The organism is Halomicrobium sp. HM KBTZ05 (genome assembly GCF_041530035.1).
GTDB lineage: Archaea > Halobacteriota > Halobacteria > Halobacteriales > Haloarculaceae > Halomicrobium.
The window spans coordinates 2105825-2545628 of the sequence record NZ_CP168057.1 but is presented as its reverse complement, the minus strand read 5'-3'; the positions used below and the strand labels follow the sequence as shown (position 1 = coordinate 2545628).

Below are 439804 nucleotides of genomic sequence, written 5' to 3'. Positions count from 1 at the left end.
CGATCGGGCTGGTCACCTACCTCTCGAACACGCTCGAGGCGCTCTCTTTCCTGCTGTTCCCGCCGCTGGCCTCCGGTGCGTACACGCTCTTTGCCAACCCGGACGGCGAGTACGCGAACCCCGCGCAGTTCGTCGGCGGGCTGACGATCGGCGCAGGCTGTGGCTGGGCCGGCCTGGCCGTCTCGAACCGGGTGGTCGGTGCGGCGGCGACATTGGAAGTGACGGCCGTCTCCGCTGCCCTGGCCGTGTTGCTCGTCGGTGCGGCCACGTGGTCGATCGGCCTCGAAGAGCCGGCGGCGTACTCGACGGCGCTGCTTGGGTTGCTCGTCCCCTCGGGCCAGCAACCGGCCTTTCTCGGGAGCGTCTTCGTCGCGAGCCTGCTCGTCGCGAGCGTCTTCGTCGTCTGGCGACGGGAGTTCTACGAACAGCGCGCGACGGTGCTGTACCAGTCGGTCAAGGGCGACGATCACGTCCTCGTCCCGATGTACGGCGAGCAGGCGGACGCGACGGCGATGCTGGGCGGCGAGATCGCCAGCGCGCACGACGCGGGCAAGGTGGTGTTGCTCGACGTGGTCGACGACGAACAGCTGGCACGCGCCGAACGAGGCCTGCTGGACGAACACGAGGCCGGCGACTCGGCCGCCGCTGGGTCGGACTCCGAAGAGGCGTTGTGGGACGCCGTCGACCGGTCGGCCGTCGCCGACACGGTCGGCCGACTGGAGACGCGGGCCCACCGCATCGAGACGGCCGCCGGTGTTCCCTGTGAGGTCGTCGTCGCCGTCGAGAGCGGGTCGCTGGGCCGGACGATCCTCGCGACGGCGACCGAGACGAACTGCGATCTCGTCGCCGCTCCCTACGCCAAGCACCGCGGTCGGCTCGCCCCGTTCGTCCACGAACTGTTCCGGAGCGACGTGGACGTGCTGGTCCACCGCTCGGCCGACGGCGCGACTCAGTGGGGGCGGGCACTGGTCCCCGTCCGGCGGGCCAGCGACGTGGCCCACAGCATGATCGACTTCGCGCTCCGGCTCACCGGGGCCACGGGCGAGGTCGCCGTCTGTACCTGTATCGGTCCGTCGGACAACCGGCGACGCGCCGAGTCGATGCTGTCGAACCTCGCGAACGGCTTCACGGCACCCATCGAAACGCGCGTCGCCAGACAGGACATCGTCCCCTTCCTGCGCCGGACGGCACCCGCCTACGATCTCGTCCTCATCGGTGCCAGCCGCGACCGAAGCGCCGCTTCTCGGTTCGTCGCGCCGCCGACCTTCGAGAGCATCGCCGAGATGGACACCGACGTGGCCATCGTGGACCGCGGCTAGAGTTCGTCGTCGAGAATCCGGTCCGCGAGTGACTCGGAGTCTTCGTCACCGAGCGCCGACTCGACCAGCAGGTGACCGCCGATGGCTGCGGGACTGATCACCACGTCCGCGCCCGCTCGCTTGAGCTTCGCGACGTTCTCGCGGTCGGTCGCGGCGGCGACGATCCGGACACTGGGGTTGAGCTGTCTGGCCGTCAGGATCGCCAGCGCGTCCTGTGCGTCGTCGTTGGTCGCCGCCATCACCGCCTGGGCGCGTTCGATACCGGCCCGATGCAGCGGCTCCTCGTCGCTGGGATCGGCCGTCAACACCGGGATGTCCCGGTGTTGGAGCGTCGCGGCGTCGTCCGGGTCGCTCGTCACGACCACGAACTCGACCGCACCGGACAGTTCGTCGAGAATCGGTTCGCTGAGGTCGCCGTAGCCAAGGACCAGTACGTGGTCTTCGAGCAAGTCGAGTTGTGATTCGGTCATGGTTCCGAGTGCCTTCGTGATGCGGCTCTGGATCGCTGGCCCCAACACCGACCCCAGCGCCAGCGCGAAACTGGACGTGCCGAGTACGACCACCGACATGGTGAACAGCTTCGCGGCCTGAGACTGGGGGTCGGGAGAGATGTCGCCGTAGCCGACGGTACTCGAGGTAACGATGGCGAAGTACAGTGCGTCGGTCAGCGTCGAGACGCCGTCGAACTGCTCGCGTAGCGCGTACGTACCGGTGGTGATGTACACTTGCCCACCGATTAGTGCCGCGATCGCGGCCTGCTGGGTCGTCGAGACGTCGAGCGCCCGGTCGAACAGCCGTCGGTTGATCAGCACTGCCGGCAGCGCGAGGATCGAGAGGACGACCAGCGGGAGCGAGACCGGCAAATCGGTCCCCAGGTACGGCAGGTCGACGACCCCCTGTAGCAACCCCTGGACGGCCGACAGCGGCAACAACAGGACCGTCGCGTACCAGCCTGCACGATACCGTCGCCGCAGCCCGGTGACGGCAAAGAGGAGCAGAAAGCCCGTGAGTGCGCCGGTGAATCCGACCGTCTGGCTCACGACCGTCGGGAGATGCTCGGCGAGGGGTCCCGAGGGACGCCGTGCGCTGATGTTCGCCACCCCCGTCACGAACGAGAGCGCGGCGACGAGCGTCGGCAACAGCAGGACCGCGCGCACGCCGAGCACGTCGCGAACGTCGTCCATACCACGTTGCTCGCGTCGGCGCGAGTAAAGCTTGTCTTCTCTCCGCCCCCGCCGATACGACTATAGAACAGGAGCGACAGGGCTGTGACATGGCTTCCTTTCCCGTCGAAGTGCTGCTTGGCATCTATCTGGGGCTGCTCGTCGGGATCATCCCGGCGCTGGTCTCGTGGGCGATGGCGTTCTCGTTTCGCTACTTCGCTGGCGTGACGGTCCCAGCCTTCGGCGTCGCCGTCCTCGCGATCGCGCTGGCGGGGGTCAACGGTGGGCTGCTCGCACTGGCCGATCAGTCGATCACCGCCAGCCCGAACGCCGAGCGGATCGTCGTCGCGATCCTCGTCGTCAGCATGGCGTCGATGTACGCCCACAGCAAGGGCGACTCGATGGGAGCGGCGTTCCCGAAACGGCTCACGCTCACGTCGCTCCGGAATCGCACGCTCTCGAAAGACGTGGTCGACTTCGTCGGCGGCGCGGGCGAGGTCCGGATCCACGTCGTCGGCGAGGTGGCGGACATGGAGGGGTATCCGCCCCTGCCCGAACCGCTCCGCGCCGAGATCCGTGGCGGCGAGTGGACGTTTCCCGCCGACCTCCGGCTCGACGAACTCGAACAGCGGCTGGCCGAGCGGCTCAAGACGGAGTTCGACCTCGGCGACGTGTCGGTCACCGTCGACGAGCGCGGTCGGGCGACCGTCGTCGCAGCGCCGCCCTTCTCCGGGCTCTCGAAGCGGATCGAGGACGGCCGCCACGCGGTGTCGGTCGACGCCCTGCTCCCGACCGGGCTCGCACGCGGCGACGAGGTGACGCTGCTGACGACCGACGCACAGGTCCGCGGGACCGTCGTCAGCGCTCGCTCCGGGAGTTCCGAATCGGTCGCCGTCCCGGAGCAACCGGCGGTCGAAGACGGCGAGGAGCTGCCGGCCCCGGTGCAAGCACCGACCACCGACGGCGGCGAGGGCCGGCTCACGGCCGCCGTCCGCCGCACCGACGCCCAGCCGCTCTTGCGTGCCGACCGGGCGAAGGTCGTCGTCGAGTCTCGGGGCACCCGTCGGGAGTACGAACTCGTCTCGCTCCTGCGGCGTTCGGACATGCGATTCCGGCGAGTGACACCACACAGCGGCCAGCCACTCGACGGCGTGACGATCGGCGAGGCGGCCCTCCGAGAGCGCTACGACGTGGCCGTCTTCGCCGTGAGGAAACCCGGCGGCTGGCGGATCGCGCCAGAGGACACGACGGAGCTCGTGGCCGGTGAACAGCTGTTCGTCGTCGGGACGCGGTCCGACCTCGACGCCTTCGAGGAGGCGGTCGCGTGACTCTCCAGCTCGCAAGCGGCGTGACGGGAGCCCTCGTCGACACGGCCGCACGGATCGCCGGGACGGCGGTGCTCGCCGGCTTCCTCGCGGCGGCGGTCGCGCTGTTCTACCGGTGGTACGTCCGCGAGCGGGTGCCGGCCGGACTGGCGTTGCTGGTCGGGCTCTCCGGCGTCGCCGCCGTCGCCGGTGCGACTTCGCTGCTGGCCCAGCAGCTCGTGCCGGGCGGTGCCGAGCCGGACGCCCTCGCGGCACTGCTCAACGTCGTCACGTTCCTCGTCGGCGGCCTCGGCGCGTACGCCGGCATGCGAGTCGGTGACGTACTCGGGATCGACCTGTTTGCGGCGACGGGGGGCAACGGGATCGACGGCGAGGTCAGCCAACTCGTCAAGGCCGTCGGTCGCGTCATCGCCGTCGAGATCCCCGAGGAGATCGACGACGTGGTGGGCTACGATCCGGTCGCGGCCGCGACCCGGGAGACGCTGGCCGGTCGGACGTTCCTCTTCCCGCGGCGGCTCACGCAGGCGGAGCTGCGCGAGCGGTTCGTCTCGCGGCTGAAGACCGACTACGGCGTCGGCCACGTCGACGTGGAGTTCGACGAGACCGGCGCTATCGAGTACCTCGCGCTGGGCTCGCGGGCCGCCGGGATCGGCCCGACGCTCCCGCCGGCCACCAACGCCGTCGCGATCCGGGCCGACCCGGCAAACGCCGCCAGCGCGGGCGATCTCGTCCAGGTCTGGGAGACCGATCCCCCGCGGCGCGTGCTCACGGGAGAGTTGCGCGGCGTCGCCGACGAGATCGTCACGGTCGCCATCGACGCCGCGGACACGCCCAAACTCGACCCCACGAGCCGGTACAAGCTCGTGACGCTGCCGGTCCAGGACCGGCCAGACCGGGAGTTCGCGTCACTCCTCCGGGCCGCCGACGAGACCCTCGCCACGGTCACCGTCGCGCCGGGTTCCTCGATCGACGGCGCGCCCGTGGGTTCGCTGTCGGTCACCGTCGCTGCCGTCACCCGCGACGACGAGCAGCCGGTCCCGCTCCCGGCACGAGACCGCGTTCTCAGGGCTGGCGACGTACTCTACGCCATCGCGACGCCGGACGCGCTCCGGAAGCTGGAGGCTGCCACCGCGGCCCCCGAGGGCACGGTCGCGGAGCCGGCTGACCAGAGGGACGACGAGCCGGCGACGGCCGCCGAGGACGCAGCCGACTCGGAATCCGCGGCGGGCGACCGCAGACCAGCGGACCACCAGTCCGAGCAGTCTGACGGCGAGCGACGAGCGGACGCATCCGACGGGCAACCGGACGCCGGAGACGAGGAGGTGGGCGACGACAGCGAGGCCGGCGCGTCGACCACAGAGGACGAGGCCGACGCGTCGGGCGACGACACCGAGGACGGCGCGTCGACCACAGAGAGCGAGGCCGACGCGTCGGGCGACGACGCAGACGACGCCGACCTCTCTGGGGACGCGTTCCCCGACAGCGACGAGCTCCCGGGCATCGATCCCGAGGACGCGACGGCGGCACCGTCCGACGACGGCGACGACGAGACCGAGGCGATCCCCGACACCGCCGCGTTTCCCGACACCGACGACCTCCCCGGATCGGAGCTGACAGACGAGGGAGACGCGCGAGCGGATCGGGAGGACGACGGGGACGGAACCGACGACGCGACAGCACAGAGCGCGCCGTCGGACGAGGACGACGCGGAGGGCGATTTCGCCGACCTGCTCGACACCGATGTCGGCACGGGGACGGACGATCTGGACGATCTCCTCGACGAGGGCACCGACGAGACGGTCGAGTTCGACGACGAAACGGCGGACGGACCGGGGGCGGACGACCTGGACGATCTCCTCGACGAAGACTCCGACGAGGACTCCGACGAGGGCACCGACGAAACGGACGACCGCGACCGGACCAGCTGATACTACCGGCTGTAAATCTGTGACCGATTTCGCCACCCCGGGGTGGCGAAGCTCTTCACGAAGTTACAGCCGGTAGTATGAGACGGAGCGTCGGCGCTTCCCGGTCGGTCGTCACGGTGGAGACGACCGCCGCTCGATCGCGGCGACCGTCCGCGTGACCGACAGTGGCCGACCCAACCGCTACCGTTATTTCTCGGCCGCCGTAGAGCACTGACATGGCTGGGCACGACGGCGTCGGGCGGCGACTCGAACGACTGGTCGGGCGCTACTTCGGCGTGACGCTGCCAGACACCGAGGGACTGCCCCGGTACGTCGCACCGCTGCCCGACTGGCTCGAAGATATCGGGTTGCGACTGGCCTGGCCGATCGCGCTGGTCAACCTCGTCGGCACGCTCTTTGGGTTCTGGTACTACGCGGGTCGGCCGCTGAACCTCGCGCCGCCCCTCGTCGAGGGACAGCTCGGCGCTGCACCGGCACTGGCCTACCCGCTGATCCCCGACTCGCCCGTCGCGACGATGTTCATCGGGCTCTCGCTCGTGGCCTGGCGACTGGACTACGACGCCGACTGGCTCCACATGCTGGCGTTCTTCGGCTGCCTGAAGCTCGGGCTGTGGACGCCCTACGTCCAGCTCGTGATCAACGGTCCCGCAGGGATCCCGCTGTGGCTCTACTGGTTCCTCGTCGCGAGCCACCTGGCCATGGCCGTCGAAGCCTTCCTGATCCACCGCTACGCGTCGTTCTCGGTGCCGGCCGTCGCCGTCGCGCTGGGCTGGTACGGGTTCAACGACGTGGTAGACTACTTCGTCACAATCTTGGGCGGGCCACACCACACCTGGCTGCGAGCGGAGTCCGCCGTCGGTGGGTTCGACCACACGCTCCCGGCCCACGATCTGGCCGCCGGCTGGGCGGTGGTGCTGACGTTCGTCGCCGTCTTCCTCGCACTGGCGACGCGGGTCGAGAAGCTCAAACGCCGCGAGCCCGTCGCGGAGTGAGACTGCGAGAAGCGAACGCCGCCGTCCTCATACTGCCGGCTGTCACTTCGTGACGAGCTTCGCCACCCCGGTGTGGCGAAATCGGTCACAGATGTACAGCCGGGAGTATCAGGCCGCGCCGACGGCGGCCGCGACGAAGGCCCATCGGGTGCCGCTGCGGGTTTCGGTCTCTTTCTGTGCTGCACGGTGCTGGTCGCGTCGGTGTTGCCAGTTCATCGTAGCCGAATGGAGGGGCCGTACACGCATGAATGTTTCGAGAGATTGATACAATTGTCGTGAACGTCAGTTACAATTAGCGCGTCTGAAAAGCACGGACAGCCGGTCCACTCACTCCCGGGTACCGAAAGAGGTAACTGAGCTGTCTGCTAGAATCGTGGTGCCATACGGCACGGACGGCGACGGACGACGCCGCCGAACTCGCGCGGCGCGTGGCGATGGCCGACACTTCGCGCAGATCGGGAACGTCCACGGACCGAACGCCACTGCCGTCATACGGACGGTTGTAGACGTTCACCCAGTCGATCACACACCGCCGTGCGGTCGATCTCGTAGCGATCCACAACCGTCCGTATCAGTCGGACTCGAAGCCGTTGGGCTCGGTTCGGACCGGGGTATCGCTCGCCCGGAGGCCGGGAACGCGGCGGCGGATCGCCGTCGAGTCGACGGACTCGCTCCCGAGCACGGCGAAGCCGGCGAAGATCGTCAGGAAGCCGGCGACGGCGGTCGGTGCGATCGTCTCGTCGAGCAGTGCCCACCCGCCCAGCGTCGCGACGACGGGGACGACGTAGAACACGAGGTTCGCACGGATCGGCCCGGCCGTGTCCAGGAGTTCGAAGTAGGCGATGTAGGCGATCGCACCGGCGAAGACCCCGACGTAGCCAAGCGCCAGCAGTGCCTCGCCGCTCCAGGTGATCGCGCCGACTGATTCGCCGGCAGCACGGCTCAGGGCGTGCGTGAGGCCCGCACCCAGGGGAAGTCCCCAGGCAGTGCGGACGCTGCTGGACAAGCTTCCGTCGGCCCAGCGGATGAGCACGCTGCCAAGCGCGCCGCTGACCGCACCGGCGAAGAGGATCGCCTTACCGAACCCACCGGCGAGGAGGTTCGCCGGGTCGGGGCTGACGACCAGTCCGACACCGAGCAGGCCGAGGATCATCCCGGCGCTACCCCGAGCCGAGAGCCGGTCGTCGGCCAACAGGACTGCCGCGAACACCGGCGTCAGGATCGGGTTCAGGCTGAAGACGATCGAACCGACGGCGCTGGTGGCGTACTGCTGGCCGACGAACAGGAGCGCGTTGGTCAGCCCGATCGCGAAGATCCCGGTGGCGACGATGCCCAGCACGTCGCCGCGAGTGCGCGGCAGGAGTCCCTCGCGGGGCGTCGTCGCGACGGCGTAGCCGATCAGGACGACCGACGCCACGTCGAAGCGCAGGGCGACGAACAGCAGGGGCGGGAAGTAGTCAAGTCCCGCCTTCGCGGCGACGAACGTCCCCCCGAAGAGGACGCTCGCGACCGCGAACAACACGAGCGTTCGGCGGCTACCGTTCACTCGCCGCTCACCCCGTCGGGGCCCCAGCCTGCGGCGGTGCCGATACGATATCGCTGTGCGTCGAGACGAGTCATACTCGAACGGAGGGTCTGCAAGCGCATGAACTACGTTCGAAAATCGAAGCCGCTGTGCAAGGCCCGACTCCCGACCGGCGACCCCCGCCCCGTGAAAATATTTCACGCTGCGAAAGCGGTTTACACCGGCGAGTGCGAACGAGACGTATGGAGGCTGCGCTGTCGGAGATCGAGTTTCTCGCACTCTCTGAGAACCGAGTCTCGGTGCTCGCCCTGCTCGCGAGCGAGCGCCACACCCGCCGGGAACTGGCCGACGAGACCGGCGCATCACAGGCGACCCTGGGTCGCATCCTTGGCGACTTCGAGGACCGGTCCTGGGTCCGGCGCGAGAGCGGCGGCTACGTCGCCACCGCGACGGGCGAACTCGTCGCGGCGGGCTTTACCGACCTGCTGTCGACGCTGGACACGGAGCGAGCCCTGCGACCGATCGTCGAACACCTCCCGACCGACGCGATGACGTTCGACCTCCGGCGGCTGGCCGACGCCACGATCACGACTCCCAGCGGGACCCGCCCCAACGCGCCCGTCCAGCGGGTCCTCGACATGATCGAAACCGCCGCGGACGTGCGTGTCTTCTCACACGCGTTCAACGAGCAGAGCCTCACCGTCGTCCAGGAACGCACCGCCGCCGACCAACAGACGTTTCGCGGCGTGTTCTCCCGGAGCGCGATCGAAGCCCTCGCGGAGGATTCGACGCTGCGCGAGCGACTGCTCGCACTCGTCGCGACCGACGGCGTCGAGATCAGGCTCGCACGCGACGAGCTGCCACTGGCCGTGACCGTCGCAGACGGGACGGTCCACCTGCTCGTACGCGACGACAACGGCGTCCTGCAGGCATCGATCGACGCCGACGACCCCGCGGTGCTGTCGTGGGCCGACGAGACCTTCGAGCGGTACTGGACGGCGGCCGACCCCCTCGATCGAACGGAGTTCGCCGAGTGATTAGCCGGCTTCGACGCTACCCCGACTCGGCGTGCCGGAGACAGACACGTCGGCGGGCGTGTAGACGAGCGTGTCGTCGTCGTCCCGGACGCTGAGCCCCTCCACCAGTAGGTTACCGTTCTGAGTCTGGAGCGTCGCCGTCGCCGCACCCTTCGCGTCGATCGTCGCAAATCGAAGGAGCAGCGATCCGCTGGCGGAGAGGGTCACGTCACGCTTCGAGCGTAGCTGTGCGTAATCGGCGGCCATCTGCCCACCGGCGTCGATCTGTATCCCCTTGTTGCTCTCGATCTCCCCGCCGATAGTCACGGCCCCGGTCGCATCCAGGGACACCCGCTTGTTCGATCTGAGCGTCGCGTTCTGGATCAGAATCTCTCTCGCCTCGATCGACACCCGCTGTCCCCGTGCGTCGATGGTGCCCGCGTCTTTGATCGCGAGCCGAACGCTCCTGTTCTCGAAGTTCTCCAGGTCCTGGACGGAGTACGTCTCCTCGCCCTCGTCGTACTCACCGTCGCCGTCCGCGTCGTCGAACGCCGGCCGATCGCTCGGTCGTCCGCCGCCACCACCGGGACAGTCGTACGCCACGTCGACGGTCAGCAGCGCGTTCTGTATCGTCACGCCGTCACCGGCCGCCTCGGCCACGTGGACCTGTAACTGGGCCGTTCCGCTTTGGCCGTTCGGCTTGCACTTGACCGCGATATCCGTTCCGACACCGGGATCCAGATTCGTCGTCGTTCCGGCGGTGACGACGGTCAGAGCGCCCCCGTCGCCGTCGACCGAGACGCTGTACGCCGTGTTCAGCGCTTCACCGGCGTTGTTGCGCAGCGTCGCGACCGTCGTCTCGCTGGGGTTCGTGACGGTCGTCCCGGTCGGTTCGAGTGCCAGCAGCGCCGAGCCGTCGGGTGCCGTTCCCACCGAGACGCCCCGGTCGGCACCGGCGGTCGTGAGACCGACCGTCGGAGCCAGACCGACCACTACGCCCGCGACGACCAGCACGACGGCGACCGTTCTGAGTACTCGTAACACTGACTACCACCCCGTTTTCGCGTGTCCCACGACCCGCGACGAGCGGGCCACACACCGCCCAGCACCCAGCTGCAGCGGTCGTTCGTTGTCTGTTTACCGGTCCGCTGACGGATAATATTTCTGGGCGCTGGATCGACACGTCTGGCCGACCGCCGGGAACGGGGCCCGCCGAGACGGCTGTCGCTCCCGACTACCCGACGATGACGACCGCGGTCTCGGTCTCGATCATCTCGCCGTCGCCGGAGTAAGTGCGGGCTTCCTCGATCTCGAACATCTCCGCGTCGAGGGTGACGCCAGCGACGTGGAGTCGACCGTCTTCGATCTCGTAGTCGCCCTGTGCGATGCCGGCCTCGATGTCGCCGACCTGGTTGCCGTACTCCGGTCCGACGATCGAGTAGTCGAGGTCGATGTCGCTGATCTCCGTCGTGATGTCGGGGGCGTCCGCGAGCAGTTCGAGGTCTGCGACGTGCATGGCCTCGGCGACGGCGTCTGCCAGCCCCTCGACGTGGCCGTACACCTGGACGTGGTCGAGGTCTGCGTTCAGTGGCAGACCGTTGTCCGTCTTGTACGTCCGCAGCGCCGAGATGACCTCCATCGCCGTCTCGCCGGCTTCGAGGTCGGCGTCGTAGCCGCCGGGGGTCGGCCAGTCGGTCGTGTGGATGGAGGTGTCGCCCCCGGCGAGGCCGGCCCCGTCGGCCGACTCGTCGGTACGGTAGATCCGGTCCCACAGCTCCTCGGTGATGTGGGGGAGGAACGGTGCGAACAGCTTGAGGAAAGTGCGGTGGGCGCGGGTCAGCGCGAACTCCGTCGAGGCGCTGCCCTCGCCGGAGAGGCGCTGCTTTGCGATCTCCAGGTAGTCGTCACAGAAGCTGTTCCAGAAGAACGACCGGAGTTCGTTGCGCGCCTTCGAGAACTCGTAGGCCTCGAAGCGGTCCGTCACCGACTCGACCGTAGCGTCCAGTTCTGCGAGGAACCACTCGTCGATGGGCGCGAGATCGCTCTCGTCGACGGGCTCGACGGCCGCCGGGGCCGGCGTGAGCTGTTCGACCAGCCGCGAGGCGTTCCAGAGCTTCTGGAGCAGGCGCTCGCCGGCTTCGAGGTCGCCTTCCTTGTACGGGAAGTCGTCGCCGATGGAGGTGCCGGCGGCCCAGTAGCGTGTCGCGTCGACCGGGAACTCTTCGAGCACGTCGCTCGGGGGGATGACGTTGCCCTTCGACTTGGACATCGCCTCGCGGTTCTCGTCCAGCACCATCCCGTTGATCATCACGTTGTCGAATGGCACCTCGCCGGTGTGTTCGTAGCACTTGACGACGGTGTGGAACAGCCAGAACGAGATGATGTCGTGGCCCTGCGGGCGCAGGTCGAACGAGTAGAGCTCGGGATTTTCCATACTGAACGCTTCGGCGTCGGCGTCCCAGTCCCATCCAGCGTTGACCAGCGGCGTCAGCGACGAGGTCGCCCACGTGTCGAACACGTCTTCTTCCGGCCGCAGGTCGTCGTGGCCACATTCGGGGCAGGCGTCGACGGGCGCGTCGTCCGAGAGTGGGTCGACGGGGAGGTCGGCCTTGTTCGCGAAGACTGGTTCGCCGCAGTCCTCGCAGTACCACACCGGAATCGGGATTCCCGAGTCCCGCTGGCGGGAGATACACCAGTCCCACTCCAGTCCCTCGATCCAGTGCTCGTAGCGGCTGAACATCTTCTCGGGGTGCCAGTCCATCTGGCGGCCCGCTTCGAGGTACTCGTCGGTCCTGTCGAGCATCTCGACGTACCACTGCTCGGTGACGAGATACTCCACCTCCGTCTCACAGCGCTCGTGGACCTGCACCGTGTGATCGTGATCGCGCTGTTCGAGCAGGTACTCCTCGGCGTCGAGATCGGCGAGGATGGCGTCGCGTGCGTCGCGGGTGCTCTGGCCCTGGTAGTCGCCGGCCACGTCGGTCATCGTCCCGGACTCGTCGATGGCGATCCGCAGCGGGAGGTCGTGTGCCTGGTACCACTCGATGTCGGTCTGGTCGCCGAAGGTACAGCACATGACGACGCCGCTGCCGGTCTCCAGATCGACGCGGTCGTCCTCGATGATCGGCACTTCGTGACCGAACAGCGGGACGCGTGCGGTGCCGCCGACGAGGTGCTGGTTGGCGTCGTCGTCGGGGTGGACGAAAATCGACACACAGGCCGGCAACAGCTCCGGGCGGGTCGTCGAGATCGTCAGCGTCTCGTCGTCGTCGGCGTCTCCAGTGCCGTCCTCGACCAGCGGGAACGCGATGTCGTTGAACAGCGTCTCCTGGTGTTCGTCCTCCTGTTCGACCTGCGAGATCGCCGTCTCGCAGTCGGGACACCAGATCGTCGGCGCGCGCTGGCGGTACTCCCGGCCCTTCTCGTAGAGGTCGATAAAGGACAGCTGCGAGACTCGCTGGACGCGGGGCTCGATGGTCTTGTAGGTGTTGTCCCAGTCGACCGAGATCGCCAGCGACTGCACGTCCTCGGTGAACTCGGCCTCGTAGCTCTCACAGACCTCCCGACACTTCTCCTGGAACACCCGCCGCTCGAAGTCCTGGTGGCGAATGCCCTTCTCGCGCTCGGTCAGGCGCTCGGAGGCGATGCCGTTGTCGTCGTAGCCAAAGGGGAAGTAGACGGTGTCGTCGGCCATCCGGTGGTAGCGGGCCACGAAGTCCTGTAGCGTGAACTGGTAGAGGTGGCCCATGTGGAGGTTGCCCGACACCGTCGGCGGCGGCGTGTCGATGCTGAAGCGGGTGTCCGGGTCGACGGTCTCTCCGGCGTCCGGTTCGTCGTACGCGTAGGTCTCCGCTTCGACCCAGTGGTCCTGCCACCGGGGCTCGACGGCGTCGGGATCGTACTCTCCCTCGATCCCCTGTTGCTCTGCTGGCGGTTCGTCGGTCGCGTCCTGTGTGTCACTCATGGGTTCTGTCGGTCGCTGTCGGCGTGGTCGGAAAGCGGTGCGAGCGTCGAGCGGAGTGAGTTAGTGGGGCGTAGCCGCCCCTACTACGGGCCGGAGAACGAGCGCAGTGGGTGCTCGACGCATCATCTATTCAGGATTAGTCGAGAGGGGGCGTTAACGACTTCGATTTCTGATGCCGGAAGGATACACACAGCTATCGGAACCCATCTGTTTCAACACACCAGTAGTTTCAATACTGTTTGTTCGGGAGTGAATTGTAATGGTCGGTCGTACGTCGACAGCCGCTGTACTTGGTCTGTTGCTGCTCGGGGCGGTGGTTCCGCTGGTGAGTGGTGCCACCGAAGAACTGACGCCGCGAGCGGATCGGACGGCAGTCGAGGTTGATTCGAGCGGAACCGACGCGGTGACGCGTGAACTTTCGAGCGGACAGGCACACCGTGTCCAGTCCAGCGTCGAAGCAAGCGGCCAGATTCTCGATCGACTCCGTGTCCCGGGCGTCCTGATGCTGTTCGCTGTCCTTGTCTTCTGCACGATTGGCTCTGTCGTCACCGTTCTCGTGTCTATCCACGAGCTGGCAGACGCCGACGCGCCGGTGACCGATCGGGTTCAGGCGATTCGGCAGGCCCACAGCGGTACTGTCCTCGTATTCCCGGTCTTCGCTGTGCTGAGTGCTCACTGGCTGGGCGCTCTCGACGTGGTGTCCATCGTCTCGCAGGCAGTACTACCAGTTGAATCGCTGGGCGCTTGGTGGCGAGTTACGAAGTGGTTCGTTGCACTCGGACCGTTCGCTGGCCTGCCGTGGCTGGCGATCACGCTCGTGACCAGACCAAAGATCCAGAGCCTTCTGGGTGGCGAATATCAGTGGCACAAAGTGGCCACTGACTGGGCGAAAGAAGTGACGTTGAAAGCCGGCTGGTTCTGGCTGGTCGGAGCAGTCCTGCTGACGTTCGCCTCACAGATTCTCGCGTCACCGATCGTCGGCGGCATACTGGTCGGCCTTTTGACCGTATTCTGGCAATCGATCTCACCGCTGTTGATCTTGCTATTCAACGACGCCCGACCGTTGACCGGCGAGGAGCGAGAATCCGTAATCGGGCTCTTTCGAGAAAAAGGCCTGTCAGTACGAGGACTCTACCGGCTCGATACCGAGGACACTGTCGTGGCACAAGGTCTCATCGCTGGACTATTCGGGAACCACTGGATCTTCCTGACAGACGATATCGTCGACGAGTTCTCTCCCGAGCAGGTCGCTGCGGTCGTCGCACACGAACTCGGGCACGCGGCCCACCGACACCACCTCAAACGAGCAGCGTTCGCGGTCGTGTACTGGTTCCTCGTGTTCTGGCTCTACGCGAACGTGATTCAGATTGTCTGGCTGCTGGTTTTCTCGGTCGTCGTCTACTGGCAGTTCGGTCTGGGCTGGGTCGGGATCCGTCAGGAGTTCGAAGCGGACGCCTACGCAGCGACACTCACGAGTCCAACAGCGATGCAAGACGCGCTGCAGTCGATTGCAACGGTGAACGCGATGCCCAACGAGACTGGGACGACACACGAACTCACAAGTAAACACCCATCGATCGAGCGCCGTCTCGACCGTCTCGACGAGCTGGCTGAAGACGAGCAACGGTCGTCGAGGAAGCGCGGACAATCGGATCAGCCGGGATCGACTACGGAGTGACGTGAGGGGGCTCGATTCAGCTACTGTTCTCGGTCCCCGTGGGCTCGCACCCACAGCTCCCCGATCCGCGACAGGCGCGTTCGGTACGACTTCCCGTGTTCCTCCTGTTCGATGTAGCCTTTCCCGCCGGGGCCGAGCCGGTCGACGTTGTAGATCACCTTCGAGCGGAAGCTGTCGGTGTACTCCTCGCCCATGTCCCGGGCCAGTGCCTGGGCCAGTTCGGAGACGGACTCGAACTCGCCGTGTTCGCCGAGCGTAAAGAGGATCACTTCCTCGAAGGGCTTGACGTTCGAGAAGGAGGCGACGGGCAACTCGACGACGTGACTGCCGTCGATCTCTTTGGCACCGATAGTGGTCCCGCGCTCGTCGAACTCGTCGAGCAGATCCCGCGCCGAGTCGAGGCGGGCCGTGACCCGCTCTCGGAGTTCCTCGTCGTTCTCGTCGGACGCGATCCCGTCGACCTCGGCTTTCAGCTCCTCCAGCAGGTCGTTCTGGCGGCGTAGCTCCTCGGCCAGTTCCGTTTCGAGGTACTTCTCGGGGACGGTGTAGTAGGTGTGGATGCGGTCCCGGTCGCCCTCGCGTTCGACCATGATCGAGTGCGACGCCGTCGCGAAGGCAAAGGAGACGGTCCGGGGCATCGCGGAGATGTTGACCCACACCTCGTTGCCCTCGTCGAGTTCGGCGTTGATGAGCTCGAAGGCCTGTTCGAAGGCGGCGTCGTAGTCGTACACGTCCTCGATGACGAACCGCTCGGTGGTCGCGCCCAGCAGGTTCTGGTAGTCCGTCTCCAGTTTCTCGGCGAGGTGCTGGGAGTACTCGACGTTGGCCTCGCTGCCGACGGCTCCTTCCAACAGGATGACGTGGTCCACGTCCAGTTGCTCGCGCACCAGCGGCGCGATCAGCCGGTCGTAGTCGAACCCGACCGGGACGATGTGGGTCTGCATGTCCCGGGCTACTCGTGTCGGAGGCAAAAGAGTAGCCTCTCGCGTGTGTCGGGGCGGTCGACAGTGTCTTTTGCTGGCCGACGCGACCACCGATATGCGGTATCTGACACTCACGTTTCCGCGGTCGCCCTCCTCGGAGCGCCAGGACGCGTTGGTGCCGGGCCTCGACGTCGATCACGGGACGATCTGTAACATGAACTACTTCCACGACGACACGCTCGTCGAGCTGTGCCGGCTGGAAGCCACCCGTAGCAGCGTCGTCAGCGATCTCGAAGCGTGGGACGACGCCATCTCCTACGACGTGTTCGACACCGACGACGGTGATCTGTACGTCTTCATTCACTCCCGGCCGAGTGCGGAGCTGGCAGAGTTGCTCCGAATCGTCGAGCGCCACCGGCTGCTCGTCGAGTTGCCGATCGAACTCGAAGCCGAGAGCGTGACGGTCCGCGTCGCAGGTGGGTCCGAGGCACTCCACGACGCGATGGCGGACCTTCCCGCCGACGTGACGGCCGACGTACAGATCGAGCAGCTGGGCACCTACGATCCGGAGGTCGACGCCGCACGGTCGGCGCTGACCGATCGCCAGCGGGCCGTCCTCGATGCAGCCGTCGACGTGGGCTACTACGCGACGCCACGGACCGCGACGATCGAAGACGTCGCGGCTGCCGTCGGCTGTGCGGAGAGCACCGCCTCGGAGCACCTGCGCAAGATCGAGGCGCGGTTGCTTCCACGACTGACTTAAACGGCCAGCCTTCGCCCGCAGTACACCGATTGACACTGGCCCCATATATTCGGGATACAATGGCAACGACGAACCACACCGACACGCCACCCGGACCCAGCGGCTACCCGATCGTCGGCAGCACCTTCGAGTTCGCCGACGACCGCCTCCGATTCGTCACCGACACGGCCGAGGAGTACGGGCCGGTTGCTTCCTTCGAGGTCGCTGGAACTACGATCTACCAGATCAGCGACCCCGAACTCGTCGAACAGGTCCTCGTCCAGAACAACCAGTCCTACATCAAAGGCGAACTGTTTCAGGAGGCACTGGGTGACGCGCTGGGCGAGGGACTGCTCACCAGCGAGGGCAGTGCCTGGCGCGACCAGCGCCACCGAGTCCAACCGGCCTTCCACCCGCAGATGCTGGAGGCGTACTCCGAGCAGATGACCGACGGTATCGAGCGACTGCTCGACTCGTGGTCCGACGGTGAGACGCGCAACGTACACGAGGATATGATGCATCTCACCGTCGAGATCGCTGCCGATGCACTGTTCGACGTGGACATTCGCGACGAACAGGCGGCCATCAGCGACGCGCTCGAAGCGGTGATGGACTACGCCGAACGGCCGTACCACGCCCCCGACTGGGTTCCGACGCCGGAGAACCGCCGCTATCGGGACGCCCTCGAGACGCTCGACGACGTCGCCGACCGGATCGTCGAGAAGCACGAGGCAGACGGCGGCGACGACGTCGTCTCGATGCTCCTCGCCGCACAGGGTGAAGACATCACGCGCGAACGCGTCCGCGACGAGATCGTGACGATCCTCCTCGCCGGACACGAGACCACCGCGCTGACGCTGACCTACGCGTTGTACCTCCTCGGGCGCAACGCCGAGCAGCGCGAGCGGTTGCAGGCGGAACTGGACGACGTGCTCGGTGGACGGCTCCCCACGATGGGCGATCTCGACGATCTTCCGTACACCGAGCAGACGATCAAGGAGAGTATGCGACGCTATCCGCCGGTCTGGGAACTGGTCAGGGAAGCCACCGAACCCGACACGCTCGGTGACTACGAGATTCCCGCAGGAACGACGGTCACGATGCACCCCTGGGTGATCCACCACGACGATCGCATCTACGACGAGCCGCTGTCGTTCCGCCCGGAGCGCTGGAGCGGGGAGTTCGAGCGGTCGATCCCGAAGTTCGGGTACTTCCCCTTCGGGGGCGGCCCCCGTCGCTGTATCGGCGACCGGTTCGCCATGCTCGAAGCCCGTCTCGTCCTGGCGACCGTCGCACAGGACTGGACCGTCGAACCCCACGACGACCTCTCCTTTGCCCCGTCGATCACGCTCCGTCCGGACGGGCCAGTCGAGATGACCGTCCACCGCCGGGACTGATACGACCGGCTGTACATCTGTGAACGATTTTGCCACCCCGGGTGGCGAATCTCGTGAAACAGTGACAGCCGGCAGTGTGAGACGGAGTCAGGACCCGTCGCCGGAGTGCAAAGCGTCACTGGCTCGTCGCGGTCAACGTCTTCGTGATCGGAACCGACGCCGTCGGCGTGTGAACGACGCGGACGGTGATCTCTTCGCCTTCCTCGATCGTACAGTCCGTATCGGGGATGCGGAACGCGATCTGATCGCTGGCCGTGTACTCCGATCCGTGGATCGCGTTCTCGTCGGGCGTGCCGCCGCTGTTGTACGACCGCTCGTCGAAGATGTCGTCGCCCTCGATGTTGCCGGGACCGATCGCCTTGCCGCTGTACCGGTCGACGGGGAGGTTCACCAGCCGCCCCTTCTTGCCGCAGGCGTCGGTCGCGTCGACGGCGACCTCCATCTCGGGGACCGGGATCCTGTCGCCCGCGACGTGAGTGAGCCGGACGATACCGTTGCCGTCACCCACGGTGTTCGCTTCGAGCGTGCCACTGGACTGGCCGACGACGGGTCCCGGCTTGGTCGTCTCCTCGGCGAACCCGAGCGCGAACACCGAGACGGTCGCGGCCAGGATCACGACGACCGCGACCAACAGGACGTTCGCCACGACCGGTGAAACGGCACGATCGGATCGAGACGACCCCATAGTCGGTAGTTCTGTAGAGCTAACACAAAAAATCCCGTCTCCGGTTATCGATCGTGAGTCCGAACTACCAGAACGACTGTACTTCGTCGACTGTCCGTCTGTGAAGCGTCTGCGAACTCAGTGACAGCGATCGTGGACGATCTCGCCGCTCTCGTCGGGGCCGCGACGTTCGCCGGGGACGATCGGCTCGCCACAGTCGGCACAGGTGAGTCCGCCGTCCTCGGACGCGTCCTCGACGACAGTCTCCGTGTCCTCGCCTCGCAGTTCGTCGATGTCGAGGCTGACCTCGTCGCCGGTCGTATCGACGCCGAGCGCGTCGTTGAGCCCACAGTACTTCGTCGTGGCGTTGAAGCCAAAGGCCAGTGCGCCGATTCCGGCGAGCAGACCGCGCAGTCGCTTGCCGTTCCGGAGCGAGCGAAGCGCTGCGACACTCAGCACGACCGCCAGTAGCGCGCGTACGATCCGATCACGGCCGCCAACGTTGTCCGTTGAACCCATACTCGTATCGTCGGGTTCGACGCTCTTGTATCTTCACCTATGGGTCTCGGACGACCGGTCGTCATACTGCCGGCAGTACGTCTGTCACGAATTTTGCGACCCCGTAGTCGCGAATCGCTTGCTACTACCGGCTGTACATCTGTGACCGATTTCGCCACCCTGGGGTGGCGAAGCTCGTCACGAAGTTCCAGCCGGCAGTATGAAACAGTGACAGCTGGCAGTATCAGTCGCCGTCGACGCCCGAGACGCTGTACAGGCTGGCGTCCTCGCCGGGGGACGCACTCGTCACGAGCGAGACGCCGACGGTCAGGGCCAGTCCCAGCGCCATGCAGACGACGCTGGCCGACCAGCCCCCAAGGTAGCTCTGGGGCACACCCGAGAGGAAGACGCTGGCGAGGTAGAACAGCTGCGAGCCGCCGATGCCGGCGTACATCCCCCAGCGAGTCGTCCGGGACCAGTACAGCGCGACGATCACCGGGAGGGCGAGCTGGGCGAACCCGCCGAAGGCGGTGTCGCCGATCTGGACGAGCGTCCCCGGCGCGGAGAGACTGGCGACGAACGAGAGCGTCGCGAAGACGACGACCCCCCCGCGTGCGAGCAGCGCCTCGCGGTCCTGGTCTGATCGAAGCAGGCGGCCGATCGAGACGGCCAGCCCGAGCAGCGAGCGGCGGACGCGACCGACCAGCGACGCGCGGGCCGGCAGCGTCGGCTCCTCGTCTGCGAGGTCGGTCACCGGTCGGTAGAGGTCGCGGGTGAGATACGACGCGCCCGAGAGCAGCATCGAGTCGCTGGAGGACATCATCGCGGCCAGGGCCGCGGCGACGACGGCCGCCGTGAACCACCCGGCGGTGTACTCGTTGAGCACCGCGGGAATCACGTTGCCGTTCTCCGGGACGGTGACGCCCAGGCCGGCGGCCCACGCGCCGAGCATGAACGCGGGGACGAACAGCAGGATCACCAGCACGGGCCACAGCGCCAGCGTCCGCTTGAGCACTTTCTGGGAGCGGGCGACGAAGAACCGTTGGTTGATCTGGGGGAACATCGTCACGCCGAACGCGATGGAGATCGCCGTCGAGAGGATGTACTCCGGCGTGTACAGGCCCCCGCCCAGTGCGAGGAACTCGGGGTCGGTCTCGGCGAGACGCGCCGTCGCGGCCGACGGGCCGCCGACCGCCGAGAGGATCCAGGCAACGGCCGCCCAGATGAGTCCGAGCATGACGATGCCCTGGAGCGTGTCGGTCCAGGCGACTCCGCGCATCCCCGAGACGGCGACGTAGACGATCATAAAGAGCGTGATGCCGCCGGCACCGACCCAGAACGGGACCGCGCCGTCGGTCAGCCCGACGATCGCCTGCCCGGCACCCTTCTGCTGGAGCATCACGTAGGGAAAGAGCCAGAAGAGACTGATCGCCGCCACGAGCCCGCGGAGGAGACGCGAACCGAAGCGATCGCCCAGCATCTCCCCGAGCGTGACGTAGCCGTGGCGCTGGCCGACGAGCCACTGCTTGTACCCCAGCACGTACCAGAGGACGGCGAAGATGATCCCGTCCATCAACCCCATCACCAGCAGCCACTCGGGGCCCTGCGCGAAGGTGAGGTTGGGGCCGCCGAAGAAGGTAAACGCCGACAGCAGCGTCGCGAACGTCGTGAACAACAGGACGACCGTGCCGAAGGTCCGGCTGGCGAGGTAGTAGTCCTCCGCCGTGCGGTCGGTCAGGCGGTAGGCGACGACGCCGATAGCCGCCGCCAGCACCATGTAGCCGCCGACGATGCCCAACTGGATCGCCGTGTCAGTCATCGCGACTCACCTCCGCCGTCTCGGTCGCCGCTGGATCCGCGCTCTCGACGCCGACGCCCCACCCGTAGCGCGTGAACGCGTAGAAGGCGACCGACGCCAGCCCCATCCAGCCGACGTGCCACCATACCCACAGCGGCAGGCCGGCGACGACGGTGCTGTCTCGCCAGAGGAACCAGGGGACCGCCAGTGCCGCCACTGTGAGCGCGGCGAGTGCCCACCCGAGCGCTTCGAAGCGACTGCGTGTCCAGTTCGAGGCGTCCCACATCGTTGTACTGGCTTACAACTGGACCAACATATGTATGACGCCTCTTCAATAGTCCGAGGTGAAGAGAAATACTGTTCGACATGCCGTCGTGGCGGTGACGGAATCGGCCGGCGACGATCGCAGTCGGGGCGGACGAGTTCGGTCGAAACGTGGCCGTAGCTATTTGAGGACACGTCCGCAACGCCGACGCATGCAGACCGCAATCCAGCTGTACACGCTCCGCGAGATCGACGAGTCGATCCTCGACGTGCTCGCCCGCGTCGGCGACGCCGGGTTCGACGGCGTCGAGTTCGCCTATCGCGTCGACGAGGAGCCCGCCGCAGCGATCCGACAGGCCCTCGAAGACGCCGGTCTCGTCGCCTCGTCGGCACACGTCGGGATCGAGGCCCTCGAAGACGACCTCGACGGCGTCGTCGAGACCGCCGAGGCGCTGGGGTACGAGGACATCGTCGTGCCGTGGCTCGATCCCGACCAGTTCGAGACGGTCGAGGCGGTCGAGGCGACGGCCGACCGGCTCTCGGACCTGGCCGGAGCGGTCGCGGACCGCGGGATGCAACTACACTACCACAACCACGACCAGGAGTTCGTCGAGACCGACGAGGGCGTGGCCTTCGATCTACTCGTCGACCGGTCCAGCGACGACCTCGCGTTCGAGGTCGACGCCGGGTGGGCGCTGTACGGCGGTGCGGATCCCGTCGCTCTCCTCGAACGATACGCCGACCGCATCTCGCTGGTCCACTTCAAGGACGTTCACCTCGACAGCGAGGCCGCGCCCCCACTGGGCGAGGGCGACCTCGACGTCGAGGCCGTCGCGAGGGCCGCCCGAGAGATCGACACCGAGTGGGCCGTCTTCGAGAACGACGACCCCGACGATCCCGTGACGGCGCTGGCAAACGGCGCGGACGTACTCTCCGGCGCAGTCCGGTAGACGGGGCCGACACCTAGCCCGACGGGGACCGGTCGGCAGCTATTTCAGGCGGCCAATCGAACGTCTTTTCGACACGAATACCGGGTCGGTTCCCCGGCAACTGGAATCCAGGAATGCAGGACTCTACGAAATATCTCATCCACGCAGACTTTACCGCGAACGGCGTCGTCGAGCGCAACGACGTCGTCGGCGCAGTCTTCGGACAGACCGAAGGGCTGCTCGGCGACGAGCTCGACCTCCGGGAGCTACAGGAGGGGTCGAAAGTCGGGCGCGTCGACGTCGAAGTGACCTCGGAAGGGGGACAGTCTTTCGGCGAGATCACGATCGCGAGCGGACTCGACCGCGTCGAGACGGCGATCCTCGCGGCGTCGCTGGAGACGATCGAGCGGGTCGGACCGTGCCGTGCGACCGTCACCGTCACCGACCTCGAAGACGTTCGGCACGCGAAGCGCCGCGAGGTCGTCGAACGAGCCACGGAGCTGCTCGCAGACTTCGAGGCCGAGGCGATCACCTCCCACGACATCGTCGAAGAGGTCCGCCAGCGCCTCCGCGTCGAGGACATCACCGAGTACGAGGGACTGCCCGCCGGCCCACGCGTCGCCGAGAGCGACGCCATCATCGTCGTCGAGGGGCGAGCCGACGTGCTCCAGTTGCTCCAGTTCGGCATCAAAAACGCCGTCGCCGTCGAGGGGACGGACGTGCCCGAGGCGATCGCCGACCTGAGCCGCGAGCGGACCGTCACCGCGTTCCTCGACGGCGACCGCGGCGGCGAGTTGATCCTGAAGGAGCTGGCACAGGTCGGTGCGGTCGATCACGTCGCCTTCGCGCCGGCCGGCACGTGCGTCGAGGACCTCTCGCGCTCACAGATTCTCGCGGCGCTACGGGACAAGGTCCCCTACGAGGCCGTCGACGAGGGGAGCCCGGCCCCGGTCGCGGCGACGCCGGACGCGTCCGGGGACGAGCCACGCGCGGTCACCTCCGGCGGCCGAGACGTCGACGCCGAGGTCGGGACCGCCGACGCGGCGTCGGCCTCGTCCGAGGCGGTCGAACCCGTGAGCCCCGAGGCCGACGGCCAACCGTCGCCAGAGGCCGCCGAGCGCTCACCCGGCGAGCCCGACGACGGCGGCGGGGACGCAAGCGACGACGCGTCGCCGTCGACGGTGGCGGCACACGCACAGGCGGTCGTCACCGAAGGCACCGGGACCGTCCGGCTACTCGACGACGAGGCGAGCGTCCTCCGGGCGGGTCCCGCGAGCGAGGCGTTCGCGCTCGTCGAGGCGGCCGATCCGGTTCCGACGGTGGTCGTCCTCGACGACATGCTCTCCCAGCGACTCCTCGACGTGGCGGCCCAGCGGGGCGTCGAGGAGATCGTCGCCCGACAGAGAGGCGAGTTCGTCAAACAGCCGACGGCGGTCCGCGTGCGGACGATCGAGGACCTGTAGCTACCGCTCGAACACCAGGCCGTCGGCGTCGTCGTAGTGGTCCGGTATCTCCTCGACGACGGTGAACCCGAACCCCCGGTAGAACGCTTGGACGCGCTCGGCGTCGGCCCGCGCGGTGAGTCGCACCGTGTCGATTCCGTGCTCGGCCAGTCGCTCCAGCAGCGCCCGCATCAGACGGCTCCCGTTGCCCTCGCCCTGTCTGTCGGGCGCGATCGCGAACTCCGCGACGTAGGCGACCCCGTCGTCGGGGACGACGAGCGCGTAGCCGATGGGTTCGTCGACGGTCAGAACCAGGACCAGCGACGGCTCGCCGAGCGACAGCTCCAGTAGCTCCGGCCACGGGTCCGACAGCGTCGCGGCCTGAATGCGGCGCAGTTGGGGCCAGTCGTCGGGCTGGCCCTCGCGGATCATAGCACGAACTGGAAGGCGAGTCCGCCGGCCACCGCCGCCGCCAGCGTGGCCAGCAGGTTCACGCTCTGGTTGCCGACCGTCTCGCCCTCGATCGTCGCCCCGAGGAGGCTGTCGACCAGCATGCCGAGGAAGCCGGCACCGAGGATCACGAGCGCGCCGACGGCTCCGATGTCCGCGAACAGGCCGCCAGCGATGCCGGCGACGATGCCCGAGCCGACCAGCCCGGCGACGGCACCCTGCCAGGTCACGCCGCCGTCGGTGCCGGGTTCGACGCGCCGAAGCGTCGTGATCAGCCGCGGATTGTCGTAGAGGCCGCCGAACTCGCTGGAGAAGGTGTCGCTCATCGCGGCGGCGACCGCGCCCGCGAAGGCGTACAGCAGCAACATCGGATCGATGCCGGTGTGGCTCGGGCTCGCCGCCGCGGCGAGGACGGCCACGAGCGCGACGATGGAGTTCGCCAGGACGTTGCCGCTGCCCCGAGCACCCTCGTTTTCCTCCGCGATGCCGCGGTCGAGCTTCTCGTCGTAGCGGAACTTCGTCGCCAGACCACCGAGACCGAAGAAGGTGATGAGCATGGCGAACCACCGGAAGTCACCGAGGACGATCGTCAGGAGGCCGAGGAAGACGCCGGTGAGCATCCCCGGCAGCGACGCCGTATCGAGCGCGTAGGAGACGTAGCCGAGGACGACCGTCACGCCCAGCGCGAGAGCGATACGCCCCGCCGTCACGTCGTGCAGGGGGAGATCGGAGAACAGCCACAGCAACAGTCCGATCGAAAACAACACCAGCGGGTCGTCACGCTCGAACAGGACTGCACGCAACAGTGCGGCCAGCAGCGCGCCGCTGACCGCGTAGAAGGCAAGCAGCGCGAGGAACTGGCTCGTCAGCGCTCGGCCGGCCAGCATCGCCGAGACGGCACTCCCGGCGGTCGCCGCCAGGAACCCCGCCGTCACGAACCCGGCAGTCGCGGCCACTGCATCGGCGGTCACGCGCTCGACCAGCCGCGTGCCGAGATTCCCACCGGCAAGCACGAACACGCTGGCGACGAACACCCACATCGGGAGCCCGAACTGGAGGGCGAGCAGCGAGAGCCCGGCGATCGAGAGGGCGAAGCCAGCGAGCCCGTACAGGGTCTGGTCCTCGCGGTCGCCCGGCCTGGCGAACAGCTCGAACAGCGGACCGCCGTCGACGACGGTCAGTGCGAGCGCCGCGATCCCCACGAACGGAGCGATCGCGAGCGCCGTCGCCAGCCACGGTGGTTCGACGCCGTCGACGAGTGGCACGAGGAGCGCCACGGCCCCGACCAGCGCGAACCCGACGGCCCGCCGGACAGCAGATGTCACGTCACGCTGGTACCGTAGAGAGGCACTTACCCTTTCCGAACTCGGCGACTGGCCGTCGGATAGCGGGCGACGGGCGACCACTACGTGAGTCTCGCCGATCCGAAGAATTACGCCGGCCGACGCGCTACGGCTCTGCGTGGCCATCTACGACCGGTATCTCGCTGCCCGCCTCCAGCTGAGCGACGCGGCGCTCCCCGAGACAGTCGCCCTCGTCATCACGGAGCGCGATCTGCTCGTCGACGGTGCCTACGAGACTCTGGAGCGGTTCTTCGACCTGGCAGTGCAGTTCGGAGCCGACCGGATCGTCGTCTACGTCAGCGTCCTCGACGAGGGGGTCGTCCCGACGATCGAGTCGGAGTTGCGGACCCTGCGTGCCCCTCGCGAGGTCGCCGTTCGCGGACCCGACGACGACGATCCGGCAGACGCCCCGATCGGCGTCTCGATCGGGCTCGGTGGCAAACACGAGTTCGCCATCGCGGTCCGCTCGATCGCTCAGTCGGTCGACGACGGCGATCTCGCCCCCGACGAGATCGACGAAAGCGTCGTCGAGGAGCAACTGGTCTTCCCGACCGCGCCGGACCTGGTCGTCAAGACCGGGGCCGAACGACTCTCGGATTTCATGATCTGGCAGTCCGTCTACTCCGAGCTGTACTTTACGGACGTGAACTGGCAGAACTTCGGCGAGCGGGACTACCTCCGGGCGCTCAGGGACTACCAGGACCGACAGCGGCGGTTTGGTCGATAGACCAAACGCCGAAGCGCGAGTGAAGCGAGTGTTTCGGAAATTCGGCCGCTGGGCCGAATTACGTCACTGCGCGCGCAGCGAGTCGTCCGTTCGACGTGCGACCGATGAGAACCCACAGAGACTACATCTGTGACTGACGGGGTCTGTCGTGTGTCCGAATCCACACAACAGTCGATCACCGGGTTGAAGCTGATGGTTCTGGGAGTCCAGATAGCCGTTTTCGGCCGCTTCCTCTTTCAGAGTCCGGAAGTGCTGATTCTGGGGGGTGCCCTCACTGTGATCGGTCTGTTCGTCCGGTAAGCAGGTCACCCGTCGTCGCGTGACAGCGATCAGTCCGCGACCACGTCGACATCGTCTTCGACGGCCTCCCGTTCCTGGCGAGTGAGCGCGTCGCGGAAGCGACCGAGGATCCGCCGGGCCTGTGACGCCTCGGGACCGAGAGCCCGGACGAGTGTCAACGCGCGGCGGGCGCGCGTGCGACGCCAGGACGCCGCGCGGTGCTCGTAGGTCCGGATCGCCCGCAGGAAGTCGATCTTCCGGAACTCCGGCCAGTAGGGGGCACAGAAGTAGACCGCGGCCTCGTTGCCCTTCGCGTGCCAGGGGAGGAAATTCGAGGTGCGCTCGTCGCCGCCGGTTCGGACGATCAGGTCGACGTCGCGGGTCGGCCCCTCGTAGAGTCGCCCCTCGATGGTGTCGGCGTCGACGGCGGCGGGGTCGAGGTGCCCGTCGTCGACCGAGCGAGCGATGTCCCGCGTCGCGCCCAGTAGCTCCGCGCGGCCGCCGTAGGCCAGCGCGACGTTGAGGTGGAGTCGATCGTATTCGGCGGTCTGGTCCTCGGCGTAGTCGATGGCGTCCCGTACGCGCTCGGGAAGCATGTCGGTCTCGCCGATGGCGCGGATCCGCACCTCGTTGTCGTGGACGCGGTCGGCGTCGGCGAAGGCCGTGAGCTTCTGTTCGATGAGATCGAAGAGGTGTTCTCGCTGTTCCTTCGGTCGGTCGAAGTTCTCCGTCGAGAACGTGTAGAGCGTCACTTCGTCGATTCCGAGTTCGTCACACCAGTGTAGAAGGGCTTCTGTCGTTTCCGCTCCTTCGGTGTAGCCCTCCGTGGTTTCGGCACCCTGCTCGCGGGCGTAGCGGCGATTGCCGTCCTGAATGACGGCGACGTGACTGGGTGCGTCGGAGAGTTCGCGTTCGAGGAGCCGCTCGTAGGCCGATTGCGCAAGTGCTCGTGCCCGCTGTAGCATCGTGTCATTCGACAAACTCGACGGGCATGAGTTTTGCGATCTGTCGCCCGCCGCGGCCGCTCCGTCGGGCCGTTCGACCGGCCGTCTCGAATCCGTCCCATGAGATCGGTCGGAATAACCGGTGGGTTTTAATAGCAGAACCACCTCTAAACACGTGCAATGGCGACCGGTACGGTTGACTTCTTCAACGACACTGGCGGTTACGGGTTTATCGACACAGAAGACGCCGACGAGGACGTCTTCTTCCACATGGAAGACATCGGCGGTCCTGACCTCGAAGAGGGCCAGGAAGTCGAGTTCGACATCGTGCAAGCGGACAAGGGTCCGCGTGCGGAAAACCTCACCCGGCTGTGATCACAATGGCGCAAGGTACTGTAGACTTCTTCAACGACACGGGCGGTTACGGATTCATCGACACGGAGGACGCTGACGACGACGTGTTCTTCCACATGGAGGACATCGGCGGTCCCGACCTCGAAGAGGGTCAGGAAGTCGAGTTCGACATCGTGCAAGCGGACAAGGGTCCGCGAGCCGAGAACCTGACGCGACTGTAAGCTCACGCTGCAGTCGAGTTCTCCGCTCTCGATCGCGACAGCGACAGCACCGGCCGCCGCTACGTCCGTCCGGCGACCGAAGACGTTCGGGAGCAGCGTGTCTCGAAACGGCCGTAGACGAACGATACGGCGGGGTCGCAACCGCGAATCGTGAGTCGTATTAGTGCCGACAGACGAGTGAGGCGTATGGGCGCGGAGACACTCGACGAAGACCTCTATCGACGCACGAAGGCACTGCTCGAACCCGGCGAGATCGAACTGAACGGTACGATCGTCCACACCGACCTCGACGGGCAAGACGACATCGAGATGATGGAGACGACCCTGGAAGCGGGCAACGTCATCGCCGAGCACGCCGGCCACGACCCGAAAGACACCTACGTCTACTCGGGCAACGACGACGCCGACTTCTCCTCGAACCAGCACCAGGGGCTCACCATCGACGGCGAGGAGTTCGTCTGGGAGTGCCAACAGCTGTTGCGCGATGGGAGCTTCGACATCGTGTTTTACTACGAGGCGAGCGCCGATCAGGCCGCGATCCTCGATGACTTGCGGGACGCGGGGTACGAGGTCACGGGCGTCGAAGGGTAGGCTCCGCCTCGCTCACGTCTTCTCGGACGAAGAACGTCGTCGCCCCGCCAGAGGCACGGAACTGGTAGCTCTCGGCCGTGTATCCCGACAGCCGTGCTTCGAGCGCCGTCGCGTTGTCGCCCCGTGCGACGACGACGGGCGGGCGATCGGCTTCGACGGTCGCCGGGTCAGCTGCGCAGGACGCGTTCAGGTCGTGTTTCGCGAGGTACCACTGTAGGGGCAACAGCTCTCCGAGATCGCCACAGCTTGGCTCCTGTGGACTGACGCCGCGCGGGGCCGCGAGCTCCGAGCCGTAGATCAGCACGTCCGTCCCGTCGGTGTCGGCCTCGGCGGCGGCGGCCAGCACCGGCCGGAAGTCGTCGGTCGGCTGGGCGTACTGGACGAGGTTGTTGTCCGCCGCGGCCGGCGATTCGTAGACGAGCCCACCGGCCGTCACGGCGACCTGGGCAGTGAGGACGAGGAGCAAGACTCCAACCAGCGAGGTCGACACCGTGTCGTCCTCGTCGAAGGTGGTCCGGCCCAGCCGGTAGAGGTACGCCAGCCCGACCGCCGCCGGGATCGCCAGCGGCACCAGCGCGTTGACCGTGATCCAGGCCCCGTAGATGTCGGTCCCCAGCGGGTAGCCGACCACCGAGACGAACCCCCAGTAGCTGGCAAAGAGCACGACGGGACGCGGACGGACCGCGCCGTACCGCTCGATCAGGAACCCGCCGACGGCCAGCACCGACAGCGGCAGAGCAGCCACGAGCAGCGTTTCGAGGAACCGTCCGAGAAAGCAGGCGTAGCCGTCGACGAGGTTGTCCTTGTGACAGCCCGGATCGGAGGTGCCGCCGAACCAGTACTCGAAGCCCTCGGTGAGATCTGCGACCGTGGCGTCGACCACCGCCGGGAGCGAACTCGGGTGTCCGATCGCGTACCAGAGTCCGACGCCGTCCGCGGGGTTGCGCGGCGCGAAGAAGAAGACGACGACCAGTCCGAAGACGGCGACGGCCCCGACGAGGTGGCCGGCGTAGCGACCGACGCCGGCTGGCCCGAGCGATCGCCCACGGGCCACGAGCCGATCCCAGTACCGCTTTGCGAGGTCGAGACCGCGTTCCTCGCCCCGCTCGGCGAAGAAGAGCTGGTCGACGACGAGCGCGGTCGCGCCGACCCAGACGATGGCGTAGACGACGGTGTTCTCCTTGGCCGCGAGCGCGAGCCCGAACAGCGCGGCGACGCCGTAGACGTAGCGGACCCGTCGCGTGTCGTAGGCCCGCACCGCGAGACCGAAGGCGACGAAGACGAAGCCCGCGACCAGCAGCGTGCTCCGGAAGAACCGCGAGTAGTACAGCAAGACCGGATTGGCCGCCAGTACGATCGCCAGCGCGACCACTTCGCTGTCACGGAGGTGGTCCCGAAAGAGCAGCGCCGACAGCGGCAACAGGCCGCCGAAGACGGCGACGGGGAGTCGCATCACGGCGTCGCCGGTCCCGAGCAACTGGAACAGGTAGGCGTCGACGTACTGGACCAGCGGCCCGTGGACGATGTAGCGATAGGAGATCGACCCTGTCTCGGCGTACTCCAGCGCCCAGTAGGCCACTCTCCCCTCGTCGAAGTGTGCGATGCGTCCTCCCAGGTCGACGAGTCGCGCCACCAGCGCCAGCACCGTCACCGCGACCACCCCCGTCAGCGCGGGGTCGGCGCTCACACGCGCCCGCCAGTCGATGTCGCCAGCAACCATTACGGGGGGAGAGAGAGTCCACCGTTAAAGAGATAGCTATCGATCAAAACCGATCTGAAGGACGATCGACCGGTCGCTTATACTGCCGGCTGTATCTTCGTGACGATCTTCGCCACCCCAAAGTGGCGAAATCGTTCACAGAGGTACAGCCGGTCGTATTACTCTTCTGCCAGCGCCAGCACGTCGTCGAAGAAGTCAAGTGAGTCGTTGGGGCCGGGGTTGGCCTCGGGGTGGTACTGGCGGGTGATGATGTCGAGGTCGTCGTTTTCCAGTCCCTCGGGCGTGTCGTCGTTGACGTTGACCTGCGTCACGTCGAGTTTCTCGCCGGGGTCGGCGACCGTGTAGCCGTGGTTCTGGGTGGTCATGACGACCTGTCCGCTGCGCAGGTCACGCACGGGCTGGTTGACGCCGCGGTGGCCGAACTCCATCTTCTCGGTGTCCCCACCCAGGGCGTTGGCGACGACCTGCTGGCCCAGACAGATGCCAGCGAGGGGGACGTCGCCGACCTTCTCGGCGACGAGTTCGTTGGCTTGCTCGAAGTTCACCGGGTCGCCGGGGCCGTTCGAGATAAACAGCACGTCCGGGTCGAGTTCGTCGACCGTCTCCGGAGTCGTGTCGTAGGGCAGGACGTGGACGGTGGCGTCGCGTTCGACCAGCGACGAGACGATCGACCCCTTCGCGCCACAGTCGACGAGCGCGACCGTCGGCCCGTCGCCGGCTCCGTTGTGGGTCTCTGCCTCGTCGACGCTGACCTGTGCGCCGATGTCGGTGTGGTCGGACATGTGCTCACACTGGGCGAGCTGTTCGAGCGCTTCCGCCTCGCTGGCGTCGGGGCCGGCCGAGATACCACACTTCATCGCACCCTCGTCGCGGATCTCCGTGACGACGTCCCGGGTGTCGAGGTGGTCGACGGCCGGGACGCCCTCGCTTTCGAGCCACTCGGCCACGTCGTCGGTCATCTCGCGAGCGACGGCGGCGCGGGGGTGGACTCGATCGGACTCGAATCGCTCTTCGCGGACGCCGTAGTTGCCGATCAGGGGATAGGAGAACGTGAGGACCTGCTCCTCGTAGGACGGGTCGGTCAGACTCTCCTCGTAGCCCGTGTACGCGGTCGTAAATACCAGTTCGCCACGTGCGGTGCCCGGTGCGCGCGAACGTGCCTCGACGACACGCTCACCTTCGATCGCGACGTATGCGTCAGCCATTACGAGATACGTACATAGTTCGGGCTGATAAGGATTGCTTTCGAAGTCGAGTTACGATTTTCGTAATCCTCAAGTAGGGACCGCGACAAGCGTCACATCTCAATGGACGACCTCGACCGCGAGATCATGGGCATCCTCCGGCGGGACTCCCGAACGCCGTACACGGAGATCGCCGACGAGGTGGGAACCTCCGAGGGCACCGTCCGAAACCGCGTCGAGCGGCTGATCGACGAGGGGATCATCGAGCGTTTCACCATCGCTACGCAGACGGGCAACGTCAAAGCGATGATCGAGGTCAGCGTCGACGTCAACGTCGACACGCACGCGGTCACCGACCTCATGGCCGAGTGGCCCGAAGTCGACTTCGTCTGGCAGGTGTCGGGAGAGGAGGACATCGTACTCGTGGTCGACTGCGCCGACACCGGCGGCGTCAACGAACTGATCACACAGGCCCGAGAGCTGGAGGAAGTCGTGAGCACGAAGACGAGGCTGATTCTCGACGAACGGCTCGGATAGTGCCGTTCACTGGAGAATCCGGCGAGATGGGGCTGATTCTCGACGAACGGCTCGGATAGTGCCGTTCACTGGAGCATCCGGCGAGGTGGGGCTGATTCTCGACGAACGGCTCAACCGCGAGCGCGCTGTGAGTGAATGGCAGGTAGGCGGAACCGGACTCGCCGGTGAACCGCGAGAAACCGTCTTTGGGTCCGGGCACACGATCAGGTATGCTCGTCCAGCAACGGTATCTGACGCGGTTGCTCGATCGCTACCTGGAGATCACCCTCCAGGCTGGCGAGTTTCTCGCGGTCGCGGCGACGGTCTACTTCCTCGGGCGACTCGTGCTCCTGTCCGGTGGCGACTGGCTCCTGGCACGGGCGCGAGTCGACCCGACGTTCGAGAGTGCGCTCCGGAGTATCCTCCACCTGCTGGTCGGTGCCGTCGCGGTCCTCGTCGGTGCCGGAGTCGCTGGCTACCGCGGGGAGCTGGCCGGTTCGACGGTACTGGTCGCCGGGATCACGCTCGCGATCGGGCTGGCGGCACAGGACGTGTTGTCGAACTTCGTCGCCGGGGCGTTCATCGTCCAGGATCCGGACCTGAATGTCGGCGACACGATCCGCTGGAACGACACCGAGGGGCTCGTTCGGGACATCGACCTCCGGGTAACGAGGGTCCAGACGCCAGCGAACGCGACCGTTCTGGTCCCCAACTCCGAGCTGGCCACGAGCGCCGTCACGAACCTGACCAGCGAGGACCCGCAGGCGATCGTCCACGAGTTCGGGATCGACTACGACGAGGATGTGGATCGGGCGGGCGACGAAATCGTCGCCGCCGCGGAGCACGTACCGCGCGTCCGGTCGGTCCCGTCCCCGTCGGTCGAGGTAGTCTCGCTGGACGACACCGCGGTCGTCCTGACGGCGACGATCTGGCTCGACCGCGCCGACCGCAGCCAGCGCGCCACCGTCCAGTCCCAGTTTCTCCGGGCGGTCCACGAGCGGTTCCGTGCCGCCGGGATCGACCTGACCGAGACGACCCAGCACGAGCTCTCTGGCGCTGTTCGCCTCGCCGACGGGGACGAAGCCGACGCCTCACGTTCTTGATCCGTCCCGCAACCGAAGCAGCAAAGAGTGCCTGCCGAGAGCCACGGGTATGAGCGACGCAGCCGAAGGGAGTAAGAGCGACTCCGCCGAGACGCCAGACATGAACGACGTGGAACACGAGAACGCGCTCCAGGACGTGATCACCGTCGACGCGAACGACGAGAAACAGGGGACGGCCAACCGTCTCGACGCCCACACGGGCGACGGCATCCGCCACCGCGCGTTCACGGCGCTGTTGTTCGACGAGGAGGGGCGGATTCTGCTGGCCCAGCGTGCCCACGACAAGCGCCTGTGGGACACTCACTGGGACGGCACCGTCGCGTCCCACCCGGTCGAGGGTCAGAGCCAGGAGGAAGCGACCCGCCAGCGCCTCGAAGAGGAACTCGGGATCACGCCCGACCAGTACGACGACCTCCGGGTGACCGACCGCTTCGAGTACAAGCGCTACTACGAGAACGCTGGCGTCGAGTGGGAGGTCTGTGCGGTCCTGCAGGCGACGCTGACCGACACTTCGCTTGACCGGGACCCCGAGGAGGTCGGTGGTCTGCTGTGGGTGCCCTACGAGGACCTCCAGGAGAACCCGAAGTTCTACCGACAGCTCCGCCTGTGTCCGTGGTTCGAGATCGCGATGCGACGAGATAGCGAGGCCGACGGCGAGTAACACGCGGGTCGGACGCGGCCACTCGTCGCGTTGCGAGGAGTGGCCAACGTCGCCCTCTCTCCGAAACAGGTGAACGGAAATCGTGATCGAACACCTCCTGTGGGACTTTCTCCTTCCGCTGGGCCTGATCGCGGCTGTCTTCGTCGCCGTCGAGTATCGGCGCGACTGGCAGATCGCCCGCTACCTGTTCGAAGACCGAGGACGGGCGGTCGTCTACGGGACAGTCGGGGCGATCGTCGTCGTCGGCATCGGGACGACGTACGTCCTCGGGGACCCGGCGGCGGCCCCACACTACGCCGGTCTCGATACGTTCCACCTCGCCTGGACGCTCTTTCTCGTCGGTGCCGGAGCGACTGCGTACGGCGGTCGACAGTATCGGCTGGCGACGGCGATCCACGCAGCCGACGAGGTGACGCCCGCCAGGGTCCCCGCCAGCGGCCACGTACTCGTCGACGGTGTGGCAGAACCCTGTCGAGACGGACAGGTCGTTTCGGCGTCGGACGGGGGCCCGGCGCTGGTCGTCCAGCGCGGCGAGTGTCCCGGATTCGGTGCCGTAGAAGAGCAGGTGGCGTCGGCTCGGGGACAGGCACTGGTCGCCACAGAGCGGCGTGCGGTCCCGTTCGATCTCACCGGGTCGGACGGGGCCGTCCGAGTCGACCCGACCGACGCGAGTCCCGGATTCCTCACCGGCCGAGTCGACGGTGACGAGATAGAGCGCGTGCTCGCACCCGGCGACACCGTCACCGTGTTCGGTCGTGCTGCGGGGAGCGACTCTCTGGAAGCCGTCGTCCTCGCCGAACGAGGTCCCGAGGCGCTGTGCCAGTTCGCGCGAAACAGTCGCCGGCTGATACACGTCGGACTCCCGCTCGCCGTGGTCGGGTACGTCGGGATGGTGCTCGCCGCCGGGATTCCGTGAACTCAGGACACCTCGTAGCTGTGGCCGTCGCTCTGTGGCGGTGCGCCCATCCCGAGCAGGCGACACTCCCCGTCGGCGTCGGCGGCGACGTGCGCGCGGTGGGGACTACCCGGTTCGGCGACGAAGAACTGGCCGGGATCGACGCGGTAGGTCCGCAGGCCGATGTGATCGAAGTCTGTGGCTTCGCTGACGTACTTCATCTCTGATACTACCGGCTGTACATCTGTGACCGATTTCGCCACCCCCGGGGTGGCGAAGCTCGTCACGAAGTGACAGCCGGCAGTATGAGGGGCGGTCCGGTTCCGGGTCGAGGTCGGCCGGGTCGACGATGTGGTAGCCCATGGGTTCGCGACAGTGCGACCGGACAAAAGTCCGTGGGATCACCGCGATTCGGTCACACCACGCGTCTCGTCGTCGGCCCGCGGCAGTCGGACGGTGACGGTCGTCCCGTCCTCGACGGCGAAGTCGATCGTGCCGCCGTAGCCACGCACGACCCACGTCACGAGCCAGAGTCCGACCCCGGACGCGTGGTGCAGCGCCGTCTCCTCGCCGCTGGTCACCGCACCGATCTCAGCCTCGTCGATCCCTGGCCCGTCGTCGATCACGTCGAGACGGACCTGTCGATCGGCGACGTTCTCGGCGACGCGCACCGTGACGGTCGGTGCGTCGCCACCGTGGCGGAGGGCGTTATCGAGGAGTTCTTCGAGCGCGGTCCACAGCGACGAACCGGCCGTGACGGTGAGCGGTTCGGGACAGTCGACGGTGACCGTTCCGTCCGGAAACCGTGGTTCAACGTCGCGAACCACGGCGTCGAGCTCTGAGCACAACTCGATCGGCGATCGCTCGTCGCGTTCGACCGCGTCGGCGATCTGACCGATCTTGTCGCTGGTCGCCACGAGATCGTCGGTCGTCGACGTGATCCGGTCGATCCGGTCGTGTTCTTCACCCGAGACGGCCGCTCCGAGCAGCTCGGCGTTCCCCCGAACGACGTTCAGGTCGTTGCGGAGATTGTGCCGCAGGAGCCGGTTGAGCACGTCGAGTTGCTGCTCTCGCTGTCGGCGCTCGGTCACGTCGCGGAGGCTGACGACCTGCCCCGAGAGGACGCCGTAGGCGCGGGACAGTCCGGCAATGCGAACGTCGTAGTACCTGACTTCCCCCTCGCTCTCCAGGGGCAGTTCGAGCCGCCCCTCCGTGGGTGTGTCGGGCAGCGCTGTGGCCAGATCGGGGAGCACCGTCGCGAGTGTGTTCCCGAGCACGTCGTCGCGCGATCCCTCGAACAGCGTCTCGGCCGCACGGTTGGCGTCGACGATCCGACCCTCGCCGTCGAGGATCAACACCCGATCGTTCATCTCGGCGAGGACGACTTCGCGACCGATCTCTCTGGTCACCGGCCCGATGTCGAACAGTTCGCGCTGGAGTATGCCCACCGCGAGGACGATGCCGGCGGCGACGTAGCCAAGGCTCGACGGGTCGAACCCCGAGGTGACGACGTCGAGGGCGTCGAGGACGAACAGCGCGTGGACGATCATCGGGACGGCAATCGCGCCCAGCAGCGCAGTGCTCTGCCAGCGGTGGAGGCGATTCGACCGAACGAGGAGACGCCCGAGCAACACGCCGCCGCCGACGACCAGCGCCAGCGAGTACGCCAGATGTGCCCAGAAGGCGATTCCGTAGGTCGGTGCGAAGACGCTCGTGTTCCCGAAGACGGTCGTTCCCGTCGACTGCCAGACCAGCGCGTGGCGACGTGCCGTCACGACGAGGACCGTAACGAGCAGCGGCTCTACCAGCAGCCCCGCCAGCCGACGACGGGTGAGCCACTCCGCTCTGCCGGTGTATTCGAGCACGGTCACCAGCCAGGCCAGCGGGATGACCGTCGAGAGGATCAACTCCGCCTGTGCGAGCGCACGCATCTCTCCGAACCCGGCGGCCGCAAGCTCTAGCCCTTCGGCCATCGACCACAGGCTGGCCGTGGTGACGAACACGGCCAGCGGCGGCGCACCGGGACGATCCCGGTGGAGCCACACCAGGAACGCGACGCCCATCCCGACGACTGCGGCGGTCAACACCAGCAGCAGCGACACCGGCTCGGAGCCGACGAGCAGTCTCGACTGGCCGTCGGCGGTCGACAGCAGCCCCGTTCCGAGCCGGATCATCCGCTCTCGTCTTTGTCAGATCCGAGTATAAGTGTTCGCGTGACGCTGTGACCGGCGTTCCCACTCGACAGCGTCGTCAGCCGCCAGCGTCGACCGCCTGGACCACGCCGAGGCCGGCGTCGGCCGCCGATCCTGCCGAGAGGGACAGCCGTGTCTTTTCCGCGACGCTCGACGTGGGCCGCGGGCCGTCCGTGTCGCCGGTGAGCTTCTGGGCGTGACGCGGACGAGCGACGCCGGGGACTCCGTGGTGCGAAGCGTGTGCCGTCGCCGGAGGGGTCTTCATGTGCTCTACAGTCACCTCCTCGCCACTGTAGACCTCCATGCTGTCCTGCATACAGATAGGTCGAGGGGTGGATTCGGGTTAAAAAGGTGCTAGATTTCCGGGAGGATTCACTCAGCATTATCTCCGCGTTTGCTCAAAGCGTATTAGAAAGACTTTGGCTCTGTACTAATTCGTTCAGCTTCCCACTGATATACTCCGGTAGGCGCCGTGTTACTAGATTCAAGAAGGCTTTCTGGAATGGCAATCGATGCAGTGAATTTTACTTCTGCTCTATCGCCATCATCGTACATCAAATCAAGCCAGATATTCTGGATTGATATGTACACATAGTTTCCAGTAAAGTATCCCCAGTCGATAGTCACTTTGGGACTTTTTTCACCCGCAGAGTTTGACTCATCATTTAAATCAAACTCATTAAGGAATGAGGGCGTTGCACCCACGTACTCTGGCCGATCAGTGAGATATTTGTTTTCACTATCGGGATGAAAAGCCGGGTGTTGTTGTATTACTGAAACGATGGCGTCCTCGGGTGAGTTCCCATATGCGGTATCTATATTCGAAGGGGGGCTGCTTGTATCGTATCCATCACTAATCGTTTCCATCTGGAAGTAATTAAATCAGACGGATATTTCATGCGGCATAAAAAAGTGCATCTCAAATGAATGTGGTCTTGGCACTAATTGAGAATTCAAGGATCGGAGAAAGATGAATATTTTAGCAACTCGCTTGTCACCCTCGATAGATTTTCACCCGGAGACGACCAAATTCACTGAAATCGGGGCCTTAACATTTCCATCCCTCACAGTATAGCTTCGATGGCGATTCTCCCCCTCCACCTCGATCAACTCGTAATCCTCCAGCTTCGAGAGCTTCAACCGCCTCGACCGTTCCGAGATCGGTGTCAGCCCACGCTCACGGAACACGTCGTCGGCCACCGCCTCGTACCGCTCGTGCAACTCCCCAGCCGTCAGCCCACCGCCCACACGAATCAGTTCGTACAGTAACTGGTGGTGGAACGGCAGCGACCCCAGATTCTGCTCCAGAATGTACCGCTGCGCCCGTTCGTAGGAATCGGCCACGTCGTCGCTCCCGATCTCGCTGTGGTCCCGCTCCTCGACCAGCAGCGCCGCCTGCCAAAGCGCCTGGATTTCCTTCCGGGCGACGCCGGCCACTTCGTCGGCGATCTCCACCAACTGCTCGCGCGTGACCACACCGGACGGAAGCTCACGCCGAGCCCGCGCGTCGTCGACGTTCGCCTCGCTCTCGACGAGGTGGGTCAGCGCTGCATCGAGTACGTCGGACATCGGTGGGTCGTCGTGGGGGTCGCTGGCGACGATCGCGCTGGCCTTGTTGAGGAATTGCTGCCAGTCGTAAGCGGGACTCCAGTCTAATCGTCGTCGCCCTTGTACGCGCCTTCACGCTTCCGAACGCTCTCGACTCGGAGCATCTTCGACTCGTGCAAGAGTCGACAGCCGAGGCGATACCCACCGACACGGAGCTTCTGAAACGGCGAACCCGTCAGCGGTTCGAGAAAGTCGTCGGGGTCGCGCCACTCCGAGGAAACGACTTCCTCCAGCTTGTCGATGATCCGCTGTTGGCTATCGCTCCCCAACTGCGAGAACTGGTTTTCAGCGCGCGGCGAGAATTCCCAGTCCCAATCGTCATCACTCGTCGTCTGATCCATACTTCGCTTTGACCTCGTCGCTCGAAATGCCGTCACCCTCGTCGAATTGCGCTTCACTGATAGCGAGGTCCTTCCACACGCCCGCGCCCTCGGGATGATTCACCGAATCACGGAGTGCGTAGCGGATGAACTCGCTTCTGCTGTTGAAGCCACGCTCGCGCCACGTCTCGTCGACCACGTCGAGGAACGACCGCGAGATTCGGAGATTGATCCGGTCGATCTCGGGATCATTGTCGTTCGAGTCGGCTTCTGACATACGCCTGTACATCCGTTACACTCACACAAAACGCTATCGCCACTTGCTCTCGACACTCGTCCGATACCGTAACCCGATCACACTGGTATTGAACTGCTGGATTGTCTCGGGGTCCAGCTCCCCGGGTGCGTCGTCAATGTTGTCCTCGCTCTCGACGAGGTGGGTCAGCGCTGCATCGAGTACGTCGGACATCTGCGGGTCGTCGTGGGGATCGCTGGCGACGATCGCGCTGGCCCACAGCCCTTCTCCTCCGGCTAACGAAAATCGCCAGAGGGGAGGGTGGGAAACTGGCTTCCAGTGCCACTCGGATTTTCGACGCTTCTGCTCACGAAGCGTCTCGCCAGAACTTGAATGCCTCGAAGACTGTACTTGCGATTCTCGATCGGCCAACGACCGTGTGAAAAACGAATGGGCCGACGCGGATTTGAACCGCGAACCTCCCGGTTATCAGCCGAGCGCTCAACCTGATTGAGCTACCGGCCCGAGCGAGTGCATCCGAGTGTACCCGAGGGGTACTGTTAAACGTTACTTTTCGGGGGCGGAGTGTGGGTTGACACCACGCCCATCGTCGTCCCGTCGGCTGTCACTGTGTCACGAGCGTCGCCGGCACGGAGTAGCGAGGGGCCGTCGAAGACCGGCGGTCGGCAGTCTCACTCGTCGCGTTCCTCGAAGTCGATGTCGGTGGCGTTGTCGTGGTCGAAACCGGAAGGGGAGCCCTCCGAGCCGACGGTACCGGGGCCGTCGCTCGGGCCGCTGTCGGGGCCGCCGGCCGGACCGCTCGGACCCGGGCCGGCGTCGCCCTGGCCGGGGAAGCCGCCGACGTAGACGTTGCCGCTCACGAATCCCTGAGCTTTGGCGTCGAGGTAGGGGGTGATGAGCCAGCGTTTGGCGGCCATGCGGATCGGCGCGCGCGTGATCGGCAGCGCGAGCAGGAGGCCGAGGAGGTCGGTGACGAAACCGGGCGTGAGGAAGAACGCGCCCGCGGCGACGAGGAAGCCGCCGTCGACCAGCTCGTCGGTCGGTACCTCACCGGTCGCCAGCTTCTCCTGGATCCGGCGCAGCGTGTGGCGTCCCTCGGCACGGACCAGCAACATCCCGACGAGGGCGGTGACGACGACGAGCAACACGACGACGGCCGCAGAGAGCGTGTCGAACTGCGTTGCGGCGACGACGAGCAGGAGTGCGTCCAGCAGCGGTATCAACAGCAACACCGCGATGACCCGGAGCATACCCGCACTTGCCGGCCGCGACTCAAACGCTTTTCGAGTATCGGACCGGTGGGAGCGTGCCCCGACGTCACCGGACGGCGTGTTGACCGAGCTGATCCGAGAGTGCAAGTCTCTTGCCGGTCGGCTCCGTAACCCGGGTATGGATCAGTTCGCAGCGGAGACGAAAGTCGAGTGGCGCGAGTGGGGGCCGGCGGCCTTCGAGGCGGCGCGGGAGGCCGGCAAGCCGATCTTGCTCGCGCTGACGGTGCCCTGGAGCCCCGAGTGTCGCGAGATGGACCGCAAGACGTACGCGGAGCCACGGATCGCGGCCAACGTCAACGACGGCTTCGTCCCGATCCGGGTCGACGGCGACCGCCACCCCGAGGTGCGCGAGCGATACATCATGGGTGGGTTTCCCTCGACGGTGTTTCTCACGCCCGACGGGACGGTGCTGACCGGGGCGACGTATCTCGGGCCCGACGGCTTCCGCGGGATCCTCGACAGTGTCCGCGAGACGTGGGAGACGGAGGGGGAGGCTGCCGGCTCCGTCCCGCGCTCGCTCCAGACCGAGGCACCGCCCGCTGGCGAGGTGACCGCACGGATCGAGGAGGCGATGGTCGAGCAGCTGCTCGCGGCCTACGACGAGGAGTACGGCGGCTGGGGCACCGACGTGAAGTTCCCGTTGCCACGGACCGTCGAGTTCGCGCTGGTGCGGGCTCGCGACCAGGCGACACGGACGCTTGAGGCGATTCAGACGCACCTCCGGGACACCGACGACGGCGGGTTCTATCGCTACGCGAACGGCCGGACGTGGTCGGACGCGCGGACCGAGCGGCTCCTCGACGAGAACGCCGGCCTCGTCAGGGCGTTCGCTCACGGCTATCGGTACACGGGGGAGGAGGCCTATCGCGAGACCGCCGAGCGGGCCATCGAGTACCTGACGACGGAGCTGTGGGTCGACACTGGCGGGGACACCAGCGGCGCGTTCGCCGCCAGTCAGGCCGGCGACGACACGTACCACCGGCTGGACGCCAGCGATCGGGCCTCGGCGGACCCGCCCCAGGTCGACGAGACGGTCTTCGCCGACCGGAACGGGATGGCCATCGACGCGCTGGCGACGTACGCCGCCTACACCGACGACGAGCGGGCTCGCCGGTACGCCGAACGCGCCCGCGAGACGATCACCGAGACGCTCGTCGAAAACGGCGCGGTCACGCACTACCGGACCGACGACGCCGTGGGGCCGACCGGACTCCTCCTCGACCAGGCGCGGGTCCTGCAGGGGCTGACGACGAGCTGGCAGGTGCTCGGCGAGGGCCGCCCCGCCAGAGCGATCGCCGACTGGGCGATCGAACACCTCCAGACCGAGAGCGGAGCGTTTCGCGACGGACCGGCCGACGGGCCGGGTCTGTGCTCGCGTTCGCAGTACCCACTCGACGCGACCGTCGAGCTGGCCGACGCCTTGCTCGATCTGGCCGCACTCGCCGACGACGAGCGTTACCGGGCGGCCGCTCACGACGCCATCGCGGCCTTCGCCGGTGCGTCCGACCGGATGGGCGTCGAAGTCGCACACTACGCGGCCACGGCCGCCCGGCTTCGCTCGCCCGCCGTCCTCCGCGTCGGCCCGCGAGCCGGGAGCGACCTCCACCGGGCCGCACTCCGACTGGCCGACCACGAGACCGTCGTCGTCCCCGACGTGGGCGGCGACGAGGCGGTCCTGTTCGAAGGCGGCGAGCAGGTCGGCACGGCCGAGGAGCCGGCGGGGCTCGAAGCCGTCCTGACGGGCGACGCGTAGGCGTCGTTCGAAAAAACGATACACGCGGGCAAACTGTCGATGCGTTTTTGACTGTCCGTGTCCTGTCGTCGGTATGGCGAATCTGAGAGACCTCGGCCTCTCCGAGTACGAAGATCGCGCCTTCCGGTCACTGCTGGACACGGGACCGACAACCGCGAAGGAGTTGTCACGCGCCAGTGACGTTCCGATGGGCCGCATCTACGACGTGCTCAACAGTCTGGAGACGTACAACCTCGTCCGCAGCCAGACGGCCAGTCGCCCCAAAAAGTACGCGCCGGTCGAGCCCGACACCGCCCTGGAGCGACTCCTGGAGGACAAGAAACGCCAGCTCGACGAGAAGGCAAAGCAGTACGAGGAGATCGTCGACGAGCTCTCGAATCAACTCGAATCCGCCGAGCCGGTCGAGGAACCGTTCTGGACCGCCGCCGTCGGCCCTGCCGAGACCGTCGACCTCCTGGTCGAACGGCTCTCGGCCGCCGACGAGCGGATCGTGATGGTGGGCTCGCTGCCCGGCCGGCAACTCGACCTGACCGAGGCGACCGACCGGCTGGTCGACGAACTGGAGAGTGCCCTCCAGCGCGGCGTCGAGGTGTACATGCTCCTGCCGCCCTCGTTCGTCGAGGCAGTCCCGGCAGACGTGGGCGAGGCCTACCAGCGACGCCTCCAGCAGTACGACAACTACCACTACCGCACCACGGAGGAGGTCACGTCGACGTTCGAACTGATCGACGACGTCGAGGTCTGTATCGAGGTTCCCCACCCGCTCGGAGGGTCGACGTTCGCCGTCATCGACCTGAAAGATCCGGAGTTCGCGGACGAGATCTACGCGGAGTTCGAGCCACGCTGGCAGCGGGCCCGAGAGATCGTCGGCGACTGACGCCTCAGTCGTCGGCCAGTTCCGCTTCGAGGTCGCCGAACGTCGCCACCCGCTCGGCGTGAGCGTTGTGCTGGTGGATCGACTCGTCGTTTGACTGTTTCATCGTCACGACGGCGTCTGCAGGGAGATGATCGAAGCGGTCGACGACCCCCTCTGCCATCGAGCGCACGCAGTCCTCGACGAACTTGGCGTTCTTGTGTGACTCGTAGGTCATGTGGTCCTCGTCGGGGCGCTTGGCGAGGTTGTAGATGCGCGCGCTCATCGACTCGCGGGCGACCTCGATCACGTCGAGCAGGTCCACGTCGGGCGCGCCCTCGCTCTCGATGGTCAGTGTCGCGTGGCCCCGCTGGGAGTGGCCCGGCTGGGGGACCTCTTCGAGGAACGAGTCGATGGTCTCGTCGTCGACGTCGAGGCCCCGCAGCGTCTCGCGAGCGCGGGCGGCCGACATCCCCTGCGAGCAGGGACAGACTGTCATCCCGGTGACGCGGGCTCCGATCTCCTCGCGAGTCCCGTCCTCGTCGGCGGTCGCCGACGCGACGATGTCGGCCGTCGACTGGGTGGGCCGTTCGGAGGCCGGCGTCTCCTCGCGGGTGACGTACTCGGCTTCCATGCGCACCTCGGCGTTGGTCGTGTAGTCGTGCTTGTCCAGGAGGCGTTCGGCCGCCTCACCGCAGACCGCTTCGACACCCGAGACCTCGTCGCGGACCGCCGCTTCGAGCGTCTCGTCGATGACTTCCATGTTGCGGCTCATGTCCGCGCCCTTGCGCCACGAGGGGAGATCGACGAACACTTCGAACGTCGCCATCAGCACGATCGGGCGCTGGTCGGCCCGGTCGATCTTCACGAGCTTCTCGACGCCGGTGACGCCGACGCGGTTGAGGCCGACGGTGACGTCCGGGCTCGACGCCTGAACGTCCGGCAGTTGCTGGCTCATCGACCCGTCCTAGGGAACAACTTCGGTTAGTGCTTTCGGAACCCCCGAAAAAGCGGGGTCACAGTGTGAGTGGGTCGATCACTCGTCCAGCGACAGCTCTGCACGACCGCCCACGTCGCGGAAGATCGCCTCGTAATCGTGCTCGTCGAAGCGGTCGACGATCTCGTCGAGTTCGGCCTGGTGGTCCTCGATCCGATCTTTGAGCTCCTGGAACTCGTCGCTCGACTGGAGTTCCGCCTCTCGTTTGGACGCTTTGAGCGCAGCGAACTTCGAGGTGAGCGCGTAGTACTCCCGCAGGTGGTTCTGGTAGGCCGCACAGCTCTGGAGCCGCTCGATCGTCTCGAAGAGGTCGTCGCGGCTGACTGGCTTGACGACGTAGTCGTCGAAGGGCATGTCGATGATGTCGAAGTCGGGATCGACCGCGGTCACCATCGCTACCCGCGCCGGCAGGTCGCGCTCACGGATCCGTTCGAGGATGGCGTCGCCGGAGATGTCCGGCATCCGTCGATCGAGCAACACCACGTCGATCTCGGGGTCGAGTGCGTCCAGCGCGGCCTCGCCGCTGTAGACCGTCTGGATGTCGTACTGACCGCGCAGCTGGGCTGCGTAGGCGTCTGCCACGTCGGGCTCGTCGTCGACGATCAGCACAGTCGCACGCTCGCTCACGGCCATCTGACTAGGTGTACTATGAACCAACTAACGCAAAAGCGTTCCGGGGACCGGCCGCCGTCTGGGAGTTTGCCCCCTCGTCGATGACGCCGTAAGTTAGTTCCCGACGAGATCGTCGTACCGCGCCCCGGTCTGTTTCAGCGTCGCCGTTGAGTAGAGCCGCTCGTGGTCGTCGGGCAGGTAATCGCTCGCCAGCTCGTCGATCTTCGCGTCGACGGCGTCGCTCTCCCGCCCGTGGATCATCGTAAAGAGGTTGTACGGCCAGTCCTGTTCCGGTCGCCGCGGGCGGTGGTAACACAGCGTCACGTATGGCAGTTCGCCGACCGTCCGCCCGCGCTCGTCGAGTTCGTCGTCGGGCACGTTCCAGACGACCATGCAGTTGCTGTCGAAGCCGGTCGCGACGTGGTTGACGACACAGCCGATTCGTTTGATACAGCCGTCCTCGCGCAGGCGCTCGATCGTCGCCAGCACGTCCTCGACCGGCGCGTCGACGCTCGCAGCCAGCTCCCGGTACGGCGTCGCCGACAGCGGCATCCCCTCCTGGATCGCGAGCAGGAGCCGGCGGGCCAGTGGCGTCAGGTCTGCGGCCGCCGACTCGCTGATCCGGGTCGCACTCACGTCGGTCGACTGCAGGCTCTCGCGGGCGAAGCGATCCGTGTTGACGACGGGAAACTCCAGGTCGATGTAGTAGTCGGTCAACATCGGGAGTACGAGCACCGAGCAGTCGGTCCGGGACTCGATCTCCGCGAGGATCTCGTCGCGGCGCTCGCGGGTGCTGGCAGTGACGACGAACCACATGTTCCACTCGTGGTCGCGGGCGTAGTTGTGGTTGACCTGGTCGTAGCCGTTGACGATCTCGGCACACTCGTCGAAGCGCTCGTCGGGTGCCGAGATGGCCGCCAGCGCCGACGACCCGATGACGGGCGGGTTCAACACCGGGCCGAACCGGCGGAAGACGCCCGCGTCGAGCAGCCGTCGGACGCGTTCGAGTGCGTCGTCGGCGTCGATCCCCAACTCCTCGCCGACGGTTTCGAAGGGACGCTCCTCGACGGGGAACCCGCTCTGGAAGCCGTCGATGAGCGTGGCGTCCACGTCGTCGATGCGCTCGCGCCAGTCGCCCGACTGGAGACTCATCACCACGGCTAGGGAGTGTGGTGGTGTATCCTTTTCGACTGTCTCTCCACCCTATCCCCCAGATTTGTGGGTACTCGACCGGCAATCTCGGTGGGAAACCGGGGGGCTTTAGCCGGTCGCGGCCGAACCTGTTCGCATGTCACAAGCGACCAGCGAGTACGGGGAGTGGCCGCTCAAGCGTCTGATGACCGAGGTCGTCGGCTCCGGGCACAAGTCCGCCGAAGACATGACCCGCGAACAGGCCCGCGAGGCGTTCCAGCGGATCCTCGACAGCGAGCCCGACGAGACGACGCTGGGCGCGTTCTGGCTGGCGAATCGCTGGAAGCGAAACACGCCCGAGGAGCTGGCGGCCTTCGTCGACGTGATGCGCGAGGAGAGCGTCGAGGTCGAGGCACCCAGTGCCGACCCCGTCGACTGCGGGGCCAACTACGACGGCAAGCACACCTCCGCCATCCTCGGCGTCGCTGCCGGGGTCGTCGCCGCCGCCGCTGGCACGCCCGTCGTCGTCCACTCGGGCGATCGCGTGCCGACCCAGAAGCTCGACGCCTACAAGCACGTGCTGGACGAACTCGGCGCGACGACGGACCTCTCGCCCGGCGAGAGCGCCGATCTGGTCGACGACGTTGGCTTTGGCTTCTACTACCAGCCCGAGTTCAACCCCGGCGTCGACGACCTCTTCGACCGGCGGGACATGATGGGCGTGCGGACCTACGTCAACACCGTCGAGACGCTGGCGAATCCGGCCGACGCGAGCGTCCACCTCGGGAGCTTCTACCACCTCGCGTTCGCCAAGCGGATGGTCAAGACGCTCACGAAGTCCCAGCGCAACCCCGCCGACCGCGCGCTGTTCTTCCAGGGGATGGAGGGGTACGACGACATCCGCCCCGGCGCGACCGTCGTCGCCGAGTGGCCCTCCGACGACGCCGAGGCCGACGAGGACGGCATCCTCGACTACGAGATCCGCACCTCCGAGTACGGGATGGACATCCAGGGCGAGGACCTCGAAGTCGAGGACGTGGCCGGCGACTCGGCGACGATCACCGAGGAAGTCGTCGCCGGCGACCGCGAGGACGCCTTCGCCGACGCCGTCGAACTCAACGCCGCACTGCGAATCTACGCACGCGAGGACGTGTCGAGTCTCGACGACGGCCTGGCCGAAGCCCGCGCCGCCATCGGCGACGGCAGCGCCGCCGCGGTCCTCGAAGACCTCCGTTCGTACTGACGACACCGCCAGACCGACGCTCTCAGATGACATCTCAGACACCCACGTTCGACGAGCAGGCGGTGACACACGAACGCGCGACGGTCAACGGGATCGGCCTGCACTACGTGACCGCCGGCCCCGCCGACGGCGACCTCGTGGTCTTGCTCCACGGCTTCCCGGAGTTCTGGTACTCCTGGCACAATCAGCTCCCGTCGCTGGCCGACGCCGGCTACCGGGTCGTCGCGCCCGATCTGCGCGGCTACAACCGCTCGGAGAAGCCACCGAACGTCGGCGACTATCGAGTCGACGAACTGGTCGCCGACGTCGCCGGGCTGATCGAGCACTGCGGCCGCGAGCGAGCCCACGTCGTCGGCCACGACTGGGGCGGCCTGATCGCCTGGCACGTCGGCAGCGACCGTCCCGATGTCGTCGATCGGCTGGCCGTTCTGAACGCGCCCCACCCGACCAGATACGAGCGGCTGCTTCGCTCCTCGCCCACCCAGATCGCGAAGTCCTGGTACGTCTTCTACTTCCAGTTGCCCGTCCTCCCCGAGTTGGGGTTCCGACTGAACGACTACGCCGCCGTCGAGTCGATTCTGGGCGATACAGTCCGGCCCGACGCGTTCACCGACGCGGACGTCGAGCGCTACAAGTCCGCGCTCGCGACGCCGGGCGCGCTGACGGCGGCGGTCAACTACTACCGGGCGCTCGGCCGCCAGCGAGCGCGGTCGATGCTGACCGGCGGCGAGGAGCCCGACCGCAGCGTCGACGTGCCGACGCTGCTGCTGTGGGGTGAGCAAGACTTCGCGCTCGATCTCGAACTGACCGAGGGACTCGACGAGTGGGCGTCGGACATCGCAGTCGAGCGAATTCCCGACGCGAGCCACTGGGTCCAGTTCGACGCGCCGGAGCGGGTCAACGAGGCTCTCGTCGACTTCTTCACCGACTAGAGCGCTCCATCGGTGTCGAACACCGCATGCAGAGCGTGCGGTCGGCGACCCAGTTTACGTCCGTCGAGCCACACTCCGGACACCTGAAGTTCGCGTTGTTGTACTCCGTCGTGCCGCGGCTCGCGGCGAGAGTGCCGTCGTCGACGGCACGTGCCACCAGCGACCGGAAGCGCTGGCGCTTGAACTGCGCTCGGTGAGCGAGAAACGGGCCGGGCTCGTTCGGATCGGCCCCGTGGAGATCCTCCCACGTGATCGCGATTTCCCCGTCGTCGAGCCCGCGAGCGACCTGTTTGATCGTCGCCGCCGCGGCCTCGAAAAGCGGTGTCGTCGCCCACCGCTGTGGCGACTCCACGTCGACCACCTCGTAGGCGTCGACCGCGTCCGCGTACGCCGCCTGTGCGTCTCCCACGTCGCCCACGACCCGGTAGTCGGCGACGAACTCGGCGAGGCAGGCCCGCTGTACCGGGTGTTCGAGGACGTGTTCGAGGTCCCGGGAGACAGCGACACCCTCGACACAGCGGTGGGTCGCCCGTTCGTCGGCTCCAGCGACGCGGTAGGCGACCGCGGCGGTCGCGAGGTATCGTAGTCCCACGCCGATCCAGCCGTTCTCGTCGGCCTCGAAGGGATGGTGTCCCTCGTGGGGACGAGCGAGTCTCGCTCGTGCCGCTCGCGTGTACTCGTCGCCGGCACGCTCGTAGCGCCGGCCCGCGACCGCGTCGACGGCTGCCGTGTGTGCATCCGTGGCCGTATCGACCATACGACTCCTTGGCCGCCGGGCGGAAATACCGTCGGATCTGACTGGCCGGGGAGCACTCTTTGGGGACGAGCCCCAAGGGGCGGTATGGATCGTAACGACGTCCGCGCGGCATGGGAGGAAGTCGCCGAGACGTACGCTCGCCAGCGTGATCCTGGCGGTTCCGACGCGGCACTGATCGGGGAGTTCCTCGACGAGTTACCGCCCGACCCGCTCGTCCTCGACGCGGGCTGTGGCGACGGTGCCCGGACGCTGGCGAACCTGCCGGCCGGTAGCCTGGGAGTGGACTTCTCCAGACGTGGACTCGAACTCGCAGCCGAGACGGTTCCCGGGGCCCGCCTCTTGCAGGGGGACATGACCGCGCTGCCGGTCGCCGACGACGCCGTCGACGGAATTACGGCCTACTACGCGGTCTTTCACGTCCCACGCGACGAACAGCCGACAGTCTACCGGGAGTTCGCTCGGGTACTGGAGCCGGGCGGCAGCGTCCTGATGACGCTGCCCGGTGGCCGCTTCGAGACGGTTCGGCGCGGCTGGATGGGCGGCGAGATGTTCTTCGCAGCACCGGGGCGAGAGCGGACACGAGAACAGCTTCGGGACGCGGGTTTCGACGACCTCCGAACGACGAGCGCAGACGATCCGCTCGGCTCCAGCACCGAGTTCGTCGTGGCGTCGCTGTAGCGGGCCACGTCGCCTGCCCGTGCTACTGGCCCGGTACCCGTCCCGATGTCGAGACTCGGATTTAATGTCTCTATACTGTTTAATGAGAAGTGGTATCAATAACCATTCGTTCTTCCGAGACAGGGTGTGTCACATACCCACATGATAGTCGTACCGCGTCGTATCGATCCACCACAGCCCGGTCCGGAGGTGCGGTGTTGACGGTGCTCGGGACGCTCCTCAGAGGTGTTCTGCGACGGGCGCTCCTGCGTCGGATGATCCGGCCGGTCTTCGGGTTCGTCGCCGTCGTCGTCGCGGGCGTCGTAGGGTTCAGCGTCCTCGCGGGCGTCGGCGTCGTCGACGCACTGTTCTGGCTCCTCGATCCGACCAGCATCGAGTTGCACTTCCAGTCCCACGACGGCCCGGTCAGACTGGTCAAAGCGTACGCCATCGTCGTGCTCTCCGGACTCGTGGTGGCGGGACTGTGGATCGGCGAGACGCTGCTGTCGGCGACGTTCGGCGGCCAGATTCAGGAGGAACTTCGACAGATGCAAATCGAACAGACGATCGAGGAACTCGACGACCACGTCGTCGTCTGTGGCTACGGGACCTTCGGACAGACCGTCGCCGCGGGGTTGCAAGAGCGCGACCGCGACGTCGTCGTCGTCGAACAGGAAGACGAACAGTTCGAGCGAGCGATCGACGACGGGCACCTCGCAGTCAGCGGCGACGCCCGACAGGACGAGACGCTGACCGACGCTGGCGTCGAACGGTCTCGGACCGTGATCGGCGCTATCGACGACACGAGCGCGAACGTCCAGATCGCCATCGCCGCGAGTCAGCTCGCGCCCACCGTCGAGCTGGTGGTTCGGGCCGGCAGTCGGATGGACGAAGCGCTGGCCCGTCGTGCGGGTGCCGACGAGGTGATCGTACCCGAAGTCGTCAGCGGCGAGCAGGTGACGGCGAGGCTGTGAGAGACACTCGATTGCCAGTTATCAGAAAAGCTTACACAGTTATCTGTCGTTCATTTCAAAACGATGGTCGTAATTCAACCGTTCGAGTGGCTCGTTTTCGGCCTGGGAGCACTCGCGGGAGCCGTGAACCTCACCGGGGTCCTGGCGAGCATTTCTGGCACGGTTTCGTACTACCCACTCGGCAGTCGCGACTGGCAGTACTACACTTTCTGGGGGCTTTCACACGTTTTAAACGGCTCGCTCCTCGTCCTGGGGATTCTCCAGTTCGACGCGCTCGGACTGCCTCCGTGGACGCGACTCCTCGGTGGGGCCCTCCTGGTCGCCGGCTTCCTCGTCGTGCTAGTGGCGACCCGGACCCTCGGCGTCGAGCAGACACGGGGTATGAACGAGGAGCTACAGACTGAGGGAGTCTATCGCCTCTCTCGGAATCCACAGTACGTCGGGTACATTCTGGCAACGATCGGCTTCCCGCTGGTCACCGACGCACCGCTGGTGGTAGTGTTGTGCGGGCTGTATCTGGCGCTGTGGGTGAGCTTTCCCTTCGCCGAGGAACCGTGGCTCTCCGAACAGTACGGTGACGTCTACGAACAGTACGTGATCGACGTACCTCGGTTCGTTGGAGGGGAGACAATCACACGCCTCCGGGGCGACGACTATAGTAACAATTGAAACGAGTCACACACCGATCACACTGCTGCCGTGCGATCGGGTGTGCATTGACTTTCAATGGCTACTGTAGTAGCGGTGGGCAGCGTCGACCATCAGGGTTTTGCCGGGTCCTCTCTACTGACTGGATATGACACGCGTCACGCTGGAGACCTCGAAGGGCGACATCGAACTGGAACTGTACGACGAGCGCGCACCCCGTACGGTCGAGAACTTCCTCGGACTGGCCGAGCACGATCCGGCGGCCGACGCCGAGCCGGCACCGGACACGACGACGTGGGAAGACCCCGAGAGCGGCGAGATCCGCGGCGACTCGCTGTACGAGGGCGTCGAGTTCCACCGCGTCATCGAGGACTTCATGGTCCAGACCGGCGATCCGACCGGCACCGGACGGGGCGGCCCCGGCTACCAGTTCGACGACGAGTTCCACGACGAACTGCGCCACGACGAGGCCGGCAAGCTCTCGATGGCCAACAGCGGTCCGAACACGAACGGCTCGCAGTTCTTCATCACCCTCGACGCCCAGCCACACCTCGACGACAAGCACGCCGTCTTCGGCGAGGTCGCGGACGGCATGGATGTCGTCGAAGCGATCGGCAACGCCGACACGGACATGCACGACGGACCGACGACGCCGATCACGATCGACGGCGTCGAGATCCACGACTGATACTGCCGGCTGTACGTCTGTGAAGAACCGTCCGACGCGTCTCGCGCTGTCGACGGTGACGAGAGACCAACGGCAACTGTTCGTCTCACGTCGTTCGACAGCGCGGGACTGAAGGGCGCTACCGGGTGCTGTCGCCGGCCACTCTCCGCGATTAACAACGGCTGTAGTATCGTATCCGTGGCTTGAAGTAGGAGGAATCGAGAGTGTTGCCCATGCTCGGGGACAAGCGCGGCTATCAGTTGCTGTATTTCGTCTTCTTCGCCTCCTCGAACGGCTTCATCGTCTTTCGGAACGCCTACTTCGAGGAGCTCGGACTGACTGGGGGGCAGATGGGGCTGTTGGGTGCGCTGCTCGTCGTCGGCGGGATGATCGCCCAGCCGATCTGGGGCGGAGTGGCCGATCGCTTCGCGGCCTCCAAGCCGGTCCTGTTGATCGCGGCCGGCGTGTCGAGCGTGGCCATTCTCGCCTTCCCGCTGGCCGGGCGCGTCCCCGATCCCTTCCTCTTGCTCGTGCTCGCGACGGCGCTGCTCTCGACGGTGCGGTCACCGATCGTCCCGATCACCAACGCGATGATCCTCTCTCGTGGCGTCGACTACGGACAGGTCCGTGCCTTTGGCTCGATCGCGTTCGGGCTGGGGAGTCTCGTCATCGGGTGGCTGCTCTCGCGGTTCGCGACGGAGATCGTCTTCTACATCTACGCGGTCGGGATGGTCGTGCTCGTCTTGATCGTCCGCAGCGTGCCCGACGCCGACGCCGACCTGACGCCGGATCTCCGACGCGAGGCCGTCAAGCTCCTGCGCAACCGACGATTCCTGCTCTTGCTCGGCGTCGCGGTGCTGCTGGGCGGGGCCAGTTCCTCGGGCAGCGCCTACTTCTCGGTGTACGTCCGGGCGATCGGCGCGCCGGACAGCCTCACCGGCACCGCCTGGATGGTCAAGACCGTCGGCGAGGCCGTCATCTTCCTCTCGATGGCCAAGATCGGGCTCGCCAACCGCACGCAGCTCTCGCTCGGTGCCGCCCTCTTTGCGGGCTGTTACCTCGTCTACGCCGCCGTGGGAACGCCGACGGCGATCATGGCGGTCCAGCTCGTGCTCGGCGTCGGACTGGCGCTGTACAACCTCGCCGTCGTCGAGTTCGCCCACCGCTTCTCGCCCGACGAACTGACCTCGACGGGACAGGCAGTGCTCTCGGCGTTCGGGATCGGGACCGGGCGCGCGCTGGGACAACTGGGTGCCGGGAACGTGATGGACCTCGTGGGCGTCCAGTCGATGTACTTCGTGCTGTCGGCGCTTGCGGCCGCCGCCCTCCTGTTGAGCCTGGGCTTTCACGGGTCGACGCTGCGCCGACTCGGCAACGCGGCCGGCGTCGGGCAGTAGCGTCCTGCGGGAAGAGTCGGGCTTAACTGTCCAGCCCGCGTTCGTCCGATATGGCAGACGAAGACGCTCCGGTCGACCCGAGCCAGATGGGCGGGACCGACGCGCCGCCGGTCGAGGACAAGCCCTACAAGATCATCTTCGAGGCCAACAAGTGCATCGGCGCGGGCAAGTGCGCCGAGGTCTCGCACAACTGGGACCTGAACCTCGACACCGGGATCGCCGCACCGAAGGTGTACTTCGTCGGCGAGGACGAGGTCGACGACGAGATCCGTGCCGCCGAGGTGTGTCCGGCCAAGAAAGACGTGGGCGTCATCCACGTGGTCGACCGCCGGACCGACGAGGAGGTCGCTCCCGACCCCGAGGGCGACGGGACGCTGTCGGTCGACTGGTGATCATCGACTGCGCTCGTCCTCCCGGTGTCGGTGGCACTCGGCGACGTGACGACCGCTCCCGTACTCTGCTGGCACCTCGTAGCGTGGCCGTTCTCGGGCGCAGATACTGGGGTCCGTGAACGACGCTGTCAGGAGGTCGGCGGCTTCGTCCCAGCGGTCGTCGACGAGCAGGTCGATCGCGCGTGAGACGATCCGGCCGGCCTCACCGTCGGGGAGCCGCGAGCCGAAAAACTCCGCGCGGATGGCGTTTGCTCCGGCCAGCTCGAAGCTGTGGCGCTTGACCGAGCGCGTGAACTGCCGCACCTGTGCCCACTCCTCGTCGGTCAGCTCGAAGGTCGACGGTGCGATCAGCTCCGGACAGCGCGTCCGGAAGCGACAGCCACTCGGCGGTTCGATCGGGCTGGGGACGTCGCCTTCGAGGACGCCTCTGGTCCCTTCGACGCGGGGGTCGGGCACGGGAATCGACTCCAGCAGCGCCCGCGTGTAGGGGTGCTGTGGGTTCTCGAACAGCTCTTCTTTCTCGGCGAGTTCCACCAGTTGCCCGAGGTACATCACCGCGACCCGGTCGGAGATGTGGCGGATGACGCTCAGGTCGTGCGCGATAAAGAGGTAGGTGAGGCCGAACTCTTCCTGGAGGTCCCGCATCGTGTTGAGCACCTGCGCCTGGATGGACACGTCGAGCGCCGAGACTGGCTCGTCACAGACGATAAAGTCGGGGTTGACCGACAGCGCCCGTGCGAGGTTGATGCGCTGGCGCTGGCCGCCCGAGAACGCGTGTGGGTACCGGTTGTAGTGCTGTGGATCGAGGCCGACCTTCCCCAGGAGTTCGCGGGCACGCGCCTCCCGCCCGGACTCGTCGTACATCCCGTGGGCGCGCATCGGCTCCTCGACGATCTTGCCCACCTTCATGCGCGGGTCCAGCGACGACTGTGGGTCCTGAAAGATCATCTGGATGTCCCGGCGGTTCCGTCGGAGCGTCTCCCCGGCCATGGCGGCGAGGTCCTCGCCCCGGAAGTACACCGAGCCGTCGGTCGGCTCGATCAACCGGAGGATCGTCCGCGCGAGCGTACTCTTTCCACACCCGGATTCGCCGACCAGCCCGAGCGTCTCGCCCTCGTAGATCTCGAAGGACACGTCCTCGACGGCCCGGACCCACTCTCGGCCGAGGTCGACCAGTCCGTCGCCGTCGCCCGGTCGCAACTGCAACCACGAGAGGAACCCCTCGTCGTTGGGGAAGTGCTTGGTCAGCCCTTCGACCCGCAAGAGGGGATCGTCGCGGGACGTGGCGGTCGGCTCCGTCTCGGTCTGGCGCTCGGTGTCACTCATCGCTCTCACCTCGGGGCCGGCCGCCGTCGCCGGTCAGCGTCACGTCGACGCCGCTGCGTGTCTCGTTGTCGAGGGGCGGGCTCGTCTCGTAGCCGACGCCGTCGAACACGTCGTGTTTGAGACAGGCCGACCGGTGGGGGTGGGTACCGTCTACCAGCACGCGACAGTCGGGATCGACCTGCGTACACGCCTCGCGAGCCTCGGGACAGCGCGTGTGGAAGCGACAGCCACTCGGCGGGTCGATGGCCTCGGGCATGACGCCCGCGATGGGGTCCAGTTCCTCGACGGTGCGATCCGGGCGCGGGATCGAGCGCAACAGCGCCTCGGTGTACGGATGTCTCGTGTCGTGAAACAGCTCGTCGACGCCGGCCTGCTCGACGATCTCGCCGAGGTACATCACGTTCACGCGGTCGCAGATCTCCGCGACGACGCCCATGTCGTGGGTGACCCAGACGAACGCGGTGCCGTACTTCTCCTGGAGGTCGGCGACCAGTTCGAGGATCTGGCCCTCGACGGTCACGTCCAGCGCGGTCGTGGGCTCGTCGGCGACGATCAGCGACGGCTCGCAGGCCAGCGCCATCGCGATCAACACGCGCTGGCGCATCCCGCCCGAGAACTGGTGCGGGTAGTCGTCGTACCGGGCCGCCGCCTCCGGGATGCCCACCTCGCGGAGCATCTCGATCGCCTCCCGCTTTGCCGCCTGCTTGCCCAGATCGCGGTTGACCTCGATGAACTCCCGGAGCTGGCCCCCGACGGTGTAGACGGGGTTGAGCGACTCCATGGGGTCCTGGAAGATGATCGCGATCTCCCGGCCCCGGATGCGGGTGCGCATCTCTCGTCGGGACAGCGAGTCCTCCGTTTCGACGGGTCGTCCGTCGTCGTCGAGCACGGGGTCCCCGTCGCGGTCGGTCTGGATCTCGAACAGCGTCTCACCGTCGAACGCGACGCGGCCGCCGACGATCCGGCCGGGCTCTTCGACCAGTCGGAGCAGCGACGCCGACGCGACGCTCTTGCCGGCTCCGGACTCCCCGACGAGGCCGACGATCTCGCCGGCCTCGACGGAGAAGCTGATGCCGTCGACCGCCCGGACGACGCCGTCTTCGGTGAAAAAGTGCGTCTGCAGGTTCTCGACGCGGAGCAGTGGGTGTGTCATGGCTAGTTGTTGAATCGCGGGTCGAGAGCGTCTCGCAGCCCGTCGCCGAAGATGTTGAACCCGACCACCGTGACGAGGATCGCCAGCCCCGGCCAGACGCTGAACCACGGGTTCGGGATCATGTAGTTGCGCGAGACCGCCAGCATCTGGCCCCACGAGGGAGTGGGCGGCTGGACGCCGAACCCGAGGAAGGAGAGGCCGGCGACGATCAGGATCGCGGTGCCGACCTGGAGCGTCGCCTGTACCAGCACCGGCGTGAAGCTGTTCGGGATGACGTGTCTGAAGATGATGTCGCGGTCTCGGACGCCAGCGGCCCGCGCCGCCTCGATGTAGTCTTCTTCGCGGATGCTGACGACGCGCGAGCGGATCAGTCGGGCGAACGTAGGGATCGAAGCGATTCCGACGCCGAAGACGATGAACGTCAGCGAGCGCCCGAAGACGGCGATGAAGGCGAGCACTAGCACGAGGAAGGGGATCGCGAACAGCGTCTCGGCGGCCCGCATCAACACGTCGTCGACCCAGTCGCCGTAGTAACCCGACACGGCACCGACGACGGTGCCACTGGCGAAGCCGACGACTGTCGCACTCAGCCCGACCGTGACCGCGATCCGCGATCCGTAGACGAGTCGCAACAGGACGTCCCGCCCCCGGTCGTCGGTCCCGAGCGGGTGGGCCCAGCTCCCGGCCCCGAACTGGTTCTCGAACCCGACCGGCGGGAGCAGTCGCGGGGTCGCGGCCGACTCGCTGACCGGACTCACCCACACCGTCTTGGCGATCCAGTACTTCTCGACGCCGAACTGTGCGAAGAGCCGATAGCCCGCGAGGAACTCGAACAGCACGGCGTCGATCGTCGCGAACGTGGCCATCGCGGTGACGACGGCGATGATGGCCAGCCCGGTCATCGCCGTCGGGTCGGCTCGGATCTGCGAGAGCGTGTACCGCCAGCCGACGCGGGCTTCGATCTCCGTGGGCTCCGTGTCCCGCTCTTCGACGGCATCGCGCGTCGTCGGGCCGTCGGATTCGTCGATCGTCGCCATCGTCACTCGGCCTCCCCGTAGGAGACCCGCGGGTCCACGTACGCGTAGGAGAGGTCGGTGACGACGACGCCGACGACGAACACGAACGCGAACACGATGGTCGTCCCCATGATGAGCGGATAGTCCTGGCGCGCGATCGAGTCGACGATGAGTCGTCCCATCCCGTTGATCTCGAAGACGACTTCGGTCAGCACTGCACCGCCGATGGCACTCGACAGCTGGAGGCCGATGATCGTGATCACCGGGAGCTGTGCGTTCCGGAAGGCGTGTTTCCGGAGGATCGTCCGCTCGGAGATGCCGTAGGCTCGCGCGAGCGTGACGTACTCCTCGGTGAGCACGTCGAGCATCTCGGAGCGTTCGATGCGGGTGATCGCGGCCATCTGGAGCGTTCCGAGCGTGATCATCGGCAAGAGGAGGTGTTCGCCGGCCATCGCGAGCACGTCGAGGCGCGTCTCCGCCCCCCGGATCCCCGCCGGATCGGCCCACGGCATGACGAGGTTCGTCGTCGGGAGCAGGTTCGTGTGGAACCCGAACACCAGGATCAGCATGAGCCCGATCCAGAACGAGGGGGTCGACACGCCGATCAGCGAGACGATCCGGGAGACGTGATCGGTGAGTCTGTTGCGCCGCTTGGCCGAGACGACGCCCAGCGGAATCGCCGTCGCGATCGCGAACGCGTAGCTGGACAGCATCAACAGGACCGTCGCCGGCAGCCGCTCGCCGATCTTCCTCGTGACGGCCACGTCGTAGTAGATGCTCGTCCCGAGATCGCCGGTCAGCAGGGCGGCGACGTAGTTCACGTATCGCACCCACAGCGGCTGGTCGAGCCCGTACCGTGCCCGGATCGCCGCAATTTCGCTCTGGCTCGGTGACGGTCCCAGCATGATCTGGACCGGATCTCCGGGGATCGCGTTGGCCAGCGCGAACGTGATCGTCACGACGCCGAGCAGGACCGGAATCGCCTGCAACAGTCGCCGTACGGTGTAGCGAACGAGCCCCATTCCTCGATCACTGGACGGAGACGTTGTTGTACGCCGAGACGATGCTGAACTGGTCGACGGGGTGGGCCCGGAAGTCCGAGACGTGGCTCCGAACCCCGAAGCTGTTCTTGATGTTGTACGACGGGAGATGGACCCGGTCTTCGAGCACCGTCTGGATGGCGTCGACGTACCACTCGCGGCGCTGTTCGTCGTCGTTGGACTGGCGGGCGTTCATGATCTGTTCGTTCATCGACTCGTTGCGGTAGTAGGTGCCGTTGTTCGTGCCGATCTGGTCGTGGGCGAACAGGAAGTACATGAACGTGTCCGGATCCGGCGAGCCGGCCCAGCCCAGCGTGTACATGTTGTAGTCGTCGGTGCTGCCGGTGACGTACTGTTCGAGGAAGGCCCCCCAGTCGAGGCGCTGGACCGTCGCGTCGTAGCCGGCCTCGCTGAGCCCGTTCGAGACAGAGACTCCGATCTGTTCGCGCTTGTCGTCCGGCGGGACGATGATCCGGGGCTGCCAGTCGTCCGGAACGTTGTCGTTGTCGTCGAGCAGCGACTTGGCCTGGTCAACGTCTGGCTCGTGGGGGATCTGCTGCCACTCCTCGACGGGGAACTCCCAGTCTTCGGAGATCGCTCTGGGAACCGGTGCGTACTGTCGCTCGCCGGTCGGTTCGACGTACTGGCCGACCGCGTCGTCCATCGAGAAGGCGTAGTCGATCGCCTCCCGCACCTCGGGGTCGGCGGTGGGTCCCTCGTTACAGTTGAAGGCGAGATAGAAGTAGCTCGTCCCGAGGACCGACTCGATGTTGGCCTCGCCCATGTTCTCGACGGTCTCCCAGTTGGCGGGCGGAATGTTCTTGACCACGTCGTTCTCCCCGGTTCGGAGCGTCGTGATCCGGGTCGTCGGCTCTTCGACCGGGACGAATTCGATCTCGGCGAGGTTCGGGAGTGGCTCTCCCCAGTAGTCGTCCCAGCGGCTGAGGCGGACGTACTCGCCCTCTTGCCAGTCGTCGAACGTGAACGGGCCGGCTCCGACGGGGCTGGACGTGTTGTAGGCGTCCTTGTCCGATTCGCGGACAGACTTGTCGACGATCTCCCACGGGAGATACGAGTCGAATGCCCCGAACTGGAACTGCAGGTCGAACTGGACGGTCGATTCGTCGACGACGTCGACGGTATCGATCATGTTGAACTCCCCGGCGTTCTCCGTCTCCTCTTCGACGGGGGCCTGGAAGGAGTAGGCCACGTCCTCGGCCGTGACCGGGTCGCCGTTCTGGAAAGTGGCGTCGGTCCGTATCGGAACGATCCACCGCTGGGCTCCGCGCTCTACCTCCGGCATGTCGGCGGCGATCTGTGGGACGAGATTGGTGCCCTCGTCGTACGTGTACAGCGAGTCGAAGACGAGCATCGCGACCTCGGAGGAGGGCACGTCGTTCAGGACGATGGGGTCGAACTCTACGGGCGATTTCGCCTGTGCGAACGTGATCGAGCCGTCGGTCGTGGCCGCTGTGTCGTCGGTGTCTGTCGCCGTGTCCTCGCTCTCGGTCGTCGTCTCTTCTGGTTGCTGTGCACCGCCGTCACCGCCGTCGCCGCCGTCGCCCTGGCAGCCCGCGAGAGCGACGGCGAGAGCGCTGCCGGCGACGCCGCGGACGTACTGTCGCCGTGAGAGCCGTGCAATCCGTCCTGTGTGCTCTGTATCCTTCATGGAAATTCACCAGGATTCGCTCGGTGAGTTCTCTCGATACCGGTATAATCGGTTTTGATTGTTCACGATTATCGCCCTGATCCGCCGAATCAGCAGTTATCTCACGACGAGCCTACCAGATTTTAACACGAACGTATCTGGAGCTAGCAGCCGATTACTCGTCGACAGGAGCCGATTGACATCCTCCCGCGCCTGAAGACGCGGGAATCCCACGGTACCGCACCGCTGAGTTGGGATATTACGGTTCGCGGTTCACGACCTGTTCTCGCGGGGCGAAACTACCCTCGCTACGGTCGAACAGGTGAACCGCTGGCTGTGCCAACCAGCCGTTATCCCTATCACCGCCATCCGTGGCGAGACTCGGGAGTACCTTTTGTCGAATGTTCTCTGCGCTGTTCACGTCCGCGTTCGCAACTGTATCGCACTGTTCACACACGTACAGTCCACGTTCGACGCGCTGATCATCGTCGGTCTGTCCACACGCCGAACACGACTTCGACGTATCACGTTCCGACACCAACTCCATGTCGATGCCTTCGGCTGCTGCCTTGTAGTCGAGGAGCGTCGTGAAGCGGTCGAACGCCCACCCGTGCAAGTCGAGATTGCCGTGGTCACCCCAATTCCGAGATTCGTCGTTCTCGTCGTTCTCTCGGATGCCGCCGAGGTCGCCAACGACAAGCGTCCCGACACCTCGTTCAACGCACTCCTCGACAATCGCTTTCGAGAGTGCGTGCAAGAAGTGTGTCCGACGACCCGTTCGCTTCCGGTCAAGACGAGTCGCCTCACGAGACGAGGAATCGTCGCACTTGGCTTTCTGCTTCGTGAAGTAGTCCTCGTCCTCTTTGAGGGCGCCGCCGGGATACAACACCGACTCACCGCCGAACGAGACGGCGGCGAAGTTGCAAATCCCGAGGTCAACACCAGCCACCTCGTCACCCGGTGGGTCCGGGTCGATGGTAGTGCGACAGACGAATTGAAGCCGCCACTCGTCGCGCTTGTAGACGGCACGAACCTGTTGAATGTTCCACTCGGTCAGGTCAATATCTGGGCGAGTCTCGTACTCGCAGAGAACGAAGTCTGAGCGGTGTTCTTTGAGGTTGCGGCCTTTCGAGAGGCGGACGCGGGTGAACTGTGCGTCGTGCTTGAAGCCAGCCGCTTTGAACGACACGGTTGAACGTGGGTGGGCGTCTCCGTTTTTGCGGTAGCCGGGCGGTCGAGCACGGTCGTCGCCGTTCCGACGCTTGCCGAACCACCCGTTGAACGCTTCAGCGAGTTCTTCGAGAACGCGCTGACTGGATTGAGAATGTAAGTCCGTGTAGCGTTCGTGGCTTTTGAGTTCGGCTTTGAGTTCCCCGTCATCGGGGATCTCGCCCGTTTCGTCCCACTGTTCTTGTGCGTAGTAGCGACCGACGTTCCAGAGTTTTGAGGCGGCCCACCCGAGATGGTCGAGGTCGTCACGAACCTGTCGCTGGTTCGTGATGGTAGCCTCGATGGTTCGGATGGTCCGACTCATTTTCTGGCTTCATAACCGGTTATGCGTACTGTTTTATTAATAGTACCGGTTGGCGTGGAATATCCAGTCGTGCCATCGAAGGTGGATTGTGAAGGAGTTCTCGGATTCATCCTGCGCCTCAAGGCGCAGGTATTCTCCTTAATTCTCTATAACTGGCTCTGTTGAATCACTAGACGGCGTCGGGATAGGTCGCTAAATCAAAGGAGTTGAAGCGGGATGATTTGGTTGTCCATGACACAAATCTCCCGCTTCACTGGAGAGATTGTACCGATTGCTCAAAGAGTTACTGGCGATGGAGACGAATCCGCCGCCCCGGAAGGTGGCGGCGGATTCGCCGATTACGCCCTCGTTTCTCTCCATTGTCTGCGGATTTACCTTGATGCGTCCTACCGAATGACGATTGACCTGCTCAAAGAGATGCCACAAATAACCGGGGAGATCGGCCTCAATGCGGCCGATCTTCCCTCTCCATCCACGTTGTGTAAAGCGTTCGACCGGATCGAGATGAGCGTTTGTCGAGTGTTGCTGCGCCAGTCGGCGCAGCTACACGACCCATCGAAACACGCTGCTATCGACGCCACATTCTACGAACGCTCGGCCGCCAGCCGCCACTACTGCCAGCGAATCAGCTACCGCGTGCAGAAGCTAAAAGTCACGAAACTCGTCGATACAGACACTCAAGCCGTCCTTGACGTACACTGTTCGACGAATAGGGAAGGAAGCGACGCAGACCTCGCCGAGCAGATCGCCCGTCGGAACGCGGGCGATCTGCGGTCTCTGGCCGCCGACAAAGGCTATGACAAGCAAGCGCTCCGCGAAGCATTGCGTGAACTCGGCATCAGACCCCTGATCAAGCACCGCATCTTCGCTCCCTACGACCACGCACACAACGCCAGAATCGACGAACAGCGATACAACCAGCGCTCGATGACTGAGACCGTCAATTCGGCTGTGAAGCGCTCGCTCGGCTTCGCCGTGCGAGCGCGATCCTGGTTTCGTGAGTTCCGCGAAATCGCCCTGATGTGTGTCGTCTACAACATCAAACGTGCTGTGAAACAATGAAATCTACCGCCTTATGGCGATTCAACACAGCCCTATAACTGGACTGTCGACGGGTCTCGACCGCCGACAGTCGCGGCCCAGAGACCGAAAGCCCCAACCCACCGGCCGTCGGTAGTCCAGAACGCGCGAGGGTAGCCGAGCCTGGCCAAAGGCGGTGGGCTTAAGACCCGCTCCCGTAGGGGTCCGTGGGTTCGAATCCCATCCCTCGCATTCTCCCGGATCGTTACTCCGAGCGCGACCGTTATAGAGCCGACAGCGACGGCTCGGTCACGGCGGTCCCCGCTGAACCGGTCGGATTCCGTCGGCTTGCCGCCGCCGAAACACGTATCCAGCGAGACCGAACAGCCCGGCGACCAGACAACCGCCGTAGACCGGGCCGAAGGCGACGCCCTCCCGTAGCAGCGGATTCTCCGCGAGCGGAAAGAGCGGCCGGGCGTCTGCGTACAGCAGCGAGTCGAGGACGACGTGGGACCAGGTCCCGACGAATGCACCCGCCAGCACCGGGCCGAGGCCGGTAGTCGGGGCCAGCCGCCCGATATCGAGCAGCGACTGGACACCGTCCGGTAGCGCGAACACGACGACGGTGAGTGTCAGAGCGACGGCGGTCGCTCCGACGAACGTCGTCAGGACGCCGTGGATCGGCCCGTCGAGGGGGCCGAACACGACCAGTGCGGCCCGAACGTCGACGACGACACTGCCAGCCAACACCGTCGGCAGATCGAGGAATCGATACAGGACGACACCAGCGAGTAGCGCCGGACCGAGATGGAAGGGCGTGAGCGGCATCGGTTCGATGGAGTCGTCGTCACCACTTGACTGTGATGGCGTGGCGACGGGCTTTTGCCCGCAAGCGGCCTACGGACGTGCAATGAGCGACGATTCGCCCGAGAGTGCAGCCAGTGCCTTCGAGGGAAACAGTGCGTTCGAGTCGACCGACGACGGCTATCGCGTGACGACGACTGCCTTCGAGGGCACCGTCGTCGTGGACGACGCGCCGGAGTGGCGCGTCGCCTACACCGTCACCGTCCGGGCTCCGACACTGTCCGCCGCGACCGTCGAGTCGGTCGGCGACGCCGTCGCAGACGGCTGGTTCGAGACGCTGGAACGCCGCCTCGAAGACGCTCCCAAAGCCACCCGGACGAGCGTCGAACTGGACACGTTTGCGGTCGAACGCGACGGCGAGAACGTCGTCGTCACATACGGGTTCGAACTGGGCAACGCCGACACCGCCGCACGGGTCGCCAAGACGTTCGTCGAGTACGTCGAGGGGACGTACGTCGAGGGGGTCGTCCCCGGCTACGAGTACGAGGGTGTGGTCGCCGACCTCGTCAACCAGGCCCAGACCAACGGCGAGGGCGGTGCCGGCGGGACGCCGCTGTAGATTCAGTTTCACTCCGGGCGTGGCGACGGTTCAGGTCCACCCCGGCCGGTCGCCCGGTTCCCCGGACTCGCCGTTGGCGAGTCCAGCCTCTTGACCCACGTTCGCGAGAGCGGCGCTCTTGTGAGCCCATCGGAACGCTTCGATCTCTGAGGACGGTTTTGCACGAGCGGTTCGCCGCAGCCGAACCCGAAGTTCAAAACGGTGGTTGTCTAGTCCATCGCGATGTAGGTCTGTGTGTCCTCGACGCCCTCGATCTCCTGGATCTGTTTGGCGGCGATGTCTTTGACCTCGGCGGGCGTCTCGACGACGACCTTCGCGATGAAGTCTACGTCCCCGGCGACGATGTGAGCGGCCGCGACGCCGTCGATGGCTTCGATTTCTCCTTTGAGCCGGTCGGCGTCGCCGGTGTACACCTTGACCATCACGTAGGCGACGACCATCTCAGGCACCCCCCATAGCGGCCGCGCGTCCGGTCTCGCCGACGACGATGCTGCGCACGTCTCCGAGCACGTCGAAGTCCGCGAGGACGACGAGGTGGTCGCCGAGATCGAGTGTCTCGTCCTCGCCGGGCAGGTCCAGGGGCTCGTCGCGCTTGCCGAACGCGAGCAGTCGGGCGTTTGCCGGCAGCTCGAGTTCGCTGATGGAGTAGCCCCGCATCGGCGACTGCTCGGTGATGGTGAACTCCACGAGCTGGAGGTTCTGATCGATGTCGGCGACGGCACGGATGTTCCCGCCCAGCAGGGCGTTCTTGGCGGCGATCGCCCCCAGGCGTTCGGGGTAGATCACTTCGTCCACGTCGCCAGCGTACTTGCGGTAGATCTCCTCGCGGTAGTCCTCGTCGATGCGCATCACGGTCCGGCAGTCGAACTGTTTGGCGATCATACAGGCTACGAAGTTGTCGTTGAGGTCGCCGGTCAGCGCGCCGAGTGCGTCTGCACGGTCGAGGTCGGCGTCGTCGAGGATCGTCTCGACCGCACCGTCGCCCTCGATTACGTCGTGTCCCTCGTCGCGGGCACGCGCTACTTTCGTGGGGTCGTTCTCCACGAGGACCACGTCGTGCCCGCCGTCGTCGAGCACGCGAGCGGTCCGGAGTCCGACGCGACCGGCACCCACGATAACGAATCGCATGGTAATGCTTACGAGTTGGGGGTGGATAAAGGTACCCCGTGGTCGAGACGCGGTGTCCAGATTAGCGATCGAAACTGTGAGAAACGACCGAACCCCCTCGCGGTGCTCGCCCTTCGGTGTCGCCACGCTCTCCGAACGCTGCCACGGAGACCGATCAGTCGTCCGCGTGCGCGAACACGAACGAACGCAGCAGCTTCCCGGCGAGCACCGCGGCCTGCCCGTCGTCGCGGTCGTTGACCTCCACCACGTCGAAGCCGACGGCGTGGGGCGCGACCGCCCGAACCGCGTCGCGTAGCACACGCGGGGTCAGTCCGAACGGCTCTTTGGTCCCGGTGCCGGGCGCAAAGCCCGGATCGGCGGCGTCGATGTCGAGCGAGCAGTACACCCGCTCGTCCTCGAAGTCGGGCTCCCAGTCCGCGACCGCGTCGGGCTCGACGACGGTCACGTCGGCCTCGCTCGCACGCTCCCACTCGCTTCGACAGCCACTGCGGGCACCCAGCACGATCGCCCGGTCGGCGACGTCCAGCGCGTGGCGGGTGACGGTCGCGTGGCTCAGCGGATTGCCGGCGTACTCCTCGCGGAGGTCGAGGTGGGCGTCGAGACAGCAAAACACGTCCGGGTCGAGCGCCCGAACCCCGGCGACGGAGACGGTGTGTTCCCCGCCGATCAGGAGCGGTATCGCCCCGTCGTCGGCGTAGTCCCGGACGGTACCGCGGAGAAAGGCCAGATAGTCGGCCACGTCGTCGGTCGGACCGATGTCGCCGTGGTCGGCGACCGCGAGGTCGGTGAACCGCTGGTCGGTCCGTCGATCGTAGTCCTCGAACGACTCGGCGTAGTGGCGGACGCGGCGCGGCCCGAAGCGCGTTCCGGGCTCGAACGTCGTCGAGGCGTCGAGTGGCGCACCGACGACGACGTAGTCGGCCGCGTCGGGGTCTGTGGCCGCGCCAGGGAACATCTTAGACGATCTTGCGCTGTTCCTCGTACTCCAGGTACTCGATCTCGTCGTCGGGGTTGAGATCCTCGTCCTCGGGGATGCGCATCGTGAACGTGTCGTAGGTCTCTAAGTCCATCACCTGGGCGTCGTCGCCCGTGACGGAGACGACCTGTCCCTGCTTTCGCTGGATGATCGGCACCCAGATCTTCGCGTCGACGGGCTGGGAGAGCGAGCGCTTCTTGCCGTCGAAGACGCCTTTCCCGTCGATACGGGCCTTGGCACTGCCGTGCTTGCCCGGCTTGGCCGTGCTGTAGGCGGTGATCTTGCAGGGCGTCTCTTCCATCATCACGTAGCTGCCCTCGTCGAGCTCGCGAACTTCGGTCTGCTGTCGTGGCATACGCCCGGATTATCCATGTGCGAGTATAAACGGTTTGGAATGGCGGCGGGAAAAATTACGGACGACGGGGATCAGAACGGACACACCGAGGACTCACGGCTCGGCTGGCACCGGCTCGGGTGTCGTCGCGACGACACGATACACCGCGTAACCCCCCCAGACGATCAGTCCGAGGAGGATGATGTACGACCGCACTTCCAGCGGGACGAGCGCCTCGTGGACGATCTGGCCCTCCCCGTCGACGGGATGTCCGCTTCCGAAGAGCATCTCCAGCAGGCCGATGGCGACGACGCCGAACACGACGAGGCCACCGCCCAGGTACGCTGCGATCTTGTCGGCTGTGTTGAATTGTTCCATCTGTACTCACCTCCTTAGCCGATCAGGTACCGAAGCTTCGGGTGGTCTCGAACGAACGCGGTCCGCGCCAGGTACGCGTCGACGCCGAGCACGCGCCCGGCACCCAGGGTCGCGATCATGGCGAACAACAGGAGTCCCAGGAGGTCACCGGTGACCAGTCCGTGGGACCAGCCGCCCGTCTCGCCGTTGATGAAGTAGAAAAACAGCATCAGGAACGCCCCGAAGAAAGCGGCCAGCCGGGTGAGCGCACCCAGGATCAGCCCCAGGCCGATCAGCGTCTGGCCCAGCGGGATCATCACGTTCGTGAACGACAGCAGGATGCCGTCGCTGAACAGCGTGACGAACGGGCCGATGCTCGTCCCAGCCGCAGCACCGCCGATGAACCAGCTCGCGTCGAAGGGCCAGCTGGCGAACTTGTCCAGCCCCGCGTGGAGGAGCCACCAGCCGACCACCAGCCGCATGATCACGAGCCAGTAGGCCAGCCACGGTCCCGATACGCCGAACGTTACCTCCCGTCCCAACAGTCGCGTGTCTATCTGTTCTGGCACAGCTATCACTCCGGTGAACGTCTCAAAACGCTAGGTATTAAACGCTCGGGCCGGCACGGGCGGCTCAGAGACGGCAGCTGTCGTGGGTTGCTTACGGGTTCTGGGCACGAACTGGGGGGAAGGCGACCCCTCTGAACGACCGATAGGTCCGTCGAGTAGTACGAACGGCGATCACTCGTCGTCCGGTCCGTAGCTCGACGCGTAACCGGCGTCGTCGGCCGCCTCGCGCTGGCGCATGCTCTGTCGGGTGAACTGGGGAGTCGCACGCAGTCCCTTCGATCGGCGAAACGACAGGTACGTGACCCCAGCGACCGCAAGGGTCCCGACGCCCGCGATCGCCGTCGCTTCGACCGTCGAGGCGGCGTACAGCAGCGCCGTCGAGAGGGTGCCACTGGCGAGGATCATGCCGAGAATCAGACGGCGGGTCATCCGTTCGAGGACGCCGTCCGAGTCCTCGATGTCGGCCCGGACGTGCAGGTCCTCGCGTTCGATCCGGTCGAGCGCGGACTCCAGTTTCGGCGGTACCCGGACCATCGACTCGGCGGCGTCCCGGACCTCGTCGGCCCGGTCCCGGGCGTACTGCTTCGCGCCGGCAGCGATGTGGCCCTCCTCCCGAAGGTACTCCGTCGCGACCGTGATGAAATCGAAGTCCGGGTCCAGCGTCACGCACACCCCCTCGACGACCGTGGCGACGCGCAACACGAGTGCGAGGTTCGCCGGGAGTCGGAGCGGGAACTCGTAGATCGTGTCTTCGACCTGCTGGATGATCTGCTGGACGCGGTACTGTTCGAGGTCCTCGCCGCGGGCGTCGGCGATGGCCAGCTCCATCACCTCGCCCATCACCTGCCGGTCGGCCTCGGGGCTCAGCGTCCCCATCTCGATCAGTGCGTCGAGGATGGCGTCGATGTCCTGGCTCGCGACGGCCGCGTAGAAGTCGACGATCCGGTCCTGCACGAAGGGGTCGACCCGCCCGGACATCCCGAAGTCGTAGAACACGAGCGTCCCGTCGGACTGCACCGCGAGGTTCCCCGGATGCGGGTCGGCGTGGAAGACGCCGTCGTCGATGATCATCTGGAGGTAGCTGCGCTGGAGCGTCTCGGCGAGTTGGGTCCGGTCGACCGACAGCTCGTCGAGTTCCTCCACGTCGTTGATCTTCGTTCCGGGGAGGTACTCCATGGTCAACACCCGGTTCGTCGAGTGGGTCTCGACGACGCCGGGGATGCGGATGCGGTCGTTGTCGGCGAAGTTGCCGCGGATCTCGGTGAGCATCTCCGCTTCCCGGCCGTAGTCCATCTCCTCGCGGATCGTCTTCGAGAACTCGTCTGCCAGCGTCTCCAGGGAGAACGAGCGCGTCTCGCCGACGAAGTACATCAGGATCGGGAGCGACCAGCGGATCGCCCGCAGGTCGGCCTCGACGAGGTCCTCGATGCCGGGGCGTCGAATCTTCACCGCGACGGCGTCGCCGTCGACCTCGGCGCGGTACACCTGTCCGAGACTGGCCCCGCTGATGGCCTCGTCCTCGAAGTCGTCGAAGGCTTCGTCGACGGGACCGAGCTCGTCTTCGAGGACGGTCCGGGCCTCGTCCCACGGCGCTGGCGGCACCCGATCTTGCAGCTGGGCGAACTCGTCGATGTATTCGGGTGGGAGGATGTCCGGCCGCGTCGACAACAGCTGTCCCAGTTTGATGAACGTCGGCCCCAGCGTCAGCAGCGAGTCCAGCAGCCGGCCGGCGCGGCGACGGCGCTGTTCGGGAGTGACGTCTCTGGAGCGCCCGAAGAGGAGAAACCGGTTCCGGTCTCGTGCGTAGGACAGCCCCAGCGGGAGGAAGTGACGAACGACGACGACGAACCGCCAGTAGGCGCGGAGATTCACCGGTGTGCCACCCCGTGATCAGGCGTCCTCGACGGGGATCGTCGTCTCGGTCCCGACACCGGCCTTCGGCAGCCTGAGTTCGAAGACGCCGCGGTCGATCGTCCCCTCGGCACCCGTCCCCGTCGCGTCCGGCGGAAGCGGGAGCTCTGCGTCCAGAAAGAGCGAGCGGTCCTCCTCGACGTAGCGGAACTCCGAGCCCACGTCTTTCGCGCGCTGGGCCTCGATCACGATGGTCCCTCCGTCGACGCTGACGTCGAGCGTGTCGGCAGTGACGCCTGGAAGGTCGACGACCAGCAGGTAGGCGTCGTCCGATTCGAGCACGTCGGCGAACACCGAGGCGGGGAGATCCCCCAGGGCGTCACGGAGCGCTGACATACACGGTGATTGGGAATGGTGGGCGAAAAAGGCCGCGGTCGCGGCCAGAAACGGTGTCGGGATGGCTCCTCGCCGGCCGGTCTGTGCGGTACTGGTCGCCGCTGGCGGGACGGACACGGCCGGACTTTTGTTCACGGCGTCGAACAGAGAGACATGACCGACGCCACAGACGACCTGACGGCGATCGTCGACGCCCGCGACACGCTCACGACGCTAGTCGAGCCCGTCGAACGCACCGACACCGTCCCGCTGTCGGTCGCGGAGGGGCGCGTACTCGCCGAGGGGCTGGTGGCCCGCGAGAGCAGTCCGGCCGACGGGATCGCGGTCGACGACCGGCTCTTTGCTCCGGGCCACCGCCTGCGCTCGACGGACCTCGGGCTCCTGAAAGTGGCCGGCGTCGACGACGTACTGGCCGTCCAGCGCCCGACTGTCGGCGTCGTCCCGACCGGCGACGAGCTCGTCCAGCGCGAGGCAGACGCGGGCGAGCGCGTCGAGACGACGGCGTTCACGCTCTCCCAGCACGTCGACCGCTGGGGCGGGAAGGTGACCTACCGCGACACCGTCGGCGAGGACCGCCACGCGCTCCGGGCGGCGATCCAGCGGGATCTGACCCGCGACGCGCTGGTCGTGACCGGCGTGACGGCGGACGATCTCGTCCACGAAGTCGTCGCGGACCTCGGATCGATCCACGTCGACGGCGTCGCTAGCGATCCGGGCCAGACGGTCGCCGTCGCCACCGTCGAGGAGCGGCCGGTCCTGCTCGTGCCGGAGTCTCCGGTCGACTGTCTCGTCGCCGCCGTCCAGTTGCTCCGTCCGCTCGTCGCCGAACTCTCGGGCGCACCGCTGCCCGCTCACGCACACCGCCACGCCGCGCTGTCGGAGCCAGTCGAGAGCGCGCCCGGCGTCAGGACTCTGGTTCCGGTCGAACTGGCCGATCACGTGGCGACGCCGCTTGGCGACGGCGAGCCCACGCTCCGAGACGTGATCCGGGCCGACGGCTGGGTCACCGTCGAAGAGAGCGACGACGGACTGGCCGCCGAAGCGTCGGTCGGCGTGATCGACTGGGAACACGCCTGAGACGGAGCACCGTCGATCGTTACTGGATCGACGAGAATCCGCACGAGCTCACCTCATCTCGCCGAATCCGGTGACGCGGCGATCACCGAGGACACACTGGCCGCGCTCTGCGGGATCGTAGCGCTCGACGTGGATCGCGTCGAGCCCGGCGTTCCAGGCGGCACCGATGTCGTCGGGGTCGTCCCCGGCCAGGACCCCCTCGTGGCCGTCGTGGGCGACGCCGAGGTCCGTCATCGCCATCTCGACGGGCGTGGGATCGGGCTTCCAGCCGGTCTCGTCAGAACAGCACACGACCGTGTCGAACCAGTCTCGGATGTCGAGTCGATCCAGCACGGGATCCGTGAGGTACGACTGGCAGTGCGTGACCACGCCGACCGGCGCGTCGATCTCGCAGATGAACGACTCGGCGTCGTCGTAGAGGTACGTCGCACCCGCACGGTCGCCGGGCTGCTCGACCTCGTGGAACGTCTCCCAGAATCGTTCGGGGTCGACGCCGCGCCTGCGCAGGACGCGTTCCCGGACGCCGCCGAGGCCGTACCAGAGGATCTCCGCCTCTCGCTCCGTGAAGGAGACGCCGAGTCGGTCGCCGACCGCCGACACGACCGTCGACGGGTACGACGGCTCGATGTCGACGATAGTCCCGTCGAGATCGAACAGCCAGAAGTCGTAGTCGGTGCGGGCCATCGCGACTGCGTTCGTAGGATCGGAACGAGTAAATAGCTTCTGGGCCGGCGAGCCGTTCAGAGACCGGCTACGACGCCGTAGCCGTCGGCTACTCCGACGTGATCCTGATCGAGCTTCCCAGGTACTTCCGGAGCACTTCGGTGACGGACTCGGCGTTGAAAAGCGCCAGGTCGTCCGCGATCGCGGCTTTCAGTGCCGCGAGATAGGTCTCGTCGGTCTGGAGTTCCTGAAAGCGAACGTCGTCGACCGGCACGCCGAGCGCGTCCTCGGTCTCTGTCCGGAAGAACGCGGGGTCGTTTAGCTCCCCGCGCCAGCAGTTGTCCCGGAAGAACAGCCACCCGTCGTCGCCGGGTTGGGCCGCCTCCTTGTACAGTACCGTCTCGACGGTCGACGGCTCGGCCGTCAGATCCGGCCGGTCCGGGTCCAGACGGACGGTGGCTCTGAAGACGTAGCGGGCCGAGCCGTCGTCACCGTCGCCTCCGGCTGGCTGCTGTGACATACTCACGTAGACGGCCACCGCCGGCAAAACGGTTCGCACGGCCGGCAAAGTATAACACAGTTCGGGCTGAACCCCGAAGCGTCCTCCATGAATCTCACGCTCGACAGCGGCAAACTCCTGTACGGACTGGGCGTCGCGTTCGCACTCGGCGCGCTGGTGTATTTCGCCCGTGACGTGGTGTTCGGACTCTCGATCACGGTGACTGCGGCGCTGTTGCTCGTCGCGTTCGTCGGCTTCCTGCTGGCCGGACTGTCCCGGGAACGGGACCTGCTCGGAACCGTCGCGTTCACGATCTCGGGGCTCTCGTACGTGGTCTTTCTGGGCTACGTCGTCTCCCGGTACGAGCCGGGCGAGACGGTCGTGTTCTTCCTCTTGGCCGGCTCGGCCGTGCTGTTCGTCGGCCTGGGCTACGGCGTCAGGGAGGCCGGTATCGCTCTCGGCCGTCGGACGACGATCGGCGTGGTGATCGCGCTGCTGGTCGTCAGCGCCTCGCTGGTGACGGCCGACGCACTCGGCGGCGACGTGACCTACACCGTCGAGACGAACGACACCACGACGGTGGCGCTGTCAGGCGTCGGGAGCGACACCGACCGAGTTCGCGGGACGGCTCGCGTCGGCACGCTCACCGCCACGAACCCCTCGTGGTTCACTCGGCCGGTCGATCTCCCCTCGATCCGTGGCTGTCTCGCCGGCGTCGAGCAGGGGGAACGCAGTCGCGCAAACGTCGACTACGAGCCGGCGAGCTACGACACGCCGAACCGCCTCGGGGGCCAGTCGACGCGCGTCCACGAACTCACGGTGTCGTTCGACTTCGCCACGAACCAGACCGGGGATCGCCGCTTCGTCGTCGAACGCCGGGGAGACTGCGAGCCGACGCGCTCGGAGCCGACGCTGTTTCTCGTCGTCGACCCGGACGACGACCGGATCGACTGACCGGGAAAACGGCGGCGACGATCCGCCCGACGCCAGTCGACGGCCGACGCGTTCGGCGGGCGTGACGGCCCCGACGGCCTCTCACTCGTGGATCTCGTCGAACCGCTCGGCCAGCTCGATGTCGTTTGCCGTGATGCCGCCCGCGTCGTGGGTCGTCAAGCGCACCTCGACCTCGCGCCAGCCGATCGTCATCTCCGGGTGGTGAAACGCCTCCTGTGCGAGACCACCGGCAGCCGCCGCGAAGCCGACGCCGTCGAGGTAGGCGTCGAACTCGTAGGTGCGGACGATCTCGTCGCCCTCGCGATCCCAGTCGTCGGGTAGCTGTGTCGCGATCTCGTCGTCGCTGAGCAGGTCAGCCATGTCAAGTCCGACGGGCGGAATCGGCAAAACAGTTGGCCCCTTAGTCGTCGCTCAGCTGGTCCAGCATCGACGCGGGGATCTCCTCGCGCATCCCTTCCGGGATGTCCTCGACGGACATCCCCTCGGAGAAGGCCGGCGGGCCACCGGCGGTGGTGTCCGGCCCGAAGTCGGGGTCGAACAGCTGGAGCGCGGTGTTGATCGTCGACCAGTCGTCCTCCTGGGCGGCCTCGCGCAGGCTCTGGGTCGGTGCCGCGAGCAGCTGGGAGACGATCGCGTCGGCCATCGACTCGACGACGGCTTGCTGGTCGTCGTCGAGATCGAGCTTCGAGAAGGCGGTCTGGAGCTCGCTGGCCTTCACGTGGTCGGCGCTCTCGTACATCGCCGAGATGACCTGATCGGCTCGCTTTCGCTTGTACTGGTTGAGCAGTCGGTCGAACTCCTCGTCGACCATCGTCTCGACGGCGGTCGCGGCCGTGCGACGCTGGTCGCGCGTCTCCTCGGTCAGCGACTCCAGCGTGTCCATGTCACAGACGGTGACGTTCGAGAGCGTGTCGGCGTCCGTGGGCACGTCGCGCGGCTGGGCGATGTCGACGACGAACGTCTCGCCCGCGGTCGCCAGCGTCTCGGTGTCGAGCTGTGGCTCCGGGCTCCCCGTCGCGCTGACGACGACGCGGGCCTCCGAGAGCAGCGACTCGACGGCGTCCAGCGACACCGCCGTCGCCGCCACGTCGACCGTCTCGGCGACGTACTCGGCGTTGGGGACGGTGCGGTTGGCGACCACGAGCCGGTCGACCGTCGGCGCGAGGGACTTGGCCGCGCGCGTCCCCATCTCGCCGGCACCGACGACCAGTCCGGTCTCGCCGTCGAGCGTACACTCGTCGGTCGCGAGCCTGACGGCCGCAGAGGCGATCGAGACCGAGCCTTCGTTGATCGCCGTCTCGGTCCGGGCGCGCTCGCCGACGTGGATCGCCTTCGTGATGCCGTCTTCGAGCACCGAGCCGATGCCGCCGACGGCGCGGGCGTCCTGATAGGCTCGCCGGACCTGCCCGAGGATCTGGTCCTCGCCGAGGACGATCGATTCGAGGCCGGCCGCGACGCGGAGGAGGTGGCGCAGGCTCTCCTCGTGGCCCATCCGGACTACCGCGTCGTCGTCGACCGACTCGGTGAACAACGAGAGGGCGTCGTCGGTTCCCTCTTCGGTGACGACGTACCCCTCGATGCGGTTGCACGTCTGGAGTGCGAACGCTTCTTCGACCGCCGGATCCGTCAGGAGCGACTCGACCGCGTGGCGTTGGCTCTCCGTCGCCGCGGTCTCTCGGTCCTCGACGGTGGCGTGCTCGTGGGCGACGCTCACGCCAGAGATGACGCCCGTGCCTGCTTTCACGATAGATCACCAGTGTGCTCGTCGATCACGTCAGTAACTACTTGCCTAGTGTTACTCCCCGGACTATCTAAAGCCTTCCAAACGCGGCGAGATCTGACGGCGGCTCTGATCGCGTCGCGGCGCTCGGTCGGCGGGACGCCGCGCGCTTTCAGCTCGGTGCGAAGGTCGCCGGTCACCGCGGCCAGCTCGCCGACGCCAGCGAACTCCGTTTCGAAGCGCTCGCGCAGGTGTTTCGACAGCGCGGGGCTGGTCCCACCGGTCGCGACGGCGACGGTGACCGGCCCGTCTCGGACCGTCGCGGGGACGACGACGCTGCCCACCTCACGGTCGCCGTCCACGTCCGTGCGGTTGACGAGTGCGCCCTGATCGCGTGCGCCGTCGGCGATGGCCTCGTTGAGCGCTTCGTCGTCGGTCGCTGCCACGACGAGGGCCGGCCCGGTCCGCTCGATCCAGTCGGCGGCGGCCGCGGCGTCGGGGGCCGCTCTGACACGCTCGGCGTCGCCGAACTCGCTGTCGGCGAAGTCGGGACTGACGACGATCACGTCCGCCTCGCGGTCGAACCGCCGGGCCTTGCGCGCACCGACCGGGCCGCCGCCGAAGACCAGGACCGTCTCGTCGGTGAAGTCGTGCATGAGCGGGAGCATCGCTCAGTCCCTCGTCGGCTCCTCGGAGGGTTCGATCACGTTCGCCTCGGCGCGCTCGTCCATCCGGATACCGGTCTTCTTGAGGATCTCCGTCGAGAACAGCGTGTCCCAGTCCTCGCCGGACACGTCCCAGTACTCCGCCATCCGGTCCCGTACTTGCTCGACGCGCCGGTCGCTCTCGGCCTCGCTGCGGCCGTGGGTCATCGCGAAGACGTTGTACTCCCAGACGCCGTCGTGGCGCGGGCGCTCGTAGCAGTGGGTGACGAAGTCGAAGCTGGCGACGGCGGGACCGACTTCTTCGACCACGTCGTCGGGGACGTTCCAGACGGTCATCCCGTTCTCCGAATACCCGAGCGCGTAGTGGTTCGGGACGACACCGACCCGGCGGACTTTCCCCTCGCGCTCGAAGCGCTTGATCGTCTCGACGACCCATTCGGTCTCGGCGTCGATCGCGTCGGCCACGTCGGCGTAGGGCGTCTCGGTCACCGGGAGCCCGCCCTGAATCGCTAACACCAGATCGAGTTCGTCGGGGGTCAGCCCGTCGCGCTCGGTGGGTGTCACGTCTGGCCCCAGCTCCGAGAGGTCGACGCTGTCGTCCTCCAGTGGCCCCTCGACGGGGAACTTCGCTTCGACGCGGAACTCCTGTTGTTTCGGGAGGTTGTAGGTCTCCTGGCCGGTGGCGTCCTCGATCTCGGCGAGCACCTCCGGGATCCGGTCCTCGTCGGCCACCGAGAGGACGAACCACATGTTCAGATGGGGGTGCTCCCGGCGGTAGTTGTGGGCCACCTCGCGGAAGTCGTTGACCTGCTCGGCCACCGCGTCGAAGCGGTCCTCGGGGGCGTGCATCGCCACCAGCGTCGCCATCCCGCCGATCGCCTCGGCGTCGATCAGCGCGCCGAAGCGAGTCAGCGTCCCCGCCTCGTCCATGCGGTCGATCCGCTCGACCAGTTCGGCCTCGGTCACGTCGATGCCCCGATCTCGCAGCGCCGCCGCGGCGGGCTCGAAGGGGCGCTCGACGACCGGGAATCCTCCCTGGAAGGCGTTGGCGATCGCGCGGTCGACGGACCCCAGCTCCTCACTCATATCCGTAGCTCGGAACTCGGTCGGTATAAGCCCCGCGGGAGCACTGATTGGCGTGACCGAACGCGTCTCGCCGCCGCCAGCGACGGGGCCAGAGAGCACTGGCGGCGAACGAACTTTCAGCCTCGCCGACGTAACTGCGACGATGATCTCGACGGCCGAACTGGCGATCAGGCTGCTGACCTTCCTGTTCGTCCTCGTCGCCGTGCCGCTCTCGTTCGTCCTCATGTTCCGGTTTCTGGACTACATCGCGATGGACGACCTCATCGAGGAGTACCGCGAGGGACAGGCCAGTCCGCTCCGAGACCGCGGGCAGTTGAACGCCTACTTCGAGGCCAGCGACGAGGCGACGACGACCTGCCCCCACTGTGGTGCGGCCAACGGGGAGGACTACACGTACTGTCACACCTGTCAGGCGAGCCTGGAGTGACGCTGTCGGTGAGAACCGTCGCCACCGGGCGGCAAGTCCCCTCGTCCACCGCTGTCGGTACCGGAAGTGACAGCCGAGGTCGGATTGCTCACGGCGACGGCCGCCAGTAGCCCGCGGCGACGCTGCTACTCCCCGAGAGTCTGCAGGAACGTCTCGAAGACGCCGGTACAGTGGCCACAGAGCGCGTAGTGGTGTCGGTCGACCGGCGGCGTCGCGTGATCGGTGCCGGCGCGGTACCACTCGACGCCGACGGGCGGCTCCGAGAGGGGATCGCGACAGAAGCTACAGTCCTCGGCGACGCGCGCGTAGCCGGCGGCGATGGAGTCGGCGTCGACCGGCGGCTCGGGAACCGACGCCCAGCCGTCGAGCAGTTCGGCGACGGCGGGACGACAGCTCGGGCAGACGCCGACGACCGGCGGGTCGAGGCTGGCCGTCCGTCTGTCGCCGTAGCTCTGGAGGACCCACTGGTCGTCGCGACCGAGCGGATCCTCACAGATCCGACAGACCGCCGACGGCAGACCGGGACGAACGAGCGTGTGATCGTCGTTCATACCGGCGGTGTCGACCGGGTGTCGTATACGCGTCCCGGAACGGCTCCGCGTTCCCCCACCGCGTGGCTGGGCCGGCGACTCGCCGTCGAACCGACGGGAAAGTCGACGCCACGGTCAGCCGTCGACGTAATCGTGGACCGCCTCCTTGATCGCCCTGCTCTCGATCGTCCCTCCGGTGTCGGCCCCGACGAAGAAGCCCTCGAACTGGCCAGTCACGAAGTGGTGGGCGCGAAGCTCCTCGAACTCGTGGATCGTACAGTGGAGTTCCCCAGCCTCGAAGAGATCCTCCAGATACTCCTTGGCGATGCCTTCGAGAACGAGGTTCTCGTGGATTGTGTCGGAAATGCCCTGCGTGTGCTCTGTGAGGTCTCCCCGGACGTACAGCAGTTCGTAGCCGTCCTCGTCGTACCTGGCGACGACTCGCAGCGCGTCGCCGACGATCGATTCGAGGTCCGACACGAGAGCTGCCTCGTCGTCCATGCCCATGATAATTGATGGCAGTCCACACCCCTTCAAATCAGGGGGTTTCTCCGGGATATCGTCAGCCGGCTGTCTCGGTGGCCCGGAGAACGCCGCCACGAAGGAGGCGCTCACCGGAAGCGACGACGCTCCGTATCAACGAGTCACCGCTGCCACTCGTAGAACCACCACGCTCCGCCCAGCAACATCAGACCGACGCCGAGCGTCGAGGTCGCTGGTTCGGGGATGACAAACAGGACGAATCCGATCGCCAGCATCGCCACCGGTTCGGCCTCGTCGTAGTACTGGGTCAGGTCCATAGTCGTCGGTTCGCCGGCCACTGTCATAGTAGTTGACCTCTGTCCGTCCGCCGGTCGTCGACACGGCAGGCACGCCGACCACACTGCTGTCGTGCGGTAGCTCTACATCTGTTCTTTGCTGTGGTTGTGCAATTATCTGGCTCGACCCTGAAAGCGCAGTTCCGGTACCGAGTGACTTTTCGCCGAGAACCGTCCTCAGTCGAAACACGGTGATTCCGTAGTGGTCGATGTCGGCGGTTCGATCGGGCTGTTACGCGACCGGGAGTTCGCCGCGCTCGCCGGGACCGCGTTCGCGAGGAGTCAGGCGTACTCGACGATCATCATCGCCCTCGCGCTGTACGCCGACCTGTTCGGTACGACCGGGACCGTCGAGGGGCTGTTCGGGACCGGCTTCGCGCTCGTCCAGTTGCTCGTCGTCCTGCCGCTGGGTCGTCGCATCGATCTGGGCGACTCGAAGCGGTACCTGCTCGTTGGCTTTCTCCTCAACCTCGTCGTGTTCGCGGGGTTCGTCTTCGTCGAGAACGCGATCCACATCGTCCTGATCCGGATGGTCCAGGGACTGGGCGCGTCGCTCCTGTGGATCACCGGCTCGACGATCGTCGGCGAGATCAGCCCCGACGGCGAGCGGGGCCAGTGGCTCGGCGCGTACAACCAGTTCGGCTCGATCTCGTCGCTGGCGGGCGACCTCGTGGGCGGGTACCTCCTCTTTGCCTACGGCTTTACGCTCACCTACGCCGTCCTCGCCGGGGTCACGCTCGTGGCCTTCGCGCTCGTGTTGCTGTACCTCCGGGACAACCCCGGCGGTCGGAAAGATCCCGACGATGCCGGCGGCATCGAGACCTTCCGTAAGCTGCTGGGCCGGCGGATGCTGCGCGCGCTCGTCGTCTTTCGCTTTACGTTCAGCGTCGGGAAGATGGCCGTCATCATCTTCCTCCCGATCTACGCCCGGACGAGCTTCGGCATCTCCGCGTTCGCCATCGGGTGGATCATGGCCGGCGGGAAGCTGACGAAGGCGATCACACAGGGGTACGTCGGTGACCTGACCGACCGACTCGGTCGACACCACTACTTCGTCGCCGTCGGTGCCGGGCTGTACGGCGTCGGGACCGCGCTGATTCCGCTGGCAGCCTACTTCGAGGGGACCGTGACGCCGATCGAGTTCACGGCCTTCGGCGGGACCCAGGCGCTGGGTGGGGCCTTCTTCGCCCTCTTTGGCGCGTTCTCGGTCCTGGGGCTCGCCGACAGCCTTCGCCTGCCGGCGAGCATGGCGCTGTTCGTCGAGGAGGCCGAGGCCTACGACGCCGTCGCCTCCAGTTTCTCCCTGCGCTCGATCTCCTGGAAGGTCGGGCAGGTGACCGGCCCGGTCCTGATCGGCGCGATCAAAGAACTCGTGTCGCCCGAAGCCGCGTTTCTCGCCGCCGCGGGATTCCTCGGCTTCGCGACGGTCGTCTTCGTCGGGATGAGCGTCCGGGCGCGGCGAGCACAGACCCCGGTGGCGACGCCCGGCGACTATAGTAACAATTGAAACGATTTACACACCGATCGCACTTCCGTCGTGCGATCGTGTGTGTATTGATTTTCGATGGCTACTATAGACCAGCGGCCTCGCTACTGGAACGCCCGCTGGTACTGTGCCGGCGGTTCGTTGCGGTCGCCAGCACCGAGTTCGCGGGCGGCGTGGAGACCGAAGTAGGGGTTCCGGAGGAACTCTCGGCCGACGATGGCCAGATCGGCTCGGTCGTTGCGGACGATCGCGTCTGCCTGCTGGGCCGTCGTGATCCCGCCGACGGTCCCGACGGCGACGCCGGAACTGTTCTCGCGGACGTATTCGGCCAGCGAGAGCTGGAAGTTCGGTCCCACCCAGTCGGGAGCCGACTCGGGGACGATCCCGCCACTGGAGACGTCGATCAGGTCCGCGCCGTCCTTGGCCAGCGCGTCGGCCAGCCGCGCCGACTGCTCTACGGTCCACGACTCGCGGTCGGGGAGCCAGTCTGTCCCGGAGAGTCGGACGAACACCGGGCGGTCGTCGGGCCAGACCGACCTGACCGCTCGCGTCACCTCGCGGACGATGCGAGCGCGGTTCTCGAAGCTCCCGCCGTACTCGTCGGTTCGGTCGTTGGTGACCGGCGAGAGGAACTCGTGGAGGAGATAGCCGTGGGCCGCGTGGACCTCCGCGACGAGGAACCCCGCGTCACGGGCCCGCTCGGCGGCCGCGCGGAACGAGTCGACGATCCCCTCGATCTCGTCGACGGACAGCCGCCTGGTCGCTGGCGGGTCGTCGTGGGGCCACGGTCGATCGGTCGGGCCGACGACCTCCCAGCCCCCCTCGTCGGGCGAGAGGGGCTCGCTGCCCTCCCAGGGACGGCTCTTCGAGGCTTTGCGCCCGGCGTGGGCCAGCTGGATGCCCGGCACCGCGCCCTGCGAGCGGACGAACGCCGTCGTCTCTTGGAGCGCCGCGGCGTGTTCGTCGCTCCAGAGACCGAGGTCCTCGGGCGTGATCCGACCGCGGGGCTCGACGGCCGTGGCTTCGGCCATCACGAGGCCTGCGCCGCCGACGGCCCGCGAGCCGAGGTGGACGAGGTGCCACGGCGTCGCGATCCCGTCCCGGTCTTCGACGGAGTACTGACACATCGGCGAAACCATCAGCCGGTTCGGAAGTTCCGTCTCCCGTAGCTCCAGGGGCGTCAAGAGGTCTGCTGTCATCGTCCGCGCTTGGTCGGCCGGGAGAAAACAGTTTACGATATATGACAGCGTAAACGACAGACGACCGTCTCATACTGCCGGCTGTCACTTCGTGACGAGCTTCGCCATCCCCGGGGTGGCGAAATCGTTCACAGATGTACAGCCGGTCGTATCAGTCTTCCGCCGCGGCGGACTCACCGCGGGGGACCGTCACGTCGGTCAACGCAGCCTCGATCGCCTCGCGGCGGTCCTCGAACTCACCGGGCAGGACGAGCCGGCCGCCCAGATCGTCCAGCGGTTCGTCGTCGGTGTACCCCGGTCCACTGGTCGCCAGCTCGAACAGGATTCCCGCGTGTTCTCGGAAGTACACCGAGCGGAACCAGTGGCGGTCGATCTGGGCCGTCGGGCGCAGTCCGGCCGACTGGACGGCCTGGCGCATCGCCTCCTGATCTGCGTCGGTGGGCGTCTGGAAGGCGACGTGGTGGACCGTTCCGTGGCCCTGCCGACCGCCCTCGATCGTCGGCAACACGTCGACGTACCGGCCGACGGTCCCCGCCGCCTCGAACCGGGTCCGCTCGTCGCCCGGCGTGTCGCCCTGGGCCGCTTCGGTGTCGCTTCGTTCCAGTCCCATCGTCTCCAGTAGTTCCATCGTCGGCTGGGGATCGGCGACCCACAGCGTCACCGAGTGAAAGCCCCGGATCGCCGCCGACTCGGGGACGAACTCGGTCCAGGGGACCGTCGGGTCGTCGTCGGGGATCTCGACGGCGACGAGTTCGACCGGGAGCCCGTCCGGGTCCCGGAAGGGGAGGACCGTCTCACCGAAACGCTCGACGCGGTCGTCGTAGTCGACGCCGTACTCCTCGAAGCGATCCTCCCAGTAGTCGAGGCTCCCCTCGGGGACTCGAAACGCCGTCCGGGAGACCTGCCCGGAGCCGACCTTTCCCTGGCGGAGGTTCTCCCAGGGGAAGAAGGTCATACTCGTGCCGGGCGTCCCCTCGGCGTCGGCGAAGAAGAAGTGGTACGTCTCGGGGTCGTCCTGGTTGACCGATCGCTTGACGAGGCGGAGCCCGAGCGTCTCGACCCAGAAATCGAGGTTTCGCTGCGGATCGCCCGCGATGCAGGTCACGTGGTGGATGCCGGGTGTCGGCGATACGTCTGCCATGTCTCCGGGTACGCGTCGGAACTACTTGAGTGCGTGCTGACACCAGTGTTACCGGCCGGTACGTCGGCGTGAGATTGCGGCCGCGGTCAGAGCGACCTCACGCGTCCGGACAGAAGAAGCGAACGATGCCCATGTAGGCGTGCCAGGCTCGTCCCAGCGGCCCTCGGCTGGTGTCGCTCTCTGTGAGATCTGTACCGGCCGTCTCGCTACCGTGTTCTGCGTGTTCCATACAGATATGATCCCTCTTCCCGATATTTATTTCTTTCCACCACTTCTTTATTCCTCGACCGATAAATAAAAAGGAAAGTGCAATGGGCCGCTGAGCCAGCCCCCAGAGCCGCGACAGTGAGCGTCCACGCATACTGTCGCCGTCCGTCTGTGGCCGATTTCGCCGCCCCGAAGTGGCGAATATCTTCACGACGTTACAGCCAACCGTCCGTATCAGTCGTCACCGGGTGACACGGACGGCTCGGTCGTCTCGGTCCACGCTGGGACGTACTCGTCCCACAGCGCCAGCAGGCTCGGCTGGACGTAGATGCAGGCCAGGAACGAGTAGACGATCCCAGTCGCGAGGATGAATCCGAACTGCTGGAGCGCAGGCAGCAGCGAGAACGACAGGACGCCGAACCCGGCGGCAGTCGTCACTGCACTGCTGAGCAGTGCACTCCCGGTCCCAGTGACCGTGCGCTGCAGGGCCCGTTCAGTCGTGTGGTCGGCGGCCCGTTCCTCGGCGAAACGCTCGCTGACGTGGATCGCGTAGTCGACACCCAGCCCGACAGAGAGACTACCGACCATCGCGGTGATGAGGCCGATCGGAATGTCGAGTGCCGCCATCGTCCCGAGCAGCCAGGTGACGCTCAGCACGACCGGTGCGAGCGTCAGTGCCCCCAGCGAGGCGCTCCCCTCCCGGAGGCGGAAGACGATCGCCAGCAACGCCAGGACGACGACGAGTGTCAGCGTTAGGCTTTCGACCATCGTCGTCGCCAGGCCGTCGTTGAGGTTCTTCGAGATGACCGGCTGGCCGGTCGCGATCGCATCCACGCCGTCGACGTCGTCGAACCCGGTGCTGACTGCCAACAGCGGTGCGACTGCTGCGTCGCGGTCCCGGTTCCCTTCGGTGGCGATCCGGATCCTGATAGCAGTGTAGCGCCCGTCCTCGGTCCGGTGGACGGTGCGCGTCGCCAGGTCGGGGGCCGTGTCGTGGAAAGCGTCGTAGACAGTGGCCACGTCCCGGTCGGGAATCCCGTCACCGTCCGTGTCCGCCCCGTGGAACGTCGCGTTGAACGTCTCGTTTTGCCTGGCTGCCTGGCGCATCGCCGACAGTGGCGTCACGATCTCGGGCGTCCCGCCCGGCCCGGCGAACACCGCGTCGTACTCGGCCGCCGTCTCGTTCGCGGCGGCGACTCCTTCCAGGACCGTCGGTGAATCGACTGCGCCTTCGACGAGGACGAAGCCCCGTTTGTCTGGTGCCTGGAAGTTCGCGTAGACGAACGCACGATTGTCCTTCAGGTAGAACTCGCTGGGCTGCATCGACGCCGGTAGTTCCTCGGTCCACGCGGGTGGGTCGTCGGCCATGAACGCGGTCTGTGGCGTCGCGACGTCGACCTGTGTGGCACCGTAGGCCCCGCCGGCACCGACGAGCAACGCGATGGCGACGACCACGAACGGCGCGCGTCGGGCGGCGGCGGCCCCGGTTCCGAGGACCCGGCGGACGAACCCGGTCGACCCCAGTACAGCAGGGGTGTCGGTGAAGCCAAAGCGGGCCAGCAGCGACGACGTCACGGTCTTGGCCGCGGGGACGAAGAGCCCGAACACGGCCAGGGTCGCGACGATACCGATCGCGGTAACGATCCCGAACGACCGGATGTCGCCCAGCGGGCTCGTGAGGTTCGCCAGGAACCCGATGGCAGTCGTCAGCGTCACCAGCACGAGCGCGGGGCCGACGCCGACGAGCGATCGTCGCATCGCGCTCCGGACACCGTCGTCGCGCTCGCCACGCTCCTCGCGGTACCGCATGACGACGTGCAACGCGTAGTCGACCGATAGGCCGATCAGCAGGATCGGGACCGCCACCATCGTCTGGTTGAACGCGATCCCGAGCCACCCGAGCGACCCCATCGTCCAGACGAGAACGACTCCGACTCCGATCAGCCCCAGGACCACGTCGATCGGGTCGCGATAGGCGATCGACAGCGAGAGGAGGACGAACAGGAGTGCCATCGGCCCGAGAATACCGAGACTGTCGGACATCGCGGCGTTCTGCTGGGGACTCACCAGCCCGCGGCTGTAGATGTAGTACGACTCGGAACCGGGCTGGTCGGTCGCGATCGCGCGTGCGGCCTGTTGCCCGGCAGAAACTTCCTCGGAGATCGCCGCCGCCGCACGTACCTCGCCGTCGGTCTCCTGGGTCACGACGATCAGGTGGCTGTCAGCAGTCGTCGATCCCGGCTCGTACCCCCGAGGGAGCAGCTGGTAGGCAGCCCTGCTCGTCTGCGAGGTCACCTCGGGATCGAGGACGTGCTCGACCACCGCCGCGACCTCGCGCTGATCCATCGACGCTAGCTGTGCGATCTGCTCGTCTAGCGTTGGCGAACTCGCCTCGCCGCCCGCGCCAGCTGTCACGTTGCCGTCGGTTCTGGGCGAATTCGACCAGCCGGTGATCGTACAGTTACACAGCTCCTCGCGTTCTTCGGCCCCAATGGCGGCACGTGCGACGAGGCTGGCGATACTGACTGTCGCCTCGTCCGCCGTGAGGGTCGGCGCGAGCGTCTCGTTGCGTTCGAGCGCACGCTGGTACCGGAGGGTCCGGACGAGCGATGCCCTGGAGAGCGCGTTGTCGCTCTCGTTGTGAACGGCGATCAGCGAGGTGGTCGTGTTCGCCTCGCGCGTCGAGAAGTTCGTTCTGGCGTCGTCGTACGCCTCCGCCACGTCGGACTCGCCAGAGAGGCCACTGACCGACGAAGACTGTTCGATCTGCCCGAGTCCGGCACCGAACGCCCCCGTCACGACGAGCACGACGAGGACGACCGCGATGCTGTGTTCGGTGACCACCGCGGCGGGACGATCGATCCACGACATCACTGGTCACGCCCCGTCGTCCTTCGGTGACGGTCGGACAGCGATGCCCCCGTCCCCTGGACTGGTGCCAGTAGTCTGGTGTGCCTTTCTCGCGATGATCTGCCGGTCAGTGCCGTCGGTTCGTGTTCCGTCGCTCGCATTGGTATCCGCGAGTCCGCCACGGGGGAAGACGATTCTGTGGGGGATACCAGTGGGATTCAAGAGGGGGCAGGTCGCCGTCGATACTGTAATTTTATGCCGAGCGACCGGAAGGAACCGATAGATGAAGCATCTGCGAGTCACCGCCCACGTCGATCCCGAACGGGCACCAGCGTTCTTCACGCTGCTCGCCAACTCCGAGGCCATCGAGGAGGCCCGCGTGATCGAGGTGAATACGACACCCGAGGGCGACGAGACGCTCCTCATCGCGATCGACGGCGACCCGACGGCGTTCGTCGAGGGGGCGACGGCGACTCCGGGGATCGAGTCCGTCGATTGCTCGGACGGTGCGGGCGACCGGTCATATGCTCTCGTCGTCATGCGGGCAACCGAGACGCCGCTGTTCGACGCGATTCACGAGGCCAGCACCGAACGTGGCCTCGTCGTCCGGACGCCGATGGTGTATCGCGACGGGGAGATGGTCGGGACCGTCGTCGGACAGGCCGAGACGATCCAAGACGCGATGGCCGACGCTCCGGACGCGATCGACGTTCGGGTCGACGAGATCGGCCGCTTTCGAGGCGGGCGAGACGACCCGACGGCGACGCTCAGCGAGCGGCAACGAGCGGCGGTACAGGCGGCACTCGACATCGGCTACTACGAGCAGCCCCGTGGCGGCACGCACGCAGACGTCGCCGAGAAACTCGACTGTGCGCCAGCGACAGCGAGCGACCACCTCCAGAAAGCAGAAGCCAAACTGGTCCGTGCGGCGACCGACGACCTCGGGCCGAGAGAGTGACGCGGGCGGGGCGGCTCAGTCCTCGACGAAGAACTCGGGCTGTTCGAAGGGCTCGTCTTCGCCTTCCACGTCGAGCACGTCCAGTGCCGTCACGACCGCGCCGGTGCCGACCTCGTCGGCGAGGTTGGGCTGGGTGCGCCCCTCGTCGCCGGAGATCAGCTCCTTCACGTAGAGCCCGCCGGCCCCGTGGACCTCGATGTCGGCGTGGCGGGCGTCGTCGAGTGCGCCCGCAATGTCGTACACGTCGCGGGTCCGAGTGATGTCGGCACGACGGTGGTCGACGCGCTGGGGCGTGCGCTGTTCGATCGTCGCGCCGTCGAGCGTCGCCATGGCGTCGTCGAGCGTCGCCTCGTCGATCGGCTCTTCGAACTCTACGTCCATGCGGTAGGTCTTGGAAGCCTCGTGTTCCTTGACGCGGGCGACCATGTCGTGGGTCGCCAGCCGGAGCCCCTCGACCTCGACCTTGCCGTCGGCGAAGTCGTTGATCTCCGCTTCGAGGTCGTCGATGTCGACGTCGCGGCGGCGGGGCTCTTTGATCTCGATGACGAAGGGACGACCACCCCCGAGCATCAGGGCGTCCACGTCCTCGCGGCCAGCGCCGTGAAAGACCGCCTCCTCGCCGTCCATCGCGTCGAGGACGACCGGCGCGGACAGTTGCTCGACGCTCTCGGGGTACCGATAGCCGGTGCCGTCACAGCCCGAACACTCCGCGCCGCGCTTGAGGCCGGTCGCGCCACACTCGTTGCAGGGCCACTTCGTCTGGGGGATGTCCCGTTCGAGCTTCCGGTAGCGTCCGTAGACGAACGCGGAGTTGACCTGCACGTCGATCTCGTCGGTCGCGAGGTCGATGGTCAGCTGTACGTCCGGGCGCTCGAAGTCCACTGCTCCGCCGGTCAGGTCGCCGACGCGGCGGCCGACCTCGCGGTTGAACTCCGTCTTGAGCTGTTCGCCAGCGAAGGCCTCGCGGTCGTCGTGGTCGGCGTCGGGCTCGCTGCCGTCCAGTCCCACGTCCTCGCGGAGCAACGCGTCGTTCTCCTCGAACAGCGGCGGCACCCGAGTGCCCAGCTGGTAGGTGGCGAACTCGTAGCCCTGGACCGCGGCTGCGGCCCGCTCGGCCAGTTCGTCGAACCGCGCGGTCTCGCCCTCACAGACCCAGCACTCTTCGGGCGGGTCGTAGGGCTCGTCGTCGTCGAGCGCGATCGTCGTCCGCAACGCCCGACCGCGCTCCGTGTTCGTCAGGCCGAAACTGCGCTCGGCGAACAGCCGGCCCAGACAGGAGTCACAGAGCGGGCCGGTCGCGACGGCGGCCCGAACGTCGTCGAGGAGTGTCATTGCCGGTGAGTCGTCACGACGGCGTAATTCAGTTTCGAACCCTCACTACGCCTGGCCCCACGTCCAGCGGGCGTCGAGGACGTACCGGTAGACGCCGCTGATGAGGACGGCGAACACGTTTGCCAGCAGATAGTACATGCTGGCCCACTCCGAGAGGGCGTAGAAGATGCCGAGCTGGATCGGGATCGCAGAGCCACGGACGAGGTTCGTCTTCAACAGGCCGACGAGGAACTCGCGCCGCCCGGTGTTCTGTGTCGCCTCGAACGTCCAGGCGTTGTTGAGCACGTACTGGAAGACGATCGTGATCTCGATGGCGATCGTGAGCGCGACGAGGTCGTTCAGGCGTCCGCCCTCGACGAACAACGCCAGCAACGCCTGCTGGAGCGCGAACGCGATGCCGCCGACGACGACGAACCGCCGCAGCTGTAGGGCGAGCGGACCGCTATGGAGGTTGCGAAGCAGATTCCGGACCATCTACTTGTAGCCCAGCGCCTCCAGTCTGGCGTCCAGATCCTCGTCCATCTCGTCGTCGGCCTCGCTCTGCTCTGCCGCGTGTAGCAGGTCTGCGTGGGCGTCGACGAGCGGTTCGAACGCCTCGATCACGGCCCTGGCCTCGGCGTCGGGGCCGTCGGAGCGATCCGCCTGTTGACCGGGATCTGACGGCCGGTGGTACAGCTCCCGGTCGCCGGTGTCGACGTTCTCGATGTAACTCCAGTCGCGGTCGCGGACGCTGACGAGGAGGTCGCCGTCGTCGAGCGAGCGCGGGATGGGCTGGTCGGTGACTTCCTCGCCCCGGACCGTGACCGAGACGACCGGCTCGTCGGCCGGTGCCTCCCCCTCCAAGACGGCGGGGGCCAGCGAGTCCCCGCGCCACTCCGCTGGCGGGGAGACGCCCGCGAGGTCGGCCACCGTCGGCGGGAGCGAGTCGAGGGCGACCTGTCTCTCGACGCGCCGACTCTCTGCGCCCGGCACGTCGACGATCAGCGGCACGTGGATCAGTTCGTCGTACAGCTTCGGGTAGTGGGCGAGGTGGCCGTGGTCCTGGAACTCCTCGCCGTGGTCGCCGGCCAGCACGACGGCTGTGTCGTCGTCGTGGCCGTGTTCCGACAGGGCGTCTAACACGCGACCGACGCTGTCGTCGACCTGCCGGACGGCGCTCTGATAGAGCGTCCTGAGGTTGCCAAGCGTCCGGTCCCCGACCTCCCAGCCCAGCCCGGCGTGGAGGTGAGCCAGGACCATCCGGTGGGTCCCGAAGCGGTCGGCAGACACCTCCCGGATGTACCGCGGGGCCGGGACGTACGGCGTGTGGGCGTCCATGTAGTGGATCCACAGGAAGAACGGCTCCGAGGCCGATTCGAGGAACGAGGTCGCCCCCTGTTCGACGTCGAACATCCGCGAGGTGTCGAGGAACGGACGGTGGCTCTCTGCCGACGAGAGCCACGAGCGGGCGCGGCGAAACGGCGAGGTCGCCAGCTGGAGCCAGGCCTCCACGGTCGGATGGGTCGCGAGATAGCGGCTGTAGATGCTGGAGCCCACGCTGGCGACGAAGGAGTCGAACTCGTCGAAGCCGTCGTCGTACCCCCAGTGTTCGGTCAGGAATCCGTTGGCGGCGTTGAAACCGCCGGTGTGGAAGCCCGCGTCCGAGAGCGTCTCAGCGAGCGTCTCGACCCCCGTGACACCGATCCGGCCGTCGTCGGCGAACACCGGCGAGGACGCCAGCATCGAGGGAAACGAGAAGGGCGTCCAGTTTCCGTTGGCGAAGGCGCGCTCGAAGACCGTTCCCCGCTGGGCGAGTTCGTCCATGACGGGCGTGTGGCGATCGCTGTCGTACGGACCGATGGCGTCCGCACGGAGCGAGTCGACCGTGACGAGGACGACGTTCGAGACGCCGGTTTCGGAGTGCATAGGTGAGACGTGTCGCAACCGCCGACGGCCCCAGCGGCCCGCTGCGAGCGGGCCAAGAGACGAGCGACGGCGGCCGACGGACTCGTTCTGTCTAGTAACACGTGGAAGCGGACTTTATCGTTCCGGTCCGCCGCACCACCTGTCTCGGTATCGTCACTTTGCCGTCGGCAACGGGGCGGAAACGGGCGGACGGGCGCGCCGATCACCGTGGATCGGTGCGTTCATTATCCCGAGGGCGGCGGATGTGGTATGAACGTCGACGACGCCGTCGTCGCCGCGCTGGTCGGGCTGGCACAGGGCGTCCTCGAATGGTTGCCCGTCTCCAGTGAGGGGAGCGTGGCGATCCTCGTCACCGCGCTCACCGGGTCGTCGCCGGCCGTGGCGACACAGCTCGCGCTGTTCGTCCACGCCGGCACCGCGTGCTCGGCGCTGGCGTACTACCGGACGGAAGTCGGGACGGTACTCGCTTCACTACGGGAGTGGTCGCCTCGGACCGCGTTCGAGGACGACACGGCAGACCTCTCCTTTCTCGTGCTCGCGACGCTGGCCACGGGCGTGACCGGGCTGCCGGCTCTACTGGTCCTGGAGGCCGTCGTCTCGGAGCTGACCGGCGGCGCGTTCGTCGTCCTCGTCGGGGGCCTGCTGGTCCTGACGGGACTGCTCCAGCGGTTCGCCGCCTGGGTGTCGCTGGGCACGAGCGAGACGCCCGACTGGCTCGACGCCGTGCTGGTGGGCGGGCTGCAGGGAATCGCGATCCTTCCGGGAATCTCCCGGTCGGGGACGACCGTCAGTGCGTTGCTGTTGCGCGGCCACGAGGGCGAGTCGTCGCTCCGGCTCTCGTTCCTGCTGTCGATCCCGGCGGCCCTCGGCGCGAACGCGATCGTCGTCCTCAGAGACGGCGTCCCGGTCGTCTCACCGGCGGCCGCCGCGGCCGCGCTGGCGGTGAGTGCCGTCGCCGGCTACCTCACGGTCGGGGCGCTCGTCAGCCTCGTCCGGCGCGTCCCATTCTGGGCAGTCTGTGTCGGCTTCGGCGGACTCGCGATGCTTGGCGGTGGCCTACTGCTGGTCTGACAGACGCGACGAGTGTCGAGGGTAGGTGTCGGCCTGAAGGACTTATATACCGGTAAACGCAACGTTCGTGACGAGCGAGGAGATGAGCAGCGAAGAACAGAAGCTGGTCGACACTGCGGGCGACTACATGTACGCCGTCAAGGGCGGCACGCCGGTCGATGACCCACAGTGGCGCTCCTGTCGGCTCGTCATGACCGACAAGCGCCTCGTGTTGGCCAACAGCTCCGGCAAGCAGGCCCTGCCCCACAGCAACATCGAGGTGGTGGGCGAGGAGGAGCTGCCCGCGTCGGTCGATCCAGCGGGGGCGACGCCGATGCGTATCGGCGACAACGTCGTGCTGGTCGACGCTGCCGACGTCTCCGACTTCGAACTGGAGTACTGCCGTGCGACCCTCCACGCGACGGTCATCCTGACGAAACACCCCGCCGTCGTCGGCGGCGTGATTCAGGACGAAGCGACCTGGCGCAAGACCAGATTCCAGCTCGACGACGACGTGATCACGCTGGCGTTTCCCGGCGGCGAGGAGACGACGTTCGCGGTCGACGACGTGGGGACCGTCGAGACGAGCGAACAGGCGGTCATGGGAGAGACGCGGACCGTTCTGGAGGTCGAGCACACCGACGAGGACGACCGCAGCGTCGAGACGTACTTTTCGGGGATGGACCACCACACGACGGCTCTGCAGTCGCTGTTCGAGCGCGTCATCGAAGAGCGAGAGGGCGACTACGAACTCGACGAGATCGAGAGCCAGGTGTTGATGGCGCTTTACTCCGGGGTCTCGCCCTTCGAGATGTCGGACTTCGTCGGGATCCCCGTCGACGAGGTCGAGGAGATCTACCAGAAGCTCCTGGACGTGGGTGCAGTCGACGAGGTACGCACCCGGACCGAGGTCAGCCTCAACGCCCAGGGTCGCAACATGGCCAGCGAGGCGATGAACGAGCAGTAAACCACACGGACGGGGCCAATTCTCCCGTCCAAAAACTGGGGCGGAAGTTATATTCCCCAGAGTGGGCAACGTGCCCGTAACGACCCCGGACCAGCATGAGTGACACCGAGAAGAAGATCGCGGACACGCGCGGGCAGTTCATGCAGGCGGTCCAGGAGGGACGCGAACGCAACGACGCGTCCTGGACGGCCTGCCGGATCGTGCTCACGACGCAGCGACTGGTCCTGATCTCGGACGGGAAACGACAGATCTCTCTGCAGTCGATCGACCGGATCGCGGATCGACACGACGTCAACCAGGCCAGTGCCGGCGTCTCGAACTACGTCGCGCTCCACGTCGGCGAGGACGTACTGCTGGTTTCGGCCGGCGAGCACGAGGCCTTCGAGACGGATCTGTACCGGGCGTCGCTGAACGGCGAGATCATCCTCGTCCAGCACCCGGCCGTCGAGGGCGGCGTCGTCCAGAACACCGAGTGGACGAAAGGCCGGATGAAAGTCACCGACGAGGCCCTGCAACTCGCACTGGCAGACGGACAGGCCGTCGAGGTCGAACGGGCGGACATCGGTGGGCTGACCATCGAGGACAAGACGGTGTCGGGCGAAGAACGGACCGTCATCGAGGTCGAGCACACCGACGACGGAATCAGCGTCGAGACCCACCTCGCGGGCGAGGAGTTCCACGCGACCGTCCTGCAGGTGATGCTCGAAGAGAGCGCCGAGCGAAACCAGGCCGATCTCGACCTCTCCAGTACGGAGCGGCGGGTCATCATGGCGCTGCACTCGGGGGTCTCCCCGTTCGACATCCCCAGCTTCGTCGGAATCGACGTCGAGCAAAGCGAGGAGATCTTCGACCGGCTGATCGAACTCGACGTGATCAGCGTGGTTCGCGAGCGCACCGAAGTCCAGTTGACGACGAAGGGACGGCGCGTCGCCGGGGAGAACATCAGCGAACAGTGATCGCCCGAGACTGCGGGTAGGCTCTGCCTACGGTCGTTACCGCGGCGAACGCCGCTCGTTAGGGGGGGCAAAACGTTCAAACGTCCGCTGAATGATTAGTTTCGTATGAGCGTACGAACCGCCGTCGTCCTGGCGGCCGGTGAGGGAACGCGACTGCGCCCGCTGACGCGCAACCGTCCCAAGCCGATGTTACCCGCGGGGAACCGCCCGATTCTCGAATACGTCTTCGACGCCCTCGTCGAGGCCGGTCTCGACCGGATCGTCGTCGTCGTCGGCTACAAGCGCGATCGCGTGCAAGACCACTTCGGCCCGTCGTACCGGGGCGTCCCGCTGAGCTACGTCACACAGGGCAAACAGCTGGGCAGCGGCCACGCTCTCCTACAGGCCCGCGACGCGGTGTCCGGTCCCGTCCTCGTGGTCAACGGCGATCGCGTCATCGACGGCGAGACGGTCGGCTCCGTGATCGACCACTTCGAGACCGACCCAGAGACGCCGGCACTGGCGGTCTTGGAGCGTCAGGACGCCAGCCACTACGGGGCCGTCGACCTGCGGGACGGCGACCTCCACTCGATCGTCGAGAAGCCCGAGACCGACGAGTACCGTCTGATCAACGGCGGCATCTACGCGTTCCCCAAGTCGATCTTCGACGAGATCGAGGCCACGCCACGGGCCGAAGGGGAGCTGGCACTGACCGACACGATCGCGCGCCTGATCGACTCCGATCGGGTCCGCGCGGTGACGACCGACGGGCTGTGGGTCGACGCGACGTATCCCTGGGACCTGCTGACGGTCGCCCGCGAGGTGCTGGCTCGCGGACGGGTCACGGAGTCGAACCGTCGAGACAGTGTCTGGGTCGCCGACTCCGCGCACGTCAACGCGGACGCGACGCTGCAAGCACCGGTCGTGGTCGGTCCGGACTGCGAGGTCGCGGCGGGGACGGTGCTGGGACCGGACGCGGCGCTGGGAGCGAACGTCACCGTCGGCGCGAACGCGACGGTCCAGCAGTCGGTGCTCGACGCGGACACGCGCGTCGACGCGGGCGCGACGCTGGTCGATACGGTCGCCGGACAGGACGTGACACTCGGCGTCGAGACGGTCGTCCCCGGCGGTCCCGCGGACGTACAGATCGGGACCGAAGTGTTCGAAGACCGGACGCTCGGTGCGGTGTTCGCCGACCGCGTGACGACGCGAGGGAACGTCTCGGTGTCGCCCGGGACGCTGGTCGGCCCGTCGGCGACCCTCCACGCGGGCGTTCACGCCTTCGGCCACGTCGCCGAGGACGCCGAGGTGGTCCGCTGATGTGCGGGATCATCGGCTGTGTCGGCCGGGCCGACGAGACCCTCGACGTACTGGTCCACGGGCTCTCGAAGCTGGAGTACCGCGGCTACGATTCGGCCGGGGTGGCGCTTGCCGACGACACGGTTTCGGTCGCCAAACGGTCCGGCGAGATCGACGAGCTGCGTGCGCTGCTCGACGAGACGACGATCGACGGCGCGGTCGGGATCGGACACACGCGCTGGTCGACGCACGGTCCCCCGACCGACGCCAACGCACACCCACACGGGGACTGCACCGGCGACGTGGCGGTCGTCCACAACGGGATCATCGAGAACTACCAGTCGATCCGGGACGAACTGGTCGCCGACGGTCACGAGTTCGCCTCCGACACCGACACGGAAGTGATCCCACACCTCGTCGAGGACGCGCTGGCAGACGGCGCGGAGCCGATGGCGGCACTGCGGCGGGCCGTCGACCGCCTGGAGGGGAGCTACGCCGTCGCCGCGGTCGTCGCCGGTACGGAGGCGGTCTTCGTCGCACGCAACGACTCGCCGCTGGTGCTCGGCCTCGACGAGGGAAGCGAGCCACACGGGGCATCGGCGGCCACCGGCGGGACGACCCGAGCGACCTACCTCGCCAGCGACGTGCCCGCGTTTCGGGACTACACCGACCGGGTCGTCTATCTCGCCGACGGCGAGTTCGCACGTCTCGACGCCGAGGGCTGGACCGTCACCGACGGCGACGGGACCCCCGTCGAGAAGGAGATCGACACCGTCGCCTGGGACGCCGAAGAGACCGGCAAGAGCGGCTACGATCACTTCATGCTCAAGGAGATCCACGAACAGCCCCGCGCACTCCGCCAGTGTCTTCGGGGTCGCGTCGACGAACTCGGTGCCGCCGTCGACATCGAGGATCTCGGCGACCTCTCGCCGACCGGCGTCCAGTTCGTCGCCTGCGGGACCTCCTATCACGCCGCGCTGTACGGCGCACAGCTGTACCGACGGGCCGGCATCCCCGCCCAGACCTTCCTCGCCAGTGAGTACGCGACCGCACCGCCGCCGATCGGCGACGCGCTCGTGGTCGGAGTCACCCAGAGCGGCGAGACCGCAGACACCCTCTCGGCGCTGCGGGAGGCCCGCCACCGCGGCGCACGCACGCTGGCCGTGACCAACACCGTCGGCTCGACTGCGGCACGCGAGTGCGATCACGCACTGTACATCAGAGCCGGCCCGGAGATCGGCGTCGCCGCCTCCAAGACCTTCGCCTCGCAACTGGCGGCGCTGAACCTCCTGGCGCTCGGGACCGCGCCGGTCGACCGTCCCCGCGAGGCGATCGCCGGACTGCGTGACCTGCCGGGACAGGTGCAGGCGCTGCTGGACGACTCTCGCGCCAGTGCGGTCGCCGAGCAGTACCAGGACGCCGGAGCGTACTTCTTCGTCGGCCGCGGCCACCAGTACCCCGTGGCACTCGAAGGCGCGTTGAAGATGAAAGAGATCACCTACAAGCACGCGGAGGGGTTCGCCGCGGGCGAACTCAAACACGGCCCGCTCGCGCTGGTGACCGACGACACCCCGGTGTTCGCGGTCGTCGTCGGCGACGGCGAGCAGGCCCGCAAGACCGTTGGCAACGTCAAAGAGGTGGAAGCTCGCGACGCGCCCGTCGTCGCCGTCACGGACGGGCGAAGCGACGTGGAACGGTACGCCGACGAGGTGCTGAAGATTCCCGAGACCCGCCCCGAAGCCGCCGCGGTGCTCGCGAACGTCCAGCTCCAGCTCGTGTCGTACTACACCGCGAAGGGGCTGGGCCGATCGATCGACAAACCCCGGAACCTCGCCAAGAGCGTCACCGTCGAGTAGCTACCGGCGACCGCTACTCCGACGAGTCGTCGACCGGCTGTCCGCGATACGTGACGGTCTGATCACTGTCCGCTGCCGAGGTGTCGTCGAGGACGTCTCGCGTGACTGGGCGGCCGCGGTACATCACGCGGTTCGCGTCGTCGTCGCCGTCGATGGCCTCGGGAGTCTCACGCTTGTGGTCCTCGACGAACGCCGTCGCCGCTTCGAGCAGCGACTCCTCGGCTTTGCGGTGTATCCAGCAGTGGTAGGTCTTCTGTGGCGTTCTGAGTGCGATCCGGTTCGCACGGAAGCCGGTCTTGTACGAGACGCTGACGACGGCGTCGTGTGGAATCTCGACGATCTCGTCACCGTCGGCCTGGCCGACCAGACAGAGGGTTCGCCGGCCGCTGACGAGAACGATGGTCCGCCTGTCGCCACTTGGTGAGACGGTGTTTCGCTTCGTCCCCAAGCCGATGCCACGCTTCCCGTTCGTCAAGACGTACGCGGGAGCTTCCGTGCTTTCGAGATACGTCACTGGCGGTTCGTTCAGCGGCGGTCCAGGTGAGAATCGACCGTCCCGGCCCGCGAGCAGGTCGACGGTCACCGACTCGTGGGGAGCCATCTCGGCCAGCGTGAGCGCGCGTTCGGTAATCTGTCCCTCGTTCATCGCGGTTCGACCACGGAAACGATGGACCTGATCGACCGTCTCGGTGGGCGGGGCCTGCTCGTTGTCGAACGTTGCATAGGTTCCGAAAGTGAGTACCGCCGTATTACGGTTGTGTTTGTAGCGATATTACTTCTCGAAGGTCCTAGTACAGGCCCTCACCAAGAGAAAAGTGGCCGTTCGGGCAAGAAAAAAGAGATTCAGTTTACGGACCCGAGCTGGCAGATGGGGACTCGTCTCAGCGGCCCCACTCGCGCTGGGTCTTGGGTCGCGAGGCGATGTCCTGGACGTTCAGGGGCTGGTCGTCGGCGTTGATCGCTTCGAGGGCGGCCTCGGCGGACTCACGCGTCGAGAAGTACGTGACCGTCTCCTCGACACACGCTTCCAGCACGTCGCGGTTACGCGACAGCACCATGTCGATCTCGCCGTTCTGGATCGCTTCGACGATAGCGTCGACGTCCTCGAAGTCGTCGAAATCGAGCACGTCGAAGTGGTCCTCGAAGCCGATGATCGGCATGTCGACCAGCGCCGTCCCGTCGAGCGGGATCGGTTTGTCGACGGACATCTGTGCCTTCTGGTAGGCCTTCCCGAAGGAGCCGGCCGTCCCCATGACCTCGCCGGTGGACTTCATCTCCGGGCCGAGGCGCGGGTCCGAGCCCGGCAGGCGGTCGAACGGCAGGACGACCTCCTTGACCGAGACCTGGTCCGGGACCTGCTCCTCGTAGTCGAGTTCTTCGAGGGTCGCGCCGGCCATGACCTTCGCCGCGATCTTGGCCAGTGGGACGCCCGTCGTCTTCGCGATGAAGGGCACGGTTCGGGAGGAACGCGGGTTGGCTTCGAGCACGTACACCTCGCCGTCGCGGACCGCGAGCTGGACGTTGAGCAGCCCCTCGGTCTCCAGGGCCGACGCGATGTCCTCCGTGACCTCGCGGATGCGGGGCATCACGTCTTTGATCTCCTGGGAGCGTGGCGGGATCATACACGCGGAGTCACCGGAGTGGACGCCCGCGGTCTCGACGTGCTCCATGACGCCACCGATCAGCACGTCCTCGCCGTCGGCGACGGCGTCGACGTCCAGTTCCACGGCGTCCGCGAGGAACTCGTCGACGAGGATCGGGTTGTCCGGGGAGACGCGGATGGCCTCCTCGATGTAGGTTTCGAGGTCCTCGTCGTTGTACACCACGTCCATCGCGCGGCCGCCGAGCACGTAGCTCGGACGCACCAGGACGGGGTAGCCGATGTCGTGAGCCAGGTCCAGCGCCTCTTCCTTGCTGGTCGCCGTCCCGCCTTCGGCCTGTGCGATGCCCAGGTCGTCCATCAGCTGGTTGAAGCGGTCACGGTCCTCCGCGAGGTCCATCGCGTCGACCGCGGTGCCCATGATCTCACAGTCGAGGCCGCGACGGTCGAGTTCCTGTTCGAGCGGGTGGCCGATGTCGACGGAGGTCTGGCCGCCGAACTGGACCATCACGCCGTCGGCGTTGGTGGCTTCGATCACGTCGGCGACTTCCTCGGCCGTGACCGGCTCGAAGAACAGGCCATCACTGGTGTCATAGTCCGTCGAGACGGTCTCGGGGTTGTTGTTGACGACGTGGGCGTCGATGCCGGCCTCTTCGAGCGCGCGGACCGCGTGGACCGAACAGTAGTCGAACTCGACGCCCTGGCCGATCCGGATCGGGCCGCCACCGACCACGACGACGCTCTCTACGTCGGGGTCGATCTGTAGCTCGTTGCGATCGATCCCCGAGATGGGGTCTCGCGTCGAGTAGTAGTACGGCGTCGTCGCCTCGAACTCGCCGGCACAGGTGTCGACGAGCTTGAAGTCCCGATCGACCGTCTCGCTCTCGACGTCCTCGACGGTGACACCGGACCCGTCTGTCGCCGCTTCGAGTTCGTCGCCTTTCTCGCTCAGGTCGCCCTCCGGAACCCAGGAGGCGTGCGTGTCGTTGAACTCGCCGCCCGCCATCGCGGTAATTTCCTGGTCGGTGAAACCGGCCTCCGCGGCGGTCGCGAAGTCGCCGTTCTGTGCGGCCTCGGCGGCTTCCTCGATCTGCTGGAAGCGCTCGACGTACCAGCGCTCGATGTCGGTCAGCTCGACGATCTCGTCGACCGTGTAGCCGCGGGCGAAGGCCTCGAAGATGGCATAGGGCCGATCCGGCGTCGGGCGGATCAGGTAGTCGTCTTCGAGTTCGTCGTCGTCGACCTCGCTCCAGTCGACGGCGGGGTCGTACTCCGAGGAGCGCAGCGCCTTCAGCATCGACTCGGGGAAGGTCCGGCCGATGGCCATCGCCTCGCCGGTCGACTTCATCGCCGTCGACAGCTCGAACTCCACGTCGCGGAACTTGTCGATGGGCCAGCGCGGCACCTTCGTGACGACGTAGTCGATCGCGGGCTCGAAGGCCGCGGTGGTCTCGCCGGTGATCTCGTTGTCGATCTCGTGGAGGCGCTTGCCCATCGCGACCTTCGCGGTGACGCGGGCGATCGGGTAGCCCGTCGCCTTCGAGGCCAGCGCGGAGGAACGGGAGACGCGAGGGTTGACCTCGACGACACGGTACTCGCCGCCGGGCGTGCCGTCGTCGCGCCAGGCGTGCTGGATGTTACAGCCGCCCTCGATCCCGAGCTCGCGGATCACCTTCAGCGCGGAGTCGCGCATCGCCTGGTGGCCCTCGTCGGGGATGACCTGCGAGGGCGTGACGACCGTCGACTCGCCGGTGTGGATCCCCATCGGGTCGATGTTCTCCATGTTACAGATGATGATACACGAGTCGTCGGCGTCGCGCATCACCTCGTACTCCAGTTCGACCCACCCCTCGATGGACTCGGTGATCAGCACCTCGCTGTTCCGAGAGAGGCGCAGCCCCTTGCGGACGCGCTCGATGAGTTCCTCCATCTCGTGGACGACGCCCGAGCCGGAGCCACCGAGCGTGTACGTCGTGCGTGCGATGACCGGCAGGCCGCCGACCTCGTCGACGGCGTCCTCGACGCGGTCGCGCAGGCTCTCCTCGGTCAGTTCGGTGACGGTCTCGCCCTCGTCGAGGGTGATCGTCGTCGAAGACGGCACCGGCTCGCCGATCTCCTCCATGCGCTGTTTGAACAGGTCACGATCCTCCGTCGCGTAGATCGTGTCCAGCGGCGTGCCCATGATCTCGACGTCGTGCTCTTCGAGGACCCCCTCCTCGGCCAACTCGGCCGTGACGTTGAGGCCGGTCTGACCGCCGAGACCGGCGATGACGCCGTCGGGATCTTCCTTCCGGATGATCTCAGAGATCGCCTCGGTGTTGATCGGTTCGAGATACACCTTGTCGGCCATCTCCGGATCGGTCATGATCGTCGCCGGGTTCGAGTTCACCAGGACGACCCGTGCGCCCTCCTCCTGCAGGGCACGGCACGCCTGTGCGCCGGAGTAGTCGAACTCGGCTGCCTGTCCGATCTGGATCGGGCCACTCCCGATGAGCAAGATTGTGCGGTCTTCGCTCTCTGTCATTGTCCGTGGGGAGTCCGCACATCGTAATAAGCCCGGCGAAAGGATACGAAGATCGAAACCGAATTTCGAATGTCGTAATGTGGTGGTGTCGCATGGGTGGTCGTGACACCACCCTGACCGTCGATCGATCGAACGCGCTCGACGGACAAACGACTGTCCCATCACCCTACCGGCTACAATCCCGGACTGGCCCGGGCACGCCTCACGAGACCAACAGCCGGCGAGCGCCGGCCGCCCGATCAGTTGTTCCGGTCGGCGAACTGGTACCGGTAGGGCTGGTCGCGAATGACCTCGACCTCACCGGTCTGTGCACGCCGTCCGAGTACCGTCGCGACGCGGTGGGCGCTGTCGAACTCCTCGCCGTGCTCGTCGAGGACCTGCAGGATCTCGCGCGCCGTCAACGGCTCGTCCGGGTCGGCGTCTTCGAGCACCGATCGAATTCGCTCGAACTCGCCGTGCCGTGTGCGCATGTGCATACACACGCCTTCACACACCATATAACACCGTCAGACAGCCGTCAGACGGCGTTCTGGGCAGAATCGCGGGACGGCGAACTGTCGGAAGATGCAGACAGCTGTCATACGCTATCGCCGGCCGATCTATGTTCTATGGTCGGATCTATATAGACTGCTCGCTTCGCTCGCGAGACGCTCCGAATTGCTCGTCCGGACCACGACTCATACTGCCGGCTGTAACTTCGTGACGATCTTCGCCACCCCGGGGTGGCGAAATCGTTCACAGATTTACAGCCGGTAGTATCAGACCGGCGAGTCCTGCTCGGACTCGAAGTGCCAGCAGACGACATCTGCTGTTGTCTCGCTCGCTTCGCTCGCGAGACTCTCCGAATTGCTCGTCCGGACCACGACTCAGACCGGCGAGTCGTGCTCGGACTCGAAGTCTCGCCGCGCGCGGTACTGCTCGACGAACTCGCTGACGTCGAACTCCAGCATCTCCTGTTCGAACTGGTCCATGACCGCGTCGTCCTCGGCGTGGCTGACGGCGTGTTCCATCAGCTCGACGAGCAACTCGACGACGATCTCGTGGAGTCGTCGGGAGTCGAAGTCGGCCACCCACACCAGAGCGTAGCCGACGGCCCCGTCCTCTGCCACGTCGGCGACGGCCATCTCCTCGGGGAACTCCTCCATCACGATCGCCATGAGGTGCGCCGTAGTGAACTCCTCGCGGTCGTCCTCCGCCGGTTCGACGGTCTCGGTGAGGATCTCGACGAGAAACTCCGGGACGAATCGCGAGAGGGGGTGCATGTCCATCACGACGGCGTGGGTCTCGCCGCAGCGACAGTCGATCTCCCGCAGGCCCATGTCGAGTTCGTGGATGGAGCGCTCTTCCCCACAGGGCAGTTCCATAGACTGGCCCCCGTCCCCGGGCACGCCGGACTCTGTCATTACCGTTCGTAGCGCGTTCGAGCGGTTAAAACGAGCGATGTCACTCGGCGTCCTCACGAACGGCCACGTCGAGGCGTGTCAGCAGGGATCGATCTCGGGCCCAGAGACTCGCTGCGTCTCGTTGTCGGTGACGAGGTACGTCGCCCTGGAGGCGGAATCGGCTTCGATGTCCTCGTTCCCCCAGGCGTAGGGCTGCTGAACGTCGACGTAGAGCCCCGATGTTGTCTGATTGACGACTGTCCCTTCACGGTCCATCACGATCGGGTAGGTGTCCCACGACTCGACACAGGAGGCGTTCCGAAGCTTCGAAGCGACGTACGCTTTCTCGGCATTGAGTGCTCGCTCGACGACCTTGGTCTCGTTGACGTTCGAGACGACGGTTCGCTCGGTGCTGTTCGTGGCGTTCGACTTCGTCTCGGTGACTGTTCCGGCTGGTCCCGGATTACCGACACAACCAGCCAGTAGTACCGTAACGACGAGGAGCGCGGTACGGAGACCCATGTGGGCGTGGTGCCGCGGTCCCGATAAGTGTCTTCTGTGAACGGTGGAAACAACCCGGATCGATCGTGAACGGCTGTCGCTGCGGACGGACAGTCAGGGCCAGTCGTCGCGTTGCTCTTCGGACTCGACGGCGTCGGGAGACTCCGGATCGCCCAGTTCCCAGTCGGCCGCTTCTGCGGCACCTTCGACGGTGAGGTACTCCCAGTCCGCGGTCTCGGCCAGCGCCGCGTCCTCGTCGGTCGTGCCGACGAAGACGTGGCGCTCGGTGTCGAACTGCTCTTTGACGTTGCCCAGACTCTCCTCGCGCCCGCGTGGGCCCGAGAAGAAGTCCTGCCTGATCCGGTGTTTCCGACAGAAGTTCGTGACGACGTAGGTGGGTTTCTCGGAGATGACGCCGACGTACTCGGCCCACTGGCGCGCGTCGTTGAAGACGGCGTCGGGGTGGGCCAGTTCCTTGAGCGCCGCGAGCTCGATCGCGAGTGTCATGTCGCCGCTGCCGCCAACCATGCTCGAATCTCGGCCGTCACCCGAAAAAAGGCCGTCGGTTCTACGGCCGGCGGTCGTCCGCGTCCCGGAGCTTCGACGCCTCTTCGTTGACTTTCTCCATCTCTCGAACCGCCTGCCGACCGTCTGCTTGGCCGTGGGCGTAGTTGACCGAGGCGTCGAGGAGCGATCCGGCGTGGGCTCGCTCGTCGTCTTCGTCGGATCGCCCACGAGAGAGACTGCCGACGAGCCACCGGAGCAGAGCACGGAGCATACACGGCTGTTGTTGGCTCAGGGACAAAAAGTGTCGGTCGGAGCGACGAGAAGGACCTTCCCGCGGTTTACCTGAATTGAGGCGCTAAGGCCCCTTCCTCAACGAGCGAGCGGAGCGAGTAGGGAGGGGATACAGCGCCGCACGAGTCTCAAACACGTTCGTCCCTCGACCCACAGGCCCACATAATCGCAACTGTTTAGTACGTGTTTTGCATAACTTATGGTGTGGCAACGCGCAAGACCATCTCTATCCGCGACGACCAAGAGGAGTGGATTCAGGAGAACCACCTGAGTCTGTCCTCGTTCGTCCAAGAGAAACTTGACGAACTCATCGAAGAACGCTCGTAAATGAACTACAACTACAGGTATCGTCTCCGACCGTCCGACGTGCTCGAAGAGCAGTTAGCGTGGACTGTCGATACCTGTAGGCAGGTCTACAACCACTTCCTTCACCGACTCAACCGAACAGACGACACGTCGGCATACTCCGAACAGAAACTCCTGCCAAGTCTCAAAAAGTGGTGGAACGACCTGAAACAAGTTCACTCGAAAGTTCTTCAGAAAGTCGTGCAACGGCTGTACGACAACCTCTCGACGCTACGCGGACGCAAAGAGAACGGCTACCGCGTCGGGACGCTCAAGTGGAAAGCGCCGGGCGAGTACCGCAGTTTCACCTACAGTCAATCCGGCTTCAAGCTCAAGAACACGGGCGGTCGGACCCGACTGTGGCTCTCGAAACTCGGAGAAATCCCGCTCACTTTCCACCGCGACCTCCCCGACGACGCCGAAATCAAGACCGTCACGGTCAAACAGGAACCGACCGGCAAGTGGTACGCTATCCTCGGCGTCGAAACCCCGGACGACCCACCTGCGAAACCGAAGACTCCCGAGCGGTGCGTCGGTATCGACGTGGGGATTCTCAAGTACGCCCACGACACCGACGGGACCGCCGTCGAATCGCTCGACCTGTCTGACGAACGCGAGCGGTTGGAACGCGCACAGCGTGACCTCTCACGGAAACAGCACGGGTCTGCGAATTGGGAGAAACAGCGTCGAGTTGTGGCCGAACGACACGCCGACCTGAAGCACAAGCGGCGAGACTTCCTCCACAAGCTCTCGAACTACTACGCCACCGAGTACGACTTTGTAGCGGTCGAGAACTTGGACACGAAGGGGTTGGTCGAACTACCGGGCAACTCGCGGAACCGGGCAGGTGCAGCGTGGGGGACGTTCCTCTCGTTGCTCGAATACAAGTGCGAACGCGAAGGCACGCACTTCGTGGCCGTCAACCCAAGAGGGACGACGAAAGAGTGTGCGTCCTGCGGCGTTTCGACAGAGAAGCCGCTGTGGGTGCGCAAACATGCCTGTCCGGCGTGTGGGTTCGAGGCGGATAGAGACGCGAACGCGGCGTGGAACATTCTTTCCCGCGGCCTCGAAGACGTAGGAGTGGGATACTCCGAATCAACGCCTGTGGAGACTGCGCTCCCTGTAGATACATCTGTGTCTGCAAAGCGCGTCGTGGAAACAGGAAGCCCCACCCTCAAGCGCGAGCCGTCAGGCGAGCGGTAGGGTGGGGTAGTTCACTCGGCCTGTGCGGGAGCGACTTCTTCGAGGCGCTCGATGTCGACATCTTCTTCGAGCAGCAGTTCCTTCTTGTCCGCGACCTCGCGTTCCTCGCGGATGAGCTTCTTGAACTTCGACTGCTGGGAGAGATCGCCGATGAGCACGCCGCCGATGAGCTTGCCGTCCTTGAAAGTGAGTCGACGCCACTCCGTGTCGGAGTACTTTCGCTCGCAGTCCTCGTCGCCGAGCGTCGGGTGACCGAAGGAGAGGAAGGGGAAGTCGAAGTGGGTGATCGAGTACGTCGAGACCCAGCGGAACTCTTCTTCGGCCGCGTCGGCGACCATGTTGGCACCGGCGACCGATCCCTGCTCTTTGGCCGAGCCCCACGCGCCGTTCTGTGCGCGTTCGTCGAGGATCGTGTCGTAGAACTGCGTGATGTCGCCCGCCGCGTAGACGTCTTCGACGTTGGTCTGCATGTACTCGTCGACGACGATCCCGTCGTCGGTCTCGATGCCCGAGCCGGCGAGGAACTCGGTGTTGAAGTCCAGACCGATCGCGACGCCCGCGAAGTCGCCGTCGTAGCGGTTACCGTCGGGGTCGACGGCCGCCTCGACGTGACAGTCGTCGTCGACTTCGAAGTGGTCGACGCCGGACTCGAAGACGGGTTCGACGCCGACGCCGCGCATCGCGTCGTGGATGATCTCCGCGCCGTCGAGGCTGAGCGCGTAGCGCCACCAGCGGTTGCCACGCATGAGGAACGTCCCGTCGATCCCCTGTGCGCCACAGATCGCGGCGAGGTCGATCCCGAGCAGGCCCGCACCGACGATGATCGCGTCGTCGGTCTCCTCGGCGTGTTCGCGGATGTTGCGGGCGTCCTGGAACGTCCAGAAGTGGTGGATCCCGTCGGCGTCGGCGTTGTCGACCGGGAGCTGCGCCGGCGTCCCGCCGGTCGCGACGAGCAGCTTGTCGTACTCGTAGCTGTCGCCCTCGTGGGTGTGAATCTCGTGGGCGTCGGTGTCGACTTCGGTGACGTGCGTGTTCAGTTCGAGGTCGATGTCTCGCTCCTCGTACCACTCGGGTTCGTGGATCGAGATCGGTGCTTCGGGGAGCTTGCCCTTCGCGAACTCCTTGATGAGGATCCGGTTGTACAGGGCCTCTCCCTCGTCCGTGATGACTGTGACGTCTGCGTCTGGATCGGCTTCGCGGATCGACTCTGCAGCCGACGACCCCGCGATGCCGTCACCGATAATCACGTGCGACGTGCTCATAAGCGGGACGTTGGATATCGGGCTTAATGTGGATTGCCATCTTCGCGTCAGGTGGCAAGTATTGACGCGGCGGGTGAGAATTACCCCCGATCGCGGGGTTGAAGGCCGTCGCGACCAAGGGAAACGTGATGAAACTCCGCCAGAACGTCAAGCACTTCGCGGCCAAGCAGGCGCTGACACTCCCAGTCGTCGGCGAGGCGGTCAACGACCGGCTGGTGGACTTGCACACGAACGTCTTCGCGGACAAGGCCGACGCGAGCCGCGCCGACGAGCGGCGCGCCCACCTCGACGACTTCTTCGACGCGACGATGGACACCTACGTCGCCGCGCTGGACGCCGGCTTCCCCGAGGCCGAGGCCAGAGAGATCACACACGTACAGGCGAACTTCGACTTCTACAACCACGGCTGGACGGAGATGATGGAGTTCCCCGTCGACGAACTGGCGGCCCACTACGAGCGCTACGAGTCGTTCTTCGAGCGCTACGACATCACGATCGACGAGCCACTCGGCACGTTCGCTCCCGAAGACGGCATCACCGAGGCCCCGTCGACGCCCGAAAAGCTCGACGACCCCGAGCACCCTCACGCGGAGGGCGGGTTCGCCGACGACGTGTACGTCGAGACCGACGACGGCGAGATCGTGGTCGGCGGTCAGGAAGAGCCCACAGACGTGGATCCGAGCGAGGCCCCCGGCGTCGAGGAGTAGCGCCGCCGGTCGCCGTAGACCGCCCTCCGACAGTGCCATCCAGGCGACGCTCGGACGACGGCGTCCGCTGGACGCCGCGACTGCGGACAGCCCCAAACAGCGCGAGCAATCGAACTACCGGTCCCCGGTGATCCGGTCGGCACACTCGTAGCCGGCGACGATGCCGCCGTTGAGGCTCCGCTCGGGATACTGTGCCCGAGAGGCCATCCCGGCGTAGTAGACGCCCTCGGCGATCTCGTCGGCCAGGTCGTAGGGGACGACCATATCCAGATAGCCCCGCTCGTAGATCGGTGCCGTCCGCGGGTTCCGGGCGGTCTCGACCCAGTTGACGCTGTCGCGGTCGAAGTCGGGAAACAGCCCCTCGATGCCTGACAGCCACGTCTCGCGGATCTCTTCGTCGTCCTGTTGCCAGTAGGGGTCGTCCGTGTGCTGGACGTACTTGGCGATGTAGACGAGGTGTTCGCCGCCGTAGCGCTCGGGCGGGACGAAGTTGGTGTGCTCGATGAGCGCCCCGAACGGAGCCTCGTCGGCGATGTTGAGCCAGTAGGTGTCGGTCAGCGACTCGTCCAGACTGATCACCGAGCAGATCGTCCCCTGGAAGTCGATCCCACATTGATACCCCGTCAGCGCCTCCAGTACCGTCGGCATCGCGGCGACGACGGCGGCGTCGACCCCGTGAGTTTCGGTTCCCTCGTCGGTGTCGACGGTCAGCGAGTCGACGGCACCGCCCGTCGTCGAAAGCTCCGTCACGCGTGCGCCGGTCGTGATGTTCTCTCGGCCCACCGCCTCGACGAGCGCGTCCAGCAGCCGGCCGAAACCGCCGTCGAGGTAGCCGAGGATCTCCCCGTTGAGGATGTCTCGCTCCCCGCGGAACTTGATGCGCCCGAGCAGCCAGGCGGCGCTTACGTCCGCCGCGCGCTCGCCGAACTTCGCTTCGAGCAGCGGTTCGAAGAACGTCTCGTAGACGTTCTCCGTCGTGTGCTCCCGTGCGAACTCCTTGACTGGCACGTCCTCGAAGTCTTCGAGGCGCTCGTAGGTGTCGAACTTCGGGACGCCACCGCGAACGTCGATATCGAGCGTGAGCATCCCGAGCCTGAACTTGTCGTAGACGCTCCAGTGGGGAAAGGCGAGGATCTCCCAGGGCTTGTCCATCGGGTGGACGACCCCGTCGACGTAGTAGGCGTTCTCGCCGATCCGCCACTCGACGTCCTCGCCCAGCCCCAGCTCGTGGGCCAGCTCGACGATCGTCTCCTCGGACTTCGAGAGGTGGTGGTAGAACTTCTCCAGAGGGTCCCCGGCGGTCTCGTACACCGCGGCCAGTCCGCCGACCTGGTCTGTGGCCTCGAACACGTGGACTTCGTGGCCGCGTTGCTGGAGCCGGTACGCGGCCGCCAACCCCGCGATGCCGCCGCCGACGACGCCGATCATGCCTGCTCGTTTTCGGGCGACCGGGATGTGTGTTGTGTCTCGGCCTGCTGGAACTCGAGGACCGCCACGGCACCGCGGCGCGTGCCGTCGTCCCGGATGTCGTTGTCCTCGATCCAGACCGTCCCGCCGTAGAGGTTCATCATCACCGAGACGAAGTAGAGTCCGAAGCCGTGGCTGGTCTGGCTGGCACCGACGTTACGTTCGAAGACGGTCTCTTTCATCTCGTCGGTCATGCCGGGGCCGTTGTCGGCGACCCTGAGCTGGACGCGGTCGGCGATCTCGGTGGCGGTGATCTCGACGCGGGGCGCTTGTGCGTCGTTGTGCGTGATGGCGTTCGAGATGACGCTGTCGACGACCTTCTCGATGAGATCGTTGGCGAGGACGGTCAGCCCGTCGTCGACGGCCAGCTCGATGGTCACGTCCGTAAAGTCCTCCGAGAGCGCGTCGACGCGGTCGGACAACACCCTGCCGAGATCGATCCTGTCGAGGCGCTGTGCCTCGCTCGCCGTGACGGTGTCGTTGATCGCCTCGATCTCCTCGCTGAGTTCCGAGAGGTCCTCACACCACTGGACGATCCGGTCGAGATGTCGCTGTCTGGCGTCGTCGACGTGGTCTCGCAGGTGGTTCGCTCGTCCTTCGATGACGAGCAAGGCGTTGCGCAGCGTGTGTCGCAACACGCCGTTGAAGAACGCGACCTGCTCGTTGCGACGCTCGATCGCCTGTCGGCTCTGTCGGAGCTCGCGCTCGCGGTCGACCTGCGTGAACGCGACCTGCGTCGTCCGGGCGAGGATCGTCGCGAACTGCTCGTCTTCGGTCACGAACGCACCGGGCTCGCGCGAGCCGATCGCCAGCACGCCGTGGTCGTCGATCGGCACCAACAGGAGGTACCGGAACGGCATCGTCGTCCCCGAATCACGCACGTCCGCCCTGTCGATCGTCTCGGACTCGTAGGCGGTGTACACTGGATGGTCGGGGTCCTCGACGGTCAGCTCCGTCAGCGTACACTCCCGTTCGAGCGCGTCGCTGGCGGCGGCCGGGCGCAGTCGATCGTCCTCGTGGACGTACACCGCGGCGGCGTCCTGATCGAGCACGCGGTCCGCGAACGTCACCGTCAGCTCCGCGATGCGTTCGACCGAGTTGGCCGTGATGAACTGCTGGGTCGCCGCCTGGAGGGCTTCCAGGCGGTCCTGGCGACGCTGCTGGCCGGTCACGTCCCGCAAGACGATGAGCCGGCCGCGCTCGATGCCGTGCTGGTCGTCGATCGAGGTGACCTGCGGATCGAAGTACGTGACCTCCTCGCTGGTGGGGTCCGAGCGCGAGTAGACCGAACTACCGTCGAGCCGTTCGGCGAGCCGCGGAGCGACGGCGGCGAGCCGTCGCCCACAGAGGGGATCGGCGTCGAACATCGTCTCGGCGGCGCGGTTGTGATCGAGGATGCGACCGTCCTCTGCGAGGACGAACACGGGGTCGGGCAGTTCGTCGACGAGGATGTCGCTCGCCAGTGGCGTCACGTCGAGGAGGTCGTACCGGAACAGTCCCCAGCCCAGCACCAGCCCGGTGAGACCGAGTGCGGCCGGCGTCAGATCCACGCCCGGATGCGAGAACTGGTAGAACTGCGTCGCGGCGTTGACGATGACGGGCACGAGGATCGCAGTCACGACCGTCGCCGTCTGGAGTCGGTAGATGGCCCGCGACCTGACGAGAAAGCGTGCCAGCAGGAGGAACGCCACCGCGAGGAGGAGGTAGGTATAGAGGAGGTCGATCTGGGAGGGGATCCCTTCTGTGACGGTCAACACCGTGGCGTTCTCCCACGCCCCGACCCACACGCTCTCGGGTCCCGGTACGAGGTCGTGGAACGGAGCCGTCGCCGAGAGGACGGTGTAACTGGTCGGAACGAGCCACAGCGAGCCGACGAACCGCGGCGTGAGAACGTCCTCGCGGCCGATGTAGGAGAGTACGAACACCAACACGAGCGGGGCGGTGCTGCTGGAGGCGGCCCGTGCGATGCGGTCGAACAGGTACGCGCCCGCCACCTGATCGGTCAACAGGCGGGCCGTCGCCATGAACGCCCACGCGGCGGCAGCGACCATCAGCCAGCCAAACGCCGAGGCCGCCGGCTGGTCGTGGTTGCGCCAGGCGGACACTGCCATTGCACTGCAGATCAGCCCACTGACCAGCGTCATAGCGACGACGCTCCAGAACACGTACGTGGCCATTCGATTATCTCGTTCCGACAATATCCGTTCCGATACTAATCAGTTGCCCTGATACCGGCGGTCGCCGTCGCTCATCGGTCGTCGCTGTGACGCTCACCGGGAAATCGCTACGACCGGCGCTGTCCGACCGAACCCTGCGTACGGTCCGCTACCTTTTTGCCTGCAGTGGGGATACTCGGATGCATGTTGACCGTCCGGGCACCGGCAACGAGTGCCAACCTGGGGAGCGGGTTCGACGTGTTCGGCGTCGCGCTCGAGCGCCCGGCGGACGTGGTTCGCGTCTCGAAGGCCGAGCGGACGACCATCGAAGTGACGGGGGCCGGGAGCGAGTACATCCCGGAAGATCCGGAGAAAAACACCGTCGGCGCGGTCGCCAAAGCGCTCGACGCCCCGGCACACATCGAGATCGACAAGGGCATCCGGCCCGCGTCGGGACTGGGTTCTTCGGCCGCCAGCGCCGCTGCCGCGGCCGTCGGCCTCAACGAGCTCTACGACCGGGGCCACAGCCGCGAGGCGCTCGTGCCGATCGCCGCCAAGGGCGAAGCCGTCGTCTCCGGGGACGCCCACGACGACAACGTCGCCCCGTCGATCATGGGCGGGTTCACGATCGCGACCGACGAGGGGGTCACGCAGGTCGACGCCGACATCCCGCTGGTGGCCTGCCTCCCCGACATCGTCGTCTCGACGCGCGACGCGCGACGCGTCGTCCCCGAGCGGGCCGGCGTCGACCAGCTCGTCGAGACCGTCGGCAACGCCGCCAGGCTCACGACCGGGATGCATCGGGACGACCCCGATCTCGTGGGGGCCGGGATGTACGACTCGATCGTCACGCCGGCCCGAGCGAAGCTGATCGACGGCTACGCGGACGTTCGAGCGGCCGCGCTGGAAGCGGGCGCGACCGGGGTCACCATCAGCGGTGCCGGCCCGACCGTCATCGCCGCCTGTCACGAGGGCGATCAGCGAGCGATCGGCTCGGCGATGATCGAGCGCTTCGCCGAGGAGGACGTGGAGGCCCAGGTGTACCAGACTCGAATCGGCGCTGGCGCGACCGTGTTCTAGGCGCTGTCTCCACCAGTTCGCTTTTGTGTCACGTGATCGACGTGCGAGTATGGTCCCCGATGCGAGCGACGGCACGGACGAGGAGGCGACGGGCGAGTGGCGGCGGCGCGGCGACGGCGGCGTCGATCCGGGTTTCGATCCGGACACGCTGTACCGGGTCGTCCGGGCCGCGATCAAAGACGCACTGTTGGACGTGATCGGCACGTTGCTGTTGCTCGGCGTCGCGCTGGTGGTGGTCACTACCGGCGGACAGTTGCTCCTCGGTGCGATGTCCGAGGTGGCGACGGCGGTCGGTGCCCTGCTCGTCCTGTTCGGGCTCTACCTCGGGGCTGCGACGCTGGGGCTGATCCCGCCGCTCCGCGAGTGGCTGTAACCCTCAGTATAGCGGGTGTCTTTATCGGGCCAGAGCATGTTGTGTGTACACATGGAACGCAGACAGCCGGAGTTCGGGACGGACGGCTCCAGGTCACCGGCACCGATCGCGGTTCGACTCGTGTGGCTCGGCACCGCGCTGTGCGTGCTCGGAGTGCCGCTCGTCGTCGGCGTCGCTCTCGCGGTCGTCCTGTCGGCACCGTCGCTGGCGGCGGGTGCCGACAGTGCCCTCGCGGCCGTCGAGGGGCCACTCGGCGCGCCCGACGGCGTCGAGTGGCTGCTCCACGTGGGCGTCCTCGGCGTGCTCGTCGGCGCGTGGCTCGCCGGTGCGGGGCTCGTGAGCGCGGAGCTGTTGCCCTGATCACACTACCGGCTGTACGTCTGCGAAGAATTGCTCGATCCCGTGTCTCGAATCTCTTGAAACAGTACAGCCGGCAGTATCAGTCCGTCTCGCCGTCGGCGTCTGCCGAGGGCTGTCCGTCGGCCAGTTGTCCGTCGCGCAACTGGGTTGCGGTCCCGTCGCGTGCGGACAGTTCGCGCTGTGGGTACGGCACCGTGATCCCCTCGTCGTCGAACGCCTCCTTGACGCCGCTGACGACCCCCGAGATGGCCCGCCACTTCCGCGGTGGGCTCGGATGTTCGATCCAGTAGCGCAGTTCCAGCACGATCGCGGAGTCGCCGAAGGCCTTCGGGATGACTTTCGGTGCCGGCGCGTCCTCGACGATTTCGACGGCTTCGATCGCGTCGAGGGCCACCGTCTCGGCGTGGTCGGGATCGGCGTCGTAGTCGATTCCCACCTCCGTCCGCAGCCGCAGCCGGCCGTTTGAACTCCGGTTGGTCAGGGACCGATCGTTGACCTTGTCGTTGGGCAGGACGACCGTCTCGCCGTCGAAGTTCTGGAGTCGCGTGTTGAGGATCGTGATGTCGGTGACGATCCCCTCCTGGCCGTCGACTTCGATCCAGTCGCCGACGGTGAAGGGACGCGAGAACATGAGGACGAAACCGGCGATCAGCGAACCCAGCGTCTGGCGAGCGGCCAGACCGACGACGATCCCGAGGAATCCCGCCCCGACCAGCAGACCGCTGAGGTTGATCCCCCACAGCGTCATGATCGACGAACCGACGGTGACGAGCAGGACCACCTGGCCCACCCGCAGCATCACCTCTTCCTGGTGCTGGGTGACCCGGTCTGCACCCTGGCTGAACCGATCGATCACAGTTCTGAGCTGGTCGGAGCCGACGTAGGCAAGCACCAGCAACACGGCAGTCATCGTCGCTTTGACGAGGTTCGGGATCGCAGCGAGGATCAGCCCACCGGTGGCGACGGCCACGTCGACGAGTCCCCAGACGACCAGCAGCGAGAGCGTGCCGACGATCAGGACCGACACCTGGAGAATCCGCAACGCGATTCCCGAGATCGTCGTCGGGATGTACATCCCGACCAGCTCGACGCCGTCGGCGACGCGGCTGTCGAACAGTCGGGACGCGAGGACGCGGCGGATCTGGCGAACGAGGAGGGGGACGACGACGAAGACGGCGAGCAGCGCGGCGATCACGAGCACGGCGGTGACGGCCGCCCGCCCCTGGGTCGTCGCGAGTTCTTCGAGGAACCGCTGGCCCTCCCCGAAGACGGACGCCACGGTGTCCTGAAACACCGGCCAGTTCGACGCGGAGCCGTTGGTCGGGACCGGCGTCTCGTCGCCGACCGGCGTCGTCGTCTGCATAGTTCCCCCAGAGACCTACAGCGGCTTCATACTACCGGCTGTACATCTGTGACCGATTTCGCCACCCCGGGGTGGCGAAGATCGTCACGAAGTTACAGCCGGCAGTATCAGGGTTGTCCTCCGGAGCGGTACCGTCGGCTGTCCATCTGTGACCGCTTTCGCGACCCCATGGTCGCGAATATCTTGAAACAGCGACAGCCGGCAGTATCAGTCGAGTCGCCGCTGGAGAAATCGGTCGCGAATCTCCGGCTCGGGGATCGGACACTGGTCTTTCTTCCCGAACACGCGATAGCGGTAGTCTGCGACGAGGTCGTACATCCGGTCGCGGGTGCGCTCGGGGAGGTGGATCGCCGGGTACAACAGCGGCCACGGGCCGTCGAGCCGTCGGGCCACCCGTAGTGCGGCCGTCGACTTCGTGGCGACCGCGCCGTCCTCGATTAGGACGACGGAGTCGAACGTCTCTGTCGACAGGTCGTGGCGTTCGAGCAAAGCCTGGCCGACCTCGGACTGGAGCGGTGCGAACCGGAACGTCCCGGCCGCGTCGAACCGCACGACGAACCGGACTGCGGCGTTACAGAGGTTACAGACGCCGTCGAACAGGAGCACTGGTCCGTCGATGTCGTCGAGTCGAGCCGCCACGGCGCGCTCGTCGCTCCCGCCGTCGAGGTCGTTGGAGCCGTCGTCTGCGGGCGTGTCGGCGCTCACGGGTCGAGATTGCTCGCTGTGTTCGAACGCTCAGACGCCACGGCCCTGCATCTTCTCTTCTTCCGGCAGGTCGGCGTTGGCGTCGCCTTTCATGCCGCCGCCGATGTTCGACGCGATCTCGGCGAGGCGCTCGGGGTCGTCCCAGTTGTTGACCGCTTCGACGATAGCGGTGCCCATCGCTTCGGGGTCCTCTGCGCCGAAGATGCCCGAACCGACGAAGATGCCGTCACAGCCGTGGTGCATCATCAGCGCGGCGTCGGCGGGGGTCGCGATGCCACCGGCGGCGAAGTTGACGACCGGGAGGCGTCCCATCTCGGCGGTCTCGTGGACGAGATCGGCCGGGGCCTCGTGCTCGCGGGCCCACTTCTCGCGTTCCTCGTGGGTCATGCCCTCCAGTTCGCGGATCGCGCCCTTGATGTTGCGCTGGTGGTGGACGGCCTGGTTCACGTCGCCGGTGCCGGCCTCGCCTTTGGTTCGAATCATCGCCGCGCCCTCGTCGATCCGGCGCAGCGCCTCGCCGAGGTTGCGCGCGCCACAGACGAACGGGGCGGTGAAATCGCGCTTGTCGATGTGATAGCGGTCGTCGGCCGGCGTCAGGACCTCGCTCTCGTCGACCATATCCGCACCGGCGGCCTCGAGGATCTGGGCCTCCTTGGTGTGTCCGATCCGGGACTTGCCCATCACCGGGATCGACACCTCGTCGATGATCGCCTGCAGCGAGGCGGGGTCGGCCATCCGAGAGACGCCACCGCGCTTGCGGATATCCGCCGGCACGGCTTCGAGGTTCATCACGGCGACGGCACCCACGTCCTCCGCGATGCGGGCCTGCTCGCGGTTGACGACGTCCATGATGACGCCGCCTTTCTGCATCTTCGCGAAGCCGCGCTTGACCAGTTCCGTCCCCCGCTTGAGGTCTTCGAGATCGGTATCGGACATTACGCTCTGCTTAGGATTGGACTCACTTAACGCGTGTCCTTCTGTGTGGGACACAGTTACACAGCGCGTGCCTGCTCGTGCTCGCGCCGGCTGTAAATCGACCGCCGTCGGTCCGGTTCACAAAGGCTTTGGCCCACGCGGTCGGCAGATCAGGTATGCACTGGCGGCTCTTCGCGACGCTGGCCGAGACGGCCGGCGAGGATCGGGTGTCGGTCGACGACGCCGAGACGGTCGGCGAGGCCCTCGACGCACTGCTGTCGGCCCACCCCGCACTCGAATCGGAAGTGCTGGACGACGACGGCTCGCTGGTCGACCACATCCGGCTGCTCCACGACGGCGACGATCCGTTCGCGGCCGGCGACGGGCTCGACACGCCCGTCTCGTCGGGCGACGAGCTGGCGCTGTTCCCGCCGGTCAGCGGCGGATAGCGCGTCACTCTCTGCCCGTCAGATCCGCGGCCGTGACGAAGCTCGGCGAGTCGTCGGTGTCGGCCCGGACGAACGCCGCCTGGCCGACGTGGCGTGGCGTCTCCGGGAGCAAGATTCGGACGGCGTCGGCACCGATCGCCGCGGCGTCGTCCCGGATCGCGGTGACCAGCGCGTCGGCGGCCTCCGCGTCGTCCCACGCGGCGACGCCGTATTCGGCGACCTGCTCGTCCGCGCCGGCTGCCGTCCTGACCCGACAGGCCATTCCGCAGGTGCCGTCGCGCCTGACCGTGAACACGCGCTGGTCGTCGGCCAACTCGCGGAGGCCCCCGCGGGTCAGCTCCGAGAGTGCCCAGGAGTGTCCCGCGTCGAGGGTCAGCCCCCGCAGTGCCGTCCGCGCGTCGCTGTCGGTCCAGTAGTCCCAGGCCGCCGCGGGATCGGCGTCGACGGTCTCACCGGAGGTCCCTTCCCGTGGCGTCGGCTCGGCCCACCGGAAGCTCGTCACCGGCTCGAACCCCGCGGCGATCGACTGACCCAGCCCGGCGTCGTTCCACGAGAACACCATGTTCCGGGCGACGGTCGCGCCCCGGTCCCGAGCCCACTCGAAGAGCGCGTCGACCATCCGGAGTCCGAGGCCGGCCCGCCGGTAGCCGGGATCGACGCGCATCCCCTGGACCCACGCTTCGTGATCGGTGAGCATGAGTGCCTGACAGAGTCCGACTGCGTCCCCGTCGACGTCGACGACGACCGTGCGCTGGTCCGGCCCGTCTCCCGCGACCCAATCGCGGAACACGTCCGGGATGTAGTCGCGCTGCTCGCGGTCGTCCCACGTGTCGGCTGTGAAGGCGGCGACGGCCTCGTAGTCGTCTTCGCGGGCCTGTCGAACGGTCCCGTTCATGCGTGTCCCTACGAGCCGAGCGCCTTGAAACTACGTCCAGGGACGGGACTGGGACTGGATCTCGCCGGCCAGGGGCTCGCCCATCGTGTCAGCCACGTCGGACGTGTTCGCCAGCGCCCACATCAGCTTCACCTTCGCCGTCCCGGGGAGCATGTCCTCGCCTTCGACGACGCCGGCCGCCAGCAGATCACGGCCGGTGTCGTAGACTCGATCACACACTCGCCCGTCGAGACACTGACTGGTCATGACCACCGTGGTGCCGTCGTCAGTCAGGTCGTCGACGACCTCGATCCAGTCGGTGTCGACGTGACCCAGCCCGGTGCCCTCGACGACGATGCCCGCGGCGTCGTCGAGTGCCGCCAGCCGACTCGCGTCGGTGCCCGGCGTGAACTTCACCAGTTCTACGTCCGTCTCCAGTTCGTCGTGGAGTGCCAGCTCGGTCTGGCCGCGCTGGGCGTGTTCGCGGTGGAACGTGACGCCGTCGGTCGAGTCCGGATCGCTCTCGCTGACCGCCTCGTAGTCGACGGTGCCGAGGGGCTCGGCACCGACGGTCTCGAAGGCGTCCCGACGAGAGGTGTGGTTCTTCCGGACGCGGGTCCCGCGGTGGAGCGCACAGCGGTCGTCGGACTCGCTTTCGTGCATACAGACCATGACCTCCGCGGCGTCGCTCTTTGCCGCCGCGACCGCAGACACCGCGTTCATCACGTTGTCCGAGGAGGGGCGGTCGGCCGACCGCTGGCTGCCGGTAAAGACGATCGGCACCGGCGTATCGAGCATGAAGGCCATCGCGCTCGCGGTGAACTGCATCGTGTCGGTGCCGTGCATGACGACGACGCCGTCGGCACCGGCCTCGATCTCCTCGTAGATCGCCCGTGCGAGGTCCTGCCAGACGGCCGGCGTCATGTTCTCAGAGAGGATGTTCGCCACGACGCGCCCGCGGTAGTTGGCCATCCCCGCGAGGTCGGGCACCGCTCGCAACACGTCTTCGGCGTCGAACTGTGCGGTCACCGCGCCGGTGCGGTAGTCGACGGTGGAGGCGATCGTGCCGCCGGTCGAGATCAGCGACACCGTCGGCAACGACTCGTCGAACTCCACCGTCGAGGTGCCTTCCTCGTCCTGTGCGCTCTCGACGTCGTACACGTCGGTCTCGACGACCTCGACGGTCGCGTCCTCGCGGTCGATACCGACGTTGTACCCGCCGTCGAGCTTGACGACGAGGTGGTCGGGCGTGCTCGACGGCAGGAGGACGCCCTCGTAGGCCTGCGCTCCGCGTTCGACGTGGATCCGGTCGCCTGCGTTCATGGCCGGTCGTTCCCGCCGCCGGGACGTAAACCCTCCCGTTTCACCGCCGAGCGGGACCGCCAGCAGGGAGCGGGTCGCACCGTCGTCGGTAGGGGCCAACGGTCGCCGCGAACCCCGAAGTTATACGTCTCGCAGGCGACCGTCAGCGTATGAGTCAGTCGATCATCGACAAAGCGTTCGCCGACAACATCGTCACGACCGCCCGGACGGCGACCGGCGACAGCCTCCGATCGGTGACCTACTTCACGCGGGCCAACTTCGAACAGCTCTATCTGCGCGAGGACCTCGAACAGGACGCCGACCTCAACGACTTCGTCGGCCACGAGTGGCAGGGGTACAAGCAGACGGAAAACGCCTACCAGGAGTCCGAGCTGGGCGAGTACCTGTTTACGGTGCGGGCCTTCGAGAACGGCTACCTCCTGCGAGTCACCGCGGAGCGCTCGGGCGTGTTGATCACGACCGACGGACTGTCGATGAGCTCCTACGAGGAGATCGCCGAAGCCATCGGTCGGATGCTCGACGAGCAAAACGAGGAGTGATACTACCGGCTGTACATCTGTGACCGATTTCGTCACCCCGGGTGGCGAAGCTCTTCACGAAGGTACAGCCGGCAGTATGACGCCACTCCGGGGCCACGGCGGCGACCGTCGTCGGCCGTGACAATTCTTATGACTCGTCGGCGAAAGGCTCGGGTATGACACTCGACCCGGTGCACGTCGACGGGATCGCGCGCCTCGCCGGGCAGATCGAGCAGGGGGTCGACGAGCAGGACCACCGGGACTTCGCCGAGACCGTCTGGCAGGAGTTTCTGGACCCGCTCGTGGTCGACGGCCGGGCGGTGCTGGAGCCGGTCGACGAGCAGCGCCGCCGCAAGGTCGACACGCAGGACGCCGCGCTCCAGGCGACGCCGTTTCCCACCCAGCACGGGCTGGACTCGGGGACGATCAACCCCACGACGTTCAAGAACGGCGTCGTACTGGACGTGGCCCAGGCCGCGATGAGCGCCGTCCCCTCCGACCTGGAATTGCACCGCGGCCGGACGATCGTCATGACCGCCCACTCGAACGACGCCACGGCCAGCCTGACCGAGGACTGGCGGATGGACGACCAGGGGTACGCCCGCCAGCGAGTCCTCCAGACGCCACGGGTCGACCGCTACGAGCAGGACGTGGTCCACGCGCTGGCGCTGTATCTCGCCGAGAGCGAGCACGCGCTCGAACAGGCAGACGTGGTCGACGACCTGCTCGTCCTCGACGGCCCGATCTACCCGACCGGGCTCCTCCAGTGGGCCGACCACGATCCCGAACTCGCAGAGTTGCTCGTCAAGGAGGACGTGCTCGCCGTCGTCGAGAACTACGTCACCCTCGTCGAGACGTTCCTCGATCGAGACGTGCCCCTGATCGGCTTCGTCAAGTCGACCGGCTCGAAGGCGCTGAGCCGGGCCGTCCGCAAGTCACGAGGGCAGGCTCCGTGGGCCAACGACGCCGCCTTCTTCGAGAAGCTGCTCGCCCGCCGCGACGACGACGGCGAACTCCTGACCGACGCACTGACCTGTACGAACTGGTTCCGGTCGCGGCTCGGGACCGATCGCCCGCTCTCGACCGACGGCGACGCGCTGGGGATCGATCGCGAACGCGACCCGGCCGCCTACGAGGTGACGTTCTTCGTCGTCTACGATCCCCGCGAGGACGTGCTGTACCGCGTCGAAGCTCCCTACGGCGTCACCCGCGACGCGGAGACGCGGGACGCGATCACCCGGCAGGTACTCGCCGACGTGGCCGCCGAACGGGGACCGCCGCTGTCGGTCGCCAAGGCCGACGAACTCGCCCGGATCGGGCGCGACGAGAAGGCGGCCCTCCGCGAGAAAATCGAGAGCCAGCTCGACAGCGACCGCCAGCGCGAGTACAACGACGTGCGGTGGGGTGCCGACTTCGAGGAGTTTGGCTAAAGAAGAGCGACCACGAGCCGACACGGACCGCTCTCGCCGGTCCTTGCTCTGGTGGCCCGAACTACATGATCTCTGACAACCGTCGCTCGACGTGCTCGACGTTTTCCTCCAGTTGCTGTGCGTTCTGGTGTTGTGCCTCGTTCGCGTCCGCCACTTCGTCGATCGCCTCGGACACGTCGGCGGCCCGCCCCGCGATTTCGTCGATCATACTGGCGATCTCTTCGGCACTGACCGCCTGTTCGTCGGTCGCGTCTGCGATCTCTGCGATCCCTTGGTCGGTTTCGGTCGTCGCCGAGAGGATCGATCGCTGGTTCTCCAGGACGGTTTCGAGATCAGAGAGGACCTGCTGGATCGCCGCCGTCGTCTCATCAACGTTGCTAGCAGTGTCCTGGGCCATCTCACTGACTTCCATGACGATACGCTCGACCTCGTCTGCGTGTTGTTTCGACTCGTCGGCCAGTTCTTTGATCTCGTCGGCGACGACGGCGAACCCGTCGCTCCCACCGCTACTTCGAGCGGCCTCGATGTTCGCGTTGAGCGCCAGCATGTTCGTCTGGTCGGCGATGTCGTTGATCACCTCGACGAACTCGTCGATCTTCTCGATATGTTCCTGCAGCTGTGTCGTGTCGTCGGCGACCTGCTCGGCGGACGCTGTGGCGGTCTCTGCGCGCTCGATGGTGTCAGAGACCGTTTCGACGGAGTCGTCGGCGAGTGCTCTGGCTTCACCGCTCTGATTGCTCACCTCCTCGGCACTGGAAGCGATCTCTTCGACGGTCGCGCTGAACCCCGACACCTCTGACTGGACCTCTTCGAGGTCGGTCGCCTGTTCGTCGGCCGTACTCTGGATGTCGCTCGACTGCTCGGAGACGGCGTCGGCCGATCTCTCCAGGTCGGTCACCGCGGACTCGACGTCGTTTGCCATCTCTGACTGGAGTTCCTCCAGAGCAGCGCGCTGCTCGACGATCTCACTGAAGTCGAGCAACAGCTCCAGGGCTCCGATCGTGTCGCCGTCGGGGCCGGTCAGCGGGATCGCCACTGCCCGAGCGTGTGCCATCGAACCGTCGGGTCGTTCGGCCGATCGGAAATCGGACTCGCGTACCGGCGTCCCGGTTCGCACGACCTCTTCGGCCAGGGTCTCTGACTCTCCCTCAGTCCCGAACACGTCGTACGCCTCCATCCCGACGGCTTCGCTCGTGGAGAGGCCGAGCATCGCTTCGAGCCGGTCGTTCCAGTGGGTGATAACCCCGTCAGTGTCGACGACGAAGGCTCCCTCCGGAAGGTCCGTCACCAGTGACTCGAACGCGGACAGCCAGAAGTCGTCGCCACTTCCGGAAGACTCCGGAGACAGGTCGTCGATCGTCGCGTGTTGTGCCATTGCTACTGTATCAGGCAATATTTGGGGTAACTGTTGGGGTCCCATTACTGGAAACGATAATAAACTCAATTGCCGTTACAAACGCCATCGGCCGCCAATCTGCCGGACGGATCGTCGGAAATCGACAGAGGGAAAGCTGCGAGTCGCCGGGGCTTCGGTTCGAGCGTGCGGTCCGTGGCAGTTGCGAAACGGCGTTTCACCCAGAGTGGACGAGTGGATTCACAACTGTGCTCGTGGTATGCCAACGACTGCCCATCGATCACGGGGGTCGCTCTCCGGGGACTCACTCCTCGTCGACGCTCCCGGTCAGGCCGGCATCGGGCTCTCGTTCGAGTGCCGGCGGGACCGATCGGTCCGCCGCGTAGCCGTCGAACCAGCGGACGATCCGCTCGATCCGATCGACGACGTGGCCGGGCTGACCGCTCCGGGAGAGTTCGTGGCCCTCGTCGGGATACCGGACGAGGCGCGTGTCGACGCCGTGTTTCCGCAGGATCCGGTGGAAGAGTTCGGCCGAACAGATCGGTGTCCGGTAGTCGTCTTCGCTGTGGAGGACCAGCGTCGGTGTCTCCACCTCGTGTGCGTGGCCCGTCGGCGACTGGGCTTGCAGGAAGGCGGGCTCCTCCCAGGGGGTGGTATCGAAGTCGTCCTCGACCAGCTTGTACGCCCAGTCCGTCGATCCGTAGAAGCTGAGCAGGTCGTAGACCCCACGCTGTGAGACCGCGGCCTCGAACTGGTCCGTCTGACTCACCAGCCAGGCGGTCATGTATCCGCCGAAGCTCCCGCCCGTGACGAACAGCTGGTCTTCGTCGACGGAGGGGCGCTCCGCGACCGTCGCGACGCCGGCCAGCAGGTCGCTGGCCGTGACAGCGCCCCAGTCGCGCTCGATCGCCTGCATGTGTGCCTCGCCGTACCCCGCCGAGCCACGCGGGTTCGACCAGAAGACGACGTAGCCGTTGGCCGCGAGGGTCTGGAACTCGTGCCACATCGTCCCGCTGGTCGTCCACATCGCGTGGGGACCGCCGTGGACCTCGACGGCCAGCGGGTACGACGCTTCGGGGTCGAACTCCGGCGGCGTCAACACCCATCCCTGGCACGTCCCGGCGTCGGTCTCGCCCCCGTCGTCGGCGGAGAAGCGGATCTCTTCGGGCTCCTGGACCGCGTGTGTATCGAGGTAGTCGGCGTTGCACTCGGTGAGTCGCGTCGCTGTCTCGCCGTCGGCGTCGGCGACGAACAGGTCGCCGGGATGGTCCCAGCTACTCTGGACGTACGCGACGCGGTCGTCCCCGACGTCGAAGCCGTCGATCGCCGACCACTCGTCGCGACGCACTCGCTCCGGCTCGACTGCGAGCGGTCGCGGCTCCGCTTCGGGGCTGTCCGTCGCAGCGAGGTCGGCGGCGTGGACTCGCCAGAGCGCCGTCGCGCCTTCGTCTGGCGTCCCGAAGTACAGCGCCCCGCCGTCCGGGTCCCACGTCGGTCTCAGATCAGTGGCGAGCGTCCGGTCGAGGGCTGCGGTGAGGTCGTGGACGGTGTCGGTCTCGTCGAGCAGGTGCAACTCTGTCTGTGCCATCGTCCCCTGCTCCGGATCGGTGTAGGAGAACGCGACGCGTCGCCCGCTGGCCGCGAGCGCCGGCTGGAAGGTCGTCGTCTCGTGGCGCAAGACGCTGTCGCCGCTGTCGAGGTCGTACGCTCTGATCTCCGTCGCCAGCGAGTCGTCGGGGTCGGCCACGTCGGCGTCGCGAGCGACGTACAGCGTGTCATCGTCGCCCCAGGTCGGACTCGCGTGGTCGCGGTCGGCCGTCGTCACGCGCTGGATCTCCGTACCGTCTGCCGTGACGAGGTACACTTGACTCTGTCTGCCGTCGCGGTACTGCTCTGCGGTCCGGTACACCGTCCGGTCGACCACGCGCGGGTCGGGCGTCTCCGGCTCGAATTCGGGTTCGACTTCGAGGTCGCGGTCGGCCTCGCGGTCGGCGTCGGTCACCTGCTGGACGAACGCGATGCGCTCGCCGTCCGGTGCCCAGGCGATCTGGCCGACGCCGCCGACGACGCTGGTGACCTGCGCCGCCTCGCCACCGTCGGTCGGCACCACCCAGAGCTGCTGGCGGTCGTCCGCGGCCCCGCGGGTCGAGACGAACGCGAGGCGGTCGCCGCTCGGGCTCCACCGGGGCTCCGAGTCGATCCCCTCCGAGAGCGTGAATCGCTGCGGCTCGCCGCCAGTGGTGTCGGCGACGTGGACCGTGGCCTCGTACTCGGTGTCGTCGCTGGGCGTCCGCTGGACGTAGGCGACGCGGTCGCCCTCGGGCGAGAGACGTGGCGTCGAAACCTGCGCGAGCTCGTGGAAGTCGGCGGCGCTGATCGGCTCCATACCATCGCCTGTGACTGACAGCCAAAGACAGTGATGGATCCCGTCGAGAATCGCCGTGACACAGCCGGAGCGTTTCTCTCACTCCGCGTGCTCTGGGTCGGACTCCCGGGTCACCGTGATCTCGACCTCGTCGGCGTCGATACCGAGCCTGACGAACTGGGTTCGGACGTGATCTTTCGCCGCTTCGAGGGCCTGCTCGCGGTCCTGAAACCCGCGGGGCATCGGGGACTCGAACGCGATCTGGATCTCTTCGCCACCGATCGTCTGAGTGCTGCCGCCGCTGTCCACTTCGTAGAACTCGTCGCAGATCCAGACGTACGGCGCGTCGTCGTCCGGGCTGCCGGCGAACGCCGGGGCGTCCTCGCCGTCCTCGTAGATCGTGCCCGTCAGCGCCGTCCCACCCGCCGCACCGTGTACCAGAAGCATCGCCGAAACTTGTGTCTCCACTCTCTTCGATATTTCGCTCCCTGCGCCGGCCCGTCGGGGGAAAGGGGTTAGTCGGGGGAGCGACATTGGTCCCGTATGTCTGATCTCGGGGATTTCACGGAGTTCGACGCCGACGACAGCGAGTCGTCGACGGCGACGGAGGGAGCCACGGCCGACGACGCCGACGACGAGGCCTTCGAGGAGATGGACATCGAGCCCAGCGGCCGCGACCGCGGGATCGGCGTCCTCTCGGCCTCGGAGGGGCTGGCGATCTGCGAAGACGAGCGCGAGACCTGCCTGCGGGCGTACGTCACCGTCGGCAACCGCTCGGACGTGCGGATCGGCAAGTACCTGATCGTCCCCTATCCGGACGGCGAGCGGCTGTTCTGTCGGATCTCCGCCCTGGAGTACGCACAGGAGTTCCGGGCCGACGACGCGACGGAGATCCACGCACGGCGGGCCATGCGCTCGGGCGGCATCGACGAACAGGACTTCAAGTTCATGGCGACGCTGGAGCCGGTGGCAGTCCTGTACGGCGACAGCGGGTCGGGGAGCGACGACGAGACGAAACGGCGGATGACCGACCGCGTCCCGAAGCCCGAGACGGTGGTCCGCCAGGCCACCGACAAGAGCGAGATCAAGACCGGGCTGAAGATCCCCGAAGACGGCGTCTTCCTCGGGCATCTCTCGGTCGGCGGCGAGAAGGTCCAGACGGCCGCCGAGCCGCCGACGATCGACTACCGGCTGAAAGACGACTACGAAGCCGGCGATCCGCTGGTCTTCCGGCACACGCTCGTTGCCGGTGGGACGGGGTCGGGCAAGACCCACGGGTCGAAGAACATCCTCCGGCAGTATCTCGCCCAAGACCGCTCGTACCCCATCGAGGCCGACGACCGGACGGTCTCGCCGTGTCTGGTCATGTTCGACCCACAGGACGAGTACGCTCAGATGCACGACGACGGCGACCTCCCGGAGGCGTTCCAGCGGCGCTGCGAGCGCGAGGGGATCGCCTGCGGTGGCCACGAGGACACGACGGCGTTCGTGCCGTCGGTCGAAGGAGCCAGCTACGCGGCCAGCCACCACCGCGCCGAGCAGGTCGAGTTCACCATCCCGTTCTCGATGGTCTACTCGAACCCGTGGCTGATCGCCGGCAGCCAGCTCAACGACAACCAGTACAGCGCCCTGCACTACCTGCTCGATCGCTTCCAGCAGGAGTACGGCGACGGCGGCACCTACGACCAGTTCACGACGTTCCTCGACGACCCCGCGCTCAAGGAAGAACTCGACGAGTCGGGCCGGGTCCACGAAGCGACCTTCGACGCGGTCAAGCGCCGGGCCTACGGCTTCGGCGGCGTCTTCGATCAGGACGCCCGGCCGATCACCGACATGGTCTCGGAGTTCGTTCGGGCCGGCGGGATCAGCGTGGTCCCGACCTACCACATCAACGACTCCCGCTCGAAGACGACGGTCGTGCTGGCGCTGGCCTCGATGCTCGTCGACGAGAAGCTGTCGAACAGCCCGCGCTACGACCGCATCAAGGAGACGCCGCTCATCCTCGGGATGGACGAGGCCCACAACTTCCTGACCGACGCCGACAACGTCCAGGCCCGGAAGGTCATCGGGAAGTTCACCGAGGCCGCAAAGCAGGGCCGCAAGGAGCGCCTGGGTCTGTTCCTCATCACGCAGGACCCCCAGGACATCGCCGATCCCGTGTTCAAGCAGATCAACAGCACCGTCGTCCTGAACCTGGGCGACGAGGACGCCATCTCGGCGGTGAACATCCCCGCGAACCTGGAGTCGAAGGTCCCCTACATGGAGAAAGGCCAGATGGTCGTCTACTCGCCGGACAACTCCGAGCCGGTCGAGATTCAGGGGCTCGCGACCTGCGTGACGAAACACGGGCGCGATTGACATCCTCCCCGCGCTGAAGGGCGGGGGTGTCGGCACACGGGGTAGCTCGCGGCGAAGCAGTCGAAGAGTATAATCCCGTGCCACGACAGTCCCGGACATGGGCAAGCGAATTCTGGTCCCAGTCGACGGGTCCGAGCAGGCAGACACCGCCTTCGAGTTCGCGGTCGAAGAGTTTCCAGACGCGACGATCGTCCTGTTGAACGTCATCAATCCGGCCGAAGCCGGCTACAGCGCACAGGCTTCGATGCCGTCCTTCTCAGAGGAGTGGTACGAACAGCAACAGAGCGCCGCACAGGACCTGTTCGACGATCTGATCGCCGACGCCGCCATCGGCGACCGCGAGGTCGAACGAGCCGTCGAGGTCGGGCGGCCGACCACGGCGATCGTCGACTACGCCGGGGACAACGACATCGACCAGATCGTCATGGGGAGTCACGGCCGCTCGGGAGTCTCACGGATCGTCCTGGGCAGCGTCGCCGAGACGGTCGTCCGACGGGCGAACGTGCCCGTGACCGTCGCGCGGTAGGACGTTCTCGCGGCGTGCGGTGAGCCACCGTTCACGCCGCGTGGCGCACGATGTGTACGTCGTACTCCGGATCTTCCGAGATCGGCGCACCGACGCTACAGACCGGCGTCGACACGCGCCCGGCGTTCTCGCTGCCGATGAACACGATCGAGGCCTCGATCTCGTGCGACACTTCCCGGATCGTCCGGACCACGTCGGTGGTCACGTCCGCCATCGAACTCACGTCCGCGGGCCGCTCGGCGCGGAACGTGGCCGCGGGCGCGATCTCCGTCACCTGTCGCTCGAAGCGGTCGGCGACGGCCGCCGGATCGTACGACTCGCCCTCGTCGATCCAGCCCCGCTCGACCGCGTAGTCGGCGTCGTCGGGGAGCACCGAGAGCGCGAGCACGTCTTGGCCGGTGTACTCAGAGAACTCCACGGCACGTTCGAGGGCGGCCCGTGCGAGATCCGATCCGTCGAAGGGGACGAGCAGCGTCATGTGCGTCGGGTCTCGCGGCGGTCGCTTAACTCTTGGCGAGGTAGTAGCGGGAACGACGGCGGTGCAGTCGTCGACTCCTCTCGCCGTGCCAGCGAGAGCGAGCACGACGCCGCTGGGCGAGAGTGTGCCTCGGGGCGTGTCGTCTTCGTTACGGGGGAACGCTCTTGTCAGGTCGACGTACCCATCACGTATGGGCTACAATCACGGCGATCCCGAACAGGCTGGACAGATCCACCACGTCGAGTTGTGTAGCGCCGATCTCGAACAGTCGATGAAATTTTGGGATTGGCTGCTCGGAGAGTTGGGCTACGAACTGGAAAGCGAGTGGGAGGACGGTCGGTCTTGGAGGAGAGCGGCGACGTACATCGTCCTCAAGCAAGCGACGAAGGCCGAACCGCCGTTCGATCGTACCGCGCCGGGGGCGAATCACCTCGCGTTCCACGCCCGTTCTCGCGAGCAGGTCGACGAACTGACTGACGCTGTGCGCCAAAGAGACGATAGTGCCGTTCTATACGACGAGCAACATCCCTACGCTGGCGGGTATTACGCACTCTACTGTGAGAATCCGGACGGCATGAAAGTGGAGATCGTTGGGCCGGAATGAGTGTCACGTCGTCGTTGCGTGTGTGTCATGCAGTGCGCCTTCGTGATGACCGCTACGAGCGTGCAAACGCGTCACGGCTACGCCGAAAGCCGAGAACGTTCAGAAAAGCGTTCACAACGGATTTTCTCGACGGGGACGATTGCGTGAGTTCTGAACTCGGACCGTTCGCCGGCTGGACTGGCCCGATACGGATGGCCAACGCCGTGGTGAGCGATCGCGGGGTAGTCGCCGGGCGGCGTTGGGACAGATGTCCGCGGCCTCTGGCCGCGGTTCGCTCCGAGCGCACCCTCGGGTGCGACTCGGAGGGTGTTTTTAGCGTAGATTTTTGCAAGGGGGGTTTCCTCGCGAGCCTGCGGCTCGCGAGGAAACCCCCCCGCAGTAAAAAGGTACTTAGAAAATATTTGCCTGCTGGTAGACGCTGATGCCGTCCATCGTGATCTCGTAGGGTTTGGTCTCCCGGGAGTGGTTGGCGTTGCGGATCTTCTGGATTTCGACGGCGAGGCGGGTCTCGCGGGTTTCCGTGCGGACGTACTGGAGGACGAAGACGGCGTCGGTCAGGTACTCGATGATGCCGTGTCGGGAGGCGTAGGGGTTGTCCTCGCTGGCCTCGGAGGTGAGCATCGTCGTGACACCGGCGTTCTTCAGCGAGCGGGTGAAGTCGAACACTTCAGTCCGGCGCTTGGCCTGGTCGTCGTACATCATCTCCAGCAAGGACACCGAGTCGAGTACGAGCCGGTCGGCGTCGAACTCCTCGATCAGCGCCGGGAGTTCCCCGCGGATGTTGTCGAGGCTGTTTGCCATCTCGACCGGGTCGAGGTCGACGATGGCCAGCTGGCCCGTGTCCTCGTAGTGTTCGAACTCCCAGCCCCGTTCCTCGGCGGTGGCGATGATGGCTTCGCGGCTCTGTTCGAGCGTGATGAACACGGCGTTGTCGCCCTGTTCGAGGCCGTGGTGGAGAAACTGGAGGCCGAAGGTGGTCTTCCCGGTCCCGGCAGAGCCGATGGTGACGATGAGGTGGCGTTCGGGGATGCCACCCTGGATCATCTGGTCGAGGCCGTCGATGCCGAGGTCGATCCGCGGGATCTCGGACTCGAAGTCTTCGTCCTCGAACCCCTCGGAGTCGTCGCTCGGGTCGCCGGCCGAGGCGAACGCCGACTCGAAGTCGTCGTCGAACAGCGAGCCGTCGTCCTCGTCATCGAAGGGACTTGCCCCGTCGGTACCGCCGTCGAAGGGACTGGACCCGGCGGCTTCGTCCGGCGAGTCGTCCCCGTCGAAAGGGCTGTCGCTGTCGGCGTCTGCTTCGAAGGCGCTGTCGCTGTCGGCGGGCTCTGACTCGCCGTCGTCGGACTCGTCGACGGCGCTCTCGAACCAGTCGTCGTCGTCTTCACTCATGGCGTGATCGAGCCCCGGTGGCCGTCATACGCGCCCGTTTTTACCCGAACGGATTAACCTTACCGCCGACGTTATCACCTGCGAACATTGGCGTGTGGACGGGTTTATGTACGCGCCGCCGAAAACCCGGGACGATGAAGGTCGGGATCGTCGCCCAGCGATCGAACCGACGGGCGACTGCGCTCGCGACGCAGCTGTTCGAACGACTGCACGACGGAGAGACGACCGTCGTCTTCGACGAGACGACGGCGGCGGCCCTGTCGGCCGACGAGAGCCGCTGGCCGGACGGGCAGACGGCGACGCCGACGGGCCGTGGCGTCGACGAGATGGACGGCTGTGATCTGGTGGTCAGCATCGGCGGCGACGGCACCTTCCTGTTTGCCGCACGGGGGGCCGGATCGACGCCGATCCTGGGCGTCAACCTCGGCGAGGTCGGCTTTCTGAACGCGGTCGCCCCCGACGAGGCGGTCGAGACCGTCGTCGAGGAGGTCCGCCGAATCCGCGAGACCGGGAACGCGCGGACTCGAACGGTGCCCCGGCTTCGGGCCACCGGTGAGGACTGGACGCTCCCGCCGGCCCTCAACGAGATCGTGATACAGGGACCACAGCGCGGTCACGGCGGCGGTGCGGGGTTCGAGGTTCGCGTGGACGGGGCACTGTACACGAGCGGTCGCGCGGACGGCGTGCTCGTCGCGACGCCGACCGGCTCGACGGCGTACAACCTGAGCGAGGACGGGCCGCTGGTCCATCCCGCCGTCGACGGACTCGTCGTCACCGAGATGGCGGGCGAGGAAGCGATGCCACCGCTGGTCGTCGACGACAGCAGCGAGATCACAGTGCGTATCGAGAGCGGTGCCGAGAGCGTCGTCGTCAGCGACGGCCGAGTGAGAGAGGCCGTCGCGCCACCGTCACAGGTGACTGTCGCTCGCGCGAGCGAGTCGGTCAACATCGCCGGGCCACAGCGCGACTTCTTCGCCGCGCTCGGGAAGTTGGCCTAACGGCGGCCGACGGCGTAGATCACGGGCGCGACGACGAGCAGTCCCAGTCCGACGAACTTGTACATCGCGACCGTCCCGAGCAGGCTGCCGGCGGCCGGTTCGAACATGCCACCGGGCAGGATCAGGAACAGCAGGCCAAACGAGAGCAGGTGGAGCCCGAGCGCTTTGTTCGACCGCTGCAGAAAGATCCCCACCGCACCGAGCACAGTCACCAGCAGCAACACGTCACCGAGGTTGTAGTTCAACAGGAGGCTGTCGACGACTTGCAGTGGCGTGAACATCCTTGTTCGGATTTTCGCCGTGAGGTAATCTTTAAACTTCCGTTCCGCGAGAGCCACCGGACGAGGCGGCCCCACGACGGCCGTCCGGGATTTTTTCAAGCAGAGCGGGCCAGAATCGAGCGAGGGCGGACGACAAACAAATATATGCACGCGGCTACCAATGTTGAACCTAGTGTCAGAGTCAACTGAGGATGCCACCGTCCTCGTCGTCGACGACGAGAAAGAAGTCGCCGACGTGTACGCGCTGCGGTTGCGTGACGAGTTCGACACCGAGACGGCTTACGGCGGCGAGGCGGCACTGGACGCCATTGGGGATGGTGACGGCATCGACGTGGTGTTGCTCGACCGGCGGATGCCGGGAGTCTCTGGTGACGAGGTGCTCCAGACCATCAGAGAACGCGGCGTCGACTGCCGAGTGATCATGATCACGGCGGTCGATCCGGACTTCGAGATCATCGACATGGCCTTCGACGACTACCTCTGTAAGCCGATCGAGAAAGACGATCTCGTCGCCGCGATCGAACAGCAGCTCACGGCGCGACGGTACGACGACCAGCTGACCCAGTACCTCGAAGCGACCTCGAAGCTCGCGCTGCTCGAAGCCGAGAAGACGGCACAGACGCTCGACGGCAACGAAGACGTGGCTCAGCTACGAGAGCGCATCGAAGCGCTGAAAGACGAGATGGACGACACGCTCGGCGAGTTCGACGACATCGAGCGGGCGTTCAAAGAGATCGGCCGTCATCCGGGCTGATCGCTCGCGCGGGGCGTGTACACGAGATAGCCGTCGTCGCCGCTCCCGACCGTCCGGACTCTGAACGGTCGCGCGCCGTCGGCCGCCTCGCAGGTCACGATCGTATCCAGTCCCGTGCCGTCGGCGACCGCCGCGACGATCTCGTCGGTGTCCCCGCCGGCCAGTACTGCCTCGGCCAGCGGTGCGTCGGCGACGGCGTCGGCCGGCACGTCGAACGTCTCGACGTAGGCCCCATTGGCGGCGCGGACGACCGGCCCGTGCCCGTCGTCGACGACGTAGAGGACCGGATCGGGATGGTCGTCGAACAGGTCTGCGGGCGTCGGAGTGGGCCGTCGCGGTTCCCGTTCGACGGTCATCGTCTCGTCGACTGGCTCTCCGTCGCCCGTCGCGGCGTAGTTGGTCACGACGCCGATGCCGCCCCCGAGTGCGGTACCCAGGCCCACCGCGCCAGACATCGCGAGCGGGACGCCCAGGAACGCGACCGCGACGTAGCCGATCGCCGCCCCGGAGAGAGCGCCGACGACGATGCCGACGAGGAGTCCGCCGACGCCACGGAGCCGCCGTGTCCCGGCGGCGACCAGCAGTGTCGCGACGGCGATGTCCTCTGTGACCACACCGGTGGCCGCGAGGCCGACACAGACGAGTGCGACGGCGCTCACCACCAGACGCTGACCGCGTACACCTACCCCCGTCATCGTTTCGTCACTACTCGGCAGACGGTAAAACAGTGTCTCATCGGCGATGCGGTCAGGCGTCGGTCCGGAGCAGCGACTCCTGTACGTAGTCGTCGAAGGCAGCCAGCACTGCCTCCGAGGGATCGTCGTCTCTGGTCGACTGTCGGAACGTCTGGCCGGCGACGAGCGTCGAGACGAACGTCGCGGTCTGTTCGGGATCGACGTCTCTGAAGACGCCGGTGGCGACGCCTTCCGCCACGATATCGGCGATCTGCTGCTCGAAACCGCGGTCGACCTCGGTGAACTTCTCGCGGATCGTCTCGTCCTGGACGGCCTGTGCGCGCAACTCGACGTAGGTCCCCAGTACTGTCGTCGTGGGTGAGTCCTCGGAGACTTTCTGGGCAGTCGTCGGATCGAGAATGAGACGGACGAACGTCCGGAGGTTCGTCTCGGGGTCGTCACCGGCCTCCAGCGAGAACACGCGGGTGAACTCTTCGAGGATGAAGTCGACGAACGAGGTCAGCAGGTCGTGTTTGTCGTCGTAGTGGTGGTAGAACGTCGACTTGCTCAGATCTGCCTCGTCGGCGATCCGCTGGATCGAGAGGCCGGCGTAGCCGTACTGCTTGAGCGCACAGTACGTCGCACGCATGATCGCCTCCCGCGAGTCGTCGGGGTCGCCCGGAAAGGGCGTCTCCGGAGCCATACCGAACGAATATTCGGTCGGCTTGGTAAGGGTTTCGGTGAGCGTAACAGCGATAGATTGATATGCTACCGAACGTTCGTTCGACACGAATGCCCGAACGATCGTTCGAGAGCGCTCGACGGCGAGCGTCGGCCGGCCGCCACGCTCTCTTCTGTGCTCTGTGGCGCTCATCGGCCCGCCGCGACACGGCATCTCGAACGGTCTGGAGGGCCAGAAACTCATGAACGGACGCACCCTTCTTCCGATAGCCGTCGTTGTATTGCTCGTCACGTCGGGACTCGCCACCGCAGCGGTCACCGGCAGTCCCGATATCAGCGTTCACGTGGCCGACGACACCCTCGCACCCGGCGAGGAGTCGACGCTCGACGTCGTCCTCGTCAACAGCGGCGACCTCGACTCGGGGTCGGCGCGAAACCCTGCGCTCAACGGCGAGGTGACGACCGCTCGTGGAACGACCGTCAGTGTCGACAAAGGGAACGCGCCGCTGACGGTCAAGACAGACGAGCAGGCCGTCGGGTCGCTCCCCGAAGGATCGACGCGCGAGCCGCTTCCCTTCGCGGTCTCCGTTCCGGACGACGCCGAGCCCGGCACCTACGACGTGCAGGTCACCGTCGAGTACGACTACTACAGCTACGTCTCGGAGGCGTCGGGCTCGCGAGACCGCGAGTCCGAGACCCGGACCTACGACGTGCAGGTGAACATCGAGGAGTCGGCCCAGCTCGACGTCACTGACGTGGACACGACGACGCGAGTCGACGGGACCGGCACCGTCGAACTCACCGTCGAGAACAACGGTTCGGTGGCGGCCCGAGACACGACCCTCACGCTGGCCTCGCCCAGCGCCGACCTGACGCTCGGTCAGTCCGCGAGCGCGGAACGATACGTCGAACAGTGGGAGCCAGACGAGGAACGAACCTTCACCTACCGCCTGAGCGCCGCCCGAACCGCCGAGTCCGAGCCGTACCCGTTCACGCTGACGGCGGATTACGAACTCGGGAACGGCGAGTCACGCACGACCCAGCCGGTCACCGTCGAAGTGACGCCGGAGCCAGAACAGGAGTTTACCGTCAGCTCGATCGACAGCAGCGTCCCCGTCGGCGACAGCGGTGACTACACCGTCACGCTTCGCAACGACGGGTCGGAGACGCTCACGGACGCCTCGGTTCAGGTGACCTCGAAGAACGCCGACATCACGTTCGGCCAGTCGAACAGCGCCAGCCAGTACGTCGACGAGTGGGAATCGGGCGAAGAACGGACCCTCACGTTCGACGCTCGGGCCGGTGACGGTGCCGAGCGGCGCAACTACACGGTCGACGCGACGGTCGAGTACGATCGACCGGACGACTCCGCTACCCATCGACAGGACGTGTCGCTGTCGCTGCGGCCGGTCGCCGAGCAGACCTTCGCCGTCGACAACGTCGACGCGGACCTGGAAGTCGGTGACGACGGGACGCTGTCTGCCGAGTTGACCAACACCGGCCCCCGCACCGCCGAAGACGTCGTCGTAGTGTGGGCCAGCGAGCAGCGCAACGTCGATCCGATCGAAACGGAGTACTCGATCGGGAACCTCGGCGCGGGCGAGTCCGCGTCGTTCGACTTCGACGTGGACATCAGTGACAGCGCCCGCAGCGGCCCCCGACAGTTCACGCTCCAGACGCGCTACAACAACGACGACGACGAGCAGCGCACCGGCGACTCGATGAACGTCCGTGCCGAGGTCGCGCCCGAGCGCGACGAGTTCGACGTGGCCATCCGGAGTGCAAACGTCTCCGCCGGCGACGGAACGGAGATCGTCGTCGAGATCACGAACGCAAAGAACCAGACGCTCAGCGACATCAATGCCAAGATCTTCGCGGACTCGCCGATCTCCGCCAACGACGACGAGGCGTTCGTGGACGAACTCTCACCGGGCGAGTCCCGGGAGCTCACCTTCTCGATCAGCGCGGGCGGCAGTGCGCTCTCGAAGCCCTATCCCGTCTCGATGGACTTCCAGTACGACGAGGCCGACGGTGACACGGTCACCTCGGACACGTACAACATCCCGGTCGAAGTCGAAGAATCCGGCGGCGGCGGTTCACCGCTCGTGTTGATCGGTGTCGCGGTCGTCCTGATCGTCGCTGCCGTGGGCGGCTACGTTCGGTTCCGATAGCACATGGAGTACCAACGCTACATCGACTGGATCGACGACAAGATCATCTACGACTCCAGGCGCGTCATCCTGGCGTTCCTGGTCCTGACACTCGTCTTCGGGGCCGGGCTCAGCAACATCTCCACGTCCGCCGGGACCTCGCAGTTCGCCACCGGCCTCGAAGAGGAACAGGCCCTCGAAGACATCAACCGGGAGTTCTCTCCGACCTTCGAGACCGACACCGGGAGTACGCAGCTCATTCAAAAGGAGAACAACGTCCTCTCGAAGCCCGCCATGCTGCGGATGCTCGAAGCCCAGAAGCGGGTGCAGGACCACCCGGACATGCGAGTCACGTCGACGAGCAGTGCCGCCGCGATCGTCGCACAGACGCTCGATCCGTCGGCGACGACTCTCGACCAGCAGATCGACGCGATCGAGCGCGCCCCCGCGTCCGAGATCGACCGTGCGGTGCGCCGGGCCGACGAATCGAGCCCGCAGTTCCGCTCGATCGTCAGCCAGGACTTCAACCGCGGGGACGCCAGCGCCTCGGCGTCGATCGGCGTCATCAGCCACGAGGTGCCCGCCGGACTCTCGTCGGGGTCGGGGCAGGGTGGCTCCAGCCCCCTGACGGCGATCCAGAAGCAGGCGGAGTTCCAGGTCGACTCCGCCGCGGGCGGTTCGATCACCGTCTTCGGTAGCGGGATCGTCGCCGACGAGTTCGGGAGCGTCATCACCGACTCCCTGCTGATCGTCGTCCCAGCCGCCGTCATCTTCATCTTCCTGTTCCTCTCGATCGCCTACCGCGATCCGGTCGACCTCGCGCTGGGCCTGTTCGCCCTGTTGCTGGCGATCGTCTGGACGTTCGGGTTCACCGGCATAGCCAACATCCCCTTCAGCCAGTTGCTGATCGCGGTGCCGCCGCTGTTGCTCGCGGTCGGGATCGACTTCGGGATCCACGCCATCAACCGCTATCGCGAGGAGCTGGTCCTCGACAGGGGCGTCGACGAGTCGATGCGGACCACGACCGATCAGCTGCTGGTGGCGTTCTTCATCGTCACCGGCACGACGGTCATCGGCTTCCTGGCGAACTTCACGAGCGCGCTCCAGCCCATCCGCGAGTTCGGCGTCGTCGCCGGGGTCGGGATCGTCTTTACGTTCCTCATCTTCGGGATCTTCCTCCCGGCCGCGAAAGTCGAGATCGACCGGCTCCGCGAGCGCTATCCGATCCCGACGCTGAGCGAGACGCCGCTTGGCTCCGAGGATTCGGCGCTTGGCTCGGTGCTGCGAGTCGGGGTGACGATCGGCGACGCCGCACCGGCGCTCGTCCTCGTCGTCCTGCTCGTCGGCAGTGCCGGCGCTGGCGTCTACGCGCAGGACATCGACACGACGTTCAGCCAGGAGGACTTCCTCCCGCCAGAGGACACCCCGGCGTTCCTCGAAGAGCTACCGGAACCGTTCGCGCCGGGAGAGTACACCGTCTCCGCACAGCTGAACTACCTCGAAGACAAGTTCGCGACCACGCAATCGAGTGAGACGACAGTGTACGTCGAAGGGCCGATGCAACGGGACACGGCGCTCGAAGAGATCTATCGGGCCGGAGACGACCCACCCAGCTCCTTCGCCGAGAGCGACGGCCGCGCGGAGTCGACCTCGATCGTCACCGTCATCCAGAGCTACGCCCAGCAAGATCCCGAGTTCCGCCGGCTCGTCGATCGCAACGACCAGAACGACAACGGCGTTCCGGACCAGAACCTCGAACTGATCTACGACGAACTGTTCGCCTCGCCAGCCGGCGACCGCGCCGAGAACTACTTGACCGAGGAGCGGCGGAGCGCCCGCGTCGTCTACACGGTCGAGGCCGACGCCGAACAGAGCGAGATCACCGAGGACACCCGAACGGTCGCCGATCGCTTCCGCATGACCGCGACTGCGACCGGCAACACCGTCGTGTTCAAGGCCGTCTCGGACCTCATCCTCGAATCCGCGATCACCAGCCTCGCCGTCGCGCTGATCGGCTCGGCGATCTTCCTGATGCTCATCTACCGGGTGTTCGAGGGGTACGCCACGCTGGGGATCGTCAACGTCCTCCCCGTCGCGGTGACGGTGACGATGGTGGCCGCGTCCATGCGGTTCCTCGCCATTCCGTTCAACGCGATCACCGCGACGATCCTGGCGATCACGATCGGACTCGGCGTCGACTACTCGGTCCACGTGACCCACCGCTTCGCCGACGAGCGCGCGGAGCACGACCTCCGGACGGCACTCGACCGGACGGTCCGTGGCACCGGTGGGGCGCTGCTGGGCAGCATGCTCACCACCGTCTCGGGGATCGGCGTGCTCGCGCTCGCACTGTTCCCCGCGCTGGGCCAGTTCGGCGTCCTGACCGGGCTGTCGATCACCTTCGCCTTCCTGGCGTCGCTGCTCGTCCTCCCACCGGCGTTGGTGCTGTGGGACGCGCTGATCAACGAGGACCGCCGCCTCCTGTCGCTGTTCGGGATCGGGCCGAAACAGAAGCCGACCACGCAGGCCCCGACCGTCGGCGGCGAACCCGACGAGTAGCCCGACGGCGACGCCGGTGAGCGCCACGTTACTGAACGCTTTTGGGTGGGCGTCCGTTTAGTGACGGTATGACCCACGTCGTCATCATCGGAGCCTACGGCAGCGCCGGAGCCGCCGTCGCTGGCGAGCTGGCAGAGGAACAGGGTATCGAACTGACGCTGATCGACGACGGCGAGCCCGGCGGCGGACTCTGTATCCTGCGGGGCTGTATGCCCTCGAAGGAAGTCCTCTCGGCGGGTGCCCACCGCTTCCAGGCACGTCACGACGACCGACTGGTCGGCGACGTGCCCGAAGTGAACCTCGAACGGACCGTCGAGCGCAAGGACGACCACACCCTCGGGTGGGCGGGCCACCGCCGCGCCGGCATCGAGGAGCTGGCCGAGCGCGACGACGTGCGCTTCGTCCACGACACCGCCCGGTTCGTCGATCCCCACACCGTCCGCGCGGGCGGCGAGGAGTTCGACGCCGACTACGTGGTCGTCGCCACCGGCTCCAGCGTCAACGTCCCCGACGTTCCGGGGATCGACGAGGTCGATTTCATGACCAGCGCCGACGTGCTGGACGCCACCGACTTCCCCGACTCCGGGATCGTGATGGGCTTTGGCTACATCGGCATGGAGATGGTCCCGTACCTCGCCGAGGCCGGCGGGATGGAGCTGACCGTCGTCGAGCACGACGACCGACCGATCGACGAGGCCGACCCCGAGTTCGGCGACGCCGCCCTGGAGCTGTACCGGGACCACTGGGACCTGGAGATTCCGACTAACTGCCACGAGCGGCGTCTCGAAGCGACCGACGACGGCGGCGTCCGGCTCACCGTCGAGTTCGAGGACGACGGGGCCGACGGTCCCACTCGGGAGACCTACGAGGCCGACCAGCTGTTTTGCTTCACCGGCCGCCGCCCGACCGTCGAGGGGCTCGGACTGGACAACACGGAGATCGCCGTCGAGGGCGAGTGGGTCCGCGAGACGATGCAGACGACAGCCCACGACCACGTGTACGCCGTCGGCGACGTCAACGGCAAGGAGCCGATCCTCCACGTCGCCAAGGAGCAGGGGTTTACCGCCGCAGAGAACATCCGCCGACAGGAAGCCGGGAACACGCCCCAGCCCTACGAGAACGTCCACCACCACGTGATCTTCTCCGGGCTCGGCGTCTATCCGTTCGCCCGCGTCGGTCACAACGAGCAGACCGCCAGCGAGGCGGGCCACGACATCGCCGTCGCGACCCGGCAGGCGAGCGACGACGGCGTCTTCAAGTCCAAGTACGTCCCGGAGGGGCTCGCGAAGCTCGTCGTCGACCGCACCGACGGCACCGTGCTCGGCTGGCAGGGCCTACACTATCACGCCGACAGCTTCGCGAAGACGATGCAGATCGTCGTCGAGATGGGGCTGGACGTTCGCGAACTCCCAGATCGCTCCTACCACCCGACCCTGCCCGAGAACCTCGACGGACTGTTCCGTGACGCCGCCGACGCTGTCGAGCAGTGAGAGACTGCGACGTTAGGCGACCGTCAGGTCGCGGATCTCGAAGCGCGCACCGCCGTCGTCGCTGTCGGTGATGGTGACGCACCCCCCGTGGGCCTCGGCGATCTCGGAGACGATCTTGAGGCCGAAACCGGTGCCGTCGTCGGTGGTGGTGTAGCTGCCCCGTTCTGGCTGCGTTCCCGACACGTATGGTGTGGCTATCGGGAACTGGGATGGTAACAACCGTCTTGACTAGTGTTGCCGTACCACGACGTATGTACGAGACGATCCTCGTTCCGACCGACGGGAGCGACCACGCCGACCGAGCGTTCGACAATGCGGTGGCGCTGGCCGACCGAGCGGACAGCTCACTCGCCCTGTTGCACGTCGTCGACACCGGGACGATCGGCGAACCGGCGCTGTCGACGACCGAACTCGTCGTCGGCCAGCGCGAGGACGACGGCACCGCGCTGTTGAAGCGCCTGGCCCAGCGCGCTCGCGACCGCGGCATCAGTACCCAGCTGCACAACTGCCACGGCGAGCCGAGCCGGGAGATCCGGAGCTACGCCGACGAGATCGAGGCCGACCTCGTCGTCATGGGCTATCAGGGCCGGGACCACGACCGCACGCTCGGCACCGTGACGACACAGGTCGTCAAGGCGTGTGAGCGGCCCGTGTTGCTGGTGTAGCGCGGTCAGGGACGGCGGGCTTCGAGCACCGGCATCTCCTCGATGCGGTCCTCGTCGAGGGCCGCCCAGTCGATGCCGTCCGGGCGGTCGTACGGCGTCGCCGTCTCGATGGTCCGTTCGGGCGTCACCACCAGGTCCATCGCCACGTCGTGTTCGTCGACGAGGTCGTGGTCTCGGAGCTGGCGCTCGTGGACCGTCGTCGCCACGGGCGTCTCGTCGTCGACCAGATCGAGTTCGCGGAGGAGGGCGTATTCGAGGTCGCTGTACCCCTCGCCCTTGCCGATCCGCGCGCCGCGTTCGCTGACGGCGACGCTCCCGGAGACGATCAGGTCGATCTCGGGCATCTGGTCGGGGCCGACCTGCACGCCCGCCTCGCTGGAGCCGCTGACGGTCGTGGCGTCGTCGATGTCGTCGACTGCCGCCGGATCGAGGCGGAGAAAGCACTCCTCGTCGCGCAAGCGCGGAACGGCCATGTAGACGGTCTTTCCGGCCCGCATCGCCGCCCGCCGGACCGGGAGCTGCGGGGCGTCGGGGTTGGCCTTTACGGCGTCGGCGGCGTCCCAGACCGCCGTCTCGGCCAGCCGGTCGGCCGCGGCGTCCGCGTCGGCGAAGTTCGGGATGCGACCGTGGGGCGGGAACGGAAACCGAGCGTCGCCGCTCTCTTCGAGGTCGTCCCACACGCGCTGGCGGAGCGTCTGCTTGTCCATGTCGAGGGCGACGGTCCCTCGCACAAAAGCACTGGCGTCACGCCGGAAACCAAACCCTTTCCTCCGGGCCGGCAGAGAAGCACGACGATGGACGAGCAGGATCCACCAGATCCCGAGGAGAGCGTGAGAGAGGCCGTCGAACGGTCTCGCAGTGGGGCTCCGGCAGTGGGGCGGGTCGTTCGCGACCGGTTCTCGACCGACGAGGTGTTCCAGCGCATCGTCGCCGCGGCCGACGAGGAGATCACGTCGGGCAGTCGCGAGCTGTACTTCAGCGGTCTCGCGGCCGGGTTCGCGATCACGATCACGTTCCTGATGCTGGTGTCGCTGACGGCCTCGACCGGCGGCGATCCGATCCTGAGCAAGCTCCTGTACCCGCTGGGGTTCATCTACATCATCATCGGCGGCTACCAGCTGTACACGGAGAACACGCTGCCGCCAGTCGCGCTGACGCTGGAACGCATCGCCAGCGTTCCGGCGCTCCTGCGCAACTGGGTCGTCGTGCTCGCCGGCAACTTCACCGGCGGCGCGATCGGCGCGATGGCGCTGGCCTGGGGCGGCGTGCTGTCGGCCGACGGGACGGCCGCGGCGTTCTCGATCGCCGAAAAAGGCATCAAGGCGAGCCAAGGCGAACTGTTCGTGAAAGCCGCGTTCGCCGGCCTGATCGTCGCCGGGGTCGTCTGGGTCGAGTACGCCTCTCGGGACACGATCTCGCGGATCGCCGTCGTCTACCTGGCGTTCCTCGCGATCCCGCTGGGCGGGCTCTACCACGTCGTGGTCTCCTTCACCGAGATGGTGTATCTGGTGTTGGTCGGGGACCTCGGGATCGTCGTCGGGATGGTCGAGTTCGTGCTCCCCGTGTTGCTCGGCAACACCGTCGGTGGCATCCTGCTGGTCACCGTCGTCAACTACTTCCAGACGACCGAGGAGCGCCTGGAGTCGGCTCGCTTCGACGGTGCCAACCGACAGCTCTCCTGGCGGGAGTGGATCTTCGGCGGTCTCGTCGGCCGGTCGTACGTGCCCCTGATCGACACGAGCGAGCGAGCGGCCGGACACGGTGCTGGCTCCGAGCGGATCTTGGTCCCGATCTCGAACCCGCGGACCGAGGGGACCCTCGCCGAGCTCGCGTGTTCGTACGCCGCCGGCAAGGAGGCGGCCTACGTGGAGTTCGTCCACATCGTCCGCCTGCCAGACCGGCTGGCGGGCGGGTACGGCGGCGACCAGACCGACCAGATCGTCGCCGAATCCGACGCACAGATGGAGCGCGTCCGCGAGATCGCGTCGAGCTACGAAGTCGACTCAGAGACCTCGACGATCGTCTCGCATCGCTCCATCGAGGAGGTGTTCCAGCTCGCAGACCGGAAGGGCGCGGACACGGTCGTGATGGGCTGGGACGAGGACGCGCTCTGGAAGGCCGGCCGGGCCGAACGCCCGCTCGACGAACTGACGAGTTCGCTTCCGGCGGACTTCCTGGTGCTGGCCGACCGTGGGTTCGATCCCGAGGAGATCCTGATCCCGGTCGCCGGCAACGAACACTCCGTGCTGAGCGGCGAGGTCGCCAGTGCGCTCCGCCAGACCGTCGGCTCGGCGATCTCGCTGCTGCGGGTCGCAGACGGGCCGGGCCAGCGAACGGAAAACGAGGACTTCCTCGCCCAGTGGGCCAAGAACAACGACCTCGAATCGGCAGCCCGCATCGTCGACGACAGCGGCGACGTCGAGGGTGCCATCGCGCGGGCCGCACCGGAACACGGCCTCATCATCATCGGGGCGACCAGAGACGGACTCCTCTCGCGGATCGGGAGCGACTCGCTGCACCTCGACGTGCTGTCGGACGTGGACTGCTCGGTGTTGCTCGCCGAGCGAGCGACCGAGCGCGGGCTGCTCCAGCGGCTGTTCGGGAACTGATCGGCGCGGGAAACGACAGCCCGAAGACGACGGCGACCCACTGAGCGGTCGTGGACGAGACTATCGCGTGGCTCCGCGAACGACCCTTCTACGAGGGGCAGATCGTCGACCAGCGGACGGTGCCGGGACGAGACGCGACCGTCGCCGACCTCGACGTACACGACCGGCTGGCCGACGCGCTGGCCGAGGACGGCATCGAACAGCTCTACGCCCACCAGGCCGAGGCCGTCGAGGCCGTCCGTGACGGCGACAACGTGGTGCTTTCGACCGCGACGGCAAGCGGCAAGAGTCTCGCCTACACGGTCCCGGCCGTCGAGCGCGCCCTCGAAGATCGCCGGACGACACTCTACGTCGCCCCGCAGGTCGCGCTGATCAACGACCAGACGGAGACGCTCTCGGCGCTGGCGGAGCGACTGGGCTTTGCCTCCGGCGTGTCGGTCGCCCAGTACACCGGCCGCCAGTCCCAGACCGAGAAAGAGCAGATCCGCGAGCGCCAGCCCACCGTCCTCCTGACGACGCCGGACATGCTCCACTACGGCATCTTGCCCCACGCACACCGCCTCTGGAAGTGGTTCTTCCAGCGGCTCGATACCGTCGTGGTCGACGAGGTCCACAGCTACCGAGGCGTGTTCGGCAGCCACGTCGCGCTCGTGTTTCGACGCCTCCAGCGCGTCGCAGCGCGGTTCGACGCCGATCCGGAGTGGCTCTGTTGCTCGGCGACGATCGGCAATCCCGTCGAACACGCCGCCACGGTGACTGGCACCGCCCCGTCCTCGTACCGACTCGTCGACGACGACGCCAGCGCCAGCGGCCCTCGCCACTGGCTGGTGTGGAACCCGCCCGAGTACAGCGGCGACGGCTGGGGAACTGGCCGCCGGAAGTCCAGTCACGTCGAGACCAAACGGCTGTTCGTCGATCTGGTCCAGCGGGGCCTCCAGACGGTGGTGTTCACCGGCTCGCGCCAGACCGCAGAGCGTTACGCGGCGGACAGCGCCGAGGCACTGCGCGACCGGGGAGCCCACGACCTCGCGGACGCCGTCGGTGCGTACCAGGCCGCGCTGACCGACGACCGTCGCCGTCGGCTGGAGCGAGAGCTCAAGTCCGGCGCGCTGCGTGGCGTCTGGAGCACGAACGCGCTGGAACTCGGCGTCGACGTGGGCGGTCTCGACGCCGTCGTGCTCGATGGCTACCCCGGCACCCGGATGCAAACCTTCCAGCAGGCGGGGCGGGCCGGACGCGGGCGCGATCCCGCCCTCGTCGTGCTGGTCGGTGGGGAGGACCAGCTCGACCAGTACGTCGTCGACAACCCGGACACGCTGTTCGAGCACCCGCCCGAGCGGGCGGTGACGAACCCGGAGAACGAACAGCTCATGCCCGCACACGCCTGTTCGGCCGCCCGAGAGACGTGGCTGAAACCCGACGACGACCGGTACTTCGGCGAGACGTTTCCCGCGCTGGTGGCCGATCTGGAGCGGGACGGCCGCCTCACGCGCCGGACGACCGAGGCGGGGACCCGCTGGGTGTACAGCGGCGAGGGCAGCCCACAGCACGAGACGAATCTCCGGACCGTCGACGACCAGTCGATCCAGTTGCGCCACGGGGCGGACACGATCGCGACGCTGCCCCTCGGCGACGCGCTGCGAGACGCACACCCCGGCGCGATCTACCACCACCAGGGGACGACCTACGAGGTGACCGACCTCGACCTCGATCACGGTATCGCCGAACTCGACCGGACGTGGGCGGACTACTTCACGCGGGTGCGCCACGACAAAGAGATCACCGTCGAGGCCGACCTGCGGGCGGACACGCTCGACGCCAGGCCCGACGTGCCCGTGCGCTTCGCGGACGTGACCGTACGCAAGCAGATCACCGGCTACGAGCGCCGCGACGGCCAGAACGGCGAGGTGATCGGCCGGCGCAGCCTCGATCTCCCCGAGACCACTCTCAGGACCAAGGCGCTGTACGTCACCGTCCCCACGGATCTGGAGCGAGCGATGCTGGGCGAGGCGGTCCCGGCGACCGACAGCGGCCGCGACCGTCCGCCAGCGCCCGACGATCCCGGCGACTTCCCCGGCGGCATCCACGCCGCCGAACACGCCACGATCTCGATGCTCCCCTTCGAGTACCTCTGTGATCGCCGTGACGTCGGCGGGCTCTCGACGCCGCTCCATCCCCACACCGACGAGCCGACGATCTTCGTGTACGACGGCCACCCCGGCGGCGTCGGCATCGTCCGGAGCGCCTACGACGACATCGAGGGGCTGCTGGCGACGACGCTCTCGATGCTGCGGTCCTGTGACTGTGCCGACGGCTGCCCGGCCTGCGTGCAGTCGCCCCACTGTGGCAACGCCAACGACCCGCTGGACAAGGGGCTGGCGACGTACCTGCTGGACGGGCTGACGGAGTGACCGCGTTCAGTCCAGAGAGATCAGCCCAGTTCCTCGACGAACTCCTTGACGATCTTCTCCTCGGCGCGGTGGAGCGTCTCGCTGCAGGTCGACTTGGCGATGCCGACCTCCGAGGCGAGTTCGGTCAGCGAGCAGTCCCGCGGCGTGTCGTAGTAGCCGTTCTCGACGGCGGCCTGGATCAACTCCAGTTGGCTCCCCGTGAGCAACTGCTCGGTCTCGACGTGCTGGCTGACCCGCTCGACGTGGAACGGAATGCCGAACTCTTCGAGTTGCTGGCCAAGTGCGGACAGTCGCTCCTGTGGCGCGGTGATCTCCCAGCGGGCCTCGCCGTCGCTGAGCCTGAACGGCATCTCCAGGGGGATTCCGGAGCCCTGGACCGGGAACAACAGGAGCGGGTCGCTGGTCTCGAACTGGACCAGCGCCGTGTCCTCCCAGCGCTGGAGGATCTCCAGGCTGGTGACGGCCTCGGTCTCGTCCATCTCGCCCAGGATGGCGACCAGCTCGTCGGCGGTGATCTCCGTGAGCCCGACGCCCGACTCCTCGCCGGGGACCGCCGCCAGGATGCGAAACTCCGCGTCCGGATACGACCGAGAGAGTGAACCGATCCAGACCTCCTCTGGAATCGTCAGCGTCAGTTCGGCTCGTGGCATGTGTGCGAATATGTTCGTCCGGGGCGACGGCCCCTGTCCCGAACATGTTCGGCAACGGCCGTGGCGTGCAAAACTCTTGGGGAGAGCGCCGCGCTGTCGCACAGCGACCGCAGAAGGCTTAAGCGGACGGGCGACGCGCCAGCACCCATGGAAGAAGTCACGGTGACACGGGACCTGCCGGCCGCACCCGAGGCGGTCCTCCCGCTGGTCGAAGAGACGGAGTCGTTCATGAGCGCCGCCGGGTTCGACGCCGTCCGCGTGGAGGGCGAGACCATCCGGATCCAGAACCGCGTGGGGCTGTTCGACGTCGAACTCATCGCCGGCATCGTCGCGGACGACGACGCCGTGCTCGCCTACGAACAGGAAGAGGGGATCTTCGAGGACATGCACACGGCCTACCACCTCGAAGAGACCGACGACGGCACGACGATCTCGGCGACGACGACGTTCGAGGCCGTCGACCTGCCGATCGTCGGCCAGGTGCTGGACGCGACCGTCGTCAAGCGCCAGCGCAGTTCCGAGTTGAACGCGCAGTTCGACTGGCTCGAAGCGGAACTCTCGTAGTCCGGTTCTCGCCCCCTGGAAAGTTCCCCTCACATGTTCGGGACGGGACAGTCGGTCGTGGCGCTCCAAGCTGTTCACATGAGCGTCTCACACGACGACGTCGAGCCCGTGACCGACCACGTCCACGAGAACTCCTGGTCGGTGAACCTCGAACAGCCAGAACACGGCGACGACCGCGACCTCGTCGTGGCCCAGGCGATCGACGCGATCGAACACACCGCCTCGGGCAACCACGTCAACCTCGTCACGCACGGCGAGCACGGCCACCCGGAGACGTACCTCTACGACGCCCTCGAAGCGCGCGAGGACGTGACCTACGACTACGTCGAACAGTGTGGCTGTGGCGGCCACGTGGTCCGCGTCCAGGTGCAATGAGGGGCGTCGACGTCGAGGAACGGCCGCTGGTGCTGATCTGGGAGCTGACCCAGGCCTGTGGTCTGACCTGCAAGCACTGCCGAGCCGACGCCCAGCCCGAGCGCCACCCCGACGAGCTCACGACCGCCGAGGGCAAGCGGTTGCTCGATCAGGCCGCCGACTTCGGCGACGGCCAGCTGGTCGTGCTCTCGGGGGGCGACCCGCTCGTGCGCGACGACGTGACCGAACTCGTCGCGTACGGTACCCAGCAGGGACTGGGGATGACACTGACCCCCAGCGGCACCGAGTCGCTGACTCCGGAGCGCATCGAATCCCTGCAGGACGCCGGGCTCCGCCGGATGGCTCTCTCTCTGGACGGGGGCGACGCCGACTCCCACGACGCCTTCCGCGGCGAGTCCGGGAGCTTCGAGGCGACGCTCGCGGCCGCCGAGGCCGCCCGCGAGACCGGGCTCCCCTTGCAGATCAACACGACGGTGTGTGCCGAGACGGTCGACCAGCTGCCGGCGATCCGGGAACTCGTGGCCGACCTCGGTGCGGTCATGTGGTCGGTGTTCTTCCTCGTCCCGGTCGGTCGGGGCCGGGTGCTGACCCAGATCAGTCCCGACCGGGCCGAGCGGGTGATGGAGTGGCTCCACGAGGTCTCCGAAGCGGAGCCGTTCGGCCTCAAGACGACGGAAGCACCCCACTATCGGCGGGTGACTATCGATCGAGAGCGCGACGGTGACTCGGGAGAGAACGACGGGCTCCAGCGTCGCACCGGCATCCGCGCGGGGCAGGGCTTTGCCTTCGTCAGTCACACCGGCGAGATGTACCCCTCGGGGTTCCTCCCGGAGTCGGCCGGCAACGTCCGCTCGGAGAGCGTCGTCGACCTCTATCGGGACTCGGCGCTGTTTCAGCGCCTCCGGGACGACAGTGCCCTGGAAGGAAAGTGTGGTGCCTGCCCCTACCGCGGGGTCTGTGGCGGGAGCCGCTCGCGGGCGTACGCGGCGACCGGCGATCCGATGGGCAGCGATCCGCTGTGCTCGTTCGTGCCCGACGAGTACGACGGCCCGCTGCCCGCGACCCACGAGGAACGCGTTCCCACAGACTGAGAACACGCGTTTCCCGTTTTACTGTGGGAGCGCCAAGTAGCGGCTATGTCCGAGGGACTTCGCGTCGAGCTGGCGATCGACTCGCCCGAGGCCTGCCCCGTCGCCGACGTGTCCGAGCGAGTCGACGGGCCGGTCACGAACGTCACGCGTTCGACCGGCGGCGACGCAGTCGTCGAAGAGTTCTCCGCGCCGGCCGGGACCGACGTGGGCGAGTCCGTCGAACCGCTCTTCGAGAACGGATCGGAGGCGCGCTATCGCTTCCGGCGCGATCCCGACCAGGACTGTTTCTGTGACGCCGTCGAGACGTTCGACTGTGCGGTCAGCGACATCCAGGCCGAGGACGGGCAGGTCATCGCCACGGCCCACGTCGACGACGCGGCCCAGGTGCGTGCAGTCGTCGAGGAACTCCGGGACGTGTTCGGCGACGTGGCCCTGCGCTCGCTCCACCAGCACGGCGAGGGGACGCTGGGAGACGCCGTCGTCGTCGACCGGGGACAGTTGACCGATCGACAGCGCGAAGTGCTGGAGACCGCCCACGAGATGGGATACTTCGACTATCCGAAAGGCGCGAACGCCGGTGAGGTCGCCGAGGCGCTCGACATCTCCGTCTCGACGCTGGCCGAGCACCTCGCGGCCGCCCAGACCAAGCTGCTCGACGACGTACTGGCGTAGAGCCTTTTCGCTGCTCTTCACCCGCGGGCGACGAACGCACTCGCGAGCAGGTAGGCGTAGCCGACTGCCCCCCCGAGCACGGCCAGCTGTCCGACCGCGGTCGCGCCCGGCACGACCAGCCCCGCGAGCTGGCACAGCAGTCCGACGGCGAGAAGCGAGACGCTGGCCAGCGCCGTCCGATCGTTCGAGCCCGGCCAGACGCCCACCGACGGAGGGTAGAACTGCATGGCCGCACCGACGATCGTCAGGCCCAGAAAGCCCACGAGCGCGAACTGATAGTGCAGGGTCACCACGGCGGGGGCTCGCCCGGCGAAGACGAGGTGCGTCGCCAGACCGACCGTGACGACGCCCGCGGCGACGCCCGCGAGGACGGCCCGCAGCCCGACCCGCGTGCGGTCGGAGCGGCGGTACAGCAGTCCGTAGGCGAGCGCGAAGCCGAGGATCGCGACCGCTTCGACGACAGCGCCGGCCACCAGGAGCGGCCCGCCGTCCAGCCCCACCGCGAGGAGTGCGGGGCCGACGCTGCCGGCACCGAGAACGACGAACACGAGCGCACGCGGGGGGTGTGCGACCAGAAACCGCGGGAACAGCCGGAAGCCGACGGCAAGCACCAGCAGCGCCGCCCCGCCCGCCCCCAGCAGGTGAGAGATCCGCGCCGGGACACCGCCAAGCGGCGCTGGGAGCCCGACCGCACCCGCGAACAGCGCGTAGCTCCCGACCGACAGATAGCCAGCGACGAGCGGGACGGCCGCGTTGCTGACGCGATCGATCGGTCGCCGGTCGGACTGGTGGTCGCCGGTGGCGGTCGCTGCGCCCGAGCGGTTGTCCCGGACGGTCCACCCGAGTGCGCCGAGCCAGACGAGGACACCGGCGAACCACGCCACCGCGCCGACTGTCGACACGACGCCGGGGACGCCCGGCCGTGTTCCGGCTGCCAGCGCGACGACGCCGACGACGGACAGGGGAAACTGGGCGGCCGGCGCTCGCGGCGTCGCCAGCGTCCGGTCGAAGTACGACGGGATCAGCGCGTAGGACTTCCCGAAGACGGTGTGCAAGACGAAGCCGTACAGCAACAGGAGGACCGCCAGCCGTCGTCCGACACCGATCGGTGCGAGGACTGCCCAGGCGACGAAAGCGGCCGCGCCTGCCCCGACGAACCGCCGCGACCACCGCGACACCCGTGGTGGCGACATCGTCGAAGGGACGCCCGCCGCCGGCCTAAAGCTACGGGCGAACGACTTGGGGGCAGAGGCTACTCCAGTTCTCGCTCGCGCTCCTGGCTTGCCCGTTCGCGGTGCTCTTCGACGTCTTCGAGCGTCTCGGTCTCAAGCAGCCGGTCGAGCTTGCGCTCGAACTGCTCGTCGGTGAGTTCGCCTTCGGCGTAGCGACGGCGAAGCGCCTCCAGGGCCGTCTCGTCGTCACTTTCCGCCGCTCGCGTTCGCTCGTCCGTCGTCTCGCTCGACGAACTGTCGGTCAAGTCACCGGTCCACGCTTCGCGCTCGTCTTCGTCGCCGAACAGGGTCGCGGTCAGTGGAATGAACACGGCGTATCCGACGATCAGCGCCGGGAGCCACCACTCCTGGCCGGTGAACAGACCGAACATCCAGATCCCGGTCACCAGCATGGAGACGATCCCGGTGGCGTTCTCGCGGGCGCGATCGATCGGGGTCTCCTCGCTCATTGGTCGTGGTTCTCGGGAGACGGTTATAATGGTGGCGAGAGCGTCACTCGTCGCTGGATAGCGGCTCGATCGGGACCCCACCGACGCGCTCGCCCGGCGCTACGTCGCGGTTGACGAACGAGTGGGCGGCGACCGTCGCACCGTCGCCGATCGTCACGCCCGGCCGCGTCGAGGAGCCGTGACCCAGGGTCACGTCGTCGCCGATCTCGACGGGCCCGACGTGCCACTCGTCGGTGTAGCCCTCGTGGGTGAGCAGTTTCGTGCCCCAGCCGATCAGCGACCCCTCGCCGATCGTGATCTGCTCCGGAAAGAACGGGTCGACGACGACGGCCGGCGCGAGCACGGAGTCCGCCCCGATCTCGACGCCGAAGGCTCGATAGACCGGGTTCTTGACGATCGGCGGCAGGTGTTTACACAGTTCGAAGACGTAGTACGTCAGGCCGAATCGGATCGGGTTCCGTATCTGGTACCAGCCGGCGGCCGGTACGTCGCGGACTTCGACGCTGTCGTCGACGGTCGACCGCTTCGCTTCGCGTCCGTCCATACCTGCCGTAGGTGCGCCGTCGACAAGTCGGTTCCTCTGGCGACGCCGCAGCGTCACTCGATCGACGCGAGGGCCTCGGCGTCGCCGAGGGCCGGATAGTCCTCGAAGATCGCGGAGGCGGTGTGTTCGCCGCTGATGAGACACATCGGCATCCCGATCCCCGGGGTCGTGTAGGCCCCGGTGTAGTAGAAGCCCTCCAGCGGACCGCGGTGACTCGGTCGGAAGGGGCCGGTCTGGAACAGGGTGTGTGCGAGACCCAGCGCCGTCCCGTCGGGGTCGCCGTAGCGCTCGGCGAACTCGCTGACGCAGGCCGTCGTCTCCGAGACGATCCGGTCGCGGAGATCCACGCCGGTGTGTTCGGCCAGATCCGTGAGGACCTGCTCGCGGTACCGCTCGCGTACGTCCGGACCGTCGTCGAGGCCCGGAGCGATCGGGACGAGCGCGACGACCGCGTGGTGGCCGTCGGGGGCGACGGTGTCGTCGGTCTTCGATGTCACCGAGAGGTAGTAGGCCGGATCGTCGGGCCAGCGCGGCTCGTCGAAGATCGCCTCGAAGTGGTCCGACCAGTCCGTCGGCAAGACGAGCGTGTGGTGTTCGAGCGGGTCCACGTCGCCCTCGACTCCGAGATACAGCATGAACGCCGACGGCGCGTAGGTCTGGTCGTCCCAGTATCCGGGCTCGTGTGCGCGGTCCCGGTCGTCGAGCAGCGCTCGTTCGGTGTCGGCCGGGTTGGCGTTGCTGACGACGAGATCGCTCTCGACGAGGCCGTTGTCGGTCGCCAGTTCGAACTGACCGACCGCGCCGCCGACGTGCTGGACCTCGACGCCGGTCCGGATGGTGACGCCGTGCTCGCGGGCCAGCTCCGCCAGCGCGTCGACGACACCGGCGATACCCCCCTCGGGGTAGAAGACGTTCAGGTTCAGGTCGACGTGACTCATGATCGAGTACAGCGCCGGGGTGTTGTACGGCGAGCCACCGAGGAAGACGAGGGTGTACTCCAGGAGCTGGCGGAGCTTCGGGTGTTCGACGTAGCGGCTCACGTAGTCATCCATGTTCCCGAACAGGCGATAGCGCGGTGCCATCGGGAGCAGGTCGGTGTCGACGAACTCTCGGAGTCGCTCACGGCCCTCGTAGACGACGCGATCCATCGCCAGCTCGTAGTTGCGCTCGGCGTCGTCGAGGTACGCGGCGAGTGCCTCGCCGGCCCCCGTCTCGTAGGACTCGAAGATCGCCTCGACGCGGTCGCGGTCGGGCGGGACCGTCACGCTGTCGCCGTCCTTCCAGCACACCCGGTACTGTGGATCGAGTCGCTCCAGTTCGTAGTAGTCGCCCGGCTCGCGGTCGAAGTGAGCGAAGAACCGCTCGAACACGTCTGGCATCAGGTACCAGGACGGTCCCGTGTCGAACCGGAACCCGTCGCGTTCGAGCACACCGGCGTGGCCCCCGACCCGGTCGTGGCGTTCGAGCAGTCGGACGTCCAGGCCCGCCCGTCCGAGGTACGCGGCCGCCGAGAGGCCGCCGAACCCGCCGCCGATCACCGTCACCGTCGGATCGCCCGAGAGCGGATCTCGCATGCCCGCTGCTAGTGATCCCGTCGTTTTGAGGGCACCTCGCGTTCTCACACACTGGGAGTTAGGTATCCCACTTTTTCCACGAACGACGCTAGCGTCCGACGATGCGCCCGACAGAGACTTCCTCGCCGTGGCGGCTGCACCGGGACGCGGACACACACCCGTCGCTCGGACTCTCGCGGGCCGCGCTGCTGGTCTTGGTCGTCGGGTTCGGCGGGCTCGCACTCGCCGGGATCGAGGTCCCGCTCCGGGCCCAGATGGTCGTCTACCTCGTCGGGATGGTCGCGCTGAACCTCCCACACGGCGGGTACGAGCACTTCGAGAACCTCCGGCGGCGACGGCCGACGGTCCGGTGGCGGTACGTCGGAGCGTACCTGCTGGCGATCGCTGCCTTCGTGGGACTCTTCTTGCTCGCGCCGGTCGCGGGGCTCGCGCTCGCCCTGGTGGTCGCGATGGCGAAAGGCGGGCTCGGCGGGCTCCACGTGCTGGCAGCGACGAGTGGCACCGAGCACCTGCGGACCCGTCCACAGCGTGCGCTCGCGGTCGCCGTTCGAGGCGGTGCGGTCATGCTCGTCCCCATCGTCTTCCACCCGACGACGTTCCACAGCTTCAGCTCGCTGATGGTCGGGCTCGTCGAACCCGGCGCGCTCGCGGCCTACAGCGGCCAGTTCGACCTGACACGGCGGGCAATCGCCGTCGGCTACGCGCTCGCGCTGGGCACGCACGTCGGACTGGGCTACGTCCGGGGCGGCGGCCGCGCCTGGCTCATCGACGCTGGCGAGTCCGTCCTGCTGGCCGCGTACTTCGCCGTCGTGCCCGTGCTGGTCGCGGTCGGTCTGTACTTCCCGTTCTGGTACTCGGCCCGCCAGGTCGCTCGGACGGCGACCGTCGAGGCCGAACCGGTCGGAGACGACGAGTGGGACCTGGTCGGGGGCACCTCGGCGTCGACGGTGGCGCTGCGCGCGTGGGGCATCCTGATCGCCGGTGCGCTGGCGACGTTCGCCGTCCTCGCGGTCGTCTACTGGCTGTTCCCCAACCCCCTCGCCGGGACCGCCGCACTCCCCGGTGCAGTCGCGTTCTGGAGCGTCTTCATCAGTATCGTCGCGCTCCCACACGTCCTCGTGGGCTCGCTGCTGGACCGCGACCGGGGCATCTGGTACGTCCCGTAACTACGGCAGCGTGAACGGCTGCCAGCCATCCGGCTGGTCGCGCAGGCCGCGCACGTGCACCTCGCCGTCGGCGTCGCTGGACTCCGGTTCCCGGACTTCGATCCGCCCGTCGGCCACCTGACTGATCGTGTTGACCGTCTTCGTGTCGTGGGTCGTCGGATCGATCGAGAACAGCCCCAGTCCGTCGGCGCTGTCGATTCGACCAGAGAGCGTCTGGACGAACCGGAACAGCGCCCGCATGTCGACGTACATCGACAGCGACGAGAGACTGACCAGCCCGGTCCGGACGCGGCCGTCGACGGCGTCGGCGTACAGCGACTCGTACAGCGCCGAGAAGCGCATCCCGATGCCGGTGAGGTCGCTCTGGGTCGAGATCGACCGGACCCTGAGATCGAACTGTGACTCTGCGAGGTCCTGGCCGGTACAGTCGATGACGCCGGCCCGGTCGGTGTCGAACGACGGGTGGAGTCGACGGCAGCTGTCGAGCAGCTTCTCGCAGCTCTGGTTGGTCGAGACGAACAGCATGCCGTCGCCCGTCTCCGTCCCGTCGGCGACCATCGAGCGGACGAGATCCTCGGCGCGGCTCAGCGCCGGCCCGGCGACCAGCACGGTCGAACCCGCCTCGATCGGTTCGATCGGGACGCCGTCGCCGAACTCGTAGCCGCCGCTCATGGGTCTCCTCCGTCCGTCTCGACGCCGTCGTCCAGCCGAGCGTGGAGTTCGATCACGTCCATGGCGACGGCCGCCAGATCGCGGAGGTACGCTTCGTCGGCCGCCGAGAACGAACGCGGTTCGTCGTCGTAGATACACAGCGGCCCGATCACGAGCCCGCTCCTGGTCACGAGGTTCGCGCCCAGATACGCCCGGATCCCCATGTCCAGGAGCGTGTCGCTGCGGGACTCGAAGCGCGGGTCCTCGGTCACGTCCTCGACGGCGAGCACGTCGTCGTCTTCGACGATCGTGAACGTACAGATAGAGTCCTGCCGGTCCATCGTGTCCCACTCGTTGGCCCCGCCGTAGCAGGCCAGAAAGTCCTGGCTGTGCTCGCTGATGATGTTGATCGAAGCGCGATCGACCGAGAAGTGCGTGGCCGCCAGGTCGGTGATCCGGTCCAGGGAGTCAAGCAGTGCCCGGTCGTCGAGATCGTACGACTGGAGGGCCGCCAGCCGCTCGCGCTCGTTCTGTGGCAGCGGGTAGGATGCCTGTGCCTTGCCCTCCACGGTCGTCTGGAGCAGTTTGGCCAGGCGCTCGGTCCCGAACACCGAGCCCTTGCCGACGTACTCGGTGATGGTCCCGCGCAGTTCGTCGGTGCCGATGGTGTCTGGAGCCGCGTCGGTGTAGAGGATACACCCCGCGTCGGGCGCAGTCTCACGGACCGCGGTGACCAGTTCCAGACCCGTTCCGTCGGCCAGGTCGTACTCCGTGACGACGGCGGCCAGATCGGTCGAGACGACTGCTTTCGCGTCGTCGAGGGTTGCCGCGGTCTCGAAGACCGGATCGAAATCTGTGAGCTCGGTCCGGAGCTGTTCGACCGTGTCTTCGCGGGCGTCCTCGTCGGGATCGACACAGAGGATGCGATGAGACGGCATGCTGTTGGCTACACCGTCTGCCACGAGCGGTATGTACGTACTGGCCGAAGTATCAGCAGCGAAAACTGCGAGTGCTACTCCGTGCCAAGCACCGCGTCGAGCGTCGCGTCGTCGACGTGGCGGCCTTCCCGGCCCGCCGTGTAGGTCTTGGCGACGGCGATGGCCCGGCCGGTCCGGGAGTCGCCCAGATCCGGCGAGAGCTCCGACTCCAGCAGGTCGGTCGTCCACGAGCACTCCTCGTAGTCGATCTCACCGGCGACGAGGCCCAGACACAGCGAGACGACGATGTCGTTCATCGCGTCGGTGACGAACGCGGGGGTCGCTCCGCTGATCGCCCCCAGTCGCTCTACGTCGACCTGTGTCCCGTTGACCGTCGCAGCGAACACGACCGAGCCGGCGGCCAGCTCGGCGGCCGTGTAGTCGCTGTCCGGTTCGTCGGCCGCGTACCGTTCGAGCGTCCGCCGACTCTCCTCGGCGACGGCGTCCGAGAGGTCGAGTTCGGCGACGAGATCGGCGACGATCTCCTCCGGGCTGGGGCTGGGGATGTCCGCGTCGATCGCCTCGTCCAGCGCGCCCAGCGTCTGCACGACGGCGCGGGCCTCGACGGGCCGGCGGGCGGCCACGTCCCCAGCGTCGGTGTCGGCCTCGTTCAGCCGCAGCCCCGCGACGAGTGTCGCCCCCGCCAGCTCGGTCGCGTTCGACACGTCGACCTCGCCGACGGCGTCGCCCACCATCCCGCGAGCGAGCAGGCGCGTCGGCGCGTCGACGCCGAGCTCCTCGACCAGCGCGTCGATCTCGTCTTCGACCGCCTGGACGGTTACCTCGGGCTCCGCCTCTGTCTCTGGGGTCTCGGACTCGCTGTCCGTGTCTTCCGGTGTCGGCGTAGCGGGAGTCTCGTCGTCCGTGTCTCCCCCCGTCGGCCCAGACGGAGTTTCGGGCTCGCCGACCTCGTCGGGCTCCGAAGCCGACTGCTCCTCGGCTTCGCCAGCGCCGTCGGTGGCCGTCGCCGTTTCGACCGGCTGGGCCACCTCTCCCTCCGTCTCGGCGTTCATCTGGTAGCGCTCGTCTTGCAGTCGATCGCCGAGCAGGCGTTTGAGCGCCTCCGCGCGGTTCTCGATCGCCACGCGGCTGGTCTTCGAGGCCCCGCTGAGGACGTTCTGTACGTCCTCCGCGTCGTGGCCGTTGACCAGCGCCGCCAGCGACAGCGCACCCCCAGCGGTCGCCCCCGGCGAGCGCCCGTTCGCGATCACCTCCGGATTCAGCTCGAAGGCGTCGAGCAGGATCCGGTGTGCCACGTCGACCAGCGAGTCGGGCATCTCGACGGCCAGGCCCAGGCGGTCGGCGAGCGCCTGGGGCTTGGGCGGGACCTCGTCGACGTCGAGGTAGACGCTCGCGGTGTCGAGTTGCTGCTCTGTGATCGTGATCTCCCGGTCGTCGAGCAGCTCTGACCACGCGCTCGCGACCGTGTCCTCGTCGACCGGGAGCCCGTCCTCGCGAGCCGACAGGACCAGTGCCGCCGCCAGGAAGTCGTCGATGTTCTCATCGTCGATCTCGGGCTTGTTGCGCAGCTGTCCCAGGCGGACCTGGGTGATCTGTAACGTCTCTTTCGGTATCTGGAGTTGCTCGCAGACGCGGAGCAACCGATCCTCGACGCCGTCTCCTGCACTACTTGCCATAGTGCAGTCGTTCACGCTTCACTGTCTTAACTTTTGGATGCTCGAAACACCGATTGGAGCCGTCGCGGGACCGTCGCCGTCCCGGAGTGGCGAGAGACAGCCCCCCTCACCGCTCGTCGGCTGGTCCGAGGCCGGGGATCGCGACGGCCGCTTCGAGTCGATCCATCGCCAGCGCGGTCGTCAACACCAGCGCGAGATACAGCACTGCCACGACGACGTAGGTGTCGGTGACCCGGAAGCTATCGGCGGCGATGATCCGAGCCTGCCGGAACAGTTCGGGCACGGTGATGAACGCGGCCAGCGAGGAGTACTTGATGAGATAGACGAACTCGTTGGTCCAGCCGGGGATCGCGTAGCGCAGTCCCTGTGGCAGGACGACGTGGCGGATCCCCGCCGCCTTCGAGAGGCCGATCGACCGGGCGGCCACGAGCTGTCCGCTGTCGACCGACTGGAGCGCCCCCCGGATGTACTCGGCCTGGTAGGCCGAGGAGTTGATCGTGAAGCCGACGATCGCCACGAAGACGGCCGCCCGTGGCACGGCCCCCTCGCCGACGAACCCGAGCCCCTCGATCTCCGCTGCCAGGGGGAGCCCGTAGTACAGCAAGAACAGCTGGGCGAGCAGCGGCGTCCCGCGGATGAGCTCCGTGTACGCGAGCGAGACGGTGCCGACGATCCGCCCGCCGTAGACCCGCGCGACGGAGAGCGGGACGGCGATCGCCAGTCCCAGCACCATCGACGCGAGCGTCAGGTACACCGTGATGAAGGCACCGGCGGCCATCGCCGGCCCGCCCTCGATGGCGAAGGCCGTCAGTTCGAACGGCCAGGCGAGCCACTCCGCGAGGAGTCTGAGCGGCCCCAGATCGGCACCGACGGCGGTCAGGGTCTCGGCGGCGTTCTCGAACGGTGCCGTCGGGAGCCACGGCTCGCGAGCGAGCACCGCCGTCTCCGAGCGGAGCAGGTCTGGGAAGCCAAGCGCCGTCGCGACGGCGTCGAGGACCGTGTTGTGGTAGGCCCAGCGCAGCGACAGCCACGTCCAGAAGACGACGCCGACGGTCACGACGGCGAGGCGTCGCCGGCCCGGCAGATCGCCGACGGCGGCGGGTTGGGTCTGGTCCGTGCTCATCAGTGGATCTCTGTGAGATCGCCCAGGAACTCGCGTGTGCGGTCGTGTTCGGGGTCGTCGAACAGCTGTTCGGGCGGCCCCCGCTCGACGATCTGCCCGTCGTCGAGGAAGGTGAGCGTGGTGGCCGCAGAGCGGGCGAAGCCCATCTCGTGGGTGACACACAGCATCGTCATCCCCTCGTCGGCCAGGTCGTTCATCACGCCAAGCACCTCGCCGATGAGCTCCGGGTCCAGCGCGCTGGTGGGCTCGTCGAACAGGATGAGTTCGGGGTCCATCGCCAGCGAGCGAGCGATCCCGACCCGCTGTTTCTGGCCGCCGGACAGCTCCGCCGGGTAGGAGTCTGCCTGCTCGGCCAGCCCGACGCGATCGAGGTACTCCATCGCGCGGTGGTGGGCCTCGGCGCTCGGGAGATCGAGCACCTCGGTCAGCCCCAGGGTGACGTTGCCCACCGCGGTACGGTGCGCGAAGAGATTGAAGTCCTGAAACACCATCCCGACCCGTCGCCGGAGGTCGTTCTCGTCCATCGCGTGGATGTCCTCGCCGTCGAGGAAGATCGACCCGCCGTCGATCTCGGTGAGACGGTTGACACAGCGCAACAGGGTGGACTTGCCCGACCCGCTCGGGCCGACGATCACGTCCACGTCCTGTGTGTCCATCTCGAACCCGACGCCGTGCAGTACCTCCTCGTTCCCGTACGATTTCTCGACGTCTTCGAGTCGAAGTAGGCTCATTCGTTGCCTCCTGGGATCGCGTAGCGGTCGTGTAGTCGATCGAGCGTCCGGTTCGTCGCGACGGTCAACACGAAGTAGATCGCGGTGATCGTGAGGATGACCTCCATCACGGCGGTGCCCCGGCCCGGCTGGAGATAGAGGTTCTCGGCCCGGGTCAGCAGCTCCGCCAGCCCGATCGCGAAGGCGACGCTCGTGTCTTTCAGCACGATCGTGAACTCGTTTTGAAAGCCCGGAATCGAGCGCCGGATCGCCTGCGGGAAGATCACGTGGCGGATGGCCTGGAGCTTGCTCATACCGATCGAGCGGGCCCCCTCCATCTGGCCCTCGCTGATCGACTGGATCGCGCCCCGAAACACCTGGCTCTGGTAGGCCCCGCTGCGGAGCCCCAGCGCCAGCGTCGCCGCGAGAAACGGCGTCACCTGGATGTCGAGCGCCGGCACGGTACCCAGCTGTGGGATCGGGAGCCCGAAGTACAGCAACACGACGAGCACGACGATCGGCGTGCCACGGAAGACGACGCCGACGGTGCCGACCACCGACCGCAGCGAGTCCGGCCCGTACACCTCGATCGCTCCCATCGGGAAGCCGGCCAGGAACCCAAGCGAGAGACTGGTGATCGTCAACAGCACCGTGACGATCGTTCCCAGCAGCAGGAAGTCCGCGTTGCTGGCGACGAAGAGCCAATCGCTGCTTTGCCACACGAGCCCCGCCATCTATCTCACTCGAACCACTCGCCGACGAGCTCGTCGTAGGTGCCGTCGTCGCGCAGTTCCGCGAGCGCGTCGTTCAGATCGCTCAGGCGCTCGTCGTCGGGGCGCATCCCCATGCCGAACTGCTCGCCGGTGTCGATGACGAACGCGATCGCGACCGCACGGTCGCCCGCGAAGCTCCCTGCCACGGGCTCGTCGACGATCACGGCGTCGACGTTGCCGTTTTCGAGGTCCTGGGCGGCCAGCGTGTAGTTGTCGTAGCGCCGGAGGTCGTCTTCGGCGACGAGTCCGTCCTCGACGAGAGACTCGGCCTCGCCCTCGCCCGTGGTGCCGCCCTGGGCACCGACGCGGACGCCTTCGAGCTCCTCGACAGACGCCGGCTGGAACTCGCCGCCTTCCTGGACGAGGACGGCCTGGCTGGACTCCCAGTAGGGGTCGGTGAAGGCGATCTGCTCCTGGCGATCCGGGCCGATCGTCATGCCGGCGGCGATCAGGTCGATGTCGCCGTCCAGTACCGACGGGATCAGCGACTCGAAGGCGATGTCCTGCCACTCGCCGACCTCGTAGCCGGCCCGGTCGATGACCGTCTCGGCCAGTTCGATGTCGAAGCCGACCAGTTCGCCGTCCTCGGTGTACTCGAACGGCGGGAACCCGGAGTTCGTCCCGGGGACGATCGTTTCCGTGTCCTCTTCGCTACTCGAACAGCCGGCGATCGCTGTCGTGGCCCCGAGAGCCCCGACAGTCTTCATGTACGCCCGCCGATCCATACTGTACGTACGAGCCATACCGATTGATCGGTAGAGCCACTGTTGAACGTTTCGGGCCTGTTCTGGATGGTCTATCATGCCGACGGCGGGGATCGACATTTTTCGAAGACGGCAGCGGGTGGAAGATCCTCACGAAGTGACAGCCGGCAGTATCACAACCCCGCGGTTCGACGGCCGATCTGTCTCGCGCCGCCGCCGAACGGTCACCCCTCCCGAGCGCGCCAGTATCAGGTCTGGATACGTAGGGACCGAGTTTATCTGTGCCCTTACCTACCACGGTAGTATGACCAGCCCAGCACAGTCGATGAGCTTCTTCATGCTCATCTGTGCTGTGCCGATCGTCGGGCTGGCCGTCTACACCGTTCGACGGCGGGACCGGCCCGGTGCGAACGGGCTGGTGCTCTGTCTCGTGGGGATGGCCGGATGGTCAGTCATGCTCGCGCTGATCACGTGGCCGACGCAGCTGTTGCCGGTGTGGATAAACACCACCGTCCGCCACTTTTTCCAGCTCCTCGTCGTCTTCGGCTGGCCGCTGTTCGTCCGAGAGTACATCGAACGCGACCGGGTCGACCTGTCGTGGATCGCCGGAGCCGTCCTCGCGGTGATCCCTGCGCTCACGATCGTCCTGACGGCGACGAACCCGTTACACCACCTCGTGTTAGCGCCAGAGACCCCCGCGAATCCCGCCGGAATCAGCGAGCTGGCGCTCGGTCCCTGGTACATCGTCCACATTGGGTTCGCCGTCGCGCTGGTCATCCTGCCCGTCGGACTCCTCCTCCGGGAGCTACAGACGGCTCACGGAGCCCACCGAAAGCACCTGTTGCTGGTGTTGACGGGGTGGGCGATCGGCTTTCCCGGCGCGTTACAGACGCACCTCTTTCGGACGATCGACGCGATCCCACTCTACGTCGACCTGACGCCGCTCGCCTTTCTCGTCACGGCCGGGCTCTGGGGCGTGTCGCTCTTTCGCTACCAGCTGTTCATGATGGTCCCCGTGAGCCGCCGGACCGTCGTCGAGACGATCCCCGACCCCGTCGTCGCCGTCGACGAGAACGGCCTCGTAATCGACGTCAACCCCGCCGGCAAGCGGCTGTTCGGGACGCCAGACGACGTCGCCGGCTTCCCCATCGAGGAGCTGTTCGCCGACTATCCCTCGCTCGTCGAGTACTACCGTCGGGGCAGCAGCGACGTGGCGTTCGAACTCACTCACGACGGCCAGTGTCGGCAGTTCTCGGTGACGTGCGAGCGGATCCGTGACGGTGGCTCGGAGGCGGTGCTGGTGTTACGTGACATCACGCCGGTCAAACAGCGAGAGGAGACCCTCAGACAGCGCGAGCAGGAGCTGCGGATGCTCAACCAGGTGTTCTCTCGCGTCTTCCGACACAACATCCGGAACGAGCTCCTCGTCGCCCGTGGCCACATGGACCGCGTCGGACACCGGACCGACGACGAGACGGTCGAAGAGAGTGTCCAGACCGCGATCGGCGCGACCGAGCGGCTGCTCGGACACGCCGAGAAGACCAGAGAGATCCAGCAGATCGTCGACAGCGACCCGGACTCGACGGTCGTCTCACTGGAGAGGCTGGTCACGACGGCTATCGATCCCTACAGGAACGACACGACGGACGTGACGATCGAGGTCGCGGTCGACGATGTCCACGTCGACGTGATCGAGCGCTTCGAGGCTGCCGTCGCCAACGCGGTCGAGAACGCGATCGAGCACAATCCGACGCCGCTGCACGTCGGGATCACGTCACAGGTGGCTCCGGACACGGTGACACTCTGTATCGAAGACGACGGCGAGGGGATTCCGGACAACGAGATCGCCTTCCTCACCGAGGGCGAAGAGACGGTGCTCAATCACGGCTCCGGCGTCGGGCTGTGGGTCCTGAACTGGTCCGTCCAGCGGTCCGACGGGACGCTGTCGATCGTCGATACGGGCTGTGGCACACGGGTCGAGATGACGCTCCAGCGGTCGAACGACGCTCTCGGGGAGTGAGACTACCGACCGCGGCCCTGGAAACGGTCTCGCCGACGGTGTCAGCGGTAAGCCGCACCGACGGCGTCGGCCAGGACACTGGGCTCGCGGTAGTGCTTGCTCACCGGCGGGACCGTCTCGTCGAGGTCAAGCAGCTCGTAGACCGCCACCATCGCCGACCGGACGGAGTACTCGACGGTGAACACGACGTCTCTGTCGACCTCGGCGTACTGGCCGAGGAAGGCGAGGTTGTTCGACCCGTCCGGGACGACCGCCGGTCGGTCGCCGGGCTCGCGGGGCTGGAAGTGTGCCGTGATGAACGGCATCATCGCGGGAATGCACTCGACGCCCTCCAACAGCTCCGGCAGTCGATCCTCACACTCCAGGTGGTAACACAGCTCCTGGAGGATCTCTCGGCCGGTACACTCGGACATCGGCTTCTCCACGTAGTTCCCCTCCCGGTCGGGGAACAGCGCGTACCCCCAGAAGATCTTCACGTCGTCTGGCTGGTTCGCGAAGTGGGGCTGAGCGGCGACGACCGTCGAGAGCAGCCAGTTCGACCCGAGGTAGGTCACGAGCCCGTTGCCGGGGTCTTCGTCCGTGAAATCCACGATGTGGTCGAACAGGTCGGTGTTGTGCAGCGTGACGGTGAACGACTCCCACTTCGTCTCCGTGACGTTGTCCGCGAACACCGACGGATTCCCGAACTGCGGATTCCCGTCTGCGATGGACTTCCACAGCTCCCAGGACGCGCCGGTTTCGTTCAGTTCCGGAGCCTCGTCCATCCCGCCGAGCGACGTCCCGTCGGTCATCGAGCCGTTGGTCACGAACACCAGATCGGTCGGCTCGACCGGGATCGTCTCGGTCCCGCTGTCGGTCTCACAGTGGATCTGCGTGACCGTCCGGCCCGCCCGCGAGGTGACGATGTCCATGTCGGTCACCTCGTGGCCGTACTCGAAGGAGACACCCCGGTTTTCGAGCCAGCGTCGCAGCGGGAGGATCATCGAGTCGTACTGGTTGTACTTGGTCCGGTCGATGCCCTCCATCGTGTGGAGCCGGGGGAACTCGTGGAGGAACCGGTACATGTACCGCCGGACCTCGGCGACGCTGTGCCAGGGCTGGAAGGCGAAGATCGTCGCCCAGACGTACCAGAAGTTCGTCTCGAAGAAGTCGTCGTCGAACCACTCTTCGATCCGCGTGTCGCCGAGTCGCTCTTCGGAGGTCAACAGCAGTCGGAGCAGCGAGCGCCGGTGTCGCCCGGTGAGACCGTAGTTCGAGGCGTCGATCCGCGTCGCTCCGTCCATCAGACGCGTCTCGGCGTAGGACTCGTGGATCTCGTTGAACTCGTTCATCTCGGCTTTGACCGAGCGAGAGGGATCTTCGAGAGACGGAATGGTCCGGAACAGGTCCCACGTACACTCGTAGGCGGGGAAGTTGAACATCCTGCCGCCACGGATGACGTATCCTTCGTCGGGGTCGCCCGCGCCGTCCATCGCCCCGCCGACGACGTCCAGTTTCTCGTAGATGTGGATGTTCTCGCCGGGCATATTCCCGTCTCTGATGAGGAAGGCTGCGCCGGCCAGTGACGCGATACCACCGCCGGTGAAGTGTGCTTCGCGATCGGTGACGTGAGGTTGCTGGTGAATGGTCATTGGGGATCACTCCGTTCGGATCGGGCCACGGTGTGGTTCGTCGGCTCGTTACGTGTCGGAGTAGGTGGGTGTCGGCAGTAACAGTTTGCAGGATAGTTCCTGCTTTTTATAAGGGGCTACTCGACGCTCGCGATCGTCTCGGCGACGAGTTGCTCGTGGCCGCGGCGAAGCCGTTCCGAGAGTGCAGACGTCGTCGTGTCGAGTTCGTCCGCGAGTGTCGCGAGGTCGGTCTCGCGGGGTACCTCGAAGTAGCCCATGCGATAGGCCACCCGCAGTGCCTCCCGCTGTGGTTCGGTCAGCCCGTAGCTCTCGGCACCTCCCTCGGCCTCGAAGAGCCGCCGTGGTTGGAAGTCGATTCCGGCCTCACGACAGGTATCACTGAACGCTTCGAGCGCGTTCCTGTCCGCAAAGTGGGCGCTGACTTGCCACCCGTGCTGGGTCACGAGCGCACCGCTTGGATACGTCTGGCGATCGACGAGTTCGCCGTAGATCCCGACGTGTGCCGTATCCAGTGCGACCCGGTACCGCGACTCGACGAGGGCCGACTCGATGGCGACGAAGTCGACGACGGAGTCTGCCGTTGTGAGGGCGGTCTCGATGTCGTCCGGGTCGACGCCGGTCGTCGAGAACACCAGCGCCGGCTCTCCGTCCGTCCCCAGGACGGTGTTGTCGACCGTCAGTGTCGTCTCGACCGCCGCCGCGACGCCACAGAGCGGGAGCGCCGCCGAGTGCAACTCGAATTCACAGATGACGCCCATACTGTGGCCTCCCGGCAGGGCACCGTAAGACTGTGGGTGAGCCGTTCGATGCCCGGACGACCGAACGACGACTGTCGAAGCTGAAGTAGCCCCCCCCCCTCTCTAACTGGGCCAGTGTGATACTGCCGGCTGTCACTTCGTGAGGATCTTCGCCACCCCGGGGTGGCGAAATCGTTCACAGATGTACAGCCGGTAGTATGAGGAGTGAGCAGTTCGTTGGTTTTGGTGTCTCTACTCGATAGCGTTCGGCTAGGCCGGAGTGGCGACACCGAAAACCCTCTCGGTGCTCGCCCTTTCGGTGCTTTCTCTCCAGTTTCGATCTCTAACCCGAACACCGCCGCCTCCGTGGCGCGACCATTTATGTTCGCGCGTACCACACGGATGAGCATGGAACAGCTATCCTCGTGTTACTTCTGTGGTGCCGCCCTCGACGCCCAGATCGAGCCGTATCAGGTCGTGCCGGCGTCGCTGGACCCGACCGACGACCAGCAGCGAGCCGTCTCGCTGTGTCCGAGCTGTCGCCAGAAGCTCGCACACGTCGTCGAGACCGTCGTCGAAGCCAGCGGCGACGGGGACGCCACCGCTGCCGTAGACGACGTGCCGGATCTCGACCCCGAGGGCGCGCTCCTCGACGACGAGCCAGGCACCGCGACCGGAGCCGACGACGCCGTGGCCGACGGCCAGCCGACGGACGCGAGCAACGACACGAAGCCGGAACCGGAACCCACACGCGAGGGGCGATCCGACGACGGCAGCGAGTCGTCTCAGTCCGACGCCGACGGCCAGACCCAGCGAACCGGGTCGAGTTACTCGCACAACGGCACGGGCGACGATCACGGTGCCGACCGCCGTCGCGACGGCGAGACACGAACGGACCGTGCTTCGGACGAACGCCGAACAGAGAGCGCCGAACGACGCGACGGTGCCAGTCCGCGACGGGACGGCCGGGACGCGAGCGACGACGCCGAGGCCGACCGGACCCAGCAGACGCACAGTGCCGGCGACACGGGCGAGGAGGACGACGGACCGTCCCTGACGGCACTGGAGTACAACAAGGTGATGCGACTCCTCCAGAACCGCGAGTTCCCGGTCGAACGCGCCGAGATCCACGACATCGCGACGAGCGCCTACGAGATCAGCGACCGGGAGTTCGACGCGATCATCGACGCCGCGATCAAGCGCGGGCTCATCGACGAGGAGAACGGGACGCTCGTGAGCGGCGACTGATCGCGCTCACTCGACTCGTTGCGTGTAGGTCACCTGTTTTTCGGTGAAGCCGCTGTCCTCGTAGAAGCTGCGCGCTCCCTCGTTGGCCCACTCACAGGAGACTTTCAGGTAGTCGACGCCGCGTTCGCGCGCGAGTCGCTCGACGCACTCGATGGCCGCGGTGCCGTGGCCCTGACTTCTGTGGCCCTGCTCGACGAACAGATCGACGATCTGGAGGTACCTGTCCAGTGCCCGTGAGGGGTGTTCCCCTTCGCGGACGAGCACCGAGCCGACCGTTCGGCCGTCGACTTCCAGCAGGAAGGCCGTGGTGTCGTCACCGTCGATGTGGTGCCGTGTGATACCCTCGACGACGTCTTCGGGATCGTCGTGAGCCAGCTCGTTCAGCTCCGAGTACGGCTCCATCTCGCTGGCCAGCTGGAACCAGTACTCGGCGAGCAGTTCGGCGTCGTCTCGCGTCGCCTCGACGAGATCCATACGCCGGTCACAGACCCCTCGTCGATAGCTGTTCTGGTGGTCCGGGAACCGATCACACGCCGGCCGACGGTCGTCTTTAGTGAAGCGAATGCGAGCGTTGCTACCCAAAATCTGTTAACGAAACACTGCCCGGTCGACTCCCCGAAGGCATACGGACGGGGCCGTCGAAGGGCCGGCTATGGAACTGCAGACACTCACGGACCGACTGGACGAGCGACTCGACACGGCGGCCTACGCCGATCTGGACGCGAGCCCGAACGGGCTCCAGGTCGAGACCCGCTCGACCGAGATCGAGCACGTCGCCGTCGCCGTCGACGCCGCCGAGGCGACCGTCGAGGCGGCCGCCGACGCCGGGGCCGATCTCCTGGTCACGCACCACGGCATCGTCTGGGGCGGGATGGAGCGACTGACCGGGACCCACTACCGTCGGATGGCTCCCCTGATCGAGCACGGCATGGGGCTGTACGTCTCTCACCTCCCCCTCGACGGCCATCCGGAACTGGGCAACGCCGCCGGACTCGCAGACCTGCTCGAACTGGACGATCGGACTCCCTTCGGCGAGGTCGGGCCGGAGTACATCGGCCAGCGCGGACGGGCAGCCAGCAGCTTCACCGCCGAGGCCCTCCGATCGTCGCTGGCCGACGAACTCGACACCGCCGGCCAGCCCGTGCAGGTGCTCGACTTCGGCCCCGACGAGATCGATGACATCGCGATCGTCACCGGGAGCGGCAGCGACTGGATCGGCGACGCCGCCGAGGCTGGCGTGGACGCGCTCGTGACCGGCGAAGGCAAACAGAAAGCCTACCACGAGGCCCGCGAAGCGGGGCTGACGGTCGTCCTCGCCGGCCACTACGCCACGGAGACCGTCGGCGTCCGGTCCCTCGCTACGCTGCTCGAAGAGTGGGGCCTGACCACGACCTACGTGGATCACCCGACCGGACTGTAGCGACCACGACGGACCGCATCGCTCAAGCGCCCTCGGCCGCCACTGTTCGCCGATGGACGCGCCGGTCGAGTTCGACGCGATCGACGAGCACGACGACCTGATCGCGTGGTCCCGTGCCTACTGCAAGCACGCCCGTCGCGAGTGGCTCGTGGACGTACGCCTCGACCTCGTCGAGTGGACGGTCTCGACGCGAGCCCGCCGCCGTGCCGCCGCGGTCAGACACCCACAGATCGACGACGCCACCGTCGACGAGGCCCTGGACTGGGACGCCGTCCCCGGTGCCGACGGCAGACCACTCGCCTGTACGCTGTCGCTGACCTGGGACGCGTTCCGCGAGTTCTCGCAGGCGGAGTGGGCGTCGACGCTGCGCCACGAACTGATCCACGTCGAACAGTACCAACACTGTGGCACGACCGGCCACGGCGCGGCGTTCCGGCGTCGCGCCGAGACACTCGACACCGAGGTCCACTGCCGGACGTTCGCCGACGCGCGCTGGACCTTCCAGTGTCGAACCTGTGGCACCGTCGTCGCCCGACGCTACCGAGACTGCCCGTTCGTCCGCGAGTACGACCGCTACCGCTCGGACTGCTGTGGCGACCGACTCCGACGCGTCGAACGGACGACGTGAATCCTGTCGGCGACGATCAGCTACCGGCGTTGCTCCGGCGAATCGTTCAGCCGCTCTCTCCGTTGTCCATCTGCTCGATCGCCTCCTCGCCGAGCGGCGGGAGTGATTCGCCGATCGCCTCCACGTCCGAGATCGCCGGCTCTCACACCGGGGACTCGTTGGATGGATGCGATTTTCGGTCAATCCGATCACCGAACGAGGAAAGCGGTACCTCGACAGCGAGATCGACACGTCGGAAGGCACACCGGACGAGGTGGAGTCGGTCTTCAACGAGAACGACGGACCAAGCGCCGGAGAGATCCACGAGTAGGTCTAAGCCATGAACGAGAGAAAGTCAGCCTACTGGATGAAGCAGTTGGACGAACGGATCTTAGAGTACATCGACCGGGACGGGATGGCGACGCCCCGAATGATGGCCCACGACAGGGCTTTCACGGCGTCGCCGGGTCACATCTGGGAACGGTGCCAGATGCTCTACTGCATCCGGTTCGTCGAACCGATCTACAACGATATGTACGACCTGACGACCGACGGGATGCTCTATCTTCAGGGACAGATCGAAGCCGATAACCGGCTGAAGCCGCCAGTTGAGAGAGTACTACGTGGCTGAGGAAGGTAATAGATCAGATACAGCAAAACCAACATTACACCCAAACATGGATGAAGATGAGGGTTAATACCGCCACCCACCTGGCCCAGAAAATTGCATCGCCAGCGCAAGTAGAGACCATAGAAACGTATGAGGAACGCATGGACGATTACAGGGCAAAAAATTACACCCATATTCCGCTCCCTCTGGATCAAAAGTATGTGAACACTGAGACAGGTGAAGTTCATGATCTTGCCCCGCAACAAATCATCCATCCTGACGCATCTGTGTTCACTGCAATCTCTCACTTACGAGGAGACCCGTTTTTATTGGTTGATCACCGGTATTGGTACGGAGTTGAAGATGGAGAAATAAAATGGTCGGGTAGAAATACGGACTTTGATAGAAAATTGGGGCGGATAATCTCGACAAGACACCATGACCCAGAAACAAAAAGAGATATTGCAAACGTAGTCAGAAGCCAAGGACACGTTGGTATCATAACTCTCGCAGACATTAATAGTAGAGCAGCCAAGGAGTCGATATATCCAGTTATTGCTGAGTTAGAATCTGTATTTGCAGAAAAGATTGAGGAAGAGTTGGATGAGATCGATATTGTACCATACTTATCTTCAAAAACGATCGACCGTTGGTCAGAAGCAAAGGAGGAAGGACTGGGTATGCATATCTCTGAGTTTATGGAGCTTTCTGAGATCCTAAGTGTTGTTGGAGACCACGAAACCCTCCGTGCCAAATTCGACTACAACTCGAAAACCGAGTTTGAAGAAACCGGTGGTTTAGTCCACTTACGCAACCCAATTATGCATTTGTCGAGAACGCTAGTTCATAATAGAGAGGATCTTCAGCAGACCGTCGATCGGATTGAGAGGTGCAAAGACATCATTGAAAGAGCTGATAGAGATGTTATTTTAGAGAATTACAGCCACGACCCTTGGCTATCAGAATTTCCTGATTGATGTCTGTATATTACTACTCCTCACAAACTATCGTTCAGTAGACGCTACTCTCGGCGTACTCTAAGTATCGAGTCATGTTCACTATCACTCGGTGTGTACAACGTCGACATCAGTGAGTTGTGTAACTGGCTCCTTGTCGAAGTCGTTGCTGTTGTGGGTGACGAACGTGGCACCTTCCTCGTGGGCAGTCGCCAGATTCAGCAGGTCGGCGGCGTCGAGCGAGACACCCTGTGACTGTAGCTTTTCACCGAGGTACGCCGCTTCGAGTGCTGTGTCGTCGGTAAAGTTGATGATCCGGTCGAAGTTCGACTGGAGATTGTTCTGTGTCTCGATCATCTGACTTCTCGACGGCTGCGCCTTGTACGATTCCCATGCGACAATCGCGGGAATAGTCCACTCTTCCCCACGGTATTGACCCAGATGCTGAACGATCTGTTGATCCAGTTCGGTGAGCTTTGCCAGGATATCGCGATCCAGAACGATCATTCGTACTCCCGCTCTTCGAGCGATTCGCTCAGCTCGTCGTGTGCGTCGTCCATGCGCTCACCGAGGTCGCCGTCGTTGATGTCGCTGAGTGACTCTGCAATCGCTTCCACGTCCTTCTCGCTCCGGCTCAGACGGTCCAGCAGGTCGTTGAAACTCTCGTCGTCCCGCTTCAGGTCACGGAGCCGTTCCTTCACGTCGTCGCTGACTCGAATGGTGCTCATGTGTGTACGTTGTATACGCTTGGTTGGTATCACTTTCGCCGTTACAGCCACTCCACTTTCTCCCGCTCCCGCAGCTGTGCCTCAGGCGAGTGCGTTCCGCGATAGTGGCCCAGAGACGTCTCCAGATCGTCCCAGCCGCCCCAGTCGGAGACGACCATCGCATCCACATCGGCCGACCGAAGGGTCGTCGCCCAGCTCGTTGCTGGGGAGGTCCCAGTACGCAGACGCGCCGATGTAGTCGACGACACACCGAACCGTGGCTTCCTCGGGCAGCGTCGAACGCATCTGCGGCTGTTCCACGTCCGAGATCGCCCGCTCTATGGCAGCGTCGAGATCGTCGAGGGCGTCCCACTGCCGACGCGCGAGGTCGTCGCGTATCTCGCGCTCGCTCGCAGCCTGTACGGAGTCGAGCGAACACCAGCGGACGGTCTCCCGTACGTCGGGGTCCTGCGTGTGGTCGTTCGGGTCGATCCCGTCCGTGATCGACTCATACGGATTATTGTAGATCTTTCCCGGATTGACCGCACACCGTGGTGCGGTCGACCGGGAAAACGGCTACAATAATCCGTATCAGAGCAGGACCAGAAGCGCCGGTTCGTCGCCCAGTACAGCGCGAGCTTCCACGTCGCCCAGTCGGCGGACGACTCTCTGTCGCCTGCCTCGAAGGACTCGTGGCGTCGCGCATCCGCCGAGCGAAGCGAGGCGGTTCACTGCTGGCGAGCACCGCGAGCCAGCAGCTTTTTCGCCCACGTTTTTCAAGGAGCCCTCACCGCAGCGAGCCGGAGGCTCGCGAGGAAGGGCGACGCGCAAAAAGGTGGTGTATGGGACCGCCGAGATTCGAACTCAGGTCCTACCGACCCCATCGGCAGAGGATACCACTACCCCACGGTCCCGCACTCGGGATGAGGAGGGTCCACTAATTAAGGGCTACGCTTCGGCGTTGCGTGTGAGAGTCATCGTCTCGGTCGGGGCCATCGAGTCGCGGCGGGTGTCGTCATCCAGAGAACCGTTAGACGAGGACGCGTTCGAGTTCGACGGCGACGCCGCCCTCGGCGTCGGGGCCGCCGACCAGTCGGCCCAGACACACCGCCGCGCCGTCGGGCGTCACGCAGCACACCTCGGCACCCTGCTCGGCGTCGGTCTCGATGACGCCGGGCGCGTAGACCGGTGCGCCGTGTGCTACCTCGCGGGCGGCGCTGGGGGCGATCGTGACCGTCGGGTAGCCACGGAGTGCGTGCTCGGCGGGTGCGACTGTCTCGTGGAGCCAGCTCTCGTCGTCGTTGTCGGCCCACTCGGCCAGCGCGTCGACGAGGTCCTCCATAGTCACGAGGTCGCGATCGTCGAAGTCGCCGGTCGCGGTGCGTCGGAGTTCGCCCATGTGTGCGCCGGTCCCGAGCGCGAGCCCGATGTCGTGACAGAGCTTGCGGACGTACGTGCCAGAGCCACAGCGGACGCGCAGGAGTGCCCGGCGGTCGTGGCGTTCGAGGACGTCCAGCGCGTGGATCGTCCGGCTGCGGAGCCGTCGTTTCACGGCGCTCTTGCGCGGGGGCTTCTGGTAGATCTCGCCCTCGAACTCGGCGACGATCGAGTCGAAGTCCGGCGGCGCCTGGTCGTGGAGTTCGAGGATCGTGACGTACTCTTTGACCGCGTCGTCGAACACGCGTGCCGCGCGGGCGGCGTCGCCGAGCAAGATCGGGAGACAGCCCGTGACCTTCGGGTCGAGCGTGCCGCCGTGTGCGACGCGCCCGAGCGTCCGGTCGTCGCCGGCCGCGTCGAGCGCGTCGTCGACGGCGTCCCGGACCCAGGCGGCCACCTGGTGGGCGGAGGGGCCGGGTGGCTTGTCGAGGTTGACGACGCCGAAGGTGAGCAGATCGGCGGGCGACCGGTGTTCGGGCGCGTCGCGGACCATCTCAGAACTCGTAGGTGACGCCGGCCGTCGGTGCTTTCCCCTCGTCACCGTCCGGTTCGTAGGCGTCGACGGCGGCGACGATGAGTTCCTGGACGCCGCTCTCGTCCCAGCGGGCGGTGTTGATCGAGAGGTCGTAGATCGATCGGTCGTCGATGTCGATGCCGTAGTACTCCTGGTAGCGCAGCCCTTCGCTCTCGGCGCGGGCCTGCGTCTCGTCTCTGGCTTCGGTGACGGACTTCTCCTCGCGGTCGGCGATCCGTTCGGCCCGCACGTCCAGTGGTGCGTCGAGCCACAGCTTCAGGTCGGCGTAGTCACCGGCCATCCAGCCGGCCAGCCGGGATTCGAGGACGAGATCGTCTTCCTCGCGAGCGGTCGAGCGCAGTCGCCGGTCGAGGTCGCGGTCGATCTGGTCGTCGGATTCGGCCTGCTGGTTGAGTTCGACCAGCGAGACGCCGCGTTCCTCGGCCAGCGAGCGAAAGATGTCGCCGCCGCTGACGTGGTCGTATCCGAGTGCCTCGGCGAGGTTCGCGGCGAGTGTGCTCTTGCCGCTACCCGCCGGTCCGGAAACGGTGATCAACATGTATCGACTGGTGAGGGCGCGAATAAAGAGGCTGTCTGTTTCCGGTCGCGTTCGCGGGGTCGGCTACCCCGTTGGCGAGGTCTGGACGTTCAGTGCCTTCCGGAGCAGTTGGCTGAAGCCGAGCGAGCACAGGAAGTACCAGAGGATCCAGGCCTGGAGCGGTCCGAGGACGCCCTGCTGCCAGTTCGAGACCTCGCCCACCAGGGGGAGGACCATCACGGTCTCTGCGGCCTCGATGTGGCCGTCGCGGATCATCCAGTACATCCAGAGGAAGGCGGGGATCGTCAGCAGCATGATCCACACCATCGGTCGGAACTGGGCCTTGAACATGCCCAGCTGGTCGCCCATCGCCTCCATCTGCTCTTGCTGGATCTTGTCGAGGGCTTCGTCGTCGCCGCGCTCTTTGGCGGCCTCACGGCGGTCCTGGAGATCCTGCATCTTCTCCTGGTACTTTCCCATGACTTCCGAGTCCATGAGGTTGTCCTGGAGGAGTGTCGACCAGAGACCTGTCATGATCGCCAGCACGAGGATGACGACGTAGAACGGAACCACGTCGTTGAGCGGTCCCAGCACGATGTCGATCGTGCCGCCGACGAGTGACCGCACGTCCTGTTGCATGTAGCCGGCGAACAGGCCCACGGTGACCAGGGCCGCGCCCTTGTCGTAACTGGTCCAGTTGACGCCCTCGTCGTCGCCGTCGCTGTCGCCGCTGGTGGCCGCAGCAGCCTCGACGCTGTCTTCGCCGAGCGCGTCGCGGATCCCGTCGGGGTCGCTGAGGACGAACCCCGCTCCGTCGGCGTCGACCAGCAGCCCTTTCTCGATGAGCCGGCCCCACTGACCGCTCGTGAGATCGTCGCTCACGTCGGCCCAGGAGACGGTCCCCTGCTCCTCGGCGACGGCGAGGACGGTCGCCAGTGCGTCGGTCATGTCCTCGCCCTCGCTGGCGAGCGACTCTACTTTCTGGGCGGTACGTGCCATTCGTGTACTACTCTACAGCGGCGAGCCCTTATCAACGTTTTACTCGACGCGCGCGTCGATGGCGTCCTGGATGTCGCCCCAGACCTCGTCGGGGGTCTGCTCGCCGTCGATGGCGACGAAGGCGTCCTCGCCCTCGTAGTGGTCGATCACCGGCTGGGTGTTCTCGTCGAACACGTCCAGACGGTTGCGGACGGACTCCTCGTTGTCGTCGTCGCGCTGGATCAGGTCGCCGCCACAGTCGTCACAGACGCCGTCTTCCTCGGGCGGGCTGAACTCGACGTGGTAGTTCGCGCCACAGTCGTCACACACCCGGCGGCCGGTGAGTCGGTCGACCAGTTCCTCGCGAGCGACCGACAGCGAGAGGATCACGTCGAGGTCGGTCATGTCTTGGAGTTCCTCGGCCTGTTCGAGGTTCCGGGGATAGCCGTCCAGGACGAAGCCGCCGGCCTGCGAGAGCGCTTCGTCGACGATGGCGTTGACGACCTTGTCGGGGACGAGGTCGCCCGCGTCCATGTACGCGCCCGGCGTGTCGTACTCCGTGTCCATGTCGGAGATGTCCATCTCCTTGTTGCCACGGAGCGCGTCGCCAGTCGTGACGTGCTCGACGCCGTAGCTCTCGGCGATGTTGCTCGACTGTGTCCCCTTGCCCGCACCTGGCGGACCCAGAATCAGGATTCGTGGTGCTGCCATACCCGGCGATTCTGCGGGGTGGGATAAATGATTGTCCAAACCGTTCGACGGCTCGACCGACTGTCTCGCCTCTGTGGATCGGTACGGTAACTTCTTGCGTCCCCGGTGGTCGAAAGTACTATCCCCGGCCATGTGTAGGGAGGGATATGAGCACTCCACCGGGGGAGTACTACACGGAGGAACGGTGGCAAAACTGGATCGACCGCCTCGACGAAGAGGAGATCGATCCGGAAGACGAAGATTCCGCTCGCCTGCTGTTGAATCTGCAGGACGATGCGGCGATCGCCGTCGCCAAGATCATCACCGATCACGACGACGAGTTGATCGATCGGGACACCGCGCTCGAGGAGATCGCGGACATCCGCGCGATCGTCCTCGAAGAGATCGACCTCGACGACGAGGAGACCGTCATGCTGATCGACGGCGTCCAGACCTCCCTCGTCTGTGTCTTCTACGCCGCCGAGGAGTATATCGCCGAGGGCCCCGCCGAGGAGGGAACGGTCATCGACTACATCGAGGCCGCGGCCGACGCCGAGGCCGAGGAGGACCTCGACGCGGCGCTCGGTTACTGCGTCCAGGCCGGTACGTTGGTCATCGACGGCGAGGAACTCGACGTGGACGCGGCCGCGGAACTCGAGTACGGACTGGTCTCGGAGTGGGCCAACGGACTCGATAGCCTCCAGACGGCAATGAGCGACCCCGAGGTCGTCGAAGAAGACGAAGAGGGCGACGCGTAGTCGTTATCGTTTGGATCATAGCTGCGGACAGCTTTTTTACCGGGTACTGACAAGGACGGGCAATGCGACTCCGGGACGACGACCGCGCCCAGTCGGTCCAGATCGGAGCGGTGTTGCTGTTCGCGATGCTCGTCGTCGCGTTTTCGAGCTATCAGGCCTTCGTCGTCCCGAACCAGAACCGCGCGGTCGAGTTCAACCACAACCAGGATATTCGAGACCAGATGCAGGATCTGCGCAACGAACTGGTCTCGATCCACGGCGAGACGGCGACCAGATCGGTGACGCTGACGCTCGGGACCCGCTATCCCGCTAGACTCGTCGCCGTCAACCCCGGGCCCGCCTCGGGGACGATCCGCACCAGCGAAACCGCGGATTCCGGGGCGAATCTGACGATCGAGAACGCTACCGCCAGCGGTGAGACCGGCGACTTCTGGAACGGCACGGGTCGGCGCTACGACACCGGCTTCCTCGTCTACCAGCCCAGCTACAACGTCTACGGACAGGCACCCGAGACGGCGTACGAGAACACGGTCCTGTCGAACCGCTTCGCGGACGAGAGCCTGGCCGCAACAGGCCAGACGATGATCGACGGCAAGCGGATCAGCCTCGTGACGATCAACGGCTCTCTGAGCCGGACCCAGGCCGGTTCGACGAGCCTGGACCTCGAACCGGTGAGTACGTCGACGACGACGGTCGCGGTGTCCAACGACTCCTCGAACGTGACACTCTCGGCGGCGACGCAGCTGTCCGAGTCCGAGTGGGACGCGCTCCTGGCGGACCAACGCGACGAGAACGGTGGTCACGTCCTCGACTACGAGGTTCAGACGATCGCTGGCGCTCGGTACGATCGTCTGTCGGTCACGCTCGAACCGAACGTCTCCTACCGGCTCCGCATGACGAAAGTCGGGGTCGGGAGTCAGGTCACTGCGGAAGACGAGGCGTATCTCACTGACGCCGCAGGCAACGCGACGCGACTGGAAACTGGTGATACGACGACGGTGACCCTCGAACTCCGGGATGCGTACAACAACCCCGTGACGGACGGGCAGATCAACGCGTCGGCAGAGAGCGGGACGCTCTCCCCCGACCAGGTAGCGACCGACGAGAACGGACAGGCGACGTTCACCTACGACAGCACCGGCGTCGCCGGTGGGCAGTGGGTCGACCTGAAGTTCAGTGCCGTGACGGAGCCGACGACCTCGTTCGACGGGACGACGCCGCGCAACGTCACGATGCGGGTCTACGTCGAGAGCGAACCGTCACGTTCACCATCGGCTGGCAGCGGTGCGTACAACGTCACGTGGCTGGACCCGTCCGATCAAACCGGGATCGACTGTCCGAACGGAGTGGACAATCCCTGTACGCTGGACTTCTCTCAGACCTCCGAAGCGACGCTGTCGATGGCGACAGACCCGATTGTCGACGGCGGAGCGGTACAGTACGCGACAAACGATACGCAGGTCGGTACGGTGTCTGCTTCGGGAACGACGAATGCCGTCGGGGAGAACTCGACGACGTTGACACCGGTGAACAACGGAGGGGTGACCGTATACACGTCGAGTGGCGGGGGAGGCGACCGTCTGAGCTTGGAGATCATCAACAGGGCAACCCTCGTGTACAACGACGACGCTGTCGCGCGAGACAACGCTGACCTTGGCATCACTACCGGAGGAGTCGAGTTCACGCTGACGAACGAGTTCGATCAAGAGTTGACGATCACTGATGTCCGAATCAACGAAACTAGTGGAAACGTGGCGCGACTCAGTGACGGCCTCGGAGCGCCAAACGATGAACCAGGCCGAACGGAGCTGTACATCGAAACCGACCGTAACGACGGCTGGGTAGATGTCAACGATGGGGTTGGATTACCGAATACGTTCGATCTCGATACGGACGGTTTTAGTAACAACGGAGACGCGACCGCCTCAAGCCAATCGACATTGCGATTCTCTCTCTACGAATTCGAGAACCCTGGTGGGAGAGAGGTTGACATGAGTGGTGAAACGATCTCGGTTACGGTTTTCTATCGCCTAGATAACGGTACTACCGGCACGAAGAAGTTCAGATTCACTGTTTCGTAGGATGTCGCATCTCGGTTCGAGGTACTTTCGACGATCGTCGAAGTAATAGTCGACAGTATCTTATACGGCGGCGGTAACTCTCAGTGTATGACAACGGTCGGTATCGACGCGATCGAGATTCGGACGGGCAAACTCCAACTGGACCTCGCGGAGACGTTCGCGCCGGCACAGGACGAAGACCCCGGCAAGTACACGAAGGGGCTCGGTCTCCACGTCTCTTCGTTCCCGGACGTGTACGAGGACATCGTGACGATGGCGGCCAACGCGGCACACCGGCTCATGGAACGCAAGGGTCTGACGCCCGACGACATCGGCCGGATCGACGTGGCGACGGAGTCGGCCTTCGACAACTCCAAGCCGGTGTCGACGTACGTCGCCGGCTGTCTCGAACAGGTGTACGACGAGGACTTCCACCACGCTAACAAGGGCGAGCGGAAGTTCGCCTGCATCGCCGGGACCCAGAGCCTCGACGACGCCTACAACTGGATCCGCGCGGGCCGCAATCGCGGCCGCAAGGCGCTCGTGATCGCGACCGACACCGCGCTGTACGCCCGCGACGACCCCGGCGAGGCGACGCAGGGTGCCGGCGCGGTCGCGATGATCGTCGACGAAGACCCCGACTTCGTCGAGCTGTCGACCGACCAGGGCTTTGGCAGCGCCGACGAGACGGACTTCCTGAAGCCCAACCAGCAGTTCCCCTCCGTCGACGGCAAGCGCTCGATGAAAGTGTACCTCGCACGCATGCGCGAGGCGATGGAGGACCTCGAACGCGCCGGGGTCGAACTCCACCCCGACGACTTCGCGCTGATCCCGTTTCACACGCCGTTCCCGGGCATGGTCCGCAAGGCCGCTGCTCTGGGCTATCGCCACGTCTGTCGTGACACGGACGTCGAACTCGAACTGGCCGAGGAAATCGGCCGCCAGCCCCGCCGCGAGGAGTTCAAGACACAGGAGCAGTTCTTCGACGCCATCGAGGAGTACACGGACGCACTCACCGAGACGGAACGCTACGAGGACTGGTACGCCGACACGATCGAGCCGACCCTCGAAATCGCCCGCGAGGTGGGCAACTGGTACACTGGCTCCGTCCACGTCGCCCGCGTCGCCGGCCTCAAACACGCACTTGAACACGACCGAGATCTGACCGGGGCCCAGCTCCTCGTGGCCTCCTACGGCTCGGGCGCACAGGCCGAGATCCACGCCGAGACAGTCGCCGACGGCTGGAAAGCGGAGATCGAGGCGCTCAACGTCGACGACCAGCTCGACCGGCGCTACGACATCTCCTTCGAGGAGTACGAGCGCATCCACGACGTCCACAACCACGACACCGACGACTACGCCGACGTGGAGGAACTCACCACGCCGAGCGAGGAGTTCGTCTTCGACGGCTGGGGTCGGATGGGCGAACGGAAGTATCGCTACGTGCGGTAGGAAATTCGACGGATCGAGAGCGGAGCGAACGATCCGTTTTTTCGCCCACGTTTTTGCAAGGGGGTACCCGCAGCGAAGCGAGGGTACCTCCGCAGGAAAAAGGTGGGTAGCGGGCCGGATGGGCGAACGGAAGTATCGCTACGTGCGGTAGGCAGTCGGACGGAACGCGAACGGAGCGAACGATCCGTTTTTTCGCCCACGTTTTTGCAAGGGGGTACCCGAAGCGAAGCGAGGATACCCCCGCAGGAAAAAGGTGGGTAGCGGGCCAGATGGGCGAACGGAAGTATCGCTACGTGCGGTAGGCAGTCGGACGGAACGCGAACGGAGCGAACGATCCGTTTTTTCGCCCACGTTTTTGCAAGGGGTACCCGAAGCGAAGCGAGGGTACTCCCGCAGGAAAAAGGTGGGTAGCGGGCCGGATGGGCGAACGGAAATACCGATACGTGCGGTAGGCAGTCGGACGGGACGCGAACGGAAGTATCGCTACGTGCGGTAGGAAATTCGACGGATCGAGAGCGGAGCGAACGATCCGTTTTTTCGGTGTCGGGTGTGCTCGCGGATGCCGGTTCGCGACCGGGGAACCACCACCGATTATTGTTCGCCGGCTGAAGAGGGGCGGTGATGCCCTCCACTCGACGACGGTTGCTCGCGTCTGCCGGATTCGCACTCGCTGGCGCTGTCGGCGGCCCCGTTGCCGGCGCACAGTCCGAGTCGCCCCCCGAACCGGTCTCGTGGCCGATGGCCCGCTACGACGCGGCTGGCACGGCCCACCACCCGTCCGCGACGGGGCCGCGTGGCGAGGTCGAGGTCGCCTGGAGCCACGAGTCGACGGACTGGTTCCGGGGGACCACGTCGCCGATCAGCGTCGGTGGCCGGCTCTACGCGGCCGGGGGCGGCCTGCTCGCGCTGGACCCGGAAGACGGCGAGCGAGTGTTCGGAGCCTCGGGACCCTACCAGTCGAGTCCCGCCCGCGCCCCGGCCGCCATCTACGAGACGGCGACGCTGGCCGTGACCACGCCGACGGAGGTCTTCGGTCTGAACGAGGGCGGCGGGATCGGCGTGCCCCTGACGGACGAGCGTCTGGGTGTCGAGCGGTGGCGCGGGCCGGGTTCGAAGCCCGGCTTCTTCGGCCCCCCGGAACCGCCGTCGCCGGTCGTCGCCGACGAGACGATCTACAGCCCCGTTCCGGCCGGGGAGTCGCTCGTCGCGCTGGACTCCGAGAGCGGTGGTATCCGCTGGCGGGTGGCGTTCGACGACGAGGAGACGAGTTCGTCGTTCCAGCGCCCGGCCGTCCGGGACGGGCTCGTCTTCGCGACGGCCTGGCCCGGACAGGTGTCGGCCTATCGCGCCGAGAGCGGAGTCCGGGAGTGGCACCGCAACCTCGACGAACAGATGATCAGCTCACCGGTCGCGACGGCGGAGGGCGTGGTCGTTCAGACTCGCGAGGATGTCCGGTTGCTCGACCCGGCCGACGGGCGTCTCCTGTGGGACACCGACCTCGACGCGAACGTCACCGACAGCGTCCCGGCGGTCGCCGACGGGACCGTGTTCGTGGCCGACCAACTGGCGTCGATGCGCGCGCTCGACCTCGCGAGCGGCGAGGTGCTGTGGACGACGCCGTTCGACGGCAAGACGGCTCCCGTCGTGGCCGACGGCGTCGTGTACGCGGTCCGCTCGGGGTTCGAACTGGTCGGACTCGACGCCGCGAGCGGCGAGCGACTGTTCACCTACCGGCCCTCACAGATGCCACTGTCGCCGCCGATCGTCGGCGACGGACGGCTGTACGCCGCCAACCGAAAGCGCGTGATCGCGCTGGAGGAGACGGCATGACGCCGGAGTCAGACGGCGGGACGGTCGTCGACGACGGTGCCGTCGACGAACGGTCGTCGTCACCGCAGACGACGGTGACCGTGCTGCGGGCCGCCCTGACGGAACTCCGGCGGGACCCCCGGCTGCTGGGTCCGTTCGCCGTCGCCGGGCTCCTTGTCGCACTCGCAGACTGGCTCCGGCAATGGGACCCGATCCCCGTCGCGACGCCCAACTGGATGGCCGAGACCGTCAGCCTCCAGTACTCGGTGTTCCCCCGCGGGACCGCCCGAACCGGCAGACACCTCGGTGCGGTCGTGGATCTGGGGCTGCCGTACCTCCTGGGTGCAGTCGCCCTGGAAACCGCCGTCCTGCTGGCGATCGGCGCGGCCGGGTGGCTGACGATGACGCGCGCCCTCGACGGCCAGCGAGACCGCGGGTCGCTGGCTCGCTACCTCGCGGTGCTCGTCACTGTGACGGCCGTTCTCGGCGTGTTCGGTCCCGTCGAGTTCTCGCCGGGGAGCGTCCCGCTGGGACTGCTCGTCGTGTTCGCCATCTCGTTCGTGGTGGTCTCGCTGTTCCCGTTTCCCGGATACCTCGCCGTCGGTCTCGGCGTCCCGGCGGCACTGCGGGCGAGCGTCGCGACGGCGCGCGGACAGCGCTTCCGGCTGTTCGGTCTCGTCCTCGCGTTCGGTCTCGCCGTCTGGGGGCTGGCGCTGGTCCCCGTCGCCGGTGGATTCCTGAGCACGGCGCTCGTGGCTCCGGTCCAGGCCGTCTCGATCGCCGTCTTGCTCCGGCAGTCCGGGCCGGTGTCCGCCGAGTGACACCGGGCACTCGCCGGCCGTCCGCCCTCGCTCAGCGGAGGAGCCAGTCGAGACTGGAGGCACACGTGTAGCTCCCGCCGGTGCCGTCCGATTCGAGCCTGAGTTCGTGCTCTTGCTCGCGCTCGGTGCAGGTGCGGATGTCGGTGTGGACGTGGCGCTGGTCGTCGCCGAGATCCTCGACGACGTAGATCGTGACGTTCCCCGGCGTCCAGGCCTCGACAGTCGTCGTCACGTTCTCGCCCGGCTCGACGGTGTGGCGCTGACTGGGGACGCCGTCGTCGGCTATCGTCACGTTCCGGAACTCGCCGGGCCAGTAGAGCTGTTCGAGCGTCGCGAGTCGGCGGTCGCCGTCGTCGGTCGTAACGGCGAAGTTCAGCTCCATCACGGACTCGGTCTCGGCGACGGTGTAGGCGGTCACGCGGTGGGTGGAGTCTGCCTGGTTCTCGATCGTCAGCTCGGGCGGGGCGTCGATCACCCCTCCAGCGACGACGGAGAGTCCACTCAGAGCGAGCAATCCGACGAGGAGGGCGGTCGTCGTTCGGGGGGCCATGGTGTCGGCGACGAAGGGGGAACTAACGGTTCTTTCGCTCGCGGCGCAACCGACTTTGCCGGCGGTGCCCAGTGGACCACCGTGTACGACTACCACGCCCACACCAACTACTCGGACGGTCGGTACATGTTCCACATGGCCCGGGCCGCGGCGGCGGCGGGGATCGACGGGATCGGCTTCACCGATCACTGCACCGTCACCGAGCGCGCGTTCCGCCGCGAGGAGCGAGCCCGCTACGGGTTCAACCTCGACGAGACCTACGAGCGCCGACGAACGGGGATCGAGTCGCTGCGCGCGGAGACCGACGTGGCGATCTACGACGGCGTCGAGATGGACTATCACCCGAGCGACGAGGACGCGATCGCCGACTTCCTGGCCGAGGCCGACTTCGACTACGCGATCGGGAGCGTCCACGAACTCGACGGCGCGAACGTACAGGTCCCCTCGAACTACGCCGGCCGCTCCGAGGCAACACTCGACGCCCTCGTCGACGAGTACTTCGACCGTCTCGTCGAACTGATCGAGTCCGAGCTGTTCGACGTGGCCGCCCACCCGGACCTGATCGAGCGGACGCCGCCGCTGGCCGGCCGCGCGACCGAGGAGCAGTATCGCCGCGTGGCGGCGGCGTTCGCCGACTCGCGGACGATCCCCGAGATCAACGCCGGGCGTGCGCTGACCGATCTCGACCTCGTCCACCCGACGGCACCGTTCCGGTCGGTGCTGGCCGAGTACGACGTGTCCGTCACCGTCGGTTCCGATTCGCACACCCCCGATGAGATCGAGGCGCGAGTACCCTTCCTGCGGTCGTTCTTCGAGGAGGCAGAACTCGATCCCGTCGCGCCGCCCGCACTCCAGTAGCGCCTACCGGAGTTCCCGCAGCCCCGCCAGCATCTCGTCCATCTCGGCGTCCGCGATGGCGAGCGAGAAGCCGTCGATGCGAGCGAGATCGACCGCGTGGTCCCAGAGGGCGTCGGATTCGAGTCCGTGCAGGACGACCGCGTTGGGCGTCGGCGTCACGACCCGCAGCGCGACCAGCGGCGACTCGCCGCGAGTCACGTCGGTAAACACCAGCGCCCGGTTGGTCGACTGCCCGTAGAGCTGGTAGAACTCGTCCGACGAGAGCCGCGTGATCGCGGCGATGGAGTTGATGACGGTGTGGCCGGCGACGGTGTCGGCGTCCCCGCCGACCAGCTCGGTGGCCCCGATGGCGTCGTAGAACTGTGCCAGCGGGACGTTGGCGGCGTACTCGCCCAGATCGTGGACCACGTCGGAGTCGAAGCCGGCCGAGAGGACGCGAGCGTGCTGGCGGATGTGTTCGCCGCCGCGTCGCTCGTCGATGTCAAGCAGCGCCGAGACGACCCGCCTGACCACGCCGATGCCGGGGTTGTCGCGCCGCCCGCTCTCGTAGTCGGAGACGACAGAGGGCGACACGTCGAGCGCGTCGGCCAGCCCCGTCTGGCTCACTTCGAAGTCCGTGCGCCACTTGCGGACGGTCTCGCCGGGCGCGTCGCTGAGCGCGATCTCGCCCGCCATCTTCTCTGCCAGTTCCGCCCGCGGTCCCCGAACCATACCTCACCGTCTACACGGAGACGGGCAAAAGCGTACCGGAGCCGCCGTCACCGGCCGCTGCTCGCGAGGGTGGCCCCGATCCCCGCACCGATCGAGCCGAACACGAGCGGGTAGACCAGCCCGGCCAGCCCGATCGCCGGCACCAGCGTCGGCCCGCCCGACGAGGAGTCGACGGTGACGGTAAAGAGGACGGCTCCGACGATCGCCAGCGGGAGGTAGCCGGCCGTGACCGCGCCGCCGGTCCGCACCGCGTCGCCCACGTCGCTCGCGTCGGCCATCCGGGCACCGAAGAGGCCGGCCGCGATCAACAGCGCCGGTGGGAGCACGTACAGGACGGGCGACAGCGCGTCCCCCTGTGCGATGTAGTTGAGGACCTCAGTGCCGCCGAGAAACGGGATGTCGATGTCGATCGTCGTCGTCACGCCGTGGGCGTTGTAGAACACCCAGCCGACGAGCTTCCAGGCGACGCCGCCGTCGCCGACCGCCTCGACGATCTGGTTCAGGCTCGACTCCTCGACGGCGGGGCCACTGAGGACGTACGTGAAGACGTAGCCCAGCACGTACGCCCCGATCCCGCTTCCGGCGGCCGGTCCCAGCTCGCGAACAGTTTCTTTCATGCCGTTCGCCCTGCGAGCAGCCACGGTATATGTCTTTGGGGCCGCGAGGCAAACACTGATGCCGACGACGGCGAAAGCGACCGTATGGCAACGAGCGCGTCGCTGACCGAGCCGTCGGTCCTCGCGTACACGAAACGCGAGCTGTTTCCCGGCGACGATCCGGACGGCTACGTCGTCGCGGACACGCAGTTCGCCCAGGAGCGGTGGGTCGACCGCCGCCCGATCGCCGAGGAGACGAAGGCCGCACTCGCGCCGTTCAATCACGTCCAGGTCGGCACCGGCTACCCGGATCTCGTCGGCGTCGGACCGCTGGACGACGACCTGCTCGCGGTCGACCGGCAGGGCGAGCGGCCGCCGCTGGTGGTCGTCGAGGCCAAGGGCTACTCCGGCGGGACGGTCGACGGAGAGCGTGCCGTCGTCCAGGCACACGACCGGCTCGACGAGGCCAACGTCGCCTTCGTCTCGGCACCGCTGGCGTCGATTCGAGACGGCGAGCGCACGCTGGCGCGCGAACTGAACGTCGGCGTCCTCGGCGTCACGGAGGGCGGGCGTGTCGAGGTGCTCGAACGGCCCAGAGTCGTCGGGAACCGGACCGACGGCGAGGCCGGCGCGATCCGGTTTCAGGCCGGTGCCCAGGGCGTCGCCGAGAAGAGCTTCGGGCTGAACCACCCCAAGAACTACCTGGCCTACCCGCTGGCGGTCGCACACGACGGCGAGACGGACCGACTCGTCGCCGACCACGTCGTCGGCGCGGTCGACGCGGCCCGCCAGGGCGCGGCCTTCCTCGGGCTGGTCGACGCGGAGCCCCAGCCGACGCTGACGCCGCTGGGTCGGGAGGTCGTCCGGTTCGGACTCGACGCGTTCGGGACGCTCGCGGCGGCGCTGGCCGACTTCGAGTCGTATCGCCGATCGCGAAAGCGGTTCGTCGACGTCGCCCCGCGCTGGGGACAGGTCGCTCGCCGCGTCGTCTACGCCTACCCGGCGACGACGCTGCTGGTCGAGGAACTCCAGCAGATGCACGACGACGGCATCGAGGCCCCCTCGCTGGTCGAACTGGTCGAGTGGCTCCACGCCCACCACCCGACGTTCACCGTCGAACTGTTCTTCCGTGGCGACGAGACGGTCCGAGAGCGCGTCCTGACCGAAGGCGGCGATCTCAGGGCAGCCGCTCTCTCGGCGGGGAGGGTCTATCACTCGCCGACGGTGTTTCAGCTCAAGGCGATGCTGTACCACGCCGGTCTGCTCACGGATCGCGGGGCCGAGCCGTCGAAGCTCGATCCAGAGCGCGACACGTGGGCGCTGTGTCACCCGGTCTGATCGCCGGTCGGGAACGTCGTCACCGTCTCGATACCGTCGAGCGAGAGGCGGACCCGCTGGTTCGGTGCCACGTCGTCGAAGGTCCGTTCGGTCCCGTCGGGCCACGTGACCGTGATCGTCACGTTGCCCTCGCCCGCGAGGCCGACGTGACCGACCTGGCTCTCCTGTGAGAGATAGTCCGTCTCCGAGTACTGGACGACCTGCTGGGTACTCTCCTCGCCGGTCACGGTGACGGTCGCGCCCAGCGCCGTCCCGCCGGTCTCGTCGACGGCCCGGAACTGCAGGCGATCCGTGTCGCTGGTGACCGTGTTCTCGTAGACGGCAAAGCGGTCGCCGTAGGCGGCCGAGATCACGTCCTGATCCCCGTCGTTGTCGAAGTCGAGCGCGACCAGGCCACGCCCGTCGGTCTCGGGGAGCCCCCGCTCGTCGGCCGCGAGGTTCTCGAAGCCATCGTCGGTCCGCTCCCAGAGCATCGGGAAGGTGTAGTGTGGATCGTCGGGGTCCAGCCGGAACACGTTCTGGGTCGCGTGCATGAGGTCGCGGTCCCCGTCGTTGTCGAAGTCCGTCGCCGTCGCGGCCCACCCCCAGCCGCCCGTCTGGACGCCCAGGGATTCGGCTCGATCCTCGAAGGTGCCGTTGCCCCGGTTGATCATCACGGTGTTGCCCTTCGTCCGGCCCGAGTGGAAGGCGAACGTCGACATCCGTTCGAGCAGCTCGTAGCGCTCCTTGGACATGTTGTCCCGGGAGATGGGTAACTCGATGTTCGTGACGAACACGTCCCGACGGCGGTCGCCGTCGAAGTCAGCGACCTCGGCTGACATTCCGTTGCGTGCGGTCGGCCCCTCCAGTTGTCGCTGGCTGAAGGTGCCGTCGCCCTCGTTGACGTAGAGCACGTCGGTGTTGAAGTCGTTGGCGACGTAGATGTCCGGTCGACCGTCGCCGGTGAGATCCGTGGCGGTCGCGGCCAGACTCCAGCGGTCGCCCTCGATGCCGGCGTCCTCGACGCGCTCGAACTCGCCGCCGACGTTGCGATAGAGGTAGTTGGGGTAGCCGTTGTCCGACGTGAGGGTCTCGTTCAGTGCGCTCTTGCCGGCCGGGGTCTTTTCGAGCCAGTCGCCAGACTGGTAGAGGAACAGGTCGACGCGGCCGTCACCGTCGAAGTCGGCCGGGGCGGCCCCGAGCGGGTGGGTGACGTTCCCCAGGCCCACGTCGTCGGGCTCGAACGATCCCTCGTCGTTGTGGAGCGCGACGACGCCACCGCCACGGGGCAACAACAGGAGGTCTTTCCAGCCGTCGTCGTCGTAGTCGACGAACGTGGCGCTCTTGAACTGCCGGTCGTACTCCGGCAACGCTCCCGAGCGACTGAACTCGCCGCCGGTGTTCTCGAACAGCACCGGCCGCTCGCCGCCGACCGCAAGCACGTCGTCCCAGCCGTCGTTGTCCACGTCGGCGACGTAGACGCCCGCGTTGCCGTTGCCGGCACCGCCCGCCACGTCGTCGCTGTAGTTCAGCCCCACCTCTCCGGTCACGTCCTCGAAGCCGATCTCGCCGCCGGTGTCACCGCTTTCTCCCATCTCGGCGATCGAGGTGCAGCCGGCGGTCACGGTCAGGAGTGCGACGACGGTGACCGCCAGCGTCCGTCGGTCGATCATGGTGTCGGGAGCGCGCGGTCCTCGCGCGCGGGGACGAGAATCGCCGTCCGTCCCTTCGTTTCGAGGTAGTCGACGATCCCGTGTTCGTCGTCGTCGACGTCGAAGTCGTACTCCTCGGGCTCCATCGCCCGTCGGGTGGTGACGAAGTCCTCGATGTCCTGCTGGATCGAGGTGAAGTTGAAGTCGACCGGCTCGGGGGCGTCCGTCGCGACCCCCTCCGAGCGCCGCAGGATGAGCGGATCGAACGAGTCGTCACGGATACTCGCCAGCTTCTGTGAGTGACCGACACGGTCGTCTCGCTCGGCGTCCTCGGCCATCCGATCGACGTCCGTCTCGGTGATCGAGCTCTCGCTGCCGAGCTTGTCGGCGGTCTCGCCGATCTCTTCGGGGTCGTGAGCGGGACAGAACATCTTCTCGGTGCGGTCTTCGAGGTCGCCGCTGTCGTACCACCGATCGAGATCGATGTGCAACCGACCGACTGCCGCGGTCGTCCCACCGGCGAACGGTCCCGAGTCGATCGTCACCGCCGCTTCGCTGGGCTGGGAATCTTTGAAGCCGGAGCGAAATCCCATCGAGAGGGGGGCGTCGTCTGGCACGTCGTCCTGCTCGACCTCGTCGGCGACCAGCCCCTGTCCCACGACGCCGGTGCGGCGCGTCGTCCGTTCGAAGATCCCGGACAGGGTCGCGTCGAACGTGACGCCGTTGAGCTCGTCGATCTCGCCCCACAGCGCTTCCTCGGCACCGATCGTCAGCGAGCCCAGATCGCTCGTCAGGAACAGAACTGCGTCGAACTCGTCTGCGTGTTCGGGGTCCTCTCCGATCGATTCGAGGAGTGATTCGGGCGACGTGATCTGCTCGACCGAGCTCCCGAGCCGATCGAAGTACCGGCTCGTGTAGCCCAGCATCGTCAACAGGCCGTCGTTGATCGCCGCCGACGGATCCCCACCGGTTCCCCACCTGACGGCCGTTTCGAGCGTCGAGAGCGCCGCCTCGACTTGCTCGCGCTCTGCCGTCGTCGGCGGCACCGAGCCGACGTAGGAGAGTCCCAGGATGACCTGGTGCTGGGGCAGCGACGTGTTACCGTGTGCCCCGTGGACGAGGTACTCGTTCCACTCGTGTTGCCCGTCGGGCAGCGACGCCGTGTCGGTGCCCGACGGGAAGCGCCCACCGCCCGTATCGGTCGCTCCCCCCTCGTCCAGTTCCCGTTCCATGCACGCGGCGAGTGCGGCCGTCCCACCGATCGCAACCGCCGACCGAACGAAATCGCGGCGAGAGATCCCTCGCATACGGTCGGATGACATTGACTGGCATTACCTTCACACCCTGATAATTCTTTCGCGAAGACGCTGTCATTTCGGTGTCGCCGAGTGAAACGAACTGGCTTTCGACCGCAGATCTCCTCGTTGCCCACCAACAGTGAACGATGCCCCCGACAGTACGGACAATCACACCTGAGACTGCGTACCGAGCGAGGTTCCGTGCCATCCGTCGGGTCAGTTTCGGAGCGGCGACAGATTCCAGCGACGAACTGATCCAAAATCATATATGTAATGGTTTGCCAACCATAGGCCATGACAACGGACGACCGTGGTGGCTGCGGTTCGCGGGCGACGCGGCGGCGTGTACTCGAATCTCTGGGTGGGACCGGAGCGGTGGCGCTGGCCGGCTGTCTCGGATCTGACGGGGCGACGACAGAAACCAGCACCGACGACTCGGTGACGATCGGACTCTCCTCGCCCGAATCTGGTCGCTACTCTCCGATTGGCGACCACGAGCGGCGAGGGTTCGAGCTCGCCGTCACCCATCTCAACGAGGGCGGGGGCCTGGTCGGCGGTGAGGGGTTCGCCAACCTCTCCGGAGACGGCGTACTCGACCGGACCGTCGAGACCGCCATCGCCGACACGGAAGGCGACGCCTCGACGGCCGAGACGAACCTCCAGCAGCGACTCGGCGACGACGAGCTGGCCATGTTCACCGGCGGCGTCGCGGGCAGCGTCGTCACGACACATCGGGATCTGGCGGACGAACACGAGACGCCGTACTTCGTCGGCACGTCGACGCTGAACCAGCTCACCGGCGAGAACTGCTCGCCACACGTCTACCGCGAGCTGTTCAACTCCCGCACGCTGGCCCGTGCCCTCGTCCCGGAAGTCGTCGCCGACATCGACGGTGCCCAGTTCTTCTTCCAGGTCAGCTCTGACACGATCGAAGGACGCGACCTCAAGCAAAGTATCAACGGTTACGCGACCGCGAGCGACCTCGACTTGCGGCCCATCGGTAGCACGACGGTCCGGTCGGGCTCGACCGACTTCGAGCGCCCGCTCTCGGAAGCGGCGAGCAACAGCGTCGACATCGTCTTCCTCGATCTGTTCGGCCTCGACGCCGTCAACGCGATCCAGCAGGCCAAAGAGATCCTCCCCGAGGACGCGGTCATCGTCGTCCCGCTGCTCACCCAGTCCGTCGCGGATTCGCTGGGCGAGCGGGTCGAAGGTGTCTACGGCACCGTCGGCTGGCACGAGAACCTCGGGACGCCGCTGTCGGGCAAGTTCGGCGACGCCTACCAGAGCGAGTACTCGGGAACGGTGAGCACCACGGCGCTCGTCCCACCGGGTCCCGCCCAGAACGCGTACGGACAGGTCCTGTTGTGGGCCAGCGCAGCAGAGGCCGCCGGCACGTTCGACGCGGACGCGGTCCGGTCCGAACTCGAAGGGTTCGAGTACGCACTCGGTGCGGGTGCAGAGACGATGCGGGCCTGCGACCACCAGGCGATGCGAGCCGTCCCGGTCGTCCGTGGCAGTACCGAGACGGACTCGGTCGGGAACTACTTCGAGCTGCTGAACGGGCGGCGAAATATGGAGCCCGGCTGTGACGAACCGCCCGCGTCGGCGTGTGAGCTGTAGGCACGCACAGTCGCTCCCCGCCCACACGTCGCCGTCGGGACGTGACTCGCTCTACGTGTCATCGAGAGTGTCCCTCCGAGAGCGTCCCGTCTCATACGACCGGCTATACATCTGTGAGCGATTTCGCCACCCCGGGGTGGCGAAGCTCGTCACGAAGTGACAGCCGGCAGTATCAGTCGCTCCCGGTCAGATCGGAGAACAGCGATTCGAAGTTGTCGACGTTCTCCGAGAGGTGGTCGACCTCGTCGGCCAGTCGCTCCACGCGAGCGGTAATCTTCGCGTACGCCCCGCTCTCCTCTCGGGCCTTCGGGTTCATCTCTGATTCCAGTGTCGCCTGCTTCGAAAGCGCCGCGAAGTACGCTTGCAGGCGGTCGTCGTACGCGTCCCGGCGCATCATCGCTTCGACCGTCTCTCGGAGATCCGCCCCCGTGACTGGCTTCGTGAGGTAGTCGTCGAAGGGCATGTCGACGATGTCGACGTCGGGATCGACGGCCGTGACCATCACGACACGACAGTCGAGTCCACGCTCTCGGACCCGTCCCAGTACCTCGTCCCCCGAGAGCCCCGGCATCTGTCTGTCCAGGAGGACGATGTCGACCGATTCGTCGGCGTCCTCCAGTGCCTGAGCACCGTCGTACGCGACGCTGGTTTCGTACTCCTCGCCGAGCCACATCGCGTACAGATCCGCAACGTCGCGTTCGTCGTCGACGACGAGGATCTCGGGTGTCTCGGCTTCCGTCTTCAGTTGTACGCCAGATGCCTTCGTTCGTTCGTCGTCCCCCCGCCACATACTGTCGTCAATTTCGCCATATCACAGATAAACCTACCTGCCGGATTATCGCCCGTGATTCTGGATAGCCGGCCGGCTCACGCCCGGTCTCTCCGATCGCCCCGATCTACCATGGGGATCGATCTCACGGAGGCGGTCTCGTTCGGCGCTGGCGACGACACGACATTGATACGGCGTCGCCACGCAGTAAGCACACCGATGACCGATCCCGAAGCAATCGAGACGGTCGTCGTCAAGACCGACGAGATCGTCACCGCGCTGGAGGCCAGCCAACGGGGGACCCGGACCGTCCTTCGTGTCACCGCTCCGTTCAGTGCTCGCATGCGGGCGCGCCTCCACGTCGAACAGCCCGGTGACGGCGACGACGACGCACAGCTGTTGCTCTCGCCGCGTGCGCTTCTCGACGACGATTGTCCGTCACTGCCCAGCTCGGACGAGACCGCCGAGCGGCTCAGGTCCCGGTCCGACGAACAGTACTCCGTCGAGCGCCACCGCGAAACACACGAAGCCGCCCTCGAAGAGTGGCGGTCGACGGTCCCAGACCACGTCGTCGACGCCGTCGAGCTCCCCGCCGCCGGAGGCGCGGTCTCGGTGGCGCTTCTCTCGGCTGTGGACCGAGAGTGATCGAACCGCCGTCGCTCGATAAGCCGACGTTATAAAACGTCTCCGAGGATTTCGAGCGGTCGTAAAACGTTCGTACGCACTTCGTACCAGCGTGAAATGAACTGAAACAGTCCGAAGCCTCGACCGGTTATATGATGCTCTCGGTCGTGGTGATCGATAGGTGTCCCCGATGTCAAGCTCGACCAACAACGACCTTCGATCGTCGCTCCAGTCGGTAAGCTCGGTGAGCGAGGTTGGTAAGCACGTCTTGCCCCCGATCCGGGCGTTCGCGTTCTGGATCGCCATCGCGCTCCCCTTCCTCTATCTCCCGCTCCTCGCGGTTGGCCTCTCCAGCCAGACCCAGACTGGCGCGTTCCTGACCCTCCTGCTGTGTAACGCCGTCGCCCTGCTCGTCGGCCACAAACATCTGCGAGAGTGAAACACCGTCGCCGCCTCGCCATTCATGACAGATAGTCTGTAATTCGGGCAGTATATTTAACACGTACGGACACGTAATACTTGTATGGCCGCATACGGCCGGCCGTCACTTCGAGACTTGTTCGACGAATCGCCGACGCCCCACATCGCGCACCCGCCGCGCACACACCACCGAGACTTCTACGTCGCTACCGACGGCTCGTATCGAGAGTCGTCTGGCGGACTCGGGGTCGTCATCGAGACGCGGGACGGGGAGCGCGTCGCCCGGCTGTCGGTCCACGACGGCGCGCCCGACAACAACGTCGCCGAGTATCGGGCGCTCCACCTCGGGCTCGATCTCCTCGCCGCTCGGGCACCGAGCGACGCCACCGTCGGCCTCCTCATCGATCACGACGACCTCGCGGCCAACGTCAACGCCGCGATGCTCGCCGTCAAGAACGCGCAGTTCGACGCGAGCCACCCGGTCTCGATCCCGCGCTCGACCGGGCTCCACTGGCGTGGCATTCGCGCCCGCATCAACGGCTTCGACGAGGTCAGGGCCGCACGGATCGCCAGCGGATCGAACCCGGCCCACCCGCTGGCCAACGCCCCCGACCAGTACGCACACGTCAACGACGAGCCGGCCCGCTGTGTGCTTCCCGAGACGCCGACCGTCGACGAGCAGGTCCCACCGCCCTCGCGCTCGAACCGCGGCGGCGCGAGCGACTGACGAGGATCAGTCGTCCTGTGCGTCGACGACTGCCACGCCCGCCATGTTGACGATGTCTTTGACTTCGTCGCCACGCTGGAGGACGTGGACCGGCTTGTCCATGCCGACCAGCATCGGACCGATCGCCTCTGCACCGCCGAGGCGCTGGAGGAGCTTGTAGCCGATGTTACCCGCTTCGAGGCTCGGGAACACGAGGACGTTCGCCGGATCGTCCAGCTCGGAGAACTCGTAGGTCCCCTGGAGGATGTCCTCGACGACGGCCGTGTCGGCCTGCATCTCGCCGTCGACGGGGAAGTCGGTCGCCGGGTCCTCCCGGAGGCGCTCGGCGGCGCGACGCGGTGCCCGCGTGCTCGGGGAGTCGACGCTGCCGAAGTTCGAGTACGACAGCATGGCCGCGCGGGGCTCGACGTTGAACCGCCGTGCCAGCTCGGCCGTGTGACGGGTCACTTCCGTGAGCACGTCCGCGTCGGGGTCCGTGTTGACGGTCGTGTCCGCACAGAAGACGACCCTGTTGCGGAAGGTAAGCATGTAGACACCCGCTGCGTACTCGGCTTCCGGTGCGGTCCCGACGATCTGGAGCGGCGGCCGCAGCGCGGATGGGTAGTGGTGGGTCAGCCCGGTCAACATCGCGTCGGCGTCGCCCATCTCCACCATCACGCTGCCCAGGTAGTTGCCGTCGGTGACGAGTTCGTCGGCCTCGCGTCGCGTGACGCCTTTGCGCTGTCGCAGTTCGTACAGCCGGTCTGCGTACTCGTCGAGGCCGCCCTCGTCGGGATCGACGATCTCCGGCTCGAAGGCCAGCCCGAGCGTGTCGGTGATCGCCGAGATCCGGTCCCGGTCGCCCAGCAAGACCGGCTCGGCGATCCCTTGCTCAACCAGCTGGTAGGCCGCGCGGATCATCTTCTCGTCGTCGCCCTCGGCCAGCACCACCCGTTTGGGGTCGCTCTTTGCCTTGTTGAGCACGACGCGCATCATCTCGCGGGACTTGCCCAGCCGCGCCTCCAGCCGTTCGACGTAGTCGTCGAGGTCGATGCTCTTGCGTGCCGCGCCGGAGTCCATCGCCGCCTCCGCGACGGCGGGCGTCACCTCGAAGAGGACTCTGGGGTCGAGGGGCTTGGGGATGATGTACTCGGGCCCGAACTGTAGCGGCTGGTCGCCGTAGGCCTTGACCACGGCGTCTGGCACGTCCTGGCGTGCGAGGCGAGCCAGCGCGCGGGCCGCCGCGACCTTCATCTCCTCGTTGATCTCGGTCGCGCGCACGTCGAGCGCACCGCGGAAGATAAACGGGAATCCGAGGACGTTGTTGACCTGGTTGGGGTAGTCCGAGCGGCCCGTCGCCATGATGACGGTGTCGTCGCGAGCGGTCTTCGCCGTCTCGTAGTCGATCTCCGGGTCGGGATTGGCCATCGCGAAGATGATGGGGTCGCTCGCCATCGACTGGACCATCGCCTCGTCGACGATACCGCCGACCGAGAGGCCGACGAAAGCGTCGGCACCGGCCAGTGCGTCAGCGAGGTCGCCGCCGGCACTCTCGCTGGCGAACTCCGCCTTGTAGCGGTTGAGTCCGTCGTTCTCGACGCGGTCGGCGGTGATGATCCCCGTGGAGTCACACATCGTGATGTTCTCTTTGCGGACGCCCAGCGAGACGTAAAAGCGGGCCGAGGCGATGGCGCTCGCCCCGGCACCGGAGAAGACGATCTCCATCTCTTCGAGCTCTTTGTCCACGATGTCGGCCGCGTTCAGCAGCGCCGCCCCGGAGATGATCGCGGTCCCGTGCTGGTCGTCGTGGAACACGGGCACGTCCATCCGTTCGCGCAGTTCGCGCTCGATCTCGAAGCAGGCCGGCGCGGCGATGTCTTCGAGGTTGATCCCACCGAACGTCGGCCCCATCGCGTCGACGGCCTCGATCATCGCGTCGGGATCTGCGGTGTCGAGTTCGAGGTCGAACACGTCGATGTCGGCGAACCGCTTGAACAGCACGCCCTTCCCCTCCATCACCGGCTTGGACGCCTCGGGGCCGATGTCGCCGAGGCCGAGCACCGCGGAGCCATCCGAGACGACCGCCACGAGGTTCCCGCGCGCGGTGTACTTGAAGGCGTCTTCCGGGGTCTCGTGAATCGCCTCGCACGGCGCGGCCACGCCCGGCGAGTACGCCAGCGAGAGGTCTCGCTGGGTGTTGGTCGGCTTCGTCGTCGCGATCTCGATCTTTCCGGGCGGTGCCCGGCCGTGGTAGTCGAGGGCGTCCTCGTCGAGTCCCATACACATACGCCGACAGGAACGTTCTTAAAGCTCGTGGGGGAGCCGCGTGACAGCACGACGAAAAGCGGGACATAAGTAGTTCAGATCCCAAGCTACCGTCATGAGTCGCCGGTTCCGCAACCTCCTGGTCGGGTCGACGGCCGGAACGCTACTCCTGATGCTCGTCGGGCTCTACACGGCCTACAAGGGCGCAGGGCTGACCTGCGAACAGCGATGGCCCCTCTGTGACGGCTGGCTGGGTCTGTTCCCCGCGAACCTCGTGAGTTTCATCGAGTGGTCCCACCGACTGCTGGCGATGCTCGTCGGCTTCGCGCTGCTTGGGGTCCTGTATCTCGCGTGGCGACGCCAGGACGACCGTCGGGTGAAGTGGGCCGTCACCGCCGCCGTCGCACTGCTTCCCTCCCAAATCATCCTCGGGGCACTGACGGTGACGGAGTTTACCGCCCTGATCACCGCGGCGCACTTCTTTACTGCCTCGCTCATCCTGCTCTGTCTCACGGCGGCCTGTGCCTGGACCGTCGAGCGCCCGTCCGTCGGTGGACTCCGCACGCTGGCGATCCTCGCGGCCGTGGCGGTTCCCTTCCACCTCGCGCTCGACGGCTCCCTGTTCGCGGTGCCGGTCAGTGTGCTCACCGGCTACTACGCCCTCTCTTTCCTCCTCTGGGGCGCGCTCGCCGCGGGGGCGCTGTGGGCACACGGCCACGGACTCCCCCGCGTGCGTCTCCTCTTCGCGCTGGGGAGTGCCGTCTCCTGGTTCGACATGCTCGTCGCTCGCCGGAAGTTCGGGCTCGACCAGACGCTGACGGACGTGGGCGCGGTGGTCGTCCTCGTCCTGATCGCGGGCGCGATCTGGACGCTCTCGAAGCGGTCGAAGACCGGCGGTCTGGCCGCGACGCGGGCGGACTGATACTGCCGGCTGTCACTTCGTGACGAGCTTCGCCACTCCGGGGTGGCGAAATCGGTCACAGATGGACAGCCGGTCGTATGAGTATAGCGGGTTCCTCGATCGGGTGCGCTGACGTTCTGGACGGAGACCACGAGGGTGAGACGGTCGTCCGGCCACCCGGCGCGTTACATGAAATCCGAGAGCCCGGACTGCTGGTCGCCGTCGTCGCTCTCTTGGTTGTCGTCGCCGTCGTCGGCCTCCCCGTCGTCGCCCGCGGGCTCACCGCCCAGCGTCGCCTGTCCACCGTCGTCGTCGCCGTCGCCCTCGGTGTCGTCTGTGTCGTCCGCGTCTGGTGTCGTCTCGCCGGCACTGGCACCCTCGAAGGCTCCTTGCGATCCCTCGACGGCGGCCGCCTCTCGCAGTTCCTCGGCGTCCTCGACGATCGACTGGACCTTGTTGGTGTCTTTCCCCGACCCGGTGACGAAGGCGACGTGGCTGGCGTCCATCTCGTACTGGGCGGCCATCGCGACGGTGAGGTCGCGGTTCTTGCAGTGGTGGGTCATCGTCGCGAGGAAGGGCATGATCTCCCGGCGCGCGGTGCGCATGCTGACGCCGTTGACGGCGGCGATCTGCTGGGCGATGTGGTCTCGCGTGTTTCGCGTGCCCTTCGAGCGGCCCAGCTTCGACCAGTAGCTCGGGGGACCGTAGCGAGTCCAGCCGCCCTTCGTTCCCTCGCGGGCAGCGGCGACCCCGGCGGTCATGTTGTCGCCCGCGTAGCGCCAGAACGAGTAGTTCTGCTTCGCGCGTACGCGCCCGAGCCAGCGGTCGGCGTTGGCGAGGAACTCGTAGGCGGTCGTCAGCTCGCTGCCCGCGTACTCTTTGGGCATGTTGTCCTCGATCCAGTTGATGAGGTCGTCGGGCGTCTCGTCGACGTCGTAGCTCGCTTCGAGTGCTTCCTGGGGGCCGGCTTCCTTCAACAGGAGATCGAGGTAGTCGAAGATCCCCTCCGTCGTGTCGCGCTCGCCGGTGACCACGTCGTCGGCGGCGAGGTGGTCTCGCCCCTCCGCGAGCGCCTGGAGGTCCTTGATCGCCCCCCGGAGGTCGCCGTCGTTCATCTCGGCGATCTCGGTCAGGGCCTCGTCGTCGAACGCGATCTCCTCCTGGCGGAGCACGTCACGCAACACCGGCACGATCGAGCGCTTGCCCACGTCGCGAAACTCGATGTCCTCACAGGCGTTGCGCAGCCCGTTGCTCATCTCGTAGAACTCGTTTGCGATGAGGATCATCGGCTGGTTGGCCTCTTTGACCAGCGACGTGATCGCCCGCGCTCCCCCGCGGTCGGCGTTGCCGTGGATGTTGTCGGCCTCGTCCATGACGACGAGCCGTCGCCCCGCTCCCCCCGCCGTGAGCGTCCCCGACTTCGCCGCCTCCCCGGCGACTTTCTCGATGACGTCTTTCGTCCGGGAGTCCGAGGCGTTGAGCTCGATCGTCGGCCACTCCATGTCGTTGGCCAGCGCGTGGGCCGCGGAGGTCTTCCCGATCCCCGGCGCACCGTGGAGGATGACGGCCTCGCGGTGATCCTCCCAGCTCTCGGCCCACTCTCGCAGGGCGTCGCGGGCCTTGTCGTTGCCCCGCACCTCCGCCAGCGTCGTCGGGCGGTATCTCTCCGTCCAGTCGGCCATTGGCGTGTGCTTGGCGCGAGGCTCGTTTAGGGATTGCGGAGCGATCTTCGTCTCGAAAGAGAAACTGCCGGAACGGCAGGATGTCCACGGAGGATGGGGATGGAAGCGTGTGAGGTGGGCATCTGCCGTGCCGCATTGCGTTCACCGCTCGCCCCTGGGGAAGTGAGCGAGCGGCGGTGGCAACTGATGGCTTCGTACCGGCACTGTGGAGGGCACCGGTGCCTGGTGGTATCAGAGTGTCCTACATAAAACTGTTGGAATTGTTAGATAGCGTGTCGCCGTCGACACCGACTACAGATCGCACGACGCTGCTGGGGGTGCTTCACAGCCGGGCTCCATGCCGCGCTTCGCGCCACGCAGTTCGAAGCGGTCGTCGACCGAGTCGCTCCGTGCTCGGCCACGAACGACCGGCACCGAACGGACCGACTGATGGTCACAGGCTCGCATCTTCTGCGTGCCTGCACCGGCCGCGTACTCCAGTCCTTCGAGTTCGTTCCGGATCGCTGCGGCGTCGAAGCTCCCGGCCCGTTCGGCGGCGTGGGCATAGAGGATGACCTGTGCGTAGGCAGTCTGTGCCGGCCCCGACGCGGCGAGTGTCTCCGCGTCGCCGGTACCGTACTCGCGCTGGTAGGCCTCCCCGAAGGTGCCCGACAGCGGCGTTCCGAGGTCCTCGTGCCAGCCGACGGTGCCGTAGATGCCGGCGACGCGATCGCCGAGCGACTCCGCGATCGACCGGGTGAGGTACGGCACGACAACCGTGGTGTCGTCCGACAGCGCCGCTCGCGCCCACTGGATCGCGTTGACGGCGTCGAGGCCGAACAGATCGAGGAAGACCAGCGACACGTCAGACAGGATGTCGTCGTTGATCGCCGACTCGAAGTTCGTCGTTCCCGGACGGACGGAGATCCCGCCCGTCGGCCGCCAGTCGAGGTCGCTGTCGGTGACGACGTCGTTGATCGACTGGAACAGGTCGTTGCCTTCGGGTGCGTCGGCGTAGACGTGAAAGATCGACTGCTCGTCTGGCACGTCGCTGGCGATCTCCGGAACGAGCGACCGGGCCAGCGTCGTGGTGTTGAACAGGTGTCGGTACACGTGGCGCGAGCAGTCACTTCCGGTGAGGGCATTCACCGTCGACGAACCGACGAAGTACGGCGTTTCGTACTCGTCGGCGAGGTCGCGGTTGGTCTCCGCGACCGAGCCGGCGACGCCGCCAAAAAACGCGGCGAACTCGTCGCCGTCGAGACGCGGACGCACCTTCGATTCGGTCGTCGCCGGGCTACTCTCCGTGTCCAGCACGGCGGTCTCGACGGTCGAGCCCAGCACGCCGTCGCCCGAGAGGGAACTGTACTCGCTGTCGCCGACGAGTCCGCCGCCCTCGTTGAGGTGCTTGACGGCCAGTTCGAAGCCGTCGCGTTCGTGCTCACCGAGAGGGGCGTAGTGGCCCGTCTCGGGTGCCGTGAGCGCGATCGTCACCGACTCGTCGTCGCTGCTCGTCGCCGTCGACGATCCGCCGGATCCCAGACAGCCGGCCAGCGCCAGCGTACCAGCGCCGCCGATCGATTCGAGTACGCGACGCCGCGTCACCGGCGAACCGCAATCATCACAGTCGTCAGCGGTCATGCGCCACAGTTGGCAAACCGTCGCATATATCGATTTGGATATGGGTTCGATTCGCGAGCAATGGAGCGAACAGAGGGCGGCGAGCCGGCGGCTACCCGGCGCAGTCGCGCTCGGCGACACGTGCGGAATCGCCACTGGCTCCGTGATCGTGTCGAACTGCACGGGGCGGGCTCCGAACTTCCGAGCGACTCGCTTCGCTCACGTGCGTTCGCGAGGACTGACCCGTCTTCCGTGGACCCGACATTCGACAGCGTCACCACTCACACGAGGTTCGTGGTTGGAGTAGAATGCCCGGGGAGGGCTCCGAACCGTCGGAAGACTCACTTCGTTCGTCTTCCGTGCCTCGCACTCGCTACGCTCGTGCGAAACCTACGGGTTCGTCGCCCAGTCCGGGCATTTCACGGCGTCACCACTCACTACCGTTCGTGGTTCCTCGGAAAATGCCCGGGGAGGGCTCCGAACCCTCGATCTCCGCATGACTCAGGTCGCAGGCGCGACGAACGCCTGCTGTCATGCCGGGTTGGTACCGCGTGAGTCTGACGACCCTATGAGTGCGGCGCTATGTCCAGCTAAGCCACCCGGGCGCGGTGCATTCGTTCGTTGTCCGGAGGTGCTCTTTAACGTTCTCATCTAGTGGCGGTCCGTGACGGTCTGGCACCCGCGGATTTAAGCCACCGGACTGGTACATGACCACCATGGAGATACCAGACCTCGTCCGGCAAGCGCTCGGGGACGAGGAGGTCACGGCCGGCGTCAACCTCGGGGACGAAGACGCCGTCTGTTTCACCCCGACGCGGACGCTCGTCTACAGGGGCGAAGGGTTGCTGAGTGACGAAGGGGTCGGCGAGTACGCCCACGACTTCGAACGCCTCTCGATTTCCGAGGGTCGCCGGAAGACGAAGTTCACGATGACCTACGTCGACGACAAGGACTCGTTTGCCGTCCCCGGCAAGCGTACCAGTGCGGTCCTCGAACGCCTGCTGGAGGGGAACCTCCGCGTCAAGGGCGTCATCGCGGACGACGAGGGCGTCAGCGGTGTCTTCCGCTTCAGCGAACTGACGCTAGTCGTCACCGACTCGCGCCTGCTCAAACACATCGGCGAGTACACCTGGGCCGGCGACTTCGAGGCGTATCACTACGACGACGTGACGGGGCTGCACTTCGAGGAGGGAAGCGTCGCCACGGCGGTCGTCCTCGAAGCCGACGGCCGTCCGGAACGCATCAAAGCGCCCAACGATCAGGCCGGGTTGTTCCGCAAGACGCTGGAGGGGTCGCTCTTCGCGTACCACGACGTGGACTCGCTGGGCGAACTCAACCACGCCCTCGAAGTCGACGAGACGGACGGCGAGACCGACGACGAAGAGGCGAGCCCCAGCGGGTCGGACGGTCTCGGACTCGACTCGGGCATCGATCCGCTGGTCGGCGACGACGAGGACGCGGAGCCCTCGGACGAGCGACCGGCCGCAGCGGCCGGACAGCGTCAGTCGGCCGCCTCGATCAGCTCACAGAGTGACGCGACCGACACCAGACAGGCGTCTCCGACCGCCGACGGCACCACGAACGATGCCGACATCGCTGCCGTCGAGGAGCAACTCGCGGCGCTGACAGAGACGATCGAACAGCAAAACGAGCTCCTCGCGAAACAACAGCAGACGATCAAGCAACTGATCAAAGAACTCCGGCAGGGCCGCTAGTCGCGCCCGAGCACTTTCCTGATACACGTCGAGCCGAAGGGGCCGAGTTCGTCGCTGTCGAACTGGACGAAGTGGCCCTCGGAGATGCCCGCGCCACAGCGCTGACAGTCGAACTCGCCCTCTTTGACGACGACGTCGCTCTCGAAGCTGACGAACGTGCCCGTCGCGGTCGGTCGGACCGTCCCGCCCTCGCGTTCGACGATTCCCTCACGCTGTGCGGCCGTCAGGATCTCGCGCTGGACTGCCGGATCGGTGGTGACGATCTCGATGCGGTCCATCGCGTCCTTGACCGATAGCTCGGCGTGTTCGAGGTGGGCGAGCAGTTCCAGACCGAGCGCGACGCGATCGTCGGACGGCACGGTCGGAGCATCGACGGCGACGCTGGTAAACGTTCGGCTACTCCGTCGGGAGCACCCCGCTGGTCCGCGGGCTCGACGGACCACAAGAGGTTTTACACTGCGAACGCGGTTTTCGACCGATGAAACAGTCGACGCGACGGCAACTCGGCGGCGTCGTAGTCTTCGCCGCACTCGTGGTCGTCGCGTCGCTGGTGCTCTCGCCCCGGCAACTGCTCGACGAGGTCGCACATCTCTCGGCACATCCCCTCCAGTTCGGCGCGGCGCTGCTCGTGCTGTATCTCGTTCGCCCGCTGTTTGCCTGGCCGATCAGTCCGATCTCCGCGCTGGTGGGCTACGTACTGGGCCTCCGATACGGGATCCCGGTCGCGCTGGTCGGGGCGACGCTGACGACGATCCCGCCCTTCCTGTTCGCCCGCCACGCCGGGCGTAGCGGCGGCGGGCTGTTCGCCCGGCTCAACGACGCGGGCCGACGATTCATCTCCGTCACGGGCGCGACTCGCGGCGTTCTCGCGGCGCGCCTCTCGCCGCTCCCCGCAGATCCGGTCTCGTACGGTGCCGGCTTCTCCGGCGTCTCGACGCGGGCCTACGTCGTCGGGACGTTCCTCGGAGAGATCCCGTGGGTGTTCGTGGAAGTGCTCGCCGGTGCGTCGATGCGGACCCTCTCGACCGAGGGGCTGAGCGCGGGCCTGCACGTGCTGCTTGGCTCGTTCGCGGTCGCGGTCGTGTTGCTGGCGGGGCCCGCGTACCGTCACGTCAGGTCGGGTCGTCCCTCGCGCAACTAGGTCGTGACCTCGAAGCGCGCACCGCCCGCGTCGCTTTGCCCGACCGTGATCGACCAGTCGTGAGCCCTGACGATGGTGTCGACGATCGCCAGTCCGAATCCGGTCCCCTCTTCGCTGGTCGTGAACCCCCGTTCGAAGATCGTCTCGCGCTGAGTCGGCGGAATCCCTGTCCCGTCGTCGACGACGGCGAACCCGTCGTCGGTGTCGACGACGCGGACCGTCTCGGCTTCGCCGTGGGAGACCGCGTTGCGAAACAGGTTGTCGAACAGTTCCTGGAGTCGGTCGAAGTCGGCCTCGACGCGGCTGTCGGTCTCGGTGACGAGTTCCTTCCCGTCGGCGTCGAGTTGTGACCAGGCCGCCTCGGCGACCACGTCGAGAGCGACCGGTTCGAGGTCGCCGACTCGCTGTCCCTGGCGGGCGAGCGTGAGGAGGTCGCCGATGAGCGCTTCCATCCGGTGGGCGGCGTCGGCCGCGTCTTCGAGGTGTTCGAGCTCGCCGGTCGCCATGGCGTGGTTGACGCGTCCCTGAACGACGTTGAGCGGGCTCCGGAGGTCGTGGCTGACGACGCTGGCGAACTGTTCGAGCTGTCGTTCGCGCTGTTTGCGCTCGGTGATGTCCCGGATGACTCCGGCGGTCCCTCTGAACCGTCCGTCATCGGCCGGCAGCAGGGCGACGTGGTTCTCGCAGGTGATCTGGGTTCCGTCGGCCGTCCGGAGCCCCATCTCGAAGGTCCCGTTCGTCCGGTCCGGGTCGGCGAGCAGTTCGGCGATGAGATCTTCCCCGGCCGCAACGTCCTCTGGAGTCATCAGCTTCGAGATGTGCTCGCCGACCAGTTGCTCGCGATCGTAGCCCGACAGCGCCGCCATCGCGTCGTTGACGACGGTGAACTGCCCCTCGGCGTCGAGCGTGTAGACGGGATCGCCAACCGCCTGCAGGATCGTCTCGTAGCGCTCTAGCTCTCGCTGACGTTCCATCCGCTCGGTGATGTCTCGGATGACGCCAGCTGTCCCCTCGAACTCGCCGTCTCCGTCGGTCATGACGGCGATCTTCGTCTCGTTGTAGGTCTCCTCGCCGTCGTCGTCGACCGTCCGCATCTCGAAGGTCGCCACGTCTCGATCGGTGGTCAACAGCTCGCGGATGCGTTCCTCGGCCCGCTCGACGCCGTCTCCGACGACGAACTCCTCGGGCGACGCCCCGACGATCTCGGACCGCTCGTAGCCGATGTGGTCGGCCAGCGCGTCGTTGATCATCTCGATGGTCCCGTCGGGAGCCATCACGTACATCGGGTCCGCGACGCTTTCGGCCAGCGTCTCGTACTGTCGTAGCGTCTGTTCGCGCTCCTTGCGCTCGGTCACGTCACGGCCCACACCGGCGATGCCGAGGAACTCGCCGGTCGTGTCCGACAGCGCCGTGCCGTGGAACTCGTACGGAATCGTCTCGCCGGATTTCGTCTGCACCGCAGCCTCGTATCGAGACGACCCGCTCTCGATCGCACGCTCGATGGCAGCTTCGACCGTGGGAACGTCATCGGGAGCGATGAACTCCTGTGCAGTCATCTCCGCGATCTCCTCGTCGCTGTATCCCGTCACGTCGACCACCTGCTCGTTCCACTGGCGCAGCGACCAGTCCGGTGTGACGACGTAGAAGAGGTCTTCGAGCGAGTTCAACACGTCCTCGACGTACGCTCGCTGCTCTTCGAGCGCCCGGCGCTGCTCCTTGCGAGCCGTGATGTCCGTGATAAACCCCTCCAGAATCTCCGTCTCGTCGTCGCGCGTGAGCAACTGGCCCCGCTCCCACAGCCACCGTCGGTGCCCGTCGGCCGTCTCGATCCGGTAGGTCACTTCGAACGGCTCGCGGGTGTCGAGTGCCGACTGGACCGCCTCCCGGATGTCGTCGCGATCCTCGGAGTGGACTACGTCGGTCTCCCAGTCGACCCGTCCACTCTCCAGGGCGTCGGGCTCGTAGCCGGTCAGCTCCCGGACTCCCGCGCTGACGAACTGCATCGGCCAGCCCGGTTCGTTTCGACAGCGATACACCATCCCGGGGAGGTTCGACACCAGCGTCGAGAGGCGCTGTTCTTGCTGTTCGATCGGCGTCGTCGCTCTGTACTCCGCGATCGTTCCCTCGACCCGATCCACGAGCGTGCGATACCCGTCGTCGCCGTCGCGAGGGAGGTACTCGGTGACGCCGGCAGCGACCGCCTCGCTGGCGAGCGCTTCGCTGCCCGCGTCGGTAAACAGCAGGAACGGGAGGTCCGGATACTCCGACCGGACGGTTTCGAGGAGCGCGACGCTGTCGAGGGCCTGCTCGTCGTGGCCGCTGACGACACAATCGAACCGGCCGTCGGCGAGTTCCTCGACTGCCGCTCCACTGGTCGAGACGCTCTCGACGGCGACGGCGTCGTCTGCCAGCCGCGCCGTGACGGCGTGTCGGACCTGCGGGTCGTGGTCCACGTGGAGCACCCGAACCCCGTCCCCAGGCTGGGTCATTACACGAGTCTCTGTCGCCCACCGTATAAAAATGTGTAGTTGTGTCGATATGACGAGCCACGGGCCGGCGTCGATCCCGGTCGTCGCGCTGTCACTGTTGCAAGCGACCCGCGACCCAAGGAACGTAAAACCCGCCCAGACTGGCGGCCGGCAGTATCATACGGACAGTTGTAGCTCTTTATCAGATCGACCGCACGACGGTGTGCGGTCGACTGGGTGAACGTCTACAACTGTCCGTATCAGTAGAACGTGTCGGCACAGTCGTACACAACCCCGTGTACGGGACAGACGTACTTGCAGTGGCGGTGGTACATGGGCGTTTCACACATCGGACAGGGCCGCCCACCGGTCTCGGTCATGGCTCTCTCTGGGGCGCGGTCGGGCAAGAGCGTGTCGACGTTCGGCGTCGTGGGTGATACTACCGGCTGTACATCTGTGGCCGATTTCGCCACCCCGGGGTGGCGAAGCTCGTCACGAAGTGACAGCCGGCAGTGTGAATTTGGTACGGAATCCGAAGAACCGTTAAGGTGGTCGTGTCCCCAGCAACGGGCATGACACGGTTCGCCCGCCTTCGTCCGTCGGCCGACGACGCGGTGGCGCTGTTTGCCGGCGTCGCGGCCGTCGTGGGCTCGTTCGCCGCCGTCGGCTTCACCCCGTCGTTCGTCGCGTCACCGATCGAGCGGTGGCTGGCCCGGCGGATGCCTGGCGCTGTGGTCTCGCTGGCGATCCAGTTTCTCGGTTCGCTCGGCCAGCAGTTGAACCTCGTCGCCGCCGCGTTCGTGGCCGTCTGCGTCGTCGCCGCGGTCGCACGCGTCGCCGGCACGCTCGGGGATCGGCTGGCCAACCGCGCCGTCGGACCCGTCGTCGCCGGTGCCGTCGTCTTCGGCGTCGCGACGCCGCTGACGGGCTCTGTCCCTTCGAGCGGTGGTGCCGCAGTCGGGACGGCGCTCACACTCGGCCTCGCAGGGCTGTCGGGCTCGCTCCCGGCCCGCGGCGCGACGAATCCCGACCGCCGTCGCGTCCTCGCGTCGCTGGGGACGGCGGCCGGACTCGGCGTCGTCGCGACCGTCCTGACCGACGACACCAGCCAGCCGACCGCGACGATTCCGGACGACGCCAGTCCGGCGGTGCGTGAGGCACTCGAAGCGGCCACAGAGCAGTCGCTGGCCGTCGACGGACTCGAACCGCTCGTGAGCGACGAGTTCTTCAGCGTCGACATCAACGCCGTCGATCCCGAGGTCGACGCGAGCCAGTGGACCCTCTCGGTGACCGGCTCGGTCGAAGAGGAGATCACCGTCGACTACGAGCAGCTCCGGTCGATGGACGCTCGGACGGAGTTTCACACGCTGCGCTGTGTCGGCGAGTCGCTCAACGGGAAGAAGATGGACAACGCTCTCTGGACCGGCGTCCCCGTCCGGACGCTGCTGGAGCGAGCGGGCCCCGACAGCGACTGTGACTGCGTGCGGGTCCACGCCGCCGACGACTACTACCAGGTGTTCCCGATCGACGCGCTCAACGGCGCGATGCTGGCCTACCAGATGAACGGCCGCCCGCTGCCACAGAGCCACGGCTACCCGGCCCGGGCGCTGGTGCCCGGCCACTGGGGCGAGATCAACGTCAAGTGGATCACCGAGATCGAGGTGATCGACCGCGACGCGGAGGGCTACTGGGAGGAACGTGGCTGGCACGGCACCGGGCCGGTCGAGACCGTCGCGAAGATCCACGCCCAGAACACCCTGCCCGACGGCCGCGTGCAGGTCGGCGGCCACGCCTACGCCGGGACGCGTGGCGTCTCGGCCGTCGAAGTCTCGACCGACGGCGGCGACAGTTGGTCGGAGGCGCGCCTCTCAGCGCCCCTCGTCGAGTCGGTCGACTGGGCCGGCGATCCCGGAGAGACGCCACACGCACCGGACGTGTGGCGACAGTGGGCCTTCGAGTACGAGCCCCCGGCCGGCGAACACGAGGTCGTCGCCCGCGCCATCGAGGCCGACGGGACGGTCCAGCCCGAGACCGAACGCGAGGCCTTCCCCCACGGCCCCAGTGGGTGGGTGTCGAGGACGGTAGACTGACATCCTCCCACGGCTAAAGCCGTGGGGTTCCCCCACTGGGGGTTGAACCCACGGAAACGGAGAGGTTCGCAGGTTCGTCGTCTCGTTGGACGATGACCTGCGTTTCGGGCCGTGCCAGTACGGCCCCCGCCTCGGACAGCGGTTTCGAGAACTTGCCCAAGGCTCGTTTGCCGATGTTTAGCGCACCGTTCTTGTCCGCGTTGTCGTCTAGCCCACACTCGGGACACTCGAACCGCCCCTGTGTCTCTCGGACACCTTCGCAGGCACAGCGGTTGCACGTTTTCGACGTGTCATATTCTTCGACCAATTGCACGTCGATGCCTGCGTCGTAGGCTTTGTATTCGATGTAGTTGAGCAGGCGGGCGAACGGCATCTTGTGGGTCTTGTCGTTGACGTACCGCCCCTTGTCGTTGTCCTTGCGAATCCCACCGAGGTCCCCTACAACGATGATCCCGTTCCGCTCCTCGGCATCCTCCACGACTTGCCGAGCAATCTTGTGGAGGCGGTCGTCCACCTTCCGCGCTTCCGCGTCACCGATGTGCTCGATCACCTGCTGTCCCTGTCGGGGTTTCGCCTTCCCGATGGACTTCCGCAGTTGCTTGTAGTGTTCACGGATTCGGCGGACTTCCTCGCCGTAGAACGTCGTTTTGCGGTCGGAAAGGAACGCACAGGTAGCGACCCAGCGTGCGCCCATGTCGATAGCCAGCACGTCGTCGTACTCGTCTTGGACGGTCACAGACCGTTTGACGACGACATGCACGTACCAGTCACCGCCACAGCGCACCAGTTCACTGTCCCGAATGTCGCCCGCTCGGACGAGTTGTTCGTCCTTGTGTGGGACGTGGGCGGGACACCAGACGGAGTTGCCTTGTCCTTTGTCGGGGTCGTAGACGGGGACTTTCACCCACCACGACGAGAGGACCGTCTCTTCGTCGTGGGCCACGTCGAACACGTCGTTGCGAAGGACGACAGGCTGTTCGGTGTCGGGATTCGGATCTTTCTGTCGCTGGACTTTCGACGCCTGCTGGTCGGTCGCAGAGTAGAGGTCGGCGTCTCCACCATGAACCTCGATCTGGAACGCCTCGTACTCACGGGCGAGAAGGCCAGCCTTCCTGTTGGTCAGCGAGTGGAGTTTGACCCGCACCGTGGTCGAAACAGTCCGTTGCATGACTACTCACCTGCCTGGGCGTCGATGTACTCCTCGATGACTTCGCTAGACACGTCGCCCGCACTTGAGACGAAGTACGAGCGCGTCCACAACGACGGCAGGCCGAAGTCGAACTCGTCGCGGAGGTGACGCGAGGAGTAGCCCTTGACCTGTTGCATGATTTTGTTCGGGGAGAGCGTCGGGTCGCCCGTGATGAACAAGTGTACGTGGTCGGGGCGAATCGCTAACTCCAAGATTTCGAGGTCGAGTTCGTCGACTTTCTCCTCGACGAGTTCTTCGAGGCGGTCGCGTACCTCGTCTTCAAGTACCGACTTTCGGTACTTGGGACACCAGATGAAGTGATACTGGAGTTTGTGGACGTTGGTCCGTTCTCTGTCGAACCCACGAGGCATCGTCAGTATATAGAAGTCACTCACCTAAAGATGTTATGCAAGTACCCAACCCCAGTCATGGCTACGAGCGTGGAAAGGTTCCCAGTTGTCGGCTTCATCCCACCCGTGAACGGGTGGGCTTTCGCCTCGCTACCGCTGTAACCCGCCAGCGAACGGAACCGCGCGACACGGTGGGTTAGCTCGTCGCCCCGTCCACGTCGACACTCTGGGACCCCTCGGTCTCGTGGCCCAGCTGGGTCTTCAGCTGATCGAGTTCGCGATCGACCCGCTGTTCCGTCGAGCGCCGATCCAGTTCCCGGTCGATCTCGTCGCCCTCAGCGAGCACGTCGTCGAGCGCACCGCTCGCTTCGAGCTCTTCGAGCGCGGCCGCTCTGGCCTCCATCTGCTCGGTCCGTTCGGTCGCGCGCTCGATGGCACGGTTCACGTCGGCCATGTCGCCGCCGACCCCGGTGAACGCCTCGGCGACGCGAGCCGACGCCTCGGCCGCCCCGTGGCGTGCCTTCAGCGTCTCCTTGTGGGTTCGGAACCCCTCGATTCGTCCCCGGAGGTCGACCTGGCGCTGGACGAGCTGGTCCTGCGTCGCTTGCAGGCGATCGATCTGTTCGTCCAGGCCGGCGAGTTGATCGCTCGTCGCGTGTTTCTTCTCCAGGGCGCGCCTCGCCAGATCCTCACGCTCCTGTCGGAGCGCTTCCTGACTCTGCTCGTCGTACTTCTCGACGGCCGCCCGCAGGCGTTCGCGGTGCATCTCCAGGCGCTTCTTCTGGGTGGTGAGGTCGGCGATGCCGCGATTGATCTCCTGGAGTTCGTCCCGGAGTTGTTCGTAGGAGTAGTCCAGCTCTGCGACGGGGTCTTCGACGCGGTTCAACAGGGCGTTGAGCCACGACCGGACGACGAAGCCAAAGCGCCGGAGCAGACTCACGGGCGCTCCCTCCGTTCGATGCGGCCGTGTCGGTCGGAAGCACTGTCCATGGTACACCACAACGACGGCCGAGCGGCGGTTAATCGTGCTTTCGGGTGTCCTCCCACGAAACGACCACTGACCTGCCAGTTCGTCACAGTGTAGCCACTCGACGCCGTACTCCTAACGTCCCTCCGGGCGTCACCACTGTCGGAGCAGCAACGCGACCCCGAGCGCGAACAGTAGCCAGCGTCCGAATATGACCAGCCGCCGATCGGTTCTCTCGTCGACAATCGGTTCCCGCACGTCTGACTGCCAGACCAGATAGTACGCTACGCCGTCGCCGGTGCGGCGTTCGACGATCGTCTCCGAGATGTGAGGACCGTGGAGTGTCAGTCGGCCCCTGTCGACGACTCGTTGACGGTACGGCTGGGGGTCGACTGGGCCGATCTCTCCCAGCGTACCGCGTTCGTACGGGACTGAGACGTTCTCGACGACCTGCCTCGGTGTCACTGGGAGCAGCCGATACGTTCCGTTGGCGGGCGTGTACACTCGCTCGTAGTACTGCCCGTCCAGGCGCGTGTATCGCCGGCTGTGAACGCTAAAGGGCCCGACAGTCGATCCCGATTCGGGAGTCGGTGCCTGCCACTCGTTCAGGAAGCCGTCGCTGTTGGTCACAACCCCGGGATCGACCGACAGGTTCACCGACCCGCGTTCGAGCGCTCGCACGTCGAGGATACAGAGCGTGCTCCCGTGTTTCACGGACCCGACTCCACCGTCACAGTCGACTCTCGGCACGTCGAGTGTGTCACCGTCGACTGCTGTCTCCGGTGTGTCGATCCCATCCTCGGTCACGGTCAGTGGCGCAGCGCGGTACGTGTACGTGGGTTCCGTCAGATTCGGTAGTAACAGCGGGTTCGCCAGCAGGACGAGCGCGACGGCGACGAGACAGCTCCGTTGCCAGTCGACAGTCATGTCCGACTGCGCAATCGGATCGAGCAAATGATTTCTGGTTCTGGCTCTGGAAAGAATACGCGCTGGCAGGGTGCCAGCAGCCCCCTCGAAACGATGTAGCGTCGAGAGAGCAGTTTCGAGTCCGATGCGACCGAAAGAACGAACCGAGAGTGTCACACGCTCTTGGCCCCGGGTGTGGCCGACGATCGGCCACGGAGATCCGCAGTCAGATCTTCAACACTCCGACCAGCCACAGGACTCGCAGGTCTTGCAGCCTTCGGAGTAGTACAGCGACAGCGAGCTACACTCCGGACACTCCGGATTCTCGCCCGCGTCGATCAGTTCCTGCTGGTCGGCGTCGGTGGCCTCGCCCGGCGACGACGGTTCTGTGCTCGCCGCGTCCGTGGCCGAACTGTCGGCGGTGACGGCACCGCCGTCGGTCTCGGGCACGTTCGGATCTGCACTGCCGGCCTCGTCTTCGGCGGTCTGTTCGAGCGTTGCCTGGTCCGGGTACGCCTTGTCGATCTCGTCGTCGAGATAGCGACGCATCGCCGTACCGATGGCGTCGGGGATCGACTGGATCTGTTCGCCCTTGTCCCAGGCGACCTTGGGCGAGCGGATGCCCTGCAGTTCGTCTGCGATCTCCTTGGGATCGACGCCCGAGCGAAGCGCCGTCGAGATGGTCTTGGCCAGGGCCTCGGTGAAGGAGGCCGTAAAGCCGCCGGAGTTCCCGATGTTGGCGAACAGCTCGAAGGGCCGTTCCCGCTCGGGGTCCTCGTTGATGTTGACGTACAGCTTCCCGTAGCCGGTGTCGATGCGCTGGGTGACACCGTGGAGCACGTCCGGTCGGCTCTGCTTTTCGGCGAACGGGTTGGTCTCGGGCTGCTCGCCGTCGGCCACTTCCAGCAGCGACTCGACCTGCTGATCGAGTGCGTCCTGTACGGCCTCGTGTTCGAGGAAGCCCTCGATGCCGTCGAAGACCTCCTCGATCTGGGCGACGATCTCGCCCTCGTCCATATCGGCGAACTCGGTGTTCTGGGCCCGCGTCGTCAGCACCTGCTTGCTGCGGGTGCCGTCGCGGTAGTAGGTGACGCCCTTGCCGCCGTGCTCGTAGATGTACTCGAACACTTCCCGGGCGTCCTCGAGCGTGGAATCGTTGGGCGCGTTGACCGTCTTCGAGATCGCGGAGTCGACGCCCTGCTGGCAGGCACACTGGATGCCGGCGTGTTCTTTCGGCGTGAGGTCGCCGGTCGTGACGAACAGCTCACCGATCGCGTCGGGCACCGTCGAGAGGCCGTCGACCCCGTCGAAGGCGTTGTCGGCCATCTGTTCTTGGGCCTCCTCCTTGACGGCGTCGACGTCGATGTCGTTGGCCTCCAGCACGCGCAGGAAGTAGTCGTCGAACTCGACGAGCATCTCGTCGCCTTGCACGTCGTCGGAGACGTTCTTGTAGTAGGCGACGTTGTAGATCGGTTCACAGCCGCCGGTGGTGTTGCCCACCATCGAGGTGGTGCCCGTCGGGGCGATGGTCGTCGTGTTGTGGTTGCGGATCGGGAAGCCGTCTTCCCACTCGTCGGCGTCGAGGCCGGTCTGGGACTCGAACCACTCGCGGTACGCCGTCGGGTCCGCGTACTTGGAGTTGTCCCACTCGTCGAAGGTGCCCCGATCCGCCGCGAGTTCGTGGCTGGCCCACTTCGAGCCGTGGTTGATCTGGCGCATGATCTGGCGGGCGATCTCGTCGCCCTCGTCGGAGCCGTACTTGACCCCGAGCTGGATGTACAGCTGGGCCAGTCCCATGATGCCCAGCCCGATCTTGCGCATCTCTCGGACCTTCTCTTCGATTTTCTCGACCGGGAAGTCCGACATCGTGACGACGTTCTCGAGGAAGCGCGTGCCCAGCTCGATGCGGCGCTGGAACTCCTCGTTGTCCAGTGCGTCGTCGAGGAAGGCGTCGACGGCGTCTTCGAGCGCGTCGTACTCGTCGGCGTGTTGCTGGGACCAGACCCGCCAGTCAGGGGCATCCTGGTCGGCCAGCGTCGAGAGGTTGATGTGCCCGAGGTTACAGGCCTCGTACTCTTCGAGCGGCTGCTCGCCGCAGGGATTCGTCGCGAGGATGCGGTGATCTGGGTGTTCCTCCACGTCGAAGGAGTGTTGCTTGTTGACGCGTTCGAGGTAGATCACGCCCGGTTCGCCGTTCTCGTGTGCGCCGCCGATGATGCGCTCCCAGAGCTTCTCGGCGGGGATCGACAGCACTTCGCCGGCCTCGACGTACTCGCCGAGGTCGAACATCTCGTACAGTTCTGCGGTCTCCTCGGTGGCGACGTGGGGCTCGTTCGTCCGCGGGTTGGTGAAGGTAAACTCCTCGCCGGCCTGCAGCGCGTCCATGAAGTCGTCGGTGATGCCGACGGAGATGTTGAAGTTCGAGAGGTGGCCCTCGACGGCGTTACGGAGGTGCTTCGGGACTTTGCCGTCCTCGTCGATGAGTTCGCGGGCCTCCTCCAGGGCCTCGGCGAAGGAGTTGTGCGTGAAGTCGTCGGGGTCGTTCAGCCGCAGGGTCTCGGCCAGCGAGACGTCCTTGTTCTTGGCGTGGATGAACTGGATGACGTCGGGGTGGGAGACGCGCATGACGCCCATCTGCGCGCCACGGCGGGCACCCCCCTGTGCGATCGTCTCGCACATCTGGTCGTACGTGCGCATGAACGTGATCGGGCCCGAAGCGATGCCGCCGGTCGAGCCGACCTGATCGCCGTATGGCCGCAGTTGCCAGAAGGCATAGCCCATGCCACCACCGGACTGGAAGACCTGTGCGGCCTCCTTGGCGGTCTGGTGGATGTCGTCGATGTCGTCGTCGGGCGAGTCGACGAAACAGGCAGAGAGCTGCTGTAGCTCGTCGCCCGCGTTCATCAGCGTCGGTGAGTTCGGCATGAACGAAAGGTTCTCCATCGCGTCCTGGAACTCGCCGGCCACCTCCTCGACGTGGTCTCGTACCTCGTCGGGCAGTTCCGGGACGACGGTGTCGTAGGCGAACTTGTTGACGTTGTACACCGACAGCTCGGTCTCGGTGTCGTCGCCGACGGTGGTTCCCTTGCCGAACACTTCGCCGGCGAGTTCGTCACGCCGCGGGTGGTCGGGTTTGAGCTGGTCCGGCGTGACCGTCACGTCGACGCCCCGTTTGTCGGCTTCGAAGACGGCTTCGGCCAGGGCGACGTTCTTGCCGACCCGATCGAACAGATCCTCCTGCTGTTCGATCAACTCGCCGTCGGCGTCCTTGCGGAGATAGCGGGCGGGCAGAATGTTGTGGTAGGCGTTGCCAGTGAGTCGGTCTTCGAGCGTGTCGCCGGTCGTTCGCTTGATCGGCAACTGTACCTCGTCGGCACCTGCACCTGCGTCGCTCATTCCTCGGTCCTCCTGCCGACAGTGGCCGTCTGTCGGGCGATACCCCTCTCGATGGTACGTGTAGATCCTCTCATTCGTAACGACGTTTGTGTTTGCACGGATTGCTAAATACCCAGCGATACGTGTCCCTGCGGGCACGCGACGGGAGACAGACCGCCGGGTGGTTTCGACGCTATGCGAAGTATCACTGGTGGGTAATATCAGCCACGATCCAGCGGGCAGCGCACGTGATTCGCTGTACGGTACATAGCAAACGCCGATAGCATATTAATGGAGCGAGACCGGAGTGAAAGTGAAAAGCGGCTCCCGAAAACCACCAGACGAGGGCCGAGATTTCAGTCGAAACCATTGGGGGTTTCGACTGGAGATTCCACGGACGGCCGGCGATCCTCGCCGGCCGATCACGCTGCGCCGTCGTCGTTCAGTCTTGCATTTTTTGTTTCTGATACGTTCGCCGTGTCCCGGCGCGGCGACGCGGCGAGAGAGGGCGGCGACAAAGCATATGCCGGTGGGCGGTGAGTAGCCGGTATGCTTCTGACTATCGGTGGGTTCGGAACGATCCCCGCCCTGCTGGTCGGCCTCGCCGCGCTGGCTGTCGTGATCTTGATCGGGCGGATCGTCCTCAAGTTCGCGTGGCGTCTGGTCGTTCTCGCCGCGGTCGCCGTCGGCGTGCTCTACCTGCTCGGACTGCTCGGCATCTCCGTGCTCTGACCCGGATCGACACCGACGACAGCAGTTCAGAGGCCGTCGAGGAAGTTCTCGATGAGGTCGTGGCCGACTGCAGTCAACACCGATTCGGGGTGGAACTGCACCGCTTCGATCGGGTGCTCGCGGTGGCGGACACCCATCACCAGTTCGACCGTCCCGTCGTCGGTCGCCACGTCGGTCGTGGCCGTCACGTCGAAGCAGTCGGGCACCTCGTCGGCGATCAGCGAGTGGTAGCGACCGGCCTGGAACCCCTGATCGAGTCCGGCGAAGACCCCCTCGCCGTCGTGGTCGATCGGGAACGCCTTCCCGTGGATCGGTTCGGGCGCGCGGCCGACCGTCCCGCCGTACTCGTAGACGGCGGCTTCCAGGCCCAGACAGACCCCGAGCGTCGGGACTTCGGGGCTGACTTCTCGCAGCACGGCCATCGTGACGCCCACGTCGCGGTCGTTCTTCGGGTGGCCCGGACCGGGCGAGACGACGATCGCGTCCGGATCGACGGCCCGGACCTCGGCGAGTGTCGCCGTGTTGCGCAGTACCTCGGTGTCGGCGTGTTCCGAGACGTACTCGACGAGATTGTAGGTAAAGGAGTCGAAGTTGTCGACGAACAGCACCGTCGGTCGGTCGCCGTCGGCCGCCTCGGCGTCGCTCATCGGGACACCTCCTCGTTCGCGTCGGCCGCGGGTTCTCGGATGCGCTCGACGGCGTCCAGCACGCCGCCCATCTTGTTCTCGGTCTCCTCGTACTCCCCACTGGGGACGGAGTCGGCGACGATCCCGGCACCGGCCCGGACCGTCGTCCGCTGGGTGTGCTCACCGCCGACACCCGCCGGCCCCTCGCACTGCTCGATCGTCGCCGACCGGATCACGATCGCGAAGTCCGTGTCGCCGGTCCAGGAGAAGTAGCCGACGCCACCGCCGTAGACGCCGCGTGGCGACTGCTCCAGTTCGTCGATGATCTCCATGGCCCGGATCTTGGGCGCACCCGAGAGTGTCCCTGCCGGGAACGTGGCCCGCGCGGCGTCGAAGGCGTCTGCCTCCTCGTCGAGCGTGCCGGTCACTGTCGACTCGATGTGCTGGACGTGGCTGTACTTGAGGACGTTCATGAACTCCTCGACGCGGACGCTCCCGGGCGCTGCGACTCGGCGCACGTCGTTGCGAGCGAGGTCGACCAGCATCGTGTGCTCGGCCCGTTCCTTGTCGTCGGCGAGCATCTCGCCCGCGAGGCGGCGGTCCTCGACTGGGCTCGTCCCGCGCGGACAGGTCCCCGCGATCGGGTTCGAGACGATCCGGTCGTCGGCCACGGAGACGAGCGTCTCGGGGCTCGCGCCGACGATGCTCAGCCCGTCGTAGTCGAGCAGGTACATGTACGGCGACGGGTTGACCGCCCGCAGCGACTCGTACAGCGCCAACGGGTCCATCTCACCGTACAGTTCCCGCTTGCGCGAGATGACGCCCTGGTAGATATCGCCGCTGAGAACGGACTCCTTGGCGTGTTCGACGGCGTCTTCGTACTCGTCGCGTGGCCCGGCCTCCTCGTAGGCGGGGACGAAGCTGCCGGTTTCGAGGTCTGTGGCTCCGTCGAGGACGGCCTCGACCCGTTCGACCTCGTCCAGCAGCGCGTCGTAGCGCGCGCCGGGATCGTCACCGGGTCGGACGATCGGGGTGAACACGAGCGCGGCCGTCTCCTCGACGTGGTCGAAGCGCAGCGTCGTCGTCGTCAGCGCGAACTGTGCGTCGGGGAAGCGAGAGTCCGGTCGATCCAGTCCGACCTCGTCGAGCCAGAGGTCGTAGACGGCGTCGTAGGCCAGGAAGCCGACGAGGCCGCCGTCGAGGTGCTGGCGGTCGTGGTCCGGGAAGCCCCGCAGCTCCACGTCCGGCATGGCCGCCCGGAGGTCGTCTAACACGTCGCCTCCGTCGGTCGTCACGAGGTCGGCGATCCGGTCGTCGAAGACCTCGACGCTGGTCTCGTCGTCGACCGTGATCACCGCGTCGGCGTCGTAGCCGACGAACGAGTAGCGGGCGTGGCGGTCGTCGGTCGCCGGTGCGAACGCGCCGTCGGGGTCGCTGGAGGCGACCTTCTCCGCGCTTTCGAGCAGGAAGGTGTGGCCGCCTTTGCCGGGGGCACCGTCCGTGGTCCGGCCGGTCAGCGCGGCGTAGGCCGCCAGCGGCTCCACGTCGGCCGACAGCTCCGCGACCGCTCGCACCGAGACCGGGCCGTCGGCGGTCGCTCGGTCGACGAACGTCTCGCGGTCGATGTCGAGGGTCACTGTCCCGCCTCCACGGCCGCGGGGTCGGCGCGCTTTGCCTGCTGGACGAACGCGCGGACGGCGTCGTGGTCCTTGACGCCGCCTTCGGCCTCCACGCCGGAGGCCACGTCGACGCCGAACGGTCGGACCGTCCCGACGGCTTCGGCCACGTTCTCGGGCGTGAGCCCGCCCGCGAGGACGACCGGCGCGTCCAGCGTGTCGACGATCTCCCGCGTCCGGTCCCAGTCGTGGGTCTCGCCGGTGCCGCCGCCGCCTTCGGCGTCGACCGAGTCCACGAGGAGGGCGTCCGCGGCGTCGGCGTACGCCTCGATCTCGGCGTGGTCGGCGTCGACGACGGCGACCAGCTGCGCGTCGACGCGTCGCCGGAGCGCGCCCAGCTGTGTCGGGGTCAGTCCGTCGTGGACCTGCACCACGTCTGGCTGGACGGTCTCGACGCGGCGGGCCACGGACTGGACGGCCTCGGGCATCGTCACCAGCACGCTCGTCACGAGCGGTGGCACGCCAGCCACCAGCGTGGCCGCGGTCTCGTCGTCGACCTCGCGGGGCGTGTCCACGCTGACGCCGTTGATGACGCCGATCGCGTCTGCGCCCGCGGCGACGACGGCCTCGCGGTCCTCGCGGCGAGTGATACCACAGACCTTGACCCGCGTCATGCCTCGCCTCTGAGCTCGTCGAACTTCCGGGCGGCGTCGCCGGACTCGATCGCCTCGCGAGCCGCCTCGACGCCGGCCTCGTGGCTGTCGGCTTCACCGGCGACGTAGATCGCCGCGCCCGCGTTCGCGAGGATGATGTCCTGTTTCGGGCCGGTGACGGTCCCCTCGACGATCCCTCGCAGGTCCTCGGCGTTCGCTTCGGGCGTGCCGCCGGCCACGTCTTCGATGTCGGCCGTCGTCAGCCCGATGTCTTCCGGCACGAGCGTGTACTCCTCGATCTCGGAGCCGGTGACCTCTGCGACGACGGTCTCCCCGTGGATCGCGATCTCGTCGAGCCCCGATCCGTGGACGACCATCGCTCGCTCGACGTCCATCCGGGCCAGCGCCTCCGCGATCGTCGGCACGAGGGCCGGATCGTAGACGCCGAGCACCTGCGCGTCCGCACCGGCGGGGTTGGTCAGCGGTCCGAGGATGTTGAAGATGGTCCGCATGCCGAGTTCCTTGCGCGGGCCGATGACGGCCTTCATCGCCGGGTGGAAGACGGGCGCGAGCATGAACCCGATCCCGTCGTCCTCGATGGCCTGCTCGACCTGTGGCGGTTCGGCCTCCACGTCGACGCCGGCCACCTCCAGCACGTCCGCGCTCCCCGACGAGGAGGAGACGGAGTAGTTGCCGTGCTTGGCGATGGGGACGCCGGCACCCGCGGCGACCATCGTGCTCGTCGTCGAGACGTTGATCGTGTCGTAGTCGTCGCCGCCGGTGCCACAGGTGTCGACCAGCGGCCTCCGGTCGGGGTCGATCGTCCGCGCGGCGTCGCGCATCCCCTCGGCGAAGCCGGCGATCTCGGCCTCGGTCTCTCCTTTCGCCCGCAGGCCGGTCAGCAACGCCCCGATCTGGGCCTCCGTGGCGTCCTCGAAGACCGCCGTCGCCGCCTCGCGAGCCTCGTTCTGTGTCAGATCCTCTCCCTCGGTCACGCGTTCGATGTATTCCTGCATTGTGGGCCACCAATGAACTCTTTCGTGTTGTAATGTACAACCTCGTACATCCAAATAAGGCTGTCGGGACCACGTGACGGGTTCGATATCGGGACATCGGCCGAGCGGACACGCCGTGTCCCTCGAATCGCGCTCGACCGCACCATGCCCACAACCCACAGACGGCGCTGGGATTCGCTTTCGAAACATTCAATTATACCCCTCTGCAACGGATGAGTGTAGATAGAAGCCAACGCGGGTTGGTGGTCTAGTTGGTTATGACACCTCCTTGACATGGAGGAGGCCGGCGGTTCAAATCCGCCCCAACCCATTTCTGCGACGAACGGACGTGAGGAGCGAATGGCGCTGTGATTTGAACCCTATCAGTCGCGCACAGCGCAGCGAGCACGTCTGATTTCGGTTCAAATCCGCCCCAACCCATTTTTGACGACACAAACCGCGAGCGGAGCGATTCGTTCGCCGGTCTGGATTCCGCCCCAGTCGACAGACGGCACCGCTTCGGGGACACTTCCTCGTGAGTGTTGCGTGTGGCTCGGCGGTGGCCTCTCGGAAGCCGGCGTTTCGAAACCGCCGCTGGACGACGGTGTGCCGGCTGTGTCACAATTTTTCGCGTGCGATACCGCCGGTCCCAATAGCTTCATACGCCGTCCGCCAGAGTGTGATCACATGGACGAGACGATCACCTCACGTCGCCCGTTCGAACAGTTCGTGCTGCTGGCGGTCGCCGAACTGACCATCGAAGGAGAGACGCCCGTCCAGTCCCACGTGGTGACGGAGACGATCAAAGACCAGCTCGATACGGTCGCTCGTGATCCGTTCGGCGGCGTCGAACGACAGCAGGTCGTGTCGGCGCTGGGATCGCTCGCGGCGGACGACCTGTTGTCGACCGAGCGAACCACGTCGGCGACGGGGAAGGGGCGGCCGGCCTACGACGCCGAGGTCGGCGTGAAGACGATCGTGGAGACACTCCTGGACGACGACACGGTCGGTCCCTACGCCGAGCGCCTGCAAACGACAGTCTGAGCGCCGTCTCTCCACCGCGGGGCTGTCGATCGGCGTCTCGGAACGAAATCCACTTGGAGATAGCCAACCGACCTCCGCGTATGCGCGAGTTCGAGTTCACGGTCCAGTACGAGTCGGGCGCGGACGACCTGATGGACCTCTTCGTCGAGACTCCGTCGCTCTACGCTCGCTCGCAGGCCTGTTTCGCCAACGCGGACGCGATGTGGCGAATCGACCGCATCGTCGGCCCGTCGGACGTGCTCGACCGACTCGACGATCTCTATCTCGACGAGTCGATCTGTAACGAGTGTCTGGACATGGAGCAGTGTTCGTCCACACGCGAGTACCAGCTTCTGGACGCCGGTCCGGAGCATCGTCTGGTCTACACGCGCCGCCAGGAGATCGACCGCTGTCACTCTATCCCGTATCTGGCCGTCGACTACGTGGGCGACGGGGTGCTGTTCGACGCGGAACGGTCCGGCGACGAGTACGTCTGGCGAGTCCTGATGCCGGAAGCGACGCCGGTCGGCGAGCTGTACGACGCGATCGAGCGGAACCTCAGAGACGGACTGACGCTCGAACTGGGCCACGTCGGCGGGATCGACGGCTGGCGCGGCGACGATGCCTTCGACGCCGATCTCACCGTCGAGGAGCGTCGAACCCTACAAGCGGCCGTCGACGCGGGATACTACCGGACGCCACGGGAGACGACTGTCGGCGAACTGGGCGAACGACTGGACGTGCCGCGATCGACGGTACAGTACCGGTTACAGCGAGCGGAGGGCAAAGCCGTCGAACAGTTCGCCGACGGCAGTCTCTAGACGATCGAGGCGTTGCTCGCTTCCTGCTCGATGGCCGGTGGTTCGCCGGCTTCCAGGCGTTCGAGCCGGTCTATGATCGTGTGGACCACGTCACCATTCGTACAGGGAGCCACGTGCTGGAGTTCCCCGCCCTCGTACTCGGCCAGCCCCATCACGGGCAGGATCATCGCCGAGTAGTCGTCGGTGATCTCCGAGGAGATCTCGGTCGTCTGGTAGAACGACTCCAGCGAGACGTTGTTCGACAGCGCCCACTGCTTGAACTCGGCGACGCGATTGAGGATGTACCGACCCTCTTCTGTGTGAGCGGCCGCCGACTCTCGGGACACCTGCTTGCCCCAGACGATGACCGAGAAGTCTTCGATCGCGTCGTCCTGGTCCAGCGTTTCGAGTCGCTCGATGACGGCCGCCTGTCGCTCGTGGGCACCGTCCGGAACGAGCGACCGGACGTAGAGTTCGATGTGGGGGGTGGGGGTATCGGACATGGTTCAGTTGATCTACGTGTCAGAACACGCGCATCACACTAATACTTTGCGTGGACCCGTTGACGTGGGTAACATTCACATACAAAATAGTGGGTAGAGCGGTTTTGCACTAGCTTTGACAGCAGCTGGTTCTGTGATCGTTCAACTCACAGGGAGAAACGCTTTCCAACTATAATCGGATGTTTAAGAAATGCTATACTGATCGGTCCGCGGTGTCTCGCTGCTGCGGTCGGAGAACGGTCGCCGTCGTCGCTGGCTCTCCGGTGCCGCCTCGCACCGTCTGTGTCGGCGCGTTACGATATCGCTCCCTCGGTTGCGACGGCCACGGGACGAACAGCCGACAGCGTCAGTCGTCGTCGAGTCGCGCGAGTGTCTCGTGAGCGCCGACGACCATCGCCGGAACGACGAGCATGAAGATGTGTTCCTCGATCGGGATCCCAAGCAGTTCGACGCCAGTTCGCATCGGGATCGCGAACACGCCGACCTCCAGCGTGTACCAGTCCCAGACGTACGCGAACGGATAGAGGACGGCGATCGTTCGGGCGGCAGTCCGGGCCGCGTCGGCGTACCAGAGCAGGCCGGCCGCGACGAGACCCCACACGATCTCTGTCGCGAGGTACGTGTACGGACCGAGGACGGTGATGTCCGGGAGCACGCCGGGTGTTCGGGCGCTGGCACAATGAACTGCGGGGGTGAGCGAGTCCGACGAGCGTTCTCAGGGGCTGGAACCGGAACCAACTTTGATTACCTCCGGCGTCGAACCCTCGTAATGGGAAGTACGATGAATATAGCTGATATTGCCACTAGTGATTTTGTTGAACTCGACGCCGATGTCCGCCTCGGGAAAGTGCGCTCGATCTTCGAGCGCGAGAACCCCAAGGGAATCGTCATCACCGAGGACGGGGCGTACGCCGGCGTGATTACCCAGAAGCAGCTGGTCCAGTCCCACGTCGAGGACAACGCGAAGGCAGGTGCGATGATGCGGTCGGCCCCGAAAGTCGAACGCCACGACGACGTCCGCGAGGTCGCTCGCGTCCTCGTCGAGGGCGGTGCGAAGATCGCACCGGTCTTCGAGGGCGACTCTCTGTGGGGCGTCGTCACGGGCGACGACATTCTCGACGCCGTCCTGGAGAATCTCGATGCTCTCACCGTCGAACAGATCTACACCAAAGACGTCGTGACGATCACCGAGGAGACCCACGTCGGGCAAGCGATCAACCTCCTACGCAAGCACGGCATCTCTCGTATCCCCGTGCTCGACGACGACGGGGACCTCTCTGGCATGGTCACGACCCACGACATCGTCGACGTGGTCGTCCGAGACATGAACAAGGCGACGCGGGGCGACCGCTCGGGCGAGAACGACCGCGTCCTCGATCTACCGGTCTACGACGTGATGAACAGCCCCGTCGAGACGACCTCGCTTGACGACTCCGTTCGCGACGCCGTCGAGCGGATGCTCGAAAACGACTTCGCCGGCCTCGTGGTCACGCCGGACCACGACGACTCGCTGGTCGCCGGCATCGTCACCAAGACGGACGTGCTCCGCGCGCTGACGTTCACCGAGGAGGACCACATGGACGTACAGATCACCAACATCAACCTCCTGGACAACACGATCTCTCGGGACGACATCCGCGAGGAGATCGGCGACGTGGCCAGCAAGTACCAGGACATGCAGGTCCAGCACGCCCACGTGCGCTTCCACGAACACAAAGAGAAGCTCCGTGGCACGCCACTGATCCAGTGTCAGATCCGCCTGCGCACCAACAAGGGACAGGCCGCCGGCTCCGGCGAGGGCTACGGCTCCGACACGGCGTTCAACGTCGCCCTCGACAAGCTCCAGCGTAACGTCCTGGAGATGAAAGGCGTCCGCGCCGACGAGGAGTACCGCGGCCAGCTGCTGCGGAAGCTGGGCGAGCTGTAGGCTGTCAGCGGCGCTTTTTTGCGGTCGAAGGGAGTGAGGCGCTCAGGAGAGAACCTGATCGGGTGCGAACAGGACGACGGCGACCAGAGCCAGCAGGATCAGTATCGCGGTGACACGCAGGACGCCTGCGGTCCGTCGACGATCCGTCGGCAGGGACTCTGCGATCCCCGACAGGACGAAGCCCGCGGCCATGACGAGGAGAAAAGTGTTCGAACTGCCGCGCAGGGCACCGTAGGCGTAGACGCCCACGAACAGAACCGCTCCGAAGAACATCACGAGCGTCTTCGGGCTGCCGGCCGGTTCGTTCAGGACGACGGCTTCAATTTTGGAGGGCATCAATCGATACGTCTTCGCCGACGAACAAATAGCGTGTGATATCGCGGTGGGCTCCTCCCGACGCCCTGGCCGTCGAGAGACGCACCAGGTCGTCGACGGCTTAGGGCGTCGATTCGGTCCCGAACACTTCGAGAGCGTCTCTCTCCAGTCCCGTCTTCGAGAACAGCGAGACGACATCGCCGGTCTCGATGACCGTCTCGCCCTTGGGCGTGAGTACGTCGCCGCCGCGTTCGACACCGACCACCAGCATCTCGTCGCTCAGGAGTTCGTCCTCGACGGCCTCCTCGATCGTCAGCCCAGTGATCGCCGCTCCCTCCGACACCGTGAACTCGACGACTTCCGCGCCACCGGCGAGGCTCATGAAGTCGGTCAGGGACGGCCCCTTCGGTGCGTCTTCCGGGCCGAAGGGATCGTACGGTCGATGGTACGCCCCATCGATGACGTTCTCGTCTTCGATCGTTACTCCGAGGTCCGACAACTCGCCCGCGATACGGCCGACATCGCTCGTATCCGAGCCGACGACGGTTATCGTGAGATTCGAGTTCCCGGTCATCAGCTTCCGGACGGTCACGACTCCGGAGACCTCCAGCGCGGACTGTGCGAGCCGATCACGCTCCGGAATCGGTGCGGTACAGCTGAACTGGTAGGTGACGTGTCCCTCGATAGACTTGTAGTCGATGTCCGCGAGATATCCCCGCAACACCCCCTCCTGTTCGAGTTGCCGAATCCGGTTGCGGATCGTCGCCGGTGTCACCTCCATCTCTTCGGCGATCTCCGGCGCGGCCGTGTTTCGGGCATCCTGAGCCAGGTAGTAGAGAATGCGTTTGTCGATCTCGTCAACGCGGTACTCCATACTGGAACTACGGTTATAACGCATAATTAACCCCCGATTCGCAGGTGTACTGGCGGGCATCGTCTTGGTTCGTCGTTGTCATACTCACCCGCACGAATTCTTGATCGAAAAATATTCTGCATCAGATTTTCGATGGCGAAACTCTAACCGGAGTATTTATTACGCCGCGAAAATTTAGCAGAGGACAGCGTTCCACAGAGACGACACAACCGTTCGAGTCGGCCACCGAGTGCGCGTCGCCGGTCCCGGTGACCGATTCAGAGGCACACGACAACCACCATGACAGCAACCAACAGCAGTCCACCCGAGGATATCCCCGACAGCGTCGTCACCGCACTCCAGGACAGCGACGACGGCCAGCTCAGGGAGATCATCCACTACGCCCAGCAGCTGCTCGGAGAACACCCGTCGATCACCGACGCCATCGAGTCGCGCGAGGGTGAGGAACTCGTCCGGACCGAGGATCACGGCGCGTACACCATCGCAGTCGTGAAACGCCCGGACGAGACGGGCGAAGCGCATGGCCCCTTCACGTACCGAGTCCGGTGGGCCCCGCCCGTCGAGGACGAGGACGGAGGGGGCAAGTACCACTGGCACTATCTTGGACGGGTACACGGCGACTCGGAGGGGAAGTCTCGTGACTGACGCCACTGGGTCCCGGACTTCGCCCCTCGGAAGTGGCGACAGCCGACACACACCGTCCCGTCGTCACCTCGGCTGTCCGGTCCCCTGACTGTATCGTCGTTCGACTAACCCACCATCACACACTCATGTACATCATCGTCGTCGGCGCGGGAGACATCGGCACGCCGCTGATAGAGATCGCAACGCGCTCTGGAAACGAGGTCGTCGTCATCGAACGAGACCCGGAGAGAGCAGACGAGGTCGCCAGCGAACACGACTGCCTGGTCGTCAACGCGGACGCGACGGTAAAGGAGACCCTGCGTGACGCCGGGGCCCAGCGGGCAGACGCGATCATCGCCACGAGCGATCAGGACGCGACGAACGTGATGATCTCGCTGCTGGCCCAGGAACTCGACATACCGGCGATCGTGTCGGTTGTCCACAACCCCGAGCACATGAACCTCTTTCGCCAGATCGGCGTCAACACGATCGAGAACCCACAGCGACTCATCGCCGATTATCTCTTTCGAGCCGTCGAGCGACCGTCGGTCGTCGACTACATGCGAGTCGGGGACGTGGCCGAGGTGTTCGAGATCACCGTCGCAGAGGACGCCCCGATCGCCGGGATGACACTAGGGGAAGCCGACGAGGCCGGCCTGCTCGACGACGAGACGCTCGTCGTCGCGATCGAACGGCCCGAGGCCGACTCCCCGATCACGCCCCGCGGAGAGACCCGGATCGAGCACGAGGACCTGTTGACCGTCTACTCGGGGATCGGCGCGACACCGGCGGTGACCGACATCTTCGGCCACTACGAGGACCACGAAGCGAACGAGTCTGACGGCTTCGGATTTTGAACACGACTGACACGACGATGAGCAAACACTCGACGATCAGGTCCCGCCCGACCGACCACACCGTCGGCGGGTGGTCCCTGGGGACCGAAGGGACGGGAGTGCTGTAACATGAAAGTGAACACGAACACCGTCGGTCGAGACGTTGGCCGCATCTTCCAGGCCATCTCGTTGATGATGGTCGCCTCGGTCGTCGTCGCAGGCATCAACAGGGAGTTCTACGCGATACCCGCCTTCCTCCTCTCTGCCGCGCTGCTGGCCGGCATCGGGACCGGACTCGCCCGGTGGTACAGGTGGGCTGGGCCACCGGAGAAACGGGAGGCGATGGTCACCGCCGCGACGGCGTGGGCGCTCGTCGGCGTCTTCGGTGGCCTGCCTTTCTTCCTGATCGCGTGGACGATCCAGATCGATCCCTTCCCCGCCTGGACGAACACGCCGCCGATGGACGCGACGACCGCGGTGTTCCTCCATCCGCTCGACGCGGTCTTCGAGAGTATGAGCGGCTTTACCGGGACCGGACTCACGATGGCTGCCGTCGAGGAGAAACTGCCACGCTCCCTTCACTGGTGGCGGTCGTTCATCGAGTGGGTCGGCGGCGTCGGCGTCATCGTGTTGACCGTCGCGATTCTCCGGCGCGGTGGTTCCAGCAGCGGCTCGTACACGCTCTACGAGAGCGAGGCCCGGTCGGAAAAGATCCATCCGAGCATCGTGACGACGGTCCAGGAGATCTGGAAGATATTCGTTGGCCTCACTCTCGGCTCGATCGGTCTGTTCCTCCTCGCGGGCATGCCGCTGTGGGACGCCATCAACCACGGGATGACCGGCATCGCGACGGGTGGATTCTCCGTCCACGCCGAGTCGATCGGCCACTACGGGAGCCCCCTGATCGAGTACGCGACGGTCCCGATCATGGTCGCCGGCAGCATCGCATTCCCGATCCACTACCTGATCTTCAAAGGCGAGATCCGGAACTTCTACGCCGACCTGCAGACCCGCTGGGTGCTCATCTGGTTCTCGGTGGGATCGCTCGCACTGACGGGGATCCTCTTCGCCAACGGCCAGTACGCCACGCTCGAAGAGACGTTTCGCACCGCACTGTTCCAGTTCGTCTCTGCGACTTCGAACACCGGCTTCGGGAGCACGACGATCGGCGGCGGAACGGAGTCGGTCTGGAGTGCCGGCGCAACGCTGTTGACGTGTGTCGGGATGCTCACCGGCGGGGCGGCCGGATCGACGGTGAGCGGACTGAAGCTCATCCGCGTGATCACGATCGTCAAGGGGACTGCCTGGCAGATCCAGGACATCTTCTACCCCCAGACGGCGATCCGCTATCTCACGATCGGGAACCGCCGACTCAGCGAAGAGCAGGCGCAGCGAGAGTTCACCGAAGCGACGGTCGTGTTCGTCCTCTGGATCACGTTCCTCGCCATCGGCGTTGCCGTCCTCCTGCGCGTGCTCTCGCCGGCACATCCCCTGGAGTACGTGATCTTCGACGTGATGAGCGCACAGAGTAACGTCGGCCTCGACTCCGGCATTACCGGCCCGACGATGCCAGAACCGGCGAAGGCAATGCTGATCGTCAACATGTGGGTTGGACGGCTCGAAATCATCCCGATCGCCGTCCTGCTGGGCTCGGTCGTACAGCGACTGAACCTCTACCGATCCGGTTGACATCCTCCCCGTCCTGAAGGGCGAGGATTCCCGAGCGTTGGGATATTACGGTTCGCAACCCACCTGTTCCCTCGGGCGGAACGACCCAGAGGTTTGGTTGAACAGGTAGGCTACTGGCCGTGCCAAACGACCGTTACTCATATCCTCCGTTGGAGGATTCTGAGTTATCTTTCTGCGAATATTCACCGCACCATTCACGTCCGCGTTCATCGTTGCACAGCACGATTCACAGACGTACAGGCCACGTTCCACACGGTTGGCGTCACGCTTCCGTCCACAGCACGAACACGTCTTCGACGTATCTCTCTCGGAAACACGGTCAACAAGAATTCCGTGTTCCTCTGCTTTGTACTCCAAGAGCGTCGTGAAGCGGTCAAACTCCCACCCGTGGAGTTTCTTGTTCCCGCTTCGACCCCAGTTCCGTGACTCTCCGTTCTCGTCTTCACGAATCTCACTCAAGTCACCGATGGCAATACGACCAACTTCGTGGCCGATGCACCGCTCTACAACGTGCTTGGCGAGCGAGTGCAGGAAGTGGTCTTTCCGACGCGAGAGTTTCTGTCGGGCGCGAAGCGCACGGTGTGACGGACCGTTCTCGCCCTCTGTGTCGTACTCGTCACGAGTGAAGTAGTGCTTGTCCTGCTTCAGCACGTTCCCCGGATACAACTCGGCGTCACCGTTGTCGTAAGCGATCGCGAGGTAGTTCTTGATGCCGAGGTCGATCCCCGCCGTGTTGTCTCCCGGTGCGTCCTCGACGGGAATTTCGACCTTACAGACGAGGTGCAGTTCCCAGCGGTCGCCGTTCCAGACGGCGCGAACCTGCTGGATGTTCTCCACAGTCACGTCTGGTCGTGTTTTGTACTCACAGAGGATGAAATCCGAGCGGTGGTTCTTTAGGTTGAATCCCTTGCTTAGACGAAGTTGGTTGTGCTTCGTGTCGTGCTTGATGCCTTTCTGCTTCCACGTCACGGTGGAGCGCGGGTGTTCGTCGCCGTGTTTGCGATAGCCCGGTGGGTTGGCGTCCTCGTCTCCGCGTTGGCGTGCTTTGTACCAACTGGTGAACGACTCAGCAAGCTCTTCAAGAACTCGCTGACTTGACTGAGAATGTAGGTCACTGTATCGTTCGTGTTCCTTGAGTTCGGATTTGAGTTCGCCGTCGTCGGGTATTTCCCCGTCTTCATCCCATCGGCCTTGCGTGTAGTATCGGGCGACATTCCACAGTTTCGACGCGGAGAACCCGCACTGGTTGAGGTCGTCACTCACCTGTTGGTGGTTAACGATTTTCGCTCGATAGGTGCGAGTTGTCTCCAGCATCGGACTGTATTCATAACTAGTTATGGGAGATTGTATATTAAACACAACGACTGGGCGTGGAATATCCAGCAGTGCCATGGAACGTGGTTAGTGGAGGAGTTGTCGGCTGTATCCCCGCCCTAAAGGGCGAGGTTTTAGCCTTGAAACGTCCATAAGAGCGGCGGACGGTTACTGGAAGCCGATGCGGCCGCCGCCTTGAGTCTGCTGGGGTTCGCCGCCGCCCTTGAACTCGTCTTGCATCTGCTCGTAGTAGTCGCGGATGTCGTCGGTGATCGTCGGGCGCACGTTCTCCATGGCCTGCCGGAAGTGCTTCATCTCGACCATGTCGGCGTCGTCGTCCTCGCGCAGCGCCTCGATGGCGGCCTCGCGGCCGATCGACTCCAGGTCGGAGCCGACGTAGCCGCCGGTCATCTCAGCGAGTTCGCGCAGGCTCACGTCCGGCGACAGCGGCGTGTCGTCGGTGTGGATCTTGAGGATCTGCTCGCGACCCTCGATGCCGGGTTCGCCGACCATCACGAGGCGGTCGAAGCGACCCGAGCGGATCAGTGCCGGATCGATCATGTCCGGCCGGTTGGTCGCGCCGATCACCATCACGTCCTCCATCTCTTCGAGCCCGTCGAGTTCGGTCAGCAGCTGGTTGACGACGCGCTCGGAGACGTTGCTCCCGGTCTCGCCGCCACGTCCCGGTGCGAGCGAGTCGAGTTCGTCGAAGAAGATCACCGTCGGTGCGACCTGCCGGGCCTTCCGGAAGGTCTGACGGATCGCCTTCTCCGACTCGCCGACCCACTTCGAGAGGAGCTGTGGGCCCCGCACCGAGATGAAGTTGGCGTCGGTCTCGTTGGCGACGGCTTTGGCCATCAGGGTCTTGCCGGTCCCCGGCGGCCCGTACAGCAGGACGCCAGAGGGCGGCGAGACGCCCATGCGATCGAACTTCTCCGGGCTGTTCATCGGCCACTCGACGGACTCCTGGACCTGCTCTTTGGCGTCGTCGAGGCCGCCCACGTCGTCCCAGGAGATCTTCGGGAGCTCGACCAGCACCTCCCGCATGGCGCTCGGACTCACCTCGTTGAGGGCACCGCGGAAGTCCTCGCGTTTGATGATCATGCGGTCGATCAGGCTCGGCGGGATGTCCTCCTCGTCTAAGTCGATCTCGGGGAGGTACCGGCGCAGCGCCTTCATCGCGGCCTCTTTGGTCAGGCTCTCGATGTCGGCACCGACGAACCCGTGGGTCTCGGTCGCCAGGTTCGAGAGGGCCACGTCGTCCGAGAGGGGCATCCCGCGGGTGTGGATCTGGAGGATCTCCTCGCGGCCGACCTCGTCGGGAACGCCGATCTCGATCTCGCGGTCGAACCGGCCCGGTCGGCGCAGTGCGGGATCGACGCTGTCGACGCGGTTGGTCGCGGCGATGACGATGACCTGCCCGCGGGATTCGAGGCCGTCCATCATCGTCAGCAGCTGGGCGACGACACGGCGCTCGACCTCGCCGGTCACGTCCTCGCGCTTGGGCGCGATCGAGTCCAGTTCGTCGATGAAGATGATCGAGGGGGCCTCCTCGCTGGCGTCCTCGAAGATCTCCCTGAGTTGCTGTTCGGACTCGCCGTAGTACTTCGAGATGATCTCCGGACCGGCAATAGAGAAGAAACTGGCAGAGGTCTCGTTGGCGACGGCCTTCGCGAGCAGGGTCTTGCCCGTGCCCGGTGGACCGTGGAGCAACACCCCCTGTGGCGGCTCGATGCCGAGCTTCTTGAAGATCTGGGGGTGTTTCATCGGCAACTCGACCATCTCGCGGACCCGCTGGATCTCACTGGAGAGGCCGCCGATGTCCTCGTAGGTGATGCCCCCGCCGGTCTTCTCGAAGCCGCTGATTGGCTCTTCGCGCAACTCCACGTCCGTGTCCTCGGTGATGAGACAGACGCCCTCGGGCTCGGTCTCGACGGCGATCAGCGGGATCGCCTGGCCCGGCGAGCGCATGAACGGGTGGTTCGTACTGGACATCACGGGGACGATGTCGCGCTCGACGACCGGGCGCTTGAGGATCTGGCGCTTGACCATGCCCGCCGCGTCCGAGCCGAACTGGACGCTGGCTTCTTCGGGCGGAGCCAGCACGAGCTTGTCGGCCTTCTCGGCGTCGGCCTTGCGAATCGTCACGCGTTCGCCGATACCCACGTCGGCGTTCTGTCGCGTGAAGCCGTCGATGCGCACCGTGTCGGTGTTCCAGTCCTGTCGATCCGCACGCCACACTTTCGCGGCGGTGGTGTCACTTCCCTCGATCTCGATGATGTCGCCGGGCGAGAGTTTGAGATGCAAGAGCGTGTCCGGATCCAGGCGAGCGATACCGCGCCCCGAGTCGTTCGGGTACGCTTTCGCGACCTCCAGTTGAACCTCGTTCATAGTTAGTCTGCGGGGATACCTGATTTCAGTCGTGACCGGAGATATGCTTTATGCTACCGGCGGTCCCCTGTTCGTCCGGCAGGTACTTATGTTATCATGTGTCACACCCGTGCGGCCGCGTTATCGACGCCGCCACCGTACGTCGGTTGCCCATTCATGTCACACCTTGCCGTGGTGGTAGCTTTCATAGGGCTGGCCGAGAAAGCCGCGACTATGGTGTTTCTCGTTCCGTACGATGGATCGTCGCCGGCCCGTGTGGCACTCGAACGCGCAGTCGAGTACGGTACGGCGCTGGATCGCGATGTCGTCGCCGTCAGCTACATCCCGACCGGCAACAGCTACGCCGAGCGCCGGCAGTGGGTGGATCTCGACGACGACTTCCCGCTGGAATCGGTCACGCAGGACCTCGAACGCAAGATCGAGGAGGCGACCGACGACACGGAACTGCGCTACACCGACGTGAGCGCACACTCGCCTGCGGGTGGCTTCTCCGAGGACGTTCGCCAGACTGCCGGCGACGTGGACGCGACCGTCCTGTTCGTCGGGAGCGACGACGAGGACGTGGTCGTGCCGGTCGGCGAGGAAGCCGACGAGGAGTACGACGTCCACGTCGTCCGCAACTGATCGGCGCTTCGGGGTACTTTTCTTTCGGCGTACCGACGCAACGGGTATGCGAACACTCGCTTTCGACGGCCGCATGGGTGCCAGCGGCGACATGCTGCTCGCTGCCCTCCTGGCCGTCGGTGCCGATCGCGACGCCCTCGCCCCCGTCGAGGACGCCCTCCCGATCCGGTACGAACTCTCCGAGACGGTCGAACGCGGGATCGGTGCCACGAGCGTCGCGGTCGTGTTGACCGACGTAGACGAGGCTCGGACGGACGGGACCGACGCGAACCACCAGATGCCTTCGAAGGTACCGGGGCACGACCACAGCCACGACCACGCGGACGGCGGCCACGGTCACACTCACGGCGACACCGCCGCCGAGGGGCACGGTCCGTCCCGGTCGCTGGGCGAGGTTCGCGAGATCGTCGGGGAGATGGCCCTCCCCGCCAGCGTCGAGCGCGACGCGCTGGCGATCTTCGAGATCCTCGGCGAGGCCGAAGCCGCGGTCCACGACATCACGCTCGACGAGATGCACTTCCACGAGGTCGGGGCCGACGACGCCATCGCCGACATCGTCGGCGTCTGTCTCCTGCTGGACGACCTCGGCGTCGAACGCGTCGTCACGACGCCGCTCTCCGCGGGCGGTGGCACCGTCGAGATGAGCCACGGGACCTACCCCGTTCCCGGCCCGGCCGTCGTCGAGATCGCCGAGCGCGCCGACTGGTCGCTCGCTGGCGGACCCGTCGACGCCGAGTTGCTGACGCCGACCGGCGCGGCGATCCTCGCACACCTCGCCGACGGCGTCGACGCGCTGCCGGAACTCGCCGTCGAGGCGTCTGGCTACGGCGCTGGGGGGTACTCGTTCGAGAACCGCCCGAACGTCCTGCGGGCGATCGTCGGCGACGGTGGCGGCGGGCTCCGTCGTGACGAGATCACCGTCCTGGAGACGAACCTCGACGATACGACGCCGGAGGTGCTGGGTAGCTTGCAGGAACGACTGCAGGAGGCGGGGGCGCGAGACGTGTCGATCCTCCCGGCCACGATGAAGAAGTCACGGCCGGGCCACCTCGTCAAGGTGGTCTGCAAGCCGGCAGACAGCGAGCGCGTCGCGCGCCGACTCGCCGAGGAGACGGGAACGCTGGGCGTGCGAGCCCACGGTGCCGGCCACCGCTGGATCGCCGACCGCGAGATCGTCACGGCCACGGTCGAGATCGACGGCGACGCCTACGAGATCAACGTGAAGGTCGCCACCGACAGCGAGGGCACCGTCTTCGACGTGAGCGGCGAGTACGACGACGCCGCCGCGGTCGCAGACGAGACCGGACTGCCCGTCCGCGAGGTGCTTCGCCGGGCCGAAGACGCCGTCCGGTAGCCGTCAGGGATCTGCACGCTGACGGTCGGTCGCCAGCGAGTCGTCCAGGACCGTCTTCAGGATCGCGACCGCCCCGACGGCCACGAGCAGGAAGCCGGCGATCTCGGTCAGGAAACCGGAGACGCTCAGCAGCAGGCGCTGGAGGAAGGGTGGCAGCAGGGCGACGACGATGGACAGCGGTTCGAGGACGTTCCAGTTCCGGACGGCCAGTCCCACGAAGACGACACCGTAGAGGACGAGCAGTTTCCGTTTGGCCGCGTACGCGAGCGTCGCACCGAGTGGAGGGCGCATGGTTCGAGAGGCTCCCGCGCGTCCAAAATGGATTTCAGGTCGTCGTCAGCCGGTCACTCGTCGTCGCCGTCGCGGTGCTCGGCCAGCGCCTCCTCGATCGTCAACTGCCCGTCCGCGACTCGGCGGGCCAGGCCCTCGCCGATGGCCCGGTTCGTCTCGCTTTGCTCCCGGGAGCGCTCTTTGATGCGCTTGAGTTCGCCCGCGGTGGGGTCGATCTCGCGGGACTCGATCTCCTCGCCCTCGATGCGGGCGATGTTGACCGCCGCGAGCACGTCGCCCATGCCACGGGTCCCCGTTCCGAGGTGTGGCGTCGTCCCGGTCTCGTCGACCAGTTCGACGGTCACGTCGCCCAGATCGTCGATGATCCGCGCCCCCAGCAGCCGCGCGCCGTCGCCGATCCGGACGAGCGGGTCGACCGCGTCGGCCAGCTCCTCGTGGACGGCCTCGGCGACCTGGTCGGCCGGCACCTGGAACGCGGCCACGACCATCTCGCCCGAGAGGACGGCGATGCCAGGCCGGTCACCGGGGTCGATCCCGACGACCAGCTTGCCGCCGTTGCCCCGCAGCAACGAGACCACCTCGTCGACGGCCGCACGCGGTGTCGCCGGATCCGCTCGCACGACTTCGACGCCCGCCGGCTCGTGACTCTCGTCGGCCGCCGTCACGACGACGCTGGTCTCGTCGGGCAGTTCCTCGCCCGGCTCGATCGTCGTGAAGTCGACGCCGCGGTCCCGCAGCTCGCCGACGACGCCGTGGTACACCTCGAAGTCCGCGGTTGCGACGACGATCACTAGTCGTCACTTGTCGCTCGCCTCCAAGTATCTACCGTCGCAGGTGCCGATCAGCGAACGCAGGTCACGCGTCGGTCGTCAGCGTTTAACCGCGCCTCACCGTAGCCGAGGACGTGAGCGAGTACGTTTCGACCGGCTGCGCGGAGATCGACGACCTGCTCGGTGGCGGGTTCGAGCGCGGCGCGGTCACTCAGATCTACGGCCCACCGGCAGCGGGCAAGACGAACCTCGCGCTCAGTGGCGCAGTCGAAGTGGCGGCCGCCGGCGAATCGGCGCTGTACATCGACACGGAGGGACTGTCGGCCGACCGGATGGAGCAGATCGCAGGGGCGCGCGCCGACGAGACGGACGAGACGCTCGCGGACCTGGCCGAACGGATCGTCGTCTCCGAGGCGCTCGACTTCGAGGACCAGGAGGTCGCCGTCCAGGACGCCGCGGAGCTGGCCTCGCAGGTCGAGTTGATCGTCCTCGACAGCGCGACCGGCTTCTACCGGCTCGAACGGGACGACGGCGACGGCGGCGAGGCGCTGCGAGACGTGGCCCGTCAGATCACGCACCTGCTCTCGCTGGCGCGCAAGCACGACCTGGCCGTGGCCGTCACGAATCAGGTCTTCGCGGACCCGGACAGCGACGGCACCCGAGCGCTGGGCGGCCACACGCTGAACCACTGGTCCGGCGCGATCGTCCGGCTCGACCGGTTCCGGGGCGGGAATCGGAGAGCGACACTGGAGAAACACCGCGCGAAGGCCGCGGGCGACACCGTCCAGTTCCGGATCACCGAGGCCGGTCTGGCCGGCGGACAGGACCGTTCGCTCGACTAGTCGCTCGGTCTGTCGTCTTCGCCCGCACTTTTCGGCTCGGGTCGGCACTGTCGACGACTCCTCCGCTCGCGAGGATGCAGACGGGTTCGATCAGTAGATCAGTTCGTCGTCGTTCTCGACCATGTACAGCGTCCGGGCGGCGATGTTGACGGCGTGATCGCCGACCCGTTCGAGGTCCCGAATCGTCAGCAGGAGACGCGACACGTCGTTCATCAGCTGTTCGATCTCCGCGTCGTCGGCACCGTCGCCGACCTCGCGCTCGATGAGGTCGCGGACGACCGCCTCCGAGGCGTCTTCACAGCGCTCGTCGATCTCGTCGTCCCGTTCGGCGATCTGGTAGCAGGCGTCGGTGTCCTCGTCGCGGTACCCCGCCATCGCGTCCTCGATCATCTCCAGGGTGTGGTCGGCGATGCCCTGGATGTCGACCTCGGGGAACATGTCCCGGTCGGCGGTGAGCGTGTACTCGCCGAGGTTGGTCGCCAGGTCGGCGACGCGTTCGAGGTCGGTGATGATCTTGAACGAGGCGGCGATGAAGCGCAGGTCACCGGCGACGGGCTGTTGGAGCGCCAGCAGGTCGACACAGTCCTGTTCGAGTTCGAGGTACATCTGGTTGATCTCGTCGTCGCCCTCGATGACTTCCCAGGCCAGCTCCTCGTCTTTCTGTTCGAGCGCGTCGAGTCCGACGCGGAACCGCTCCAGGACGACTTCGGACATGTAGAGGACGTCCTCCCGGAGCTCTTCGAGGCGTTCCTGATACGATTCGCGTGGCATGCACGGTCTTGCGCCGGACATCCGTATCAGGCTTTCCCTTCGACGAACTCCGGGCAGCTAATAGATCAGTTCGTCGTCGCTCTCACCCACCTTTTTGCGCGTCGGGTCAGCCGAGCTGACCACTCGCGCAAAAACGTGGGTGAAAAGGCTGGTCCTCACTTCGCTCGGACCAGTGAACCCCGCTCGATTCACTCGCGGGGATGCAGACAGAGTCGATCAGTAGATCAGTTCGTCGTCGCTCTCGATCATGTAGAAGGTCCGGGCAGCGATGTTGACGGCGTGGTCGCCGACCCGTTCGAGGTCACGGACGGTCAGGAGAAACTGTTTGGTGTCTGCCAGCAGCGTCTCGTGGTCGTCGCCGGCCGCGTCGTACGCCGCCAGGTATCGCACGAGGTCGTCGGCCGCGGCCTCACAGCGCTGATCGAGGTCCGTGTCGCCGGCCACGACCGTCCGACACTGTTCCGGGTCCTCCTCGACGTAGGCCGCGATCGCGTCGGCCACCTGGCTGCTGGCCATGTCCGCGATGTCTGCGATCGGGACGACGGTGAGGCGGTCGCGCCCGGGCGTCCCGGCGTACCGGCCGATGTTGGCGGCGAGGTCGGCGATTCGCTCCAGATCGGTGAGGATCTTGAACGTCGCGACGACGAATCTGAGATCGCCGGCCACGGGCTGTTGGAGCGCCAGCAGATCGATACACTCGCTTTCGAGTTCGAGATACAGCTCGTTGATCTCGTCGTCGCGCTGGGCGATCTCCCGGCCGCCGTCCTCGTCGCCGTCCTCGTAGGCGCGTGCCGCCTCGCGGAGGCGCTCGACGACCAGCGTCGCCATCGACGTGACGCCCTCTTTCAGTGCTTCGAGCTCTGTTTCGTAGCGATCTCGTGTCATGTGTCGATTGCGCGGGGGGAACTCATACGGATTGTTGTCGCCGTTTGCCAGGTCGATCGCACGAGGTCGTGCGGTCGATCCGGGACAGATCGACAACAATCCGTCTCACTCGATCCGGACGCCCAGTCGGTCGGCCAGTTCGTAGAGGTCTGTGACCTCGTAGGTCGGCGTCGCCGAGAGGTCGAGGTCGGCCCGGTGGTCACGCCGGACGAACGCCGAGTCGATCCCGGCCCGCTGGGCGGCGACCACGTCTTTCTCGCTGTCGCCGACGTACAGCGCCGATCGCGTGCCGAGGTCGTCGAGTGCCTGCTCGATGTAGCTTGGGTCTGGCTTCTTGCGTCTCGCCCCGTCGATGGTGGGGACGCGTCCGTACGCGGTCTCGAAGTGCCGCCCGAGGTCGTGGTGGTCGAGGATGAACTCGATCGTCGCGTGCTGGTTGTTGCTGACGAGCCCGGTCGCGTGTGGGAGCGCTTCGAGGACCGCCGTGTCGTCGTAGAGGGACTTCTCGCCACTGTGGATCGCCTCGCGCTGGATCGCACTGGCCTTCGCCTCCCGGCGTTGCCAGAACTCTGCGGGGTCGATGTCGAAGCGGCGTTCGAAGGCCTCGCCGGGTGGTCCGTCACTGGCGGCCATCTCGCGGGCGCGCTCCTCGTCGACCGATACGTCGAACGCCGCGAACGCCTCGCCGACGGCTTCGGCCAGCAGCCGTTCGTCGGTCCGTTCGATCAACACGCCGTCGTTGTCGAAGACGACGGCGTCGTAGTCGGGTGCCATTCGTCGGTGTTATCCGAACTTGCCGGTGATGTAGTCCTCGACGCGCTGGTGCTCGGGGTTCTCGAAGATCGACTGCGTGTCGCCGAACTCGACGAGTTCGCCGCCGGTGAGGAAGACGGCGGTCTTGTCCGAGATCCGGGCGGCCTGTTGCATGTTGTGTGTGACGATGACGACAGTAAACTCTTCGGCCAGTTCCTCGATGAGGTCCTCGATCTTCGAGGTGGCGATCGGGTCCAGCGCCGACGCCGGCTCGTCCATGAGGATCACGTCGGGATCGACGGCGATGGCCCGCGCGATACAGAGGCGCTGTTGTTGCCCACCCGAGAGGTCGAGCGCGGACTTGTCGAGCTGGTCCTCGACTTCGTCCCACAGCGCCGCTCGCTTGAGTGCCGTCTCGACCTTCTCGTCCAGGTTCTCGGTCTCGTCCTGGATCCGCAGGCCGTAGGCGACGTTGTCGTAGATGCTCTTGGGGAAGGGGTTGGGGTGCTGGAACACCATCCCGATCCGGCGGCGCAGTGCGACCGAGTCCACGTCGTCGTCGTAGATGTTCTTGCCCTCGAAGTAGAGTTCGCCCTCGACCCTGGCGGCGTCGATGAGGTCGTTCATCCGGTTGATACACCGCAGGAACGTGGACTTCCCACAGCCCGATGGGCCGATCATCGCCGTCACCTGATTCTCTGGGATCGACATGGTGATGTCCTGTAGCGCCTGTACGTCGCCGTAGAAGACGTCCAGGTCCCGGGCCTCGATGACCTGCTCACGACCGGTCTGGGCACCGCCGTCGGTGCCGTCGACCTCGATCGACTGGTCGACGAGTGGCTCACCCGACGGGTCCGGGGTGGAAGTGGTCGCAGCGGCCGTGGGATCGGTACTGTCGTCGCTCGTCATCTCGTTCTGTGTCATGAATTGTCACTCTCGTTGATACCGGTTGCGGATGACGATCGCAGTCGCGTTCATCACCAGCAACACCGCCAGGAGCGTGATCACGCCAGCGGCGAGGACGCCGTGGCGAAACGCCGGCTCCAGTTCGCTCGACCAGCTGTAGATCTGTCGGGGCATCATACTCGCCACGTCGAAGAAGCCGTTCGGGGCGAGTCGCACCGACGCCGCCGCCCCGATCATCAGCAGCGGTGCCGTCTCGCCGATCGCGCGCCCGAGCGCCAGGATCGTCCCGGTGAGGATCCCCGGCAGCGCTTCGGGCAGGACGACCTGCCGGATCGTCTGCCAGCGGGTCGCCCCCATCCCGTAGGAGGCCTGTCGGAACGAGTCGGGCACCGAGCGGATCGCCTCCTGTGCGGAGATGATGACGATCGGCAAGATCAACAGGCCGACCGCGAGGCCGGCGACGACGATCGAGCCCTGGGGCCACTGGACGATCCGGATGAACAGTGCCAGTCCCAGCAGGCCGTAGACGACCGAGGGGACGCCGGCCAGGTTCCCGATGTTGATCTCGACGAGCGTGACGAACTTGCCCATCGCCCCCTCGGAGGGGGCGTACTCTTCGAGATAGATCGCCGCGCCGACGCCGACGGGGAACGTCGCCAGGACGATCACGATGATCATCATGATCGAGCCGACCATCGCGGGGTAGATCCCGGCGTCGGCGGCGGTCCGCGAGGTCGCACTGGTCAGGAACCCCCAGTCGAGCCAGGAGTCGGGACCGGCGAAGCCGGCGGCATCGACGACGACGCTGCCGACGGCCACGCCGAGGACGGCGATGACCGGGAAGGCCAGTCCGCGCACGCCTTCGCGACGGCGCACGACGCCCTCGACGTAGATGCCGACCGGCAGCGCGACGAACGCGACCAGCAGCATCCAGCCGCCGTAACCGATCCCGAGCGCCGGACCGGTGACGAGGCCGGCAAGCGCGCCGACGAGTGTCGCGCCGACGACCGCGAAGCCGGCCCGTCGGGAGTCTCGACGCCGGGCGACGAACACGCCGCCGGCCACGGCGAGTGGCGCGACCAGCGTCCCGAGGAGCAACAGCCAGTTGGTGGGCACGTACGGCAGGCGCAACAGCACTTCTCGCAGACTGATCACGCGGTGGTACAGCCCGAAGTCGACGCCCAGCGCCGCCGCCAGGTCGGTGACGAGCCAGTTGAACTGGGCCGGCGGGGTCCCCAGGACCGTCACGACCGGCGCGCCAAACAGCACGACGAGGCGTTCGAGGGCCGCGTTGGGCCGCAGGCGTCCGTGGGCGACGATCAGGCCGCCGGCCGCGACCAGCGAGGTCACCAGCGCGAACCACTCGAGGATCGAGAGCAACTCGATGAACATGACCACGAACCCGCCCGTGAGCAAGACGCCGACCACGGGGAGGCCGCTGGTCACGTACGCGACCTCGCCGGCCGGTTCGTCGAGCCGGTAGTAGTACACCGCGAGCGCGGCCAGCGGGGCCAGCACGGTCGCGGCGTAGGTGAGGAGCCACCCGCTGTCGGCCGAGAGCGGTCTGAACGCGTCGTTGGCGACGAACAGCAAGAGGAGCAACACGGAGACGAGTCCGAACGCGGTCGCCGCGAGGCAGGTCGCCTCGAACGCTCGCCCGCGGAGGTGGTTGACCGAGCTGTCGTCGCCGTGCCAGTCGACGTCCGGTTCCGTCGTCGCCATCAGTGCTCACCCATCGTTGTGTCGTTCATTCGTACTCCTCCCGGTATCGGGCTGCGATGCGGTTGCTCACGAGGTTCAGCAGGAACGTGATCACAAACAGCGTCAGCCCGATCGCGAACATGCTGCTGAACCCGAGCTGACTGACGCTGTCGGCGCTGTTGATCTGGACCATCGCGGCCGTCATCGGCTGGAATCCCTGCCAGAGGTTCTGGAGGGGCTCCGCGAGGTTCAGCATCCGGGGCTGACTGCCGGCCGCGACCACGACGATCATCGTCTCGCCGATGGCTCGCGACAGCGCGAGGATGAACGAGGAGAAGATCCCCGACGCCGCCGCGGGCAAGACCACGCCGGTGGTCACCTCGAACTTCGTCGCTCCCATCCCGTAGCCGGCCCGCCGCAGCGAGTCCGGGACGGAGCTCATGGCGTCTTCGCTCAGGCTGGACACCATCGGGATGATCATGATCCCGACCATGATCGACGGGCTGAGAATGTTGAAGGTGTTGACCGGCAGGCCGATCGTCCGCAGGAACGGTGTCACGTAGACGAGCGCGAAGATCCCGTAGACGACGGTCGGAATCCCCGCGAGGACTTCCAGACCGGGCTTTAACACCGAGCGCATCCGGTCGCTGGCGTACTCGCTGAGATACACCGCCGCCGCGACGCCGGTCGGCAGGGCGATCAGCGCGGAGATCACCGTCACCAGCAGGGTGCCACTCAACAGCGGGAGCAGCCCGTAGACGTTCCGGCTGAGGAGAAACTCCGTCCCGCCGAAGAACTCGAGCGGGTTCACGAGCGTGAAGAAGGTGATCGCGTCCCGCGCGAGCAACACGACGATGCTGATCGTCACGAGAATCGACAGCGCCGCACACAGCAACAGGACGTACCGGTACATCCGTTCGCGCGCCGCACGCCCGCGTGGTCTGGACGTGATATCCGGTTCGGGCGTCTCGGCGCTCATCGTGTTCGCCTCCGTGTGTTCTCCATGTGTGTGTCCTGAGACAGCACTGTTCTATCCGGCGACCTCTTCGAGCTTGGCGAGGTTCTCGTCGCGTTGCTCGGCGCTGGACGGGACGTAGCCGATGTCCTGTACCACGTCCGTTTCGGACTGTTCGAGGTAGTACCGGACGTACTCGTACACTTCCTCGCGCTGGAGCGCCGACTCGGCGACGTAGAGAAAGAGCGGCCGCGCCATCGGGTAGGAGCCGTCCTTGGCGTTCGGGAGGCTCGGGGATGTACACTCCCCGTCTGTCTCGACCTTGACGTCGATCGCCTTGACGGCTTCCGAGTTCGAGTTGTAGTACGCGTAGCCGAAGTATCCCATGCCGCCTTCGTTGTCGCGGATCCCCCGAACGATCGTCTCGTCTTCTTCGGTCGGCTGGTAGTCGGTCGTGTGCTGGGTCTCCTCGCCGACGACGTTCTCGTTGAACCAGTCGAAGGTCCCGGAGGTCGACGCCGGACCGTAGAGTTCGAGTTTCCGGTCGGGCCAGTCATCGCGTACGTCCGACCAGTGGGTAACGTCGTTGTCACTCCAGATCTGGCGCAGTTCCTCGAAGCTCATGCACTCGACCCACTCGGCGTCGTTGTTGACGGCCATCGTCAGCGCGTCGCCAGCGACCTGGAACTCGATCGGTTCCACGTCGTTGGTCGTACACTGCTCGACCTCGGCGTCCGTGATCGGCCGTGACGCGCCGTTGATGTCGGAGTCACCGGCACAGAACCAGTTTTCGAAGCCGCCACCGCTCCCAGTCGGGTCGACGGTGACGTTGACCTCGCCGTGTTCTTCCATGAACTTCTCGGCCATCGTGTCAGATATCGGGAAGACAGTGCTGCTTCCCTTCACGATGACCTGCCCGGAGAGACCGTCGCCGCCACCACCGTCGTCGGAACCGCCGCCCCACGCGTCCCGACGCGTGTTCTGGACACAACCCGACAGCGCCGTCACACCGGCCAACCCTCCGGCGATAAATTTCCGACGCGAAACGTCCCTGTTGGGGTCCCGTGTCATCGTCTGAAGCGTACTCAGGGGTGAATAAGTACTCTACTATGAAGAGTACCAAACTGTACGTAGTCTATATAGGAGTATGTTTGGTATAGATATCCATGGAGAGAAAAACGCCAGTCACACCGCCGTTACTCCCTCGTTCCGGGCAGTCCGGAACTGGTTCTCCTCTCCCGGTACTGCCCCGGAACCACTCTCTGAGACGGTTCTCCGTCGTCGACGCCCGTTTTGTTCTCTCCGAAACCTCTCGTATCGTTGTCGCTATATAGTTCCCTATGGGTTTATGTTGTTCTGGGCGCGAGAGGGATCTATGGAGACGCGAAAGGTGCAGGTGACGGGTGGATCGACGTACACCGTCTCGCTTCCTAAAGAATGGGCGACAGAAAACGACGTGAGCGCCGGGAGCGTCGTGGAGTTTCACGCCGAAGAGGACCTCCTCCTGCTCTCGCCCCGCCGCGAGAACGGGCGCGTCGAGGGGACGCTGGACATCAGCGGTCTCGACGAGGACCACGAGCTCACCCGCGCGGTGATGACGATGTACGTGAGCGGCTTCGACGTCATCACGCTGGAGACGCCCCGGATCTCGCCGAAACAGCGCCGCGTGGTCCGCGACGCCGTCCAGGGGCTCGTGGGGCTGGAAGTGATCGAGGAGACCTCCGATCGGGTCGTCCTGCAGGACCTGCTCGACTCCTCGGAGCTGTCGGTCCACAACGCCATCACGCGGATGCAACTGGTCTCGCTGACGATGCTGGAAGACGCCATCGACGCCCTCGTCGAGGACGACGACGACCTCGCGGCCGACGTGATCCACCGCGACGAGGACGTGGACCGTCTCTGGTACATGGTCTCGCGCGTGTTCCGGACAGTGTTGCGGAATCCGACGGCGGCGACCGAGATCGGCTTCCCCCGAGAGACCGTCTTCGACTACCAGTCCAGCGCCCGCCAGCTGGAGCGCATCGCCGACCACGCGACGAAGATCGCCGAGCTGTCCCGCGAGATCGACGCCATCAGCGGCGAGACCGGCGAGAAGCTCCGGACGCTCCGTGAGGAGGCCGCGACCGTGCCCGAAACCGCGATGGAGGCGCTGCTGGCCGACGACTCCGAGGAAGCCGTCGAGCAGGCCAACCAGGCCCGTGGCACCATCGAGGACGTCGACGCGATGGCCCGCGAGGTCGACGAACAGGTCCGGGAGGCCGACCCCCAGAGCGCCCAGGTGCTCGGGCTGGTCGTCGACTCGCTGTCCCGGACCGCCGACTACGGCGGGAACATCGCCGAGAGCGCACTCCAGAAGGCCGCACCGCGTCCCTGAGACGGCCGCCCTCGGCTACTCGTAGTACTGGCGGAGCGCCGAAGCGGCTCCGTCCGCGGTCTTTCGGTACACTCGTTGTCCGTCCGGCGTCCGGACGGCGTACTCGTAGGTCCGGCTGTCGGGCTCGTACCAGCGGTCCTCGTGTCGATCGAGGATCCGCGGCGACCCGCCGTCGGTTTCGGAGGGGAGTTGCGCCTCAGGGTCGTTCGTCACTTCCGTGTCGTCACCGTCGACTTCACTGGTATCGGTGCTCCGGGGTGGCCCCGCCTCGACGAGCAGGTCGCCGTCGATCGGGTACGGTTCGATCAGGCCGGCCACCGGTTCGTCCTGGCTGGCGGCCGCCCGTGTCTGTTCCATCAGCACGTCCTGCGTACTGATGGCCGACTCGTCTCCGGGCCGTCGCTGCTCGTAGCTCCCATCAGACTGCATCTCCCACACGTGACGGTTGTCGGCCAGCGTCAGTTCGAGCACGAACTTCAGCTGTCGCCGGATCGTCGGATCGTCGACGGGCGTGACCGCTTCGACCCGGTAGTCGAGGTTCCGGGTCATCCAGTCGGCGCTGCCGATGAAGTACCGCGGATCGCCCACCGTCTCGGCCGCCGCGGGGTCGTCGGGCGCGGCTCCGTTCTCGAAGTAGAAGATCCGCGAGTGTTCCAGGAACCGCCCGACGAGGCTGTACACGTCGACGTTCTCGCTGACGCCCTCGACGCCGGGACGCAGCCGACAGATGTCGCGGACGATCAGGTCGACGTCGACGCCCGCCATCGCGGCGCGGTACAGTTCCTCGACGATGGCCGGATCTTCGAGCCCGTTGACCTTGACGACGATCCGGGCCGGGTGTCCCGCCTGCGCGTACCGGGCTTCCCGTCGGATGTACCGCGTGAACCGCTCGCGCATCGTCACCGGCGCGATCAGGAGCTTCCGAAACTGCTCGTCCAGCGAGGGGCCGGTGAAGAAGTTGAACACCGTCACGAGGTCCTGTCCGATGTCCTGGTCGGCGGTCAGCAGGCCCAGATCGACGTACCCTTTCGCGGTCTCGGAGTGGTAGTTGCCCGTGCCGACGTGAGAGTACAGCTCCACGCCGTCGTCCTCCTCGCGGACGACCAGCGCCGTCTTCGTGTGGGTCTTCAGCCCGATCGTCCCGTAGGCGACGTGAATGCCGTGTTCTTCGAGCGTCCGGACCCATTCGAGGTTGTTCTGCTCGTCGAAGCGGGCCTTCAGCTCGACCATCACCGCCACCTGCTTGCCGTTCTCGGCCGCGTCGATCAGCGACTGGATCACCTGCGAGTCGCTCGTCGTCCGGTAGATCGCGGCCTTCACCGCCAGCACGTCGGGGTCGGTCGCCGCCTCGTGGAGGAACGACTGGACGGTCTGGGTGAAGTCGTGGTACGGGTGATGGAGGAGGATGTCCGTCTCGCCGACCCGCTCGAACACGCTCTGGTGTTTCGTGGTGTGTTCGCCGATCGCGGTCCGGTCGGTCGCGGTCAGCTGGGGGTGTGGTCTGGGCGTCCAGGCGTCGCGTTGCAGCGCCGGCCGATCGAGGTCGACGAGGCGGTCGAACTCCCGGTAGTCCAGCGGCCCCTCCCGCTCGTAGATCTCGCGTTCGTCCAGCTCCAGTTGCTCCTGTAGCGTTTCGCGAGCGAACGTGTGGGCGTCGGCCTCGATTTCGAGCCGCACGACGGACGCGAACCGGCGCTGTTCGAGGACCTCCTCGATCATGTCGATCAGGTCCTCCGCGATCTCCTCGTCGCGCCTGACCTCGGCGTTGCGCGTCAGCCGGAACAGCGCCGTGTCGACGATCTCGACGTTGGGCAAGAGTAAGTCGAGGTTGTTGCGAATCACCGCCTCGATCGGGACGTATCGCGCACCGGCTTCGAGTTCGACCAGCCGCGGCCGATTGGGCGGGATCTTCACCCGAGTGAAGGTCAGTTCCTCGCCGGGGGACTGGCGCGTGACGATCGCCAGCGACAGCGACCGGTTCGAGATGAACGGGAACGGGTGGGCCGGGTCGAACGACAGCGGCGTCAGCGTCGGCAACACCGAGTCCTCGAAGTACGTCCGCAGACGCGCTCGCTCGTCGGCCGCCAGCGCCGAGTAGTCGAGGATCTCGATGCCGGCGTCGGCCAGCGCCGGTCTGATCGTCTCCCGGTAACACGCCGTCTGCGCGGCCAGCATCGGCCGCAGTTCGTCGTGGATCTCTCGCCACTGTTCCAGCGGCGTTCGGCCGTCGGGGGTACGGTCGGTGACGCCGGCCTCGATCTGTTGTTTGAGGCCGCCGACCCGTTTCATCACGAACTCGTCGATGTTGCGGGTGAAAATCGACAGAAACCGGACCCGTTCCAGCAACGGCGTCCGTTCGTCCTCGGCCTCGTGGAGCACCCGCTTCTGGAACTCCAGCTCGCTGAGTTCGCGGTTGAGATACAGCGACGGATCCGCGAGGTCCACGTCGTCCGGCTCGAAGGGCTCGATACCGACGCCGTCCTGGTCGCGATCGCCGTCCATCTCACTCCTCCACCGCCGGACGCGGGTCGACGATACTGTCGGCGCTGCGCTCGACGTACGTCTCCGGTGGCTCGACGGAGACGAACTCCCCGGTCGAACACCGATAGGCCGTCAGCTGTCCACCGTAGACACAGCCGGTGTCGAGCCCGACCGCCCACGGCGTGGCGAACGGCTGTGCCAGCACGGTGTGGCCGAAAAACACCTTCCGCCCGCCGTTTCGGGTCTCGAACCAGTAGGGTCGGTCGTAGCCGCCGTCCGGGACCAGCGAGCGGTTGTTCAGCAGCTCCTCGGCGCTGTGCTCGGCCAGTGGCTTGCGGTGGTCGATCCCGCCGTGGACGACGAGCGCGCCGTCCCAGGAGACGACGAGGGGCATCGACTCGACGAAGGCCAGGTCGTCGTCGTCGAGCGCGTCGATCGACGCCCGGCCGTCGAGGAGCTTCTGCTCGTTGTTGCCCCTGACGCTGAGCAGGTTGTCCCGTTCGCGGACCAGCGACAGTGCGCGTCGACTGTCCGGCCCCTTCCTGACGAGGTCGCCGACGAAGACGAACAGGCTCCGGCCGTTGTCGAGCCGATCGAGGAGCCGTTCGAGCGTCTCCGCACAGCCGTGTACGTCGCCGACGACGTACACCTCGTCCCAGCGGGACACGTCGATCTGGCGGTGCTGTTTCGCGACGGCTGGTTCGAATGAGAGTGTTGCTGTCATCGTGTCCTGTCCGAATCGTCCGGACCGAGACGAGCGCCGTTGTAACTGGTTTATAATTGGACTCCCGAGCGGTACATATCGGTACGTATCGCAATCGAAACGGTGTGCGTACTGATCGCACCGCTGTCGTGCGATCGGGTGTGCGCTGACTTTCGATGGTTACTGTCGTCGTTTTCCGGCGCGTCCCGCAGGTGGCCGTCGTCGTGCAGCGTCCGAAAAGTGGGGTCTGGTGGCCCCAACTGGGATGGCGTGACGTGACGGGATACCCCGGGCTCGTGGGGTGGCGTGTCGACGACCGCGGATCGGGCACAGTCCGCGGCGTGGGGAATACACGCCACCTGAGACTCTGCCGGGACGTGGTAAAAGCGTCGCTAAGAGGTGTCCGGACCGCTACCGAGAGCTATTGTGACTATAGTAGCAATTGAAAATCAATGCACACTCGATCGCACGGCGAAAGTGCGATCGGTGTGTCAATCGTTTCAATTGTTACTATATCGAAACGGTTTCGACGGATTACTCGATCAGGACTGCGTTGACCTGTCCGTCCTGACCGGGGCGGGAGGTGACGCGGGCCCGGCCCTCGCTGGTCTCGACGATCGCACCCTTGGTCACGATGTTTCGGCGAGCGTAGTTCGGGTCGGAGGCGTTCTCGACGACGTCCTCGATAGTGGCCTCGACGACCTCGCCGCCGTCTGCGACGCTGGCGACGTTGGTGGTGACGGCGCGGAACTTCTCGGTGTTACCGCGTGCGTCGACGGTCTTGAGCTTCTGGTCGCCGACGGTCGTCTCGGTGGACTCGTTGCCCAGTTCGTACTTTCGCTTGTTGCGCGACGGGCGAACGCGACCGCCGGTCCGCTTGCGTGTGGAGCGTCCCTGATCTTTCATACGGTAGGGATAGCCCAGCGGCTACTTGAAGCGTTCGATGACGAGCCGCCAGCGACCGACACCCTGATACGCCGCCCAGCCACACGTCTCGGCGATGAGTCTCCGCCGCGCCGTCGCCGCACCGTTCGCCAAAGACGGGAGCGATCGACTCGGAGAGAGCGAGTTCGTCGTCGCGCTGTCGCTCGACCGCGACTGGTTCTCGCCGGACCAGGCCAAGCGTCTCGTCGACGTGGCCGCCAGCGAGGGGCTCGTCGAGCGCGAGGGCGACGACCTCGTCGTCACCTTCGATCCGTCGGAGGTCTCGCTGCCCGACGGGTTCGCCCCCGACGAGTCGATCCTCCGCGAGCGGTCGACGTTCGAGCGCGTCCTCGCCGCCGTCGTCCAGCACGGCGAGGACAAACAGTCGGCGGTCGCGGCGATCAACCGACTCCAGGACGAACTGGGCGTCACTCTGGAGGCTGCCGCCGTCGTCTACGCCCGTCGGCAGGGGATCGACGTGGCCGAATTCGCAGAGCGCATACGAGGTGATCTGTGATGGTCGAGGATCGAATTACCGACGGTAAACGCGTCGCACAGCTGCTCGCGTCGGAGCTGACGGGACTGGAAACGCCGCCGCTGGATCGGGTCGGCGTCGTCGATGCCACGCCGGAGGTCGAGCCGACGGCGGACGGAACCGCAGCCTACGGCGTCGCGATCGACGGCGACCGGATCGGGACCGTGATGGTCTTTCCCGACGGTGCGACCCTGTCCGTCGACGGCTCGCTGCCCGAGGCGTTCGAGCCCGCAGACGGGATCGATGTCGAGCGCGGCGACGAGGGCGTCGTGGTCCGGATCGAGCACGCGGCGGCCGTCAAAGGTGCCGTCGACGCACTCGTCGCGATCACGGCCGCGTAGGCCCGGAGCTACCGCGAGACCGGCGATTCGACGAGCTTTCTGGAGGTCCAGGCGATGAACCCGGTGAGAATGAGCACGGAACCAAGCACCGCGAGCGCCGCGGCCGCGAGCCAGACGGCCGTGGCAAAGCCCAGTATCGGCCCCAGCAGGGCCACGGTGATCGGCGAGAAGACTACCAGCAGCGATCCGATGCCGACGATGCGGCGCTGCTCGCGCGTGAGGTCGACGCCGAGGGTGAAAATCTCCCAGCCGTCCTCTGGCTCCGGGGCCGCCAGTCCGACGGAGAACAGCGGGATCCCGACGAACACGAGCACGCCGGAGACGACGGAGGTCCAGAAGGTGTTTGCCAGCGGGAGTCCGAGCAGGGCCCCGACCAACACGAGTGCGAAGCCGCCGACGAGGCCGATCGGGCGGAGACGGGTATCATCGAGCACGGCGTCGAGGTCGGGCAGTTCCCGCGCGACGTGCTCGATGTCGAGCGAACGGTCCATAGCCGGGCCGACGGAAGCCAGCGATTTATAGACCCCGGTCCCCGTATCAAAAATCATAACACCGCCCCCCGTTCCCGGCAGGCGCGTGAAAACTGGAGCCACGGTGGGCCGGCACGGAAGGAAACGCTTGTGTCGGTCGCCGACGCCAGATCGGCCATGGGATTTTTCGATCGGCTCGGTCAGCGAATCGCGGCCGCGGACAGCGTCGTCTCCGTCGGCCTCGACCCGGACCCCGACCGACTGCCCGACTGTGTCGCCGACGCGGAGCTGCCCCGCTGGGCGTTCAACCGCCGCGTCATCGACGCGACCCACGAACACGCGGCCTGCTACAAGCCCAACGCCGCCTTCTACGAGGACGCGGACGGGTGGCGCGCGCTCGAAGAGACGATCGCCTACGCCCACGGCAAGGACGTGCCGGTGTTGCTGGACGCAAAGCGCGGCGACATCGGAAACACCGCCCGTCAGTACGCCACGGCACTCGACCTGGCGGACGCGATCACGGTCAACCCCTACATGGGCGGTGACTCGCTGGCTCCGTTCCTCCAGCGCGAAGACGGCGGCGTGTTCGTCCTCTGTCGCACGTCGAACTCTGGCGGGGCGGACCTCCAGGACCTCGAACTGGCGTCGGGCGGGCCGCTGTACGAGCGGGTGGCGAGGCTGGCCGAGACCTGGAACGAGCGGGGGAACGTCGGCCTCGTCGTCGGCGCGACCAACCCCGACGAACTCGCGGGGATTCGCGAGGTGGTCCCCGACCTGCCCTTCCTCGTCCCCGGTGTCGGTGCCCAGGGCGGCGACGCCGAGGCGGCCGTCGAGCACGGTCTGGCCGACGGCGTCGGGCTCGTCAACTCCTCGCGAGGCATCATCTTCGCCGGTGAAGACGCGGGACGCGGCGCGGGCAGCGACGAAGACGCGTACTTCGGCGCGGCCGAGCAGGCGGCCCGCCGGCTCAAAGAGCGACTGAACGAGCACCGCGACTAGTTCTCGTATATAAATCTTCGGCCGTCGTTCCGGCTCTGAAGTCGTGGGTGCGTTTATACGGTGGTGTGGGGCGTTGCTTCGAGTGCCGCACGACGACAGCTCCACACGCGACTGCTCGCACGCCCACCCGTCCCAGACCGACGAGGTCGCCGCTGACATCCCCACCCCTCCAAATCCCACCCACCGTACCGCGCTCGTCGGTCGCTGCCGCCGGTAGCTCCCGCCCCTCACCCGCAACCGTCCGCCGGCCCGGCCGGACTCCCCTCCACCGTCCGCCGCGCCACATTCGCCGGCCTCTGTGTCCGGTCCCTCCACCCTCCGCCCCCTCCACGGTCCCGCCAGCACCGACCGCCCCGCTGTCGTCCCGTGTGGCCCTCCAAACGCTCACGGATCCGCACCGACCGCTCCGTCTCAGAACTCGTAGGTGTTGACGCCGTCGGGCAGGTCCTCCGACGCCGGCTGCCGGTCCGGCTGACTCCCGGCCTCGCCCAGACAGGCGGTACAGATGCCGTCGCTCTCGGCGTAGTGGTTCTCACAGACCTGTCTCCCGCACAGATCACAGGCGTCCTCGCTGGTCGCGCTCTCACAGATCTCACAGAGTCCGGTGACGCTCATGCTACACAGTCACACGCCCAGCGGCGAGAGGCTTACGGTCGTGGGTCCCGAACCCCGACTGTGCAGTACGACCGTCTCACTACGGGGCTGGCCGTCGTGCTCGGTGGACTGACCGTCGTCCTGACGGTGGTGGGCCTGGTCGAGAGCCCCGCCGTCCTCGTCCTCGCGTCGACGTTCGGCGTGGCGACGTACTTCGTCTACTACCACGCCAGCGGGCGGATGGCCGATCGGGTCTACCGGCGGGTCGAACAGCAGGCCAGGGTCGACGGCGGTCGCCAGCGACGGACCGGCGCTGGCCCGCGCAAGGAGTGGGAACCGCCGCGCGACGGTGCGAGCGCCCGCCAGGCAGGCGGGGGCGCGCGTGCTCGACAGACTGGCGGTTCGCGGCGACAGCGGGGCCAGCGACGCAAGCGACGCGAGCGACGGACCCGCGCGCCGTCGGCGAGCAACGAGATCAGCGCGACGGAGGCCTACAGCCGGCTCGGCCTCGATCCGGGTGCCGATCAGTCCTCGATCAAGGCCGCGTACCGTCAGAAAGTCAAAGAGGTCCATCCCGACACCGACAGCGGCGACGAGCAGTCGTTCAAACGCGTCAAAGAGGCCTACGAGCGGCTGAACGACTGACCGCCTCAGAGCAGGAGTCGATGCCAGTCCGGCCCTCAGTCGTCGTCGAGCAACACGGCGTCGACGTACTCGGCTGCCGTCTGGCGTGCGGTCCCCAGGGTGTCCGCTTCGTCGAGGACGACTGCACGGGTGCGAGCGCCGTCGACGATCATCATGAGCGCGCGTGCGACGTGCTCGGAGTCGACCGGCGAGAAGACCCCTTCCCTGACGCCGTGGTCGATCACCGTCCGGAGCATGTAGCGGACGTACTCGTCGTTTTGCTGGAACCGCTCGCCGAACGTCTCGTTGTAGGGTGCCTGGCTGCGCATCTCCAGCATCGCGATCAGCAGATCCTGGTGGTCCTCCGCGTCGGCGATCAACTTATCGATCAGTAAGTCGAGCCGCTGTTCGGGGTCGGTCGTCTCCACGTCGTGGACCGCCGCCGCGAACTGATCGAGGATGTAGTCCAGAAACGCCGCGAGGAGGTCTTCTTTCGTCTCGTAGTGGTAGTGTACGGCGGCGGTCGTCTTGCCGTACTCCTCCGCGATGCGCTTGATCGTCAGATCGGCGTAGCCGTGGTCTCGGAGCGCGCGATAGGTCGCGCGCATGATCGCTTCGTCCGACTCCGAGAGTGATCTGTCCGGCGGTTCGGCCATTGCTATAACGTATAGCCAGTCCTGCATAACGCTTTTGACCGCCGAACGATCGCGGGCCAGTCTTCGATCGACCGTACTCGTCGTGTCGCCGTGGCTGTGGTCGCTGTCCGCTTCCAAAGGCTTTTGACTAAACAGTCAGTAAGTGAAATATCGACCGACATGGAGGACGAACCAGCTACCGAGATTCTACACGCGACGTATCGTGCGCTCTGTGAGCACGGCTACGCGAATCTCACCGTGCAGGACATCGCCGCCGAGGCCGACAGGAGCACCGCCTCTATTCACTACCACTACGACGACAAAGACCAGCTGTTCGTCGCCTTCCTCGATTATCTGTACGACCGATACACCGAGCGGCTGGCCGACGCAGGCGGGGACTCGCCGCGGGAACGGCTCGACGCGCTGTTCGAGGTGTCGTGTCGCGCGGATCCGGACGGCCAACAGCAGGCGTTTCGCACGGCGATGCTCGAAGTGATGGCACAGGCACCCTACGACGATGCCATCCGCGAGCGCCTCGCAGAGTTCGACACACTCCTGTTCGAGCGGTTCCAGGAGATCCTGGAAGCTGGCATCGAGACGGGCACGTTCGACGAGCGCGTCGATCCGGCCGCCGCTGCGGAGTTTCTGACTGCGACGATCACCGGGGCACACACGCGAGAGATCGCGACCGGCACGCCGTCCGACCGCCTCTACGCGACGGTGACACAGTACACCGAGCGGCACCTGCTGGCTGAGGGGCCGACGGGAGGTGCGGACTGATGGGACTCCTCGACCGGATTCGCTCGATGTTCAGAGGTCCCGAAGAGTTCGACCTCACCTCTGGGAGCATCGGCAAACCGCTCTTTTTCCTGTCGATGCCGATCGTGATCACGAACCTCTTCCAGACGGCCTACAACCTCGCGGACACCTTCTGGCTCGGCCAGTACAGCACGGACGCACTGGCCGCGATCTCCTTCGCGTTCCCGATGGTGTTCCTGCTCATCTCGCTGGGCATGGGCATCTCCGTCGCCGGGAGCGTGCTCGTCGCACAGTACACGGGTGCCGACGAGGAGCGAGAGGCGGAGTACGCGGCGTCCCAGACGGTGACCTTCGCGGCTATCGCGTCGATCGTGCTCGGCGTCGTCGGCTTCTTCGCCGTCGAGACGTTCCTCGGCGTGATGGGCGCGTCCCAGGACGTGTTGCCCCTGGCGACGAGCTACATGGAAGTGATCTCGCTCGGACTGCTCTTCATGTTCGGCTTCGCCGTGTTCATCGCGCTCATGCGGGGCTACGGCGACACCATCACTCCGATGGTCGTGATGTTCGGTTCGGTGGTGCTCAACATCGTCATCGACCCGTTCCTGATCTTCGGCTTCGAGAGCAACCCGCTGTTCGCGATGCTCGATCTGGGGGGGCTCGAAGCGACGCTGCTGGCGGCGACGGGCTACACGGGCTCCGGTATCACCGGCGCGGCCATCGCGACGATCTTCTCGCGGGCGGTCGCACTCGTCGTCGGTCTCGCGATCATGTTCAGGGGGACCCGCGGCGTCCAGATCCACCTCGGCGACATGGTGCCAGACCTCGACTACCTCCCGCGACTCGTCCGGATCGGGCTGCCCGCGTCGGTCGAGGGGATGGGGAGGGCGCTGTCGATGAACCTCCTGCTGTTCATCGTCGCGTTCTTCCCCGACGCCGTCGTCGCCGCCTACGGCATCGGGACGCGCGTGTTCTCGGTGATCTTCCTGCCGGCGATCGCCGTCGCCCGCGGCGTCGAGACGATGACCGGCCAGAACATGGGTGCAGACAAACCCGACCGCGCCCAGCGAGCGACTGGGCTCGCCGCGACGGTCCTCTTCGGCGTGCTCTCGGCCGCGGGGATCCTCGTCTTCTTCGTCGCCGCACCCATCGCCGACGTGTTCACGACCGATCCCGAAGTCGTCGACGTCGCCACGCAGTTCCTGCGCTACGTCGCGCTGACCTTCGGCTTCATCGGGATCATGCGGGCGTACACGGGGAGCTTCCGCGGGGCCGGCAAGACGCTCACCGCCGCGGCGATCTCCGTGCTGATGCTCGGGATCATCCGGTTCCCGATCGCGTGGTTCGCGGCCGGCGAGATCGGCGAGACCGGGATCTGGCTCTCCTTCGCGATCTCGAACGTCGCCGGTGCGGTGATCGCCTACGGGTGGTATCGCCGCGGGACGTGGCGTGACAACGATCTCACCGAAGACGACGTCGATCTCGACGACGCGGGGATGGAGCCCGTGACGACGGACGACTGACCATGGCCGAAGGACGTGTCCCAACCGACCACGGGGCAGAGATCGAGCGTCGCCTGGCCGACCTCGTGGACGCGCACGACGATCACCTCCCGTCGCGAGTGTCTCCGATCCTCGACGACCGGTGGTACGGCGAACTGCTGGTGGGGTCGTACGCGTCGGTCGCTGACGAACCGACGGCCGAGACGGCGCTCTCGGGGGCAGTGGCCGTCGAGTTGCTGCGAGAGTACTGTCACCGGCGGGGCAATCTCCTCGGCCATCTCTCGGACGACGACCTCGGTGCGGGGGAACGGACGGCGTCGTTACTGGCGGGTGATTTCCTCTTCTCGGCGGCGTACTCGGAGCTGCTTGCCGTCGAGGACAGTCGTTGTCGCGACTGCGTCGAGACGATGCTCGACGCATCCAAGCGCATCGTCGAGACGTTCGCCGACGACGCGACTGCCCAGTCCGCGCGCTCGGTGATCGAGGACACGGCCGGGGCACTCGGAGGCAGTGCCGCCGCGGTCGGTGCGACGATCGGCGGGATCGACGACCGGTCTCGGGACCGTCTCGAAGCGCTCGGTCGGAACCTCGCGGCCGGACGGGCCGCCAGGTGGACGCTCGCTCTCGACGCCGACTGCGGGCTCGCGTGGCACGTCGACCACCACGGGCTCGCCCGGTACGCGGAGGAGCGGCTGGCGCTGGCCGACAGGCAGTGTCGAGCGCTCGCGCCCCTCGCGGAGACGGTGCGCCTGCGCCCGTCGTTCGAGGCGATCGAGGACGGCCCCACACGTACCCGTCCGTAACGGACATATCGATCGCCGACCGAGCGATCGTATGCAGGAGACACCGCCGCTGGTCGTCGACGTCGACGGAACGCTGACCGGACCGGATCAGGCAGTCGCGCCCCGTGCGATGACGGTCCTCGCGGAGTGGCCGGCTCCGGTGGTCGTGGCCACGGGCAAGGCGTTCCCGTTCCCGGTCGCGCTCTGTCAGTTCGTCGGCATCGAGCCGTGCGTGATCGCGGAGAACGGCGGCGTCGTCTTCGTCGGCGAGAGCGACGAACTGGTCTTCGGCGGTGATCCAGAAGCCGTCGACGCCTTCGTCGCGGCGTATCGCGAGCGGGGACACACGCTGGGCTGGGGGAGCGTGGACCTGGCGAACCGCTGGCGCGAGACGGAGATCGCCGTCTCGCTGGACCAGCCCCGGGAACCCCTCGACGAGCTGGCCGAGACGCACGGTCTGACCGTCATCGACACGGGCTACGCCTACCACGTCAAGTCTCCGGGCGTCGACAAGGGAACGGGCCTGCGGGCGGTCGCCGAGGAACTCGGGCACGCACCCGGCGACTTCCTCGCGGTCGGCGACTCGATCAACGACGTGGCGACGTTCGAACTGGCCGGCGAGAGCGTCGCCGTCGCCAACGCGGACGAACACGCGGCCGCGGCGGCCGACCGCCGGACCGACGCCCAGTACGCCGCGGGGTTCCTCGAAGCGGTCGAGCCGTATCGGTGACCGAACGGGCAGAGCGACAGCGTTGCTCAGAGCGCGACCGGTTCGTCGTATCTGCGGCCGTGTTCGGCGGTGCTCATCGATCGAGCGTCTCCTCGACTTCGTCGAACAGGGCAACGACGCGGCCTTCGATCTCGTCGCGGATCGCACGCACGGCATCGAGATCCCGACCGTCCGGATCGTCCAGCGCCCAGTCGCGCACGTCGACCGTGGCGTCGAGATCGAGCTTCGAACAGCCCATCGTCGCGACGTGATCGCAGGCGTCCAGTTCGGCGGTCGAGATCTCGCGCGGTGTCCGATCCGAGACGTCGATGCCGACCTCCGCCATCACGTCGATCACTTCCCCGTGGACGTGGTCGGCCGGACGAGTCCCGCCGGTGCGGATCTCGACGACATCGCCGAGGTCCCGGCGGTCGCGCTCGCGCTCGGCGAACGCCGTCGACATCTGCGAGCGACCGGCGTTCTGGACACAGACGAACGCGAGGCGAACGTCGGCCATCAGGCCTCACCTCGCGTCTCGTCCAGCGCCGACAGGAGTGCCGTCGTCCGCGCCGTCGCCTCGTAGTAGCGCCAGGTCCCGTCCTTGCGTCGGGTGACGAGCCCCGCCTCCCGGAGGTCCGACAGCGCGTGACTGATCGCGCTCTCGCTGACGTCGACGACCGGACTGATCTCACAGACGCAGAGCTCGTCCTCGGCGGCCGACAGGAGCCGCGCGATCCTGTAGCGAGTGTCGTTGCTCAACGTCGCCAGCGCCGTCAGATCGACCTCGGGATCCGACGGGATCGTCGCTGCGTGTGATTCGATCGATTCGACGCGGTTCTCGACGTCGCCGGCACAGCACTCGCCGAGTTCCCGCCTGAGGAGGCGCTCCAGTCGCTCAGATTGTTCGGCCATCGATACTTGATTGATTGCACAATCGCTCATATAACGGTGGCGGGTCAGCGTCCCGGCTGGTCGGTGCAGGTGTCGACACGTGGACTGTGCCGATTCGCTGGGGGGTGTGTCGGTCGGCCAGTGGGTGCCGACTCGTTGCCACTTTCCGTCCACTGCTGACGAGCACCAGACTGTCGCCTCCGGACCGCTATTGACCGCTCAGGTGGGATACGTCCTCGTACCCGGGGAAGGTTTTTATTCTGTGGTCCGTTACCCCGTCGCATGAGCCCCGACCAGGCCGTGCTCCGCCGTGCGATCGAGCGCGGCGAACAGGAGGGCGGCAGCGTCGAGTTCAAAGAGCGGCTCACCGAAGACCTCCACCTCGCCGAGGGTCGACTGGAGAGCCTCGCCGCACAGTTGCGCCACCGCATCCTCTCCGGTGACGGGGAAGCGACCTACGTCGTCGGCGTCACGGACGACGGGGGCCTCGCCGGGATCTCCCCGGAGGCGTTCTCCGAGTCGATGGACGTGCTCTCGCTGCTGGCCGACGAGGCCGGCGCACACATCGAGGCCGTCCAGACCTGGGGGGTCGACAGCGCATCGCAGACGACCGACCCAGACGGTCCCCCGGCGACGGCCGACACGGACACAGACACCGCCCCAGAGGGTATCGTCGGCGTCGCGACGATCCGTGAGGGTGCGGTGCTGGAAGACGACGACCACATCGTCGTCGGCACGGCGGGCCACGTCGACCACGGGAAGTCGACGCTGGTGGGCACGCTCGTCACCGGGAGCGCCGACGACGGTGAGGGCAGCACCCGCTCGTATCTGGACGTGCAACCACACGAGGTCGAGCGCGGCCTGTCGGCCGACCTCTCCTACGGCGTCTACGGCTTCGAGGACGACGAACCGGTCCGCATGGACAACCCCGACCGCAAGGACGATCGGGCACGCGTCGTCGAGGAGTCCGACCGCCTCGTCAGCTTCGTCGACACCGTCGGCCACGAGCCGTGGCTTCGGACGACGATTCGGGGGCTCGTCGGGCAGAAGCTCGACTACGGCCTGTTGACCGTAGCGGCCGACGACGGACCGACGAAGACGACCAGAGAGCACCTGGGCATCCTGCTCGCGACGGAACTGCCGACGATCGTCGCCATCACGAAGGCAGACCTCGTCAGCGACGAGCGCGTCGCCGAGGTCGAGCGGGAGGTCGAACGGGCGCTGCGAGACGTGGACAAGACCCCGTTGCGCGTCGAGCGCCACGGCGTCGACGCCGCGATCGAAGAGATCTCCGAGACCGTCGTTCCCGTCGTGACGACGAGCGCCGTCACGATGGACGGGATCGACCAGCTCGACGCGATGTTCGAACGCCTCCCCAAGACTGCCGGCGAGAGCGGCGCGTTCCGGATGTACGTCGATCGCAGCTACAACGTCCAGGGCGTCGGCGCGGTCGCCTCCGGGACGATCAAGTCGGGAACGGTCGAGGCCGGCGACGAGTTGCTGCTGGGACCGATGCCCGACGGCACCTTCCGCGAGGTCGAAGTCCGATCGATCGAGATGCACTACCACCGCGTCGACGAGGCCAAAGCCGGCCGCATCGTCGGCATCGCACTCAAGGGCGTCACGGAGCCCGCCCTCGAACGCGGGATGGTGTTGCTGCCCCGCGACGCCGATCCGGACCCGGTCAGAGAGTTCGAGGCGGAGGTGATGGTGCTCAACCACCCGACGCGGATCGGCGACGGCTACGAGCCGGTCGTCCACGTCGAGACGATCAGCGAGGCCGCCCAGTTCTTCCCGACCGACGGCCAGCTGTTGCCCGGCGACAGCGGCGAGGCCACGGTCCGCTTCAAGTTCCGCTCGTACCTCGTCGAGGAAGGCCAGCGGTTCGTCTTCCGCGAAGGCCGATCGAAAGGTGTCGGGACGATCACCAGCGTCGAGACGGACGACTGACGGCCGCGTCGGACTGTGGCGTGATGTGGTGTGGAGAGTGAGAGGAAGTTTCGAGTGCTTTCGGGAGTGAGGGTGGTGGGGTAGGGTGGAGTGGGATGGTGAAGGTAGAGTAGTGGGGTGGTAGGGAGAGGAGGTTTCGAGTGCTTTTCGCTGTGTAGCTGGGGTGGGACGAGTCGATATCGCTCAGGCGTCGCCGGCCACGTCTTCGATGTCCTCGCGGGTGTCGAAGACCAGTTCCGGATCGAGATCGTCGAGTTCGAACTCGTAGTACTGGCCGCCGCTGAGGCCTTCGTTGCGTTCGTAGCGCTTGAGGAAGCCGAGCATCCGCAGGTCCGAGAGGTGGCTGTGGACGCTCCGGACGGTCGTCAGCGGTTCGTTCGCCCACGATTCCGCGACGTTCTGGTAGAGCTCGTAGATCTCCTTCGCACGGGCGGGCGTCTCGCCGTCGTCTTCGAGATGGGCCAGCGTCTCCAGCACCAGCTGTGCGTGGGTCGTCTGGTCGCGGATCTTGTCGCTGAGACGCCCGCGCTGGACACGTTCGCGGGCACGTTCGATGTGTTCGTCGGTCACCCGAAACTCGCCCTGATTCTCGGCGACCTCCGCTCCGACGCGTAGCAGGTCGATCGCCTGCCGGGCGTTCCCCATGTCGCGAGCGGCCAGCGCGGCGGCCATCGCGATCGCCGACGAGTCGTAGCCGTCGTCTTTCAGCGCGTTCTCGGCGCGCTCTTCGAGGATCGCGCGGAGTTCGTCGGCCGAGTACGGCGAGAAAGAGATCTCCGTCTCCATCAGCGTGTCTTTGACCTTCGCCGAGAGCTGCTGGCGGAAGGTGTAGTTGTTCGAGATGCCGATGACGCCCACGCGCGAGTCGGTGATGTGGCCGATCGAACGCGCTCGCGGGAGCTCGTACAGCAGCGTGTCCACGTCGTCGAGGTGGTCGATCTCGTCGAAGACGACCAGGTGGGTCCCACCGGTCGTGTCCAGTTCCTCGTACAGCGCTCCGAAGGCGTCGCCAGTCCCGAGCCCGCGCTTGGGGAACGTCTCGCCGTCCGGCCCACGGAGGTCGTTGACGAGTGCGCGCACGACCATGAACACTGTCTTGCCGTTGCAGTTCTGCTCGTGGACGTGGAGCGCGTCGGCCTCCGGACGCTGTTGGATCTCCTCGGTCAGCGCGTCCATCATGTAGTTCGTCACCGCCGTCTTCCCGAGGCCAGCTTTCCCGTAGAGGAAGATGTTCTGGGGACTTCGGCCGAACAGCACGTCCTTGAGCGCGTTGCGGTACTCCTCGATCTCTTCGTCGCGTTCGAGGATCTCGTCGGGCTGGTAGTCCTCGGTCAGGACACTTTTGTCTGCGAAGATAGTGTCCGTAATCGCATCGAAGGGACCACCCATCGTTAGTTCGGTCAAACCGTGGCCACCACATAAACCTTACTTCACGTGTTTCTCTTGTTTCTCGTGCTTCAGGTGATGCCACTGTGGTGACGACTTTCGTTTCCGATGTCGTCTTTTCCTGTGCGAAGTCCTCACACGCCCTTCTCTCGCTTTTTCGTCGCCCCGTTCTCACGTGAAAGCACTCGAAAGCTACTCTCACACTGTGGTCGACTGGCTCTCGGCACGACGGGTACGGAGTCGTCGACGGCCAGAACTGTCGACCACACCTGCCGACGACCACGATCTGTCGACGCTGTCCTCACACTTTCCCGGTCGCTGCTGCGCTATCCTCACACACCCCACTCGCTGCTCCGCTGCCCCCCACCCCTCATTCGCAACCGAAAGCACTCGAAATCCCCTCTCACTCTCTCGTGACCCGCCCGTTCGCCGTCTCGATTGCTCCCCAGAGTGGATTTCGAGTGCTTTCCACACGACCGCGCGGGCCTGCCGTGTGGAGAGAGTACATTTCGTGTGCTTCCCGGCAACAACTCACACGACGTGACTGAGAGCGAGCGAGACGGATCGTCTCTCCACGCCCCCACGCCGATCAGTGCTCTGCCCGGTACTGCCCGTCTGACTCCGTGACCAGATCGAACACTGCGGCCCAGCCGAGCAGCCGCTCTATCCGTTCGTGCCACTCGGCCTCCCAGTCTTCGTGGCGGTTCCGTTCCCACCGGGGGATCTCCTCTCGGATGGCAGTAAAGACCGCTTCGGGCGTCCGTGGCTCCGTCGCCACACACTCCAGCACCTCTCGGGCACCGAAGACCCGCTCCCGGAAGGCGGTCGGCAGTTCCTCGTCGCTCGGCGCGTCACGCACCCGGTGGAATCCGCGGTCGGTCTCGGCGACGAGGCCCAGCGCCTGCATGAACGTCAGGTACTCCCGTGCTTCGTCTCGCGACGTGACCGCAGTTCCGTCCCGCACCCGCGTACAGCAGTCCTCGACGCTGCCGGGGACCAGCGGGAGCGTCTCGGCGGCCTCTCGGAGGAAGCCGACGGCACGGACCGGCGGGACGACCTTGAACCGAACCTCGGGCATCGTTCAGAGCCCGAAGCTCTCTGCCAGCACGTCCTCGTGGGTGTCGCCGAAGACGTGGGTCTCGCCACCGACCACGTCGACGGTCACCTGGGCCGGCGCGAACACTTCGACGGGCAGCTCGCTGAAGTCCCAGTCGGCGTCGTCGAAGGTCTCGGCCAGTGGCGTCCCGTACTCCTCGCCCGCGATCGAGGTGACCTCCTCGAAGCGGTCGAACTCCTCTTCGACGGTGAGGTGGACCTGTCCGCCGTAGGCCAGCGCGTCGGTCGTCCGTGCGATGGCGGCCGCCTCGCTGTCGGCGACGGGTGCGACCGGCGCGGAGCCGGTCGCCGAGAGGATCGAGATGGGATCGTACCCCAGCTCGGACAACCGGAACGCCGCCAGCTCGGCGGCCCGTGCGGCGGCGACGACGCTGCCAGTGACGCTGGCCGTCGCGTAGACCGGGAGGAAGACGGCCGTCTCGGGAACGCCGGTCCGTTCGGCGACGTGGCTGGCAACGTCTTGCTCCGGTAGCTCGTCGGCTTCGATCGTCAACACGGCGAAGTCCGCGGCGTCGTGATAGCCCACGCGGCTGTAGATCTCTTCTTCGGCCACCAGCGCGCGGGCGGGGCCGCTGCCCAGCCCCTCGAAGCCGTCGACGCTGAGTTCCCAGCCGCCTTTCTGGGAGCACAGCAGCCCCAGCGCGGGGTGGTCGGTCGACAGTTCGACGTGGGTCAGCGGTGCGCCCGCGACGCTCGACAGCTTCGTCTGGACGGTCGCCAGTCCGGCCGTCTGGATCTCGGTCGCGAGCAGCCCCGCCTCGACGGCGCCGGGAACGTCGACACCGAAATCGAGCACCGCGGCGTCGCCCTCCAGCGCGTGGACGGCGATCGTCAGTTCGTCGGCGAAGTCGATGGCCTCGTCGACGAGTTCCGTCGCCATCCGATTGAGACTCTCCATACCCACCGCTTGGCTCTCCCTGCCCTAAGACTGTTCGTGTTCGATCGGTGTACTCACGTCACGACGAGGTAGACGCCCGCCGCGGCCAGGACGAGTCCGGCGACGCGTCCCAGCGTCTCGTTGATCTGGACCTCGTCGCCGCCGGCACCCAGATAGAGGTACTGCTGCTGGAGCTTCCCCATCGCCACCGGCTTGATCGCCCAGACGACGCCGAGTACCACGCAAAACGCCCCGAACGCGACGGTCAGCCACGATTGCATGCCCACACGTGTGTCGGCCTGTGTGAAATCAGTCGCGGTCGCTCCGGGCCGCCCGCCCGAGGTGCTCCTCGACGGCGGTCACCTTGTCGGCGGCCGCCTGGTCGACGGTCCGCTTGTCGTCGATCTTCAGGAAGGTCTCGACGCGATCGGCCTCGACTGCCTCGTGGGCGGCGTGGGCCGCGTCGAACAACTCCTTGCTGTCCTGGGCTTCGATGATCGTGCCCATCGGCGTCGTCTCGTAGGACACGTCGAACGGCTCCAGCGCGGCGACGGCGTCGGCGACGTACGACGCCATGCTCTCTTCGACGACCGGTGCGACCGAGAGGAACGCGATACAGGTCATGCTGGTAGCTGACGGTTCGACGCACCGCCCCTTAGATCACGCGGTGGCACCACTCCTCGCGACCGCGGAAAGATCACCACGTGACCGCGGCATGGCCACCACGCGACCGCGGGAGGAGGGGAACCGTTCGGAACGAGGGAAACACCCGCTGACACCGTCGCCGTCTCAGCCCGTCTCCGTGTTTTTCTCGCCTCTATACGACCTCAGTCAGTGACGTGTGGCTGCTGTATCGACGGCCCGTACCGTTCCAATAAGTATAGGTTATTGGGCACGAAAGTCGGCCCCGTGAGGAGTGTCTCAGACGACGTTTCGGTGCTCGTCCTCGAAGACGAGAGCGAGCTACTGGAGGCGTACGTCAACGGGCTCGAAGACGAGTACGACGTGTACGCAGCCGAGACCGCGGCGACCGCGACGGACCACGTGGACGGTCTCGGCGACTCCCTCGACGTGGCTCTCCTCGATCGCCGGCTCCCCGAGCGGTCCGGCGACGACGTTCTGCGGTACATCCAGTCGGCACCCATCGACTGTCGAACGGCCATGGTGACCGCCGTCGACCCGTCGCTCGACATCATCGACATGGGGTTCGACGACTACGTCGTCAAACCGGTCACGCCGTCCGACCTTCGGGCGGTGATCGACCGACTGTTGAAACTCGAAGCGTACGACGAAATCTACCAGACGCTGAGCGAGAAACGCGTCAAACGAAGCGTCCTCGCGGCCGAGCTGTCTCGGACGGAACTCGAACGCAGCGAGGAGTTCGCCGCGCTCCAGTCCGAGATTGCCGATCTCGAAGCCCAACTCGAATCGATCGAGTCGGAGATCGACGACGAGGCCCTCCCGCACTGATCGCGCCGATCAGGTCGGCGGGCTGGAGATCTCGTCGTTCATGTCGAGTCGGCGGTTGTGGACCGCTTCGCCCGACCGTCCGTCGAAGAGGTGGATCGTCTCTTCGGGAATCGAGACGGTGACACGATCACCGACAGCGGCCTGCTGGAGGCCGTCGATCGTCGCGATGAACGTCTCGCCCTCCGGTGCGCTCTCGAACCGGAGGTACACCGTGTTCTCGTCGCCCATCGGCTCGACGACCTCGACGACCGCCGAGTAGGTGTGACTGCCCGATTCGTCGGTGCCCACTTCGATGTCCTCGGGGCGGACACCGAGCGTGACGTTTCGGGTCTCGCCGACGTCGTCGAGCGTCGACTGTGAGAGGGGATATTCGAACCGCGAGCCGACGAGCGTGTCGCCGTCCCGCTCCATGTCGAAGAAGTTCATCGACGGATCGCCGATGAAGCCGGCGACGAACTGGTTTGCCGGTTCGTGGTAACACTCGAGCGGCGTCGCCACCTGCTGGAGCTTCCCGTCGTTGAGGATGGCGATACGGTCGCCCATCGTCATCGCCTCGGTCTGGTCGTGGGTGACGTACATCGTCGTCACGTCCAGTTCGGACTGCAAGCGCTGGAGTTCCGTCCGCATCTGGGAGCGCAGCTTGGCGTCGAGGTTGCTCAGCGGCTCGTCCATCAGGAACACCTCCGGGTCTCGGACGATCGCCCGACCGAGCGCGACGCGCTGTTGCTGGCCGCCAGAGAGCTCCGAGGGTTTACGATCCAGCAGCTCCGCGATCCCCATCGTCTCTGCGGCGTCGTGGACCCGCTCTTCGATCTCGTCGTCCGGGAGCGTCGTCGACTCTTCCAGGCCGAACGCCATGTTCTCCGCCACGGTCATGTGGGGGTACAGCGCGTACGACTGGAACACCATCGCGATGTCGCGATTCTGTGGCTTCACGTCGTTGACGACCCGTCCGTCCAGGCGGATGTTGCCGCTGGTCACCGTCTCCAGCCCGGCGACCATCCGCAGGGTCGTCGACTTGCCACAACCGGAGGGACCGACGACGACGATGAACTCGCCGTCGTCCATCTGGATGTCGACGCCGTCGACTGCGACGATTTCGCCTTCGTCACCGTCCTGGAACACCTTCGTCAGTCGGTCGAGTTCGAGCGTCCCCATCCTATCGCCCTCCGGAAGCGACGGTACAGTTCTCGTGCGATACGTCTCGTCGACTGTGTGACTGATGTCGAATCATGAGTTCCTGCTGGCTGGTGCGTCGGGTCATGTCGCCACCCCTTCGGCGAACTCCTCGCCGAACATGATGTACACCGCGAGCGTCGGCAGGGCGGCGATGAACGCACCCGCCATCCGAAGCGCGAAGTCCTGTCCTTCGAGTGACTGTCCCAGGCCCGCGAGGATCAGCACGATCGGTGCGGCCGTACTGGACTCGGTCTGGACCAACACGAGCGTGAACAGCAGGTCGTTCCAGATCTGGGTGAACTGATAGATCAGAACGACGGCGAACATCGGCCCCGACAGCGGGAGGACGATCCGGCGATAGACGCGCCGGATCGACGCGCCGTCGAGCCGTGCCGCTTCGATCATCTCCTCGCTCATGTTCTTGTAGTACGATCGGAACAGCACCGTACAGATCGGGAGCCCGTAGGCGACGTGTGTGACGATGAGCTCGACGACACCGGTGTAGTCCGAGCTGATCCCGAGTGCCCACACGAAGCCGAGTGCCTCCTGCAGTGGCACCATCGACCAGAACTGCGAGAGCGGCACGAGCACGGCCTGGTAGGGGATGAAGATCCCCGCGACGAACAGCGCGAGGATCGGTGCCTTGTACTTGGGCTTCCAGTTCGACTGCGTGATGCCGTAGGCCGCGAAGCTTCCCAGCAGCGCCGAGATGACCGTCGCCGGCACCGCGTACAGCGCGCTGTTGATCAGTCCGCGCGCGAGCGCGTCGAACGCGGCCTGCCACTTCGCGAGCGTGAACACCTCCGGCGTCGGCGGTGCGAACGGGAGCGTCCCGCTGACGCCGGAGCTGGTCTTGAACGAGGTGACCAGTCCCGACTCGATCGGGATCAGGAAGAACGCCAGGATCGCGAGCAGCCCGAGGTACAGCGCGACGCGGTAGGCGTCGATCTCCGCGAGCAGTCCCGCTGGCTGGTCCGATCCCGTCGCCGATACAGCGCCACCGTCCGTCCGTGTCTCGTCGCTCATAGGTGTCCCTCCTTGTACTGGTAGTAGAGGTACGGGCCGACGATGCTCAGTGCCATCAGGAACAGCATGATCGCGATCGCCGACGAGTACGCCCAGTTGAGGTTCGCGTACGCCTCACGGACCATCTTGGTCGCGAGGATGTCGGCCCCGTTCGGTGGTCGGTAACCGCCGACCAGCGAATACAGGAAGTCGAAGGCCTTCAGCGCGAACACCATCAGGACGACCGAGGCGCTGATCGTCGATCCCTTCAGCTGTGGGATGATGACGCGCCAGTACATCCGCAGCGTCGACGCGCCGTCGACCTTGGCCGCCTCGTAGTGCTCGTCCGGAATCGCACGCAACCCGGCGAGGTAGACGACCATCGCGTAGCCCGCGAACTGCCACATCAGCGCGAACACGACCGCCCAGAGAACGATATTTGGGCTGCCGATCCAGTCGACTCGGTCGAGACCGATCGACGTGAGCACGATGTTGATGACGCCGTTGTTGAAGTTGTACATCCACGCCCAGAACTGGGCGGTCACCACGAACGAGAGGCTCATCGGGAGCAGGTAGATCGTCCGGAAGGTGTTCTCGAATCGGATGTTCCGGTCGATCAAGATCGCGAGCCCCAGCCCGATCGCCAGTGTCACGAGCGTGAACGCGATCAGGAGCACGAACGTGTTGACCGCGGCGTCGACGAAGCCGCTGTCGGCCAGCGCGCGGGCGTACATCTCCAGGTCCAGATCGCTGTAGTCCGGCGTTCCGAACCCCTGGAAGTCCGTCAGCGAGATCATGACGTTCCAGATGATCGCCCCGTAGACGAACAGCCCCACCAGCAGGAACGGTGGGAGCCAGAACTGCGAGGACTCGACGAAGTCGCTGCCGAACCGCTCGTTCAGCCTGGCGATCGGCCTGAATCCGGTCTGCTGTTTTTCTTCGACGACCCCGCCGTCGGTGACTGCGTCGCCACTCTCCTCGGTGTCGTCGTTATGCAATGCCATGTCTCTCACCACCTGTCGAAACCGCCGAAATCCGGTCGCTCATTGGACCGGGATCAGTTGGAAACCGCGTCGATGAAGCCGCTGGTCGCCGCCTCGACGTTGTACGGTCCCGAGAACTCGCTGGAGATCACGTCGTTCAGCGTCGACATCGTCTCGGAGTCGACGCCCAGACCGTGCTGGAGGTTCGGGGGCCGCTCCTCGGCGTTGGCGAAGTCCTCCTGGGTCTCCTGGAGGTACGGACCGAACGCGCTCATGTCCACGTCCGTCCGGGTCGGGATCGATCCCTTGTACTGGTTGAACGCGACCTGTGCGGCCTCGCTCCCGGCGAAGGCCATGAACTTGTCCGTCTTCTCCGGGGTCGGGTTGTTCGACGGGTAGAGGAACGAGTCGAAGTGGAGCATGTACATTCCCTCGGAGCCGGGGAACGTCTTGAAGCCCCAGTCCTCGTCGTACTCGAAGTCCTCGGCGTTGCGGAAGGCACCGGCCGCCCAGTTACCCTGGTGGATGAAGGCAGCGTTGCCCTCGATGATGTTCTGGTTGGACTCCGTCAGACCGATCGAGGACGCGTCGTCGTTGATGTAGTTCTCGAGGATCTCGGCGACCGACTCGAAGGCCGACTGGACGGCGGCCTCGTCGGGACTGCCCTCGATGAAGTTCATGTACGCGTCGTACCCTTCCTTGCCGAGCATGGTCGACGCCCACAGCTGGGTCGTCGTCCAGGTCCCACTCATACCGTGGGTCATCGGCACCGCGTCGGTCTCGGTCGCGACCGTCTCCAGTGCGTCGATCAGGGCCGAGACGCTGGTCAGCGAATCGGGATCGACGCCCGCCTCCTCGACGACCGAGGTGTTGTAGAACAGGCAGTTTAGTCGGTGGGAACCCAGCGGCACGGCTCGGAACGCACCGTTGTACTGGTGGAGTTCGACTGCTTCCTGGACCATCACGTCCTCGAAGCCCTCTTCTTCCCACACGCTGTCGGCCTCGCCCAGCACGCCCTCGTAGCGCTGGAGGTTCTTGCCGGGCCAGTTGGCGAAGGAACTCGGTGGGTTGTTGTTCTGCAGCCGGTTGGCGACGACTGCGTCGAGGTTCTGGTTCCCGCCCCCACCGATGGGGTTGAACTCGTGTTCCATGTCGGGGTATTCCTCTTCGAACGCCTCGACGAGTGCCTCGGCCGCCGCTGCACCGTCGCCGCCGGTCCAGCCGTGCAGCACTTCGAGTGGATCTCCGCTGCTGTCGCCACCGTCGCCGCCGTCACTGCCGTCGGTGTTCTCACTGCCGCCGTCTCCGCCGTCACCACCGCCGTCCCCGCTACAGCCAGCGAGGCCGATCAGTGTTGCCGCTCCTGTCGCTTCAACGAACCGCCGCCGCGAAAGTCGGTCACTATCGTCAGTCATGGTACTCCATGATAGGGAATGATCGATTGCCATATATAACTGTCCCTCTGCACGAAATCATTCTTACTGAGATTTTTCTACTTAGTTCTGTTCACCATGGGGAACAAATTGTGTGTCGGCAGTTCGCTCGAACGATCGAAGACCGATGGGCATACGGCGGTCCACACGGTGATCGTACCCATGCGCCCTTCGACGACCGCCGCAACGTACCCCATCGCCGGCGACGCGCGTGAGCGGCCGTTGCTCGCCGTGTGGCTGTCGCTCGCTCTCTCGTTCGTCGTCCCAGTCGTCCCACTGCTCCCGGTCGTCGGCTACGTCGTCCGTGCCCTGACGGCCAGCGAACGCGGTGACGCTCTTCCCCCGTTTCTCGCAGACGGTCGGACCCTCCTCCGCCAGTCAGTCGGCGGGTCGATCCTCTGTGTGGTCTTCCTCGGGCTACCCCTCGCTGCCCTGCTCGTGACGGTGTACGGCGTCGTCACGCTGGACGCCAGCGCGGGCGACCTTCCGACGGGTCGTATCCTCGCCGGTTCGACGGCGACGCTGTTCGTCGGCCTGCTGGGGCTCTACTTGCTCCCGATCGCGCTGACGGTGTACGGCCAGACGGGGTCGCTCCGGGAGGCGTTCTCGATCGCGCCGTTTCGGTCGATCGGTGGCCACGGCGCGTACTTCTTCGGCTGGACGCTCGGGTTCGTCGCGCTCACTGTCACGCTCGGTATCGGGGGGTCGCTCGTCACGTTCTCCCGTGTCGGGCCGCTCCTCGGGACGTTCGTCTTCGCATACGGATTCCTCGTCGCCACGTACCTGTGGGGGCGTGCGATCGCCCGCGCACGCCGACGCTGATCGCCGACACACGACGACAAGGAATTTCTCTATAGTGAACAGGTCTGGGCCGACGCCGTCACGGCTCCGCTCCCGGGGTCGCTCGGGGACGAGTCTGCGAACGGCAGCAGCCTGTCCGTCGCCTCACTCTGGACCCTCGATATCCGCCGGCTGGTGCAATCCGACGACGACACGCGTCCCGCCGAACCGACTCTCTTCGACGCGGAGGTCTCCACCGGAACTACGGACGATCCATCGGGTCAGCCACAGCCCCATCCCACTACTGTGTGAGAGCGCGCGCTCGGTGTCCTGTGTCAGCACATCTCGTTCGACAGCGGGGAGTCCGGGGCCGTCGTCCGCGATCGCCAGTGACACGTCGTGTGCTGGATCCCGCGGCTTTCGGGACACCTCGACGTGGACGCTGGGATCGTCGCCGTCGTTGTGTTCGACCGCGTTCTCGAGCAGGTTCTCGACCGCGTACGGGAGCAGTTCGTGGCCCCTGACGACGGTCGCGGTCGGCCCCGTCGTCGTGACCGTTGCCGTCGGCCAATCGAGTTCCAGTCGCTCTCTGTTGTCGTCCAGTATCGACGACAGCTCGAACGTGGTCCAGTCCTCCTCACTGCCACAGTCACGCAACTGCTCGATGTGGCGCGCCCTCTCACTGAGCTCCGTGATATTGTCGATCCGGCGCTCGATCGCGTTGACGTGATCGCTTTCTTCGGGCACTGCTTCGGCGAGCACTTCGAGGTGGCCCCGCATCACGGTCACGTCGTTTCGGATGTTGTGTCGCAACACTCGATTGAGCACGCTGAGCCGTTGCTCGCGCGTCTTCTGTTCGGTGATGTCGGTCGTGACGAACGTCGCGCCGGTGAACTGGTCGTCGTTGGTGTACAGCGGCCCCGCCCACACTCGAACGTCCAGTATCGCGCCGTCGCTGTCGCGGTGCCGCGTTTCGACGCCGGTGAACTGTTCGCCCGCTTCGAGCCGGCGACACCACGACTCGACTGTCTCTGGGGTGTCGGCCACGGTCTGGAGGTAGGGCCGACCCACGACTTCGGACTCCGTCCAGCCGAACATCGACTCGGCACCCGCGTTCCACAGCTGTATCGCGCCTTCGTTGTCGACGACGACGATCGCGACTGGTGCGACCTCGACGACGGAGACGAACCGACTCACCAGATACTCGATCGTCGTGGTGAGAACCTCGATCTCCTCCTCGGTGGACAGGTGTTCCCGGAGGACGGTGACGAGGTCGACGACGAGCTGATCGACCAGCTCGTCGCGATCCGTCGAGGCGTTGGACTGGTACGTGCTCAGCAAGAGCTGCTGGACCTCGGTGTAGCCCTCGGACCCGAGGACGTTGAACAGCGCGCCGACGAGTTGCTCTGCGCTCCGACTCATTTAGGCAAGCCTAAAAAACAGTCGTGTAAAGAGGTTCCGAACAACAGTCTCCGCTCGACGGTGGCAGCAGCACCCGCGTCTGCAGGCCGCACGCGGCGGGCACTCGCCGGCCACGCCCGTACGACGTGTGGTGAGAGATGCCACTCGAAAGACGACCTTCGATGTCTACTTTCGGGGCTCGAATCTCTCCCCTACAACAGTAGCGATTACGCGAGACGAGCACACGCACAGCGGTCGCTCGCTGTATAGCGTTCGAGAGGAGTGCGGTGGGGGAATTTGAACCCGGAGCAGACGTGCTCACTTCGTTGCGCGCGACTGCTGTGGTTCAAATCTCTTGTCCCGATTGCTGGCGCTCACGAGTTTGTTCGCGCCAGAACAATGCGGTGGGGGGGATTTGAACCCCCGTTAGGACCGTGGCAGGGTCCTGTGATACCACTACACTACCACCGCGGGTGAGTGCATTTCATTCTGGCGGGGGTGAAGGATAAAAGACTTCCGAATTGGAGTCAAAACCGTGGGAGGGCGACCCGAACGACTCGCTCACACGCCCGACTGCTATCCGAGCGTCCCGACGACGAACCACTGATAGGAGAGGAACCCGACTGCGAGCATCACCAGTCCAGCACCGACTGTGATCACAGCCCCTGCGAGGTTCACCGAGCGGTAGACAACCGAGTGGTCTCGGTCGAAATCGTCGCGCTCGTGGGCGTTTCTGAGGGCGAAAGCGCAGGCGGCTCCAGCACCGAGCGCGATGGGAACGAAGGTCCAGTAGCCGGCGACAACGAGATTCGCGACGATCACGAGGCTGCCGACGACTCCGAGCCCACATCCGAGGCGGTAGAGCTGGCGGGTCAGCATGACGAACTACGAATACTGACGGCGGCGGGATAAGTCCAGGGTCGACCACCGCTCTGGTGAGCGGTGGGTTCGGTACCGGTCACATTTGTTGTCATTCTCTCCCACGGTCTCTCCCCCCGAGCGGCTATATACTGACCATCTAGGGCCGTGTGAACGCTTCTCATCGCGCGCGTGAAGCGGACTCTTTTTAAGGATGGCTGGGGGAGTAATCGGCACAGTCTAGTGGCGCGACGTGGAAGCGTTCCGGTATGACGACTAGCGTACTCGTGCCGTCTTCCCTCGTCCGGGAAGCCGAGGACAGACGCGAGGCGACTCGCAAGCTGGGATACGTGGCCCGCGCGGCCGTCGTGTTCCGGGTCGATCGGCTGACGGTCTTCCCCGATCCAGCGGGAGCGGGGAAGTGGGAAGACGGGTTCGTCGAAACCGTCTTGCGGTACGCCGCGACGCCGCCGTACCTCCGAAAGGAGGTCTGGGGCAAGCGGGACGAACTGGAGTACGTCGGCGTCTTGCCGCCGCTCCGCGTCCGCTCACAGACCGGCTCCGGATCCGAGGGTTCGGGGTCGTTAAGACAGGGAATCGTGACCGAGGTCGGAGCTGATGGGCGCGTTCGGGTCAATTGCGGACTGCAACACCCGATCTCTCTCCCGGTACCTTCCGCGATGGAAGTGCCCGGCGAGGGGGAGCGCGTCACCGTCAGGGTCTCTTCGCGACGGCCAGTCCGCGCAAAGCTCGTCGACGAGCCCCTCACCGGGTACGTCGTCGACACCGCGGACGTGGATACGGCACTCGAACGGTCCGACGCCGGGTTCGCCATCGCCGCATCGCGGCATGGTGAGGAACTCGGCGTCGACCGGCTCGGCCAACTGGTCGAGCGCCGGGACGCCGCGGGCCACATGACAGTGGCCTTCGGCGCTCCGGAGCGCGGGTTGCCAGCGATATTCGGATTGGACCCGGACGACGCCGTCCCAGACGGCACAGGTGACGACGACGCCGGGTTCGACCTTTGGCTGAATACGGTTCCAAACCAGGGAAGCGAGGTCGTGCGAACCGAAGAAGCGATGTTCGCCACCCTCGCTTCGCTGACCCTCACGGAGTAGACCATGCCACAACCAAGCAGACCACGCAAAGGCTCGCTGGGCTACGGCCCGCGTACGCGAGCGGCGAACGAAACGCCGCGCTTCAACAGCTGGCCGTCCGACGACGGCCAGGCTGGTCTCCAGGGGTTCGCCGGCTACAAGGCGGGAATGACACACGTCACTCTCGTCAACGACGAACCCAACTCCCCACGCGAGGGGATGGAAGAGACCGTCCCGGTGACGGTCGTGGAGACGCCGCCAGTGCGCGCCGTGGCAGTCCGAGCCTACGAAGACACGCCGTACGGCAAGCGTCCGCTCACGGAAGTCTGGACCGACGAGTTCCACTCGGAACTCGATCGCGCTCTGGACCTTCCCGAGGGCCACGACGCCGATGCCGCAGAGGAACAGGTACGCGACGCACTCGACGCCGGTGACATCGCGGACGTGCGCGTCGTCACGCACACGGTCCCCGACGAACTGGCCAACGTGCCCAAGAAAAAGCCCGACGTGATGGAGACGCGAGTCGGCGGTGGCTCGCTGAGCGACCGATTCGAGCACGCGCTCGAACTGGTCGACGACGGCGGCGAACACGCCATGAACGACGTGTTCCGCGCCGGTGAGTACACCGACATCGCGGCCGTCACCAAGGGGAAAGGCACCCAGGGCCCCGTCAAGCGATGGGGCGTCCAGAAGCGGAAGGGCAAGCACGCCCGCCAGGGCTGGCGACGACGGATCGGCAACCTCGGTCCGTGGAACCCCTCCCGGGTCCGCTCGACGGTGCCCCAGCAGGGCCAGACCGGCTACCACCAGCGCACCGAGCTCAACAAGCGCCTCATCGACATCGGCGACGGCGACGACGCCAGCGTCGACGGCGGCTTCGTCAACTACGGCGAAGTCGACGGGCCGTACACGCTCGTCAAGGGCTCGGTTCCCGGTCCGGACCAGCGCCTCGTGCGCTTCCGACCGGCAGTGCGTCCGAACGACCAGCCGCGCCTCGACCCAGAGGTGCGCTTCGTCTCGACGCAGTCGAATCAGGGATAACACATGCAGGCAACAATCTACGACCTGGACGGTAACGCAGGCGACGAGGTCGATCTGCCCGCGGTCTTCGAGACCACGGTCCGACCGGATCTCATCGCCAGTGCAGTGCGTGCCCAACAGGCAAACCGGAAGCAGGACTACGGGTCCGACGAGTACGCGGGCCTGCGAACGCCTGCCGAGTCGTTCGGCAGCGGTCGCGGGATGGCCCACGTTCCCCGAGAGGGGGGCCAGGCACGGCGCGTCCCCCAGGCAGTCGGGGGCCGACCGGCCCACCCGCCCAAGACCGAGAAGGACCGATCGCTGACGATCAACGACAAGGAGCGCAAGCTCGCGACGCGCTCGGCCATCGCCGCGACGGCCGACAGCGAACTCGTCGCCGAGCGCGGTCACGAGTTCGACGACGATCTCGAACTCCCGCTCGTCGTCGACGATTCCTTCGAGGACCTTCAGAAGACCCAGGCCGTCGTCGACACGCTCGAATCCCTCGGCGTTCACGCCGACATCGAGCGCGCCGACGACACGAAGATCAAGGCCGGCAAGGGCTCCGCCCGCGGGCGGAAGTACCGCCGACCGTCCTCGATTCTGTTCGTCACCAGCGAGGAGCCGTCGAAGGCGGCTCGCAACCTCGCCGGTGCCGACGTGACTACCGCGCGCGAGGTCAACGCAGAGGACCTCGCACCGGGGACGGCCCCCGGTCGGCTCACGATCTGGACAGAGAGCGCACTCGAGGAGGTGGCCGAGCGATGACGTGGGACGTGATCAAGTATCCGCACGTGACCGAGAAGGCCATGAACGACATGGACTTCCAGAACAAGCTGCAGTTCGCCGTCGACTCCGCGGCCTCGAAGCCCGAAGTCGCCGACGCGGTCGAACAGCAGTACGACGTCACCGTCGAAGCGGTCACGACGCAGAACACGATGGACGGCGAAAAGAAGGCCGTCGTTCGCCTCTCTGAGGACGACGACGCCCAGGAAGTCGCCTCCAGGATCGGGGTGTTCTAACGATGGGACGACGAATTCAGGGACAACGACGCGGTCGCGGGACGTCCACGTTCCGGGCTCCCTCGCACCGCTACAAGGCAGACCTGCAGCACCGTAACGTCGAAGACGGCGACGTCGTCTCCGGCACGGTCGTCGACATCGAGCACGACCCCGCCCGCTCGGCACCCGTCGCGGCCGTCGAGTTCGAGGACGGCGATCGCCGGCTCGTGCTCGCGCCCGAGGGCGTGGGCGTCGGTGATCGGATGCAGGTGGGTGTCTCCGCGGCGATCGAGCCCGGCAACACCCTCCCGCTGGCCGAGATCCCGGAAGGGGTCCCGGTGTGCAACGTCGAGGCCAACCAGGGCGACGGCGGTCGCTTCGCCCGGGCCTCCGGCGTCAGCGCACAGCTGATGACCCACGACCGCAACGTCGCGGTCGTGAAGCTCCCCTCGGGAGCGGTCAAGCGGCTCGACCCGCAGTGCCGTGCCACCATCGGCGTCGTCGCCGGTGGCGGTCGCACCGAGAAGCCGATGGTCAAAGCCGGCAACAAGCACCACAAGATGAAAGCGCGAGGGACCAAGTGGCCCAACGTCCGCGGTGTCGCGATGAACGCCGTCGACCACCCGTTCGGTGGCGGCGGCCGACAGCACCCCGGCAAGCCCAAGTCCATCTCGCGTAACGCCCCGCCGGGTCGGAAGGTCGGGGACATTTCCTCGAAGCGAACCGGTCGAGGTGGCAACGAATGAGTTCAGGATATCAGACTGGCCAGGAGGGTGACTTCACCTATCGTGGCCACACGCTCGACGAGCTGCAGGAGCTGTCGCTCGACGAGGTTGCGGAACTGCTCCCCGCTCGCCAGCGGCGAAGTATCACACGCGGTCTGACCGACGAGCAACAGAAGCTGCTCGAGAAGGCCCGCGACGCAGAGCCCGAGGAGACGGCGAACAACCCGATCCGAACCCACCTGCGGGATATGCCGATCCTGCCGGAGTTCGTCGATCTGACCTTCGCCGTCCACAACGGGCAGAGCTTCGAGCGCGTGCAGGTCGAGCCCGAGATGATCGGTCACTATCTCGGCGAGTTCCAGCTCACTCGGAAGTCGGTCGAACACGGTCAGGCCGGCATCGGGGCGACCCGCTCCTCGAAGTTCGTACCGCTCAAGTAAATCATGGGAATCAGCTACTCAGTCGACGCCGACCCGGACACGACGGCAAAAGCGATGCTCCGGGAGCGGCAGATGAGCCACAAGCACAGCAAGGCTATCGCTCGGGAGATCAAGGGCATGACGGCCGACGACGCGATCGCGTACCTCGAAGACGTGATCGCAGAGAAGCAGTCGGTCCCGTTCAAGTCTCACAACTCGGGCGTCGGCCACCGGAACGACATCGACGGCTGGGACGCCGGTCGCTACCCCGAGAAGGCCAGCGAAGCGTTCCTCGACCTGCTCGAAAACGCGGTCGGGAACGCAGACCACCAGGGCTTCGACGGTGGGTCCATGGAGATCATGCACGTCGCCGCCCACAAGGTCGGCGAACAGCAGGGTCGCCAGCCCCGCGCGATGGGCCGGGCATCTGCCTGGAACAGTCCGCAGGTCGACGTCGAACTGATCTTAGAGGAGGTCGACGAATAATGGCAGACGAACAGCAGTTCATCGAAGACGGACTTCAGCGGACCCAGATCGACGAGTTCTTCGCGGACGAACTCGGTCGTGCCGGCTACGGCGGCATGGACGTCGCCAAGACGCCGATGGGGACCCAGATCGTGCTCAAAGCCGAGAAACCCGGTATGGTGATCGGCAAGGGTGGGAAGAACATCCGGAAGATCACCACCACCCTCGAAGAGGAGTTCGGCCTCGAGGATCCGCAGGTCGACGTCCAGGAAGTCGAGGAGCCAGACCTCAACGCCCGCATCGTCGCGGACCGTCTGGGCAACGCCCTCGAACGCGGCTGGTACTTCCGCAAGGCCGGTCACACCACGATCGACCGGATCATGGAAGCAGGCGCGAAGGGCGCAGAGATCGTCCTCTCCGGGAAGGTCACGGGCGCACGCTCGCGCGTGGAGAAGTTCAACCGCGGCTACATCAAGCACAACGGTGAGCCCGCGGAGAACATCGTCGACAGCGGTGTCGGCGTCGCCGTGATGAAACTCGGCACCATCGGTGTCCGAGTGAAGATCATCCCGCCGGAGGCGGAACTCCCCGACGACTTCGAGATCTACGAGGACGTCGAGGTCGAGGACTACGTCGCCGACACCGACGGCGAGTCCGTCGAGGAACTCCTCGAAGGCGAGCCCGAAGGCGAGGACGCTGCCGCCGAGCACGGCGCGCAGGCCCCCGCCGACGAGGACGCAGACGAGGACGAACTCGTCGAAGACGTCGACGAGGAAGTCGTCGAGGAAGCGGCCGACGAGTTCGACGAGGTCGAGACGCCCTCCGACGAGGACGCCGACGTCGACATCGACGACGTCGAGGAGTCCATCGAGGAGGACCTCGACGAGGACACCGCCGCCGAGGCGGAAGAACTCATGGACGAGATGGACGATTCAGACTCGTCCGCAGACAGCGAGGAGGGTGACGACGAATGACCGTCATCCACGTCGAAGAGGTCCGCGACATGACGGCCGCCGAGCGCGAGTCGGAACTCGAGGACCTCAAGACGGAACTGCTCAACGCCCGCGCCGTTCAGGCGGCGGGTGGAGCACCCGAGAATCCGGGCCGTATCGGCGAGCTGCGGAAGGCCATCGCCCGGATCAAGACGATCCAGACCGAAGAAGGGGACCTCGAATGAGGTCCGACGGGTCGAACGGTGTGAACCGTGAGACGTGCGACGTTGCGGACGAAGAGGACTCCGAATGATGCCACTGACACCCGAAACGCTCCCACGACACGAACTCGCCGGCCTCGACGTCGAGGTCGTCGCAGCGGCAAATCCCGACGCGATCGGTATCGCCGGGACCGTCGTCACCGAGACGACGAAGACGCTGGGTGTCGAGGGGACTGATCGGGTGTGGCACGTGCCGAAGGACGCGGCGACGTTCCGGTTCGACCTCCCGGCCGAGGGCGACTCCGAGTCGCGCTCGGTCCGGGTTCGCGGTTCGAACCTCGTCGCCCGCCCCGCTCGACGCACGGAAGCGACAGGTGATTCCAAATGGCGCTAGGACTGAACGTACAGGAACCGGACGAGGCCTGTGCCGACGATAACTGCCCGTTCCACGGCACACTGAGTGTCCGCGGGCAGACGATCGAAGGCGAGGTCGCGTCCACTGACATGGAGAAGACCGTCGTCGTCGAACGCGAGTACGACGTGAAGGTGCCCAAGTACGACCGGCTGATGAAGCGACGCAGCCGCGTACCGGCTCACGCACCCGACTGTCTCGACCTCGCGGTCGGCGACACGGTCACGATCGCAGAGTGTCGACCGCTCTCGAAGACGAAAAGCCACGTTGTCGTTGCAATCGAGGAGGGTGACGACTGATGGAGGCCCTGAAAGCAGACGTCACACAGGGTCTCGAGAAGGGCTCGCTGATCACGTGTGCCGACAACACGGGCGCACGCGAGCTGCGAGTCATCAGCGTCTCGGGCTACTCCGGGACGAAGAACCGTCATCCGAAGGCCGGGCTCGGTGACAAGATCACCGTCTCGGTCACGAAAGGGACGCCGGAGATGCGTCGGCAGGTGCTGGAGGCCGTCGTGGTCCGCCAGCGCAAGCCGATCCGCCGTCCGGACGGCACCCGCGTCAAGTTCGAAGACAACGCGGCCGTCATCATCAACGAGAACGAAGAACCCCAGGGCTCGGAGATCAAGGGCCCGATCGCTCGCGAGGTCGCCGAACGATTCGGCTCCATCGCGAGCACAGCGACGATGATCGTATAGCATGACACGACAACCATCCAAACAGCGCAAGAACGCACGGCGTGCCCCGCTTCACGAGAAGCAAAAGCAGGTACGATCGACGCTGGCCGACGACCTCCGCGAGGAGTACGGCCAGCGATCGGTTCGCGTCAACGCGGGCGACACCGTCGAAGTGCTGCGCGGCGACTACGCCGGCGAAGAGGGCGAAGTCGTCGAGGTCGACCTCGACGACGCCGCTATCTACGTCGAGGACGTGACCGTCGCGGCAGCCGACGGCGAGGACGTTCCACGCCCGCTCGACGCGAGCAACGTTCGCGTCACGGAACTGGACCTCGACGACGACCGCCGCGAGGCGCGCCTCGAATCCGAGGAGGACAGCGCATGAGCAACCATCAGAAACGACTATCGGTCCCGAAGAGTTGGCCGGTCGAGCGCAAGACCGAGACGTTCACCGTAAAGGCAGACGCTGGTCCCCACGGCGAAGCAGGAGTCCCGCTCCTGATCGTCCTGCGGGACGTGCTGGGCTACGCGGACTCCCGGAAGGAAGCCCGCTACGCTCTCAACAACGACAGCGTCCTGATCAACGGCAAGGCCGTCTCCGACGAGGAACGCCCGGTCGGGATGTTCGACATCCTGGCGTTCGTCGAGCGAGACGAGTACTACCGCGTGTTCCCCGGCGAGGGCGGTCGGCTGGCGCTGACCCCCATCGACGAGGACAGCGCGCAGTCCAAGCTGGGCAAGATCGTCGGCAAGCGAGCGGTCAGCGGCGATCAGATCCAGCTGACGCTGCACGACGGCCAGACGCTCCTGGTCGAGGAAGACACCGACTACGACGGTGGCGACTCCATCGTCGTCGGCAACGACGACGACGAGGTCGTCGCTCACTTCGAGTACGAAGCGGGCGCGCTCGTCACCGCCGTCGACGGCGCACACGCCGGTGAGATCGGTGAGATCGACGAGATCCAGGTCACGCCGGGCAGCTCCTCGAACAACGTGCTCGTCGAGCAGACCGACGGGGACGGCTTCGAGACCGTCGAAGAGTACGTCGTCGTCATCGACGAGAACTTCGTCGACGAGGACGCAGCGGACGCAGCCACAGATGACGACGGAGGTGACGACGAATGAGCTCCGAGACCGACGCTGGCTTCCACGAGATGCGCGAGCCTCGCGTCGAGAAGGTCGTCGTCCACATGGGCGTCGGCCAGGGTGGTCGTGAACTCCAGGAAGGCGAGGAGATCCTCGCCGAGATCGCGGGCCAGCAGCCGGTCCGGACGGTCGCACAGAAAACCGTCGGCGAGTTCGAGATCCGCCAGGGCGATCCGATCGGTGCGAAGGTGACCCTGCGGTCCGACGACGCCCAGGAGTTCCTCGAAACTGCGCTCCCGCTGACGGAGCTGTCAGTTTCGCAGTTCGACGACACCGGCAACTTCAGCTTCGGTGTCGCAGAACACACCGACTTCCCGAGTCAGGAGTACGACCCGCAGATCGGGATCTACGGGCTGGACGTGACGGTCAACCTCGTCCGCCCCGGCTACCGCGTGGCCAAGCGCGACAAGGCCTCGCGCTCGATCCCGTCCAGCCATCGACTCGACGCCGACGACGCCGCTGCTTACGTCGAGTCGACCTTCGACGTGGAGGTGAGCGAATGAGCGAAAGCGAATCAGAAACAGAGGCCGAGGAATCGGTCCCGACCGGACAGCTCGAGGCGTGCCAGCGATGCGGTCGCGAGCAGGGTCTCGTCGGCAAGTACGACATCTGGCTGTGTCGCCAGTGCTTCCGAGAGATCTCTCGGGGCATGGGATTCAAGAAGTACAGCTAACTATGACAGGAAACGACCCACTCGCCAACGCGCTGTCGGCGCTCGACAACGCCGAGAGCGTCGGCCACCTCGAACAGACAGTACAGCCCGCTTCGAACGAGATCGGCAGCGTACTCGAGGTCTTCTACGACCGCGGGTACATCGACGGCTTCCAGTTCGTCGACGACGGTAAAGCCGGCTCCTTCGAGATCGAACTGAAAGGTGCCATCAACGAATGTGGCCCGGTCAAGCCCCGCTACACGGCGGGCGCAGACGAGTTCGAAAAGTGGGAGAAACGCTTCCTCCCCGCCCGTGACTACGGGACGCTCGTCGTGACCACCAGCCACGGCATCATGAGCCACTACGAGGCCCGCGAAGAGGGCATCGGTGGCCAGGTCATCGCATACGTCTACTAACAATGCCAGAAGTAACACTCGCAATTCCAGACGAGGCAAGCGCGGAGCAGGACCACCTCGACCTCACGGTCGAGGGGCCCAACGGCTCCGTCACACGGCGACTCTGGTATCCGGACATCGACGTCTCCGTTCAGGACGGTAGCGTCGTCATCGCTTCCGATGAGTCGGACGCGAAGACGCGCTCGACGATCGGGACGTTCGAGAGCCACGTCGAGAACATGTTCCACGGCGTCACGGAGGGCTGGGAGTACGAGATGGAAGTCTTCTACTCTCACTTCCCGATGCAGGTCGAAGTCGAAGACGGTGACGTCGTCATCGAGAACTTCCTCGGCGAGCGAGCGCCCCGACGCGCTCCCATCCACGGCGACACCGACGTGTCCGTCGACGGGGAGGAACTCACCCTCTCCGGCCCGGACATCGAGGCCGTGGGCCAGACAGCCGCAGACATCGAACAGCTCACACGCGTCAACGACAAGGACGTCCGCGTGTTCCAGGACGGCGTGTACATCACGAACAAGCCGAACCGAGGTGACGCCTGATGGTAGACGACGAAGACGCAACCGAGCAGGGCGACGACGAACTCACCGAACTGACCGACATCAGCGGCGTCGGCGACTCGAAAGCAGCGGCCCTCCGCGAGGCCGGCTTCGAGACCGTCGACGACGTTCGCGGTGCCGACCAGTCCCAGCTCGCAGACGTCTCGGGCGTCGGTAACGCACTCGCCGCTCGGATCAAGGCCGACGTCGGCAGCCTCGAAGTCGCCGACGACACCGAGGCCGAGGTCGAGGAAGAGGAGACCGACGAGTCCGACGAGGACGTCGAGACGGAACTCCGTCCTCGCGGCCTGGTCGACAAGACCCCGACCCTCGACGACGAGGAAGAGCGGCTACTCACCCAGCGTGATCGGGAGAACACGCCTCAGTTCAACGCACAGGATCACCACAAGAAAAAGCGGATCCCGACCTCTTGGCGCGCGCCGCGTGGCAAGCTCTCGAAGCAGCGCCGCGGCATCAAGGGCAAGGGCGATACGGTCGAAGCCGGCTTCCGCTCGCCCAAGGCGGTGCGAGGCAAGCACCCGTCGGGCTTCGAGGAGGTCCGCGTCCACAACGTGGACGACCTCGAGGGCGTCGACGGTGACCGCGAAGCCGTCCGAATCGCCTCCAAGGTCGGCGCTCGCAAGCGCGAGCGCATCGAAGAGGTCGCCGAGGACGAGGGAATCCGCGTACTCAACCCCACCTACGAGGAGGTACAAGTCGAATGACGGACCTGACAGCACAGAAGCGACTCGCAGCAGACATCCTCGACGTCGGCGAGAACAAGGTCTGGTTCGATCCCGAACGCCAGTCCGACCTCGCAGACGCCATCACGCGTGACGACGTCCGCGAGATGATCGACGAGGGTGCCATTCAGGCGAAAGACGCCCAGGGCAACTCGCGCGGTCAGGCGCGAGCACGCCAGGAGAAGCGAGCGTACGGCCACCAGAAGGGAGCGGGTTCCCGGAAGGGGAAAGCCGGCGCACGCCAAAACGAGAAGCAAGACTGGTCGTCGCGCATCCGAGCCCAGCGAAACTGGCTCAAGGAACAGCGTGACGACGGCCAACTCGACAGTTCGCAGTACCGCGACCTGTACGATCAGGCGGCCGGCGGCGAGTTCGACAGCGTCGCCGACCTGCAACGATACGTCGAAGCAAACTACGGTGACGAATAATGGCAACAGGACCACGATACAAGGTGCCGATGCGGCGCCGCCGTGAGGCACGAACGGACTACCATCAGCGGTTGCGCCTGTTGAAATCTGGCAAGCCCCGTCTCGTTGCTCGAAAGAGCAACAAGCACGTCAGGGCGCAGCTGGTGACGCTCGGCCCCGACGGAGACGAGACCCTCGCTGCAGCACAGTCACAGGACCTCCAGGAGTTTGGCTGGGAGGCACCGACGGGCAACCTGCCCGCCGCGTACCTCACCGGTCTGCTCGCGGGTCTGCGAGCGATCGAGAACGGCGTCGAGGAGGCGGTCCTCGACATCGGGCTCAACAGCCCGACGCCGGGCAGCAAGGTCTTTGCGGTACAGGAAGGTGCAATCGACGCTGGGCTCGAAATCCCCCACAACGACAGTGTGCTCGCCGACTGGCAGCGAACCCGCGGCTCTCACATCGCGGAGTACGCCGAGTCGCTCGACGAGGACCTCTACGGGCGGGACTTCGACGCCACCGAGCTGCCGGAGCACTTCGACGAGCTCCGGGAGACACTGCTGGAGGCAGATGAACTATGAGTAACGGATGGAACCCACGAACGCGGCTGGGCAAACAGGTCGCCAACGGCGAGATCGACTCGATGCAGGAGGCGCTGAACTCCGGCCTGCCGCTCAAGGAACCGGAGATCGTCGACCAGCTCGTCCCCGATCTGGAGGACGAGGTCCTGGACATCAACATGGTCCAGCGGATGACCGACTCCGGACGCCGGGTCAAGTTCCGCTGTGTCGTCGTCGTGGGCAACCGCGACGGGCTGGTCGGCTACGCCGAGGGGCGCGACGACCAGGTCGGCGGTGCGATCCAGAAGGCAATCGAGATCGGTAAGCTCAACCTCATCGACATCTCCCGTGGCTGCGGTTCCTGGGAGTGTGGCTGTGGCCGTCCCCACACGGTCGCGCTGCGCACGACCGGCAAGGCCGGGAGCGTCGAGGTCGAGCTCCAGCCCGCACCGCGTGGGCTGGGCCTGGCGGGCGGAGAGACCGTCCGCAAGGTGCTCGAACTCGCCGGTATCGAAGACATCTGGACCCGCTCGTCGGGCAACACGCGAACGACCGTGAACTTCGCGAAGGCGACCTTCAACGCCCTGCAGAACACGGCCGAGGCTCGCGTGCCCGAACGCACCTTCGAGAAGCGTGAGGTGATCGAATGAAGGCACTCGTTCAGCTCCGCGGTGAGGTCGACATGAGCGAGGACGTATCGGACACGCTGGAGATGCTCAACATCCACGGCGTGAACCACTGCGTGCTGGTCCCCGAGACGGACACCTACCGTGGCATGGTGACGAAGGTCAACGACTTCGTCGCCCACGGTCGGCCGAGCGTCGACGTCGTCGAGACGCTGCTCGCAAAGCGAGCCGAGCCCCTCGAAGGATCGGCCGACGTCGACGACGAGTGGATCGCCGAGCACACCGACTACGACGACCTCGGTGCGCTCGCGCAGGCCCTCGTCGACGAGGAGACGACGCTGCGCGACGAGGGACTCTCCCCGACGCTCCGTCTGCACCCGCCCCGTGGCGGCCACGACGGGCTCAAACACGCCGCCACCGAGAGCGGCCAGCTCGGGAAGCACGACTCCGAGCAGATCGATCAGCTACTGGAGGCGATGCGATAATGACGAGTAAGAAACGACGACAACGAGGTTCGCGCACCCACGGCGGCGGCTCCCACAAGAACCGCCGCGGTGCCGGTCACCGCGGTGGCCGCGGTCGTGCCGGGCGCGACAAACACGAGTTCCACAACTACGAACCGATCGGCAAGAGCGGCTTCAAGCGACCCCAGAAGGTCAAAGAGGAGATCGCCGAGGTCGAGGTCCGCGAGCTCGACGAGGACGCTGCACTGCTGGCAGCCGAGGGCGTCGCGGAAGAGACCGACGGCGGCTACCGCATCGACGCCCGCGAGGTCGTCGACGAGGACGCCGACGCGGTGAAGATCCTCGGTGCCGGCCAGGTCCGAAACGAGCTCGAACTGGTCGCCGACGCCTTCTCCGACGGCGCTCGCGAGAAGGTCGAGGCCGCCGGTGGGAGCGTCGAGCTGACCGAGCTCGGCGAGGAACGCGCAGAAGCCAAGGCTGAAGACGACGAAGACGAAGCAACCGACGAGGAGTAACATGAGCTGGAAGGACACCGCCGAACCGGTCCTCGTTCGCATGCCCGCCGTCCGCCGGCCGGAGGGGCACGTCCCCTTCAAGCGGAAGCTGGCCTGGACAGCCGGGGTGCTCGTGCTGTATTTCTTCCTGACCAACGTGATGCTGTTCGGACTCGACATCGGGTCGGACTCGGCGCCACTGGGTCGATTCTCGTCGATCCTGGCGTCCGGTCAGGGATCGATCATGCAGCTCGGTATCGGGCCGATCGTCACGGCCAGCATCGTGTTGCAGCTGCTCGGCGGTGCCGACCTGCTCGGACTCGACACGCAGAACAACCCCCGTGACCAGATCCTCTACCAGGGGCTCCAGAAGCTGCTGGTGCTCGTGATGATCTTCCTCACGGGGCTGCCGATGGTCTTTGCCGGTGGCTTCCTGCCACCCACGTCGGTGAACCTGTTCGGGCTGAATCTGAGCGCCGGGGCCACTTCGTGGCTCATCTTCGCCCAGATCGCCGTCGGTGGCATCCTGATCCTCTACATGGACGAGATCATCTCCAAGTGGGGGGTCGGGAGCGGGATCGGCCTGTTCATCATCGCCGGCGTCAGCCAGCAGCTGATCGGTGGTCTGTTCGCGCACCCGATCTTCGGGAGCCCCCAGGGCGAACTCGGGTTCTTCCCGACCTGGTTCCAGATCATCACCGGCAACATCCCGATCGGTCCCGTCCTGCAGACTGACGGACTCCAGGAACTGCTGATCGGTGAGGGCCAGATTATCGCGCTCCTGACGACGATCCTCATCTTCGTGGTCGTCGTCTACGCGGAGTCGGTCCGCGTCGAGATTCCGCTCTCGAACGCGCGCGTCAAGGGCGCACGTGGTCGCTTCCCCGTGAAGCTCATCTACGCCAGCGTCCTGCCGATGATCCTCGTCCGCGCGCTGCAGGCCAACATCCAGTTCCTCGGTCGGATTCTGGTGTCCCAGACCGGCCAGAACGGCGTCATCTCGCTGTTCGGAATGGAACTACCGTGGCTCGGCGTCTACTCGATCTCACAGGGGAGTCCCGCCAGCCCGACGGGGGGACTGTTCTACTACCTGTCGCCGATCTACGCGCCACAGGACTGGATGTGGTGGGCCTACTCGACACAGGACGCGCTCAACGTGCTCCTGCGAGTCGGCGTCGACCTGACGTTCATGATCGTCGGCGGTGCGATCTTCGCCATCTTCTGGGTGGAGACCACCGACATGGGGCCGGAAGCGACGGCCAAGCAGATCCACAACTCCGGGATGCAGATTCCCGGCTTCCGACAGAACGTCGGCGTCGTCGAGAAGGTGCTGGAACGCTACATCCCGCAGGTCACCGTCATCGGCGGTGCCCTCGTGGGCCTGCTCGCCGTGATGGCGAACATGCTGGGTACCGTCGGGGGCGTCTCCGGTACCGGGCTGCTGCTGACGGTCTCGATCACGTACAAGCTGTACGAGGAGATCGCAGAGGAGCAGCTCATGGAGATGCACCCGATGATGCGCCAGATGTTTGGCTAGACCGAGATACAATCGATATACATCTCGGCTACCCCGAACACGCTTCATTTCTTTCATAGTCAAGTAGAGTCCGTCAGCCATAGCTCAGTAAGGAGTTAGAGTTATCACTGGCAGGTTTGTGAGCGCAAGAATATCCAGGAATTAAGACCCATACAGTCCTATTCCTAAGCAGAGGTTCTGATTTGGATGACAGCAAACAATGGGAGCGATAGCTATAGCTCCGACGAAGAGAGCATCGATGTAGAAACCGATGATGATGGGTCACACAGGCGGACACACCCAGAGACAGTTGAGATTAATGCGTACGATTTGTCGGTTCGACTGAAGTCTGAGGACAAGGAGCTAGGTGAGATGGTAGATATGGCCTCTACTGAGATGGAGGCTCTGATGCGTCATTCCCTACGGGGAGAGATGGAAGCGATTGAGGAAGAACAGTTGTCGATATTCGGGCTGGGGGATGACTAATGTCGGAGCATCCTTTCACCGATGAAGAAGGGGGTGAAGAAAGCGAAGATGGAGACGATTCTGGGTTGGAGAATGAGAGAACGAAGATAGATGTCCGTGTCGGCAACTTACAGATAGCAGTTGAAAACCACGACCGAGAGGCTTGTGAGGAGCAGTTTTATCGGGTGTATGAGTTTCTGATGAGCGACGTAGAGGAGTGGAGTCGTGCGATGGATAATGTTCTTACGAGAGACGGAGGGTTTCGCTGATGTCGCAGGAATGTGTCTTCTGCAATCGGTATAATCGGGGTGTTGAGCTTGGATGTTGTAACACGTTTGTCTGTCACGAATGCCTTCAGGGTGACGGCTGGAATCGAAAGGGTGGGGGCTGGGTTTCGGGGGCGGCTCAGGCACAATGTCCTCCTTGCGGGGTTTGGGTCGATATATGAATGTTCCCGGTCGGCTCGTCGGGTTCGCTCTCGCATTCGGTCTCGTCTTGGGTCTATTCGGTCTCGTCGTCTATGGCCTATTGAGTCTAGTCGTATAATACACAAAAGGTGGGGTTTGGCTGTCCCTGATTCGGTCTAGATTTCAACGGCTTGCATCTCTTCAACAATTACAGCTTCGGTGGGGCGGTTGAGGTATGGTTTAATCGCTTGGTAGTCGTTCCAGCCGCCCAACGACATTACGACTCTTACGTTGATTCTTTCCTCCACTAGGAGTTTGTTAGCCCAGTATCGGCGGAGGTCGTGACTGCTAATGTGTTTCCAGTCTTCGTCGCCAGTTTCTTCTGATAGTTCTTCAGCAATGCTTGTGACCCATCTTTGGACTGTTCGTTTTGATTTGTCTACAACAGGGTCTCGATTCTGGAGGTCACGGGAATATCGATATATGAGGGATTCAACTTCGTCGGGGAGCCAAGTGTCCCGAGCTTTCCCTTCTCCACCTTTCGTGTTCTTTCCTGCACTCACTCTGAGTAGGTGGTGGTCCCCTTCTTCGGTTCGGCGTACACTCGATGGTGTGATTTGGGGGACTTCGTGACTTCGTAGGCCACACCGGACCATTAGGGAGATTGCTATTTCGTGTTGGTCGCTTTTCTCTCGTGCTTTTTCGATTAGTTGCTTTACTTCTGAGTCGTTGAGCCAAACTTTGGTTCGGTCATTTTGGTTATCTAATCTCATTGTCTGTCTGTTTTTTACAGAGAACTACGACACTATAGGTGCTCGGTGGGTAGTTTGGATTGGTCTATCTGGGTGTTTTGTGGGTATTCTGTCGTTCTTGTTCAATAACAACGACAGAGCCGAAATATAGGGTTGAAGGGTAAGGGTAGCGTGCTGAGAGAACGTCGTAAACATTTAGATGTGTGATTGTATTAATGTCGTTATGAATAGACGGCAATTCGTAACATCCTGTGGGGCCATAGCTACTGTCGGACTTGCTGGCTGTGGAGGTGGAGACGACGGTAACGGTGGAACCGATACCCCGGATGTTGACTCTGGAGAAATTTACTCTGGAACGTTGGGGGAACTGAGAGACTTTCAGGTGGATGTTGTTGAGAGCCAAAGTGTAACCGTTGAAGCAAGCGACATTAACGAAGGTGAGCGGTTACAGTTTCAGGTAGGAGACGGAACGGCATTTGTACATACTTCTCAGTTCTATGAGGAAGATTCTGGGACAACGAACACATATGAGTTTGAAGACGACGGTCAACACCAACTTCAACTGAATGCGGAACGTCACGAAGCTCCGATGAATGAGGAAGTAGAGATTAGTGTTAGTATGGAAGTTAGCGAACCGTGATTGACGTACTTTAGCCTATTCTACGACACAGTATCTCCATCATCTTTCTTCTCAATCTTCACCTCCTTAGCAATCTCATTCATAATTTCACTATGCTCCTCAAGCTCCTCAGAGTATTCATCTCGAATCAAGCGTTTGAAATCGCTATTAAATTCTTCAATCCTATCTTGATACTCCGCAAAGGTCTCCTTCAAAAGTATCTCTTCATCCATCTCTTCGAGAAAGCTTCAGCCGCATTCCAGCCATCCCACTCCAGTAACTCATCCCTTTTAAACAATATCTTTCGCTGAATATCAGGCTGACCCTCTCTTTTGCTATACCTCTCGACCGCCTGCAACGGAGGTAGCTCTACGTGGTGAACATAAACACGGAACCGCCTGAGAAAAGTCGAGATTGGGTCTAACTGATGTTCTGAGAGCAATTCATTATATTCGTCTCCCCGGTTTTCAAGGTAGTTAGATTGTATGTTCTGCGTCTGGTCGTAGAGAGAATAATATGAGGCCAAGTAGTTGTGCAATCTTCGCTGGTATTCATACTGCACCTTCCGAATCAAGGTCTTTCTATTATCTCTCTTTGGTAGTTCCTCTTCGTAGAAATCGATGATGTCTATGAATTCCTCATAGTTAGCCGAAAGAATGTATTCAAGAGTGTCGATATTTTGTTCTAAGAATCGAATTTCGTTTGCGTAATGATTCTGCTCGGCATCAATTAGCGATTCAAATTCTTCCTCACTAGTCATCTTGCGTGGTTCTCGGGGAAGATAGGATATAATTGCTGGGCCAGTCAGCTTGTGACCCTGTTAGAAGAAACGCAAACTGAAGGGTATTGGACTATCGGCTATTTCGTATCCAATACAAATACGCAAGAATAGGTCCAAGGACACCTGCACAAACTACGAAACCCAAAAAGAGGGAATCAGTCCAAGAATCCAGATACGGACTTGTTACATTATAAAGTGGGTCTCCCTTCTCAATTGTGGAGGTTTCAACCAAGGCACTCATTCCCGCATATCCTACGAAGATGATGACAGCAACAACAATAATGACTAATATGGCGGTTATTAGACTGTCATCCCGTCCGTCCATACTTCCAAATGACCGTTATCTGTATTGAACGCCACGACTGTCTCGATGGCCACACTCTTCGCATAATTCCTCACTCATCGGAATTATCTATATATTCAATCGCCTCCCGTTCTCTTTCTCGTACTTCGTCTTCATCGAATTTTTTCAGGTGTAGCTCGATTATTGCCTCTACACCCTCCATCTCTTCTTCCGACAGACGCTTTTCTACCTCCTCACGGAGCTTCATCAATTCCATCTCTAATTTCCACAGTTCAACTTCACAGTCAACAAAATAATTCACCTCCTCTTCAGGAAAATTCTATAGCTTTCTCTGACACACTTAAACAAACGTATTGAAAGCCTAAAGGTATAATCTTAGTGAAAGATACTACTGAAGCTCAAACGGGTATACTATGTGCCGTATTGAATTAGATTCGAACACCGTAATATCTCTGCCAGTCCTCAGACACTCAACCGTATCTCTCTGATAATCTTCTACAGCATCCGTCACGTCTCCCACGGCGTCGGCTCGGTCGGCGTACACTCCGGATATGAGGTTACGGCCATCTATCTCACGACAGACAACGTATACCGTCATTGGACTGGTCGTTCTTGGATTTTGTACTTAGCCCACTCTATATTGTTCGTCTCCTCAGTTAGTTCGTAGCTGATGATTTTGTCAGATTCAGTCTTATCCCAGTCGCCACCAATTCTCGGTATTGCGACTTCTTCAACCCACTCAATGGCTTCTTCACGGTCTCGGTATACTCCTTTGACCCACTTTTTGGTGCGATTACTATCATAGGTGATGACGGATATTTCCATACAAAATATTCTCTCTACACGATAATATGTGCTCCCGTATCACGTATGGGTAGACATTGTAGAATAGAACATCCGAGTTACCTCTTGATTCTATACAAAAGACGGAGTTTACCTTCTGTATTCGTATTTCACAAACCAGTTGTCTGATTGGCCGTATTAACTGCATCTTCAACCTTCTCAGAGCCAATTTGCGTATTCCGTGTTGGGATACCTCTCGTTCCAACTCTTGCGTATGCAATAACTTGGTTGAGGGTCGGACTCAAGTCTTGAGATAGCTCTAGGTCGAGACCGAATTCAGTTCCATCAACGACTACACCACCAAGCTGTTCGCCCACGATGAGATATTCAGCCGTATTCCCGCTGATATGGGTTGATACGAGAAGGCCGGTGTTCAAAATTCGGGGTTCAACTGTAATTAAAATAGCCCCACAAGACACCAGTACGTTGAGGGTCGTCTCAAGAGAATACGGTGGTTCCATCAATTCAATTTCGGACATAACATTTGCCAAAACTGAAATTGCTTCATCTGTATGTTCAACTGTCTCGTTGAGAAGAAGATTCGAATCGAAGTAACCGTTGCTTGAATAATCACCATCGGTTGCTTCAATTGTGAGGTCCTCATCTTCCTGTTCTAAAATTCTGATTCGGTATTCGTTGTCATTGCCGTGTCCAGAAAGAACCAGTCTATCATCGTCGCAATTCGGTTCAACAATAATCCAGCCGTTTTCCAATAGCCTATTCTCCCATAATTCATTTCGAATTTTATCTATCTGTGACATAGTAACTAAACCATTCGAGTTAATATCTTATATATTTATTCATTTTTAGGCAAATTAATTCGATAAATATGGTGTTTTAGGGGGGATTTCTTACTGTATGGTGTTTGTAGAACTGATAGCTGTCCAGCGTTTTCAATTCTATCTCCCAATATAATCCGAGTTGAGAACTAAGACAACTCAGAACAATTGATGGAGAACATCTAATGTAAAATGTCTAAGTGTATTGAGAATTCCGAATTCACTCGCAACAGGCGTAATAAGAAGGAGAACTAGCGATACAAAGGTCAGTTTGATACAGATATTGAAAACACCGAACTTAGGGTCGTTCTTCTCCTTGTTCTTCCCAGTGGTGCGTACGTAGTCAAGAAGCAGTTGCTCCCGCTGGGCATCAACATTATCGTACTCCGAATAGTCGTAGAAATCCCAGATGTTCTTTCCCGGTCGCTCGTAATCCCGTGACCGGATAGCGTGAAGACCGAGACCAGCAGAGACCAATGCCGGTAGCAATATTACTACGAGAGCCAATGGGTGAAGGCCCTGATTGAACAAGGCCCCGAACGAAATTAGGAGTGCATCAACAGTTACGACAATCCCAATTTTGTTTTCTACGGTATCTCGACGGGTTTCTTCATCGTCATACTGGCGGCGAGCTTCCTCTAGCGTGAGGTCAAGCGTCGGGAATTCAGAAGGGTCGATAACGTCACGCTCATCAGCTTTATCTTCTTCGTCGGCTACTGATTCTTCAGTAGCCTCTTCCTCAGACATCTATCTTAGACGCTTCCCACACCGACTACATCGCTTTGGTGCTTTGTCAGCGTCTGAATTCAGTCGGGATTGGACCTCGGCCTCACTTCGGCAATCTGAGCAGAGTGGCATTATTGGAGAGATTGACCGCATCGACTACATTTTTTTGACCCTGAGCGAGGATACTTCCCCAGCGCCTCGACCGTCGCATCAGCTTCCGCTATACAATCCTCGCAAAGGGCCATCTACAGCTTCCTCCCACATCGACTACAGCGGTCTGCGGTCTTCTTGCCCTCTGTCTTCCCCCCTTGGAGCGAGACAGTCTCAGCTTCTTCGAGACACTTCGAACAGAGAGCCATCGTTAGAGTGGCTTTCCACAGCGACTGCACTTTTTCTCATCGAACTCTGTGGTTGTAAGTTCAGCATCATTGCGACACTCCGAGCAAAGCGGCATTAGAACCACCTACCACAACGGCTACACTTCTGCTTACTTTTCTGGCTGGTCGAAGACTCAGCTTCGCTTTTACACTTAGAGCATAGCGCCATACCCCCTATTTGTGATAGAATGCGGTTAAATATTCGCAAGGTAGGGTGGAAGTGGAAACCGCCAAGTGACGCTACTTTGAAGCGACGTATTGTGTAGCACTTTCCTGCGTCAGCGAATCAACGAAGAGTTCGTCGACAGCAATATCCTCATAGCTACTGCGTCCGGTCGGGACACCAAGTCTGACAACCTCTTCGTTGAAAACTCGCCCTTCCACCACAAACTGAATCATTGAGTAGCGTTTTACCGAATCGGTCTCCCGAAGGACGTTGTGGAGATGCCGGATTAGGTCTGTTTGTTCTTCCCCAGAATAGTGGAGGAACTGTCCGAGATAATTGACGGTCAATCGAGTTGGGAGGTTTTCGTTAGATGAGCAGGCTCGAAAGAACTCTAATGCCGTCCTCTCTTCGAGACTATCATCCACCGGCTCGGTGACGATATTGTAGACTGATTTCAGCGGCATTGTGTGTTTAGAACTGCATCAGGTTCATTTCCATCACGCTTTCATACGTGTCGTCACCAGTTGCATCAGCTACGTGTTCAGCTAGTTGCTCAAGCTCATCAGATTTCCACGCTTTCAGGTACTCTATCGTATTTTGTTCTGTCCGATAGAGATGAGCGAGGTAATGTACTTTATCGATTGCTAGTAGAGCATCCCCATTGTCATCTGGGCCGTGACCATTGAGCTTCTTTTCTATATACTCGATTCTATCTTCTCCCGAGACTGGCGATTTTTGTTTTCTCGGACCTTCTACTAACTCCTCATCCTCCAAATCCTGAACATTCAGCCCTTTCGCCATCAATTGTTTATTTAGCGAGTCATAGTTTTCCGCTCCTCTATCAAGCAAACCTGCGTATGAGCGAGAGAGCTGGTCAATAGATGGGGGTAAGTCGACTGTTCCTTCAACGACTTGCTCAATGACGCTGTCCACAGTATCCAAGGCTTCTTCTACCGATACCTGCTCACCTTCCGCATATACCTCTGGGTAGTGTCTTGAATAGTAGTACATACATTTTCCACGAAGTACTACACCGAGGTCGGCAATTGACATATCTTCGTGTTTGGCTCGTTCCTGCTCCACCATATCCTGAATCTCGAAGAAGAGGTCATCTCTTAATTCAGAGAGGGTGATTTCAGTGTTGACCTCTTCCTTATTACAGAACAAGAGAATGTCATATTCTGTATTATCCAAGTCAGTTATGTGCATATTATTATCTGTCTCGGATTGCACAGGATATGCTCCGGTGACAGTAAACCCGCTCTCGATTATAGCCTCCAGAATGACCGACCACGCCTCATTTTCGTTATGGTGATACGTGAATACCATCTCACCATCAGAATCCAAAACACGATGGCACTCCGAGAATACGTTACTTAGCGACTCGATAAAGAAGTCCTCGCTCTTTCCCACCTTTTCGTTAGCTACAATCTCCCGAGCCTTTGGCACTCGCTCTGATTGGAACTCTTCGTAGTCATCGTTGAGACACTCCCTGAGCCATACATAAAAGTAGTCAGAAAGCTCGCTATATTGAACATTATCGTAGTAGGGAGGGTCAGTTATTATATAATCCACACTGCCATCCTTTCGGTCTATGTGTTCGGAGGTAGAACATACTAAGTCCTCCAAACGCTCTTCAGAAATTGATTCGTTTTGAATCTCATATTTATTTACGGAGCCGTTCTCCTTCATCTTCTCAAATGGTTCCTCACAATACTCCTTAGCGTCGTAGACTTTCCTAAACGCACTTGTTAAAGAACTCAGATTGTCTTCTCTGTTGAGGGGGTTTCCGGTAACTGGTTGTACCTTTGGCATATAGATATGGCGCTCAAAAATACTAGTCGCTCGCTGGTAATTATATTCCCACCTACAGAGTATCGAGTTATACTCTAAGGAGCGAGATAGTGCAGTGATAAGAAATTCTTGAACATTCTGGTTATCGACCTCTAAAGCTCTCTCAAATGCCTTTGAGAAGGTCAACAGTTGGCGGTCGGTGAATAGTTCGTGGAAATAGTCATAGTTCCAGTTCTTGATTTGTCGAGTATTGTAGCCATCGGGAATCTCTTGACGAGGAAATACAGTCGGGTCAAACTCATCCCACGCTTCCTGAGCTTTGTTTATGTTTTCTCGGTCATCTTCATCTACTTCTTTAAATTTCTTATCTCCTGTCGGAGTCTGATACTGTATTACGAAATCTTCGAACTCAGGCTTTTTGCCTCTTCTTTGTAGTGTCTCCCGAACATCGTGTTTATGACCGTTACTACAGGTGTATTTACCTCGGCTATAGTTTCCGTCGCTTGGGTCAAAGGTTTGCCCGCACGAAGGACAGGTCTCGGAATCTTGGATTTCTCTGTCGAAAGTTATCACCCTATCATCACAGTCCGGGTTAGGGCAATATACCGCACCATCAATCGTCTTTCGAGCTTTAGCAAGACGATAGTTCTTGAAGAGACGGACCTGCTCATCGCAGGTGTTACACTCTATCACTTGACTTTTAAAGCTAAATAGAATTTCACCTTCTCTTCCTGTATCAGGGTCTGTTGTCGTATAGAACTCATCCAGTTCCTCACGCACATCCTGTAATAAGTTCTCAAACTCTTCCCGTAGTTGTCCTAAATCCACTTCGTCAATAGATTTCTTTATTGTCCACCAAGCTACGGGATTCAGTTCATACCCAACTGTGTTCGCACCGAGACGATTCAATTCAACAAGAGTGGTGCCTCCGCCCGCAAATGGGTCTAATACTGTCTCGTCAGAGAACTTATCCTCTTGATTCTGAAGATAGAGGCCTTCGTAGATACCCGATTGATTCTGCTTCAGAATATCATCTTTCGATACGTTCTCGTCTGTTAAGCAAGCAAGCCCAAGAGTTCGAAATGTTGCTCCGGGCCTCCTTGCCCACCATTTGTGTAGTGAATAGATTGGACGATAGTGATAGCGGTTGTATGATTCTCGCTTAGCCATATCATCCATCAGTCCGAGAGGAAGTTTGTCCCAAGATTCCATCTATACACTCACCTCGTTCGTCTTGATACTTAAAGCCGGAGTCATAACCTCCGTGAGACTCACTCCACCGTGTGTGATTTTAGACGATGCACTCCGAGTCGTCCAGTCATAGTGACCTCGTACCATGAAGTAGTCATCATTCCGTACTGTGATGTCGTCTTCCTCCAGTTTCCGGAGGAGACCGCTATTCTCTACCTCTCTAAACCGCCCGCTAAATTTGTCCTTCAAGATTTCCTCGTGTTCCTCAGATAGGCGATAAGGGTTGTTTCCCGAGAAATTCACGTAGCCGTGGTCACTTGTCACGAGAAATTCGTCGTGGGCGCTTTCGTTGACAATCTCAATGAGCAGGTCTTTCGCCTCTTCGTAGACCTCCCGAAGTTCTGTAATCGTGTATTTGCCTTCTTGCGCTGAGTGCAGGCGTTTATCGGGAAAACGAGACCAGACATACTCGGGGTCTGTGCCGGGTAATTGTGGGACTTCTGGCTCTCCAAGATAGGCTACGTCGTCGTGTTTCATACTGGCCTGCTTTCCACCGTTAGCTCCAAACCACGCATCAGCGATGAATTCTGTCTCGGTCGGGAGCGCCTCGACTGCCGCCCAGTCAAAGCTGACCTCCCAATCAAATTCCTCGGATAGCTCCCGTTCTAATTGAAAACCCTCCCGTAGACTGAGAGCGTCCATAATCACCCCACAACCGTCATCCAGTTCGGTAAGTGGGTGATTCCCCACCTGTCCCACTAAATCGTCATATAGCCCCGGATACTGGCGTGTGAGTTCGCACTCTAAGAGACGGGTTCGGTATTCTCGGCCGGCAACCACCTTTCCATCGAGAGCGTCCTCCCGTTGCCAGATACGGCGAAGACACTCAAATGCCCCATCGAGTACGTCTCCTTCAGTTAGATTTTCTACCTCTCGAACCCCCCAAAGGGGTTCACTCATTCTTTTGTACCTCCATCCGAACGTCTATCGAAGCACTAGCGGGAACATCCAAGTCTTCAACAATATCTAACACCCGTCGTTTCGACAGCGGACTCTCCGGGTCGAATTTGAAACGCTCTCGAAGCGAAGTTCCGTTCAATTCGGAGTAGCCGTTCAATCCGTGTTTATCGAGGTCGCCATCTGAAAGGGAAGCATCGACCGTTATTTTCATCTCGTGAATTTTCCACGAGGAATTCAACTGGCGTTCGAGGTCGTCTACGAGCGAGAACTTATTGTCCGCACTCAGGGGTGGCATCGAAGGGAAGGTCTCAATGGTCGGCGTTGACCCTCCGCCAGAACCACCGGTTGTTCCACCAGCAGAACCGCCTGCGGACCCACCAAGGGAGCCGCCCCCAGACGAACCACCTTCCGACCCGCCAACGTCGACGCCACCGAATCCTCCTTCGTCTCCACCTTCTCCGCCGCCCTCCACGTCGACTGAAACGTAGTCTGCGTGGATAACTGTCGAATTTCCGCCGATGGAAGACGGTCGCTTGTCGATAGTTCCGTCTATAGCAATCTCACCCTGCGCACAGAGGTCGAGAACGATTTCCTCGAACTCATTAGCGTCTGTCAACGTGGGTCGGCTAACATCCGTGTAGAAGTCTTTCTGGAGATATTTGAACTGAAGACCGCTCTCTCCCTCTTCGTCAAGAATCTCTCTTACTGCCTTGCTGATGTCGCTCTCGTCAGGGGCTACAATTCGGATTGTCGCATCGTAGAAGTTCTCATTGTCCCTGACGCTCAGTTTCGAGGGGACAAGGCGAGTCGTTCCTCTTCGTTGGGTGGGGATATGGACCGAACCGAACTTCTCACGAGTCCGCTCCAATAGGTTGTCGTGATTCTGCTGGTGGATTTCATCGAATCCTTCGGGAAGCTCACCACCCTGCTGTTTCAGTTGCTCGCCAGCGACAACGCTCTTAGCCATTTTGATGATACCCGTGTTCGATTCAATATCTCCCTCCGGGCCAACAACGATTAGCGTGTTAGGGAATTCTCGCCCCTCAATGAGTTCTTTGAACTCGTCGTCATAGTTGCGCTGGTAGTCGAGCCGCACCAGTATTCGGAGACCTTTGGTGTCGTCTATTTCCTGTTCAGTATTGACCGGACTCCAAATGTGTACGCTATCCTTCTCTCCAAAGAGCTTCTCTAAAACGAGATTCTCGATTCGGTGTACTGCATCATTTGTGTGAACGTCTTCGGCTTTCTTTTCGATACGGGCGGCAGGATTCTCATCTACGTCGAAAGAGTATTCTCCATTAAGACGGTGAATGTGCCACGCATATCCCTCAATTTTCCCTGTGACAGTCTGGATGATTTCGTGGGAGTTGATGCCGGGTCGAAGTGTTCCCATCAGCATCTCACGTCGATTTGCGCCAACTCGACCACCTTCCGAAAGGCTGTAGAGTAGAACAACATTCAGAAGCTCCTCTACGTGGGTTTCGAAGCCGCCATCTGACGAGAGCCGGTCGTGGTCGGCCTCGTACCGTGGAAGTAGCTCTTGGTCGATGGCGTAGAGTCTGTCGAGAAGCTGGTCACGAGCTACGTCTACATCCCCAGTCAGGATGAGGTCATTCTCTTCGTAGTTGTCTGCCAAGACCTCGGTAAGGAACGATAGGAGACCTCGGGCGTCATTTGACCCACTCCCGCTAAATTTCTGCATCAGGAGATTCAGCGCATCGGGGTGGAAGGGATAGTACTGTTGAATATTCTCTTCCATCTTCTGGTAGTCCTCTAAGTCGATGAGGTCCGAAGATTCGTACGCACCAATATAATCCTCTGCGAGATTGTCGATACCTTCTGGGTCATCCCGACTTCCGACGAGTCGATGTGTGAGAAATTGGATTTTCTCGTCTTGTCGGGCGGTGAGGTTGTGAATGAACGGATTCGTGCGGCCCGCAATATCATCCACTTCGAGGTCATTGTATAGGAGCGAAACGAAGGTGACGAGATTAGTGTCCTCTCGTTCGCTTGCCTCCATCAGATTTTGGAGGAACCCAAGGTTATCATCCCAGTACTCTCGCCGGAAACTCATTCCAAGCCACCGCTCAATTTCGTCGACAAACAGAACCGTTGGCTTGTCTCCAACCGCTTCACGAATATCTGCGTAGGTCGGGACCCCACCGATGTCGTCCAGCATCTCCTCAGCACCAAGTTCTCGGAAGATAGGTTGCCAGAGGTGAGTGATGGTCTCGCCTGAAGGGTTATCCAGATTGAGCATCTGGAGAGCAGACACCTGTGCCTCATCAGGGAGAGTCGCATCTATGCCATTTCTATCGAGCCACTTCTGTCCGAGGTCAGTCTGATTGAAGAGATGGTAGAGAACCAAGCCGACGTGAGATTTCCCACTACCAAAGTCACCGCCGATGACGTGTGCCCCTTCGTGAAGGCTATTTTCAGGGTCAAACCGCTCTGTAGTCCGCTTAATTATATTTTGGAGTGTCCTTGTTGGGTACGTGATTCTGAGAATTCGCTCCGGGTCCTTTTCCGGAACATCTGATTCGTCATAGAGGTTGTATAGGTCGACCTCATCAAGCAGGTTTCGTGTAGTAATTTGTCCATCTTCATTTAGAATTTCATCAGAGGGGGTGATTAAATCAGAGATAGTCCTCTCTGCTGTAGTTTGCATGTCTTTGGCAAGTCACACTACCCACATTACTCTTACTCTGCTCTATTGATTTCCTAGAGTCAAAGTTTGAACTTATATGAATATCAAATGCCCCTCACAGAATCTATCTCAGAATTGGTCAACAACCAGTCTATTGAAAGCAACTCATCCATGGGGGGGTCCAATGGGAACCCTGTCGTATCGGGGTTTGTAATAAAAACTTTAGGGGTCGGTATTTGATAGTCCTTGAATACCAAGAATTGAATATCAAGAACATCAAGAGAAATCATAGTAATTTGCTAATAAATGTATATACCATATAACTATCGCAAAAAACCAAAGAAAAAGACGTTGGCCGTTATTTCTTCTTCTCAACCTCAATATCCAACAACTCCTCACAAACATCACAAACCTTGTGATGTACGAAGTCAAGTTCGTTTAGGTACATCTCTAGGTCCTTCGCATTAGTCTCGTGAGTCAGACCCTCAGCCTCCCACGCCTTCTGTGGCGTTTCATTAATTAGCGCAAGAGCAACCATTGCCGAATCACGCTCCTTCTGTTCGACAACATCAGCAACACATTGTGCAACGTTCCCTCCAAGAGACTCAATCGTGGGGTATTCTTCCTTCAGCTCCTCACCGACGACATCATCAATCCACGTCAGATTATCCTCACGAAATATAAGACGCTTCGAATGTCCGCTCGAAGTCGTCTCTCCTTTACTGGGACCACGCTCATCGATAATACTTTCTTTTATATCGTCAACAAGCTCAGACGCTCCAAACTCAACCATATCTTCAAGCGACTCCATTACAGTATCAACATAGCCGTCCTTCGTTACCTGTGTCTGCATATCACCGTTTATCTTCTCATTCAGTTTCTCCACCTCTTCCCTGCTCCAAGTTGTTCTATCCTTCGACCTCATCACCGCACGAAGCACGCCCGCACGGTTCGCACCCTCATTGAACTTATCTTCATTCCGTGCCTCAATAGCTTCTTCCTCTGTAATCTCGACTTCGTGGTGTACACGAATATCTTCAACGTCCATTCCAGACGAATCAAGTTCAGCATCATCATCGAACAACGCTTCCCACTCATCGTGATGCTCACCATCAGACTCCTTACGAACCTTATCCATACGACGCTGAACCCATTCCGTCGCCTCATCATACGTGACTGTCTCACCCTCCGCTACGGCCAGAAGCTGTTGAAGGCTCAGGATGTGGTCACAGGAACCATTGAAAGGAGAGTCAAACCACCACTCAACTGCCGCATTGACGATGTAAGACCGATATGAAGGAGTTTCTGAAACGGCGTCCCAAAGTTCGAAGTTCGTATTCAGGTAAATAGTATAATCATCTGTCTCTTTCTCTTCACCATCTGCCAATTTCAGGGTAACACCCTCAACTTCGTCTTTCGCAGTCTTCCATTCATCGACTGTATGGAAATCAAACACTTGATTCCACGACTTCTCATTCGCCTCAACCTGAGATATTTTTTTCTGCGTCTCTGAGATAGACGCTTTGGGCAACGGTACATTCTTCGACCGCAGGCGTTCTTCTACAAGCGCTTGCGTACGGGCTAAATCACCAACTGCAAGAAACTGCGCCAACGCCTCATTTACGATGTTACACACCGTGAAACCGTCATTCTCGGACGCAAACTCCATTAATTCTTTGTACGTCTCAGGGTGTAGTTCTGGCTGTTTCTCATTCAGTTCATCACTTCTTTTCTGATATGCAATTGTCTGCATACTAAACATTACAACAATCAGGGTGATAAGTATTGGGCTAGAATCAGGGTAAAACCCTGAACCATATTTATAAAATAAGGGTATATTACCTTATTTCATATTATTATAGTTACCACCTGCGGTCGCAACCTGCCGGTTCCACCCTAAGCTAACCCGATACAACAACAGAGGGGCGAAGCCCCTAAAACCTATCATAACCCTATTGAAAACGGCGAAATCCAGCGGTTCCGGGGGTATCATAAAGAGCGGTAGAACGCCGATTCATCGGAACTACTCAGAGAGCGGCTGTCTCAGAGATTCAAAAAAATATTTCTCGGAGGTAGAACCCATCATAACAAGCGAGCGAAGCGAGCTTTAGAGGGTTCCAAGTTGGAGTGGAAGAATAGGGGTTCTTCTCGAATACTGTATGGAGATTGTAAGAAGAAAAGAGGAGAACTCTACGGCCACACTTTAGGGTTCGAATGCGGGGAAGACTTCTCCAATGTTACGGAGGTCGTCGTGGTCGACTATCTTTTTCACTTGTCTTCGTGTTTCTCCTGTTGTACCATCGAAGGTGTGGCTTGAAGGGCTTCCTCACAGGTTTCGTAGCCGGTTATGTGGACTTCTTCTCTGTTCTTGCCCGTCTTCACGCTCGCAACAAGCCGGTCGAGGAAGATGTGTTCTCGGCCCTCTCGCTAATGAAGGACGCCTTCTCTGACTTCGGGTGGTCGAGGAGCGAGAAGAGGATGTTACGCCTGTCGAGGCAGGTGGTGAACTATGAGTGCGAGTCTTGATTTCCAGACGGCCTTCGAACTGTACCGTTCCTATGAGATTATTTAACTGGGATTTTCAGCTGGTACTTCGCAGGTAGTCTTTTCTGACTTGTTCCCAATCAGTTGTGATGTAGTCTTGTGTGGTAGATATTTTGGCGTGTCCGGCCATTTTGCGGATTGCAGGTAGTGTCATTGGGGTCTCGTTTGCGAGGTAGGAGATTCGAGAGTGCCGGATTCGGTGTCCTGTTACGAGCCATCGTGTGTTTCCGTTGCCGTCTGTACAGATTGGTTCTTGGATACCGGCGTCGTGGGCGGCGTCTTTGATGAGTCTGGAGATGTGTGATGGTCTCATTTGTTTGGACTGGTGTGTGAGGAAGAGGTATGGTGAGTCGCTGGCGTGGGGTGAGAGGGCGGCTCGTCGTTTGTTTATCCAGTCTTTCATTAGTTCGTCTAAGTTGGAGTTGTAGTAGACTCTCCGGATATAGAGGTCGGGGTGGTCTTCGGGGTTCAGTTTGGAGCTTCGGATTCGTATCTCTCGTTTTCCGAAATCGATGTTGTCGATTTTTATTCGGCTGATTTCGTCGGTTCGGAGAGCTGTTTGCCACGCAAGTCTCGCAAGTAGAGAATTTCTGATTGGAGGGTTCCCCATATGGTCGAATATTTTGGTGATTCTGTCCTTTGGGAGTGCTTTGACGTTCTCTCGTCCCTCTCGCCGGAGTACTTTGACGTATTCAGCCGTCTGCGGCTTCAGGTTGTAGTGGTCTTTGAGGTCTATATCGGAGGTTGGATTCTCTTCGATTGGGTAGTCCTCTGGGATTATCCAGAGGTAGAACATAGAGACGGACGAGAAAAGGGAGGAAACGGAGGTATCAGCTAAGTTATTGACGGAGCGGATGTATTGGTGTATCTCGGACTCTGTAACTTCGAATGGGTTAATATCTTCGTTTTGACACCACCCTAACCATTTCTTGACTCCGGCTTTCCTTCGTGTGCCTGAATTCTCTTTATCGTAATTGTCGACCGTGAATGCACCGTATTCTTCGTATAACTTTTTGTATTGGCCGTCGAGAACGACATCTGGTGTTTCACTTACTCCCATAGATTACTCCTGAGGAACCTTGTAGTATCGAGTGAATCCGTTTGTCTCGGTCGAGTGAACGTGTTCTTTCTCTTTAGAGAGGAATTTCAATGCCTGTCGGACTTCAACTTCATCAGCGTCATCTATCGCTTCGGCCCACGCACTTGCTGTGCCTAACTGCTTTGCACGTTGCATATAATCATCGGCTCCAGAGGCTTCTGATATTGGTGGTAATTCGCTCTCTGATTCGATTACGTAGAGATAATCGTTCAGCGTCTTCGCCGTTGTAGCGACATCATACGAGACCTTCGTACTCTGTTCGTCAACACGTCGTTCGAGCGAGTCTATTCGGTTGAGAACCATATCCATCTTCTCGGACAACGGTTCCATATCGACTTCTGCTTGGACCCGCCCTTCTTCTCCTTCATCGTCTTTCTCCGAGAAAAAGGTAGACTGCATTGCCGCTCGGATAGCTCCTGCAAGTGATGTGTATGGGTTATCGTCGTTCTCGATGGTCGCCTCCTCCCACTCCTCTTTTTTCGAGGGTGAGACCCTGATGAGAATCTGCTTAGTTTTATTCTCTCCCTTGGTCATAGCTATGATTGGATTCGAGGTATTATAAAAGTGTATATCAATTGTACCTCGGCTACTCCATAGATGCGCCAGATGTTCGGGTAATCACACGGCGACGTTCACGGCCGACGACGCCCTCGTCGACGCGGTCTCTGGACCGCCCTTCTCCGTCTACACGACGAAGTAGACGCCTCTTTGCCGGGATGAATTTCTCCTCCCGCTCGGTGTCGTAGAAGACTCACCATTTATCTGTTGTGCATCTATCCACGGCCTTTATTGCCCTCTCTGTCTGCGCCTGGGCGTTATCAGGGACAAAAAACCCCGATATCTCACCACACACCTGTTCTGGAACTATATACTGGTGTATTTGTGTATCAAATCGAGTGTCTGTGTTCGAACCCGCACTATCTCACCTCACTCGGACCGATTCACGCACTCGTCACCGATTGATGGATTCCCTCGGGGACCCTCGCACTGCGGTGCGTGTTGCCAAACGTTTTGTATTCTCGGGACGGGCACTACGTCGTGGCGTCGATGAACCCGATACTCTCCCCACCGAAGGCAGTTCTCGTCGTCGGTGCCCCGACCTCGCGACGTGAGCGGCTCGAAACGGTCCTCGCCGACGTGGCCGACAGCGTGTACGTCGCCGAATCGACAGACCGGGCCACGGCTGTCCTCTCGGAGCACGACGACGTTGGCTGTGTCGTACTCGCGGCCGACTGCGACGGCGTCGTCGGGTTCCGGCGGACCGTCACAGACCACGACGAGTATCTGCCGGTCGTGCTCCTGTTCGACGGCTCGGTGACCGACGTGAGCGTCGTGACCAGTGCCGGAGAGACGACGCTCCTGCCGACTTCGGCGTCGGACGAGGAGCTGTGTGATATCGTCACGGACCACTTCGAAACGTACCGTGATCGGCTGGTAACCGCAGAGGAGAGTGACATGCTCCAGTCGTTCCTGTCCTCGATCGAGATCCCCATGTTCGTGAAAGACGAGCAGGGTCGGCACCTCCGGAAGACGGAGGCGTGGGGCGGTATCGACCCGGAGGTCGTCGTCGGGAAGACCGACCGGGAGCTGTACGCGTACGATCCCGAGTCGGCCGAGCAGTTCTACGACCACGACATGCGGGTCATCGAGAACGGCGAGCGCATCGTCGACCGCGAGGAGGCTCCCGGACCGCCGGGCAACCGATACTGGGCACGGACGACCAAGGTCCCGTGGCACGACGACGACGGCAGCGTGAAGGGACTGCTGGGGTTGTCCTACGAGATCACGGACCTCAAGCAGCAGGAGCGGCGACTGGAACTGCTGGAAGACCGTTTCGACCAGTTCGCGACGTTCCTCTCCGAGGAGGTGCTCGACACGCTCCAGTCGGCGAACGGACAGCTCGGCATCGCTCGCGAGACGGGCGACGACGACGCGTTTCGGGCCATCGAGAGCGCTCACGACCGCATGGAACAGCGACTTCGCGACCTCAGTACGCTCGCGAGCAAGTCCCCGAACGTCGGTGCCACGAACAGCGTCAATCTGGCCTACGTCGTCAACGAAGTCTGGTCGTTCATCGCGACCGGCGACGCACAGCTGGCGTTGCACGTACCCGACGAGACCCTCATCCACGCGTCGATGGGCGGCATCCGTCCGATCGTCGAGCACCTCCTCCGACACGCGGCCGACAGCGGCGAGGACGTGACGGTGTCCGTCGGCGCACTCCAGGAGGGATTTTACGTCGCCCACGACGCGCCCACGTCGTCGGCCGACTGCGGGCGAGCGACCGAGAGTGGATTCGTGACGCCGAACGACGGACAGGGATCGGGCCTCGCGTTCGTCTCCGAGATCGTCGAGCGCAACAACTGGTCGCTCACGGTCACCGACCGTGACGAGTCGGGGACGCGCATCGAGATCCGTGGTCCGCTGGTCGTCACCGGCACGGAGACGGACTGTGTTCCGGGGGCCGACCACTCGCTCACCGAGAGCGATCCGGTCGGCGAGGGTGACGTGACCGGCAGCGTCGAGGTCGAGTCCGTGAGCAACTGGTGGACGCTGGCCGGAACGACGGGGACACAGCGACAGCAGCGAGACTACTACTTCGCACACGCCGCCGTCGAGGGCGACGCCCGTATCGAGGCGCGACTCGTCGACATCGAACACGTCAACGACTACGGCTCTGGCGGGCTCATGGTCCGGGACGGACTCGGTCCCGAGGACCCGTACGGCTTCCTCGGCTGGACGGTCGGGCGCGGGACGGAGATTCTCTGGCGGACCGACCCCGGCGGCGAGACGAGCCGGCATCTGCTCGACGACGACGCGGGACCGCAGTGGCTCCGGATCGACCGGATCGGCGACACGGTGACCTACCTCGTCTCGCTCGACGGATCGAACTGGCGTCGCCTAGACCAGCGTCCGGTCGCCCTGTCGGACCCGATCCACGTCGGACTCGCCGTCTCGGGTGCGATTCCGACCGACGAGTGCGAGGCGACGTTCGCGGACGTGACGGTCTGTGAACTCGAATGTGAGTGATACGGATTATTGTCGATCTGTACCGGATCGGCCCCACGCCACCGGGAGACCCTATCCGCCGTCTCCCGAGCCCGTCCGCACATCGTTCGGCCGGATGCCGTGCGATCGACCGGCAAACGGCGACAACAATCCGTATGAGGGGCGTTCTGCCGTCTCACTCGATCGTCGCCAGTACGTCGCCGATCCACTCCAGGTTTCGCTCGGGGACGACGCCGTAGCCGTAGAACGACAGCGAATCGGCACCCGCGTCGACGGCCGCCTCGACCTGCTCGCGGAGCTGTGCCCGCGAGTGGACGATCGGATCGCCCGCGAGGATGCCCGCCCGCACGGGGGCGTCGACGAGCGACCGGGTCGTGTGAACGTCGTCTCGGACCACCGTCGGATCGGAGTGGTACGCGAGAACCGTCGCTTCGTCCATGTACTGAGACATCCCCGAGAGATCGAGACCGTGCTTCCAGGAGTGTTCGACGCCCATCCGGTCGTCGCCGAGGCCCCCCATCTTGAAGTAGTAGCCGAAGTCGGTGTCTCCGAGCACGTCGTCGAACGCGCCGAACAGCTCGGTCAGCGTCTCGCGGCGCGCGTCGGCGTAGGCGAACACCTCGGGGTGTTCCATGAGCCAGCCACCCACGTCGGTATCGTGGGCGAGACGACCCTCGAACCGGTCTGTCAGCCCCGCGCGGGCCGACTGCCGGGCGCGTTCGACGTCGACGCCGGCCGCCCGGGCGTTGTCCTGACAGTGTTCGCAGAAACAGAGGCCAAAGAGGAACTCGCCGAGTCGGCCCAGCCGGTGGAAGAACTCCTGGTGGTGCCAGCCGTAGCCGGTGCCGTACTGGTAGTCGGCCAACTCCATCTCGACGGTCTCGAAGACATCACGGTCGCCGAGGTCACCCGTCAGCTCGATACCGAACTCCTGTACGTCGGGGTGGGACGGACAGAGACCGAACACCAGCGAGTCGCCGAACGGGGACGTGAGCGTGGCGTCGGGGTGACGTTGGCCCTGCCGAGAGCTGTGGAACGTCGCACCCCACGAGTTCAGATCGACGGGGGTGCCCTCGAAGCCGGCCGCGATCTCGGCCAGCCAGTCGTCGTCTCCCATCGTCTCGTTGACGTCGGGCGTGATCTCGCCGTAGCGGTCCCAGTCGGGCTGGAAGTACTCACTGGCGTCGGCGAAGAACGTCTTCCGCTCGGGGTTGTGCGGATTGAGTGTCTGCACGGAGTGCATCGTCGTCGCCAGGTTCACCTCGTCGATCCCCAGGGCCGCGAGACGCTCGGCGGCCCGCTCCGGTCCCTCGTCGACGAGGTCCCACGGGTGTGCCCAGATGGCGGCGTTCACGCCGACCACCTCGCGTTACTCTCGAAGGTCGCCGCTGGATCGGCCGGATAGATCGGGCGCGGGACGTGCTCGTACGGTGTCTCCTCGACGCGCTGGTTCGTATCGCCGGCAGTGAGAGCGAACAGCCGCCTGGCCGCGACCTCCTTCCAGGCCGGACTGAGGTAGCCGCTCTTGAGGACGACGGTGCCGCGCTCGGCGAGGTCGAGACCGAAGTCCGCGAAGAAGTCGGGGTCCCGGTGCAAGTTCGTCTTGCAGTCTGCGACGAACACGTCGGCGCTGTCGGTCGCGAGGTGGGCGACGGCGGCCCGCTCGTAGCTTTCGACCCGCTCGACCGTCCCCCTGAGTTCGAGGCCGCCCTCTCGATCGACGAACTGACCCAGTTCGAGCTCGACCGTCGCGCCCGCGCCGGCAGCCACACAGGTGTCGTAGCTGTCCGGGTCCGCGTAGATCGCGGCGATGGGCCGGTCGAGGTCGTCGCGATCCAGCAGACGTTCGAGGAAGTCGACGGCGTCCTGACTGCCGCCGGCACCGGGGATGTCGCCCGTCTCGGCGACGGCGACCGGCCGCGCGTCTTCGCCGGCCGCGACCGTCAGCGCCTCCGTCGGCGAGTGTGCTTCGGTGGTGAAGTCGAACTCCCGGCGACGTTCCCAGAACGAGGTCGCGAGGTCGGCCGCCGTCTCCGTGACTGTCTCGCGGGCGCTCGCGTCGCCGGTCACGAGCGCGTGACACCCCGCGTGGGGGGAGTCGGCCCAGGGAAAGCCCAGGAAGTAGTTGGCGTCGGCGACGCCCGGGCGCTCGTCGGCTTCCCGGAGACGTTCGATCAGCGTCCGCATGGGCTCGGCTTCCGTCTCCGATCGCTCGCCGGCCAGTATCATCGGCATGGACTCCCAGGCCAGCGCCAGGTCGAGTTCCCCCCGGAGGTCTGCGACCAGCAGGTCGGCCGCGCGCTCGCCCGTCTCGACCACGTCGGTGTGTGGCGCGGTCCGGTACCCCGCGACGCCGTCGACTCGCTCGACCAGCCCCTCGGTGATGGTCGCGTGCATGTCCAGTGCGGCGGTGACCGGCACGTCGTCGCCGACGGCCTCGCGGACGGTTTCGAGGATCGCCCCCTCGGGGTCGGGCTCGCCGTCGACGTACATCGAACCGTGGAGGTCGAGACAGACGCCGTCGAGGTCGGCGTCGAGGCGGTCGGCGAGCTCCGACCGCATCCACTCGAAGGCGTCGGCCGTCACCGTACCAGAGGGGATGTTCGCGGCCCCGACCGTCGGGACGACTTCCACGTCGGCCTCGCGGAGCCGGTCGACGATGCCGTCCAGCGACCGCTTGGCGGCGAAGGAGTCGAGCAGCGCTTCGCCGGTCGCGGTCTCGAAGTCGGCCAACGTCGTCGGTCGATCTGTGAACGTATTCGTCTCGTGACTGATCGTCGCGACTGCGACACGCATAGCGGACCGACAGTGCCGGCGGTAAAAAATCTGTGGGAACGGATCGCAATCGACGGGGCGGCGTCGACGACGCGACACTCGCTCGACGGTCGGCCTGCCGACGGTCTACTGTCCCGAGTTCACGTCGTCCCGCGGGTTGGGCACGTCAGAGAGCGCGACCGTCGTGGCGCGTTCGTCGACGGCCGCGTCCGGAATCTCCAGGGTGACGACACCGTCCTCGACGGTCAGGGGAACCTCGTCGCCGGTGGCCACGACTTCGGCTGTCGACAGACCGGACAGATCGGCGTGTTCCCCGAGTGCGAGGGGCTCTGTCTCGTCGGGCTCGTCGAGGAAGTGGACGTAGAGCGTGCGGTCCTTCCACGTGTACCGGACGCCGTGGTTCTCCGGGTCGTCGGGGAGTCCCTCCTCGGACTGTGTCTCCTCTGGCTCGGCCTCGGCGACGGGATCGCGTCCCCACGTGGCCCAGTAGGTCGTCCCGTAGATGGCCGCTCCGTTGTCGTCGAGCCACTCGCCCAGCGTCTCGATGGGGCGACGCTGGAGTTCCGGGATGGTCCCGTCGGCTCTGGGGCCGACGTTGATGAGGAGGTTCCCGTTCTTGCTGACGACGTTGACGAACATCGCGACGAGTTCGTCGCCGTCGAGGTGGTCGTCCTCGTCTTCGGCCCGGTTGTAGCCAAAGGAGTAGCCCACGCCTCGACACATCTCCCACTTGCCCTCGTGGATGTCGTCGAGGTGGTCGTACTCGGGGGTGACGAAGTCGCCGTGGTGACCCCACGACTCCTGGGCGGCGCGGTCGTTGACGGCGACTTCCTTGTCCCACTCCTCGGCCGCGCGCTCGTAGAAGTCGACGACGAGTTCCTGGGCGTCGAGGCGATCACCGTCGATCCGGGGGGTGTCGAACCAGAGCAGGTCGGGCTCGTACTTGCGGATGAGTTCGCGGTGTTTCGCGTTCATGAAGTCGACGTACTCCGGGCCGGGGACGGCGTCCTCGATGGTGGTCGCGTCGTAGTCGGGGTGGCCGAACAGCCCGTCGAACTCGGGCTGGTAGTAGTTCTGGTTGGCGTGATACGATGGCGCAAAGCGAAGCCCCTCCGCCCGGACTGCCTCACAGAGTTCGCCGACCAGATCCCGTTCTGGCCCCATCTGGGCGGCGTTGTACTGCATGTAGTGGCTGTCCCACAGCGGGAAGCCGTCGTGGTGTTCGCCGGTCATGACGACGTATCTCGCACCCACATCCGAGAAGAAAGACGCCCACTCCTCGGGGTCCCAGTGCTCGGCGTCCCACATCTCGGCGAAGTCGAGGTACTCCACGTCCTCGCCCCACTCGTCCTCGTGGTACTCGCGGATCTCGCTGTCTTCGCGGTACATCCCGAAGGGGTACCACTCGGCGTAGCTCCCGACCGGTGCCCACCCGGGCACCGAGTACGGACCCCAGTGGATGAAGATCCCGAGCTTCGCGTCTTCGAACCAGTCTGGAACTGGATGCTCGTCTATCGACTCCCAGGTCGGATCGTACTGCTCGCCCATACTGGCCGTAGCCACGCCCCCAGTACAAAACGATTGGCTTCCCAGAACGGTTCGCCGCCAGCCGCCCGACGCGTCGGGCGGTGCAATCGCGGCGGCGAGATCTACGCTTCGTCGGCCGTCTCGACCATCCGACCGTACATCGCGTCGAGCAGTTCGTCGTGCTGGGCGTCGTGGCCGTACTGCCAGCACATGATCCCCCGCAGGGACTCCTCGCGGAGGTACTCGACCTTGTGACCGATGGACTCGGGATCGTCGTAGCTCATGAACTCGCCCTCGGCTTCGAGGTAGGGTGCCTTGGCGTCCTCGTCCCACTTCCTGGTGTAGCTGTCGTCGTCGCCGAACTCGGCTTGCATCTCCTCGTAGCCCATGCGTTCCGTCCCACGGCAGTAGAACCCGCTGCCGACGACGATCTTCTCCCGCGGGACGCCGGCCTCGACGTACGTCTCGACGGTGTCGGCGACGCTGAAACGCGGGTTCAGCGACGACGTGTAGAGGTTCGTGTGGTGGCTCCGCTCGTTGGGGAGCATGTCGTAGGTCATCGCGTTGACGAGGTCGAGGCGCTCGGCGACGGCCGGCAGGTCCACGCCGACGAGGTGGCTCGGCAGGTTGCTCAGTGCCGACGTGAGCAGGTACTCGCGGCCGTCTTCGCGCCCGGCCTCGTCGAGGCGCTCGCGCAGGTGTTCCAGGATCGCCGTGAAGTCGTCGGCCTCGTCCTCGTCGGGAAACTCCCAGTCGTAGTCGATGCCGTCGAGGTCGTGCTCGCGGACGAACTCGATGGCACTGTCCGCGAACCGGTCGCGGCTCTCCGCGGTCGCCGCGATGTCGGGGAACTCCTCACAGCGGCCCCAGCCGCCGACGGAGACGATGACCTGCAGGTCGGGATTGTCCTCGCGGAGCGCGACCAGTTCGTCGATGTGCTCGGCGTCGTCGTCGATCACGCCGTCGGCAACGTCTGCGAACGCGTAGTAGACGTGCGTGAGCTTCGAGGCCGGGATGTCCACGTCCGGCAGGCAGCGGTCGGCGACGTACGCGCCGACCACGTCGTCCGATGCGAGTGACTCGGGAGACTGGGCTGTCTCTGACATACGCCACCGTTACGCCAGGCTCGTCTTAAATCTACGTGAAGCGACGCCCCGAGCGGGGACACCTATTTACGGGCTGGCCGTCCAGCCTGGCGCATGGGAAACGACACCGAGACTGTCGTCGTCATGCAGCGACTCGACCCAGACCGCGTCGACGAGTACGTCGAGAGCCACGAGCACGTCCCCGCGGCGGTGACGCGGGCGATGGAAGCGGGCGGTGTCGAGGAGTTCCGCCTGTTCGTCGAGGGCGACGTCGCCGTCTGCGTCGTCGAAGCCGAGTCGTTCGAGGCCTACCAGGAGCGCTACGAGAGCGACGAGGCGTGTCTGGAGTGGGAGGCCCACGTCGACCAGTTCAAACGCTCGGGCGTCGATCCGGAGACGGGCGAGATGCCGACGATGGACGAGATCTGGTCGTTCACCAGCGACGAGTAGCTACTGGGCGATCGCTCCGGCCGGGATGGCCCATCGCGGGACACGGCGTCACACCCGGTGGATCTCGTGGAAGGTCCGATAGCGCAGGTACGCCTCGTCGCGCCAGGAGAGGCAGTCGACGGCGTCGAGCCACGAGAGACACGCCTCGTAGTCGGCCCACTCGTCCATCCAGGGGTAGTCCGAACCCAGCATGAGCCGCTCGGGACCGAACCACTCCAGAAGTCGCCGGAGGTAGTCGTGCAGATCCGCGTACGGCCAAGACGTTCCCGACGACCGGGGCACCGAACTCACCTTGACCGCGACGTTGTCGGCGTCGGCGAGGGCCTCGAAGTCGGTCCACGGCGCGGCGTCCGGTGCCGTCGTCTCGTCTGGCCACCCCATGTGGTCGATCACGAACGTCACGTCGGGGTGGCGCTGGACGAGCCGTGCCACGTCGCGCAGCTGTTGGGCCTTCGGGAAGACGAAGACGGCCGTATCGAGGGCTCCGGCAGTCTCCCAGAACTCCGTCAGCGAGTCGTCCAGGAACCACGTCCCGGAGCGATCGATCGTCGTCGGCGCGACGGCGTACTCGAAGGCGGCGTGCAACCGGACGCCCAGCATCCGGTCGTGGTCGACGACGCGCGCCAACTGCCCAGCGGGATCGGGCCGCTCGGCGTCCGGAAAGAAGTCGATCAGCCCGACGCCGTAGAGGCGGTCTGGGTGGGCCTCGATGGCCTGCTTCGTGTACTCGTTGGCCCGCTCGCCCCGACCGTACAGCGGAGTGGTCACGACGACGGCCTCGGCAACGTCGGCCCGATCCATGTCCGCGACGAGGTCCGCGTGCGTGTACGGCCCGCTCCACCCCGGCGGCGTCACGTCCGGGTGTCGCCACGGCAACTCCGCGGTGTCCGCTCCCCACGCGTGGGTGTGCGTATCGACCAGCATACGCCGTCGTTCAGGCCCACGAGGCATGAATCTTTCCGGAGGGTTTAGGACGCAGGTCGCGGTACCCGTCTGACATGGTCGGCACAGCGACGTACGACTTCGAGGGAGTGGCAGCTATGGTCACCGGATCGACGAAAGGGATCGGCCGCAGCGTCGCCGCGGCCTTCGCCGAACACGACGCCGACGTGGCCGTCAACGCACGAACCGAGAGCGAGGTCGCCCAGACGGCGGCTGAACTCGACGAGCTGGGCGAGGGCACCGTCGTCGGCATCCCCGGCGACATGGCCGAACCCGACGACGTCGAGACGCTCGTCGCGGCGGCGATCGAGGCGTTCGACCAGGTGGACGTGCTCGTCAACAACGCGGCAGTCTGGCCACGGGAGGGATCGCTGCTCTCGGCCGACCTCGCCGAGTGGGACCACACGATGGCCGTCAACGTCCGTTCGCAGTTCTACTGTGCGACGCTGGTGGGCCGGCACATGGTCGAGGCAGGCGTCGACGGCCGTATCGTCAACGTCTCCAGCCAGACCGGCGATCGACGGACCGGCGGGCGTGGCCTGTACGGCATCTCGAACACGGCGGTCAACGGGCTCACCTGGCGGCTCGCCCACGACTTCGCTAGCGAGGGGATCCGCGTCAACGCCGTCTCGACCGACGCCGTCGACACCTTCCAGCTCCGCAAAGAGGCACGCGCCGTCGCCGACACCGAGGACACGACCGTCGAGGCCGTCCTCGACGACTGGGGCCAGCAGCGCCCGCTCGGCCGGCTCGGCCGCCCGGAAGATGTCGCGGACGGCGTGCTCTTCCTGTGCTCGGACCGGGCCGACTACGTCGTCGGCGACATCCTCCGGATCGGCGGGGGCGGCAACCTGCAGTAGCCACGGGGCGACGAGACTCACCCAGTTTTATTAGCCGGCGTGTGGCGGTGTGTGTATGGTCGAGATCACCAGCATCGAGAGCACCGAGTTCGCGTATCCGCTCCCGGACGTGGGGACGGACCGTCACGGATTCAACCTCGTGTACGAGCCCGGCACCACGACCGAGCGGAAACTGTTCGCGATCGAGATCCACACGGACACGGGCATCTCCGGGCAGTACGTCGGCGGCAACTCTCCGGCGGCCGCCCAGTACAACATCGTCGCCGACTACCTCGTCGGGAAGAACCCGCTCCACCGCGAGAAACACTGGTCGGAAGTCAAACGCGCGCTCCGGAAGTACGATCGAATGGGAATCGGCCCCATCGACATCGCGCTGTGGGACTTCGCCGGCAAGTACCACGACGCGCCGATTCACGAACTGCTCGGCACCTATCGCACGTCGATCCCCGCCTACGCGTCGACGTACCACGGCGACGAGAACGGCGGTCTGGACTCCCCCGAGGCGTTCGCGTCGTTCGCCGAGTCGTGTCTCGACCGCGGCTTCGGCGGGTTCAAGCTCCACGGCTGGGGTGGCGGCGACGGCTCCCGAGACGTCGACCGCGAGGCCGCCGCGGTCCGGGCGGTCGGCGAGCGCGTCGGCGACGAGATGGACCTGATGATGGACCCCGCCTGCGAGTACGAGACGTTCGGTGACGCGCTCCAGGTCGGGCGCGCCTGCGACGACGCCGGCTTCTTCTGGTACGAGGACCCGTACCGCGACGGCGGCGTCTCCCAGCACAGCCACACCAAGCTGGGCGAACACCTCGACACGCCGCTCCTCCAGACCGAACACGTCCGCGGCCTCGAACCGAAGACCGACTTCGTGGCCTCGGGCGCGACTGACTTCGTTCGAGCCGACCCCGAGTACGACGGCGGGATCACCGGCGCGATGAAGACCGCACGCATGGCCGAGTCGTTCGGACTCGACGTGGAGTTCCACGCGCCGGGGCCGGCCCAGCGCCACTGCATCGCCGCCTGTCGGAACACCAACTACTACGAACTCGCACTGGTCCACCCGGACTGTCAGAACACCCAGCCGCCGGTGTACGACGGGGGCTACTCGGATCTGCTCGACACCGTCGACGACGACGGCTGTGTCGACGTTCCGGACGGCCCCGGCCTCGGCGTCGAGTACGACTGGGACTACATCGAGGCCAACGCGACCGGGAGCCGGCACGTCTACGACGACAGTAACAATTGAAACGATTGACACACCGATCGCACTGTTGTCGTGCGATCGGGTGTACATCGACTTTCAATGGCGACTATAACGTCGGCGTCTCGCGGGCGCTCGTCGATGCCCTAACCGTCAAAATAATATGTGACGCTTCGAATATACGCAGTAAGCCCCTGTCTGTGGTACGCCATTACAGGGCAGTCAGGATTCGACTATGCACACTCAGAGTCACCAGCAGTCGGGCAGTAGTGTCGTCGACCCCATCCTGGAGATCAGAAACGCGTCTGTCACGTTCGACATGGATCGGGGTGAGTCTCGCGTCCTCGACGAGACCAACATGGACATCGGCCGCGAGGAGGTCCTGGGGATCGTCGGGGAGAGCGGATCGGGCAAGTCGATGTTCGCCTCGGCGTTGCTCGACGCCGTCGTCCAGCCCGGCCAGCTCAGCGGAACCGTCCGCTACCACCCCGAAGACGGCGATCCGGTCGACGTGACGTCGTTGCCGGAGGACCAGCTCAAGTCGTTCCGCTGGGAGCACATCTCCATGGTGTTCCAGGGCGCGATGTCGTCGTTCAACCCCACGACGACCATCGAGACTCACTTCAAAGAGACGCTGCTGGCCCACGACACCGACGTCGAGGAAGGGCTCGAACACGCGCGGGAACTGCTCTCGGATCTCTACCTCGAACCCGACCGCGTGCTGGCGTCGTACCCACACGAACTCTCCGGGGGGATGACCCAGCGTGCGCTCATCGCGCTGGCACTGGTGCTCGAACCCGAGGTGCTCGTCATGGACGAGCCGACGGCGGCGCTGGACCTGCTCATGCAGCGGTCGATCCTCGAACTGCTCGAAGACCTCCAGTCGAAGTACGACCTCACGCTCGTGTTCATCACGCACGACCTCGCGTTGATCTCGGAGCTCGCAGACCGGCTGGCGGTCATGTACGCGTTCGACTTCGTCGAGATCGGTCCCACCGAGGACCTCCTCGACCACGCGGCCCACCCGTACACGCGGGCGCTTCTCAACGCCGTCCCGAACCTCGAAGCGCCCATCGACAAGATGGAACCGATCGCCGGCTCCGCTCCCGACCCGGTCAACGTCCCGGACGGCTGTCGCTACCACCCGCGGTGCTCGCTTGCCGACTCGACGTGTCGGGAGTCAGACCCCGGCTTCTACGACGCGACGGACACCCACGACGTGGCCTGTCACCACTGGGAGGCGGCACAGACGGAGATCCCCTTCTCGCTCGACGACGGCCAGGACGGCGCGGCGTCGGCCGACGTTTCGGCCACCTGGTCCGACCACCAGGACGAGGACCCGCTGGTGTCGATGGAGTCGCTGGAAGTCCACTTCGGCGACGACGACGGGCCACTGAGTGGCTACTTCTCCGACTCCGAGACGGTCCGGGCCGTCGACGGCGTCGACCTGGACATCTACGAGAACGACGTCGTCGCACTGGTCGGCGAGTCCGGCTGTGGCAAGACCACGCTGGGCAAGACCGCCGTCGGGCTCCAGCGCCCGACCGGCGGTTCGATCACCTACCGCGGACAGGACATCTGGGACGCCAAGGACGGGAAGGGTGACGTGTCGGTCCCCTTCGCCGACATTCGCCGCGCGCTCCAGATCATCCACCAGGACCCCGGCAGTGCGCTGAACCCCTACCACCGGGTCCAGACCACGCTCGCAGAGCCTCTCAAGCGCTGGTATCCGGAGCTGGACAAACAAGAGCGCAACGCCCGCATCAACGGGATGCTCAAGACGGTCGGCATCACGCCGGCCGAGGACTACGCCGAACGGTACCCCCACCAGCTCTCTGGCGGCGAACAGCAACGCATCGCGCTCATCCGCGCGCTGTTGATGAACCCGGACCTCATCCTCGCCGACGAGGCGATCAGCGCGCTCGACGTGTCGCTGCGCGTCGAGACGATGGACCTGATGCTGGAGCTGCAAGACCGGTTCGACACCTCGTTCCTGTTCATTTCCCACGACCTCTCGAACGCCCGGTACCTCGCCGAGAAGGCCGACGGCCGCATCGGGATCATGTACCTCGGCGAACTCGTCGAGATCGGACCGGTCGAGCAGATCCTCCAGAACCCCAAACACCCCTACACAAAGGCACTGCGCTGGGCGACCCCGGACCTCGCCGGGGACGACGAATCCGAGATGCCGATGCGGACCATCGACATTCCCGACCCCGTCGACCCACCCAGTGGCTGTCGGTTCCACACGCGCTGTCCCGAAGCCCGCGAGGTCTGTGCCGAACAGTCGCCCACGCTGGAAACGAGCGACCACTGTGCGTCCTGCTTCCGGACGGACGAGGACCACGAGTACTGGGACAGTCCATCCCTGGCCGACGACGCGTAACACGGCGGAACTTTTATTGAGTCGTCTGTCGCAGTCGAGTGTATGAGTTCGAACAGCGTTTCGAGCGAAGCGACCTCGCCGACCGCCGTCAGGCGCGTCCTCGGGCACGTCTGGCAATCGAACCTCCTCCGTATCGCCCTGCTGGGCGTCGTCCTCGTCGTCCTCGGTGCGCTGGTCATCGACGGCGTGTTCGCGGGGATGTTCGGCATCTGGGGCGTCTCGGCCATGCTCGTGGGCTTCGGTGGCTACCTCGTCTACAAGCTCTCCTACGAGCCATAATGTATCGGGCGGGAATCATCGGTGCGGGCGGCATCGCCGGCCTCGGTATCCTCGGGATGCACGACGAGGACGACGTGGGCGAGACGAAGGTCCGCGCGAGTCACGCGGGCGGCTACGACGCCACCGAGGACATCGAACTCGTCGCCGTCGCCGACGTCGACGAGGAGACACTCGCGACGTTCGGTGACGCGTGGGACGTTCCCGCCGAGCACCGCTACACCAGCCACGAGGCGATGCTCGCCGCCGAGGACCTCGACGCCGTCTCCGTCTGTACGCCGTCGTACCTCCACCACGACCACGTCGTCGACGCCGCCAGCGCGGCCGACCCGCCCTCGGTCATCTGGTGTGAGAAACCCATCGCCTCGCAGGTCGCGAACGCTCGGGCGATGATCGACGCCTGCGACCGCCGAGAGATCGACCTCGTCGTCAACCATTCGTTTCGCTTCACCGAGAAACTCCAGCGCCTGCGGACGCTGCTGCAGGACGAGGCCCTCCTGGGCGAGGTCCAGTCTGTCTCTGCGCAGTTCAGACAGGAACTGCTCCGCAACGCGACGCACGTCCTGGACACGCTGTCGTACCTCCTCGATCAGGACGTCGACACCGTGGCCGGCCACCTGACGGGGACGAACGGTGCCACGACTGCACTCGACGCCGACGAGCAGGTGACCGACTCCGGTGGCGGGGGATTCCTCGTCACCGACGAGGACGTGTACGTCAACGTCGACTGCACGCTCGAACGGGAGATCTCCTCGATGACCTTCCAGATCGTCGGGACCGAAGGAAAGTGCTATCTCAACAACGACGACGGCGAGTGGCGCTACTGGCGGCTCGAAGACGGCGAACACGTGGAGCGTGAACTGCCCGGAATCGACGGCGCGTGGTCGTGGGACGAGGACTACCGGTCGGCCTTCCCCAACGCGGCGCGCCACGTCAGCGACCTGCTGGACGGGGCGGCGACGAACCACTCGCCCGGCACCGAGGCGATCACGTCGCTGGAGGTCATCATCGGCCTGTACGTCTCACACAACACCGACAGCATCGTCTCACTGCCACTCGAACGCCCCCTCGAAGACGTGACGGTCACCTCGTGGTGAGTACGCCGCCGTCGAAAGCCGGTGTGTCTCCCGTCTCGGCCCCTCGCCGGTTCTTCGAAAAAGAACAACTGTTTTCTAACATGGGACTGTACCCCATGCCATGTCGGACGGTCCAGAAGCGACGTACCCGATCAAGGCCGCACAGACCTCCTATCGCGTCCTCGAAGCACTGGAGGAACTCAACGGGGCAGGTATCTCCGAACTCGCCGCGGAGACCGACCTCCCGAAGAGCAGCGTCCACAACCACCTGAGCACGCTCCGCGAGATGGAGTACGTCGCGAAGGAGGGGTCGACCTACCGTATCAGCCTGAAGTACCTCAGCCTCGGGACCCACGCCCGCTCCCGCCGGCAGGTCTACGAGGTCTCGAAGTCCGAAGTCGACGAACTCGCCGCGGACACCGGCGAACTCGCGAACCTCATGGTCGAGGAGCACGGACGCGGTGTCTACGTCTACAGCCGACACGGCGACGACGCCGTCAACGTCGACGCCCGCGTCGGCCACCGCGTCCACCTCCACAGCACCGCACTGGGCAAAGCCATCTTGGCCCACCGCGACCGCGACGAGGTAACAGACATTCTCGACAGGCACGGGATGCCGAGGATGACCGCGGAGACGATCCAGAGCCGCGACGTCCTCTTCGACGAGCTGGAGACCATTCGAGACCAGGGCATCGCATTCGACAGACAGGAGCGTCTGGAGGGGCTCCACTGCGTCGCCGCACCGATCCTCGACAAGGACAGGGAGGTCAGAGGGGCGATCAGCGTCTCCGGCCCGGTCAACCGCCTCAACGGGGAACGCTACGAGGAAGAGATCCCGAGCCTCCTGCGCAAGGCCGTCAACGTCATCGAACTCAACATGGCGTACTCGTAACCGTGTCCCGGCGCGACTCGTTCCCGCGATTCCTGCTGAAGTACGTCTGTAGCCAGAAGCGCGGCATCGCGGCGCTCTTTGGCTTCCTGGCAGTCGCGCTCGTGCTCCTCGCCGTGTCGGTCTCCGTGACCGAACCGGGGAGCGCGAACCACGTCCTCGCCGTCCTCAATCTCCTCGGGATCGGACTCCTCGAAGGGCTACTCGTCGTCCTCGTTCTCGCTTGCTGGTCGATCACCGGCGACGATCCCGTCGAGTGATCGTCCGGCCGTCTTCACCGCGGTAGTTCCCGAGCCATCACCTGGGCGAACGACGAATCTGCAATGACGAACAAGATTCTTCGCTGCCGAACGGTTCCGCTCTATCCCGCCCGCTTCGAGTAACGAAAGTACGTCTGTTATTTGGGTGCCCGGAAAATCCGAGCCCCGCTGTAAACTGGCAGTAGCGGTGTTCTATGACAATATTCCACGCAGACGAATCGACGGCTGACGGGGACGTGGACGGACGGGCGGTCGAAACACACCGAACGTCCGTGATAGTCTCCGAGACACGTGAATACCTGCCACGGACTCCGGACGGCCCAGACGACAGAAGAACTGTTCGGCAAAACATAATCAAATTCGGCAACAAAGAACAACTCCGCTACGGCGCTCCCAGATGAGATAACAAAAGTACGTTTGATATTGGGCGTTCTGGTCGCCGTGAGAACTGCTGTCGTCGGCCGGCACAGGCCCATTACCGTGGTATTCAGCATCACATAACGCACCGTGTCGGTCGACGGCGTCGTCTCCAGAGACGGTGTCACTGCGAGGCTCCGCCGCCCGCTCTCTGACCACGACGGTCGCCACCCGATGGCCGGGAGCGTCGTCGACCCGGACCGCCGACCCCGATGATGAAAAATTATAAATAGTCTAGGTAACTGGGGTGTGGTATGGTGGCAAACAGAAACCGCCAGGAGAGTGGAGAGCGTAGCCAGCGTCGGGTCTCACGCCGACGGCTGCTCACCGTGACTGCCAGTGGCGCTGCTGCCCTCGCGGGCTGTAGCGGTGACGGATCGACGACCACGTCGACCGACGGGACCGGCGACACCTCGACGCCGGCTTCGGACGCCGAGCCGCGCGACCCCGAACTGGTCAGGAAGGTCGGACGGATCCCGACCGACGTCAACTGGAACATCTTCGGTCCGGACTTCCCGTGGAACCTCGCGCGTGGGCTGTACCACGTGACCCGGCCCACCCAGCTGTGGGTCCTCGACGACTGGTCGTACGACACCGACGAGCAGATCGAGACCTGGACGTTCCCCGACAACCTGACCTGGTGGAACGGCGACCAGGTGACGGCCGAACACCAGTACATCTCCGACGAGATCTCGCGCCTCCAGAATCCCGAGGGGAGTTCCATGAAGCGGGTCTGGACCGAAGACGACCGAACGCTCAAGCGCGAGTACAAGAAGCCCCAGAACCCGACGATCCTCAAGGAGAGTTCCACGGGGACCTTCCTCGCGGCCCACCCGAGTCTCTACCAGGAGTGGCTCGAAAAGTACCAGGACGCTGCGGACCAGTCCGCGCGGGACTCGGTCACCCAGGAGCTCGAAAAGTTCAAAGTGACCAGCACCGAGATCCTCGACAACGGGCTCGGTAACGGCCCCTACGAGCTGACGGAAGCCAACAACCAGGCCATGGTGTTCGAGGTCCGGACGGACCATCCGTGGTACCAGGACAACCAGGTCGAGACCTACCGCGTCCGGGCGATCAAGGAGGGCGGCAGCATCATCAAGAAGCAGGACAAGCTCGACCTCGGGCGTGGGCTGTTGAAGTCCTCGTTCACCGGTCCCGATCACCTGCAAAACATCACCGAGAGCCGGTCCGTCCAGCTCCGCAAGGTCGCGTTCAACCACACGAACGAGCACCTCCAGAAGCGGAAGGTCCGGCAGGCACTCGCCCACCTGATCGACTGGAACAGCATCATCGCGAACCAGCAGCCCCAGGCCGCCGCGGTGCCAAAGCAGACGGGAATGGGCAAGCGGATGGCAAAGCAGTGGCTCGGTGACGAACTGTACGGCAAGATGGCCGACTACCCGATCACCGCCGACCCCGAGGGCGCGACGAAGTACCTGAACGAGGCCGGCTACAGCAAGCAAGGCGGGGAGTGGGTCGATCCCGACGGCAAGACCGTCTCGTTCAACATGCTCTCGATCAACTGGGGTGCCTTCACCAAAGGCGCGCGGACGGTCAACTCCCAGATGAACCAGTTCGGCTTCGACATGAACTTCGAGGGCGTCTCCGGCGGTGTCTACTACAAGCGCGCCAGAAACCAGATGGACTACGACCTGACCTTCTTCTTCCACAACAACTTCCTGAACCACCCGATCTCGTACTTCCGATCGAGCCAGATCGGCGGGCTGCGTCTCGCGAATCTGGAGAACTACGGCACCCAGCTCCCGAAGTGGCTCGACGAGGGCAAGGAACGCTCCCCGTTCAACGGGATGCCGCTCACGCCGGAAATCCCGACCGAGCCCGGTGCCAAGGAAATCTCCGGCGACGGCAAGCAGATCAACCTCTGGGAGCTGTACGACGAGACGCTCAGCGCGGAATCTGAGGCACAGACCCGCGAGAACGTCCGCCTGCTCGCCCGGTACTGGAACTACGATCTGCCCCACCTCGTCATCCTCCAGCCGAAGGCCGGCTTCTGGGGAGACACGAAGGACTTCGACATGCCGGTCGACGACGAGACCTACGAGATCTACGCCGGCATGCACGCCGCACTCAAGCGCGGGGCGATCAAGCACAAGTACAAGTAACCGTCGTCCACCCGACCGCTGTCTGTCCCAGTCCACCGTTTCACACCGTTCTTCATACTACCGGCTGTACATCTGTGAACGATTTCGCCACCCCGAGGTGGCGAAGATCCTCACGAAGTTACAGCCGGCAGTATCAGACCGCTGTCACTTCGTGACGCTATTCGCAACGACACCTCACAGATAGACAGCCGGAGGTCTCGACTGACCGTCTCGTGCGAAAACCGGATCTTCGGAGGACCGACCGCACGCAGTCACGTCCCGAGAAAACGCTGCGAGAAGTCTCACTCCATCTTCGCCGTCGCCGTCTCCTCGCCGGCCGTATCGGAGTGCCGGGCCCGGATACGGGGGTTGAACAGGCGGTCCATCCCCTGGGAGAGCAGGATGAGGCCGACCGAGAACAGCGAGATGGTCACCATCGGCCAGATCATCCAGTGGATCCGTCCCAGGTTGCTCAACACGCCGCTGGTCTGGTAGGCTTCGTTCATGATGACGCCCCAGTTGGCCGAGGTAAACGGCAGGATGCCGAGGAAGTACAGCCCGACGGACTCGAAGATGACGCCTCGGGCCGCGTTGGCCGCGTTGATCGTGATGTAGGGCATCAGCTGCTTCGTCACGTCTTTGCGGAGGATGTGTGGCGAGGACATCCCCATCGCTCTGGATGCCTCGACGTAGGACTCGTGGCGGATCGAGAGCACCTGTGACCTGAGGGTGCGAGCCAGACCCGGCCAGTTGTCGATCCCCAGCAACAGCCCGACGACGAAGGGTCGTTCCGGCGTGAAGATCGACGCGATGACGAGGATCAGGGGGAGCCCCGGAATCGTCAGCACCGCGTCCGTGATGAACATCAGGATGTCGTCGACCCTGCCGCCCTTGTAGCCGGCCGTGACGCCGATGACCGTCGCCAGCACCATCGAGATGACGGCCCCCGCGACGACGATTTCGAGAACTGCCGGCGTCGCGTGGACGAGCTGTTTCCCGATGGCCTTGCCGTAACCGTCGGTCCCGAGGGGCACCGCCCAGTTGGTAAACGGCGGCACGTACCGCGGTGCCTCGTTGAACTCCGGTTTCGGCACGATCGAGACGCCGACGGTCCCGACGAGGGTAAACGCCAGCAGGATCGAGATCCCGATTCTGGTCCGCAGGTCGCCCCAGATGATCCGGAACGGGGTCCGGATCGAGTCCTCGACGAAGCGGTCGAACCGCTCTCTCCGCGAGAGCGGCCCCGTACTCTCGTCGGCGATGTCTGCGAGGTAGTCGGCCGCCGATTCGGAGTCAGAACGACTCATCTTCGCCTCCCGATTCGATCCGTGGGTCGATGAGACTGTATGTCATGTCTGCGATCGTGATGCCGGTGATGGTGATCGTCGTGAAGAAGATGAACGAACCCAGCAAGAGCGGGTAATCGCGGTTCTCCAGGGCACCGAACGTGTACCAGCCGACGCCCGGGTACGTGAAGATCTGTTCCATGATGACGCTGCTGGAGAAGATGCCCGCCAGCCCGATCATCAGCCCGGTGTACATCGGCAGGATGGCGTTCTTGCCGACGTAGCGAGCGGCGATGAGCCGGCTACTGAGTCCGCGAAGCCGGGCCGAGCGGACGTAGTCCTCTCCGAGGATACGGACGCTGTTGCCGCGCATCCCCAGCGCACCGCCCCCGAACCCGACGACGAAGCCGGTGAAGATCGGGAGAATGGAGTGGTGGACGACGCTCACCATGAAATCGAGGTTGAACCCCGGCGTCGTCGCCGGGCCGTATCGCCCGGCGATCGGGAACCACCCCAGCTGGTACGAGAAGACGATGAGCATGAAGATGGCCGCCGCGTAGTAGGGGACGGAGTTGGCGGCGACGATGATGCCGGTCATCCCGGAGTCGAACCGCGACCCTTCGCGGTAGGCCATGAACGCGCCCAGGAAGACGTTCGTCGAGAACCCGAGCACGAGTCCGTAGACGCTGACGTAGATCGACCACGGCATCGCCTTGAACAGGATGTCGAACACCGGTTCGTTCTGCCAGATCGACTTCCCGAAGTCCTGGTGGACGACGATGTCCTTGATGTAGTTGTAGTACTGGACGTACAGCGGTGCGTCGGGCTGGAAGCCCGTGTACAGCTCGATCAGTCTGTTCACCTCCTGCATGTTGGCTTGCCCGGTGCCCTGGGTCGCCATGTCCTGTAGCAACTGCTGGCGCATCAACTCCAGTGGCCCCCCGGGCAGCAAGCGGTACATGAAGAACGTGATCGTCACGACTACGAACAACGTCAGCACTGATTGGCCGATTCGCTTGGCATAATACCGCATACGACGTTGTTTGCAAACCCTCTATATATAATTTGCGTAGCAGGACTGGACCGCGGTCCCCCTGTCGGCGGCGACAGTCTCGCTCTCCGTCCGCACGACGCTCTCGGAATCGAGCGTCGTTCGTCTCACCCGACGACGTGGATTCGATTGTCGTATCTGGTCTGCTGGGAATCGGTCTTGACACAGCTGGTCGCGACGACCGCGTTCCCGACGACGGCGGGCGAGGCAAACTGGCTCGAAAACGTGTTCGTCGTGTTCACTCGCCACAGCGTCTCGCCGGAGGCGGGGTCGACGCCCTGTAGGTTGACGCCGCCGACGTACAGCGTCTCGCCGTCGAACGCAGCCGTCTCGTAGGTGAGCCCGACGTTGCGGTGCCAGTCGACGGCTCCCTCGGCGGCGTCGACGGCGTACAGCGTGCCGGTCACGCTGCCGACGTAGACGGTGTCGTGTCCGATCGTCGGCGTCGTCCAGAGCTGTCCCTCCAGTGGGGTCGTCCACCGTTCGCGCCGTGCTTCGAGGTCGATCGCGTAGAGACGCCCGCCGTTGTCGCCGACGTACGCGACCCCGTCTGCCACTGCCGGGGCCGAGCGGCTCGCGACGCCGTCGATCTCGTGGTGCCACCGTTCGGTGCCCGTGGCTCGATCGAGGGCGAACAGCGTCGAGCGCTCACCGTCCGCACACGTCGCGAGGTACAGCACCGTGTCGTCCCAGACCGTCGGCGGCGACCAGACGGCGTCCGAGGGCTGGCAGTCGCGTCCGTGGTGCCACTGTTCGGTGCCGTCGTCCGCGTCGAAGGCCCGGAGCGTCTTTCCGGCGGTTCGCGTCCGGGCGTACACCGTGCCGTCGGCGTACACCGGGGCCGAGACGACCTGGAGGGGCTGGTGCCACTCGGTGTCGCCGCCGTCGCGTGCGAAGCCGTACAGGCCCGCTCGTTCCCCGCGGATCGTCACGTAGACGCGCCCGGCACCGAGGGCCGGGGAGAACCGGTTGGTGCGACTGAGCGTGCGGGACCACTCGACCGCTCCGGTCGTGACGTCGAGGGCTTCGACGGAGCGGCCACAGCCGACGTAGGCGATGCCGTCGGCGACGGCCGGCGTCCCGAGGATGTCCCCCTGGTCCTGGGCGCAGGTGTGAGACCACTGCTGTGTGGCGTCGGTTCGCGGGCCGGATGCGTCGGGACTGTGGCTCGTGTGACGCGCGTTGCGGCCGAACATCCCCCATCCGGTGTCGACGGAGAGGTCGGTCGCGGCCTCGGTCGTGCGCTCGTCGTCCGTACGCTCGTCGTCGGTCGTTCGGGGCGATCGATCGGTCGTCGTCGGTGCCGAACAGCCGGCGAGCAGCCCGCCACCGACGACGGCCAGCACGCTCCGTCGATCGACCCGTGTACTGTCGTCCGTCACTGTCGGCTGTTCGGCGACCGGTCGCTTAAACGTTTGTCTGAGACTCGCTCCGTCGGCGTCACCGTGCGAGTGACGAACAGCTTTTTACCCGATTGCCCGCACAACCCTGTATGGTCGCCTACGAGCCGACGTGGGAGTCACTCGAACAGCACGAGCTACCGGACTGGTTCGACGACGCGAAGCTCGGGATCTTCATCCACTGGGGGGCCTACTCCGTCCCCGCGTGGGCCCCCGTCACCGACGACGGGGAAGTCAGCGAGTCTGGCTACGCCGAGTGGTACGTCAGGGGGATGTACGACGAAGACAGCGACGTGTACGACTACCACCGCTCGACCTACGGCGAACAGGTCGAGTACACCGACTTTCTGGAGCAGTGGAGCGCCGACGGCTGGGACCCGGAGCGCTGGGCGACCTTCTTCGACGAGGAAGTGGGTGCGCGCTACGTCGTCCTGACCGCGGAACACCACGACGGCATCCAGCTCTGGGACAGCGACGTGACCGACTGGACGACCGTCGAGCGCGGTCCGAACCGGGACATCGTCGGCGAACTCGGTGCGGCCGTCCGCGACCGCGACATGAAGTTCGCCGGCTCCTTTCACGGCCTCCTGAACTTCTTCGATCCGGACAACCCCGGTCTGTTCGGTCACCCGGACGTCGACGACGAGGGCCACCCCGGCCCGGAGTACGTCGAGTTCATGAACGAGAAGCTGACCGAACTCATCGACGAGACGCGGCCGGATCTCCTGTGGCTCGACGGCAACTGGAAGGCCGACACCGAGGCGTACGGGACCAAAGAGACCGTCGCCTACTACTACGAGCAGGCGGCCGAGGAGTGGGACAAGGAAGTCGCCGTCAACGACCGCCTCGGCGCGGGCGAAGAGCAGACACACGGTGACTTCTACACCCCCGAGTACGAGACGTTCGACGAGAGACAGGAACACAAGTGGGAGGCGACGCGCGGGCTCGGTGGCTCCTTCGGGTACAACCGCAACGAACCAGAGCACCACTATCTTTCGGTCGAGGAACTCGTCCACTCGTTCGTCGACATCGTCTCGAAGAACGGCAACCTCCTCATCAACGTCGGCCCGCGAGCGGACGGGACCATCCCGGCGGTCCAGAAAGAGCGCCTGCGGGGGCTGGGCGAGTGGCTCGCGGTCAACGGCGAGGCCATCTTCGGCACCACCTACTGGGAGCAGGCCGAGGACAGTGTCGCTTCCAGCACCGACGTACGCTACACCTGGAAAGACGGGACGCTCTACGCGACGCTGTTCGACTGGGCCATCGGCGAACAGACGCTCTTCGAGGACGGCCCCGACGTAACGCCCGCGTCGGTGTCGCTCCTGACGGCGTCCGGCAAAGAGCCGGTCGACTGGAAGCACGAGGACGGGGCGGTCACCATCGATTTCGACGCCAATCCGCCCTCTGACCATCCGGACGTGGCGTACACGCTCACGCTGCAGGACGTGGCGAACTCGGCATCGTCGTCCTGATTCCTCCAGTCGGCTCCGGTCGACCACCCCGAGTGCCGATCTGTGCTACCGCAACACTGAGCGACGGGCGAACAGTCGGCGCAGTCGAAAGCCGACCGCACCGCCCACGAGTCCGGTAGCGAGAGCGACGGCGGCAGGAAGCGAGACGGCCAGTCCCTCGTAGATTCCGTAGACGATCAGTTGATCGACGAGTGTTCCGGGCGGTCGCCCGAGTGTCGTGAGCACCACGTCGTACCGGCCCGAGATGACGAAGTCGTCGACGACGTGGACCGCCAGCAACAGCGGCGTCGCGACGACCGCAGCGAGCGCACCCCGGTAGTAGCCCGCGTCGTCCCACGCGGTCAGCGTCCCGGCGACCACTCCCCCGAGGAATCCGTTGGCCACGATCGCCGTCGTCGGCAGCAGCCCCAGCTTCCCCACGGCGAACGAGAAGACCACGACGACCACGGCACCGACGAACTCCGGGTGGTCCAGACCGCGCCAGCGGTGACGAGCGGCGCTCACGGCTGTCTCCCACCGTCCGTGTCGACGGCGGTGACGGTCGCGACGCCGTCGTCGACCGAGACCAGGAGGCCGGTACAGCCGTCGGCCGACACGTCCCAGAGGTAGTCGGTCGTCTCGCCGGAGGCACGCACGCGGGCACGGAGGACGTGTCGCCCGCTCCGGTCGACGACATCTTCGAGCAGTACGTGTCGGTCTTCGTCCGCGTTTCGGCCCGGCACCGTGACGCGCTCGTCGAACACGACCTCTCGCACGACGAGCACGTCGAGAAACACCGTCAGCTCGACCGTGTGGGGCCGTCCGTCGGCGTTGAGGAGCCGGAGCCCGCCCTGTGGCACGCCACTGTCTGTACATCCTCCGTCGGTTCCGGCCGAGAGGCACCCGCTCAGTGCGGTCAGACCGCCGAGACCGGCCAGCAGGCGACGCCGCTCCAGTGTTCGCCCGGTGGTGTCGCTGTGCCTGCGAGTCACACAGGTGGATCGCCGCACCACGCTATAATGCTTGGGGACGAGGTGTGCTCGACGCCTCGGTCGAGGGAAACATCGACAGTAGCCCATCTCATACTGCCGGCTGTCACTGTTGCAAGACATTTGGGACCCCGTGGTCGAGAAATCCTTCACAGACGTACAGCCGGCAGTATCAGTACGTCTCGCGGAGGTGTGTCACGTCGAGGGCCGCGAGCGCGTCGGCGATCTCCGAGCGGTCGGCGTCGCTCTCGACGGTGATCGTCCGGGACTCGCCGGGGACGAGGTGGAAGTAGTTGTCCGAGAACGGCTCGGACAGCGGGGCGTCGAGTGTCACCCACAGCGCCGGCACGTCCGTCTCCAGGGTCACTCTCCGTCCGTCGACGCGCACCTCGATGTCGGGCACACGAAGGTCGAGTCGCTTGTAGGGCTCGCGGAACGCGACCGAGGGGTACGACTCGACCGGGCCGTCGAAGTCGGCCCGCACGAGGCAGTTCGACGGATCTACGTCCGGGGCGACCGCGTCGACGTCGACGGTCAGTGGGGTCGTACTGTCGAGTGCGGACACGGTCGTGTCGTGTGACGCTGCGTGGATTCGCTCCCCGTCGAGCGTCCAGACTTCCACGGTGAGCGTCCCAGTGACCGCCTCGGGTCGATCGCTGGTCAGCCACACCTCGACGCCGTCGTCGGTCACCGTCGTCGAGACCAGCAGCGGTGCGAAGATCCGGCGAGCGACGTACTGGCTGGCCTTCCAGTCGCCGCCGTACTCGATCGACGACCAGGAGGCACACGGCCAGAGGTCGTTGAGCTGCCAGTACAGCGCCCCCATCGTGTGTGGCCGCTGTCGCCGCCAGTGCTCGATCGCGGTCTGCATCGCCATGCTCTGCTGGATCTGGCTCAGGTACGTGAACGTCTCGAAGGAGAAGGGCGTCCGGAAGTTGTCGGTCATCCGCGAGAGGATCCGGCCGTTGCCGCCGGGGCTGCGCTGGTGGTGTTCCATCAGCGGGGCGGTCGGGTTGAGTTCGTCTGCGGGCAGCACCGACGCGAGCAGCTCCGGCGACGGGAACGACTGGTAGCCGAACTCGGAGACGAACCGCGGTTCGGTCTCCTCGTAGGCGTCGAAGGAGGCCCCGCTGTGCCACACGTCCCAGTAGTGGATGTCACCCCGTTCTGTCATGTAGGGATCGTCGTACTCGCGGCCGCTGGAGGGCGAGGCCGACCAGTAGGGCCGCGACGGGTCTTCCTCGGCGACGATCTCGTCGAGCGTTTCGAGGAAGATCGCCTCGTAGTCGGCTTCGAGGCTGTCGATGTGGTCCTCGTCGGCCCACCAGTTGTGCAGTCCCTCCTCGTTCTCGTTGTTGCCACACCACAGCGCGAGGCTCGGGTGATTGGCCAGCCGGCGGACCTGATAGCGCGCCTCGGCGGCCACCGTCTCGCGGAACGCCTCGTCGGCGGGGTACAGCGAACAGGCGAACATGAAGTCCTGCCAGACGAGCAGGCCGAGTTCGTCACAGCGCTCGTAGAAGGCGTCGCGTTCGTAGTGGCCGCCGCCCCAGACACGGATCATGTTCATGTTCGCGCTGGCGGCGCTGTCCAGCAGATCGGTGTACTCCGTCTCGTCGACGCGGCCGTGAAGCGCCTCCATCGGGATCCAGTTGGCCCCTTTGGCGAACACCGGCACGCCGTTGACCGCGAAGGCGAAGGACTCGCCGGCGTCGTCTTCTTCGCGGCACAGCTCGATCTCCCGGAATCCCACGCGGTCGGTCGTCCGATCGGTGTCGTGGTCGCTCTCGACGGTGACCGTCAGGTCGTACAGCGGCTGGTCGCCGTAGCCGTTGGGCCACCACAGGTCGGGATCGGCGACGGTGAGTTCGAGCGTGTGCTCCTCCCGACCGCCGTCGAGTCCCACCGTTACGGACTCGGTTGTTCCGGCGACGTTCGCGGTCAGCGTCGCCTCGGTCTCTGCCGGCACGTCGAGGCCGACGTCGACGGTCAGGTCGACGCCGTCGTCGTGGTGGTCCTGTCGGCTCTTCGTGTAGGTGATGCGGGGTCCGGAGTGGCCCACCAGCTCTACGTCGCGCCAGATGCCCATCGTCGGCAGGCACGGCCCCCAGTCCCAGCCGTAGTGACAGGCGGCCTTGCGGATGTGGTTGCGGTCGGGCACGTCCTGGGGGTAGCGCATCACCGGCACGTCGTAGGGGTGGTCTGCCGCCCGCTGGCTGCTGTACTCGACCGGCGACTGGAACCGGATCTCGACCTCGTTCGGTCCGGGTTCGAGGGCGTCGCCGACGGGAAACTCGTAGCGGCGATGCATGTTGTCCGTCCTGCCGACCGTGGTGTCGTTGACCCGGACCGTGGCGACGGTGTCCAGCCCGTGACAGACGAGCGTCTGTCGTGCCTCGGACAGCAGCGTCTCGTCGACCTCGACGGTTCGCCGGTAGCACCAGTCGCGCTCGGCGACCCACTGGACGTCGAGTTCGTTGTCGGCCTCGTATGGGTCCTGGATGGTGCCGGCCGCCAGCAGGTCGCTGTACACGTCGCCGGGGACCGTCGCTGGAAACTGCTGGCCCCCGTCTGCCGGGCGACACTGCCAGCTACCGTTGAGAGAGTGGCGTTCCATGTACGCGCTTATCGCGCTCTGGGCAATAACTCTATCGGGGCCGCCAGCGGTCGTGTTTAGTTGAGCGAATGCGGCCGTTGCTGCACCGAAAGCCCTCGGCACGCTAGACGGATCTGTGCCGGATATTCTCCCGCCGGTCGAATAGTGCCGGCGCAGATCCGCCTACCGTGCCTCGCCCTTTCATCCACCAGGATCGTGGACAGTGCCACCAGCTACGCCCTTTCGGTGTCTACAGGCCGGAAGATGCAGCGGCTTATCTGAACACGATCCCGCCAGCGCCCGCTCGCCGGCCCGTGTGGTGTGCCGACGACGACCGAGACCCTCGACACTTAAGGTGATCGCTCGAACAGTGGGTAGCATGCGCGACACCAGCAGCGCGAAACGCGCCGACGAGACCGAGGAGCGTCTCCAGCGCCTCCGGGTCGCACAGCGCAGCGAGATCGACACCATCTCACACCACGAGACGCGAGCGTTTCTGACGCCCGAGCAGGCCCGCGAACGGTCCTTCGAGCCGTGCTCGGTCGGCGTCACGTGGGAGCGGGGCCGGGAGACCGAGCCCGACGACCGTCGGGACGCCGACGCAGACGTGCTCACCGGCCAGGTCTCCGAAGAACAGGCGGTCGGCCGGAACGTCTGGTTTCGCCTCCAGTGTACCGTCCCCGAGTCGATGGCCGGCCTGCCGGTGTACCTCCGCTTCGTGGCCGAACCGCTGTACGGATCGAGCCACCACGGCGACCCGCGCGTGGAGTCGCTGTGTTTCCGGGACGGGACGCCGGTCAAGTCCTTCGACAACGGTCACGATTCCTACAAGCTCGTCGACGAGGCCGCGGGCGGGGAGTCGTTCGACCTCCTCGTCGAGGCCGGGACGACGACCCTGTGGGGCAACCTCGGCGTCGACGAGTTCACGCTGGAGGCCGCCGAACTGTACGCCGAGCGGCCGGCGGTGGCGGATCTCCACCGCCACGTGTCGATCTGTAACGACCTCCGCGAGCAGTACGACGAGGACTCGCCCAACCACGGTCGGCTGCTCGACGCCCTCGTCGCGGCCAGTCACACGTTCGCCTTCGACGCCGACTCCGAGGCCGAGTACCGAGAGAGCGCCCGCGCCGCGATCGAGGAACTGGAAACCGTCGAGACGGAGCTGACCTCGGATCTCACCGGCCAGCAACTGACCGCCGTCGGCCACGCCCACCTCGATCTGGCGTGGCACTGGCCGTGGTCGGAGACGGTCCGCAAGTGCGGGCGGTCGTTCTCGAACGTGCTGACGCTGATGGACGACTACCCCGAGTTCACGTTCATGCAGAGCCAGCCCCACCTCTACGAGTGGATCCGCGACCGCTACCCCGAGCAGTTCGACCAGATCGACCGGCGGATCGACGACGGCCAGTGGCAACCCGAAGGGGCGCTGTGGGTCGAGTCGGACATCAACAACGCGGGCGAGGAGGCCCTCGCCCGACAGTACCTGCTGGGCAAGCGCTACTTCCGCGAGGAGTTCGACGTAGACCCCGAGGTGACGTTTATCCCCGACGTGTTCGGGTACAGTGCCGGCCTGCCGGGGATCGCGCAGGCGGCAGACTGCCCGTACTTCCTCACCCAGAAGATGTCCTGGAGCGAGATCAACGACTTCCCACACAGCACGTTCCGCTGGGCTGGCATCGACGGCTCGGAGGTGCTCGCACACTTCCCGCCGGGGGACACCTACAACGGCCAGATGGACGTCGAAGAGATCACCCACTCGGTGTACAACGACGCCCAGAACGCGACGACGACGGACCGGGCGTACCTGTTTGGCTGGGGCGACGGCGGCGGCGGCCCCACTCGCGAGATGATCGAGAAGGGCCAGGTCGTCGACGACATCGAGGCCCTGCCGGACGTCGAACACGGGTCGCTCGCGGGGCTGTTCGACCGGCTGGAACGCAACTACGACGACTATCCCGTCTGGAACGGCGAGCTGTACCTCGAAAAACACCGCGGGACCCTCACCAGCCAGGCCCAGACCAAGCGAAACAACCGCAAGGGCGAGTACGCGCTCCGGGAGGCGGAGCTGTGGTGTTCGCTCGCGCTGGCGACGACCGACTTCGACTACCCGCACGAACGGCTCCAGGACGCCTGGAAGGTGCTCCTGTTCAACCAGTTCCACGACATCCTGCCGGGCTCGTCCCAGACGGACGTGTACGCCGACGCCGACCGGGACTACGAGCGTGTCTTCGAGACTGCCGCGGACGCGCGGGCGGCGGCGCTCGACGCACTGCTCGGCGAACCGACCGACAGCGACCGGCTCGCCGTGACGAACCCCCTGTCGTGGGCACACGAGAGCGTCGCCACCGTTCCGGCCGAGGACGTGTCCGGTGACGCCGACGACCTGGTCGGGACAGCCGACGGCGACGATCTGGCCGTCCAGTCGACGACTGCCGGCGTCGGCGACGACACGGCGGACGTGGTGCTCGTCGAGACTCCGGAGCTGCCAGCGATGGGCGCGACGACGCTCTCGCTGGAGGACGCTGCCGAGCCGGCCGCGACGCCCTTCGAGGTGTCGACCGACCGCCTCTCGAACGGGCTCGTGACGGTGTCGTTCGAGAGCGACGGCACCGTCTCCGTCTACGACGAGGAACACGACCGGGCGGTCCTCGACGAACCGGGCAACAGGCTGATGCTGTACCGCGACCAGCCCCGCTACTTCGAAGCGTGGGACATCGAAGAGGACGTCTACGAGGTCGGCGACCAGCTCCCGGCCCCGGAGACGACGGTCGTCGAGGACGGCCCCGTTCGAGCCACGGTCCGCCAGCGCCGCTCGTTCGGCGACTCCGCGCTCGTCCAGGAGGTCTCGCTCTACCGGGACTCCCGGCGCGTGGAGTTCCGGACGGAAGTCGACTGGCAGGAAGAAGAGAAGCTCCTCAAGGCTCACTTCCCGGCCGGCGTGTCGGCCACCAGCGCGACCTACGACACGCACTTTGGCCACCACGAGCGAGACACCCACAGCAACACCTCGTGGGACGCCGCCCGGTGGGAGGAGGCGGGCGGGCAGTGGGTCGACGTGTCCGAGACCGACTACGGCGTCGCCCTGCTCAACGACTGCAAGTACGGGGTCAACGTCGACGGGACCGACATCTCCCTGTCGCTGCTGCGCGCGCCGAACCACCCAGACCCCGAGGCCGACCGCGGCACCCACGAGTTCACGTACACGCTGCTCGCCCACGAGGACGGCCCGGCCCAGGCCGGTGTCGACCGCGCTGCCGGCGAACTGAACGCGACCACGCGAGCCCGCCCGGTCGACGAGGCGGCCGCGGTCGCACCCGTGACCGTCGGTGACGAGGACGTGGTCGTCTCGGCGATCAAGCGCGCCGAAGACAGCGACGACGAACTCGTCGTTCGCCTGTACGAATCGGCCGGCCGCCACGTCGACACGACCGTCGACTTCGAGTTCGCGGTCACCGACGCCCGAGAGACGAACCTCATCGAAGACACCCGTGACACCCGGACGGTCGACGACTCGCAGCTGTCGCTGTCGTTCGATCCCTTCGAGATCAAGACGATAGCAGTCCATATCGACGACTGACGGGTACGCTTCTAGCGTTCTCGGATTGTATATCTGGATATTGGATCAGAAGCCACTCAGTATGCAATCAAAGAGCCCATTCACTCCTTAGAAATGGGAGGTACACAACCATACTGGGGCACAAATGGGTTATTTGGGTGTGGGGCCACCTATTCTGGCGGCGATGGCACACGACGCCGGCAACGCCGTCGCTGTCTCTCGTCCTCTGCCCGCGACCGCAGCCACAGTCTTTTCGCCGTCGGCGGCCGGACGCCCGGACATGGAGCAGTTCGTCGCCGAGAACCTCGACTACTACGCGGAGACGCAGGGTGTGTTGCCCGAACGGCTCGACGCCGTCGGCGAGACGTACCGCGAACAGGGGTACCTGACCCGCGACCAGCTCTACGAGATCGCCTACGAGTCCTCCACGCGCAGCGCCTACCACGTCGAGTCGAACCCGGACGAGCGCTGTCGGGAGGTGACCCGAAACGTCCGCGCCGTCGACGGCGACTTCTCGAAGATCCAGTTGCTCACTGGGCTCAGTGGCTTCAAGGCCCCGACCGCGTCGTGCGTGCTCGCCGCACTCGACGGCGACCGCCACGCCGTCGTCGACACGCGCGTCTGGGCGTCCCTGGAGCGGACGGGGTACCTGGAGGGGCGCAAAGAGTCGTTCGACGCGGCCGACTACGTGACGATGATCGAGCCGCTCAGGGCCATCGCCGAGGAGACCGGGTATCGCCCGGTCGAGGTCGGGTACGCGCTGTTCGCCCACGACGACCGCGTCCGCGAGGGGACGCTCCACTGATACTGCCGGCTGTCACTTCGTGACGATCTTCGCCACCCCGGGGTGGCGAAATCGTTCACAGACGTACAGCCGGTATATGGGGAGACCCCTTCGAGCCGCGATCACGACTCGGAGCGGCCTGCTGGGAGATCGAGGGCGGACAGATCGAGTTCGCGGACCAGCGCCGCGGCGTCGTCGAACGGCGTCTGAGCCGACCGCTCGCTGCTCGGCCTGGTCCGGTCGGCGTGTGCGTACACCGCGTCGACGAACGCCGACTGCACCTGTTCGTTCTCGAAGAGGCCGTGGAGATAGGTGCCGAGCACGTCCTGGGTCGCGGCGCTGTCGGGACCGAGTGGCTGGTGGGCCGACGCTGCGACGCTCGTCTCGCCCATGTGGATCTCGTAGCCCGAGGCCGTCCCGGTCGCACCGTCGATTGGGCCGACGCCGTCGACCGCGACACTGACCTGCTCGACGCGCTTGGTCTCGCTAAAGCGGGTTTCGACCGGGAGGCGGCCGACGCCCGCGACGGTCTCCGCGTCGCCGGTGCCTTCGACGCTGGCGTTCGTGATCCGCTCGCCCAGCAGCTGGTAGCCGCCACAGAGTCCGACGATCGGGCCGGCAAACGTCCGGATGGCCTCGTCGAGACCGGCCTCACGCAGCGCCAGCAGGTCGTCGACGGTGTTTTTCGTGCCGGGGAGGACCAGACCGTCGACCCGGTCCAGCGCCCCGTCGAGTGGGAGGTAGTCGACCCGGACGCCGGGCACGGCGGCCAGTGGTTCGAGATCGGTGAAATTCGAGATGTGGGGCAGTCGGGGGACGCCGATCGTGACGGTCGCCGCGTCCGGGACGCCGTCGTCGGCACCGACGACGGCCCGCTGGTCCTCGGCTGGCAGCGAGAGGCTGTCTTCCGCCGGCAGGCCGGGATCGTCGTAGGGGAGCACGCCGAGGACCGGGACGCCGGTACGAGCTTCGAGTTCGTCGATCCCGTCCGCGAGCAGCGTCGGGTCGCCCCGGAACTTCGTGATCGCGACGCCGGCGACCCGCTCTCGGATGGCCGCCGGCGCGAGTTCGAGCGTCCCGTAGAGACTGGCGAAGACACCGCCTCGTTCGATGTCACCGAGCAAGAGGACGCTCGCGTCTGTAAAGCGCGCGGTCTCGACGTTGGCGAGGTCGCGGTCCTGGAGGTTGATCTCGGCGGCGCTGCCGGCCCCCTCGGCGACGATCACGCTGTACTCGTCTGCCAGTCGCTCGTAGGCGTCTCTGGCCGCGCTGCGAGCGTGCTCCCAGTGGGTGTCGTAGTAGGTCCGGGCCTCGTAGTGGCCGACCGCCTCGCCGTCGATCACGAGCTGGCTCTCCCCGTCGCCGCGGGGCTTCAGCAGGACCGGGTTCGTGTCCGTCGTCGGTGTGATCCCGGCGGCACGGGCCTGGACGTACTGCGAGACGCCGATCTCTCCCCAGTCGCCGTCGGGCGTCGCCACCGCGTGGGCGTTGTTGCTCATGTTCTGGGCTTTGAACGGCGCGACGGAGACGCCCCGCCGTGCCAGCAGTCGGCACAGTCCCACGACGACGGTGCTCTTGCCGACGTGACTCGCCGTCCCGGCGACGAGGATCGTCGTCGTCATATGGCGTCGAGGAAGCGATCGAAAGCACCGCTCTCGGGGTGGCAGTGGCAGTACGTCCCCAGCGTTCGATACTCCGTGAGGCCGTCGCTCCCGTCTGCGATTCCGTCGCCTCGCGCTACGTCGAACGCGAAGGTGGCGTCTCGACCGACGGTCCCACTGGAGTAGTGAAACTCGTGGCCCCGTCGGCGCTGTCCCGCTCCGGCCGTGAGCGTGTCCCTCTTGGCGGTCAGTTCGACGTGATCGAGCGCCTGATAGCGGTCGTGCATCGTAACCGTCGCCGGGAGGACGCCGGCCATCGAGTGGGTGTCGCCGTCGGTCGTCGTCAGCGTCTCGGACAGCGTCATCAGCCCACCGCACTCGCCGTAGACGGGGAGCCCGTCGGCCGCTCGACGGGCGAGCGTATCGAGCGCGGGACTGTCTGCCAGCGCGTCGCCGTGGCGTTCCGGATAGCCGCCAGGGAGGTAGACGCCGTCGCAGTCGGGCAGCGGGTCGTCCGTCGTCGGGGCGAACGTCGTCACGTCGGCGCGTTCCCGGAGCCGTTCGACGGTGGCCGGGTAGTAGAACTGAAACGCCGCGTCGCGGGCGACGGCGATCCGGCGATCCGTCGGCGACGTACTCGACGCAGCGTCCGGGCGGGGCGGTGCGCTGGCGACCTCGGCGAGGCGCTCCGTGCGGAGGTGTGTCGCGGCCTCGGAGAGAGCGGTCTCTTCGAGGGGCGCTTCGGTCCCCATGTGGAGCCCGAGATGGCGATCCGGAATCTCCAGGTCCTCTCGGGGCGGGATGCGACCGAAGTACTCGATGCCGTCGGGCAACGCTGTCCGGACGCCGTCTGCGTGGCGACCGCCGTGGGCCCGCTGGGCGATCACGCCCGCAACGTCGATCTCGCGGCCGATCGACGCGGCGTACTGCTGGAAGCCAAGCGCCGTCGCGGCGACACTCTCCATGCCGGCGCTGGCGTCGACCACCAGGACGACCGGCAGCGACAGCGTCTCTGCGACCATCGCCGTACTCGAACAGTCCCCGTCGTACAGCCCCATCACGCCCTCGACGACGCAGATGTCGCCGTCGCCCCGGTAGTAGTTGCGCCGGAGCCCGGTCTCGCCTTCGAGCCACTGGTCGAGCGTGCGCGAGGGGCGGCCGGCAACGTGTTCGTGATGGCTGGGATCGATGAAGTCGGGGCCGGCCTTCGCGGGCTGGACCGCGTAGCCGGCGTCGTCCAGCGCCCGGATCGTGGCCAGCGTCGCGACGGTCTTGCCGACGCCAGAACTCGTTCCGCCCAGGACGAAGCCGTTCATCTGTCTGGTAGCACCAATACACTATGGTTAGCACAAACTGACTTTAATTAGTTGGTGTCGGCCGACGCCTCGCCGGGGGCGGTCGCCGCCGTGTTTCACACCGTCCTCGGCGCATCGCGGTCGGTGGTTCGGGACCGTCTGCGTGTCCGCCGACGACCGACATCGTCCATCCTCGATGCTCGCGCTTTGGCCACGAAAGTGGTTCTGAGGCCCCAAGCCGTCGGCTGCGAGGATCATCGATCGCCGTCGTGATCCCGGTGACCGCAACTTATTTGATCCTCCCATTCATCGACAATAGCAAGCACAATTGGTGTAGTACAACTTCATTTGTACTGCCCACCCTCAACAGATGACTTCCGACGCACTCCTCCTCATCGGCCGGCGCACGACACACGCTCAGGCGACGTTCGAGACCCACGCGGCGCGTCTCGAAGACCGCGACTTCGTCGACGACGTTCACGTGTGTACCTTCGAGAGCGAACCGATCCGCGAACTCCGCGACCAGTTCGAAGCGATTTCGGCCGATCGGGTGTTCGCCGTGCCGATGTGTGTCGCCCACTCCTACGCGACGCTGGACGACCTCCCGGCCGCGCTCACGCACGTCTCCGGAGACGTGCGCTACTGTGAACCGCTCGGTGAGAGCCCGGTGGTGACGGAGGTGCTGCGAAGCCGTGCCACCGACGCGATGCCCGCCACCGAGCCCACTTCGCTGGCGCTCGTCGGCTTCGGCAGTAGCTCGAAGCCCCACCACAGACAGACGGCGGAGTACCACGCCGCCCGCATCGCCGAGCAGTCGGCCTACGACGAGGTCGAGACCTGTTATCTCCTCCAGAACCCGACCGTCGAATGCGTCCGCTACAACCTCCGCAACGAACGCGCCGTCGCCGTGCCGTTCTTTTTCACGCGGAGCGAGGCCACGGATCGGCGGATTCCCGAGGCTCTCGAACTGGACCGCGGTGGGATCGAGTACGCCGAACCGCTGGGCGAGCACCCGCGGATCACCGACGCCGTCCGCGCGGCGGTCGAGCAACAGCGCGTCCTCGCCGACGGCGACGCCGCGACGCCGACGGCCGCGACGGCCCAGCCCAGACCGGTCGCCACCGACGGCGACGGGCGCTCTACGCCGCCGAACAACTGACACCACCGCTTACAGCACGAGGGCTCGACTCGGGTGACGGTCACGACGAAAGAGCGATACGGCCACGGCCGGCGGTGACGGCCCGCCTACGCCGTTCGCACGGCCAGGACGGAGAGATCGGAGAACGGTGTCGACGACGGTTCGCTGCCGCCAGCGTGACTCGCCAGATCGTCGAGCGTCGTCGTCGTTCGCGTCTCCTCGTCGTGGGTCAGGTGCTCGAAGACGAGCGCCTCCAGCGACGGGTTCGCGCCCGCGTCGAGCAGTTCGGCGGCGATGTCGCCGGGCATCCAGTCGTAGGGCCGGGGCAACACCAGCAGGTGCCGCCGGCCGGCGTCGTCGCGCAACCGATCGAGGTCGGGCGTCACGTCGCCGCTCTTGTGTAGCGTGACGAACGTCGTCGCCTCCATCGGCGTGCGCGCACGGCTGGCGGCGATCTGGAGCGAGGAGATACCCGGAACGACGGTGACCGGGCGGTCGACCGCCCGCTGGACCTTCCCGACGAACTGGTAGCCAGAGTGGTTCGGATCGCCCATCAGCAGCGCCGTCCCGGACTCGCCGTCGGCCACGCGCTCTGCGAAGCGATCGAGCGTCTCGCTCTCGTCCCGGTAGCCACAGGTCAGCGCGTCGCCCTCGATCGCCTCGTCGACGAAGTCGACGACGGTCTCGAAGCCGACGACCACGTCGGCCTCGCGGATCGCGCGCTCGCCTCGCGGCGTGAGGTAGTCGGGGTTGCCCGGCCCGATCCCGACCGCGGCGACCGGATCGGCGGGCGACTCGACTTCGGGCGACGCCGCGGCGAACGCCGCCGGATCGGGGCCGGCGTCGAGGTCGTAGTCGTCGCTCATTCGTCGTCGCTCTCCCCGCTCGGTCTACCGGCGGACTCGCTCGCTCGGCCTGCGGGTGAGCTCTCGATCGAGAGGTCACCCGCACGCACGTCGCTCGCGACGTGAACGAGTTCGTTGGTCAGCCCCGCCGCCAGACCGCTGCCACCGCGTCGGCCGACGTTCGTGATCGTCGGGACGCCGTGCTCGGCGGCCACCTCCCGCAGGCGTGTGCGGCTCTCTGCGGCCTTGACGAAGCCCACGGGCGTCGCGACGACGACGGCTGGTCGAGTGCCGTCCTCGATGCAGTCGGCCAGCGCGAGCGCGGCGGTCGGGGCGTTGCCGACGACGGCGATCGCGTCCTCGTAGACGCCCTCTCTGTCGAGTTCCAGCACCGAGGCGGCCGTCCGGGTCATGCCGGTCTCGGCCGCCAGCTCGGCCCCGTTGCCGATCGCCTTCCGGACCGGGCAGTCGTGCCCGCGCCCGGTGATCCCCTCCTTGACCATCGTGATGTCGGTGACGATCGGTCGCTCGTCGAGGACCGCTCGCGCGCCCGCACGGACGGGTTCGGAGTCGTCGGTGCCGGTGAACCGCAGCAGGTGCTGAAACTCGGGGTCGCCGGTGGCGTGGACCGACTTCTGGCGAATCCGATCCGCCAGGGTCTCGTCGGGGACGAGTTCGCGCACGCGGTCCATGCTCGTCTCGGCGATGTCCATCGCGTTCTCGGTGGTCGCGCCGAGGTCGGCGTACTCCTCGAACGACTCGTCGGACTCCTCGGGCGTCGCGCCGTCAGTCGTCATCGCCGGGCACCTCCTGGCCCGCTTCGCCGCCGGCACGCGCCTCGATGTCGCCGTCGACCTGCAAATTCAGATCCCGAAGCCGGTCGGCCGTCTCGTCGTCGGCGTCCCAGAGGCCGCGATCGATCGCCGCCAGTAGCGTGTCGGTGATGCTCTCTAGTGCCCACGGGTTCACGTCCCGGAGCCACTCCTGGCGCTCCTCGTCGAAGGCGTACTGCTCGGCCACGTCGTCCCAGAGGCGGTCGCTGACGACACCCGTCGTCGCGTCCCAGCCAAGCACCACGTCGACCGTCGTCGAGAGGTCGCCGGCCCCCTTGTAGTCGTGCTCTTCCATGCTGTCGAGCCACTCGGGGTTGAGCACGCGGGCTCGCATGGCCTTGCGGACCTTCTCCTCGTTGGTGTAGACGGAGACGTTGTCCGGGTCGCTGGAGTCGCCGACGTACGACGCCGGTTCCTCGCCTGCGATCTCGGAGACGGCGGTGATGAAACCGCCGTGGAAGGCGTACCAGTCCGAGCTGTCGAACTCGTCTTGCTCGGCGGTGTCTTCGATCTTCACCGTGGCGTCGACGCTTCCCAGACGACGCTCGAACGCGTCGTGGGCCTCGGTCGTCTTTCCACGGGAGCCCAGCGCGTAGCCGCCCCACTGGACGTACACGTCTGCGAGGTCCGAACGGTCCTCCCAGTTGCCCTCGTCGACGGCCTTGTTCGTCCCCGCGCCGTAGCCGCCGGGGCGGGTCGTGAACACGCGGTGTTTCGCCTGCTGCTCCGGGTTCTCGACGCCTTGCTCGTCGAGTTCCTCGGTGGCCTCTTCGACGTGTTTCTTCACGTAGTTCATGTCGTGGGGCTCGTCCAGTTCGACCACGGCGTCGACGGCGTCGTGGATCACGCTCGCGGCCTGCGGGAACGCGTCGCGGAAGAGTCCGGAGACCCGCGTCGTCACGTCGATGCGGGGGCGACCGAGTTCGTCGAGTGGGATCGGGTCCACGTCGTCGATTCGGCCGGCGTCGGTCCAGCGCGGCTCGACGCCCAGCAGCGCGAGCACCTGCGCGATGGTCTCGCCCCGCGTTCTGACGGTCGGCGTCCCCCACGCGACGACGCCGATCTCCTCGGGGTACTCGTCGTGCTCGTCGTGGTGGCGTGCGAGCGTCTGCTCTGCGACCTCGCTGCCGACCTGCCAGGCGCTCTTTGCGGGCACCTTCCGGGGATCGAGCGTGTAGAAGTTCCGGCCCGTCGGCAGCAGGTCGACGCCGCCCCGAGTCGGTGCGCCACTGCCCCCTGGCGGGACGTACTCGCCGGCCAGTGCCTCTGCGGTTCGGGGAATCTCCTCGGCGGCACCTTGCACGCGGGGCTGAACCTCGTCACAGATGAACGCCAGTGCCTCCCGCAGGTCGTCGTGTGCGCCCGACTTCGCCCGGGCGTCGCCGAGCGGGTCGATGTCGACCACGAGGAGGTTCATGTTCAGCTCCTCGTCGGGACCCGCCTCGACGTTCGAGGCCGGCAGGTCGAACTCGTGTTCGGCGAGGGTCTCCACGAGGTCGATGCTCGTCTCGTACACCTCGTCCGCCGCTTCCGAGAGGGTCATCTCCAGTCGCTCGTCGTAGACGCCGGGCTCGTCGAGCATCTGCTGGTAGTCGACGCCCAGCACGCCCGCGACGCTCTCCCGGAGGCTCGGCCCGCCGGGGTTCTCCAGTCGAGTGAGCGCGACGAGGTACTCGACGAGGCGGTCGTCGGTCGGGGGCTCGCCCATCGTGTGCAGCCCCATCCGGATCTGGGTCGTCTTCACGTCCGTGAGGTACTCGTGGACGCGCTCGACCAGCTCGTCGATCGAGAGGTCGTCGCCAGAGACATCGCCCTCGGCCAGCGTCGATCCTGCTTCGTCCGGGCCTCGAACGTCGGCTTTCTCATCAACTGTGCCCGTCACACCGATCTCCACCGCCAGATCCAGTTCTGCGACCTTCTCGCGCAACAGTGCTTCGAGCTGCTCGCCGTCGTCGGCGCGGGCGTCTTCCATGCCCGCCTCGCGGTACTGGTCGGCCAGTTCCTCCAGTTCCGCCAGTTCGTCGTAGGTCCCGGCGTTGCTCATGACCGGCGTGAGATAGTCCACGATGGCGGCGTAGGAGCGGCGCTTGGCCTGGGTTCCCTCGCCGGGGTTGTTGACGATGTATGGGTAGACGTTCGGGAGGTCGTCGATCAGCTGGTCGGGCGCGCTCGCGCCGTTCAGACCGACGGTCTTGCCGGGGAGCCACTCCAGGCTGCCGTGCGTGCCGAGGTGGACGACGGCGTCGGCCTCGAACTCCTCGCGCAGCCAGCTGTAGAAGGCCACGTAGTCGTGGGGCGGCTGGAGATCGGAGTCGTGGTACACTTTCGCAGGGTCCATGCCGAAGCCACGCGGCGGCTGGACCGTCACGAGGACGTTCCCGAACTCGACGCCGGGGATGGCGAAGGGGCGGTCTGGTGGGTCGCCCCACTCCTCGCGAACGGCGTCCCGAAACCGCTCGTCGGTCTCGGCGAAGTAGTCGTCGTACTCGTCGGTCGACACCACGTCGACGCTCAGCTCGCGCACGTCTTCGGGCGCGACCCAGCGGTCGTCGAGCGTGAGCTGCTGGGTGAGTCGCTCGACGAGCGCCTGGCCGCTGTCGGGCATCGTCGTCCCCGTGTCGTACCCGCGCTCGTCGAGCTCCGACAGCAGATTGACCGTGCTCTCGGGGCTGTCGAGGCCGAACGCGGTGCCGATCCCGTCGTCGCTGGGCGGGTAGTTGTGGAGGACGACTGCGACCTGCTTGTCCTCGTTTGGCGTGTGTCGCAGACGTGCCCAGTTGACCGCCAGTCGCGCGACGTGGTCCACCCGGTCGTCGATCGGGAAGTGTTGCTTGGGCGCGGTGCCGATGCCGGCCTCGTCGTCGGTGCGTTCCTTCCCGCTGATCGGGTGCGTGACGACGTTGCCGTCGAACTCCGGCAGCGCGACCGAGAGGGCGAGTTCGAAGCCCATCACACCGGTGTCGCTGCTCTCGTACCGGGACCGGGAGCGCATCGTCGTCACGGTCTGGAGCACCGGAACGCCCAGCCTGTCGAGGAACACGGCCTGGGCGTCGTCGCCCTCGTCGTCGGCCGAGCGGCCCCGCTCGTCCATCGACAGCGAGAACATGAACGACGAGCAGACGGCGTCGACGACCGGCTCGCCTGCGGGCCGGGCGCTGGGGCCGTCCTCGCTGGCGAGGAGCCACGCCTCGGTCACGCGCTCTGCGTCCCACTGTTCGTCGGTGTCTGTCGCCGGATTACAGAAGATCGGCAGGGCGTCGGCCCCCTGTGCCTCGATCGCCCTGACCTGTGCGTCGACGTAGCGGGTGTTCTCGTGTGTCCAGTGGGACTCGTAGAACCACACGGCGACGGTCGGGCGGTCGGCGTCGAACATCGCGACGAGTTCGGCGTACGACGCGCCCGGATGATCCGGGTGGTAGACGCCCTCCGTCGGGAGGTCGACCGGGTCGTCGTACGGGCAGTCGACGCCGCCGTACTCGTCGACGAGGTATCGGATGCAGTTTGCGACGTTGCTGGTGCCGCCCCGTTCGAGGTAGTCGTACACCCGGTCGCGGTCCGTCGCGGCGACGGACGTGTCGTCGAGCGCGTAGGCGTCGCCGGTCGACTTGACGATCAGGGGCACGCCAGCGTCTTCCAGTCGAGCGACTGCGTGGTCGTAGCCCGGCATGCTGTCTTCGGCACCGTGGAGCCAGAAGACGGCCGCGGTCGCGTCCGCTATCTCGTCGAGGAACTCGTCGACGTCGCTCTGGTCGTCCAGGTCGCTCTCCGAGCGGACCACGAGTTCCGCGTCGACTCGCGACGCGGCCCGCTGGACGGCCCCGAGCTCGTTCTCCGTCGCCGTGTACAGGGCGATCGTTGGCATAATATTGTTAAACCTCCATTGTCCTAATACAAGCATGATTGATTTCGGTGGCGGCAAAAAAGCTTCGCCCGGGCGGGCGGGCGAACTCGGGTTCGCCGACATCGTGGGCCAGACGGAGCTCAAAGAGGCGCTGTTGACCGTCGCGGCCAACGACGACCTCGACGGCCTGCTGATTCAGGGGGAGAAGGGCACCGCCAAGTCGACGGCTGTGCGGGCGCTCGCGGCGTTGCTCCCCGACCAGACCGTCGTCGCCGACTGCCCGTACGGCTGTCCGCCGGACGAGCCCGACCGCCAGTGTGAGGACTGTCGCGATCGGACCGACCCGCCGACGGAGCAGCGTCCGGTCCCGCTCGTGACCCTCCCGCTCGGCGCGACCCGCGAGCGCGTCGTCGGGACCCTCTCGGTCGCCGACGCGCTCGCTGGCGACTACGAGTTCGACCCCGGTCTGCTGGCGCGAGCGAACCGCGGCATCCTCTACGTCGACGAGGTGAATCTGCTGGACGACCACCTCGTCGACGTGTTGCTGGACGCCGCAGCCAGCGGCACCAACCGCGTCGAGCGCGACGGCGTGAGCGTCGCCCACCCCGCCGACTTCACGCTCGTCGGGACGATGAACCCCGAAGAGGGCGAACTACGGCCCCAGCTACGGGACCGCTTCGCGCTCCAGGCCACCGTCACGGGTGCCGACGACCTCGACGACCGGGTCGCGATCATCGAGCAGGCGCTTACAGACGGCGACGACGGCGACCGGCAGGCCGACGTTTCCGACGACGAGCGCCGGACCCAGCTCCGCGAGGCCCGAGCGGGGCTGTCGGCGGTGACCCTGCCCCCCGAGTTCACCACCGAAATCGCCAAGCTGTGCCGCGACGCGGGCGTCGACGGCCACCGCGCGGACATCGCGACGGCCCGCGCTGCTCGCACCCTCGCGGCACTCGACGGCCGCGCGAAGGTCCTCGAATCCGACGTACGGCGGGCGGCTGCCATGGCCCTGCCCCACCGACTCCGCTCGCGCCCCTTCGAGGACGCGCCCGACGCCTCGGAGCTGCTGGACGACCACTTCGACGACGAGAGCGCCGACGAGTCCGAGCGAGACGAGACCGACGCGGACGGCGACGGAGACCCAAGTGAGGCCGAGGGGAAAGGCGGTGACGACGCCGACGGCGAGACCGCAGACGACGAGAGCGGGGGCGACACCGCCGACGAAGAGAGTGCAGGCGACACGTCGGACGGCGACGACGAGGGGCAGACACAGCAGCCGGCCGACGACGACGGCGAAGACGACGCCCCGTCACCGCCGCCCGGCACCGAGGCCGGCGACGCCGAGGAGGACTCCAGCGGGAACGAGCGCGGCGAGAACGAGTCCGGCGGCGAGAGCGACGAACAGACCGAGGGGACGCCGCTGGTGCCCGGCCAGTCCTCGACGCCGGTCGGCAAGAGCGACGCGCCCGACCTCAGCCCGCCCGAGGCCGTCGCTGAGGGTCGGGCCGGCGGCGGACGCGGTTCGGTCAGTCCCGCCGTCGACGGGGAGGGTGCGCGGGTCAGGACCCAGCGCGCGGATTCGGACCGCCAGATCGACGCCGCGGCCTCGGTTCGGGCCGCGACCGCACGCGGCAACGCCGGTGTCGAGTCTCGCGACCTCCGCCAGTCGGTCCGGGAACGGGACAGCGCCGTGCTCGTGGTCTTCGCCGTCGACGCGAGTGCGTCGATGCGGCCGGCGATGCGGGCCGCGAAGGGGACGGTGCTGGAACTCCTGAAAGACGCCTACCAGGAGCGCGACGAGGTCGCGTTCGTGACCTTCGCCGGTGAGGGGGCCGACGTGCTCTTGCCGCCGACCGACAGCGTCACGCTCGCGGCCAGGCACCTCAAAGACCTCCCGACGGGGGACCGGACGCCCCTGCCCGCGGGACTCCGCGCTGCCGACGACGTGATCCGGCGGGCCGATCCGGCCGCCAGCGTCGTCGTCCTCGTGACCGACGGGCGGGCGAACGTCGCCGACGGGAGTCCGACCGAGGCGACCCGCGACGCGGCTCGCGAGATCGCTTCGCGGGGAAGTTCGGTCGTGGTCGTCGACGCCGGAGACGACGGCGACACCGACCTCACGGGGCTGATCGCCGACGAGACCGACGGCCGGTGCGTGCCCCTGGACGCGCTCTCGGCCGAACAGATCGACGCCGCCGCCGGAGCCGCAAGCACAAACGAGATTTAACAGAGGCGAAAGTTTTACAATCTCGTTTGTGTTTAGTCAATCGTGGTTTCAATGACGACTACTACCGACACCGTCTCGGGTCGCGTCGCACAGGCACAGACGGAACTGACCCCGACACAGTTACTCGCCGGCATCGCGCTCGTGGCCGCGCTTGGTTTCGCGCTGGTCTTCCTCCAGGCACCGATGGCCCACGACTCGATGCACAACTTCCGACACGCGGCGGGGGTCGTCTGTCACTGATCATGCTCGCCGAATACATCCTCCGCGGCGCGAAAGCGGGGCTGGTCGCGGGCCTGCTGTTCGGACTGCTCGTCGCTCTGGTCGCCAATCCGCTCGTCGCCGCGGCCGACACGCACGGCCACGCCGAGGCCGGAACCTCCGGCGAACACGCCGAAGCGGGCCACGCCGAGGGTGAACACGCCGAAGAAGGCCACGCTGAAGAAGGCCACGCTGAGGGGGAACACGCCGAAGAAGGCCACGCTGAGGGTGAACACGCCGAAGCGGGCCACGCTGAAGAAGGCCACGCCGAGGCCGGCGGCCACCACGAGAGCGCCGTCTCGGCGACGGTGACGAACGTCGTGAGCGTCGGTGCCAGCGTGCTGTGGGGCCTGTTGCTCGGGACGGTCGTGTTCGGCGTCGCCGGCTACGTCCTCGAACCGATCGTTCCCGGCGAGGGGGCCGTCCAGAGCGCGCTGCTCGCGGTCGGTGGCTTCGTCACCGTCTCCGGCGCGCCGTGGCTCCTCCTCCCGCCGTCGCTTCCAGGCGTCGAACGCGCCATCCCGACGGACACCGGGATGGTGCTCTACGCCGGCATGATGGTCGCTGGCGCTGTCGTCTGCCTGCTGTCTGCGGTGTGCTACGACCGACTGCGCGACCGGTACGGTCGCCCCGCGGCGGCGGTCGCCGCGCTGGTCCCGTTCGGGCTGCTCGCGGTTCCGGCCACGCTCACGCCGCTCGGACCGGCGACCGGCTCGCTCTCACCGGCGCTGGCCGACGGACTGCTCGGGACGGTCGTCTTCGGCCAGCTCCTCCTGTGGACGGCCCTCGCCGCGACGCACGCGCGACTGGGCGGTGACGATCCGTCGCGACCGGCGACCCCGTCCGCACGGACAGACGCCACCTTCACCGCGGACTGATGGAGGAACGCACGGCCGAGGTCCACGAGCGAGGCTTCTCCGATCACGTCCTCGTCTGTACGAACGGCCGAGAGGAGCACGCCTGCTGTGGCGAGGCCGGCGGCGAGGCAGTTTTCGACGCCGTCGCCGAGTGGCTCCGCGAGCGCGATCTGCTGTGGTCGCGCGTCTACGTCGCCGAGACGGGCTGTCTCGGACTCTGTAGCGCCGACGGCGCGGCGATCGCGGTCCACCCTCGGAGCAACTGGTACGCCGACGTACGGCCCGACGAGGTGGCCGCGCTGCTGACCGAGGAGTTCGGTCCCGACGGGTCCCGACTCGGCAGCGACTGATTTCGCCACCACGAATAGCTTCACCCGACCGGGTAACGAGACTGCTTCGAGACAGCGTGTCGCGGAGAAACTGCCGGGCGGGCTACCGGCGCTGTGGACTGCTCGCCGACTGGCTTCTCGCCGCACGATCGACGAAGAGACGATACGCACCGCGCTCGGTGCCGTCGTCGTGGTAGACGACCGGCTCTTCGACGGCGACCACGCGGTCTCCGTCGACTGCGACCGCAGTGACGATGCCGTCGGTCTCGCGGCTCGCTACCGGGCCGTCCCGGGCCGACAGCACCCGGAGGCCGTGGCAGTCGACATCGCGCGTCCGGAAGTGCTGTGCGCCCGGCACGACCACGTGGCGGTCCGTGGCGGCGATCTCGCCGGCGAACCCGCCCACGTCGGCCGACCACCGACGTTGGCCGTCCGGTCCGTAGCCGAAGGCGGTGTGTTCTGCGGGGTGGAGAGCGTCGGTCTCGCGACTGTCGACGGGGTAGGTATTGCCGGTGACGAAGACGGCCGCCTCGCTGCCGGCGACGACGTGGTTCGGGTACGCGTACAGCGTCTCGTCGCCGACCGTCGTCCGTGTCGCCAGCTCGGCGCGCCACCGGACGGTGCCGCCGTCGTCGAGGCGGTAGCCACAGTAGTCGCCGTGACTCGCGACGACGGCACCGTCCTCGACGAGCGCGGCGTCACCGACCCGTCGCTGTCCGTCGCTGTCGGGATCCCACTGCCAGTGGCTCGTCCCGCGTTCGGCGTCGAGGGCGACGAGACCCTGCTGGTGGTCACCGGGGCAGCGGTTGTACGCGACCGCGAGGCGGTCGTCTCGCCGGTCGAGGCTGATCGGCGACGCGTCGGCCTCGAACTGCCAGCGTCGCGTCCCGTCGTCGGCGAACGCGGAGACGACGCTCCGAAACGAGCGTCGGTCGCCGTCGCGCTCGTAGCGGCGGGCGGCGACGTACGCGCGGTCCTCGTCGGTCACGATGTCGGCGACGAACGGCAAGAAGAACCGCGTCTCTCTCTGTGGCTCGCCGATCTCTGTTGCCGTCGCGTGCTGCCAGCGCCGCCGACCCGTCGCCGCCTCGTAGCACCGGACTCGCCCGTCTGGGCCTCGCTCACCGGCCAGCACCGCGTCACCGAACGCCGCGAGCGCGACCACGGCAGCGTCGGACTCCTCGCCGTCCGCGCGCCACTGCTCTGTCAGGGTGGCGTGGTCGAACGCGATCACGTCGCCCGTGGCCGTTCCGACGACGACCAGCTCTCCCGTCAGCGCGACTGCCGAGCGCCGGCCGGCGTGGCGCGACCGCGCCGGGGGTGGATCGCCGAGGCCGACCGACTGTGGCTCCGGCCGGTCACTCATCGACCGGGAAGGCTTCGTGGAGCACGTCGTGGGCCTCGCCCAGTCCGTCGAGGACGCTCTCGCCCTGGCTCGTCAGCCGGTGGACCGCCCGCTCGGCGTCCCGAACCGCGACGAGTCGCCCTCGCATGTAGTCGTACTCCTGGCTCTCCGGGTCGGCCTCGGCGATCTCGGCTTCGAGATCGACCAGCGCCGCGTCGAGGTGGCGCTCGATGGCCGAGAGCGACTGGGCCTCGGCCAGGGCCTCGATCGGTCCGTCGAGTTCGCCCTCGAGCTCTCGCTCCGCGTGCTCGCGCGCGTGTTCGTCTTCACTTCCCAGTACGTTCATCAGTCCGAGTCGGAGTGCTTCGATTTCGTAGCAGCTCATTGTGAGAGTGTTTGATCGACGAGTTCCGAGACGATGCGATCACGGTCGAGGTGCGAGGAGACGATCCGTTCGGCGTCGTCCTCGCCGACGCCGCCGTACCAGACGCCGTCGGGGTAGACGGCGATCATCGGCCCCTCGCCACAGCGACCGAGACACGAGGAGCGGGTCACGCGGGCGTCACAGGCCTCCGAGTCGCGTTCGGCCTGCCGGAGCCGCTCCAGGACGGCGGCCGAGCCGTCGGCCGCGCAGGTCTGGTTCGTACAGACGGCGACGTGTTTCTCCGGGGCGTCGTGTGCGTGGGGTTCGTCGTCGACGTTCTCGCGGTCGGCGTGGGTCTCCTGGTGGGTCAGCGCCCGGAGCATCGCCCGCGCGCCGCCCACGTCTTCCTCGTAGCCGTCGAGTTCGACCTTGTACTTGCAGGTGTCACAGGACATCTCGACGCTGTCGGTGCGGGCCTCCTGCCAGCGGTCGCCCAGGACGTCCAGCAGCCGCGAGTCCGTCCCGAGGGGATCGCCGGCCGCGGCGTCGACGTAGGGGTACTCCTCGTCGAACGCGTCGGCGCGGTCTCGAATCCGCTGGGTGAGGACCCCGTCGCCGAGCATGTAGGGGAGGACGACGACGCCGTCCGGTCGCCGCTTTGCGACCGTGTGCAGCGTGTCTTCCAGGAGCGGCTCGGTCACGCCGATGAAGCTCGTCTCGACGTGGTCGAACGCGCGGCCCTCGTACAGCAGGCGCGCCAGCTTGTGCGCGTCGCTGTTGGCGTCGGGGTCGCTAGAGCCCCGCGCACAGAGGACGACCGTCAGATCGTCCGCTGTGCGGTCGAGCCCGAGTTCCGCCTCGACCGTCGCCGCGCGGTCGTCCAGCAGGTCCACGATCGCCGGGTGGACACCGAGGTGTGCCCCGTTGTGGATCGTCAGGTCGGGGTGAGACGAACGGGCCTGCTCGACCGCCAGCGGCACGTCGTTCTTGACGTGGCTCGCGGCAAAGAGCGAGAGCTGGACGACGGTGACCCGCGAGACCGATGCCGCCAGTCCCGCGATGGCCTCGTCGATCGAGGGCTCGGCGAGTTCGAGAAAGCCAGCGTCGGTCGGCACGCCGAGGCGCTCCTCGACGGCCGCAGCCAGCTCCCGGACCTGTTCGTTCGACTTCTCGCGCCGGGAGCCGTGTCCGACCAGCAGGACGGCCTCGTCGTCGAGCGAGACCGGCGTCGCGGCGGCGTCGGCGGTCATTCCAACCCCCCCACGTCGCTCCCGGTGGCGCGTTCGACGCTGCGCCGGAGCTTCTGGCGGCGCTCAGCCGAGTAGAGTCCCGTCTCGTCGCTGCCGGCGTACACCCACTCTGCGAACGCCGCCACGTCGGCGTCGTCTGCGAGTCCGAACCAGTAGCCCCCCGAGGACGTCTCCGAGCGGTCGTCCGTCGGCACCGTCGGCGCTGCCTCGGCGAGCAGCGACTGGATCGTCGCCAGCAGGCGCTCGTCGTCGTGGACGAACGAGACCCCGACCGACCCGGCGGACTCGCGGAAACAGACCGTCCCGCAGGCCTCCAGCAGGCCACGCACCAGCGCCGCCCGCTCCTCGCTGAAGGCGTCGAAGCGGTAGCCACCGGGCTGGCCGTCAAGCGGGAGGCCGAGCGCCGCGCTCGCTCGGTCCGCGGGCGGGCCGAACACCTGTAGCTCGTATGCGTCCTCGTACCGGACGATCGAGGCGTCGTGTGCGGACTCGCGCTCGGCGACGCGGTGGTCGCGGTCGGTGCGGTCGGCACCGGCGACTGCCGCCAGCGCGTCCGCAGCCGTCTCGTCGCCCGCACGGACGGTCACGCAGTCCGCGGTGAGATCGCCGTCTCCGGCGACCCGACCCCAGAAGTACGCCGTTCCGGGCGTGACCGTCAGCAGGTCCTCGGCGGCCGTCGGCGTCGCCGGGTCGGCGCTGTCGGCGTCACTCATCGTCGCCCTCCCGCACCGAGATCGCGTCGACCGGACACGCGGCCGCGGCCTGTCTGGCGTTCTCGATCCGGTCGTCGTCGAACGTCGCGACGACGGTCTCGTCGGGGTCGCGCTCTCCCGCGCCGATCGTCGCCAGCCCGTCGGCGGCCTCGACGAACCGATCGTCACGGACGAGACAGGCGAAGATGCCGTCGCAGGCCTCCCGGTCGAGTGCCACGCGGTACTCAGTAGTCATACTTGGACTCGTACCCCCGCGGGGTCACCATCCGATCGTCCCAGACGTAGGTGTCCTCGTTGCCCACGAGGATGGTTGTCGTCATGTCGATCAGGTCGGTCTCGCCGAGGTCTTCGAGCTCGCCCAGCTCGACGATCTCGACGGCCTCGTCCTCGCGGCCCGCGCCGTGGACGATCCCCACGGGCGTGTCGGGCTCGCGGTGTTCCAACAGGATCTCACAGCACCGCTGGAAGTTCTCCCGTCGCTTGCGGCTCCAGGGGTTGTAGATGGCGATCGTAAAGCCCTCGCCAGCGACGGCGTGCAGGCGCGACTCGATGGTCTCCATGGGCGTCAGGTGGTCAGACAGCGAGACGCTGACGGTGTCGTTGACCAGCGGCGCGCCCAGCCGTGCGCCACAGGACTGGGCCGCGGGCACGCCGGGGACGACCTCGAAGTCGACGGCGCTTGCCGTCCCGCCCTTCGATTCGAGGATCTCCAGTGCGAGCCCGGCGAGCGCGTAGACGTTGGGGTCGCCGCTGCCGATGATCGCCACGTCGTTGCCCGCCAGCGCGCGGTCGATGGCCTCCTCCGTCCGAGAGACCTCGCCACACATCGGCGTGTCGTACAGTTCATCGGCCGACTCGGTGACCTCCTCGGGCAGCAGATCGACGTAGGTCGTGTAGCCGACGATGTGTTCCGCTTCGAGCAGCGCGCCCCGCGCTCGCTGGGTCATCCCCTCTGGCTGGCCGGGTCCGAGCCCGACCGCCACGAGGCGACCGGGCGCTGCGTCGAAGTCGTCGACGGTCGCGCCGACCTTCTCGTCGGTCGTCGAGTCCGAGCCGCCACAGCCGGAACTGGACGACGAGCTGTCGGTGCTCGCGCCGCACTTCGACGTACTGTCGTCGCTCCCTGCGTCGGTGCTGCTGGCACCGCACTTCGATTCTGCGTCTGTGCTACTCGCGTCGGTGGTGTCGTCAGTGCTCATTGTCAGAAGTCGTCGACGTCACGCCCGCCGCGCGGGGTGACGAGATGTTTGCCGTAGTCGTTCTCCCAGACCTCGGTCTCGTGGTTGCCCACGAGGATCGAGGTGCCCATGCCGCCGACCTCGTCGTCGTGGTCGGTCGCTGCGCCAAGCGTCGTGATCGTGTGGGTCTCGTCCTCCAGATTCCGACCGGCCGCGCCGCGGCCGGCGTCGTTGAAGATGCCCACCGGCACGTCGTCGGCCCGCTCCTCTCTGAGCACCTCGATGGCGCGCTCGTAGTCGCGCCAGCAGTTGTAGAGGACGACGACGAAGCCACTGATCGCCGCGGCCCGGAGCTTCTCCTCGATCTCGTCCCAGCCGCGCCACTTGTCGGACAGCGAGATCGTACAGAAGTCGTTCGAGAGGGGCGCACCGAGGTTGGCCGCGCCGCCGAGCGCCGCCGTCACGCCGGGGACGACCTCGATGGGCACGTCGGTCGCGCCCTCGGCCTCGGCCATCGTGTACAGCAGATCGCTCTTGCCGTAGACGTTTGGGTCGCCACCGGAGACGTGGGCCACGTCCTGGCCGTCGCGGACCCGCTCGAAGGCCTCGCTGGCGAGTTCGATCTGGCGACCCATCGAGGACCGCACGAGCTCCTGGCGGGTCCCGTTCGGTCGTTCGAGGACGGTCCCCGACTCGCTCTCGGTCCCGCCGTCGGACCTGTGGCCCGACGAGGTTCCGCTCGCTTCGCTCGCGGAACCCCCGTCCGCGGCCGCCTCGACCGCCGCGCTCTCCGGGGGCAGGGTCCCGTCCTTGCGGAGGAACTCTTGGTAGAGATTGGAGGCGATGACGCAGTCCGCGGTGCGGATCACGTCTTTGGCCTCCTGTGTCATCGCGTGGGGGAGGCCGGGACCGATGCCGACGACCGAGAGGGTCCCGTGGTCGTCTGGGGGTTCGCTCGCGGGTCGGCTCTCGCCGCTCGCGTCCGAGCCGTCGGGCGACTCGCCCGCCATCCTACCGCCCCACCGCCACGGTGACGGCGTCGTCGAAGCGCTCCTTCTCGCGGGCGAGGTCGTGCTCTCGGCCGCCCGCGATGGCCGAGGCCTCCGCGATGCCCGGCCAGCCGATCAGTTCCTTCGACCGGGAGGGCGAGGGGCCCTCGAATTCTTCTAGAGTCTCTTTCTCGAAGAGGACGACGCCGGTACCGATCTCCTGGGCGGCCTCGTAGAGCCCGTCTTCGCCCTCCTTGCGTGTCCCGGTCGCGACGAACTCCACGTCCGAGCGGTCGAGTCCCAGATCGTCGAGTGCAGCGTCCCAGGCGTCGAGCACCTGCTGGCTGTCGACGCCCGAGACCGTTCCGGTCCCCAGTACCACGCCGTCGTCTTCGTTGCGCTTGAGCACGGTCACGTCGTCGCCCACGAGGACGGCTTTCGGGCCGTCGAGGCGGGCGACGGGACCCAGTTCCTCGTTCAGCACCGCGAGGTTCGTCGCCACCGTCGAGTCGCCGTTGACGACGTGGGTGTCCAGCGCCTTGGCCTTGCTCTCGACGCCCTGCTTGCCCGCCGCCTCGCTCGCGGTCGTCATCGCCGGCACCGCCCCCAGTTGCGCGAGGTCGTTGGCGACCTGATTGGCACCGTGGTGGCCCCCGGTGATCGGGATCGCCCACGTCAGGGCCTCGTCGATCACGACGATCGCGGGATCGTCCCACTTGTCGTCGAGCAGCGGGGCGGTCTTTCGCATCGCGATGCCGGAGGCCATCAGGCCGACGAAACAGTCGTACTCGCCCCAGTACTCCTCGAACACGTCGCCGTGGTACTCGACGATGTCGACGGTCTCGTAGTCGTCGCCGATCTCGGCGACGATCTCGCGTGCGGTGTCGAGCTTGCGCTCGAAGCTGATGATCGCGATCTCCTCGGCCACTTCCCCGTCTGAGTCGGGCGTCGAACAGTGGCCGCTCGATCCGTCGCTCGATGCGTCCGTCTCGGTGTCGTCGTTGTCGATGCTCATTGTCAGTCGTCTGCCTCGCTCTCGCTTTCGTCGCGATTCGCCCAGCCGTCGTACAGGTAGGACCGTTCGTACCCCGCCTTCCGGGCCGCGTCGCCGATCACCACCAGCGCCGAGGCGCGGTAGCCGGCGGCCTCGACGCGGTCGCCGATCGTCTCGACGGTCCCCTCGATCACGTCCTCGTCCGGCCAGGAGGCGTGATAGACGACGGCGACGGGCGTGTCCGGGTCGTGGCCGTCGTCCAGCAGGCGGTCCATCGTCTCGGCGACGGCGTGAGTCCCCAGATAGAGGCAGGTCGTCACGTCGCCCATCTCGACGAACTCGCTGATGTGGTCGTCCTCGGCGTCGAGGGTCTTGCCCTGCGGACGGGTGAAGGCGACGTGGTTCGCCACGCCGTTCAGGGTCAGCTGGGTCCGCAACGTCGCACTCGCGGCGAACGCCGAGGTCACGCCGGGGACGATGTAGGTCGGAACGCCCTCGTGTTCCAGCGCGTCCATCTGTTCCAGCGCCGCGCCGTAGATCGCCGGATCGCCGCTGTGGAGCCGCACCACGTCTCGTCCGTCCTCGTAGGCGTCTCGCATCAGCGGCACCAGCTCTTCGAGGTCCTTGCCGATGCTCGAAACCTGCTCGGCGTCCGCACAGTAGGCGTCGAGCAGCTCGCTGTTGACCAGCGAGCCGGCGTGGACGACCAGATCGGCGTCCTCGACGAGCTCCCTGCCGGTGACCGTCAGCAGTCCCGGATCGCCGGGACCGGCACCGACGAAGGGGATCCCGTCTTGTACGTCGCCAGCGGCGTGGGCCTGGATCCGGTCGTCGCGGTCCGCGCGGTCGTCTGCGGCCGCGTCGATCGCGTCCTGTGGGTCCGTCATCGCTGTCCCCCCGCAGACACGTCGGCGCTGGCATCGCCGTCGGTCGTCTCGACGGCCGTCCCGGCCTCTCCTCGCTCGTCTGCCGCCTCGAAGGTCGCCGTCGCCGGCTCGGCGTCGAGTTCTCGCTTCTCGGCGTAGGCCAGCGTGTAGTAGTCCCGCTCCGTGAGTTCCTCGGGGTCGTCGGTGACGACCGTCTCGCCCTGTTCCATGTAGAGCCGGCGGCCGTAGACGACATCGTAACCGGCGTCGACGAGTCGCTCGTGGGTCGCCGGCACGTCCGTCACCTTGAACAGCACCATCCGGTCTGGCCCGGTCGGGGCCGCGCCGCGGGCGGCCTCGTGGAGCGTGAGGCTCGCGCCGGCCGCCACTTCGACGCCAAGCGCCGTCGTGAACGCGCTGACGGCGCTGACGCCGGGGACCGTCTCGACGGTCACGTCGGGGTGGAACGCGTCCAGCGTCCGGCGCAGGTGGCCGAACGTCGAGTAGACGTTCGGATCCCCGAGCGTCACGAACGCCGCCGTCCCGTCGCGGGCCCGCGGTGCAATCTCGGCGGCGGCCGCCTTCCAGGCCCGGCGGAGTTCGTCCTCGTCGCGGGTCATCGGGAAGTCGAGGTCGCCGATCCGGTCCTCGTCGACGTACGTCGTCGCGACCGACCGCGAGAGTCTGCCGGGCGTGTACACCACGTCGGCGGTTTCGAGGACTTCGCGCCCGCGAACGGTCACGAGATCGGCGTCCCCTGGGCCGAGTCCGACGCCGTAGAGGGTCACTGCTCTCCCTCCCGGTTCCCCGCGCCGCCGACGAGCATGTACACCGGGTTCTCGGCGTCGAAGCTCGTCGCCCCGGCGAGTTCGTAGCCGTGGCTCACCTGGAACTGGACGACCTCGTCGAGGATCCCTCGCTCGCGGAACGCCGCCGTCGCGGCACCCGCCACTTCGAGCCGCGAGACGTTCATCACGACGCGGTCGACCTCGGTCTCGACGGCGTGGTCGAGGATCGCCTCGTAGTTCCGACTCCCTCCCAGAAAGAGCGCGTCGGCGTCGTCGGGGAGTCCGTCGGGAGCCTCGGCCTCGCGGACGGTCACGTCGGCGGCCGCGTCGTTGGCCGCGAGGTTCTTGCGCGTCGTTGCAACCTTACTTGCCTTGCGTTCCAGTGCGGTGACCCGTCCGGCGCGGCGACTCGCCTGGATCGTCACGGCACCGGTACAGGAGCCGACTTCCGCGAAGTGGTCGTCCGGGCCGAGAGCGAGCTTGTCGAGCAGGACGGCCCTGACTTCCGGCTTCGTCGGGCCTGCCTTGGCGTCGTGAGGAAGCGATACGTGCGCCATCGGCGAACACAAGGCTCGTTGCGCGTAAAACAATTTTGGTTGTTTTACCCCAAGGGAACTTTCCCTGTACCGGTCCCGACGGCGGCCCTAGTTTCCCCGCTCGATCTGTTCGTGGATCTCGACGACGCTCTCGAAGTCGTCGATCTCGGCTTCGAGCTGGCCGCGGAGTTCGCTCGCCCGCCGCTTTAGCTCCTGGTACTCCTCGCTGTCGGCCAGTTCGTACTCGGGGTGCTCGGATTCGAGCACGTCGAGTTTCGACCGGAGTTCGAAGAACTCGTCGAGTCGCTCGTCGGGCTCTCGATCGACGTGCTGGGCGATCGTCTCGCGCAGCGTCTCGTTGTCGATCGGTTTCGTCAGGTAGTCGTCGAAGTCCATCTCCAGAATGTTGAGGTCCGGACCGACGGCGGTCGCCATGATCACGGGACAGTCGTACCCTCGCTCGCGTAACTCGGCGAGCACTTCGTCGCCGTGCATCTCCGGCATTCGCCGGTCGAGCAACACGGCGTCGATGTCCTCGTCGATGGCATCGAGCGCGGCGGCTCCGCCGATCGCGACGCGTGTCTCGAACGCCTCGTCGAGGGCGAGCGCGTACGTCTCGGCCACGCTCTCCTCGTCTTCGACGACGAGGACGAGCGACCGGTGATCCGTTCGTGCCACGTCTGTAGTCGTAGGGACCCTGACGCAAAGAAGCTGACTGCAGTCGGGACACTCCCTCGGGGCGTCCTCGGTCGCCGTCGATTCGCATCGCCTTTCTCGTCACGAAACCACCACGAGCGTTCCGGTGATTTGATAGTGTCCGACAGTCGGATACCCTATAGTGATGTACGGGCGTGGTCGGCCGTGAGCTGGGGCGTCGACTGGCGGGCCAGCACGAGCCTCGTCGGCACCGTCGTGAAGTACCTCTCGCTGACGATGGTGGTGCCCCTCGTCGTCGCGATCATCTACGGCGAGGACATCGCCGTCTTCGTCGTGTCGATCGCGGCCGCGGCCGTGCTGGGGCTGGCACTCGAACAGCTCGATCCAGAGCCCGACGTCGGCCCCCGCGAAGCGCTCGTGTTGGTCTCGTTCGCGTGGTTGGCCGCGGCCGTCGTCGGGACGATCCCCTATCTGATCGCCGGGAACGGCATCCCGTTCGTGATGGCCCCGAGCGCGCCCGCGTCGACGCTGGCCAATCCGGTCAACGCCCTCTTCGAGTCGATGAGCGGCTTCACGACGACGGGGGCGACGGTGCTGGGCGAGATCAGCACGGATCGCCACTCCCACGCGGTGATGATGTGGCGACAGCTCACCCAGTGGCTGGGCGGCATGGGGATCATCGTCCTGATGATCGCGATTCTGCCGGAGCTGGCGGTCAACGGCGCACAGCTGATGCAGTCTGAGGCCCCCGGTCCGGAACTCCAGAAGCTCACCCCCAAGATCGTCGAGACGGCCCGCGCGCTGTGGCTGATCTACTTCGGCTTCACAGTGCTGTACGTCGCGATTCTCTACGGCCTCCAGCTGGCCGGCCTGGCCGAGAACATGACGCTGTACAACGCGATCGCACACGGGTTCACGACGCTCCCGACCGGTGGGTTCTCGCCCGAAGCCCAGAGCATCGCCGCGTTCAAGCCGATCGTCCAGTGGGTCGTCATCCCGTTCATGATGATCGCCGGCGTCAACTTCGCGCTGTTCTGGCACGTCATCAGCGGCGAGGCACGGACGATGATCGAAGACGCGGAGTTCCGAGCCTACGCCGGTGCGACGGCCGTCCTGATCGCGCTCCTGTCGGTGCTCCTGTTCCGCGGCGGTGCGCCGGCTCTGGGCGACCTGGGCGGCGTGACCGACGGGGTCACCGAGAACGCGCTCCGGCAGGCGGCCTTCCAGATCGGCTCGTTGCTGAACTCGACGGGCTACGCGACGAGTGACTTCGCCCAGTGGGAGACCCACTCTCAGATCGTGTTGCTGTTCGCGATGTTCATCGGCGGCTCCGCGGGTTCGACTGGCGGTGGCGTGAAAGTCGTCCGGTGGCTCGTCGTGTTCAAGGCCGTCTACCGCGAGCTGTTCACGACGGCCAACCCCAACACCGTGCGCCCGGTCCGTCTGGCCGGGCGCGTCATCGACGAGGACGCGATCCGTGGCATCATGGCGTTTACGCTCCTCTATCTGGCGCTGTTCGGCGTCAGTGCCGTCTTCCTCGGGCTCGACTCGGCACGGATCGGCTACGAACTGACGATTCTCGAATCGGTCAGTGCGTCGCTGGCGACGCTCGGTAACATCGGTCCGGGGTTCGGCTCGCTGGGACCGTTCGGGAACTACCTGAAGTTCTCGGACCCGTCGAAGCTCCTGATGGTGTTCCTGATGTGGGTCGGCCGCCTCGAAATCGTCCCCGTGCTCGCGCTGTTCGTCGGCCGACTGGACCGCTCGTAGCTGGTCCGTAACGTACTTGCCGACACCTCCGGAACGTAGTGGAAATGATACGGGAGTGGATCGAATGCGCGTGATCATCGTCGGGGCTGGCGAGGTCGGCCGCTCGATCGCCGCGAATCTCGCCGACGGACACGACGTCGTGGTCGTCGAACGCGATCCGGAGATCGTCGAGGAACTGACCTACTCGCTGGACGTGCTGACGATCCAGGGCGACGGCACCGACCTCTCGGTCCTTCGCGAGGCCGGCGTCGGCGAGGCGGACATGCTGATCGCGAGCACCGACATCGACGAGACCAACATCGTCGCCTGCGGTGCCGCAAAGACCATCTCCGACGTGTTCACGATCGCGCGAGTCAAGCGCCGGGACCTCCTCTCGACGTGGCGCAACACGAACCAGGCGTTCAACGTCGACTTCATGGTCTGTTCGGACCTCCTGACTGCGGAGGCGATCTTCCGGATCTCCGGGGTCCCAGGGGCACAGGACGTGGACACGTTCGCGGGTGGGATCGTCCGGATGGCGGAGTTCGAGATCGACGAGGACAGTCCCGTCACCGGTCAGTCAGTCAGAGAGGCCGACCGCTACGCGTCGCTGACCTTCGCCGCGCTCTTTCGCGACGACGCCGTCATCATCCCGACCGGCGACACCGTCATCCAGACCGGCGATCGGATGGTCGTCATCGGGAGCCCGGACTCGATCGGCGACTTCGCGACCGACACGGTCTGTGCGGGCGACGAGAGCGGAGCCGACTCGGTCGTCATCGTCGGCGGCGGACAGCTGGGGTTCCAGGTCGCACGGCTGTTCGAAGAGCACGGCTACCGGCCACAGCTCATCGAACACGACGAGGACCGGGCCCGCGAACTGGCCGAGCAACTCCCGAACACGACCGTGTTGCAGAGCGACCCGACCGACTCGGAGTTCCTCGTCCAGGAACGCGTCGACGAGGCGGACGTCGTCGTCGCCGCTCTGGAGAGCGACGAGAAGAACCTGCTCGTCTCGCTGCTGGCAGAGCGCATCGGCGTCGACCGAACCATTGCCGTCGTCAACGAAATCGAGTACGCCGACCTGTTCGAGACCGTCGGCGTCGACATCGCGGTCAACCCCCGCGAGGAGACGGCCGAGGAGATCGTCCGCTTCACGCGGGACAACCGAACCGAGAAGATCGCCATGCTCGAACACGACCTGGCGGAAGTCGTCGAGATCGAGATCGAATCCGACAGCGTGCTCGCGGGTCGTCGGATCGCCGACGCGGTCGAAGAGCTGCCCGCCGGCATCGTCATCGGTGCGATCTCGCGAGCGGGCGAACTCGTGACCCCGCGGGGAGACACGACGATCCAGGTGGGTGACCACGTGGTCGTCTTCGTCGACTCGACCGTCATCGACACGGTCACCGAACGGCTCTGACGAAGCGACGCCTTCTCGGACGACGAAATAGGTTCTCGACGATTTTCTCTCTGTTTCGTCGCTGCCGTTCGTGTGGGTAGATTTATTGTCTCACCTCGGATGACCGTACGTATGGAGCGGTCAGCTGACGAGCCAGACGAGCGACCGGCGGTCGACGAGCCCGTCGGCGAGAGCCACGACGTCGTCCTCTATCCGATCTTCGAGGGTCACAGCAGCCACACCTTCGAAATCGCCCGCGACATCGCGGAGGGTGCCGGGGCGAAACTCCTCGTTCTCGACCTCTACGCTCACTCCGACGAGATCGTCGACGAGTCCCAGCGCGTCGCGCGGGATCTGCTCGCGACGCACCTGGACGACAGTCACGACGTGCCGGTCGAAACCCACTACGAGCGGACCGACGATCCAGTCGACGCGGTGATCACGGTCGCCCGAGAGTACGAGACTCGACTGATCGTCTTCGACGAGCACACGCCCGAATCGCTCGTCCATCCCCTCGCCAACGACGTTCCGAACCGGATCAGCGACCGCGTCGAGACCGACGCCGTTACTGTCGAGCGCACGCGGGACGACCGCGTGTCGTCGATCCTCGTTCCCTTCGCTGGCGGACCACATAGCGGCCTCGCCGTCGCCATCGCCGGAGCGATCGCACGCAGTACCGACGCGGTCGTCGAGCTGTTCCACGTCACCGAAGACGACGGGACCGACGCGTCGGTCGACGAACTCTTCGAGCAGGCGCGGGAGCGACTGCCCGACGGCGTCGCGGTCGACACGTGGCACCTCGACCGGCCCGACGTGGCCGACGCGATCATCGAGCAGTCGGCCCACTACGATCTCACGATCGTCGGCGAGCCCAGTCGGGGACGGCTCAAGCGGTTCCTGTTTGGCTCCGTGACCGACACCGTCCGCTCCGACTCCTCGAACACGGTGCTCGTAAGTCGACGCAGTAATGGGGACCCGTTCAATTGCTAACGGTATGTATATCGTCATCGTCGGTGCCGGCGACACCGGCACGCCGCTGATCGAGATGGCAACGAAGGGCGGCAACGAAGTCGTCGTCATCGAGCGCGACGAGCAGCGGGCCGAGGCGGCGGCCACGCAGTTCGACTGCCTGGTCATCAACGACGACGCGACGACCAAGGAGACGCTCAAAGACGCGGGTGCCCAGCGGGCCGACGCACTCATCAGCACGACGGATCAGGACGCGACGAACGTGATGGTCTGTCTGCTGGGCCAGGAACTCGACGTTCCGACGGTCGTCTCGATCGTCCACAACCACGAGCACATGAACCTCTTTCGCCAGATCGGCGTCAACACGATCGAGAACCCTCAGCGACTCATCGCCGAGTACCTCTACCGCGCGGTCAAGCGCCCCTCCGTCGTCGACTTCATGCGGATCGGCGACACCGCCGAGGTGTTCGAGATCAGCGTCACCGAGGAATCGCCACTGGCGGGCCACTCGCTCATGGAGGCCGGCGAGGAGGGGCTGTTGCCCGACTCCGTCCTCATCGTCGCGGTCGACAGGGAGGGCAACGGCGATCCGATCGCACCCCGCGGGAGCACCCGCATCGAGCCCGGCGACCTCCTGACAGTGTACTCCGGCAAGGGCGCGACGCCGGACGTGACGGACATCTTTGGCCACCCGGAAGACCACAACTAGCATGTCCGACCGGGTCCTGACCGCCGTTCCGGACGATCTCGCGACGATCGCGCGAGACGTGGGCTCCCTCCTGTTGATCGAGTCGCTCGTGATGACGGTGAGTCTCGTCGTCGCCCTGGCGTTCGGTGAGTGGTACGCCGCCCTCGGCTTCCTGCTGGCTGGCGGGATCACGGCCGGAGTTGGGGGCCTGTCGAACCGCACCTTCGCGGACGCGCCCGATCCGAAGATGAAACACGGAATGGTGATCGCGGCCAGTGGCTGGCTGATGGTCGCCGTCTTCGGCGCGCTCCCCTTTCTCTTGACCGCCTGGCTGACGCCCCCAGATGTGATGGCGACGTTCGTGCCGGCCGGCACCGACACGAGCGGCTGGGAACCCATCGCCGTCGGCTCGTCGACGACGGTCTCCAGTCTCGCGTACTTCCGCGATCCGCTGCACGCGCTCTTCGAGAGCATGAGCGGCTGGACTGGCAGCGGTCTGACGATGGCGATCCACGAGCCGTCGCTGCCGCGGGCGATCCAGTGGTGGCGCTCGGTGATCCAGTGGGTCGGCGGCGTCGGCGTGATCGTGCTCACCGTCTCGATCCTCGCCCGGCCCGGCAGTGGGAGCTACGCGCTGTACCGCAGCGAGGCCCGCGAAGAGAAGATCCACCCCAGCATCGTCTCGACGGTCCGGACGGTGTGGAAGCTCGTCCTCGGCTACACCGTCGCCGCGACGCTGTTGCTGTTCGTCGCCATCCGGCTCAGCGACTTCGGCAGCTCGCTCCCGCTGTGGGAAGCCGGCTGGCAGGCGCTCAACCACGCGATGACGGGCCTGACGACCGGCGGGTTCAGCGTGACGGACAACTCCATCGCGACCTACGACTCGCCGCTGGTCGAGGTCGCGCTCTACCCCATCATGATCGCCGGTGCGGTCGCGTTCCCGGTCCACTACGTCGTCTTGCACGACTTCGAGTTCGGGGAACTGGTTTCGGACCTCCAGACCCGGTGGCTGTTCCTCCTGCTCGGTGCCGGCGTCGTCGTCCTCTCGGTCCAGAACGTCGTTTCGGTCCCCGTCGCGAGCGACGCCTTCGCGACCCAGTCGCTGCTGGGCGGCGCGATTCCGGCGCTCGACCCCCAGCAGGTCGACGCCGTCAGAGACGCCACCTTCCAGTGGATCAGCGCGCTCAGCTGTACCGGGTTCCAGTCCGCACCGATCGGCCGCTGGGTGGCAGGCGCGAAAGTGCTGGTCGTCGGCGCGATGACGCTGGGCGGAGCTGCCGGGTCGACGGTCGGCGGGATCAAGATCGTCCGTGGCTACACCGTCGTCCGGGGGATCGTCTGGCAGTTCTCTCGGGTCTTCCTGCCGAAAAACGCCGTCATCGTCGCCAAAATCGACGGACGGACCCTCGATCGGGACGCGATGGAGCGGGAGTTCAGCGAAGCCGCAATCGTCTCGCTGCTGTGGCTCTTCTTGCTCGGTGTCAGTAGCATCGTGCTGGTCAACCTCGCTGGGCCGGACTTTGGCTACGCCGACGCGCTGTTCGAAGTCGCCAGCGCACAGGGCAACGTCGGGCTCTCCTCGGGGATCACCGGCCCGACGATGTCGCCCCTCGCCGAGGCGATGTTCTTCCTGAACATGTGGATCGGCCGCCTGGAGATCATCCCGGTGCTGGTGTTCGCCCGGTCGATCGTCGCCGGACTGGACCCGTAGGCGACGCCGCTCTCGGTCTTCCCGCGTTCGACAGTGCCACGCTATCGTAGCCGTTGCAAATCAATGCACACCCGATCGCAGTTCCGTCGTGCGATCGGTGTGTAAATCGTTTCAATTGTTACTAGAGGCGTCCAGCGTCGCCTCGGTGTCGATCCCGTACACGCGGGCGGGCGTCTCGACGTGTGCCCGGCGGACGGCCTCGTCGTGGCCCTCTTCGAGGAGCCACCGGACCCGCCGCGGGACGGTCTTCGGTCCCAGCACCGCGCCGGGACGGTCGGGATCGTCGATGTAGTCGGTCTCCATCAGGAACGGCTCGCCCGTCTCGACGGCGTCTTCGATGTCCTCGGTGTTCGCGATGACGCTCTTGACCGGGCCGCGGACGCGGCCGTTCGAGTAGTGTTTGACGACCTGCTCGCGGGGCAGCCCCTCGCTCTCGGCCCACTCGGCGATCTCGGTGAAGTCCTCGCCCCCCTCCGTGTGGAGCTGGACGACACAGCCCACCTCGCCGGCCAGATCGAAGGCGTGGCGCATCACCGCGTTCGACGCCTCCCAGACGGCGTCGTCGACCTCGTAGTGGGGCCGCCCGGACTTGATCGCCAGCGCCGGGCCGTCGGCGACGTACTCGGCGGCCACGTCCAGCCCGGCCTGCATGATGTCCCGTGCCTCCGCGGGCGTGTAACCGTCGTCGACGAGCTGGCTGATCAGCGCCGGGTGGACCCCCAGCACGGGCCACGCCCGCCCGGGCAGGACCTCGTCGGCGGCCTCGGTCACGTCGACGGTCAGGTCGAAACACTCCCGGAAGATCGACTCGTCGGTCGCCGCCTCGACGAGGTTCCACGACGGCTTGTTCAGCACGTTCAGGTGAGTCCCGCCGTGGTCGGCGAACTCCTCGACGGCTTCGACGCCGCGGCCGTTGACCGGATCGAGGTGCAGGTGGTTGTCCAGCACCGGCGTGTCGAGTTCGTCCATACGCGGTCGTGGGGTGGACGGCCCAAAAGGGGTTCTACTCCTCCAGCGTCGTCGCGTTCTGGGCGGCGTTCCTGAGAGCGTCAGAGCGGCCGTGTTCGCCGGGCGCAATCGCCAGCGTCCGGATGCCCCGCTCGCCGACACTCTCCAGGACGGGCTTGAAGTCGGTGTCCCGCGAGACGATCGCCAGCAGGTCGATGGCCCCGTCGGCTCCCGCGGCGGTCGCGTCGACGGCCAGCTTCACGTCCACGTCGCCACTGGTGACGACGACCTCGAAGCCACGCGCCTCCGCGGCCTGGATCAGACCCGGCGTGGCGTGTTCGTCCACGTAGAGTCGCGTGATCGCCAGTCGCCCCCACTGATCGGCCTCCTCGCGCACGTCGTCGAGATCCACGTCGAACTCGCTGCGGAGCACGTTCGGTCCGTCGACGAACAGTCCCACCCGTGGCTCACCCGTCTCGCCGTCGTCCCCGAGGAGCCGACCCAGCAGTTTCATACCTGCCGGTCCGACCCGACGCCTAAAGGGGTTACCGCTCTGGTGGGTGATCGAATCGCCACCGCCGCTTTTTCCCAATGTCCGTCGTGCCGCCGATACGCCCGGACAGCGGAGACAGCAGGCCCATCCCGACGCACGTTACGCCAATCAATCAGTACACGTCTGCACGTCGTCCGGCGGAAATTCGACGGTGACTGATGCTCGACTCGGGATGTTCCCGAACAATGATTTGCTCCAGACGTTTACCATAACCCAGTTTGCCGATTCCTCAAGTGGTTCCGGCCACTCATCGAGAGGAATCTCGAACGTGACTTGGTCCCCGTCGATCGAGTGACGAGGGCACCAGCCCTTGTTTCGCCCCTCCTCGGTGAGTCGGAGGGTGGATGCAAAGACTGTCAAAAACGTCTCGCCAGGGTCGAATTGAAGATGGTGTTCGATATCGTCGATGTAAGAGACATCGTCGTTTATCGCTTCGTTCGCATCGTCTGGCGTCTCGAAGACAGCCGCCGTAAACGGGGCATCGTCCCACCGACTCTCATCTTCAAATAGTGGTTCTTCTGTGGTAAACTGAATACGGGACTTCGAACTTGTCCCTCCAAGACAGCCGGCAACGGCCGCTGTCCCTACTGTAGCGATATACTTCCTTCTTGTTGTCATTATCGATGTTTTAAATGCCATGCGCAAAACTATTAAAAATACGGCTATGTCTAAAGCCAGCGCTGAGATGAGAATTTAGAGCGACAGACAAGCCGCCGAAAGTCCTCTGGGCGTCGGCGGTCGCTGATCGACATGTCTGCACTTACTTCACTCGTTTCGATAGTGGTCCATCAGGCTACTCGAGAGTGCTATAGTAACAATTGAAACGATTTACACACCGATCGCACTGCTGTCGTGCGATCGGGTGTACATGGACTTTCAATGACTACTATAAATCCGAATGAGATATTGCCTGATACTGCCGGCTGTAAGTCTGTGAAGAATTTCGCGACCACGGGGTCGCGAATATCTTGAAACAGTGACAGCCGGCAGTATGAGGAAGCCCTCGATGCATCGGTAAGCCGTCTCGAAGAGCTATCGACGACATCCTCGGTTATCTCACTCGATTTCGAGCGTCCCGCTGGCCGACGCGTCGGCGTCGGCGTTCTCCGGCCACTCCAGTTCAAACTCGACGCTGAGTTCGCCGTCGGCGTCGGCGGGTCCCTCCCGTTCGGCTTTCACCTCGAACTCGACGGTCTCCGGGGGCTCCATCGTCACCGACTGGCCGCCAGAACGCAGCGTGATCGGCCCGCCCTCGTCGAGGCTGTCGGCGACCCGCCGGAGGTACGTGGCAACGTCGCTCTTGCTTTGCATCGCTTCGGACTCGAAGAGCACTTCTTCTGGCATACCTCTCTGTTGGAGCCCCGTACTGATATAGTCTCGCAACAGCTGAATTGGTTGATACGATGGCCGAACCACCGTCCGTGTGATCGAGCGCGTCGCCCCTCCGTGGCGACGAGAGCGCTCCGGCTACGCGCTCGGGGCCGCGCCGCGGCGACGCCAGTGGAGGAACACGGGCAGGGTCAGGGCCGCGATGGCGATCTCGATCCCGCCGGTGACGAGGAAGGCGGTGACGTAGCCGGCCCGCTCCGCGACGGTGCCGCCGATCAACACCCCTGCGAGGAAGCCGACGCTCCCGAAGATGTTGAACCCCGCCATGGCCGCCCCGCGTTCTTCGGGGGCCGCCAGATCCGTCACGAGTGCCATCGTCGCCGGAGCCATCAGCGCGCCGATGATCCCCACCACGACCATGCCGAGCCCGACCAGTTCGATCCGGGGCGCGAGCCCCACGCCGACGACCGCGACGCCGTAGCACGCCGAGCCCGCGACGATCGGACCCGTTCGCCCGATCCGGTCCGAGAGGACGCCGAAGGGGTACTGCAGGAGCGCGAAGGGCGCGAAAAAGAGCGCGAGCACGATCCCGGTCGCGCCCGGCGAGAGGTCGAAGGCCGTCCGGAAGTACAGCGTCCCGACCAGCGCGAAGAAGCCAGCGGTAAAGCGGTCGATGAAGCCGTAGGCGTAGGGGACGACCAGCCGCGGCCGTGCGGTGACGCTCTCGACGGCTGCACCGAGGCCGCGTCGGTCCGTCGGCGCTCGGTCGGTCACCGTCACGGCCAGGACCGCGCTACAGGTCAGGAGGATGCTCGCGCCCGCGACCGGGACCAGCGGGCCGATCTCGTACAGCTGCCCGCCCAGTGGCGCACCCAGTGCCGTTCCCGAGCCGATGGCGATCCCCGCCGCTCCCATGTTGCGGCCGTGGCCCCCGCCCAGGTCCATCAGCATCGTCATCGCCAGCGAGAACGCACCGATCGTCATCGCGCCCTGGGCGATCCGCAGCCCGAGGACAGTCGGGAAGGCGGGACCGAGCCGGGGGGCGACCAGCAACGCGGCGTAGCCCGCCGCGCCACCGAGGGCACCGGCGACGATGTAGGGCACCCGCCTGCCGGTCGCGTCGCTCGCGAGCCCCCAGACGCCGGCACAGAGCACGAAGGCACCGAACTCGGCGGCGAGAAACCACATGCTGGCCCGGAGGTCGGTCGTCGCCCCCAGCGCAGCCACGAGTGTGTCGATGCCCGGGTAGAGCAACACCTGCGCCAGCAACACCAGGAACACGACGCCGGCCAGCGCCCCCCGCGCTCGTCGCTCGCTCACGGTCGCCGGTTGGATCGCGAGGATAATACGAATGTCGGGTTCGGACCGCCCGCGGGCGAACTACCGGCCGGGACGGGCGCGAGCCAAACCGTTTTCCGTCGGACTCTCTGGGCTGTGGCTATGGACCTCTCAGTTGTCGACCTCTCGCCGGTCCCGAACGGCGGCACCGCGACCGACGCCTACGCGAACACCGTCGCGGCCGCACAACAGGCCGAACGGCTCGGTTACTCCCGGTTCTGGGTGGCCGAACACCACGGGATGGGCGACCGGCTCGCCGGCACGACGCCGGAGGTGTTGCTCGGCCACTTGGCCGCCGAGACGGCGGAGATCCGCCTCGGATCGGGCGCGGTGTTGCTCAACCACTACAGTCCGTTCAAGGTCGCCGAGCAGTTCGGCGCGCTGGACGGGCTCGCGCCCGGCCGGATCGACGCCGGGCTGGGGCGGGCAAACGGCTCGCCGGCCGTCGACCGCGCGCTGGGGACCGACCGCCACGTCCAGAACCCGGACGAGGACCACGCCGAGAAGATCGAGGCGGTCGTCAACCACCTCTACGACGACTATCCGCCGGAACACGCCTACAGCGACGTCGAGATCCCGCGATCTGACGCAGCCCCTCCCGCGCCCTGGGTGCTCGGATCGAGTCCGTCGAGTGCGACGATCGCTGGCGAGCTCGGCCTGCCGTTTTGCTTCGCGGCGTTCATCCGTCCGCAGTTCGCCACGCACGCCTTCGAGGCGTACCGCGAGGCCTTCCAGCCCAGCCGGCTCGCCGGTGGTATCGACGAACCCGACGGCATGGTCGCAGTCAACGCGGTCGCCGCCGAGAGCGACGCCGAAGCGGCGCGGCTCCGCGCCGTGGCCGAGGCGTCGTACAAACGGATGGAGCGAGGCGTCGTCGGCACGACGCCGACCGTCGAGGAGGCCATCGACGAACTCGGAGCCGTTCCCGAACCGACGCCGGCCACGCTCGACGACGACGAGTGGCCCCGCGCCATCTCTGGCAGTCCGGAGACGCTTGCCGGCCTGCTCGAACAGCTCTCGGACCGCGTCGGCGTCGACGAGGTGATGATCCAGCACGTCGTCGCGGACCACGAGGACGCGATGCGTTCCCACGAGCTACTGGCCGAGGGCGTCGGGCTCACGCCCCGGTAGCGACCCTACGCGTAGGCCTCGAACTCGCGGCCGAACGCGAGAAAGACGACGACGCCGACGACGCCGATCGCCGAGGCGACGGCAAACGCCAGCTTCGGGCCGGCGGCGATCGTTCCGACGCCGGTCGTCAGCGTCCAGTCGCTCCCGTAGAGCCACCCGCCCAGCGCGGCGCTCGGGATCACGAGCGCGTTGCGCAGGAGGTAGTAGGTCCCGGTGACGCGTCCGCCGGCGTCCCGCTCTGCCGGGCCGACGATCAGCGCCTTGTGTGCGGGCAGGCCAGCGAACCGCAGCCCGGAGAAGGCAAACAGCAGGACCAGCACCCACTGGTCGGCCGGCGCGAAGATCAACAGGAGCGGGAAGAGGGCGTAGACGGTGAAGCCGACGGCGACGACCGGCTTCAGCCCGGTCCGCTCGGCGAGCTTCGAGACGGGGACCATCGACAGCAGCGCGACCACCATCTCGACGCCCAGCAAGAGGCCGAAGAAGGCGTCCGGCCGCAGCGAGCGGCCGGCGATGTCGAAACCGACCGCGAGGAAGTCGGTGACGACGATGACGAAGAAGACGTACACCATCCCGTTGGCGAAGCGCACGAGCGTGTCGGCGACCAGCAGCGGCCGCAACGTCGCGGGCATCGCTCGGAGGTCGGCGACGACGCCGGAGATGCCTTCGAAGGACTCACCGATCGTATCGTCGCTGGCGTCGTAGCGGACGTGCTGGGTGACCGTCGCCACCGCGCCGAAGGCGACGGCGACGAGCAGGATCCACTGGAAGCCGGTGACGAAGTCGGCCGCGACGGCGAGCAGGCCGGCCGCGAGCAGCGGCCCCAGCAGGAAGCCGATCCGGCGGAACACCTCCGTGCTGGCGAACCCCATCGCGAGGCGGTCCTGCGCGACGCTTTGCTTGACGACGGCGAAGGTCGCGCCCAGTCCGAACGACTTCCAGGCCTGCGTAAAAAAGAGCCCGACGAACAGCCAGACCCACGGCTCGACGGCCCCACCGACCGCCACCGTGCCCGCGACCGGCAGGGCGAACTCGATGACCGGCACCGAGATCGTCGGGACGAACGAGGCGAGGTACCACAGTAGGAAACCGGCCGTCGCGACCGTTCCAAACAGCGTCAGTGCCAGCCGCGAGCCGATCCGGTCCGAGAGGGCGCCGCCCGGATAGGGGTAGACCGCACTGACGAGGTTGCCCACGCTCCCGTAGAGACCGATCACCCCGGCGCTCGCGCCCAGTACGTTCAGGTACTCCGGGACGTATCGGCTCGTCATCTGGAAGGCGAGGCTGAAGGCGAACATCGCCAGCGAGAGGACGAGTACGTCTCGTTCGAGTGCGAAAAACTGCCGGAAGGGGGCCAGTACGCTCGCGTCGTCGCTGGCGTCCGCCGTCATGGCTCCCCGTTCGCACTCTCGGGCCTAAACGTGCGGGAACCGGCAACCACCTGTCGTGGCCGGCCGGAACCGAACGCTTAAGCCGAAGCTGACTGAATGGTCAGTCAGATATGAGCGACAGCGAGCAGTCGGTCACCCACGGCATCGAACCGACCGATCGGGTCGCGACACTCGTCGACGATCTCACCGCCGAAGAGAAACTCGCGCTCGTCCGGGGAGCCGTCGATCCCGAGGGCAACGCGACGGGGTACCTGCCCGGTGTCGAGCGACTCGACGTGCCGGAACTGCGCCTGGCCGACGGCCCCCTCGGCGTCAGAACGGAGGAGCCGGCGACGGCGTTCCCGGCCTCGCTCGCGCTGGCGTCGACGTTCGATCCCGCGCTCGCACGACGCCAGGGCGAGGCGATGGGCGCGGAGGCCAAAGCGCGAGACCAGGACGTGTTGCTCGGGCCGGGACTGAACCTGATTCGGGTCCCCCACTGCGGGCGCACTTTCGAGTACTACAGCGAAGACCCGATCCTGACGGGCGCGTTCGCGGGTGCCGCCGTCGCGGGGATCCAGTCGGCCGGCGTCGTGGCGACGCCGAAACACTACGTCGCCAACAACCAGGAGACGCGCCGAGCGTCCGTCAGCGCCGCGGTCGACGAGCGCGTGCTCCGAGAGCTCTACCTCCCCGGCTTCCACGACGCCGTCGACGCCGGTGCGCGCTCGCTGATGACCGCCTACAACCGGGTCAACGGCACGTACATGAGCGAACAGCGCCATCTCCTCGGTGACGTTCTCAAGGGTGAGTGGGGCTTCGAGGGGTTCGTCGTCTCCGACTGGTTCGGCACCGAGTCGGCCCAGCGCGCCGCCAACGGTGGGCTCGACGTGGAGATGCCCGGCGTCTCTCTCGAAGAGCAGTTCGCTTCGATGGGGATGGACCCGTCGGCCGTGGCCGACGAGATGGACCCGGAGATCGCCGAGGGGATGCCCGACATCGGCGCGGGCGGGCACTTCGCCGACGACCTCCTCGACGCCGTCGCCGCCGGAGACGTGCCCGAGGCGCGCCTCGACGACATGGTCGCTCGCGTCCTGAGCGCGATCGAGTGGGCGGGACTGCTCGACGACCGCCGGGACTCCGGGACCGACGACGAACTCGCCGACGAACCCGAGCACCGCGATCTGGCCCGTACCATCGCCACGCGGGGCACGGTCTTGCTGAAAAACGAGGGCGCGCTCCCGCTGGACGACGACGCGAGCGTCGCGGTCGTCGGTCCGAACGTCGACGAAGCGATCCTCGGCGGCGGGGGCTCCTCCGAGACGACTCCCTTCGACGAGACGAGCCCCGTCGAGAGCATCACGGCGCGGGCCGACGGCGATGTGGCCGTCGCACACGGTCTCGCCCCGGTCGAGTCGGTGTCGATGTTCGACGGCATGCTCGGGGGCGACGACGCTGCGAGCGAGGCCGACGAGGAACCCGATCCCGAGATCGACGCGGCGGTCGCCGCCGCGAGCGAGGCCGACGCCGCCGTCGTGTTCGTCCGTGACGCGGCGACGGAGGCAGCGGACCGTGACACTATCGCGCTCCCCGGCGAGCAGGACGAACTCGTCGAGCGCGTGGCCGCGGCCAACGACGACACGGTCGTCGTTCTGAACACCAGCGGTCCCGTCGAACTCCCCTGGCGCGAGGACGTCGCCGCCGTCGTCTCCCAGTGGTACCCCGGCCAGTCCCACGGCGAGTCGATCGCCGCCGTCCTCTACGGCGACGCCGACCCCGGCGGTCGCCTCCCCGTCACGTTCGCCCCGGAAGACGCCTATCCGGCCGACACGGCCGAACAGTTCCCCGGTGTCGACGACGTGGCCGAGTACTCCGAGGGACTGCTCGTGGGCTACCGTCACTTCGACGCGACCGACGCCGAACCGACGTATCCCTTCGGCCACGGCCACTCCTACGCCTCCTTCGCGTACGAGGACCTCGCCGTCGACGGGGAGACGGTCTCCGTTACGGTCTCGAACGAGAGCGAGCGGGCCGGCCGCGAGGTCGTCCAGGCCTACGTCGACGCGCCGGACGCGCTCGACGACCTCGAACGCCCGCCCCGCGAGCTGGCCGCGTTCGAGGCCGTCGCGATCGAGGCGGGCGAGACGGTGACGGTCGAGTTGACCCTCGACGACCGCGCGCTCGGTCGCTACGACGCCGCGGACGGTTGGACGATCGACGACGGCCGCTTCACCGTCGCGGTCGGGCGCTCCTCGCGTGACCTGCGGCTGTCGGCCGACATCGAGCGATAGCCGCCGATCACCGCGTGGCGGCGACGACGGTCAGGGTCACGAGCGCGAACCCCACCAGCGCGAGGTTCGGAATCGTCAGCCCGAGCAGCGGCGACTGCCACTGGACCGCTGCACACGGGCCGTTCAGCGTGCAGCTGTCCACTGTCGCCTGCACGTACGAGTGGTACGCGGCGACGCCGCCCCCCAGCATCGACAGCGGGAGTGCGGTCCGCCACACCCCCGGTCGGTCCTCGATCGCGGCGACGCCGAGGACGACTACCAGCGGATACATGAGAATGCGCTGGTACCAGCACAGCTCGCACGGCACCAGCCCGAGCCCGAGGCTGAACCAGAGGCTCCCGGCCGTCGCGACGGCTGCGACGATCGCTCCGGCCGCCAGCCAGTGACGTGACCGCCCGTCGGTCCGTGCGTTCATTGCACATTCGTTTCACCAGTCAGTGCTTAGTTTACACGGTTCGAGTTGCTGTGCTCTCCCCTCCAGTGTCGGCCGGGGGCGTCGTCGTCCCGCGATCGACGGAGAAACTGCTCCGGGAATTTCGACAGTTGTACCACAACTATCTGCGGAGACGATTTCCAGTTCGTGAAAACCGATGAAACCGCTATGTGTAGGACGGCAGTAGTACAGCGCTGAGCGAGGAGATCACAGTGTCCGCCACAGGAGCCCTGATCGACGGCACAGTATTGCTCGCAGAAAACAATATCCTGCTGTCTCCGGAGTTCGCCAGCCGGCTCCAGTTCGGGTGGACGATCACCGTCCACATCCTCTTTGCGGCGCTCTCGATCGGGCTCGCCCCGTACATCGTCTATTTCACCTGGAAGGACGTTCGGAGCGACGACCCGGCGTACACGCGGCTCCGATCGTTCTGGATCAACGTGTTCGCCGTCGGCTTCGTGATGGGCACCGTGACGGGGATCCCGATGAGCTTCCAGTTCGGGACGAACTTCCCGCGCTTCGCGGCGGTCAGTGGCGAACTGATCGGCGGCCCGCTGGCGTTCGAAGCGAAGATGGCGTTCTTCCTCGAAGCCGTCTTCCTCGGGATTCTCCTGTTCGGCCGTGAGCGGGTCTCAGACCGGACGTACGTCCTCTCGTCGATACTGACCGGCGTCGGCGCGTGGCTCTCGGGCTTCTGGATTCTCGTCGTCAACGCCTGGATGCAGACACCGCGTGGGTTCGAACTCGTCGAGCGAAACGGCGTCGAGATCGCCAGACTCACCGATCCCGTTGCCGCGTTTTTCACGCCGCGGATGCCCTGGATGTACGTTCACATGATGAACGCGTCGGTGATCGCCGTGACGCTGGTCGTCGCCGGGATCGCCGCGTACTTCGTCTGGCGGAATCGCGACTCCGTGGCCTGGAACACGGCCCTCCGCATGGCCGTCGTCGTCCTGTTGATCACTGCTCCGCTGCAGGCGCTTCACGGGGACGCGTACGGGCGACACGTGGCCGACACCCAGCCCCAGAAGTTCGCGGCGATGGAAGCTCACTACGAGACCGGGCAGGCGGACCTCCACCTGATCGCGATTCCGCGGAGTCTTGACGCGCTGACCGACCCCCGGACGGACAACCTCTTTACGATCAGTCTCCCCGGGCTCGGATCGTTCCTCGCCAGCGGGGGTGACTTCTCGGCCGAAGTCGTCGGGTTACACGAGTACGACGAGAACCCTCCCGTCGCGCTCGTGTTCTGGTCGTTCCGGCTGATGGTCGGACTCGGGTTCCTGTTCGTCGGGCTGGCGCTGTGGGGCGGTAACCGACTCCGCAAGGGCCGCCTTGCCGACTCCGGGCGGTACTTACGGGCGATGATGCTGTCGAGCCCACTGGGCTACGTGGCGCTGCTGACCGGGTGGTACGTCACCGAGATCGGCCGTCAGCCGTGGGTCGTTCAGGGCGTCCTCAAGACCAGCGACGCGGTCTCGCGGAGCCTCACCGCCATCGAGGCCACCGGGACACTGGTGGCGTTCGTCGGGCTGTATCTCGCCTTGCTCGCCGCCTTCGGTGCCGTCCTCAAGTGGCTGATCGAGGGCGAACTCGAACGCATGGGCGTCCGTACGGTCGACGACACCAGCCGGCCACGCCTCCCGGGGGTGAGCGGCGATGACTGAGTTGCTGCCCGTCGACCGGTATCTCGTCGACTCCTTGCCGACGATCTGGTTCGGCGTCGTCGTGTTCTCGCTGGCGATGTACGTCGCTCTCGACGGCCTGGACTTCGGCATCGGGATGCTGTACGCGACTCGCGACGAGCACGAGCGAGAGACGCTCCTCGCCGCGTTCGGTCCGATCTGGGACGCCAACGAAGTGTGGCTGGTGGCCTTCGGGACGACGCTGCTCGCGGCCTTCCCGCCGATCTACGCGCGGCTGCTGAGCGGACACTACCTGCTCTCGATCGCGATCGTGATGGGACTGCTCGTCCGCGGCGTCGCGCCGGAACTGCGCGAACAGCGTGAGGATCCCGACTGGCGACGGCGCTGTGACCGGCTGTTCGTGTTCGGCAGCACGGTGACGCCGCTGCTGCTCGGCGTCCTCGTCGGGAGCTGGGCGTTCGGGACGCCGACGCTGAGCGCTCCGAGCCTGCTGACGGGCGTCGGCCTGGTCGCGCTCTGTGTCACCAGCGGCGCGGCCTTCGTCGCCGCGAAGACGAGCGGCTCGCTGGCCGACGCGATGGTTCGCTACGGAACCACGGCGACGGTCGTCTACCTCGTCGGCGTCGTCGTCCTGCTGGCGGTCGTCGCTCTCACGAACCCGTCGAACGTCCGGGCGCTGTTGCTCTCGGCCCCGGCGCTCGGCGCTGTCCTCGCCACCGTCTCGTTCGCCGGGGCGGGTCTCGCCGCCGCCCGACTCGACAGGCACCGCCTCTGGTTCGGGACGACGTTCGGACTCTCGTTCGCACTCGTCGGCCTCGTCGCAGTGGTGCTCTATCCGAGACTGCATCCGGCCAGCGGGCTGACAGTCGACGCCGCCGTCGTCTCTCCGCTCGCGCTCAACCTCACGACCGTTCTCGGGCTGCCGGTGTTGGTGCTCGTGCTGTGGTACTTCAAGTTCCTCTACGGGACGTTCGCCGGACCGGTCGACGGCTCGAAGGCATAGCGCGGGACGGCATCGCTCGGACCGCGCGGCACCATTCTATATCGCGGCATATAGTTTATACACTGCTGAGCGAACGCACGAAAGACCAAACGATAAGCCCGCGCCGGGCGAGAGCAGCGACATGGGTCTACGAGCACCCCCTCTTGACGACGTTCACGCCGCGGCCGAGGCGAGCTTCACTGACTTCGGCGGCTGGGAGATGCCCGTCGAGTTCGACTCGATCCGGACCGAACACGCCGCCGTCCGCGAGACGGCCGGCAAGTTCGACGTGTCTCACATGGGCGAGATCGTCGTCTCGGGGCCCGACGCGACGGGGCTGATGCAGCGGCTCACGACGAACGACGCGACCGACCTCCGGCCCGGACAGGCACACTACGCGGCGATCACCCGCGAGGACGGGGTGATGCTCGACGACACCGTCGTCTACCGGCTGCCAGAGGCCGTCGAGGGCGCGTACCTGTTCATCCCCAACGCCGGCCACGACGAGCAGATGGCGACGCGGTGGCGCGAGCACGCGGCCGAACACGGTCTCGACGCCAGCGTCGACAATCGGACGACCGAGTACGGCCTGATCGCGCTCCAGGGACCCGACGCACCGTCGCTGCTCGCAGACGAGACGACGCTGTCGCTGGACGAGCTGGGCCGCTTCGAAATCGCCACGGCCACCGTCGCGGGCGTCGAGACGCTCGTCGCGACGACCGGATACACCGGCGAGGCGGGCTACGAACTCGTCGTGCCGTGGGACGAGACCGGTACCGTCTGGGAGGCACTCGCGTGCCAGCCCTGCGGACTGGGCGCGCGGGACACGCTCAGACTGGAGATGGGCTTTCTCCTCTCCGGGCAGGACTTCGATCCCGACGACGACCCCCGCAACCCCTACGAGGCAGGGATCGGCTTCGTCGTCGACCTCGACACCGAGTTCGTGGGTCGCGACGCGCTGGAAGGCGTCGACGTGGAGGGTCCCGCGGAGAAGCTGACCGGCCTGTCGCTGATCGACCGCGGCGTTCCGCGTGCGGGCTACGACGTGACGACGCCGGACGGCGACCACCTCGGCACGGTCACCAGCGGGACGATGAGCCCGACGCTGGGCGAACCGATCGCGCTCGCGTATCTCGACGCCGACGAGATCGAACCCGGACGGATGGTCCGGGTCGTCGTTCGTGGCGAACCGAAGAAGGCACGTATCAGGACCACGCCATTCCTCGATAGATGAGCTTCGACGTTCCCGACGACTGTCGGTACCTCGACTCCCACGAGTGGGTGCGACAGGCAGACGACGCGACGATCGGCATCTCTGACTTCGCGCAGGACGAACTCGGCGACGTGGTCTTCGTCGAACTGCCCGACGAGGGCGAGAAACTGACTGCCGGCGAGGAGTTCGGCGTCGTCGAATCGATCAAGGCGGTCTCGGACATCTACGCGCCCGTCTCCGGGACCGTCACCGCGGTCAACGACGCCCTGTTCGACGAGCCCGAACTGGTCAACGACGACCCCTACGGCGACGGCTGGCTGCTGGAACTCGAACTGGCCGACGAGTCCGAGCTGGACGACCTGCTCTCGCCCGACGAGTACCGCGACCAGATCGCCTGACCGGCTCGAACCGCCGGCCGTCTCACTCCGTGGTCGTCGTCTCGGCCGGCGCTCCCGGTGGCTCGGCGATGGCCAGTTCGAACTCGACTTCGATCGGGTCGTCGGTCGCCGGTGTCTGCTGGTCGGTGTTGTCAAGCGCCAGGAGCAGCGCTCGGTCGTCCAGTCGTTCGACCAGCGCCGTCTCACTGACGTTCTGACGGGTGTACTCGTCGACGACCGACACGTCTCGGGCCCCGCTCTGGTAGGCGTCGTAGGCCGCACGCTCGAACACCAGCACGTCGACGGTCGCGTCGTCGACGACCGACACCTCGTAGCTGAGATAGGAGCCACCGGCCGTGTCGTCGTTCTGTAACTGGTGGGCGCTGAACTCGCCCGGCGCGAGCTCGACGATACCCTCACTGCTGCTCGACGTGAACGCTCGACGAGGGTCGTCGGGGTAGTCGTCGGCGCGGTCGGGTACGCCGTCGTCGTCGCCGTCCGGCGGTGTGGGCGTCGGCGTCTGCTCGCCGCCCAGCGCCGAGCAGCCGGCGAGTAATGCTGCGCCGCTCAGGAGGAGTTCGCGACGGGGGACACGCATGGGGTGCTGTTGCGAGAGCACGCCGGTAGGCGTTTCGGTCGTCGCGGCTGCTCTGGAACGCGCACACTAATGTAGGCCCAGCCGTAAGCCTCGCCTATCACGTCCCTACGGGGACGACCTACATCATGAGCGAAGACGATGCTCGCGGGACACCGTACGCACCGCACACGGCGACGACGACGGCGGCGATGCTCGATGCCGTCGGCGTCGACAGCGAGGCCGCACTGTTCGACATCCCCGAGTCCGTTGCCTTCGACGCGGACTTCGACATTCCGGAACGCTCCGAGCGGGAGACGCGCTCGCACGTCGAGGGGATCCTCGGGCGCAACGACGACCTGACGGCGTTTTTGGGCCGGGGTCACTACGACCACTACGTTCCCAGCGTCGTCGACGACCTGGCGGGCCGCTCGGAGTTTCTGACCTCCTACACGCAGTACCAGCCCGAGATCGCACAGGGGTTCTTGCAGGCGCTGTTCGAGTACCAGTCGATGCTGGTCGAGCTGACGGGCCTGGGCGTCGCGAACTGCTCGATGTACGACGCCGCGACGGCGCTGGGGGAGGCCGCGACACTCTCTCAGCGGCTCCGGAGCGTCTCCGGCGACCGGGTGCTCGTGCCGGACCTGCTGCGAGCGGGCAAGCGCGCCGTCCTGGACAACTACGCCGCGGGGCCGGGGCTGACCGTCGAGACGTACCCGACGACAGACGGGAACGTCGATCTCGACGCCCTCCGGGAGGCACTCGGCGACGACGTGGCGATGGTCTACGCCGAGAACCCGACGGTCCGGGGCACTATCGAGGAAGGGCTGGCCGCCGTCGGCGACGCCGCCGACGCCCACGACGCGCTGTTCTGTCTCGGGACGGACCCGGTGGCGATGGCGCTGCTCGAAACGCCGGCAAGCGTCGGCGCGGACGTGGTCGTCGGCGACGCGAGTTCGCTGGGGACCGGTACGGCCTACGGGTTCGGACTCGGGCTGTTCGTCACGCGTGAGGAGTACCTCCGGCAGGTCCCGGGACGCCTCGTCGGCGCGGCCGAAGACGACAGCGGCCGGCGGGCCTACACGCTCACGCTCCAGACGCGCGAACAGCACATTCGCCGCGAGCGAGCCACGTCGAACATCTGTACGAACCAGGCCTGGGTCGCGCTGCGAGCGGCGATGCACGCTGCCTGGCTCGGCCCCGACGGCCTGCTCGACCTCGCGGAGTCCTGTGTCACCCGCGCTCGCGATCTCGCGGCGCGGATCGACGGGATCAGCGGCGTGCGAGCGCCGGTCCACGACCGCCACCACTTCCGCGAGTTCGTGGCCCACACCGACCAGCCCGCCGAGGCGATCCGCGCCGACCTCGCGGACGAGGGGTACGCGGTCCACGCGGTCGGCGACCACGAGATACAGATCTGTGCGACCGAGACGACCGAACGCGCCGTCGACGACTTCGTCGACACCCTCGCGGAGGTGGCCCGATGAACTACTCACAGGCCCGCTGGACGGACGACGACGACCGGTACGAACCGCTGCTCTCGGAGAAGTCCAGCGAAACGGTCTCGACCGAGGACGGACCCTTGCCCGACGATCTGACCCGCGACTCCCTGACGCTGCCCGACGTGAGCGAACCCGAACTGGCCCGCCACTACACGCGCCTCTCACAGACGAACTACGGCGTCGAGAGCGGCCCCTTCCCGCTGGGCTCGTGTACGATGAAGTACAACCCCTCGTTCACCGAGGATCTGGCCGCCAGCCCCGACGCCGCCGTCCACCCGGACCAGCCGCCGGAGACGACGCAGGGAACGCTGGAACTGCTGTACCGCCTCCAGGACTATCTCGGGCGGATCGGCGGGATGGACGCCGTCTCGCTCCAGCCCCCCGCCGGTGCGGCCGGCGAGTTCGCGGGGATCCTCGTCGCGAAGGCCTACCACGAGCACAACGGCGAGGACCGCAGTGAGGTCCTGATCCCCGAGTCGGCCCACGGCACCAACTTCGCCAGTGCGGCGATGGCGGGCTACGACGTGGTCTCGCTGGCCGGCGACGACGACGGCCGCGTCGACCTCGACGCGCTGGCAGCGGCCGTCGGCGAGGAGACCGCGGCGCTGATGCTGACGAACCCGAACACGCTGGGCCTGTTCGAGCGCGACATCGAGGCGATCGCCGAGATCGTCCACGACGCTGGCGGCCTGCTGTACTACGACGGTGCGAACCTCAACGCGCTGCTGGGCCGCGCTCGACCCGGCGACATGGGCTTCGACGTGATGCACTACAACGTCCACAAGACGTTCGCGACGCCCCACGGCGGCGGTGGGCCGGGCGCGGGGCCGATCGGCGTCACCGACGAGCTCGCGCCGTTCCTCCCCGCTCCGCGGGTCGCGGCATCCGGCGGGGGCTACGAGTACGTCGATCCCGACCACTCGATCGGTAAGGTCCACGGCTTCTACGGCAACTGGCCGGTCCTGTTGAAGGCCTACGCGTACATCGCCCGGCTGGGCGACGCGGGGCTCGCCGACGCCAGCGCGAAGGCCGTCCTCAACGCGAACTACCTCGCCGAGCAGATCGACTACGAGATCCCCTTCGGTCCCTTCCACCACGAGTTCGTCGCCAGCGCGGGCGAACAGGACGCCGCGGACGTGGCAAAGCGGATGCTCGACTACGGGGTCCATCCGCCGACGACGAAGTGGCCCGAGATCGTGCCCGAGGCGCTGATGACCGAACCGACCGAGGCCGAGTCTCGACGGACGCTCGACCAGCTGGCCGAGGCGTTCGACGCCGTCGCCGGGGAGAGCGACGAGACGCTCGCGAGCGCCCCGGAGTCGACCGCTGCCCGGCGGATCGACCAGGTTCGCGCCGCTCGCGAGCCGCGTCTCAGTTGGCAATCGCTGGATGAATAGTCGCCGGAAATACGGAATCCTTATTATTTTACTGACGCTGAGTTAACAACATGGCCGTCGTTAGCGTCTCGATGCCCGACGAACTGCTCGAACGGATCGACGAGTTCTCCGAAGACCACGGTTACACCGGCCGGAGCGAGGTGTTCCGCGAGGCAGCCCGAAACCTCCTCGGAGAGTTCGAGGATCGCAAACTCGAAGATCGCGAACTGCTCGGCGTCGTCACCGTCCTGTTCAACTACGAGACCACGAGCGTCGAAGAGCGGATGATGCACCTGCGCCACGAACACGAGGGGCTGGTCGCCTCGAACTTCCACAGCCACGTCGGCGACGCCTTCTGTATGGAACTGTTCGTTCTGGAGGGGCAACTCGACGAGATCTCCGCGTTCGTGGGCAAGATCCGCGCGACCAAGGACACGCTGACCATCGACTACTCGGTGACGCCGGTCGACGGCTTCGAACCGACCTTCGAGGGCGCGTGAACGTCTCGACCCCGATTCGTTCCGGTCTGGCGTTGACCGGTTGATATATCTCCCTCCACGCGTTATCTGACGCCGTTCGATGTCCGCTCTTCGCGTCCTCCACGTCAGACCCGCCGACTGGTCCGGCCCCGAACTCGGTGACGACTTCGCGGTCACCGTCGTCGACGGGATCGACGGCGCTGACTTCGAGACGGCGAGTCTGGACTGTGCCGTCGTCGAGGCGGCCCTCGGCGACGAAAACGGGATCGACGCGCTGAGGGCGCTGCGCGAGCGGGCTCCCTCGCTGCCGATCGTCCTCTCTACTGCGGTCGCCGACGGGACCGTGGCGGCCGCCGCCACGCGGCACGGCGTGACCGAGTACGTACCCCGAGACGGCGCGGTTCGGGTCGCCGACCGGGTGCGAGCCGTTGCCGCCGATCGCGCAGCCGGCGATGCTTCCGCGCCCGAGCCAACGGGAGAGTCGGCGGCTGCCAGCGCCGCTATCTCGGAACGCGAGCAACGCCAGCACGCGTTGACGGCGACCAACGAGGCACTGGAGTCGCTCGCGACGCTGGCGTCGCGAAACGACCTCACGCAGACAGAACGGATCCGCCGGGCCCTGGAGATCGGCCGCCAGCGTCTCGGGCTTCCCTTCGGGTACTTCACCCGGATCGACGGCTCGACCCAGCGGATACAGGTGACGGCCGGTCGCTCGGAGCTGGTCAGGGCGGGGATGTCCGTTCCCCTGTCGGAGACGTACTGTCGGCGGACGACCCAGCAGGACGGTCTGCTGACGATCGCCGACGCCGAGCGCGAGGGCTGGGACGACGACCTGGCCTTCGAGAGCTTCGGCGTCTCCTGTTACCTCGGTGGGACCGTCGTCGTCGACGGCGAGACCTACGGTACGCTGTGTTTCGCCGCGATGGATCCCAGAGATCGGTCGTTTACCGACGCCGAGAAACGCCTCGTCAACCTGCTCGTCGAGTGGGTCGGCAACGAGATCGAGCGCCACCAGCGAGAGACGGATCTCCAGCGATACGCCGACATCATCGAGGCGGTCGACGACGGCGTCTACACGCTCGACAACGAGGGCCGCTTTACGCTGGTCAACGACGCGATGACGGATCTCACGGGCTACGACCGCGAGACGCTACTTGGCTCGCATACGGGCCTGATCAAGGACGACGCGACCGTCGACCGCGCCCAGTCGATCCTCGTGGAGATGCTCCGCGGGGTCCGGGCCGACGAGGAGACGTTCGAGCTTTCCATCCAGCGCGCCGATGGGACCGCCTTTCCCGCACAGGATCGCATGACGATTCTGCGCGACGACGGTGCGTTCGCCGGGACTGCCGGCGTGATCCGTGACGTAACCGCACAGCGAACACGCGACGAGGCTCTGGAGGGGCTGTTAGAGACCACTCGATCGCTGATGGCCGCCCAGACACCGACGGAGGTCGCAGAGATCGTCGCCGGTGCCGCGAGCGAGACGCTGGGATTCGAACTCAATCTGGTCCGACTGCACGACCCCGTCGAGGACACGCTCGTTCCGATGGCCACGGGGGGTGACGGTGCCACCGAGATCGATCGGCCGATCCGGGACAGCGACGAGGGGTATCCCGGTGAGGCCTTCACGACCGGAGAGACGCTCGTCGTCGACGACCTGAACGACCGCGCTGGCTACGACAACGGACCTGCGGCGTCGGCGATCTACCTCCCACTCGGTGAGTACGGGGTCTGTACGGTCGCCAGCACCGAGCCACGCGCCTTCGACGACAGCGACCGATCGATCGCCGAGATTCTCGCTTCGAACGCCGCGGCGGCGTTCGAGCGCGTCGATCGCGAACAGGAGCTGTTACGCTACGAAACGGCCGTCGAGAACGTCAACGACATGCTGTACGTCCTCGACGACGAAGGCCGATTCCAGCTGGTCACACAGCCGCTGGCGACGTACCTCGGCTTCGACCGGTCCGAACTCCTCGGGGCGCGCCCGGAGATCGTCCTCGACGACGCGACGGTCGGCCGGTTCGAAGCCGAGATCGGATCGCTCCGCCGTGGAGACGCCGACCACGCAGACGTACAGACCGAGCTGTCGACGGCAGACGGCAACGACCGACCGGTCGAGATCGAAATCTCGCTCATCTCCGGTGAGGGTGCGTTCCAGGGAACCGTCGGCGTCGTCCGCGACCGGACGGAACTCCAGCAGACCCGCGAACGGCTCCACCAGGAACAGACTCGCTTTTCTTACCTCTTCGACGCGCTGCCGGACCCGGTCGTGGAGGCGGAGCTGATCGACGGCGAGCCGGTCGTTCGATCGGCCAATCCCGCGTTCGCCGAGACGTTCGATCTCGGCGACTCGTCGCTGTCGGGTCGGACGCTCGGTTCCCTACTGCGGGGGCCGGACGACTCCGAGTCGACCGATCCCTCGCTGTCTGCGGTCGTCGACGGCGAGTCCGCCCAGGGCGAACTCAGACGCTGGACGGCCGACGGGTTCCGAGACTTTCTCTTCCGAGCGGTCCCCTATCAGCGGGGCGACGGCCGGCAGTTCGCCTTCGGTATCTACACCGACATCACAGAGCAGCGCGAGCGCCAGCGGCGGCTCGAAGTCCTGAATCGCGTGTTGCGCCACAACCTCCGCAACGACATGACCGTCATTCTCGGGACGGCCGAGGAACTGGTCGGCCGCGCCGACGACGAGGAGCACCGCACCCTCCTCAAACGACTCCTCCGAAAGGCCGAGGGCGTCGTCTCGCTGTCGGACCGCGCCCGCGAAATCGAGGCGGCCGTCCGCCGGGATCCCGCGACGACGGACTCCGTCTCGGTACCAGACATCGTCGAGAGTGTCGTCGACGAACTCGCGACCGAGCACCCCGAGGCGACGCTCCGGACCGACTGCGATCCCGTTCCACCCATCGCGGACCCGCGACTCCGAACGGCGCTGTACGAGACCGTCCAGAACGCCCTGGAACACAACGAGGCACCGACCGTCTCCGTCGACGTGACGGCCGACGCCGAGAGCGTCTGTATCCGGATCGAGGACGACGGCAGCGGCATTCCAGCGGACGAACTCGCCGTCGTCACTGGCGACGCAGAGATCACGCAACTGACACACGGTACCGGGCTGGGCCTGTGGCTCATCACGTGGCTGATCGAGTCCTACGGCGGCACCGTGACCTTCGAGAACACTGCTGGGACGACGGTGACGCTCCGCGTGCCCCACACCGACCGCTGAACTACAGAGCCGCTCGGATCTCTCTGGCCAGCGCCGCGTACTGCTCGGTGCCCGTGCTCTTCTTGACGAACGCGGTCGGGCAAGCGGCCGCAGCGTCGTCGATGTCGTCCTCGTCGCGGCCGGTAAACACCAGAAACGGGATCTCCGGCCGGCTCGCGCGGATCTCCTGACAGAGTTCGAGTCCGTCGAGTTTGGGCATCGTCAGGTCGCTCACGACGGCATCGAAGGAACCGCCACGCACCGCCTCGAGAGCCGCTTCCGGATCGCTCTCGGTCGCGACCGTCAGTCCGTCCTGTCTCCCCAGAAATGCCTCGGTGATCTCGAGTACGTCTTCGTCTTCGTCTACGATCAGGACCTCGATTGCCATCGTCACATGTGAATGGTACACACTGGGTTAAACCCCAGGGTCGCGGAGTCTCTTCCTGCCGGCTGTCGCTTTTTGGGGCGACTCGCCACCACGCGGTGACGAGAGCGGTCACGCTGTCTGCCCCCAGTATCACCGCATCGCGGCCAGGTCCTCGAACACGTCCCGGTCGGCACTCAGCCAGGTGGTCGTTCGCTCACCCTCCTCGACGCTCCGGGGCGACACCGTACAGCGATCGGGAGCGTCGTCGTACTCGACGACCGTCGCTTGCAATTCCAGGGCTCGACCAGCGCATGCCGTCGCGCGGGTGCCGTGCAGGCTCATTCAGTTCGGCACTCATAGCGGAGGGCAAAAACGGCTACTAAGAGTGCTATCGAGAGCTATAGTCGCTATTGACCACGCCGACGGATTGTCGTCGGTGGCTCCGCCCGTCCGCGCCGTCTTGCCGATCAGGCCGTCGCGCCGGTGTCGACTTCGCCGTCGATGCGGACGAAGCCGTACTCACACTCCTCGCAGTGCCACTTCGTCTTCGTCCCCAGATGCATGGTCGTACTCGCGACTTTCCAGAACGTCCGGTACTCCTCGCACTCGGGACAGTAGTGCTCAAGGTCCATTGCCATACGACCGGCTTTTTCGCGGGTGTAATTGAAGCTCCCGGTTCTCGATCGATAAACGAATATCCGCGATATCGAATCGATGGCCGATAGCCTCGGGATGCGCCGCTGGGAAGTTCGAACGCGAACGCAGAAACCGGGCTGCCTGGTCAGGCGTGTTGTTCGATCGCGTCGCCGAGTTGCTCTCGCACGGCCGCGCGATCGGTCGACGTGATCGTCACCCGCGTCGTCCGTTCGTCAGTGTCCGTCATCTCGCTCAGCAGGCCGCCCTTGCGGTCGATCTCGACGAACAGCTCCAGTTCGTCGGGGCCGGGTCGGGCGACGAGTTCGACCTCGTCGAGGTCGCCACGGAACTGGCCCGACTGGACGCGGAACTCGAACTCCTGAACGAACCGGCTCCCGGTGTAGCGCCCGTATGGGTCGGCCTCGCACTCGGCGGTGTGGAGGGTAAAGCCCAGCTCCTCCATCGCGTCGAAGACGGTCTGGAGACGATCGGTCGGGCGCACGTCGAGGTAGTCCGTGTCTTCGGGGTCGACCGCGAGGTCGATGTCCAGTTCGGTCTCGATCCACACGTCGACGTTACCGATCGTCACCGGCGTGTCGTACGGGACGTCGATCGATACGTTACGGGTCTCCTCCTGATCGGGCTCGATGGTCAGCCCTTCGGCGAGAGTGAAGCGGTCGACGTCGACTTCCTCGTACCCCTCGTCGGTCAGGTACCTGGTCTCGATCTCGAAGCGGATCGTCCCGATCTCCTGTTCGGCGTTGCCGCCGACGATCTGTACTTGCGCGTCGACTGTCTCGCCCGGCTGGACGGTCTCGGAGGGCAGGACTGTGTCGACGGAGGCGTTACCGATACCGATGCTCGCGAGGACGTTCTTCATGGCTCCGTCGGAGATGCTGCGTCGTTCGACATAAACTTCGTGTCGGTGGCGATGTGCGATCCGGGTGCATTCACTATCGCGGATACTCGTTTATCGATCGCTGCCTCAGGCGGCTATAAGTCACTGGCCGCCCCAGCGTCGACCATGACGATCTACACGGGCCGTGGCGATCAGGGCCAGACCGACCTCCGGAACATGGAGCGGGTTTCGAAGGACAGCAAACGGATCGAAGCCTACGGCACCGTCGACGAGGTCAACGCGCTCGTCGGCGTCGTGCGGCCGACCGGCCACGACGACATCGACGAGAAGCTCCGGGAGATCCAGAACCACCTCCACGTCGTCCAGGCCGACTTCGCGAACCCCGCACCGGAGGACGACGATCCACAGATCGACGAGCGCCACGTCGAGACCCTGGAGTCGTTCATCGACGAGGCAGACACCGAACTGGAGCAGCTCACGCAGTTCATCCTCCCATCGGGCTCCGAACCGGGGGCGAAACTCCATCACGCTCGGGCGGTCTGTCGGCGCGCAGAACGGCGGGCGGTCTCGTTCTCGGCCGAAGAGCCGGTCAACGAGACCGCGATCGTCTACCTGAACCGACTGTCGGACGCGCTGTTCACGCTCGCGCGGCTGGTCAACAAACGCGAGGGCGTCCGCGAGGAGAATCCCGAGTACTGACCGCCGCGGCCGGCGTGGCCCGCTCGTCGGCGGTCGTCCTCACGACTGCGGATGGAAACGCCTTTGATCCGGACAGACACACAGTCGAGCATGAGCAACGGGGACGACGACGGCGAGGACGCTGCACTCGACGTGACTCTCGACAGTCGCCTCGACGACGCAGCCGAGGCCCTCGAGGCCGCAACGACCGAGTCGGCACTGGACGACGTCGAGGCGACCCTCGACGAGATCGAATCGGACCTCGAAGACGCCGAGCTACCGGAGCCCGACGAGGACGACGAGGACGCGGACGACCCCCGCGAGCAACTGGAGTCGCGCCTCTCGGAGTTGCGTGACGACCTCGAAGACCAGCGCGGCCCCTACGTCGAGGACGTCGCCGAGACCGTCGATTCGGCGTCCTCGACCGTCGCGGACAGCGAGTGGACCGACGACGGGGAACGAGAGGCCGTCGCCGCCGTCGAGTCGTTCCTCGACGCCGCTGGCGAGCACTACGACCTCGACGCCGACGCTGGCGACACGCCCGAGAGCGCGTCAGACGCGCTTGCCGACGCCGCGGCGGCGCTCGAAACGTCCGGCCTCGACCCCGACGAAGACGCCGACGCCATCGCCGGACTGGTCGAAGCCGCGGCCGCGCTCGAAGACGATCTCGACGCCGCGGAGACGTGGGACGATCTCACCGTCCAGGAACAACTCGACGCTCGGGGCTTCTACGACGTGCTGGACAACGAGAACCGTAAGGACTTCCCGCCGGAGTGGTCGGCCCTGAAGATCTACGCCAAGCAGGGCGAGGTCGAGCCGATGCTGTTCGCGCTGGGGAAGCTGGACGACTCGGAGTTCATGGAGGAGTACGTCCTCGATCAGTTCCTCCACATGGGCAGCGAGGCGACCGACGCCTTCGAGGAGCTCCACCAGCGCGCACAGAAGCGCGACAAGCTCCCGATCCGGATCCTCGGAAAGATGGGCGACGAGCGTGCCGCCGACACGCTCCACGACTTCATCGAGGGCGACGGCGATCCGGCGCTCCAGAAGGTGACGCTGCGCGCGCTGGGTGAGATCGGCAGCGCCGACTCCGTCCAGCCCGTCGCAAACCGGCTCGTGGCCGAGGACGACGAGGTCCGGTCGGTCGCGGCCCGCGCGCTGGGCCTGCTCGGCGATACCCGCGCGATCGAGCCGCTCGCCGACGTACTCGGCGAGGACGATGTCGACTCCGTTCGGGCCTCTGCCGCGTGGGCACTGCGCCAGATCGGCACGGCCCGCGCGCTGGACGTGGCCGGCGAGTACACCGACGACGAGGCCTACCTCGTCCAGGCCGAGGCCGAGAAAGCCGCGAGCGTCTGAGCGTCTCGCCTGTAGTTTATCAGGGAAGACGGCCCATCCCGTCTCGATGGTCCGTTTCGCCCCGCTCCTCTGTGTCTGCTGTCTGTTCCTCGCAGCGAGTGCTCTCCCGGCCGTCGCACAGGACGAGACGGCACCGTCTGATCCGCACCCGGAGATCGTCGCCGCGTACCCGGACCCGATCGCCGACGGCGACGCGGGCGAGTTCGTCGTCCTCCGGCTCCCCGCCGAGATCGATCTCGCCGGCTACGTCTTCACCGACGGCGACACGACCGTCTCGCTGTCGAACGTCTCCCGGCGGGGGCGGGTCGCTCTCTCTGCTGGACCCGATCGCGCTCGCAATCACACGGCCGCGCCGGTCGTCGCGGTCGATCGACTCGGACTCGCCAACAGCGGCGAACACCTCCAGGTGCGTCGGAACGGCACCGTCGTCGACCGAGCCGTCTATCGCGACACGGCGGCGGGCGAACGCGTCACCTGGAACGGGACCGAGCCCGTCTGGCGACCGATCGGTGCGACGGACCGGCCGGTGGTGTCGGCGGACGGTGGCCACGTCCGTGCGTTCGTGCTCCCGGACGGTCCCGCCGTGCCGATCCAGACGTTGCGTGACGCCGACGACCGCCTCCTCCTGGCGGGATACACGCTCACCTCCGACCGGGTCACCGACGCGCTCGTCGCAGCACACGAACGGGGCGTCACGGTGCGGGTCCTGCTGGAGGGCGCGCCGGTCGGCGGGCGCACGCGCCAGGGCGCACAGCGACTCGACCGTCTGACCGAGGCCGGCGTCGAGGTCCGACTGATCGGCGGCGAGTACGCACGCTACGACTACCACCACGCGAAGTACGTGGTCGCCGACGAGCGCGCGCTCGTCCTCACCGAGAACTGGAAGCCGAGCGGGACCGGCGGCCACAGCAGTCGCGGCTGGGGTGTCCGAACGAACCAGTCCCGCGTCGTCGACGCCCTCGTTGCGACGTACCGGGCCGACGCCAGCGGTCGCGACGCACGCCCCTGGTCGCAGTTTCGCCGCGGCCGCTCCTTCGAACGGGGCGCGGTCTCGAACGCGAGCTACGAGACGACCGTCGCTCCCGAGACCGTCCCCGTCGAGGAGACGACGCTGCTGGTAACTCCGGACAACGCCGAGCCGCGACTGGTCGATCGGCTTGACGGAGCACAGAGCTCGATCGACGTGATACAGGTGTCGGTGGGCTGGGACAGCACCCTCGCGGCCGCGCTCCGACGCGCGGCCGACCGCGGAGTCCGCGTTCGCCTCCTGCTGTCCAGCGCGTGGTACGTCCGCGAGGACAACGAGCGCCTCGCCGAGCGCTTCGAGGAGTGGGCCAGCGCCAACGACGCGCCCCTGTCAGTTCGCCTCGCCGACCCTGCGGGACGCTACGAGAAGATCCACGCGAAGGGCGCGATCGTCGACGACCGCCGCGTCGTCCTCGGGAGCCTCAACTGGAACGATCAGGCGGCCGCGAACAACCGCGAGACCGTCCTCCTGCTGCGTGGCTCTGCGGTGGCCGACTACTACGGGACGGTGTTCGACGCCGACTGGCAGGGTGGTCAGTCGCCGCTGCCCTACGGACTGCTCGCGGCGGTCGCTGGCTGTCTCGGACTGGCCGCGATCGTCGGCGGGAAAATCAGGTTCGAACGGCGATAGGTCAGTCCTGGCTCAGCACGCCCGTACTCTGTAGCTCCTCGTCGATCTCGGCGTCGGCCATCTTCTCGACCAGCGCGTCGATCACCTGCTCGCGCATCCCCTTGACGAACTTGATGGAGCCGACGACGAGGTGGCCCCCGCCGCTGACGCCGCCGCCGTCGATCTCGTCGGTCAGCTCGGTGACGTACTCCGGAATGTCGAGGCGGACGCCGTCCGAGCGGAGGACGGCGAAGTCCGGACCGTAGCCGATCGTGATGACGGGATCGCCCGTCTCCTCGACCTTGCGGTCGTGGATCTTGCCCGTGGTCTTGCCCGGCGCGGGGTAGGTAAAGCGATGGGCGTGGTGTTCCACGTCGATCTGGTAGAGGTGTGCGCCGTTGTCCAGGCGCTCGTGTTCGAGGTGGTTCATCGCGGCGTCGAGCTGGGTGTCGACGTCTCGCTCGGCCCGCGTCGAGAGGAACTCGACGATCTCCTCGTGGCGGTCGCGGTCGTCGCAGTTGACGTTCAGCGCGTCGTCGATCAGTTCGCGACCGTCGTCGTACTTGAGCCAGAAGGTGGCGTAGTCGAGTGCTTCACCGACGTCTCGGAGATCTGCCTCGTCGTAGCCCTCCTGTCGGGCCAGCTCGACGTAGTCGGGCATTGCCTCCCCCTCGGAGCGGTCTGAGACGCCGGCGACCGCCGGGACGTGGCGCAACTCGTCGGTCAGCGACGGGTCGATCATGCGGGCGAGTTCGACACACATCATCCCGGTCGTGATCCGGTAGTCCTCGTCGTGGAGGTAGGGGTTGACGTGGGCGTCGATCAGCGGCTCGACGGCTTCCGGGTCGGGGTGGTGGTGGTCGACGACGACCACCGGGATGTCGTAGTGCCGGAGGTTCCGGTAGGCCGGCGTGTCCTCCTCGGTCGAGCCGTTGTCGAGCATCAGGACCAGCGGGAGCTTCTGGCCGTGGCGCTCGCGGTTCTCCAGCGCGAAGTTGAGGTCGCGGGTCACGTCCTCCAGCTCGTAGTAGGGTGCCTTGCTCGGCAGCCGCTTGAGCATGTGTCGGCCCGCCTCGTCGTCCTGGTAGTGCTGTGCGACGAACCGCTCCAGCGCGAGCTGTAGCGGGACGCTGGCACAGAGGCCGTCGCCGTCGGCGTGGTGTCGCATCCGGATCGGCCGCCCTTCGAGGACGGTCCGACGGAGCTGTCGGGCCACGTCTCTGAGATCGTCCCACAGCTTCTCGAAGGCCGGCCACTCCACGAGGGGGTCGATATCTGCTGGCTCGGCCGCAGCGTCCAGTGCCTCGTCGATGTCGTCACGGACCGCCTGCTCGCGGTCGCCCTCGAGGACGGTCAGCTTCTCGACCTCGACCTGGACGCCGCCGTTGCGGCTCTCGACGCGGCCGGTCACTTCGGCCACGTCGCCGAGGTCGACGGCCGGGAACGCCCGAACGCCGGCCTCGTCGAAGGCCGCGCAGGGCACGACGCCGCTCTCGTCGCGCAGCTGGAAGATCGTCGGCCCGCCGGTCTGTTTGATCTGGAGGACCTCGCCCCGGACCGTGACGGTCTCGCCGGTCGCGTCCGCGAGGTCGTCGACGACGGCGTCGGACCCGCGGCCGACCGATTCGGTCGTGTAGTCGGCGAACTGGACCTCTTCGAAGCTCACGTCGCCGTTCTCTCTGACCTGGGCGAGTTCGACGACGAGTTCGTCGCCCACGTCGTAGTCGCCGACGAGGTTCGAGTCGTGGACGAGTCCAGATAGTTCCTCGGAGAGATCGACGAAGACGCCGTACTCGACGACGCCGTTGACTGTACCAACGTAGCAGCTGCCCTCCTCGACGTCGTCGAGGGTGCAGCCGTCAGCGAGTTCGTAGACGACGGTTCCCCCGTCGGGAACCGGGGCACCCGTGTCGGTGCCGGCTGGCGGAGACATTTGACCTGTCTTGGTCGCTACCGCGCTTTTATGCTTCGGTATCGGCGCGTCAGCTAGCAGCGGCTGAGCCCCAGGTGACTGATACTGCCGGCTGTAGCTTTGCTCGCCCTTTCGGTGTCGACACGAACACAGTGCGGACGGGTTCGAAAGCCGAGCGAACGCTTTCGGTGTGTTCGCCGCTCGCGACACGATCGCTCGCGACGTTCGCCACCGTCCCCGACACGTTCCTCGGAAAGTTTAGAAGGCGCGATACCACACGTTCAGACATGGGCCTGTTTCGCTCGAGCGGGATCCTCGGCATCGCCGACTCCGCGCTCGAGTTCGCCCTCGCGGCGTCGGAGGAGAGCCACCCCAACGAGTACATGGGGATCCTGCGCGGCGAGGACGCACGCAAACTCGGGCTGGACGAGGACGGCACGGTACTGTCCGACGTGCTCGTGATCCCCGGAACTGAATCGAACCCGGTGAGCGCGACGCTCAAGACGAGTATGGTACCCAACGACCTGCGGGCCGCGGGATCGATCCACTCCCACCCAAACGGCGTGCTCAAGCCGAGCGACGCCGACCTGCAGACGTTCGGCCGCGGCGACGTCCACATCATCGTCGGCGCACCCTACGACAAGGGCGACTGGCAGGCGTTCGACAACGAGGGCCAGCCGATCGAACTCGACGTGCTGGACGTGGAACCGCCAGAGGAGGAGTTCTTCGACTTCACCCAGGCGGACATCGACGCCGAGTTGCGGGAGGACGAGTGGTGACCCGCGACGTCGTCGCCCAGGGGACCTTCGACATCCTCCACCCCGGCCACGTCCACTACCTGCGCGAGGCGAAGGCGATGGGCGACCGACTCCACGTCATCGTCGCCCGCAGCGAGAACGTCACGCACAAAGCGCCACCGGTCGTCCCCGACCGCCAGCGCGTCGAGATGGTCGAGGCGCTCGATCCCGTCGACTACGCCCGACTGGGCCATCCCGAGGACATCTTCGTCCCCATCGAGCAGATCGAACCCGACGTGATCGCGCTGGGCTACGACCAGCACCACGAGGTCGAGGGGATCGAGACGGCGCTCGACGAGCGCGGCCTGGACTGCGAGGTCCGCCGGGCCGGGCCGCGAAAAGCCAGCGAGGAGGAGATCCTCTCGACGGGCTCGATCATCGAGAAGATTCTGGACGAACGGAGGTAGCTGCCACGCTACTGGGTCGCCGAGCCGTCCAGCCGCCGGTATCCCCAGAGCGCGATAGCACCGACGCCGAGGGCGACGAAGCCAGCGCGCACCCACTGTGCATCGCCGTCGAAGAAGGGGTCGACACCGGCGAAGCCGATAGCCGCGGCACCCAGCAGTGCCAGCGCGTAGGGTTCGAGCTCCCAGCGCTCGACGGCGAGTTCGAACCCTTTCGAGAGGACGGCACCCAGGACGAGCGCGAGCAGGAACTCGGTGTTCAGTGCTGGGAGGGCAAACATGTGGGGGGACCGTGGTCGTCAGACTATAAGAGGCCGGCGTCGTCGAGTCGCTCGACGGCCGTTTCGAGTCGTTCCTTGCTGTTGGCGTAGGAGATGCGCGCGTAGCCGGGCGTCCCGAAGGCGTGGCCCGGCACGGTCGCGACGTGGGCCTCCTCGATGGCTTCCTCGCACCACGCGTCGTCGTCGCCGTCGGGCGCGACCTCGGGCATCATGTAGAAGGCTCCCTGGGGTTCGGGGACGTGGACGCCTCGCTCCTCGAAGAGGTCTTTGAGGAAGGTCCGGCGCTCGTCGAAGGCTTCGACCATCTCCTGGACTTCTTCGTCGGTGTTGCGGATCGCCTCGACGCCCGCGTGCTGGACGAAGTTGACGGCACAGGAGACCGAGTGGCCGTGGACCTTCCCGGCCTCGTCGATCAGCTCTTCGGGGCCGGCGAAGTAGCCCAGCCGCCAGCCGGTCATCGAGTAGGCCTTCGAGAAGCCGTTGAGCGTGATCGTCCGGTCTTCCATGCCCTCCAGCGTTCCCAGCGAGGTCGCCTCGCGGCCGTCGTAGGTGATCTCCTTGTAGATCTCGTCGGAGATGACCTGGAAGTCGTGCTCGACGGCCAGGTCGCGAACGCCTTCGAGGGCCTCGTCGGTGTAGACCGCGCCGTGGGGGTTGCCCGGGGAGTTGACGACCAGCAGTTCCGTGTCGTCGCTCACCGTCTCGGCGAGGTCGTCGAGCGCGCCCGCGAGCTGGAAGTCGTGGGCCGCGGTGTCGACCCGTTTTAGCGAGCCGTCGGCGAGTTTCACCATCGCCTCGTAGGAGACCCACGCCGGGTCCAGCAGGACGACCTCGTCGCCGTCGTCGATCAGCGTCTGGAAGATCTCGTAGAGGGCCTGCTTGCCGCCGGGCGTGACCATGAGGTTGTCCTCGTCGTACTGGGTCAGCCCGTCGTCGTGGAGCTTCTCGGCGATGGCCGTCTTGAGCTCGGGGATGCCACTGGTGGGCGTGTAGCCCGTGTGGCCGGCGTCGAGGGCCTCTTTGGCGGCGTCTTTGATGTTCTCGGGCGTGTCGAAGTCCGGTTCACCGACGCTCAGGTCGACCACGTCGACTCCCTGGGCCTCCAGTTCGGCGGCCTTGTTGCTGATCGCGAGCGTCGCGCTCGGTTCGACTCGTCCTACACGTGCGGCGAAGTCCTGTGTCATTGTAGTACTCTCTGTCGTTGTCGTCGCTGCGCGCTCACTGTCGCAGTTCCGTCGCGAGCGAGACGGCACTGTCGACGGCGTCGCCGCCTTTGTCGGTTCGTGCCGTCGCCTCGTCCTGGCTCATGCCCGGGCCGATGACGCCCATCGTCACTGGGGTGTCGCGGTCGAGGCTGACCCGCGTCAGTCCCTGCGCGGCGGCGTCGGCGATGACCTGGTCGTGGTCGGTGTCGCCGGTGACGATCGCGCCCAGCACCGCGACGGCGTCGATGTCGTCGCGCCGTGCCAGCCGGTCTGCGGCCAGCGGCGTGTCGTAGGACCCCGGCACCTCGCGGGTCGCGACGATCGTCGCGTCCTGGCCCTTTGCGGCCTCGCGAGCCGACGCTTCCATCGCTTCGATAACCTGCCCGTGTTTGTCGTACTGGGCGACGACGAGCCCGAGCTGCACCATACCCGAGTGGCGAGTGGGAGAGCTAAAAGAAGTACCGCTTACGGCCGAGTCCGCGACGATCGGCGGCGTCGATCTACCACGAACCAGAAGTATTCTAAACGGCCCTCGTTTCAGTGGCCGGTATGCATTCGTCGGGCCCCGACACCGACGCCGAGCGCCCTCCACAGGAGACGGACGGTGGGGCTGGCGACCCCAGCGACGACGGCCGATCGCTCTGGACGCTGGCGACGACGACTGCCGGTCTGATCCTCGCGGTGACGATCCTGGGTCTCGTCCTCCGGCTGGCCTTCCTGGGTGATCGCATCGCCCACTGGGACGAAGCGCGCGTCGGCTACTGGATCACCTACTACGTCGAGACGGGGTCGTTCGCCTACCGCCGGATCATCCACGGCCCGTTCGTCCAGCACGTCAACGGCTGGCTGTTCCCGCTGGTAGGTGCCAACGACTTCACGATGCGGCTCCCGGTCGCGCTGATCAGCGCGACGCTCCCGCTGTCGGCGCTGCTGTTTCGCGAGCACCTCCGCAGGGTCGAACTGCTCGCGATGGCGCTCTTTCTGGCCGTCAACCCCGTCGTCCTCTACTACTCGCGGTTCATGCGCAGCGACCTGCTGGTCGCGACGTTCATGTTCTTCGCGCTGGGCGCGCTGGTGCGGTTCTACGACACGCGGCGCTGGCGCTACGTCTACGCCGCCGGGGCGCTGATGGCGTGTGGCTTCGCTTCGAAAGAGAACGCGATTCTCTACGTGCTGACGTGGCTCGGCGCGGTCGGTCTGCTCGCCGACCAGGCGCTGTATCGCCCCCGGAACGACGCGAGTGGCGCGCGGCTCCTCCTGGCGAAACTGCGGGCGCTGGCCGGTCGCGTCCGCGGCGGCGCGCCGACGGACGGCGGTTCCCCGTCGGAGCGGTCTCCGGGCTGGCGCTCCCGAGGCGGGCGGATACTGCTACATCTCGTCGGCGTCGCCACGGTCTTTCTCGCGCTCAGCCTGTTCTTCTACGCACCGCGCGGTGCGGGCGTGGCGGGACTGTACCACCCGCCGGGGACGACAGAGCAGGTGATGTTCTGGCAGGCCGTCGGGGACCCGGCACAGTTGCCGACGCTCCTCGAAGAGACCTGGGCCCACGTTCGGTTCGAGTACGGCGAGTGGTTCGGACAGGCCGGCGAGAGCGGCGAGGAGAGCATCGTCAGCACGTACGTCGAGTACCTCGGCCGGTTCGTCCGGGTCATGGGGCTGAAGGCAGCGCCCCTGACGGTGCTCTCGGTCGTCGGATTCGCCGCCGAGCGATACGGGCGCGCGGAGAGCCGGAACCTCGTGATGCTCGCCGGCTACTGCGGGTTCGTCTCGGTGCTTGGCTACCCGCTGGGGACCGACATCTTCGGGGCCTGGCTCGTCGTCCACGCGCTCGTCCCGCTCTCGATTCCGGCCGCCGTGGGGCTCGCCCGGATCGTCGACTGGGCGCGGGGCGCGTTCGTAGCGGACGACGCGGTCGGGCTCGCGACCGCCGCGGCCGTTCTGCTGCTCGTCGGCGGCGCGACCGCGGGCGTCGTCACGAACTCGGTGTACCTCGACGACCAGTCCGAGGACAACTATCTGGTACAGTACGCCCAGCCCGGCGACAGCCCGCGGGCCGAACTCGAAGCGATCGACCGGGCGGCCGACGACGACCGACCCGGGCCGGACGTGTTGCTGTTCTACGGCGAGGAGGGGGACCGCTGGGCCGACGACGAGGCCCTCGTCGAGCGGGACCGGGCCGGCTGGAACCGCTCGAAGTTCAACTATCGACCCCTCTGTAGCAAGTGGTTCAACGCGCTGCCGCTGCCCTGGTACTTCGCCACCAGCGACGCCGACGTGGACTGTGCGAGGACGCCCGGCAACGTCACGGATCGCCTCGACGACAGGCCGCCGGCCGTCGTGGTCACGGTCGCCTCGGACCAGACGACTCCCGAGACGGCGCTGGATGACGCGTACAGCCGAGAGACCTACGAGATGCGTGCGTACGGCACGCGGATGGTGTTCTGGGTCCACGAGGACGTCGAGCGCGACCGTTCCGTGAGGCAACGCTTAAGCGGGTCGGTCGGAACCCCTCGCACATGACCATCTCGACACCAGGCGTGACGCTGGGCGTCGTCGGCGGCGGTCAGCTCGGACGGATGCTGGCGGAGGCCGCCGCGCCGCTGGGCGTCGATCTCGTCGTGACCGATCCGACCGAAGACCCGCCGGCCGGCCCGGTCGCGAGCGACGCGCTCGTCGGCGAGTTCGACGAGGTCTCGACGATTCGAGCCGTCGCCGAGCGCGCCGACTACCTCACCTTCGAGATCGAGCTGACCGACCCGGACGCACTGGAGACGGTCGCGGCCGAAACCGGCGTCCCGGTACACCCGAAGCCGGACACGCTCAGGCTCATTCAGGACAAACTCGTCCAGAAGCGCCGCCTCGGCGACGCTGGCGTCCCGGTCCCGGACTTCCGGCAGGTCGACGACGAGGACGACCTCCGGGCGGCGGGCGAGGAACTGGGCTATCCGCTGATGCTCAAGGCCCGCGAAGGCGGCTACGACGGGCGCGGCAACTACCCGGTCGAGTCGCCCGACGACGTGACCGACGCCCTCGACGCGATCCAGGGGCCGGCGATGGCCGAGGAGATGATCGACTTCGAGCGAGAGCTTGCCGTGATGGGCTGTCTGGGGGCCGACGAGCGTGACACGTTCCCGGTCACCGAGACGATCCACCGCGAGGAGATCCTCCGAGAGACGGTCTCTCCCCCGCGGGCCGACGACGACGTTCGAGAGCGGGCCAGAGCGGTCGCGCTCGACGTACTCGACGCGATGGAGGGGCGGGGCGTCTACGGGATCGAGCTGTTCGAGACGAGCGACGGCGAGATCCTGCTCAACGAGATCGCGCCCCGCCCCCACAACTCGGGCCACTGGACCATCGAGGGGTGTCACACCTCGCAGTTCGAACAGCACGTTCGGGCCGTCACCGGACGAGCACTCGGGACGACCGAGCGCCGCGGACCGACGGTGTCGGCAAACGTGCTGGGCGACGTAGCGGACCGCCAGCGGGCGACACTGTCCGGCGAAGACGCGGTCTTCGAGACGCCTCGGGCACACCTCCACTGGTACGGAAAGCGCGAGGTGTACCGGCTCCGGAAGATGGGACACGTGACCCTCGTCGGCGACGGCGAGACGACGGGTGAACTACTCGCGGACGTTCGGGAACTGCGAGAGCAACTGACCTTCCAGTCTCGCTCGCAGTGAGCACTGCCCGTCTCGGTTCGTGTCGAGCGTGGCGAGGCCATGTCCAGTCCCCGCCACGGGAAGAGAGTCGCGCCGCGTGCCTCTGATAGGAACCGCACTCTCAGTTTCGTCCCGGTCGAAATAAATCTCAGTTACAGTTCCGCGAGGCGTTTTGCTAATAGTTAGTACTTTTCTGAACGGCTGTCGTACTGTCTGACATGTCCGAGTTACCAGACGACTTTCCCGAGTGGCTCACGGCGGAGCGCCACGCCCACTACACCCGGCCGCCGACGCTCGCCTACCAGCTCTCGCGCGCGTACCCCAACATCGACACCGAGTCCGAGCTGTACCGTGCGGCCCACCGGGACATCGTCCGCCAGTACGAGGCCGGCACGACTCCGGAACAGATCTTCTCGAACTTCCTGTCGATGGTCCGCGATGCCGGGGGCGTCCTCCCGGTCGCGCTGGTCGACCGCCCCGACGGTGACCGGCTCGTCGCCGACCCCGGTGGCGACACGCTGCTGGAGTTCGGTCTCGACGACGAGGAGTACATGGAGTTCCGCGAACTCTCCCGGACGGACTTCGACGACATGAGCCGCGAGGAGCTGATCGATCTCCTCGTCTCGCTCCAGGACGCCGTCGAGTGACCGGCGACGGATCGCCCACACTTACGGCCCAGCGGGACGGAGAGCCGCTCATGACAGAGCCAGAGAGCGTGCAGTCGCTGATCGACCAGCTCCGCGAGGAAGCCGCGATGGACCGCCCGGACGAGGCGACCCCCGACGTGGGGATCATCATGGGCTCGGACTCGGACCTGGCGACGATGGCCGGCGGTAAGGGCAAGCGTCCGGGTGCCTACGCCGCCCTCGCGGAGGAGCTGGGTTTTGCCGAACAGACCGACTTTACCGACGCGCCCGAGGCTCGCTTTACCTTCGAGTCGTTCGTCGTCTCGGCTCACCGGACGCCGGAACTGATGTACGCCTACGCCGAGACGGCCGAGGCCCGCGGTCTGGATGTCGTCATCGCGGGCGCGGGCGGGAAGAGCGCGGACCTCCCGAACATGACCGCCTCGATCGCCTACCCGCTGCCGGTGATCGGCGTTCCGGTCCAGGAGAAGTCCGTCGACAGCGTCATCGGGATGCCACAGGGTGCGCCGATCACGGCGGTCGACGCCGGCAAGTCGTTCAACGCCGCTCTCACCGCGGCCCAGATCCTCTCGCGGAAACACCCCGAGCTCCGCGAGCGCCTGCAGGCGTACCACGACGAACTACAGGACGAGGTCGGCACGGTGTCTCGCGATCTGCACGAGTTGGGGACGCCGGGTTTCAAAGCCGAGTACTGGGACGAGGAGTAGGGCGGCCCGAGCGAAGCGAGTGGGCGCTTTTTCACCCACGTTTTTGCGCGAGGGTACCCGCAGCGAAGCGAGGATACCCGACGCGGAAAAAGGTGGAGCTGCACGAGCTGGGGACGCCGGAGTTCAAAGCCGAGTACTGGGACGAGGAGTAAGGCGGCCCGAGCGAAGCGAGTGGACGCTTTTTCACCCACGTTTTTGCGCGAGGGTACCCGCAGCGAAGCGAGGATACCCGACGCGGAAAAAGGTGGAGCTGCACGAGCTGGGGACACCGGGTTTCAAAGCCGAGTACTGGGACGAGGAGTAGGGCGGATGGACCCGGTTCTCGACGTGTTCTGAGCACCGACCGCCGGGGTGGCTGTCGTAGGCCACTGAAATCCCCGGAAATCACAAGAATCAACCCTTATATGCCAGCGGTCGATAGTCACGAACGATAGGAGATTCCGGAATGAGTAATCCATGGATTGCGATCGGCGCGCTCGCGCTCGTCGGCGTCCTGATTCCGTTGAGCATGATATCGGTATCGGCGCTGTTACGACCGAGCGTGCCCGAACAAGGCAAACGCGCCACCTACGAGAGCGGTGAAATCCCGACCGGCAGCAGCCAGCAGATCAGATTCAACATCCAGTACTACATGGTCGCGCTGCTGTTCGTCGTCTTCGACATCGAGACCGTCCTCATCTTCCCCTGGACGGTCATCTATCGGGACGCGGTCGGTGCCCTCGGCTACGAGCAGGTGCTGTTCCCCATGCTTCTGTTCCTCGGGGTCCTGGTCGCGGGGCTCGCCTGGGCGTGGCGCAACGGCGCTGTACAGTGGGTCAAAAGCCCGCGGGCAACTCGGCAACTGAGTACGAACAATGAGTAGTGACCAACCAACACCCGGCGACGCACAGTCTACACAGGAAGCCCGGATCGGGAGCGGTGCCGACGACCGCTTCAACTCGAAGCTTCGGGAGGCGTTCGGTTCGACGCCGTTCATCCTCACGAAGTTCGACAAGTTCATGAACTGGGTGCGCGGCTCCTCGATGTTCATGCTGCAGTTCGGGATCGCCTGTTGCAGCATCGAGATGATGCACACCTACGCGGTCAAACACGACCTCGACCGCTTCGGTGCCGGCGTCCCGCGCGCCTCGCCACGACAGGCGGACGTGATCATCGTCCCCGGGACGATCGTCTCCAAGTTCGCCCCGCGGATGAAGCGGGTCTACGACCAGATGCCCGAGCCGAAGTTCGTCGTCTCGATGGGATCGTGTACCATCTCTGGGGGCCCGTTCCAGGAAGGGTACAACGTCATCAAGGGTGCCGAGGAGGTCATTCCGGTGGACATCCACGTCCCCGGCTGCCCGCCCCGCCCCGAGGCGCTGATCTACGGCGTCGCGAAACTCCAGGAGCGGATCGCCAACGGCGAGTCCGCGCCGGTCACGGTCAAGCCATACGAGCTCGAACAGTTCGGCGACCTCGAACAGGACGAACTCGTCGACAAACTGGCCGCCGAGATCGACGAGGAGGACCTCGTGATGCGGTACAACTGGGCTGATTCGCCATGACTCGGAGGTGTCTCGCATGAGTCTCGAAGAACCTGAACCGTCGACACAGCTCGATGTCGGCGTCACGGACGACGGACTGGACTACGACCAGATCGAGGCGCTGATCGACGACTACGTCATCGGTCGCGAGAGCCACGTCAACGCGGAGGGGTTCGTCATCCGACCCGACGACGTGCAAGCGGTGCTCTCGACTCTGAAGACCGAGGCGGGGTTCGACTTCTGTTCCTGTGTCACCGCACAGGAGTACCAGGACCGCTACGAGTCGATCTACCACCTCAAAAAGTACGACGACCCGACACAGGAAGTCAGCGTCGTCGTGCCCTCGCCGCGTGACGACCCACACAACCAGTCCGGTGCCGAGGTCTTCGAGACCGCCGACTGGCACGAGCGCGAGGCCTACGACCTCGTGGGGATCGAGTACGACGACCATCCGGATCTCCGCCGTATTCTCCTCCCCGAGACGTGGCAGGGTCACCCCCTCTCGCTGGACTACAACCAGGACAAGCCACAGATCGTCCCACTGCGGGAACACGCGAACCCGCTGCAAGACGACAAGCGGAGCCCGAACGACCCGGACACGATGTTCGTCAACATCGGGCCACACCACCCGGCGACTCACGGTGTGCTCCACATCAAGACCGCACTCGACGGTGAGCAGATCGCCGATCTCGAACCCGACATCGGCTACCTCCACCGCTGTGAGGAGCAGATGTGCCAGCAGGGGACCTATCGCCACCAGATCATGCCGTACCCGGACCGCTGGGACTACATCTCGGCGGGCCTGCTCAACGAGTGGGCCTACGCTCGCGCGGCCGAGGACCTTGCGGACATCGACGTGCCGGAGTACGCCCAGGTCATCCGAACGATGGGCGCAGAGATGTCCCGGATCGCCGCACACATGCTCGCGGTGTCGACGTTCGCGCTGGACATCAACGGAGACTTCACCGCGACGTTCATGTACGGCATCCGCGACCGCGAGGTCGTCCAGAACCTCCTCGAAGACCTGACCGGCCAGCGGCTGATGTTCAACTACTTCCGGCTGGGCGGCGTGGCCTGGGACCTGCCCGAGCCCCGCGAGGAGTACTTCGAGAAGGTCCGTGACTTCGTCGACGGCCTCCCGGAGAAGCTCACCGAGTACCACGACCTGCTGACGAACAACGAGATTCTCCAGATGCGGACCGTCGACACGGGCGTCCTGCCGCCGGAAGACGCCAAGAGCTACGGCGCGACGGGCCCGGTCGCACGCGGTTCCGGCATCGACTACGACCTCCGTCGCGACGACCCCTACGGCTACTACGACGAACTCGACTGGGACGTCGTCACCGAGGACGGCTGTGACAACTTCTCGCGCCTGCTCGTCCGCATGCGCGAGGTCGAGGAGTCGGCCAAGATCATCGAGCAGTGTGTCGACCTGCTGGAAGACTGGCCCGAAGACGAGCGCGAGATCCAGGCCAACGTGCCCCGCACGCTGCGCCCGGATCCCGACCGCGAGATCTACCGCGCGGTCGAGGGTGCGAAAGGCGAGCTGGGGATCTACATCCGCTCGGACGGGACCGACAAGCCGGCGCGGTTCAAGATCCGCAGCCCGTGTTTCAGCAACCTTCACACGCTGCCGACGATGTCGGAAGGCGAGTACATCCCTGACATGATCGCCTCGCTGGGCAGCCTCGACATCGTGCTCGGGGAGGTGGACCGGTAATGCAATCCGAGACGCCGCTTCCCGACACGCTCGCGAATCTGCTCGGACTGGACCCGTCGAACCCGCTGGTCCTGTTCCTGGTGGCGGTCGTCGCGTCCGGTGTGATCGCGTCGGGACTGCTCGCCCTGGTCGCCGTCTCGGGGATCTGGGGCAAGCGAAAGATCACGGCAGCGTTCACCGACCGGATCGCGGTCAACCGACACGGGCCGGCAGGCATCCTGATTATCCCGGCAGACGCGCTCCGCCTCCTCTCGAAGGAACTGATCATTCCGGAGGGCGTCGACCGTCCGGCCTGGGACCTGGGGCCGCTCATCATGGTCTTCTCGGCGCTGGCCGGCTTCGCCGTCATCCCCATGGGGAACGGCATCCAGATCGCCGACCCGGAGACGGGACTGGCCTACGTGTTCGCGATGGCCTCTATCGCCTCGCTCGGCCTCGTGATGGCCGGCTACTCGTCGAACAACAAGTACTCGTTCCTCGGGGGACTGCGCGCTGTCGCGCAGAACCTCGCCTACGAGATTCCGCTGATCCTGACGGGGATGTCCGTGGCGCTGTTCGCCGGGACGCTCCGCCTGAGCGAGATCGTCGCGGCCCAGAGCACGACGCTGTTTAGTCTCGGCGGCCTCGCGATCCCGTCGTGGTACGCGTTCGTCAACCCCTTCGCGTTCGTGCTGTTCATGGTTGCGAACCTCGCGGAGGTGGGACGGAACCCGTTCGACATTCCCGAAGCGCCGACCGAGATCGTCGCCGGGTGGCAGACCGAGTACTCCTCGGTGTACTTCGTGCTCGCGTACCTCTCGGAGTTCATCCACATCTTCCTCGGCGGTGCGATCATCGCGACGATCTTCCTGGGCGGTCCGGCCGGCCCGGTGCTGCCGGGCATCGTCTGGTTCCTGATCAAGATCGTCGGGATCTACCTGTTCACCCAGTGGGCGCGTTCCGCGATCCCGCGGGTCCGGATCGACCAGCTCATCGAGATCGGCTGGAAGGGCCTGCTCGTGCTGGCCTTCGCGAACCTGCTCCTGACGGCTGGAATCGTCGGGGTGATCGCCTGATGAACGCGACGACCACAACCCGAGGTGACCTGCTATGATCGGAATCCTGAAATCGATGGCAACGACGATGAAGCACGCGCTGGACGGCGAGACCTTCACGGTCTCGTACCCCGAAGAGGTACCCGAAGTGAGCCCGCGCTTCCGCGGTGTCCACAAGTTCAGCCAGGAGCGGTGTATCTGGTGTCGCCAGTGCGAGAACGTCTGTCCGAACAACACGATCCAGATCGTCACGGACGACCAGCGCAACGGCGAGCAGTACAACCTCCACATCGGCCAGTGTATCTACTGCCGACTCTGCGAGGAGGTGTGTCCGGTCGACGCCATCCTGCTGACCCAGAACTTCGAGTTCACGGCCGACACCAAAGACGAGTTCGCCTACAACAAAGAACAGCTGAAGAACGTCCCGTGGTACAAGGACATCGACCCGCTGCAGTCGCGTGAACCCGACCGCGGCGCGTGGATCGGCGAGGGCGACGGCGAAGTCGACTATCAGTAGACAGTCGTCGCCGACGATCGTGTCGCCGACTCGTTCAACCGAAGCTCAGAGGCTCTTTTTCACACTGCATCCGTTCGAGAGCGACGCGACGAACCCGACCGCATGGCCCTTTGCCGGGCGATCGTCGCGCGCGCGCCGCGTGCCGGCCGCGGATTCGGAGAGGGTGGTCGCCGGACCAGACCACTATTCTGTGGGGCTTTCCCCCTCACTCGGCAACATTATCCGGGAATTGCTGTTAGCGAGTGCCAAACCGGCCGTGTTCTGACGAACGGAAAGAGGAATCTTCAAAAGCGCGCCGGCAAGACTGTGCAACAATGATGGGACTGTACGAGACAATAGCGTTCGTGCTGTTCGCGGTGGTTACCATTGCGAGCAGCTGGGGCGTCGTGCTCGTCCGCGACGTCTGGCACTCGGCGCTGTTACTGGGCGTGGCGTTACTGAGCGTCGCGGTCCACTACCTCATGCTCAGGGCCGAGTTCGTCGCCGCGATGCAGATCCTCGTCTACGTCGGCGGGGTTCTGATCCTGATCACGTTCGCGGTGATGCTCACGCGCAAAGACGAGAGCGTCGTCGAGGTGGGGGCATGAGCCGTCCACAGCTCCACACCGGAACTTCCCTGTGGCCCGGACTGGCGGCGGTCGCGCTCTTTGGGGTCCTCGCGGCCGCGTTCCTCGGGGCGTCGCTGCCGGAGCCCGCTGGCTTCGGGCCCGACGCACAGATCGTCAAGAGCATCGGGGCGGCGATGTTCAACATCGACCCGACGGCGATCATGGACGAGGGTGCGATCCCGAGTGAGGGCTTCCTCGCGTTGTTCCTCATCATCGCCGTGGTGCTCGACGCGGCACTCGACGGCGCGCTGATGCTCGCCGAACGCGACGAGGACCACTCCGGAGGTGAGAGCCGATGATCCCCACGCAGTACTATCTGTTGCTCTCGGCCGCGGTCTTCTGTATCGGGATCTTCGGCGTCCTCACCCGCCGGAACGCGCTCATCTTCCTGATGTCCGTCGAGTTGATCCTCAACGCTGCCAACATCAACCTCGTGGCGTTCTCGTTTCAGTACGGGAACCTCTCGGGGCAGGTCTTTGCCCTCTTCGCGATGGGGCTGGCGGCTGCAGAGGTCGCTGTCGGGCTCGGGATCGTCCTCGTACTGTACCGCAACTTCTCGGACATCGACGTGACCGAGGCGACGACAATGAGGTGGTAACATGACTGCATTCGACTACGCACCCGCGATCGCGTTGCTTCCGTTCGTATCGTTCCTCGTCGCGCTGTTCGGCGGGCAGTACCTCCCGAAGAAGGGGGCTCTGGCCGGGATCGCAGCCACGGCCGGTTCGCTCGTGCTGTCGGCGTGGGTCGCGCTGACCGTCGCCGGGGGCCAGACGTACAACGAGGCGCTGTACACCTTCACGGCGGGACTGGAGACGTTCGAACTCCACCTCGGGATCCTCATCGATCCGCTGACGGCGCTGATGCTGCTGATCGTCTCCTTTATCGCCCTGCTCGTCCACGTCTTCTCGCTTGGCTACATGAACGACGAGGGCGAGACCGGCCTCCCACGCTACTACGCCGGCCTCGGGCTGTTCACCGCGAGCATGCTCGGGTTCGTCTACGCCGACAACATCCTGATGGCGTTCATGTTCTTCGAGCTGGTCGGCCTCTGTTCGTACCTCCTGATCGGCTTCAACTTCCGGGAAGCAGGCCCGCCAAGCGCCGCCAAGAAGGCGTTCCTGGTCACCCGCTTCGGTGACTACTTCTTCCTGATCGGCGTCGTCGGCATCTTCGTCACCTTCGCTGGAGCGACCCAGACGCCCGGTCTGTTCGCTGGCGAGGGTTCGTTCCCGGTCGTCGCAGAACACGCGATCATGGACGGCGCGACCGAGGGGCTGAACACCTTCGGCTTCGAGCCCCAGACGTGGTTCACGATCCTCGGACTGCTCGTGCTCGGCGGCGTGATGGGCAAGTCCGCCCAGTTCCCGCTGCACACGTGGCTGCCCGACGCGATGGAAGGTCCGACGCCGGTCTCGGCGCTGATCCACGCGGCGACGATGGTCGCGGCCGGTGTCTACCTCGTCGCGCGGATGTACGGCTTCTACGCGCTGACGCCGACGACGCTCGCGGTGATCGCGCTCGTCGGCGGCTTCACGGCCCTGTTCGCGGCGACGATGGGCGTCGTCAAGCAGGAACTCAAGCAGGTGCTCGCCTACTCCACGATCTCGCAGTACGGCTACATGATGCTCGCGCTGGGGTCGGGTGGCTACATCGCCGCCGTCTTCCACCTGACCACCCACGCGGTGTTCAAGGCGCTCCTGTTCCTCGGTGCCGGTGCGGTGATCATCGCGATGCACCACGAGGAGAACATGTGGGAGATGGGCGGACTCAAGGACAAGATGCCCGTCACCTACTACACGTTCCTCGCGGGCTCGCTCGCGCTGGCTGGCATCGTTCCCTTCGCCGGCTTCTGGTCGAAAGACGAGGTACTGTACGAGGCCCTGATCCACGGGTTCGGGACCGAGGGTGGTCTCGGTACCGTCTTCCTCGTCGCGTACGCGATGGGACTGCTCGCCGTCTTCTTCACCGGCTTCTACACCTTCCGGATGGTCTACCTGACCTTCCACGGTGAGCCCCGGACCGAGACGGCCAAGAAGCCCCACGGCGTTCGCTGGAACGTCAAGGGACCGCTGACGGTCCTGGGCATCCTCGCGACGACAATCGGCTTCGTCAACCTCGCCCCAGTCAAGAAGCTCACCGGCCTCGAGGTCGACTTCCTCCACAAGTGGCTACTCGGTGGGGAAGGGTCCGGCTGGGAGGCACTGCTAACCGGCTACCACCACTACGAGGCGGTTCTCCACGACGGGCCGGCACACGTCCTCGTCGGTGAGCCACTCGGGGCGACGGGGACGCTGATCGCCTCCGCGCTCCTCTCGCTCGGTCTCGCGGTCGCTGGCGTCCTCGCCGCACGCTTGCTGTACAGGGTGCCCGAACCGGTCGAACACACGGACAAACTCGGCTCGATCAAGACGCTGCTCATGCACAACTACTACCAGGACGAGTATCAGGTCTGGCTCGCGACGGGGTTCACCTACCCGCTCTCACGGGCCGCAGACAAGTTCGATCAGGGCGTGATCGACGGTGTCGTCAACGGAATTAGCAGCGTCAGTCTGTTCTCCGGCAGCCGCGTTCGCCGCCTCCAGACTGGCGTCGTCACCAACTACGCGCTGTTCATCACGATCGCACTGGTCGTGTTACTGGTCGTCTTCGGCCTCTCAGGGGGGTGGTTCTAGATGGTCGCCGTCGCCGCACTGCTGGCCGTCACGCTGCTGGGTGCCATCGCGACCTTCCTGGTCGACGACCGCTACGCCGCGAAGTTCGCGACCGCAGTGAGCACGATCCCGCTCGTGGGCTCGGTGTGGATGTACTACGTCTACCTCACCGAGTACCAGGGCGTCGGGAACGCCTTGCTCTCGCCTGACACGGTCGCTTTCAGACAGACGATCGACTGGATCGAGCTGGGCGGCTACACGATCCAGTACTCAGTCGGACTGGACGGCGTGAGCATGCCGCTGCTGGCCCTGACCGGCATCCTGACGACGCTCGCACTCGTGAGCTCGTGGACGCCGATCGACGAGCGCCAGTCGCAGTTCTACGGACTGATGCTCCTGATGGAGGTCAGTCTCATCGGCGTCTTCTCGGCGCTCGATTTCTTCTTCTGGTTCGTCTTCTGGGAGGGCGTCCTCATCCCGATGTACCTGCTGATCGGGGTCTGGGGCGGCCCGCGCCGGAAGTACGCCGCGATCAAGTTCTTCGTCTACACGAACGTGGCGTCGCTGGTCATGTTCGTGGGCTTCTTCGCGCTGGTGTTCTCGCTCGGTGACTCTATCGCGACGCTCGGCCTGCCCGAGATCACGCAGGCCCTCGTCGCCGGTGAGATGGGATCGCTGGCCGGTATCGGCGTCGCGGACCTGAAGCTGCTGGCGTTCGTGCTAATGTTCGTCGGCTTCGCGGTGAAGGTACCCGTCTTCCCGCTGCACACGTGGCTGCCTGACGCCCACGTCGAGGCACCGACGCCGGTGTCGGTGATGCTGGCCGGCGTCCTCCTGAAGATGGGGACCTACGCGCTGTTGCGGTTCAACTTCACGATGCTGTCGGACGTGGCGACGGGATCGGTCCTCGCGATCATGCCGGTCGCGATCGCGGTGATCGGCGTGTTCAGCGTCATCTACGGTGCGTTGCTCGCACTCGCACAGCGTGACCTCAAGCGCATCGTCGCGTACTCCTCGATCTCGTCGATGGGCTACGTCATCCTCGGTCTCGTCGCGTTCACGCCACACGGCATGGGCGGGGCGACCTTCCAGATGATCTCTCACGGCCTGATCTCCGGGCTGATGTTCATGGCCGTCGGCGTCATCTACAACGAGACGCACACGCGCATGGTCGGCGACATGTCCGGCCTCGCAGACCGGATGCCGTGGACGGTCGGCATCTTCGTCTCGGCAGCCTTCGGTTACATGGGGCTTCCCCTGATGAGCGGGTTCGCCGCCGAGGTGTTCATCTTCCTCGGTTCCTTCGGTGCGACCGACACGCTGGGGACGCTCGCGCCGGTGCTGACCTCCATCGCGATGTTCGGAATCGTCATCGTCGCCGGCTACCTCCTGTGGGCGATGCAGCGGACCCTCTTCGGTGGCTACGAGCTCGAAACGGACTACGAGCTCGACGGTGCGGCGTTCCACGACGTGGCACCGCTTGCAGTCCTGCTCTTGCTGGTCATCCTGCTCGGGGTCGCTCCCGACCTCTCCTACGGGATGATCCAGGAAGCGGTTAATCCGATCCTCGACATCGGAGGTGGTGTCTAATGGTACAACTTCCAACGTGGACGGCCCTCAGCCCGACGCTCCTGCTCGGTCTGACGGCGATCGTCCTCCTGCTCGTCGATAGCATCGATCCGGACTCCTCGAACAACGAACTGCTGGCCGGGGTCGCGGGGCTCGGCTCGCTCGCCGCCGCGGCGACGAGCGTCTGGTTCATCGTCGGCGGCACGGGCTTGCCGGCCGAGAACGGCGAGTTGATCTCCCTGTTCGACGACCAGCTCGTCGTCGACCAGATGGCGCTGTTCTTCTCGTTCCTGGTCGCCAGCGTCCTCACGCTGGTGGTCGTCGCTAGCTACGACTACATGGCGGACAAGGCCCGTCAGGCCAAGTACTACTCCCTGACGGTCATGGCCGCGACGGGGATGAGCCTGCTGGGCAGCGCCAACGGACTCGCGGTCGCGTTCGTCGCCCTCGAACTGGCCTCTCTGCCATCGTACGCGCTCGTGGCGATCCTCAAGACGAACAAGGGCAGCGTCGAGGCCGCACTGAAGTACTTCCTCGTCGGTGCGCTCTCCTCGGGCGTGTTCCTGTACGGCATCTCGCTGGTGTACGGTGCGACCGGCTCGCTCCAGTTCGACGCCGTCGCAGCGGCACTGACCGACGGCGTGCCCGCGGGCATCCTCGGCATCGGCGTCCTGATGATCGTCGGCGGCGTCGCGTTCAAGACCGCGAGCGTCCCCTTCCACTTCTGGGCACCGGAAGCCTACGAGGGCGCGCCGGCTCCGATCTCGGCGTTCCTCTCTTCGGCTTCCAAGGCCGCGGGCTTCGTGCTCGCGTTCCGCGTGTTCGTCACCGCGCTCATGGGCGATGCGGTCCTCGCTGCCATCGACTGGGTGCTGGTCTTCCAGGTCCTGGCCGTCGTGACGATGTTCGTCGGGAACTTCGCGGCCGCGACCCAGGAGAACGTCAAGCGGATGCTGGCCTACTCCAGCGTCGGCCACGCCGGCTACGTGCTGATCGGACTGGCCGCACTGACCGGCGGCAGTACCGACGCCTACGTGCTCGGGTCGGGGATGATGCACCTACTGGTCTACGGCTTCATGAACACGGGTGCGTTCCTGTTCATCGCGCTGGCCGAGTACTGGGACATCGGACGCACCTTCGAGGACTACAACGGGCTCGCGACCCAGGCGCCGCTGGCCTGTGCGGCCATGACGGTGTTCCTGTTTAGCCTCGCTGGCCTGCCCATCGGCGGTGGCTTCTTCTCGAAGTTCAATCTGCTGATGGCGACCGTCCGCTCGGGGACGTGGTTCCTCGGTGCGGCGCTGATCATCAACAGCGCGCTGAGCCTCTACTACTACACGCGGGTCGTCAAGGCCATGTGGATCGAAGAGCCCGCCAGCAGCCTGGAGATCGAGCGGTACCCGATCGGGCTGTACACCGCAGTGCTCGTGGCTGCGCTCGTGACGGTCCTGCTCCTGCCGGGCTTCAACGCGGTGTCTCAGACCGCAGAAACCGCTGCGAGCCTGCTCTAAGCGCGCTCGTAGAGCAGGACGCCGCCGCTCTCCGCTCGCTCGACGCGACCTCGTTCTTCCAGCACGTCCAGGTGGCCGACAGCCTCGCTCATGCCCGAGAACTGCTCGGTCACGGGGAGATCACCGAACAATTCCTCCATCACGTTGACCGGCGTCGTGGGACTGTCCAGTAGCGCCTCGACGTCGTCGGTGCGGTCCTCGTGTTCGGCTCTGATGGCCTCGATGCGCGCGCTTGGCTCCTCGATGTCCGTTCTGTGGCCCGGCAGGAACCGATCGTACCCCGCCGTCGCGAGCCGATCGAGCGAGTCGTTGTATCGCGGCAGCACCCGCGGCCGCGGCTCGTCGTCGGCCGGCGGCTGGAGGAAGGGGTTCGGTGTGATGTCGGCGAGGACGTTGTCGCCGACGATCGCTCGGCGTTCGCCGTCGGCCTCGAACGCGAAGAGGACCTCGCCGACGGAGTGGCCGACGAGATCGTCGACCGTGACGAGGCCGTCGTCGACGGTGATCTCGTCGCCGGCAGCGACCGACCGATCGACCGTGACGCTGGACGCGTAGTTGAGGAACGCCTCGGGCAGCTGTGTGACGGTCTCGGCCGTCTCGGCCGCCATGCCACAGCGCTCGAAGAAGTCCACGAAGTACGACTGCTCGTGATCGAGTCGGCCCGCGAAGTCTTCGAGGATCGGCGTCGCGGCGTCGCTGGCGACGATCCGGGCACCCCGTTCGCCAAAGCGGTGGGCCAGCCCGAAGTGGTCCGGGTGGGGGTGCGTGATCAACACTTGCTCGATATCGTCGGGCGCGAGCGACCGCGCCTCCAGCGCCGTCAGCAGCTCCGACCACGCTTCCTCGCTGTCGGGGCCGGGATCGACGATCGTTCGACCGGCGAGGTAGCTGTTGACTGGGCCGACCTGAAACGGCGTCGGGAGTGACACACGGCGAAACATACCACCCGTACTTGCTCACGCTGGAAAACAGTTCTCTCAACTCCAGTCGCGCCACAAACGATTTATTCGTCCTCACTCAAAGGTCAGATATGAATCGGCACTTCGAAGACACACGGTACTACCTCACGCGCGCCGCCACGACAGCCAAGCGAGGGTTCGCCGCAGAACTCGAACCGGCCGTGACGAGAGTCCGCGAACTGATCGGCCGAGAGCCCGACCCTCCGGCCGGTCGTCTCGACGAGGTGTCGCTCGACCCGCGCGCGGTGCGAACCGCGGTCGTCGAGAGGGCCACCGACGTGATCGGGACCGTGTGCGACCGCGTCACGGCCCGACGTAGGAACGAGCGCTGATCGGGAAGACAATTCTTAAGTCTACCCCTCGAATAGCCTGCACTGTCCGGGTTGGTGATCTAGTCGGTTATGATACCTCCTTCACACGGAGGAAGTCGGCGGTTCGAATCCGCCCCAACCCATTTCTGCGACGAACGGACGTGAGGAGTGAATGGACTCAGCAGATTCGGACCCTGCGAGACGAACGCAGTGAGTCTCGCTTCGGTTCGAATCTGCCCCAACCCATTTTTGACGACACAAACCCGCGAGCGAAGCGAGCGGTCCGTGTCGTCAAAATTGGTGACACGGATTGGAAGCAGACGAGACGAGCATCGCGAGTCTCGGCGCGGTTCGAATCCGCCCCAACCCATTTCTGCGACGAACGGACGTGCGGAGTGAATAGATTTGCCGACTCGCTTTTCGACGGTCCACTGGGTCGACTCGCCCCAACACGTAATCCGCTGGCGGTCGGGGGAGTCGTATGGGCGACGATCCACTGCACGAACGGATGGCCCGCTACGAGCAACTCGCCAGCGAGGCCAGGGAGCGTGCCAGCGAACGCGACGCCGTCGGCGACGAGGTGGGCGACCGACTCGCCGACACGATCGCAGAGGCGGTCGACGAGGCGGGTGTCTCCATCGAGGCCGTCGACCGCTCGCGAGACGGCCACAACTACCGGTTCACGGCGCGACTCGACCGCGCGGCGCTGGTCGCGGCCCTGACCGACGCCTTGCCGGCCGGATTCGTCGTCTCGCACGTCAACGACGACGGATCGCTGAGCATCGAGTGGACGGGCTCGGACCGGACGCCGTCGAAGCGCGAACACGGGGCGGTGCTGAAAGCGATCGTCGCCGAGGCGACCGAGACCGACGCCGACGGGCTCATCGAGTCGGTGCCGTCCCGGACCGCCGTCCTCGACCGGGCCGAACAACTGGGGATCGATCGGGAGGACGCTGCAGATCGGCTGAGTCGACTGGCGACGCTGGACGTGGTCGACATCGCCGACGGTCGAGTCTACCCGGACACGAACTTCTCGCGGTACTGAGTGGCTGGTGATCGACGATCCCGGCCGCTCAGTGTGTCACTCGCTGAGGTCGACCGTGCCCTTCGAGTCCCAGATCTCCATCATCAGCTGGGCGAAGGTGGCCGTTCGGACGGGGTAGCCGTCGGTGTTGGTCGCGTCGACGGGCTTGCTGGCGAGTTTCTCGACGATCGTCTCGTTGTAGTCCATGTCCGCGAGCGTCTCGCGCACGTCGAAGGTGAACGTCCCGTCGTCGTCGGTCGTGAGCCACGCGGCGGCCTGTGCCTTCTCGCTGTACTCGATCGTGTACGTCTCACCGCCGACGAGGTCGTAGATGTCGTCGAGGCGTCCGATTTCGAGATCGTCGTCGCCGACCTCGACGAACAGCGTGTCGTCGTCGATGCGGGTGTCGTACCGCTCCATACCCCTACTCGGACGGTGGGGCTCAAAAGACGTGCCGCTTTCCGGCGAGGTCGTGTGTCGCTCGCGAGGTCCGCCCCCACTGTCTTGTCCCTCTGTCGCGAACTGACGACCGTGTCGCTCGCACTGACACCCACGACGGTCGCGGTGTTCGTCGGCGTCGTCCTGATCGCCGGAGCGGTCAACGGCCTCGCCGGCTTCGGATTCGCACTCGTCGGGACGATGGCACTGGCGACCGTGGTCGAACCGACGACGGCAGTCGTGTTCATGATCGTGCCGATTCTGGCAGCCAACGCCTCGCTCGTTCGGGAACTGTCGGTCGAGGACGTACGCAGCTGTGGTCGCCGGTTCGGTCCGCTGCTGGCCGCGGCCCTGATCGGCACCGTCGTCGGGCTGGCCGCGGTCGACCGACTCCCCGCGGCCCCTCTCAGAGTCGGGCTCGGTGTGGTGACGCTCGGCTTCGTCGCGACGGCACAGCGAGCGGTGCCGATTCCGTGGTTCGACCGGCTGAAAGCGGGCTGTTTCGTCGAGACGCCACTGGCGATGGTCGCCATCGGCGCCGTCTCCGGCGTCCTCTTTGGCGGGACCAACGTCGGCGTCCAGCTGATCGCCTATCTGCGGAGTCGCGACCTCTCGCACGAGCTGTTCGTCGGCGTCGCCGCGATGATCTTCCTGGGTCTGAACGCGGTGCGGGTCGGCGCTGCCGGGGCGCTCGGACTGTATCCCGACCTCACGACGGTGGCCCTCTCCGTCGCGGCCGCAGTGCCAGCGGTTGCAGGCGTCGCCGTCGGCCAGCGGCTTCGAGTGCGGATTCCAGAGCGAGCCCGCCGTCGCTTCGTCCTCGGGCTGCTGGCCGTCGTCGGCGTCCGGCTCGTGCTCGGCGGGCTCGGACTCGCCTGATCGCGCAGTCCTGTCGACTCTCTCACCCCTTGCCAGCGAGAGCGTGCGGTTCAAGTATTCCTCGGTGTAACAACTGGGAAATGAGACGACGGAACTTCCTCACGCGAACCGGAGCCGGCCTCGCAGGCCTGACTGCGCTGTCGGGCTGTACCGGCGACGGCGGCGACGGGACCGAGTCGGCAAGTACCGAGAGCGCGACCGACACCGAGGCCACGGAGAGTGCGACCGAGGCGGGAACGACGACCGGGACCGTCGAAGAACTGAGCGGGACGCTGTCGGTCGCGACCTACTCGTCGTTCGTCGGCGACGGCGCGGCCGGCAACTGGCTCAAATCCGAGTTCGAGTCCGAGCACCCGGAGGTGACCGTCGAGTTCGAGACGCCCGAGAACGGGCTCAACCAGTACATCCAGCGCAAGTCCGAGGGCGCGCCGATCGATGCCGACCTGTTCGTCGGGCTCAACACGGGGGAACTCGTCCGGGCCGACGAGCAACTCGACGAGACGCTGTTCGCGACCGCCAGTGACCGCATCGACGGCGCGGACACGGTCAAGTCGGAACTGCAGTTCGATCCCGACGGTCGCGTCGTCCCCTACGACACCGGGTACATCAGCCTCGTCTACGACGAGGGCGAGGTCGACGCGCCGGGCACCTTCGACGCCCTGCTCGAACCCGCCTACGAGGACGCGTTGATCGCCCAGAACGCCCAGCAGTCCGACCCCGGTCGCGCGTTCCTGCTGTGGACGATCTACAACAAGGATCCCGACGGCTATCTCGACTACTGGGAGGGGCTGGTCGACAACGGCGTCACGATCCTCTCGGACTGGGAGCCGGCGTACAACGCGTACTCGGACGAAGAGGCCCCGATGGTCGTCTCGTACTCGACCGACCAGGTGTTCTACCACGGCGAGGGCGTCGACATGTCCCGCCACCAGGTCGGTTTCCTGAACGATCAGGGCTACGCCAACCCCGAGGGGATGGCCCAGTTCGCCGACAGCGACGACGCCGAACTGGCGCAGGCGTTCGCCTCCTTCGCACTGACAGCGCCGGCCCAGCGCGAGATCGCCACGCGAAACGTCCAGTTCCCGGCCGTCGAGGGCGTCGACCCCGGCGGCGACTTCGGCGAGTACGCGCTGGAGCCCCCCGAACCTGTCACCTTCACCTACGACGAGCTGTCGGGCAACGTGAGCGGCTGGATCGACGAGTGGGCCCGACAGATCGCGAGCAACTAGGATGGACGCCCGGGTCGACAGACTCGCGCTGCCGGTGGGGGTCATCGCGACACTGGCGACGCTGCTGGTCGTGTTCTACTACCCCGTCGGGAGCGTCCTCGTCGGCGCGGTCCGTGTCGGCGGGCAGCTCTCGCTTGAACCGCTGGGGGCGGTCCTCGGCGACCCGTTCTACGCGGATCGGTTCGGCTTTACGGCGTATCAGGCGCTGCTGTCGACGGTCGCCAGCGTCCTCGTCGGACTGCCGGGCGCGTACCTGCTGGCTCGCTTCGAGTTTCCCGGCCGGCGCTTCCTGCGCTCGGTGACGATTCTCCCCTTCGTCCTGCCCTCGATCATGGTCGCGGTGGGCTTTCTGGCGATGTTCGGCCGCACCGGGCTGTTCAACGACCTGCTCGCCGTCGTCGGGCTCGGCCCAGTCGAACTCACCTTCACGCTGGAGATCATCGTGCTGGCCCACGCCTTCTACAACGCGCCGCTGGTGACGCGACTGGTGACGGCCGCCTGGGAGTCGGTCGACGCGCGACGCGTCGAGACCGCCCGGACGCTGGGTGCGTCACCGCTCGTGGCGTTTCGCGACGTGGTCGTCCCGCAGTTGCTCCCGGCACTGCTGACCGCCACAGTGCTCACCTTCCTCTTTACGTTCATGTCGTTCCCGATCGTGCTGGCGCTGGGCGGGCTCAAATTCGCGACCGTCGAGGTGTGGCTGTTCGCCCGCGTTCAGAACCTCGCGCTGACCGAGGCGGCGACGCTCGGCGCTATCGAGACGGCGCTGTCGCTGGGACTGATCTACGTCTACCTCCGGTTCGAGGCGATGCAACTCGGTGCCGGCGGGGGATCTCGTTCGATCGATCGAGAGCCGCTGTTGGCCGGCTGGCGGTCGCTGGTCGATCCGCGCCGGCTCGCGCTCCTGTCGTACGGCGGCGTCGTGCTGGTCCTGTTCGTCGGGCCGCTGGCGAGTCTGGTCGTCGAGAGCGTCACGACGCCCGAGGGACAGTTCACGACCGACTACTACGCCTTCCTGCTGGCCCAGCAGGCCTCGGCCGCGACCGGGACGGTCCAGCCGGGGCCGGCGATCACGAACTCGCTGCTCTTTGCGGCCGGCGCGCTCGTGCTCGCGCTCCCGATGGGCGTCGTCGTCTCGGTCGTCGCCGCCCGCGAGACGCGCGGCTCGCGGGTCGCCGAGGCGCTGCTGACGGCACCGCTCGCGGTCAGCGGGATCGTCCTCGGTCTGGGGATGCTCCGGACGCTCGTGTTCGGGACGGAGCTGTTCGGCCACCGGCTGACGGTCACCGGCCCGGTCGCGATCGTCGCCGCCCACGCGGTCGCGGGCTACCCCTTCGTCACCCGGACGGTGACGCCGGCACTGAGTGCCATCGACGACCGACTCGTCGACGCCGCCCGCTCGCTGGGTGCGAGCCGGACGACGGCCCTCCTCGACGTGGAACTGCCGCTGATCGCCGCCGCGCTCGTGGCCGGGGCGGCCTTCGCCGTCGCCATCAGCATCGGCGAGTTCGACACGACGGTGTTGCTCGCCGAGGGCGTCGACAGCGCGACGATGCCGGTGGCGCTGGAACGGTACACCGGGAACCGCTCGCTGGGGCCGAACCTCGGACCGGCGACGGCGATGGGGACGGTGTTGCTCGCGGTGACGACCGTCAGCTTCGTGGTGATCGATCGCGTGGGCGGGCGGTGGGAACGATGACGGAACCGGGCGTCGAAATCGAGGGACTGACTGTCGGCTACGACGACGTGACCGCGCTGGACGACGTGTCGCTGTCGGTCGCCGACGGCGAGTTCTTCACTCTCGTCGGCCCCTCGGGCTGTGGGAAGACGACGACGCTGCGCTCGATTGCGGGCCTGGAGTCGCCCGATCGCGGGATCGTTTCGATCGGCGGCCGGGACGTGACCGGCGAGCAGCCCGAGGACCGCGAGACGGGGATCGTCTTCCAGAACTACGCGCTCTTTCCCCACATGAGCGTCCGCGAGAACGTCGCCTACGGGCTCCAGTTTCGCGACAGTCCCGCGCGCGACGACGACGAGCGCGTGACGGAACTGCTGGAACTCGTCGAAGTCGCCGACCTCGCCGACCGCGACCCCGACCAGCTGTCCGGTGGCCAGCAACAGCGGGTCGCGCTGGCGCGTGCGCTCGCACCCGAGCCGGCGGTGCTCTTGCTGGACGAACCCCTCTCGGCGCTGGACGCACAGCTGCGCCAGCGCCTGCGCGTCCAGATCAAGCGGATCCAGTCGGAGCTGGGGATCACCACCGTCTACGTCACCCACGACCAGGCCGAGGCGCTGGCGATCAGCGACCGCGTGGCGGTGCTGCGCGAGGGCCGCGTCGAGCAGGTCGCGACGCCGGAGACGGTGTACCGCGAGCCGGCGACGCGGTTCGTCGCGGAGTTCGTCGGCGACAACAACGTCTTCGACGGCGTCGTCACGCCGGACGGGACGCGGGCAACTGTCGGCGACGCTGCCATCGCGCTCCCGGCTGGCAGTGACTGCGACCGCGGCGAGTCCGTCGTCGTCGCCGTTCGGCCCGAAGCGATCGCCGTCGGCCGGGACAGTGCGGACACGCCGGCTACGGAGCGGACGGTGTCCCTGCGGGCGACGGTCGAGACGGTGGAGTTCCTCGGTGACGCCTACCGAGTCCACTGCGAGTGGCAGGGCCGGACGCTCGTCGTCAAGACCGACGCCGACGAACCGCCCGCGGGCGACGTGGCGCTCCGCGTCGACTCGGCGGACGTGCGCGTCCTCTGACGACAGGAGCGACGCGCGGATGGCTGGCTCTTTACTTCCCCGCCACCAACGCCGCCCCATGACAGATCTGGGCAAGATCGACGCCTCGTTCTTCGACGAGACGATCTATCCGAACCTCGGCGCGTCGCGGGCCGACGTGACCGTCGGGCCGCGCCACGGCGTCGACTTTGGGGTCCTCGACGTGGGTGGGCAGGCGGTCGTGATCGCGACCGATCCGGTCTCGCTGTTGCCGGAACTCGGGCTCGAACGCGCCGGCCGCTTCGCCCTGGAGATCGTCCTGACCGACGTGGCCGTCTCCGGTGTCCCGCCGACCCACCTGGCGATGAGTCTCACGCTCCCGCCGTCCTGGAGCGACGACGACCTCGCGACGGTGTGGCGGGCGATCAGCGACCACGCCGAGCGCCTGGGCGTGAGCATCGTCTCGGGCCACACCGCGCGCTACCCCGGCATCGACAGCTCGTGGGTCGGGGGTGCGACGGTGCTTGGCGTCGGCGACCACGACGACGTCGTCCGGCCCGACGGTGCGACGCCCGGCGACCAGCTCGTCGTGACGACCGGTCCGGCGGCCGAGGTGACGGGCCTGCTCTCGACGCTGTTTCCCGAACGGCTGGGCGTCGACGCCGAAACCGTCGCGATCGCACAGGAGCGCGTCGACGACATCGCGGCCGTGGCCGACGCGCGGACGGCCTTCGCCGCCGGTGGTGTCACGGCGATGCACGACGCTACCGAGGGGGGCGTCGTCGGGGGGCTGACCGAGATGGCGACCGGAGCGGGCGTCCGCTTTACCGTCGACAGCGACCGGATGCCGGTCCAGCCCGGCGTCGAGCGGGTGTGTGACGCCCTCGACGTGGATCCGTGGCTGGTGACGAGCGCGGGCACGCTGCTGCTGACCGTCGAGCCGGAGGCCACAGACGACGTGGTCGGGGCGTTGCGTGACCGCGGGACGCCGGCGGCGACCGTCGGCGAGGTCGTCGCCGGTGAGGGGGTCGTCCGGGACGGGGAGCGCGTCCACCCGCCCGACGGCGATCCCTCGTGGGACGCGTTCGACCGACTGAGCGGGGCCTGACACTGCCGGCAGTACGACCTCGCCGACGAGTTCGGCACGCATTTACTCGCGGGGTCCCTTGTGTGGGTATGGTAGCGGACACGAGCGGTCATCGGAACAAGATCGCCTTCGGCCTCGCGTTCGCGACGGTCGTGATCGTTCCCGGACTGGCGAACTACGCGCTCTCCGGGATCGGACTGGACACCCTCGGAAGCGTCGTCTGGGCGATCGGCTACGGGCTCGGTGCGATCGCGATGTGGTCGATCTGGATCAGGCCACTGGAGCTGACCGGACCCGACGGCGTCGACCCCTCGGAGACCAGCGAGGAACACGTCGACTGAATCAGATACAACGGCTGTAGTAACTCTTTTCAGCCAGTCGGCCACACGTGCAGTATGAGCAAGGACAGTGCTGGGACCGCCGTTCCGGGCCACGGCGCGCGGTCAGGGTGGTCGCGCGAACAGGCGAGTCGTATCGAGCGAACCGACGACACGACGGCACCGATCTTCTACCCGCCCGCGACCGATCAGGCACCCGACGTTCACGTCTGGGACACCTGGCTGTTGCGCGAGCGCGACGGCACGGTCGCCACCGTCGACGGCTACCGGGTCGCGTTCTCGCTGACTGCGCCGGCCGACCTGTTGCCGGGCAAGCGCCACGACGTGGCGACGATCCGGTACTTCTACTCGGCCGACGGCCGGACGTGGCAGCCCGGCGGCGTCGTCTTCGAAGAGCCGCTGGGCCAGCGCACCTGGGCCGGCTCCGGGCTGTACGACGACGGCGACATCTACCTCTTCTACACCGCGGCCGGGGAGCGCGGGGCCGACGAACTCACCTACACCCAGCGCATCGTCGGCGCGTCCGGGGGAACGCCGCGCACCGACGGCGACTTTGCCATCGAGGGACCCTGGACCCACCACGAACTGCTCCGCCCGGACGGCGACCGCTACGAGCGCCAGGACCAGTCTCGCGGGATGACCTACACCTTCCGAGATCCGTGGTTCTTCGAGGACCCCGCGACCGGCGAGACGCACCTCCTGTTCGAGGCCAATACGCCGGTGCCCGAGGGCAGCGACGCCTGCGGCGGCGACGCCGCCCACCAGGAGTTCAACGGCAGCGTCGGCCTCGCCCGCTCGCCGACGGGCGACCCGCTCTCCTGGGAGCTGTGTGACCCGCTCCTCGATTCGGTCTGTGTCAACCAGGAACTCGAACGTCCCCACGTCGTCCGCCGGGACGGCCGCTACTACCTCTTCGTCTCCAGTCACGACCACACCTTCGCGCCGGGGCTCGACGGCTACGACGCGCTGTATGGCTTCGTCGCCGACTCGCTGCGTGGCGACTACGTCCCGCTCAACGACTCCGGACTCGTCGTGACCAACCCCGCGAACGCTCCCTTCCAGGCGTACTCGTGGATGGCCTTTCCCCACCGCGAGGAAGTGCTGGTCCAGAGCTTCTTCAACTACTACGACTTCGACGCCGACTCGATGGATCGGGTCGCAGACCTGCCCGAGTCCGAGCAGATGCGACGCTTCGGCGGGACGCTCGCGCCGACGCTGCGCCTCCGGGTCGAAGGGACTCACACGGAGATCCTCGGGACGCTCGATCACTGGCAGATCCCGCTGCCCGACGAGGACCTGCCGCCGACGGACCGCGAGTACTTCGCGGGCGAGAGCGACGACGGCGGCTCGTACCGCCGCTAGAGGCTGATCTGCGCGTGGGTGTGGAAGGTAAAACGCTACGTGCAAATCCCTCTCTGAGTCCGTCCCGATCGACGCCGGAGCATGAATAACGGATGCGCTACCAGATCGACGCCAGGTCCCAGGCGTCGACTGTCGGCAGTCGGGCGCGGCCGCCGACGGCTGCGAGGCCGACGCCGGTCGCGTCGTCGCCGGTCGGATAGACGCGACTCGTCAGGCAGTGGCGCTCGTTGGCGAACAGTTCGACGACCGATCCGTCGACGAACACGCGCAGGTCCAGGGGCTCGTCGTACGGTGTGACGGGCACGTGCTGACTGTCGCTCGTCGCGCGCGGGTCGGTACTGGCGCGACTCCGATCGACTTCGAGCACGTCGTCTCTCGTGTACCGCAGCGTCGTGCGCTCGTTCTCTGCCGCCGTCCCGAGCAGCGTCACCTCGACGGCGTCTGCGTCGACCAGCGAGAGGCGGGTGGCGAGTTCGAACGAGCGTCCGTCGGTGTCCAGTCGGATCGCCTCGCCGTCGTCGAGCGTGACGCTCTCCCGGGACTCGCGGTCGCCACGGAGCCGCGTCAGTTCTCGGGCCGGTCGCTGTCGGAGGCGGCCGTCGTCGCCGAGGGACAGCTCCCGCGGGAGCGACATCGTCCCCGACCAGCCGGCGTCCCACTGGGCGCGCACGTCGCGCGCCTCGGGGACCCACCCCCAGGTGAGCAGGCGGCCGTCGTCGGCCCGTAGCGACTGTGGGGCGTAGTAGTCGCCGTGATCCAGCGTCCCGCGCCGCTCCGGCTCGAAGGTCGTGCCGTCGAACCGGCCGAGGAAGTAGACCACGTCCTCGTAGTTCGAGACGTGCAACAGCTGCTTCTCCCCGAGGTCGAGTAGTTCCGGGCACTCCCAGACGGTCTCCTGTGGCGTGTCGCGGTCCCCCGAGAGGATCGGGCCACAGTACTCCCACTCGCGGAGGTCCGGGGACTCGTACAGCAAGACGACGCCGCCGCCGTCGGCCAGTCCGGCCCCGATCAGCTGGTACCAGGTCCCGCCGTCCTGCCAGACGCAGTGATCGCGGAACTCCCCGTTCCACTCCTCGGTCGAGAGCAGGTCCGGTTCGGTCGGGGGCGCTTCGATGATCGGATTGTCCGTCGCTTTCTCCCAGCGCCGCAGGGAGGGGTCGTCCGTCGTCGCGAGACAGGGCAGCTGGTCGCGGCCGCGCCCGCCCGTGTACACGAGCGTCGCCGTGCCGTCGTCGTCGACCGCACAGCCAGACCAGCAGCCGTCGCGGTCGGGACCGTCTGGCGACGGGGTGAGCGCCACGGGTTCGTCCTCCCAGTGGAGGAGATCGTCGCTGACCGCGTGGCCCCAGTGGATCGTGTCGTGGTAGGGGCCGCCGGGATTGTACTGGTAGAAGACGTGGTAGCGACCGTTCCACTGGACGACGCCGTTGGGGTCGTTGAGCCAGTTGGCGGGCGTCGAGAGGTGAAACTGCGGGCGGTGTGGGTCGTCCTCGAAGCGATCGCGCAGGGCGGCGATCTCCTCGCCCGTCCGTGGTCGTTCGGGGATCGCGCTGTCGGCGGCGTTCGTCAGGACCGCACGGGCGAGCCTGTCGCGCTGGTCGTGGTCGCCGCCCTCGGCCGCGAAGACGAGGCCGTCACCGAGGCCGACGACGGAGCCCTCACCCAGCGACCAGCCCACGACGGTCACGAGGTCGGGCACGTCGTGGTCGGCGCTGACAGTGCTTGCCAGTACCTCGCCACGTTCCGGAAGGATCGAATCGTAGCGCGCCAGCGTCGCGTCGGTGTCGCCTCTGGTGAGCGGCCGGCGCGTGGTCAGTGGCTCGAACAGGGGGTGGTCGTCGTAGGCTGCCTTGATCAGCGGACCGGTCGGGCCACCGTCTGGATCCGGCCCGACCGCGTCGGGGACGACGGGATCGATCCCGAGGTCGTCTACCGCAGTCAGCGCCGCCAGCGAGAGGACGAGCCCGCCGCCCGAGCGGACGAACGCTCGGAGGACGCCGCCGAGGTCGGCAGTCGATCCCAGTTCCGGGGGCTCGTCGGCGTGCCACCAGCAGGTGTCGAACGCCGCCAGCGAGCGGTCGCCGTCGACGAGGTCGCTCACGGCGACGGGCGTCAGGTCCAATCCCGCCCTCGCGGCCCACTCGTCGGCCGCGATCTGCTCCACGGACCGCCCGCCGTCGTGGAGTGACGCGACACGCACTGCCGTATCAGTCATAAGCGAACAAAGACAAGCACAATCAAAAACCTCCCGCTCTCCGTGGCACCGTCCCGTCTCCCCGATGTGCCGGCTGTCAGTCCCGAAGTGACTCACACTGTCGAAGTGACGAGACCGGCCTCAGACGGACAGCCGGCGGTCGGACCGGGTTACGGAGCCACCCGCGCCCGAGACTTGTACTCGATGATCGTCTCGTGACACCGCGGGCAGACGAACTCCGTCAGCTTCGTCGTCTCGTCGTTGTAGCTCATTCTGACGCCACACGCCGGACAGTTCATTATAGTTCATGATAGATTCTGCGGTGAGTTAAAGCTTCCGTGGCGGCGTCGTCGAGTGGCGTCTGCTCTCCGAATGACGACCGTCTGACTGAGCTTTAGGTGCAGTTCTCCCCAACAACGAGTCGAATGTTCGACCGTCGTGACACTGACTGTCAAACAGAGTCGCCGATAGTTCGCATCGATCCGACGGCGTTCGAGACGCTGTCACTGTCGAGACCGGCGGATTCTCCGTCGATCGTCCGGTGGTTCGACACGCTGGCGGGCGGCTCCTAGGCGTTCTCGCCGAGGCGCTCTGCGATCCGCTGGGCACCGATCGTCGGGGCGATGTCGGGCTGGTCGGCGGCGATGGCCTCGATCTCGCGGTTCAGTTCCTCGCTGAGCCGGCGCTCGAACTCCTCGACGATCCCCGGGATACAGGCCATGCCGCCAGTGAGGACGACCGGCCGGTCCAGGGCCAGCTGGTACACTTTCATGTAGTCGTTGGCCAGCTCCGGGAGGAACGTGTTGGCGACTTCCTCGACCGCGTCGTCCAGGTACTCGTCGACGGCGTCCATCACGGAGCGTTCGATCGTGAACTCGTGAGAGCCTCCGCCGGGCTGTTGGATGATGTCCGTGAAGGGTTCGAAATCGACGAAGTCGGCGTGTTCCTCTTTGTACTCGCGGGCGGTCTGGGTGTCGATGTTGACCCGCCCCTGGGTCTCTTCCTCGACGTAGTTCGCGATCATGCGGTCGACCTCGTTGCCGGTCACGGCTCCGGTCGTGAACGGCGCGAGCTGTTCACCGCGTCGGTAGGCCGACGCTTCGAGGTTCGTCGAGCCCATGTTGACCGCCAGGAAGATCTCGTCGATGGCTTCCAGATCGTCGCCGAAGGCCGGGATCGCACCACAGAGGGACTCGGGGTAGCTCTCGACGAGGCGCTTGCCGATCGAACTGCCCTCGATGACAGAGCTGAGGTTCTCCAGGCCCCGTGGGTTGTCGATCGTCGGAATCGCGTAGACCACGGCGCTGTACTCGGGGAGGTCGTTCTGGTCGATCAACGCCTGGAAGAACGTCTCGGTCAGCTCGGCCCGGTCCTCGTCTTCTGGCAGTCCCGACCGGAGCATGAACTGGACGCGGTCGGGGTACTCTGCGGCCGCTTCCTCGCCGTAGAGGACCTTCTCCTCGCCGGTCAGCGCGTCCTCGTAGGTCGCGAGACAGGTCAGGGTCCTGATGATCTCGTCCTCGGTGCCACGGGCTCCGGGGACGGAGATGACGGTTCGGGTACTGCCGAGCTTCACGCCGATGGGCACTGCCGCCTCGGCGTCGCCGGCCGGTGATTCCTCGTCGACTGACTCCGACTGGTCGCCCGTCGAGGCGTCGTCTGCCGCGTCGTCACTCATGTGCCAGTGGTTTTGCCGCGTCCGATATATATCCCCCGACCGAACTAACAGAGCTGATAATCGAACTGCCAGCAAGCGCGCCGCTCGACCATCCGTCCGCGCGACCGGTCTACGCCATCGAGTGGAGCTTCGCGACGTAGACGAGACTCAGCATGTGGTCGTCCACGTCGAGGCTGGCACCGTCGTTGGTCCCCGACTCGTCGATGCCACGGAGGTAGTCCGACAGCGACGACTGGACGTCGTCGGTGATCCAGTCGATGTCCTCGTAGTAGTCCAGTGCCTCCTCGGCCCCCTGGTACCCCGAGTGCATCAGGAGGAATTCCAGCCACTCGAAGACGACGAACTCGGCCGCGTAGTTCTCGGGCAACGCCGCCAGATACGGCTTCTCCGTGCCGTCCGAGCCGAGGAAGGGCAGCAGTTCGCGGTAGAGGCCGGCGCGGAACGAATCGCCCGCGGGAGCCTCGCCGCCTTCGTCCATCGCCATTCCCAGTTCGGCCGGATCGAGCGTCTCCTCGTCGCCCATCCCGTTGCTCGGCCGCTGTTGCTTTGCCATCTTCCGTAACTCGTCGAGGTCGTAGTCGCGCGGATTGATGGTCATGATACTGCCCTGTTTCCCCTACAACGTGTTAAATCTTGCACACAGTCAGACGACCGTCTGACACGCTGAACGACTCGTTCTCTCGCGGGGTCTCGCTGGCTCCCAGTCCAGTCGTTGATAATCGGGAGCGTATTTTTATATTCGGCTAGCGACGAGATCCTGGTACTTCGACGATGAGTCGCCAATCTGGGTCCACTGTAGCGCGCCTGTGTGTGACGAACGCTAAAGGCGGCACCGGGAAGACGACGGTCGCCGTCAACGTGGCCGGCGCGCTCAACGAACGCGGCCGTGACGTGCTGTTCGTCGACCTCGACCCGCAGGGCAACGCCACGGAGGCGCTGGGACTGGTCGAGAGCTACGACGCCCAGCCACCGACGCTGTTCGACGTGCTGACGAGCGCCGATCAGCGCTCGTCGATCGCGGATCTGATCGTGGACCACGACGAGATGGACGTGGTCCCGAGCAACATCGACATGCTCCAGGTCGAACACGAACTGACAATCGCCGACCTCGTGGCGCGGGTCCAACACGACGACTCGATCGACATCGACCCCAAGACGCTGAGTGACCTCTCGTTGAACGTCACGCCCGACTCCGTTTCGGGCGCGCACGCACTCGACGTACTCGACGAGGCACTCGCCGTGGTCGAAGACGACTACGACTACGTCGTCATCGACTCGCCGCCCTTCTACGGGAAACTCACAGACACCGGTATCTACGCGTCGCAGAACATTCTCGTCCCGGCGCTGACCGAGGCCTCCTCGGAACGAGCCATCGAACTCCTGATCGACCAGATGGCCGCGCTGGAGGGCCAGACCGGCATCACGGTCAACACGCTCGGCGTGGTCGCCAACCGGGTCGAGAAGACCAACGAGGACGAGACGATGCTGTCGTGGCTCGGCGAGGTGTTCGAGGAGTTCCCGATCTGGGAGGTCCGCAAGCGCGTCGCGCTCCAGCGGGCCTTCACAGCCGGCAGTTCTATCTTCCAGTACGAGGAATCCGTGGACATGGAATCGGTCTTTCTCGACGTCGCGACGGAACTGGACAGACAGTTCGGCCTGCTGGACGAGGAGGTGCCGGCATGAGCGACGACGACGAGCGCATGGACCGCGCCAAACGGATCCGCCGGATGCGAGAGGGCCAGCGCTCTGGCGACGACGCCGACGATTCCGAGGAGGTAGACACAGACGATGCAGCGACCGACGAAGAGCCAGCGCCGGAAGCCGACGAGGAGTCAGAAGCGCCAACGGACGACCAGCCGGAAGTGGCGGACGCAGACGACGAGACAGAGGCGACGGAAGCGACCGCAGAGCAGTCTGACACTGCGTCCGAGGCAGTCGGCGACACGGAGACAGACGAGGAGTCGGCCACCGAGGCAGACGACGCAGCGACGGAAGCCGGCGACGACCCAGCAGCGACCGGCGAGGCGTCACCGTCGGAGACGGACGCCGACGATCGACCGACGGACAGTAGCGACACGGCCGTCGAGACGGACGAATCGAACGAACGAACGCACGCTACCCCACCGAACGAGGCGGTCCAGCAACCAACACGAACGGACGGGGCCTCAGAGGGGACGGACGGTACACAGACGAGCGACGACAGTATGAACGAGGGCACTTCGGCGAGCGACCCGGAGGAATCGAACACGACCGACGAGGGGTCACCCGACCCCGAGGCAATCGCACAGCGGGCCGCACAGGCGGCGGCCAGTGTCTCGGGTGGCGGGACAGAGGCCCAGTCGTCTCAGACAGGTGGGGGCGAACCGACGCCGGCAGAGACTGCCGCCGCGGTCCAGGAGGCCAGCGGCGTCGAACTCCCCGACCAGGAACAGATCGACGCTGCGCTGGCGGAAGCCGACGAGTCGATCGAGGACGCCGCGAGCACGGACACCGCCCCGTCGGCGGTCGAGTCGGAGAGTACGACGACCGAGGAGTCGACGCGCGTCCTGGAGTTTACGCTCGGCGACGAGCACTACTGCATCGACATCTCGCTGGTCGAGGAGATCGTCAAGCGCGATACGATCACGCGCGTGCCCAACACCGACGAGTACATCGAGGGCGTGGTCGACCTGCGGGGCCAGATCACGACGATCCTCGATCCGAAGGCGCTGCTCGACATCGACGCCGAGGGCCAGGAATCCCTGATGATCGTCTTCGACCCCGAAGCGTTCGACGACCAGGGCGCGATCGGCTGGATCGTCGACGAAGTCCGGCAGGTCGCTCCCGTCGTGGAGTCCGAGATCAACGAGCCCCCGGTCAACGAAGAGTACATCCGGGGCGTCGTCGACCGCGACGACGGGTTCGTCATCTGGACGAAACCCGAGGTGGCGATCAAGCTCGCGACCGCCGAGGAGACCGACGACGGGTAGCCGCGCTCCTCTGTTTTGTCGGGACACTACTGCCGGCCGGAACGCTGCGTCTCGCTTCTCGACCCCCTGGGCTGGGAACACCGCACGACAGTATGAGGAAAGCCTTATTCGGAACCGAGGGCGGATATACTGTTGATGGGGCTCGAAGAGGAGATCCGCGAGATCGAAGAGGAAATCGCCAGCACGCCCTACAACAAGTCCACAGAGGCTCATATCGGCCGGCTCAAGTCCAAGCTCGCGGAGAAAAAGGAGAAGCTCGAACAGCAAGACTCCTCGGGCGGTGGCGGCGGCTACGCCGTCGAGAAACACGGCGACGCCACCGTCGCGCTCGTCGGCTTCCCGAGCGTCGGGAAGTCGACGCTGTTGAACGCCCTCACGAACGCCGAGAGCGAGACGGGCTCCTACGAATTCACGACGCTCGACGTGAACCCCGGGATGCTCCAGTACCGCGGGGCCAACATTCAGATGCTGGACGTACCCGGACTGATCGAGGGTGCGGCCGCCGGCAAGGGCGACGGCCAGGCCGTGCTCTCGGTCGTCCGGACTGCGGACCTGATCGTGTTCGTCCTGTCGGTGTTCGAGATCGACCAGTACCAGCGTCTCAGCGAGGAACTGTACAAGAACAAGGTCCGCGTCGACCGGGAGCCACCGCGGGTCTCGATCCGGCGCAAGGCCAAGGACGGCCTCTCGATCAACGCCAGCGTCGACCTCGATCTCGACGAGGAGACGATCAAGGGCGTCCTCCGCGAGCACGGCCACGTGAACGCGAACGTCACGATCGGCGAGCAGGTCGACATCGACCGGCTCATCGACGGCGTGATGGACAACCGCGTCTACGTCCCCTCCGCCGTCGTCGTCAACAAGGCGGATCTCATCGAGCCCGACTACAAGGAGACCGTCGACGCACAACTGCGCGACTACGACATCGATCCCGACGACGCCGTGTTCATCAGCGCCGTCGAAGAGCGCGGCCTGGATGCGCTCCGCGAGCGGATCTGGGAGGAACTCGGACTCATCCGGATCTACATGGACAAGCCCGGCCGGGGCATCGACAAGGACGAGCCGCTGATTCTCCGGCGGGGCCAGACCGTCGAGGACGCCTGCGAGAAGCTCGGCGGCGACTTCGAGGAGCGCTTCCGCTTCGCCCGCGTGAGTGGCCCCAGCGCCATGCACGAGGAACAACAGGTCGGCCAGGACCACGAACTCGAAGACGAAGACGTGTTGCGGATCCTCACGGAGTGACGGATGGATCGACGCCTCGGCGCGATCTGTCTGCTGGCAGTTCTCCCGTGGTCCGTAGCCGTGGCCGGGACCGTCACGTTCGTGTTCCCCTTCGCGCTGGTCGACCCCAACACCGGCGCGATCACCACCATCGACGCCTACTACTTCCGCCAGACGACAGTGCTCCCGCCCTTCTTGCAGGCGTGGGGAATCGGTGTCGTCCTCTATCTCGGTGCCGTCGCCAGCGCGCTCGCCGGGCGTGTGCTGGGCCGCGAGGACCGCCGCGTGACCGACGGGCTGCTCTTGCTCGCCGGACTGACCCAGCTGTCGCTCGCACACGGGTTCGGTCGCCAGCCCGGCCGTTTCGCGATCCCGCTGGGGACGGTGCTGTGTGTCGCCGTCGTCTGGTGGTTCGACTGGGCGACGGTCCGCGCCGGTGTCGGGCTGTCATCGGAGTGACGGCTGGCACTAGGCTTTTCGGCTCGCACCGTCTTCGTTCGCACATGGGACTGACCCTCGACCACACGATGATCCGTGTCGAAGATCTCGACGAATCGCTCGACTGGTACACCACACACCTCGGTTACGAGGAGAAGGGTCGCTGGGAGGCCGAGACGTTCACCAACGTCTTCCTCGGTCCCGAGGACGTACACGAGGACGGTGCCCTGCTCGAACTCACATACAACCACGACGGGCGCACGTACGATATGGGCGACGCCTGGGGCCACATCGCGGTCCGCGTCGAGGACGTGACCGAGGCCTACCACGAACTGATGGACGAGGGCGTCGACGACTATCGCCCGCCCGAGGAGAACCCCGGCTACGCCTTCGTCAAAGACCCCGACGGCCACGAGATCGAGATCGTCGAACGCGACCACGGCGCACGCTACAGCCTCGATCACACGATGCTCCGCGTCGAGGACGCCGACGCCGCGATCGGCTGGTACGCCCGGAAGCTGGGCTTCGAGCCCGCCGGGCGCTGGGAGGCCGACACCTTCGCGAACTACTTCATGGCCGACCCCGACGCCGCCCAGGAGGCCATGACCGTCGAACTCACGTACAACTACGACGGGCGCACGTACGAGCTGGGCGACGCCTGGGGCCACATCGCCGCCCGCGCCGACGACCTCGAAGCGACCTGGGAGTCGCTGCTGACCCGCGAGGCCGAGGACTACCGCGATCCCGAGTCCTGTGACTACAACTACGCGTTCACGAAGGACGCCGACGGCCACGAAGTCGAGATCGTCACGTCGTAAGATTGTGCCGTCGCGTCGATCTCCGCTCCTTCTCTCAGGGAACGAGCGAGATCAGTGACTTCTTGAGGAGTGTTCGGCCTTCCTGGGTAAGCTCTCCCGTCGTCGTGCCGTTCAGTATCGTCGCCGGTGGGATCGTGTACAGCGCCCAGGGCATCAGGTACGACGTGCTACTGAACGAAATTCCATCCAGATGCTTTTCGGTGAGTTCCGGCGTCGTCTGGTGGTACTTTCCGGCACTCGTTCCGATGCACATCACGGTGCAATCAGTGGCACTGAACGGGTGCGTCTCGTGGGCCAGGACGACGACCGGACGCTGAGAGTGGGCGTCTGTCGGATCCTGTGCCCAACACACGTCTCCCGCCGACAGCTTACTCATTCACACCACAGTCGTCTTCGAGTTCCGCGAGCTCTGCTTCGAGTTCCTCGTCAGTACGATCCTCACCGATCCGGCGCGGGGGTGCCTCTGGTTGGGCGGTCGCGTCACGGTGGTGCCCGAACATCCGATCGGCCTGATCGAGGCTGGAGACGTACCGTCGCACATCGGCCCGTTCGCCGAGTGCGTGGTAGTATCCGTCGTCGGTCTTCCCGAGGTACCCCTCGTCGTAGAGACGCTTGAGCGTGGCCGTGGCGGTACCGCGGGGGATCTCCAGCGCTTCCGCGATCTCTCGTGGCGCATATCCCCATTCGGGGTTTCGATAGAGATGCGCTACGATGTCTGACTTCGTGGTTCCCGGCCGGAGGTCGATTTCGGTATCGTGATCTTCGAGGAATACAGGCATCGTGTAATCGTATGTAATCGGTTGTATCATAAAGTCGCTGGGGTCGATGTGCTGGACGGTTCGGCGTCCGCAGTCGCTCCACGACCAGCATTCTCAATTGCGCGTCCACGCCTGCACGACAAGGAGACATTGCAAACGCTTCGACTCCGGGTCGGCGACATCGCTTGGTGTCCGCCTGTCCCGCATCTCTCATCCTGTCGGCTGTCCATCTGTGACCGATTTTGCCACTCCGGGGTGGCGAATCCCCTCACGACGGTACAGCCAACAGTATCACCAGGGGATCGAATATCTCGAAACAGCGACGGGACCCACCGCGAGCACCGCCGTCGCCCGTACAGCAATTCCGCCGATATCGCCCGGCACAGGCCGTGAGTATGTGTGTCATCCTCGCATAAGTGACCACAAAGCATTTATAACACCCGCCTAACGTTTTGAGTGTACCCCTACCCATGGTGTCAGTAGCGAGTATGCCGGTTCGGTCTGTACGCGGTTCGCCACAAGAGCCGCGTCCGACAGGGAGAAAGCTGCTGGCTCCGATTGCAACAGACAACAAACTATGACAGGAACTAACGACAAGGTTCGCAGCCTGTTCCTCTCTGCGCTGATGGTCATGTCCGTCGTCGCGATGGGCACGGCTTTCACCGCGGGAGCGGTTGCGGACACTAGCGGAAATGCCACCGCTGAAAGCGTAGATCTGTCCAACACAGATCTCGACATCACCGGGGCAGACGAACAGACTCAGACAATTAGCTTCGACGCCTATCTCGAAGACGGTGACGACACCGAGACGGTCACCATCGATACGAGTGGTGCCGAGAACGCCGACCTCACGCTCAACGATGCAGAGGTCGTGACCGGCTCCGGTATCGCGTCCGTCTCCGAGGAAGACGATGACGAAGTCGTCGTCGAACTCGACAGTTCCGGATCCGTTTCCGGAACGACTGTCGAGATCGAACTCGACTGGGACGTCACGGATGCTTCGAGCGCGGCTCGTGCGACGCACGATCTCGAGGCAACCGGTGACCAGGACGGCCCGTACACGGCTGAGCTGCCCTACCGAGTCCTCGGCGATTCGTCTGTCACCGTCGACACCGCTAACGGCGTCGTCGGTGGGGACTCCTTCTTCCGTGGTGAGAGCGTCCGATTCGAGGCTACTACGGACGATTCCATCGTCATCTACGACCGTGACACGGACGAGGCTGACAACCGCGGTGCGGAAGTCGACACTCTCGACACTGGCTCCCTGTCCTCTGCCATCGTGTGGGACTCAGGTAGTTCTAACCTCGACACTGGGGAGTCCTACGTTATCGCCATCGATGGTTCCAACGTTCAGGACCCCCTCCGTGTCAAAGACCTCGGCCTTGGTTCCCAGGCGGACAGTGAGTCGATCACCACCGAGGACGAAATCGCGGCCAGCGTTAACTCGTCCGCACCTGGTGACACTATCGACTACCGACTCCTCGACGATGACGGCGATGTCGTCACGGACGACGACGACAACGACATCGAGGACTCGACGACTCTCGACGGTACCGGAGACGCTGACATCGAGTTCCCGGCCGCCACGGATTCCGACTACGGCACGGGTAACTACTCGATCGAAGTAGAACACGTCGCAACCGGTATCACTACCGAGACCGACTCCATCGAGATCACGGAAGCCGGTGACGGCGACGTTTCCTTCGCTGGAAACGGCGTCTTCACCGAGGAAGCCGGTGACATCGCGAACGTCACGGTCGAGATGACCAACACCGACGAAGCGACAGTCACCATCGGTACCGAAGAACAGGGTTACTACATCGTCTACCAGGTCACCGACGAGAGTGGTGACGGTCAGGTCTCCCTCGAATTCAACAGCTACACCGCGGGTCGCGCATCTCAGGAGAACGTCGTCGACGTCGCGAACGGTGACGACGAGATCGACTTCATCACCCAGGGTGGCGACTTCACCGACACCGGCGAGGCTGTCGGCTCCGACACCCTCGACCCGACGGAGTACGAGATGAACGCCACCGTCGGCCACGTCGAGATGGGCACTGACGCCTACGCCGACTCCGACGCACTCGGCACGCTCTCGCTGCAGCCGCGCTCGACCGATAGCATGCAGTCGTGGGTCACGCCGAAGGGCACCGACCTCGACGACCTCAGCGACGATGTAGGCAACATCTACGACGAGATCGGCTCGTCGATCACCGAGTCCGGTGAGGCTGCCTACGACGACGAGGACGATGACGGCGACACTGTCCTCCTCCAGCTCGAAGCTGGTGGTCTCGAAGGTGCTGTGGACAACGCAGGCGGTTTCGAGACGTTCATCGACAACAACCAGGGCAACGCTGACGACGAAGCGATCGACCTCACGATCGAGCAGACCAACGAGGATGCCAACCGCAGCCCGAAGGAGCTCGACCTCGTGAACGACGACGCGATCTCGGTCATCGAGGACCCCGAGAACGACTCGTACTTCGTCGCAGTCGAAACGTCGAACCTCGACCAGCCCGCCCGCGACCTCGCGGAGGGTGACAACTTCGAGGCGACGTTCACCATCGAACAGGACAACGTCCTCAACACGCTCGACGATGACGAGTCCGAAGAGGTCACCAGCGAGTTCACGCTCGTCGAACCGAGCACTGACCTCGTCACGAACACTGAGGACGACCTCATCCTGATCGAGTCCGCGTCCGGTCAGACCATCTCCGGTCAGACCAACTACGCGCCTGGCACCGACCTCACGGTTCGGGTCCAGTCCAGCGACAACGCGAGTCCGTTCCAGACTCGACCTGAAGCAACCGTCCAGACGGACGGTACCTTCACGACGGAAGGCGCTGACTTCAGCGACGTCTCGCCCGGGACCAACCTGACGCTGCAGACGCGTCGCGGTGGCTCCCCGGTCGGTGACGAGTACGACGGTCGCATCGGCGAAGTGCCGACTGCCTCCGTCAGCATCAGCAACCAGACCACCGACGGCTCCACCGTGACGGTCGACTCGGTTACGACCGAGAACGGTGGCTTCGTCGCGATCCACCTCAACAACGCCAGCGGTGAGGTCATCGGCAACTCCGAGTACCTCGACTCTGGCACCCAGCAGGACGTCGAGATCAGCCTCGACTCCGCTCTGGACGAGAACGCGACGGTCGTCGCGATGCCCCACCAGGACACCAACGACAACGAAGAGTACGACTTCGGCGATGGTGATGGTGCGGACGGTCCGTACACCGAGAACGGCTCGGCAGTGACGGACAGCGCGACGGTCACGATCCAGACCACCGAGGAAACGGACACGCCGACGCCTGAGCCGGAAACGGACACGCCGACGCCGGACGAGGACACGCCGACTCCGGACGAGGGTGACGACACGGCGACTGACGACGGCGGCGACGAGACCACCACCGGCGACGGTGCTGGCTTCGGCGCAGTCGTCGCACTCGTCGGCCTCCTCGCTGCTGCGCTGCTCGCGACGCGGCGCAACAACTGAGGACACTAACTAACCGGACTTCGTCCGGTCCCTGATTCGCGATTTTTCTTCGGACGCTCCTTCGATAGTGCCGACAGCGGGCACAACGGCAAAGCATATACCCGCGATTGCGTAACGTAGCAACACATGGTCGGTGCCGCCCCGCTTACCTCGGTCGTTGGCGACCCGCTCGCCGTCGCACGGCCGCTCTCGTGGCTGCTCGTGATCAGCTTTCTCGCGACGGGCGTCCTCGCTGCCCACACGGACGCACGCGAGCGAGCCCGACAGCTCGGCGCTCTCACGTGGGGAGTCTTCGGACTCTTCTGGCTCGTCCTGGTGCCCCACTTCGTCCTCGTCCAGAAGAGCATCGTCGAGGGGATCGGTAGTATCGCTGCCGTCCCACTGTCGCTGTACGTCGGCTACCTCCTCTGGAACGGCCGCGACTCGCTGTTCACTCTCTCGAAGGCGATCGGGTACATGGGGCTGCTCTATCTGCCCTTCACCTACCTTCCGCTGCTGGAGTCGAACCCGCTTCGCAAGTGGATGATCGAGGTCGTCGCCGCACAGACGGGGACGCTCCTCTCGCTGATCGGCGTCGAGCCCGAACTCGTGCGAGGGACCAGCGTCCTGAGCGAGGTCCCGTCCTCGGACTACAGCTATCTGAGCACGTTCTACTTCCCGGGCAACGAGCGGCCGATCACCTACACGATCATCGTCGCCTGTACGGGCGTGGGGAGCATCTCGATTCTCGCCGGTGCGATCCTCGCCGTCGAGGCTCCGCTGGGTCGGAAGGCCCGCGCGCTGGCGGTCTCCGTGCCGGTGATCTACGGCCTGAACCTGGTCCGGAACGTGTTCATCGCGACGATGTTCGGCCAGCAGCGAATGCAGTGGTTCGTGGGCACGATCACCGACCTCTTTGGAACGGCCGACGAGCAGATGGTGTCGTACTACATCGCCGACCGCCTGCTCGCGCAGTTCGGTTCGGTGATCGCGCTCGTGGGCATCACGTGGCTGGTGGTGAAGGTGCTGCCGGAGATCCTCTCGCTCGTCGACGACGTGGCGTATCTCGTGACCGGGACGGAGTACGACCTCCGGGAAGAACTGACGGCCGAGCGTGACTAGCCGTCCAGCGGCGCGTCGGCGAGCGTCGTGAGGGCGTCGCGTTCCATCTCGTGGAGGTCGGCGGGGACGACCAGGAGGTGCAGCGGGCCGCCGTAGTCGCCGTCGGCGAGTGCGTCGAGGCTGTCTGCTTCGACGACTGGGTTCGCACTGCCGGCTCGTGCGACGACGACGCCGAGCGTGTCGAGGTGGTCTGCGAGCAGGCCGGCGGCGTGGTCTGCGGTCATGAACTCCTGTTCGCCCTCCCAGTGGGGGTCGTCGACTTTGATGTCCAGGTAGACGAGGGTGTGGAGGCCTCGCTCTTGGTTCGCCGTGATCGTCTCGACGACGCTGTCGGGGACGCCGTCGCCGCCGTGAGCGTCTTCGAAGGGGAGTGTCGTCGCCTTCCCGAAGCGGTAGTTCTGGAGCCCGGTCAGTGAACTCGCGGCCGTCTGTGCGGTCGTCCCGTGGATCACTCGCGTGTGGATGCCACGCTCCTCGGCCCGCAGACGGAGGTCGACGTGTGTCGTCGAGACCATCGTGTCGCCCGCCGTTACGAAGGCCACGTCGCCGTCTTCGGCGGCATCGAGGAGTTCGTCGGGGGTCTGTTCGACGGCTGCGCGATCGAGCACTTCGACGTCGATGTCGTGGTAGTACTCCAGTTTCTGGATCGTCGTGCCGATCAACTTGCTCGTGTAGAACTCGGCGTAGATGTCGGTCGCAGTCTGGAGGGCCTCTTTCCCTTCGACCGTGATCGAGCGCTCGTCGTAGAGTCCGAGACCGACGAATGTGAGCATACTCTGTGTCGGCGTCGCCGGCCAATAAAGGGCGCGAAGCGTCAGGCTTACTGCCCACGGGTGGCCAGTGGCGGTATGGGCGTTCCCTGCGTGCGTGTCGACCGCGAAGCCGGCGAGGAGAGCCGACAGCGCCTCGCGGACGCCGGTCTGGTCGCAGAGGGCTACGACATCGTGGTCGACGAGGCGACGATCTACATCCCGGTCACGGACCCGACGGCGGTCCCGGACGAGTTCGACGTGGTCGAGTACGACGCGCCGGTCCGCGAGTCCCAGACGATGCCGGCCGACCGGCTCGACTTCGAGCCCAGTTACGAGCGGATCGGCGAAGTGATCGTCGTCGACGAGGACGACCCGGAGCGTGCGCGAGTGATCGCCGACGCGATCGTCGCGTCCGACCTCCCGGTCCGGACCGTCCTCAACCGCGCTTCGAAGGTCAAAGGAGAGACTCGCGTCCGTGACTGGGACGTACTGGCCCAGCCCGACGACGAGCCGGATCGGCCGGCCACCGAGGTGGTCCACCGCGAGTACGGCTGTGAGTTCCTGGTGGACCTCGACGCGGTGTACTTCTCCCCTCGTCTGGCGACCGAGCGCCACCGCGTCGTCGAGCAGGTGGGCACGGACGAGCGTGCGCTCGACATGTTCGCTGGCGTCGGTCCCTTCGTGGTTCCTTTCGCACAGCGCGGTGCGACGGCCGTCGGCGTCGACGTCAACCCGACCGCGATCGAGTACCTCCGCGAGAACGCCCGGCGCAACGGCGTCGCCGACCGCGTGACCGCTATCGAAGGCGACGTACGGGCGGTCGCTCCCGACTACGAGGACTGGGCCGACCGGCTGGTCATGAACCTCCCACACAGCGCCGACGAGTTCCTCGACGCCGCCGAGACGATCGCCAGCAGCGACTGCGTGCTCCACTACTACGACATCCAGCACGAAGACGATCCCTACGGGCCGGGCGAGCGGGCGATCCGGGCTGCGTTCGAACCCGACTACGACGTGACCGTCGAGACCCGCCACACGGTCCGCTCTTATGCCCCCCACGAGCACAACGTCGTACTGGACGTTCGGCTCTCCCGGTAACCGTGTCCCAGTGTCCCATAATCGCCCGACTTCGGAACCCTTATGATCGTCTTGGGCATCGTACCGTATGCCCGCGCCGGTGTAGCTCAGACTGGCAGAGCGAATCCTTCGTAAGGATTAGGCCGAGGGTTCAAATCCCTCCACCGGCTTTCTGCGAGGAACGACGGTGACGAGCGACAGCCAACGTGGGATTTGAACGAGCGAAGTCGCAGCGCGAGCGCAGCGAACGATCGTCTTCACATGGTTCACGATCTCTCCACCGGCTTTCTACGAGAAACGTTGCTGACGAGCGGTCCATAGCGGCGGTCCCATTCTGGAGCGAGCTAATCTGTCGCGGTGCAGGGCTCCAGCTCGGCCGCTCGCTTCGAGCGGCAGAGACTCCTCGTCGTGGCGCGCTCTCTGTCACGCTCGGCCTCGCCACTGGCACTCGACCGCAACCTACTACCCGATTTGTGCCCCAGTGTAAGCCGAGATGGAGTCGTACGATATCGTCGTCGCAGGCGGTGGGCCGGCGGGGTTGCAGTTCGCCCGGTCGGTCGTCGGGCGGTCGGACCACTCGGTCGCAGTGCTCGAAGCAAACGACGAGCTGGCGGACAACGACAAGTCGACCGGTGGGACCTTCCACCAGGTCGTCGAGGGCTTTGGCGTGCCCGACGACGTCGTGATGTCCGAGTCGGCCACGGTCCAGTTCGAAGGGCCAAGTGCCCGGGCGACCCTCGACATCCCCAATTACGTGCTCGATTTCCCGGCGTTCCTCGAATTTCTCGGCGCGGACGCGGCCGCCGACGGGGCCGACATCCACACGGGAGTTCGCGTTCGGGAACCGATCGTCGAGGGTGGCACCGTCGTCGGCGTCCGTGGGACCCGCGACGGTGAGTCGGTGACCTACCGGGCGGATCTGGTCGTCGACGCGACGGGACCGGCGGGGACACTGACGACCCGACTGGACATGTGGGACCGCGAGGCGGCCCAGCGCGGGATCGGCAAGGAGTACGAGGTGACCGGCCGGTACGACCTGTCGTCGATGCTGTTCCGGTTCGACCACGAGTACGCGCCGGGCGGGTACGCGTGGGTGTTTCCGGGCGGTGACGACGTGTTCAAAGTCGGCGTCTGCTGGATCGACGACTTCTACGCGCGTCACAGTCCGCCAGACGACGGGGCGATCGACGACTACGTCGAGCGGTGGGCTCGCAACGACCCCCGGTGGGAGGTCGACGACGTACGGGCCGTCCACGCCGGGCAGGCGATCTCCGACAACTCGATCAACCGCCGTGCGACGGACGGGCTGGTCGCCGTGGGCGACAGCGTCTCCAGCATCAACCCCCTCTTTGGCGAGGGAATCCGGTCCGGGATGGAGTCGGCCGAGATGGCGGCCGAGGTCGCGACGCGAGCCCTCACCGCCGGTGACGTGTCCCGGTCGTTCCTGTCGGCCTACGAGCGCCGCTGGAACCGCGAGAAGGGGTCGAACTGGAAGCGCCAGCGCATCGCCGGGGAGTTGCTCTACGACTTCGACGCGGCCCAGCAGAACAGGTTCGTCGCCAACAGCGGCCGTCTCTCGGACGCACAGCTCGATCGCCTCCAGCGGTACGAGCTGACGCTGCCGGATCTGCTCTCGTTGTACCCGTTCCGGCTCGACGACGTTCGGAAAGCGCCGACGCTGCTGCGACACCTGTGGTGAGTGTCGCGGTCGACAGCCGTCAGGTTCGGCGTGCGAGGAGTCCCACCACGAGAGCGACGGCCACGAGCGTCCCGACGACACCGACGCCGGGGCCGGAGCCGGAGTCGGGGACCGGGCTCTGTGCGCGGATCGGCGATTCGATCGCCTCGTCGCTGTCGTAGCGCCACGTCGCCGTCGCACCCTCGACGGTGTCGGCGTTACTGTCGGTGACGTTCGTCGGCATCGTGACCGTGTAGGTCAGCGCGTAGCCATTCTGAGAACCCAGCTGGCCGCTGTTCTGGACGAACGAGCGATCGACGAAGGTGACGTTGCCCTCCTCGACGGTCGTCTCGACGCCGCTGCTCGGTCCGGGATTCCACGACGACAGCCGCAGATCGACCGTCACGTTGCCGTCGTCGGTGAGGCTCTGGTTGTACGACACCGACTCCGCGCGGCTCTCGTTGACCCCACGGAGCAGGTACCGCTCGACCGAGCCGTACCCCTCGTCTTCGGCCGTCGACTGGAGGCGATCGTAGGTCGAGGGGGGCATCTCGATCGTCGTCTCGTAGGACTCGACCGTGCCGTCGCCGTCGACGGTCGCGTCGACGGCCACGTCGGCACAGCCACTCAACACCAGGAGGACACCGACTGCGAGTGTCGCGAGCGATCTTCGATCCATGCTGTCGCCTCCGTGCCTCCCGGTAAATGCTTTCTCCAATACCGTGACCGTTTGTCCCCGTTCTCTCTGGAGTCGTCGTCAGCTGGACGGCCGGGTAGTCGACAGTCTCAGTGAGTCAGCAGGAGGAGTCGCTCGTCGGTCCGGACGAGACAGATCGGGCTGTCGGGGTTGCCGAAGGTGTTCTCGCGACGCCGGGAGACGAACAGCTTCTCGAAGGCCTTTCCACAGGCCGGGCAGGCAAATTCCGCACGGTTTTCGAGGGCCATCGTCTCGCGGTCCTCCTTGAGCAGCTTGAGGCCGTGACGATAGTCGTGGACGTCGAAGCCGTCGCTCACGTCGAGTTCGTCCATACGAGTAGCTGGTGAGAACCCGGCTTGAAACTACCGGCGGCTCAGATCGACAGCTCTGCGCCCACGTACAGCACGACGACGAGGAAGATCCAGACCACGTCGACGAAGTGCCAGTACATCGAGGCCGTCGAGACCGAGGTGTGTCGTTCTGCGGAGTACTGACCGTAAATCGCCCGGACGAAGACGATGCCCAGCAGGACGGCACCCATCGTGACGTGGAGTCCGTGCAGTCCAGTCAGCCCGTAGAACGCGGAGGCGTAGGCACCTTCGGCGATGGTGAAGCCTTCGCCGACGATGAACTCGTAGTACTCGTAGGCCTGTCCGCCGATGAAGATCACGCCCAGCAGCAGCGTCAGCCCGAGCCATCGGACGAAGCTCTGTCGGTCACCGTCAAGGAGCTTGACGTGTGCGTAGTGCAGCGTCAGGGAACTGATCACGAGGATGATCGTGTTGGCGATGACGAGGTTGCCGAACACGTTTCCGCCGTGAGGGAGCAGCTCGGCCGACCACACGTTCGCGCCGCGAACGAAGAAGTAGTAGACGAAGCCGGCACCGAAGGTGGCGACCTCGCTGCCGAGGAACAGCAGCATCGCGAACCGGAGGGTTCCACCGGAGTGGTGATCCGTCCCGCGTTCCCAGAAGTTGGCGACGAACGCGTGGTAGAGCCAGCCATAGAGGCCGGCCAGGAAGATCCCGACGGTGGCGACGGTCGTCCCGGCGGCGATCAGCTCGGAGACGACGGGATTCTCTGCCTGTGAGAGGACGAACAGGCCGGCAGCGACGTAGATGCCGGCAGCGCCGATGGCAGTGATGAAGGGCCACCAGCTGGCCTCCCCGAACCCGCGGGGCCAGTCCTCGACGGCGGGGAGATGGTGGTCCCCGTGCTCCTCTGACGTGTCTTCGGCTACGGTCATACGCGCTTCTTGCGAGTGGATCATCAAAAGCGCTTCCAACTCCGTGCGCTTCGTCCGCGTGGCTGGCCGGTCGGGCGCGAACCGATGCCTTCTCCCTCGCCGAGCCGAACAGTCGAGTAATGCTTCGGCGTCGCGCAGTCGCAGTCGTCGCGCTGGCGGTGCTGGCGGTCGGTCGTGCCACCGCTCACGGGGGCAGCCTGGCCCAGGACATCCGCGAACCGCTGACGATTCCGACGTGGTTGTTCCTCTCGACGGGCGGGGCGGCGGTCGGCGCTTCGTTCCTGCTTGCCAGCTTCGTCACGGACCGGGAACTGATCGACGCGATCCACGACTGGCGTCGCGGCGCAGGCGTTCCGGGCCGGCGCGTCGCGGTCGGCCTGCTGCGGGCGGCGGGGATCGCTGGCGTCGTGCTCGTCGTCGTCGTCGGCTACTTCGGGCCGACGGACGCCCGCTCGAACGCCGCGATCTTGCTGGTCTGGGTCGGCTGGTGGGCTGGGCTGTCGATGAGCGCGTACCTGCTGGGTAACAGCTGGAGCGTGCTCAATCCGTGGCGGACCGTCGCCGAGCTGGTGCCCGCGCTGGACCTGCGGTATCCCGACCGGCTCGGTGCGTGGCCCAGCGTCGTCGGGCTCCTGGCGCTCGTCTACCTGGAGGTCGTCAGTCCGCTGGCCGAGAACGCGTCGCTGCTCGCGACCACTGTGGTGGCGTACTCTGCGGTGACACTCGTCGGCGCGGTGGCGTTCAGTCCGGAGACGTGGTTCGGAAAAGTCGACCCGCCGGCTCGCGTGTTCCGCTACTACGGTCGCGTCGCTCCGCTCTCGTCCGACGGCGACGGGCTGACGCTGCGCCTTCCGGGGACGGCGCTGTCCGAGCGGCGACTGGTCGACGGCCGCGACGAGGTCGCCTTCGTCCTCGCCTTGCTGTGGGTGACGACCTTCGACGGGTTCGTCTCGACGCCCGCCTGGCGCGGGCTCGCGGGGCCGTTCGTCGGGCTCGGGATCCCGCCGCTGGGCGTCTACCTGCTCGCCCTCCTGCTTGGCTTCGGGCTGTTCTGGAGTCTCTACGTGCTCGCGGCCAGGCTCTCGCGGTCGACGGCCGAGACCTTCCTGACGCCCGCCGCGCTGGCCGCCCGGTTCGCGCCGCCGCTGCTGGCGATCGTCGCCGGCTACCACTTCGCTCACTACCTCGACTACTTCCTCGGGCTCGCGCCGGCACTGGGCCAGACGCTGGCTGCGCCGCTGACGGCCCGGAGCACGGTGCTCGTGCTCTCGATGCCGGGGTGGTTCGGCGGCGTCGCGATGGCCAGCATCATCGTCGGCCACCTGCTGGCGATCTGGGTGGCCCACGCCGCGGCCTACGACCTGTTTCCCGGACGCCTCCAGGCGATTCGGTCGCAGTATCCGTTCATCGCCGTCATGGTCGTCTACACCATGACGAGCCTCTGGGTCATCTCCCAGCCAGATATTCCACTCCCCTACCTATGAACGAGGACTACCACGTTCCCACGTCGGCTCCGCTGTACGAGTGTGAGTACTGCGGTCGTCCCTTCGCCCGCGAGCGGTTCCGGGCGCTCCATCGTGGGCTCGAACACGCCAGCGAACTGGACGACGAGGAGGTCGAGCGGTTCCGCGACGCCTACCGCGAGGAAGAGGAGGCAATCGGCATGTTCCGACTGAAGGCACTGGCGGCGCTGGTGGTCGTGTACTTCGGCCTGCTGATGATCTACGCCGTCGTGTGAGGGCACTCGAAACCGCGAAGCGAAGCTTTCATGCGCCCGAACGGAATACGGACGGGCATGGATCTGCGCGTCATCGAGAAAGAAGAGACGATGCTCTCGATCGAGATTGCCGGCGAGGACCACACGTTCATGAACGTCCTGAAGGGGGCGCTACTGGAGACCGACGGCGTCACGGCGGCGACCTACGACATGAACCCCGAACAGTCCGGCGGCCAGACCGACCCCGTGCTGACCGTCAAGACCGACGTCGACGTGAACGCGCTCGACGCTCTCGAAGCCGGTGCGGACCGCGTCATGGAGAAAGCAGACGACTTCGAGGCGGCCTTCGACGCCGCGGCCTGACGTTCGGGACTCTCTTCTGTTGTTAGCAGACCGCCACAGTGACGAACACGCGGTCGTTCGGCGCGACGTGGACGTCCACGCCGATCCGCGTCTGTGACTCGACGAGTGCGTCGGAGCGATCCTCCCAGCCGTCCAGCAGCGTCCCGGCCAGCGACGCCTCGCTGTCGAAGTCTTCGACTGGTCCCGTCGAGAACACGGTGTAGCGGTCGACGACCGGGTTCTCACAGTACTCTCTCACCCGAAGCATCTCTTCCCTGGAGAGTGCCGGTCCGTCGCCGGTCGCGTTCTGGACGGTGCGCTTGTTGACGTAGGCGGCGTACCACGCCAGGTCGGAGTCGTTGGTCACGGCACCGACCCCCTCGGACTCGCGGCGGTCGGTGAGTTCCTCGACGTAGGCGGCTTCGACGTCTGCGATCGAGAGGTCGCCGACCTGATCCCCCGCGCCGGCCACGTCCTCGGGCACCGGTGGCCGTCCCATCCCCGGCAACGTGACGACGCCCGCGTACGCGAGAACGAGCGTGATCCCCAGGACGGCGGCGATGGCGTAACCGGCGACGTACCGGGGTTCGAGCACGTCGCGGTACGAGGTGCCGCCGAGTTCGTCGAGGTCGTCCCAGTCGGGCTGGCGCTGTTCTAACTCGACGTTGCCACAGCGCTTGCACGGCGGGGAGTTTTTGGTGTGTTGACGGCCACACTCGGTACAGACCCAGACGGGATCGGTCGGGCCGTCGGTCTCGGCCGGTGGGACCTGTTCGACGGCTCGCTCGAACTTGTTGTGGCCGCAGTTGTCACACGGCGGATCGTTCTCTTCGTGGGGTTTGCCACACCAGGTACACCGCCACTCCATTATCGGATAGTCGGGGAGTGGGGCGCAAAAGGGTAGCGGTCCCGGGGGTGGGGCGGTCGAGGCGAACGCTGCGAGGGTTACAGACGCACCGGCACGCCCATCTCGTCGAGGCGCTGCTTGGTCTCTGCGATGGAGTACT

Annotated in this window: 441 protein-coding genes, 8 tRNA genes and 1 pseudogene (2 of these 450 cut by a window edge); 216 read left to right on the top strand and 234 right to left on the bottom strand. The window is 65.6% G+C overall.

Translation table 11 applies throughout. The annotated features are described in order from the left end of the window. A protein-coding gene (locus ACAH01_RS13210) for an HPP family protein (RefSeq protein WP_372479502.1) crosses the window boundary here: on the top strand, positions 1-1319 show its 3' portion. It extends 145 nt beyond the left edge of the window; the window shows 1319 of its 1464 coding nt (coding positions 146-1464); its start codon lies beyond the left edge, outside the window; it ends in the stop codon at positions 1317-1319. Here the strand turns inward: ACAH01_RS13210 and ACAH01_RS13205 are convergent. After that, a complete protein-coding gene (locus ACAH01_RS13205; RefSeq protein WP_170093622.1) occupies positions 1316-2503 on the bottom strand; it encodes an NAD-binding protein in 1188 nt (395 codons plus the stop codon). The genes ACAH01_RS13210 and ACAH01_RS13205 overlap by 4 nt on opposite strands. A gap of 89 nt (positions 2504-2592) precedes the next feature. Here ACAH01_RS13205 and ACAH01_RS13200 point away from each other — a divergent pair, with 89 nt between their 5' ends. The 3 genes from ACAH01_RS13200 to ACAH01_RS13190 all read left to right on the top strand — a co-directional run bounded on the left by ACAH01_RS13200 (position 2593) and on the right by ACAH01_RS13190 (position 6727). Beyond that, entirely contained in the window at positions 2593-3810 is a 1218-nt protein-coding gene (locus tag ACAH01_RS13200) for a potassium channel family protein (RefSeq protein ID WP_208628852.1), read from the top strand. After that, positions 3807-5735, top strand: a complete 1929-nt coding sequence (locus ACAH01_RS13195) for a TrkA C-terminal domain-containing protein (RefSeq protein ID WP_372479501.1) — start codon at positions 3807-3809, stop codon at positions 5733-5735. Before ACAH01_RS13200 ends, ACAH01_RS13195 begins: the two co-directional genes overlap by 4 nt. 215 nt (positions 5736-5950) lie before the next feature. Next, positions 5951-6727, top strand: a complete 777-nt coding sequence (locus ACAH01_RS13190; RefSeq protein WP_372479500.1) for a DUF1405 domain-containing protein — start codon at positions 5951-5953, stop codon at positions 6725-6727. A gap of 571 nt (positions 6728-7298) precedes the next feature. Here the strand turns inward: ACAH01_RS13190 and ACAH01_RS13185 are convergent. Beyond that, on the bottom strand, positions 7299-8273 hold the full coding sequence (locus tag ACAH01_RS13185) for a DMT family transporter (RefSeq protein WP_372479499.1): 975 nt from the start codon (positions 8271-8273) through the stop codon (positions 7299-7301). A gap of 221 nt (positions 8274-8494) precedes the next feature. On the opposite strand from ACAH01_RS13185, the gene ACAH01_RS13180 reads away from it, so the two are divergent. After that, entirely contained in the window at positions 8495-9289 is a 795-nt protein-coding gene (locus ACAH01_RS13180; RefSeq protein WP_372479498.1) for a helix-turn-helix transcriptional regulator, read from the top strand. Here the strand turns inward: ACAH01_RS13180 and ACAH01_RS13175 are convergent, their stop codons facing one another. Both ACAH01_RS13175 and ACAH01_RS13170 read right to left on the bottom strand, forming a co-directional pair. Further along, positions 9290-10312: a hypothetical protein gene (locus ACAH01_RS13175; protein ID WP_372479497.1), complete on the bottom strand. Its 1023-nt coding sequence runs from the start codon at positions 10310-10312 to the stop codon at positions 9290-9292. 190 nt (positions 10313-10502) lie between these two features. After that, on the bottom strand, positions 10503-13232 hold the full coding sequence (locus ACAH01_RS13170) for a valine--tRNA ligase (protein ID WP_372479496.1): 2730 nt from the start codon (positions 13230-13232) through the stop codon (positions 10503-10505). 259 nt (positions 13233-13491) lie between these two features. Here ACAH01_RS13170 and ACAH01_RS13165 point away from each other — a divergent pair, with 259 nt between their 5' ends. Next, on the top strand, positions 13492-14910 hold the full coding sequence (locus ACAH01_RS13165; protein ID WP_372479495.1) for a M48 family metalloprotease: 1419 nt from the start codon (positions 13492-13494) through the stop codon (positions 14908-14910). A 20-nt stretch (positions 14911-14930) separates the two neighbouring features. Here ACAH01_RS13165 and ACAH01_RS13160 read toward each other — a convergent pair whose 3' ends face one another. Further along, positions 14931-15854 carry a DUF6293 family protein gene (locus tag ACAH01_RS13160; protein ID WP_372479494.1) on the bottom strand — a complete coding sequence of 308 codons (924 nt, stop codon included), beginning with the start codon at positions 15852-15854 and terminating at the stop codon, positions 14931-14933. Positions 15855-15948: 94 nt separating this feature from the next. Here ACAH01_RS13160 and ACAH01_RS13155 point away from each other — a divergent pair, with 94 nt between their 5' ends. Next, positions 15949-16596, top strand: coding sequence for a helix-turn-helix domain-containing protein (locus ACAH01_RS13155; protein WP_170093630.1), 648 nt, complete (start codon positions 15949-15951; stop codon positions 16594-16596). A gap of 59 nt (positions 16597-16655) precedes the next feature. Continuing rightward, positions 16656-17972 carry a cytochrome P450 gene (locus tag ACAH01_RS13150; protein ID WP_372479493.1) on the top strand — a complete coding sequence of 439 codons (1317 nt, stop codon included), beginning with the start codon at positions 16656-16658 and terminating at the stop codon, positions 17970-17972. Positions 17973-18087: 115 nt separating this feature from the next. On the opposite strand, the gene ACAH01_RS13145 is transcribed toward ACAH01_RS13150, so the two are convergent. From ACAH01_RS13145 to ACAH01_RS13130, 4 genes are all read right to left on the bottom strand, one after another. After that, the gene (locus ACAH01_RS13145) at positions 18088-18657 is read right to left on the bottom strand and encodes a type IV pilin (protein ID WP_208628861.1); all 570 of its coding nucleotides are present in this window, start codon (positions 18655-18657) and stop codon (positions 18088-18090) included. Positions 18658-18774: 117 nt separating this feature from the next. Next, positions 18775-19155: a DUF2892 domain-containing protein gene (locus ACAH01_RS13140; RefSeq protein ID WP_372479492.1), complete on the bottom strand. Its 381-nt coding sequence runs from the start codon at positions 19153-19155 to the stop codon at positions 18775-18777. 223 nt (positions 19156-19378) lie between these two features. Then, a complete protein-coding gene (locus ACAH01_RS13135) occupies positions 19379-20953 on the bottom strand; it encodes a sodium:solute symporter (RefSeq protein ID WP_372479491.1) in 1575 nt (524 codons plus the stop codon). After that, positions 20946-21218 carry a DUF3311 domain-containing protein gene (locus tag ACAH01_RS13130; protein WP_372479490.1) on the bottom strand — a complete coding sequence of 91 codons (273 nt, stop codon included), beginning with the start codon at positions 21216-21218 and terminating at the stop codon, positions 20946-20948. Before ACAH01_RS13130 ends, ACAH01_RS13135 begins: the two co-directional genes overlap by 8 nt. 190 nt (positions 21219-21408) lie before the next feature. On the opposite strand from ACAH01_RS13130, the gene ACAH01_RS13125 reads away from it, so the two are divergent. Together ACAH01_RS13125 and dnaG are read left to right on the top strand one after the other, a co-directional pair. Continuing rightward, complete coding sequence (locus ACAH01_RS13125) at positions 21409-22146, top strand: sugar phosphate isomerase/epimerase family protein (RefSeq protein ID WP_372479489.1); 738 nt, start codon at positions 21409-21411, stop codon at positions 22144-22146. A gap of 113 nt (positions 22147-22259) precedes the next feature. Beyond that, a complete protein-coding gene (gene dnaG / locus ACAH01_RS13120) occupies positions 22260-23588 on the top strand; it encodes a DNA primase DnaG (protein WP_372479487.1) in 1329 nt (442 codons plus the stop codon). On the opposite strand, the gene ACAH01_RS13115 is transcribed toward dnaG, so the two are convergent. Both ACAH01_RS13115 and ACAH01_RS13110 read right to left on the bottom strand, forming a co-directional pair. Continuing rightward, the gene (locus ACAH01_RS13115) at positions 23589-23999 is read right to left on the bottom strand and encodes a GNAT family N-acetyltransferase (protein ID WP_372479486.1); all 411 of its coding nucleotides are present in this window, start codon (positions 23997-23999) and stop codon (positions 23589-23591) included. Further along, the gene (locus tag ACAH01_RS13110) at positions 23996-25342 is read right to left on the bottom strand and encodes a TIGR00297 family protein (protein WP_372479485.1); all 1347 of its coding nucleotides are present in this window, start codon (positions 25340-25342) and stop codon (positions 23996-23998) included. Before ACAH01_RS13110 ends, ACAH01_RS13115 begins: the two co-directional genes overlap by 4 nt. A 136-nt stretch (positions 25343-25478) precedes the next feature. On the opposite strand from ACAH01_RS13110, the gene ACAH01_RS13105 reads away from it, so the two are divergent. Continuing rightward, the gene (locus ACAH01_RS13105) at positions 25479-26087 is read left to right on the top strand and encodes an undecaprenyl diphosphate synthase family protein (RefSeq protein ID WP_170093640.1); all 609 of its coding nucleotides are present in this window, start codon (positions 25479-25481) and stop codon (positions 26085-26087) included. A gap of 329 nt (positions 26088-26416) precedes the next feature. Here the strand turns inward: ACAH01_RS13105 and uppS are convergent, their stop codons facing one another. Then, entirely contained in the window at positions 26417-27331 is a 915-nt protein-coding gene (uppS, locus tag ACAH01_RS13100; protein WP_170093641.1) for a polyprenyl diphosphate synthase, read from the bottom strand. A gap of 159 nt (positions 27332-27490) precedes the next feature. Between uppS and ACAH01_RS13095 the strand changes: the two genes are divergently transcribed. The 3 genes from ACAH01_RS13095 to ACAH01_RS13085 all read left to right on the top strand — a co-directional run bounded on the left by ACAH01_RS13095 (position 27491) and on the right by ACAH01_RS13085 (position 28476). After that, on the top strand, positions 27491-27685 hold the full coding sequence (locus ACAH01_RS13095) for a cold-shock protein (RefSeq protein WP_015762509.1): 195 nt from the start codon (positions 27491-27493) through the stop codon (positions 27683-27685). A 5-nt stretch (positions 27686-27690) separates the two neighbouring features. Then, positions 27691-27885 (top strand): cold-shock protein, encoded by a 195-nt coding sequence (locus ACAH01_RS13090; protein WP_015762510.1) that lies wholly within the window; start codon positions 27691-27693, stop codon positions 27883-27885. Between the two features lie 186 nt (positions 27886-28071). Beyond that, positions 28072-28476 (top strand): DUF5778 family protein, encoded by a 405-nt coding sequence (locus tag ACAH01_RS13085; RefSeq protein ID WP_015762511.1) that lies wholly within the window; start codon positions 28072-28074, stop codon positions 28474-28476. Here the strand turns inward: ACAH01_RS13085 and ACAH01_RS13080 are convergent. Both ACAH01_RS13080 and carA read right to left on the bottom strand, forming a co-directional pair. Continuing rightward, a complete protein-coding gene (locus tag ACAH01_RS13080; RefSeq protein ID WP_372479484.1) occupies positions 28457-30196 on the bottom strand; it encodes a flippase activity-associated protein Agl23 in 1740 nt (579 codons plus the stop codon). The two genes, ACAH01_RS13085 and ACAH01_RS13080, sit on opposite strands and share 20 nt — an antisense overlap. A 158-nt stretch (positions 30197-30354) precedes the next feature. After that, complete coding sequence (gene carA, locus ACAH01_RS13075) at positions 30355-31401, bottom strand: glutamine-hydrolyzing carbamoyl-phosphate synthase small subunit (protein ID WP_372479483.1); 1047 nt, start codon at positions 31399-31401, stop codon at positions 30355-30357. 102 nt (positions 31402-31503) lie between these two features. On the opposite strand from carA, the gene ACAH01_RS13070 reads away from it, so the two are divergent. The 4 genes from ACAH01_RS13070 to ACAH01_RS13055 all read left to right on the top strand — a co-directional run bounded on the left by ACAH01_RS13070 (position 31504) and on the right by ACAH01_RS13055 (position 34576). Further along, positions 31504-31917: an Lrp/AsnC family transcriptional regulator gene (locus ACAH01_RS13070; RefSeq protein WP_018257790.1), complete on the top strand. Its 414-nt coding sequence runs from the start codon at positions 31504-31506 to the stop codon at positions 31915-31917. A gap of 209 nt (positions 31918-32126) precedes the next feature. Continuing rightward, a complete protein-coding gene (locus tag ACAH01_RS13065; RefSeq protein ID WP_372479482.1) occupies positions 32127-32999 on the top strand; it encodes a mechanosensitive ion channel family protein in 873 nt (290 codons plus the stop codon). Positions 33000-33048: 49 nt separating this feature from the next. Next, positions 33049-33660 (top strand): isopentenyl-diphosphate Delta-isomerase, encoded by a 612-nt coding sequence (gene idi / locus ACAH01_RS13060; RefSeq protein ID WP_372479481.1) that lies wholly within the window; start codon positions 33049-33051, stop codon positions 33658-33660. 82 nt (positions 33661-33742) lie between these two features. Then, positions 33743-34576 carry a hypothetical protein gene (locus tag ACAH01_RS13055; RefSeq protein ID WP_372479480.1) on the top strand — a complete coding sequence of 278 codons (834 nt, stop codon included), beginning with the start codon at positions 33743-33745 and terminating at the stop codon, positions 34574-34576. Between the two features lie 2 nt (positions 34577-34578). On the opposite strand, the gene ACAH01_RS13050 is transcribed toward ACAH01_RS13055, so the two are convergent. The 10 genes from ACAH01_RS13050 to ACAH01_RS13005 all read right to left on the bottom strand — a co-directional run bounded on the left by ACAH01_RS13050 (position 34579) and on the right by ACAH01_RS13005 (position 40181). Further along, positions 34579-34776, bottom strand: a complete 198-nt coding sequence (locus ACAH01_RS13050) for a hypothetical protein (RefSeq protein WP_372479479.1) — start codon at positions 34774-34776, stop codon at positions 34579-34581. 180 nt (positions 34777-34956) lie between these two features. Beyond that, complete coding sequence (locus ACAH01_RS13045; protein WP_372479477.1) at positions 34957-36729, bottom strand: histidine kinase N-terminal 7TM domain-containing protein; 1773 nt, start codon at positions 36727-36729, stop codon at positions 34957-34959. A gap of 76 nt (positions 36730-36805) precedes the next feature. Then, positions 36806-37063, bottom strand: coding sequence for a hypothetical protein (locus tag ACAH01_RS13040; protein WP_372479475.1), 258 nt, complete (start codon positions 37061-37063; stop codon positions 36806-36808). Positions 37064-37155: 92 nt separating this feature from the next. Next, positions 37156-37614 (bottom strand): hypothetical protein, encoded by a 459-nt coding sequence (locus ACAH01_RS13035; RefSeq protein ID WP_372479474.1) that lies wholly within the window; start codon positions 37612-37614, stop codon positions 37156-37158. Between the two features lie 144 nt (positions 37615-37758). Next, on the bottom strand, positions 37759-38316 hold the full coding sequence (locus ACAH01_RS13030; protein WP_372479473.1) for a hypothetical protein: 558 nt from the start codon (positions 38314-38316) through the stop codon (positions 37759-37761). 83 nt (positions 38317-38399) lie between these two features. After that, a complete protein-coding gene (locus tag ACAH01_RS13025) occupies positions 38400-38696 on the bottom strand; it encodes a type II toxin-antitoxin system RelE/ParE family toxin (protein WP_170093650.1) in 297 nt (98 codons plus the stop codon). Further along, on the bottom strand, positions 38677-38952 hold the full coding sequence (locus ACAH01_RS13020) for a ribbon-helix-helix domain-containing protein (protein ID WP_170093651.1): 276 nt from the start codon (positions 38950-38952) through the stop codon (positions 38677-38679). The genes ACAH01_RS13025 and ACAH01_RS13020 overlap by 20 nt, the downstream gene beginning before the upstream one ends. A gap of 33 nt (positions 38953-38985) precedes the next feature. Further along, positions 38986-39144, bottom strand: coding sequence for a hypothetical protein (locus ACAH01_RS13015; protein ID WP_240936952.1), 159 nt, complete (start codon positions 39142-39144; stop codon positions 38986-38988). 217 nt (positions 39145-39361) lie between these two features. After that, positions 39362-39435 (bottom strand) — tRNA-Ile (locus tag ACAH01_RS13010). A gap of 167 nt (positions 39436-39602) precedes the next feature. Continuing rightward, the gene (locus tag ACAH01_RS13005; protein ID WP_372479471.1) at positions 39603-40181 is read right to left on the bottom strand and encodes an FxsA family protein; all 579 of its coding nucleotides are present in this window, start codon (positions 40179-40181) and stop codon (positions 39603-39605) included. Between the two features lie 139 nt (positions 40182-40320). Here ACAH01_RS13005 and ACAH01_RS13000 point away from each other — a divergent pair, with 139 nt between their 5' ends. Together ACAH01_RS13000 and ACAH01_RS12995 are read left to right on the top strand one after the other, a co-directional pair. Then, positions 40321-41955 carry a DUF255 domain-containing protein gene (locus tag ACAH01_RS13000; RefSeq protein WP_372479470.1) on the top strand — a complete coding sequence of 545 codons (1635 nt, stop codon included), beginning with the start codon at positions 40321-40323 and terminating at the stop codon, positions 41953-41955. Positions 41956-42028: 73 nt separating this feature from the next. Then, positions 42029-42832: a TrmB family transcriptional regulator gene (locus ACAH01_RS12995; RefSeq protein WP_170093654.1), complete on the top strand. Its 804-nt coding sequence runs from the start codon at positions 42029-42031 to the stop codon at positions 42830-42832. Positions 42833-42836: 4 nt separating this feature from the next. Here ACAH01_RS12995 and mptA read toward each other — a convergent pair whose 3' ends face one another. The 3 genes from mptA to ACAH01_RS12980 all read right to left on the bottom strand — a co-directional run bounded on the left by mptA (position 42837) and on the right by ACAH01_RS12980 (position 45569). After that, the gene (gene mptA, locus ACAH01_RS12990; RefSeq protein ID WP_208628721.1) at positions 42837-43766 is read right to left on the bottom strand and encodes a GTP cyclohydrolase MptA; all 930 of its coding nucleotides are present in this window, start codon (positions 43764-43766) and stop codon (positions 42837-42839) included. A 78-nt stretch (positions 43767-43844) separates the two neighbouring features. Then, complete coding sequence (locus ACAH01_RS12985; RefSeq protein ID WP_153552637.1) at positions 43845-44438, bottom strand: HalX domain-containing protein; 594 nt, start codon at positions 44436-44438, stop codon at positions 43845-43847. Between the two features lie 93 nt (positions 44439-44531). After that, positions 44532-45569: an Lrp/AsnC family transcriptional regulator gene (locus ACAH01_RS12980; protein ID WP_372479469.1), complete on the bottom strand. Its 1038-nt coding sequence runs from the start codon at positions 45567-45569 to the stop codon at positions 44532-44534. A gap of 136 nt (positions 45570-45705) precedes the next feature. Between ACAH01_RS12980 and ACAH01_RS12975 the strand changes: the two genes are divergently transcribed. Next, the gene (locus ACAH01_RS12975) at positions 45706-46791 is read left to right on the top strand and encodes an anthranilate phosphoribosyltransferase (protein ID WP_372479468.1); all 1086 of its coding nucleotides are present in this window, start codon (positions 45706-45708) and stop codon (positions 46789-46791) included. Between the two features lie 26 nt (positions 46792-46817). Then, complete coding sequence (locus tag ACAH01_RS12970; RefSeq protein ID WP_208628717.1) at positions 46818-47723, top strand: alpha/beta fold hydrolase; 906 nt, start codon at positions 46818-46820, stop codon at positions 47721-47723. Here the strand turns inward: ACAH01_RS12970 and ACAH01_RS12965 are convergent. Then, the gene (locus ACAH01_RS12965; protein ID WP_170093659.1) at positions 47713-48480 is read right to left on the bottom strand and encodes a hypothetical protein; all 768 of its coding nucleotides are present in this window, start codon (positions 48478-48480) and stop codon (positions 47713-47715) included. The two genes, ACAH01_RS12970 and ACAH01_RS12965, sit on opposite strands and share 11 nt — an antisense overlap. Positions 48481-48564: 84 nt before the next feature. On the opposite strand from ACAH01_RS12965, the gene ACAH01_RS12960 reads away from it, so the two are divergent. From ACAH01_RS12960 to ACAH01_RS12935, 6 genes are all read left to right on the top strand, one after another. Beyond that, the gene (locus tag ACAH01_RS12960) at positions 48565-49158 is read left to right on the top strand and encodes a class I SAM-dependent methyltransferase (RefSeq protein WP_372479466.1); all 594 of its coding nucleotides are present in this window, start codon (positions 48565-48567) and stop codon (positions 49156-49158) included. Positions 49159-49412: 254 nt separating this feature from the next. Beyond that, entirely contained in the window at positions 49413-50111 is a 699-nt protein-coding gene (locus tag ACAH01_RS12955) for an NAD-binding protein (protein WP_372480808.1), read from the top strand. A 63-nt stretch (positions 50112-50174) separates the two neighbouring features. Next, positions 50175-50780, top strand: coding sequence for an isoprenylcysteine carboxylmethyltransferase family protein (locus tag ACAH01_RS12950; RefSeq protein ID WP_372479465.1), 606 nt, complete (start codon positions 50175-50177; stop codon positions 50778-50780). A 127-nt stretch (positions 50781-50907) separates the two neighbouring features. After that, entirely contained in the window at positions 50908-51447 is a 540-nt protein-coding gene (locus ACAH01_RS12945) for a peptidylprolyl isomerase (protein ID WP_372479464.1), read from the top strand. A gap of 212 nt (positions 51448-51659) precedes the next feature. Further along, on the top strand, positions 51660-52823 hold the full coding sequence (locus ACAH01_RS12940) for an MFS transporter (RefSeq protein ID WP_170093664.1): 1164 nt from the start codon (positions 51660-51662) through the stop codon (positions 52821-52823). Between the two features lie 50 nt (positions 52824-52873). Continuing rightward, a complete protein-coding gene (locus ACAH01_RS12935) occupies positions 52874-53215 on the top strand; it encodes a ferredoxin (RefSeq protein WP_170093665.1) in 342 nt (113 codons plus the stop codon). Here the strand turns inward: ACAH01_RS12935 and ACAH01_RS12930 are convergent, their stop codons facing one another. The 6 genes from ACAH01_RS12930 to ACAH01_RS12905 form a co-directional block, all read right to left on the bottom strand. Continuing rightward, entirely contained in the window at positions 53216-54541 is a 1326-nt protein-coding gene (locus tag ACAH01_RS12930; protein ID WP_372479463.1) for an ABC transporter ATP-binding protein, read from the bottom strand. It abuts the gene before it with no gap. Continuing rightward, entirely contained in the window at positions 54534-55694 is a 1161-nt protein-coding gene (locus tag ACAH01_RS12925; RefSeq protein WP_372479462.1) for an ABC transporter ATP-binding protein, read from the bottom strand. Before ACAH01_RS12925 ends, ACAH01_RS12930 begins: the two co-directional genes overlap by 8 nt. A 2-nt stretch (positions 55695-55696) precedes the next feature. Continuing rightward, positions 55697-56731, bottom strand: coding sequence for an ABC transporter permease (locus tag ACAH01_RS12920; protein WP_170093668.1), 1035 nt, complete (start codon positions 56729-56731; stop codon positions 55697-55699). A gap of 2 nt (positions 56732-56733) precedes the next feature. After that, a complete protein-coding gene (locus tag ACAH01_RS12915; protein ID WP_170093669.1) occupies positions 56734-57732 on the bottom strand; it encodes an ABC transporter permease in 999 nt (332 codons plus the stop codon). 7 nt (positions 57733-57739) lie between these two features. Further along, a complete protein-coding gene (locus ACAH01_RS12910; RefSeq protein ID WP_372479461.1) occupies positions 57740-59419 on the bottom strand; it encodes an ABC transporter substrate-binding protein in 1680 nt (559 codons plus the stop codon). A gap of 238 nt (positions 59420-59657) precedes the next feature. After that, positions 59658-60932, bottom strand: a complete 1275-nt coding sequence (locus ACAH01_RS12905) for an RNA-guided endonuclease InsQ/TnpB family protein (protein WP_372479460.1) — start codon at positions 60930-60932, stop codon at positions 59658-59660. A 231-nt stretch (positions 60933-61163) separates the two neighbouring features. Between ACAH01_RS12905 and ACAH01_RS12900 the strand changes: the two genes are divergently transcribed. Together ACAH01_RS12900 and ACAH01_RS12895 are read left to right on the top strand one after the other, a co-directional pair. Next, positions 61164-61994 (top strand): IS5 family transposase, encoded by an 831-nt coding sequence (locus tag ACAH01_RS12900; protein WP_372479458.1) that lies wholly within the window; start codon positions 61164-61166, stop codon positions 61992-61994. Positions 61995-62119: 125 nt separating this feature from the next. Then, a tRNA-Leu gene (locus ACAH01_RS12895) sits at positions 62120-62204 on the top strand. Between the two features lie 57 nt (positions 62205-62261). Here ACAH01_RS12895 and ACAH01_RS12890 read toward each other — a convergent pair. Continuing rightward, positions 62262-62780 (bottom strand): hypothetical protein, encoded by a 519-nt coding sequence (locus ACAH01_RS12890; protein WP_372479457.1) that lies wholly within the window; start codon positions 62778-62780, stop codon positions 62262-62264. An 82-nt stretch (positions 62781-62862) separates the two neighbouring features. Here ACAH01_RS12890 and ACAH01_RS12885 point away from each other — a divergent pair, with 82 nt between their 5' ends. Continuing rightward, positions 62863-63375, top strand: coding sequence for a DUF5813 family protein (locus tag ACAH01_RS12885; RefSeq protein ID WP_372479456.1), 513 nt, complete (start codon positions 62863-62865; stop codon positions 63373-63375). A 209-nt stretch (positions 63376-63584) separates the two neighbouring features. On the opposite strand, the gene ACAH01_RS12880 is transcribed toward ACAH01_RS12885, so the two are convergent. From ACAH01_RS12880 to ACAH01_RS12845, 8 genes are all read right to left on the bottom strand, one after another. Next, the gene (locus ACAH01_RS12880; RefSeq protein ID WP_170093673.1) at positions 63585-63815 is read right to left on the bottom strand and encodes an Lrp/AsnC family transcriptional regulator; all 231 of its coding nucleotides are present in this window, start codon (positions 63813-63815) and stop codon (positions 63585-63587) included. 1 nt (position 63816) lies between these two features. Then, the gene (locus ACAH01_RS12875) at positions 63817-64503 is read right to left on the bottom strand and encodes a TrkA family potassium uptake protein (protein ID WP_208628710.1); all 687 of its coding nucleotides are present in this window, start codon (positions 64501-64503) and stop codon (positions 63817-63819) included. Positions 64504-64657: 154 nt separating this feature from the next. Then, the gene (locus ACAH01_RS12870; RefSeq protein ID WP_372479455.1) at positions 64658-65458 is read right to left on the bottom strand and encodes an agmatinase family protein; all 801 of its coding nucleotides are present in this window, start codon (positions 65456-65458) and stop codon (positions 64658-64660) included. A gap of 1 nt (position 65459) precedes the next feature. After that, entirely contained in the window at positions 65460-65834 is a 375-nt protein-coding gene (locus tag ACAH01_RS12865) for a translation initiation factor IF-5A (protein WP_015762562.1), read from the bottom strand. Positions 65835-65927: 93 nt separating this feature from the next. After that, the gene (locus tag ACAH01_RS12860; protein WP_372479454.1) at positions 65928-66191 is read right to left on the bottom strand and encodes a hypothetical protein; all 264 of its coding nucleotides are present in this window, start codon (positions 66189-66191) and stop codon (positions 65928-65930) included. 14 nt (positions 66192-66205) lie between these two features. Further along, positions 66206-66739: a DoxX family protein gene (locus ACAH01_RS12855; protein ID WP_153552555.1), complete on the bottom strand. Its 534-nt coding sequence runs from the start codon at positions 66737-66739 to the stop codon at positions 66206-66208. A gap of 171 nt (positions 66740-66910) precedes the next feature. Continuing rightward, complete coding sequence (locus tag ACAH01_RS12850; RefSeq protein ID WP_372479453.1) at positions 66911-68611, bottom strand: ABC1 kinase family protein; 1701 nt, start codon at positions 68609-68611, stop codon at positions 66911-66913. A gap of 18 nt (positions 68612-68629) precedes the next feature. After that, positions 68630-68986, bottom strand: a complete 357-nt coding sequence (locus ACAH01_RS12845; protein WP_153552557.1) for an Hsp20/alpha crystallin family protein — start codon at positions 68984-68986, stop codon at positions 68630-68632. 153 nt (positions 68987-69139) lie between these two features. Between ACAH01_RS12845 and ACAH01_RS12840 the strand changes: the two genes are divergently transcribed. Continuing rightward, a complete protein-coding gene (locus ACAH01_RS12840; RefSeq protein ID WP_372479452.1) occupies positions 69140-70063 on the top strand; it encodes a molybdopterin-binding protein in 924 nt (307 codons plus the stop codon). A gap of 48 nt (positions 70064-70111) precedes the next feature. Here the strand turns inward: ACAH01_RS12840 and ACAH01_RS12835 are convergent, their stop codons facing one another. Beyond that, positions 70112-70747, bottom strand: coding sequence for an HAD family hydrolase (locus ACAH01_RS12835; RefSeq protein ID WP_372479451.1), 636 nt, complete (start codon positions 70745-70747; stop codon positions 70112-70114). Positions 70748-70835: 88 nt separating this feature from the next. Continuing rightward, on the bottom strand, positions 70836-71246 hold the full coding sequence (lwrS, locus tag ACAH01_RS12830; RefSeq protein ID WP_372479450.1) for an LWR-salt protein: 411 nt from the start codon (positions 71244-71246) through the stop codon (positions 70836-70838). Between the two features lie 87 nt (positions 71247-71333). Here lwrS and ACAH01_RS12825 point away from each other — a divergent pair, with 87 nt between their 5' ends. Next, the gene (locus ACAH01_RS12825) at positions 71334-72179 is read left to right on the top strand and encodes a hypothetical protein (RefSeq protein ID WP_372479449.1); all 846 of its coding nucleotides are present in this window, start codon (positions 71334-71336) and stop codon (positions 72177-72179) included. Positions 72180-72260: 81 nt separating this feature from the next. Here the strand turns inward: ACAH01_RS12825 and ACAH01_RS12820 are convergent, their stop codons facing one another. From ACAH01_RS12820 to ACAH01_RS12805, 4 genes are read right to left on the bottom strand one after another with little or no spacing between them, the layout of a single operon-like run. Next, a complete protein-coding gene (locus tag ACAH01_RS12820) occupies positions 72261-72539 on the bottom strand; it encodes a 4a-hydroxytetrahydrobiopterin dehydratase (RefSeq protein WP_153552562.1) in 279 nt (92 codons plus the stop codon). Between the two features lie 40 nt (positions 72540-72579). Beyond that, a complete protein-coding gene (hemA, locus tag ACAH01_RS12815; RefSeq protein WP_372479448.1) occupies positions 72580-73923 on the bottom strand; it encodes a glutamyl-tRNA reductase in 1344 nt (447 codons plus the stop codon). Continuing rightward, positions 73920-74567 carry a bifunctional precorrin-2 dehydrogenase/sirohydrochlorin ferrochelatase gene (locus ACAH01_RS12810; protein WP_372479447.1) on the bottom strand — a complete coding sequence of 216 codons (648 nt, stop codon included), beginning with the start codon at positions 74565-74567 and terminating at the stop codon, positions 73920-73922. Before ACAH01_RS12810 ends, hemA begins: the two co-directional genes overlap by 4 nt. A gap of 3 nt (positions 74568-74570) precedes the next feature. Continuing rightward, complete coding sequence (locus tag ACAH01_RS12805) at positions 74571-75650, bottom strand: Lrp/AsnC family transcriptional regulator (protein ID WP_170093685.1); 1080 nt, start codon at positions 75648-75650, stop codon at positions 74571-74573. A 142-nt stretch (positions 75651-75792) separates the two neighbouring features. Here ACAH01_RS12805 and ACAH01_RS12800 point away from each other — a divergent pair, with 142 nt between their 5' ends. Further along, positions 75793-76077 (top strand): zinc ribbon domain-containing protein, encoded by a 285-nt coding sequence (locus ACAH01_RS12800; RefSeq protein ID WP_170095344.1) that lies wholly within the window; start codon positions 75793-75795, stop codon positions 76075-76077. 125 nt (positions 76078-76202) lie between these two features. Here the strand turns inward: ACAH01_RS12800 and ACAH01_RS12795 are convergent, their stop codons facing one another. The 3 genes from ACAH01_RS12795 to ACAH01_RS12785 all read right to left on the bottom strand — a co-directional run bounded on the left by ACAH01_RS12795 (position 76203) and on the right by ACAH01_RS12785 (position 77407). Then, the gene (locus ACAH01_RS12795) at positions 76203-76628 is read right to left on the bottom strand and encodes a hypothetical protein (RefSeq protein ID WP_372479446.1); all 426 of its coding nucleotides are present in this window, start codon (positions 76626-76628) and stop codon (positions 76203-76205) included. 114 nt (positions 76629-76742) lie between these two features. Then, complete coding sequence (locus ACAH01_RS12790) at positions 76743-77108, bottom strand: hypothetical protein (protein WP_372479445.1); 366 nt, start codon at positions 77106-77108, stop codon at positions 76743-76745. Between the two features lie 143 nt (positions 77109-77251). Then, positions 77252-77407, bottom strand: a complete 156-nt coding sequence (locus ACAH01_RS12785; protein WP_170093688.1) for a hypothetical protein — start codon at positions 77405-77407, stop codon at positions 77252-77254. 220 nt (positions 77408-77627) lie between these two features. On the opposite strand from ACAH01_RS12785, the gene ACAH01_RS12780 reads away from it, so the two are divergent. Beyond that, positions 77628-78932, top strand: coding sequence for an MFS transporter (locus ACAH01_RS12780; protein ID WP_170093689.1), 1305 nt, complete (start codon positions 77628-77630; stop codon positions 78930-78932). Positions 78933-79015: 83 nt separating this feature from the next. On the opposite strand, the gene ACAH01_RS12775 is transcribed toward ACAH01_RS12780, so the two are convergent. The 4 genes from ACAH01_RS12775 to ACAH01_RS12760 all read right to left on the bottom strand — a co-directional run bounded on the left by ACAH01_RS12775 (position 79016) and on the right by ACAH01_RS12760 (position 84329). Further along, positions 79016-80110 (bottom strand): NADH:flavin oxidoreductase/NADH oxidase, encoded by a 1095-nt coding sequence (locus tag ACAH01_RS12775; RefSeq protein ID WP_372479444.1) that lies wholly within the window; start codon positions 80108-80110, stop codon positions 79016-79018. Positions 80111-80261: 151 nt separating this feature from the next. Next, positions 80262-81251 carry a ring-cleaving dioxygenase gene (locus ACAH01_RS12770; protein WP_372479443.1) on the bottom strand — a complete coding sequence of 330 codons (990 nt, stop codon included), beginning with the start codon at positions 81249-81251 and terminating at the stop codon, positions 80262-80264. Between the two features lie 97 nt (positions 81252-81348). Next, positions 81349-81480 (bottom strand): hypothetical protein, encoded by a 132-nt coding sequence (locus ACAH01_RS12765; protein WP_279634293.1) that lies wholly within the window; start codon positions 81478-81480, stop codon positions 81349-81351. Positions 81481-81692: 212 nt separating this feature from the next. Continuing rightward, complete coding sequence (locus ACAH01_RS12760; protein ID WP_372479442.1) at positions 81693-84329, bottom strand: RND family transporter; 2637 nt, start codon at positions 84327-84329, stop codon at positions 81693-81695. Between the two features lie 262 nt (positions 84330-84591). On the opposite strand from ACAH01_RS12760, the gene ACAH01_RS12755 reads away from it, so the two are divergent. Further along, entirely contained in the window at positions 84592-85266 is a 675-nt protein-coding gene (locus ACAH01_RS12755) for a helix-turn-helix domain-containing protein (RefSeq protein WP_170093693.1), read from the top strand. A 15-nt stretch (positions 85267-85281) separates the two neighbouring features. Here ACAH01_RS12755 and ACAH01_RS12750 read toward each other — a convergent pair whose 3' ends face one another. From ACAH01_RS12750 to ACAH01_RS12740, 3 genes are read right to left on the bottom strand one after another with little or no spacing between them, the layout of a single operon-like run. Next, positions 85282-86598, bottom strand: a complete 1317-nt coding sequence (locus ACAH01_RS12750; RefSeq protein WP_372479441.1) for a tRNA pseudouridine(54/55) synthase Pus10 — start codon at positions 86596-86598, stop codon at positions 85282-85284. A gap of 45 nt (positions 86599-86643) precedes the next feature. Beyond that, positions 86644-87072: a GtrA family protein gene (locus tag ACAH01_RS12745; RefSeq protein WP_372479440.1), complete on the bottom strand. Its 429-nt coding sequence runs from the start codon at positions 87070-87072 to the stop codon at positions 86644-86646. Further along, positions 87073-88503: a sulfatase gene (locus tag ACAH01_RS12740; RefSeq protein WP_170093696.1), complete on the bottom strand. Its 1431-nt coding sequence runs from the start codon at positions 88501-88503 to the stop codon at positions 87073-87075. It lies immediately after the preceding gene. Between the two features lie 249 nt (positions 88504-88752). On the opposite strand from ACAH01_RS12740, the gene ACAH01_RS12735 reads away from it, so the two are divergent. The 5 genes from ACAH01_RS12735 to glmS all read left to right on the top strand — a co-directional run bounded on the left by ACAH01_RS12735 (position 88753) and on the right by glmS (position 94610). Then, a complete protein-coding gene (locus ACAH01_RS12735; RefSeq protein WP_372479438.1) occupies positions 88753-89574 on the top strand; it encodes an undecaprenyl-diphosphate phosphatase in 822 nt (273 codons plus the stop codon). 82 nt (positions 89575-89656) lie between these two features. Next, positions 89657-90520: a CheF family chemotaxis protein gene (locus ACAH01_RS12730; protein WP_372479437.1), complete on the top strand. Its 864-nt coding sequence runs from the start codon at positions 89657-89659 to the stop codon at positions 90518-90520. Positions 90521-90615: 95 nt separating this feature from the next. Beyond that, positions 90616-91476, top strand: a complete 861-nt coding sequence (locus ACAH01_RS12725) for a CheF family chemotaxis protein (protein WP_170093699.1) — start codon at positions 90616-90618, stop codon at positions 91474-91476. 105 nt (positions 91477-91581) lie between these two features. After that, on the top strand, positions 91582-92775 hold the full coding sequence (locus ACAH01_RS12720) for a sugar phosphate nucleotidyltransferase (protein ID WP_372479436.1): 1194 nt from the start codon (positions 91582-91584) through the stop codon (positions 92773-92775). Beyond that, positions 92775-94610: a glutamine--fructose-6-phosphate transaminase (isomerizing) gene (gene glmS / locus ACAH01_RS12715; protein WP_153552578.1), complete on the top strand. Its 1836-nt coding sequence runs from the start codon at positions 92775-92777 to the stop codon at positions 94608-94610. The genes ACAH01_RS12720 and glmS overlap by 1 nt, the downstream gene beginning before the upstream one ends. A gap of 13 nt (positions 94611-94623) precedes the next feature. Here glmS and ACAH01_RS12710 read toward each other — a convergent pair whose 3' ends face one another. From ACAH01_RS12710 to ACAH01_RS12680, 7 genes are all read right to left on the bottom strand, one after another. After that, positions 94624-95256, bottom strand: coding sequence for a hypothetical protein (locus tag ACAH01_RS12710; RefSeq protein WP_372479435.1), 633 nt, complete (start codon positions 95254-95256; stop codon positions 94624-94626). A gap of 235 nt (positions 95257-95491) precedes the next feature. Continuing rightward, on the bottom strand, positions 95492-98734 hold the full coding sequence (gene carB, locus ACAH01_RS12705; protein WP_372479434.1) for a carbamoyl-phosphate synthase large subunit: 3243 nt from the start codon (positions 98732-98734) through the stop codon (positions 95492-95494). A gap of 239 nt (positions 98735-98973) precedes the next feature. Then, positions 98974-99204, bottom strand: coding sequence for a hypothetical protein (locus ACAH01_RS12700; RefSeq protein WP_018257712.1), 231 nt, complete (start codon positions 99202-99204; stop codon positions 98974-98976). Positions 99205-99600: 396 nt separating this feature from the next. Further along, on the bottom strand, positions 99601-100137 hold the full coding sequence (locus ACAH01_RS12695; RefSeq protein ID WP_153552581.1) for a DUF5815 family protein: 537 nt from the start codon (positions 100135-100137) through the stop codon (positions 99601-99603). Between the two features lie 78 nt (positions 100138-100215). Beyond that, a complete protein-coding gene (locus ACAH01_RS12690; protein ID WP_372479433.1) occupies positions 100216-100638 on the bottom strand; it encodes a hypothetical protein in 423 nt (140 codons plus the stop codon). A 93-nt stretch (positions 100639-100731) separates the two neighbouring features. Beyond that, positions 100732-101145 carry a hypothetical protein gene (locus tag ACAH01_RS12685; protein ID WP_153552582.1) on the bottom strand — a complete coding sequence of 138 codons (414 nt, stop codon included), beginning with the start codon at positions 101143-101145 and terminating at the stop codon, positions 100732-100734. A gap of 40 nt (positions 101146-101185) precedes the next feature. After that, positions 101186-101395, bottom strand: coding sequence for a hypothetical protein (locus ACAH01_RS12680; RefSeq protein ID WP_372479432.1), 210 nt, complete (start codon positions 101393-101395; stop codon positions 101186-101188). 224 nt (positions 101396-101619) lie between these two features. Here ACAH01_RS12680 and ACAH01_RS12675 point away from each other — a divergent pair, with 224 nt between their 5' ends. Beyond that, positions 101620-101742 carry a hypothetical protein gene (locus ACAH01_RS12675; protein ID WP_255594979.1) on the top strand — a complete coding sequence of 41 codons (123 nt, stop codon included), beginning with the start codon at positions 101620-101622 and terminating at the stop codon, positions 101740-101742. Next, on the top strand, positions 101743-102963 hold the full coding sequence (locus ACAH01_RS12670) for an RNA-guided endonuclease InsQ/TnpB family protein (RefSeq protein ID WP_372479431.1): 1221 nt from the start codon (positions 101743-101745) through the stop codon (positions 102961-102963). A gap of 11 nt (positions 102964-102974) precedes the next feature. Here the strand turns inward: ACAH01_RS12670 and ACAH01_RS12665 are convergent, their stop codons facing one another. Beyond that, positions 102975-104225, bottom strand: coding sequence for an NAD(P)/FAD-dependent oxidoreductase (locus ACAH01_RS12665; protein WP_372479430.1), 1251 nt, complete (start codon positions 104223-104225; stop codon positions 102975-102977). Positions 104226-104353: 128 nt separating this feature from the next. Between ACAH01_RS12665 and ACAH01_RS12660 the strand changes: the two genes are divergently transcribed. Then, a complete protein-coding gene (locus ACAH01_RS12660) occupies positions 104354-104932 on the top strand; it encodes a DUF6149 family protein (protein ID WP_153552585.1) in 579 nt (192 codons plus the stop codon). A 114-nt stretch (positions 104933-105046) separates the two neighbouring features. On the opposite strand, the gene ACAH01_RS12655 is transcribed toward ACAH01_RS12660, so the two are convergent. Both ACAH01_RS12655 and ACAH01_RS12650 read right to left on the bottom strand, forming a co-directional pair. Then, a complete protein-coding gene (locus tag ACAH01_RS12655) occupies positions 105047-106360 on the bottom strand; it encodes an NAD(P)/FAD-dependent oxidoreductase (protein ID WP_372479429.1) in 1314 nt (437 codons plus the stop codon). Further along, entirely contained in the window at positions 106357-108576 is a 2220-nt protein-coding gene (locus tag ACAH01_RS12650; RefSeq protein ID WP_372479428.1) for a histidine kinase N-terminal 7TM domain-containing protein, read from the bottom strand. Before ACAH01_RS12650 ends, ACAH01_RS12655 begins: the two co-directional genes overlap by 4 nt. A 183-nt stretch (positions 108577-108759) precedes the next feature. Between ACAH01_RS12650 and ACAH01_RS12645 the strand changes: the two genes are divergently transcribed. Genes ACAH01_RS12645 through ACAH01_RS12635 form a run of 3 tightly spaced genes read left to right on the top strand, consistent with a single transcriptional unit; the run spans position 108760 to position 110368 of the window. After that, complete coding sequence (locus ACAH01_RS12645) at positions 108760-109635, top strand: homoserine kinase (protein ID WP_170093708.1); 876 nt, start codon at positions 108760-108762, stop codon at positions 109633-109635. A 49-nt stretch (positions 109636-109684) separates the two neighbouring features. Continuing rightward, complete coding sequence (locus ACAH01_RS12640; protein ID WP_170093709.1) at positions 109685-110008, top strand: hypothetical protein; 324 nt, start codon at positions 109685-109687, stop codon at positions 110006-110008. A gap of 51 nt (positions 110009-110059) precedes the next feature. After that, the gene (locus ACAH01_RS12635) at positions 110060-110368 is read left to right on the top strand and encodes a hypothetical protein (RefSeq protein ID WP_372479427.1); all 309 of its coding nucleotides are present in this window, start codon (positions 110060-110062) and stop codon (positions 110366-110368) included. Positions 110369-110447: 79 nt separating this feature from the next. Here the strand turns inward: ACAH01_RS12635 and ACAH01_RS12630 are convergent, their stop codons facing one another. The 3 genes from ACAH01_RS12630 to pdxS form a co-directional block, all read right to left on the bottom strand. Continuing rightward, entirely contained in the window at positions 110448-111731 is a 1284-nt protein-coding gene (locus tag ACAH01_RS12630) for a mechanosensitive ion channel family protein (RefSeq protein WP_372479426.1), read from the bottom strand. 207 nt (positions 111732-111938) lie between these two features. After that, entirely contained in the window at positions 111939-112436 is a 498-nt protein-coding gene (locus ACAH01_RS12625; protein ID WP_372479425.1) for a thiol-disulfide oxidoreductase DCC family protein, read from the bottom strand. 30 nt (positions 112437-112466) lie between these two features. Next, on the bottom strand, positions 112467-113372 hold the full coding sequence (gene pdxS, locus ACAH01_RS12620; protein ID WP_372479424.1) for a pyridoxal 5'-phosphate synthase lyase subunit PdxS: 906 nt from the start codon (positions 113370-113372) through the stop codon (positions 112467-112469). Positions 113373-113527: 155 nt separating this feature from the next. Here pdxS and ACAH01_RS12615 point away from each other — a divergent pair, with 155 nt between their 5' ends. Next, a complete protein-coding gene (locus ACAH01_RS12615; protein WP_170093713.1) occupies positions 113528-113800 on the top strand; it encodes a ubiquitin-like small modifier protein 1 in 273 nt (90 codons plus the stop codon). A 4-nt stretch (positions 113801-113804) separates the two neighbouring features. Here ACAH01_RS12615 and ACAH01_RS12610 read toward each other — a convergent pair whose 3' ends face one another. Then, on the bottom strand, positions 113805-114695 hold the full coding sequence (locus tag ACAH01_RS12610) for a GNAT family N-acetyltransferase (RefSeq protein ID WP_372479423.1): 891 nt from the start codon (positions 114693-114695) through the stop codon (positions 113805-113807). A gap of 30 nt (positions 114696-114725) precedes the next feature. After that, positions 114726-115997: a Glu-tRNA(Gln) amidotransferase subunit GatD gene (gatD, locus tag ACAH01_RS12605; RefSeq protein WP_170093715.1), complete on the bottom strand. Its 1272-nt coding sequence runs from the start codon at positions 115995-115997 to the stop codon at positions 114726-114728. A 149-nt stretch (positions 115998-116146) separates the two neighbouring features. On the opposite strand from gatD, the gene ACAH01_RS12600 reads away from it, so the two are divergent. Beyond that, positions 116147-116536 (top strand): hypothetical protein, encoded by a 390-nt coding sequence (locus tag ACAH01_RS12600; RefSeq protein ID WP_170093716.1) that lies wholly within the window; start codon positions 116147-116149, stop codon positions 116534-116536. 155 nt (positions 116537-116691) lie between these two features. Next, positions 116692-117945, top strand: coding sequence for a DNA double-strand break repair nuclease NurA (locus tag ACAH01_RS12595; protein WP_372479421.1), 1254 nt, complete (start codon positions 116692-116694; stop codon positions 117943-117945). A gap of 61 nt (positions 117946-118006) precedes the next feature. Here ACAH01_RS12595 and ACAH01_RS12590 read toward each other — a convergent pair whose 3' ends face one another. The 3 genes from ACAH01_RS12590 to ACAH01_RS12580 all read right to left on the bottom strand — a co-directional run bounded on the left by ACAH01_RS12590 (position 118007) and on the right by ACAH01_RS12580 (position 122111). Beyond that, a complete protein-coding gene (locus ACAH01_RS12590) occupies positions 118007-119320 on the bottom strand; it encodes a methyl-accepting chemotaxis protein (RefSeq protein WP_372479420.1) in 1314 nt (437 codons plus the stop codon). 283 nt (positions 119321-119603) lie between these two features. After that, positions 119604-121685: a prolyl oligopeptidase family serine peptidase gene (locus tag ACAH01_RS12585; protein WP_372479419.1), complete on the bottom strand. Its 2082-nt coding sequence runs from the start codon at positions 121683-121685 to the stop codon at positions 119604-119606. Positions 121686-121763: 78 nt separating this feature from the next. Then, positions 121764-122111, bottom strand: a complete 348-nt coding sequence (locus ACAH01_RS12580) for a hypothetical protein (protein WP_153552599.1) — start codon at positions 122109-122111, stop codon at positions 121764-121766. A gap of 96 nt (positions 122112-122207) precedes the next feature. On the opposite strand from ACAH01_RS12580, the gene ACAH01_RS12575 reads away from it, so the two are divergent. Together ACAH01_RS12575 and ACAH01_RS12570 are read left to right on the top strand one after the other, a co-directional pair. Continuing rightward, positions 122208-124022 carry an ATP-binding protein gene (locus ACAH01_RS12575; protein WP_372479417.1) on the top strand — a complete coding sequence of 605 codons (1815 nt, stop codon included), beginning with the start codon at positions 122208-122210 and terminating at the stop codon, positions 124020-124022. A 97-nt stretch (positions 124023-124119) separates the two neighbouring features. Then, positions 124120-124548 carry a universal stress protein gene (locus tag ACAH01_RS12570; protein ID WP_372479416.1) on the top strand — a complete coding sequence of 143 codons (429 nt, stop codon included), beginning with the start codon at positions 124120-124122 and terminating at the stop codon, positions 124546-124548. Between the two features lie 31 nt (positions 124549-124579). Here the strand turns inward: ACAH01_RS12570 and ACAH01_RS12565 are convergent, their stop codons facing one another. Beyond that, complete coding sequence (locus ACAH01_RS12565) at positions 124580-125026, bottom strand: universal stress protein (RefSeq protein ID WP_153552602.1); 447 nt, start codon at positions 125024-125026, stop codon at positions 124580-124582. A 190-nt stretch (positions 125027-125216) separates the two neighbouring features. Here ACAH01_RS12565 and ACAH01_RS12560 point away from each other — a divergent pair, with 190 nt between their 5' ends. After that, positions 125217-125630: a VOC family protein gene (locus ACAH01_RS12560; RefSeq protein ID WP_372479415.1), complete on the top strand. Its 414-nt coding sequence runs from the start codon at positions 125217-125219 to the stop codon at positions 125628-125630. Positions 125631-126020: 390 nt separating this feature from the next. Here ACAH01_RS12560 and ACAH01_RS12555 read toward each other — a convergent pair whose 3' ends face one another. Further along, positions 126021-127022 (bottom strand): KaiC domain-containing protein, encoded by a 1002-nt coding sequence (locus ACAH01_RS12555; protein ID WP_372479414.1) that lies wholly within the window; start codon positions 127020-127022, stop codon positions 126021-126023. Positions 127023-127156: 134 nt separating this feature from the next. Here ACAH01_RS12555 and ACAH01_RS12550 point away from each other — a divergent pair, with 134 nt between their 5' ends. Then, positions 127157-128020 (top strand): NAD(+)/NADH kinase, encoded by an 864-nt coding sequence (locus ACAH01_RS12550; RefSeq protein WP_372479413.1) that lies wholly within the window; start codon positions 127157-127159, stop codon positions 128018-128020. On the opposite strand, the gene ACAH01_RS12545 is transcribed toward ACAH01_RS12550, so the two are convergent. Then, positions 128017-128301: a hypothetical protein gene (locus ACAH01_RS12545; RefSeq protein ID WP_372479412.1), complete on the bottom strand. Its 285-nt coding sequence runs from the start codon at positions 128299-128301 to the stop codon at positions 128017-128019. The two genes, ACAH01_RS12550 and ACAH01_RS12545, sit on opposite strands and share 4 nt — an antisense overlap. Positions 128302-128473: 172 nt before the next feature. Between ACAH01_RS12545 and ACAH01_RS12540 the strand changes: the two genes are divergently transcribed. After that, positions 128474-129055, top strand: a complete 582-nt coding sequence (locus ACAH01_RS12540; RefSeq protein WP_170093725.1) for a response regulator — start codon at positions 128474-128476, stop codon at positions 129053-129055. Here ACAH01_RS12540 and ACAH01_RS12535 read toward each other — a convergent pair. Both ACAH01_RS12535 and ACAH01_RS12530 read right to left on the bottom strand, forming a co-directional pair. Further along, on the bottom strand, positions 129043-129750 hold the full coding sequence (locus tag ACAH01_RS12535) for a hypothetical protein (RefSeq protein WP_372479411.1): 708 nt from the start codon (positions 129748-129750) through the stop codon (positions 129043-129045). The genes ACAH01_RS12540 and ACAH01_RS12535 overlap by 13 nt on opposite strands. A 52-nt stretch (positions 129751-129802) precedes the next feature. Further along, the gene (locus ACAH01_RS12530) at positions 129803-130432 is read right to left on the bottom strand and encodes a TetR/AcrR family transcriptional regulator (protein ID WP_170093727.1); all 630 of its coding nucleotides are present in this window, start codon (positions 130430-130432) and stop codon (positions 129803-129805) included. A gap of 220 nt (positions 130433-130652) precedes the next feature. Here ACAH01_RS12530 and ACAH01_RS12525 point away from each other — a divergent pair, with 220 nt between their 5' ends. The 3 genes from ACAH01_RS12525 (at position 130653) to ACAH01_RS12515 (ending at position 136609) form a co-directional block, all read left to right on the top strand. After that, positions 130653-132581, top strand: coding sequence for a COG1361 S-layer family protein (locus ACAH01_RS12525; protein ID WP_372479410.1), 1929 nt, complete (start codon positions 130653-130655; stop codon positions 132579-132581). A 3-nt stretch (positions 132582-132584) separates the two neighbouring features. Then, positions 132585-135119, top strand: coding sequence for an RND family transporter (locus tag ACAH01_RS12520; RefSeq protein ID WP_372479409.1), 2535 nt, complete (start codon positions 132585-132587; stop codon positions 135117-135119). A gap of 68 nt (positions 135120-135187) precedes the next feature. Next, positions 135188-136609 carry an NAD(P)/FAD-dependent oxidoreductase gene (locus ACAH01_RS12515; protein ID WP_372479408.1) on the top strand — a complete coding sequence of 474 codons (1422 nt, stop codon included), beginning with the start codon at positions 135188-135190 and terminating at the stop codon, positions 136607-136609. A 12-nt stretch (positions 136610-136621) separates the two neighbouring features. On the opposite strand, the pseudogene ACAH01_RS12510 reads toward ACAH01_RS12515, so the two are convergent. Beyond that, positions 136622-136774 (bottom strand): annotated as a pseudogene (locus ACAH01_RS12510) (ATP-binding protein); the annotation flags it as partial. A gap of 86 nt (positions 136775-136860) precedes the next feature. Here ACAH01_RS12510 and ACAH01_RS12505 point away from each other — a divergent pair. Further along, complete coding sequence (locus ACAH01_RS12505; RefSeq protein ID WP_153552613.1) at positions 136861-137274, top strand: universal stress protein; 414 nt, start codon at positions 136861-136863, stop codon at positions 137272-137274. 5 nt (positions 137275-137279) lie between these two features. Here ACAH01_RS12505 and ACAH01_RS12500 read toward each other — a convergent pair whose 3' ends face one another. Beyond that, the gene (locus ACAH01_RS12500) at positions 137280-137981 is read right to left on the bottom strand and encodes a 5-formyltetrahydrofolate cyclo-ligase (protein ID WP_372479407.1); all 702 of its coding nucleotides are present in this window, start codon (positions 137979-137981) and stop codon (positions 137280-137282) included. Between the two features lie 87 nt (positions 137982-138068). Between ACAH01_RS12500 and ACAH01_RS12495 the strand changes: the two genes are divergently transcribed. Further along, positions 138069-139883 carry a formate/nitrite transporter family protein gene (locus ACAH01_RS12495; RefSeq protein ID WP_170093733.1) on the top strand — a complete coding sequence of 605 codons (1815 nt, stop codon included), beginning with the start codon at positions 138069-138071 and terminating at the stop codon, positions 139881-139883. A 50-nt stretch (positions 139884-139933) separates the two neighbouring features. Then, on the top strand, positions 139934-142294 hold the full coding sequence (locus tag ACAH01_RS12490; protein WP_372479406.1) for a DEAD/DEAH box helicase: 2361 nt from the start codon (positions 139934-139936) through the stop codon (positions 142292-142294). Between the two features lie 20 nt (positions 142295-142314). Here ACAH01_RS12490 and ACAH01_RS12485 read toward each other — a convergent pair whose 3' ends face one another. Then, positions 142315-142944, bottom strand: a complete 630-nt coding sequence (locus tag ACAH01_RS12485) for a helix-turn-helix domain-containing protein (RefSeq protein WP_170093735.1) — start codon at positions 142942-142944, stop codon at positions 142315-142317. Between the two features lie 147 nt (positions 142945-143091). Here ACAH01_RS12485 and ACAH01_RS12480 point away from each other — a divergent pair, with 147 nt between their 5' ends. The 4 genes from ACAH01_RS12480 to ACAH01_RS12465 all read left to right on the top strand — a co-directional run bounded on the left by ACAH01_RS12480 (position 143092) and on the right by ACAH01_RS12465 (position 145646). After that, on the top strand, positions 143092-143508 hold the full coding sequence (locus tag ACAH01_RS12480; RefSeq protein WP_208628653.1) for an SRPBCC family protein: 417 nt from the start codon (positions 143092-143094) through the stop codon (positions 143506-143508). A gap of 78 nt (positions 143509-143586) precedes the next feature. Then, positions 143587-143883, top strand: a complete 297-nt coding sequence (locus ACAH01_RS12475; RefSeq protein WP_206039146.1) for a CGCGG family rSAM-modified RiPP protein — start codon at positions 143587-143589, stop codon at positions 143881-143883. Next, positions 143880-144974 (top strand): radical SAM protein, encoded by a 1095-nt coding sequence (locus tag ACAH01_RS12470; protein ID WP_372479405.1) that lies wholly within the window; start codon positions 143880-143882, stop codon positions 144972-144974. The genes ACAH01_RS12475 and ACAH01_RS12470 overlap by 4 nt, the downstream gene beginning before the upstream one ends. Before the next feature lie 45 nt (positions 144975-145019). Continuing rightward, positions 145020-145646, top strand: coding sequence for a helix-turn-helix domain-containing protein (locus ACAH01_RS12465; protein ID WP_372479404.1), 627 nt, complete (start codon positions 145020-145022; stop codon positions 145644-145646). Between the two features lie 17 nt (positions 145647-145663). Here ACAH01_RS12465 and ACAH01_RS12460 read toward each other — a convergent pair whose 3' ends face one another. Genes ACAH01_RS12460 through ACAH01_RS12445 form a run of 4 tightly spaced genes read right to left on the bottom strand, consistent with a single transcriptional unit; the run spans position 145664 to position 149445 of the window. Further along, a complete protein-coding gene (locus tag ACAH01_RS12460; RefSeq protein ID WP_372479402.1) occupies positions 145664-146839 on the bottom strand; it encodes a hypothetical protein in 1176 nt (391 codons plus the stop codon). Positions 146840-146898: 59 nt separating this feature from the next. Beyond that, complete coding sequence (locus ACAH01_RS12455; protein ID WP_372479401.1) at positions 146899-147327, bottom strand: SHOCT domain-containing protein; 429 nt, start codon at positions 147325-147327, stop codon at positions 146899-146901. Positions 147328-147370: 43 nt separating this feature from the next. Continuing rightward, a complete protein-coding gene (locus ACAH01_RS12450) occupies positions 147371-147871 on the bottom strand; it encodes a DapH/DapD/GlmU-related protein (protein ID WP_208628648.1) in 501 nt (166 codons plus the stop codon). A 53-nt stretch (positions 147872-147924) separates the two neighbouring features. Further along, the gene (locus tag ACAH01_RS12445; protein ID WP_372479400.1) at positions 147925-149445 is read right to left on the bottom strand and encodes a phytoene desaturase family protein; all 1521 of its coding nucleotides are present in this window, start codon (positions 149443-149445) and stop codon (positions 147925-147927) included. 101 nt (positions 149446-149546) lie between these two features. Here ACAH01_RS12445 and ACAH01_RS12440 point away from each other — a divergent pair, with 101 nt between their 5' ends. Continuing rightward, entirely contained in the window at positions 149547-150611 is a 1065-nt protein-coding gene (locus ACAH01_RS12440; RefSeq protein WP_372479399.1) for a Brp/Blh family beta-carotene 15,15'-dioxygenase, read from the top strand. Here ACAH01_RS12440 and ACAH01_RS12435 read toward each other — a convergent pair whose 3' ends face one another. The 7 genes from ACAH01_RS12435 to ACAH01_RS12405 all read right to left on the bottom strand — a co-directional run bounded on the left by ACAH01_RS12435 (position 150612) and on the right by ACAH01_RS12405 (position 157225). Next, positions 150612-151283, bottom strand: coding sequence for a hypothetical protein (locus tag ACAH01_RS12435; RefSeq protein ID WP_372479397.1), 672 nt, complete (start codon positions 151281-151283; stop codon positions 150612-150614). Then, complete coding sequence (locus tag ACAH01_RS12430; protein WP_372479396.1) at positions 151280-152200, bottom strand: GAF domain-containing protein; 921 nt, start codon at positions 152198-152200, stop codon at positions 151280-151282. Before ACAH01_RS12430 ends, ACAH01_RS12435 begins: the two co-directional genes overlap by 4 nt. A 74-nt stretch (positions 152201-152274) precedes the next feature. Next, entirely contained in the window at positions 152275-153876 is a 1602-nt protein-coding gene (locus ACAH01_RS12425; RefSeq protein WP_372479395.1) for a hypothetical protein, read from the bottom strand. Positions 153877-153982: 106 nt separating this feature from the next. Then, on the bottom strand, positions 153983-154999 hold the full coding sequence (locus ACAH01_RS12420; RefSeq protein ID WP_372479394.1) for an amino acid ABC transporter permease: 1017 nt from the start codon (positions 154997-154999) through the stop codon (positions 153983-153985). After that, positions 154999-155730 carry an amino acid ABC transporter ATP-binding protein gene (locus ACAH01_RS12415; protein ID WP_372479393.1) on the bottom strand — a complete coding sequence of 244 codons (732 nt, stop codon included), beginning with the start codon at positions 155728-155730 and terminating at the stop codon, positions 154999-155001. Before ACAH01_RS12415 ends, ACAH01_RS12420 begins: the two co-directional genes overlap by 1 nt. Beyond that, positions 155727-156443, bottom strand: coding sequence for an amino acid ABC transporter permease (locus tag ACAH01_RS12410; protein ID WP_372479392.1), 717 nt, complete (start codon positions 156441-156443; stop codon positions 155727-155729). Before ACAH01_RS12410 ends, ACAH01_RS12415 begins: the two co-directional genes overlap by 4 nt. A gap of 5 nt (positions 156444-156448) precedes the next feature. Beyond that, positions 156449-157225, bottom strand: a complete 777-nt coding sequence (locus ACAH01_RS12405) for a basic amino acid ABC transporter substrate-binding protein (protein WP_372479391.1) — start codon at positions 157223-157225, stop codon at positions 156449-156451. 265 nt (positions 157226-157490) lie between these two features. Here ACAH01_RS12405 and ACAH01_RS12400 point away from each other — a divergent pair, with 265 nt between their 5' ends. Then, positions 157491-159206, top strand: a complete 1716-nt coding sequence (locus tag ACAH01_RS12400; protein ID WP_372479390.1) for a histidine kinase N-terminal 7TM domain-containing protein — start codon at positions 157491-157493, stop codon at positions 159204-159206. A 41-nt stretch (positions 159207-159247) separates the two neighbouring features. On the opposite strand, the gene ACAH01_RS12395 is transcribed toward ACAH01_RS12400, so the two are convergent. Together ACAH01_RS12395 and ACAH01_RS12390 are read right to left on the bottom strand one after the other, a co-directional pair. Then, positions 159248-160837, bottom strand: coding sequence for an oleate hydratase (locus ACAH01_RS12395; protein WP_372479389.1), 1590 nt, complete (start codon positions 160835-160837; stop codon positions 159248-159250). A gap of 116 nt (positions 160838-160953) precedes the next feature. After that, the gene (locus ACAH01_RS12390; RefSeq protein WP_372479388.1) at positions 160954-161595 is read right to left on the bottom strand and encodes a helix-turn-helix domain-containing protein; all 642 of its coding nucleotides are present in this window, start codon (positions 161593-161595) and stop codon (positions 160954-160956) included. A gap of 387 nt (positions 161596-161982) precedes the next feature. On the opposite strand from ACAH01_RS12390, the gene ACAH01_RS12385 reads away from it, so the two are divergent. Beyond that, positions 161983-162822, top strand: a complete 840-nt coding sequence (locus ACAH01_RS12385) for a hypothetical protein (RefSeq protein ID WP_372479387.1) — start codon at positions 161983-161985, stop codon at positions 162820-162822. Between the two features lie 6 nt (positions 162823-162828). Here ACAH01_RS12385 and ACAH01_RS12380 read toward each other — a convergent pair whose 3' ends face one another. Beyond that, positions 162829-163296 carry a GNAT family N-acetyltransferase gene (locus ACAH01_RS12380; protein WP_170093756.1) on the bottom strand — a complete coding sequence of 156 codons (468 nt, stop codon included), beginning with the start codon at positions 163294-163296 and terminating at the stop codon, positions 162829-162831. A 178-nt stretch (positions 163297-163474) separates the two neighbouring features. On the opposite strand from ACAH01_RS12380, the gene ACAH01_RS12375 reads away from it, so the two are divergent. The 5 genes from ACAH01_RS12375 (at position 163475) to ACAH01_RS12355 (ending at position 166436) form a co-directional block, all read left to right on the top strand. After that, entirely contained in the window at positions 163475-164242 is a 768-nt protein-coding gene (locus ACAH01_RS12375) for a Nif3-like dinuclear metal center hexameric protein (RefSeq protein WP_372479386.1), read from the top strand. A 52-nt stretch (positions 164243-164294) separates the two neighbouring features. After that, positions 164295-164870 (top strand): SprT-like domain-containing protein, encoded by a 576-nt coding sequence (locus ACAH01_RS12370; RefSeq protein ID WP_372479385.1) that lies wholly within the window; start codon positions 164295-164297, stop codon positions 164868-164870. A gap of 166 nt (positions 164871-165036) precedes the next feature. After that, positions 165037-165180 carry a hypothetical protein gene (locus ACAH01_RS12365; protein ID WP_372479384.1) on the top strand — a complete coding sequence of 48 codons (144 nt, stop codon included), beginning with the start codon at positions 165037-165039 and terminating at the stop codon, positions 165178-165180. A 9-nt stretch (positions 165181-165189) separates the two neighbouring features. Then, positions 165190-165480, top strand: coding sequence for a hypothetical protein (locus ACAH01_RS12360; protein WP_372479383.1), 291 nt, complete (start codon positions 165190-165192; stop codon positions 165478-165480). Between the two features lie 140 nt (positions 165481-165620). Next, a complete protein-coding gene (locus ACAH01_RS12355; protein WP_372479382.1) occupies positions 165621-166436 on the top strand; it encodes a hypothetical protein in 816 nt (271 codons plus the stop codon). 84 nt (positions 166437-166520) lie between these two features. Here the strand turns inward: ACAH01_RS12355 and ACAH01_RS12350 are convergent, their stop codons facing one another. The 7 genes from ACAH01_RS12350 to ACAH01_RS12320 all read right to left on the bottom strand — a co-directional run bounded on the left by ACAH01_RS12350 (position 166521) and on the right by ACAH01_RS12320 (position 171300). Then, entirely contained in the window at positions 166521-166922 is a 402-nt protein-coding gene (locus tag ACAH01_RS12350) for a type II toxin-antitoxin system VapC family toxin (RefSeq protein WP_372479381.1), read from the bottom strand. Further along, entirely contained in the window at positions 166919-167143 is a 225-nt protein-coding gene (locus ACAH01_RS12345; protein WP_372479380.1) for an antitoxin VapB family protein, read from the bottom strand. The genes ACAH01_RS12350 and ACAH01_RS12345 overlap by 4 nt, the downstream gene beginning before the upstream one ends. Positions 167144-167965: 822 nt before the next feature. Further along, positions 167966-168036: transfer RNA gene (locus tag ACAH01_RS12340), tRNA-Pro, on the bottom strand. A gap of 116 nt (positions 168037-168152) precedes the next feature. After that, complete coding sequence (locus tag ACAH01_RS12335; protein WP_372479379.1) at positions 168153-169052, bottom strand: RNA-guided pseudouridylation complex pseudouridine synthase subunit Cbf5; 900 nt, start codon at positions 169050-169052, stop codon at positions 168153-168155. 1 nt (position 169053) lies between these two features. Then, entirely contained in the window at positions 169054-169632 is a 579-nt protein-coding gene (gene cmk, locus ACAH01_RS12330; RefSeq protein ID WP_170093779.1) for a (d)CMP kinase, read from the bottom strand. A 63-nt stretch (positions 169633-169695) separates the two neighbouring features. Next, positions 169696-170610, bottom strand: a complete 915-nt coding sequence (locus tag ACAH01_RS12325; protein WP_372479378.1) for a DUF106 domain-containing protein — start codon at positions 170608-170610, stop codon at positions 169696-169698. Positions 170611-170649: 39 nt separating this feature from the next. Further along, complete coding sequence (locus tag ACAH01_RS12320; RefSeq protein ID WP_372479377.1) at positions 170650-171300, bottom strand: adenylate kinase; 651 nt, start codon at positions 171298-171300, stop codon at positions 170650-170652. A gap of 146 nt (positions 171301-171446) precedes the next feature. On the opposite strand from ACAH01_RS12320, the gene ACAH01_RS12315 reads away from it, so the two are divergent. From ACAH01_RS12315 to ACAH01_RS12295, 5 genes are all read left to right on the top strand, one after another. Further along, entirely contained in the window at positions 171447-172037 is a 591-nt protein-coding gene (locus ACAH01_RS12315; protein ID WP_153552855.1) for a DUF2150 family protein, read from the top strand. A gap of 62 nt (positions 172038-172099) precedes the next feature. After that, positions 172100-174118, top strand: coding sequence for an Ig-like domain-containing protein (locus ACAH01_RS12310; RefSeq protein WP_372479376.1), 2019 nt, complete (start codon positions 172100-172102; stop codon positions 174116-174118). 87 nt (positions 174119-174205) lie between these two features. Next, positions 174206-175549 carry a hydroxymethylglutaryl-CoA synthase gene (gene hmgB / locus ACAH01_RS12305; protein ID WP_153552857.1) on the top strand — a complete coding sequence of 448 codons (1344 nt, stop codon included), beginning with the start codon at positions 174206-174208 and terminating at the stop codon, positions 175547-175549. A 621-nt stretch (positions 175550-176170) separates the two neighbouring features. Further along, a complete protein-coding gene (locus tag ACAH01_RS12300) occupies positions 176171-177379 on the top strand; it encodes a PQQ-binding-like beta-propeller repeat protein (protein WP_372479375.1) in 1209 nt (402 codons plus the stop codon). Beyond that, positions 177376-178179 (top strand): hypothetical protein, encoded by an 804-nt coding sequence (locus ACAH01_RS12295; protein ID WP_372479374.1) that lies wholly within the window; start codon positions 177376-177378, stop codon positions 178177-178179. Before ACAH01_RS12300 ends, ACAH01_RS12295 begins: the two co-directional genes overlap by 4 nt. A gap of 31 nt (positions 178180-178210) precedes the next feature. Here ACAH01_RS12295 and ACAH01_RS12290 read toward each other — a convergent pair whose 3' ends face one another. Continuing rightward, positions 178211-178729: a hypothetical protein gene (locus ACAH01_RS12290; RefSeq protein WP_372479373.1), complete on the bottom strand. Its 519-nt coding sequence runs from the start codon at positions 178727-178729 to the stop codon at positions 178211-178213. Between the two features lie 81 nt (positions 178730-178810). Between ACAH01_RS12290 and ACAH01_RS12285 the strand changes: the two genes are divergently transcribed. After that, complete coding sequence (locus tag ACAH01_RS12285; protein WP_372479372.1) at positions 178811-179587, top strand: PHP domain-containing protein; 777 nt, start codon at positions 178811-178813, stop codon at positions 179585-179587. 3 nt (positions 179588-179590) lie between these two features. Here the strand turns inward: ACAH01_RS12285 and ACAH01_RS12280 are convergent, their stop codons facing one another. Both ACAH01_RS12280 and ACAH01_RS12275 read right to left on the bottom strand, forming a co-directional pair. Beyond that, positions 179591-180298 carry a helix-turn-helix domain-containing protein gene (locus ACAH01_RS12280; RefSeq protein WP_153552862.1) on the bottom strand — a complete coding sequence of 236 codons (708 nt, stop codon included), beginning with the start codon at positions 180296-180298 and terminating at the stop codon, positions 179591-179593. A 47-nt stretch (positions 180299-180345) separates the two neighbouring features. Continuing rightward, a complete protein-coding gene (locus ACAH01_RS12275) occupies positions 180346-180915 on the bottom strand; it encodes a hypothetical protein (RefSeq protein WP_153552863.1) in 570 nt (189 codons plus the stop codon). Between the two features lie 84 nt (positions 180916-180999). Between ACAH01_RS12275 and ACAH01_RS12270 the strand changes: the two genes are divergently transcribed. Then, entirely contained in the window at positions 181000-182232 is a 1233-nt protein-coding gene (locus ACAH01_RS12270) for a hypothetical protein (protein ID WP_372479371.1), read from the top strand. Here the strand turns inward: ACAH01_RS12270 and ACAH01_RS12265 are convergent. Both ACAH01_RS12265 and ACAH01_RS12260 read right to left on the bottom strand, forming a co-directional pair. Further along, a complete protein-coding gene (locus tag ACAH01_RS12265; protein ID WP_372479370.1) occupies positions 182220-183884 on the bottom strand; it encodes a CRTAC1 family protein in 1665 nt (554 codons plus the stop codon). The two genes, ACAH01_RS12270 and ACAH01_RS12265, sit on opposite strands and share 13 nt — an antisense overlap. Continuing rightward, positions 183881-185185 (bottom strand): hypothetical protein, encoded by a 1305-nt coding sequence (locus tag ACAH01_RS12260; RefSeq protein WP_372479369.1) that lies wholly within the window; start codon positions 185183-185185, stop codon positions 183881-183883. Before ACAH01_RS12260 ends, ACAH01_RS12265 begins: the two co-directional genes overlap by 4 nt. Positions 185186-185455: 270 nt before the next feature. Between ACAH01_RS12260 and ACAH01_RS12255 the strand changes: the two genes are divergently transcribed. Continuing rightward, the gene (locus ACAH01_RS12255) at positions 185456-186784 is read left to right on the top strand and encodes a substrate-binding protein (RefSeq protein WP_372479368.1); all 1329 of its coding nucleotides are present in this window, start codon (positions 185456-185458) and stop codon (positions 186782-186784) included. Between the two features lie 172 nt (positions 186785-186956). Here the strand turns inward: ACAH01_RS12255 and ACAH01_RS12250 are convergent, their stop codons facing one another. Beyond that, the gene (locus ACAH01_RS12250; RefSeq protein ID WP_372479367.1) at positions 186957-187574 is read right to left on the bottom strand and encodes a response regulator; all 618 of its coding nucleotides are present in this window, start codon (positions 187572-187574) and stop codon (positions 186957-186959) included. Between the two features lie 198 nt (positions 187575-187772). On the opposite strand from ACAH01_RS12250, the gene ACAH01_RS12245 reads away from it, so the two are divergent. From ACAH01_RS12245 to ACAH01_RS12235, 3 genes are all read left to right on the top strand, one after another. Continuing rightward, a complete protein-coding gene (locus ACAH01_RS12245; protein WP_372479365.1) occupies positions 187773-188198 on the top strand; it encodes a hypothetical protein in 426 nt (141 codons plus the stop codon). A gap of 223 nt (positions 188199-188421) precedes the next feature. Further along, complete coding sequence (locus ACAH01_RS12240; RefSeq protein ID WP_240937060.1) at positions 188422-188616, top strand: hypothetical protein; 195 nt, start codon at positions 188422-188424, stop codon at positions 188614-188616. 84 nt (positions 188617-188700) lie between these two features. Next, the gene (locus tag ACAH01_RS12235) at positions 188701-189324 is read left to right on the top strand and encodes a ribonuclease H (RefSeq protein WP_372479364.1); all 624 of its coding nucleotides are present in this window, start codon (positions 188701-188703) and stop codon (positions 189322-189324) included. 6 nt (positions 189325-189330) lie between these two features. Here the strand turns inward: ACAH01_RS12235 and ACAH01_RS12230 are convergent, their stop codons facing one another. After that, a complete protein-coding gene (locus ACAH01_RS12230; protein ID WP_170093793.1) occupies positions 189331-191583 on the bottom strand; it encodes an NADP-dependent malic enzyme in 2253 nt (750 codons plus the stop codon). A gap of 100 nt (positions 191584-191683) precedes the next feature. Here ACAH01_RS12230 and ACAH01_RS12225 point away from each other — a divergent pair, with 100 nt between their 5' ends. Continuing rightward, positions 191684-192490, top strand: a complete 807-nt coding sequence (locus tag ACAH01_RS12225) for a COX15/CtaA family protein (protein WP_170093794.1) — start codon at positions 191684-191686, stop codon at positions 192488-192490. A 164-nt stretch (positions 192491-192654) separates the two neighbouring features. Here ACAH01_RS12225 and ACAH01_RS12220 read toward each other — a convergent pair whose 3' ends face one another. The 3 genes from ACAH01_RS12220 to ACAH01_RS12210 form a co-directional block, all read right to left on the bottom strand. Then, positions 192655-194151: a replication factor C large subunit gene (locus tag ACAH01_RS12220; RefSeq protein WP_372479363.1), complete on the bottom strand. Its 1497-nt coding sequence runs from the start codon at positions 194149-194151 to the stop codon at positions 192655-192657. A 291-nt stretch (positions 194152-194442) separates the two neighbouring features. Next, on the bottom strand, positions 194443-195771 hold the full coding sequence (locus ACAH01_RS12215) for an ABC transporter substrate-binding protein (RefSeq protein WP_372479362.1): 1329 nt from the start codon (positions 195769-195771) through the stop codon (positions 194443-194445). Between the two features lie 441 nt (positions 195772-196212). Beyond that, positions 196213-196355, bottom strand: a tRNA-Met gene (locus ACAH01_RS12210). A gap of 111 nt (positions 196356-196466) precedes the next feature. Here ACAH01_RS12210 and ACAH01_RS12205 point away from each other — a divergent pair. Continuing rightward, complete coding sequence (locus tag ACAH01_RS12205) at positions 196467-197465, top strand: hypothetical protein (protein ID WP_372479361.1); 999 nt, start codon at positions 196467-196469, stop codon at positions 197463-197465. Here ACAH01_RS12205 and ACAH01_RS12200 read toward each other — a convergent pair. Beyond that, positions 197462-197824 carry a DUF5830 family protein gene (locus tag ACAH01_RS12200; RefSeq protein ID WP_208628761.1) on the bottom strand — a complete coding sequence of 121 codons (363 nt, stop codon included), beginning with the start codon at positions 197822-197824 and terminating at the stop codon, positions 197462-197464. The genes ACAH01_RS12205 and ACAH01_RS12200 overlap by 4 nt on opposite strands. A gap of 119 nt (positions 197825-197943) precedes the next feature. On the opposite strand from ACAH01_RS12200, the gene ACAH01_RS12195 reads away from it, so the two are divergent. After that, positions 197944-198606: a TVP38/TMEM64 family protein gene (locus ACAH01_RS12195; protein WP_170093799.1), complete on the top strand. Its 663-nt coding sequence runs from the start codon at positions 197944-197946 to the stop codon at positions 198604-198606. On the opposite strand, the gene ACAH01_RS12190 is transcribed toward ACAH01_RS12195, so the two are convergent. Both ACAH01_RS12190 and ACAH01_RS12185 read right to left on the bottom strand, forming a co-directional pair. Then, positions 198603-201095: a PAS domain S-box protein gene (locus ACAH01_RS12190; protein WP_372479360.1), complete on the bottom strand. Its 2493-nt coding sequence runs from the start codon at positions 201093-201095 to the stop codon at positions 198603-198605. The genes ACAH01_RS12195 and ACAH01_RS12190 overlap by 4 nt on opposite strands. A gap of 239 nt (positions 201096-201334) precedes the next feature. Then, on the bottom strand, positions 201335-201454 hold the full coding sequence (locus tag ACAH01_RS12185; RefSeq protein WP_015762719.1) for an HVO_2523 family zinc finger protein: 120 nt from the start codon (positions 201452-201454) through the stop codon (positions 201335-201337). A 192-nt stretch (positions 201455-201646) separates the two neighbouring features. Between ACAH01_RS12185 and ACAH01_RS12180 the strand changes: the two genes are divergently transcribed. Continuing rightward, positions 201647-203164, top strand: a complete 1518-nt coding sequence (locus ACAH01_RS12180) for a molybdopterin-dependent oxidoreductase (RefSeq protein WP_372479359.1) — start codon at positions 201647-201649, stop codon at positions 203162-203164. Positions 203165-203177: 13 nt separating this feature from the next. Here the strand turns inward: ACAH01_RS12180 and ACAH01_RS12175 are convergent, their stop codons facing one another. From ACAH01_RS12175 to ACAH01_RS12155, 5 genes are all read right to left on the bottom strand, one after another. After that, on the bottom strand, positions 203178-204332 hold the full coding sequence (locus tag ACAH01_RS12175) for an RNA-guided endonuclease TnpB family protein (protein WP_372479358.1): 1155 nt from the start codon (positions 204330-204332) through the stop codon (positions 203178-203180). Between the two features lie 2 nt (positions 204333-204334). Then, positions 204335-204724 carry an IS200/IS605 family transposase gene (gene tnpA, locus ACAH01_RS12170; protein ID WP_372479357.1) on the bottom strand — a complete coding sequence of 130 codons (390 nt, stop codon included), beginning with the start codon at positions 204722-204724 and terminating at the stop codon, positions 204335-204337. A gap of 175 nt (positions 204725-204899) precedes the next feature. Further along, positions 204900-205643: a PspA/IM30 family protein gene (locus ACAH01_RS12165; RefSeq protein ID WP_372479356.1), complete on the bottom strand. Its 744-nt coding sequence runs from the start codon at positions 205641-205643 to the stop codon at positions 204900-204902. Between the two features lie 180 nt (positions 205644-205823). Then, positions 205824-206597, bottom strand: a complete 774-nt coding sequence (locus ACAH01_RS12160) for a hypothetical protein (protein WP_372479355.1) — start codon at positions 206595-206597, stop codon at positions 205824-205826. A gap of 213 nt (positions 206598-206810) precedes the next feature. Further along, the gene (locus ACAH01_RS12155; protein WP_372479354.1) at positions 206811-209972 is read right to left on the bottom strand and encodes an adenosylcobalamin-dependent ribonucleoside-diphosphate reductase; all 3162 of its coding nucleotides are present in this window, start codon (positions 209970-209972) and stop codon (positions 206811-206813) included. Between the two features lie 528 nt (positions 209973-210500). On the opposite strand from ACAH01_RS12155, the gene ACAH01_RS12150 reads away from it, so the two are divergent. Beyond that, a complete protein-coding gene (locus ACAH01_RS12150; protein ID WP_153552921.1) occupies positions 210501-210683 on the top strand; it encodes a hypothetical protein in 183 nt (60 codons plus the stop codon). Positions 210684-210709: 26 nt separating this feature from the next. On the opposite strand, the gene trpG is transcribed toward ACAH01_RS12150, so the two are convergent. Genes trpG through trpD form a run of 4 tightly spaced genes read right to left on the bottom strand, consistent with a single transcriptional unit; the run spans position 210710 to position 214594 of the window. Continuing rightward, the gene (gene trpG / locus ACAH01_RS12145) at positions 210710-211330 is read right to left on the bottom strand and encodes an anthranilate synthase component II (RefSeq protein ID WP_170093804.1); all 621 of its coding nucleotides are present in this window, start codon (positions 211328-211330) and stop codon (positions 210710-210712) included. Further along, positions 211327-212946 (bottom strand): anthranilate synthase component I, encoded by a 1620-nt coding sequence (gene trpE / locus ACAH01_RS12140; protein ID WP_372479353.1) that lies wholly within the window; start codon positions 212944-212946, stop codon positions 211327-211329. Before trpE ends, trpG begins: the two co-directional genes overlap by 4 nt. Then, entirely contained in the window at positions 212943-213599 is a 657-nt protein-coding gene (locus ACAH01_RS12135; RefSeq protein WP_372479352.1) for a phosphoribosylanthranilate isomerase, read from the bottom strand. The genes trpE and ACAH01_RS12135 overlap by 4 nt, the downstream gene beginning before the upstream one ends. Beyond that, on the bottom strand, positions 213596-214594 hold the full coding sequence (gene trpD / locus ACAH01_RS12130; protein WP_372479351.1) for an anthranilate phosphoribosyltransferase: 999 nt from the start codon (positions 214592-214594) through the stop codon (positions 213596-213598). The genes ACAH01_RS12135 and trpD overlap by 4 nt, the downstream gene beginning before the upstream one ends. A gap of 236 nt (positions 214595-214830) precedes the next feature. On the opposite strand from trpD, the gene ACAH01_RS12125 reads away from it, so the two are divergent. The 3 genes from ACAH01_RS12125 to ACAH01_RS12115 all read left to right on the top strand — a co-directional run bounded on the left by ACAH01_RS12125 (position 214831) and on the right by ACAH01_RS12115 (position 216417). Continuing rightward, positions 214831-214904, top strand: a tRNA-Val gene (locus ACAH01_RS12125). A 356-nt stretch (positions 214905-215260) separates the two neighbouring features. Then, on the top strand, positions 215261-215617 hold the full coding sequence (locus ACAH01_RS12120) for a hypothetical protein (RefSeq protein ID WP_170093808.1): 357 nt from the start codon (positions 215261-215263) through the stop codon (positions 215615-215617). An 80-nt stretch (positions 215618-215697) separates the two neighbouring features. Further along, on the top strand, positions 215698-216417 hold the full coding sequence (locus ACAH01_RS12115; protein WP_170093809.1) for a helix-turn-helix domain-containing protein: 720 nt from the start codon (positions 215698-215700) through the stop codon (positions 216415-216417). On the opposite strand, the gene ACAH01_RS12110 is transcribed toward ACAH01_RS12115, so the two are convergent. Further along, a complete protein-coding gene (locus ACAH01_RS12110) occupies positions 216414-216899 on the bottom strand; it encodes an HTH domain-containing protein (RefSeq protein ID WP_372479350.1) in 486 nt (161 codons plus the stop codon). The two genes, ACAH01_RS12115 and ACAH01_RS12110, sit on opposite strands and share 4 nt — an antisense overlap. Before the next feature lie 346 nt (positions 216900-217245). After that, positions 217246-217554, bottom strand: a complete 309-nt coding sequence (locus ACAH01_RS12105; protein WP_170093811.1) for a lycopene cyclase domain-containing protein — start codon at positions 217552-217554, stop codon at positions 217246-217248. Between the two features lie 126 nt (positions 217555-217680). Between ACAH01_RS12105 and ACAH01_RS12100 the strand changes: the two genes are divergently transcribed. Further along, positions 217681-218826 carry a CBS domain-containing protein gene (locus ACAH01_RS12100; protein ID WP_170093812.1) on the top strand — a complete coding sequence of 382 codons (1146 nt, stop codon included), beginning with the start codon at positions 217681-217683 and terminating at the stop codon, positions 218824-218826. Positions 218827-218868: 42 nt separating this feature from the next. On the opposite strand, the gene ACAH01_RS12095 is transcribed toward ACAH01_RS12100, so the two are convergent. Next, on the bottom strand, positions 218869-219162 hold the full coding sequence (locus tag ACAH01_RS12095; RefSeq protein ID WP_372479349.1) for a hypothetical protein: 294 nt from the start codon (positions 219160-219162) through the stop codon (positions 218869-218871). A 100-nt stretch (positions 219163-219262) separates the two neighbouring features. Beyond that, entirely contained in the window at positions 219263-220015 is a 753-nt protein-coding gene (locus ACAH01_RS12090) for a winged helix-turn-helix transcriptional regulator (RefSeq protein ID WP_170093814.1), read from the bottom strand. A 279-nt stretch (positions 220016-220294) separates the two neighbouring features. Between ACAH01_RS12090 and ACAH01_RS12085 the strand changes: the two genes are divergently transcribed. The 3 genes from ACAH01_RS12085 to ACAH01_RS12075 all read left to right on the top strand — a co-directional run bounded on the left by ACAH01_RS12085 (position 220295) and on the right by ACAH01_RS12075 (position 223164). Then, positions 220295-220660, top strand: coding sequence for a hypothetical protein (locus ACAH01_RS12085; RefSeq protein ID WP_372479348.1), 366 nt, complete (start codon positions 220295-220297; stop codon positions 220658-220660). 125 nt (positions 220661-220785) lie between these two features. Beyond that, positions 220786-221496 (top strand): TrkA family potassium uptake protein, encoded by a 711-nt coding sequence (locus ACAH01_RS12080; RefSeq protein WP_372479347.1) that lies wholly within the window; start codon positions 220786-220788, stop codon positions 221494-221496. Positions 221497-221604: 108 nt separating this feature from the next. Next, positions 221605-223164 carry a TrkH family potassium uptake protein gene (locus tag ACAH01_RS12075; RefSeq protein WP_372479346.1) on the top strand — a complete coding sequence of 520 codons (1560 nt, stop codon included), beginning with the start codon at positions 221605-221607 and terminating at the stop codon, positions 223162-223164. A 45-nt stretch (positions 223165-223209) separates the two neighbouring features. Here the strand turns inward: ACAH01_RS12075 and ACAH01_RS12070 are convergent, their stop codons facing one another. Both ACAH01_RS12070 and ACAH01_RS12065 read right to left on the bottom strand, forming a co-directional pair. Further along, positions 223210-224478 carry an RNA-guided endonuclease InsQ/TnpB family protein gene (locus ACAH01_RS12070; RefSeq protein WP_372479345.1) on the bottom strand — a complete coding sequence of 423 codons (1269 nt, stop codon included), beginning with the start codon at positions 224476-224478 and terminating at the stop codon, positions 223210-223212. Positions 224479-224646: 168 nt separating this feature from the next. Beyond that, positions 224647-226869: a CDC48 family AAA ATPase gene (locus ACAH01_RS12065; RefSeq protein WP_372479344.1), complete on the bottom strand. Its 2223-nt coding sequence runs from the start codon at positions 226867-226869 to the stop codon at positions 224647-224649. A 213-nt stretch (positions 226870-227082) separates the two neighbouring features. On the opposite strand from ACAH01_RS12065, the gene ACAH01_RS12060 reads away from it, so the two are divergent. Then, entirely contained in the window at positions 227083-227493 is a 411-nt protein-coding gene (locus tag ACAH01_RS12060; protein WP_372479343.1) for a universal stress protein, read from the top strand. Positions 227494-227539: 46 nt separating this feature from the next. Continuing rightward, a complete protein-coding gene (larC, locus tag ACAH01_RS12055; RefSeq protein WP_372479342.1) occupies positions 227540-228847 on the top strand; it encodes a nickel pincer cofactor biosynthesis protein LarC in 1308 nt (435 codons plus the stop codon). Positions 228848-228850: 3 nt separating this feature from the next. On the opposite strand, the gene ACAH01_RS12050 is transcribed toward larC, so the two are convergent. Further along, complete coding sequence (locus ACAH01_RS12050) at positions 228851-229138, bottom strand: hypothetical protein (RefSeq protein ID WP_170093821.1); 288 nt, start codon at positions 229136-229138, stop codon at positions 228851-228853. 53 nt (positions 229139-229191) lie between these two features. After that, positions 229192-229929, bottom strand: a complete 738-nt coding sequence (locus ACAH01_RS12045) for a hypothetical protein (protein ID WP_372479341.1) — start codon at positions 229927-229929, stop codon at positions 229192-229194. A 113-nt stretch (positions 229930-230042) separates the two neighbouring features. On the opposite strand from ACAH01_RS12045, the gene radB reads away from it, so the two are divergent. Then, a complete protein-coding gene (gene radB / locus ACAH01_RS12040) occupies positions 230043-230750 on the top strand; it encodes a DNA repair and recombination protein RadB (protein WP_372479340.1) in 708 nt (235 codons plus the stop codon). A gap of 90 nt (positions 230751-230840) precedes the next feature. Here radB and phoU (ACAH01_RS12035) read toward each other — a convergent pair whose 3' ends face one another. The 7 genes from phoU (ACAH01_RS12035) to ACAH01_RS12005 all read right to left on the bottom strand — a co-directional run bounded on the left by phoU (ACAH01_RS12035) (position 230841) and on the right by ACAH01_RS12005 (position 237792). Continuing rightward, positions 230841-231521, bottom strand: a complete 681-nt coding sequence (gene phoU, locus ACAH01_RS12035) for a phosphate signaling complex protein PhoU (protein ID WP_372479339.1) — start codon at positions 231519-231521, stop codon at positions 230841-230843. 216 nt (positions 231522-231737) lie between these two features. Then, positions 231738-232406: a phosphate signaling complex protein PhoU gene (gene phoU / locus ACAH01_RS12030; protein WP_170093825.1), complete on the bottom strand. Its 669-nt coding sequence runs from the start codon at positions 232404-232406 to the stop codon at positions 231738-231740. A gap of 105 nt (positions 232407-232511) precedes the next feature. Next, positions 232512-233180 (bottom strand): HAD family hydrolase, encoded by a 669-nt coding sequence (locus tag ACAH01_RS12025; protein ID WP_372479338.1) that lies wholly within the window; start codon positions 233178-233180, stop codon positions 232512-232514. Positions 233181-233189: 9 nt separating this feature from the next. Continuing rightward, the gene (gene pstB, locus ACAH01_RS12020; protein WP_372479337.1) at positions 233190-234083 is read right to left on the bottom strand and encodes a phosphate ABC transporter ATP-binding protein PstB; all 894 of its coding nucleotides are present in this window, start codon (positions 234081-234083) and stop codon (positions 233190-233192) included. Between the two features lie 6 nt (positions 234084-234089). Continuing rightward, positions 234090-235787 (bottom strand): phosphate ABC transporter permease PstA, encoded by a 1698-nt coding sequence (pstA, locus tag ACAH01_RS12015; protein WP_372479336.1) that lies wholly within the window; start codon positions 235785-235787, stop codon positions 234090-234092. A gap of 25 nt (positions 235788-235812) precedes the next feature. Beyond that, positions 235813-236745 (bottom strand): phosphate ABC transporter permease subunit PstC, encoded by a 933-nt coding sequence (pstC, locus tag ACAH01_RS12010; RefSeq protein WP_170093829.1) that lies wholly within the window; start codon positions 236743-236745, stop codon positions 235813-235815. A gap of 51 nt (positions 236746-236796) precedes the next feature. Then, a complete protein-coding gene (locus tag ACAH01_RS12005) occupies positions 236797-237792 on the bottom strand; it encodes a PstS family phosphate ABC transporter substrate-binding protein (protein WP_372479335.1) in 996 nt (331 codons plus the stop codon). A 304-nt stretch (positions 237793-238096) separates the two neighbouring features. Between ACAH01_RS12005 and ACAH01_RS12000 the strand changes: the two genes are divergently transcribed. Further along, on the top strand, positions 238097-239095 hold the full coding sequence (locus ACAH01_RS12000; RefSeq protein ID WP_153552946.1) for a phosphate uptake regulator PhoU: 999 nt from the start codon (positions 238097-238099) through the stop codon (positions 239093-239095). A 15-nt stretch (positions 239096-239110) separates the two neighbouring features. On the opposite strand, the gene ppk1 is transcribed toward ACAH01_RS12000, so the two are convergent. The 3 genes from ppk1 to ACAH01_RS11985 all read right to left on the bottom strand — a co-directional run bounded on the left by ppk1 (position 239111) and on the right by ACAH01_RS11985 (position 243185). Continuing rightward, entirely contained in the window at positions 239111-241597 is a 2487-nt protein-coding gene (gene ppk1 / locus ACAH01_RS11995) for a polyphosphate kinase 1 (protein ID WP_372479334.1), read from the bottom strand. Position 241598: 1 nt separating this feature from the next. Further along, complete coding sequence (locus ACAH01_RS11990; RefSeq protein ID WP_372479333.1) at positions 241599-242300, bottom strand: metallophosphoesterase family protein; 702 nt, start codon at positions 242298-242300, stop codon at positions 241599-241601. A gap of 513 nt (positions 242301-242813) precedes the next feature. After that, positions 242814-243185: a 30S ribosomal protein S8e gene (locus ACAH01_RS11985; protein ID WP_015762753.1), complete on the bottom strand. Its 372-nt coding sequence runs from the start codon at positions 243183-243185 to the stop codon at positions 242814-242816. A 94-nt stretch (positions 243186-243279) separates the two neighbouring features. Here ACAH01_RS11985 and ACAH01_RS11980 point away from each other — a divergent pair, with 94 nt between their 5' ends. Beyond that, on the top strand, positions 243280-243720 hold the full coding sequence (locus ACAH01_RS11980; protein WP_372479332.1) for a DUF2240 family protein: 441 nt from the start codon (positions 243280-243282) through the stop codon (positions 243718-243720). Next, on the top strand, positions 243720-244079 hold the full coding sequence (locus ACAH01_RS11975; protein ID WP_372479331.1) for a hypothetical protein: 360 nt from the start codon (positions 243720-243722) through the stop codon (positions 244077-244079). Before ACAH01_RS11980 ends, ACAH01_RS11975 begins: the two co-directional genes overlap by 1 nt. Before the next feature lie 8 nt (positions 244080-244087). Here ACAH01_RS11975 and ACAH01_RS11970 read toward each other — a convergent pair whose 3' ends face one another. Next, entirely contained in the window at positions 244088-244570 is a 483-nt protein-coding gene (locus tag ACAH01_RS11970; RefSeq protein WP_372479330.1) for a hypothetical protein, read from the bottom strand. 156 nt (positions 244571-244726) lie between these two features. Between ACAH01_RS11970 and pyrF the strand changes: the two genes are divergently transcribed. Further along, the gene (gene pyrF, locus ACAH01_RS11965) at positions 244727-245548 is read left to right on the top strand and encodes an orotidine-5'-phosphate decarboxylase (RefSeq protein WP_208628734.1); all 822 of its coding nucleotides are present in this window, start codon (positions 244727-244729) and stop codon (positions 245546-245548) included. A 411-nt stretch (positions 245549-245959) separates the two neighbouring features. Here the strand turns inward: pyrF and ACAH01_RS11960 are convergent, their stop codons facing one another. Beyond that, positions 245960-246163: a hypothetical protein gene (locus ACAH01_RS11960; RefSeq protein ID WP_372479329.1), complete on the bottom strand. Its 204-nt coding sequence runs from the start codon at positions 246161-246163 to the stop codon at positions 245960-245962. A gap of 60 nt (positions 246164-246223) precedes the next feature. Here ACAH01_RS11960 and ACAH01_RS11955 point away from each other — a divergent pair, with 60 nt between their 5' ends. After that, positions 246224-246787, top strand: coding sequence for a J domain-containing protein (locus tag ACAH01_RS11955; protein WP_372479328.1), 564 nt, complete (start codon positions 246224-246226; stop codon positions 246785-246787). Between the two features lie 35 nt (positions 246788-246822). Here ACAH01_RS11955 and ACAH01_RS11950 read toward each other — a convergent pair whose 3' ends face one another. Further along, complete coding sequence (locus tag ACAH01_RS11950; protein WP_372479327.1) at positions 246823-247422, bottom strand: TetR/AcrR family transcriptional regulator; 600 nt, start codon at positions 247420-247422, stop codon at positions 246823-246825. Positions 247423-247581: 159 nt separating this feature from the next. Here ACAH01_RS11950 and ACAH01_RS11945 point away from each other — a divergent pair, with 159 nt between their 5' ends. The 4 genes from ACAH01_RS11945 to ACAH01_RS11930 are packed head-to-tail and all read left to right on the top strand — an operon-like array spanning position 247582 to position 251171. After that, positions 247582-248181, top strand: coding sequence for a TetR/AcrR family transcriptional regulator (locus ACAH01_RS11945; protein WP_170093839.1), 600 nt, complete (start codon positions 247582-247584; stop codon positions 248179-248181). After that, positions 248181-249680 (top strand): MATE family efflux transporter, encoded by a 1500-nt coding sequence (locus ACAH01_RS11940; RefSeq protein ID WP_372479326.1) that lies wholly within the window; start codon positions 248181-248183, stop codon positions 249678-249680. The genes ACAH01_RS11945 and ACAH01_RS11940 overlap by 1 nt, the downstream gene beginning before the upstream one ends. 2 nt (positions 249681-249682) lie before the next feature. Then, complete coding sequence (locus tag ACAH01_RS11935) at positions 249683-250462, top strand: hypothetical protein (RefSeq protein ID WP_372479325.1); 780 nt, start codon at positions 249683-249685, stop codon at positions 250460-250462. Positions 250463-250493: 31 nt separating this feature from the next. Further along, positions 250494-251171: an HAD-IIB family hydrolase gene (locus tag ACAH01_RS11930; RefSeq protein WP_372479324.1), complete on the top strand. Its 678-nt coding sequence runs from the start codon at positions 250494-250496 to the stop codon at positions 251169-251171. Between the two features lie 73 nt (positions 251172-251244). Here the strand turns inward: ACAH01_RS11930 and ACAH01_RS11925 are convergent, their stop codons facing one another. Together ACAH01_RS11925 and ACAH01_RS11920 are read right to left on the bottom strand one after the other, a co-directional pair. After that, positions 251245-251667, bottom strand: a complete 423-nt coding sequence (locus ACAH01_RS11925; protein ID WP_372479323.1) for a low molecular weight phosphatase family protein — start codon at positions 251665-251667, stop codon at positions 251245-251247. Then, positions 251667-252062 carry an ArsR/SmtB family transcription factor gene (locus ACAH01_RS11920; protein ID WP_372479322.1) on the bottom strand — a complete coding sequence of 132 codons (396 nt, stop codon included), beginning with the start codon at positions 252060-252062 and terminating at the stop codon, positions 251667-251669. Before ACAH01_RS11920 ends, ACAH01_RS11925 begins: the two co-directional genes overlap by 1 nt. A gap of 261 nt (positions 252063-252323) precedes the next feature. Between ACAH01_RS11920 and ACAH01_RS11915 the strand changes: the two genes are divergently transcribed. Further along, a complete protein-coding gene (locus ACAH01_RS11915; RefSeq protein ID WP_372479320.1) occupies positions 252324-253991 on the top strand; it encodes a GTPBP1 family GTP-binding protein in 1668 nt (555 codons plus the stop codon). A gap of 183 nt (positions 253992-254174) precedes the next feature. On the opposite strand, the gene ACAH01_RS11910 is transcribed toward ACAH01_RS11915, so the two are convergent. From ACAH01_RS11910 to ACAH01_RS11890, 5 genes are all read right to left on the bottom strand, one after another. Next, positions 254175-255380, bottom strand: a complete 1206-nt coding sequence (locus ACAH01_RS11910) for an orc1/cdc6 family replication initiation protein (RefSeq protein ID WP_170093846.1) — start codon at positions 255378-255380, stop codon at positions 254175-254177. Between the two features lie 586 nt (positions 255381-255966). Further along, positions 255967-256455, bottom strand: a complete 489-nt coding sequence (locus ACAH01_RS11905; RefSeq protein WP_372479319.1) for a hypothetical protein — start codon at positions 256453-256455, stop codon at positions 255967-255969. Positions 256456-256458: 3 nt separating this feature from the next. Further along, positions 256459-257391 (bottom strand): methenyltetrahydromethanopterin cyclohydrolase, encoded by a 933-nt coding sequence (gene mch, locus ACAH01_RS11900; protein WP_170093849.1) that lies wholly within the window; start codon positions 257389-257391, stop codon positions 256459-256461. Positions 257392-257444: 53 nt separating this feature from the next. Further along, positions 257445-257651 (bottom strand): hypothetical protein, encoded by a 207-nt coding sequence (locus tag ACAH01_RS11895; protein ID WP_015762773.1) that lies wholly within the window; start codon positions 257649-257651, stop codon positions 257445-257447. 28 nt (positions 257652-257679) lie between these two features. Then, entirely contained in the window at positions 257680-257994 is a 315-nt protein-coding gene (locus ACAH01_RS11890) for an MTH1187 family thiamine-binding protein (RefSeq protein WP_170093850.1), read from the bottom strand. A gap of 285 nt (positions 257995-258279) precedes the next feature. On the opposite strand from ACAH01_RS11890, the gene ACAH01_RS11885 reads away from it, so the two are divergent. Next, positions 258280-258840: a response regulator transcription factor gene (locus ACAH01_RS11885; protein WP_372479318.1), complete on the top strand. Its 561-nt coding sequence runs from the start codon at positions 258280-258282 to the stop codon at positions 258838-258840. Positions 258841-258849: 9 nt separating this feature from the next. On the opposite strand, the gene ACAH01_RS11880 is transcribed toward ACAH01_RS11885, so the two are convergent. The 4 genes from ACAH01_RS11880 to ACAH01_RS11865 form a co-directional block, all read right to left on the bottom strand. Further along, on the bottom strand, positions 258850-259998 hold the full coding sequence (locus ACAH01_RS11880; RefSeq protein WP_372479317.1) for an ABC transporter ATP-binding protein: 1149 nt from the start codon (positions 259996-259998) through the stop codon (positions 258850-258852). Between the two features lie 102 nt (positions 259999-260100). After that, complete coding sequence (locus ACAH01_RS11875; protein WP_170093852.1) at positions 260101-261045, bottom strand: carbohydrate ABC transporter permease; 945 nt, start codon at positions 261043-261045, stop codon at positions 260101-260103. After that, positions 261042-262028, bottom strand: coding sequence for a carbohydrate ABC transporter permease (locus ACAH01_RS11870; protein WP_372479316.1), 987 nt, complete (start codon positions 262026-262028; stop codon positions 261042-261044). Before ACAH01_RS11870 ends, ACAH01_RS11875 begins: the two co-directional genes overlap by 4 nt. Before the next feature lie 53 nt (positions 262029-262081). Further along, positions 262082-263422, bottom strand: a complete 1341-nt coding sequence (locus ACAH01_RS11865; protein ID WP_372479315.1) for an ABC transporter substrate-binding protein — start codon at positions 263420-263422, stop codon at positions 262082-262084. 180 nt (positions 263423-263602) lie between these two features. Here ACAH01_RS11865 and ACAH01_RS11860 point away from each other — a divergent pair, with 180 nt between their 5' ends. Next, the gene (locus ACAH01_RS11860; protein WP_372479314.1) at positions 263603-264262 is read left to right on the top strand and encodes a DUF4013 domain-containing protein; all 660 of its coding nucleotides are present in this window, start codon (positions 263603-263605) and stop codon (positions 264260-264262) included. A 123-nt stretch (positions 264263-264385) separates the two neighbouring features. Here ACAH01_RS11860 and ACAH01_RS11855 read toward each other — a convergent pair whose 3' ends face one another. The 3 genes from ACAH01_RS11855 to ACAH01_RS11845 form a co-directional block, all read right to left on the bottom strand. Continuing rightward, positions 264386-265642: a PAS domain S-box protein gene (locus tag ACAH01_RS11855; RefSeq protein ID WP_372479313.1), complete on the bottom strand. Its 1257-nt coding sequence runs from the start codon at positions 265640-265642 to the stop codon at positions 264386-264388. Between the two features lie 379 nt (positions 265643-266021). Then, a tRNA-Gly gene (locus ACAH01_RS11850) sits at positions 266022-266092 on the bottom strand. A gap of 105 nt (positions 266093-266197) precedes the next feature. Continuing rightward, a complete protein-coding gene (locus ACAH01_RS11845) occupies positions 266198-266500 on the bottom strand; it encodes a hypothetical protein (protein WP_372479312.1) in 303 nt (100 codons plus the stop codon). 248 nt (positions 266501-266748) lie between these two features. Between ACAH01_RS11845 and ACAH01_RS11840 the strand changes: the two genes are divergently transcribed. The 27 genes from ACAH01_RS11840 (at position 266749) to ACAH01_RS11710 (ending at position 281741) form a co-directional block, all read left to right on the top strand. Then, entirely contained in the window at positions 266749-267597 is an 849-nt protein-coding gene (locus tag ACAH01_RS11840; protein WP_170093856.1) for a putative RNA uridine N3 methyltransferase, read from the top strand. Between the two features lie 3 nt (positions 267598-267600). Continuing rightward, positions 267601-268617, top strand: a complete 1017-nt coding sequence (locus ACAH01_RS11835) for a 50S ribosomal protein L3 (RefSeq protein WP_018259107.1) — start codon at positions 267601-267603, stop codon at positions 268615-268617. 3 nt (positions 268618-268620) lie between these two features. Next, positions 268621-269364 (top strand): 50S ribosomal protein L4, encoded by a 744-nt coding sequence (gene rpl4p / locus ACAH01_RS11830; protein ID WP_170093858.1) that lies wholly within the window; start codon positions 268621-268623, stop codon positions 269362-269364. After that, on the top strand, positions 269361-269618 hold the full coding sequence (locus ACAH01_RS11825) for a 50S ribosomal protein L23 (RefSeq protein ID WP_015762786.1): 258 nt from the start codon (positions 269361-269363) through the stop codon (positions 269616-269618). The genes rpl4p and ACAH01_RS11825 overlap by 4 nt, the downstream gene beginning before the upstream one ends. Before the next feature lie 2 nt (positions 269619-269620). Continuing rightward, positions 269621-270343, top strand: a complete 723-nt coding sequence (locus ACAH01_RS11820) for a 50S ribosomal protein L2 (protein ID WP_015762787.1) — start codon at positions 269621-269623, stop codon at positions 270341-270343. Further along, positions 270340-270762, top strand: coding sequence for a 30S ribosomal protein S19 (locus tag ACAH01_RS11815; RefSeq protein ID WP_153552979.1), 423 nt, complete (start codon positions 270340-270342; stop codon positions 270760-270762). Before ACAH01_RS11820 ends, ACAH01_RS11815 begins: the two co-directional genes overlap by 4 nt. A gap of 3 nt (positions 270763-270765) precedes the next feature. After that, a complete protein-coding gene (locus ACAH01_RS11810; protein WP_015762789.1) occupies positions 270766-271227 on the top strand; it encodes a 50S ribosomal protein L22 in 462 nt (153 codons plus the stop codon). Then, the gene (locus ACAH01_RS11805) at positions 271227-272180 is read left to right on the top strand and encodes a 30S ribosomal protein S3 (RefSeq protein WP_153552980.1); all 954 of its coding nucleotides are present in this window, start codon (positions 271227-271229) and stop codon (positions 272178-272180) included. The genes ACAH01_RS11810 and ACAH01_RS11805 overlap by 1 nt, the downstream gene beginning before the upstream one ends. Continuing rightward, entirely contained in the window at positions 272177-272383 is a 207-nt protein-coding gene (gene rpmC, locus ACAH01_RS11800; RefSeq protein ID WP_015762791.1) for a 50S ribosomal protein L29, read from the top strand. Before ACAH01_RS11805 ends, rpmC begins: the two co-directional genes overlap by 4 nt. A 67-nt stretch (positions 272384-272450) precedes the next feature. Then, complete coding sequence (locus ACAH01_RS11795; protein WP_049940794.1) at positions 272451-272753, top strand: ribonuclease P protein component 1; 303 nt, start codon at positions 272451-272453, stop codon at positions 272751-272753. After that, complete coding sequence (locus ACAH01_RS11790; RefSeq protein WP_015762793.1) at positions 272744-273070, top strand: 30S ribosomal protein S17; 327 nt, start codon at positions 272744-272746, stop codon at positions 273068-273070. Before ACAH01_RS11795 ends, ACAH01_RS11790 begins: the two co-directional genes overlap by 10 nt. Then, on the top strand, positions 273070-273468 hold the full coding sequence (locus tag ACAH01_RS11785; protein ID WP_015762794.1) for a 50S ribosomal protein L14: 399 nt from the start codon (positions 273070-273072) through the stop codon (positions 273466-273468). Before ACAH01_RS11790 ends, ACAH01_RS11785 begins: the two co-directional genes overlap by 1 nt. Before the next feature lies 1 nt (position 273469). Beyond that, a complete protein-coding gene (gene rplX / locus ACAH01_RS11780; RefSeq protein WP_153552982.1) occupies positions 273470-273832 on the top strand; it encodes a 50S ribosomal protein L24 in 363 nt (120 codons plus the stop codon). Beyond that, positions 273829-274572, top strand: a complete 744-nt coding sequence (locus ACAH01_RS11775) for a 30S ribosomal protein S4e (protein WP_372479311.1) — start codon at positions 273829-273831, stop codon at positions 274570-274572. The genes rplX and ACAH01_RS11775 overlap by 4 nt, the downstream gene beginning before the upstream one ends. Beyond that, positions 274569-275096: a 50S ribosomal protein L5 gene (locus ACAH01_RS11770; RefSeq protein WP_153552984.1), complete on the top strand. Its 528-nt coding sequence runs from the start codon at positions 274569-274571 to the stop codon at positions 275094-275096. Before ACAH01_RS11775 ends, ACAH01_RS11770 begins: the two co-directional genes overlap by 4 nt. Beyond that, complete coding sequence (locus ACAH01_RS11765) at positions 275093-275266, top strand: 30S ribosomal protein S14 (RefSeq protein WP_015762798.1); 174 nt, start codon at positions 275093-275095, stop codon at positions 275264-275266. Before ACAH01_RS11770 ends, ACAH01_RS11765 begins: the two co-directional genes overlap by 4 nt. Positions 275267-275268: 2 nt before the next feature. Then, positions 275269-275661, top strand: a complete 393-nt coding sequence (locus ACAH01_RS11760) for a 30S ribosomal protein S8 (protein ID WP_015762799.1) — start codon at positions 275269-275271, stop codon at positions 275659-275661. A gap of 2 nt (positions 275662-275663) precedes the next feature. Further along, entirely contained in the window at positions 275664-276200 is a 537-nt protein-coding gene (locus ACAH01_RS11755) for a 50S ribosomal protein L6 (protein WP_372479310.1), read from the top strand. Continuing rightward, positions 276200-276922, top strand: a complete 723-nt coding sequence (locus ACAH01_RS11750; protein ID WP_372479309.1) for a 50S ribosomal protein L32e — start codon at positions 276200-276202, stop codon at positions 276920-276922. Before ACAH01_RS11755 ends, ACAH01_RS11750 begins: the two co-directional genes overlap by 1 nt. Next, positions 276919-277368 (top strand): 50S ribosomal protein L19e, encoded by a 450-nt coding sequence (locus ACAH01_RS11745; protein ID WP_153552986.1) that lies wholly within the window; start codon positions 276919-276921, stop codon positions 277366-277368. Before ACAH01_RS11750 ends, ACAH01_RS11745 begins: the two co-directional genes overlap by 4 nt. Then, positions 277368-277928 carry a 50S ribosomal protein L18 gene (locus ACAH01_RS11740; protein ID WP_015762803.1) on the top strand — a complete coding sequence of 187 codons (561 nt, stop codon included), beginning with the start codon at positions 277368-277370 and terminating at the stop codon, positions 277926-277928. The genes ACAH01_RS11745 and ACAH01_RS11740 overlap by 1 nt, the downstream gene beginning before the upstream one ends. After that, positions 277925-278557, top strand: a complete 633-nt coding sequence (locus ACAH01_RS11735) for a 30S ribosomal protein S5 (protein WP_015762804.1) — start codon at positions 277925-277927, stop codon at positions 278555-278557. Before ACAH01_RS11740 ends, ACAH01_RS11735 begins: the two co-directional genes overlap by 4 nt. Next, the gene (gene rpmD, locus ACAH01_RS11730; protein WP_170093861.1) at positions 278554-279018 is read left to right on the top strand and encodes a 50S ribosomal protein L30; all 465 of its coding nucleotides are present in this window, start codon (positions 278554-278556) and stop codon (positions 279016-279018) included. The genes ACAH01_RS11735 and rpmD overlap by 4 nt, the downstream gene beginning before the upstream one ends. Continuing rightward, positions 279018-279512 carry an uL15m family ribosomal protein gene (locus ACAH01_RS11725; protein WP_372479308.1) on the top strand — a complete coding sequence of 165 codons (495 nt, stop codon included), beginning with the start codon at positions 279018-279020 and terminating at the stop codon, positions 279510-279512. The genes rpmD and ACAH01_RS11725 overlap by 1 nt, the downstream gene beginning before the upstream one ends. Before the next feature lies 1 nt (position 279513). Beyond that, positions 279514-281028, top strand: a complete 1515-nt coding sequence (gene secY, locus ACAH01_RS11720; RefSeq protein WP_372479307.1) for a preprotein translocase subunit SecY — start codon at positions 279514-279516, stop codon at positions 281026-281028. A 186-nt stretch (positions 281029-281214) separates the two neighbouring features. Continuing rightward, complete coding sequence (locus ACAH01_RS11715) at positions 281215-281493, top strand: hypothetical protein (RefSeq protein WP_372479306.1); 279 nt, start codon at positions 281215-281217, stop codon at positions 281491-281493. Continuing rightward, positions 281493-281741, top strand: coding sequence for a hypothetical protein (locus tag ACAH01_RS11710; protein ID WP_372479305.1), 249 nt, complete (start codon positions 281493-281495; stop codon positions 281739-281741). Before ACAH01_RS11715 ends, ACAH01_RS11710 begins: the two co-directional genes overlap by 1 nt. 314 nt (positions 281742-282055) lie before the next feature. Here the strand turns inward: ACAH01_RS11710 and ACAH01_RS11705 are convergent, their stop codons facing one another. Continuing rightward, on the bottom strand, positions 282056-282652 hold the full coding sequence (locus ACAH01_RS11705; protein ID WP_372479304.1) for a site-specific integrase: 597 nt from the start codon (positions 282650-282652) through the stop codon (positions 282056-282058). Positions 282653-282854: 202 nt separating this feature from the next. Here ACAH01_RS11705 and ACAH01_RS11700 point away from each other — a divergent pair, with 202 nt between their 5' ends. Further along, on the top strand, positions 282855-283271 hold the full coding sequence (locus ACAH01_RS11700) for a hypothetical protein (RefSeq protein ID WP_372479303.1): 417 nt from the start codon (positions 282855-282857) through the stop codon (positions 283269-283271). Positions 283272-283291: 20 nt separating this feature from the next. Here ACAH01_RS11700 and ACAH01_RS11695 read toward each other — a convergent pair whose 3' ends face one another. The 11 genes from ACAH01_RS11695 to ACAH01_RS11645 form a co-directional block, all read right to left on the bottom strand. Beyond that, a complete protein-coding gene (locus ACAH01_RS11695; RefSeq protein WP_372479302.1) occupies positions 283292-283483 on the bottom strand; it encodes a hypothetical protein in 192 nt (63 codons plus the stop codon). Then, complete coding sequence (locus ACAH01_RS11690) at positions 283462-284010, bottom strand: hypothetical protein (protein ID WP_372479301.1); 549 nt, start codon at positions 284008-284010, stop codon at positions 283462-283464. The genes ACAH01_RS11695 and ACAH01_RS11690 overlap by 22 nt, the downstream gene beginning before the upstream one ends. Positions 284011-284426: 416 nt before the next feature. Beyond that, positions 284427-284582 (bottom strand): hypothetical protein, encoded by a 156-nt coding sequence (locus ACAH01_RS11685; protein WP_372479299.1) that lies wholly within the window; start codon positions 284580-284582, stop codon positions 284427-284429. Between the two features lie 347 nt (positions 284583-284929). Beyond that, complete coding sequence (locus tag ACAH01_RS11680) at positions 284930-285160, bottom strand: hypothetical protein (RefSeq protein ID WP_372479298.1); 231 nt, start codon at positions 285158-285160, stop codon at positions 284930-284932. Between the two features lie 128 nt (positions 285161-285288). After that, entirely contained in the window at positions 285289-285939 is a 651-nt protein-coding gene (locus ACAH01_RS11675; protein WP_372479297.1) for a hypothetical protein, read from the bottom strand. A gap of 177 nt (positions 285940-286116) precedes the next feature. Further along, positions 286117-286704: a hypothetical protein gene (locus ACAH01_RS11670; RefSeq protein ID WP_372479295.1), complete on the bottom strand. Its 588-nt coding sequence runs from the start codon at positions 286702-286704 to the stop codon at positions 286117-286119. A gap of 596 nt (positions 286705-287300) precedes the next feature. After that, positions 287301-287690 carry a hypothetical protein gene (locus tag ACAH01_RS11665; protein ID WP_372479294.1) on the bottom strand — a complete coding sequence of 130 codons (390 nt, stop codon included), beginning with the start codon at positions 287688-287690 and terminating at the stop codon, positions 287301-287303. Positions 287691-287697: 7 nt separating this feature from the next. Next, positions 287698-290232 (bottom strand): DUF1156 domain-containing protein, encoded by a 2535-nt coding sequence (locus tag ACAH01_RS11660; RefSeq protein ID WP_372479293.1) that lies wholly within the window; start codon positions 290230-290232, stop codon positions 287698-287700. Further along, positions 290233-291171: a hypothetical protein gene (locus ACAH01_RS11655; RefSeq protein WP_372479292.1), complete on the bottom strand. Its 939-nt coding sequence runs from the start codon at positions 291169-291171 to the stop codon at positions 290233-290235. It abuts the gene before it with no gap. After that, positions 291164-293839: a hypothetical protein gene (locus ACAH01_RS11650; RefSeq protein WP_372479291.1), complete on the bottom strand. Its 2676-nt coding sequence runs from the start codon at positions 293837-293839 to the stop codon at positions 291164-291166. Before ACAH01_RS11650 ends, ACAH01_RS11655 begins: the two co-directional genes overlap by 8 nt. Positions 293840-294176: 337 nt before the next feature. Further along, on the bottom strand, positions 294177-295571 hold the full coding sequence (locus tag ACAH01_RS11645) for a hypothetical protein (protein ID WP_372479290.1): 1395 nt from the start codon (positions 295569-295571) through the stop codon (positions 294177-294179). Positions 295572-296131: 560 nt separating this feature from the next. On the opposite strand from ACAH01_RS11645, the gene ACAH01_RS11640 reads away from it, so the two are divergent. Continuing rightward, a complete protein-coding gene (locus ACAH01_RS11640; RefSeq protein ID WP_372479289.1) occupies positions 296132-296344 on the top strand; it encodes a hypothetical protein in 213 nt (70 codons plus the stop codon). A 55-nt stretch (positions 296345-296399) separates the two neighbouring features. On the opposite strand, the gene ACAH01_RS11635 is transcribed toward ACAH01_RS11640, so the two are convergent. Both ACAH01_RS11635 and ACAH01_RS11630 read right to left on the bottom strand, forming a co-directional pair. Next, on the bottom strand, positions 296400-297422 hold the full coding sequence (locus ACAH01_RS11635; RefSeq protein WP_372479288.1) for a tyrosine-type recombinase/integrase: 1023 nt from the start codon (positions 297420-297422) through the stop codon (positions 296400-296402). Positions 297423-297425: 3 nt separating this feature from the next. Then, positions 297426-297995 (bottom strand): hypothetical protein, encoded by a 570-nt coding sequence (locus ACAH01_RS11630; protein ID WP_372479287.1) that lies wholly within the window; start codon positions 297993-297995, stop codon positions 297426-297428. A gap of 513 nt (positions 297996-298508) precedes the next feature. Between ACAH01_RS11630 and ACAH01_RS11625 the strand changes: the two genes are divergently transcribed. Then, positions 298509-300491, top strand: a complete 1983-nt coding sequence (locus ACAH01_RS11625) for a PAS domain-containing protein (protein ID WP_372479286.1) — start codon at positions 298509-298511, stop codon at positions 300489-300491. 154 nt (positions 300492-300645) lie between these two features. Here the strand turns inward: ACAH01_RS11625 and ACAH01_RS11620 are convergent, their stop codons facing one another. From ACAH01_RS11620 to ACAH01_RS11605, 4 genes are all read right to left on the bottom strand, one after another. After that, positions 300646-301824 carry a hypothetical protein gene (locus tag ACAH01_RS11620; protein ID WP_372479285.1) on the bottom strand — a complete coding sequence of 393 codons (1179 nt, stop codon included), beginning with the start codon at positions 301822-301824 and terminating at the stop codon, positions 300646-300648. Beyond that, complete coding sequence (locus ACAH01_RS11615; RefSeq protein ID WP_170093866.1) at positions 301821-303266, bottom strand: M81 family metallopeptidase; 1446 nt, start codon at positions 303264-303266, stop codon at positions 301821-301823. The genes ACAH01_RS11620 and ACAH01_RS11615 overlap by 4 nt, the downstream gene beginning before the upstream one ends. A gap of 105 nt (positions 303267-303371) precedes the next feature. After that, complete coding sequence (locus tag ACAH01_RS11610) at positions 303372-304793, bottom strand: alpha-L-fucosidase (protein ID WP_372479284.1); 1422 nt, start codon at positions 304791-304793, stop codon at positions 303372-303374. A gap of 101 nt (positions 304794-304894) precedes the next feature. Beyond that, complete coding sequence (locus ACAH01_RS11605) at positions 304895-305878, bottom strand: glycoside hydrolase family 18 protein (protein ID WP_372479283.1); 984 nt, start codon at positions 305876-305878, stop codon at positions 304895-304897. 93 nt (positions 305879-305971) lie between these two features. Between ACAH01_RS11605 and ACAH01_RS11600 the strand changes: the two genes are divergently transcribed. Beyond that, positions 305972-306307 (top strand): L-rhamnose mutarotase, encoded by a 336-nt coding sequence (locus ACAH01_RS11600; RefSeq protein ID WP_372479282.1) that lies wholly within the window; start codon positions 305972-305974, stop codon positions 306305-306307. A gap of 48 nt (positions 306308-306355) precedes the next feature. Here ACAH01_RS11600 and ACAH01_RS11595 read toward each other — a convergent pair whose 3' ends face one another. After that, a complete protein-coding gene (locus ACAH01_RS11595; RefSeq protein ID WP_372479281.1) occupies positions 306356-307231 on the bottom strand; it encodes an amidohydrolase in 876 nt (291 codons plus the stop codon). Positions 307232-307305: 74 nt separating this feature from the next. On the opposite strand from ACAH01_RS11595, the gene ACAH01_RS11590 reads away from it, so the two are divergent. The 8 genes from ACAH01_RS11590 to ACAH01_RS11555 all read left to right on the top strand — a co-directional run bounded on the left by ACAH01_RS11590 (position 307306) and on the right by ACAH01_RS11555 (position 316731). After that, positions 307306-308109, top strand: a complete 804-nt coding sequence (locus tag ACAH01_RS11590) for an SDR family NAD(P)-dependent oxidoreductase (protein WP_372479280.1) — start codon at positions 307306-307308, stop codon at positions 308107-308109. 55 nt (positions 308110-308164) lie between these two features. Next, complete coding sequence (locus ACAH01_RS11585; RefSeq protein ID WP_372479279.1) at positions 308165-309349, top strand: mandelate racemase family protein; 1185 nt, start codon at positions 308165-308167, stop codon at positions 309347-309349. Between the two features lie 190 nt (positions 309350-309539). Continuing rightward, positions 309540-311690 carry an ABC transporter ATP-binding protein gene (locus ACAH01_RS11580; protein ID WP_170093873.1) on the top strand — a complete coding sequence of 717 codons (2151 nt, stop codon included), beginning with the start codon at positions 309540-309542 and terminating at the stop codon, positions 311688-311690. A gap of 42 nt (positions 311691-311732) precedes the next feature. Continuing rightward, positions 311733-311969 carry a hypothetical protein gene (locus ACAH01_RS11575; protein ID WP_170092367.1) on the top strand — a complete coding sequence of 79 codons (237 nt, stop codon included), beginning with the start codon at positions 311733-311735 and terminating at the stop codon, positions 311967-311969. Beyond that, entirely contained in the window at positions 311966-313063 is a 1098-nt protein-coding gene (locus tag ACAH01_RS11570; RefSeq protein WP_372480807.1) for a Gfo/Idh/MocA family protein, read from the top strand. The genes ACAH01_RS11575 and ACAH01_RS11570 overlap by 4 nt, the downstream gene beginning before the upstream one ends. Positions 313064-313163: 100 nt before the next feature. Then, complete coding sequence (locus ACAH01_RS11565; RefSeq protein ID WP_170093874.1) at positions 313164-313934, top strand: IclR family transcriptional regulator; 771 nt, start codon at positions 313164-313166, stop codon at positions 313932-313934. A 2-nt stretch (positions 313935-313936) separates the two neighbouring features. Then, complete coding sequence (locus tag ACAH01_RS11560; RefSeq protein WP_372479278.1) at positions 313937-314191, top strand: hypothetical protein; 255 nt, start codon at positions 313937-313939, stop codon at positions 314189-314191. A 671-nt stretch (positions 314192-314862) separates the two neighbouring features. Continuing rightward, positions 314863-316731 carry an ABC transporter substrate-binding protein gene (locus ACAH01_RS11555; RefSeq protein ID WP_372479277.1) on the top strand — a complete coding sequence of 623 codons (1869 nt, stop codon included), beginning with the start codon at positions 314863-314865 and terminating at the stop codon, positions 316729-316731. A 281-nt stretch (positions 316732-317012) separates the two neighbouring features. Here ACAH01_RS11555 and ACAH01_RS11550 read toward each other — a convergent pair whose 3' ends face one another. The 3 genes from ACAH01_RS11550 to ACAH01_RS11540 form a co-directional block, all read right to left on the bottom strand. Beyond that, a complete protein-coding gene (locus ACAH01_RS11550; protein ID WP_372479276.1) occupies positions 317013-318017 on the bottom strand; it encodes an ABC transporter permease in 1005 nt (334 codons plus the stop codon). Continuing rightward, positions 318004-319029, bottom strand: a complete 1026-nt coding sequence (locus ACAH01_RS11545; RefSeq protein WP_153553004.1) for an ABC transporter permease — start codon at positions 319027-319029, stop codon at positions 318004-318006. Before ACAH01_RS11545 ends, ACAH01_RS11550 begins: the two co-directional genes overlap by 14 nt. Before the next feature lie 125 nt (positions 319030-319154). Continuing rightward, on the bottom strand, positions 319155-320429 hold the full coding sequence (locus ACAH01_RS11540; RefSeq protein ID WP_372479275.1) for a PQQ-binding-like beta-propeller repeat protein: 1275 nt from the start codon (positions 320427-320429) through the stop codon (positions 319155-319157). A 110-nt stretch (positions 320430-320539) separates the two neighbouring features. Here ACAH01_RS11540 and ACAH01_RS11535 point away from each other — a divergent pair, with 110 nt between their 5' ends. Beyond that, positions 320540-321919 carry an alpha-L-fucosidase gene (locus tag ACAH01_RS11535; RefSeq protein ID WP_372479274.1) on the top strand — a complete coding sequence of 460 codons (1380 nt, stop codon included), beginning with the start codon at positions 320540-320542 and terminating at the stop codon, positions 321917-321919. 45 nt (positions 321920-321964) lie between these two features. Here ACAH01_RS11535 and ACAH01_RS11530 read toward each other — a convergent pair whose 3' ends face one another. The 3 genes from ACAH01_RS11530 to ACAH01_RS11520 form a co-directional block, all read right to left on the bottom strand. Further along, positions 321965-322423, bottom strand: a complete 459-nt coding sequence (locus ACAH01_RS11530) for a hypothetical protein (protein ID WP_170093880.1) — start codon at positions 322421-322423, stop codon at positions 321965-321967. Further along, positions 322420-322890, bottom strand: a complete 471-nt coding sequence (locus ACAH01_RS11525) for a hypothetical protein (RefSeq protein WP_372479272.1) — start codon at positions 322888-322890, stop codon at positions 322420-322422. The genes ACAH01_RS11530 and ACAH01_RS11525 overlap by 4 nt, the downstream gene beginning before the upstream one ends. A gap of 169 nt (positions 322891-323059) precedes the next feature. Continuing rightward, on the bottom strand, positions 323060-325504 hold the full coding sequence (locus ACAH01_RS11520) for a glycoside hydrolase family 2 protein (RefSeq protein ID WP_372479271.1): 2445 nt from the start codon (positions 325502-325504) through the stop codon (positions 323060-323062). Between the two features lie 358 nt (positions 325505-325862). Here ACAH01_RS11520 and ACAH01_RS11515 point away from each other — a divergent pair, with 358 nt between their 5' ends. Next, a complete protein-coding gene (locus ACAH01_RS11515) occupies positions 325863-329060 on the top strand; it encodes an alpha-mannosidase (RefSeq protein ID WP_372479270.1) in 3198 nt (1065 codons plus the stop codon). A 259-nt stretch (positions 329061-329319) separates the two neighbouring features. Beyond that, complete coding sequence (locus tag ACAH01_RS11510; RefSeq protein WP_372479269.1) at positions 329320-329844, top strand: hypothetical protein; 525 nt, start codon at positions 329320-329322, stop codon at positions 329842-329844. A gap of 101 nt (positions 329845-329945) precedes the next feature. Here the strand turns inward: ACAH01_RS11510 and ACAH01_RS11505 are convergent, their stop codons facing one another. Both ACAH01_RS11505 and ACAH01_RS11500 read right to left on the bottom strand, forming a co-directional pair. After that, positions 329946-331445: a cobyric acid synthase gene (locus tag ACAH01_RS11505; protein ID WP_372479268.1), complete on the bottom strand. Its 1500-nt coding sequence runs from the start codon at positions 331443-331445 to the stop codon at positions 329946-329948. Continuing rightward, complete coding sequence (locus tag ACAH01_RS11500) at positions 331442-332740, bottom strand: cobyrinic acid a,c-diamide synthase (RefSeq protein ID WP_170093886.1); 1299 nt, start codon at positions 332738-332740, stop codon at positions 331442-331444. Before ACAH01_RS11500 ends, ACAH01_RS11505 begins: the two co-directional genes overlap by 4 nt. 349 nt (positions 332741-333089) lie before the next feature. On the opposite strand from ACAH01_RS11500, the gene ACAH01_RS11495 reads away from it, so the two are divergent. Further along, positions 333090-333878 (top strand): sirohydrochlorin chelatase, encoded by a 789-nt coding sequence (locus ACAH01_RS11495; protein WP_170093887.1) that lies wholly within the window; start codon positions 333090-333092, stop codon positions 333876-333878. 86 nt (positions 333879-333964) lie between these two features. Here ACAH01_RS11495 and ACAH01_RS11490 read toward each other — a convergent pair whose 3' ends face one another. The 3 genes from ACAH01_RS11490 to cobN are packed head-to-tail and all read right to left on the bottom strand — an operon-like array spanning position 333965 to position 339397. Further along, positions 333965-334723, bottom strand: coding sequence for a cobalt-precorrin-7 (C(5))-methyltransferase (locus tag ACAH01_RS11490; RefSeq protein ID WP_372479267.1), 759 nt, complete (start codon positions 334721-334723; stop codon positions 333965-333967). After that, complete coding sequence (locus tag ACAH01_RS11485; RefSeq protein ID WP_170093889.1) at positions 334720-335499, bottom strand: precorrin-8X methylmutase; 780 nt, start codon at positions 335497-335499, stop codon at positions 334720-334722. The genes ACAH01_RS11490 and ACAH01_RS11485 overlap by 4 nt, the downstream gene beginning before the upstream one ends. Beyond that, positions 335489-339397, bottom strand: coding sequence for a cobaltochelatase subunit CobN (cobN, locus tag ACAH01_RS11480; protein WP_372479266.1), 3909 nt, complete (start codon positions 339395-339397; stop codon positions 335489-335491). Before cobN ends, ACAH01_RS11485 begins: the two co-directional genes overlap by 11 nt. A 34-nt stretch (positions 339398-339431) precedes the next feature. Between cobN and ACAH01_RS11475 the strand changes: the two genes are divergently transcribed. Genes ACAH01_RS11475 through ACAH01_RS11460 form a run of 4 tightly spaced genes read left to right on the top strand, consistent with a single transcriptional unit; the run spans position 339432 to position 343068 of the window. Continuing rightward, positions 339432-341603 (top strand): ATP-binding protein, encoded by a 2172-nt coding sequence (locus tag ACAH01_RS11475; RefSeq protein WP_372479265.1) that lies wholly within the window; start codon positions 339432-339434, stop codon positions 341601-341603. Positions 341604-341654: 51 nt separating this feature from the next. After that, positions 341655-341843 carry a CbtB domain-containing protein gene (locus tag ACAH01_RS11470; protein WP_153553019.1) on the top strand — a complete coding sequence of 63 codons (189 nt, stop codon included), beginning with the start codon at positions 341655-341657 and terminating at the stop codon, positions 341841-341843. Positions 341844-341845: 2 nt separating this feature from the next. Further along, positions 341846-342739 carry a CbtA family protein gene (locus ACAH01_RS11465; RefSeq protein WP_372479264.1) on the top strand — a complete coding sequence of 298 codons (894 nt, stop codon included), beginning with the start codon at positions 341846-341848 and terminating at the stop codon, positions 342737-342739. Then, positions 342739-343068 (top strand): ferredoxin, encoded by a 330-nt coding sequence (locus ACAH01_RS11460; RefSeq protein ID WP_372479263.1) that lies wholly within the window; start codon positions 342739-342741, stop codon positions 343066-343068. The genes ACAH01_RS11465 and ACAH01_RS11460 overlap by 1 nt, the downstream gene beginning before the upstream one ends. A gap of 82 nt (positions 343069-343150) precedes the next feature. On the opposite strand, the gene ACAH01_RS11455 is transcribed toward ACAH01_RS11460, so the two are convergent. The 12 genes from ACAH01_RS11455 to ACAH01_RS11400 all read right to left on the bottom strand — a co-directional run bounded on the left by ACAH01_RS11455 (position 343151) and on the right by ACAH01_RS11400 (position 352748). Further along, positions 343151-344413: a PQQ-binding-like beta-propeller repeat protein gene (locus ACAH01_RS11455; protein ID WP_372479262.1), complete on the bottom strand. Its 1263-nt coding sequence runs from the start codon at positions 344411-344413 to the stop codon at positions 343151-343153. Beyond that, entirely contained in the window at positions 344406-344777 is a 372-nt protein-coding gene (locus ACAH01_RS11450) for a DUF3209 family protein (protein ID WP_170093895.1), read from the bottom strand. Before ACAH01_RS11450 ends, ACAH01_RS11455 begins: the two co-directional genes overlap by 8 nt. Further along, on the bottom strand, positions 344774-346006 hold the full coding sequence (locus ACAH01_RS11445) for a CbiX/SirB N-terminal domain-containing protein (RefSeq protein ID WP_372479261.1): 1233 nt from the start codon (positions 346004-346006) through the stop codon (positions 344774-344776). The genes ACAH01_RS11450 and ACAH01_RS11445 overlap by 4 nt, the downstream gene beginning before the upstream one ends. After that, complete coding sequence (locus ACAH01_RS11440) at positions 346003-346719, bottom strand: cobalamin biosynthesis protein (RefSeq protein WP_372479260.1); 717 nt, start codon at positions 346717-346719, stop codon at positions 346003-346005. The genes ACAH01_RS11445 and ACAH01_RS11440 overlap by 4 nt, the downstream gene beginning before the upstream one ends. Beyond that, positions 346712-346954 carry a ferredoxin gene (locus ACAH01_RS11435; RefSeq protein ID WP_372479259.1) on the bottom strand — a complete coding sequence of 81 codons (243 nt, stop codon included), beginning with the start codon at positions 346952-346954 and terminating at the stop codon, positions 346712-346714. The genes ACAH01_RS11440 and ACAH01_RS11435 overlap by 8 nt, the downstream gene beginning before the upstream one ends. Beyond that, positions 346944-347918 carry a precorrin-3B C(17)-methyltransferase gene (gene cobJ, locus ACAH01_RS11430; protein ID WP_170093899.1) on the bottom strand — a complete coding sequence of 325 codons (975 nt, stop codon included), beginning with the start codon at positions 347916-347918 and terminating at the stop codon, positions 346944-346946. The genes ACAH01_RS11435 and cobJ overlap by 11 nt, the downstream gene beginning before the upstream one ends. Before the next feature lie 2 nt (positions 347919-347920). Continuing rightward, positions 347921-348907 carry a precorrin-3B C(17)-methyltransferase gene (locus tag ACAH01_RS11425; protein WP_372479258.1) on the bottom strand — a complete coding sequence of 329 codons (987 nt, stop codon included), beginning with the start codon at positions 348905-348907 and terminating at the stop codon, positions 347921-347923. Position 348908: 1 nt separating this feature from the next. Beyond that, positions 348909-349901 (bottom strand): cobalt-precorrin 5A hydrolase, encoded by a 993-nt coding sequence (cbiG, locus tag ACAH01_RS11420; protein ID WP_372479257.1) that lies wholly within the window; start codon positions 349899-349901, stop codon positions 348909-348911. A gap of 2 nt (positions 349902-349903) precedes the next feature. Next, positions 349904-350767, bottom strand: a complete 864-nt coding sequence (locus ACAH01_RS11415) for a cobalt-precorrin-4/precorrin-4 C(11)-methyltransferase (protein WP_372479255.1) — start codon at positions 350765-350767, stop codon at positions 349904-349906. Then, entirely contained in the window at positions 350764-351534 is a 771-nt protein-coding gene (locus tag ACAH01_RS11410; RefSeq protein WP_372479254.1) for a cobalt-factor II C(20)-methyltransferase, read from the bottom strand. The genes ACAH01_RS11415 and ACAH01_RS11410 overlap by 4 nt, the downstream gene beginning before the upstream one ends. Continuing rightward, a complete protein-coding gene (gene cbiT, locus ACAH01_RS11405; protein ID WP_153553031.1) occupies positions 351531-352091 on the bottom strand; it encodes a precorrin-6Y C5,15-methyltransferase (decarboxylating) subunit CbiT in 561 nt (186 codons plus the stop codon). Before cbiT ends, ACAH01_RS11410 begins: the two co-directional genes overlap by 4 nt. Positions 352092-352178: 87 nt before the next feature. Further along, positions 352179-352748 (bottom strand): response regulator, encoded by a 570-nt coding sequence (locus ACAH01_RS11400; protein WP_372479253.1) that lies wholly within the window; start codon positions 352746-352748, stop codon positions 352179-352181. Positions 352749-352931: 183 nt separating this feature from the next. Here ACAH01_RS11400 and ACAH01_RS11395 point away from each other — a divergent pair, with 183 nt between their 5' ends. From ACAH01_RS11395 to ACAH01_RS11375, 5 genes are all read left to right on the top strand, one after another. Beyond that, the gene (locus tag ACAH01_RS11395) at positions 352932-354497 is read left to right on the top strand and encodes a TrkH family potassium uptake protein (protein ID WP_372479252.1); all 1566 of its coding nucleotides are present in this window, start codon (positions 352932-352934) and stop codon (positions 354495-354497) included. Between the two features lie 64 nt (positions 354498-354561). Then, positions 354562-355899: a Trk system potassium transporter TrkA gene (gene trkA / locus ACAH01_RS11390; RefSeq protein WP_170093907.1), complete on the top strand. Its 1338-nt coding sequence runs from the start codon at positions 354562-354564 to the stop codon at positions 355897-355899. Between the two features lie 111 nt (positions 355900-356010). Then, entirely contained in the window at positions 356011-356868 is an 858-nt protein-coding gene (locus tag ACAH01_RS11385) for a universal stress protein (protein ID WP_170093908.1), read from the top strand. Positions 356869-356872: 4 nt separating this feature from the next. Further along, positions 356873-357556, top strand: coding sequence for a TrkA family potassium uptake protein (locus tag ACAH01_RS11380; RefSeq protein WP_170093909.1), 684 nt, complete (start codon positions 356873-356875; stop codon positions 357554-357556). Position 357557: 1 nt separating this feature from the next. Next, positions 357558-359246: a potassium transporter TrkG gene (locus tag ACAH01_RS11375; RefSeq protein ID WP_170093910.1), complete on the top strand. Its 1689-nt coding sequence runs from the start codon at positions 357558-357560 to the stop codon at positions 359244-359246. A 111-nt stretch (positions 359247-359357) separates the two neighbouring features. Here the strand turns inward: ACAH01_RS11375 and ACAH01_RS11370 are convergent, their stop codons facing one another. From ACAH01_RS11370 to ACAH01_RS11350, 5 genes are all read right to left on the bottom strand, one after another. Further along, a complete protein-coding gene (locus ACAH01_RS11370) occupies positions 359358-360215 on the bottom strand; it encodes a TatD family hydrolase (protein ID WP_372479251.1) in 858 nt (285 codons plus the stop codon). A gap of 34 nt (positions 360216-360249) precedes the next feature. Beyond that, on the bottom strand, positions 360250-360708 hold the full coding sequence (locus ACAH01_RS11365) for an NYN domain-containing protein (protein WP_372479250.1): 459 nt from the start codon (positions 360706-360708) through the stop codon (positions 360250-360252). Between the two features lie 147 nt (positions 360709-360855). Beyond that, a complete protein-coding gene (locus ACAH01_RS11360) occupies positions 360856-361365 on the bottom strand; it encodes a hypothetical protein (RefSeq protein WP_372479249.1) in 510 nt (169 codons plus the stop codon). A gap of 438 nt (positions 361366-361803) precedes the next feature. Next, a complete protein-coding gene (locus ACAH01_RS11355; protein WP_372479248.1) occupies positions 361804-362091 on the bottom strand; it encodes an amphi-Trp domain-containing protein in 288 nt (95 codons plus the stop codon). Between the two features lie 123 nt (positions 362092-362214). Then, positions 362215-363396 carry an MFS transporter gene (locus ACAH01_RS11350; protein WP_372479247.1) on the bottom strand — a complete coding sequence of 394 codons (1182 nt, stop codon included), beginning with the start codon at positions 363394-363396 and terminating at the stop codon, positions 362215-362217. A 120-nt stretch (positions 363397-363516) separates the two neighbouring features. On the opposite strand from ACAH01_RS11350, the gene ACAH01_RS11345 reads away from it, so the two are divergent. Continuing rightward, entirely contained in the window at positions 363517-364545 is a 1029-nt protein-coding gene (locus ACAH01_RS11345; RefSeq protein ID WP_170093915.1) for an LLM class flavin-dependent oxidoreductase, read from the top strand. A gap of 5 nt (positions 364546-364550) precedes the next feature. On the opposite strand, the gene ACAH01_RS11340 is transcribed toward ACAH01_RS11345, so the two are convergent. Continuing rightward, positions 364551-365936: an MFS transporter gene (locus ACAH01_RS11340; protein WP_372479246.1), complete on the bottom strand. Its 1386-nt coding sequence runs from the start codon at positions 365934-365936 to the stop codon at positions 364551-364553. A 110-nt stretch (positions 365937-366046) separates the two neighbouring features. On the opposite strand from ACAH01_RS11340, the gene ACAH01_RS11335 reads away from it, so the two are divergent. Further along, the gene (locus tag ACAH01_RS11335; RefSeq protein WP_372479245.1) at positions 366047-368206 is read left to right on the top strand and encodes a glycoside hydrolase family 3 C-terminal domain-containing protein; all 2160 of its coding nucleotides are present in this window, start codon (positions 366047-366049) and stop codon (positions 368204-368206) included. 7 nt (positions 368207-368213) lie between these two features. On the opposite strand, the gene ACAH01_RS11330 is transcribed toward ACAH01_RS11335, so the two are convergent. After that, complete coding sequence (locus ACAH01_RS11330; RefSeq protein ID WP_372479244.1) at positions 368214-368621, bottom strand: disulfide bond formation protein B; 408 nt, start codon at positions 368619-368621, stop codon at positions 368214-368216. A gap of 230 nt (positions 368622-368851) precedes the next feature. Between ACAH01_RS11330 and ACAH01_RS11325 the strand changes: the two genes are divergently transcribed. From ACAH01_RS11325 to gcvH, 4 genes are all read left to right on the top strand, one after another. After that, positions 368852-370306 (top strand): cytochrome ubiquinol oxidase subunit I, encoded by a 1455-nt coding sequence (locus ACAH01_RS11325; RefSeq protein WP_372479243.1) that lies wholly within the window; start codon positions 368852-368854, stop codon positions 370304-370306. After that, positions 370299-371288: a cytochrome d ubiquinol oxidase subunit II gene (locus ACAH01_RS11320; RefSeq protein WP_372479242.1), complete on the top strand. Its 990-nt coding sequence runs from the start codon at positions 370299-370301 to the stop codon at positions 371286-371288. Before ACAH01_RS11325 ends, ACAH01_RS11320 begins: the two co-directional genes overlap by 8 nt. Positions 371289-371409: 121 nt before the next feature. Continuing rightward, a complete protein-coding gene (gcvT, locus tag ACAH01_RS11315; RefSeq protein WP_170093921.1) occupies positions 371410-372501 on the top strand; it encodes a glycine cleavage system aminomethyltransferase GcvT in 1092 nt (363 codons plus the stop codon). Then, the gene (gcvH, locus tag ACAH01_RS11310) at positions 372498-372878 is read left to right on the top strand and encodes a glycine cleavage system protein GcvH (protein ID WP_372479241.1); all 381 of its coding nucleotides are present in this window, start codon (positions 372498-372500) and stop codon (positions 372876-372878) included. The genes gcvT and gcvH overlap by 4 nt, the downstream gene beginning before the upstream one ends. A 22-nt stretch (positions 372879-372900) precedes the next feature. Here the strand turns inward: gcvH and ACAH01_RS11305 are convergent, their stop codons facing one another. Further along, positions 372901-373455, bottom strand: coding sequence for a hypothetical protein (locus ACAH01_RS11305; RefSeq protein ID WP_372479240.1), 555 nt, complete (start codon positions 373453-373455; stop codon positions 372901-372903). 125 nt (positions 373456-373580) lie between these two features. On the opposite strand from ACAH01_RS11305, the gene gcvPA reads away from it, so the two are divergent. From gcvPA to ACAH01_RS11285, 4 genes are all read left to right on the top strand, one after another. Next, a complete protein-coding gene (gene gcvPA, locus ACAH01_RS11300) occupies positions 373581-374918 on the top strand; it encodes an aminomethyl-transferring glycine dehydrogenase subunit GcvPA (protein ID WP_372479239.1) in 1338 nt (445 codons plus the stop codon). Then, on the top strand, positions 374915-376330 hold the full coding sequence (gene gcvPB, locus ACAH01_RS11295; protein WP_372479238.1) for an aminomethyl-transferring glycine dehydrogenase subunit GcvPB: 1416 nt from the start codon (positions 374915-374917) through the stop codon (positions 376328-376330). The genes gcvPA and gcvPB overlap by 4 nt, the downstream gene beginning before the upstream one ends. Before the next feature lie 50 nt (positions 376331-376380). Next, a complete protein-coding gene (locus ACAH01_RS11290) occupies positions 376381-376809 on the top strand; it encodes a CopG family ribbon-helix-helix protein (RefSeq protein ID WP_015762852.1) in 429 nt (142 codons plus the stop codon). 79 nt (positions 376810-376888) lie between these two features. Beyond that, complete coding sequence (locus ACAH01_RS11285; protein ID WP_372479237.1) at positions 376889-380017, top strand: PAS domain S-box protein; 3129 nt, start codon at positions 376889-376891, stop codon at positions 380015-380017. A 1-nt stretch (position 380018) separates the two neighbouring features. Here the strand turns inward: ACAH01_RS11285 and ACAH01_RS11280 are convergent, their stop codons facing one another. The 4 genes from ACAH01_RS11280 to ACAH01_RS11265 form a co-directional block, all read right to left on the bottom strand. Beyond that, positions 380019-380384, bottom strand: coding sequence for a response regulator (locus ACAH01_RS11280; protein ID WP_372479236.1), 366 nt, complete (start codon positions 380382-380384; stop codon positions 380019-380021). A gap of 129 nt (positions 380385-380513) precedes the next feature. Continuing rightward, entirely contained in the window at positions 380514-380705 is a 192-nt protein-coding gene (locus ACAH01_RS11275) for a hypothetical protein (RefSeq protein WP_170093928.1), read from the bottom strand. Positions 380706-380830: 125 nt separating this feature from the next. Next, positions 380831-381001, bottom strand: a complete 171-nt coding sequence (locus tag ACAH01_RS11270; protein ID WP_170093929.1) for a hypothetical protein — start codon at positions 380999-381001, stop codon at positions 380831-380833. Between the two features lie 143 nt (positions 381002-381144). Beyond that, on the bottom strand, positions 381145-381879 hold the full coding sequence (locus ACAH01_RS11265; protein ID WP_372479235.1) for a sporulation protein: 735 nt from the start codon (positions 381877-381879) through the stop codon (positions 381145-381147). 144 nt (positions 381880-382023) lie between these two features. On the opposite strand from ACAH01_RS11265, the gene ACAH01_RS11260 reads away from it, so the two are divergent. The 3 genes from ACAH01_RS11260 (at position 382024) to ACAH01_RS11250 (ending at position 385552) form a co-directional block, all read left to right on the top strand. Next, positions 382024-382557: a cob(I)yrinic acid a,c-diamide adenosyltransferase gene (locus tag ACAH01_RS11260; protein ID WP_372479234.1), complete on the top strand. Its 534-nt coding sequence runs from the start codon at positions 382024-382026 to the stop codon at positions 382555-382557. A 90-nt stretch (positions 382558-382647) separates the two neighbouring features. Beyond that, positions 382648-383895: a HEAT repeat domain-containing protein gene (locus ACAH01_RS11255; RefSeq protein ID WP_372479233.1), complete on the top strand. Its 1248-nt coding sequence runs from the start codon at positions 382648-382650 to the stop codon at positions 383893-383895. 46 nt (positions 383896-383941) lie between these two features. Then, a complete protein-coding gene (locus ACAH01_RS11250) occupies positions 383942-385552 on the top strand; it encodes a phospholipase D-like domain-containing protein (RefSeq protein WP_372479232.1) in 1611 nt (536 codons plus the stop codon). A 1-nt stretch (position 385553) separates the two neighbouring features. Here ACAH01_RS11250 and ACAH01_RS11245 read toward each other — a convergent pair whose 3' ends face one another. Continuing rightward, positions 385554-387464 carry a DHH family phosphoesterase gene (locus ACAH01_RS11245; protein ID WP_372479231.1) on the bottom strand — a complete coding sequence of 637 codons (1911 nt, stop codon included), beginning with the start codon at positions 387462-387464 and terminating at the stop codon, positions 385554-385556. A gap of 266 nt (positions 387465-387730) precedes the next feature. Here ACAH01_RS11245 and ACAH01_RS11240 point away from each other — a divergent pair, with 266 nt between their 5' ends. Together ACAH01_RS11240 and ACAH01_RS11235 are read left to right on the top strand one after the other, a co-directional pair. Continuing rightward, positions 387731-388222 carry a Mov34/MPN/PAD-1 family protein gene (locus tag ACAH01_RS11240; RefSeq protein ID WP_153553059.1) on the top strand — a complete coding sequence of 164 codons (492 nt, stop codon included), beginning with the start codon at positions 387731-387733 and terminating at the stop codon, positions 388220-388222. Further along, positions 388219-388647, top strand: a complete 429-nt coding sequence (locus ACAH01_RS11235; protein ID WP_170093935.1) for an adenylyltransferase/cytidyltransferase family protein — start codon at positions 388219-388221, stop codon at positions 388645-388647. The genes ACAH01_RS11240 and ACAH01_RS11235 overlap by 4 nt, the downstream gene beginning before the upstream one ends. 8 nt (positions 388648-388655) lie before the next feature. On the opposite strand, the gene ACAH01_RS11230 is transcribed toward ACAH01_RS11235, so the two are convergent. The 3 genes from ACAH01_RS11230 to ribH are packed head-to-tail and all read right to left on the bottom strand — an operon-like array spanning position 388656 to position 390557. Further along, positions 388656-388925, bottom strand: coding sequence for a hypothetical protein (locus ACAH01_RS11230; protein WP_372479230.1), 270 nt, complete (start codon positions 388923-388925; stop codon positions 388656-388658). 23 nt (positions 388926-388948) lie between these two features. Next, positions 388949-390109, bottom strand: coding sequence for a pyridoxal phosphate-dependent aminotransferase (locus tag ACAH01_RS11225; protein ID WP_372479229.1), 1161 nt, complete (start codon positions 390107-390109; stop codon positions 388949-388951). A 34-nt stretch (positions 390110-390143) separates the two neighbouring features. Further along, the gene (gene ribH / locus ACAH01_RS11220; RefSeq protein WP_153553063.1) at positions 390144-390557 is read right to left on the bottom strand and encodes a 6,7-dimethyl-8-ribityllumazine synthase; all 414 of its coding nucleotides are present in this window, start codon (positions 390555-390557) and stop codon (positions 390144-390146) included. A 122-nt stretch (positions 390558-390679) separates the two neighbouring features. On the opposite strand from ribH, the gene ACAH01_RS11215 reads away from it, so the two are divergent. From ACAH01_RS11215 to ACAH01_RS11145, 15 genes are all read left to right on the top strand, one after another. Continuing rightward, positions 390680-392650, top strand: coding sequence for a flippase activity-associated protein Agl23 (locus ACAH01_RS11215; RefSeq protein WP_372479227.1), 1971 nt, complete (start codon positions 390680-390682; stop codon positions 392648-392650). Then, positions 392647-393810, top strand: coding sequence for a 5-(carboxyamino)imidazole ribonucleotide synthase (locus tag ACAH01_RS11210; RefSeq protein WP_372479226.1), 1164 nt, complete (start codon positions 392647-392649; stop codon positions 393808-393810). The genes ACAH01_RS11215 and ACAH01_RS11210 overlap by 4 nt, the downstream gene beginning before the upstream one ends. A 197-nt stretch (positions 393811-394007) precedes the next feature. Then, entirely contained in the window at positions 394008-394436 is a 429-nt protein-coding gene (locus ACAH01_RS11205; RefSeq protein WP_170093940.1) for a hypothetical protein, read from the top strand. 50 nt (positions 394437-394486) lie between these two features. Then, a complete protein-coding gene (gene purE, locus ACAH01_RS11200) occupies positions 394487-395143 on the top strand; it encodes a 5-(carboxyamino)imidazole ribonucleotide mutase (RefSeq protein WP_372479225.1) in 657 nt (218 codons plus the stop codon). A 445-nt stretch (positions 395144-395588) separates the two neighbouring features. Continuing rightward, entirely contained in the window at positions 395589-396005 is a 417-nt protein-coding gene (locus ACAH01_RS11195) for an NADH-quinone oxidoreductase subunit A (protein WP_015762872.1), read from the top strand. Then, the gene (locus ACAH01_RS11190; protein WP_015762873.1) at positions 395998-396687 is read left to right on the top strand and encodes an NADH-quinone oxidoreductase subunit B; all 690 of its coding nucleotides are present in this window, start codon (positions 395998-396000) and stop codon (positions 396685-396687) included. The genes ACAH01_RS11195 and ACAH01_RS11190 overlap by 8 nt, the downstream gene beginning before the upstream one ends. Positions 396688-396703: 16 nt before the next feature. Beyond that, positions 396704-398386: an NADH-quinone oxidoreductase subunit D gene (locus tag ACAH01_RS11185; protein ID WP_170093942.1), complete on the top strand. Its 1683-nt coding sequence runs from the start codon at positions 396704-396706 to the stop codon at positions 398384-398386. Then, positions 398386-399441: an NADH-quinone oxidoreductase subunit H gene (locus ACAH01_RS11180; protein WP_372479224.1), complete on the top strand. Its 1056-nt coding sequence runs from the start codon at positions 398386-398388 to the stop codon at positions 399439-399441. Before ACAH01_RS11185 ends, ACAH01_RS11180 begins: the two co-directional genes overlap by 1 nt. A gap of 34 nt (positions 399442-399475) precedes the next feature. Then, positions 399476-399937: an NADH-quinone oxidoreductase subunit I gene (locus tag ACAH01_RS11175; protein WP_015762876.1), complete on the top strand. Its 462-nt coding sequence runs from the start codon at positions 399476-399478 to the stop codon at positions 399935-399937. Between the two features lie 317 nt (positions 399938-400254). Further along, on the top strand, positions 400255-400524 hold the full coding sequence (locus ACAH01_RS11170; RefSeq protein WP_164731981.1) for an NADH-quinone oxidoreductase subunit J: 270 nt from the start codon (positions 400255-400257) through the stop codon (positions 400522-400524). Continuing rightward, the gene (locus ACAH01_RS11165) at positions 400521-400844 is read left to right on the top strand and encodes a proton-conducting membrane transporter (RefSeq protein ID WP_170093944.1); all 324 of its coding nucleotides are present in this window, start codon (positions 400521-400523) and stop codon (positions 400842-400844) included. The genes ACAH01_RS11170 and ACAH01_RS11165 overlap by 4 nt, the downstream gene beginning before the upstream one ends. Then, positions 400841-401143, top strand: a complete 303-nt coding sequence (gene nuoK, locus ACAH01_RS11160; protein WP_015762879.1) for an NADH-quinone oxidoreductase subunit NuoK — start codon at positions 400841-400843, stop codon at positions 401141-401143. Before ACAH01_RS11165 ends, nuoK begins: the two co-directional genes overlap by 4 nt. Position 401144: 1 nt before the next feature. Further along, complete coding sequence (nuoL, locus tag ACAH01_RS11155) at positions 401145-403220, top strand: NADH-quinone oxidoreductase subunit L (RefSeq protein WP_372479223.1); 2076 nt, start codon at positions 401145-401147, stop codon at positions 403218-403220. Next, positions 403221-404789: a NuoM family protein gene (locus tag ACAH01_RS11150; protein ID WP_170093946.1), complete on the top strand. Its 1569-nt coding sequence runs from the start codon at positions 403221-403223 to the stop codon at positions 404787-404789. Next, a complete protein-coding gene (locus ACAH01_RS11145) occupies positions 404789-406279 on the top strand; it encodes an NADH-quinone oxidoreductase subunit N (RefSeq protein ID WP_372479222.1) in 1491 nt (496 codons plus the stop codon). The genes ACAH01_RS11150 and ACAH01_RS11145 overlap by 1 nt, the downstream gene beginning before the upstream one ends. On the opposite strand, the gene ACAH01_RS11140 is transcribed toward ACAH01_RS11145, so the two are convergent. Then, a complete protein-coding gene (locus ACAH01_RS11140; RefSeq protein WP_372479221.1) occupies positions 406276-407220 on the bottom strand; it encodes an MBL fold metallo-hydrolase in 945 nt (314 codons plus the stop codon). The genes ACAH01_RS11145 and ACAH01_RS11140 overlap by 4 nt on opposite strands. 89 nt (positions 407221-407309) lie before the next feature. Here ACAH01_RS11140 and ACAH01_RS11135 point away from each other — a divergent pair, with 89 nt between their 5' ends. The 3 genes from ACAH01_RS11135 (at position 407310) to ACAH01_RS11125 (ending at position 408594) form a co-directional block, all read left to right on the top strand. Then, positions 407310-407570 (top strand): hypothetical protein, encoded by a 261-nt coding sequence (locus ACAH01_RS11135; RefSeq protein WP_372479220.1) that lies wholly within the window; start codon positions 407310-407312, stop codon positions 407568-407570. 48 nt (positions 407571-407618) lie between these two features. Beyond that, a tRNA-Val gene (locus tag ACAH01_RS11130) sits at positions 407619-407692 on the top strand. Between the two features lie 338 nt (positions 407693-408030). Further along, the gene (locus ACAH01_RS11125) at positions 408031-408594 is read left to right on the top strand and encodes a hypothetical protein (RefSeq protein WP_153553078.1); all 564 of its coding nucleotides are present in this window, start codon (positions 408031-408033) and stop codon (positions 408592-408594) included. Between the two features lie 36 nt (positions 408595-408630). Here the strand turns inward: ACAH01_RS11125 and ACAH01_RS11120 are convergent, their stop codons facing one another. After that, on the bottom strand, positions 408631-408993 hold the full coding sequence (locus ACAH01_RS11120; RefSeq protein ID WP_170093949.1) for a hypothetical protein: 363 nt from the start codon (positions 408991-408993) through the stop codon (positions 408631-408633). A gap of 111 nt (positions 408994-409104) precedes the next feature. Here ACAH01_RS11120 and ACAH01_RS11115 point away from each other — a divergent pair, with 111 nt between their 5' ends. The 7 genes from ACAH01_RS11115 to ACAH01_RS11085 all read left to right on the top strand — a co-directional run bounded on the left by ACAH01_RS11115 (position 409105) and on the right by ACAH01_RS11085 (position 416618). After that, complete coding sequence (locus ACAH01_RS11115) at positions 409105-409890, top strand: TSUP family transporter (protein ID WP_372479219.1); 786 nt, start codon at positions 409105-409107, stop codon at positions 409888-409890. An 80-nt stretch (positions 409891-409970) separates the two neighbouring features. Continuing rightward, positions 409971-411119: a thiamine ABC transporter substrate binding subunit gene (locus ACAH01_RS11110; RefSeq protein WP_208628171.1), complete on the top strand. Its 1149-nt coding sequence runs from the start codon at positions 409971-409973 to the stop codon at positions 411117-411119. Position 411120: 1 nt separating this feature from the next. Continuing rightward, positions 411121-412818 carry an ABC transporter permease gene (locus ACAH01_RS11105; protein ID WP_372479217.1) on the top strand — a complete coding sequence of 566 codons (1698 nt, stop codon included), beginning with the start codon at positions 411121-411123 and terminating at the stop codon, positions 412816-412818. Then, on the top strand, positions 412815-413873 hold the full coding sequence (locus tag ACAH01_RS11100) for an ABC transporter ATP-binding protein (RefSeq protein ID WP_372480806.1): 1059 nt from the start codon (positions 412815-412817) through the stop codon (positions 413871-413873). The genes ACAH01_RS11105 and ACAH01_RS11100 overlap by 4 nt, the downstream gene beginning before the upstream one ends. A gap of 58 nt (positions 413874-413931) precedes the next feature. Beyond that, positions 413932-414939: an AIR synthase family protein gene (locus tag ACAH01_RS11095; protein ID WP_372479216.1), complete on the top strand. Its 1008-nt coding sequence runs from the start codon at positions 413932-413934 to the stop codon at positions 414937-414939. A 68-nt stretch (positions 414940-415007) separates the two neighbouring features. After that, positions 415008-415259, top strand: a complete 252-nt coding sequence (locus ACAH01_RS11090) for a hypothetical protein (protein ID WP_153553084.1) — start codon at positions 415008-415010, stop codon at positions 415257-415259. Between the two features lie 54 nt (positions 415260-415313). After that, on the top strand, positions 415314-416618 hold the full coding sequence (locus tag ACAH01_RS11085; RefSeq protein WP_372479215.1) for a glycoside hydrolase family 68 protein: 1305 nt from the start codon (positions 415314-415316) through the stop codon (positions 416616-416618). A 97-nt stretch (positions 416619-416715) separates the two neighbouring features. Here ACAH01_RS11085 and ACAH01_RS11080 read toward each other — a convergent pair whose 3' ends face one another. From ACAH01_RS11080 to ACAH01_RS11070, 3 genes are all read right to left on the bottom strand, one after another. Next, positions 416716-418833 carry a GH32 C-terminal domain-containing protein gene (locus ACAH01_RS11080; RefSeq protein WP_372479214.1) on the bottom strand — a complete coding sequence of 706 codons (2118 nt, stop codon included), beginning with the start codon at positions 418831-418833 and terminating at the stop codon, positions 416716-416718. A 547-nt stretch (positions 418834-419380) separates the two neighbouring features. Next, a complete protein-coding gene (locus ACAH01_RS11075; protein ID WP_372479213.1) occupies positions 419381-420490 on the bottom strand; it encodes a hypothetical protein in 1110 nt (369 codons plus the stop codon). Positions 420491-420599: 109 nt separating this feature from the next. Continuing rightward, complete coding sequence (locus ACAH01_RS11070) at positions 420600-421088, bottom strand: FlaD/FlaE family flagellar protein (protein WP_372479212.1); 489 nt, start codon at positions 421086-421088, stop codon at positions 420600-420602. Between the two features lie 173 nt (positions 421089-421261). Here ACAH01_RS11070 and ACAH01_RS11065 point away from each other — a divergent pair, with 173 nt between their 5' ends. From ACAH01_RS11065 to ACAH01_RS11045, 5 genes are all read left to right on the top strand, one after another. Then, complete coding sequence (locus ACAH01_RS11065; protein ID WP_153553089.1) at positions 421262-422173, top strand: ParA family protein; 912 nt, start codon at positions 421262-421264, stop codon at positions 422171-422173. Further along, on the top strand, positions 422170-423459 hold the full coding sequence (locus tag ACAH01_RS11060) for a chemotaxis protein CheW (RefSeq protein ID WP_372479211.1): 1290 nt from the start codon (positions 422170-422172) through the stop codon (positions 423457-423459). The genes ACAH01_RS11065 and ACAH01_RS11060 overlap by 4 nt, the downstream gene beginning before the upstream one ends. 135 nt (positions 423460-423594) lie before the next feature. Beyond that, entirely contained in the window at positions 423595-424701 is a 1107-nt protein-coding gene (locus tag ACAH01_RS11055; protein WP_170093960.1) for a GTP-binding protein, read from the top strand. Between the two features lie 3 nt (positions 424702-424704). Then, positions 424705-425139: a TIGR04206 family protein gene (locus ACAH01_RS11050; protein WP_372479210.1), complete on the top strand. Its 435-nt coding sequence runs from the start codon at positions 424705-424707 to the stop codon at positions 425137-425139. 44 nt (positions 425140-425183) lie between these two features. Then, positions 425184-425936, top strand: a complete 753-nt coding sequence (locus ACAH01_RS11045; protein ID WP_372479209.1) for a VOC family protein — start codon at positions 425184-425186, stop codon at positions 425934-425936. A 34-nt stretch (positions 425937-425970) separates the two neighbouring features. Here the strand turns inward: ACAH01_RS11045 and ACAH01_RS11040 are convergent, their stop codons facing one another. Continuing rightward, positions 425971-426312 carry a hypothetical protein gene (locus tag ACAH01_RS11040; RefSeq protein WP_170093963.1) on the bottom strand — a complete coding sequence of 114 codons (342 nt, stop codon included), beginning with the start codon at positions 426310-426312 and terminating at the stop codon, positions 425971-425973. Beyond that, the gene (locus ACAH01_RS11035; RefSeq protein WP_372479208.1) at positions 426305-426715 is read right to left on the bottom strand and encodes a MarR family transcriptional regulator; all 411 of its coding nucleotides are present in this window, start codon (positions 426713-426715) and stop codon (positions 426305-426307) included. Before ACAH01_RS11035 ends, ACAH01_RS11040 begins: the two co-directional genes overlap by 8 nt. Before the next feature lie 556 nt (positions 426716-427271). On the opposite strand from ACAH01_RS11035, the gene ACAH01_RS11030 reads away from it, so the two are divergent. Together ACAH01_RS11030 and artA are read left to right on the top strand one after the other, a co-directional pair. Continuing rightward, positions 427272-430187 (top strand): BGTF surface domain-containing protein, encoded by a 2916-nt coding sequence (locus tag ACAH01_RS11030; RefSeq protein WP_372479207.1) that lies wholly within the window; start codon positions 427272-427274, stop codon positions 430185-430187. Between the two features lie 126 nt (positions 430188-430313). Next, positions 430314-431288, top strand: a complete 975-nt coding sequence (gene artA / locus ACAH01_RS11025; protein WP_372479206.1) for an archaeosortase A — start codon at positions 430314-430316, stop codon at positions 431286-431288. Here the strand turns inward: artA and dph5 are convergent. After that, positions 431285-432061 (bottom strand): diphthine synthase, encoded by a 777-nt coding sequence (dph5, locus tag ACAH01_RS11020; RefSeq protein ID WP_372479205.1) that lies wholly within the window; start codon positions 432059-432061, stop codon positions 431285-431287. The genes artA and dph5 overlap by 4 nt on opposite strands. A gap of 75 nt (positions 432062-432136) precedes the next feature. On the opposite strand from dph5, the gene ACAH01_RS11015 reads away from it, so the two are divergent. From ACAH01_RS11015 to ACAH01_RS11005, 3 genes are all read left to right on the top strand, one after another. Continuing rightward, a complete protein-coding gene (locus ACAH01_RS11015; protein ID WP_372479204.1) occupies positions 432137-433138 on the top strand; it encodes a class I SAM-dependent methyltransferase family protein in 1002 nt (333 codons plus the stop codon). Between the two features lie 75 nt (positions 433139-433213). Continuing rightward, positions 433214-433287 (top strand) — tRNA-Thr (locus ACAH01_RS11010). A 323-nt stretch (positions 433288-433610) separates the two neighbouring features. Next, positions 433611-434816: an NAD(P)/FAD-dependent oxidoreductase gene (locus ACAH01_RS11005; protein WP_153553101.1), complete on the top strand. Its 1206-nt coding sequence runs from the start codon at positions 433611-433613 to the stop codon at positions 434814-434816. Between the two features lie 19 nt (positions 434817-434835). On the opposite strand, the gene ACAH01_RS11000 is transcribed toward ACAH01_RS11005, so the two are convergent. The 3 genes from ACAH01_RS11000 to ACAH01_RS10990 form a co-directional block, all read right to left on the bottom strand. Further along, positions 434836-435474, bottom strand: coding sequence for a hypothetical protein (locus ACAH01_RS11000; protein ID WP_372479203.1), 639 nt, complete (start codon positions 435472-435474; stop codon positions 434836-434838). A gap of 107 nt (positions 435475-435581) precedes the next feature. After that, positions 435582-435824, bottom strand: coding sequence for a flagella cluster protein (locus ACAH01_RS10995; protein WP_372479202.1), 243 nt, complete (start codon positions 435822-435824; stop codon positions 435582-435584). A 41-nt stretch (positions 435825-435865) separates the two neighbouring features. After that, entirely contained in the window at positions 435866-436738 is an 873-nt protein-coding gene (locus ACAH01_RS10990; protein ID WP_170093983.1) for a heme-copper oxidase subunit III, read from the bottom strand. Between the two features lie 119 nt (positions 436739-436857). On the opposite strand from ACAH01_RS10990, the gene ACAH01_RS10985 reads away from it, so the two are divergent. Genes ACAH01_RS10985 through ACAH01_RS10975 form a run of 3 tightly spaced genes read left to right on the top strand, consistent with a single transcriptional unit; the run spans position 436858 to position 438818 of the window. Further along, positions 436858-438222, top strand: a complete 1365-nt coding sequence (locus ACAH01_RS10985) for a hypothetical protein (RefSeq protein WP_372479200.1) — start codon at positions 436858-436860, stop codon at positions 438220-438222. Continuing rightward, the gene (locus ACAH01_RS10980) at positions 438219-438476 is read left to right on the top strand and encodes a C2H2-type zinc finger protein (protein ID WP_208628154.1); all 258 of its coding nucleotides are present in this window, start codon (positions 438219-438221) and stop codon (positions 438474-438476) included. Before ACAH01_RS10985 ends, ACAH01_RS10980 begins: the two co-directional genes overlap by 4 nt. A gap of 57 nt (positions 438477-438533) precedes the next feature. Then, entirely contained in the window at positions 438534-438818 is a 285-nt protein-coding gene (locus ACAH01_RS10975) for a DNA-directed RNA polymerase subunit L (RefSeq protein ID WP_015762916.1), read from the top strand. A 22-nt stretch (positions 438819-438840) separates the two neighbouring features. Here ACAH01_RS10975 and ACAH01_RS10970 read toward each other — a convergent pair whose 3' ends face one another. Both ACAH01_RS10970 and hisF read right to left on the bottom strand, forming a co-directional pair. Then, positions 438841-439665 (bottom strand): hypothetical protein, encoded by an 825-nt coding sequence (locus ACAH01_RS10970; protein WP_372479199.1) that lies wholly within the window; start codon positions 439663-439665, stop codon positions 438841-438843. A 77-nt stretch (positions 439666-439742) separates the two neighbouring features. After that, a protein-coding gene (hisF, locus tag ACAH01_RS10965; protein ID WP_153553108.1) for an imidazole glycerol phosphate synthase subunit HisF crosses the window boundary here: on the bottom strand, positions 439743-439804 show its end. The gene runs 754 nt beyond the window's last position; only the last 62 of its 816 coding nucleotides appear in the window; its start codon lies beyond the right edge, outside the window; its stop codon occupies positions 439743-439745.

What these genes read in the sequence shown, in the direction of transcription:
- ACAH01_RS13205 (WP_170093622.1), bottom strand. Translation starts at nt 2,503, where the DNA reads ATGGACGACGTTCGCGACGTGCTCGGCGTGCGCGCGGTCCTGCTGTTG.
- ACAH01_RS13200 (WP_208628852.1), top strand. Translation starts at nt 2,593, where the DNA reads ATGGCTTCCTTTCCCGTCGAAGTGCTGCTTGGCATCTATCTGGGGCTG.
- ACAH01_RS13190 (WP_372479500.1), top strand. Translation starts at nt 5,951, where the DNA reads ATGGCTGGGCACGACGGCGTCGGGCGGCGACTCGAACGACTGGTCGGG.
- ACAH01_RS13180 (WP_372479498.1), top strand. Translation starts at nt 8,495, where the DNA reads ATGGAGGCTGCGCTGTCGGAGATCGAGTTTCTCGCACTCTCTGAGAAC.
- ACAH01_RS13170 (WP_372479496.1), bottom strand. Translation starts at nt 13,232, where the DNA reads ATGAGTGACACACAGGACGCGACCGACGAACCGCCAGCAGAGCAACAG.
- ACAH01_RS13165 (WP_372479495.1), top strand. Translation starts at nt 13,492, where the DNA reads ATGGTCGGTCGTACGTCGACAGCCGCTGTACTTGGTCTGTTGCTGCTC.
- ACAH01_RS13160 (WP_372479494.1), bottom strand. Translation starts at nt 15,854, where the DNA reads ATGCAGACCCACATCGTCCCGGTCGGGTTCGACTACGACCGGCTGATC.
- ACAH01_RS13155 (WP_170093630.1), top strand. Translation starts at nt 15,949, where the DNA reads ATGCGGTATCTGACACTCACGTTTCCGCGGTCGCCCTCCTCGGAGCGC.
- ACAH01_RS13150 (WP_372479493.1), top strand. Translation starts at nt 16,656, where the DNA reads ATGGCAACGACGAACCACACCGACACGCCACCCGGACCCAGCGGCTAC.
- ACAH01_RS13145 (WP_208628861.1), bottom strand. Translation starts at nt 18,657, where the DNA reads ATGGGGTCGTCTCGATCCGATCGTGCCGTTTCACCGGTCGTGGCGAAC.
- ACAH01_RS13140 (WP_372479492.1), bottom strand. Translation starts at nt 19,155, where the DNA reads ATGGGTTCAACGGACAACGTTGGCGGCCGTGATCGGATCGTACGCGCG.
- ACAH01_RS13135 (WP_372479491.1), bottom strand. Translation starts at nt 20,953, where the DNA reads ATGACTGACACGGCGATCCAGTTGGGCATCGTCGGCGGCTACATGGTG.
- ACAH01_RS13130 (WP_372479490.1), bottom strand. Translation starts at nt 21,218, where the DNA reads ATGTGGGACGCCTCGAACTGGACACGCAGTCGCTTCGAAGCGCTCGGG.
- ACAH01_RS13125 (WP_372479489.1), top strand. Translation starts at nt 21,409, where the DNA reads ATGCAGACCGCAATCCAGCTGTACACGCTCCGCGAGATCGACGAGTCG.
- dnaG (WP_372479487.1), top strand. Translation starts at nt 22,260, where the DNA reads ATGCAGGACTCTACGAAATATCTCATCCACGCAGACTTTACCGCGAAC.
- ACAH01_RS13115 (WP_372479486.1), bottom strand. Translation starts at nt 23,999, where the DNA reads ATGATCCGCGAGGGCCAGCCCGACGACTGGCCCCAACTGCGCCGCATT.
- uppS (WP_170093641.1), bottom strand. Translation starts at nt 27,331, where the DNA reads ATGCTACAGCGGGCACGAGCACTTGCGCAATCGGCCTACGAGCGGCTC.
- ACAH01_RS13095 (WP_015762509.1), top strand. Translation starts at nt 27,491, where the DNA reads ATGGCGACCGGTACGGTTGACTTCTTCAACGACACTGGCGGTTACGGG.
- ACAH01_RS13090 (WP_015762510.1), top strand. Translation starts at nt 27,691, where the DNA reads ATGGCGCAAGGTACTGTAGACTTCTTCAACGACACGGGCGGTTACGGA.
- ACAH01_RS13085 (WP_015762511.1), top strand. Translation starts at nt 28,072, where the DNA reads ATGGGCGCGGAGACACTCGACGAAGACCTCTATCGACGCACGAAGGCA.
- ACAH01_RS13080 (WP_372479484.1), bottom strand. Translation starts at nt 30,196, where the DNA reads ATGGTTGCTGGCGACATCGACTGGCGGGCGCGTGTGAGCGCCGACCCC.
- carA (WP_372479483.1), bottom strand. Translation starts at nt 31,401, where the DNA reads ATGGCTGACGCATACGTCGCGATCGAAGGTGAGCGTGTCGTCGAGGCA.
- ACAH01_RS13070 (WP_018257790.1), top strand. Translation starts at nt 31,504, where the DNA reads ATGGACGACCTCGACCGCGAGATCATGGGCATCCTCCGGCGGGACTCC.
- ACAH01_RS13065 (WP_372479482.1), top strand. Translation starts at nt 32,127, where the DNA reads ATGCTCGTCCAGCAACGGTATCTGACGCGGTTGCTCGATCGCTACCTG.
- idi (WP_372479481.1), top strand. Translation starts at nt 33,049, where the DNA reads ATGAGCGACGCAGCCGAAGGGAGTAAGAGCGACTCCGCCGAGACGCCA.
- ACAH01_RS13050 (WP_372479479.1), bottom strand. Translation starts at nt 34,776, where the DNA reads ATGAAGTACGTCAGCGAAGCCACAGACTTCGATCACATCGGCCTGCGG.
- ACAH01_RS13045 (WP_372479477.1), bottom strand. Translation starts at nt 36,729, where the DNA reads ATGATCCGGCTCGGAACGGGGCTGCTGTCGACCGCCGACGGCCAGTCG.
- ACAH01_RS13040 (WP_372479475.1), bottom strand. Translation starts at nt 37,063, where the DNA reads ATGCAGGACAGCATGGAGGTCTACAGTGGCGAGGAGGTGACTGTAGAG.
- ACAH01_RS13035 (WP_372479474.1), bottom strand. Translation starts at nt 37,614, where the DNA reads ATGGAAACGATTAGTGATGGATACGATACAAGCAGCCCCCCTTCGAAT.
- ACAH01_RS13030 (WP_372479473.1), bottom strand. Translation starts at nt 38,316, where the DNA reads ATGTCCGACGTACTCGATGCAGCGCTGACCCACCTCGTCGAGAGCGAG.
- ACAH01_RS13025 (WP_170093650.1), bottom strand. Translation starts at nt 38,696, where the DNA reads ATGGATCAGACGACGAGTGATGACGATTGGGACTGGGAATTCTCGCCG.
- ACAH01_RS13020 (WP_170093651.1), bottom strand. Translation starts at nt 38,952, where the DNA reads ATGTCAGAAGCCGACTCGAACGACAATGATCCCGAGATCGACCGGATC.
- ACAH01_RS13015 (WP_240936952.1), bottom strand. Translation starts at nt 39,144, where the DNA reads ATGTCCGACGTACTCGATGCAGCGCTGACCCACCTCGTCGAGAGCGAG.
- ACAH01_RS13005 (WP_372479471.1), bottom strand. Translation starts at nt 40,181, where the DNA reads ATGCTCCGGGTCATCGCGGTGTTGCTGTTGATACCGCTGCTGGACGCA.
- ACAH01_RS13000 (WP_372479470.1), top strand. Translation starts at nt 40,321, where the DNA reads ATGGATCAGTTCGCAGCGGAGACGAAAGTCGAGTGGCGCGAGTGGGGG.
- ACAH01_RS12995 (WP_170093654.1), top strand. Translation starts at nt 42,029, where the DNA reads ATGGCGAATCTGAGAGACCTCGGCCTCTCCGAGTACGAAGATCGCGCC.
- mptA (WP_208628721.1), bottom strand. Translation starts at nt 43,766, where the DNA reads ATGAGCCAGCAACTGCCGGACGTTCAGGCGTCGAGCCCGGACGTCACC.
- ACAH01_RS12985 (WP_153552637.1), bottom strand. Translation starts at nt 44,438, where the DNA reads ATGGCCGTGAGCGAGCGTGCGACTGTGCTGATCGTCGACGACGAGCCC.
- ACAH01_RS12980 (WP_372479469.1), bottom strand. Translation starts at nt 45,569, where the DNA reads ATGAGTCTCCAGTCGGGCGACTGGCGCGAGCGCATCGACGACGTGGAC.
- ACAH01_RS12975 (WP_372479468.1), top strand. Translation starts at nt 45,706, where the DNA reads ATGTCACAAGCGACCAGCGAGTACGGGGAGTGGCCGCTCAAGCGTCTG.
- ACAH01_RS12970 (WP_208628717.1), top strand. Translation starts at nt 46,818, where the DNA reads ATGACATCTCAGACACCCACGTTCGACGAGCAGGCGGTGACACACGAA.
- ACAH01_RS12965 (WP_170093659.1), bottom strand. Translation starts at nt 48,480, where the DNA reads ATGGTCGATACGGCCACGGATGCACACACGGCAGCCGTCGACGCGGTC.
- ACAH01_RS12960 (WP_372479466.1), top strand. Translation starts at nt 48,565, where the DNA reads ATGGATCGTAACGACGTCCGCGCGGCATGGGAGGAAGTCGCCGAGACG.
- ACAH01_RS12955 (WP_372480808.1), top strand. Translation starts at nt 49,413, where the DNA reads ATGATCCGGCCGGTCTTCGGGTTCGTCGCCGTCGTCGTCGCGGGCGTC.
- ACAH01_RS12950 (WP_372479465.1), top strand. Translation starts at nt 50,175, where the DNA reads ATGGTCGTAATTCAACCGTTCGAGTGGCTCGTTTTCGGCCTGGGAGCA.
- ACAH01_RS12945 (WP_372479464.1), top strand. Translation starts at nt 50,908, where the DNA reads ATGACACGCGTCACGCTGGAGACCTCGAAGGGCGACATCGAACTGGAA.
- ACAH01_RS12940 (WP_170093664.1), top strand. Translation starts at nt 51,660, where the DNA reads ATGCTCGGGGACAAGCGCGGCTATCAGTTGCTGTATTTCGTCTTCTTC.
- ACAH01_RS12935 (WP_170093665.1), top strand. Translation starts at nt 52,874, where the DNA reads ATGGCAGACGAAGACGCTCCGGTCGACCCGAGCCAGATGGGCGGGACC.
- ACAH01_RS12930 (WP_372479463.1), bottom strand. Translation starts at nt 54,541, where the DNA reads ATGAGTGACACCGAGCGCCAGACCGAGACGGAGCCGACCGCCACGTCC.
- ACAH01_RS12925 (WP_372479462.1), bottom strand. Translation starts at nt 55,694, where the DNA reads ATGACACACCCACTGCTCCGCGTCGAGAACCTGCAGACGCACTTTTTC.
- ACAH01_RS12920 (WP_170093668.1), bottom strand. Translation starts at nt 56,731, where the DNA reads ATGGCGACGATCGACGAATCCGACGGCCCGACGACGCGCGATGCCGTC.
- ACAH01_RS12915 (WP_170093669.1), bottom strand. Translation starts at nt 57,732, where the DNA reads ATGGGGCTCGTTCGCTACACCGTACGGCGACTGTTGCAGGCGATTCCG.
- ACAH01_RS12910 (WP_372479461.1), bottom strand. Translation starts at nt 59,419, where the DNA reads ATGAAGGATACAGAGCACACAGGACGGATTGCACGGCTCTCACGGCGA.
- ACAH01_RS12905 (WP_372479460.1), bottom strand. Translation starts at nt 60,932, where the DNA reads ATGAGTCGGACCATCCGAACCATCGAGGCTACCATCACGAACCAGCGA.
- ACAH01_RS12900 (WP_372479458.1), top strand. Translation starts at nt 61,164, where the DNA reads ATGACACAAATCTCCCGCTTCACTGGAGAGATTGTACCGATTGCTCAA.
- ACAH01_RS12890 (WP_372479457.1), bottom strand. Translation starts at nt 62,780, where the DNA reads ATGCCGCTCACGCCCTTCCATCTCGGTCCGGCGCTACTCGCTGGTGTC.
- ACAH01_RS12885 (WP_372479456.1), top strand. Translation starts at nt 62,863, where the DNA reads ATGAGCGACGATTCGCCCGAGAGTGCAGCCAGTGCCTTCGAGGGAAAC.
- ACAH01_RS12880 (WP_170093673.1), bottom strand. Translation starts at nt 63,815, where the DNA reads ATGGTCGTCGCCTACGTGATGGTCAAGGTGTACACCGGCGACGCCGAC.
- ACAH01_RS12875 (WP_208628710.1), bottom strand. Translation starts at nt 64,503, where the DNA reads ATGCGATTCGTTATCGTGGGTGCCGGTCGCGTCGGACTCCGGACCGCT.
- ACAH01_RS12870 (WP_372479455.1), bottom strand. Translation starts at nt 65,458, where the DNA reads ATGTTCCCTGGCGCGGCCACAGACCCCGACGCGGCCGACTACGTCGTC.
- ACAH01_RS12865 (WP_015762562.1), bottom strand. Translation starts at nt 65,834, where the DNA reads ATGCCACGACAGCAGACCGAAGTTCGCGAGCTCGACGAGGGCAGCTAC.
- ACAH01_RS12860 (WP_372479454.1), bottom strand. Translation starts at nt 66,191, where the DNA reads ATGGAACAATTCAACACAGCCGACAAGATCGCAGCGTACCTGGGCGGT.
- ACAH01_RS12845 (WP_153552557.1), bottom strand. Translation starts at nt 68,986, where the DNA reads ATGTCAGCGCTCCGTGACGCCCTGGGGGATCTCCCCGCCTCGGTGTTC.
- ACAH01_RS12840 (WP_372479452.1), top strand. Translation starts at nt 69,140, where the DNA reads ATGACCGACGCCACAGACGACCTGACGGCGATCGTCGACGCCCGCGAC.
- ACAH01_RS12835 (WP_372479451.1), bottom strand. Translation starts at nt 70,747, where the DNA reads ATGGCCCGCACCGACTACGACTTCTGGCTGTTCGATCTCGACGGGACT.
- lwrS (WP_372479450.1), bottom strand. Translation starts at nt 71,246, where the DNA reads ATGTCACAGCAGCCAGCCGGAGGCGACGGTGACGACGGCTCGGCCCGC.
- ACAH01_RS12825 (WP_372479449.1), top strand. Translation starts at nt 71,334, where the DNA reads ATGAATCTCACGCTCGACAGCGGCAAACTCCTGTACGGACTGGGCGTC.
- ACAH01_RS12820 (WP_153552562.1), bottom strand. Translation starts at nt 72,539, where the DNA reads ATGGCTGACCTGCTCAGCGACGACGAGATCGCGACACAGCTACCCGAC.
- ACAH01_RS12810 (WP_372479447.1), bottom strand. Translation starts at nt 74,567, where the DNA reads ATGCTCCCGCTCATGCACGACTTCACCGACGAGACGGTCCTGGTCTTC.
- ACAH01_RS12805 (WP_170093685.1), bottom strand. Translation starts at nt 75,650, where the DNA reads ATGAGTGAGGAGCTGGGGTCCGTCGACCGCGCGATCGCCAACGCCTTC.
- ACAH01_RS12800 (WP_170095344.1), top strand. Translation starts at nt 75,793, where the DNA reads ATGATCTCGACGGCCGAACTGGCGATCAGGCTGCTGACCTTCCTGTTC.
- ACAH01_RS12795 (WP_372479446.1), bottom strand. Translation starts at nt 76,628, where the DNA reads ATGAACGACGATCACACGCTCGTTCGTCCCGGTCTGCCGTCGGCGGTC.
- ACAH01_RS12790 (WP_372479445.1), bottom strand. Translation starts at nt 77,108, where the DNA reads ATGGACGACGAGGCAGCTCTCGTGTCGGACCTCGAATCGATCGTCGGC.
- ACAH01_RS12785 (WP_170093688.1), bottom strand. Translation starts at nt 77,407, where the DNA reads ATGGACCTGACCCAGTACTACGACGAGGCCGAACCGGTGGCGATGCTG.
- ACAH01_RS12775 (WP_372479444.1), bottom strand. Translation starts at nt 80,110, where the DNA reads ATGACAGCAGACCTCTTGACGCCCCTGGAGCTACGGGAGACGGAACTT.
- ACAH01_RS12770 (WP_372479443.1), bottom strand. Translation starts at nt 81,251, where the DNA reads ATGGCAGACGTATCGCCGACACCCGGCATCCACCACGTGACCTGCATC.
- ACAH01_RS12765 (WP_279634293.1), bottom strand. Translation starts at nt 81,480, where the DNA reads ATGGAACACGCAGAACACGGTAGCGAGACGGCCGGTACAGATCTCACA.
- ACAH01_RS12760 (WP_372479442.1), bottom strand. Translation starts at nt 84,329, where the DNA reads ATGTCGTGGATCGATCGTCCCGCCGCGGTGGTCACCGAACACAGCATC.
- ACAH01_RS12755 (WP_170093693.1), top strand. Translation starts at nt 84,592, where the DNA reads ATGAAGCATCTGCGAGTCACCGCCCACGTCGATCCCGAACGGGCACCA.
- ACAH01_RS12750 (WP_372479441.1), bottom strand. Translation starts at nt 86,598, where the DNA reads ATGACACTCCTCGACGACGTTCGGGCCGCCGTCGCGACCGGCCCGCTC.
- ACAH01_RS12745 (WP_372479440.1), bottom strand. Translation starts at nt 87,072, where the DNA reads ATGGTCCGGAATCTGCTTCGCAACCTCCATAGCGGTCCGCTCGCCCTA.
- ACAH01_RS12740 (WP_170093696.1), bottom strand. Translation starts at nt 88,503, where the DNA reads ATGCACTCCGAAACCGGCGTCTCGAACGTCGTCCTCGTCACGGTCGAC.
- ACAH01_RS12735 (WP_372479438.1), top strand. Translation starts at nt 88,753, where the DNA reads ATGAACGTCGACGACGCCGTCGTCGCCGCGCTGGTCGGGCTGGCACAG.
- ACAH01_RS12730 (WP_372479437.1), top strand. Translation starts at nt 89,657, where the DNA reads ATGAGCAGCGAAGAACAGAAGCTGGTCGACACTGCGGGCGACTACATG.
- ACAH01_RS12725 (WP_170093699.1), top strand. Translation starts at nt 90,616, where the DNA reads ATGAGTGACACCGAGAAGAAGATCGCGGACACGCGCGGGCAGTTCATG.
- ACAH01_RS12720 (WP_372479436.1), top strand. Translation starts at nt 91,582, where the DNA reads ATGAGCGTACGAACCGCCGTCGTCCTGGCGGCCGGTGAGGGAACGCGA.
- glmS (WP_153552578.1), top strand. Translation starts at nt 92,775, where the DNA reads ATGTGCGGGATCATCGGCTGTGTCGGCCGGGCCGACGAGACCCTCGAC.
- ACAH01_RS12710 (WP_372479435.1), bottom strand. Translation starts at nt 95,256, where the DNA reads ATGAACGAGGGACAGATTACCGAACGCGCGCTCACGCTGGCCGAGATG.
- carB (WP_372479434.1), bottom strand. Translation starts at nt 98,734, where the DNA reads ATGACAGAGAGCGAAGACCGCACAATCTTGCTCATCGGGAGTGGCCCG.
- ACAH01_RS12700 (WP_018257712.1), bottom strand. Translation starts at nt 99,204, where the DNA reads ATGCGCACACGGCACGGCGAGTTCGAGCGAATTCGATCGGTGCTCGAA.
- ACAH01_RS12695 (WP_153552581.1), bottom strand. Translation starts at nt 100,137, where the DNA reads ATGACAGAGTCCGGCGTGCCCGGGGACGGGGGCCAGTCTATGGAACTG.
- ACAH01_RS12690 (WP_372479433.1), bottom strand. Translation starts at nt 100,638, where the DNA reads ATGGGTCTCCGTACCGCGCTCCTCGTCGTTACGGTACTACTGGCTGGT.
- ACAH01_RS12685 (WP_153552582.1), bottom strand. Translation starts at nt 101,145, where the DNA reads ATGGTTGGCGGCAGCGGCGACATGACACTCGCGATCGAGCTCGCGGCG.
- ACAH01_RS12680 (WP_372479432.1), bottom strand. Translation starts at nt 101,395, where the DNA reads ATGCTCCGTGCTCTGCTCCGGTGGCTCGTCGGCAGTCTCTCTCGTGGG.
- ACAH01_RS12670 (WP_372479431.1), top strand. Translation starts at nt 101,743, where the DNA reads ATGAACTACAACTACAGGTATCGTCTCCGACCGTCCGACGTGCTCGAA.
- ACAH01_RS12665 (WP_372479430.1), bottom strand. Translation starts at nt 104,225, where the DNA reads ATGAGCACGTCGCACGTGATTATCGGTGACGGCATCGCGGGGTCGTCG.
- ACAH01_RS12660 (WP_153552585.1), top strand. Translation starts at nt 104,354, where the DNA reads ATGAAACTCCGCCAGAACGTCAAGCACTTCGCGGCCAAGCAGGCGCTG.
- ACAH01_RS12655 (WP_372479429.1), bottom strand. Translation starts at nt 106,360, where the DNA reads ATGATCGGCGTCGTCGGCGGCGGCATCGCGGGGTTGGCGGCCGCGTAC.
- ACAH01_RS12650 (WP_372479428.1), bottom strand. Translation starts at nt 108,576, where the DNA reads ATGGCCACGTACGTGTTCTGGAGCGTCGTCGCTATGACGCTGGTCAGT.
- ACAH01_RS12645 (WP_170093708.1), top strand. Translation starts at nt 108,760, where the DNA reads ATGTTGACCGTCCGGGCACCGGCAACGAGTGCCAACCTGGGGAGCGGG.
- ACAH01_RS12640 (WP_170093709.1), top strand. Translation starts at nt 109,685, where the DNA reads ATGGTCCCCGATGCGAGCGACGGCACGGACGAGGAGGCGACGGGCGAG.
- ACAH01_RS12635 (WP_372479427.1), top strand. Translation starts at nt 110,060, where the DNA reads ATGGAACGCAGACAGCCGGAGTTCGGGACGGACGGCTCCAGGTCACCG.
- ACAH01_RS12630 (WP_372479426.1), bottom strand. Translation starts at nt 111,731, where the DNA reads ATGCAGACGACGACGCCGGTCGGCGACGAGACGCCGGTCCCGACCAAC.
- pdxS (WP_372479424.1), bottom strand. Translation starts at nt 113,372, where the DNA reads ATGTCCGATACCGATCTCGAAGACCTCAAGCGGGGGACGGAACTGGTC.
- ACAH01_RS12615 (WP_170093713.1), top strand. Translation starts at nt 113,528, where the DNA reads ATGCACTGGCGGCTCTTCGCGACGCTGGCCGAGACGGCCGGCGAGGAT.
- ACAH01_RS12610 (WP_372479423.1), bottom strand. Translation starts at nt 114,695, where the DNA reads ATGAACGGGACCGTTCGACAGGCCCGCGAAGACGACTACGAGGCCGTC.
- gatD (WP_170093715.1), bottom strand. Translation starts at nt 115,997, where the DNA reads ATGAACGCAGGCGACCGGATCCACGTCGAACGCGGAGCGCAGGCCTAC.
- ACAH01_RS12600 (WP_170093716.1), top strand. Translation starts at nt 116,147, where the DNA reads ATGAGTCAGTCGATCATCGACAAAGCGTTCGCCGACAACATCGTCACG.
- ACAH01_RS12595 (WP_372479421.1), top strand. Translation starts at nt 116,692, where the DNA reads ATGACACTCGACCCGGTGCACGTCGACGGGATCGCGCGCCTCGCCGGG.
- ACAH01_RS12590 (WP_372479420.1), bottom strand. Translation starts at nt 119,320, where the DNA reads ATGGCACAACACGCGACGATCGACGACCTGTCTCCGGAGTCTTCCGGA.
- ACAH01_RS12585 (WP_372479419.1), bottom strand. Translation starts at nt 121,685, where the DNA reads ATGGAGCCGATCAGCGCCGCCGACTTCCACGAGCTCGCGCAGGTTTCG.
- ACAH01_RS12580 (WP_153552599.1), bottom strand. Translation starts at nt 122,111, where the DNA reads ATGCTTCTGGTACACGGTGCGGCGGGTGGGACGGCGCTGACGGGCACG.
- ACAH01_RS12575 (WP_372479417.1), top strand. Translation starts at nt 122,208, where the DNA reads ATGTCTGATCTCGGGGATTTCACGGAGTTCGACGCCGACGACAGCGAG.
- ACAH01_RS12570 (WP_372479416.1), top strand. Translation starts at nt 124,120, where the DNA reads ATGGGCAAGCGAATTCTGGTCCCAGTCGACGGGTCCGAGCAGGCAGAC.
- ACAH01_RS12565 (WP_153552602.1), bottom strand. Translation starts at nt 125,026, where the DNA reads ATGACGCTGCTCGTCCCCTTCGACGGATCGGATCTCGCACGGGCCGCC.
- ACAH01_RS12560 (WP_372479415.1), top strand. Translation starts at nt 125,217, where the DNA reads ATGGGCTACAATCACGGCGATCCCGAACAGGCTGGACAGATCCACCAC.
- ACAH01_RS12555 (WP_372479414.1), bottom strand. Translation starts at nt 127,022, where the DNA reads ATGAGTGAAGACGACGACGACTGGTTCGAGAGCGCCGTCGACGAGTCC.
- ACAH01_RS12550 (WP_372479413.1), top strand. Translation starts at nt 127,157, where the DNA reads ATGAAGGTCGGGATCGTCGCCCAGCGATCGAACCGACGGGCGACTGCG.
- ACAH01_RS12545 (WP_372479412.1), bottom strand. Translation starts at nt 128,301, where the DNA reads ATGTTCACGCCACTGCAAGTCGTCGACAGCCTCCTGTTGAACTACAAC.
- ACAH01_RS12535 (WP_372479411.1), bottom strand. Translation starts at nt 129,750, where the DNA reads ATGACGGGGGTAGGTGTACGCGGTCAGCGTCTGGTGGTGAGCGCCGTC.
- ACAH01_RS12530 (WP_170093727.1), bottom strand. Translation starts at nt 130,432, where the DNA reads ATGGCTCCGGAGACGCCCTTTCCGGGCGACCCCGACGACTCGCGGGAG.
- ACAH01_RS12525 (WP_372479410.1), top strand. Translation starts at nt 130,653, where the DNA reads ATGAACGGACGCACCCTTCTTCCGATAGCCGTCGTTGTATTGCTCGTC.
- ACAH01_RS12520 (WP_372479409.1), top strand. Translation starts at nt 132,585, where the DNA reads ATGGAGTACCAACGCTACATCGACTGGATCGACGACAAGATCATCTAC.
- ACAH01_RS12515 (WP_372479408.1), top strand. Translation starts at nt 135,188, where the DNA reads ATGACCCACGTCGTCATCATCGGAGCCTACGGCAGCGCCGGAGCCGCC.
- ACAH01_RS12505 (WP_153552613.1), top strand. Translation starts at nt 136,861, where the DNA reads ATGTACGAGACGATCCTCGTTCCGACCGACGGGAGCGACCACGCCGAC.
- ACAH01_RS12500 (WP_372479407.1), bottom strand. Translation starts at nt 137,981, where the DNA reads ATGGACAAGCAGACGCTCCGCCAGCGCGTGTGGGACGACCTCGAAGAG.
- ACAH01_RS12495 (WP_170093733.1), top strand. Translation starts at nt 138,069, where the DNA reads ATGGACGAGCAGGATCCACCAGATCCCGAGGAGAGCGTGAGAGAGGCC.
- ACAH01_RS12485 (WP_170093735.1), bottom strand. Translation starts at nt 142,944, where the DNA reads ATGCCACGAGCCGAACTGACGCTGACGATTCCAGAGGAGGTCTGGATC.
- ACAH01_RS12480 (WP_208628653.1), top strand. Translation starts at nt 143,092, where the DNA reads ATGGAAGAAGTCACGGTGACACGGGACCTGCCGGCCGCACCCGAGGCG.
- ACAH01_RS12475 (WP_206039146.1), top strand. Translation starts at nt 143,587, where the DNA reads ATGAGCGTCTCACACGACGACGTCGAGCCCGTGACCGACCACGTCCAC.
- ACAH01_RS12470 (WP_372479405.1), top strand. Translation starts at nt 143,880, where the DNA reads ATGAGGGGCGTCGACGTCGAGGAACGGCCGCTGGTGCTGATCTGGGAG.
- ACAH01_RS12465 (WP_372479404.1), top strand. Translation starts at nt 145,020, where the DNA reads ATGTCCGAGGGACTTCGCGTCGAGCTGGCGATCGACTCGCCCGAGGCC.
- ACAH01_RS12460 (WP_372479402.1), bottom strand. Translation starts at nt 146,839, where the DNA reads ATGTCGCCACCACGGGTGTCGCGGTGGTCGCGGCGGTTCGTCGGGGCA.
- ACAH01_RS12455 (WP_372479401.1), bottom strand. Translation starts at nt 147,327, where the DNA reads ATGAGCGAGGAGACCCCGATCGATCGCGCCCGCGAGAACGCCACCGGG.
- ACAH01_RS12450 (WP_208628648.1), bottom strand. Translation starts at nt 147,871, where the DNA reads ATGGACGGACGCGAAGCGAAGCGGTCGACCGTCGACGACAGCGTCGAA.
- ACAH01_RS12445 (WP_372479400.1), bottom strand. Translation starts at nt 149,445, where the DNA reads ATGCGAGATCCGCTCTCGGGCGATCCGACGGTGACGGTGATCGGCGGC.
- ACAH01_RS12440 (WP_372479399.1), top strand. Translation starts at nt 149,547, where the DNA reads ATGCGCCCGACAGAGACTTCCTCGCCGTGGCGGCTGCACCGGGACGCG.
- ACAH01_RS12435 (WP_372479397.1), bottom strand. Translation starts at nt 151,283, where the DNA reads ATGAGCGGCGGCTACGAGTTCGGCGACGGCGTCCCGATCGAACCGATC.
- ACAH01_RS12430 (WP_372479396.1), bottom strand. Translation starts at nt 152,200, where the DNA reads ATGCCGTCTCATCGCATCCTCTGTGTCGATCCCGACGAGGACGCCCGC.
- ACAH01_RS12425 (WP_372479395.1), bottom strand. Translation starts at nt 153,876, where the DNA reads ATGGCAAGTAGTGCAGGAGACGGCGTCGAGGATCGGTTGCTCCGCGTC.
- ACAH01_RS12420 (WP_372479394.1), bottom strand. Translation starts at nt 154,999, where the DNA reads ATGAGCACGGACCAGACCCAACCCGCCGCCGTCGGCGATCTGCCGGGC.
- ACAH01_RS12415 (WP_372479393.1), bottom strand. Translation starts at nt 155,730, where the DNA reads ATGAGCCTACTTCGACTCGAAGACGTCGAGAAATCGTACGGGAACGAG.
- ACAH01_RS12410 (WP_372479392.1), bottom strand. Translation starts at nt 156,443, where the DNA reads ATGGCGGGGCTCGTGTGGCAAAGCAGCGATTGGCTCTTCGTCGCCAGC.
- ACAH01_RS12405 (WP_372479391.1), bottom strand. Translation starts at nt 157,225, where the DNA reads ATGGCTCGTACGTACAGTATGGATCGGCGGGCGTACATGAAGACTGTC.
- ACAH01_RS12400 (WP_372479390.1), top strand. Translation starts at nt 157,491, where the DNA reads ATGACCAGCCCAGCACAGTCGATGAGCTTCTTCATGCTCATCTGTGCT.
- ACAH01_RS12395 (WP_372479389.1), bottom strand. Translation starts at nt 160,837, where the DNA reads ATGACCATTCACCAGCAACCTCACGTCACCGATCGCGAAGCACACTTC.
- ACAH01_RS12390 (WP_372479388.1), bottom strand. Translation starts at nt 161,595, where the DNA reads ATGGGCGTCATCTGTGAATTCGAGTTGCACTCGGCGGCGCTCCCGCTC.
- ACAH01_RS12385 (WP_372479387.1), top strand. Translation starts at nt 161,983, where the DNA reads ATGGAACAGCTATCCTCGTGTTACTTCTGTGGTGCCGCCCTCGACGCC.
- ACAH01_RS12380 (WP_170093756.1), bottom strand. Translation starts at nt 163,296, where the DNA reads ATGGATCTCGTCGAGGCGACGCGAGACGACGCCGAACTGCTCGCCGAG.
- ACAH01_RS12375 (WP_372479386.1), top strand. Translation starts at nt 163,475, where the DNA reads ATGGAACTGCAGACACTCACGGACCGACTGGACGAGCGACTCGACACG.
- ACAH01_RS12370 (WP_372479385.1), top strand. Translation starts at nt 164,295, where the DNA reads ATGGACGCGCCGGTCGAGTTCGACGCGATCGACGAGCACGACGACCTG.
- ACAH01_RS12365 (WP_372479384.1), top strand. Translation starts at nt 165,037, where the DNA reads ATGCGATTTTCGGTCAATCCGATCACCGAACGAGGAAAGCGGTACCTC.
- ACAH01_RS12360 (WP_372479383.1), top strand. Translation starts at nt 165,190, where the DNA reads ATGAACGAGAGAAAGTCAGCCTACTGGATGAAGCAGTTGGACGAACGG.
- ACAH01_RS12355 (WP_372479382.1), top strand. Translation starts at nt 165,621, where the DNA reads ATGGACGATTACAGGGCAAAAAATTACACCCATATTCCGCTCCCTCTG.
- ACAH01_RS12350 (WP_372479381.1), bottom strand. Translation starts at nt 166,922, where the DNA reads ATGATCGTTCTGGATCGCGATATCCTGGCAAAGCTCACCGAACTGGAT.
- ACAH01_RS12345 (WP_372479380.1), bottom strand. Translation starts at nt 167,143, where the DNA reads ATGAGCACCATTCGAGTCAGCGACGACGTGAAGGAACGGCTCCGTGAC.
- ACAH01_RS12335 (WP_372479379.1), bottom strand. Translation starts at nt 169,052, where the DNA reads ATGGTCCGCGACGCGCCCGAACACCGGTCGCCCGCCGATCTGCTCACC.
- cmk (WP_170093779.1), bottom strand. Translation starts at nt 169,632, where the DNA reads ATGTTGATCACCGTTTCCGGACCGGCGGGTAGCGGCAAGAGCACACTC.
- ACAH01_RS12325 (WP_372479378.1), bottom strand. Translation starts at nt 170,610, where the DNA reads ATGGCACGTACCGCCCAGAAAGTAGAGTCGCTCGCCAGCGAGGGCGAG.
- ACAH01_RS12320 (WP_372479377.1), bottom strand. Translation starts at nt 171,300, where the DNA reads ATGGCAGCACCACGAATCCTGATTCTGGGTCCGCCAGGTGCGGGCAAG.
- ACAH01_RS12315 (WP_153552855.1), top strand. Translation starts at nt 171,447, where the DNA reads ATGAGCACTCCACCGGGGGAGTACTACACGGAGGAACGGTGGCAAAAC.
- ACAH01_RS12310 (WP_372479376.1), top strand. Translation starts at nt 172,100, where the DNA reads ATGCGACTCCGGGACGACGACCGCGCCCAGTCGGTCCAGATCGGAGCG.
- hmgB (WP_153552857.1), top strand. Translation starts at nt 174,206, where the DNA reads ATGACAACGGTCGGTATCGACGCGATCGAGATTCGGACGGGCAAACTC.
- ACAH01_RS12300 (WP_372479375.1), top strand. Translation starts at nt 176,171, where the DNA reads ATGCCCTCCACTCGACGACGGTTGCTCGCGTCTGCCGGATTCGCACTC.
- ACAH01_RS12295 (WP_372479374.1), top strand. Translation starts at nt 177,376, where the DNA reads ATGACGCCGGAGTCAGACGGCGGGACGGTCGTCGACGACGGTGCCGTC.
- ACAH01_RS12290 (WP_372479373.1), bottom strand. Translation starts at nt 178,729, where the DNA reads ATGGCCCCCCGAACGACGACCGCCCTCCTCGTCGGATTGCTCGCTCTG.
- ACAH01_RS12280 (WP_153552862.1), bottom strand. Translation starts at nt 180,298, where the DNA reads ATGGTTCGGGGACCGCGGGCGGAACTGGCAGAGAAGATGGCGGGCGAG.
- ACAH01_RS12275 (WP_153552863.1), bottom strand. Translation starts at nt 180,915, where the DNA reads ATGAAAGAAACTGTTCGCGAGCTGGGACCGGCCGCCGGAAGCGGGATC.
- ACAH01_RS12270 (WP_372479371.1), top strand. Translation starts at nt 181,000, where the DNA reads ATGGCAACGAGCGCGTCGCTGACCGAGCCGTCGGTCCTCGCGTACACG.
- ACAH01_RS12265 (WP_372479370.1), bottom strand. Translation starts at nt 183,884, where the DNA reads ATGATCGACCGACGGACGCTGGCGGTCACCGTCGTCGCACTCCTGACC.
- ACAH01_RS12260 (WP_372479369.1), bottom strand. Translation starts at nt 185,185, where the DNA reads ATGTCATCCGACCGTATGCGAGGGATCTCTCGCCGCGATTTCGTTCGG.
- ACAH01_RS12255 (WP_372479368.1), top strand. Translation starts at nt 185,456, where the DNA reads ATGACAACGGACGACCGTGGTGGCTGCGGTTCGCGGGCGACGCGGCGG.
- ACAH01_RS12250 (WP_372479367.1), bottom strand. Translation starts at nt 187,574, where the DNA reads ATGTGGCGGGGGGACGACGAACGAACGAAGGCATCTGGCGTACAACTG.
- ACAH01_RS12245 (WP_372479365.1), top strand. Translation starts at nt 187,773, where the DNA reads ATGACCGATCCCGAAGCAATCGAGACGGTCGTCGTCAAGACCGACGAG.
- ACAH01_RS12235 (WP_372479364.1), top strand. Translation starts at nt 188,701, where the DNA reads ATGGCCGCATACGGCCGGCCGTCACTTCGAGACTTGTTCGACGAATCG.
- ACAH01_RS12230 (WP_170093793.1), bottom strand. Translation starts at nt 191,583, where the DNA reads ATGGGACTCGACGAGGACGCCCTCGACTACCACGGCCGGGCACCGCCC.
- ACAH01_RS12225 (WP_170093794.1), top strand. Translation starts at nt 191,684, where the DNA reads ATGAGTCGCCGGTTCCGCAACCTCCTGGTCGGGTCGACGGCCGGAACG.
- ACAH01_RS12220 (WP_372479363.1), bottom strand. Translation starts at nt 194,151, where the DNA reads ATGGCCGACTGGACGGAGAGATACCGCCCGACGACGCTGGCGGAGGTG.
- ACAH01_RS12215 (WP_372479362.1), bottom strand. Translation starts at nt 195,771, where the DNA reads ATGACCGCTGACGACTGTGATGATTGCGGTTCGCCGGTGACGCGGCGT.
- ACAH01_RS12205 (WP_372479361.1), top strand. Translation starts at nt 196,467, where the DNA reads ATGGAGATACCAGACCTCGTCCGGCAAGCGCTCGGGGACGAGGAGGTC.
- ACAH01_RS12195 (WP_170093799.1), top strand. Translation starts at nt 197,944, where the DNA reads ATGAAACAGTCGACGCGACGGCAACTCGGCGGCGTCGTAGTCTTCGCC.
- ACAH01_RS12190 (WP_372479360.1), bottom strand. Translation starts at nt 201,095, where the DNA reads ATGACCCAGCCTGGGGACGGGGTTCGGGTGCTCCACGTGGACCACGAC.
- ACAH01_RS12185 (WP_015762719.1), bottom strand. Translation starts at nt 201,454, where the DNA reads ATGACCGAGACCGGTGGGCGGCCCTGTCCGATGTGTGAAACGCCCATG.
- ACAH01_RS12180 (WP_372479359.1), top strand. Translation starts at nt 201,647, where the DNA reads ATGACACGGTTCGCCCGCCTTCGTCCGTCGGCCGACGACGCGGTGGCG.
- ACAH01_RS12175 (WP_372479358.1), bottom strand. Translation starts at nt 204,332, where the DNA reads ATGCAACGGACTGTTTCGACCACGGTGCGGGTCAAACTCCACTCGCTG.
- tnpA (WP_372479357.1), bottom strand. Translation starts at nt 204,724, where the DNA reads ATGCCTCGTGGGTTCGACAGAGAACGGACCAACGTCCACAAACTCCAG.
- ACAH01_RS12160 (WP_372479355.1), bottom strand. Translation starts at nt 206,597, where the DNA reads ATGACTGTCGACTGGCAACGGAGCTGTCTCGTCGCCGTCGCGCTCGTC.
- ACAH01_RS12155 (WP_372479354.1), bottom strand. Translation starts at nt 209,972, where the DNA reads ATGAGCGACGCAGGTGCAGGTGCCGACGAGGTACAGTTGCCGATCAAG.
- ACAH01_RS12150 (WP_153552921.1), top strand. Translation starts at nt 210,501, where the DNA reads ATGCTTCTGACTATCGGTGGGTTCGGAACGATCCCCGCCCTGCTGGTC.
- trpG (WP_170093804.1), bottom strand. Translation starts at nt 211,330, where the DNA reads ATGAGCGACGCCGAGGCGGCCGACGGCGACCGACCGACGGTGCTGTTC.
- ACAH01_RS12135 (WP_372479352.1), bottom strand. Translation starts at nt 213,599, where the DNA reads ATGACGCGGGTCAAGGTCTGTGGTATCACTCGCCGCGAGGACCGCGAG.
- trpD (WP_372479351.1), bottom strand. Translation starts at nt 214,594, where the DNA reads ATGCAGGAATACATCGAACGCGTGACCGAGGGAGAGGATCTGACACAG.
- ACAH01_RS12120 (WP_170093808.1), top strand. Translation starts at nt 215,261, where the DNA reads ATGGACGAGACGATCACCTCACGTCGCCCGTTCGAACAGTTCGTGCTG.
- ACAH01_RS12115 (WP_170093809.1), top strand. Translation starts at nt 215,698, where the DNA reads ATGCGCGAGTTCGAGTTCACGGTCCAGTACGAGTCGGGCGCGGACGAC.
- ACAH01_RS12110 (WP_372479350.1), bottom strand. Translation starts at nt 216,899, where the DNA reads ATGTCCGATACCCCCACCCCCCACATCGAACTCTACGTCCGGTCGCTC.
- ACAH01_RS12100 (WP_170093812.1), top strand. Translation starts at nt 217,681, where the DNA reads ATGAATATAGCTGATATTGCCACTAGTGATTTTGTTGAACTCGACGCC.
- ACAH01_RS12095 (WP_372479349.1), bottom strand. Translation starts at nt 219,162, where the DNA reads ATGCCCTCCAAAATTGAAGCCGTCGTCCTGAACGAACCGGCCGGCAGC.
- ACAH01_RS12090 (WP_170093814.1), bottom strand. Translation starts at nt 220,015, where the DNA reads ATGGAGTACCGCGTTGACGAGATCGACAAACGCATTCTCTACTACCTG.
- ACAH01_RS12085 (WP_372479348.1), top strand. Translation starts at nt 220,295, where the DNA reads ATGACAGCAACCAACAGCAGTCCACCCGAGGATATCCCCGACAGCGTC.
- ACAH01_RS12080 (WP_372479347.1), top strand. Translation starts at nt 220,786, where the DNA reads ATGTACATCATCGTCGTCGGCGCGGGAGACATCGGCACGCCGCTGATA.
- ACAH01_RS12075 (WP_372479346.1), top strand. Translation starts at nt 221,605, where the DNA reads ATGAAAGTGAACACGAACACCGTCGGTCGAGACGTTGGCCGCATCTTC.
- ACAH01_RS12070 (WP_372479345.1), bottom strand. Translation starts at nt 224,478, where the DNA reads ATGCTGGAGACAACTCGCACCTATCGAGCGAAAATCGTTAACCACCAA.
- ACAH01_RS12065 (WP_372479344.1), bottom strand. Translation starts at nt 226,869, where the DNA reads ATGAACGAGGTTCAACTGGAGGTCGCGAAAGCGTACCCGAACGACTCG.
- ACAH01_RS12060 (WP_372479343.1), top strand. Translation starts at nt 227,083, where the DNA reads ATGGTGTTTCTCGTTCCGTACGATGGATCGTCGCCGGCCCGTGTGGCA.
- larC (WP_372479342.1), top strand. Translation starts at nt 227,540, where the DNA reads ATGCGAACACTCGCTTTCGACGGCCGCATGGGTGCCAGCGGCGACATG.
- ACAH01_RS12050 (WP_170093821.1), bottom strand. Translation starts at nt 229,138, where the DNA reads ATGCGCCCTCCACTCGGTGCGACGCTCGCGTACGCGGCCAAACGGAAA.
- phoU (WP_372479339.1), bottom strand. Translation starts at nt 231,521, where the DNA reads ATGCCACGCGAATCGTATCAGGAACGCCTCGAAGAGCTCCGGGAGGAC.
- phoU (WP_170093825.1), bottom strand. Translation starts at nt 232,406, where the DNA reads ATGACACGAGATCGCTACGAAACAGAGCTCGAAGCACTGAAAGAGGGC.
- ACAH01_RS12025 (WP_372479338.1), bottom strand. Translation starts at nt 233,180, where the DNA reads ATGGCACCCGACTACGACGCCGTCGTCTTCGACAACGACGGCGTGTTG.
- pstB (WP_372479337.1), bottom strand. Translation starts at nt 234,083, where the DNA reads ATGACACAGAACGAGATGACGAGCGACGACAGTACCGATCCCACGGCC.
- pstA (WP_372479336.1), bottom strand. Translation starts at nt 235,787, where the DNA reads ATGGCGACGACGGAACCGGACGTCGACTGGCACGGCGACGACAGCTCG.
- pstC (WP_170093829.1), bottom strand. Translation starts at nt 236,745, where the DNA reads ATGAGCGCCGAGACGCCCGAACCGGATATCACGTCCAGACCACGCGGG.
- ACAH01_RS12005 (WP_372479335.1), bottom strand. Translation starts at nt 237,792, where the DNA reads ATGACACGGGACCCCAACAGGGACGTTTCGCGTCGGAAATTTATCGCC.
- ACAH01_RS12000 (WP_153552946.1), top strand. Translation starts at nt 238,097, where the DNA reads ATGGAGACGCGAAAGGTGCAGGTGACGGGTGGATCGACGTACACCGTC.
- ppk1 (WP_372479334.1), bottom strand. Translation starts at nt 241,597, where the DNA reads ATGGACGGCGATCGCGACCAGGACGGCGTCGGTATCGAGCCCTTCGAG.
- ACAH01_RS11990 (WP_372479333.1), bottom strand. Translation starts at nt 242,300, where the DNA reads ATGACAGCAACACTCTCATTCGAACCAGCCGTCGCGAAACAGCACCGC.
- ACAH01_RS11985 (WP_015762753.1), bottom strand. Translation starts at nt 243,185, where the DNA reads ATGAAAGATCAGGGACGCTCCACACGCAAGCGGACCGGCGGTCGCGTT.
- ACAH01_RS11980 (WP_372479332.1), top strand. Translation starts at nt 243,280, where the DNA reads ATGAGTCTCCGCCGCGCCGTCGCCGCACCGTTCGCCAAAGACGGGAGC.
- ACAH01_RS11975 (WP_372479331.1), top strand. Translation starts at nt 243,720, where the DNA reads ATGGTCGAGGATCGAATTACCGACGGTAAACGCGTCGCACAGCTGCTC.
- ACAH01_RS11970 (WP_372479330.1), bottom strand. Translation starts at nt 244,570, where the DNA reads ATGGACCGTTCGCTCGACATCGAGCACGTCGCGCGGGAACTGCCCGAC.
- pyrF (WP_208628734.1), top strand. Translation starts at nt 244,727, where the DNA reads ATGGGATTTTTCGATCGGCTCGGTCAGCGAATCGCGGCCGCGGACAGC.
- ACAH01_RS11960 (WP_372479329.1), bottom strand. Translation starts at nt 246,163, where the DNA reads ATGAGCGTCACCGGACTCTGTGAGATCTGTGAGAGCGCGACCAGCGAG.
- ACAH01_RS11950 (WP_372479327.1), bottom strand. Translation starts at nt 247,422, where the DNA reads ATGGCCGAACCGCCGGACAGATCACTCTCGGAGTCGGACGAAGCGATC.
- ACAH01_RS11945 (WP_170093839.1), top strand. Translation starts at nt 247,582, where the DNA reads ATGGAGGACGAACCAGCTACCGAGATTCTACACGCGACGTATCGTGCG.
- ACAH01_RS11940 (WP_372479326.1), top strand. Translation starts at nt 248,181, where the DNA reads ATGGGACTCCTCGACCGGATTCGCTCGATGTTCAGAGGTCCCGAAGAG.
- ACAH01_RS11935 (WP_372479325.1), top strand. Translation starts at nt 249,683, where the DNA reads ATGGCCGAAGGACGTGTCCCAACCGACCACGGGGCAGAGATCGAGCGT.
- ACAH01_RS11930 (WP_372479324.1), top strand. Translation starts at nt 250,494, where the DNA reads ATGCAGGAGACACCGCCGCTGGTCGTCGACGTCGACGGAACGCTGACC.
- ACAH01_RS11925 (WP_372479323.1), bottom strand. Translation starts at nt 251,667, where the DNA reads ATGGCCGACGTTCGCCTCGCGTTCGTCTGTGTCCAGAACGCCGGTCGC.
- ACAH01_RS11920 (WP_372479322.1), bottom strand. Translation starts at nt 252,062, where the DNA reads ATGGCCGAACAATCTGAGCGACTGGAGCGCCTCCTCAGGCGGGAACTC.
- ACAH01_RS11915 (WP_372479320.1), top strand. Translation starts at nt 252,324, where the DNA reads ATGAGCCCCGACCAGGCCGTGCTCCGCCGTGCGATCGAGCGCGGCGAA.
- ACAH01_RS11910 (WP_170093846.1), bottom strand. Translation starts at nt 255,380, where the DNA reads ATGGGTGGTCCCTTCGATGCGATTACGGACACTATCTTCGCAGACAAA.
- ACAH01_RS11905 (WP_372479319.1), bottom strand. Translation starts at nt 256,455, where the DNA reads ATGCCCGAGGTTCGGTTCAAGGTCGTCCCGCCGGTCCGTGCCGTCGGC.
- mch (WP_170093849.1), bottom strand. Translation starts at nt 257,391, where the DNA reads ATGGAGAGTCTCAATCGGATGGCGACGGAACTCGTCGACGAGGCCATC.
- ACAH01_RS11895 (WP_015762773.1), bottom strand. Translation starts at nt 257,651, where the DNA reads ATGCAATCGTGGCTGACCGTCGCGTTCGGGGCGTTTTGCGTGGTACTC.
- ACAH01_RS11890 (WP_170093850.1), bottom strand. Translation starts at nt 257,994, where the DNA reads ATGACCTGTATCGCGTTCCTCTCGGTCGCACCGGTCGTCGAAGAGAGC.
- ACAH01_RS11880 (WP_372479317.1), bottom strand. Translation starts at nt 259,998, where the DNA reads ATGGGGACGCTCGAACTCGACCGACTGACGAAGGTGTTCCAGGACGGT.
- ACAH01_RS11875 (WP_170093852.1), bottom strand. Translation starts at nt 261,045, where the DNA reads ATGAGCGACGAGACACGGACGGACGGTGGCGCTGTATCGGCGACGGGA.
- ACAH01_RS11870 (WP_372479316.1), bottom strand. Translation starts at nt 262,028, where the DNA reads ATGGCATTGCATAACGACGACACCGAGGAGAGTGGCGACGCAGTCACC.
- ACAH01_RS11865 (WP_372479315.1), bottom strand. Translation starts at nt 263,422, where the DNA reads ATGACTGACGATAGTGACCGACTTTCGCGGCGGCGGTTCGTTGAAGCG.
- ACAH01_RS11860 (WP_372479314.1), top strand. Translation starts at nt 263,603, where the DNA reads ATGCGCCCTTCGACGACCGCCGCAACGTACCCCATCGCCGGCGACGCG.
- ACAH01_RS11855 (WP_372479313.1), bottom strand. Translation starts at nt 265,642, where the DNA reads ATGAGTCGGAGCGCAGAGCAACTCGTCGGCGCGCTGTTCAACGTCCTC.
- ACAH01_RS11845 (WP_372479312.1), bottom strand. Translation starts at nt 266,500, where the DNA reads ATGCTGACCCGCCAGCTCTACCGCCTCGGATGTGGGCTCGGAGTCGTC.
- ACAH01_RS11840 (WP_170093856.1), top strand. Translation starts at nt 266,749, where the DNA reads ATGACGACTAGCGTACTCGTGCCGTCTTCCCTCGTCCGGGAAGCCGAG.
- ACAH01_RS11835 (WP_018259107.1), top strand. Translation starts at nt 267,601, where the DNA reads ATGCCACAACCAAGCAGACCACGCAAAGGCTCGCTGGGCTACGGCCCG.
- rpl4p (WP_170093858.1), top strand. Translation starts at nt 268,621, where the DNA reads ATGCAGGCAACAATCTACGACCTGGACGGTAACGCAGGCGACGAGGTC.
- ACAH01_RS11825 (WP_015762786.1), top strand. Translation starts at nt 269,361, where the DNA reads ATGACGTGGGACGTGATCAAGTATCCGCACGTGACCGAGAAGGCCATG.
- ACAH01_RS11820 (WP_015762787.1), top strand. Translation starts at nt 269,621, where the DNA reads ATGGGACGACGAATTCAGGGACAACGACGCGGTCGCGGGACGTCCACG.
- ACAH01_RS11815 (WP_153552979.1), top strand. Translation starts at nt 270,340, where the DNA reads ATGAGTTCAGGATATCAGACTGGCCAGGAGGGTGACTTCACCTATCGT.
- ACAH01_RS11810 (WP_015762789.1), top strand. Translation starts at nt 270,766, where the DNA reads ATGGGAATCAGCTACTCAGTCGACGCCGACCCGGACACGACGGCAAAA.
- ACAH01_RS11805 (WP_153552980.1), top strand. Translation starts at nt 271,227, where the DNA reads ATGGCAGACGAACAGCAGTTCATCGAAGACGGACTTCAGCGGACCCAG.
- rpmC (WP_015762791.1), top strand. Translation starts at nt 272,177, where the DNA reads ATGACCGTCATCCACGTCGAAGAGGTCCGCGACATGACGGCCGCCGAG.
- ACAH01_RS11795 (WP_049940794.1), top strand. Translation starts at nt 272,451, where the DNA reads ATGCCACTGACACCCGAAACGCTCCCACGACACGAACTCGCCGGCCTC.
- ACAH01_RS11790 (WP_015762793.1), top strand. Translation starts at nt 272,744, where the DNA reads ATGGCGCTAGGACTGAACGTACAGGAACCGGACGAGGCCTGTGCCGAC.
- ACAH01_RS11785 (WP_015762794.1), top strand. Translation starts at nt 273,070, where the DNA reads ATGGAGGCCCTGAAAGCAGACGTCACACAGGGTCTCGAGAAGGGCTCG.
- rplX (WP_153552982.1), top strand. Translation starts at nt 273,470, where the DNA reads ATGACACGACAACCATCCAAACAGCGCAAGAACGCACGGCGTGCCCCG.
- ACAH01_RS11775 (WP_372479311.1), top strand. Translation starts at nt 273,829, where the DNA reads ATGAGCAACCATCAGAAACGACTATCGGTCCCGAAGAGTTGGCCGGTC.
- ACAH01_RS11770 (WP_153552984.1), top strand. Translation starts at nt 274,569, where the DNA reads ATGAGCTCCGAGACCGACGCTGGCTTCCACGAGATGCGCGAGCCTCGC.
- ACAH01_RS11765 (WP_015762798.1), top strand. Translation starts at nt 275,093, where the DNA reads ATGAGCGAAAGCGAATCAGAAACAGAGGCCGAGGAATCGGTCCCGACC.
- ACAH01_RS11760 (WP_015762799.1), top strand. Translation starts at nt 275,269, where the DNA reads ATGACAGGAAACGACCCACTCGCCAACGCGCTGTCGGCGCTCGACAAC.
- ACAH01_RS11755 (WP_372479310.1), top strand. Translation starts at nt 275,664, where the DNA reads ATGCCAGAAGTAACACTCGCAATTCCAGACGAGGCAAGCGCGGAGCAG.
- ACAH01_RS11750 (WP_372479309.1), top strand. Translation starts at nt 276,200, where the DNA reads ATGGTAGACGACGAAGACGCAACCGAGCAGGGCGACGACGAACTCACC.
- ACAH01_RS11745 (WP_153552986.1), top strand. Translation starts at nt 276,919, where the DNA reads ATGACGGACCTGACAGCACAGAAGCGACTCGCAGCAGACATCCTCGAC.
- ACAH01_RS11740 (WP_015762803.1), top strand. Translation starts at nt 277,368, where the DNA reads ATGGCAACAGGACCACGATACAAGGTGCCGATGCGGCGCCGCCGTGAG.
- ACAH01_RS11735 (WP_015762804.1), top strand. Translation starts at nt 277,925, where the DNA reads ATGAGTAACGGATGGAACCCACGAACGCGGCTGGGCAAACAGGTCGCC.
- rpmD (WP_170093861.1), top strand. Translation starts at nt 278,554, where the DNA reads ATGAAGGCACTCGTTCAGCTCCGCGGTGAGGTCGACATGAGCGAGGAC.
- ACAH01_RS11725 (WP_372479308.1), top strand. Translation starts at nt 279,018, where the DNA reads ATGACGAGTAAGAAACGACGACAACGAGGTTCGCGCACCCACGGCGGC.
- secY (WP_372479307.1), top strand. Translation starts at nt 279,514, where the DNA reads ATGAGCTGGAAGGACACCGCCGAACCGGTCCTCGTTCGCATGCCCGCC.
- ACAH01_RS11715 (WP_372479306.1), top strand. Translation starts at nt 281,215, where the DNA reads ATGACAGCAAACAATGGGAGCGATAGCTATAGCTCCGACGAAGAGAGC.
- ACAH01_RS11710 (WP_372479305.1), top strand. Translation starts at nt 281,493, where the DNA reads ATGTCGGAGCATCCTTTCACCGATGAAGAAGGGGGTGAAGAAAGCGAA.
- ACAH01_RS11705 (WP_372479304.1), bottom strand. Translation starts at nt 282,652, where the DNA reads ATGAGATTAGATAACCAAAATGACCGAACCAAAGTTTGGCTCAACGAC.
- ACAH01_RS11700 (WP_372479303.1), top strand. Translation starts at nt 282,855, where the DNA reads ATGAATAGACGGCAATTCGTAACATCCTGTGGGGCCATAGCTACTGTC.
- ACAH01_RS11695 (WP_372479302.1), bottom strand. Translation starts at nt 283,483, where the DNA reads ATGGATGAAGAGATACTTTTGAAGGAGACCTTTGCGGAGTATCAAGAT.
- ACAH01_RS11690 (WP_372479301.1), bottom strand. Translation starts at nt 284,010, where the DNA reads ATGACTAGTGAGGAAGAATTTGAATCGCTAATTGATGCCGAGCAGAAT.
- ACAH01_RS11685 (WP_372479299.1), bottom strand. Translation starts at nt 284,582, where the DNA reads ATGAAGCTCCGTGAGGAGGTAGAAAAGCGTCTGTCGGAAGAAGAGATG.
- ACAH01_RS11680 (WP_372479298.1), bottom strand. Translation starts at nt 285,160, where the DNA reads ATGGAAATATCCGTCATCACCTATGATAGTAATCGCACCAAAAAGTGG.
- ACAH01_RS11675 (WP_372479297.1), bottom strand. Translation starts at nt 285,939, where the DNA reads ATGTCACAGATAGATAAAATTCGAAATGAATTATGGGAGAATAGGCTA.
- ACAH01_RS11670 (WP_372479295.1), bottom strand. Translation starts at nt 286,704, where the DNA reads ATGTCTGAGGAAGAGGCTACTGAAGAATCAGTAGCCGACGAAGAAGAT.
- ACAH01_RS11665 (WP_372479294.1), bottom strand. Translation starts at nt 287,690, where the DNA reads ATGCCGCTGAAATCAGTCTACAATATCGTCACCGAGCCGGTGGATGAT.
- ACAH01_RS11660 (WP_372479293.1), bottom strand. Translation starts at nt 290,232, where the DNA reads ATGGAATCTTGGGACAAACTTCCTCTCGGACTGATGGATGATATGGCT.
- ACAH01_RS11655 (WP_372479292.1), bottom strand. Translation starts at nt 291,171, where the DNA reads ATGAGTGAACCCCTTTGGGGGGTTCGAGAGGTAGAAAATCTAACTGAA.
- ACAH01_RS11650 (WP_372479291.1), bottom strand. Translation starts at nt 293,839, where the DNA reads ATGCAAACTACAGCAGAGAGGACTATCTCTGATTTAATCACCCCCTCT.
- ACAH01_RS11645 (WP_372479290.1), bottom strand. Translation starts at nt 295,571, where the DNA reads ATGCAGACAATTGCATATCAGAAAAGAAGTGATGAACTGAATGAGAAA.
- ACAH01_RS11635 (WP_372479288.1), bottom strand. Translation starts at nt 297,422, where the DNA reads ATGGGAGTAAGTGAAACACCAGATGTCGTTCTCGACGGCCAATACAAA.
- ACAH01_RS11630 (WP_372479287.1), bottom strand. Translation starts at nt 297,995, where the DNA reads ATGACCAAGGGAGAGAATAAAACTAAGCAGATTCTCATCAGGGTCTCA.
- ACAH01_RS11625 (WP_372479286.1), top strand. Translation starts at nt 298,509, where the DNA reads ATGAACCCGATACTCTCCCCACCGAAGGCAGTTCTCGTCGTCGGTGCC.
- ACAH01_RS11615 (WP_170093866.1), bottom strand. Translation starts at nt 303,266, where the DNA reads ATGCGTGTCGCAGTCGCGACGATCAGTCACGAGACGAATACGTTCACA.
- ACAH01_RS11610 (WP_372479284.1), bottom strand. Translation starts at nt 304,793, where the DNA reads ATGGGCGAGCAGTACGATCCGACCTGGGAGTCGATAGACGAGCATCCA.
- ACAH01_RS11605 (WP_372479283.1), bottom strand. Translation starts at nt 305,878, where the DNA reads ATGTCAGAGACAGCCCAGTCTCCCGAGTCACTCGCATCGGACGACGTG.
- ACAH01_RS11600 (WP_372479282.1), top strand. Translation starts at nt 305,972, where the DNA reads ATGGGAAACGACACCGAGACTGTCGTCGTCATGCAGCGACTCGACCCA.
- ACAH01_RS11595 (WP_372479281.1), bottom strand. Translation starts at nt 307,231, where the DNA reads ATGCTGGTCGATACGCACACCCACGCGTGGGGAGCGGACACCGCGGAG.
- ACAH01_RS11590 (WP_372479280.1), top strand. Translation starts at nt 307,306, where the DNA reads ATGGTCGGCACAGCGACGTACGACTTCGAGGGAGTGGCAGCTATGGTC.
- ACAH01_RS11585 (WP_372479279.1), top strand. Translation starts at nt 308,165, where the DNA reads ATGGTCGAGATCACCAGCATCGAGAGCACCGAGTTCGCGTATCCGCTC.
- ACAH01_RS11580 (WP_170093873.1), top strand. Translation starts at nt 309,540, where the DNA reads ATGCACACTCAGAGTCACCAGCAGTCGGGCAGTAGTGTCGTCGACCCC.
- ACAH01_RS11575 (WP_170092367.1), top strand. Translation starts at nt 311,733, where the DNA reads ATGAGTTCGAACAGCGTTTCGAGCGAAGCGACCTCGCCGACCGCCGTC.
- ACAH01_RS11565 (WP_170093874.1), top strand. Translation starts at nt 313,164, where the DNA reads ATGTCGGACGGTCCAGAAGCGACGTACCCGATCAAGGCCGCACAGACC.
- ACAH01_RS11555 (WP_372479277.1), top strand. Translation starts at nt 314,863, where the DNA reads ATGGTGGCAAACAGAAACCGCCAGGAGAGTGGAGAGCGTAGCCAGCGT.
- ACAH01_RS11550 (WP_372479276.1), bottom strand. Translation starts at nt 318,017, where the DNA reads ATGAGTCGTTCTGACTCCGAATCGGCGGCCGACTACCTCGCAGACATC.
- ACAH01_RS11545 (WP_153553004.1), bottom strand. Translation starts at nt 319,029, where the DNA reads ATGCGGTATTATGCCAAGCGAATCGGCCAATCAGTGCTGACGTTGTTC.
- ACAH01_RS11535 (WP_372479274.1), top strand. Translation starts at nt 320,540, where the DNA reads ATGGTCGCCTACGAGCCGACGTGGGAGTCACTCGAACAGCACGAGCTA.
- ACAH01_RS11520 (WP_372479271.1), bottom strand. Translation starts at nt 325,504, where the DNA reads ATGGAACGCCACTCTCTCAACGGTAGCTGGCAGTGTCGCCCGGCAGAC.
- ACAH01_RS11515 (WP_372479270.1), top strand. Translation starts at nt 325,863, where the DNA reads ATGCGCGACACCAGCAGCGCGAAACGCGCCGACGAGACCGAGGAGCGT.
- ACAH01_RS11510 (WP_372479269.1), top strand. Translation starts at nt 329,320, where the DNA reads ATGGAGCAGTTCGTCGCCGAGAACCTCGACTACTACGCGGAGACGCAG.
- ACAH01_RS11505 (WP_372479268.1), bottom strand. Translation starts at nt 331,445, where the DNA reads ATGACGACGACGATCCTCGTCGCCGGGACGGCGAGTCACGTCGGCAAG.
- ACAH01_RS11500 (WP_170093886.1), bottom strand. Translation starts at nt 332,740, where the DNA reads ATGAACGGCTTCGTCCTGGGCGGAACGAGTTCTGGCGTCGGCAAGACC.
- ACAH01_RS11495 (WP_170093887.1), top strand. Translation starts at nt 333,090, where the DNA reads ATGACTTCCGACGCACTCCTCCTCATCGGCCGGCGCACGACACACGCT.
- ACAH01_RS11490 (WP_372479267.1), bottom strand. Translation starts at nt 334,723, where the DNA reads ATGAGCGACGACTACGACCTCGACGCCGGCCCCGATCCGGCGGCGTTC.
- ACAH01_RS11485 (WP_170093889.1), bottom strand. Translation starts at nt 335,499, where the DNA reads ATGACGACTGACGGCGCGACGCCCGAGGAGTCCGACGAGTCGTTCGAG.
- cobN (WP_372479266.1), bottom strand. Translation starts at nt 339,397, where the DNA reads ATGCCAACGATCGCCCTGTACACGGCGACGGAGAACGAGCTCGGGGCC.
- ACAH01_RS11475 (WP_372479265.1), top strand. Translation starts at nt 339,432, where the DNA reads ATGATTGATTTCGGTGGCGGCAAAAAAGCTTCGCCCGGGCGGGCGGGC.
- ACAH01_RS11470 (WP_153553019.1), top strand. Translation starts at nt 341,655, where the DNA reads ATGACGACTACTACCGACACCGTCTCGGGTCGCGTCGCACAGGCACAG.
- ACAH01_RS11465 (WP_372479264.1), top strand. Translation starts at nt 341,846, where the DNA reads ATGCTCGCCGAATACATCCTCCGCGGCGCGAAAGCGGGGCTGGTCGCG.
- ACAH01_RS11460 (WP_372479263.1), top strand. Translation starts at nt 342,739, where the DNA reads ATGGAGGAACGCACGGCCGAGGTCCACGAGCGAGGCTTCTCCGATCAC.
- ACAH01_RS11455 (WP_372479262.1), bottom strand. Translation starts at nt 344,413, where the DNA reads ATGAGTGACCGGCCGGAGCCACAGTCGGTCGGCCTCGGCGATCCACCC.
- ACAH01_RS11450 (WP_170093895.1), bottom strand. Translation starts at nt 344,777, where the DNA reads ATGAGCTGCTACGAAATCGAAGCACTCCGACTCGGACTGATGAACGTA.
- ACAH01_RS11445 (WP_372479261.1), bottom strand. Translation starts at nt 346,006, where the DNA reads ATGACCGCCGACGCCGCCGCGACGCCGGTCTCGCTCGACGACGAGGCC.
- ACAH01_RS11440 (WP_372479260.1), bottom strand. Translation starts at nt 346,719, where the DNA reads ATGAGTGACGCCGACAGCGCCGACCCGGCGACGCCGACGGCCGCCGAG.
- ACAH01_RS11435 (WP_372479259.1), bottom strand. Translation starts at nt 346,954, where the DNA reads ATGACTACTGAGTACCGCGTGGCACTCGACCGGGAGGCCTGCGACGGC.
- cobJ (WP_170093899.1), bottom strand. Translation starts at nt 347,918, where the DNA reads ATGAGCACTGACGACACCACCGACGCGAGTAGCACAGACGCAGAATCG.
- ACAH01_RS11425 (WP_372479258.1), bottom strand. Translation starts at nt 348,907, where the DNA reads ATGGCGGGCGAGTCGCCCGACGGCTCGGACGCGAGCGGCGAGAGCCGA.
- cbiG (WP_372479257.1), bottom strand. Translation starts at nt 349,901, where the DNA reads ATGAGCATCGACAACGACGACACCGAGACGGACGCATCGAGCGACGGA.
- ACAH01_RS11415 (WP_372479255.1), bottom strand. Translation starts at nt 350,767, where the DNA reads ATGACGGACCCACAGGACGCGATCGACGCGGCCGCAGACGACCGCGCG.
- cbiT (WP_153553031.1), bottom strand. Translation starts at nt 352,091, where the DNA reads ATGGCGCACGTATCGCTTCCTCACGACGCCAAGGCAGGCCCGACGAAG.
- trkA (WP_170093907.1), top strand. Translation starts at nt 354,562, where the DNA reads ATGCGCGTGATCATCGTCGGGGCTGGCGAGGTCGGCCGCTCGATCGCC.
- ACAH01_RS11385 (WP_170093908.1), top strand. Translation starts at nt 356,011, where the DNA reads ATGGAGCGGTCAGCTGACGAGCCAGACGAGCGACCGGCGGTCGACGAG.
- ACAH01_RS11380 (WP_170093909.1), top strand. Translation starts at nt 356,873, where the DNA reads ATGTATATCGTCATCGTCGGTGCCGGCGACACCGGCACGCCGCTGATC.
- ACAH01_RS11375 (WP_170093910.1), top strand. Translation starts at nt 357,558, where the DNA reads ATGTCCGACCGGGTCCTGACCGCCGTTCCGGACGATCTCGCGACGATC.
- ACAH01_RS11370 (WP_372479251.1), bottom strand. Translation starts at nt 360,215, where the DNA reads ATGGACGAACTCGACACGCCGGTGCTGGACAACCACCTGCACCTCGAT.
- ACAH01_RS11365 (WP_372479250.1), bottom strand. Translation starts at nt 360,708, where the DNA reads ATGAAACTGCTGGGTCGGCTCCTCGGGGACGACGGCGAGACGGGTGAG.
- ACAH01_RS11360 (WP_372479249.1), bottom strand. Translation starts at nt 361,365, where the DNA reads ATGACAACAAGAAGGAAGTATATCGCTACAGTAGGGACAGCGGCCGTT.
- ACAH01_RS11355 (WP_372479248.1), bottom strand. Translation starts at nt 362,091, where the DNA reads ATGCCAGAAGAAGTGCTCTTCGAGTCCGAAGCGATGCAAAGCAAGAGC.
- ACAH01_RS11345 (WP_170093915.1), top strand. Translation starts at nt 363,517, where the DNA reads ATGGACCTCTCAGTTGTCGACCTCTCGCCGGTCCCGAACGGCGGCACC.
- ACAH01_RS11340 (WP_372479246.1), bottom strand. Translation starts at nt 365,936, where the DNA reads ATGACGGCGGACGCCAGCGACGACGCGAGCGTACTGGCCCCCTTCCGG.
- ACAH01_RS11335 (WP_372479245.1), top strand. Translation starts at nt 366,047, where the DNA reads ATGAGCGACAGCGAGCAGTCGGTCACCCACGGCATCGAACCGACCGAT.
- ACAH01_RS11330 (WP_372479244.1), bottom strand. Translation starts at nt 368,621, where the DNA reads ATGAACGCACGGACCGACGGGCGGTCACGTCACTGGCTGGCGGCCGGA.
- ACAH01_RS11320 (WP_372479242.1), top strand. Translation starts at nt 370,299, where the DNA reads ATGACTGAGTTGCTGCCCGTCGACCGGTATCTCGTCGACTCCTTGCCG.
- gcvT (WP_170093921.1), top strand. Translation starts at nt 371,410, where the DNA reads ATGGGTCTACGAGCACCCCCTCTTGACGACGTTCACGCCGCGGCCGAG.
- gcvH (WP_372479241.1), top strand. Translation starts at nt 372,498, where the DNA reads ATGAGCTTCGACGTTCCCGACGACTGTCGGTACCTCGACTCCCACGAG.
- ACAH01_RS11305 (WP_372479240.1), bottom strand. Translation starts at nt 373,455, where the DNA reads ATGCGTGTCCCCCGTCGCGAACTCCTCCTGAGCGGCGCAGCATTACTC.
- gcvPA (WP_372479239.1), top strand. Translation starts at nt 373,581, where the DNA reads ATGAGCGAAGACGATGCTCGCGGGACACCGTACGCACCGCACACGGCG.
- gcvPB (WP_372479238.1), top strand. Translation starts at nt 374,915, where the DNA reads ATGAACTACTCACAGGCCCGCTGGACGGACGACGACGACCGGTACGAA.
- ACAH01_RS11290 (WP_015762852.1), top strand. Translation starts at nt 376,381, where the DNA reads ATGGCCGTCGTTAGCGTCTCGATGCCCGACGAACTGCTCGAACGGATC.
- ACAH01_RS11285 (WP_372479237.1), top strand. Translation starts at nt 376,889, where the DNA reads ATGTCCGCTCTTCGCGTCCTCCACGTCAGACCCGCCGACTGGTCCGGC.
- ACAH01_RS11280 (WP_372479236.1), bottom strand. Translation starts at nt 380,384, where the DNA reads ATGGCAATCGAGGTCCTGATCGTAGACGAAGACGAAGACGTACTCGAG.
- ACAH01_RS11275 (WP_170093928.1), bottom strand. Translation starts at nt 380,705, where the DNA reads ATGAGCCTGCACGGCACCCGCGCGACGGCATGCGCTGGTCGAGCCCTG.
- ACAH01_RS11270 (WP_170093929.1), bottom strand. Translation starts at nt 381,001, where the DNA reads ATGGCAATGGACCTTGAGCACTACTGTCCCGAGTGCGAGGAGTACCGG.
- ACAH01_RS11265 (WP_372479235.1), bottom strand. Translation starts at nt 381,879, where the DNA reads ATGAAGAACGTCCTCGCGAGCATCGGTATCGGTAACGCCTCCGTCGAC.
- ACAH01_RS11260 (WP_372479234.1), top strand. Translation starts at nt 382,024, where the DNA reads ATGACGATCTACACGGGCCGTGGCGATCAGGGCCAGACCGACCTCCGG.
- ACAH01_RS11255 (WP_372479233.1), top strand. Translation starts at nt 382,648, where the DNA reads ATGAGCAACGGGGACGACGACGGCGAGGACGCTGCACTCGACGTGACT.
- ACAH01_RS11250 (WP_372479232.1), top strand. Translation starts at nt 383,942, where the DNA reads ATGGTCCGTTTCGCCCCGCTCCTCTGTGTCTGCTGTCTGTTCCTCGCA.
- ACAH01_RS11245 (WP_372479231.1), bottom strand. Translation starts at nt 387,464, where the DNA reads ATGTCTCCGCCAGCCGGCACCGACACGGGTGCCCCGGTTCCCGACGGG.
- ACAH01_RS11240 (WP_153553059.1), top strand. Translation starts at nt 387,731, where the DNA reads ATGGGCCTGTTTCGCTCGAGCGGGATCCTCGGCATCGCCGACTCCGCG.
- ACAH01_RS11230 (WP_372479230.1), bottom strand. Translation starts at nt 388,925, where the DNA reads ATGTTTGCCCTCCCAGCACTGAACACCGAGTTCCTGCTCGCGCTCGTC.
- ACAH01_RS11225 (WP_372479229.1), bottom strand. Translation starts at nt 390,109, where the DNA reads ATGACACAGGACTTCGCCGCACGTGTAGGACGAGTCGAACCGAGCGCG.
- ribH (WP_153553063.1), bottom strand. Translation starts at nt 390,557, where the DNA reads ATGGTGCAGCTCGGGCTCGTCGTCGCCCAGTACGACAAACACGGGCAG.
- ACAH01_RS11215 (WP_372479227.1), top strand. Translation starts at nt 390,680, where the DNA reads ATGCATTCGTCGGGCCCCGACACCGACGCCGAGCGCCCTCCACAGGAG.
- ACAH01_RS11210 (WP_372479226.1), top strand. Translation starts at nt 392,647, where the DNA reads ATGACCATCTCGACACCAGGCGTGACGCTGGGCGTCGTCGGCGGCGGT.
- ACAH01_RS11205 (WP_170093940.1), top strand. Translation starts at nt 394,008, where the DNA reads ATGTCCGAGTTACCAGACGACTTTCCCGAGTGGCTCACGGCGGAGCGC.
- purE (WP_372479225.1), top strand. Translation starts at nt 394,487, where the DNA reads ATGACAGAGCCAGAGAGCGTGCAGTCGCTGATCGACCAGCTCCGCGAG.
- ACAH01_RS11195 (WP_015762872.1), top strand. Translation starts at nt 395,589, where the DNA reads ATGAGTAATCCATGGATTGCGATCGGCGCGCTCGCGCTCGTCGGCGTC.
- ACAH01_RS11190 (WP_015762873.1), top strand. Translation starts at nt 395,998, where the DNA reads ATGAGTAGTGACCAACCAACACCCGGCGACGCACAGTCTACACAGGAA.
- ACAH01_RS11185 (WP_170093942.1), top strand. Translation starts at nt 396,704, where the DNA reads ATGAGTCTCGAAGAACCTGAACCGTCGACACAGCTCGATGTCGGCGTC.
- ACAH01_RS11180 (WP_372479224.1), top strand. Translation starts at nt 398,386, where the DNA reads ATGCAATCCGAGACGCCGCTTCCCGACACGCTCGCGAATCTGCTCGGA.
- ACAH01_RS11175 (WP_015762876.1), top strand. Translation starts at nt 399,476, where the DNA reads ATGATCGGAATCCTGAAATCGATGGCAACGACGATGAAGCACGCGCTG.
- ACAH01_RS11170 (WP_164731981.1), top strand. Translation starts at nt 400,255, where the DNA reads ATGGGACTGTACGAGACAATAGCGTTCGTGCTGTTCGCGGTGGTTACC.
- ACAH01_RS11165 (WP_170093944.1), top strand. Translation starts at nt 400,521, where the DNA reads ATGAGCCGTCCACAGCTCCACACCGGAACTTCCCTGTGGCCCGGACTG.
- nuoK (WP_015762879.1), top strand. Translation starts at nt 400,841, where the DNA reads ATGATCCCCACGCAGTACTATCTGTTGCTCTCGGCCGCGGTCTTCTGT.
- nuoL (WP_372479223.1), top strand. Translation starts at nt 401,145, where the DNA reads ATGACTGCATTCGACTACGCACCCGCGATCGCGTTGCTTCCGTTCGTA.
- ACAH01_RS11150 (WP_170093946.1), top strand. Translation starts at nt 403,221, where the DNA reads ATGGTCGCCGTCGCCGCACTGCTGGCCGTCACGCTGCTGGGTGCCATC.
- ACAH01_RS11145 (WP_372479222.1), top strand. Translation starts at nt 404,789, where the DNA reads ATGGTACAACTTCCAACGTGGACGGCCCTCAGCCCGACGCTCCTGCTC.
- ACAH01_RS11140 (WP_372479221.1), bottom strand. Translation starts at nt 407,220, where the DNA reads ATGTTTCGCCGTGTGTCACTCCCGACGCCGTTTCAGGTCGGCCCAGTC.
- ACAH01_RS11135 (WP_372479220.1), top strand. Translation starts at nt 407,310, where the DNA reads ATGAATCGGCACTTCGAAGACACACGGTACTACCTCACGCGCGCCGCC.
- ACAH01_RS11125 (WP_153553078.1), top strand. Translation starts at nt 408,031, where the DNA reads ATGGGCGACGATCCACTGCACGAACGGATGGCCCGCTACGAGCAACTC.
- ACAH01_RS11120 (WP_170093949.1), bottom strand. Translation starts at nt 408,993, where the DNA reads ATGGAGCGGTACGACACCCGCATCGACGACGACACGCTGTTCGTCGAG.
- ACAH01_RS11110 (WP_208628171.1), top strand. Translation starts at nt 409,971, where the DNA reads ATGAGACGACGGAACTTCCTCACGCGAACCGGAGCCGGCCTCGCAGGC.
- ACAH01_RS11105 (WP_372479217.1), top strand. Translation starts at nt 411,121, where the DNA reads ATGGACGCCCGGGTCGACAGACTCGCGCTGCCGGTGGGGGTCATCGCG.
- ACAH01_RS11100 (WP_372480806.1), top strand. Translation starts at nt 412,815, where the DNA reads ATGACGGAACCGGGCGTCGAAATCGAGGGACTGACTGTCGGCTACGAC.
- ACAH01_RS11095 (WP_372479216.1), top strand. Translation starts at nt 413,932, where the DNA reads ATGACAGATCTGGGCAAGATCGACGCCTCGTTCTTCGACGAGACGATC.
- ACAH01_RS11090 (WP_153553084.1), top strand. Translation starts at nt 415,008, where the DNA reads ATGGTAGCGGACACGAGCGGTCATCGGAACAAGATCGCCTTCGGCCTC.
- ACAH01_RS11085 (WP_372479215.1), top strand. Translation starts at nt 415,314, where the DNA reads ATGAGCAAGGACAGTGCTGGGACCGCCGTTCCGGGCCACGGCGCGCGG.
- ACAH01_RS11080 (WP_372479214.1), bottom strand. Translation starts at nt 418,833, where the DNA reads ATGACTGATACGGCAGTGCGTGTCGCGTCACTCCACGACGGCGGGCGG.
- ACAH01_RS11075 (WP_372479213.1), bottom strand. Translation starts at nt 420,490, where the DNA reads ATGAGTGACGACGCGGCAGACGACGCCTCGACGGGCGACCAGTCGGAG.
- ACAH01_RS11070 (WP_372479212.1), bottom strand. Translation starts at nt 421,088, where the DNA reads ATGACCATCAATCCGCGCGACTACGACCTCGACGAGTTACGGAAGATG.
- ACAH01_RS11065 (WP_153553089.1), top strand. Translation starts at nt 421,262, where the DNA reads ATGAGTCGCCAATCTGGGTCCACTGTAGCGCGCCTGTGTGTGACGAAC.
- ACAH01_RS11060 (WP_372479211.1), top strand. Translation starts at nt 422,170, where the DNA reads ATGAGCGACGACGACGAGCGCATGGACCGCGCCAAACGGATCCGCCGG.
- ACAH01_RS11055 (WP_170093960.1), top strand. Translation starts at nt 423,595, where the DNA reads ATGGGGCTCGAAGAGGAGATCCGCGAGATCGAAGAGGAAATCGCCAGC.
- ACAH01_RS11050 (WP_372479210.1), top strand. Translation starts at nt 424,705, where the DNA reads ATGGATCGACGCCTCGGCGCGATCTGTCTGCTGGCAGTTCTCCCGTGG.
- ACAH01_RS11045 (WP_372479209.1), top strand. Translation starts at nt 425,184, where the DNA reads ATGGGACTGACCCTCGACCACACGATGATCCGTGTCGAAGATCTCGAC.
- ACAH01_RS11040 (WP_170093963.1), bottom strand. Translation starts at nt 426,312, where the DNA reads ATGAGTAAGCTGTCGGCGGGAGACGTGTGTTGGGCACAGGATCCGACA.
- ACAH01_RS11035 (WP_372479208.1), bottom strand. Translation starts at nt 426,715, where the DNA reads ATGCCTGTATTCCTCGAAGATCACGATACCGAAATCGACCTCCGGCCG.
- ACAH01_RS11030 (WP_372479207.1), top strand. Translation starts at nt 427,272, where the DNA reads ATGACAGGAACTAACGACAAGGTTCGCAGCCTGTTCCTCTCTGCGCTG.
- artA (WP_372479206.1), top strand. Translation starts at nt 430,314, where the DNA reads ATGGTCGGTGCCGCCCCGCTTACCTCGGTCGTTGGCGACCCGCTCGCC.
- dph5 (WP_372479205.1), bottom strand. Translation starts at nt 432,061, where the DNA reads ATGCTCACATTCGTCGGTCTCGGACTCTACGACGAGCGCTCGATCACG.
- ACAH01_RS11015 (WP_372479204.1), top strand. Translation starts at nt 432,137, where the DNA reads ATGGGCGTTCCCTGCGTGCGTGTCGACCGCGAAGCCGGCGAGGAGAGC.
- ACAH01_RS11005 (WP_153553101.1), top strand. Translation starts at nt 433,611, where the DNA reads ATGGAGTCGTACGATATCGTCGTCGCAGGCGGTGGGCCGGCGGGGTTG.
- ACAH01_RS11000 (WP_372479203.1), bottom strand. Translation starts at nt 435,474, where the DNA reads ATGGATCGAAGATCGCTCGCGACACTCGCAGTCGGTGTCCTCCTGGTG.
- ACAH01_RS10995 (WP_372479202.1), bottom strand. Translation starts at nt 435,824, where the DNA reads ATGGACGAACTCGACGTGAGCGACGGCTTCGACGTCCACGACTATCGT.
- ACAH01_RS10990 (WP_170093983.1), bottom strand. Translation starts at nt 436,738, where the DNA reads ATGACCGTAGCCGAAGACACGTCAGAGGAGCACGGGGACCACCATCTC.
- ACAH01_RS10985 (WP_372479200.1), top strand. Translation starts at nt 436,858, where the DNA reads ATGCTTCGGCGTCGCGCAGTCGCAGTCGTCGCGCTGGCGGTGCTGGCG.
- ACAH01_RS10980 (WP_208628154.1), top strand. Translation starts at nt 438,219, where the DNA reads ATGAACGAGGACTACCACGTTCCCACGTCGGCTCCGCTGTACGAGTGT.
- ACAH01_RS10975 (WP_015762916.1), top strand. Translation starts at nt 438,534, where the DNA reads ATGGATCTGCGCGTCATCGAGAAAGAAGAGACGATGCTCTCGATCGAG.
- ACAH01_RS10970 (WP_372479199.1), bottom strand. Translation starts at nt 439,665, where the DNA reads ATGGAGTGGCGGTGTACCTGGTGTGGCAAACCCCACGAAGAGAACGAT.